The organism is Streptomyces sp. NPDC002328, assembly GCF_042890065.1.
GTDB lineage: Bacteria > Actinomycetota > Actinomycetes > Streptomycetales > Streptomycetaceae > Streptomyces.
Genome location: NZ_JBIARQ010000003.1, coordinates 259,881 through 599,271, shown reverse-complemented (window position 1 = coordinate 599,271; position 339,391 = coordinate 259,881). Strand labels below are relative to the sequence as shown.

General features: G+C 71.9%; 310 protein-coding genes, 1 tRNA gene, 1 rRNA gene, 9 pseudogenes and 1 riboswitch. Of the genes and pseudogenes, 179 read left to right on the top strand and 142 right to left on the bottom strand.

The window, feature by feature from the left end:
* Together rrf and ACFYX4_RS12465 are read left to right on the top strand one after the other, a co-directional pair.
* Positions 1 to 93: ribosomal RNA gene (rrf, locus tag ACFYX4_RS12470) — 5S ribosomal RNA — on the top strand; the annotation flags it as partial.
* Between the two features lie 86 nt (positions 94 to 179).
* Positions 180 to 728 carry a GNAT family N-acetyltransferase gene (locus ACFYX4_RS12465; RefSeq protein ID WP_389330186.1) on the top strand — a complete coding sequence of 183 codons (549 nt, stop codon included), beginning with the start codon at positions 180 to 182 and terminating at the stop codon, positions 726 to 728.
* A gap of 52 nt (positions 729 to 780) precedes the next feature.
* On the opposite strand, the gene ACFYX4_RS12460 is transcribed toward ACFYX4_RS12465, so the two are convergent.
* The 7 genes from ACFYX4_RS12460 to ACFYX4_RS12430 all read right to left on the bottom strand — a co-directional run bounded on the left by ACFYX4_RS12460 (position 781) and on the right by ACFYX4_RS12430 (position 9,714).
* A complete protein-coding gene (locus ACFYX4_RS12460; protein ID WP_389330183.1) occupies positions 781 to 2,343 on the bottom strand; it encodes a type IV secretory system conjugative DNA transfer family protein in 1,563 nt (520 codons plus the stop codon).
* A gap of 15 nt (positions 2,344 to 2,358) precedes the next feature.
* Positions 2,359 to 3,783, bottom strand: coding sequence for an ATP-binding protein (locus ACFYX4_RS12455; RefSeq protein ID WP_389330180.1), 1,425 nt, complete (start codon positions 3,781 to 3,783; stop codon positions 2,359 to 2,361).
* A 9-nt stretch (positions 3,784 to 3,792) separates the two neighbouring features.
* Complete coding sequence (locus ACFYX4_RS12450) at positions 3,793 to 5,334, bottom strand: SCO6880 family protein (RefSeq protein WP_389330271.1); 1,542 nt, start codon at positions 5,332 to 5,334, stop codon at positions 3,793 to 3,795.
* A gap of 23 nt (positions 5,335 to 5,357) precedes the next feature.
* Positions 5,358 to 6,698 (bottom strand): hypothetical protein, encoded by a 1,341-nt coding sequence (locus ACFYX4_RS12445; RefSeq protein WP_389330177.1) that lies wholly within the window; start codon positions 6,696 to 6,698, stop codon positions 5,358 to 5,360.
* Positions 6,688 to 7,509 (bottom strand): hypothetical protein, encoded by an 822-nt coding sequence (locus ACFYX4_RS12440; RefSeq protein ID WP_389330174.1) that lies wholly within the window; start codon positions 7,507 to 7,509, stop codon positions 6,688 to 6,690. The genes ACFYX4_RS12445 and ACFYX4_RS12440 overlap by 11 nt, the downstream gene beginning before the upstream one ends.
* 179 nt (positions 7,510 to 7,688) lie before the next feature.
* Positions 7,689 to 7,997, bottom strand: a complete 309-nt coding sequence (locus ACFYX4_RS12435; RefSeq protein WP_004000049.1) for a hypothetical protein — start codon at positions 7,995 to 7,997, stop codon at positions 7,689 to 7,691.
* A gap of 397 nt (positions 7,998 to 8,394) precedes the next feature.
* A complete protein-coding gene (locus ACFYX4_RS12430; protein WP_389330171.1) occupies positions 8,395 to 9,714 on the bottom strand; it encodes a peptidase S8 in 1,320 nt (439 codons plus the stop codon).
* 291 nt (positions 9,715 to 10,005) lie between these two features.
* Between ACFYX4_RS12430 and ACFYX4_RS12425 the strand changes: the two are divergent.
* The 4 genes and pseudogenes from ACFYX4_RS12425 to ACFYX4_RS12410 form a co-directional block, all read left to right on the top strand.
* A pseudogene (locus tag ACFYX4_RS12425) lies at positions 10,006 to 10,386 on the top strand (SgcJ/EcaC family oxidoreductase); the annotation flags it as partial.
* 48 nt (positions 10,387 to 10,434) lie between these two features.
* On the top strand, positions 10,435 to 12,105 hold the full coding sequence (locus tag ACFYX4_RS12420) for a serine/threonine-protein kinase (RefSeq protein WP_389330168.1): 1,671 nt from the start codon (positions 10,435 to 10,437) through the stop codon (positions 12,103 to 12,105).
* Between the two features lie 123 nt (positions 12,106 to 12,228).
* Complete coding sequence (locus ACFYX4_RS12415; protein ID WP_389330268.1) at positions 12,229 to 13,173, top strand: NlpC/P60 family protein; 945 nt, start codon at positions 12,229 to 12,231, stop codon at positions 13,171 to 13,173.
* Between the two features lie 245 nt (positions 13,174 to 13,418).
* Positions 13,419 to 14,135, top strand: coding sequence for a phosphatase PAP2 family protein (locus ACFYX4_RS12410; RefSeq protein ID WP_389330165.1), 717 nt, complete (start codon positions 13,419 to 13,421; stop codon positions 14,133 to 14,135).
* Between the two features lie 48 nt (positions 14,136 to 14,183).
* Here ACFYX4_RS12410 and ACFYX4_RS12405 read toward each other — a convergent pair whose 3' ends face one another.
* Together ACFYX4_RS12405 and ACFYX4_RS12400 are read right to left on the bottom strand one after the other, a co-directional pair.
* Complete coding sequence (locus ACFYX4_RS12405) at positions 14,184 to 15,758, bottom strand: FAD-binding oxidoreductase (protein WP_389330162.1); 1,575 nt, start codon at positions 15,756 to 15,758, stop codon at positions 14,184 to 14,186.
* Positions 15,759 to 15,837: 79 nt separating this feature from the next.
* Positions 15,838 to 16,029 carry a hypothetical protein gene (locus ACFYX4_RS12400; RefSeq protein WP_389330159.1) on the bottom strand — a complete coding sequence of 64 codons (192 nt, stop codon included), beginning with the start codon at positions 16,027 to 16,029 and terminating at the stop codon, positions 15,838 to 15,840.
* 219 nt (positions 16,030 to 16,248) lie between these two features.
* Here ACFYX4_RS12400 and ACFYX4_RS12395 point away from each other — a divergent pair, with 219 nt between their 5' ends.
* Together ACFYX4_RS12395 and ACFYX4_RS12390 are read left to right on the top strand one after the other, a co-directional pair.
* Positions 16,249 to 17,166, top strand: coding sequence for a hypothetical protein (locus tag ACFYX4_RS12395; protein WP_389330156.1), 918 nt, complete (start codon positions 16,249 to 16,251; stop codon positions 17,164 to 17,166).
* Between the two features lie 109 nt (positions 17,167 to 17,275).
* Positions 17,276 to 17,443: a hypothetical protein gene (locus ACFYX4_RS12390; RefSeq protein WP_389330274.1), complete on the top strand. Its 168-nt coding sequence runs from the start codon at positions 17,276 to 17,278 to the stop codon at positions 17,441 to 17,443.
* A 16-nt stretch (positions 17,444 to 17,459) separates the two neighbouring features.
* Here the strand turns inward: ACFYX4_RS12390 and ACFYX4_RS12385 are convergent, their stop codons facing one another.
* Positions 17,460 to 17,849: a metal-sensitive transcriptional regulator gene (locus ACFYX4_RS12385; RefSeq protein WP_389330153.1), complete on the bottom strand. Its 390-nt coding sequence runs from the start codon at positions 17,847 to 17,849 to the stop codon at positions 17,460 to 17,462.
* Positions 17,850 to 18,073: 224 nt separating this feature from the next.
* On the opposite strand from ACFYX4_RS12385, the gene ACFYX4_RS12380 reads away from it, so the two are divergent.
* Positions 18,074 to 18,694 (top strand): DUF47 domain-containing protein, encoded by a 621-nt coding sequence (locus ACFYX4_RS12380; protein WP_187748798.1) that lies wholly within the window; start codon positions 18,074 to 18,076, stop codon positions 18,692 to 18,694.
* Positions 18,695 to 18,701: 7 nt separating this feature from the next.
* The gene (locus ACFYX4_RS12375; protein WP_389330149.1) at positions 18,702 to 19,700 is read left to right on the top strand and encodes an anion permease; all 999 of its coding nucleotides are present in this window, start codon (positions 18,702 to 18,704) and stop codon (positions 19,698 to 19,700) included.
* A 121-nt stretch (positions 19,701 to 19,821) separates the two neighbouring features.
* Here the strand turns inward: ACFYX4_RS12375 and pstB are convergent, their stop codons facing one another.
* The 11 genes and pseudogenes from pstB to ACFYX4_RS12320 all read right to left on the bottom strand — a co-directional run bounded on the left by pstB (position 19,822) and on the right by ACFYX4_RS12320 (position 32,237).
* Positions 19,822 to 20,598, bottom strand: coding sequence for a phosphate ABC transporter ATP-binding protein PstB (pstB, locus tag ACFYX4_RS12370; protein ID WP_389330146.1), 777 nt, complete (start codon positions 20,596 to 20,598; stop codon positions 19,822 to 19,824).
* A 69-nt stretch (positions 20,599 to 20,667) separates the two neighbouring features.
* Positions 20,668 to 21,729 carry a phosphate ABC transporter permease PstA gene (pstA, locus tag ACFYX4_RS12365; RefSeq protein WP_389330143.1) on the bottom strand — a complete coding sequence of 354 codons (1,062 nt, stop codon included), beginning with the start codon at positions 21,727 to 21,729 and terminating at the stop codon, positions 20,668 to 20,670.
* Entirely contained in the window at positions 21,726 to 22,739 is a 1,014-nt protein-coding gene (gene pstC, locus ACFYX4_RS12360; RefSeq protein WP_389330140.1) for a phosphate ABC transporter permease subunit PstC, read from the bottom strand. The genes pstA and pstC overlap by 4 nt, the downstream gene beginning before the upstream one ends.
* Before the next feature lie 134 nt (positions 22,740 to 22,873).
* The gene (gene pstS, locus ACFYX4_RS12355; protein WP_389330137.1) at positions 22,874 to 24,004 is read right to left on the bottom strand and encodes a phosphate ABC transporter substrate-binding protein PstS; all 1,131 of its coding nucleotides are present in this window, start codon (positions 24,002 to 24,004) and stop codon (positions 22,874 to 22,876) included.
* Between the two features lie 286 nt (positions 24,005 to 24,290).
* A pseudogene (locus tag ACFYX4_RS12350) lies at positions 24,291 to 24,689 on the bottom strand (NUDIX hydrolase); the annotation flags it as partial.
* Positions 24,690 to 24,839: 150 nt separating this feature from the next.
* Positions 24,840 to 26,234 carry a CHAD domain-containing protein gene (locus ACFYX4_RS12345; RefSeq protein ID WP_389330134.1) on the bottom strand — a complete coding sequence of 465 codons (1,395 nt, stop codon included), beginning with the start codon at positions 26,232 to 26,234 and terminating at the stop codon, positions 24,840 to 24,842.
* A complete protein-coding gene (locus tag ACFYX4_RS12340) occupies positions 26,215 to 28,443 on the bottom strand; it encodes an RNA degradosome polyphosphate kinase (RefSeq protein WP_389330131.1) in 2,229 nt (742 codons plus the stop codon). The genes ACFYX4_RS12345 and ACFYX4_RS12340 overlap by 20 nt, the downstream gene beginning before the upstream one ends.
* A gap of 287 nt (positions 28,444 to 28,730) precedes the next feature.
* Positions 28,731 to 29,705 (bottom strand): hypothetical protein, encoded by a 975-nt coding sequence (locus ACFYX4_RS12335; RefSeq protein ID WP_389330129.1) that lies wholly within the window; start codon positions 29,703 to 29,705, stop codon positions 28,731 to 28,733.
* Positions 29,702 to 30,811 (bottom strand): ABC transporter permease, encoded by a 1,110-nt coding sequence (locus ACFYX4_RS12330; protein ID WP_389330127.1) that lies wholly within the window; start codon positions 30,809 to 30,811, stop codon positions 29,702 to 29,704. The genes ACFYX4_RS12335 and ACFYX4_RS12330 overlap by 4 nt, the downstream gene beginning before the upstream one ends.
* Entirely contained in the window at positions 30,808 to 31,833 is a 1,026-nt protein-coding gene (locus tag ACFYX4_RS12325; protein WP_389330124.1) for an ABC transporter ATP-binding protein, read from the bottom strand. Before ACFYX4_RS12325 ends, ACFYX4_RS12330 begins: the two co-directional genes overlap by 4 nt.
* Positions 31,830 to 32,237, bottom strand: coding sequence for a GntR family transcriptional regulator (locus tag ACFYX4_RS12320; protein ID WP_389330121.1), 408 nt, complete (start codon positions 32,235 to 32,237; stop codon positions 31,830 to 31,832). The genes ACFYX4_RS12325 and ACFYX4_RS12320 overlap by 4 nt, the downstream gene beginning before the upstream one ends.
* Positions 32,238 to 32,375: 138 nt before the next feature.
* On the opposite strand from ACFYX4_RS12320, the gene ACFYX4_RS12315 reads away from it, so the two are divergent.
* From ACFYX4_RS12315 to ACFYX4_RS12295, 5 genes are all read left to right on the top strand, one after another.
* Complete coding sequence (locus ACFYX4_RS12315) at positions 32,376 to 32,927, top strand: RNA polymerase sigma factor (RefSeq protein WP_389330118.1); 552 nt, start codon at positions 32,376 to 32,378, stop codon at positions 32,925 to 32,927.
* Positions 32,924 to 33,778 carry a zf-HC2 domain-containing protein gene (locus tag ACFYX4_RS12310; protein WP_389330115.1) on the top strand — a complete coding sequence of 285 codons (855 nt, stop codon included), beginning with the start codon at positions 32,924 to 32,926 and terminating at the stop codon, positions 33,776 to 33,778. The genes ACFYX4_RS12315 and ACFYX4_RS12310 overlap by 4 nt, the downstream gene beginning before the upstream one ends.
* Positions 33,779 to 33,887: 109 nt before the next feature.
* A complete protein-coding gene (locus ACFYX4_RS12305) occupies positions 33,888 to 34,757 on the top strand; it encodes an ABC transporter ATP-binding protein (protein WP_389330112.1) in 870 nt (289 codons plus the stop codon).
* Entirely contained in the window at positions 34,754 to 36,310 is a 1,557-nt protein-coding gene (locus ACFYX4_RS12300) for an ABC transporter permease (RefSeq protein WP_389330109.1), read from the top strand. Before ACFYX4_RS12305 ends, ACFYX4_RS12300 begins: the two co-directional genes overlap by 4 nt.
* A 26-nt stretch (positions 36,311 to 36,336) precedes the next feature.
* Positions 36,337 to 37,047, top strand: a complete 711-nt coding sequence (locus tag ACFYX4_RS12295) for an ABC transporter (RefSeq protein WP_389330107.1) — start codon at positions 36,337 to 36,339, stop codon at positions 37,045 to 37,047.
* On the opposite strand, the gene ACFYX4_RS12290 is transcribed toward ACFYX4_RS12295, so the two are convergent.
* Positions 37,040 to 40,474 (bottom strand): FlgD immunoglobulin-like domain containing protein, encoded by a 3,435-nt coding sequence (locus ACFYX4_RS12290; protein ID WP_389330104.1) that lies wholly within the window; start codon positions 40,472 to 40,474, stop codon positions 37,040 to 37,042. The genes ACFYX4_RS12295 and ACFYX4_RS12290 overlap by 8 nt on opposite strands.
* A 176-nt stretch (positions 40,475 to 40,650) precedes the next feature.
* On the bottom strand, positions 40,651 to 41,577 hold the full coding sequence (gene mshD / locus ACFYX4_RS12285; protein ID WP_389330101.1) for a mycothiol synthase: 927 nt from the start codon (positions 41,575 to 41,577) through the stop codon (positions 40,651 to 40,653).
* A 350-nt stretch (positions 41,578 to 41,927) separates the two neighbouring features.
* Here mshD and ACFYX4_RS12280 point away from each other — a divergent pair, with 350 nt between their 5' ends.
* The gene (locus ACFYX4_RS12280; protein WP_389330098.1) at positions 41,928 to 43,730 is read left to right on the top strand and encodes a bifunctional metallophosphatase/5'-nucleotidase; all 1,803 of its coding nucleotides are present in this window, start codon (positions 41,928 to 41,930) and stop codon (positions 43,728 to 43,730) included.
* Between the two features lie 106 nt (positions 43,731 to 43,836).
* Here ACFYX4_RS12280 and ACFYX4_RS12275 read toward each other — a convergent pair whose 3' ends face one another.
* Entirely contained in the window at positions 43,837 to 45,639 is a 1,803-nt protein-coding gene (locus ACFYX4_RS12275) for a hypothetical protein (RefSeq protein WP_389330095.1), read from the bottom strand.
* A gap of 150 nt (positions 45,640 to 45,789) precedes the next feature.
* Positions 45,790 to 47,466 carry a glycosyltransferase family 2 protein gene (locus tag ACFYX4_RS12270; RefSeq protein ID WP_389330092.1) on the bottom strand — a complete coding sequence of 559 codons (1,677 nt, stop codon included), beginning with the start codon at positions 47,464 to 47,466 and terminating at the stop codon, positions 45,790 to 45,792.
* A gap of 707 nt (positions 47,467 to 48,173) precedes the next feature.
* On the opposite strand from ACFYX4_RS12270, the gene ACFYX4_RS12265 reads away from it, so the two are divergent.
* The 7 genes from ACFYX4_RS12265 (at position 48,174) to ACFYX4_RS12235 (ending at position 54,399) form a co-directional block, all read left to right on the top strand.
* Positions 48,174 to 48,314, top strand: a complete 141-nt coding sequence (locus tag ACFYX4_RS12265) for a hypothetical protein (protein ID WP_389330089.1) — start codon at positions 48,174 to 48,176, stop codon at positions 48,312 to 48,314.
* Between the two features lie 30 nt (positions 48,315 to 48,344).
* Positions 48,345 to 49,097, top strand: coding sequence for an ABC transporter transmembrane domain-containing protein (locus tag ACFYX4_RS12260; RefSeq protein ID WP_389330086.1), 753 nt, complete (start codon positions 48,345 to 48,347; stop codon positions 49,095 to 49,097).
* Between the two features lie 237 nt (positions 49,098 to 49,334).
* Positions 49,335 to 49,832 carry a hypothetical protein gene (locus tag ACFYX4_RS12255; protein ID WP_389330083.1) on the top strand — a complete coding sequence of 166 codons (498 nt, stop codon included), beginning with the start codon at positions 49,335 to 49,337 and terminating at the stop codon, positions 49,830 to 49,832.
* The gene (locus ACFYX4_RS12250; protein WP_389330080.1) at positions 49,829 to 51,478 is read left to right on the top strand and encodes a hypothetical protein; all 1,650 of its coding nucleotides are present in this window, start codon (positions 49,829 to 49,831) and stop codon (positions 51,476 to 51,478) included. Before ACFYX4_RS12255 ends, ACFYX4_RS12250 begins: the two co-directional genes overlap by 4 nt.
* On the top strand, positions 51,472 to 52,152 hold the full coding sequence (locus ACFYX4_RS12245; protein WP_389330077.1) for an ABC transporter ATP-binding protein: 681 nt from the start codon (positions 51,472 to 51,474) through the stop codon (positions 52,150 to 52,152). The genes ACFYX4_RS12250 and ACFYX4_RS12245 overlap by 7 nt, the downstream gene beginning before the upstream one ends.
* Positions 52,149 to 53,366, top strand: coding sequence for an FtsX-like permease family protein (locus ACFYX4_RS12240; RefSeq protein ID WP_389330074.1), 1,218 nt, complete (start codon positions 52,149 to 52,151; stop codon positions 53,364 to 53,366). The genes ACFYX4_RS12245 and ACFYX4_RS12240 overlap by 4 nt, the downstream gene beginning before the upstream one ends.
* Before the next feature lie 7 nt (positions 53,367 to 53,373).
* Entirely contained in the window at positions 53,374 to 54,399 is a 1,026-nt protein-coding gene (locus tag ACFYX4_RS12235; RefSeq protein ID WP_389330072.1) for a hypothetical protein, read from the top strand.
* Positions 54,400 to 54,406: 7 nt separating this feature from the next.
* Here the strand turns inward: ACFYX4_RS12235 and ACFYX4_RS12230 are convergent, their stop codons facing one another.
* The 10 genes from ACFYX4_RS12230 to ACFYX4_RS12185 all read right to left on the bottom strand — a co-directional run bounded on the left by ACFYX4_RS12230 (position 54,407) and on the right by ACFYX4_RS12185 (position 65,704).
* Complete coding sequence (locus tag ACFYX4_RS12230) at positions 54,407 to 55,171, bottom strand: PH domain-containing protein (protein WP_389330069.1); 765 nt, start codon at positions 55,169 to 55,171, stop codon at positions 54,407 to 54,409.
* Between the two features lie 57 nt (positions 55,172 to 55,228).
* Entirely contained in the window at positions 55,229 to 56,353 is a 1,125-nt protein-coding gene (locus tag ACFYX4_RS12225; RefSeq protein WP_389330066.1) for a tetratricopeptide repeat protein, read from the bottom strand.
* On the bottom strand, positions 56,350 to 57,597 hold the full coding sequence (locus ACFYX4_RS12220) for an ATP-binding protein (protein ID WP_389330063.1): 1,248 nt from the start codon (positions 57,595 to 57,597) through the stop codon (positions 56,350 to 56,352). The genes ACFYX4_RS12225 and ACFYX4_RS12220 overlap by 4 nt, the downstream gene beginning before the upstream one ends.
* Before the next feature lie 91 nt (positions 57,598 to 57,688).
* Positions 57,689 to 59,767, bottom strand: a complete 2,079-nt coding sequence (locus ACFYX4_RS12215; protein ID WP_389330060.1) for a pectinesterase family protein — start codon at positions 59,765 to 59,767, stop codon at positions 57,689 to 57,691.
* A gap of 126 nt (positions 59,768 to 59,893) precedes the next feature.
* Positions 59,894 to 61,348, bottom strand: coding sequence for an ATP-binding protein (locus ACFYX4_RS12210; RefSeq protein WP_389330057.1), 1,455 nt, complete (start codon positions 61,346 to 61,348; stop codon positions 59,894 to 59,896).
* Positions 61,345 to 62,079 (bottom strand): response regulator transcription factor, encoded by a 735-nt coding sequence (locus tag ACFYX4_RS12205; RefSeq protein ID WP_389330054.1) that lies wholly within the window; start codon positions 62,077 to 62,079, stop codon positions 61,345 to 61,347. Before ACFYX4_RS12205 ends, ACFYX4_RS12210 begins: the two co-directional genes overlap by 4 nt.
* 92 nt (positions 62,080 to 62,171) lie before the next feature.
* Entirely contained in the window at positions 62,172 to 62,372 is a 201-nt protein-coding gene (locus tag ACFYX4_RS12200) for a hypothetical protein (RefSeq protein ID WP_389330051.1), read from the bottom strand.
* A gap of 38 nt (positions 62,373 to 62,410) precedes the next feature.
* Complete coding sequence (locus ACFYX4_RS12195) at positions 62,411 to 63,619, bottom strand: S1C family serine protease (RefSeq protein ID WP_389330048.1); 1,209 nt, start codon at positions 63,617 to 63,619, stop codon at positions 62,411 to 62,413.
* A 177-nt stretch (positions 63,620 to 63,796) separates the two neighbouring features.
* The gene (locus tag ACFYX4_RS12190) at positions 63,797 to 64,819 is read right to left on the bottom strand and encodes a LacI family DNA-binding transcriptional regulator (protein WP_389330044.1); all 1,023 of its coding nucleotides are present in this window, start codon (positions 64,817 to 64,819) and stop codon (positions 63,797 to 63,799) included.
* 105 nt (positions 64,820 to 64,924) lie between these two features.
* On the bottom strand, positions 64,925 to 65,704 hold the full coding sequence (locus ACFYX4_RS12185; protein WP_389330041.1) for a response regulator transcription factor: 780 nt from the start codon (positions 65,702 to 65,704) through the stop codon (positions 64,925 to 64,927).
* Between the two features lie 206 nt (positions 65,705 to 65,910).
* Here ACFYX4_RS12185 and ACFYX4_RS12180 point away from each other — a divergent pair, with 206 nt between their 5' ends.
* The 8 genes from ACFYX4_RS12180 (at position 65,911) to ACFYX4_RS12145 (ending at position 71,252) form a co-directional block, all read left to right on the top strand.
* A complete protein-coding gene (locus ACFYX4_RS12180; RefSeq protein WP_389330038.1) occupies positions 65,911 to 66,750 on the top strand; it encodes an alpha/beta hydrolase family protein in 840 nt (279 codons plus the stop codon).
* 50 nt (positions 66,751 to 66,800) lie between these two features.
* Positions 66,801 to 67,055, top strand: coding sequence for a MoaD/ThiS family protein (locus ACFYX4_RS12175; RefSeq protein ID WP_389330035.1), 255 nt, complete (start codon positions 66,801 to 66,803; stop codon positions 67,053 to 67,055).
* A 2-nt stretch (positions 67,056 to 67,057) separates the two neighbouring features.
* Complete coding sequence (locus ACFYX4_RS12170; protein ID WP_389330032.1) at positions 67,058 to 68,368, top strand: hypothetical protein; 1,311 nt, start codon at positions 67,058 to 67,060, stop codon at positions 68,366 to 68,368.
* 104 nt (positions 68,369 to 68,472) lie between these two features.
* On the top strand, positions 68,473 to 69,210 hold the full coding sequence (locus ACFYX4_RS12165; protein ID WP_389330029.1) for a DUF2993 domain-containing protein: 738 nt from the start codon (positions 68,473 to 68,475) through the stop codon (positions 69,208 to 69,210).
* Between the two features lie 263 nt (positions 69,211 to 69,473).
* Positions 69,474 to 69,557 (top strand): Ms5788A family Cys-rich leader peptide, encoded by an 84-nt coding sequence (locus ACFYX4_RS12160; protein WP_350818853.1) that lies wholly within the window; start codon positions 69,474 to 69,476, stop codon positions 69,555 to 69,557.
* A gap of 140 nt (positions 69,558 to 69,697) precedes the next feature.
* The gene (locus ACFYX4_RS12155; RefSeq protein ID WP_389330026.1) at positions 69,698 to 70,543 is read left to right on the top strand and encodes a sulfurtransferase; all 846 of its coding nucleotides are present in this window, start codon (positions 69,698 to 69,700) and stop codon (positions 70,541 to 70,543) included.
* 55 nt (positions 70,544 to 70,598) lie between these two features.
* Positions 70,599 to 70,886 (top strand): DUF1416 domain-containing protein, encoded by a 288-nt coding sequence (locus ACFYX4_RS12150; RefSeq protein ID WP_042174833.1) that lies wholly within the window; start codon positions 70,599 to 70,601, stop codon positions 70,884 to 70,886.
* Between the two features lie 108 nt (positions 70,887 to 70,994).
* Entirely contained in the window at positions 70,995 to 71,252 is a 258-nt protein-coding gene (locus ACFYX4_RS12145) for a DUF3099 domain-containing protein (protein WP_389330023.1), read from the top strand.
* A gap of 25 nt (positions 71,253 to 71,277) precedes the next feature.
* Here the strand turns inward: ACFYX4_RS12145 and ACFYX4_RS12140 are convergent, their stop codons facing one another.
* The gene (locus ACFYX4_RS12140) at positions 71,278 to 71,640 is read right to left on the bottom strand and encodes a DsrE family protein (protein ID WP_389330020.1); all 363 of its coding nucleotides are present in this window, start codon (positions 71,638 to 71,640) and stop codon (positions 71,278 to 71,280) included.
* A gap of 102 nt (positions 71,641 to 71,742) precedes the next feature.
* Between ACFYX4_RS12140 and ACFYX4_RS12135 the strand changes: the two genes are divergently transcribed.
* The 5 genes from ACFYX4_RS12135 (at position 71,743) to ACFYX4_RS12115 (ending at position 75,763) form a co-directional block, all read left to right on the top strand.
* The gene (locus ACFYX4_RS12135) at positions 71,743 to 72,486 is read left to right on the top strand and encodes a hypothetical protein (RefSeq protein WP_389330017.1); all 744 of its coding nucleotides are present in this window, start codon (positions 71,743 to 71,745) and stop codon (positions 72,484 to 72,486) included.
* Positions 72,483 to 73,460, top strand: a complete 978-nt coding sequence (locus tag ACFYX4_RS12130) for a hypothetical protein (RefSeq protein ID WP_389330015.1) — start codon at positions 72,483 to 72,485, stop codon at positions 73,458 to 73,460. The genes ACFYX4_RS12135 and ACFYX4_RS12130 overlap by 4 nt, the downstream gene beginning before the upstream one ends.
* Before the next feature lie 237 nt (positions 73,461 to 73,697).
* Positions 73,698 to 74,273: an FABP family protein gene (locus ACFYX4_RS12125; RefSeq protein WP_389330012.1), complete on the top strand. Its 576-nt coding sequence runs from the start codon at positions 73,698 to 73,700 to the stop codon at positions 74,271 to 74,273.
* A gap of 16 nt (positions 74,274 to 74,289) precedes the next feature.
* The gene (locus ACFYX4_RS12120; protein ID WP_389330009.1) at positions 74,290 to 74,787 is read left to right on the top strand and encodes a Fur family transcriptional regulator; all 498 of its coding nucleotides are present in this window, start codon (positions 74,290 to 74,292) and stop codon (positions 74,785 to 74,787) included.
* A gap of 10 nt (positions 74,788 to 74,797) precedes the next feature.
* Positions 74,798 to 75,763 (top strand): YgfZ/GcvT domain-containing protein, encoded by a 966-nt coding sequence (locus ACFYX4_RS12115; RefSeq protein ID WP_389330006.1) that lies wholly within the window; start codon positions 74,798 to 74,800, stop codon positions 75,761 to 75,763.
* A gap of 36 nt (positions 75,764 to 75,799) precedes the next feature.
* Here ACFYX4_RS12115 and dtd read toward each other — a convergent pair whose 3' ends face one another.
* Positions 75,800 to 76,225: a D-aminoacyl-tRNA deacylase gene (dtd, locus tag ACFYX4_RS12110; RefSeq protein WP_389330003.1), complete on the bottom strand. Its 426-nt coding sequence runs from the start codon at positions 76,223 to 76,225 to the stop codon at positions 75,800 to 75,802.
* 495 nt (positions 76,226 to 76,720) lie between these two features.
* Here dtd and ACFYX4_RS12105 point away from each other — a divergent pair, with 495 nt between their 5' ends.
* The 3 genes from ACFYX4_RS12105 to ACFYX4_RS12095 all read left to right on the top strand — a co-directional run bounded on the left by ACFYX4_RS12105 (position 76,721) and on the right by ACFYX4_RS12095 (position 79,908).
* Positions 76,721 to 77,245: an aerial mycelium formation protein gene (locus ACFYX4_RS12105; RefSeq protein ID WP_389330264.1), complete on the top strand. Its 525-nt coding sequence runs from the start codon at positions 76,721 to 76,723 to the stop codon at positions 77,243 to 77,245.
* Positions 77,246 to 77,375: 130 nt separating this feature from the next.
* Positions 77,376 to 78,641 carry a GNAT family N-acetyltransferase gene (locus ACFYX4_RS12100; RefSeq protein WP_389330000.1) on the top strand — a complete coding sequence of 422 codons (1,266 nt, stop codon included), beginning with the start codon at positions 77,376 to 77,378 and terminating at the stop codon, positions 78,639 to 78,641.
* 343 nt (positions 78,642 to 78,984) lie between these two features.
* Positions 78,985 to 79,908, top strand: a complete 924-nt coding sequence (locus ACFYX4_RS12095) for a GntR family transcriptional regulator (protein ID WP_389329997.1) — start codon at positions 78,985 to 78,987, stop codon at positions 79,906 to 79,908.
* On the opposite strand, the gene ACFYX4_RS12090 is transcribed toward ACFYX4_RS12095, so the two are convergent.
* Entirely contained in the window at positions 79,898 to 80,080 is a 183-nt protein-coding gene (locus ACFYX4_RS12090; protein ID WP_389329994.1) for a hypothetical protein, read from the bottom strand. The two genes, ACFYX4_RS12095 and ACFYX4_RS12090, sit on opposite strands and share 11 nt — an antisense overlap.
* Before the next feature lie 194 nt (positions 80,081 to 80,274).
* Between ACFYX4_RS12090 and ACFYX4_RS12085 the strand changes: the two genes are divergently transcribed.
* The gene (locus ACFYX4_RS12085) at positions 80,275 to 81,153 is read left to right on the top strand and encodes a GntR family transcriptional regulator (RefSeq protein ID WP_389329991.1); all 879 of its coding nucleotides are present in this window, start codon (positions 80,275 to 80,277) and stop codon (positions 81,151 to 81,153) included.
* Between the two features lie 29 nt (positions 81,154 to 81,182).
* The gene (locus ACFYX4_RS12080) at positions 81,183 to 81,902 is read left to right on the top strand and encodes an HAD family hydrolase (RefSeq protein ID WP_389329988.1); all 720 of its coding nucleotides are present in this window, start codon (positions 81,183 to 81,185) and stop codon (positions 81,900 to 81,902) included.
* Here ACFYX4_RS12080 and ACFYX4_RS12075 read toward each other — a convergent pair.
* Positions 81,886 to 82,074, bottom strand: coding sequence for a hypothetical protein (locus ACFYX4_RS12075; protein ID WP_389329985.1), 189 nt, complete (start codon positions 82,072 to 82,074; stop codon positions 81,886 to 81,888). The genes ACFYX4_RS12080 and ACFYX4_RS12075 overlap by 17 nt on opposite strands.
* A 163-nt stretch (positions 82,075 to 82,237) precedes the next feature.
* Between ACFYX4_RS12075 and ACFYX4_RS12070 the strand changes: the two genes are divergently transcribed.
* From ACFYX4_RS12070 to ACFYX4_RS12060, 3 genes are all read left to right on the top strand, one after another.
* Complete coding sequence (locus tag ACFYX4_RS12070) at positions 82,238 to 83,110, top strand: winged helix-turn-helix domain-containing protein (RefSeq protein ID WP_389329982.1); 873 nt, start codon at positions 82,238 to 82,240, stop codon at positions 83,108 to 83,110.
* A 257-nt stretch (positions 83,111 to 83,367) separates the two neighbouring features.
* Positions 83,368 to 85,587, top strand: a complete 2,220-nt coding sequence (locus ACFYX4_RS12065) for a phosphotransferase (protein ID WP_389329979.1) — start codon at positions 83,368 to 83,370, stop codon at positions 85,585 to 85,587.
* Between the two features lie 187 nt (positions 85,588 to 85,774).
* On the top strand, positions 85,775 to 86,374 hold the full coding sequence (locus ACFYX4_RS12060; RefSeq protein WP_389329976.1) for a hypothetical protein: 600 nt from the start codon (positions 85,775 to 85,777) through the stop codon (positions 86,372 to 86,374).
* Here the strand turns inward: ACFYX4_RS12060 and ACFYX4_RS12055 are convergent.
* The 3 genes from ACFYX4_RS12055 to ACFYX4_RS12045 form a co-directional block, all read right to left on the bottom strand.
* Positions 86,303 to 87,229 carry a GNAT family N-acetyltransferase gene (locus ACFYX4_RS12055; RefSeq protein WP_389329973.1) on the bottom strand — a complete coding sequence of 309 codons (927 nt, stop codon included), beginning with the start codon at positions 87,227 to 87,229 and terminating at the stop codon, positions 86,303 to 86,305. The two genes, ACFYX4_RS12060 and ACFYX4_RS12055, sit on opposite strands and share 72 nt — an antisense overlap.
* A 502-nt stretch (positions 87,230 to 87,731) precedes the next feature.
* On the bottom strand, positions 87,732 to 88,187 hold the full coding sequence (locus ACFYX4_RS12050) for a DUF6228 family protein (RefSeq protein WP_389329970.1): 456 nt from the start codon (positions 88,185 to 88,187) through the stop codon (positions 87,732 to 87,734).
* Positions 88,188 to 88,857: 670 nt separating this feature from the next.
* Entirely contained in the window at positions 88,858 to 89,379 is a 522-nt protein-coding gene (locus ACFYX4_RS12045) for a hypothetical protein (protein ID WP_389329967.1), read from the bottom strand.
* Positions 89,380 to 89,521: 142 nt separating this feature from the next.
* Between ACFYX4_RS12045 and ACFYX4_RS12040 the strand changes: the two genes are divergently transcribed.
* The 3 genes from ACFYX4_RS12040 to ACFYX4_RS12030 all read left to right on the top strand — a co-directional run bounded on the left by ACFYX4_RS12040 (position 89,522) and on the right by ACFYX4_RS12030 (position 91,353).
* Positions 89,522 to 89,989, top strand: a complete 468-nt coding sequence (locus tag ACFYX4_RS12040; protein ID WP_389329964.1) for a helix-turn-helix domain-containing protein — start codon at positions 89,522 to 89,524, stop codon at positions 89,987 to 89,989.
* Between the two features lie 87 nt (positions 89,990 to 90,076).
* Positions 90,077 to 90,793, top strand: coding sequence for a hypothetical protein (locus tag ACFYX4_RS12035; RefSeq protein WP_389329961.1), 717 nt, complete (start codon positions 90,077 to 90,079; stop codon positions 90,791 to 90,793).
* Positions 90,794 to 91,017: 224 nt separating this feature from the next.
* Entirely contained in the window at positions 91,018 to 91,353 is a 336-nt protein-coding gene (locus ACFYX4_RS12030) for a DUF2516 family protein (RefSeq protein ID WP_389329958.1), read from the top strand.
* Between the two features lie 138 nt (positions 91,354 to 91,491).
* On the opposite strand, the gene ACFYX4_RS12025 is transcribed toward ACFYX4_RS12030, so the two are convergent.
* The 3 genes from ACFYX4_RS12025 to ACFYX4_RS12015 all read right to left on the bottom strand — a co-directional run bounded on the left by ACFYX4_RS12025 (position 91,492) and on the right by ACFYX4_RS12015 (position 95,540).
* On the bottom strand, positions 91,492 to 92,871 hold the full coding sequence (locus ACFYX4_RS12025) for a PP2C family protein-serine/threonine phosphatase (RefSeq protein ID WP_389329955.1): 1,380 nt from the start codon (positions 92,869 to 92,871) through the stop codon (positions 91,492 to 91,494).
* 581 nt (positions 92,872 to 93,452) lie between these two features.
* Positions 93,453 to 94,544: an NlpC/P60 family protein gene (locus tag ACFYX4_RS12020; RefSeq protein WP_389329952.1), complete on the bottom strand. Its 1,092-nt coding sequence runs from the start codon at positions 94,542 to 94,544 to the stop codon at positions 93,453 to 93,455.
* Positions 94,545 to 94,727: 183 nt separating this feature from the next.
* Complete coding sequence (locus tag ACFYX4_RS12015; RefSeq protein WP_389329949.1) at positions 94,728 to 95,540, bottom strand: class I SAM-dependent methyltransferase; 813 nt, start codon at positions 95,538 to 95,540, stop codon at positions 94,728 to 94,730.
* A gap of 274 nt (positions 95,541 to 95,814) precedes the next feature.
* Between ACFYX4_RS12015 and mshA the strand changes: the two genes are divergently transcribed.
* Together mshA and ACFYX4_RS12005 are read left to right on the top strand one after the other, a co-directional pair.
* Positions 95,815 to 97,161, top strand: a complete 1,347-nt coding sequence (gene mshA, locus ACFYX4_RS12010) for a D-inositol-3-phosphate glycosyltransferase (RefSeq protein WP_389329946.1) — start codon at positions 95,815 to 95,817, stop codon at positions 97,159 to 97,161.
* On the top strand, positions 97,154 to 97,657 hold the full coding sequence (locus ACFYX4_RS12005) for a YbjN domain-containing protein (protein ID WP_389330261.1): 504 nt from the start codon (positions 97,154 to 97,156) through the stop codon (positions 97,655 to 97,657). The genes mshA and ACFYX4_RS12005 overlap by 8 nt, the downstream gene beginning before the upstream one ends.
* On the opposite strand, the gene ACFYX4_RS12000 is transcribed toward ACFYX4_RS12005, so the two are convergent.
* The gene (locus tag ACFYX4_RS12000; RefSeq protein ID WP_389329943.1) at positions 97,630 to 98,475 is read right to left on the bottom strand and encodes an AraC family transcriptional regulator; all 846 of its coding nucleotides are present in this window, start codon (positions 98,473 to 98,475) and stop codon (positions 97,630 to 97,632) included. The two genes, ACFYX4_RS12005 and ACFYX4_RS12000, sit on opposite strands and share 28 nt — an antisense overlap.
* Before the next feature lie 67 nt (positions 98,476 to 98,542).
* Here ACFYX4_RS12000 and ACFYX4_RS11995 point away from each other — a divergent pair, with 67 nt between their 5' ends.
* A complete protein-coding gene (locus ACFYX4_RS11995) occupies positions 98,543 to 98,986 on the top strand; it encodes a DUF2000 family protein (protein ID WP_389329940.1) in 444 nt (147 codons plus the stop codon).
* Positions 98,987 to 99,053: 67 nt separating this feature from the next.
* Here ACFYX4_RS11995 and ACFYX4_RS11990 read toward each other — a convergent pair whose 3' ends face one another.
* The gene (locus ACFYX4_RS11990) at positions 99,054 to 100,364 is read right to left on the bottom strand and encodes an MDR family MFS transporter (protein WP_389329937.1); all 1,311 of its coding nucleotides are present in this window, start codon (positions 100,362 to 100,364) and stop codon (positions 99,054 to 99,056) included.
* A gap of 199 nt (positions 100,365 to 100,563) precedes the next feature.
* On the opposite strand from ACFYX4_RS11990, the gene ACFYX4_RS11985 reads away from it, so the two are divergent.
* The gene (locus ACFYX4_RS11985) at positions 100,564 to 101,325 is read left to right on the top strand and encodes a phosphoglyceromutase (RefSeq protein WP_389329934.1); all 762 of its coding nucleotides are present in this window, start codon (positions 100,564 to 100,566) and stop codon (positions 101,323 to 101,325) included.
* Positions 101,326 to 101,403: 78 nt separating this feature from the next.
* Here ACFYX4_RS11985 and ACFYX4_RS11980 read toward each other — a convergent pair.
* Positions 101,404 to 101,616, bottom strand: a pseudogene (locus ACFYX4_RS11980) (site-specific integrase); the annotation flags it as partial.
* Between ACFYX4_RS11980 and ACFYX4_RS11975 the strand changes: the two are divergent.
* Complete coding sequence (locus ACFYX4_RS11975; RefSeq protein ID WP_389329931.1) at positions 101,518 to 102,027, top strand: DUF4265 domain-containing protein; 510 nt, start codon at positions 101,518 to 101,520, stop codon at positions 102,025 to 102,027. The pseudogene ACFYX4_RS11980 and the gene ACFYX4_RS11975 overlap by 99 nt on opposite strands.
* 150 nt (positions 102,028 to 102,177) lie before the next feature.
* Here the strand turns inward: ACFYX4_RS11975 and ACFYX4_RS11970 are convergent, their stop codons facing one another.
* Positions 102,178 to 102,675, bottom strand: coding sequence for a DUF5959 family protein (locus tag ACFYX4_RS11970; RefSeq protein WP_389329928.1), 498 nt, complete (start codon positions 102,673 to 102,675; stop codon positions 102,178 to 102,180).
* A 122-nt stretch (positions 102,676 to 102,797) separates the two neighbouring features.
* On the opposite strand from ACFYX4_RS11970, the gene ACFYX4_RS11965 reads away from it, so the two are divergent.
* A complete protein-coding gene (locus tag ACFYX4_RS11965) occupies positions 102,798 to 102,977 on the top strand; it encodes a hypothetical protein (RefSeq protein ID WP_389329925.1) in 180 nt (59 codons plus the stop codon).
* Between the two features lie 179 nt (positions 102,978 to 103,156).
* Positions 103,157 to 103,855, top strand: coding sequence for an HAD-IA family hydrolase (locus ACFYX4_RS11960; protein ID WP_389329922.1), 699 nt, complete (start codon positions 103,157 to 103,159; stop codon positions 103,853 to 103,855).
* Here the strand turns inward: ACFYX4_RS11960 and ACFYX4_RS11955 are convergent.
* Together ACFYX4_RS11955 and ACFYX4_RS11950 are read right to left on the bottom strand one after the other, a co-directional pair.
* Positions 103,806 to 104,576 carry a DUF2637 domain-containing protein gene (locus ACFYX4_RS11955; protein ID WP_389329919.1) on the bottom strand — a complete coding sequence of 257 codons (771 nt, stop codon included), beginning with the start codon at positions 104,574 to 104,576 and terminating at the stop codon, positions 103,806 to 103,808. The genes ACFYX4_RS11960 and ACFYX4_RS11955 overlap by 50 nt on opposite strands.
* 14 nt (positions 104,577 to 104,590) lie before the next feature.
* Positions 104,591 to 104,797 (bottom strand): hypothetical protein, encoded by a 207-nt coding sequence (locus ACFYX4_RS11950; protein WP_389329916.1) that lies wholly within the window; start codon positions 104,795 to 104,797, stop codon positions 104,591 to 104,593.
* A gap of 438 nt (positions 104,798 to 105,235) precedes the next feature.
* Between ACFYX4_RS11950 and ACFYX4_RS11945 the strand changes: the two genes are divergently transcribed.
* Positions 105,236 to 106,546 carry a serine hydrolase domain-containing protein gene (locus tag ACFYX4_RS11945; protein ID WP_389329913.1) on the top strand — a complete coding sequence of 437 codons (1,311 nt, stop codon included), beginning with the start codon at positions 105,236 to 105,238 and terminating at the stop codon, positions 106,544 to 106,546.
* Positions 106,547 to 106,914: 368 nt separating this feature from the next.
* On the opposite strand, the gene phoU is transcribed toward ACFYX4_RS11945, so the two are convergent.
* The gene (phoU, locus tag ACFYX4_RS11940; RefSeq protein WP_389329910.1) at positions 106,915 to 107,616 is read right to left on the bottom strand and encodes a phosphate signaling complex protein PhoU; all 702 of its coding nucleotides are present in this window, start codon (positions 107,614 to 107,616) and stop codon (positions 106,915 to 106,917) included.
* A 268-nt stretch (positions 107,617 to 107,884) separates the two neighbouring features.
* Here phoU and ACFYX4_RS11935 point away from each other — a divergent pair, with 268 nt between their 5' ends.
* Entirely contained in the window at positions 107,885 to 109,330 is a 1,446-nt protein-coding gene (locus tag ACFYX4_RS11935; protein WP_389329907.1) for a sensor histidine kinase, read from the top strand.
* Complete coding sequence (locus ACFYX4_RS11930; RefSeq protein ID WP_015659563.1) at positions 109,327 to 110,007, top strand: response regulator transcription factor; 681 nt, start codon at positions 109,327 to 109,329, stop codon at positions 110,005 to 110,007. Before ACFYX4_RS11935 ends, ACFYX4_RS11930 begins: the two co-directional genes overlap by 4 nt.
* A 125-nt stretch (positions 110,008 to 110,132) precedes the next feature.
* On the opposite strand, the gene ACFYX4_RS11925 is transcribed toward ACFYX4_RS11930, so the two are convergent.
* Complete coding sequence (locus ACFYX4_RS11925; RefSeq protein WP_389329903.1) at positions 110,133 to 110,798, bottom strand: copper chaperone PCu(A)C; 666 nt, start codon at positions 110,796 to 110,798, stop codon at positions 110,133 to 110,135.
* Positions 110,799 to 111,438: 640 nt separating this feature from the next.
* On the opposite strand from ACFYX4_RS11925, the gene ACFYX4_RS11920 reads away from it, so the two are divergent.
* The 6 genes from ACFYX4_RS11920 (at position 111,439) to ACFYX4_RS11895 (ending at position 118,006) form a co-directional block, all read left to right on the top strand.
* Positions 111,439 to 111,921 carry a CarD family transcriptional regulator gene (locus tag ACFYX4_RS11920; RefSeq protein ID WP_003953493.1) on the top strand — a complete coding sequence of 161 codons (483 nt, stop codon included), beginning with the start codon at positions 111,439 to 111,441 and terminating at the stop codon, positions 111,919 to 111,921.
* Positions 111,922 to 112,264: 343 nt separating this feature from the next.
* Positions 112,265 to 113,017, top strand: a complete 753-nt coding sequence (gene ispD / locus ACFYX4_RS11915; protein WP_389329900.1) for a 2-C-methyl-D-erythritol 4-phosphate cytidylyltransferase — start codon at positions 112,265 to 112,267, stop codon at positions 113,015 to 113,017.
* Positions 113,007 to 113,501, top strand: coding sequence for a 2-C-methyl-D-erythritol 2,4-cyclodiphosphate synthase (gene ispF / locus ACFYX4_RS11910; RefSeq protein WP_389329897.1), 495 nt, complete (start codon positions 113,007 to 113,009; stop codon positions 113,499 to 113,501). The genes ispD and ispF overlap by 11 nt, the downstream gene beginning before the upstream one ends.
* Before the next feature lie 82 nt (positions 113,502 to 113,583).
* Entirely contained in the window at positions 113,584 to 114,984 is a 1,401-nt protein-coding gene (gene cysS / locus ACFYX4_RS11905; RefSeq protein WP_389329894.1) for a cysteine--tRNA ligase, read from the top strand.
* 120 nt (positions 114,985 to 115,104) lie between these two features.
* Positions 115,105 to 116,046: a 23S rRNA (guanosine(2251)-2'-O)-methyltransferase RlmB gene (gene rlmB, locus ACFYX4_RS11900; RefSeq protein WP_389329891.1), complete on the top strand. Its 942-nt coding sequence runs from the start codon at positions 115,105 to 115,107 to the stop codon at positions 116,044 to 116,046.
* Positions 116,047 to 116,236: 190 nt separating this feature from the next.
* A complete protein-coding gene (locus ACFYX4_RS11895) occupies positions 116,237 to 118,006 on the top strand; it encodes a DoxX family protein (RefSeq protein ID WP_389329888.1) in 1,770 nt (589 codons plus the stop codon).
* A 78-nt stretch (positions 118,007 to 118,084) separates the two neighbouring features.
* On the opposite strand, the gene ACFYX4_RS11890 is transcribed toward ACFYX4_RS11895, so the two are convergent.
* The 3 genes from ACFYX4_RS11890 to ACFYX4_RS11880 all read right to left on the bottom strand — a co-directional run bounded on the left by ACFYX4_RS11890 (position 118,085) and on the right by ACFYX4_RS11880 (position 121,071).
* Positions 118,085 to 118,816, bottom strand: a complete 732-nt coding sequence (locus tag ACFYX4_RS11890; RefSeq protein WP_389329885.1) for an NDP-sugar synthase — start codon at positions 118,814 to 118,816, stop codon at positions 118,085 to 118,087.
* A gap of 506 nt (positions 118,817 to 119,322) precedes the next feature.
* Positions 119,323 to 119,796 carry a hypothetical protein gene (locus tag ACFYX4_RS11885; RefSeq protein ID WP_389329882.1) on the bottom strand — a complete coding sequence of 158 codons (474 nt, stop codon included), beginning with the start codon at positions 119,794 to 119,796 and terminating at the stop codon, positions 119,323 to 119,325.
* 183 nt (positions 119,797 to 119,979) lie between these two features.
* Positions 119,980 to 121,071, bottom strand: a complete 1,092-nt coding sequence (locus ACFYX4_RS11880) for an ABC transporter ATP-binding protein (RefSeq protein ID WP_389329879.1) — start codon at positions 121,069 to 121,071, stop codon at positions 119,980 to 119,982.
* A 216-nt stretch (positions 121,072 to 121,287) separates the two neighbouring features.
* Here ACFYX4_RS11880 and ACFYX4_RS11875 point away from each other — a divergent pair.
* A tRNA-Thr gene (locus ACFYX4_RS11875) sits at positions 121,288 to 121,360 on the top strand.
* A 35-nt stretch (positions 121,361 to 121,395) separates the two neighbouring features.
* On the opposite strand, the gene ACFYX4_RS11870 is transcribed toward ACFYX4_RS11875, so the two are convergent.
* Complete coding sequence (locus tag ACFYX4_RS11870; RefSeq protein WP_389330258.1) at positions 121,396 to 122,301, bottom strand: aminoglycoside phosphotransferase family protein; 906 nt, start codon at positions 122,299 to 122,301, stop codon at positions 121,396 to 121,398.
* Between the two features lie 120 nt (positions 122,302 to 122,421).
* Here ACFYX4_RS11870 and ACFYX4_RS11865 point away from each other — a divergent pair.
* Positions 122,422 to 122,592, top strand: a pseudogene (locus ACFYX4_RS11865) (FAD-dependent oxidoreductase); the annotation flags it as partial.
* A 64-nt stretch (positions 122,593 to 122,656) separates the two neighbouring features.
* Here ACFYX4_RS11865 and ACFYX4_RS11860 read toward each other — a convergent pair.
* From ACFYX4_RS11860 to ACFYX4_RS11850, 3 genes and pseudogenes are all read right to left on the bottom strand, one after another.
* Positions 122,657 to 124,198, bottom strand: a complete 1,542-nt coding sequence (locus ACFYX4_RS11860; RefSeq protein ID WP_389329876.1) for an MFS transporter — start codon at positions 124,196 to 124,198, stop codon at positions 122,657 to 122,659.
* 258 nt (positions 124,199 to 124,456) lie between these two features.
* Positions 124,457 to 125,428 (bottom strand): zinc-binding dehydrogenase, encoded by a 972-nt coding sequence (locus tag ACFYX4_RS11855; RefSeq protein WP_389329873.1) that lies wholly within the window; start codon positions 125,426 to 125,428, stop codon positions 124,457 to 124,459.
* A 78-nt stretch (positions 125,429 to 125,506) separates the two neighbouring features.
* Positions 125,507 to 126,669 (bottom strand): annotated as a pseudogene (locus tag ACFYX4_RS11850) (NAD(P)-binding protein).
* 117 nt (positions 126,670 to 126,786) lie between these two features.
* On the opposite strand from ACFYX4_RS11850, the gene ACFYX4_RS11845 reads away from it, so the two are divergent.
* Positions 126,787 to 127,476: a pentapeptide repeat-containing protein gene (locus ACFYX4_RS11845; protein WP_389329870.1), complete on the top strand. Its 690-nt coding sequence runs from the start codon at positions 126,787 to 126,789 to the stop codon at positions 127,474 to 127,476.
* 22 nt (positions 127,477 to 127,498) lie between these two features.
* On the opposite strand, the gene ACFYX4_RS11840 is transcribed toward ACFYX4_RS11845, so the two are convergent.
* The gene (locus ACFYX4_RS11840) at positions 127,499 to 127,999 is read right to left on the bottom strand and encodes a hypothetical protein (RefSeq protein WP_389329867.1); all 501 of its coding nucleotides are present in this window, start codon (positions 127,997 to 127,999) and stop codon (positions 127,499 to 127,501) included.
* Between the two features lie 119 nt (positions 128,000 to 128,118).
* Here ACFYX4_RS11840 and ACFYX4_RS11835 point away from each other — a divergent pair, with 119 nt between their 5' ends.
* On the top strand, positions 128,119 to 129,582 hold the full coding sequence (locus ACFYX4_RS11835; RefSeq protein ID WP_389329865.1) for a M1 family metallopeptidase: 1,464 nt from the start codon (positions 128,119 to 128,121) through the stop codon (positions 129,580 to 129,582).
* A gap of 79 nt (positions 129,583 to 129,661) precedes the next feature.
* Here ACFYX4_RS11835 and ACFYX4_RS11830 read toward each other — a convergent pair whose 3' ends face one another.
* Both ACFYX4_RS11830 and ACFYX4_RS11825 read right to left on the bottom strand, forming a co-directional pair.
* Complete coding sequence (locus ACFYX4_RS11830) at positions 129,662 to 130,177, bottom strand: GNAT family N-acetyltransferase (RefSeq protein WP_389329862.1); 516 nt, start codon at positions 130,175 to 130,177, stop codon at positions 129,662 to 129,664.
* Positions 130,178 to 130,303: 126 nt separating this feature from the next.
* Positions 130,304 to 130,879, bottom strand: coding sequence for a TerD family protein (locus ACFYX4_RS11825; RefSeq protein WP_389329859.1), 576 nt, complete (start codon positions 130,877 to 130,879; stop codon positions 130,304 to 130,306).
* Between the two features lie 169 nt (positions 130,880 to 131,048).
* Between ACFYX4_RS11825 and arfB the strand changes: the two genes are divergently transcribed.
* Entirely contained in the window at positions 131,049 to 131,486 is a 438-nt protein-coding gene (gene arfB / locus ACFYX4_RS11820) for an alternative ribosome rescue aminoacyl-tRNA hydrolase ArfB (protein WP_389329856.1), read from the top strand.
* A gap of 26 nt (positions 131,487 to 131,512) precedes the next feature.
* Here the strand turns inward: arfB and ACFYX4_RS11815 are convergent, their stop codons facing one another.
* On the bottom strand, positions 131,513 to 132,070 hold the full coding sequence (locus ACFYX4_RS11815; RefSeq protein ID WP_389329853.1) for a GNAT family N-acetyltransferase: 558 nt from the start codon (positions 132,068 to 132,070) through the stop codon (positions 131,513 to 131,515).
* Between the two features lie 90 nt (positions 132,071 to 132,160).
* Positions 132,161 to 132,763, bottom strand: coding sequence for a flavin reductase family protein (locus tag ACFYX4_RS11810; RefSeq protein ID WP_389330255.1), 603 nt, complete (start codon positions 132,761 to 132,763; stop codon positions 132,161 to 132,163).
* Positions 132,764 to 133,109: 346 nt separating this feature from the next.
* Here ACFYX4_RS11810 and cdgB point away from each other — a divergent pair, with 346 nt between their 5' ends.
* Together cdgB and ACFYX4_RS11800 are read left to right on the top strand one after the other, a co-directional pair.
* Positions 133,110 to 134,813 (top strand): diguanylate cyclase CdgB, encoded by a 1,704-nt coding sequence (gene cdgB / locus ACFYX4_RS11805; protein ID WP_389329850.1) that lies wholly within the window; start codon positions 133,110 to 133,112, stop codon positions 134,811 to 134,813.
* A gap of 128 nt (positions 134,814 to 134,941) precedes the next feature.
* The gene (locus ACFYX4_RS11800) at positions 134,942 to 135,892 is read left to right on the top strand and encodes a carbohydrate-binding protein (protein WP_389329847.1); all 951 of its coding nucleotides are present in this window, start codon (positions 134,942 to 134,944) and stop codon (positions 135,890 to 135,892) included.
* 16 nt (positions 135,893 to 135,908) lie between these two features.
* On the opposite strand, the gene ACFYX4_RS11795 is transcribed toward ACFYX4_RS11800, so the two are convergent.
* The 3 genes from ACFYX4_RS11795 to ACFYX4_RS11785 all read right to left on the bottom strand — a co-directional run bounded on the left by ACFYX4_RS11795 (position 135,909) and on the right by ACFYX4_RS11785 (position 139,175).
* On the bottom strand, positions 135,909 to 136,829 hold the full coding sequence (locus tag ACFYX4_RS11795; protein WP_389329844.1) for a 1-phosphofructokinase family hexose kinase: 921 nt from the start codon (positions 136,827 to 136,829) through the stop codon (positions 135,909 to 135,911).
* 172 nt (positions 136,830 to 137,001) lie between these two features.
* Positions 137,002 to 138,132, bottom strand: a complete 1,131-nt coding sequence (gene nagA / locus ACFYX4_RS11790; RefSeq protein WP_389329841.1) for an N-acetylglucosamine-6-phosphate deacetylase — start codon at positions 138,130 to 138,132, stop codon at positions 137,002 to 137,004.
* 101 nt (positions 138,133 to 138,233) lie between these two features.
* The gene (locus tag ACFYX4_RS11785) at positions 138,234 to 139,175 is read right to left on the bottom strand and encodes an ROK family protein (RefSeq protein WP_389329838.1); all 942 of its coding nucleotides are present in this window, start codon (positions 139,173 to 139,175) and stop codon (positions 138,234 to 138,236) included.
* A 161-nt stretch (positions 139,176 to 139,336) separates the two neighbouring features.
* On the opposite strand from ACFYX4_RS11785, the gene ACFYX4_RS11780 reads away from it, so the two are divergent.
* The 3 genes from ACFYX4_RS11780 to otsB all read left to right on the top strand — a co-directional run bounded on the left by ACFYX4_RS11780 (position 139,337) and on the right by otsB (position 141,812).
* A complete protein-coding gene (locus ACFYX4_RS11780) occupies positions 139,337 to 140,617 on the top strand; it encodes an extracellular solute-binding protein (protein WP_389329835.1) in 1,281 nt (426 codons plus the stop codon).
* Positions 140,618 to 140,639: 22 nt separating this feature from the next.
* The gene (locus ACFYX4_RS11775) at positions 140,640 to 140,882 is read left to right on the top strand and encodes a DUF3263 domain-containing protein (protein WP_389329832.1); all 243 of its coding nucleotides are present in this window, start codon (positions 140,640 to 140,642) and stop codon (positions 140,880 to 140,882) included.
* Positions 140,883 to 140,948: 66 nt separating this feature from the next.
* Entirely contained in the window at positions 140,949 to 141,812 is an 864-nt protein-coding gene (otsB, locus tag ACFYX4_RS11770; protein ID WP_389329829.1) for a trehalose-phosphatase, read from the top strand.
* Between the two features lie 22 nt (positions 141,813 to 141,834).
* On the opposite strand, the gene ACFYX4_RS11765 is transcribed toward otsB, so the two are convergent.
* Positions 141,835 to 143,283, bottom strand: coding sequence for a trehalose-6-phosphate synthase (locus ACFYX4_RS11765; protein WP_389329826.1), 1,449 nt, complete (start codon positions 143,281 to 143,283; stop codon positions 141,835 to 141,837).
* 85 nt (positions 143,284 to 143,368) lie between these two features.
* Positions 143,369 to 144,313, bottom strand: a complete 945-nt coding sequence (locus ACFYX4_RS11760; RefSeq protein WP_389329823.1) for a glucosyl-3-phosphoglycerate synthase — start codon at positions 144,311 to 144,313, stop codon at positions 143,369 to 143,371.
* Between the two features lie 178 nt (positions 144,314 to 144,491).
* Positions 144,492 to 144,638: riboswitch (SAM riboswitch) on the top strand.
* 18 nt (positions 144,639 to 144,656) lie between these two features.
* Here ACFYX4_RS11760 and thrC point away from each other — a divergent pair.
* From thrC to groL, 4 genes are all read left to right on the top strand, one after another.
* The gene (gene thrC / locus ACFYX4_RS11755; RefSeq protein ID WP_389329820.1) at positions 144,657 to 145,943 is read left to right on the top strand and encodes a threonine synthase; all 1,287 of its coding nucleotides are present in this window, start codon (positions 144,657 to 144,659) and stop codon (positions 145,941 to 145,943) included.
* Positions 145,944 to 146,030: 87 nt separating this feature from the next.
* Positions 146,031 to 146,306, top strand: coding sequence for a MoaD/ThiS family protein (locus ACFYX4_RS11750; protein WP_389329818.1), 276 nt, complete (start codon positions 146,031 to 146,033; stop codon positions 146,304 to 146,306).
* 452 nt (positions 146,307 to 146,758) lie between these two features.
* Positions 146,759 to 146,965 (top strand): cold-shock protein, encoded by a 207-nt coding sequence (locus ACFYX4_RS11745; protein WP_016436693.1) that lies wholly within the window; start codon positions 146,759 to 146,761, stop codon positions 146,963 to 146,965.
* A gap of 342 nt (positions 146,966 to 147,307) precedes the next feature.
* Complete coding sequence (groL, locus tag ACFYX4_RS11740) at positions 147,308 to 148,930, top strand: chaperonin GroEL (RefSeq protein ID WP_389329814.1); 1,623 nt, start codon at positions 147,308 to 147,310, stop codon at positions 148,928 to 148,930.
* A 171-nt stretch (positions 148,931 to 149,101) separates the two neighbouring features.
* Here the strand turns inward: groL and ACFYX4_RS11735 are convergent, their stop codons facing one another.
* Positions 149,102 to 149,377 carry a type II toxin-antitoxin system Phd/YefM family antitoxin gene (locus ACFYX4_RS11735; RefSeq protein ID WP_389329811.1) on the bottom strand — a complete coding sequence of 92 codons (276 nt, stop codon included), beginning with the start codon at positions 149,375 to 149,377 and terminating at the stop codon, positions 149,102 to 149,104.
* A 146-nt stretch (positions 149,378 to 149,523) separates the two neighbouring features.
* A complete protein-coding gene (locus ACFYX4_RS11730) occupies positions 149,524 to 150,417 on the bottom strand; it encodes a glycerophosphodiester phosphodiesterase (RefSeq protein ID WP_389329808.1) in 894 nt (297 codons plus the stop codon).
* A gap of 378 nt (positions 150,418 to 150,795) precedes the next feature.
* On the opposite strand from ACFYX4_RS11730, the gene ACFYX4_RS11725 reads away from it, so the two are divergent.
* Positions 150,796 to 151,923: an NADH:flavin oxidoreductase gene (locus tag ACFYX4_RS11725; protein ID WP_389329805.1), complete on the top strand. Its 1,128-nt coding sequence runs from the start codon at positions 150,796 to 150,798 to the stop codon at positions 151,921 to 151,923.
* A 203-nt stretch (positions 151,924 to 152,126) separates the two neighbouring features.
* Here ACFYX4_RS11725 and ACFYX4_RS11720 read toward each other — a convergent pair whose 3' ends face one another.
* The 4 genes from ACFYX4_RS11720 to ACFYX4_RS11705 form a co-directional block, all read right to left on the bottom strand.
* On the bottom strand, positions 152,127 to 152,696 hold the full coding sequence (locus ACFYX4_RS11720) for a hypothetical protein (protein WP_389329802.1): 570 nt from the start codon (positions 152,694 to 152,696) through the stop codon (positions 152,127 to 152,129).
* A 285-nt stretch (positions 152,697 to 152,981) separates the two neighbouring features.
* Positions 152,982 to 154,373 (bottom strand): PTS transporter subunit EIIC, encoded by a 1,392-nt coding sequence (locus tag ACFYX4_RS11715; protein ID WP_389329799.1) that lies wholly within the window; start codon positions 154,371 to 154,373, stop codon positions 152,982 to 152,984.
* Between the two features lie 16 nt (positions 154,374 to 154,389).
* The gene (gene murQ, locus ACFYX4_RS11710; RefSeq protein WP_389329796.1) at positions 154,390 to 155,343 is read right to left on the bottom strand and encodes an N-acetylmuramic acid 6-phosphate etherase; all 954 of its coding nucleotides are present in this window, start codon (positions 155,341 to 155,343) and stop codon (positions 154,390 to 154,392) included.
* 109 nt (positions 155,344 to 155,452) lie between these two features.
* A complete protein-coding gene (locus ACFYX4_RS11705) occupies positions 155,453 to 156,337 on the bottom strand; it encodes a MurR/RpiR family transcriptional regulator (RefSeq protein ID WP_389329794.1) in 885 nt (294 codons plus the stop codon).
* A gap of 56 nt (positions 156,338 to 156,393) precedes the next feature.
* Here ACFYX4_RS11705 and ACFYX4_RS11700 point away from each other — a divergent pair, with 56 nt between their 5' ends.
* Positions 156,394 to 156,789: a hypothetical protein gene (locus ACFYX4_RS11700; protein WP_389329791.1), complete on the top strand. Its 396-nt coding sequence runs from the start codon at positions 156,394 to 156,396 to the stop codon at positions 156,787 to 156,789.
* Between the two features lie 7 nt (positions 156,790 to 156,796).
* Positions 156,797 to 157,063: a DUF4031 domain-containing protein gene (locus ACFYX4_RS11695; RefSeq protein WP_389329788.1), complete on the top strand. Its 267-nt coding sequence runs from the start codon at positions 156,797 to 156,799 to the stop codon at positions 157,061 to 157,063.
* A gap of 28 nt (positions 157,064 to 157,091) precedes the next feature.
* On the opposite strand, the pseudogene ACFYX4_RS11690 reads toward ACFYX4_RS11695, so the two are convergent.
* A pseudogene (locus ACFYX4_RS11690) lies at positions 157,092 to 157,598 on the bottom strand (GNAT family N-acetyltransferase); the annotation flags it as partial.
* 143 nt (positions 157,599 to 157,741) lie between these two features.
* A complete protein-coding gene (locus ACFYX4_RS11685; RefSeq protein WP_389329785.1) occupies positions 157,742 to 158,425 on the bottom strand; it encodes a hypothetical protein in 684 nt (227 codons plus the stop codon).
* 154 nt (positions 158,426 to 158,579) lie between these two features.
* On the opposite strand from ACFYX4_RS11685, the gene ACFYX4_RS11680 reads away from it, so the two are divergent.
* Positions 158,580 to 159,299, top strand: coding sequence for a copper homeostasis protein CutC (locus tag ACFYX4_RS11680; protein WP_389329782.1), 720 nt, complete (start codon positions 158,580 to 158,582; stop codon positions 159,297 to 159,299).
* Between the two features lie 169 nt (positions 159,300 to 159,468).
* On the opposite strand, the gene ACFYX4_RS11675 is transcribed toward ACFYX4_RS11680, so the two are convergent.
* A complete protein-coding gene (locus ACFYX4_RS11675) occupies positions 159,469 to 161,547 on the bottom strand; it encodes a HelD family protein (protein WP_389329779.1) in 2,079 nt (692 codons plus the stop codon).
* A 304-nt stretch (positions 161,548 to 161,851) separates the two neighbouring features.
* On the opposite strand from ACFYX4_RS11675, the gene ACFYX4_RS11670 reads away from it, so the two are divergent.
* Positions 161,852 to 162,028, top strand: coding sequence for a hypothetical protein (locus ACFYX4_RS11670; protein WP_389329776.1), 177 nt, complete (start codon positions 161,852 to 161,854; stop codon positions 162,026 to 162,028).
* 67 nt (positions 162,029 to 162,095) lie between these two features.
* Here ACFYX4_RS11670 and ACFYX4_RS11665 read toward each other — a convergent pair whose 3' ends face one another.
* Positions 162,096 to 163,739, bottom strand: coding sequence for a DNA repair helicase XPB (locus ACFYX4_RS11665; RefSeq protein ID WP_389329773.1), 1,644 nt, complete (start codon positions 163,737 to 163,739; stop codon positions 162,096 to 162,098).
* Between the two features lie 128 nt (positions 163,740 to 163,867).
* Here ACFYX4_RS11665 and ACFYX4_RS11660 point away from each other — a divergent pair, with 128 nt between their 5' ends.
* Complete coding sequence (locus ACFYX4_RS11660) at positions 163,868 to 164,437, top strand: hypothetical protein (RefSeq protein WP_389329770.1); 570 nt, start codon at positions 163,868 to 163,870, stop codon at positions 164,435 to 164,437.
* A 123-nt stretch (positions 164,438 to 164,560) separates the two neighbouring features.
* On the opposite strand, the gene ACFYX4_RS11655 is transcribed toward ACFYX4_RS11660, so the two are convergent.
* On the bottom strand, positions 164,561 to 167,080 hold the full coding sequence (locus tag ACFYX4_RS11655) for a helicase-associated domain-containing protein (protein WP_389329767.1): 2,520 nt from the start codon (positions 167,078 to 167,080) through the stop codon (positions 164,561 to 164,563).
* Between the two features lie 249 nt (positions 167,081 to 167,329).
* Between ACFYX4_RS11655 and ACFYX4_RS11650 the strand changes: the two genes are divergently transcribed.
* Together ACFYX4_RS11650 and ACFYX4_RS11645 are read left to right on the top strand one after the other, a co-directional pair.
* Positions 167,330 to 168,310, top strand: a complete 981-nt coding sequence (locus ACFYX4_RS11650) for a hypothetical protein (protein ID WP_389329764.1) — start codon at positions 167,330 to 167,332, stop codon at positions 168,308 to 168,310.
* Between the two features lie 133 nt (positions 168,311 to 168,443).
* Entirely contained in the window at positions 168,444 to 169,091 is a 648-nt protein-coding gene (locus ACFYX4_RS11645) for an HAD family hydrolase (protein WP_389329761.1), read from the top strand.
* On the opposite strand, the gene ACFYX4_RS11640 is transcribed toward ACFYX4_RS11645, so the two are convergent.
* On the bottom strand, positions 169,070 to 169,318 hold the full coding sequence (locus ACFYX4_RS11640; RefSeq protein ID WP_389329758.1) for a hypothetical protein: 249 nt from the start codon (positions 169,316 to 169,318) through the stop codon (positions 169,070 to 169,072). The two genes, ACFYX4_RS11645 and ACFYX4_RS11640, sit on opposite strands and share 22 nt — an antisense overlap.
* A gap of 165 nt (positions 169,319 to 169,483) precedes the next feature.
* On the opposite strand from ACFYX4_RS11640, the gene ACFYX4_RS11635 reads away from it, so the two are divergent.
* A complete protein-coding gene (locus ACFYX4_RS11635) occupies positions 169,484 to 169,867 on the top strand; it encodes a cold-shock protein (RefSeq protein ID WP_389329755.1) in 384 nt (127 codons plus the stop codon).
* Positions 169,868 to 169,874: 7 nt separating this feature from the next.
* Here ACFYX4_RS11635 and ACFYX4_RS11630 read toward each other — a convergent pair whose 3' ends face one another.
* The 4 genes from ACFYX4_RS11630 to ACFYX4_RS11615 form a co-directional block, all read right to left on the bottom strand.
* Positions 169,875 to 170,735: a 1,4-dihydroxy-6-naphthoate synthase gene (locus ACFYX4_RS11630; RefSeq protein WP_389329752.1), complete on the bottom strand. Its 861-nt coding sequence runs from the start codon at positions 170,733 to 170,735 to the stop codon at positions 169,875 to 169,877.
* Entirely contained in the window at positions 170,719 to 171,453 is a 735-nt protein-coding gene (locus tag ACFYX4_RS11625) for a futalosine hydrolase (RefSeq protein ID WP_389330252.1), read from the bottom strand. The genes ACFYX4_RS11630 and ACFYX4_RS11625 overlap by 17 nt, the downstream gene beginning before the upstream one ends.
* Before the next feature lie 26 nt (positions 171,454 to 171,479).
* Positions 171,480 to 171,992, bottom strand: coding sequence for a DUF2771 domain-containing protein (locus ACFYX4_RS11620; RefSeq protein WP_389329749.1), 513 nt, complete (start codon positions 171,990 to 171,992; stop codon positions 171,480 to 171,482).
* 433 nt (positions 171,993 to 172,425) lie between these two features.
* Positions 172,426 to 173,859 (bottom strand): MFS transporter, encoded by a 1,434-nt coding sequence (locus ACFYX4_RS11615; protein WP_389329746.1) that lies wholly within the window; start codon positions 173,857 to 173,859, stop codon positions 172,426 to 172,428.
* 423 nt (positions 173,860 to 174,282) lie between these two features.
* Between ACFYX4_RS11615 and ACFYX4_RS11610 the strand changes: the two genes are divergently transcribed.
* Both ACFYX4_RS11610 and ACFYX4_RS11605 read left to right on the top strand, forming a co-directional pair.
* Complete coding sequence (locus tag ACFYX4_RS11610) at positions 174,283 to 175,209, top strand: DUF3027 domain-containing protein (protein WP_389329743.1); 927 nt, start codon at positions 174,283 to 174,285, stop codon at positions 175,207 to 175,209.
* A 286-nt stretch (positions 175,210 to 175,495) separates the two neighbouring features.
* A complete protein-coding gene (locus ACFYX4_RS11605) occupies positions 175,496 to 178,744 on the top strand; it encodes a sacsin N-terminal ATP-binding-like domain-containing protein (protein ID WP_389329740.1) in 3,249 nt (1,082 codons plus the stop codon).
* A 343-nt stretch (positions 178,745 to 179,087) separates the two neighbouring features.
* Here the strand turns inward: ACFYX4_RS11605 and ACFYX4_RS11600 are convergent, their stop codons facing one another.
* Together ACFYX4_RS11600 and ACFYX4_RS11595 are read right to left on the bottom strand one after the other, a co-directional pair.
* A complete protein-coding gene (locus ACFYX4_RS11600; RefSeq protein ID WP_389329737.1) occupies positions 179,088 to 179,465 on the bottom strand; it encodes a hypothetical protein in 378 nt (125 codons plus the stop codon).
* A 184-nt stretch (positions 179,466 to 179,649) separates the two neighbouring features.
* On the bottom strand, positions 179,650 to 183,033 hold the full coding sequence (locus ACFYX4_RS11595) for an ALF repeat-containing protein (protein ID WP_389329734.1): 3,384 nt from the start codon (positions 183,031 to 183,033) through the stop codon (positions 179,650 to 179,652).
* A 688-nt stretch (positions 183,034 to 183,721) separates the two neighbouring features.
* Here ACFYX4_RS11595 and ACFYX4_RS11590 point away from each other — a divergent pair.
* From ACFYX4_RS11590 to ACFYX4_RS11560, 7 genes are all read left to right on the top strand, one after another.
* Positions 183,722 to 184,171, top strand: a complete 450-nt coding sequence (locus ACFYX4_RS11590; protein ID WP_389329731.1) for a hypothetical protein — start codon at positions 183,722 to 183,724, stop codon at positions 184,169 to 184,171.
* A gap of 80 nt (positions 184,172 to 184,251) precedes the next feature.
* Positions 184,252 to 185,871, top strand: coding sequence for a trypsin-like serine protease (locus tag ACFYX4_RS11585; RefSeq protein WP_389329728.1), 1,620 nt, complete (start codon positions 184,252 to 184,254; stop codon positions 185,869 to 185,871).
* A 65-nt stretch (positions 185,872 to 185,936) separates the two neighbouring features.
* Positions 185,937 to 187,211 carry an acyltransferase family protein gene (locus ACFYX4_RS11580; RefSeq protein WP_389329725.1) on the top strand — a complete coding sequence of 425 codons (1,275 nt, stop codon included), beginning with the start codon at positions 185,937 to 185,939 and terminating at the stop codon, positions 187,209 to 187,211.
* Positions 187,212 to 187,618: 407 nt separating this feature from the next.
* The gene (locus tag ACFYX4_RS11575) at positions 187,619 to 188,044 is read left to right on the top strand and encodes a hypothetical protein (RefSeq protein WP_389329722.1); all 426 of its coding nucleotides are present in this window, start codon (positions 187,619 to 187,621) and stop codon (positions 188,042 to 188,044) included.
* Positions 188,045 to 188,216: 172 nt separating this feature from the next.
* Positions 188,217 to 188,474 (top strand): hypothetical protein, encoded by a 258-nt coding sequence (locus ACFYX4_RS11570; protein ID WP_389329719.1) that lies wholly within the window; start codon positions 188,217 to 188,219, stop codon positions 188,472 to 188,474.
* Complete coding sequence (locus ACFYX4_RS11565) at positions 188,471 to 188,851, top strand: hypothetical protein (RefSeq protein ID WP_389329716.1); 381 nt, start codon at positions 188,471 to 188,473, stop codon at positions 188,849 to 188,851. Before ACFYX4_RS11570 ends, ACFYX4_RS11565 begins: the two co-directional genes overlap by 4 nt.
* A 454-nt stretch (positions 188,852 to 189,305) precedes the next feature.
* Positions 189,306 to 190,553 (top strand): acyltransferase family protein, encoded by a 1,248-nt coding sequence (locus ACFYX4_RS11560; protein ID WP_389329713.1) that lies wholly within the window; start codon positions 189,306 to 189,308, stop codon positions 190,551 to 190,553.
* Between the two features lie 76 nt (positions 190,554 to 190,629).
* On the opposite strand, the gene ACFYX4_RS11555 is transcribed toward ACFYX4_RS11560, so the two are convergent.
* Together ACFYX4_RS11555 and ACFYX4_RS11550 are read right to left on the bottom strand one after the other, a co-directional pair.
* Entirely contained in the window at positions 190,630 to 193,014 is a 2,385-nt protein-coding gene (locus tag ACFYX4_RS11555; protein WP_389329710.1) for an HAD-IC family P-type ATPase, read from the bottom strand.
* Between the two features lie 88 nt (positions 193,015 to 193,102).
* The gene (locus tag ACFYX4_RS11550) at positions 193,103 to 193,423 is read right to left on the bottom strand and encodes a DUF2530 domain-containing protein (protein WP_389329707.1); all 321 of its coding nucleotides are present in this window, start codon (positions 193,421 to 193,423) and stop codon (positions 193,103 to 193,105) included.
* 112 nt (positions 193,424 to 193,535) lie between these two features.
* On the opposite strand from ACFYX4_RS11550, the gene ACFYX4_RS11545 reads away from it, so the two are divergent.
* Positions 193,536 to 194,987, top strand: a complete 1,452-nt coding sequence (locus ACFYX4_RS11545; RefSeq protein ID WP_389329704.1) for an NCS2 family permease — start codon at positions 193,536 to 193,538, stop codon at positions 194,985 to 194,987.
* Positions 194,988 to 195,010: 23 nt separating this feature from the next.
* On the opposite strand, the gene ACFYX4_RS11540 is transcribed toward ACFYX4_RS11545, so the two are convergent.
* On the bottom strand, positions 195,011 to 195,193 hold the full coding sequence (locus ACFYX4_RS11540) for a ribbon-helix-helix protein, CopG family (protein ID WP_389329701.1): 183 nt from the start codon (positions 195,191 to 195,193) through the stop codon (positions 195,011 to 195,013).
* 166 nt (positions 195,194 to 195,359) lie between these two features.
* On the opposite strand from ACFYX4_RS11540, the gene ACFYX4_RS11535 reads away from it, so the two are divergent.
* From ACFYX4_RS11535 to thpR, 3 genes are read left to right on the top strand one after another with little or no spacing between them, the layout of a single operon-like run.
* The gene (locus ACFYX4_RS11535) at positions 195,360 to 195,797 is read left to right on the top strand and encodes a MarR family winged helix-turn-helix transcriptional regulator (RefSeq protein ID WP_389329698.1); all 438 of its coding nucleotides are present in this window, start codon (positions 195,360 to 195,362) and stop codon (positions 195,795 to 195,797) included.
* 24 nt (positions 195,798 to 195,821) lie between these two features.
* Positions 195,822 to 197,189, top strand: a complete 1,368-nt coding sequence (locus tag ACFYX4_RS11530; RefSeq protein WP_389329695.1) for an MFS transporter — start codon at positions 195,822 to 195,824, stop codon at positions 197,187 to 197,189.
* 21 nt (positions 197,190 to 197,210) lie between these two features.
* Complete coding sequence (thpR, locus tag ACFYX4_RS11525; protein WP_389329692.1) at positions 197,211 to 197,783, top strand: RNA 2',3'-cyclic phosphodiesterase; 573 nt, start codon at positions 197,211 to 197,213, stop codon at positions 197,781 to 197,783.
* Between the two features lie 218 nt (positions 197,784 to 198,001).
* Here the strand turns inward: thpR and ACFYX4_RS11520 are convergent, their stop codons facing one another.
* The 3 genes from ACFYX4_RS11520 to ACFYX4_RS11510 all read right to left on the bottom strand — a co-directional run bounded on the left by ACFYX4_RS11520 (position 198,002) and on the right by ACFYX4_RS11510 (position 200,456).
* A complete protein-coding gene (locus ACFYX4_RS11520) occupies positions 198,002 to 198,994 on the bottom strand; it encodes an aldo/keto reductase (protein ID WP_389329689.1) in 993 nt (330 codons plus the stop codon).
* 42 nt (positions 198,995 to 199,036) lie between these two features.
* A complete protein-coding gene (locus ACFYX4_RS11515; RefSeq protein ID WP_389329686.1) occupies positions 199,037 to 199,624 on the bottom strand; it encodes a Uma2 family endonuclease in 588 nt (195 codons plus the stop codon).
* Between the two features lie 154 nt (positions 199,625 to 199,778).
* The gene (locus ACFYX4_RS11510) at positions 199,779 to 200,456 is read right to left on the bottom strand and encodes a GDSL-type esterase/lipase family protein (RefSeq protein ID WP_389329683.1); all 678 of its coding nucleotides are present in this window, start codon (positions 200,454 to 200,456) and stop codon (positions 199,779 to 199,781) included.
* A gap of 89 nt (positions 200,457 to 200,545) precedes the next feature.
* Here ACFYX4_RS11510 and ACFYX4_RS11505 point away from each other — a divergent pair, with 89 nt between their 5' ends.
* A complete protein-coding gene (locus tag ACFYX4_RS11505) occupies positions 200,546 to 201,532 on the top strand; it encodes a WD40 repeat domain-containing protein (protein ID WP_389329680.1) in 987 nt (328 codons plus the stop codon).
* Between the two features lie 150 nt (positions 201,533 to 201,682).
* On the opposite strand, the gene ACFYX4_RS11500 is transcribed toward ACFYX4_RS11505, so the two are convergent.
* Entirely contained in the window at positions 201,683 to 202,498 is an 816-nt protein-coding gene (locus tag ACFYX4_RS11500; protein WP_389329677.1) for a TetR/AcrR family transcriptional regulator, read from the bottom strand.
* 162 nt (positions 202,499 to 202,660) lie between these two features.
* On the opposite strand from ACFYX4_RS11500, the gene ACFYX4_RS11495 reads away from it, so the two are divergent.
* From ACFYX4_RS11495 to ACFYX4_RS11480, 4 genes are all read left to right on the top strand, one after another.
* On the top strand, positions 202,661 to 203,716 hold the full coding sequence (locus ACFYX4_RS11495) for an ATP-binding cassette domain-containing protein (RefSeq protein ID WP_389329675.1): 1,056 nt from the start codon (positions 202,661 to 202,663) through the stop codon (positions 203,714 to 203,716).
* Positions 203,713 to 204,534, top strand: coding sequence for an ABC transporter permease (locus tag ACFYX4_RS11490; RefSeq protein ID WP_389329672.1), 822 nt, complete (start codon positions 203,713 to 203,715; stop codon positions 204,532 to 204,534). Before ACFYX4_RS11495 ends, ACFYX4_RS11490 begins: the two co-directional genes overlap by 4 nt.
* Before the next feature lie 105 nt (positions 204,535 to 204,639).
* Positions 204,640 to 206,205: a cellulase family glycosylhydrolase gene (locus ACFYX4_RS11485; protein ID WP_389329669.1), complete on the top strand. Its 1,566-nt coding sequence runs from the start codon at positions 204,640 to 204,642 to the stop codon at positions 206,203 to 206,205.
* Between the two features lie 65 nt (positions 206,206 to 206,270).
* A complete protein-coding gene (locus ACFYX4_RS11480; protein ID WP_389329666.1) occupies positions 206,271 to 207,038 on the top strand; it encodes a tetratricopeptide repeat protein in 768 nt (255 codons plus the stop codon).
* A 33-nt stretch (positions 207,039 to 207,071) separates the two neighbouring features.
* Here the strand turns inward: ACFYX4_RS11480 and ACFYX4_RS11475 are convergent, their stop codons facing one another.
* Positions 207,072 to 207,479: a RidA family protein gene (locus ACFYX4_RS11475; protein WP_389329663.1), complete on the bottom strand. Its 408-nt coding sequence runs from the start codon at positions 207,477 to 207,479 to the stop codon at positions 207,072 to 207,074.
* A gap of 241 nt (positions 207,480 to 207,720) precedes the next feature.
* Positions 207,721 to 208,839 carry a phosphoserine transaminase gene (gene serC / locus ACFYX4_RS11470; RefSeq protein ID WP_389329660.1) on the bottom strand — a complete coding sequence of 373 codons (1,119 nt, stop codon included), beginning with the start codon at positions 208,837 to 208,839 and terminating at the stop codon, positions 207,721 to 207,723.
* Between the two features lie 160 nt (positions 208,840 to 208,999).
* Here serC and ACFYX4_RS11465 point away from each other — a divergent pair, with 160 nt between their 5' ends.
* The 11 genes and pseudogenes from ACFYX4_RS11465 to ACFYX4_RS11415 all read left to right on the top strand — a co-directional run bounded on the left by ACFYX4_RS11465 (position 209,000) and on the right by ACFYX4_RS11415 (position 224,497).
* Positions 209,000 to 212,020, top strand: coding sequence for an FAD-binding and (Fe-S)-binding domain-containing protein (locus ACFYX4_RS11465; RefSeq protein ID WP_389329657.1), 3,021 nt, complete (start codon positions 209,000 to 209,002; stop codon positions 212,018 to 212,020).
* Positions 212,017 to 212,826 (top strand): metallophosphoesterase family protein, encoded by an 810-nt coding sequence (locus ACFYX4_RS11460; protein WP_389329654.1) that lies wholly within the window; start codon positions 212,017 to 212,019, stop codon positions 212,824 to 212,826. The genes ACFYX4_RS11465 and ACFYX4_RS11460 overlap by 4 nt, the downstream gene beginning before the upstream one ends.
* Positions 212,827 to 212,944: 118 nt before the next feature.
* A complete protein-coding gene (locus ACFYX4_RS11455) occupies positions 212,945 to 213,904 on the top strand; it encodes a DMT family transporter (RefSeq protein WP_389329651.1) in 960 nt (319 codons plus the stop codon).
* A gap of 108 nt (positions 213,905 to 214,012) precedes the next feature.
* A pseudogene (locus tag ACFYX4_RS11450) lies at positions 214,013 to 214,792 on the top strand (TIGR03084 family metal-binding protein); the annotation flags it as partial.
* 389 nt (positions 214,793 to 215,181) lie between these two features.
* Positions 215,182 to 216,858 carry an acyclic terpene utilization AtuA family protein gene (locus ACFYX4_RS11445; protein WP_389329648.1) on the top strand — a complete coding sequence of 559 codons (1,677 nt, stop codon included), beginning with the start codon at positions 215,182 to 215,184 and terminating at the stop codon, positions 216,856 to 216,858.
* A complete protein-coding gene (locus ACFYX4_RS11440) occupies positions 216,855 to 218,453 on the top strand; it encodes an acyl-CoA carboxylase subunit beta (protein ID WP_389329645.1) in 1,599 nt (532 codons plus the stop codon). Before ACFYX4_RS11445 ends, ACFYX4_RS11440 begins: the two co-directional genes overlap by 4 nt.
* 11 nt (positions 218,454 to 218,464) lie before the next feature.
* The gene (locus tag ACFYX4_RS11435) at positions 218,465 to 220,318 is read left to right on the top strand and encodes a biotin carboxylase N-terminal domain-containing protein (RefSeq protein WP_389329642.1); all 1,854 of its coding nucleotides are present in this window, start codon (positions 218,465 to 218,467) and stop codon (positions 220,316 to 220,318) included.
* 82 nt (positions 220,319 to 220,400) lie between these two features.
* Positions 220,401 to 221,531 carry an acyl-CoA dehydrogenase family protein gene (locus ACFYX4_RS11430; RefSeq protein WP_389329639.1) on the top strand — a complete coding sequence of 377 codons (1,131 nt, stop codon included), beginning with the start codon at positions 220,401 to 220,403 and terminating at the stop codon, positions 221,529 to 221,531.
* A 49-nt stretch (positions 221,532 to 221,580) separates the two neighbouring features.
* Complete coding sequence (locus ACFYX4_RS11425) at positions 221,581 to 223,152, top strand: 4-coumarate--CoA ligase family protein (protein ID WP_389329636.1); 1,572 nt, start codon at positions 221,581 to 221,583, stop codon at positions 223,150 to 223,152.
* On the top strand, positions 223,149 to 223,892 hold the full coding sequence (locus ACFYX4_RS11420; RefSeq protein WP_389329633.1) for an enoyl-CoA hydratase family protein: 744 nt from the start codon (positions 223,149 to 223,151) through the stop codon (positions 223,890 to 223,892). The genes ACFYX4_RS11425 and ACFYX4_RS11420 overlap by 4 nt, the downstream gene beginning before the upstream one ends.
* Positions 223,880 to 224,497 carry a TetR/AcrR family transcriptional regulator gene (locus ACFYX4_RS11415; RefSeq protein WP_389329630.1) on the top strand — a complete coding sequence of 206 codons (618 nt, stop codon included), beginning with the start codon at positions 223,880 to 223,882 and terminating at the stop codon, positions 224,495 to 224,497. The genes ACFYX4_RS11420 and ACFYX4_RS11415 overlap by 13 nt, the downstream gene beginning before the upstream one ends.
* Positions 224,498 to 224,539: 42 nt before the next feature.
* Here the strand turns inward: ACFYX4_RS11415 and pdxH are convergent, their stop codons facing one another.
* Positions 224,540 to 225,169, bottom strand: coding sequence for a pyridoxamine 5'-phosphate oxidase (gene pdxH / locus ACFYX4_RS11410; RefSeq protein WP_389330248.1), 630 nt, complete (start codon positions 225,167 to 225,169; stop codon positions 224,540 to 224,542).
* 123 nt (positions 225,170 to 225,292) lie between these two features.
* Positions 225,293 to 225,451, bottom strand: a complete 159-nt coding sequence (locus ACFYX4_RS11405) for an Arc family DNA-binding protein (protein WP_389329627.1) — start codon at positions 225,449 to 225,451, stop codon at positions 225,293 to 225,295.
* 50 nt (positions 225,452 to 225,501) lie between these two features.
* Between ACFYX4_RS11405 and ACFYX4_RS11400 the strand changes: the two genes are divergently transcribed.
* The 4 genes from ACFYX4_RS11400 (at position 225,502) to ACFYX4_RS11385 (ending at position 230,544) form a co-directional block, all read left to right on the top strand.
* A complete protein-coding gene (locus ACFYX4_RS11400) occupies positions 225,502 to 226,728 on the top strand; it encodes an RNA-guided endonuclease InsQ/TnpB family protein (RefSeq protein WP_389329624.1) in 1,227 nt (408 codons plus the stop codon).
* A gap of 289 nt (positions 226,729 to 227,017) precedes the next feature.
* Positions 227,018 to 228,118: a citrate synthase 2 gene (locus tag ACFYX4_RS11395; protein ID WP_389329621.1), complete on the top strand. Its 1,101-nt coding sequence runs from the start codon at positions 227,018 to 227,020 to the stop codon at positions 228,116 to 228,118.
* Positions 228,119 to 228,482: 364 nt separating this feature from the next.
* The gene (locus tag ACFYX4_RS11390) at positions 228,483 to 228,974 is read left to right on the top strand and encodes a GNAT family N-acetyltransferase (RefSeq protein WP_389329618.1); all 492 of its coding nucleotides are present in this window, start codon (positions 228,483 to 228,485) and stop codon (positions 228,972 to 228,974) included.
* A 112-nt stretch (positions 228,975 to 229,086) separates the two neighbouring features.
* Positions 229,087 to 230,544 (top strand): PAS domain-containing protein, encoded by a 1,458-nt coding sequence (locus tag ACFYX4_RS11385; RefSeq protein WP_389329615.1) that lies wholly within the window; start codon positions 229,087 to 229,089, stop codon positions 230,542 to 230,544.
* Positions 230,545 to 230,590: 46 nt separating this feature from the next.
* Here ACFYX4_RS11385 and ACFYX4_RS11380 read toward each other — a convergent pair whose 3' ends face one another.
* Positions 230,591 to 231,346: an SIS domain-containing protein gene (locus ACFYX4_RS11380; protein WP_389329612.1), complete on the bottom strand. Its 756-nt coding sequence runs from the start codon at positions 231,344 to 231,346 to the stop codon at positions 230,591 to 230,593.
* Positions 231,347 to 231,767: 421 nt separating this feature from the next.
* On the opposite strand from ACFYX4_RS11380, the gene ACFYX4_RS11375 reads away from it, so the two are divergent.
* A complete protein-coding gene (locus ACFYX4_RS11375) occupies positions 231,768 to 232,460 on the top strand; it encodes a metal-dependent transcriptional regulator (protein ID WP_020130217.1) in 693 nt (230 codons plus the stop codon).
* Between the two features lie 604 nt (positions 232,461 to 233,064).
* Positions 233,065 to 234,090, top strand: a complete 1,026-nt coding sequence (locus ACFYX4_RS11370; RefSeq protein WP_389329609.1) for an alpha/beta fold hydrolase — start codon at positions 233,065 to 233,067, stop codon at positions 234,088 to 234,090.
* A gap of 54 nt (positions 234,091 to 234,144) precedes the next feature.
* Here ACFYX4_RS11370 and ACFYX4_RS11365 read toward each other — a convergent pair whose 3' ends face one another.
* From ACFYX4_RS11365 to ACFYX4_RS11355, 3 genes are read right to left on the bottom strand one after another with little or no spacing between them, the layout of a single operon-like run.
* Complete coding sequence (locus tag ACFYX4_RS11365; protein WP_389329606.1) at positions 234,145 to 235,803, bottom strand: transporter; 1,659 nt, start codon at positions 235,801 to 235,803, stop codon at positions 234,145 to 234,147.
* Positions 235,791 to 236,591, bottom strand: coding sequence for an ABC transporter ATP-binding protein (locus tag ACFYX4_RS11360; RefSeq protein ID WP_389329603.1), 801 nt, complete (start codon positions 236,589 to 236,591; stop codon positions 235,791 to 235,793). Before ACFYX4_RS11360 ends, ACFYX4_RS11365 begins: the two co-directional genes overlap by 13 nt.
* Before the next feature lie 46 nt (positions 236,592 to 236,637).
* Positions 236,638 to 237,300, bottom strand: coding sequence for a bifunctional DNA primase/polymerase (locus ACFYX4_RS11355; protein WP_389329600.1), 663 nt, complete (start codon positions 237,298 to 237,300; stop codon positions 236,638 to 236,640).
* A gap of 328 nt (positions 237,301 to 237,628) precedes the next feature.
* Here ACFYX4_RS11355 and ACFYX4_RS11350 point away from each other — a divergent pair, with 328 nt between their 5' ends.
* Positions 237,629 to 239,014 (top strand): transcriptional regulator, encoded by a 1,386-nt coding sequence (locus ACFYX4_RS11350; protein ID WP_389329597.1) that lies wholly within the window; start codon positions 237,629 to 237,631, stop codon positions 239,012 to 239,014.
* 213 nt (positions 239,015 to 239,227) lie between these two features.
* On the top strand, positions 239,228 to 241,114 hold the full coding sequence (locus ACFYX4_RS11345; protein ID WP_389329594.1) for a hypothetical protein: 1,887 nt from the start codon (positions 239,228 to 239,230) through the stop codon (positions 241,112 to 241,114).
* Positions 241,115 to 241,132: 18 nt separating this feature from the next.
* On the opposite strand, the gene ACFYX4_RS11340 is transcribed toward ACFYX4_RS11345, so the two are convergent.
* On the bottom strand, positions 241,133 to 242,449 hold the full coding sequence (locus ACFYX4_RS11340) for an ABC transporter substrate-binding protein (protein ID WP_389329591.1): 1,317 nt from the start codon (positions 242,447 to 242,449) through the stop codon (positions 241,133 to 241,135).
* A 174-nt stretch (positions 242,450 to 242,623) separates the two neighbouring features.
* On the opposite strand from ACFYX4_RS11340, the gene ACFYX4_RS11335 reads away from it, so the two are divergent.
* Positions 242,624 to 243,070 carry a hypothetical protein gene (locus tag ACFYX4_RS11335; protein ID WP_389329588.1) on the top strand — a complete coding sequence of 149 codons (447 nt, stop codon included), beginning with the start codon at positions 242,624 to 242,626 and terminating at the stop codon, positions 243,068 to 243,070.
* 83 nt (positions 243,071 to 243,153) lie between these two features.
* Positions 243,154 to 244,038, top strand: a complete 885-nt coding sequence (gene purU, locus ACFYX4_RS11330) for a formyltetrahydrofolate deformylase (RefSeq protein ID WP_389329585.1) — start codon at positions 243,154 to 243,156, stop codon at positions 244,036 to 244,038.
* 181 nt (positions 244,039 to 244,219) lie between these two features.
* Here purU and ACFYX4_RS11325 read toward each other — a convergent pair whose 3' ends face one another.
* Positions 244,220 to 245,407: a zf-HC2 domain-containing protein gene (locus tag ACFYX4_RS11325; protein WP_389329583.1), complete on the bottom strand. Its 1,188-nt coding sequence runs from the start codon at positions 245,405 to 245,407 to the stop codon at positions 244,220 to 244,222.
* Positions 245,404 to 245,994, bottom strand: coding sequence for an RNA polymerase sigma factor (locus tag ACFYX4_RS11320; protein ID WP_389329580.1), 591 nt, complete (start codon positions 245,992 to 245,994; stop codon positions 245,404 to 245,406). The genes ACFYX4_RS11325 and ACFYX4_RS11320 overlap by 4 nt, the downstream gene beginning before the upstream one ends.
* 417 nt (positions 245,995 to 246,411) lie before the next feature.
* Here ACFYX4_RS11320 and ACFYX4_RS11315 point away from each other — a divergent pair, with 417 nt between their 5' ends.
* Entirely contained in the window at positions 246,412 to 246,792 is a 381-nt protein-coding gene (locus ACFYX4_RS11315; RefSeq protein ID WP_389329577.1) for an STAS domain-containing protein, read from the top strand.
* 18 nt (positions 246,793 to 246,810) lie between these two features.
* Here ACFYX4_RS11315 and ACFYX4_RS11310 read toward each other — a convergent pair whose 3' ends face one another.
* Positions 246,811 to 247,278 (bottom strand): hypothetical protein, encoded by a 468-nt coding sequence (locus ACFYX4_RS11310; RefSeq protein WP_389329574.1) that lies wholly within the window; start codon positions 247,276 to 247,278, stop codon positions 246,811 to 246,813.
* Between the two features lie 159 nt (positions 247,279 to 247,437).
* Between ACFYX4_RS11310 and ACFYX4_RS11305 the strand changes: the two genes are divergently transcribed.
* Positions 247,438 to 247,950, top strand: a complete 513-nt coding sequence (locus tag ACFYX4_RS11305; protein WP_389329571.1) for an EF-hand domain-containing protein — start codon at positions 247,438 to 247,440, stop codon at positions 247,948 to 247,950.
* Here the strand turns inward: ACFYX4_RS11305 and ACFYX4_RS11300 are convergent.
* Positions 247,934 to 249,538 (bottom strand): class I adenylate-forming enzyme family protein, encoded by a 1,605-nt coding sequence (locus tag ACFYX4_RS11300; RefSeq protein ID WP_389329568.1) that lies wholly within the window; start codon positions 249,536 to 249,538, stop codon positions 247,934 to 247,936. The two genes, ACFYX4_RS11305 and ACFYX4_RS11300, sit on opposite strands and share 17 nt — an antisense overlap.
* A 163-nt stretch (positions 249,539 to 249,701) precedes the next feature.
* On the opposite strand from ACFYX4_RS11300, the gene ACFYX4_RS11295 reads away from it, so the two are divergent.
* The 4 genes from ACFYX4_RS11295 (at position 249,702) to ACFYX4_RS11280 (ending at position 254,125) form a co-directional block, all read left to right on the top strand.
* Positions 249,702 to 250,919 (top strand): amidohydrolase family protein, encoded by a 1,218-nt coding sequence (locus tag ACFYX4_RS11295; protein ID WP_389329565.1) that lies wholly within the window; start codon positions 249,702 to 249,704, stop codon positions 250,917 to 250,919.
* 5 nt (positions 250,920 to 250,924) lie between these two features.
* A complete protein-coding gene (locus ACFYX4_RS11290; protein WP_389329562.1) occupies positions 250,925 to 252,058 on the top strand; it encodes an acyl-CoA dehydrogenase family protein in 1,134 nt (377 codons plus the stop codon).
* 1 nt (position 252,059) lies between these two features.
* Positions 252,060 to 253,022, top strand: coding sequence for an acyl-CoA dehydrogenase family protein (locus ACFYX4_RS11285; RefSeq protein ID WP_389329559.1), 963 nt, complete (start codon positions 252,060 to 252,062; stop codon positions 253,020 to 253,022).
* A gap of 542 nt (positions 253,023 to 253,564) precedes the next feature.
* The gene (locus tag ACFYX4_RS11280) at positions 253,565 to 254,125 is read left to right on the top strand and encodes an ATP-binding protein (RefSeq protein ID WP_389329556.1); all 561 of its coding nucleotides are present in this window, start codon (positions 253,565 to 253,567) and stop codon (positions 254,123 to 254,125) included.
* A 440-nt stretch (positions 254,126 to 254,565) separates the two neighbouring features.
* Here the strand turns inward: ACFYX4_RS11280 and ACFYX4_RS11275 are convergent, their stop codons facing one another.
* On the bottom strand, positions 254,566 to 255,501 hold the full coding sequence (locus tag ACFYX4_RS11275; RefSeq protein WP_389329553.1) for a cyclase family protein: 936 nt from the start codon (positions 255,499 to 255,501) through the stop codon (positions 254,566 to 254,568).
* Between the two features lie 86 nt (positions 255,502 to 255,587).
* Between ACFYX4_RS11275 and ACFYX4_RS11270 the strand changes: the two genes are divergently transcribed.
* From ACFYX4_RS11270 to ACFYX4_RS11260, 3 genes are all read left to right on the top strand, one after another.
* Positions 255,588 to 256,502, top strand: coding sequence for an SDR family oxidoreductase (locus tag ACFYX4_RS11270; RefSeq protein ID WP_389329550.1), 915 nt, complete (start codon positions 255,588 to 255,590; stop codon positions 256,500 to 256,502).
* Positions 256,503 to 256,568: 66 nt separating this feature from the next.
* A complete protein-coding gene (locus ACFYX4_RS11265) occupies positions 256,569 to 257,720 on the top strand; it encodes an acyl-CoA dehydrogenase family protein (protein ID WP_389329547.1) in 1,152 nt (383 codons plus the stop codon).
* Positions 257,720 to 258,769 carry a Zn-dependent alcohol dehydrogenase gene (locus tag ACFYX4_RS11260; RefSeq protein WP_389329543.1) on the top strand — a complete coding sequence of 350 codons (1,050 nt, stop codon included), beginning with the start codon at positions 257,720 to 257,722 and terminating at the stop codon, positions 258,767 to 258,769. The genes ACFYX4_RS11265 and ACFYX4_RS11260 overlap by 1 nt, the downstream gene beginning before the upstream one ends.
* Here the strand turns inward: ACFYX4_RS11260 and ACFYX4_RS11255 are convergent.
* A complete protein-coding gene (locus ACFYX4_RS11255) occupies positions 258,759 to 259,772 on the bottom strand; it encodes a GlxA family transcriptional regulator (RefSeq protein ID WP_389329539.1) in 1,014 nt (337 codons plus the stop codon). The genes ACFYX4_RS11260 and ACFYX4_RS11255 overlap by 11 nt on opposite strands.
* 71 nt (positions 259,773 to 259,843) lie before the next feature.
* On the opposite strand from ACFYX4_RS11255, the gene ACFYX4_RS11250 reads away from it, so the two are divergent.
* The gene (locus ACFYX4_RS11250; protein WP_389329536.1) at positions 259,844 to 261,172 is read left to right on the top strand and encodes an MFS transporter; all 1,329 of its coding nucleotides are present in this window, start codon (positions 259,844 to 259,846) and stop codon (positions 261,170 to 261,172) included.
* A gap of 89 nt (positions 261,173 to 261,261) precedes the next feature.
* On the opposite strand, the gene ACFYX4_RS11245 is transcribed toward ACFYX4_RS11250, so the two are convergent.
* The 3 genes from ACFYX4_RS11245 to ACFYX4_RS11235 all read right to left on the bottom strand — a co-directional run bounded on the left by ACFYX4_RS11245 (position 261,262) and on the right by ACFYX4_RS11235 (position 264,039).
* A complete protein-coding gene (locus tag ACFYX4_RS11245; RefSeq protein WP_389329533.1) occupies positions 261,262 to 262,803 on the bottom strand; it encodes an ATP-binding protein in 1,542 nt (513 codons plus the stop codon).
* An 87-nt stretch (positions 262,804 to 262,890) separates the two neighbouring features.
* On the bottom strand, positions 262,891 to 263,418 hold the full coding sequence (locus ACFYX4_RS11240; RefSeq protein WP_389329530.1) for an Imm21 family immunity protein: 528 nt from the start codon (positions 263,416 to 263,418) through the stop codon (positions 262,891 to 262,893).
* A gap of 36 nt (positions 263,419 to 263,454) precedes the next feature.
* Positions 263,455 to 264,039: a flavin reductase family protein gene (locus ACFYX4_RS11235; RefSeq protein ID WP_389330245.1), complete on the bottom strand. Its 585-nt coding sequence runs from the start codon at positions 264,037 to 264,039 to the stop codon at positions 263,455 to 263,457.
* Positions 264,040 to 264,143: 104 nt separating this feature from the next.
* Between ACFYX4_RS11235 and ACFYX4_RS11230 the strand changes: the two genes are divergently transcribed.
* Complete coding sequence (locus tag ACFYX4_RS11230) at positions 264,144 to 265,049, top strand: hypothetical protein (protein WP_389329527.1); 906 nt, start codon at positions 264,144 to 264,146, stop codon at positions 265,047 to 265,049.
* A 3-nt stretch (positions 265,050 to 265,052) separates the two neighbouring features.
* Here ACFYX4_RS11230 and ACFYX4_RS11225 read toward each other — a convergent pair whose 3' ends face one another.
* The 8 genes from ACFYX4_RS11225 to ACFYX4_RS11190 all read right to left on the bottom strand — a co-directional run bounded on the left by ACFYX4_RS11225 (position 265,053) and on the right by ACFYX4_RS11190 (position 274,068).
* Positions 265,053 to 265,871, bottom strand: coding sequence for an enoyl-CoA hydratase/isomerase family protein (locus ACFYX4_RS11225; protein ID WP_389329524.1), 819 nt, complete (start codon positions 265,869 to 265,871; stop codon positions 265,053 to 265,055).
* A gap of 60 nt (positions 265,872 to 265,931) precedes the next feature.
* Positions 265,932 to 268,157: an acetate--CoA ligase family protein gene (locus ACFYX4_RS11220; RefSeq protein WP_389329521.1), complete on the bottom strand. Its 2,226-nt coding sequence runs from the start codon at positions 268,155 to 268,157 to the stop codon at positions 265,932 to 265,934.
* 186 nt (positions 268,158 to 268,343) lie between these two features.
* Positions 268,344 to 269,894, bottom strand: a complete 1,551-nt coding sequence (locus ACFYX4_RS11215) for a flavin monoamine oxidase family protein (protein WP_389329518.1) — start codon at positions 269,892 to 269,894, stop codon at positions 268,344 to 268,346.
* 213 nt (positions 269,895 to 270,107) lie between these two features.
* Entirely contained in the window at positions 270,108 to 271,331 is a 1,224-nt protein-coding gene (locus tag ACFYX4_RS11210) for a flavin-containing monooxygenase (RefSeq protein ID WP_389329515.1), read from the bottom strand.
* Positions 271,332 to 271,674: 343 nt separating this feature from the next.
* Positions 271,675 to 272,646: a GNAT family N-acetyltransferase gene (locus ACFYX4_RS11205; protein ID WP_389329512.1), complete on the bottom strand. Its 972-nt coding sequence runs from the start codon at positions 272,644 to 272,646 to the stop codon at positions 271,675 to 271,677.
* Between the two features lie 242 nt (positions 272,647 to 272,888).
* A complete protein-coding gene (locus ACFYX4_RS11200) occupies positions 272,889 to 273,164 on the bottom strand; it encodes a hypothetical protein (RefSeq protein WP_389329509.1) in 276 nt (91 codons plus the stop codon).
* 232 nt (positions 273,165 to 273,396) lie between these two features.
* Positions 273,397 to 273,747, bottom strand: coding sequence for a hypothetical protein (locus ACFYX4_RS11195; protein WP_389329506.1), 351 nt, complete (start codon positions 273,745 to 273,747; stop codon positions 273,397 to 273,399).
* A gap of 75 nt (positions 273,748 to 273,822) precedes the next feature.
* Positions 273,823 to 274,068, bottom strand: coding sequence for a hypothetical protein (locus ACFYX4_RS11190; RefSeq protein WP_389329503.1), 246 nt, complete (start codon positions 274,066 to 274,068; stop codon positions 273,823 to 273,825).
* 221 nt (positions 274,069 to 274,289) lie between these two features.
* Here ACFYX4_RS11190 and ACFYX4_RS11185 point away from each other — a divergent pair.
* The 11 genes and pseudogenes from ACFYX4_RS11185 to ACFYX4_RS11135 all read left to right on the top strand — a co-directional run.
* Positions 274,290 to 274,730, top strand: a pseudogene (locus tag ACFYX4_RS11185) (transposase); the annotation flags it as partial.
* Positions 274,731 to 274,744: 14 nt separating this feature from the next.
* A pseudogene (locus ACFYX4_RS11180) lies at positions 274,745 to 275,237 on the top strand (IS110 family transposase); the annotation flags it as partial.
* 56 nt (positions 275,238 to 275,293) lie between these two features.
* On the top strand, positions 275,294 to 275,743 hold the full coding sequence (locus ACFYX4_RS11175) for a DoxX family protein (protein WP_389329500.1): 450 nt from the start codon (positions 275,294 to 275,296) through the stop codon (positions 275,741 to 275,743).
* 33 nt (positions 275,744 to 275,776) lie between these two features.
* Positions 275,777 to 276,214, top strand: coding sequence for a Zn-ribbon domain-containing OB-fold protein (locus ACFYX4_RS11170; RefSeq protein ID WP_389329497.1), 438 nt, complete (start codon positions 275,777 to 275,779; stop codon positions 276,212 to 276,214).
* Between the two features lie 120 nt (positions 276,215 to 276,334).
* Positions 276,335 to 276,664 (top strand): PadR family transcriptional regulator, encoded by a 330-nt coding sequence (locus tag ACFYX4_RS11165; protein ID WP_389329494.1) that lies wholly within the window; start codon positions 276,335 to 276,337, stop codon positions 276,662 to 276,664.
* A 2-nt stretch (positions 276,665 to 276,666) separates the two neighbouring features.
* Entirely contained in the window at positions 276,667 to 277,047 is a 381-nt protein-coding gene (locus ACFYX4_RS11160; RefSeq protein WP_389329491.1) for a DUF1048 domain-containing protein, read from the top strand.
* A gap of 49 nt (positions 277,048 to 277,096) precedes the next feature.
* The gene (locus ACFYX4_RS11155) at positions 277,097 to 278,329 is read left to right on the top strand and encodes a serine hydrolase domain-containing protein (protein ID WP_389329488.1); all 1,233 of its coding nucleotides are present in this window, start codon (positions 277,097 to 277,099) and stop codon (positions 278,327 to 278,329) included.
* Positions 278,330 to 278,375: 46 nt separating this feature from the next.
* A complete protein-coding gene (locus ACFYX4_RS11150) occupies positions 278,376 to 278,975 on the top strand; it encodes a GNAT family N-acetyltransferase (protein ID WP_389329485.1) in 600 nt (199 codons plus the stop codon).
* Between the two features lie 74 nt (positions 278,976 to 279,049).
* Positions 279,050 to 279,529, top strand: a complete 480-nt coding sequence (locus ACFYX4_RS11145; RefSeq protein ID WP_389329482.1) for a hypothetical protein — start codon at positions 279,050 to 279,052, stop codon at positions 279,527 to 279,529.
* 140 nt (positions 279,530 to 279,669) lie between these two features.
* Positions 279,670 to 279,879 (top strand): hypothetical protein, encoded by a 210-nt coding sequence (locus tag ACFYX4_RS11140; RefSeq protein WP_389329479.1) that lies wholly within the window; start codon positions 279,670 to 279,672, stop codon positions 279,877 to 279,879.
* Between the two features lie 167 nt (positions 279,880 to 280,046).
* Complete coding sequence (locus ACFYX4_RS11135) at positions 280,047 to 281,129, top strand: M48 family metalloprotease (protein ID WP_389329476.1); 1,083 nt, start codon at positions 280,047 to 280,049, stop codon at positions 281,127 to 281,129.
* Positions 281,130 to 281,140: 11 nt separating this feature from the next.
* On the opposite strand, the gene ACFYX4_RS11130 is transcribed toward ACFYX4_RS11135, so the two are convergent.
* Together ACFYX4_RS11130 and ACFYX4_RS11125 are read right to left on the bottom strand one after the other, a co-directional pair.
* Positions 281,141 to 281,335 (bottom strand): hypothetical protein, encoded by a 195-nt coding sequence (locus tag ACFYX4_RS11130; protein WP_389329473.1) that lies wholly within the window; start codon positions 281,333 to 281,335, stop codon positions 281,141 to 281,143.
* A gap of 9 nt (positions 281,336 to 281,344) precedes the next feature.
* Positions 281,345 to 282,196: a helix-turn-helix domain-containing protein gene (locus tag ACFYX4_RS11125; protein ID WP_389329470.1), complete on the bottom strand. Its 852-nt coding sequence runs from the start codon at positions 282,194 to 282,196 to the stop codon at positions 281,345 to 281,347.
* Positions 282,197 to 282,463: 267 nt separating this feature from the next.
* Here ACFYX4_RS11125 and ACFYX4_RS11120 point away from each other — a divergent pair, with 267 nt between their 5' ends.
* From ACFYX4_RS11120 to ACFYX4_RS11075, 10 genes are all read left to right on the top strand, one after another.
* Positions 282,464 to 282,958, top strand: a complete 495-nt coding sequence (locus ACFYX4_RS11120; protein ID WP_389329467.1) for an ATP-binding protein — start codon at positions 282,464 to 282,466, stop codon at positions 282,956 to 282,958.
* A 203-nt stretch (positions 282,959 to 283,161) separates the two neighbouring features.
* Complete coding sequence (locus ACFYX4_RS11115) at positions 283,162 to 283,428, top strand: hypothetical protein (protein ID WP_389329464.1); 267 nt, start codon at positions 283,162 to 283,164, stop codon at positions 283,426 to 283,428.
* Complete coding sequence (locus tag ACFYX4_RS11110; RefSeq protein WP_389329461.1) at positions 283,397 to 283,930, top strand: DUF6879 family protein; 534 nt, start codon at positions 283,397 to 283,399, stop codon at positions 283,928 to 283,930. Before ACFYX4_RS11115 ends, ACFYX4_RS11110 begins: the two co-directional genes overlap by 32 nt.
* Before the next feature lie 13 nt (positions 283,931 to 283,943).
* A complete protein-coding gene (locus ACFYX4_RS11105) occupies positions 283,944 to 284,792 on the top strand; it encodes a helix-turn-helix domain-containing protein (protein ID WP_389329458.1) in 849 nt (282 codons plus the stop codon).
* A 179-nt stretch (positions 284,793 to 284,971) separates the two neighbouring features.
* Positions 284,972 to 285,379, top strand: coding sequence for an ATP-binding protein (locus ACFYX4_RS11100; protein ID WP_389330242.1), 408 nt, complete (start codon positions 284,972 to 284,974; stop codon positions 285,377 to 285,379).
* Positions 285,380 to 285,741: 362 nt separating this feature from the next.
* Complete coding sequence (locus ACFYX4_RS11095) at positions 285,742 to 285,876, top strand: hypothetical protein (RefSeq protein WP_389329455.1); 135 nt, start codon at positions 285,742 to 285,744, stop codon at positions 285,874 to 285,876.
* Between the two features lie 15 nt (positions 285,877 to 285,891).
* Entirely contained in the window at positions 285,892 to 287,061 is a 1,170-nt protein-coding gene (locus ACFYX4_RS11090; protein ID WP_389329452.1) for a JmjC domain-containing protein, read from the top strand.
* Positions 287,058 to 287,942, top strand: a complete 885-nt coding sequence (locus tag ACFYX4_RS11085) for an aldo/keto reductase (protein ID WP_389329449.1) — start codon at positions 287,058 to 287,060, stop codon at positions 287,940 to 287,942. The genes ACFYX4_RS11090 and ACFYX4_RS11085 overlap by 4 nt, the downstream gene beginning before the upstream one ends.
* Before the next feature lie 19 nt (positions 287,943 to 287,961).
* Positions 287,962 to 288,753, top strand: a complete 792-nt coding sequence (locus tag ACFYX4_RS11080; protein WP_389329445.1) for a hypothetical protein — start codon at positions 287,962 to 287,964, stop codon at positions 288,751 to 288,753.
* 18 nt (positions 288,754 to 288,771) lie between these two features.
* Positions 288,772 to 289,110: a helix-turn-helix domain-containing protein gene (locus ACFYX4_RS11075; RefSeq protein ID WP_389329442.1), complete on the top strand. Its 339-nt coding sequence runs from the start codon at positions 288,772 to 288,774 to the stop codon at positions 289,108 to 289,110.
* Between the two features lie 140 nt (positions 289,111 to 289,250).
* On the opposite strand, the gene ACFYX4_RS11070 is transcribed toward ACFYX4_RS11075, so the two are convergent.
* The 3 genes from ACFYX4_RS11070 to ACFYX4_RS11060 all read right to left on the bottom strand — a co-directional run bounded on the left by ACFYX4_RS11070 (position 289,251) and on the right by ACFYX4_RS11060 (position 294,481).
* Positions 289,251 to 292,259 carry a protease pro-enzyme activation domain-containing protein gene (locus tag ACFYX4_RS11070; protein WP_389329439.1) on the bottom strand — a complete coding sequence of 1,003 codons (3,009 nt, stop codon included), beginning with the start codon at positions 292,257 to 292,259 and terminating at the stop codon, positions 289,251 to 289,253.
* A 337-nt stretch (positions 292,260 to 292,596) separates the two neighbouring features.
* Positions 292,597 to 293,280: a pyridoxal 5'-phosphate synthase gene (locus ACFYX4_RS11065; protein ID WP_389329436.1), complete on the bottom strand. Its 684-nt coding sequence runs from the start codon at positions 293,278 to 293,280 to the stop codon at positions 292,597 to 292,599.
* Positions 293,281 to 293,305: 25 nt separating this feature from the next.
* Entirely contained in the window at positions 293,306 to 294,481 is a 1,176-nt protein-coding gene (locus tag ACFYX4_RS11060; RefSeq protein WP_389329433.1) for an acetyl-CoA acetyltransferase, read from the bottom strand.
* Positions 294,482 to 294,604: 123 nt separating this feature from the next.
* On the opposite strand from ACFYX4_RS11060, the gene ACFYX4_RS11055 reads away from it, so the two are divergent.
* Both ACFYX4_RS11055 and ACFYX4_RS11050 read left to right on the top strand, forming a co-directional pair.
* Positions 294,605 to 295,876, top strand: a complete 1,272-nt coding sequence (locus ACFYX4_RS11055) for an acyl-CoA dehydrogenase family protein (protein ID WP_389329430.1) — start codon at positions 294,605 to 294,607, stop codon at positions 295,874 to 295,876.
* Positions 295,873 to 296,367: a nitroreductase family deazaflavin-dependent oxidoreductase gene (locus ACFYX4_RS11050; RefSeq protein WP_389329427.1), complete on the top strand. Its 495-nt coding sequence runs from the start codon at positions 295,873 to 295,875 to the stop codon at positions 296,365 to 296,367. Before ACFYX4_RS11055 ends, ACFYX4_RS11050 begins: the two co-directional genes overlap by 4 nt.
* On the opposite strand, the gene ACFYX4_RS11045 is transcribed toward ACFYX4_RS11050, so the two are convergent.
* On the bottom strand, positions 296,364 to 296,990 hold the full coding sequence (locus ACFYX4_RS11045; protein WP_389329424.1) for a LysE family translocator: 627 nt from the start codon (positions 296,988 to 296,990) through the stop codon (positions 296,364 to 296,366). The genes ACFYX4_RS11050 and ACFYX4_RS11045 overlap by 4 nt on opposite strands.
* 82 nt (positions 296,991 to 297,072) lie before the next feature.
* Between ACFYX4_RS11045 and ACFYX4_RS11040 the strand changes: the two genes are divergently transcribed.
* Complete coding sequence (locus ACFYX4_RS11040; protein WP_389329421.1) at positions 297,073 to 297,525, top strand: Lrp/AsnC family transcriptional regulator; 453 nt, start codon at positions 297,073 to 297,075, stop codon at positions 297,523 to 297,525.
* 135 nt (positions 297,526 to 297,660) lie between these two features.
* Here the strand turns inward: ACFYX4_RS11040 and ACFYX4_RS11035 are convergent, their stop codons facing one another.
* Positions 297,661 to 298,296 carry a TetR family transcriptional regulator gene (locus ACFYX4_RS11035; protein WP_389330239.1) on the bottom strand — a complete coding sequence of 212 codons (636 nt, stop codon included), beginning with the start codon at positions 298,294 to 298,296 and terminating at the stop codon, positions 297,661 to 297,663.
* Positions 298,297 to 298,430: 134 nt separating this feature from the next.
* On the opposite strand from ACFYX4_RS11035, the gene ACFYX4_RS11030 reads away from it, so the two are divergent.
* Complete coding sequence (locus tag ACFYX4_RS11030; protein WP_389329418.1) at positions 298,431 to 299,174, top strand: VOC family protein; 744 nt, start codon at positions 298,431 to 298,433, stop codon at positions 299,172 to 299,174.
* A gap of 204 nt (positions 299,175 to 299,378) precedes the next feature.
* Positions 299,379 to 301,820 carry a PQQ-binding-like beta-propeller repeat protein gene (locus tag ACFYX4_RS11025; protein ID WP_389329415.1) on the top strand — a complete coding sequence of 814 codons (2,442 nt, stop codon included), beginning with the start codon at positions 299,379 to 299,381 and terminating at the stop codon, positions 301,818 to 301,820.
* 48 nt (positions 301,821 to 301,868) lie between these two features.
* On the opposite strand, the gene ACFYX4_RS11020 is transcribed toward ACFYX4_RS11025, so the two are convergent.
* The 3 genes from ACFYX4_RS11020 to ACFYX4_RS11010 are packed head-to-tail and all read right to left on the bottom strand — an operon-like array spanning position 301,869 to position 304,223.
* Positions 301,869 to 302,642, bottom strand: coding sequence for an enoyl-CoA hydratase/isomerase family protein (locus tag ACFYX4_RS11020; protein ID WP_389329412.1), 774 nt, complete (start codon positions 302,640 to 302,642; stop codon positions 301,869 to 301,871).
* Positions 302,639 to 303,055 (bottom strand): Zn-ribbon domain-containing OB-fold protein, encoded by a 417-nt coding sequence (locus tag ACFYX4_RS11015; RefSeq protein ID WP_389329409.1) that lies wholly within the window; start codon positions 303,053 to 303,055, stop codon positions 302,639 to 302,641. Before ACFYX4_RS11015 ends, ACFYX4_RS11020 begins: the two co-directional genes overlap by 4 nt.
* Positions 303,056 to 303,065: 10 nt before the next feature.
* On the bottom strand, positions 303,066 to 304,223 hold the full coding sequence (locus ACFYX4_RS11010; RefSeq protein WP_389329406.1) for a lipid-transfer protein: 1,158 nt from the start codon (positions 304,221 to 304,223) through the stop codon (positions 303,066 to 303,068).
* A gap of 96 nt (positions 304,224 to 304,319) precedes the next feature.
* On the opposite strand from ACFYX4_RS11010, the gene ACFYX4_RS11005 reads away from it, so the two are divergent.
* Positions 304,320 to 305,921, top strand: coding sequence for a FadD3 family acyl-CoA ligase (locus ACFYX4_RS11005; protein ID WP_389329403.1), 1,602 nt, complete (start codon positions 304,320 to 304,322; stop codon positions 305,919 to 305,921).
* A 99-nt stretch (positions 305,922 to 306,020) separates the two neighbouring features.
* On the opposite strand, the gene ACFYX4_RS11000 is transcribed toward ACFYX4_RS11005, so the two are convergent.
* Both ACFYX4_RS11000 and ACFYX4_RS10995 read right to left on the bottom strand, forming a co-directional pair.
* On the bottom strand, positions 306,021 to 306,218 hold the full coding sequence (locus ACFYX4_RS11000; protein ID WP_389329400.1) for a sigma-like protein: 198 nt from the start codon (positions 306,216 to 306,218) through the stop codon (positions 306,021 to 306,023).
* A 214-nt stretch (positions 306,219 to 306,432) separates the two neighbouring features.
* Entirely contained in the window at positions 306,433 to 309,408 is a 2,976-nt protein-coding gene (locus tag ACFYX4_RS10995; RefSeq protein WP_389329397.1) for a BTAD domain-containing putative transcriptional regulator, read from the bottom strand.
* 171 nt (positions 309,409 to 309,579) lie between these two features.
* Between ACFYX4_RS10995 and ACFYX4_RS10990 the strand changes: the two genes are divergently transcribed.
* The 6 genes from ACFYX4_RS10990 (at position 309,580) to ACFYX4_RS10965 (ending at position 317,228) form a co-directional block, all read left to right on the top strand.
* The gene (locus tag ACFYX4_RS10990) at positions 309,580 to 310,896 is read left to right on the top strand and encodes an amidohydrolase family protein (RefSeq protein ID WP_389329394.1); all 1,317 of its coding nucleotides are present in this window, start codon (positions 309,580 to 309,582) and stop codon (positions 310,894 to 310,896) included.
* Positions 310,893 to 311,870 (top strand): TIGR03619 family F420-dependent LLM class oxidoreductase, encoded by a 978-nt coding sequence (locus ACFYX4_RS10985; protein WP_389330236.1) that lies wholly within the window; start codon positions 310,893 to 310,895, stop codon positions 311,868 to 311,870. The genes ACFYX4_RS10990 and ACFYX4_RS10985 overlap by 4 nt, the downstream gene beginning before the upstream one ends.
* Positions 311,871 to 311,879: 9 nt before the next feature.
* Complete coding sequence (locus ACFYX4_RS10980; RefSeq protein WP_389329391.1) at positions 311,880 to 312,650, top strand: SDR family NAD(P)-dependent oxidoreductase; 771 nt, start codon at positions 311,880 to 311,882, stop codon at positions 312,648 to 312,650.
* 123 nt (positions 312,651 to 312,773) lie between these two features.
* Complete coding sequence (locus ACFYX4_RS10975) at positions 312,774 to 313,892, top strand: LLM class flavin-dependent oxidoreductase (RefSeq protein WP_389329388.1); 1,119 nt, start codon at positions 312,774 to 312,776, stop codon at positions 313,890 to 313,892.
* A gap of 121 nt (positions 313,893 to 314,013) precedes the next feature.
* On the top strand, positions 314,014 to 315,744 hold the full coding sequence (locus tag ACFYX4_RS10970) for an amidohydrolase family protein (RefSeq protein WP_389329385.1): 1,731 nt from the start codon (positions 314,014 to 314,016) through the stop codon (positions 315,742 to 315,744).
* 32 nt (positions 315,745 to 315,776) lie between these two features.
* The gene (locus ACFYX4_RS10965) at positions 315,777 to 317,228 is read left to right on the top strand and encodes an aldehyde dehydrogenase family protein (protein WP_389329382.1); all 1,452 of its coding nucleotides are present in this window, start codon (positions 315,777 to 315,779) and stop codon (positions 317,226 to 317,228) included.
* A gap of 16 nt (positions 317,229 to 317,244) precedes the next feature.
* Here ACFYX4_RS10965 and ACFYX4_RS10960 read toward each other — a convergent pair whose 3' ends face one another.
* The 3 genes from ACFYX4_RS10960 to ACFYX4_RS10950 are packed head-to-tail and all read right to left on the bottom strand — an operon-like array spanning position 317,245 to position 318,202.
* Positions 317,245 to 317,544 carry a type II toxin-antitoxin system PemK/MazF family toxin gene (locus tag ACFYX4_RS10960; protein WP_389329379.1) on the bottom strand — a complete coding sequence of 100 codons (300 nt, stop codon included), beginning with the start codon at positions 317,542 to 317,544 and terminating at the stop codon, positions 317,245 to 317,247.
* Complete coding sequence (locus ACFYX4_RS10955; protein ID WP_389329376.1) at positions 317,541 to 317,771, bottom strand: hypothetical protein; 231 nt, start codon at positions 317,769 to 317,771, stop codon at positions 317,541 to 317,543. The genes ACFYX4_RS10960 and ACFYX4_RS10955 overlap by 4 nt, the downstream gene beginning before the upstream one ends.
* A 35-nt stretch (positions 317,772 to 317,806) precedes the next feature.
* Positions 317,807 to 318,202: a nitroreductase/quinone reductase family protein gene (locus tag ACFYX4_RS10950; RefSeq protein ID WP_389329373.1), complete on the bottom strand. Its 396-nt coding sequence runs from the start codon at positions 318,200 to 318,202 to the stop codon at positions 317,807 to 317,809.
* 98 nt (positions 318,203 to 318,300) lie between these two features.
* Here ACFYX4_RS10950 and ACFYX4_RS10945 point away from each other — a divergent pair, with 98 nt between their 5' ends.
* Together ACFYX4_RS10945 and ACFYX4_RS10940 are read left to right on the top strand one after the other, a co-directional pair.
* Complete coding sequence (locus ACFYX4_RS10945; protein WP_389329370.1) at positions 318,301 to 319,149, top strand: endonuclease/exonuclease/phosphatase family protein; 849 nt, start codon at positions 318,301 to 318,303, stop codon at positions 319,147 to 319,149.
* 64 nt (positions 319,150 to 319,213) lie between these two features.
* A complete protein-coding gene (locus ACFYX4_RS10940; RefSeq protein ID WP_389329367.1) occupies positions 319,214 to 320,083 on the top strand; it encodes a serine hydrolase domain-containing protein in 870 nt (289 codons plus the stop codon).
* 16 nt (positions 320,084 to 320,099) lie between these two features.
* On the opposite strand, the gene ACFYX4_RS10935 is transcribed toward ACFYX4_RS10940, so the two are convergent.
* Positions 320,100 to 321,611 (bottom strand): CehA/McbA family metallohydrolase, encoded by a 1,512-nt coding sequence (locus ACFYX4_RS10935; protein ID WP_389329364.1) that lies wholly within the window; start codon positions 321,609 to 321,611, stop codon positions 320,100 to 320,102.
* Positions 321,612 to 321,844: 233 nt separating this feature from the next.
* On the opposite strand from ACFYX4_RS10935, the gene ACFYX4_RS10930 reads away from it, so the two are divergent.
* From ACFYX4_RS10930 to ACFYX4_RS10915, 4 genes are all read left to right on the top strand, one after another.
* Positions 321,845 to 322,690, top strand: coding sequence for an LLM class F420-dependent oxidoreductase (locus ACFYX4_RS10930; protein ID WP_389329361.1), 846 nt, complete (start codon positions 321,845 to 321,847; stop codon positions 322,688 to 322,690).
* 233 nt (positions 322,691 to 322,923) lie between these two features.
* A complete protein-coding gene (locus ACFYX4_RS10925) occupies positions 322,924 to 325,536 on the top strand; it encodes a bifunctional FO biosynthesis protein CofGH (protein ID WP_389329358.1) in 2,613 nt (870 codons plus the stop codon).
* A gap of 80 nt (positions 325,537 to 325,616) precedes the next feature.
* Positions 325,617 to 326,192, top strand: coding sequence for a hypothetical protein (locus tag ACFYX4_RS10920; RefSeq protein WP_389329355.1), 576 nt, complete (start codon positions 325,617 to 325,619; stop codon positions 326,190 to 326,192).
* Positions 326,193 to 326,342: 150 nt separating this feature from the next.
* A complete protein-coding gene (locus ACFYX4_RS10915) occupies positions 326,343 to 327,467 on the top strand; it encodes an ADP-ribosylglycohydrolase family protein (protein ID WP_389329352.1) in 1,125 nt (374 codons plus the stop codon).
* Positions 327,468 to 327,477: 10 nt separating this feature from the next.
* Here the strand turns inward: ACFYX4_RS10915 and ACFYX4_RS10910 are convergent, their stop codons facing one another.
* Both ACFYX4_RS10910 and ACFYX4_RS10905 read right to left on the bottom strand, forming a co-directional pair.
* Positions 327,478 to 329,040: a sodium:solute symporter family protein gene (locus tag ACFYX4_RS10910; RefSeq protein ID WP_389329349.1), complete on the bottom strand. Its 1,563-nt coding sequence runs from the start codon at positions 329,038 to 329,040 to the stop codon at positions 327,478 to 327,480.
* Between the two features lie 152 nt (positions 329,041 to 329,192).
* Positions 329,193 to 329,978: an SDR family oxidoreductase gene (locus ACFYX4_RS10905; RefSeq protein WP_389329346.1), complete on the bottom strand. Its 786-nt coding sequence runs from the start codon at positions 329,976 to 329,978 to the stop codon at positions 329,193 to 329,195.
* A gap of 80 nt (positions 329,979 to 330,058) precedes the next feature.
* On the opposite strand from ACFYX4_RS10905, the gene ACFYX4_RS10900 reads away from it, so the two are divergent.
* The gene (locus ACFYX4_RS10900) at positions 330,059 to 330,937 is read left to right on the top strand and encodes a hypothetical protein (RefSeq protein ID WP_389329343.1); all 879 of its coding nucleotides are present in this window, start codon (positions 330,059 to 330,061) and stop codon (positions 330,935 to 330,937) included.
* Between the two features lie 92 nt (positions 330,938 to 331,029).
* Here ACFYX4_RS10900 and ACFYX4_RS10895 read toward each other — a convergent pair whose 3' ends face one another.
* Together ACFYX4_RS10895 and ACFYX4_RS10890 are read right to left on the bottom strand one after the other, a co-directional pair.
* The gene (locus ACFYX4_RS10895; RefSeq protein ID WP_389329340.1) at positions 331,030 to 333,027 is read right to left on the bottom strand and encodes an MFS transporter; all 1,998 of its coding nucleotides are present in this window, start codon (positions 333,025 to 333,027) and stop codon (positions 331,030 to 331,032) included.
* A gap of 170 nt (positions 333,028 to 333,197) precedes the next feature.
* Positions 333,198 to 335,771, bottom strand: coding sequence for a D-alanyl-D-alanine carboxypeptidase (locus tag ACFYX4_RS10890; protein ID WP_389329337.1), 2,574 nt, complete (start codon positions 335,769 to 335,771; stop codon positions 333,198 to 333,200).
* A gap of 236 nt (positions 335,772 to 336,007) precedes the next feature.
* Here ACFYX4_RS10890 and ACFYX4_RS10885 point away from each other — a divergent pair, with 236 nt between their 5' ends.
* The 3 genes from ACFYX4_RS10885 (at position 336,008) to ACFYX4_RS10875 (ending at position 338,387) form a co-directional block, all read left to right on the top strand.
* On the top strand, positions 336,008 to 336,763 hold the full coding sequence (locus ACFYX4_RS10885) for a GPP34 family phosphoprotein (protein ID WP_389329334.1): 756 nt from the start codon (positions 336,008 to 336,010) through the stop codon (positions 336,761 to 336,763).
* Positions 336,764 to 337,122: 359 nt separating this feature from the next.
* A complete protein-coding gene (locus ACFYX4_RS10880) occupies positions 337,123 to 337,980 on the top strand; it encodes a helix-turn-helix domain-containing protein (RefSeq protein ID WP_389329331.1) in 858 nt (285 codons plus the stop codon).
* Between the two features lie 215 nt (positions 337,981 to 338,195).
* Complete coding sequence (locus ACFYX4_RS10875; protein WP_389329327.1) at positions 338,196 to 338,387, top strand: DUF397 domain-containing protein; 192 nt, start codon at positions 338,196 to 338,198, stop codon at positions 338,385 to 338,387.
* 151 nt (positions 338,388 to 338,538) lie between these two features.
* Here the strand turns inward: ACFYX4_RS10875 and ACFYX4_RS10870 are convergent, their stop codons facing one another.
* On the bottom strand, positions 338,539 to 339,042 hold the full coding sequence (locus ACFYX4_RS10870) for a glutathione peroxidase (RefSeq protein WP_389329324.1): 504 nt from the start codon (positions 339,040 to 339,042) through the stop codon (positions 338,539 to 338,541).
* Positions 339,043 to 339,391 lie beyond the last annotated feature (349 nt).

Genomic DNA, 339,391 nt, shown 5'->3' with positions numbered 1-339,391 from the left:
ACGCCCGGTTACATTCCGAACCCGGAAGCTAAGCCTTACAGCGCCGATGGTACTGCAGGGGGGACCCTGTGGGAGAGTAGGACGCCGCCGAACAAATTTTGAGAGAACCCCGCATCTTCGGATGCGGGGTTTTCTGCGTTTTATGGCTCCGTTCGTACTCGGGTACTACGGTGATCTGCATGAACTACGTGATCCGGTCCGTGCGTGCCGATGAGTGGGCTGCCGCGAGGGAGCTGCGGCTGCTGGCGTTGCAGGATCCGGTCGCGCATCTCGCCTTCCTGGAGACCTACGACGAGGCGCTGGCGAAGCCCGAGTCCTTCTGGCAGGAGCGGACGGCGGGGGTGGCCGCCGGCGTGGAGTCGGCGCAGCAGGTCGTCGTCGAAGGGCCGGACGGGGAGTGGGTCGGGACGCTGACCGTGCTGGTGGAAGAGGCCGGGACGAAGGACTGGGCGGGATTCCCGGTCGAGCGGCGGCAAGGGCACGTCGTGGGGGTGTTCGTACGGCCCGACTGCCGGGGCATAGGGCTGACCGAGGTGCTGTTCGACGCCGGCCTGGAGTGGGCCTGGGGCCGGGGAGTGGAGCGGGTGCGGCTCATCGTCCACGAGGAGAACGGGCGAGCGCGGGCCTTCTACCGACGGGCGGGGTTCGTGCCGAGCGGGGTGGTGGTGCCGCTCGCGGGCAACGCCTCCGACGGGCGGGAGCTGGAGTACGTGCTGGAGCGCCCTTAGACCCTTTCCGGCTCAGGGCGCAGGCCCCGTACGGCGAACTCCGTTGCCGGGCTCATGTGGGCAGTTCGTGGTGGGGCCAGCGGGACCGGGCCTGTTCGCGGGAGCGGAGGAGGGCCAGGGTGGGGAGGCCGGTGGCGGCGCCGGACGCCATGAGGTCCGGCAGCTGGGGGATCGGGGCCACGGCTGCGACGTCGTCCAGCACCAGCGTCAGTGGTGGGTCGAGGCGACCGGAGGATGACCGTTCGGCCATGCGCCGGCCGCGCTCGACCACGCTGGAGACGAGGGCCGTGAGGAGCGGCATGGCGCCGGGACTGGTCCTCGGGTCCTCGATGGATACGCCGAGCACATAAAGCGTTCCCCCTTCGTTCACGAAGGAATCCAAGGCGAGGGCATCATTTCGGTTGGGAGTGCATGCCTCGCGGATGTTCACCGTGGAGAGGGAGGACAGCGCGCGGGTCGTCAGCTCATGGGCGATGTCCCTGCGCTCGGGGTGCGCGGTGAGGGCGGCTTCGAGTTCGCCGGCCGAGCCGGGGGCCGCCTTCGGGTGGGTGCGCAGCGTGCGGACGGCTTCCTGGACGTTGGCGCCCTGCGACCAGCGGTGGACATGGCGGACGGTGCGGCCGTCGACGGCCGCGGCGTGAAGGTAGCTGCGGAGGAGCGTTTCCGCGGTGTCGGCGAGGGCCTGGTCCAGGCGGGCCGTGGGGCGCACGGGGGCGAGGAGGGCCGCGGCTCGCGCCGCCGCCGTCGCCTTGTCCTCGCAGCCTGCCGTCGGGGACCAGTGGAGGCGGGCCGGTGTGTCACAGAGGTGGGTCGGGTCGTAGAGGAGGACGGGGCCGAGCTTGGCGCGGGCGTCCTTGGTGTCCTGCCAGAGGGAGGGCGCGGAGGTGACGACGAGGGTGGCGCCGGCGGCGTCGCGTACGACCTGCGCGGCGGCGGGGTGACGGACGGCCGGGGGGCCGTAGAGGACGGTGGGCGTCTCCCACCCGCTCGTCGTCCGCTCGTCGCCCTCGGACAGCGCGACGAGCGGAGGCTGCGGCTGTTGCCGCGGGGCGCTCCCGGCCGGCATCGCCGCCGACTCCGTACCGCTCACCGCCGACTCCACGCCGAGCGCCGCCGACTCCACGCCGAGCGCCGCCGACTCCGTCCTGGGGGTCGGCACCTCGTGCTGGGGCGGGGGAGCCTCGGCCCCGGCCGGCACGGAAGCCTGGGCGCGGTTGCGGGCGCGTACCGCTCGCCAGCGGGCCACCGTCCCCAGCACGAAGACCGTGAGGACGAACAGCAGCATCAGCTGGCCGATGAACAGGCCCCAGAAGAGGCCGTATCCGGAGAGTTCGGCGGGGCGGGCCTCGGGCCAGGCGCCGGGGATGTCGTGGGGCTGGGCGATGAGGTGGCGCATGGCCAGCGGCGTGCGGGTGAAGGTGACGCCGGACGGCCAGGCGCCGTGCGCGAACACGGCGGCCAGGCCGGTGGCCGTCCAGACCAGCAGGGTCATGCCGAGGAGGAAGCCGAGTATGCCGACCAGGAGGCCGTCGGGAACGCCTCCTGCCTGGCTGCCCGGGCCGCCTCCGTGGCCTGCCTTGACTCCCTGGGACCGGTGGTCGTCGGTCGGTCTCATGGCCGTGGGACCGCCTTATGCCACCGTCGACTCGGACGAGCCGTCCAAGTCGGCCAGGTGCTGTTCCATGAAGGCCGCCGCCCGTTCCTCGGCCTCCCGTTCGGCGGCGCGCAGGGCGTCGTCGGCGGACAGCTCGACGGACGACTCCGTCATCGCGCGGTCCGTGAAGACCAGCGGCCGTTCCGTCTCGGTGACCAGGTGTTTGACCACCTGGACGTTGCCGTTGACGTCCCAGACGGCGATGCCGGGCGTGAGGGTCGGGATGATCTCCACCGCCCAGCGCGGCAGGCCCAGGACCCGGCCGGTCGCCCGGGCCTCGTCGGCCTTCTGGGCGTAGATCGTCCGGGTGGACGCCATCTTCAGGATCGCGGCGGCCTCCTTCGCCGCCGCTCCGTCGACCACGTCGGACAGATGGTGGACGACCGCGACGAAGGACAGGCCGAGTCGGCGGCCGAACTTCAGGAGCCGCTGGAACAGCTGGGCCACGAACGGGCTGTTGATGATGTGCCAGGCCTCCTCGACCAGGAAGATGCGCTTCTTCCGGTCGGGGCGGATCCAGGTGTGCTCCAGCCACACGCCGACGATCGCCATCAGGATCGGCATCGCGATGGAGTTGCGGTCGATGTGGGAGAGGTCGAAGACGATCAGGGGGGCGTCGAGGTCGATGCCGACCGTCGTCGGGCCGTCGAACATGCCACGCAGGTCGCCGTCGACCAGGCGGTCCAGGACCAGCGCCACGTCCAGGCCCCACGCGCGGACGTCGTCTATGGCGACGTTCATCGCCTCCGCGGACTCCGGTTCGGGGTGGCGCAGTTGCTCGACGATGTCGGACAGGACCGGCTGGCGTTCGACGATCGTCTCGTTCACGTACGCGTGGGCGACCTTGAGGGCGAAGCCGGAGCGTTCGTCGAGGCCGTGGCCCATGGCGACTTCGATGATGGTGCGCAGCAGCGCCAGCTGGCCGGTCGTGGTGATCGACGGGTCCAGGGGGTTGAGACGGATGCCGTGGTCCAGGGCGGCCATCGGGTCCAGACGGATGGGGGTTATTCCCAGCGCCTGCGCGATGAGGTTCCATTCGCCGACTCCGTCCTCGCCCTGGGCGTCCAGGACGACGACCTGGCGGTCGCGGAAGCGGAGCTGGCGCAGGACGTACGTCTTCTCCAGCGCCGACTTGCCGTTGCCGGACTCGCCGAGGACCAGCCAGTGCGGGGCCGGGAGCTGCTGGCCGTACAGCTGGAAGGGGTCGTAGATGTAGCCCTTGCCGGAGTAGACCTCGCGGCCGATGATCACGCCGGAGTCGCCGAGGCCGGGGGCGGCGGTCGGGAGGTAGACCGCCTGGGCCTGGCCGGTGGAGGTGCGGACCGGCAGCCGGGTCGTCTCGACCTTGCCGAACAGGAAGGACGTGAAGGCGTCGGTGAGGACGGACATCGGGTCCCGCATGTGAAGCCCCTACCTTCGGATGCCGGTGGCGAACGGGAGCGTGTTCACGAACGCGCGGTGGTGCTCGCGGTCGCACCACTCCAGCTTCAGGTACGACTTGCCCGCCGACGCCCTTATCGTGCGCTTGTCGCGGGCGAGGGCCTCGGGGTTTCGGGAGGAGACGGTGATGTAGCCGACCAGGTTGACGCCGGCGGCGCCGGAGGCCAGGTCCTCGCCGCGCTGGTCGAGGCGGGAGTGGGCGGCCACGTCGCGCGGGTCGACGGTCCGGTTCATCTTGGCGGCGCGGCTCGCTTCCGCCTCGTCGTTCGTCTTCTCGGTCAGCATGCGCTCGATGGCGACCTCGGTGGGTTCGAGGTCCATCGTGACGGCGACGGTGCGGATGACGTCCGGGGTGTGGACGAGGAGCGGGGCGAGGAAGTTGACGCCGACGGGCGTCATCGGCCACTCCTTGACCCAGGCGGTGGCGTGGCACCAGGGGGCGCGGGTGCTGGACTCGCGGGTCTTGGCCTGGAGGTAGGTGGGCTCCATGGCGTCCAGCTCGGCCGGCCAGGCGTTGCGCCGGGTCATCGCCTGGATGTGGTCGATGGGGTGGTCCGGGTCGTACATGGAGTGGACGAGGGAGGCCAGCCGGCCCTGCCCGAGGGGCTGCCGTACGCGGATGTCCGCCTCCTGGAGGCGGGAGCAGATGTCGGTCAGCTCGCGGGCCATGACGACGGCGAGGCCGGCGTCGCGGTCCAGCTTGCGGCCGTTCTGCGGGCGGGCGGCGCGGGCCATGGCGTGGCCCTCGGCGGCCAGTTCGCGCGTGTAGTGCATGCAGGCGACGAGGTAGGCGCGGTGCTGCTCGCTGCTCGTGGACACCATGGACTGGAGCTGGTTGTAGGAGGACTGGAGCCACGGCGGGGACTTGCCGTCGCCGCGCTGGGTGACGTCCTTGGCGTGGGCGTCGGGGTCGGCGGGCAGGGTGCGGGCGAGCATCTGGAGGCGGGTGACGAAGCCGTCGCCGTTGGCCACGTGCTTGAGCAGCGTGCCGAAGCGGTCGACGAGGGCCTCCTGGTCCTCGCTGTCGCGCAGGCCGACGCCGGGGCCCTCGATCTCGATGGCGGCGGTGACGGTGCGGCGGTCCGCGTGCAGGAGCACGGCGATCTCGTCGGGGCCGAAGGGGGCGGCGAGCCAGGTGATGCGGCCGATCCCGGGCGGCGGGCCGATCTCGATCTCCTGGCCGTCGAGCCGGGTGCCCGCCTCCATGACGGTCGAGCGGTAGACGGTGCCCTGGCGCAGGGTGCGCTTGTAACTGCGGTTGATCTCGAACCACTTGTAGAACGTGCGGTGCTTGTACGGCACGTAGACCACGGCGAGCGCGAGCATCGGGAAGCCGGCGAGCAGCACGATCCGCAGGGCGAGGAGGGGGACGAGCAGGCCGCACATCATGCCGAGGAACGCGCCGACGACGATGAGGGCGATCTCGCCGCTCTCGCGGTTGCGTCCGACGATCGCGTTCGGCCGGGCGCGGCCGATCAGATATGTACGGCGGGGCGCGATCGCGTGGGACACATGGGCCACGTGGGAATCAGCCGTCAACGCCCTTCACCTCCCGTGCGGTTGTTGCGGGTGTTGCTGGCGTGCGGGGTGTTGACCGGGCTGCCCTGGCGGGGCGCGGGTGCGGCGGAGGGGACAGATCCGCCGCCTCCGTTCGAGGTGCGCGAGCTGTGCGCGGCGACGCCGCCGGCGGCCTGGTTGGCCTGGCGGGGGGTGTTGGAGCCGCCGGAGGCCGTGCCGCCGCTGTTGCTGTCGGCGCGGGTGCTGTGGGTCTTGATGCCCTGGGCGACGAGGGTCGCGGGGGAGCTGATGACGGCGGCGGCCTTGCCTTCCGCGCTCTGCATGATGCGGTTGTTGCGGGAGCCCGCGATCTCGTCGCCGAAGCCGGGGACGAAGCGGTAGATCATCGCGCTGGCGAAGATGGCCAGCAGGATGATCGACAGGCCGGACACGACGGCGCCGAAGGCGTCCGGGCCGTCGTCGGCGGAGAGGGCGCCGGCGAGGCCGAGCACGATGACGATCACCGGTTTGACCAGGATGACGGCGATCATGATGCCGGCCCAGCGGCGGACGTGGCCCCACAGGTTCTTGTCGACGAGGCCCGCGTAGACGACCGTGCCGAGGAGGGCGCCGACGTAGAGCAGGGCGGCCCTGATGACCAGTTCCAGCCAGAGCACGCCGGCGGCGAGGACGGACACCAGCGAGACCACGATCAGCATGATCGGGCCGCCGCCGATGTCCTCGCCCTTCTCCAGGGCGGCGGAGAAGGTGCCGAAGAACGTGTCGGTCTGGTTGCCGGTGGTCTTGGCGAGGACGTCCGTCAGGCCGTCCGTGGCGGAGACGACGGTGTAGAGGATCAGCGGGGTGAAGGCGGAGGCCAGGACGGTGAGCCAGAGGAAGCCGACGGCTTCGCCGATGGCGGTGGTGAGCGGCACGCCGCGCACCGCGCGCTTGGCGACGGCGAGCAGCCACAGCAGGAGCGTCAGGACGGTGGAGGCGGCGAAGACGACGGCGTACTGCTGGAGGAACTTGGGGTTGGTGAAGTCGACGTTCGCGGTGTCCTTGACGGCTTCGCTGAGCTTGCCGACGGTCCACGCGGCGGCGTCGGCACAGCCCCTGGCCAGGGAGGAGAGGGGGTCGAGGGTGTCGGAGACGCCGGGGTTGGTGTTGGTGGAGCGGCTCTCGCCCCGTTCGCAGTAGTCCCTGGCAGGGCCCCGGATGAGCTCGCTGCACGCGCCGCCGCTCGGGGAGGTGGAAGGGGACGGCGACGGGGAAGGGCTGGGCGTCGCGGCGACGGCTCGGCCGGCCAGCAGCACGGCTGTGGTCTGCGCGGCGGCCAGGGCGGCCGTCAGCTTGAGCGAGAGGTGCTTAGCGCGCATACGTGAAACCCCCGTACTCCTCGACGGCCTTCGTCATGTCGTCAGCGGTGGAGGCCTGCTGGTCGCGCCCGACCGGAACGGGCCCGTCCTTCTGCTGGAAGTCGGCGACCTTCCAGTCGTTGTCGATCCACTTGAGCTGGTAGGTCGTGGTGTACCAGCTCTCGGTCACGGGGTTGGTCGAGGCTTCGCCCGAGAGGCCGAAGAGCGAGGTGTACCAGACCTCGACGGTTGCGGTGTCCGCGGTGAACGCCGTGACCTTGGTGCCCACGGGGATCACCCGGGAGACGAAGGTCTGGCCGTCCGGCGCGGTGCCGTCCTGGTCGAGGCCGATGTTGCCGAGGAACTTCTCGTCCGAGTACGCGGTGTCCAGTGCCGACTGGCGGGCGGCGGCGACGGCGGGTGCGTACACGGTGCTGACGATCTCGTGTCGCCGGGCCGTGTCGAACATCTCCGCCGAGCCCAGCGCCACGCAGTAGTTGGCAGCCGCGCTCTGCGCACCTTGTCGATCCCGGGCGTACCCGGTCGCGATGCCGTCGTTCTTCGTCTGTACCGGCTTCGTGCCCGTTGCCGCCGTCGTCGATGTGCGGGGCTTGTCGGCCTCGCTCGGGGACGTGGAGGTAGGGGAATCGTCTCCTCCGCGGTTCGCGAAGGCGATCGCGGCGATGAGGAGGACGACGACGCCGACCACCGTCACCAGGCTGCGCGAGCTGGAGCGGCCGGGGCGTTGGGCGCCGCCGTAGGGGTCGGACTCGGGCAGGCGCACACGCGTGCGCGTGGGCTCGCCGTAGTCGTGCTCGTCGCCGGGACTCATGCCGTGTACGCCCCCTCGTTGCCGTACCGGAACGCGTAGAAGTACGACGGTAGCCGTGCTGGTTCCCGCGCGGGCGCGGTGTGGTGACTCGACATCAGGGAAACGCAACCTCAGCCGGTGGGCACGACGGGTGGGTGGGGTCAAGGGGGCCGGGCGTGCCCGGACGGGACGGGGGCCGGCTACACGGCCATCCCGTACACGATCGTGAACAGAGTGCCCAGTGAGCCGATGATGAAGACGCCCGTCAGCCCGGCGATGATGAGGCCCTTGCCCTGCTCCGCGCTGAAGGTGTCCCGCAGGGCCGTGGCGCCGATGCGCTGCTTGGCCGCACCCCAGATGGCGATGCCGAGGCAGATGAGGATGGCGACCGCCATCACGACCTCGATCATCACCTTCGCCTCGTTGCCCAGGCTGCCGAAGGGCCCCCAGTCCGGCGCGATTCCGCCGATGATGGTGTTGATGTCTCCCTTGTCGGCCGCGAAGAGCATGTAAGTCACCGCCCCTGGTCGGTAGTTCCGCAGGCCCCTGCGGTCGTGCAGAGGTCACGCATCATTCTCGCCGACAAAGCCGCCGTCGCATGTCGACTTGGCGTCAATGATGAGCGGGATTCGTACGAATAGCTCGTACGGTCACTCTGTGTATCACGGCAGGTTACGCCGGGCAATGAGGTCGCAGCGGAACCTGGCGTGTGGTTCCGTCGTTGACCCACTTCACAGCCCTGGGCCGGTTCTGGCGGCTGGTCGGGTGAGCTTCCGCGTCGATGCTCTCATGGCGCGGATCCGGTGACGCATGTCTCAGGCGGGACTACCCGTGCGCTCAGGGGCCTGACGGCAGCGGAACGGGCCGCGGCTGGGTGCCGCGGCCCGTATGTTCGGTGACGGAGGGTCAGCCGGTGAAGGCGGACGTGCCCTGCGGGGTGCCGAGGCCGGTGGGGCCGTCGTAGCCGGACCTGGCCGTGCACAGGTAGCTCGCACTGGCGGAGCAGCTGCCGTTGCTGCCGCTGGTGACGTCGTTGAGGGCGGAGGAGCCGGCGGCGTAGGGGTAGGAGGCGGGGTAGGCGTTGCTGCCGGGGGTGCCGGCGAGGGCGTAGACGGCGGCGATGACGGGGGCGGAGGCGCTGGTGCCGCCGAAGGTGTACCAGCCGGCGGTGACGCCGTAGGAGTCGTAGACGGAGACGCCGGTGGCGGGGTCGGCGACGGCGGAGACGTCGGAGACGGTGCGCTTGGCGCAGCCGGTGTCGGTCTGCCAGCTCGGTTTGGCGTCGTAGGCGGAGCAGCCGGAGCCGGTGCCCTCGGTGCTGGAGGTGTTCCAGACGGACTCGGTCCACCCCCGGGCGGAGGAGTCGCGGGAGAGGGCGGTGCCGCCGACGGAGGTGACGTACCTGGAGGCGGCCGGGTACTCGGCGCCGTAGCCCTCGTCGCCGGCGCTGACGGTGACGGCGACGCCGGGGTGGTTGAAGTAGGAGGAGTCGTAGCTCGTGTCGGAGGAGGACTCCGCGCCGCCGTAGCTGTTGGAGACGAACTTGGCGCCGAGCTTGACGGCCTCGTTCACGGCGGTGCCGAGGTTGGCCATGCTCGCGGACTTGGCCTCGACGAGCAGGATCTTGCACTGCGGGCAGACCGCGCTGGCCATGTCGAGGTCGAGGGATATCTCCTCGGCCCAGCCGCTGTCGGCGGTGGGCAGGGAGGTGGTGGAGCCGGTCTGGCCGACCTTCTTGAAGCAGCCGTTGGCGACGGTGCAGGCGGGGAGGCCGTAGGTGGAGCGGTACTTCGCGAGGTCGGCGGCGGCGTTGGGGTCGTCGTAGGCGTCGACGATGGCGACGGTCTCGCCGGAGCCCCGGCTCGCGGCGGCGTCGGTGAGGCCGTAGGCGTCCTGGAGGTCGGAGGGGCCGTAGCCGGAGGGGGTGGAGGCGTCGGCGGCCTTGGGGGTGACGCCGTCGGTCTTGGCCCGCTGCCGCTGGAAGGCGGTGAGGCCGCCGGTGACGCGGAAGGAGTCGCAGGCCAGCTCTCCCTTGTGCTTGGGGGTGGCGCAGGGGGTGGCCGTCCAGGTGACCCGGGCCGCGCGGGCGGTGGCGGAGGGGGCCGCGCTCGCGTGCGCCGCGGTGCCGAGTCCGGCGAGCACGAGGGCGGCGGCGCCGAGGACCGAGACGCCTGCGCGGCGCCATCTGCCGGGTTCGGCGGGGGTGTTGGGGGGTGTCGTACGCAACGTGCGGCCTCCTGGGAGTGGGGTGTCAGGGGCGGTGCGGGCGGCGGCCCGCCGACGACTGTGACGTTGTTGAGTACGTGACAACAAGGCGGCCGGTGGAATCCTGACTTCCGCCTTACTGAAGGGGGTTGGGGGATTGCGGGCCGATGGCCGGTCGATGGTGGGGGGATGGGCGGGGCTTGACCTCGAGCGCGGTTGAGCTGTGAGCCTCGTGCACATGACGACTACGACGACTACGACGACTGCGGCGACTGAAGCGTCGGGGAGGCGGGGGGCGGCCGTGCGGCCGACCTCGCGGCGATCCGGGCCGTGGTGGCCACCCTCCAGCACTCCCAGCGGCGTGAGCTCCTCGAGGAGTTCGTCGGCCTCTTCCGCGAGGACGCCCTGTGGACGACGGGGCACGGGCGCCGCCTCTACGGCCGCGCGGAGATCTCCGCGTTCACGCACCGGGTGCTGCCCGGATCGATGACCGACGGGACGGTCACCTACGAGGTGGAGCACGTGCTGTTCATCCGCCCGGACGTCGCCGCGGTCAAGGCCCGCGCGCGGTACTGGACGGCGGACGGCGGTGAGCCGGTCGGCAATGCGGGGAGCCCGCTGTACGTCATGGCCGAGGAGGGTGGGCGGTGGCTGCTGACTGCCTGCCAGAACACGGAGGTGGCCGACGGCTGACCGGCCCTTGCCTCGGGGCTGAACTGGTCCGTGTGGCATGGTCGTTCGGTGGACGCACTGAAGGATCGGGACCCGGCGCGGATCGGCGCGCACACGCTTCTCGCCCGGCTGGGCGCCGGCGGCATGGGACAGGTCTACCTCGGACGCTCGCCGGGCGGGCGGCTGGTGGCGATCAAGGTGATCCGGGAGGAGATCACCGAGCATCCGGAGGCGCTGGCGCGGTTCCGGCGGGAGGTGGAGACGGTACGGGCGGTACGGAGCGCGTACACGGCGAACCTGATCGACGCGGCGCTGGACTCGGCGCCGTACTGGCTGGCCACGGAGTATGTGCCGGGGCCTACGCTGAGCGGGGCGGTGGCGGCGAGAGGGCCGTTGCCCGTTCCGACGTGCCGCGGGCTGCTCGCCGCGCTGGCCGAGGGGCTCGCCGCCGTTCACGCGCACGGGGTCACCCACCGGGACCTCAAGCCGCAGAACGTGATCCTCGCGGCCCAGGGGCCCCAGCTCATCGACTTCGGCATAGCGCGGAGCACGGCGCAGACGGCCCTCACCGAGGCGGGGTTCGCTCCCGGCACCCCGGGCTACACCGCGCCCGAGGTGCTGCTGCGCAACGAGGTCGGCCCGGCGGCGGACGTCTTCGCCCTCGGCGCGACCCTCGCCCACGCGGCCACCGGACGCCCGCCGTTCGGCCACGGAGAGCCGACCGGCGTGAGCTATCGCGCCGTCCACGAACCCATCGACGTCGCTGGCGTGGAAGCGGAGTTGGCCGCGCTCATTGAGTGGTGCGTCGCCAAGGACCCGTCGGACAGACCGGGCCTCACCGAGGTGATCGCACGGTGCGGGGTACGGATCGCGCTGGTCGAGGACCTGTTCTACGGCGGACTCGCCGGACTCGCGGAGCCGGTGCCGTCCACGCCCGTGCCGCCCGGGATGCCGGTGCCGCCCGCCCATGCTCCTCTCGGCACCCACGAACTGCCGACGGTCGCCCCTCCCGGGGCCGGCTACACACCCACCCAGGTGACCCAGCAGACCCCGCCCGCCCGGCGGCGTGGGAAGCCCTGGCTCATCGCCGCAGCGATGGTTGTGGCCGTGGCGGTGGGCGCGGTCGCCGCGCTCACCTTCCTTCCCGATGCCGGCGACGGCGGCACCGGCAAGGACGACTCGGCGGGTCCGACAGCCACCTCGGCGGCGCCCACGAAGGGCGGGGCGGGCGATCAGGCACCGGCCCACGTCGAACCCACGAACCCCTCCCGTGACTTCTGGACGTCCGACGGGACGTCACAGGGCGGGAAGTGCAGCCTTCCGGCTGAGGAGCGCAACGACCAGTTCCAGACGTCCATCACCGCGGCCGAAGCCAACGCCCCGTACACGTCGGGCAGCGGAACGATCGGGATCCGGCTGAAGGCTCAGCCCTCGACGTCGTACTACATGTCCGTGGCCGTGAAGCCGCCGCACGAGATCGACGCCGACACCGGCAAGCCCATCGAGGGGGCCCAAGCGCAGAACCTGGACCTGGGATACATCAGCAAACCCGTCGAACTCGGCACCGAGTGGGTGTATCTGACCTACCCCGACGACTTCACGCAGCACGTCAACGGCAAGCACTACAGCGATGCCATACCGGTCGAGAACGACCCCGGTGACTGGACCGTGCTCTTCCTCCATGTTCAAGGACCGAGGCAGTACGCGACCATTGAGTGCCGCGGGTTCGTCTCGAAGTAGCGCACACGACACGGACAGGTTCGGGAAAGACCCGTAAACGGGGCCACGGTGGGGGAGGGTTGACGGGTGCGAAAAGTTTGGTGGATCGGCGGGGCCGCCGTCGGGCTCGGACTGAGCTTCGTGATGGTGCTCGTCATCGGGGTGTACATGGTCGCCGGGAACATCGTGAACGGCGTGGGCGGCGGGAGCGTCGGGCTGGCCAAGGGAGCCGTCCCGGGGGCCTATCGGGCGCTCATCCAGAAATGGGGCAACCGCTGCTCCGCCATCAACCCTGCCCTGCTGGCTGCCCAGTTGTACCAGGAGAGCGGATTCGACCCGGACGTCGTCAGTCACGCCGATGCCCGGGGCATCGCCCAGTTCATCCCCAGCACGTGGGCTTCGCACGGAATCGACGGCGACGGAGACGGCGACCGTGACATCTGGGATCCGAATGACGCGATTCCATCGGCCGCGTCGTACGACTGCGCGCTGGCGAAGGACGTCAAGAACGTGCCGGGCGACGTCACCAACAACATGCTCGCGGCCTACAACGCGGGGCCCTATCGCGTCATTCGGTCGGGCGGAGTTCCGGCGATCCGCGAGACGCAGAACTACGTCAAGACGATCCGCACACTGGAGAAGAGCTTCGCCGCCCCCGTAACCCGGGTGGACCCCTCCAAGCAGGCCGCCGGGGCCATCTACTTCGCTCAGAAGAAGTTGGGGACGCCCTATCTCTGGGGTGGGAACGGTACGGCTGAGCAGGGCGGACGGTTCGACTGTTCGGGGTTGACCAAGGCGGCCTACGAGAGTGTCGGGATCACTCTGCCCCGGGTGGCCAACGACCAGTACAACGCCGGCCCGCACCCCTCCAGGGACGAACTGCTGCCGGGAGACCTGGTGTTCTTCTCGCCGGACAAGAACAACTCCCGGGCCATCGACCACGTCGGGATCTACGTGGGCGGCGGGTACATGATCGACGCGCCCTTCACCGGCGCCGTGATCCGGTTCGACCCCGTCGACACCCGCAAGTACTTCGGCGCCACCCGGGTCACCGAAGATGGCGCGAAAGCGCTCCCCACAACTGTCTGAACCGCCCGGCAGCCCACCCTCTGAGCTGCGGCGATGTATCTCTCTTCGATAACGTCTGCGTGATCATTCGGTGGAGAGTGGAACGTATCAACGGGGGACGTGCGTTCCTGTTGACGTAGCCCAGCGATGCCTGTGACTGGCGTACCGGTACGTACTGGCAAAAGCGGATCTACGAACCACGGGGGTGGGCACGAGCGGCGTGCGTGAGGCGCGCCGGGCAACACACGACGAAGGGCCGCAGCACCATGGCTGGACTCGCCGCATCCGGGTCGAATCCCGACGTCGACCTGCTCTACGACATCAACGGTCTCGCCAAGGACGCGCCGCACTGGCTGGACCGGGTCGTGGAGTTCGTCGGCGAGTACGGGCTGCCGTTCGCGATGGTGCTGCTGATCGTGTGGTGCTGGTGGTCCGTGCGGCGGCGGCCCCTCGGTGCCGAGGAGGCCTCGGCGTCGGTGGCCGCGCTGGTGTGGGCGCCGCTCGCCGCCGCGGTCGCGGTCCTCGTGAACGTGCCCATACGCGGGTTCGTGGAGCGGCCCAGACCCTTCCTCGACCATCAGGGGCTGGAAGTCCTGGTCTCCGGCAAGACCGACTACTCGTTCGTGAGCGACCACGCGACGATCATGATGGCGATGGGCGTCGCGCTGTTCGTCGCCGACCGAAGGTTCGGGGTCTGGGGCCTCGTGATGGGGCTGCTCGGTGGCCTCTGCCGGGTGTACATGGGTGTGCACTACCCGACCGACGTGATCGGCGGGTTCGCACTCGGCACGGCTGTCGCGCTGCTGCTGTCGCCGCCGGCCTCGATGCTGCTGACGCCCGTGCTGCGGGCGGTGGAGGGGTCGCCCCGGGTCGGGTGGGTCGTGCGCAGCCGGTCCGCGCGGACGGCCGTGGACGGGCGGGACGCCGTGGTGCCGGGGGCCCGGACGGACGCGGCCAGCCGGGAACGCGACCTGGCCGCGTAGCGCGCGGACTTCCCGGCCCGTCCGTCGCCGCGGTGGACGGGCCCGCTGTCAGAGACCCTGGGGGTACGTGAAGACGCCCCTGGGGTCGTACTGCTTCTTCAGCTGGGTCAGGCGGGGCAGCGCGGCGCCGTAGTACGCCTTGCGCCAGTCGGCCAGCGACGGGTCCGCGTAGTTCTGGTAGGCGGCCCCCGACGCGTACGGGGCCATCGCCTTGTGCGCGGAGGCCAGCCAGGACTGGCCCGCCGCGCCGCTCGTGCCCGCGCGCCAGGACGTGAGGTACTGGGCCAGCATGCGGGAGCGGCGGTGGACGAAGGCCGTGGCCGTGGGCGAGACGCGGTTGACCGCGCCGCCGAGCGCGGTGAGCGCGATGCTCCCCGAGCCGCCGCGCACGGCGGTCACCTGCCTGAGCAGCGTCTGGATGCCCGCCGCCGACAGCGAGCGGTCGAAGAAGGCGGAGCGGGCCGCGTACGTCTCCCGGGCCAGCTTGCCCTGCGGGGAGCGGCCGGGGGTCGCGCCGGGCAGATGGCACTGGGCGTCGGCGGCGAAGGAGGAGCAGCCGGCGTAGATCTCCATGGCCTGCTCGTAGCCGCGGCGGCGCAGGGACACGCTGGACGCGGGTGCGCCCACGCGCGAGGCCAGCCGGTCGACCGCGTTCTTCAGCTCGCCGTAGGTGCCGATCGAGAAGGCGGAGACGGAGATCCTCGGGGTGCCGCCGGGGGTGTTCGCCAGGTGGAGGGCGGACCAGATCTCGTCCGGCTGGGACGGGCCCCACTCCTGCCAGGCCTTCACCACCGCCGCCGCCTTCGACCAGGGCCAGGACAGGAAGCCGGTGACGGCCTGGGGCGCCGGGTGGGTCTTGAAGTGCAGCTCGGTGACCACGCCGAAGTTGCTGTTGCCCGCGCCGCGCAGGGCCCAGAACAGGTCCTTGTTCGTCGTCGCGTCGGCGGTGAGCTGCTTGCCGTCCGCCGTGACGAGCGTCGCCCGGGTCAGGCTGTCGCAGGTCAGGCCGTACGCGCGGGAGACCACGCCGTGGCCGCCGCCGAGGACGAGCCCGGAGACGCCGACCGTGGGGCAGGAGCCCGCCGGGATGGTCACGCCCTTCGCGGCCAGCGCCCGGTAGACGTCGATCAGCTTCGCGCCCGCGCCGACCACGGCCGAGCCGCCGCTCGCCCGGACCCGGTTCAGCCGGGAGACGTCGAGGATCAGCCGGCCGTCGCCGGAGGACCAGCCGCCGTAGGAGTGGCCGCCGTTGCGGATGGCGAGCCGGACGCCGTGGGCGCGGGCGTAGGACAGGGCCGTGCGGATGTCGTCGGCGTGGGCGACGTAGGCGACCGCGGCGGGCTTGAGCGTGTCGAAGCGCGTGTTGTACAGCTGGCGGGCCGTCGGCCAGGAGGCGTCCCCGGGGCGGATCAGGGAGCCGTCGAGGTCGCGGGCGAGGGCGGCCCAGTTCGCGGCGGCCGCCGCGCCGGTCGTCCGCATCGAGGCGCCGTCGCCCTGGCCGCCGGAGGGCCTGCTGTCGTCGCCGGCCCCCGTGGAGCCGTCGATTCCGCCCGGCCGGCACGCGGTCGTCGTGGCCGCCGTGAGCGCGGCGGTGCCGCCTGCGATGAACGTACGCCGTTGCATGTGCTCGTCCCTTCGCCTTCCGCCGGCTTCATGGTGCGAGACGGGAGCGGACGCCGAGAGGTTCCACGGAGGGGCGGCGCTACCGGGTGCCGGGGGCGTGTCCCTCCGCGTCGGACCGGGCCAGGCTTCTCGCCCTGCGCGCCGGGCCGCGCCAGCCGCAGGTGCAGCGTGCGAGACAGAAGCGGCCGTTCTCGACGGTCGTCGTGCGGTGCTCCCCTCCGGGGGGCTCTGCGGGGCGGGGCACATCGGTCGAGCTGTTCTGCTGCGTCACGAAGAGAACGCTACCCATCTTCGGTAAAGGACTCGTACGGCGGTGAAGGACCCGTACCTCGGTGAAGGACTCGTCCGGCGGTCGCGGGCGCTTCGGCGCGACTTCCGGAGGCGGAGGGCCGGGCGTGAGCGGGGCCGGGCGTGACGGGGGTTGCCTACCCGTCGTTAACCGGAACGACGTGTGGCCCGTGACGGATGTACCGGCTGGGGGTATCAGGCGATGGCGCAGCGGCAGCAGCGGCGGTGGGGGTCGGGGGTCGTCGCGGGGCTCGTGGCCGGGGTCTGCGCGGCCGGGCTCGGCGTCGGCGCCGCCGGGTGTTCCGGCGACGGGGCGGACGGCCGGCCCGACGGCGACGACCGTGCGGCGGACCGCGTCGCCGACCGTGCCGCGGACCGCTCCGCCGATCCGGTGCGGACGCTGCGGCGGGCCGCCGACGCCCTGGTGGAGGCGGGCAGTTCCAAGGCCCGGACGTCGATGGAGATGGCCACCGGCGGCACCCGCGTGACCATCCGCGGCGAGGGCGTCTACGACTACCGCAGACAGCTCGGGCAGCTGAAGGTCGTCCTGCCGCAGGACCCCGCGGGCTCCAGCGGACGCCGGCCCATCACCGAACTCCTCGCGCCGGGCGCCCTGTTCATGAAGAACCGGGGCGCGGGAGTGCCCGCCGACAAGTGGGTACGGGTGGACACGGCGACCCTGTCGGACGGGAACCTGGTCACCGGCGGGGCCACCGACCCGTACGCCGCCGCCGAGGTGCTGCGCGGGACGCGCACCGCGACGTACGTCGGCAGGACCCGGCTCGCGGGCGTCGAGGTGCGGCACTTCAGGGGGACCGCCGACCTCGCCGAGGCCGCCGAGGACGCCTCCGAGGGCGGACGGGACTCCCTGGACGCGGCGGCGAGAGGCTTCGCCACCGCCCGGGTGCCGTTCGACGTCTACCTCGACGACCAGGGGCGCATCCGCAAGGTCAGGCACCGCTTCGGCTTCGTCAACGGCCGTGAGGAGGAGGCGGGGGGCCGGGCCGGCGCGGTCGTGGCGGTCGCCTCGACGACGCTGCTGTACGACTTCGGGGTCCCCGTCGACGTCAGGCTCCCGGACGCCGGGGACATCTACGCCGGGCGGATCGCCGAGGAGTGAGACGCCCGTCACCGGACGGGCGCAAGAACTAGCCCGTCCGTGCCATGCGCGGGGCGTACGCCGCTCCCTACTCTAGGAAGCCGGTGACGGCAGAGACGAGGTGATGCGCGTGGCTCCGGTCGGCGGTACGGCGGTTCAGGACCACGTGGCCCTCGCCGAGATCGAACTGTGCGGGGAGCTGATCATCGCGGCCTCGGCGGCCGAGGAGCGGCTCAGCATGGAGAGCATCGACGAGGTGCTGCGCGTGCGCGAGGAGCGGGACGCCTTCGCCGAGTGAGCGGCTCGGGCGTGGCTCAGGTCCGCAGGAGGCGGGCGATGGCCTTGGTGGCCTCCTCCACCTTCGCGTCGATCTCGTCGCCGCCCCTGAGCGCCGCGTCGGCGACGCAGTGCCGCAGGTGCTCCTCCAGCAGTTGCAGGGCGAAGGACTGGAGGGCCTTGGTGGAGGCGGAGACCTGCGTGAGTATGTCGATGCAGTAGGTGTCCTCCTCGACCATCCGCTGTAGGCCCCTGATCTGGCCCTCGATGCGGCGCAGACGCTTGAGGTGTTCGTCCTTCTGCTTGTGGTAGCCGTGCACAGTCGGGGCCGGGGCGTCCGGCGGCGTGGCCGGGGCGGCCGAGGTGGCCGTGGTGGGCGTCACCGCGTCCGTCGCGTGTGTGGCGTGCGTCGCGTGTGTGGCGTCCATCGCGTCCTCCAGACATATACCCCTACTGGGTATATCGTACAGAACTTTGCCGGGTATGAGGCCTGTGGCCGCCGCCGTGGTCGGCCGGTGGACTGGACCACTCGGCAGCCCCGCTGCCGGTCGCTCTTTTCGATGGGCGACACTGGGGGACGGCCCATTAGCCGTGGCCGGATGATGCGCCTAGCATCAGCCTGACCGAAACCGATGCATCTTGAGGACCCCACGTGCGCTTTCGTCTGACCCCCAGGGAGACGAGCTTCTACGACATGTTCGCCGCGTCCGCGGACAACATCGTCACGGGCTCGAAACTCCTGATGGAACTGCTCGGGGCGGACACCGCCGGCCGGGCCGAGATCGCAGAGCGTATGCGGGCCGCGGAACACGCCGGTGACGACGCCACCCACGCGATCTTCCACCAGCTCAACTCCTCGTTCATCACCCCGTTCGACCGTGAGGACATCTACTCCCTCGCCTCGTCGCTCGACGACATCATGGACTTCATGGAGGAGGCCGTCGACCTGGTCGTCCTCTACAACGTCGAGGAACTGCCCAAGGGCGTCGAGCAGCAGATCGAGGTGCTGGCGCGGGCGGCGGAGCTGACCGCCGAGGCCATGCCCAACCTGCGGACCATGGAGAACCTCACCGAGTACTGGATCGAGGTCAACCGGCTGGAGAACCAGGCCGACCAGATCCACCGCAAGCTGCTCGCCCACCTCTTCAACGGCAAGTACGACGCGATCGAGGTGCTGAAGCTCAAGCAGATCGTGGACGTGCTGGAAGAGGCGGCGGACGCGTTCGAGCACGTGGCGAACACGGTGGAGACCATCGCCGTCAAGGAGTCCTGAGCTTTTCATGGACACCTTCGCGCTGGTCGCGACCATCGGCGTCGCGCTCTTCTTCACGTACACCAACGGCTTCCACGACTCGGCGAACGCGATCGCCACGTCCGTCTCGACGCGGGCGCTGACCCCGCGGGCCGCGCTGGCGATGGCGGCGGTGATGAACCTCGGCGGGGCCTTCCTCGGGTCCGGGGTCGCCAAGACCGTCAGCGAGGGCCTGATCGAGACGCCCGAGGGGTCCAAGGGGATGGGCATCCTCTTCGCGGCCCTCGTCGGCGCCATCACCTGGAACCTCGTCACCTGGTACTTCGGACTGCCGTCCTCCTCCTCGCACGCGCTGTTCGGCGGGATGGTCGGGGCGGCGCTCGCCGGGGGGACGACGGTCTACTGGGACGGCGTGCTGGAGAAGGTCGTCATCCCGATGTTCGTGTCGCCCGTGGTCGGCCTGCTGGCCGGGTACCTGGTGATGACGGCCATCATGTGGATCTTCCGGCGGGCCAACCCGCACAAGGCGAAGCGGGGCTTCCGCATAGCGCAGACCGTGTCCGCGGCCGGCATGGCGCTCGGCCACGGTCTCCAGGACGCGCAGAAGACGATGGGCATCGTGGTGATGGCGCTGGTCATCGCCGATGTCGAGGACTACGGGGATCCGATCCCGGTGTGGGTGAAGATCGTGTGCGCGGTGATGCTGTCGCTGGGCACCTACGCGGGCGGCTGGCGCATCATGCGCACGCTCGGACGGAAGATCATCGAGCTGGACCCGCCGCAGGGCTTCGCCGCGGAGACCACCGGCGCGTCGATCATGTTCACCACGGCCTTCCTCTTCAAGGCCCCGATCTCGACGACGCACGTCATCACGTCCGCGATCATGGGCGTGGGCGCGACCAAGCGGATCAACGCCGTGCGCTGGGGCGTCGCCAAGAACATCGTCCTCGGCTGGTTCATCACGATGCCGGCGGCCGCGGCGGTGGCCGCGTGCTCGTTCTGGATCGTGAACCTGGCGTTCCTGTAGCGAGCCCGGCTCGACATCGAGCGGTGAAACGGCGTGGCCCGCCCCCCGGGAGTCAGGGGGCGGGCCTTTTGCCTCGCGGTGGCACCGCCATGCAGCACCGCGAGGGGACCGACGGGCCGGCTCAGCCGAAGCGGCCGGAGATGTAGTCCTCCGTGGCCTGGACCGACGGGTTGGAGAAGATGCGCTCCGTGTCGTCGATCTCGATGAGGCGGCCGGGCTGGCCGACCGCGGCCAGGTTGAAGAAGGCCGTGCGGTCGGAGACGCGGGCCGCCTGCTGCATGTTGTGCGTCACGATGACGATCGTGAAGCGCTCCTTCAGCTCGCCGATCAGGTCCTCGATGGCGAGAGTGGAGATCGGGTCGAGGGCGGAGCAGGGCTCGTCCATGAGCAGCACGTTCGGCTCGACCGCGATCGCGCGGGCGATGCACAGCCGCTGCTGCTGACCGCCGGAGAGACCCGAGCCGGGCTTGTTCAGGCGGTCCTTCACCTCGTTCCAGAGGTTCGCGCCCTTGAGGGACTTCTCCACGATGTCCGAGAGCTCGGACTTCTTGAAGTTGCCGTTCAGCCGCAGGCCCGCCGCCACGTTGTCGAAGATCGACATCGTGGGGAAGGGGTTCGGGCGCTGGAAGACCATGCCGACCTCCCGGCGCACCGACACCGGGTCGATGCCGGCGCCGTACAGGTCCTCGTCGTCCAGGAGGACCTTGCCCTCGACGCGTCCGCCGGACGTCACCTCGTGCATGCGGTTCAGCGTGCGCAGGAACGTCGACTTGCCGCAGCCGGACGGGCCGATGAAGGCCGTCACCGAGCGGGGCTCGACCGTCATCGAGATGTCTTCGATCGCCTTGTGGGAGCCGTAGTACGCGGTCAGTCCGCTGACGTCGATTCGCTTGGCCATGTCTCTACTTCACTTCCGGGGTCCGGGGTCGCTGTCAGGCCCCACGCGGCGGTAGCCGCACATTGATGCTTAGCGACCGGTCTTCGGGGCCTTCCAGCGGGCGATGCCGCGGGCTGCCATGTTGAGGATCATCACGAAGGCGATCAGCGTGAGCGACGCCGCCCAGGCGCGGTCGTAGGCCGCCTGGGAACCGGCGCTCTGCGAGTACTGCTGATAGATGTACAGCGGCAGCGACGCCTGCGCACCCTCGAAGGGGTTGGCGTTGATGAACGGGTTGCCGAACACGAGGAGCAGCACGGGGGCCGTCTCGCCGGCGATGCGGGCGACCGACAGCATGATGCCGGTGATGATGCCGCCGATGGAGGTCGGGACGACCACCTTCAGGATGGTGCGCCACTTCGGGACGCCGAGGGCGAGGGAGGCCTCGCGCAGCTCGTTCGGGACGAGCTTGAGCATCTCCTCCGTGGAGCGCACCACCACCGGCATCATCAGGATGGCCAGGGCGAGCGAGCCGGCGAAGCCGAAGGGCTGCATGTCGAACATCAGCATCAGGCTGAGGATGAACAGACCGGCGACGATCGACGGGATGCCCGTCATGACGTCCACGAAGAAGGTGACGGCGCGGGCGAGGTTGCCGCGCCCGTACTCCACCAGGTAGATCGCGGTGAGCACGCCGATCGGCGCGCCCATCAGCGTGGCGAGGCCGACCTGCTCCAGGCTGCCGAGGATGGCGTGGTAGATGCCGCCGCCCGCCTCGGAGTCGGCGACGACGCCCATGGAGTGGGTCAGGAAGTAGACGTCCAGGACCTTCACGCCGCGCTCGACGGTCGCCCAGACCAGGGACGCGAGCGGGATCACGGCGAGCAGGAAGGCGACCCAGACGAGGGCGGTGGCGATGCGGTCCTTGGCCTGGCGGCGGCCCTCCACGCGGGTGGCGACGGCGTAGGTGCCGATGAGGAAGAGAAGGCCGGCGATCAGGCCCCACTGGATGCGGCTGTGCAGTCCGGCGCCGAGGCCGATGGCCACGGCCACGGCGATCGAACCGGCCGCGACGGCCAGCGGGGTCCACTTGGGCAGGGTGGCGCCGCGCAGGGAGCTGGGGCGCTTGTCCTCGATGACGGCGTGGCTCATGCGTTGGCCCCCGAGTACTCCTTGCGGCGGGCGATGATCGCGCGGGCCGCGCCGTTGACCAGCAGGGTGATGACGAACAGGACCAGACCGGAGGCGATGAGCGCGTCACGGCCGAACTCGGTCGCCTCGTTGAACTTGCTGGCGATGTTCTGGGCGAAGGTGCCGCCGCCGGGGTTGAGCAGGCTGGCGTGGATGTCGAAGTCGGGGGAGAGCACCGTGGCGACGGCCATCGTCTCGCCGAGGGCGCGGCCGAGGCCGAGCATCGAGGCGGAGATCACGCCGGAGCGGCCGAAGGGAAGGACCGACATGCGGACCACTTCCCAGCGGGTCGCGCCGAGGGCCAGCGCGGCTTCCTCGTGCATCTGCGGCACCTGGCGGAAGACCTCGCGGCTGACGTTGGTGATGATCGGCAGGATCATGATGGCGAGGAGGATGCCGACGGTGAGCATCGAGCGCGGGGCGCCCTGGTCCCAGGAGAAGATCCCGGTCCAGCCCAGGTAGTCGTCGAGCCAGCCGAACAGGCCGTCCAGCTGCGGTACGAGGATCAGCGCGCCCCACAGGCCGTACACGATGGACGGCACGGCGGCGAGCAGGTCGATCACATAGGAGATGGGACCGCTCATCCGGCGCGGGGCGTAGTGGGTGAGGAACAGCGCGATGGCGACCGCGATCGGGACCGCGATGACCATCGCGATGACCGAGGAGACCACGGTGCCGAAGGCGAGGACGGCGATGCCGAACTTCGGCGGGACGAGGTTGGTGTTCCACTCGAACGCGGTGAGGAAGTTCGCCTCGTCCTTGCTGATGGCGAGGGTGGCGCGGTAGGTCAGGAAGACCGCGATCGCGGCCATGATCGCGAGCAGCAGGATGCCCGACCCGCGGGTGAGACCGAGGAAGATCCGGTCGCCGGGTCGGGTGGCGCCACGGGACGCGCGCTTCTGTTCGGACGCGGTCGGGGCGGACGTGGGGGGAGGTGGTTCGGCTGTGTTCTTCTTCGTCGATATGTCCATGGGGTTCTCCGGTCTGCGGAGCCGCTCGGGGTGGGCGGCTCGGGCGGGGCCGGGCGTACGGGCGGCCCCTGGCGGCGGTGCACCGGACGGTGCGGTCCGGGCCGGGTCGCCCCGGCGCCGGACCGCACCTCGGATCAGCTCAGGCCCTCGACGGTGGTGCGGACCTTGGAGATGATGGCGTCGGGGATCGGCGCGTAGCCGATGCCCGAGAGGATGCTCTGGCCGTCCTCGCTGGCGATGTAGCGCAGGAACGCCTTGGTGGCGGGCAGGGTGTCGGCCTTGTTGCCCTTGTCGCAGACGATCTCGTACGTGACCAGGGTGATCGGGTAGGCGCCCTCGGCCTTGGTGGCGTAGTTGATCTTGAGGGCGAGGTCGTTGCCGGTGCCGACGATCTTGGCGTCGGCGATGGCCTTGGTCGCGCCGTCGGAGGAGGCCTTGACCGGAGCCGCGGCGCCCGTGTTGAGGGAGACCGTGGACACGCCGTCCTTGGCGTACGACAGCTCCATGTAGCCGATCGCGCCGTTGGTCTGCTTCACGCCCTGGGCGACGCCGGAGGAGCCGGAGGCGGACTGGCCGCCCTTGGCCTGCCAGGCCTTGCCGCCCTCGTAGGGCCAGTCGCTCTTGGCGGTGGCGATCAGGTACTTGGTGAAGTTGTCCGTGGTGCCGGACTCGTCCGAGCGGTGGTACGGCTGGATCTTCAGGTCGGGCAGCGTGGCGTCGGGGTTGAGCTTCTTGATCGCCGCGTCGTTCCAGTTGGTGATCTTGCCGTCGAAGATCTTGGCGATCGTCGCGGCGTCCAGGACGAGGTTGTCCACGCCGGAGAGGTTGTACGCGACGGCGATCGGGCCGCCGACCATCGGGAGGTCGATGCCCTGGCCGCCGGTGCAGACCTTCTTGGAGTCGGCGATGGCGTCTTCCTTCAGCGCGGAGTCGGAGCCGGCGAAGGCGACCTGACCCTGCGTGAACGCGGTGACGCCGGCGCCGGAGCCGCCGCCCTTGTAGTTGACCTGAACGCCCTTGCAGGCCTGCGTGAAGTTCTTGACCCAGGCGTCGATCGCGTTCTTCTGCGCGGACGAGCCGTCGGCCAGCAGCTGGCCCTTGGCGTCGTCGCACTTGATGTCGCTGGCCGCGGCCGCGGAGGAGCTGCCGCCGCCGGCGGTGTTCGAGCCGGTGTCGTCGGAGCCGCACGCCGTGAGGGCCAGGGCGCCGGAGACCGCGAGAGCACCGAGGGTGAGGGCCCGCCGGTTCATGCGCTGAAGCTTCACTTGAGGGAGATCCTTCCAGGAGCCGCCGTCCTGAATTCGGCGGCGTGCGAAAGTCTGGGTGGTCCGGGCGCGTCCACGAGGGCGCGCGCCGCACCGGGTAAGGCCGAAATTAGGCAGATCAGGTGAAGGCGCCTATGGGCGTAAATGAACGCAGGGTGAACCCCTGTGGTCGGCCTGGTTAGGGGCGCTCAAGGTAACGGAACGCTCTCTTCTCGGACACGGGGTGGTTTCGGTCGGGGAGGCTGGTCGGCTTCTCTTTCCGGACACGGGCTGATCGCGGACCGCACTATGTCAGGTGCAGGGTCGTCAGCAGGGCGTCCACGAGGGTGCGGTCCCTCGGCTGGGTGAGGCGGTTGCGGGCGGCGGCCGGGGGCAGCCACAGGATGCGGTCGACCTCGTCGTTGGAGGTGAAGCGGCCGTCGACGGCCTCGGCCGCCCAGTACCGGACCTCCTTGGGCCGGCCCTGCGCGAGATAGCGCACGGTGGGCAGCCGGGCACCCGGCCGGGCCGTGTAACCCGTCTCCTCCGCCACCTCGCGCACCGCGCCCGGCAGGGGGGCCTCGTCCCGCTTCAGCTTGCCCTTCGGATGCGACCAGTCGTCGTACTTCGGCCGGTGAACCAGACATATCTCCAGCTCACCGTCGATCGGCGAACGCCGCCACAGGACGCAGCCCGCGGCCTGGACGGGCGGCGGCTCGGGGGAGCCGTGCGGTTCGCGGGGGAGGCCTCGGGGGCCTCCCCGGGGACCTCGGGGTTCCTGGGGGGCGCGGGGGTCGCGGGGGGAGGGCACGGGCACCGCCTCCTGTCGGTGGGCGCGTTACGACGTGGTGGTGCGTTACGACGTGGTGGTGCCGAGGGTGCCGATGGTCTGCTTCTGCCACGCCCGCTGGAAGGCATACCGGGCCGCCTCCACCTCGTGGCGCTGGTCCGCGTGGAGCACGCCGAGCGCGTACGCCGTCGCCGGGGCGATCCGCGGGGTGCGGGCCGCGTGGGCGGCGGCCGCGGCGGCCTCCGCGGCGTCGCGGTGCCGGTCGAGGGCCTCGCCCGCGGAGAGCAGCCGTACGTCCAGCGGGGCGTCGCCGCCGTACAGGACCTCGAGGGCGTACCGATGCAGACGCAGGAGCAGCCGGACCTGGTGCCAGGGGGCGTCCTGCGGATGCGGCGCGGGGTCCGGGGAGAGGCCGTGGATCAGGGCTTCCGCGTTGTACGGGTGGCCCGCTGTGATCAGGGGGAGCGCGGCGACGGCGTCCGTGAGGCGCTCCTCGGCGGCACTCGCGAAGGGGCGCAGGTCGGCGTCGGCGGCGGCCGGGGCGAGGGGGACTTCGCTGGCCAGCACGGCGACCTTGTCCGCCACGGCGTGGAAGCGGGCGCTGCCCAGGGCCTGGAGGGCGGTGGAGTGGGCGCGGGTGCGGGCGAGGGTGAGCTGGCGGTCGAGGAGGGCGCCGGCCTTCGCCGCGCCGACGGTGAGGTGGGCGCGGTCGGGGGTCGGGGGGTGGGGGGAGGGGGTGAGGGGGAGGGAGGCGGGGGTGGCCGGGGTGGGGACGGCGGGGGTGGGGGCGGCGTTCGTTCCCGTGACCGTGCCGAGGGCGGTGCCGGTGGTGCGCGGGTCGGTGTCCGCGCCGACGGCGGCTGCGGCGGGTGGGGGCGCGGCTGCGGGGGATGTGGTCGTGACGGATGTGGTCGTGACGGTGGGGGGTGCGGTCGCGGGGGTGGGCGGGGCGGCGATGTCCGCCGCGGAAGCCGGAGCCTTCGCTGTCGCGGCAGCGGCGCCCGCGCTGGTGGCCGTGGCCGTTTCGGCCGGGCTCGCCCCGGGCGGTCGTCCCGTGCCCCCCGTCCCCGCCCCCGCCGCCCGCGTGGGCATCGGTGTCGCTCCCGAGAGGCGGTGCAGGGCGAGGAGGAGGCGCTCCAGGCGGGCCTCGCAGGCGTGCTCCAGGGCCAGCGTGCCGGAGAGCCAGGCCAGTTCGGGGCGGATCTCCTCCGACCAGTCGGGGTCGAGGAGGGGCCGGAAGGTGTGCAGACTGCCGCTGACGCGGCGGGCCGAGCGGCGCAGGGCGCGCGCCGCGTCGGCCGAGTGCCCCGCGCCGCCGTTCGGCGTGCCGCCGCCGGTCTCCCGGTGCAGGCGCAGGGCGCGGAGGAACTCCGTGGCCTGCGCCCGGAGGTAGGCCGCGAGGGCGTCCCCCGTCATGGGCGCGGCCGCGGAGCCCGTCAGTTCATGGTGTTGCTGTGCCACGCCGGCGCCTCCGGGCGTCTATGAGCATCTCCTGGACGTTGCGCAGGGGTTGGCCGTCCGCGTCGGTCGCGTGCCGGGTCCACTCGCCGTCCGGACCGAGGTGCCAGGAGGCGGTCCCGTCCGACATGCCGGTCTCCAACAGCCGGTTGAGAGCGGCGCGGTGGGCCGGGTCCGTGACCCTGACCAGGGCCTCGATACGGCGGTCGAGGTTGCGGTGCATCATGTCGGCGCTGCCGATCCACACCTCGGGTTCACCGCCGTTGCCGAAGGCGAACAGCCGGGAGTGCTCGAGGAAGCGGCCGAGGATCGAGCGGACGCGGATGTTGTCCGACAGGCCGGGCACCCCGGGCCGTACCGCGCAGATGCCGCGCACCCAGACGTCGACGGCCACGCCGGCCTGGGACGCCCGGTAGCAGGCGTCGACGATCGCCTCGTCGACCATGGAGTTGACCTTGATGCGGACGTACGCGGGCCGGCCGGCGCGGTGGTGCTGGATCTCCTTGTTGATCCGTGAGACCAGGCCGTCACGCAGCGACTTGGGGGCGACCAGCAGCCGGCGGTAGGTCTCGCGGCGGGAGTAGCCGGAGAGCCGGTTGAAGAGGTCGGAGAGGTCCGCGCCGACCTGCGGGTCGGCGGTGAGCAGGCCGAGGTCCTCGTAGAGCCGTGCCGTCTTCGGGTGGTAGTTGCCGGTGCCGACGTGGCTGTACCGCCGGAGCGTCTCGCCCTCCTGGCGGACCACCAGGGACAGCTTGCAGTGCGTCTTCAGGCCGACGAGGCCGTAGACGACGTGGCAGCCGGCCTCCTCCAGCTTGCGCGCCCACTTGATGTTGGCGTGCTCGTCGAAGCGGGCCTTGATCTCGACCAGGACGAGGACCTGCTTGCCCGACTCGGCGGCGTCGATGAGCGCGTCGACTATCGGGGAGTCGCCGGAGGTCCGGTACAGCGTCTGCTTGATCGCGAGGACGTCCGGGTCGGCGGCGGCCTGCTCCAGGAAGGCCTGGACGGAGGTGGAGAAGCTGTCGTAGGGGTGGTGCAGGAGCACGTCCCGGTTGCGCAGCGCGCCGAAGATGTCCGGCGGGGACGCCGACTCGACCTCGGCGAGGTCGCGGTGGGTGCCGGCGATGAACTTCTTGTACTTCAGCTCCGGCCGGTCGAGGCTGTGGATGCGGAAGAGGCCGGTGAGGTCCAGGGGGCCCGGCAGCGGGTAGACCTCCGCCTCGCTGATCTTCAGCTCGCGGACGAGGAGGTCCAGCACCTCGCGGTCGATGGACTCCTCGACCTCCAGACGCACCGGCGGTCCGAAGCGGCGCCGCATGAGCTCCTTCTCCAGCGCCTGGAGCAGGTTTTCCGCGTCGTCCTCCTCGACCTCGAGGTCCTCGTTGCGGGTGAGGCGGAAGGCGTGGTGCTGCACGACCTCCATGCCCGGGAACAGCTCCTCCAGGTGGGCGGCGATGACGTCCTCGACGGGGACGTAACGGCCCGGGGAGCTCTCCAGGAAGCGGGACAGCAGCGGGGGCACCTTGACGCGGGCGAAGTGCAGATGGCCGCTGACGGGGTTGCGGACGACGACCGCGAGATTGAGCGACAGACCCGAGATGTACGGGAAGGGGTGCGCGGGGTCGACGGCCAGCGGGGTCAGGACCGGGAAGATCTGGTGCCGGAAGAGCGTGAAGAGCCGGGCCTGCTCCTTCTCCGTCAGCTCGCTCCAGCGGACCAGGTGGATGCCCTCCTCCGCGAGTGCGGGGGCGACGTCCTCGTGGTAGCAGGCGGCGTGCCGGGCCATCAGCTCGCGGGAGCGGGCCCAGATCATCTCCAGCACCTCGCGCGGCTGGAGACCGGAGGCGGAGCGGGTCGCCACGCCGGTGGCGATGCGGCGCTTCAGACCGGCCACGCGGACCATGAAGAACTCGTCCAGGTTGCTGGCGAAGATGGCGAGGAAGTTCGCCCGCTCGAGGAGGGGCGTGTTCGGGTCCTCGGCGAGCTCCAGGACGCGTTCGTTGAACGCGAGCCAGCTGCGCTCCCGGTCGAGGAAACGACCCTGCGGCAACTGGGTCCCGTCGGCCTGTGCCTCTTCGTACGCGTCGAGATCGGCGTCGAGGTCGGGTTCCAGGTCGGAGACGACGGCGGCCACGGTGTGCGGGCGGTGCGCGGCTATGGAGCCCACGGAGGGCTGCGCGTGCTGGACCTGTGCCTGGGTGTTCTGGCTCATGGATCCATTGTTCCGCGTCAGGACCGGGACAGGCGCGTCGGAGCGTGCGGGCGGGAGCGCGGCGACGTTTGCGTGGGGGTGACTCCCCTCGGGGGGCGGGGAGGGCGCGGGCACGGCGGGGTCCATTGCCTGAGCGTCGCAAGGTCGTCTGAACCGATGGTTACGAAGACATGGCGTGTGGGATATCGGGGGGCGGCTCGCGGGGGTGGGGATGCCCGGGTGAGGCGGCTCGCGGGGGTGGTGATGCCGATGCCGGGGCCATTTGTGTGTGGGGGGAGAGGGAGCGGTCAGACCGTGCGGCGGCGCAGGAGGAGGAAGGCGGCCGTGGTCGCGAGCGCGGCGACGGCGAGGACGATGCCGGACTCCACGAGTTGCAGGGGCCAGAAGTGCGACTCCGGGTGGAAGGTCGAGAAGTGGCCGGTGACGCCCAGGTCGTCCAGGCACCGCTGGATCTCGGCCTGCTTGCCCGCGCAGCGCGTGTAGTCGACGTCCGCTCTCGGCCGGCCGTCGACCAGGACGCCGTACGCCACCTGCGCCGCCGACTCGGGAGTGTCGACGTCGCCGGCCGAGGTGCGGGTCACGGTGGGCCACAGGGAGACACGCGCGCGTTCCAGGGCGAAGCGGAGCAGCCAGGCCGCAGCGACGGCGACGGCGAGGGCGGGCAGGGCGCGGCGCAGCAGCAGCGCGGCGAGCGTGCCGAGCGCGAGGGCGCACAGGGCGTACGCGACGGCGGTCGGGCCGCGGACCAGGAAGACGCCGTCGGACAGCCAGTCCGCGGACCACCGCAGGTCCTGTGTGGCGTCCCAGGTCCAGCGGAACGCCACGACCAGGACGATCGTGCCGAGCGCGACGGCGAGCGCGGGCACGGCGAGTTTGGCGGCCAGCCAGCGGGCGGGGGTGATGCCCTGGGCCCAGGCCAGGCGCGCGGTGCCGTTCTCCAGTTCGCGGCCGATGAGCGCGCCGCCGGCGAACGCGGCGACGGCGAGGGACGCGAAGCCCGCCGGCAGGGCGATCCAGCCGACCGGATCGCCGAAGCCGGAGACGTCGAACGTCAGATCGCACAGGTTCTGGCCGGCGCGGGCGCAGGCCCGCTGCTCGGCGCGGGCGTCCTCCGCGCTGACCTCGGCGATCCACACCAGCCGGGCGACCACGCCCAGCACGGCGACCGTCCACACGAGGAGGGCGGCGCGGTGCAGGCGCAGCACGGTGCGGACGGCGCCCCATCGGCGGGGGCGGGGCGGGGCCGTGACGACGGCGGTCATGCGGCGGCCTCCTCACGCGCGCGTGTGGTGCTCGTCGGGTACGCGGGCGTGCGGCCCGTCGTGGCCGTCGTGGCTGTCGACCGTCTGAGCAGCACGAACGCGGCCACGACGAGCGCGGCGGCGGCGACCAGGACGAGGGCGGTCGTGGTCAGCTGCAAGGGCCAGTAGTGCCCCTCGGGGTGGTAGGTGGCGTAGAAGCCGGTGGCGTCGAGCCTGTCGTACAGGTCGGCGCAGCCCTCGGCGAACGCCGGTCCGCAGCCCGGGTCGGGGATGTGCGCGCCGCTGGAGGTGACCAGGCCCGAGTCGACGGGGATGCCGCCGTACGAGGGGCCGTCGACGAGGCTGGTGACGCGGGTGCGGGTCGTCCACAGGTGCGGCATGACCAGGTCGGTGAGGATCCGCAGCCCGCCGGTGAAGACCAGGCCGAGGGCCAGCGCGGGCAGCGTACGGCGCCACAGCAGGCCCGTGAGGGCGCCGAGGGCCAGTCCCGCGAGGGTGAGGGCGACCGTGGTGGGGCCGTTGGCGTGCAGGGTGGGCAGGTCGGACCAGGGCTTCGCGGTGCTGATACGGCCCTCGCCCGCCCGCCAGGCCATGCGGTGCAGCAGGACCAGCAGTCCGGTGCCGGCGGCGGCCAGGGCGGCGGAGGGGGCGAGCTTGACGGCCAGCCAGCGGGTCGGGGAGAGCCCCAGGGTCCAGGCGAGCTGCGCGGTGCCGTTCTCCAGCTCACGGCCCACCAGGGCGGCGCCCGACCAGGCGGCGAGGAGGAAGGGCAGCAGGTTCAGGGCGATGGTCGTGTAGGAGTACACGTCCTTGTAGAGGAGGATCGCGTCCTGGTCGTAGCGGCAGGTCGCGCTGCCGGAGCAGGCCTCGTACTGCCGCCAGGCCTCGGCGGCGTCGTCGGTGAGCGGGCCTCCCAGCACGATCAGGGCGGCGGCGAGGAGGACGACGAGCGCCGACCACACGTACAGGGCGGGGCGGTGGATGCGCAGGAGCCAGCGCAGGAGGTGGGGCGGGGGGTCGGCGGCGGCCGTGCCGCCGGTCCCCTTGCCGGTCCCGGTTCCGGCCCCGGGGGGTGGGGGCGGCACGGGGGACGTCACGGTCGTCATGCTGCGGTCTCCTCGTGCGGGGCGGTGGCGGAGGCGGTGGCTCCGGAGGTCCCGTAGGTCAGCGGGGCCGCCTGGGGGTTGCGGAGGTAGGCGAGGACGAGCTCCTCCAGGGACGGCTGGGCGGTGCGCCAGTGGCCGGGGAGCGGGGCCGCGGGGCGCAGCAGCGCGGAGAGCTGGCGACCGGTGGTGCGGGACTCGACGACGGTGTGGGGGGAGAGGTCGTCCGCGGAGGCGGGGGCCGGTGTGGGCGTCGTTGTGGGCGTGGGCGTGGGCGCGGGTGTGGGTGTGGGTGTGGACGTGGGGGTCGGCGTGGGCGGCGTGGTCGTGCCGTCCTGGATCGGTCCCGTCACGCGCGTGTGGGCGGCGAGCAGCTCGTCGATCTCGCCGGACAGGCGGACGCCGCCGTCGCCGATCAGGAGCAGGTGGTCGCAGGAGTCCTCCAGCTCGGCGACGACGTGCGAGGACATCACGATCGTCGTGCCGTGCTGCGCGGCCTGGGACATCAGCGTGCCCATCAGCTCGTGGCGGGCGAGCGGGTCGAGGTCGGCCATCGGCTCGTCCAGGAGGAGCAGCTCCGGCCGTTTGGCCAGGGCCAGGGTGAGGGCGACACGGGTGCGCTGGCCGCCGGAGAGCGAGCGGATCTTCGCCTTGGGGTCGAGGTTCCCCGCGGAGACGATCCGCTCGGCGGCGTCGGCGTCCCAGCGGCCCGGGTTGAGGTCCGCGCCCACCAGCAGCGTCTCGGCGACCGTGAGCTGCGGGTACAGCGGCTTGTCCTGGGCGACGTAGCCGACACGCGTGCGTGCGGACGCCGGGTCGGTGCCGAGGACGGTGACCGTGCCCTCGGAGGGGGCCAGCAGGCCGGCGGCGAGGGCGAGGAGCGTGGACTTGCCCGCTCCGTTGGGCCCGACGACGGCGCAGACGCGGCCCGCGGGCAGGGTGAACGCGCAGTGGCGCAGCGCCCACTTCCCGCGTCGGCCGAAGCGCTTGCCGAGCGCGGTCGCCGCCATGGCGGTGTCGGTCATGAGGCTTCCCCCTGGGAGTGCTGGTCCTGGCCGGCGAAGTGCTTGTCCAGGACGGCGGTGAAGAGTGCGGCCACGTCGTCGTGGTCCAGGCCGGCCTCCCGGGCCCGGACCGCCCATGCGTCCAGTTCCGCGCGCAGGGGCGAGTCGGCCGGGGCGGTGCTCAGTCCGCGCCGTACGAAGGTGCCGAGTCCGCGGCGGGCCTCGACGAGCCCGTCGCGTTCCAGCTCGCGGTAGGCCTTCAGCACGGTGTTCGGGTTGATGGCGGTCGCCTCGACGACCTCGCGGGCCGTGGGCAGCTGGTCGCCGGGGCGCAGCATGCCGAGGCGCAGGGCCTGCTTGGTCTGCTGCACGATCTGGACGTAGGTGGCCACGCCGCTGTGCCGGTCGATGCGGTATTCGACCACTCGGAGCACCACCCTTTCACTAATTGAGTAGTGAAAGGGTGGTGCAGGGAGGGGGTGTCCGTCAAGGAGGACCGCGGGCCGGGAAAACTCGTCGGCCGGATCGTGAACCGAACGGCGGGGACGGACCGATGAGGGGATGTGAGCGAAACGACCAGCGACGGGGAGCTGCTGCGGGCCATCGCGGCAGACAGGGACCGTCACGCCTTCGAGGAGCTGTACCGGCGATACGCGCCGTGGCTGACCGCGCGCATGCGCAGCCGCTGCGCCGACGCCGGGATAGTCGACGACGTCGTCCAGGAGACGTTCCTCGCGGTGTGGCGGGGCACCGCCCGCTACCGCGAGGAGGGCTTCTCCGGTGACGCGGCCGGCTGGCTGTGGCGCATCGGCGCCCGCCGGCTGGTCGACGCCATGCGGGGCGACGGCGCGCGGGGGCGGCTGCGGCAGGTGCTGGCCAGGCTGCGCCATCGCGACGAGGCCTCGGCGGAGGAACGCGTGCTCGCGGGGGTGGAGCACGGAGACCTCGCCGGGGCCCTCACCCGCCTCTCCCCGGAGCTGCGGGCGGTCCTCCAGGCCACCGTCATCGACGGACTCACCACCCGGGAGGCGGCCGTCCTGCTCGGCATCCCGGCCGGCACGGTCAAGACGCGGGCCCAGCGGGCCCGCAAGCAACTGCGGGAGGCGCTGGCATGACGTGGCATGTGGCAGAAGACGATCTGCGCGCGTACGTGCGGGGCGAACTGGCGCCGCCGCTGCTGTGGTCCGCCGACACGCATCTCGCGGGCTGCGCGACGTGCCGGTCCCGGCTCACGGCGGCCGTCGACCCCGTCGCGCTGGACGCGGGCTGGGAGCGGCTGGACGCCGAGCTGGACGCACCGCGCCCGGGGCTGTTCGAGCGGCTGCTGACGCGGTTCGGCGTCGCCGACCACACCGCGCGGCTGCTCACGGCGACGCCGGTGCTGCGCCGCTCCTGGCTGCTGGCCGTGCTGTCCCTGCTGGTCATAACGGTCCTGGCGGTGCACACGGTGGACCGTCCCGGACTGTTCCTCGCCCTCGCGCCCTTGCTCCCGCTCGCCGGGGTCGCCCTGTCCTACGGGTCGAACCTCGACCCGACGTACGAGATGGCCGTCGTCGCGCCGATGCACGGCTTCAGACTGCTGATGATCCGGACGGTCGCGGTGCTCACCGCGGGACTGGTGTTCAACGGTCTGGCGACGCTCGCCCTTCCGGGGTACGGGCTGCTGGCGCTGGCCTGGCTGCTGCCCGCGCTCGCGCTCACCGCGACGGGCCTGGCGCTGACCCCCCGGCTGGGTCCGGTCCTGGCGCCCGCCCTGGTCGGCGGCGCCTGGCTGACGCTGCTGGTGCTGACGGAGCAGCACAGCCGGGATGCGCTCTCGCCCTTCACGGCGTACGGGCAGTCGGCCGCGGGGGCTCTCGCCGCCCTCGCCGCGCTGCTGCTCTACCAGAGCCGCGACCGTTTCGACGCCCGCCCCGTCGGCGGCTTCCGGGACGCCGGCGGCTTCCCGGACGGAGGTGCCGGATGACACCGCGCCCCTCGCGCGGGCCCGCCCGGCTCTCGGCCCACGCCGATGCCGCGGCCCACGCCTCCGCCGCCCCGTCCTCGTTCCACGACCGGACTTCCAGGAGCTTCGTATGACCACCGCGTCCACCACCGTGACGGCCGCCGGCCTGTCCCTGCGCTACGGCGGCACGCGCGCCCTCGACGGCGTCTCGCTGCGGCTCACCCGGGGCGTCACCGGGCTGCTCGGCCCCAACGGCGCGGGGAAGACGACCCTGTTGCGGGTGCTGGCCACCGCGGTGCCGCCCGACGGGGGCGAGTTCACGGTCCTGGGCCACGACCCCCGCACCTCCGCCGGCCGCCTGGACCTGCGCCGCGGGCTCGGGTACCTGCCGCAGAACCCCGGCTTCCACCCGGACTTCACGGCCTTCGACTTCGTCGACTACGTGGCGATCCTCAAGGAGCTGACCGACCGCGCCGCCCGGCACCGCGAGGTGCGGCGCGTCCTGGAGGCCGTCGATCTCTCCGAGGTGCGGAGCAAGCGCATCAAGCGGCTGTCCGGCGGCATGCGGCAGCGCGTCGCGCTGGCCGCCGCGCTCGTCGGCGACCCCGGCTTCCTCGTGCTGGACGAGCCGACCGTAGGGCTCGACCCGGAACAGCGCATGCGCTTCCGGGAGTTGATCGCCGACGCCGGTGAGGGGCGCACGGTGCTGCTGTCCACCCACCAGACGGAGGACGTGGCGATGCTCTGCCACCGGGTCGTGGTCCTCGCCAATGGCCGGGTCCGCTTCGAGGGCACGCCGGCCGAGCTGACCGCCCGCGCGTCGGGCCGGGTCTGGAGCAGCCCCGAGCGCGACCCGGGCGCGCTGGCCGGCTGGCGCACCGGCACCGGCGCCTTCCGCAACGTCGGCGATCCGCCGGAAGGAGCCGAGCTTGTCGAACCCACCCTGGAGGACGGCTATCTGCTCGCCCTCGACGACGCGAGCAGGACGGTGACGTCATGAGCTCCACGGCCACCCCGGTCAGGGACGACGCCGCCACGCGCCCCGGACCCCCGCACCCCGGCCGCCCCAGTGCCCGCGCGGTCCTCGACCTGGCCCGCTTCGAGGCCCGGGAGCTCTTCCTCCAGATCCCGGTGCTGGTCTTCCTGGCGCTCTACGTCGCCGTGGTCGCCGTGCAGTTGATCAGCCGCGACGGCATGGACGACTACCCCGTCCTCCACACGGTCGACCGCGACACGCAGACCGCGCCCCTGCTGCTCGCGATCGCCCTGCTCGTCTGCGCCAACGCGGCGGCCCTGCGCTCGCGCAAGCACGCCACGGTCCAGCAGTTCGACGTGCTGACCATGGAGCCCTGGCGGCGCACCCTCGCCCATGTGCTGTCCGTGCTGCCGTTCGCGGCGCTCACGGCGGTCGTCGTCGGCGCCCGGTTCGCCCGCGAGGCGCTGAAGCCGGGCGCGATCGGGCACGGCTCGCTCGGCGAACTGGCCGTGGGTCCGCTGGCGGTCCTGCTGGCCGGAATCCTGGGCGTCCTGCTGGCCCGCCTCGTGCCCACGCCCTTCGCGCCCATACTCTTCGTGATCGCCGCGTACCTGCTGATCGTCATCTCCTCCAACGCCGTCGAGGGCGAGGACCATTGGGCGAACCGGCTCTCCCCGGTGCTGTACTCCGGTGAATCCGGCGGCGATCCGGTCCCCGTCGATCTGCTCGACCGCCCGGCCGCCTGGCACGCGCTCTACCTGGTGGGCCTGTGCGCCTTGGCGGCCTGCGCCGCGCTGCTGCGGTCCGGCGGACGCACCGTCGCCCTCAAGGCGGCCACCGTCCTCGCCCTCACGGCCACCGCCGCCGGGGCGGTCGGCCAGCTCCCGCGCGACAAGGCAGCGCTGGAGGCGGCCCGGCGGACGGCGTCCACGACACCGCAGAAGGTCCAGTCGTGCAGCACGATCGACGGCTCGACGTACTGCTCCTTCTCCGAGTGGAAGACGGTGCGGGACGACTGGGCCGCGGTCGTCGACCGCCTCCGCTCCACGGCCGGCGGCGCCGCGGCGCGGACCCCGCTGACCGTGCGTCAGCGCATCGACGTCACCTCGGGAGTGGGGGCGGACGCCGCGCTGACGCCCTCCACCACCGCGGGCGAGGTGACGGTCGGCACCCGCTGGGGCGGCAACCGCGTCCCCGAGTTCGCGGTGGGAGTCGCCACGGTGCTCGTCGCGGGCAGGGAGGACGCGACGACGCGCAGCATGTGCGACGCCCGCGCGGTGACGATCATGTGGCTGGTCCTGGCCACCGACCCCACCCCCCTGACCACCTTCAGGAACCTGCGCCTGGACGACAGCGTCGTCGGCTCGGCGCTGGTCCTGGCCCCCACGGACGGACTGCTGCTGACGGACCAGCAGACGTCGGTGATCCGCGCCATGCTGTCCCGCCCGAAGGCCGAGATCACGGCCGGGGTGAAGGCGAACTGGCGGCAGCTGACGTCTGCGCGGACGACGACGGCCGAGGCCGCGAAACTGCTGGGACTCGACGCGCCGAAGGGAGTGGAGAAGTGCGAGGAGTAGAGGTACGGACGGGACGGACAGGGGGGATGGGGCGGACGCCGGTCACCCGGGCCCTGCTCCGGGCCCTCGCCCCACCGGTCTGGCGGTCACTTCCCTGGCGGGCGTTGGCCGCGGCCGGCGGGACGGGGCTGCTGCTCGCGGCGAGCACGCGACTGCCGGGGGAGGCGTGGGGCGAGGAGGCGGGCCTGATGCTGCTGAGGCTCATCGCGCTGACCGGCGCGGTCGGTCTGGCGTTCCTCCTCGACGACCCCGCCCGCCACACCACGGCGACGACCCCGCTGGGCCGCCCCGTCAGAGCTGGTCTGCGCCTGGCCATGGCCGCTCCGCTCGCGGCCCTGTGGTGGACGACGGCCCTGCTCCTCCTCCCCGCCGAGACCCGCCCGCCTCTCGGGCCCGTCACGCTGGAGGCCGCGGCGACGGCCACCGCCGCCACAGCCCTCGCGGCGGCGACGATCCGTTTCTCGAACGGCGCGGAAGTGGGCAAGGGCACGGCGCTGTGGCTGGGCGCGGCAGCCGTGGCCGCGGTACTCGTCCCGGCCCGCTGGGGACTGCTGACGCTGCCCGGCGAGCCGTGGTGGGAGGAGACGCAGACGAGATGGGCGGTGGTGCTCGGGGTGACGGCCGCATCGACGCTGCTGTGCACCCCGGAGCCCCTCAGACGCCGGCGCTTCGCCGACTTCGCTCGCTCCGCCCACCTCGCTCCCGGACCACGGAGCCGGGGAGGGCCCGCTAGATGAACCAGCCCTCCACGTCCGCGATCAGGTGCACGTTCCCGGAGTGGTTGAAGAAGGTCACCTTGCCGTCGACGACGGGGACGACGACCTGGTTCGGCACGGTCTGCCCGGCCCGGAAGTTCAGGCTCGACGCGGTGCCGCGCGGGGTGCCCGCGGGGTGGACCGTCACATAGCCGGCGGTCGTCGGCTGGGTCGCCGTGACATTGAGGACGACGGCCGAGGCCTTCGCCGGGACCGGGCCCGCGCCCCCGACCTGAAGCGTCACGGACTGCCCCGGGCCCACCGCGCCCTTGCGGACGCCGAAGCCGGTGCGGGTGTCCATGAGCCGGCGCGCCTCGGCGCCGGTGAAGACCGCGCCGTCGCCGGAGGTGTAGTAGCCGACGACGTCGCCGATCAGGTCGACGGAGCCGGAGTTGTTGGTGAGGGCGACCCTGCCGTTGACGACGGGCACGACGACGAGGTTGGCGATCGTGCGCCCGGTCGGCACGTTCAGGTTGGACGTGCCCGGTCGGGGGGTGCCGTCCGGATAGGCGGTGACGACGGTCGAGCGGGAGGCGTTCGTCGCGGTCACGTTCATGACGACCGCGGTCACCCCGCTCTCCGGCACGCCCTTGACGCCCGCCACCTGGAGCCGCGCGGTGCCGCCCGCGCCGATCTTGGCGCGCGGCACGCCGAGTCCGGCGCGGGTGTCCATGAACCGGGTCGGCGCGAGCGGCCGGAAGGCGGAGCCGGCGGCGCCGGTCGTGCCGGCGGCGTAGTAGCCGGCCACGTCGGCGACGAGGTCGACCTTGCCCGCGGTGTCGGCCATCAGGTCCACCTTGCCGTTGACGACCGGCACCACCACGAGGTTCGACGCCGTCTGCCCGGCGGTGAAGTTGACCAGGGAGGAGCGGTAGGTATCGCCGTTGAACGGGGCGACGGAGATGTGGCCCGGCTTGGTGGCGTTGGTGACCGTCACGTTCAGCACGACGCTGGTCGCCCCGGTGGCCGGGATCCCGCCGGCGCCCGCGACCTTCAGCGAGACCCGCTTCCAGGGGCCGACCTTCGCCTTGGGAGCGCCGACCCCGGAACGGGTGTCGAGCACCCGCTTGGGAGCGAGCGGCCGGTAACGGGAGGGGGCGGTCTCCAGGACGGTGTCGTACGCGTAGAGGTCGCCGTTCGTCAGCTGGACGAAGGCGTCCCCCGCGTCCGGCGCGACCTCGAGGGCGTAGAAGAAGCGGCCGGCCATGACACCGAGCCCGGCGTCGTCCTTCCCGTCCCACTGCGTCTGGACGCTCGCTCCGGGCCCGCCCGCACCGCTCAGCGTGCGCACGACCCGGCCGGACGCGTCGCGCACCAGCACGCGCCAGCGGTCCACGGGGCGCGAGAAGCGCCACAGGGCGTTCCAGGCGGGGTCGTCCGCGTCCGTGGCGCTGAACGCCCCGTCGACGGAGGAGCCGAGGATGACGAGGTCCTGTCCCGCGACCGGCGCCCGCTTCACATGGATGTTCTTCTGCGCGTCGATGTACGCGACGCCGCCGCCGAACCTGTCCACGGCCCAGTCCACCCGCCGGCCCGAGCCGGTCGCGGTGGTCACCGGGATGTCGGCGAACTCGGAGGTCCGTCCCGTCGCCGCGTCGGTGAGCAGCAGCTTCCCGGCCGCGTTGTCCCGGCGTACGACGAAGCCGTCGCCGAGCAGCGCCTCGCCCGCGGGAACGGAGACGCTCTTCCTCAGCTTCGTGTCGTACACACCGGCCTTGGCGCCGCCCGCACAGGCCCAGTACAGCCAGCGGCCCACCGCCTGGAGCTCACCGGGAACGCACCCGGAGCCGAGGTCGAGGTCGGCGGAGGTCGCCTTGGTGACCAGGTCGTAGGAGTTGACCTTGCCGGTCGCGGCGGCGGGCTTCCACAGCTTGCCGCCCCACAGGGCGGCGGCGGAGTGGGGGCGGGTGAGCAGGATCTTGTCGCCGGCGCCGTCGCCGAAGTCGCCCACGTAGAGCTTGGCGCCGTCGGAGGAGAGGGTGTAGCGGCCGCCGGCGTCGGTGAGATCGGCGTTCTCCGGGACGGCCAAGGACCACAAGGAGTTCTCGGTGATCGGTTTCTGGATCGAGCCGCCCTGGGAGACGGCGACCTGTCCGTCGCCGAGCGACCGGATGGCCCGCGGCGGAGCCTGGTTCTGCGTCGGGTACCAGAAGCGTCGCCGTGCGTCGCCCGGCGTGCGGGTGTCGACCTCGTACAGCGTCTGTCCCGGTCCCCGGCTGCTGTCGCTCAGGTAGTTCACCACCCCGCCGCCCGCGTCGAGCCCCTTGTAGGTCGCGGGTACCTGCGGCACCTTCCGCACGACCGTGAGCCGCGGCGCGCCGTCCTCGCCGAGGGTGACGCGGTGTACGGCCCAGTCGCGCGCGCTGCCGCCGCCGACGACGAGGACGCTGCCGTCGGGGGTGACGGTGAGACTGCCGGCCGAGTGGGGGAGCAGCTCACGGGGGGTGCCGCCGCCGATCGGCACGGCGAGGAGCTTCACTCCCTCGGTGTACCTGTCGTAGAACGGGTCGATGTCACGGCGTACGAGGATCCAGTCGCCGATCACGGTGGACCTGGACCAGTCGATCTCGTACCTGTCCTTCGGGGGCAGCGAGGTGGCCACCGGGGTCGCCGAGGGGTCGTCGCGCGGGACCGTCAGTACGGTGCCGAAGTTCTCCGTCACGAGCAGGCGGTCGTGGCCGAGGCTCCGCCGATGGTTCGAGGAGACAGCTGTCGTGGGCGTCAGGGTCGCCTTCGCGTAGTCGAGGTAGTAGCCGGACCACGGACCGCCGGCCGTCGTCCGCGTCGCCAGCAGTGCTCCCCTGATGTCCTGCTCCAGGACGTTCACGACGGAGACGGGTCCGGGCCATCCGGTGACGGGCTGCTCGGTGACCTCGGTGCCCGACAAGCGCAGCAGCCGGAGCCCGTCGTGCTTTCCGTCGGCCCCCTTGACGGTGGTCAGCAGGGAGTCCGGTGTGAAACCGCGGATCCAGGTCTGGTCGGCGGGCAGTTCCAGCTTCGCGGTGACGCCGCCGGTGGCGATGTCGGTGACGGTCAGTAGGCGCGTCGTGGTGTCGTAATGGCCCAGCAGACCCGAGTGGCGGGCGGCGTAGGCGGCGCTGTAGTCCGCGGGCACGGGCGAGTCCGCGCCGGTCGCGTGATCCGTCCAGACCGTCTGGCCGAACTCCTGCTTGTGGACGTAGCCGGTGGAGCCGGCCTGACCGATGTCCTCGCCACGCGGCTTGAACCGCCCCGGGTCCGGGATCACCACCTCGTCGGCGGGCGGCGCGGGCGTCGGCGCGGACGGTTCGGCCAGGGCCGGTCCCGCTGTGGCGGCGGTCAGGCCGGCGGTGACGGCCAGGACGACGGCGGTGGCGAGCGCGGTGCGCGAACGCGCGGCTCGGCGAGTTGCGCGGACGGTGCGAAGCACGTGTGGGTCCCCTCCCCATGACACGGGAGGAGACTCACCCAGGCGTGCCCACGCACACCGAGCCCCCGATCACCCCCCGGTACGCGTGATCCTAATCGAACAGGTTCAAGAAGTCGCCTGTGGCCAGGGGGAGTTAGCCGTGCGTGGACGTCCCGAGGGCGGTCCCGAGGGCGACCTCACGTCTCCGTCCGGTACATCAGGTCCGTCTCGTGCGTGACGAACCCCAGCCGCTCGTACACCGACACCGCCGCCTTGTTGTCGGCGTCGACGTACAGCATCGCCGTGGGCAGGCCCTGCCCCGCGAGATGCCGCAGGCCGATCGTGGTGAGGGACTTGCCGAGCCCCCCGCCCTGCGCGCCGGGCGCGACGCCGAGGACGTACACCTCGCCGAGCCGCTCCTCGGCGTGGACCTTCGTCCAGTGGAAGCCGACGAGCCGCTCCCCGTCGAAGGCGAGGAAGAAGCCCGCCGGGTCGAACCACGCCTCGGCCTTGCGGTCGTCGAGGTCCCGCTGGGTGAGGGAGCCCTGCTCGGGATGGTGGGCGAAGGCGGCGGCGTTGACGGCGAGCCAGGCGGCGTCGTCCTGCCCGGGGACGAAGGCCCGCACGGTGACGCCCTCGGCCAGCACCGGGTCGGGCAGCTCCAGACCGGTCAACGGCCGCCGCATCTGCCGCAGTTCACGGAACAGGGTCAGCCCCAGGACCTGGGCGAGATGCCGGGCGGCGGGGTGGCCGCCGTGGGCCCAGATCCGCAGCCGCTTGCCGGAGGCGGCGAGCAGGGCGGCGCCGAGCGCCCGGCCGTGTCCGTGCCCGCGGTGGGCGGGGTGGACGACGAGTTCGGCGGCCGGCGCCTCGACGGGGTCGGTGTCCTCCAACTGGGCGTAGCCGACGAGTCGGTCGCCGACTTCGAGCAGCAGATGGGAGACGCCCTCCCGGGCGCCGCCCCGCAGTTGCAGCCGGCCCTGCTCGGACACCGCCTGCTGGCCGTCGTTCCGCGCGGCCTCCGCGAGCAGGCCGAGGACGGCCTCGGTCTGCTCGGGGGAGAGCGCGGAGTAGGTCTCGATGGATCGGGAGCCGTAGATCCGTGCGGCGTCGTCGCTGGTCATGCGTACGAGGGTAAAGGGCGGGCCCGCCAAAGCGACGGCAACGGCGAGAGCGTGGACGAACGCGATGCGGAAGCGCGATACGGAAGGCGGACGACGGACGGGAACCAGCCACGCGGCAGCCCCGGAGAGAACCCGGAGCGGAGCCGAAGAAGACAAGCGGAAGACAAGCGGAAGGCAAGGCAAGGCCAAAGGGAAATCAGGATGTAACCATGAACCCCCTGTCGCGCTACGCGCGTTGACCCTAGGCTGCGGCCCGACGGGGCCACTTGTCTCATACGCCTCCCAGGGCCGCCCGGCCCGGAGGACGCGACGCCACCGCCGACACCACCGCCGACACAACAGGGGGGCGCATGCCAGCCACTTCCCAGTCGTATCCGAGCCGCAGACGCCGTACGTACCGTCTGGTCGCCGCGGCCGCCGCTCTCGCCACCGCCGGCGCACTCGCCGCCGCGATGCCGGCGGGCGCCCAGGATGCGAAGGACTCCCGCAAGCAGGAGGACCGTTACCAGGACGTGCAGCTGCTGTCCTTCAACGACCTGCACGGCAACCTCGAACCGCCGTCGGGCTCCTCCGGCCGGGTCACGGAGATCCAGGCGGACGGCACCACGAAGACGATCGACGCGGGCGGCGTCGAGTACCTCGCCACGCACCTGCGCGAGGCGCGCAAGGGCAACCGGTACTCCGTCACCGCGGCCGGCGGCGACATGGTCGGCGCCTCCCCGCTGATCTCGGGCCTGTTCCACGACGAGCCCACCATCGAGGCGCTGAACAAGCTGGAGCTGGACGTCACGTCCGTCGGCAACCACGAGTTCGACGAGGGCCCCAAGGAGCTTCGCCGGCTCCAGAAGGGCGGCTGTCACCCGACGGACGGCTGCTACACGGACAAGAGGTTCCAGGGCGCCGACTTCCCGTACCTCGCGGCGAACGTCCTGGACGAGAAGTCCGGCCAGCCGATCCTGAAGCCGTACTGGGTGTGGAAGGAGCACGGCGTCAAGATCGGCTTCATCGGCGTGACCCTGGAGGACACGCCGGGCGTCGTCTCCGCCGAGGGCGTCAAGGGCCTGAAGTTCAAGGACGAGGTCGAGACGATCAACAAGTACGCCCAGGAGCTCCAGAGCCAGGGCGTGAAGTCGATCGTCGCGCTGATCCACGAGGGCGGCCTGCCGGCCTCCACCTCGTACAACTACAACTGTGACGCGCCGGGCGCGGGCGACGGCATCTCCGGCCCGATCGTCGACATCGCGAAGAACGTCTCGCCGCAGGTGGACGCGCTGGTGACGGGCCACACGCACGCCGCGTACGCGTGCACGATCAACGACCCGTCGGGTCAGCCGCGCACGGTCACCTCGGCCGCGTCCTTCGGCCGGCTGTACACGGACACCACGCTGACCTACGACCGCTTCACCGGCGACATCGCCCGGACCGCGGTGAAGTCGGCGAACCACGTGGTCACCCGGACGGTCCCCAAGGCCCCGGACATGACCGAGCTGATCACCAGGTGGAACACCCTGGCGGCCCCCATCGGCAACCGCGCGATCGGCTACGTCTCCGCCGACGTCCCCAACACGGGCACCGAGTCCCCGATGGGCGACCTGATCGCGGACGCGCAGCTCTGGTACGGCAGGAAGCTCGACGCCGAGACGGACGTCGCGCTGATGAACCCGGGCGGCGTCCGGGCCGGCCTCACCTACGCGGCCAAGGGCGCCGAGGGCGACGGCGTGGTGACGTACGCCGAGGGCTTCACCGTGCAGCCGTTCTCCAACACCGTGAACCTCCAGAACTTCACCGGCGCCCAGCTGATCCAGGTGCTCAAGGAGCAGGTGAGCGGTTCGAACGCGAGCGCGCCGAAGATCCTCCAGCCGTCCGCCAACCTCAGCTACACGCTGGACCTGACGAAGACCGGCGCCGACCGGGTCGTCACGGACTCCATCAAGCTGAACGGCGCGGCCATCGACCCGGCCGCGACCTACCGCGTCGCCACCAACAGCTTCCTCGCGGGCGGCGGCGACGGCTTCACCACGCTGGGCCAGGGCACGAACGACCTCGTCGGCGCCGACGACCTGACGGCCCTCGAGCAGTACCTGACGGCCAACTCCTCGGCCACGGGCCCGATCGCGCCCCCGGCGGCGACCCGGATCACGATCGTGAAGTAGCGCAAGGCCGCTGCCCCGACACACACGTGGGGGCCTGTCCCGTACCGCATACGCGTACGGGACAGGCCCCCACGGGCTTTCCGCCGGGCCCTCCGTCAGTCCTGCGTCAGTCCTGCGTCAGCAGCAGGCGGACCGATCCGCCGGAGGTCTCCTTGCGCCAGGGGAACTCGCAGACCATCTTGTCGACCGCCTTGGCCTCCTCGACGATCGTGCGCTCGGGATAGTCCTTGCACTTGCCGCGGTCGGCGTACCTGGGGCAGGCGCCGTCGGGCTTGCGGAACTGGTGGGACTGCCAGGCGAGCGTGCCCGCGAGCTTCTCGCCGGGCAGCGTCGGCAGGTACTGGTTGCTGAAGAACGAGCCGATCATGCCGCCGGCGAGCGCCATCGCGAGCAGCGCGCCCACCGCCGTGAACTGCCGCGGCCCGCGCGCGACCTGGCCCGGCAGGGCGCGGACGAGCGGAGCGAGCTTCTGCACCGCGAACACGCAGGCCAGCACCGTCAGCGCGGTCAGCGTCACCTGGATCACGATCATGGTGCGGGGGAAGAGCTGGACCTGCTGGTCCGCCTCCATGTGGCCGGCCAGCCAGAACCGGATCAGCCACGCGCTGCCGAAGCAGGCGAGCGGCGCGACGACGACGGCCTTGCGCAGCCCGAGCGCGATGGCGATGCCGAGCCCGATCAGGACGATCACCGCGTAGGTGTGCAGCCCGGCGAACTCGCCGAAGCCGGGGTACTCGCCCGGCTCGTCCCAGGCCCGGCTGCTGAGCGGCGTGGTGCCGATGTACGCCGGTTCGGTCAGGGTGTAGCCCGAGCACCACTGGTCGCGGGTGCTCGTGGCGCCCAGCAGCACCCGCAGGTACACCCCGGCCACCACCAGGAAGCCGACCAGCGAGCTGCCCAGGAACAGCAGGCCCCGCAGACGGCCGGTCTGCCACGGGTAGAAGAAGAGGACGGCGATCAGCACGCCCGGCAGCGACCACACGTGCCAGCCGGAGTAGATGAGGAAGAGCACGCCGAAGGCGACGCCGAGGAAGCCGCCGCGCAGGGCCGTGCCGCGCGCGGTGAAGCGGGGCGAGGCGCGCAGCCACAGCAGCAGCTTCGCGATCAGCGGCACGAGCACCACGAGCACGAACGGGCTGTACGGCTTGTGGGGCAGGGTCTGCTGGAGCGCGGGCAGCAGTCCGACGGCGAGCGCGGGCAGCGGGCTCAGGCAGGACCGCCAGGCCAGGTAGGCGGCCGGGCCGGTCAGCGCGACGAAGGCGATGAACAGCCACTTGAGCCCGAACGCGGGCTGGCCGTCGAGGAATCCGGCCTTGGCCGCGAAGCCGAGCAGGTACGGCACGGCCGGCGGGTAGAAGGCGTCCATCGAGCCGGTGTGCAGGACTTCTTCCGCCCAGCCGAGGATGCGGTTGTTGTCGCCGTACGGTCCGTTGATCGGCCAGGGGGTGCCGCGCAGCGCGAAGACCTGGCCCGCGCCGAGGAAACCGGTGCTCAGTCCGGCGACGGCCGCGGCGGCCAGACGGATCGTCACCGCCCGCACCCGCTCGCTGCCGCGCACGGTCGCCCAGCCCACGACGGCCACGATCGCCAACACCAGTAGTGCGAGACGGAACTGAAGGTTGGACAGCCCGCTGACCTGACCGACCCGGGTGACCGGGCTGTTGGCGACCGTCAGCCCCCAGTAGGTGAAGCCGAGCGCCGTCACGACGGCCACCGCGCACTCGGCGGCGGCAGGCCACCAACGGCGGGCGAGCGCCCGGGAACGGTCCTTGAACGGGCGTCGGCCGACCGGAGGTCTCTCCGCCGGATCGGCCTGCGCTACCTCGGCCTGGGCTTCGTCGGCCCGAGCCCTCTCGGCCTGAGCGGCCTGGGACGGCTCGTCCGTGTCAGCGGGCGGCGATGTCTTCAACTGTGTCTCCATGATGAGCGGCCGGGCACTGGCCTCAGCCGCCGTGAACAAGATCGCACCGCGGCCGCCGGGCACCGGCGACACCACGGGGACGGCCGGACCGGGGCCGTCAAGGGCAGGGAGTCTAAACAGGGGTGATGGGGGAAGGGCTCAGCGGGTTCCCCCGGGCGCCACGCGGATCGCGCGGCCGAGCTTCCGCTTGACGCGGGTCAGCGTCGACGGCGGCTCCGGCACCGGCCGGATCTCCACGGTGAAGCGCACCTGCTTCGGCCCGACGCTCACCGTGTGCGGACGGCCGTCGGCCTCCGGCGGGGCGTCGGCCTTCGGCAGTGTGACGACGCGCTGTTCGGTGCGCTGGGGCACGTCGGGCCCGAGGGCCTTGCCCAGGGCGCCGCGGGCGGTCAGCCCGTGGGCGGTGCAGCGCAGGGAGATCTCCCAGACGCCGGGATCGAGGGGGCGGCCGTCGGCGGCGGAGGCGAGATCGACCGAGGCGCGGAACCCGGCCAGGCCGTAGTCGTAGGTCTCCTTGCCCCGGCTGACCGTGAGGTGCGGCGAGGCTTCGAGCTGCGCCGGGACCGCCGTCTCCCGCTTGCTCGCCGAGTGCCGGAGGACGATCTCGGTCCGCAGGGCGTCGGTGTCCACCTGGTCGAGGTAGGCGTACCCGGAGAGCTCGACGACGCTGCCGTTCCAGTCGACCCTTTCGAGCCGGCGGCGGGGGCTCGCCCCGAGCGCGGCGTCGGTGATGTCGCACAACTCCTCGTACGCGGTGCTGGAGACGGGCGGGAAGGGCGCGGGAGCGTAGAGGCGGCCGTCGCGGAGCAGGGCCTTGCCGGGGCGGCCGGCCACGTCCCACTCGACGACCGCGGCGAGTTCGTCGATGAGGCCCTCGCGCAGGCAGTGCGCCCGCAGCCGCTCCGCGACGTCGAGTTCGGCGAGGACGCCGGGTGTGATCCACGCGTGCGCGTGCGGGGCGGCGAGGTCGACGAGTTCCTTGCGTTCCGCCGCGTCGGCGGCGAGGAAGCGGCGGTCGAAGCGGCGCAGCAGCTCCGCCTTGACGTGCCGGGCCACCATCCGGTCCCGCATCGCCCCGGGCTCGGTGAGGCCGGTGACGAGCTCGACCATCTCCGCGGCCTGGGCGACCATCGTCGGGTAGTCGAGCCCGCCGAGGGTGATGTTGCCGTTGTCGCCGCGCCGGACGAGGTAGTAGCAGTCGTAGTCGGCGAGGATCGATATGACCGTGCTGTGCAGATACGCGCGGGCCACGAAGTGCTGGTCCTCGCTGATGCGCATGTGCTCGGGGAAGCGCAGCCCGTGCTCTTCCAGCATGGCCCGCCGGAACAGCTTGAACGGCATCAGCGTGTAGTAGACGGCCGCTTTGTCGGCCCGGTCCACGTTCTTGGCGAAGACCTGCCGCACCTCCGGCCGGATGATCCGCCCGACGCCGACGAGCTTGCCCAGGACGGTGTCCGCGCCGTTCCGCTCGGCCATGGCGACCAGGCGCTCCAGCGCTTCCGGCCCGAGGCAGTCGTCGCCGTCGAGGAAGAACACGTACCGCCCGGTGGCGTGGTCGAGCCCGACGTTACGGGGCCGGCTGGGGCCGCCGGACGCCTCCTGGTGGATCACCTTCATCCGCCAGGGCTTCTCCTTCGCCCAGGCGTCGAGGACGTCACCGCTGCCGTCCGTGCTGCCGTCGTCGACGGCGACGACCTCGAGGGCGTCCGTCCCGATGCTCTGCCGCGCCACCGACGCGAGGGTCTGCTCCAGGTACGGCATCGCGTTGTACACAGGTATGACAACGGAAACCGTCGGCTGACGCACAGCACTCATCGAGTGGATACCCCCCAAGAGAAACCACGAATGTGTGGACAAGATTAGGTGAACGTGTGTCGGTTTTTGCGTGGTGCTGGGATCGCGTTTGCGACGATCTTGTACAAGCCACGACGGCACGACATCCATGTCGGCACCGCCGGGTGAGTAGAGAAGGGGGAACTGTTCGGATATGTGCATCCGGGTATTTGACTCGATATCAGACCTCCTACGGTCCGACCGCTGCCCGACAAAGGCAGGTTCTGACCGCTCCACCGACCGGCGCTGACTGGCACCGGTGCCTCCGCCCGGGCCGCGGAAGTCAATCAGCCCGATCGATCCGCCCAATGCCGGCGCAGCAAGGCCGACGCCCTCGCCGCCACCCTCATCCCAGGGTCGAAGAGCCCTTCCACTTTCTCGGGGGGCGTTGAATCTATGTAAGGGAAGGCGCGGTTCCCGGCTGCGCCTGAAAATTCTCTCAGTCGTAATTCATCGAGGTCTCAGCGGAATCGGGCTTTTCCCGCTTCGGTGTCCCGTAGTGTTTTGCATGTCGAGAGCGAACGACGCGAAAGCGAAGGTCGTGATCGTGGAGTTGTCTGCAAGGCTGGTAATAGCCGCCATCAAGGGATAATGACAGCTTCGCACATGTGAATCAAAGGTGATTGCGGCAGGTTCGTGAAACGGCTGTCGCAGGATCGTTACGAAAAGCGAGAAGGGGAAAGAAAGAAATGAGCTTTCACAAGATCGCCCCGATGAAGAAGACCCGCAAGACCGCCGCCCCCGCCCCGGCCGCTCCCAAGGCCGGCGCGCAGAAGAAGGCCGCGAAAAAGGTCGCCCCGAAGCGTCGCCCGGTCGCGCACAAGGGCTGACGAACAGGACGATGCGAGGGAGTCGCTGACGTGAGGGAAGCGCGGAAGGCCTTCCGCCGCTTCTGGCCGCTGACCCGCGGCGACCGCCGATGGATGCTGGTCATCGTCGGGTGCGTGATGGTCTCCGCGCTCGCCGAGGCCACGTCGATCCTGCTCTTCGCCGAGCTGACCGACGACGCCCTGGAGGCCGGCTCGCTCGCCGCGTTCTGGGGCCCGGCCGGCGCCTGGCTGGCCGTCGCCGCGGTCGGCGCGCTCGTCGGCTACCTGGGCAACTCGCTCGCGACCTGGACGGCGGAACGTTTCGTCCTGCGGCTGCGCGCGAACGTCTTCCGCCATGTCCAGGGCCTACCGCCCCACTTCTTCCAGAAACACCGTCAGGGCGACCTGGTGGAACGCCTGACAGGCGACGTCGAGGCGATCGAGCAGCTCGTCCTCTCGGGGGTCGTGGGCACCGTCTCCGCGCTCTTCTCCGCCGCCGCAGCCCTCTACCTCCGCTGGGACCTGGCCCTCGCCACCTTCGTCCTAGCCCCCCTCTTCCTGCTCGCCGCCCGCCAGATCGTCCAGCCCCTGCGCCGCCTGATGTCCGGCCGCACGACGATCATGATCACCCACGACCTGACCCTCGCCCCGGACGCCGACCGCATCCTCGTCCTCGACGAGGGCCGCCTCGTGGAATGGGGAGCCCACCCCGAACTGATCGCCCGCCAGGGCGCATACGCCCGCCTGGCGAACCCGTGGCCGCGGGGGGACGCGGCCGAGGACGCGATGGTGCTGCGGGTGTGAGCAGCGGCGGGGCGGGGTGCGAGGGGTGCGCCCGAGCGCCCGGGTGCGAGGAGGCGCCGGAGCGGGACGCGCCGCGTCGAACCCGCTTGCGTCAGCCGCCGTCTCGATCTTGATCCTCCAGGAGGCATATTCAGGTGCCGATCACTCTTCGTGGTGATCGTCGCAGTGTGTGCCGAGGCCGTCGCCCTGTAGGAAAGGGGCCCGCCCACGCGGCCACCGACACAGGAGACGATCGCCATGACCAACAGACAGCGTGTCCGTCTGCCGCGCGGCGGTTCCGCCGTGCTGGCGGCGATGGCCCTCGTGCTGTCGGCGACCCCCACGCACGCGACCTCGGCCTCCACCTCGGTCGGCCTGCCGGGCGGCAACAAGGTCGCGATCAACGCCTGGCACTGCACCCTGTACACCAACGCCTGCGACTGGAAGGCGTCCACGCGCATGTCGGGCAACCGCCCGAGGCTGGCCCGCTGGATCCAGAACCGGGCCGAGCTCGAGGCCCACGGCGTCAGCGTCTCCGTCTCGATCTCGAAGAACCCCGAGGCGACGCTGACGATGGTCCGCAAGTCCCTGGGCGTGGTGCGCTGGAAGAACACCAACGCCAGCATCTCCGACACCTTCGGCCAGATGCGCCCGAGCCGGGGCACCGTGTACGTCTCCACGCGCAGCTGCGGCTCGGCCCAGGTGAGCGGTGCGATCAGGGTCAGCGAGAAGTGCGCCTACGCGGGCGCCTCTTGACCGGTGCCGGGGCGGCGCTGTGCGCCGTCCTGCTGACCTCGTGCACGGACGCCCCTCGGCGTCAGGAGCCGCGACCGCCCGTCGCCCGCCAGCTGGACCTCCTGGTCAGCAGGCAGAACGGCTACCACTATCCGCCGTTCCTGCGGCAGCAGCCGGCGGCTCCCCAGGCGCAGTCCTACGCGTTGCGCACCCTGTCGGAGCTGGGACGCGGCACCCGGACGAGCCTGTCCGCGGCACGCGTCGCCTCGATGCGCCGGGAGGCGCTGGAGTCCTCCCCGCTGTGGGGGCGGACCTGGCTCGTCCCCCTGCGGCAGGCCGGCGCCGTGAAGGCCCTCGGCGCGAGCGACGCGACGGCCGTGGAGCGGCTGCGGACCTCCGGCGGCTGGTACGTCGATCCCGCGCTGGGCGACGACGGCGACGCGGCGCGGCTGGGCGCCACCTGGGCGGCTCTCGACGTCCTCCGGTCGCTCGGGCGGCGGGGTTCGCCGAAGACCGCCGCCTGGCTGAACACGCTGGCCCGCACGCCACGGCCCCTCGACGAGAGCGCCGCGCTGGCCCAGGCCCTGCGGCTGCTGGACCGACCGGTGCCGGAAAACCTGACGGACCTCGACGCGCCGACCCTGGACGGCTGGGCCGCCCTCACCCCCGAGGAACGGGCGGCCCGCCTCGACGACACTCACGACCACGTCCTGATCCAGGAGGCGGCCGGCCGACGGCCCGTCATCGACCGCCGGAGCTGGGAGGCCGTCCTGCGGGAGGGCGCGCGGACCCTCTCCTACGAGCACCTCTACTTCCTCGTCCACATCCTGAGGGCGGCCGGTACCCCGCTGAGCGTGTTCACGCCCGTGGTCGAGCGGCTGGAGGGCGAGCGTCTCACCGACGGGACCGTGCGCGACCCCGACGCCTACCTCGGCGACCCGGACGCCTCCCTCTTCGTCGAACGACTCCGCGCGCTCGCCGGCCTGCCCCTCGAAGACGCCTCGCTCGTCGCCGCGCTCGACCGGGATGAGCGAGCGGGCGCCGCCGGTCAGGACGCCGCCGAACGCCTCAGCCGCGCGGCCCTGCGCGCGGTCGCCGGCGGGGGCGGCACACCGACCGAGGCGCGACGCCTGTGCGCCGACCCGGCGGTGCTGCCCACCACCGTCACCGAACGGAACGCCGCCCAGTGGCAGCGCACCGCCCTCAACTGCGCCGACGCCGGCGTCGAGATCGCCGTCCCGCACGTCCTCGCGTGGCGACCCGACACCCCGGACCGCGCGGTCGCGGCGGCCACCGTCGCCGTGGGCATGGCGGACGCGGGGAGGCGGGACCGCATCCCGAGCTGGATCACGTCGGGTCGCCTCGACAGGTGGGCCCGGCATCCGCGGCGGTTCGCCTCGGTCTACGACTACTCGCTGGTCGTCCGGGCCCACGCGCTGCTCGGCGACGCGCTGGACGCGTCACTGCGGGCCGCGCTGGGACGAGGCGTCTCGGCGTACAAGGGCTGCCCCGGGTTGCCCGATCTGTTCCAGGTAGGCGGCGGGGACACCGCCTGCGACCTCAAGACCACCTGGGGTGTGTGGGCGCTGGACCGGCGACTGCGCGGCCTCATGGGCCGGCTGCCGGACGGCGCCGGCGCGACCGTAGGACGGGCGGAAGTGTGGTGAACGCGTTGCTGCGGGCCGAGGCCGTCGGCAAGTCGTACTCGCTGAAGGGCGAGCGGATCGACGTTCTGCGAGACGTCGATCTCACGGTGCGGGCGGGCGAGATCACGGCCCTCGTCGGCCGCTCCGGCTCCGGGAAGACGACGTTGCTCCACATCCTCGGGCTGCTGGCCGCGCCCGACCGCGGCCGGGTGCTCGTCGGGGAGGCCGACATGTCGGGGCTCGGCGACGGCGCCCTCGCGGACGTGCGCCGCCGCCGGATCGGGTTCGTCTTCCAGGCGTACAGCCTGCTGCCGCAGCACTCGGCGCTCCGCAACGTGCTGCTGCCGCACGCCGGTCCCCGCGCCCGGGGCGAGGAACGGGCCCGCGGGCTCCTGGACCGCGTCGGGCTGGCCGGGCGGGCACGGCACGCCCCCGGCGAACTGTCCGGCGGGGAGCAGCAGCGCGTCGCGCTCGCCCGCGCCCTGATCAACGATCCACCCGTGGTGCTGGCGGACGAACCCACCGGCAACCTCGACGAGGCCGCCGAGCGGGTCCTGCTCGGACTGTTCCGCGAACTCGCCGACGAGGGACGGGCCGTGGTGCTGGTGACGCACGACCCGGCCGTGTCCGACGCGGCGGACGTCGTGCACCGGCTGGACTCCGGCGTGCTGGCGCCCGAGGGGAGCGCCGCGTGAACGTCTTCCTGCTCGCCTGGGCCAACGCCCGCGCGCTGCGCCGCCGGATGTACGGTCTCGTCGCGCTGGTCGCGGTCGGCGGCGCGGTGTGCCTCGGCGCGCTGGGCATCGCCGACACGGCGCGGCGCGCCACCGACTCCGGGGTCGAGCAGAGCGCGGCCAACCGCAGCGTCACCGTCGACAGGCCCGACGGCCGCCCCGGCACCGCGCCGCTGACGGCCCGGACGGCTGCCCGGCTGGCGGGGCTTGCGCACGTGGCCTCCGTGCAGCACCGGGCGCAGGCGTCCTTCGGGATGCACACGCCGGCCGGCGACAGCGTTTTGCTGTACGCGACGACGTATCGCGCGGCGCTCGCGCCGCCCGTCACCGCGTCGGTCCGCGACCGGGTCTTCCCCCTACGGCCGGGCGAGATCGTCGCTCCCGCCACGTCCCAGGGCGTGGACCTGACCCGCATGCTGGGCCGCGACATCGAGATCGAGACGATCCGCTTCGTACGGCCGGGCGAGGGCACCGGCGTCACCCGCCGCGCCCGCCTGGTCGGCGTCTACGACCCGGCCTGGCAGCTGGACGGCCCCGACGCCGCCTACGCCGCCGACTCCTCCGTGGTCGCCTGGGCGGCGGAACGCGCCGGGGAGCCGGCCGATCGCTATCTCGACACCGTCGGCTACGACCAGCTGACCGTCGTCGCCAGGACGGCCGCCGACGTGCCCGGCGTGATGCGGTCGGTCCAGGACCTCGGCTACCCGGCGCTCACCCTCCGCCAGCAACTCGACGCGCTTCCGGCCGTGTTGGAGCTGGTCAGGACGGCCGGCCGGGTGTTGCTGGCGGTGCTCGCCGTGCTGGCCTTCGCCGGCGCGGTCACCGTGACGGGCGCGCTCGCGCGGCAGCGGGTCCAGGAGATCGGCGTCCTCAAGGCGGTCGGTTTCCGCACCGGGGCGGTACTGACCATGCTCGTCGCCGAGATGGCTCTGGCGGGCGCGGTCGCGGCCGTGGCCGGCACGGTGCTCGGCGTGCTGCTCGGCGGGGCGGGCGCGGCCCTGATGCGCGAAAGCGCCGAGCTCGCGCCGTACGCCGAGAGCTGGGTGCCCCTGCCGACGCCGGGGACCGTGCTGACGCTGCTGGTCCTGACCGTGCTGGTGGTGGTGACGGGCGCGCTCGGTCCGGCCCGCGGGGCGGCGCGGATGTCGCCGACGGACGCGATGAAGGACTGGTGAGCCGCGCATGGCGAGGCAGAACCGGACGCGTGCCCTCCTCGGCGTCGCGCTCGGCGGCACGGCTGTGCTGGCGGCGGCCTGTTCCGGTCCCGGCGGGGTGCGGCCGGGGCACGGCTGGGCGAGTGCCACGACGTTCGCGCTGGCCCGGGTGGACGGGCTGGTGACGGTGGTCGGGGTCGACGCGCGCCGGGCGCGGGCGGAGAGCCTCGCGGTCGTGCCGCAGCAGTCCGACGACACCGAGGCCGTCAGCCCTCGCCTCGTGCGTCTCGCCGACGGGCGCTGGCTGGTGACCGTGCCCCGCGGGGGCGGCGGGCCGGACCGTCGGTACGTGGTGAACCGGGCGGAGCACGTCCTCGACGGCCTTCCCGGCGACCAGCGCCTGCGCCGTGTCCTGCCCGGTCGCACCCTGGTCGCCGAGGTGGCCGCGCTGCCCGACGCGGTGACCGCCGGCCGTGCCCCGGCGTCCACCGTGCTCGTCCGGGACCCCCGGGACTGGTCCACCCGGCGGGAGTTGAAGGTCCCCGGCACGATCGGCCTCGCGGCCTCCGACCCGGGATCGGACACGGTCTGCCTCAGCGGCGATGCGGGGGTCACGGTCGCCGAGCTGACCGGAGGGGGTGTCAGGTCCGTGCCGGTCACGGGTGTTGTGGGGCTCGTCTGTCCGGACGGCCACCCCGTCATCGTCCGGTCGGCAGCCGGCGGTTCGCCCGCCCGCGTGCGCGCCACGCTCACGCGTACGGCGGACGCGACCACGGTGTCCGTGGCCGGCGGCCGGGTCGACGGCGTGGCGGCGCACGGTGCGTCGATCGTGCTCGCGGTGGCGGCCGGGACCGGCACCGAGGTGATCGAGATCGACGCCGCCGGCGGCGAGGAACGGCACCGCGTGCGGCTCGACGGCATGGCGGCGTCCCTCGCGCTGACGTGGAGCCCGGCCGGCTGGCTGGTCTACACCGAGAACACGGTCACCCGGGTGGAGCCGCCGACCGCGCGGACGAAGGAGTTCCCGCTGCCGGGAACGCTGCTCGACGGCTGACTCCGGCTCACCGGCTCACCGGCGCGCCCCGAGTGCGGGCCCGCCTCAGTCGCAGTTCCCAGCCTCCGTGCAGCGCCGCCGCCAGGAGCGCGAAGGTCGCTGCGGGGACGTACAGCAGGGTGGTGAGCGGGAACGGGTCGTCGTTGGAGACGAACAAGCGGACCGTCCCGTAGGCGAACGTCGCGGCCAGGGCCGCTGTCGCGCCGGTGTGCGAGCGCCGCCATGCCTTGCGGTGTCCGGCCCGGCGGTGGATGCGGGCCTCCACCTCGGGCCGCGGCTCCCAGGAGACGCCGTGGTCGCGGGTGGCGGTCTCCCGGAGCGCGGTCAACTCGCCCTCGACGTCGTCGAGTTGCCAGTCGTCGAGGTGGGGGAGGAGGTAGCGGCGGCCCTCGGTGTCGTAGAGGTGGACGGGGAGCCGGGGTTCCAGTGAGTGGGTGTCGGTCCGGCGGGGGTCGGTGCGCAGGGCGTAGACGTCCCGCCAGGGCCGGGTGCGGGTCAGGAGGCGGCCCCGCACGGTGATGCCCTGCGCCGAGACGAGGGTGCGCGCCCGCCAGTGGGCCAGGGCGACCGGGATGAAGAACACCCAGGCGGCCAGGGGGCCCACGGCCGTTTCCCACACGGACACGCCGACGGACATGTCGGAGAACACCATGATCGGCATCATGGCGGTGACCATCAGGGCGAAGGCCAGGAGCACGAGCACTGGCGCCGGCGGCCGACGCCGTCCGCGGTACTCGCGCTCGATTGCGCCCACGCGTACGTTCTCACCCATAGCGCACCATCCCCCCGGCGCACGAACGTGTGCGCGACCGGAAGGAATCGTAGGGGCTCAGCCGCTCTTCCGCCGGTCGAACCACACCGTCGCCAGCGTGGGCAGCAATCCGGCCCAGAAGATCACTTGGGGGATCGTCCGCTCCGTCCACGGGACCTGGGTGAGGAGCAGCGCGCAGAGCATCGCCCAGGCCGCCTGGGCCAGGACGACACGGGCCCAGGTGCGGCGGCGGACCAGGGACCCGAGGTTGACCCGCACGCCGGCGCGCAGCCGCCGGTACCTCAGCAGGGCGCCGAGCGCCCAGATCACGGTCATCGGCACGAGGTTCCACAGCCGCTGGCCGAGCGGCAGCGGAAGCGTGCGCTGGATCTCGCCCTCCACCTGGAACAGGTCGAGCCCGGCGCCGGAGAGGGCGACACAGAGCAGGGCGAGCCAGCGGATGCCGCGCAGCAGCCGGTAGGAGGCGTCGTCGAGACCGCGCTGCATCGTCGTCGAGTCCGGGACGGAGGCGAGCGCGTCGGCGTACAGGGTGGCCGCCCGGGTCGCGTTGACGCCGGGTGTGGTCGCGGCTTCCTTCGTCCGCCGTTCCAGGGCGGCCTTGTGCTGCGGGTCCAGGCGGAGGATCGCCTCGTCCAACTGCGCGGCGACGGTGCGGTTGTTCGCCAGGTCGGCGATCAACCAGGCCACCTCGTACGCGAACACCTTCTCGGGGCCCAACCGGATGGCCTCCTGGGCCAGTTCGCCCGACTCGCGCAGGAAGGCGTCCATGGCCCGCCGGTCCACCGTCCCGCCGTGGGCCTGGGCGTGGCTCACCGTCCGGATGCGGAACAGCCAGTTGGCGAGCAGCGCGTAGCCGTACCAGTGGTCGGGGGCGAGGCGGATCACCTCGCGCAGGACGTCCTCCATCTCCACGAAACGGCCGCCCACCGCCTGGAGGGCGTGTGCGTGCACGGTGAGCGCGCCGACGTCCTCGGGGTCGAGGGCGAGGGCCCGCTCGGTGGCCTCCAGCGCCTTCGTCCCGTCCGGGTCGTCCCCCAGGTGGGTGCGCGCGAGCTCGACCCAGGCGCGGAGATCCTCCGGTTCCTCCGCGAGCCGTTGGGCCAGCAACTGCCGGGCCTCGGCGTACCGTTTCAGGTCGATGAGTACGTCGGCCCGTTCCACGGCGGGGTGCACGGTGCTCACAGTTTGCGTCTCTTCTTCAGGTAGGCGACGAGGTCGTCGTACATTCCGCCCTCGTTGGCGAACATCGCCACGTTGCGGGCGGAGGCGAACCAGGGCTCGGCCGACGGGACGACGTCCTTCGCGGCGGCCAGCAGGTCCTTCATGCCGATCATGCGGACGGCGCCGGTGCGCGCCGACTCGAGCAGCGCCCGCTCGGCGGCCGTCTCGCACACATGGGCCAGGTCGGCGCCGGACAGTCCGTCGGTGACCTTGGCGAGCTTGCCCAAGTCGATGTTCTCGACGGGGCGTTCGCGCAGGTGGTAGCGGAGGATCGCCTCGCGGGCCGGGGCGTCGGGCGGCAGCACGAGCAGGGTGCGGTCCAGCCGGCCGGGCCGGCGCAGGGCGAGGTCCACGTCCCAGGGCACGTTGGTGGCGGCCAGGACGAACACGCCGTCGTTGGCGTCGGACCCGATACCGTCGAGTTCCGTCAGCAGCTGGTTGACGGTGTTGCGCATGCCGCTGTGCGCGGTGCGGCTGCGCTTGGCGCCAAGCGCGTCCAGCTCGTCGAGGAAGACCACGCACGGGGCCTGGCGGCGGGCGGTCTCGAAGACCTCGTGCATGTTGCGCTCGGAGTTGCCGATCCACATGTCGAGGACGTCGTTGACGGACACGGACAGGAAACCGGCCCCGAGTTCACCGGCGACCGCGCGGGCGATGAACGTCTTGCCGCAGCCGGGCGGCCCGTACAGCAGCAGTCCGCCGCGCAGGCTCTTGCCGTACAGGCGGCGCAGTTCGGGGTTGCGCAGCGGGGCGAGGAAGGCGGCTTCCAGCCGGTCCTTGACGTCCCGCATGCCGCCGACGTCGGCCAGTCGCACGGCGCCCGGCCGCTCCACGTCCCACGCGTCGGCGTCGCCGGTGTCGCCTGGGTCGTCCCGCCCGTCGGCGCGGACCGGCGACTCGACGAACCTCGGCGGGACGACGCCCTCGACCTGCTCCTCGGCGGCCTTCCAGTCGAACCCCGTGCGTCCTGTCGCCGGAGGGGCCTCCGCGGGGCGGGCGGGCGCCCCGATCGCACGGGCCATCAACTCCCGCGCCTGCGCGTCCCCCGGCGCGTGCTGAAGCGCGACGGCGACCTCGGCGACGGCGGCGTCCGCCCGTCCGTCGCCGAGGAGGAGCTCGGCCAGGTGCAGTCGCAACGGGACGTCGGCGGGGGCCGCGGCGACCGCCGTGCGCAGACTCTGGATCAGGGGCGGCTCTTCCGGCATGGCCCCTACCCTACGGAGCCCCTACGACAGTCGCCCCACCCGCCCGGAGCGCGCCCGGATCACGTCCGGAGCGCGCCCGGATCACGGCCGTTCAGGAGGCCGACGGCGTCCAGCCCGCGAGCCAGTCCGCGACCTCCTGGTCCGCCGCCTGGGCGTCCGTCAGGTGGGGCCGGTCGCCGCTCGAAGCGCCCGCGCCGGCACCGGTGTTGCGGTACTCGGCGAAGCGGTCGTCCTTCCAGGAGAAGCCGCTCATGTCCGTCCACGGGGTGGTCTTGATCGCGGCGCTGAGGGCGGTGTTGCGGACCGTGGTCTGCGGGTCGAGGGTGGCGTCGCCGCCGGCGTGCCAGGGACGGCCGAGGTGGAAGCTGCGGTCGGAGACGTCGCCGTTGACCGTGGAGTTGGCGATCAGGATGCCCTTGCGGTTCGCGGGCGTGCTCGGGGCGGTGACATAGCCGGCCGAGGTGCCGTTCCAGCGCTTCTTCAGGGTGATGACGGACCGGTCGATCACCGCGGTGGCCCGGCCGAAGATGAAGTCGACGTTGCCGACGACGTAGGAGTTGGCCATGTAGACCCGGCCGAGCCGGTCCTTGGCCGCGGTGTCCACGAGCAGGGTGTCCTGGTCGCCGCTGACGATGACGCCGTCGAGGAACACCTTGTCCGCGGCGGTGCGCAGCGCGACGGCCTGGTGGCCCGACAGGGACTGGTTGGCGGCCTCGTCGAAGTCGTTGGAGATCGTCAGGTTGCGGGCCTGGAAGTCGTCCGCCTCGACGGCCACGGTGGCGCTGCCGCCCGTGCCGTAGGTGCCGGAGCCGTCGGGCTTCGGGGTGCCCGACGCGTTGTTGTAGACGATCACCGTGTCCTTGCGGCTGCCGCCCGCGCCCTGGATCGTGACGTGCGGCTTGTTCGCCGGGACCTTGACCGTCTCGCGGTACGTCCCCGGCTTGACCGAGATGACCACCCGGGAGGCGTTGTTCGCCGGTACGGCGTTCACCGCGGCCTGCACGGTCCGGTACTGGCCGGAGCCGTCCTGCGCGACGGTGAGGGTCGTGGCGGCGGCGGCCTTCACGGCGGGGGTGGTGGTGGCGGTCGTGCCGAGCGAAGCGCGCGGGCCGGCGCCCGACCTCAGCAGCGACGGGACGTCGGCGGTCTTGTCGAGGGTGTACGGGTAGTACGTCTTCGGGTCGAAGGCGGTCCCCCCGCTCTCGTTGCGCCCGCTCGTCCCGACGAAGGTGTTGCCCTTCTGGACGACGGTCGCCGTGGCGTCCTTGATGACCGGGTTGCTGACGCCCTGGAAGTAGGAGTTCTCCAGGAGCATCCGCGTCCTGCCCCGCGAGTAGTTCCCGTACGACGACTTGATCGCGGTGCCCGCCGCGTCCTCCAGGAAGTTGTTGTAGAGGTGGGCGTGGGCGGCGTTGTCCGTGGACGGGTTGCGCTGCTCGGTCTCGCGGATCCAGTTGTGGTGGATCGTGATGTCGGTGACGACGTTCTCGGTCCAGCCGATGCCGAAGGCCTTGTTGTCGTCGCTCAGCTTGTTCCAGGACACGGTCACGTACGTGGTGTCCTTGCGGACGTCGATCAGCCCGTCGGCCATGTGCCGCAGGTCGTTGTGGTCGATCCAGACGTGGTGCGCCCCGTCCATCTGGATCGCGTCGAAGTCGTGCTCCTTGTCGTTCCAGACGCCCTGGTACGCGTCCCGGATGGTGAGGTTCCGGATGATCACGTTGTGGACGCCCTGACCGAGGAAGAAGCCGCCCCCGACGATGTGCCCGGACGTCCCGGCCCCGATGATCGTCTTGTCGGACTTGACCTTGATCTCTTTCCCGACCGGGTTCATGTCGATCGTCGCGGCGACGACGATGACGTACGGCTCGGCGGCCGTCGCGTACTTCTCCAGGTCGGCGAGGGTCTTCACGGTCACGGTCTTGCCGTCACGGCCGCCGTACGTTCCGTTCTGCCCGAGCGCGTCGACGGAGGCGAAGCCGTCGGCGGTCGCGGTGGCCCAGGCGGGCGCGGCGGTGGCCGCGGACGCCGTGCGTTGGGCGTCCGCGCCGAACAGCCCGAGATCCGTGCCGTAGGCGAAGACGCCGGCCGAGGTCAACGCCAGCGGCACGCTCACCGCGGCGGCTGTGCCGCGCCTGCGGTGACGGGGCTTGCGGCGGAGATCGCTCATGTGTGGGTTCCGTTCCGTACGAGGGGGGACCACCCGGATGAGGTGCGGGTCATGCGGTGGTCGCCGCTCGCGGCGGAAAGGTTGCCGGGGAGCCGACGGTCGTGACCGCCGTCCGGACGACGGGCTCTAGGACACCGGTGGCGTCCGCGGTGCTTCCGGGACCTCCGGCGGCGGCGTCGGCGCGCCCGGCAGGCGGACCGTCGCCACCGTGCCGCCGCCCTCCGCGCGTGCCAGCGTGACCTCGCCGCCCGCCTGCTCCACTGTCCGGGCCACGATCGACAGGCCGAGGCCCGAGCCGGGGAGGGCGCGGGCGCTGGGGGAGCGCCAGAACCGGTCGAAGACGTGGGGGAGTTCGTCCTCGGGGATGCCCGGCCCGTGGTCGCGGACGGTCAGCACGCCGTGCGTCAGCTGCACGTCGACCGCGCCGCCCTCAGGGCTGAACTTCACCGCGTTGTCGAGGATGTTGACCACCGCGCGCTCCAGAGCCGCCGGCTCCGCACGGGTGTACCAGGGGTCCAGGGACGCCGTGATGGTCAACTCCGGGCCGCGCAGCCGGGCCCGGCGCAGGGCCGCCTCCACGGTGTCCTCCAGGGCGACCACCTGGACGCGCTCGCCGCGCTGCCCCTCCGAGCGGGCCAGCTCCTGCAAGTCACCGATCAGTGAGGCCAGTTCGGTCATCTGCGCCTTCACCGACGCGAGGAGCGCCTTGCGGTCGGCGGCGGGGATCGGGCGGCCGGTCTCCTCGCTGCGGGTGAGCAGCTCGATGTTCGTGCGCAACGACGTCAGGGGCGTGCGCAGCTCATGTCCCGCGTCGGCGATCAACTGCTGTTGCAGCTCACGGGAGTTGGCCAGGGAGGCGGTCATCGAGTTGAAGGAGCGGGAGAGGCGGGCCACCTCGTCGTCGCTCTCGTCCTCCACCGGGATGCGGATGCCGAGGTCCTCCGTCCGGGCCACGTGCTCGACGGCCTCGGTCAGCTTGTCGACGGGGCGCAGCCCGGCACGGGCGACGGCGAGACCGGCGGCGCCTGCGCCGAGGACTCCGACACCGGAGACGAGGAGGAGGATGAGGGCGAGTTCGTTGAGGGTGGACTGGGTTCCCTTGAGGGGGGTCGCGAGCATCAGGGCCGCGGAGCCTTCGGTGGTGGACAGCGGCACGGTGAGGACGCGTACGGCGTTCCCCTCCTCGTCGGTGCCGTTGTGGTAGACGCTCTCGCCGTCGGCCGCGTTGCTCAGGACATTCCGGTCGGTGCCGGAGACCTTGATACGTCCCGTGGAGGTCGGGTTGACGCAGACCGTGCCGTCCTGCTTGAGCACCTGCTGGTAGCTGTTGCCGAAGATCCGGTTGTTGTCCTGCGCCTCCTGCGCACACACGTTGAGAACGGCCTCGAGCGTCTGCTCCAGCCCCGGTCGCTGCCGCATCTTCGCAAGATCGTCATTGACCTGGTCGTACAGCTTCCCCTGCACGATGAACCAGCACGTCACCGACACCGCCGCCACCGCGAACGCCACAGCGGCAGCGACCAGCATCGACAGCCGAGCCCGGATCGGCAGCGTCCGGAACCGGCGGACCACCCTGATCACTCCGCGCCGCCCTGCCTCAGCACATACCCCACGCCCCGCACGGTGTGCACGAGCCGGGGCTCGCCGCCCGCCTCCGTCTTGCGGCGGAGGTACATCACGTACACGTCCAGCGAGTTGGACGACGGCTCGAAGTCGAAGCCCCAGACCGCCTTCAGGATCTGCTCCCGGGTCAGCACCTGGCGCGGGTGCGCCATGAACATCTCCAGCAGCGTGAACTCGGTCCGGGTCAGCTCCACCGGCCGCCCGGCCCGCGTCACCTCCCGCGTCGCCAGGTTCATGCGCAGGTCGGCGAAGGTGAGCGCCTCGTCCGCCTGGACGTGCTCCGTCATGGCCGCCGCGTAGGAGCTGCGGCGCAGCAGCGCGCGGACGCGGGCGAACAGCTCGTCGAGTTCGAACGGCTTGACCAGGTAGTCGTCGGCGCCCGCGTCGAGGCCGGTGACGCGGTCGCCGACGGTGTCGCGGGCGGTCAGCATCAGGATGGGCGTGGTGTCGCCGGCCCCGCGGATGCGGCGGGCGGCGGTGAGGCCGTCCATGCGGGGCATCTGGATGTCGAGGACGACCAGGTCGGGACGGTAGGCCGTCGCCTTCTCCAGGGCGTCGGCGCCGTCGACGGCGACCTGCGTGTCGTAGCCCTCGAAGGCGAGGCTGCGCTGGAGTGCTTCGCGCACCGCCGGCTCGTCGTCGACGATCAGGATGCGCTGGGGGTCACGGTCGCCTTCGGCGGGGCTCATGGGTGTGGATTCCTCGGGTGCGGTGGGACGACGGAGGCTGAACGATTTCAGCGTCGCATGGTTCCCGACGGGCGCGTACAGGGGCGGCGGCCTCAGCGGACCCGGGCGGTCCGGCGGCGGCGTCGTGCGGTGGAGCGGTGGTCCGCCGTCGTCGTGGCGGCGGCGGCCGTGGCCACCTCCGGTGCCCGCGACGCCTGCCGCGTCGGCGGGTGCAGCTCGTACGCCACCGCGAGGGCCAGCGCGAGGTCGGCCGCGCCGACTGCGGTCACCGGGTGCGAAACCTGCTTGATCATGACGTACTCCCTGCTGGGTCGATGAGGCTCGGTGGAGGTCAGTCGTCGGAGCCGCCGGCCCGCAGCGTGGCCAGGTCGGCCTTGACGGTGTTGATCGGGATGGCGAAGCCGAGGCCGACGCTGCCGGCGTCGGAGGAGGAGGCGTTCGCGGCGGAGTACATCGCGGAGTTGATGCCGATGATGTTGCCGTCGGCGTCGATCAGCGCGCCGCCGGAGTTGCCGGGGTTGAGGGAAGCGTCCGTCTGGAGCGCCTTGTACGTCGTCGTGGACGAGCCCGTGTCGCCGTTGAACTCCCGGCCGCCGAACTCGAACGGCCAGCCGCCGCTGCCCTGCTGTTGCTGCTGCCGGCCCTGGCTCTCGTCCGTCGAGACGGTCACGTCACGGTCGAGGGCGGAGACGATGCCGCTGGTGACGGTGCCGGTGAGGCCCTCGGGGGAGCCGATCGCCACGACCGTGTCGCCGACCTGGACGCCGTCGGAGTTGCCGAGGGTGGCCGCCTTGAGACCGGAGGCGTTCTGGAGCTTGATCAGCGCGAGGTCCTTGGCGCTGTCGGTGCCGACGACCTGCGCGGTGTACTGCTTGCCGTCGCTCGTCGTCACCTTGATCGAGGAGGCGCCGGAGACCACGTGGTTGTTGGTGAGGATCTCGCCGTCGCTGGTGATGATCACACCGGAGCCGGTCGAGGAGCCTCCGCTGAGGGTGGCGCTGATCTCGACGACGCTCGGGCTGACCGCGGCGGCGATGGCGGCGACGTTGCCCGTCTTGCTGGACGGCACGACGCTGGTGGTGGTCGAGGAGGAGACGACCTGGTCCTTGCCGGTCAGCTCCTGGATGCCGTAGGCCGTGCCGCCGCCGATCGCCGCGGCGACGATCGCCACGGCGGCGAGCAGCGCGATAGGGCCGCGGGTGCGCTTCCTCTTCGGGGCGGCGGGCTCGGCCGCGACCGGGGTGAGGAGAGCGGTGCCGCCGCCGTCGCCGTCCCCGCCGAAGGCAGCCGACGCGTGCGGCTGCGGGTACTGGCCCGGCTGCCCCAGCCCCTGCCCCTGCTGCTGCGCGGGCGTCTGCCACGCCGCCGCCGGCTCGGCGGTCTGCGCGGGCTGTACGGGCTGAGCGACCGGCCGGTGAGCCGGCGGGGGCGGCCACTCCGGGTTCACGGGGGTGGAGGCGTGCTGCGGGGCGCCCAGGTACGGGTTCTCGTGGTTCTCGTACGCGTCGTGATCGCCGCTGCGGCGGATGCTCTCGGTCATGGCACTGAGCTTGTCGCCCGACCATGAGAGCTTCCTGAGTGCTCCCTGAGAACCCGGCCAGAACCTCGTGTGCCCGAAATAAAGCCGATTCCGGCGGCCGGGCGAGGCTTCTCAGAGCTCTCTCAGAAAAAGCTGGCTCTCTCAGAAAGCCGGCTCTCTCAGAAAGGCCGCCCCGGGCTACTCGCAGCCGCAGGACCGCCGCAGCACCAGCCGCGACGGGAACACCTTCAGCCGCTCGCGCCGCGAGCCCGGGACCCGTACCCCGTCGTCCAGGACCAGGTCCACCGCCGAGCGGGCCATCGCCGAGCGGTCGGAGGCGATCGTGGTCAGGGGCGGGTCGGCGAGCGCCGCCTCCTTGATGTCGTCGAAGCCGGCCACGGCCAGCTCGCCGGGGACGTCGATGCGCAGTTCGCGCGCCGCGCGCAGCAGGCCGATCGCCTGGTCGTCGGTGGAGCAGAAGACGGCCGGCGGACGGTCCGGGCCCGACAGCAGGTCGAGGGCGACCCGGTAGGCGTCGTATCGGTTGTAGGGGGCCTCGAAGAGCCGCCCCTCGGTGCTGATCCCGGCCTCGTCCATCGCGCGCCGCCAGCCCTCGACGTGGTCGGAGACCGGGTCGCCCACGGAGGGGGTCTCGGCGGTGCCGCCGACGCAGGCCACGTACTCGTAGCCGTGCTCCAGCAGATGGCGTACGGCGAGCTGCGCGCCGCCCAGGTCGTCGGTGACGACGGCGACGTCGTCGATGGCCTCGGGCCGCTCGTGCAGCAGGACGACCCGGGCGTCCCAGGCGTCGATCTCGGCGGCGGCGTTGTCGTTGAGCGCGTGGCTGACGAGGATCAGGCCGGAGACCCGCATCCCCAGGAAGGCGCGCAGATAGTGGACCTCGCGCTCGCCGACGTAGTCGGAGTTGCCGACGAGCACCATCTTGCCGCGCTCGGAGGCGGCCTGTTCGACCGCGTGCGCCATCTCCCCGAAGAAGGGCTGGCGCGCGTCCGGCACGATCAGGCCTATGAGGTCCGTGCGCCGGGAGGCCATGGCCTGGGCGACGCGGTCGGGCCGGTACCCCAGCTCCTTGATCGCGGCGAGGACACGCTCGCGCGTGGCCGGGGCGACCGGCCGGGGTCCGTTGTTGATGACATAGCTGACCACGGCAGTGGACGTCCCTGCCAGCCGCGCTACATCGTCCCGAGTCACCTTGGCCACGCGCGGAGTCTACGCGGATGGACCAGCTCCGGGCAGGGCGTGAAGCAGCCTCCCTGTCCGGCGGCCGTGCGCTCCCTGAGCGGCCGCCGGAGGTACTGGCGAGTACTAGGCCTCCGCCGAGACCTCTTCGGCGTTCACCGAAGCCGCGTTGTCCGCATCCTCCGCCTTTGAGCGGTCCGCCTTGCCCTTGGAGTCGTCGGCGGCACGCTCGATCTTCTCGGGCGTAACGAATCGATAACCGACGTTCCGGACGGTCCCGATCAGCGACTCGTGCTCGGGGCCGAGCTTGGCGCGCAGCCGCCGTACGTGCACGTCGACGGTCCGGGTGCCGCCGAAGTAGTCGTAGCCCCAGACCTCCTGGAGGAGCTGCGCGCGCGTGAAGACGCGGCCCGGGTGCTGGGCCAGGTACTTCAGCAGCTCGAACTCCTTGAAGGTGAGGTCGAGGACGCGGCCCTTGAGTTTCGCGGAGTACGTCGCCTCGTCGACCGACAGATCGCCGTTGCGGATCTCCATGGGGGAGTCGTCGTTGACGATCTGCTGGCGGCCCATGGCCAGCCGCAGCCGCGCCTCCACCTCGGCGGGGCCGGCGGTGTCGAGGAGCACGTCGTCGATGCCCCAGTCGGCGGTGACGGCGGCGAGGCCGCCCTCGGTCACGACGAGGATGAGCGGACAGCCGGGGCCGGTGGAGCGCAGCAGCTGGCACAGGCTGCGGACCTGCGGCAGATCACGGCGGCCGTCGATCAGGATGACGTCGGCGCCGGGGGTGTCGACGAGGGCGGGGCCCTCCGCCGGAGCCACGCGCACGTTGTGCAGCAGCAGACCGAGCGCGGGGAGCACCTCCGTCGACGGCTGGAGGGCGTTGGTCAGGAGCAGCAGAGAACTCATACGTCTGGTTCCTCCTCGGTCCCTGCGAGGACGCTTCGGGCACTGCGGCACTTCGACACTGCGCTGGTTCGGTACTGCGTCGCGTTCATCAGGGTCGTACACCCGCGGTCACCTGGAGTTACCCGCTTCGTATACAACGCGTCCGAAAGCACAAAAGGACCCGGGGGCAACGCTGCCCGAGTCCTCTGCCCAGCAGAATAGCCCACATGAGCAACAGCCGGGCAGGTCATGTGGCGCGTTCCACCGGGCGTCCGTACTCCGAGACGAGCAGACGCACGCCTTTGCGGACGTTTCTGCACACGGCCGACGGCATTTCCCTCGATTCCGTATACGACCCGGGGCCGGTCGTATACGACGCCTCCCGTCCGCTTTCCCGTCATCCGGTTTTCGTGATCGCGCACGGATTCACCGGCGACGTGGATCGGCCACATGTTCGCCGGGTGGCGTCGGCGCTCGCCGCGTACGGGGCGGTCGTCACCTTCTCCTTCCGTGGCCACGGACGCTCCGGCGGGCACTCCACCGTCGGCGACCGCGAGGTGCTCGACCTGGCGGCGGCCGTGGAGTGGGCGCGCGGGCTCGGCCACGCGCGCGTGGTGACCGTCGGCTTCTCCATGGGGGGCTCGGTGGTGCTGCGGCACGCGGCGCTGCACCCGGGCACGGTGGACGCCGTGGTCGCGGTGAGCGCGCCCGCCCGCTGGTACTACCGGGGCACCGCCCCCATGCGCCGGCTGCACTGGCTGATCACCCGCCCGGCGGGCCGCGTGGTCGGCCGCTACGGCTTCCGCGTCCGGATCCACCGCCGCGACTGGGATCCGGTGCCGCTCTCGCCGGCGGAGGCGGTCCCGAGGATCGCGCCGACGCCGCTGCTCATCGTGCACGGCGACAGCGACGGCTACTTCCCCGTCGACCACCCCCTGATGCTGGCCGAGGCCGCCGGTGACCACGGCGAACTCTGGCTGGAGCGCGGCATGGGCCACGCCGAGCACGCCGCCGACGACGGCCTGCTGGCCAGGATCGGGGACTGGGCGCTGGCGCGGGCGGGCTAGCCTGAGCTTGTTGACCGTCGACGGAACGACTGGACTGGCTGAGGAACGAGATGGCAAAGGTCACGGTGCGCTACTGGGCGGCCGCGAAGGCCGCGGCGGGAGTCGCCGAGGAGTCGCAGGACGCGGCCACCCTCGCCGAGGCGCTCCAAGCCGTGCGCGGGCGACACCCCGGCGAACTCACGCGTGTCCTGCGGCGATGCTCGTTCCTCGTCGACGGCGACCCCGTGGGCACCCGCGCACATGAGACGGTACGGCTGACCGACGGCGGCACGGTCGAGGTGCTCCCGCCGTTCGCAGGAGGGTGAGGATGACCGACCAGCCGTATCGACAGGGGCAGGGCCAGAACCAGGGCCAGAATCATGGCCAGGGCCCCGGCCAGGGGTACGAGGGCGACGCCCCGTACGCCCATCAGCAGCACCAGCACCAGCACCAGCACCAGCAGCAGCCGCACCAGCAGCCGTGGCCCGGGCAGCAGCAGTACGGGTACGACGAGCAGCAGGCCCACCTCCAGTACACCCAGGAGTGGCAGGGCCAGACCTGGGAGACCAGCGTGCAGCCGCCGGTCACGGCGGCGGACGCGGCGCAGACGGCGTACATGCCGCCCCAGACGGGCGACGCACCGGTGTACGGCGCCCCGGCGGCGTGGCAGCAGCAGGCGTCGTACAGCGCCCAGCAGCAGCCCCACGCGACCGGACCGGCACCGGCCTACGACGCCGCACCCGGGCAGGCCTACGGCACCGGGCCCGCCCAGGCCCCCGCGCCCGCTCAGACCCCCGTACAGCCTCCCGCCCCCACCTCCGCCGCCGCTCCTGAGGCCGGCGGCCCCGGCTACGGTCCCGCCACCCTCGCCGGGAACGCCCGCATCACCGACGCGCAGCGCGCCCGCCTGGAGGGGCGCTCGCCGATCATCGAGCCCGGGATGCAGCCCGCGGCGCTCACCGCGCTGCTCGGACTGCTCCTCTCCGGCGCGGCGGCCGTCGGCACGTACGCGCTGCTGGTCCCGCTCGTCGTCCTCCAGGCCGTCACCGCGGCGGGCTGGTTCCGGCTGAACGGCATGTGGCCCGCCCGGCAGGGCATCGCGCTGGCCTTCCTGGGCGCGCTGGTCGCGGACGCGGCGCTGCTCGCCGCCGGCCGCGAGAACGCCCCGGCGGCCATCCTCGGCACCCTCGGGGCCTGGGTCCTGCTCTGCCTCGTCCTCCAACTGCGCTCGCACGCCGACCCCGACGAGCGGATGTACGGCCTGATGGCGACGGTCGCCTCCGCGGCCCTCGCGATCATCGCCACCGGCCATCTCGGCGCGGACCCCGACGCGGTGACCGTGGGCGCCGCCGCCGTCGCGGTGGCCGTCCTGGCCCGCGCGCTGCCGCTGCCCACCCCGGCGTCGGTCGTGGTCTCGCTGCTCGCGGCGGCCGGGGCCGGCATCGCCGTCGGCGGGATGACCGGGCTGGGCGCGAAGGGCGCGCTGCTCGGCGGCGGCGCGGCGGTCTGCGCGCTGATCGGCCACCGGGTCGCGAGCTACGACTACCCCTCCCGATTCGTCCACTTCACGGCGGGAGTGGCCCTGCCGCTGGCGGCGGCGGCACCGGCGGTGTACGTGCTGGGCCGCGCCCTGGCCTGAGCCCACAGCTGATCGAAAAATTCCGGTCAATCCTCCCCAAGGGGTTACCGTGTGTCGGCTACTGAACTGACCGTCGGACACTTCCGGGTGGGGGAACAACCGCAATGCGCGCGCTTCGAATACTGCTGATTCTCGTGGTGATCCTCGGCGGTCTCTTCGTGATCGCCGACCGCCTCGCCGTGAACTTCGCCGAGGACGAGGCCGCGAGCAAGCTGAAGACCAACGAGGGCCTCGCCGCCACGCCGGACGTGTCCATCAAGGGCTTCCCGTTCCTCACCCAGGTCGTCGGCGGCGAGCTGGACGACGTCGAGGTCGGCATCAAGGACTACGAGGCCGCCGCGGGCGCCGGCGGCGAGAAGATCCGCATCGAGGACCTCAAGGCGAACATGAAGGGCGTCGAGTTCTCCAGCGACTTCGGCTCCGCCACCGCGGCCACCGCCACCGGCAGCGCGTCGATCTCCTACGCCGAGCTGCTGAAGGCCGCCAAGTCCGAGCCCACGCAGGTCGCGCCGGGCGTCACCGCCCAGGTCGTGGGCCTCTCCGACGGCGGCGGCGGCAAGATCAAGGTGACGGTCGAGGCGACCGTCCTCGGCACCAAGCTGCCGCAGCCCCTCACCGTGCTCAGCTCGGTCGCCGTCGAGGGCGACACCGTCCGGGTGCACGCCGACACGCTGCCCAGCTTCGGCGGGGTGCAGGCCGCGGAGAACGAGGTGCGCTCGATCACCGACTTCGAGCAGAAGATCGACGACCTGCCGGGCGGCATCCGGCTGGACAAGGTCGAGGCGGCGGCCAACGGTGTGGAGATCGCGGTGAAGGGTTCGAACGTCCGCCTGGCCGGGTAGGGCGAACCTTGCCCGCGGACGACCGTCGGCCGGTCTGCGACCTCCGGCCGCCTCACCCACCCGAGGTGGACGGCGATCGTCCGACTGGTGAGACGCCGTCGTCCGTACCGTAGATGTGAGCGCGCCCGCACGCGCCCGGAAGCCGTGGCACGACGGCCCGGGCGCGTGTTTCGTAGTCCGCCCGTCCCGCTATCCGGACGATCGCATCTCACTATTCGGCACGCTGATGACATCCCGCCCATTACGTCCCTACGATCGGCAGCATGATGCAGCGACAGGCGGATCTCACGAAGCGGCGGGCAGTAGACCTGTGCCGCGTCGCCGCCATGCTCTGTCGCCCCTTCTGAGCGGAAGCGCCGCCCGCCTTCCGCGCCCTCCCGGCGCCCTCGATCCGAGGGCATCCGTGCGCCCGGCCGTAGGCGAGTCCCGGCCGCGCACCCTTCTTCCTGCCCCACCCCCGCCGCAACTGCCCCGGAGGAGAACGAGCATGAGCCGCAGCGACGTCCTGGTCGACGCCGACTGGCTGCAGGACCACCTGGACGACGAGAACATCGCCATCGTCGAGGTGGACGAGGACACGTCGGCCTACGAGAAGAACCACATCAAGAACGCGATCCGGATCGACTGGACCAAGGACCTCCAGGACCCGGTCCGCCGTGACTTCATCGACCAGGAGGGCTTCGAGAAGCTCCTGTCGGCGAAGGGCATCGCCAACGACACCCTGGTCGTCCTCTACGGCGGCAACAACAACTGGTTCGCGTCGTACGCCTACTGGTACTTCAAGCTGTACGGGCACGAGAACGTCAAGCTGCTCGACGGCGGCCGCAAGAAGTGGGAGCTCGACGCCCGCGAGCTGGTCGACGGCACCGAGGTGCCCGAGCGCGCGGCCACCTCGTACCAGGCCAAGCCGCAGGACACGTCCATCCGCGCCTTCCGTGACGACGTCGTCGCCGCGATCGGCTCGCAGAACCTGGTCGACGTCCGCTCGCCCGACGAGTTCTCCGGCAAGCTGCTCGCCCCCGCGCACCTGCCGCAGGAGCAGTCGCAGCGTCCGGGCCACGTCCCGAGCGCCCGCAACATCCCGTGGTCGAAGAACGCCAACGACGACGGCACCTTCAAGTCGGACGACCAGCTCAAGGAGCTGTACGCCGAGGAGCAGGTGGACCTGGCGAAGGACACCATCGCCTACTGCCGCATCGGCGAGCGCTCCGCGCTGACCTGGTTCGTCCTGCACGAGCTGCTCGGCGTGGAGAACGTCAAGAACTACGACGGCTCCTGGACCGAGTACGGCAGCCTGGTCGGCGTCCCGATCGAGCTCGGCGCCAACAAGTAACCGTCCCCGACCGACCTTTCAGGAACTCTCCTACCAAGAACTCTGGAGCAGCAGCATGTGTGGAGCGAAGGCCGGCGGCCCGGACGCCTCGACGATCAAGCCCGGTGAGACCACGATCCAGGGTCATGTGACCCGCGACGGCGAGCCGGTGACGGGCTACGTCCGTCTGCTGGACTCGACCGGCGAGTTCACCGCGGAGGTCCCGACCTCCGCCACGGGCCAGTTCCGCTTCTACGCGGCGGAGGGCACCTGGACCGTCCGCGCCCTCGTTCCCGGCGGCACCGCCGACCGCACGGTCGTCGCCCAGCAGGGCGGCCTCGCCGAGGTCGCGATCGCCGTCTGAGCACGCCCTGACGGCTGGAGGGCCGCACCCCGCGGGTCGGACACCCGGGGTGCGGCCCTCCGGCACGCGTGCGCGGCGCGCCTCAGCACGGCGACCTACGCTGGACGTATGTACGCACGCCGGCGGCACACCTACTTCGCCATGATGGGCACGTGCATCGCCCTGTTCGTCCTGGCCTGGGGCGTCGTACGCCTCTGGTCGGTCCCGGTGGCCGTCGGGATGTGCCTGGTGGCGATGGTCATCCCGCCGCTCGCGGCGATCGTCGCCAACCGCCGCGGCCCCGACGACCGCTGGTGGGACGCCCCGTCCGGGGACCCGAAGTCCGACGAGTGGTGGGACGAACTGGACGGCAAGAAACACCCGTAGCCGCAGCCGGTCGCCGCCGACCGTCTCAGTAGACGAGCGCCTGCGTCTCGCTCCCGAGCGCCTCCTGCACGAACACCTGCGCGCCCGCGATCCGTACGCCCTCCAGGACGTCCTTCTCCGTGATGTCCCGCCGGGCCGCGCACTGCGTGCACAGCGTGATCCGCCCCCCGGCCTGGATCGACTCGATCAGCTCGGGCAGCGGCGCGGCGTGCGGCAGCTCGAACTCGGCGGCCCTCCCGGGCAACGCGAACCACGCCGACTCCCCGGTCAGCCACAGCGACACCTCGACCCCACTGGCCACGGCCACCGCCGCCACGGTGAACGCCTGAGAACACCGCTCGGGAGCATCGGCCCCCGCGGTCACCTTGATCACGAGCTTCTTCGCCATGCCCGAATCGTAATCAACGGCCCCGCAACTCCCCCCGCCGTCCACGGGTCTTCCCTGCGACCGCGATGCGGAACCAGATCTTCATGTGCAGGGGGAGCCTTCTTGACCAGCCCGACGAACGAGCCCGAGCCCGATCTCGAACCGAGGGGGAAAAGGACGACGGCACGGCTGATCGGCGGTGCGACGGCACTCGGCGTCCTCGTCGGCGTCTGCGCCGGGTACGTCGTCCAGGCCGGCCGGGACCCGAAGCTGCCCACGCTCGTCCAGCCGGCGCTGCCGCAGGCCCGCGGCCCGGAGCCGGAGCCGCTGTCCGCCGCCGCGGACCGCAAGGTCAGGAACGACGGTGACCTGCGCGAACTGCTGCTGGAGAAGCCGCGCGGGGCGATCACGCCCGACTGGGTGCTGCCCCAGGGCTGGGCGGACCTGGAGACCTACGCGAGCAGCGCGGAGGAGCCCGAGGAGGCCGCCGCCGAACTCGCCGAGAAGGAGTTCCTGCGGGCCGCCGTCACCGGCTGGGACGTCGGCAGCCACGACGTCGAGATCTGGCTTGCCCAGTACGGGCAGAAGGCGGCGCCGACCGCCCCCGCCGACGACACCGGCAGCGCCCGCTACTGGGCGGAGACCGACCTGGACGTGGTGAGCCGGCCGATACCCGGCACCGGCGAGGGCATGGCGTACGTCCACCCGCAGCCGGTCAGCGAGCCGGGCGGCGGCGCGCCCTTCCACAGCGCGGAGGCCCACGCGTGGCGCGGCGACATCGCCGTGCACGTCTGGATCCGGGCCGACGCCCCCATCCCCACCGAGACGATCGTGAACCTGGCCCGACGCCAGCTGGAGCGGCTGTGACCGAGAACCCCTACGCCCCGACCGAAACACCCCACGCGACGCCGCCGACGCCTGCCACGAGGACACCCGAACCCGAAGCCGACACCACCCCACAGCCCCAGACCGAAACAACCAACACCCCCGCCCCCGCCGACGGGTCCGTACCTGCCGACTGGACCGTCCCCACCGCCCCCGTGCCCCCCGCCTCCCCGTCCGACTCGGCCAGCCGCCGTCTTCGGCGGCCCGCCGCACTGCGCTGGATCGCCGCCGGCGCCGTCTTCGCCGTCGTCGGCACCGTCTCCGCGTACGGGGTCGCGCGGCTGGACCGGAGCGCGATGCCGGGGCTCGCGGCGGAGGCGGGCGGGCTGTGGGAGTTTCCGCGGCTGACCAGGCCGCCGCTGCCGTCCGGCAGCCCCGCGCCCTTCGCCGCCGACGCCGACCCGGACGATCCGGGCGTCCACCACGCCGATCTGCGCGCCCTCGTACTGCCCGCCCCGAAGGGCGCGACGCAGGACGCGACGCTGCGCGGCTCGGACGGCTGGCTGACGAAGGACGACTTCCTGGCGGCCTACGAGGAGCGGGACCGCGCCGCCCTCGGGCAACGCCTCGTCGACACCGGCCTCCGGCACATCGCCGCCCGCGGCTGGACCACCCCGGACGGCACCCGCACCCGCGTCTACCTGCTGCACTTCGCCACCTCGGCGGTCGTGGACGACCTGTTCCACCAGCACCTCGCCCCCGCCGCCGGCCCCGCCCACCAGGTGCGCGGCGCGGAACGGGCCGTCCCCGACGAGGACCTGCCTGACGCCTCCGCCGTCGCCGACATCCGCCGATCCGTGTACGACGAGCCCCGGCCGTACGGGACCGAACACGTCCGCCAGGGCTATCTGTCCGCCGGCGACGTCCTCGCCGTGGTCCTCCAGTCCCGCGAGGGCACGGTGGACACCGTCCCCTTCGCGCAGACGCTGGCCCTGCAGAGCCAGCTCCTGGGCTGAACCCCCGGGGGGGCGTACCTCGCGGAGAGGGCCGGGGCCCGGCCGCGTAAGCTGGGCTCCGGCCCTGTGTCGTACCGAACCGCGTACCGAAGCACGCTCATCCGAGGAGCACCCCGTGGAGATCTTCTTCGAAGCCCTGCTGGTCCTGGTCTGCGTCGGCGTCCTCGCCTTTGCCGTCCTGACCGTGAAGAAGCTGTACCAGGGCCAGCGCTGACCCACGTCTAGGAACTGCCACCCATGATCGAGATCCCGTCCGACCTCCACAAGGACCTCGTCCCCCTCGCCTTCCTGCTGGGCAACTGGGCGGGCGCGGGCGTGCACGACTTCCCCGGCTCCGAGAAGTGCAACTTCGGGCAGGAAGTCACCTTCGGCCATGACGGCCGGGACTTCCTGGAGTACCGCTCCCACACCTGGGTCCTGGACCAGGACGGCAACAAGGTCCGCCCCCTGGAGTCCGAGTACGGCTTCTGGCGGATCGACGCCGGCCGCAAGGTCGAGGCGACGATGACCCGCGACGACGGCGTCATCGAGATCTGGTACGGCGAGCTGGCCGACAAGAAGCCGCAGATCGACCTGGTCACCGACGCCGTGGCCCGCACGGCCGCCTCCCGCCCCTACACCGGCGGCAAGCGCCTGTACGGCTACGTCAAGAGCGACCTCATGTGGGTAGGCGAGAAGCAGACCCCCGAGGTCGAGCTGCGCCCCTACATGTCGGCGCACCTGAAGAAGGTCGTCACCCCGGAGGAAGTCGAGCGCTGGGCGAAGGCCCTGCCCGACGACATGCCGGACGACGGGATCGCCTTCTTCAAGTAGTTCTAGACTCGTCGGTGTGGTGAGCACCGATTGGAAGAGCGACCTCAGGCAGCGCGGCTACCGGCTGACGCCGCAGCGACAGCTTGTCCTCGAAGCAGTGGACACCCTGGAGCATGCGACCCCCGACGACATCCTCGTGGAAGTGAGGAAGACGGCGTCGGGGGTCAACATTTCCACCGTGTACCGGACCCTGGAGCTCCTGGAGGAGCTCGGGCTGGTGAGCCATGCGCATCTGGGGCACGGCGCGCCGACCTACCACCTCGCCGACCGGCACCACCACATCCACCTGGTGTGCCGCGACTGCTCGAACGTCATCGAGGCGGACGTGCAGGTGGCGGCCGAGTTCACGGCCAAGCTCCGGGAGACCTTCGGCTTCGACACCGACATGAAGCACTTCGCGATCTTCGGCCGCTGCGAGGACTGCTCACGGAAGGGCGCCGCCGAGCGGGGCTCCGCTGACCAGGGCCAGTCCCGTCAGCCCTCGGCCGCGAAGAGTCCGGCTACCGAGTCGTAGGCTTACGTTCATGAAGAGCCCCCTGCTGTCCCTGCCCGGCGCCGTCCCCGCCGAGGGCGCGGACGAAGGTGTCGCCGCCCACTACGGCGACCTGTTCCGAGAGCAGCGCGCCCTCGCCGACGGCGCCGGCTTCGTCGACCTCTCGCACCGCGGGGTGGTCGCCGTCTCCGGCGAGGACCGGCTGAGCTGGCTGCACCTGCTGCTCACCCAGCACGTCAGCGACCTGCCAGCCGGCGAGGCCGCCGAGGCGCTGATCCTCTCCGCGAACGGCCACATCGAGCACGCCCTCTACCTCGTCGACGACGGCGCCACGGTCTGGGCCCACGTCGAGCCCGGCACCCAGGAAGCGCTGATCGCGTACCTGGAGTCGATGAAGTTCTTCTACCGGGTCGAAGTCGCCGACCGCACCGCCGACTTCGCGGTCGTCCAGCTGCCGGCCGGCTCCATCGCGGAGGTCCCCGAGAACGTCGTCGTCCGTGAGACCGCCCACGGCCGCGACCTGTTCCTGCCCCGAGCCGACCTGGAGTCGTACGCCGAGAAGTCCGGCCCCGCCGCCGGGATCCTCGCCCACGAGGCGCTGCGCGTCGAGCAGCACCGCCCGCGCCTCGGCTTCGAGACCGACCACCGCACCATCCCGCACGAGCTGGGCTGGATCGGCACCGCGGTCCACCTCCAGAAGGGCTGCTACCGCGGCCAGGAGACGGTCGCCCGGGTCCAGAACCTGGGCAAGCCCCCGCGCCGGCTGGTCTTCCTGCACCTCGACGGCAGCGAGGTCCACCTCCCGCCCGCCGGCACGGAGATCCGCACCGCCGACGAGGGCCCCGACGGCCGCAAGATCGGTTTCGTGACGACGTCCGTACGCCACCACGAACTGGGCCCGGTCGCCCTGGCGTTGGTGAAGCGCAACGTCCCGCTGGACGCCCGGCTCATCGCCGGCGACACGGCCGCCGCCCAGGAAGTCGTCGTCGAACCCTAGGGGCTGCCCAGATCCGTCCGGCAGACGAGACGCCGGTTACATCTCCAGCAGCACGGTGAACGGGCCGTCGTTCGTCAGCGACACGCGCATCTGCGCGCCGAACCGGCCCGTCGCCACCGTCGCGCCCAGCGCGCGCAGTTGGGCCACCACCTCGTCGACGAGCGGCTCGGCCACCTCGCCGGGGGCGGCCGCGTTCCAGGTGGGACGGCGTCCCTTGCGGGCGTCGCCGTAGAGCGTGAACTGGCTGATGACGAGGAGCGGGGCGTCGATGTCGCTGCACGACCGCTCGTCGGCCAGCATCCGGACCGACCACAGCTTGCGGGCGAGCTGGGCCGCCTTCTCCTTGGTGTCCTCGTGGGTGACCCCGACGAGCACGCACAGCCCCTCGCCGTCGATCTCCCCGACCGTCTCGCCGTCCACGACGACGCTCGCGCCGTCCACCCTCTGCACCACCGCACGCATGCGGACCATCATGCCGTGCGACCGCCGACCGCCCGCCGCCGGGCTGCTTTTTGATCCGTAAGGCCCTATCTGGGGCCGTTCGGGGGCACTCGGTCACATTGCGGCCACTTGGGGTGGCACGATGCTCCCACGCGCCGGTCGAGGGGACGGTAGAGGCACATGAGCACATCGAGCACCGTGAGCACGGAGAAGGCGGCGAGCGCCGCGAGTACGAGGGGTACGGGGAGCACGGGGAGCCCGAGGGGTGCGGGGAGCCCTAGGGGTACGGCGCATACGGCGGCGCGTCCTGCGGCGACCGCAGGCACCACCGACGTCACTGGCGCCACCGCCACCGCCACCGCCACCGCCACCGCCACCGCCGCCACCGACGTCACTGGCGACGCCGTCCCAGGCCCCGCCACCGTCGGCAACCCCGGCGGAGCCCCCGGCGCCGGGCAACCCTCCACCCGCCCCCAACGCCCCCCGGTACAGCGCACCGACAGTCCGCCCCGTGCGCTGACCGCCGAGTTGTCCGAACCCGACCTGGTCCGGCTGAGCCTGCCCGAGCTGCGCACCCTGCGCCGGGACGCCCAGCGCGACGAGGCCGACCTCAGTTACGTACGGCGGCTGCTCCAGGGGCGGATCGACATCCTGCGCGCGGAACTGGCCCGGCGCTCACCGGCGGTCGTCCCCGTGCCGGCGGAGGCCTCGATGGTGGCCCGGCTCTCGGAGATCCTCACCGACGCCCCGGCCCGTCACCGCTCCTCCGCCCGCCATGTCACGCTGGGCACCCCGTACAGCGAGGAGTACGGCCGGCTGGCCGCGGAGATGCTGGCCGAGGTCGAGCTCTCGGACCTCGACGCCCGCACGGACCCGGAACTGCACGAGGCGATGGCCCGCCTGGTCCGCTACGAGCAGCAGGTCTCCCGCCGCCGCCAACGCCTCCAGCGCACCGCCGACGACTGCGGGGCGGAGGTCACCCGGAGGTATCGGGAGGGCGAGGCCCAGGTGGACGACCTCCTCAGCCCGTCCGGCGTCTGAGGACGAGGCCCGTTCAGGGCCGAAGCGGGGGGTCTGGGGGGCGGCAGCCCCCAGGTACGGGACGGGTAGGGGCGGCAGGGGCGAAAAAAACTCCCGCGCCCCCCACCCTCACCCCCCTACCGTGACTCTCATGACCTCCCGAGCCGACTCCGCCATAGAAGTACGCAACGTCACCGACCACGAACTCCCCGACTGGATGCGCGCGGTCAACACCGGTTTCCTCCGCAGCGCGCACCTGTCCGACCAGGAAGTCGCCGACCGCCGCACCAACCTCGCCGACTCCCGGGTCTCCGCCGCCTTCGACGCGGGCAGCTGCGTCGCCACCTTCCGCTCGTTCCCGCAGGAGCTGACCGCCGTCGGCGGCGCGCAGGTCCCGGCCGACGCCATATCCGCCGTCACCGTCTCCCCGACCCACCGCCGCCGCGGCCTCCTCACCCGGCTGATGGCCGACGACCTGGCCGCCGCCAAGGAGCGCGGCGACGTCGTCGCCACCCTCATCGCCGCCGAGTACCGGATCTACGGCCGCTACGGCTTCGGCCCGGCGACCACGATGACCGAGTGGGCGGTCGACGTGTCCCGCTCCGGCCTCGACCCCCGCTGGTCGGGCCCGCAGGACGGCGGCCGCATCGACCTGGTCGACGGCGTGGAGGCCCGCAAGGTCGGCCCCGAGCTGCACGACCGGCTCCGCCGCGCCCGGCCCGGCGCGGTGAGCCGTACCGAGCACTGGTGGGAGACCGAGACCGGTCTGCTGCGGCTGCACGGCGACTCCTCCTGGACCGAGCCGTTCTACGCCGTGTACCGCTCGGGGGACGGCGAGGTGCAGGGGCTGGTCTCCTACCGGGCGGACGACAAGTGGGGCGACAGCAAGCAGCCGTTGAACACGGCCTCGGTGCGCTGGCTGATCACCTCGACCCCGGCCGCGGAGCGCGCCCTGTGGCACTACCTCTGCTCGATCGACTGGGTGGTGCGGGTGACGTCCGGCTGGCGCGCCCCCGACGACCTCCTCCCGCACCTGCTGCCCGACCCGCGCGCGGCCAGCGTCACCACGCAGGCGGACTGGCTGTGGGTGCGGATCCTGGACGTCGTACGGGCCCTGGAGGCGCGGACGTACGGCGCGCGGGGCTCGCTGGTCCTGGAGGTGACCGACGACGCCGGCCTCGCCGGGGGCCGCTATCTGCTGGACGCGTCCGCGGACGGAGCCTCCTGCACGCCGACGACCCGTACGGCCGATCTCACGCTGGACGTGGCGGCGTTGGCCACGCTGTGGCTGGGCGACGAGCCGGCGACGCGGCTGGCCGCGCTGGGCCGGCTCGGGGAAGAACGAGCGGGCGCCGCCCGTGAGGCCGACGCCCTGCTGCGTACGCCCGGACGACCGTGGTGCCCGGACCTGTTCTGAGGCTCCTTCCAGCTCATCCGTAGCGGTCACCCTGTTCGGTGCGAACTGTTCTTTCGTGACTGTTCAGCTGGAGCTGTCCAGTTGGAGCTGTTCAGTTGTGACTGTGCCGAAGACGATGTGGAGTTGTGGCTGTGCGGGCGATCTGAAGTTGTGACTGTGCGTCGGTGTCGGCCTGCGTGGGCTCCCGGCTCCCCTCCGGAAGGGAGCTCCACCGGCCAACCGTCTGGAAGTTTGACCACGTTGTTGAAGTTGGCAGCCAACTTCACTCTACTTATGTCCGCTTGGAAGCGTCCTATAACCATCTCTCCTTGAACTGCCGCAAGATGGCGAGAAGTTGTAGTGTTTGGTCGTGGAGCCGGAACATGCCTCCGTCAATGGGCGGAACGGACCGGTACGGCCGGCGCGGTCGCACCCCTCTCCCCATGACGTGGCCGACGAGCTGCGCACCCGGATCAGGACCGGGGTGCTGCGGCCGGGCCAGCGCATGCCCACCCAGGCCAGGCTGGCGGACGAGTTCGGCGTGGAGCGGGGGGCGGTGCGCCAGGCGCTGCGCATCCTCCAGTCGGAGCGGCTGCTCACCAACGTCTCCAAGGGAGCCCCGGCCACGGTCGCCCCGCATCCCGGCGCGATCGGGGCGCCGGCCGGGCCGGGAGCGCCGCCGCAGCCGACGATGGTGGCGCTGACCCCGCGTATCGTCGACGCGTTCGCGGTTCCGCACGTGCGGATCGACGCCCTGTGCCTGACCGCGGTCTCGCTGACCCTCGCGATGGGCGAGCCGCTGCGGCGGATCCACTCCGGGGAGCTGAAACCGGCCAAGATCGACGTGCGGGTCCTGCTGCCGTCCCGGGACATCGAACTGGCCTTCCCCGCACCGGTGGACGCCTCGGCGACCGGATGGCTGCAACGCCGCTGGCTGGCCCACCGCAACGCCCAGGGGCAGGTCCTGCGGCACAACCTGCTCACCCTGCGCGAGACGCACGGCATCGACGTCGACGTCAGCTTCCGCGCGCTGCCGTTCACCCCGCCGGTCAAGCTGTACCTCCTCAACGGGGCGGAAGCGCTGCTGGCGTACTACACCGTGCAGCGGCGCGAGCAGGAGATCGACCACGAGCAACTGGAGATGTACGACGCCGAGGGCACGCGGTCGGTCCTGTTCGCGTTCGAGCAGGGCGCCGGACCGCGTGACTCGGCGTTCGTGGAGCAGTCGCTGCGGTGGTTCAACGCGCTCTGGGAGACGATCAGTTCGGAGCTTCTGCTCACGAGCTGACGGCGGGGCCGGTGACCAGGAGGGCCAGGATCACGGCGCCGGCCGAGCTGACGCCGGGGCTTCTGGTCCTGATCCCGACGGTGAGCAGGAACAGGCCGACGGTCCCGGCGGTGCCGTACTTCCACTGGACGGTCTGCTCGAGGACGGCGGAGAGGAAGGTGAGGGCAGGCATGGTGGTTCCTCTCGTCGGAGGCGGGGTGGGGCAGGGCGGGGCGGGGTGGAAAGGGTGGTGGCGGGAACCCGGAGGCAAGACTTCCGCCAACTCGACCAAGTTGGCAACCAACTCTGACTATGTTGTCCCCACTTGGTGGCAACTACTAAACAACTCTCAAACAACTCCCTTCAGATGGATCTAAGTTGTAGCGTTTGGTCGTGACCCAGGAGAACGTGGTAGTGAACGGCAGCAGAAGGCTCTCGCCCCAGGAGATCGCCGATGTCCTGCGCGAACGCATCCGCGTCGGGGATCTCAGGGCCGGCGACCGCCTGCCCACCCAGGCCGAACTGGCACATGAGTTCGACGTGGAGCGCGGCACCGTACGCCAGGCCCTCAGGGTGCTCCAGGACGGCGGACTGCTCACCAACGTGAGCAAGGGCAGCCCCCCGCGCGTCGCCGAACCGCCGCCCTCGGCCCGTGAAGAGCCCCAGCCGACGATGGTCGCCCTGGCCCCCCGCCTCACCGAGGCCTTCTCGGCGGCCCACGTCCGCATCGACGCCGCCTGCCTCACCTCCGAGAGCCTCATCCCGGCCCTCGGCGAGCCGCTGCGCCTCATCCACGGGGGCAGCGTCCGCCCCGAGAAGATCGACGTCCGCATCCTCCTGCCGTCCCGCGACATCGACCTCGCCTTCCCGGTCCCGGTCGAGGGCCGCGGTGAGGACGACCCGGTCCACCACCGCTGGCTGGCGATGCGCAACGCGCAGGGGCAGGTCCTGCGGCACAACCTGCTGACCCTGCGCACCCACGGCATCGACGTCAACGTCACCTTCCGCGCCCTGCCGTTCACCCCGCCGGTCAAGCTGTACCTCCTCAACGGCCGGGAGGCGCTGATGGCGTACTACATGGTCGAGCGACGCGAGGAGCCGACGGACACGGGAACGCTCGACATGTACGACGTGCTCGGCACGGAATCGCTGCTCTTCTCCTTCGAGAAGTCGGCCGGCCAGCGGGACGCGACCTTCGTCGAGGAATCCCAGAAGTGGTTCGACGCCCTCTGGGAAACAATCACCTCGGACCTGACACTCTCCTAGTGACCTCTGATACGACGCAGACTGATCTGGTGGCATCCGAGACCGAGGACGGAACCGTGGCTCTGCGGGAACTGATCACGCGTGCCCGAGTCGTGCTCTGGGACTTCGACGGGCCGATCTGCCGGCTGTTCGCACGCCACTCCGCCGAACTGGTGGCCGACGGCCTGGTGGAATGGCTGGAGGGGCGCGGTCTGCACGGCCTGCTGACGGAGCCCGAGCGGGAGTCCCTGGACCCCCACGCCGTGCTGCGCGCCGTGGACCGCCGGCACCCCGGCAGCGATCTGGTCGCGGAACTGGAGGAACGCCTCACCCAGGAGGAACTGAAGGCCGCCGCGTCGGCGATGCCCACGGCCTGGGCCGACCCCCTGATACGCACCTGGACGGCCGTCGGCACGCGCCTGGCCATCACCACGAACAACTCCCCCCGGGTGGTGGGCACCTACCTGGAGAGCCGCGGCCTGACCGGCTGCTTCGCCCCCCACGTCTACGGCCGCACCCAGGACCTCCACCTTCTCAAGCCCCACCCGCACTGCCTCCACAGAGCCCTGCGCGCGACCGGCTCGGCCCCCGACACCGCCCTCATGATCGGCGACACCCCCTCCGACTTCCTGGCCGCCCAGGAAGCAGGAGTCCCCTTCCTGGGCTACGCACGCAACGAACGCAAGGAAAAACTCCTGAAGGACGCCGGCGCGACGACGGTGGTGGGGTCGTTGGGGGAGGTGCTGGAGGCGGTCAGGCTTGCGTCATGAGGCAGACCAGCACCACGGCGACCCCTACGGCCAGCCCGTTGTGCCGGGCCCGTATGCCCACGCCCAGCAGGAACAGCAGCACCAGGCCTGCCGTGCCGAGTCTGGCCTGCGTCACCGCGCCCGCGAGGAGAGCCAGTGACTCCTGGATCACCGACAACAGGAGCATGTCCATCCACCTCCCTGCCATTCTGCGTTGATCCTGCAACTCTCGGTCCAATTGGACTGGTTGAGGTGAAGTGGATTTCCCCTGCCTGATTGATCCTTAATCCGGCCGATCGGACGGGGAGATGACGGGAAGCGGTTTGACAGTGGACTGAGAGCGGTACGGTCGCTGCATGGACGGGCAGCAGAGCGGTGACGGCGGCGGCAGGGAGTTCCACCGGGTCGCCGACGAACTGCGCAGCCGGATGGCGGACGGCACGTATCCGCTGCGTTCCTTCCTCCCGTCCCAGCGCGATCTGTCGGAGGAGTTCGAGGTCTCCCGGGACACCATCCAGCGCGTGCTGCGGGAACTGGTCCACGAGGGCTGGATCGAGTCCCGCCGGGGGAGCGGCTCCCGTGTGGTCAAGACGCAGCGGATCCACTCCTCGACGGCCAAGGCCACCCGTCAGCGGCAGGGGATGACGCTGGGCCCGCTGCTCAGCGAGGCGTTCGAACAACCCGAAGTCACCCTGGACGTCTACACACTGACGTCCGAATCCCTCGACGCCCACATCCGGCTCCAGGCCGAGCGGATCCACGGCGGCTCGATCGCCCCCGAGCGCATCACCCTGCGGATGATCCTGCCCGACGCGAGCCTGCGCCTGCCGTACCCGCGGATGAAGGACGACGCGGACGACCCCCGTCTGAGGGACCGTCTGCACAGCATCACGAGCCGGCACACCGAGTCGCTGCGCGAGGTGCTGAAGGCCCTGAAGACGGAGCGACGCGTGCCGTCCGTCGAGGTGCAGATCAGACACGCGCCGCTCACCCCGACCTTCAAGCTCTACCTCCTCAACGGCGCCGAAGCGCTGCACGGGCCGTACGAGGTGATCCAGCGGCAGATCGTGCTCGACTCCGAGGAGGAGGTGGCCGCCCTGGACGTGCTGGGACTGGGCGCCACGCTCACCCATCATGTGAAGGACGACGACCCGAACTCCTCAGGAACGGTCTTCATCGACAGCTGGCAGTCGTGGTTCGACTCGGTCTGGCATCTTCTCGCCACGTAGCGCGGGAGCTGCGCTACAGTTCCGCAATCGCGTGAGCAACCGCTCCCGTCGGTACGTATGAGACGGCGAACAGGCCCTTTTTCCCGACGCCGGACGCGGATGAGCGGCGATCCACCCAATGGCCCAGCTCACGGCGGTCCGGGCGTGCGGAGCAGCGCACGGCATCTAGCGTTTGCCGTATCCATTCGACGAGTGTGAGCATCCGGAGCGGCCCAGTGGGCGACGACCCTGTTTCCCATCGCCCTCTCGGGGGACGCGTGGCCGCCGGCGATCGGCCTGCCGCCGTGTTCCGCGCCTTCGTCAAGGCCGCGGAATCGACGCAGGTGACCAGCGGTCACCACAATCGCAATCACGTCCTGCCCCTCACGGAGGACGTCGCCCGGCTCGTCGGCCGGGAGGCCGGAACGCCGGTCACCGTACGGATCCCGCGCTCGGACGCCCTGCCCGTCGTGATCAGGACCTGGGACGACGAGGCGGCGATCCTGGACGCCATCCGGGGGGCCCTGCCGCACGCGCCGCGGTGCCTGGCCAAGGGCCGGGGCTTCGCCATTCACAGCTATGTGGACGGCGTACCGCTGTCGGCCGTCTGCGGAAACGGTAAACCTGTCGACACGCTGCTCGTGGAGGCGCTGGCCACGCTGCTGGCCCAGATGACCCAGGTGCGTGCCGCGTCGCTGCCGTCCCTGCCGCCGGCCTGGCCCGCCAACCACACCGACAGCCGGGCTTTCCTCAAGACCCTGGCCCGTCTCGCCGACGAGCAGGTCCGCAAGCCCAACTGGGCGGTCTTCGGCGGGCTGTTCACAGCGCTCGGTATCCCCGCCGACGCCCTGCTCGGCCTGGCGGAGCGGGTTCCGACCATGATGCGGCGGCCGTACAGCCTGCTCCACGCGGACCTGCACCGGGACAACCTGATCATGTCCTACGACGGCGATCCTCCCGTCATCTGCGTCGACTGGGAGCTGGCCACCTACGGGGACCCGCTGCACGACCTCGCCACCCATCTGGTGCGCATGAAGTACCCGATGCACCAGGAAGGCGAGGTGGTCGCGGCCTGGGCGGAGGCCATGCTGCAGTTCCGCCCCATGGCGGTGAACGGTCTGGCCAAGGATCTGGACCACTACCTGGCCTTCGAACGCGCCCAGTCCGTCTACCCGGACGTCATGCGCGCCGCGCAGTCGCTGGAGCGGTCGTTCACCCAGAAGAGCCTGGACGAGGCGACGGTGGAGGTGCACCGGGCCGTCATGGCGGCGGCCGATCCACTGCAACTGAGCGACGTGCCCACGCCCTTGGAGATCGAGGGCGCTCTCTTCCGGTGGCTCGCCTCGCGCAGCAACGGCGACATCAGCGGTCGGCACTGGATCGCCAAGGCCTTCGACTGGAAGCCCGATCCCCGCCTCGTCGAACGCCCCGACTTCCCGGCGTCCGCCGTCCGTGACGCCCTGCTCGCGGAGGGGGCCGCCCCCGCCGGCCGCGTGGTGAAGGGGACCGCTCACCTCAACTCGGTGGTGCGGGTGCCGGGCATCGAGGCCCCGGTGGTCGTCCGCCGCAAGCTGCGCAACGTCTGCCGCAGGGAGCCGAGTTTCCTCAGCGAGCACGCGGTGCTCCGCGCCATCGAGGACTCGGGCGTCGAGGTGGCCGCGCCGAGGATCCTCGCCCTGGGCACCGACTTCACGCACGATCCCTTCGCCATCCACACCTATGTGGGGCCCTGGGACGTCGATCTGCGCCCCAGCCATCCGGTCAACGGCCTGCGCCCGCACGAGGCGGACGGGCTCGTCGACCAACTGTGCGCCCTGACACGCGTGAACCACGAATCCGTCGACCCGACCGCCGGACAGGGCGGCTTCTACGAGTGGCTCAGGGAGCAACTCGTCGCCCTGGTACGGGATCTGCCCCGGGAGTCCATCCAACTGGCCCGCACCCTGGGGCTGCCCGACCACCACCGGCTGCGGGAGATCCTCTCCGGGCACACGCTCAGCCACCGGGTGCCCGCCCTGCTGCACGGTGACCTCAACCCGTGGAACCTCGTGCGCCGGGACGACCACCTGGCGCTCACCATCATCGACTGGGAGATGGCCCTCGTCGGCGACCCCCTCTACGACCTGGTCCGGCACATGCACCTCACGCCGACCCGGCAGGAGATCAGGGACCGCATGTTCCGGCGGTGGGAGCAGGGACTGCCCTCCGAGTACACCAGGAACTGGCGAAGCGACTGGCGGGTCTACCGCTGCATCGAGATCGTCCGCTCCGCCTACATCGACCTCGACCGCCTGGTGACCGGAGCGGGCCTGGACGCCCCCAACGTCCGTCGCGCCGTGGACTCCTACGCGTCCACCCTGGTCGCGGCCACCGCCGCCCTGGGCCTCCCCGTCCCGTCCACGGCGAATCCCTACCTCGCCCGCGTCTGGGCCAAGAGGGACCTCGACCTCTCGCTGCACCAGTCGCCCCGCCGACAGGTGGCCTCCCGCCGAGCGTGAGACCAAGGGCGCGTACGCTCCCCGCACGAGCGGGACCGGGCCGGGCTCCCCGGAGCGACCGGGCGTCCGCCGCGCGCACGATGGCCTCCGCCTGGAGGTGGTCCACGAACGGGAGTCACCCCTGTAGAGGTGGCCCGCTCCGGAATGCGGTGGCCGCAGACGGGTGATCGAGCGAGGCTGGATACCGATGACGACGCTGCTCTTCCTCGACGTCGACGGCCCCCTGATCCCCTTCGGCGGCCCCGGCCCGTACCCCGTCCACAGCCCGCGTCCCTCCTGGGCGTCCCGTGCCGCGCCCTGCGACGTCCATCCGCTCCTCCCCCGCCTCGACCCGGCCTTCGGCCCTCGACTGCTCGCCCTGGGCTGTGAGTTGGTGTGGGCGACGACCTGGATGGAGGACGCGAACGACGTCGTGGCGCTGTGGCTGGGACTGCCCGAGCTGCCCCTTCTGAACTGGCCGGAGGGACCGGAGGAACCGGAGACCTCGGCGGGCAGCGGGCTGCACTGGAAGACGCGGTGTCTGGTCGCCCGGGCGGCCGGCCGCCCGTTCGTCTGGCTCGACGACGAGATCACCGAGGCCGACCGCGCCTGGATCGCCGCTCACCACCCGGCCCCCGCCCTCCCGCACCGCGTGGACCCCGTCCGCGGCCTGACGGACGCCGACTTCGAGGCGGTGGGGGAGTGGCTCGGCGGCCGGGAGGCGGCGGGGCCCTCCTCAGCCGCGTTCCGGCGCGACGGACGCAACGGGCTCGACGGACTCGACGGGGTCGGCCCGCTCGGCGGATGAGAAGTCATACACCGCCCAGTCGGCCAGCGGGCGGTAACCGAGGCGCTGGTAGAGGGCGTTGCTCGTGGGGTTGGACAGGTCCGCGAACAGCACCACGTCCTTCGCGCCCTCCGCCAGCGCCGCCCGGCTCACCTCCGCCGTCACGGCGGCGGCATAGCCACGACCGCGCAGGTGGGACGGGGTGTAGACGACGTCCACCTGGATCTGGCCGTCGATCAGCGGGTTCATGCCCGCGACGGAGACGGGAGTGCCGTCCGGGGTCTCCCAGAGGGTGTATCGCTTGTCGGAGTAGCGGGTGCCGGCCCAGGAGTCGGCGTCGATGGAGACGTCCTCGCCGACGGCCGCGGCGAACTCGCCGCACCAGGACATGGCCTCGTCGAGATCCTCCTCGCCCAGGACACGACTGTGTCCCGCCGGCGGCGGCTCGGGCGGGGTGAGCGTGCCGAGGCGGTACAGACGCAGCCGTATGTCGCGGATCTTCGGCGTCGCGCCCGTGTGCCGCTGCCAGGCCTCGGCGAAAGCGGCGGCGGTGTCGTGGTCCGCGCTGACCGAGGGAAGGGAGTGCCCGAGGGCGACCAGGCGGGCGGCGAGGGCGTCGGCCTGCTCGGGCGTGAGCGCGGTGGGGCACAGGGCGCGGGGCGCGAGCCGGTAGAAGGCGGCCTGCACCTCGCCCGCCCGCTCCAGCACGCCGAAGACGCACGCCTCGACGCCGAAAGCGTCCGCCCCACGCGCTCGCAGTCTCGCGGCCCAGGTCAACGGCATGACGTGCAGGCCGGGCCGCGAGCGCAGGAAGTCTCCGGCGCGAGCGAGGAAGTCGTCGACGTCTTCGGTGAGGTACCAGTCGTCCGGAAGCATGCTTGATGATGTCCCACCCCGCACCAGGACCCCACGCTTTTCCGCCAGCGGGACGTCCGACCGGGGCGGCGCTCCCACGAGCGGCGTCCTGGGCTGCTGTCCACGCGGACTACGTGTTTTGGGGATGCACGCGAGTGCGCCAGAGCCGTCTGAGGGCTTCGAGTTCGGTTCGGGGGAAGGCGAGCTGGTCGATGCCGAGCCGGCTCGACCAGATCTCGGTTCCCCCTGTTGTCGTGATCGCTGCCGTCGCGTAGTTCCAGCACGCGGATCCAGACGTCGTCGCCTTCGCGGTGGAAGATCCACCGGTAGGCGGTCGGCTCGGCCTCGAACTGGACACGGGTGTCCGTCTCCCCTGCGACGAGCAGGGCCACCGCGGTCAGCAACTCCTCGGGCGCACCGGTGATGTAGGACGCGGTGAGCTCGGCCTTCGCGCGGTGATCCTCAAGGGTGCAGTCGGCCCATCCGTGTGCGCCCAGCGCCCAAGTGCTGCGCATGCCGGTCGTCACTGGTGCTCCTCGGCGAGGAAGTGCCGGACGTCGGCGGCCAGGGCAGTCATCTGCTCGCCGGCCTCCAGCCAGGTGGTCACCGAGGCGCCCCAGCCGCCGGCGGCCTCGGGCCACGGCCGCAAGGCCCAGGTCAGCCCGACGCGGCCGCCGGACCGGAAGACGGCCGACACCGTCAGATCTCCGTCGTGGGTCTGCCAGCTCCGTTCGCCGTCCCATCCCCGGTAGTCAGCGGCCAGTTCTTCCAGGAACGCGGCGAGATCGCTGTCCCGGATCCAGGCGACGACCTCGTCGACGCGAGCGGTCAGGCTGGGGGCCCGCAGCTCGACGGCGTAGTGCACGGAGTCGGCGTCGAAGCTGAATCGATCGCAGAAGGTCACGCCGACGAGGGCGTTGTCCTGACAGCGGATGGTCACGCCGGCCTTGTCGTCGGCGTCGGAGCCCAGGGAGGTCATGGCGGAACGCTAGGCCGGGGGCCCGTTCGACGTCATCGGGATTCTCCCGTGCGGCCTGGAGCGGCCGGGCCGGACCTCGCGAAGCCTGCGAGTGACAAAAACAAGTTCGTCGGCCGTCGGGGAGCTGCGAAGATGCGTCTGTTTCCCAGGCGGAGGCCCCCATCGCATTCGCGGAGTTCGTCGACGCCGGGGCTGTGGGCCAAAGCCCCAAGTTCAAGATCGATTCCAGCGCTGGAGCGCTCCGGTTCAGCCCCCAGGGACAGCTACCGATCGACGTCGACGGGGACTGCGCGCATCTGCAGCCGGGCCTTCAGGAACTCCATCTCCGACAACGTCCCCACCAGACCGTCATGGCTCAGTTCCCCGACCAGTTCACGAGCCCGTGAGAACGAGGCTGCTGCGACCTCCCGAAAGACCTTCAAGGCTGGGACGAGACTGGGAACCGAACCGACCAACCGCAGCCTGACGGACCCATGCGCTGCAAGGAGAGCCTCCCGAACTTCCTCAGGTGCTGGTCCCGGACCAGCGTGTTCGCACAGGTGGGTGCCACAGGACCCGCAAGAGAACTCCGAATCCCACCACAACTCATCGTGAAGGATGAACTGGTTCACCTGCCGCACCGCCATGCTGCCGCACTCGCAAGGCGATGTGATCTTCGCGGTCTGACCAGTCACCCGGGCTCCCCGACGTTCCACTCCCGCGGCAGGTCCTCGCCGCAGAAGACGCATACGAAGTCCTTCTCCCGCACGATGTTGAGCTCCCGGCAGGAGTGGCATCGGCGAAAGACGACCTCGTGCGTGAATCCGGGCGGTCGATGGATCCCGATCCGATCCAGAGCCTTGGCCACGGCCGGCCATGAGCTGATGTCCGGGCAGTAACCGGTCGACTGGTTGCTGACCTCCTCGACCACCCACCACCCGGACTCCTCGCGGAAGCTCACCTCACCGGCGCTCAGAACCTCTCCGCCGCCGGCACACACCACGTGCTCACTGCGGCGCGGAGCCAGTCGCAGCACCCCACCGCCATCGACGACGAACGTGAACGGCTCGCTCAACTCGTCCAGGGTCAGCGCCGAGACCCACTCGTCGAAGTCCGCCGCCGAGCGGATGCTCCGCCCCTCACCACCCGCCCGGACGAACTCCTTCAGCCCAGCCGGACCCACATACCGATACCTCTGCCCCCGTGTCTCCACGCACGCCAACCTAGTGGCTCACACAGCCGGGGTCCGAAGTGACAGTTATCGCTGCGAGTCACACGTAGCGGTGGCTGTGGTGCGACACACTATTGCAAGCAGGTGCTTGCAATAGTTAGCGGGGGTGAGGCACTGTGGAGGCATGGCATCGCTCAACGTCGGCAATCTCGGTGAGTACCTGCGCGAGCAGCGGCGAAACGCTCAGCTCTCGTTGCGGCAGCTCGCCGATGCCGCCGGGGTGTCCAACCCGTACCTGAGCCAGATCGAGCGCGGGCTGCGCAAGCCCAGCGCGGAGGTGTTGCAGCAGGTCGCCAAGGCCCTGCGGATCTCCGCCGAGACGCTGTACGTGCGCGCGGGCATCCTCGACGCCGAGCGGGACCGTGACGAGGTCGAGACGCGGGCGGTCATTCTCGCCGACCCCGCGCTCAACGGGCAGCAGAAGCAGGTGCTGCTCCAGATCTACGAGTCGTTCCGCAAGGAGAACGGGTTCACGGCCGGCGACGGCGCGGTGGACGCCCGGGGCCAGGAGGGCGACGCCTCCTCCAGAGGTCCCGGATCCGCCCGTACGGCCGACGGCAGCGACGCCGATCCGCAGCAGACGGCCGGTTGACCGGACCAGGGGACCGGCCGCCGACTGCGGATCCGCACCAACCGATATCGACGAACGTCAAGAACGCGACTACGGGAGAACATCACCATGGCCATCACCGACGACCTGCGCAAGACCCTCAGCGACCCGACTCCGCTCTACTTCGCCGCCGGCACCGCCGACCTGGCCCTCCAGCAGGCGAAGAAGGTGCCGGGCCTGGTGGACCAGCTGCGCACGGAGGCCCCGGCCCGGTTCGAGGCCGTCCGCAACACCGACCCCAAGGCCGTCCAGGAGAAGGCCGCCGCCCGTGCCAAGGAGGCCGGCGCCAAGGCCAAGGAGGCGCAGGAGTCCTTCCAGTCCAAGGTCGGCGAGTTCCTCGGCAGCCTCGACGGTGACATCAAGAAGCTCGGCAGCACGATCGACGCCGACCTGAAGAAGCTCGGCGAGTCCGCCCAGGACTTCGCGCTGCGCGGTGTCGGCGTCGCCGCCGAGTACGCCGTGAAGGCCCGCGAGACCTACGAGAAGGTCGCCGAGCACGGCGAGCAGGCCGTGCGCACCTGGCGCGGCGACGCCGCCGAGGAGATCGAGGAACTGGCCATCGTCGTCGAGGGCAGGGACGAGCCGAAGGCGGAGGCCGCCGAGACCAAGGCGGCCGAGGCCAGGACGGCCGCGGTGAAGCCCGCTCCGGCGCCCGTCGTGACCCCGGCCGAGGTCAAGGCCGACCCCGCCGCGCCGAAGAAGCCCGCCCCGGCCGCCGCCAAGAAGGCCCCGGCGCCCCGCAAGAACACCGCCACGGCGAAGAAGCCGACGCCGCCGGCCAAGTGAGACCGACGGCGCCGGACGGACGCGCACGAAGACGGCGACGCCGCGGACATGCCGACGGGCCGGGCACTCGGGGAGTGCCCGGCCCGTTGTCCGGGTAACGGTAGTGCGGTTGCGGGTACGGTGACCGCGTAGCGCCGTGCAGGACCGCAGTGACGAGCAGATGATGCAATGACGCGCAACGACGTGCCGGAGTCGTGCCGAGTCGGGTGGTGGACGTAGTGCTGATGCAAGGTTTCGCAGGGTTCATGTCTCTGCTGAGCCTGGCCCTGATCGTGTTCAGCGGCTTCGCTCTCTTCGACGCGGCCATCCGCCGCGAGGACGGCTACCGGGCTGCCGACAAGCAGACGAAGCCGTTCTGGATGATCATCCTCGGGATCGCCTTCGTGGTGAACCTGATCTTTCCGATCCTGTCGTTCCTGCCGATCATCGGCCTGATCGCGACGATCGTGTACATGGTCGACGTCCGGCCCGCCCTGCGCGCCCTCCCCGGCGGCGGCCGCCCCCGCCGAGGCGGCTCCAGCAGCGACGGCCCCTACGGCCCGTACAACGGCGGCCGCTGAGGGAAGGGGTCGAAGGGGGGGCGCAGCCCCTCCTTCAGGGGCGCGGGGAACTGCGCGCCCAGCCCCATACGGCCCGCACCCGGCATCCGGGCGCACCTGCCCACGGCGCACCCCTCTACGGCGCACCCCAGCGGAGCGCTACCGCACGCGGTCGAGCAGAACCACCGCCACATCGTCCGTGAGCTCCCCGCCGTTCAGCTCGCGCACCTCGTTGACGGCGGCCCGCAGCAGGTCCTCCCCCTGGAGGCCGGAGGCCAGCTGGCGGCGGATCATCTCCACCATGCCGTCCTGGCCGAGCCGCTCCCGGCCCCGGCCGATGTGGCCCTCGATCAGCCCGTCGGTGTAGAGCATCAGGCTCCACTCCGCGCCCAGCTCCACCTGCATCCGGGGCCAGCGGGCGCCGGGCAGCAGGCCGAGGGCGGGGCCGTTGTTGTCGTAGGGCAGCAGCTGCGCCGGCCGGTCCGGGCGGGCGATCAGCGGCGCCGGGTGGCCGGCCAGGCACAGGCCCGCGCGGCGGCCGTCGGGCGCGATGTCCACCGTGCACAGCGTCGCGAAGATCTCGTCGTCGTCGCGCTCGTGCTCCAGCACCTGTTGCAGCGTGTTCAGCAGCTCGTCGCCGCACAGCCCGGCCAGCGTCAGCGCACGCCAGGCGATGCGCAGCTCCACGCCGAGCGCCGCCTCGTCCGGGCCGTGCCCGCAGACGTCGCCGATCATGGCGTGGACGGTGCCGTCCGGAGTGCGGACGGTGTCGTAGAAGTCGCCGCCGAGCAGCGCCCGCGAGCGGCCGGGACGGTAGCGGGCGGCGAAGCGCAGCGGGGAGCCCTCAAGGAGGGGCGTCGGGAGCAGGCCGCGCTCCAGACGGGCGTTCTCCTGGGCGCGCAGCTTGCCCTCGGCGAGCCGCCGCTCGGCGGTGTCCGAGCGCTTGCGCTCCACGGCGTAGCGGATGGCACGGCTGAGCAGCCGGCCGTCCAGCTCGTCGCGGAACAGGTAGTCCTGGGCGCCGACGCGCACGGCCTCCGCGCCGCGCTCGGCGTCACCCGAGGTGGTGAGCGCGAGCACGGCGTGCCGGGGCGCGAGCTCCAGGACGTGCCTGAGCACGGCCAGCTCGTCGTCGTCGGCGGCGCGTCCGGGCGCGGGCAGCGCGAGGTCCAGCAGGATGCAGTGGACGTCGTCGGTGAGCAGCCGTCCGGCCTCGGTGAGGTTGCGGGCGGTGCGCACACGGATCGGCTTGCCGGCCGAGTCGAGCAGGCCGGGCACGATCGGGGCGGCCGTGGGGTCGTCCTCGATCAGCAGCAGTGTGAGGTTGGTGTGGGTGGCGGCGCTCACGCCATGGGGGACGCGTTCGCCGGGTGCGGCGTTGTCCCCGACCGTCGGGTTCTTCGCTTCGTCGCGACGGTCGTTCCGGTCGTCCGTGCGCGGGGCTTCTTCCTTGGAGTGGCCGCCGACTGCGGGCGCGGCCTGCGCCTGACCACACTCCACGGCCGGGATCGCTCTCTGCCGCGGTACGGGTACGGGCATTGTCCTGGGTTCCTTCCCTCCCCCCGAGGGCATGGCGGGTACGAGGGACCTCGACCCACCGACGGGGACCATAGCGGCAGAAGGCGCCGCAGCGGAATGGTCCACGGCACGCCGCTTGATCTCAGACCACCGTCATATGCCTTTATTTGTGGCGCAGTTGGGCGGGGCGGGCGGGGGGTGGGGATGACGAACGTCACGTCAGCGCCGGGTTTGGGCGGCCGGTGGACGTGCGGTGGGTCACGTGGGCGCTGTCACGCACACCGGGATCGCCGCCGGAACCGCCGTGGGGACTGCGGCCGGGATTGCCGCAGGGTCTGCCGCCGGCTGTCGCCGGAACCGCTGCCGGCTGTCGCCGGAACCGCCGCCGGCTGCCGCCGGGAGTGCCGTGGGGACTGCCGCAGGGTCCGCCACCGGCTGCCGCCGGAACCTCCGTGGGGCCTGCCGCTGGAACCGCCGCCGGGATCGCCGTGGGTCCTGCCGCAAGGTCCGCCACCGGCTGTCGCCGGAACCCGCGCCACCGGCCGCCACCGGAACCTCCGCCGGTTCCGTCACCGCCGCTGCCGCCTCAACCCCCGCCGGTCTCACGCGTCCGGGCGGACCACCCCGAGTATCGGCATTGAGCCCGCGCCCGCGATGGTGATCGTCCGGCCCGGTCGCGGGGCGTGGATCATCTTGCCGTCGCCCAGGTAGAGCGCGATGTGGCTGGCGTCGTCGTAGTAGACGATCAGGTCGCCGGGGCGCATGTCGCCCACGTCGACGCGCGTCAGCTGCCGCCACTGCTCCTGCGAGGTGCGCGGGACGGAGACGCCGGCGGCGGCCCAGGCCTGGGAGGTCAGGCCGGAGCAGTCGAAGGAGTCCGGGCCCTCGGCGCCCCACACGTACGGCTTGTCGAGCTGTGCGGTGGCGTACTGGACGGCCTTCTTGCCCGGGGCGCTGGCCTGGCCGTCGACGTCGGCCAGGACGCCGCTGTCCAGCCAGGCGGTCTGCGCCTGCTGGGCGGCCCGCGCCTGGAGTTGGGCGAGGCGCTCCTTCTCCTCTTTCTCCAGCTCCGATTCCAGCTTCTCGGCCGCCGCGATCTGCTTCTCGATCTTCTCCTGGGCCGTCGCCTTGGCCTTGCGGTTCGTCTCCAGCTTGTGCCACTGGGCGGAGGCGTCCTTGGCGTACTGCTCCAAGTCCTGCTGGGTGCGGGTCATTTCGGTGAGCAGGCTCTTGGTCGCCCGCTGCCCCTGGATGACCCGGCCCGCCCCGTCGAGGAACGCGCCCGGGGTGTCGCTGAGCACGAGCTTCGCCTCGTCGGGCAGGCCGCCGCCCCGGTACTGGGCGCGAGCCGCGGCGCCGGCGCGGTCCTTCATGTCGTCCAGCGCCTCACGGCCCTTGACGATCTTCTTGGCCAGCTCGACGATCTCCGCGGACTGCTGCTTCGCCTGCTCCTCGGCCGCGTTGTAGGCCTCGGTGGCGACCGCGGCGTCGTGGTACAGCGCGTCGAGCTGGGTGCGCACCGCTTCCAGTTCCTTGTCGGACGCGGGCGGCAGGGTCAGCGTGGGGTTCGTGGTGGGGAGCGGCGTCGGCGTGGGGTTCGGGGCCGCGAACGCCGTGCCCGGCACGGTCAGCACGGTGACCGCGCAGACCACGGCCACGGCCGCCGCGATCAGGCTGCGCTTGCCCCTACCCATGACGCCCCCCAAGACATGATTAACCGTCAGTAACTTACGGCCACCGGGGGGATCGTGCCACGCCACGCCGGAAAACGACAGGGGCAGTCCCGCCCCCGTCCCCACCTGCCATGAGGATCTCCCCGCCCTGTGTGACGAACGCCTCGCGGAGATCGTTCCCGAGACGAGGGTGAAATAGGGACCTCACCGCCGAGGAGCCAAAGCCCCCCAGCCCAGCGTCACTTCCCCCTGCCGCCACCGACCGGGCCCGTCCCGCACCGGCCAGTCCGCCGTGAGGTCCCGCACCGCCCGTATCCACCGCTGCCGCGCGCCGTACGCCGCGTAGGGCGCCGCCGCGGCCCAGGCCCGGTCGAAGTCGCGGAGGAACGCGTGCACGGGCTCACCGGGCACGTTGCGGTGGATGAGCGCCTTCGGGAGCCGTTCCGCAAGGTCGGAAGGGCGTTCCAGCGAGCCGAGCCGGGCGGCGAAGGTGACCGTCCGCGGCCCCTCGGGCCCGAGCGCGACCCACACGTGCCGTCGGCCGACCTCGTCGCAGGTCCCCTCGACGAGCAGTCCCCCGCGCGAGCCCTCCGTCGCCGGCGCGAGCCGCGAGCACAGCCGTTCCCAGACGCCGCCGACCTCGCCCTCGTCGTACTGGCGCAGCACGTTGGCCGCGCGGATGAGGTGCGGCCGTCCCGGGAGCGGGACCTCGAAGCCGCCGTGCCGGAAGACGAGGCCCTCGCGTTCGTAGGGCTTCGCGGCCGTGACGCGGGCCGGTTCGATCTCGACGCCCACCACGCGCGCGTGGGGTGCGACGGACCGCAGCCGGCCCAGCAGTTCGACGGCCGTCCAGGGGGCGGCGCCGTAGCCGAGGTCGACGGCCACGGGGCGGTCGGCGCGGCGCAGCTCGGAGCCGTGCGCGGACACGATCCAGCGGTCCATGCGGCGCAGCCGGTTGGGGTTGGTGGTCCCGCGGGTGACCGTGCCCACGGGGCGGGACGGTGCGCGGGAAGCCATGCCTACGAGTATGCGGTGCCCGCCGGGGGAACCCGATCCGGGGCCGGGCTGCCCACCGGGCCGCCCACCGGCCCGCCTGCCCGCGCCACCCCATCCCCCGGCCCCGGACGCCGTTCCACCCTCGAACGGTTGAGCGATCTCCGGTAATGCCTAGGCAAAAACCGCCCCGGGATCCCCCGACCAGGAATGGGAATACGCCCCTCCGGCGTTCCCTCCCCTTGGAGGGAGCCCCGCCCCCTCCGTCCGGCATGCCCGCAGCAAGGAGGACCGCCACGTGAGCCAGTACGGCACCAGGCTCGGGCGTCGCTCTGCAACGGCACCCCCGCGCCGCAGGCTGCACCGCCGCCCCCGCCGTGTCGCCATGCTCTCCGTGCACACGTCACCGCTGCACCAGCCCGGCACCGGGGACGCCGGCGGCATGAACGTCTACATAGTGGAGCTCGCGCAGCGCCTCGCCGCGCTCAACATCGAGGTGGAGATCTTCACCCGCGCCACCACCGGCGGCCTGCCCCCGACCGTCGAGCTGGCCCCCGGCGTCCTCGTCCGCCACATCGACGCCGGCCCCTACGAAGGCCTCGCCAAGGAGGACCTCCCCGCCCAGCTGTGCGCCTTCACGCACGGTGTGATGCAGGCCTGGGCCGGGCACCGCCCCGGCTACTACGACCTCGTCCACTCGCACTACTGGCTCTCCGGCCACGTCGGCTGGCTCGCCGCCCAGCGCTGGGGCGCCCCCCTCGTGCACGCCATGCACACCATGGCCAAGGTCAAGAACGCCAACCTCGCCGACGGCGACACGCCCGAGCCCGCCGCCCGCGTCATCGGCGAGACCCAGATCGTCGTCGCCGCCGACCGCCTCATCGCCAACACGGCGGAGGAGGCCAACGAACTCGTCCGCCACTACTCCGCCGACCCCGGCAAGGTCGCCGTCGTGCACCCCGGCGTCAACCTCGACCGCTTCAGCCCCGCCGACGGCCGCGCCGCCGCCCGCGCCCGCCTCGACCTGCCGCAGGACGCCCTGATCCCGCTCTTCGCCGGCCGCATCCAGCCGCTCAAGGCGCCCGACGTCCTGCTGCGCGCCGTGGCCGTCCTCCTCGACGAGCGGCCCGACCTGCGCTCCCGGCTCGTCGTGCCCGTCGTCGGCGGCCCCAGCGGCAGCGGGCTCGCCAAGCCGGAGGGGCTCCAGAAGCTGGCCGCGCGCCTCGGCGTCTCGGACGTCGTACGGTTCCGCCCGCCCGTCGGGCAGGAGCAGCTCGCGGACTGGTTCCGGGCCGCCTCCGTCCTCGTCGTGCCCTCCTACAGCGAGTCGTTCGGCCTCGTCGCCATAGAGGCGCAGGCCGCGGGCACGCCGGTGCTCGCCGCGGCCGTCGGCGGACTCCCGGTCGCCGTGCGCGACACCGAGACGGGCTTCCTCGTCCAGGGCCACGACCCGGCCGCCTACGCGCGCGTGCTCGCCGACTTCGCCGACCGCCCGGAGCTGCCCGCCCGCATGGGCGCGGCCGCCGCCCGGCACGCCCAGTCCTTCGGCTGGGACACCGCGGCCGCCGCCACCGCCGACGTCTACGCCGCCGCGACGCAGGCCCACCGCCGTCGCGTACGCTCCGAGCATGGCCAGCATGGGTGATGCCGGGAAGACCGCCGCACAGGTCATCGAGGACGTCCTGAAGGACGCCGAACTGGAATGGGAGAGTCCTGATCCGGGCAGCTTCGTCGTCCAGCTCCCCGGCGTCCGCAAGCTGAAGACGACCGTCTCGCTCATCGTGGGCCGCCACTCCCTGTCCCTGAACGCCTTCGTCATCCGCCACCCCGACGAGAACGAGCCGGGCGTCCACCGCTGGCTCCTGGAGCGCAACCTCAAGCTGTACGGCGTGAGTTACGCCGTCGACCAGCTCGGCGACGTCTACGTCACCGCCCGCCTCCCCCTCGCCGCCGTCACCCCCGACGAGACGGACCGCCTCCTCGGCCAGGTCCTGGAGGCCGCCGACGGCGCCTTCAACACCCTCCTGGAACTGGGCTTCGCCACCGCGATCCGCCGCGAGTACGCATGGCGGGTGTCACGGGGCGAGTCGACCCGCAACCTGGACGCGTTCGCTCACCTGACACGACGCGAGTCGGACTGACCTGGCCTGACCTCACCTGACCCCCGGACGGAGGACCTCCGCGCGTACCGTCCCGGGGTGACGCCGACCCACCTCCTGAAGTGGCGGGTGAGATGGGACTGGTCGAAGAAACCGGTGGCCGCGGCCACGTCCCCGGGCGGCAGGCCGCCCAGCAGCAGACCGCGGGCCCGTTCGAGGCGGCGGGACATCAGGTACTGGTGCGGCGCGATGCCGTACGCCGCGCTGAACGCCCGTACGAGATGCGCCGGATGAGCCCCCAGCAGCCCGGACGCCTCGTCCAGGGTGACGCCTTCGAGGACGCGTTCGTCGAGGAGTTCGCGCAGCCGGCGGGCGAGGTCCGGGTCGCGGCGGGCGGGTTCGTCGGGACGCCGGGGGAGCAGATGGGACCGCAGCCGCTCGCCGATCAGCGTCAGCCGACTGGCGGCCTCCAGTTCGTCGCCGGGGCCGGTGAGCGCGGCGTGCAGCTGCCCGACCCGCCGTCGCAGCACGGGGTCGCGCAGATCGGGCTCGTCGACGGCGGGCCCGATCAGGTCCTCGCCGAGCACGCTCGCGTCGAGGTACAGCACCCGCTTGCGGAAGCCGTCCGGGGTCGCGGCGGAGCCGTTGTGCGGCACGTGCGGCGGCAGCAGCGTCACCGTGTCGTGCGGGGTGCCGTGCTCGTGCCGCTCCAGGTCGTACCGCACGGCCCCGGCGTCCACGATGAGCAGCGTCCACGCGTCGTGCACGTGCATCGGATACGCGTGATCGGTGAAGTGGGCGTGGAAGACCTCGACGACGCCCGGGACACGCGGGCGCCAGGCGGAGACGTCGGCGACCATGCAAAGAACGTACAAGACCGTGCTGTGGGCGGGTCGGCAGTCTCATTGCATGAGCATGAGCATGAGCATGAGCATGAGCACGAGCGCGAGCCCCGATCCCGTCCGCTTCGACACGAAGATCGCCGTCCTGCTGCGCGAGGACCTGGAGACCTGGCAGCGCCTGAACGTCACCGCGTTCCTCGTCAGCGGCCTGGGCGCGGAGGTCCCCGAGGTGACCGGGGAGCCGTACGAGGACGCGGACGGCGTCCGCTACCTGCCGATGTTCCGCCAGCCGGTGCTGGTCTTCGAGGGCACGAAGGAGACGCTGAGGACGGCCCACACGCGCGTGCTGTCCCGCGCCCTCCCGCGTGCGGTGTTCACGTCGGACCTCTTCGCCACCGGCAACGACCGCGACAACCGCGCCGCGGTCCGGGCCGTCCGGACGGACGACCTGGACCTGGTGGGCCTGGCGGTGTACGGCCCGCGGAACGCGGTGGACAAGGTGCTGAAGGGGGCGAGGATGCACCCCTGACGACGGGGACGACGGGGACGACGGGGACGACGGGAAGGGGACCGCAAGGGCCCCCGCCCGCACGGTCTCAGGCGGGACGGACCTCGGCCTTGACGGACCCGACGACATCATCGTCGGCCCCTTCACGTTCCGCTCCGGCGTCCTGAGCCCCCGCTCCCTGCTCCTCCGCCGTTCCCGCCTCCCCCGTGATGCGCCGCATCAGCACGGCGAACCCGACCCCCGCCACCGTCCCGACGACGGCGCACAGCCCCCACAGCCACTCCGCCCCGAACCGGTCGATGACGAGACCGGAGAGCACCGGGGCGATCAGGGAGGCCACCGCCCAGGACATCGTGTACATGCCCTGGTAGCGCCCGCGCCCGTGGGTGGGGGAGAGGCGGACGACGAGACCGGTCTGGGTCGGCGCGTTGACGATCTCGGCGAGGGTCCACACGCAGACGGTGAGCGCGAAGACGCCGACCGACCCGGCGAAGGCGGTGAGCCCGAAGCCGTACCCGGCGAGCACGGACGACACGACGAGCAGCCGCCCGGGGTCGCGGTGCTGGATGAACCGGGTGACGGGGATCTGGAGCGCGACGATGAGGATGCCGTTGACGGCGATGGCCATGCCGTAGTCGGCCGGGGTGAACCCGGCCGCGCCCATCGCCACCGGCAGCCCGACCGCGCCCTGCTGGAAGACGAAGGCGACGAGGAAGGACAGCCCGACGAGGGCCATGAACCGCCCGTCGCGCAGTACGGTGCCGAGCCCGACGGCCTTCTCCTCGACGGTCTCGGCCTCCCGCACGGGCCGCGACTCGGGGAGCTTGAGGAACACGACGACCGCGCAGAGCAGGGTCATCCCGCCTTCGATGAGGAAGCCGGCGAGGTAGCTGAACTCGGCGACGAACCCGGCGCCCATGGAGGAGACGGCGAAACCGAGGTTGATGGCCCAGTAGTTGAGCGAGAACGCCCTGACCCGGTCCTCGGGCCGCACGATGTCGGCCATCATCGCCTGCACGGCGGGCCGGGAGGCGTTGGAGGCCATGCCGACGAGGAAGGCGACGGCCGCGATGGCGACGGGATGCTCCATGAAGCCGAGCAGCGCAACCGACAGACCGGTGGCCACCTGGGCGACGAGCAGCGTGGGCCGCCGCCCGAGCCGGTCGGCCATCACACCGCCGGCGAGGGAGGAGACGACGCCGCCCAGCCCGTGGAGGGAGGCGACGGCGCCGGCGTAGAAGGCGGAGTAGCCGCGGTCGAGGGTCAGGTACAGGGCCATGAAGGTGGCGACGAAGGCCCCGAGCCGGTTGACGAGGGTGCTGGTCCACAGCCACCAGAACTCGCGGGGCAACCCGGAGACGGTCTCGCGGGCGGCACGTCTCAGGGCGGCGACGGACATGGGAATCCCCCGGAAGGTAAGTGGCGCGGACGGTGCCGACAACTTACGAGGGCCGGGGGCTCGTTGACCACTCGATTAACAGATCCCGTCAACCGTCCCCTCGACCGTCCCATCGACCGTCCCCTCGGCCGTCCCCTCGGCCGTCCGCTCTGCGGGCGGGGCGCACCTCCGCCCAAAGCCTTGGATTACGCTCATACGCATGGCCGACGCACCGTACAAGCTGATCCTGCTCCGTCACGGCGAGAGCGAGTGGAACGCGAAGAACCTGTTCACCGGCTGGGTGGACGTGAACCTCAACGAGAAGGGCGAGAAGGAGGCGGTCCGCGGCGGTGAGCTGCTGAAGGACGCCGACCTGCTCCCCGACGTGGTCCACACCTCACTCCAGAAGCGCGCGATCCGCACCGCGCAGCTCGCCCTGGAGTCCGCCGACCGGCACTGGATCCCCGTCCACCGCTCCTGGCGCCTGAACGAACGCCACTACGGCGCGCTCCAGGGCAAGGACAAGGCCCAGACGCTCGCCGAGTTCGGCGAGGAGCAGTTCATGCTGTGGCGCCGCTCCTACGACACCCCGCCGCCCCCGCTCGAGGACGGCACGGAGTTCTCCCAGTCGGACGACGCCCGCTACGCGACCATCCCGCCGGAGCTGCGCCCGCGCACGGAGTGCCTGAAGGACGTCGTCGTCCGGATGCTCCCCTACTGGTACGACGGCATCGTCCCCGACCTCCTGACCGGCCGCACGGTCCTGGTCGCGGCCCACGGCAACTCGCTGCGCGCCCTGGTCAAGCACCTGGACGGCATCTCCGACGCCGACATCGCGAGCCTGAACATCCCGACGGGCATCCCCCTGTACTACGAACTCGACGCCGACTTCACCCCGGTCACCCCGGGCGGCAAGTACCTGGACCCGGAGGCGGCAGCAGCGGCCATCGAGGCGGTCAAGAACCAGGGCAAGAAGAAGTAGGTTTCGTGATCATGCCCCCGACCTGCACATACGGCGCGGGGCGGGGGCATTTTCACGGCCTGGGCCCTCTGTGGGACCTCAGCGCGGCGGGCCCTGGGGTGGGCGGAGTGCCTGACCGAGAGCCTTCCGGGCCCGGTCCCGGCTGCTCGGCATGAGGTGCGCGTACACCTTCAGCGTGAGTCCCGGGTCGGAGTGCCCGAGGTACTCGCTGACGGCCTTGATGCTCTCGCCCGCGTCCAGCAACACCGACGCGTAGAAGTGCCGTTCAAGGGCGACTGGCCCCCGGCGTCGGTGGAGAGCCTGTGGGCTGTCGACCAAGGCGACGGCACCGTGCGGCTCGACAACATTCCCTTATTCGTCCGAGGTATCGCCTGCGGGGACGTCGTGGCCGCCGAGCCCGACGAGGAGGGTGTGCGATGGGCCGGCGAGGTGGTTCGGCGTTCCGAGAACTGCACCATCCGCCTCATCGTGTTCCGCGACGGCGGCTCCGGAGCTGCGCGGCAGAGTGTGATCAACGCGTTTCACCAACTCGGAGTCTGCGGCGAGGGTATTGAGCGATTCCGCATTGTCGTCCTGGACGTCCCGCCCACCGCCGATCTCACGAAGGTGCAGAAGCTGCTCCACCATGGCGTGGCCAAGGAGTGGTGGGACATGGAAGAGGGGTGCATCACCGCGCAGTGGCGGGCTGCGTCCGTCGGCTGAGGCCGTGCGGGTGATCTGCGGCTGGGCCGTCCCCGGGCCGTCCGCGGTCGTTCGACAGTGGCCGATGACCACCGATGACGACCGACGACTGCCAACGGGCCGACTCGCGGTTTCCTCGCGGGGCGGGGGCCTCTTGAGGCGACCTGTGTGTCAGCCGCTGCTGCCGGCGCGCCGCCACTCGTAGGCACCGGGTGATGTCTCGGCGACCTCGCGCGGATAGACCTCGCGGGCCCGGGCGAGCAGGTCGTGTTGGTGGGTGATCCATGTCGGTGGTGGTACGGACAACAGGACCGTGACAGTGGCTTCCGACTCCGGCCCGTCGTGCACGGTAACCCGGAGCGCGCCGCTCTCGTCGGGCTCGATCCTCATGGACGGAGTCCGTCCGGATTCGAGCCACATGGCGGACCGTCGGGACTCCAGTCTCGCCAGGGCGTCCTCCCAGTCCTCCAGGTCCTCAGGGAGGAGGGTCACCGAGAAGGTCGCGTGGACGGATTCCGCCGCGATGACGATCTCGCAGTCAAGGAGGTCGTGGCCGGTCAGGATGCCGGGTTGGCAACGCCCGAGGACGCGCACGGAGACGCTGTGGCCGCCGGCGCCGGGCCTGTCGGTCAGGTGGATCAGATCGATGACGTCGTCCGTCGAGCCCATGGATTGCCTCCCCAGTGACCATGCCCTCGCATCCTGCCCGACGGTCGAGGGACCTCACGGTTCGGGGGTGCAGCCTGATCGCTCCGAGTGAGACGATGAGGACCGCCGATCGGGGAGAGGCCATGACCGACGTAACTCAGGTGAGGGCCGGTTGGCGTGAGGTCTGTGATCGCGTCAAGTGGACGTTCCTGGTCATCCTGATGTTCGGCCTCCTGGCATGCCTCCTCGTGAGCTTCCTCGCCTTTCTCTTCGTCTGGTTCGTTCCGTTCCTCTTACTGATGGGCGGAAGCATCGATCATTGACCGGGCGGCTCGGCGCGGCGCACGGCTTCGCGCGGCTCACGGCCTGTTGTGTCGCCGTGGGGAACTCTCGGTCGCGGCTGCCTCCGAGCACGAGTGATCGCGCGGGAAGCAACGCAGGCGAACGGGCCCGACTCTCCGCTGTGATCGACCGTGATCGACGTCAGTGGTATTCATGCACCGTGGAAGCCCAGACGGATGTGCGTGACCTGCCCTTCGACGCCGTTCTGTGTGATCTCGACGGGGTGATCCGTTTCTACGACTTCGGCGAGGTGGCGCGCCTGGAGCGGGCCGCGGGGCTGTCGGAGGGGATCACGGCTGACGTCGGGTTCGCGCCGGAGAATGATCTGCCGCTGTTGCTCGGGGAGATCAGCAGAGAGCAGTGGGCGCAGTCCATCGTCCGGGGGCTCGGATCCCGGGCGTCGTTGGCGGAGGGGCAGGCTCAGGGGCTGGCCAAGGCCTTCACCGAGTCCGGGTTCTGGGCGGACGAGGCTGTCGTGACGCTGCTTCGTCAGGTTCGGGAGCATTGCCCGGTCATCCTGGTCACGAACGCGACGGTGTGGCTCGACGAGGACCTCGCGGTGCTCGGACTGATCGACTTCGCGGACAGCGTCGTCAACAGTTCGCTCGTCGGTGTCGCCAAGCCGGACCGTCGCATCTACGAGACGGCGGCGGCGCGGGCCGGCGCCCGTCTCGACAGGTGCCTCTTCGTCGACGACCGGCAGGAGAACGTCGACGCGGCGAGGGAGCTCGGGATGAGCACCGTGCTGTATCGCACGGTCGCGGATCTGCGTGAGGCCCTCGCCCTGATCGTTCGCCCGGCAGGCTCGGCTAATTCCGGTGACGGGACTTGCTCTGGCGTGGCGGCAAGCTCAGGGTGATCTGTCGGACGAGTTGCTGGAAGCACGCCAGGGAAGCGATGGCCGGCAGGGCTGCCGCGGCGATACCCGTGAAGTTCCTCTCGGCCTGCGTCACGCACAGCACCATGGCGACGGCGGAGAACAGCAGGACGACGAACCAGGAGTGGAAAGCCCGGCGTCGGTGCAGGGCCGTCCGGAGAATCGAGAGAGACGCAACGATCCACGGGCCGTACACGAGCAGGGGCCACCAGGGCATTCCCCCGCCCTTCGTGCCGGACGTGACGCCCTGGAGCGGCGCGTAGGACGCCATTCCGCCGATGGCGCTGACCACCGCCACGATGGCGGCGATCAATGCGACGATCGCGAAGCTGCCGGTCCGCAGCCAGTTGCGGCGAGGTTTACGGACCCGGACCTTCCGATGCCCGGCGGAAGAGCGTCGGACGGGCGGCAGCGGCACCGTGGTCTGCGCCGGATCCTCCGACGGATCGGTGAGGTCGACACCGGCGGACTGCTCGCTGCGCGGCGGCGGCACGATCGTCGACCGCTCCGCGGGCATGGCGTCCTGGAGGAGAATGGCGAGCTCTTCGACCGGGTCCCATCCCAGATCGGGGGGCTCCAGGGGGACCCCTGAATGCAGGTCGTCGACGGGACTGCCGTACCAGTCGGTATTCGAACCGAAAGGATACGCGTCGGGATACCAATTGCGCTGCGAGAATTCGGGATCCGCGTAGTCGTGATTCATGATGATTCGCCCGGTCACATGCGGTCCGCGCGGCGGTCGGCGATTCTCTGGCCGCTCCATCGCTGATTGAGTTCCGCCTGGGCCGCGTCCAGCAGCGTGAGGAACTCGTGGAGCAGCGACTCGGTGACCCGGGGTTCGAGCCGTGCGCCCTCCCCGTGCAGGGCGCCGTTGACGTCGAGCGCCGAGTACACCGCACCGGCGGTGTAAGCGTATTTCCCCACCGTCGCATCGCCGGCCCCGGACGATTTCAGTGTCCGCACGCCGCGGCGAGGCAGGCTGAGGGGAATCGGTTGCGTCATGTTCCGCTAACGCCGCGTCCGCTCCCCCAGTTGCGTGGCAAATGAGTGACCCCAGCGCACGGGAAACGTTGATGAGAGCGTTTTTTCATTTGTGTCATCTGCATTTCGGACTCGGAATGCGCGGAGTGTCTGGAGTGCCCGTAGTGCCCGGAGTGTCGGTTGATTTTAGAATGAGTTGTTCTGGTAGCACATCATGACTTTTCCCGTCGTGCTGTGAAGCAGAAGCAGAAGCAGAAGCAGAAGCGGAAGCGGAAGCGGAAGCGGAAGCGGAAGCGGAAGCAGAGGCAGAGGCAGAGGTGAGCGCCGATGGTCCGGGCAAGGTTCAGCGCCTCGCGGACGGTTCGCACAGTCCTCGGCGCGGTGCTTCTCGTCGTCACCGTCGGAGCGACCGGCCCGGCGCACACCTTCGCGGCCGCCACCGGCCCGGCCGGCCCCACCGGCCCCACCGGCCCCGCCGCCGCGCTCCGCATCGAGCGCTCCGTGCCGCAGGCCCTCGATCCGGCCACCGTCGCCCGCCTCGACGCGGCGATCCGCGACACCATGACGCGGGCCGGCATCCCCGGGGTCAACGTCGGGCTGTGGATGCCCGGCGGTGACGCGTACGTGAAGTCGTTCGGCGTGGCCGACCGGGAGTCCCGGGCCCCGATGGAGGCCGGGCTGCACCTGCGCATCGGCAGCGTGACCAAGACGTTCACCGTCACCGCGCTGTTGCAACTGGTGGACCAGGGGCGGGTCGGGCTCGACGACCCGATCGGCCGGTACGTCGACGGCGTTCCCGCCGGTGACCGCGTCACCCTGCGGCAGCTCGCGGCGATGCGCAGCGGGCTGTTCGACTACACCGAGGACGAGACGTTCCTCAAGGACCTGTCCTCGGATCCGCAGCGGACCTACACCCCTCGGCAACTGCTCGACATCGCCTTCCGGCACCCCTCCCCCTTCTCGCCGGGAGCCGAGTGGCAGTACAGCAACACCAACACCGTGCTGATCGGCCTCGTGATCGAGAGGGTCTCCGGGCAGCCGCTGCACACCTATCTGGAGGAGAAGGTGTACGAGCCGGTCGGGCTCGCGCGCACCTCGTTCCCCACGGGCAGCGCCATTCCCGACCCGCATGCCCAGGGGTACACCGCGGAGGGGGTGGAGGAAGGGGCCGCGACCGTCGACGCCACCGGCTGGAATCCCTCCTGGGCCTGGGCCGCCGGCGCGATGATCTCCGACCTCGGCGACCTCCACACCTGGGTGCCCGCGCTCGCCTCCGGTCGTCCGCTGCTCGCCCCGGAGACACAGCGCGCACGCCTCGCCTTCGGGCCGACCGGCTACCCGGGCGTCAGCTACGGGCTCGGCATCATGCGCGTGAACGGCTGGATCGGCCACAACGGCGAACTCCCGGGCTACGAGACGCTCGCCGTCCGGCTGCCGTCCGCCGAGGCCACGCTCGTCGTCCTGGTCAACTCCGACGTGGACTACCAGGGCGAGGGGCTCAGCACGCTGATCGGCCGTGCCGTCACGCAGATCGTCACGCCGGACAACGTCTTCTCCCTCCCCGCAGCCGCCCAGGCCGGCACGGCGACCCCGAGTCCCGATACTTCAGGCAGCCCCGGCAGTCCCGGCACTCCCAACAGCCCCGGCAGCCCCGGTCCCACCTCCGACCAGCGGGCGCGCACAACGCGATGAGGGGCCCGGGCGGGAAAGCGAACGCCCTGGACCCCTCAGCGCCGGGAATCGGTCAACCGCACTGGCACGGGCTCCCCGACTGGCACCCGCACCCGCACCCCGAACCGCAGCCGCACGCGGCGATCAGGGGCAGGTCCCTCGTCCGGGCGGGCTGCTCGGTCGGGCGTTCCTGGGTGGGGTCGGCCGGGGTGGAGGTGCTGCGGGCTTCGGCCATGGGTTCCTCCTGGAGGCCTGAAGGCTGGAGCGCCTTTCGCCCATTGCACGCCCGCCCGGACGGGCGCGTCAATGGCGCACGACGACTCCCAGGAGCCCGACGAGCCCCGACGAGCACCCCGGTCCGCTCCGCCGGGGGACGGACTACGCAGGGACTACGCCCCCTCCGTCCCCGTCACCGGCTGGATCTCCGTCGGCAGGTCCTGCTGGAGCTCGTCCGCGTGCTCGCCCGTCACCAGGAACACCACCCGCTTGGCGACCGCCACCGCGTGGTCGGCGAAGCGCTCGTAGTAGCGGCCCAGGAGGGTGACGTCCACCGCCGTCTCGATGCCGTGCTTCCAGCGGTCGTCGATGAGGTGCTGGAAGAGCGTGCGGTGCAGGAGGTCCATCTCGTCGTCGTCCGTCTCCAGCTGGAGCGCGAGGTCGACGTCCTTCGTGATGATCACCTCGGCCGCCTTGGCCATCAGGCGCTGCGCGAGCTGGCCCATCTCCAGGATCGTGGCGTGCAGATCCCGCGGCACCGCCCGCTCGGGGAAACGCAGCCGCGCCAGCTTCGCCACGTGCTGGGCGAGGTCGCCGGAGCGCTCCAGGTCCGCCGACATGCGCAGCGACGTCACGACTATGCGCAGGTCGGTCGCCACCGGCTGCTGCCGCGCCAGCAGGGCGATCGCCCGCGCCTCCAGGTCGTGCTGCAACTCGTCGACCTTCTGGTCGGCCTCGATCACGCTCTCGGCCAGCTTGAGATCGGCGTCGAGGATGGCGGTCGTGGCGCGTCCGACTGCCGACCCGACCAGCCGGGCCATCTCCACCAGACTGTCGCCGATCGAGTCCAGTTCCTCGTGGTACGCGTCCCGCATCAGGGTTCCCTCTCGTACGTCGTTCTTCAGGGGTCCGGGGGTCCGGTCCGGGGGTTCGGGGTTCCGGGGCGGCCGGGGCCGGCCGTGTGGAACCGGCGCCGTGAACCGGGCCGCGAACCCCACGGTGCCACGATCCGCCCCGTACGCGTCGGTTTCCGTCACCTCAAATGAACCACCACTGGCTCCAAGGTGAACTCTGGGCGACGAGTGTTCGAGGTCCTACGCCGATGGCTGTGGCCAGGCCGGATGCCATGCCTAACCTGGACGCATGGACGTGAACGCGGCGGTCGCCGCAGCGGCAGCGATCGCCGGGTTGCTCACCGGCGTCATCGCCATGCTGGCGTTCCGTTGGAGCGAACGCGACCAGAAACGACCCACCAGGACTTCCTTGCACACCGATCCCGTGCTGCCCCCGGGCGTGGACACCGTCCTGTCCGTCCTCCGTTCCTCGGCGGTGGTCCTCGACGAGGCCGACGCCGTGGTCAAGGCCAGCTCGGCGGCGTACGCCCTCGGGCTGGTCCGCGGCGGCAAGCTCGCCGTCGAACCCATGCTCCAGATGGCCCGCGACACCAGACGGGACGGGGAGATACGCCAGGTCGAACTGGATCTGCCGAGACGGGGCACCGGGCGCGGCGAGGCCCTCGCGGTCTCCGCGCGCGTCGCGCCGCTCGGCTCCCGGCTCGTCCTGCTCCTCGTCGAGGACCTCACCGAGGCCCGGCGCATCGAGGCGGTGCGCCGGGACTTCGTCGCGAACGTCAGCCACGAGCTGAAGACGCCGGTCGGCGCGCTCTCCCTGCTCTCCGAGGCCGTCATGGACGCCTCCGACGACCCGGAGGCGGTGACGCGCTTCGCCGGCCGTATGCAGATAGAGGCCACCCGGCTCACCAACCTGGTCCAGGAGCTCATCGACCTGTCCCGGGTGCAGAACGACGATCCGCTGGAGGACGCCGAGCCCGTCCGCGTGGACGAGCTCGTCGCCGAGGCCGTCGACCGCTGCCGTCACCAGGCCGGCGCCAAGCAGATCACCATGGCCGCCGGGGGCACGTCCGGCCTGCGCGTCTACGGCAACCGCGGCCAGCTGGCCGCCGCTCTCGGCAACCTCGTCGAGAACGCCGTCAACTACTCGCCCGCCCGCACCCGCGTCGGCATAGCCGCCCGCCGGGTGGCCGCGCCGGGCGGGGACCTGATCGAGGTCGCCGTCACCGACCAGGGCATCGGCATCTCCGACAAGGACAAGGAGCGCATCTTCGAGCGCTTCTACCGCGTCGACCCGGCCCGCTCCCGCGCCACCGGCGGCACGGGGCTCGGGCTGGCCATCGTCAAGCACGTGGCGGCCTCGCACGGCGGGGAGGTCACGGTGTGGAGCGCAGAGGGACAGGGCTCCACGTTCACGCTCCGGCTCCCGGAGGCGGGCCTCACCCGCCACCGCGCCGACGGCCGCCCCGGCCTCGACCAGAACGCCTACGACCAGAACGCCCACGACCGGAACGCCCACGACGAGGGCGCCTACGACCCGGACGCCTACGACGATGACGTCCACGACCGGGACGCGTACGACCCGGACGCCTACGACGAGGACGACGGCGTCCACCACGGGGAAGGCGCCGCCGGCTCCCGTCGTGCCTCAGCTCCCCACGCCTCACCCCCAGAACCACCCTCATCCCCCGACTCAACCGCGTACCAGACGCTTTCCGCCCCGGAGGTCCTTCCGTGACCCGAGTGCTCGTCGTCGAGGACGAGGAGTCCTTCTCCGACGCCCTGTCGTACATGCTCCGCAAGGAGGGTTTCGAGGTCGCCGTCGCGACCACCGGGCCCGACGGACTCGACGAGTTCGAGCGCAACGGCGCCGACCTCGTCCTCCTCGACCTGATGCTGCCGGGGCTGCCCGGCACGGAGGTGTGCCGGCAGCTGCGCGGCCGCTCCAACGTCCCCGTGATCATGGTGACGGCCAAGGACAGCGAGATCGACAAGGTCGTCGGCCTGGAGATAGGAGCCGACGACTACGTCACCAAGCCGTTCTCCTCGCGCGAGCTGGTCGCCCGGATCCGGGCCGTCCTGCGCCGGCGCGGCGAGCCGGAGGAGGTCACCCCGGCGGCCCTGGAGGCCGGGCCGGTCCGGATGGACGTCGACCGGCACGTCGTCACCGTCTCCGGCTCGAAGGTCGACCTCCCGCTGAAGGAGTTCGACCTCTTGGAGATGCTGCTGCGCAACGCGGGCCGCGTCCTCACCCGCATGCAGCTCATCGACCGCGTCTGGGGCGCCGACTACGTGGGCGACACCAAAACCCTCGACGTCCACGTCAAGCGCCTGCGCGCGAAGATCGAGCCGGACCCGGGGGCACCGCGTTATCTGGTGACGGTGCGAGGCCTGGGGTACAAGTTCGAGCCGTAGGCCGTTCCGGGCGGGCCTAGGCGTGGCGAAGGGCGGCATCCCGGGTGGGGTGCCGCCCTTCGGCGTGCGTGTGGACGCGGCGTGCGTACGGACGCGGCGTGCGCGAGCACGCCGCGTACCGCGGCTCAGTGGTCGGCAGCCGACTCCGACGCGCTCGCCGAGGCCGTGTCGGCCGGGGCGGACGACTCCGCCGTGCCCTCGCCCTCCGCGCCCGAGTGGCCCGCCGACTCGGAGGCCGACGCGGACGGGGACGCGGATCCCCCCGGCGCGGCCGGGATGTCGCTCGGGCCCCACTCGGCGAAGTAGCTCTCGGCGGGGACGACGAAGGCCTGGAGGCTGACCTCGCCGGTCTCGCTGAAGGTGAACGTCACCTTCTGGGCGTCGCCGTCCCGGATCGCCTCGCTGCCGCCGGGCAGGGTCGCGGAGGCGTTGTCCTTGCCGCCGATGACGACCGAGCCGCCGGCCGGCACGGTCAGCTTCCCCTCGCCCTTGGCGGGCTTGATCTCGACGGACTCGCCCGCGCCGTCCACGGTGATCGAGTCCAGGGTCTGCGCGGTGTCACCGCCGTTGAAGACGGTCGCGGAGACGGCGGCCGGGCCGGTCGACTCCGGGTCCGGCTGGGTGATCACGACGACGTTCTGAAGCTTGATGTCGCCGACGCTGGTGGCGGCGTTGTCCGGCTTGATCTCCAGCGTCTGGGAGTCGTTGCCGGCGCCGCATGCGGCGAGCGTGGCGATCGAGAACGCGAGGGCGGAGGCGGCGAGGGCGCCGCGTCGAAGGCTGCTGCTCACGGCGGCGGCAACTCCTTGGAACGGGCGGGCAGCTCTCCTTATTCAAAGCCGCCCTAAGGGTCTGTCAGCGGCCTTAGGTTACCGAGCCGTTCCCGGGCCATCGCACCCGACCCGCCTCTGGAGCGTTCCGGGGCCCCGAGGGCGGCCTCACGGAGGCTCTCGTCACTCCTGTCACTCCTGTCACACCAGTCACAAGTGACCCATGAGTCACTTTGGCTTCTCGCGCGTCGGCCGCCATTCACATAAGCGCCGCTCAGAGGGGCTCGCGGATTTTCCGTGAAGGAATGCGAGGTCGTCCCAGGAATTGATCATCGGGGGTTCGGCCGACGGCGTGATCAATTCCGGAAACGGCTCGGATGCGCCTCAGGACACCGAACGGAGTAGCGGAAGTCGCACACCGGCAACCGGACATATGTGGACGTTCGGCCATCTGGGAGCGGTCTCGGATGCGTGTAACGTACGCGTTTCGCCCTCCGTGAAGAGCCGCTCCCACCTGCGAATACCTGCTTCCGCGGGCCGCTCGCAGCACGATCCTGTCGTGGTTGTCAAGCCCCGAGATATGCCCTGACCTGCGAAAACGCCATTCAGAACCCGCAGTTTCCGTGTTACCCTGGATAGCCACGGAAGGGGTACCTGTCACATGACGTTCAAGGTTGGCGACACCGTGGTCTATCCCCATCACGGGGCCGCGCTGATCGAGGCTATCGAAACTCGTCAGATCAAAGGCGTGGACAAGACCTACTTGGTGCTGAAGGTCGCCCAGGGCGACCTGACAGTGCGTGTGCCAGCGGACAATGCGGAGTTCGTCGGCGTGCGTGATGTGGTCGGTCAGGACGGGCTGGACCGGGTCTTCGAGGTGCTGCGCGCGCCGTACGCCGAGGAGCCCACGAACTGGTCGCGTCGTTACAAGGCAAATCTGGAGAAGCTCGCCTCCGGCGACGTCATCAAGGTCGCGGAAGTCGTACGTGACCTGTGGCGTCGTGAGCGCGAGCGCGGACTCTCCGCCGGTGAGAAGCGCATGCTCGCCAAGGCCCGCCAGATCCTGGTGAGCGAGCTCGCCCTCGCGGAGAACACCAACGAGGACAAGGCGGAGGCGCTCCTCGACGAGGTTCTCGCGTCCTGACGCCGACGCACACCCGCCTCGGCTCAGCACACTGAAATGCCGCGGTGCCCGATGACACAGCTCCAGTCGCCGGGCGCTGCGGCATGTTCGTGCTCAGACGCCGTACGCGTGTTTCTTTTGCGATGCCGCGCAATGCCGTCGCGCGTCACCGTCGTCGCGCGTCCCCCGCGTTGTGCGTCACCCGCGTTGTGCGTGTCGCTTCGGGGAAAGTCCCCCGATCCTGGTGTGCCGGGCCCGGGCAGCTGGCTCGACCGGTGTCACGGAAGGGTCCGGTCAAGGCATCGCGCCCGGCACGCTGTCTCCGTACCCACCAAGGCCGAGCACACAAACCTGACAGGAACCGATGTCTGACGATTCGCGTCCCTCGCCCGCCCCGATCCGCGCGGCAGCGGTGATTCCGGCCGCCGGCCGGGGCGTGCGCCTCGGTCCGGGCGCTCCCAAGGCGCTCCGCGCGCTGGGCGGGACCCCCATGCTGATCCACGCGGTGCGTGCCCTCGCCGCCTCCCGCGCGGTCTCCCTCGTGGTCGTGGTGGCCCCGCCGGACGGCGCCGCCGAGGTCAGGTCGCTGCTCGACGCGCACGCCCTGCCCGAGCGCACCGACTTCGTCGTCGTCCCCGGCGGCGAGAGCCGCCAGGAGTCGGTTCGGCTGGGCCTGGAGGCGCTGCCGCCCGGTCACGACATCGTCCTCGTGCACGACGCGGCCCGGCCGCTGGTGCCCGTCGACACCGTCGACGCCGTGATCGAGGCCGTCCGCGACGGCGCCCCGGCCGTCGTCCCGGCGCTGCCCCTCGCCGACACCGTCAAGGAGGTCGAGCCGTCGGCGGCCCCCGGGGACCCGGAGCCGGTGGTGGCCACCCCGGTGCGGGCCCGGCTGCGCGCCGTCCAGACGCCCCAGGGCTTCGACCGCGCCGCCCTGGTCCGTGCCCACGAGACGGTGACCGACGAGGTGACCGACGACGCCGGCATGGTCGAGCGGCTCGGGCTGACCGTCGTCGCCGTCCCCGGACACGAGGAGGCGTTCAAGGTGACGCGCCCGCTGGACCTCGTCCTCGCGGAGGCGGTCCTCGCCCGCAGGAGGCTCAACGATGGCTTCTGACAGGCCACTTCTGCCCCAGGTCGGCATCGGCACCGACATCCACGCCTTCGAGGAGGGCCGCGAGCTGTGGTGCGCGGGCCTGAAGTGGGAGGGCGAGGGACCGGGCCTGGCCGGCCACTCCGACGCCGACGTCGTCGCGCACGCCGCGTGCAACGCGCTCTTCTCCGCCGCCGGACTCGGCGACCTGGGACAGCACTTCGGCACCGGCCGCCCCGAGTGGTCCGGCGCCTCCGGGGTGACCCTGCTGACGGAGGCCGCGCGCATCGTCCGCGAGGCCGGCTTCACCGTCGGCAACATCGCCGTCCAGGTGGTCGGCCCGCGCCCGAAGATCGGAAAACGGCGCGAAGAGGCCCAGAAGATCCTGTCGGAGGCGGCGGGCGCCCCCGTCTCGGTCTCCGGCGCGACCACCGACGGCCTCGGTTTCCCCGGCCGTGACGAGGGGCTGATGGCGGTGGCGACGGCGTTGGTGGCGCGCACCGGCTGACATATGCCGTGCCGTGTCACGAATGTGTGGCCGTGGGGCGGAAGGGCGCGGGGCATCGTCCCACGCCCACTACCCTGGAGGGGTGACTATTCGCCTGTACGACACCAGCGCCCGGCAGATCCGTGACTTCACCCCGCTCAAGCCGGGTTGCGTCTCGATCTACCTCTGTGGCGCCACCGTGCAGGCGGCCCCGCACATCGGGCACATCCGCTCGGGCCTGAACTTCGACATCATGCGCCGCTGGTTCGCCCACCGCGGCTACGACGTCACGTTCGTCCGCAACGTCACCGACATCGACGACAAGATCATCGTCAAGTCGCACGACCAGGGCCGCCCCTGGTGGTCCATCGGGTACGAGAACGAGCGCGCGTTCAACGACGGCTACCAGGTCCTCGGCTGCCTGCCGCCGACGTACGAGCCGCGGGCCACCGGGCACGTCCCCGAGATGATCGAGATGATGCGCGGGCTCATCGAGCGCGGGCACGCCTACGAGGCCGACGGCAACGTCTACTTCGACGTGCGCTCCTTCCCGGAGTACCTCCAGCTGTCCAACCAGGAGCTGGACAACCTGCTCCAGCCCTCCGGCGACGGCGAGACGGGCAAGCGGGACCCCCGCGACTTCGCCATGTGGAAGGCGGCCAAGCCCGGGGAGCCCAGCTGGGAGACCCCGTGGGGCCGCGGCCGGCCCGGCTGGCACCTGGAGTGCTCGGCGATGGCCCACAAGTACCTGGGCTCCACGTTCGACGTCCACGGCGGCGGCCTCGACCTGATCTTCCCGCACCACGAGAACGAGATCGCCCAGGCCAAGGCCTACGGCGACGACTTCGCGCAGTACTGGGTGCACAACGCCTGGGTCACCATGAGCGGCGAGAAGATGTCGAAGTCGCTGGGCAACAGCGTCCTCGTCGCCGAGATGGTCAAGCACTGGCGGCCCATCGTCCTGCGCTACTACCTCGGCACGCCGCACTACCGTTCGATGATCGAGTACAGCGAGGAGTCGCTGCGCGAGGCCGAGTCGGCGTTCGCGCGGATCGAGGGCTTCGTGCAGCGGGTCGTCGAGAAGGCGGGGGGCGTCGTCGAGCCCGCCGCCGAGGTGCCGCCGGCCTTCGCCGAGGCGATGGACGACGACCTGGGCGTCCCGCAGGCGCTCGCGGTCGTGCACACGACGGTCCGGCAGGGCAACTCCGCCCTCGCCGCCGACGACAAGGAAGCCGCCGTGGCCCGCCTCGCCGAGGTCCGCGCCATGCTCGGCGTCCTCGGCCTGGACCCGCTCGACCCGCACTGGGCGGGGGAGACCGACCGGGGCGAGGACCTGCATGGGGTCGTCGACAGCCTCGTACGCCTCGTCCTCGACCAGCGCGAGGCGGCCCGGGGGCGCAAGGACTGGGGCACCGCGGACGCCATCCGCGACCAGCTCAACCAGTCGGGACTCGTCATCGAGGACGGCCCGCAGGGGCCGCGCTGGTCGCTCGGCCCGCGCTAGGCCCCGGCTCGCCAGCTTGACGGCTTGACGGCTTGACGGCTTGATCGATTGTGCCGTCCTGCCTCCCGGGCGGCACACTGCATGTACGCACGTACGACAGTTCACGGAAACAGGTAGGTCATGGCAGCCAACAACCGTCGCATGTCCGGCAAGAAGGGCGCGCAGGTCGGCAGCGGCGGCCAGCGGCGCCGGGGCCTGGAGGGCAAGGGCCCGACCCCGCCCGCCGAGATGCGCAAGGGCCACAAGAAGAACCGCATCGCCACCGCCAAGACCAAGCAGGCCCAGCGCCGGCCCGTGGTCCGCGGCCGGGGCGGCAAGGGCACGTCCGAACTGGTCGTCGGCCGCAACCCGGTCGTCGAGGCGCTGCGCGAGGGCGTGCCCGCGTCGACGCTGTACGTCCAGCAGTTCATCGACAACGACGAGCGGGTGCGCGAGGCGCTCCAGCTCGCGGCCGAGCGCGGCGGCATCAACCTCATGGAGGCCCCGCGCCCCGAGCTGGACCGCATGACGAACGGCCTGAACCACCAGGGTCTCGTCCTCCAGGTCCCGCCCTACGAGTACGCGCACCCCGAGGACCTCGCCGCCGCCGCCTACGACGCCGGTGAGGACCCGCTGATCGTCGCGCTCGACGGCGTGACCGACCCGCGCAACCTCGGCGCCGTCGTCCGCTCCGTCTCCGCCTTCGGCGGCCACGGCGTCGTCGTCCCCGAGCGCCGCGCCGCCGGCATGACCGCCGGCGCCTGGAAGACCTCGGCGGGCACGGCCGCCCGCACCCCGGTGGCCCGTGCCACCAACCTCACGCGCGCGTTGGAGGCCTACAAGAAGGCCGGCATCGTGGTCGTCGGCCTGGCCGCCGACGGCGAGGCGGAGATCGGCGAGTTGGAGGCCCTGGACGGCCCGGTCGTCATCGTCGTCGGCAGCGAGGGCAAGGGCCTGTCCCGACTGGTCGGCGAGACCTGCGACTTCCGGGTCCGCATCCCCATGCCGGGCGGCGCGGAGTCGCTCAACGCGGGTGTGGCGGCGGGGGTCGTGCTGTACGAGGCGGCTCGGCGACGGGGCTGAGGGCTGAGGCGCTCGGCGGCGGGCTGAGGCGCTCGGGGCTCGCTGAGGGGCTGAGGCGGCTCAAGTGGGTTGGACAGGCTTCCGGTTGCTCACCCGGAGGGGCCTGATCCGACGGCCGGGGCAGCCTTGACGGCGTCCGGACACATCCGGTGGGTCAAGGCAGTGTCCTAACCACACATCACTCGGTTAGATGAGTGTGGACACCAGAACACCCCGCACACCCACGGGGGACCGCTCGTCGGGATTCGACGACGCTCCCGCGCTGAGCATGGTGAAGGTGCCGAGCGATCCGGCGCAGGTCATCGTCAGTCACGCGAGCTTCCGCGTGCAGTTGGGCGCGTCGGCACGGCGCAACCAATCCCCGCGCGTCGCACGGCACTTGAGCGCCACCGAGGACACCGCGCGCATCCCCGTCGTCGGGGCGGCGGGCAGAGCGGGCATGGCCGGCGCGCCCGCCGGGACCCGCCGCCGCGCCGTCGTCTGGAGCGGCCGGTCGGCCCCGGACGACACCGGCGCCCACCGCCTCCTCCAGGCCGTGCGGGCGGGCAGCGTCGGCCACGGCGAACCGCCCGCCGGCGTCGCCGGAGCCACCCGGGTCATCCCCCGCGTCGGGGCCGACGAGGGCTACGACGGCGAACTCACCGCGCAGACCCTCGAGACCCCGGTCGTCGGCGCCCAGCGCACGCCCGGCGCCGGCGAGAACCGGATCCTGCCGGCCATGCGCACCGTCGGCAGCGCCTACGACGAGCCCGCCTACGCCCCGCCGGGCCACGGAGGCGGCCCCGGCCACGACCGGCCGGGCTACGGACAGCCGGGCCACGACCAGGCGGGATACGACGAAGCCGCTTACGACGAGGCCCGGTTCGAGGACTTCGGCGAGGCCGTCGCCGCGCAGAGCGCCCGCCCGCGGGCCAAGCGCCACGGCGACGACCCCGCCCGGCACGCGTTCTACCCCGACCGCCGGATGAACCTCGGCGTGGTCCTGCTCCCGCTGCGCGTCCTCCTCGGCTTCATCTCCGTCTACGCCGGCATGGGCAAGCTGTGCGACCCCGTGTACTTCGACGGCGGCGAGCGCGGCTCCATGGTGAAGTGGCTCAACACCCTGCACCCGTGGGAAGTCGCCGAGCCGCTGCGGCAGTTCGCCCTGCATCACCCCGTCGGCTCCGGGCTCGTCATCGCCTTCCTCCAGGTGATCGTGGGCGTCCTCACGGTCCTGGGCTGCTGGCAGCGGGTCGCGGCGTTCGTCGGCGCGTCGCTCTCCGCCGCGCTGCTCGTGACCGTCAGCTGGAAGACCGCCCCGGTCTACGCGACGCCCGACATCATCTACCTCGCCGCCTGGTCGCCGCTGATCATCGCCGGCGCCCCCGTCTACTCCGTGGACGGCCGTCTCACCGCCGGCGCCTGGCGGCGGCTCGGTCCGCGCGCCGACCTGTGGGACCTGCGCCTCCACGTCCTGCGCCGCGGGGCTCTGGTCGCCGCGATCACCGCCGGGCTGACGCTGCTGGTCGGGTCCGTGCTCGGCGGCGCCGTCCGCGACGCCGACCGGGTCGTCGTCCCCGGCCCGGGGGAGGCCCCGCGCAACGAGCTGCCCGGGTCCCCGCCGCCGCGGGAGTCCGGCGACGGTCAGCGTCCCAGCGAGAAGCCGTCCGAGTCGTCCAGCGAGCCCCCGCGGGAGGCCACCTCGGCGACTCCCACGGCCGGCACGGACAGCGCCCCGGACGCCACCCGGGACGACACCGAGAGCGCCACCACGGGCGCGCCCAGCCAGACCCAGGGCACGGGCGGCGGCCAGGCCCCGCCGGAGCAGTCCACCCCGGAGGAGCAGGCCCCCAGCACCACGTCCGGCCCGACCTCCGGCGGCTCCTCCAGCACGGGGGGCTCCACGAGCGGCGGCTCCGACGACACCGGCGGCTCGTCGTCGACGGGCCGACCGGGGCTGGTGGGAGGCCTGCTCGGCTGACGGCGCTGAAGCGATGTGTCCCCCGGTGCGCTGCTGAGCACCGGGGGACACTCACGTCCCCTCTGCTCTGCCGAACCGTCAGCGACCCAGCGCGGCCAGTTCCTTCGCGGCCTCCGTGAGGTCCTTCGCCGTGTCGATGGCCCGCCAGTACGCGCCCTGCGGGATCGGGAACCCGGCGAGCCGGCGCTCCCGGGCCAGATGCGGGAAGGTCGTCCGTTCGTGGTCCCCGCGCTCGGGCAGCAGATCGGCGAACTCGGGGGAGAAGACGTACACGCCCGCGTTGATCTCGTACGTCGTCGGCGGCGCCTCGATGAAGTCCGTGATGTGGCCGAAGCCGTCCGTCTTCACCGCTCCCCAGGGGATGCGCGGACGCGCCAGCGCGAGGGTGGCGAGGGCGTCGCGCTCGGTGTGGAAGTCCGCCATGTCGCGCAGCGAGAAGCGGGTCCAGATGTCGCCGTTGGTGGCGTACCAGGGCCGGTCGGGGTGGGGGAGGCGGGCGGCGGCGTACTTGAGGCCGCCGCCGCGGCCCAGGGGCTCGGACTCGACGACGGTCGTGACCTCGACCGGCAGGTCGGCCGTCTCCAGCCACTTCTCCAGGACGTCGGCGAGGTGCCCGCAGGAGACCACGACGTGGGTGACGCCCTCCTCGGCGAGCCAGCTCAGCTGGTGGCCGATGATCGGCTTCCCCGTCCCGGGGATCTCGACCATCGGCTTGGGCCGGTCGTCGGTGTAGGGACGCAGCCGCGACCCCTGGCCCCCGGCCAGGACGACGGCTTGCGTGGGTCGGGACACGGCACGCGGATCGGTCATGACCGGCACTGTACGCGGCGCTGGCCGGCACCCTGGCGGGTCCCCCGGGGGGATGCGCGGGGGATGCGCGGCGGAGGCGTGGGCGTGCCGCGGGGGTGCCGGGGGTGGTGGCTCTCGGGGGTGGGCTCAAGTCGCGGCGGCGCAGGGACTGTCCGGCGGATCCGGCCGCGTACGCGGGGCTCGGCGCTCACCGGCACCGGCACTGGCACTGGCGAGCCGCCGCCGGTCGGATCCCTGCGCGTCGATCCGCCCGACGGGCCTTGGTGGGTGTGGGCCCTGGCGGGTGGGGGCCTACGGGTGTGGCCCCGGCGGGTGTGGGCCCCGGCGGGTATAGGCCTTAGCGGGTGTTGGCCCCGGCGGGTGTGGGCCCGCGCAGGGCCCACACCCCATCGGCTCAGCCCCATCGGCTCAGCCCCATCGGCTCAGCCCCGGCGGCTCAGCCCCATCGGCTCAGCCCCATCGGCTTAACCCTGGCGGCTCAGCCTTGGCGGCTCAGCCTCGTCGGCTCAACCCCGCGCGGCCATCACGCCCGACGCGAACGACGTGTCGCAGACGGGGCGTGAGTAGGACTGGGCCTGGGACGGGCCGTGGAGGCGTACCGCGGCGCGGCCGAGGGCTCGGGCGATGGAGGCGCAGTGCTTCGCCAGGGACGGCTTGCCGTTCACCGCCTCCTGGAGGTGGGTCAGCGCGACGCCCGGGTCCTCTTCGTGGAGTTCGGTCAGCAGGCGGTCGCGCAGGACGTCCTGCGGGGCCTTCGCGGTGCTGTGCGAGGTGCGGTGCGCGGTGGCGGCGGAGGCGTCGGAGGCGGTGAGCACCGAATCCGAGGGGTCCCCCGACCAGTTGACCCGGGTGACGGCGAGGGTGCCCGAGAGCACCATGACGACGGGCAGGACGAGAGCGAGGGAGCGACCGATCCGCCGGGCGGGGCCCCGGCCGCGTCGCGTCTGAGGGGTGCTGGAGTGCTTCACGGAGTGCTTCACGCGTGTGAGGGTAGCGCGGGGTAATGATTCGGCGACATTCAGTCACTCGGTCGGGGGATGAAGAGGTGCATCTTTTTGGGTAGGGGGTTGACGAGAGCCGTTCGAAATGCGACAGCGAGAAGGGCCCCGCGGCAGTCCGCGGGGCCCTTCTCGTCGCCGAGGTCGCTCGGAGGTCGGTCGAGGTCAGTCGGAGAGGCGCTCGCCCGTCGAGGTGGAGAACACGTGGGTCTCGCCCGCGCGCGGGACGACGTGCAGCGTGCTGCCCTTCTCCGGGACGTCACGGCCGCTGACGCGGACGACGAGGTCCTTGGAGTCGCCGTCGCCGAGCTTGGCGGTGCCGTAGACGTACGCGTCGGCGCCCAGCTCCTCGACGACATTCACGGTGACCGCGAGGCCCTGGTCGGACTCCGCGCCGGCGACGTCGAAGTGCTCGGGGCGGACGCCCACGGTGACCGTCTTGTCGGTGGTCGCGGAGATCGCGTCGCGCTGGACCGGCACGACCGAGTTGCCGAACTTCACGCCGCCGTCGGCGATCGGGACCTCGACGAGGTTCATCGCCGGGGAGCCGATGAAGCCGGCCACGAAGAGGTTCGCGGGACGGTCGTACATGTTGCGCGGGGTGTCGACCTGCTGGAGCAGACCGTCCTTGAGGACCGCCACCCGGTCGCCCATCGTCATGGCCTCGACCTGGTCGTGGGTGACGTAGACGGTGGTGATGCCGAGGCGGCGCTGGAGCGAGGCGATCTGCGTACGGGTCGAGACGCGGAGCTTGGCGTCCAGGTTGGACAGCGGCTCGTCCATGAGGAAGACCTGCGGCTCACGCACGATGGCGCGGCCCATCGCCACACGCTGGCGCTGACCGCCGGAGAGCGCCTTCGGCTTGCGGTCGAGGTACTCGGTGAGGTCGAGGATCTTCGCGGCCTCCTCGACCTTCTGCCGGATCTCCGCCTTGTTGACGCCGGCGATCTTGAGCGCGAAGCCCATGTTGTCGGCGACGGACATGTGCGGGTAGAGGGCGTAGTTCTGGAACACCATGGCGATGTCCCGGTCCTTGGGCGGCAGGTGCGTGACGTCGCGGTCGCCGATGCGGATGGCGCCGCCGTTGACGTCCTCGAGCCCCGCGAGCATCCGGAGCGAGGTGGACTTGCCGCAACCCGACGGGCCGACCAGGACGAGGAACTCGCCGTCCTCGATCTCGATGTCGAGTGCGTCGACGGCGGGCTTCGTGGAACCCGGGTAGATCCGGGTCGCCTTGTCGAACGAGACAGTGGCCATGGTGATGGGCCCCCTTCTACCGGCAGGAACGTGCCGGACGATCCGTTGTAGGAAGGTGGTTGGTGTAGTCCACGCGAGTGAACTGGCTCAGGACCGTACCCGGCCGCCGCCGGTCTGTCAGCACCCGAGGGCATGTGAACTTCGCGGAAATTTTCGACGGCCCCCACCCGCGACCTGGGTACACTGCACGGGCGCGAGTCCGTCCGACCCGCGCACGCCTCCTTAGCTCAGTTGGTAGAGCACCGCTCTTGTAAAGCGAAGGTCGTCGGTTCGAGTCCGACAGGGGGCTCTGTCAGCCGGTCGTGGGTCGGCTTTTTCGGTCTGTCATGGGTGGCCGCCGTGAGGGTTCAGGCGGTGGGCGATTTCCAGGGATTGTTCGTCGGGGCCGTCGCCGTCCTCGATGGTCCAGAGGGTGTTCTGGAGGAGGCGGGCCAGGGTCCAGGCGTGGGCTCGGGGGCGGTCCAGGGACAGGACCTCGGTCATCGCGTCGAAGCGCCAGCGGACGTCGGCGGCGTCGAAGCGGTTGGCCAGGGCGGGCCAGAGTTCGAAGCCGGGGTCGCCGGCGAGGGGCTTGGGGTCGATGGCGAGCCAGGGGGCGCGGTCGGCGGCGAGGACGTTCTCGTCGTGCAGGTCCCAGTGCAGCAGGCGGTCGCCGGGGTCGTCCGCGACCTCGCGCAGGGCGGCGGCGCAGTCGGCGATCAGCCGCCGGGTGGGCGGGTCCGGGACGCGGGCCAGCGCCCACGGGGTCCGCTCCAGCATCTCCGCCGCGATGTCGCCCAGACTGCGCATGCCCGGCGGCGCTGCGACGGCCGTCAGGCCGGCCAGCAGACGGGCGATCACGAGGACCCCTTCGTGCGGGTCCGGGACCGACGAGAGCATGCGGGCCGCGTCGAGGCGTTCGAGGAGCAGGGCGCCGGTCGGCTCGTCGTGCCGCAGCAGCCGCACGGCCCGCTCGCCGGCCCAGATCCGCAGGGCGACCGGTTCGCCCTCAGTCTCCTCGTCGAGCAGCTGGAGCTTCAGCACTGCCCGGGTGCCATCGGCGGCGGTGACCGGCAGGACCAGCGCCGACACGCCGTGCATCGGGGCGCCGTCGACGCGCAGCTCCCAGCGCTCCAGGAACTCCGCCGCCAGCCCCGGCAGCGCGGCGACGAACGCCCGCCCCGCCTCCCCGTTGGCCTTCGCCTGTGCCGCCGCCAGTGCCTTCGGAACGTCGATCACGTCCCGGACGATACGGGCCCGCCACGCGCGCGTTCACCCCGTTTTCCGGCGTGCGCCGCCAGCGGTCGAGGGTGTGCGGGACGACGGAATCCGTAGGAGACGGCGTGCGCCCGCGCGGGTTGACGTCCGGCCATGAGCAGCTCGGCGCGCGATGTCGTGAACGGCGGGATCTCCTACTGGTACGCGGACGACGGCCTTCCGGCGGTCCGGGAGCCGCTCGCCGGCGACGCCGCCGCGGACGTCGTCATCGTCGGCGGCGGATACACCGGGCTGTGGACCGCGTACTACCTGAAGAAGGCGGCCGGCCTCAGGGCGCGTGAGGTGCTTTCAGATGGCCTGAGATGATTTCAGGTGACCTGAGGTGGTCTCAGGTGATCGATTCCGGGACCGCCGTCTCCTCCGCCGGGGCGTCCTGCCGGGTCGGCCGGCCGGTGACCATCAGGCCCGCCACCACGGCGGCCAGCAGCATGATGCCGGCGGCCCACCAGATGGCGACCGTGTAGCCGTGCACCGTGCCCTCCGCCGCGATCCGCGCCCGGCCCGCCGGGTCGGTGAGGTGGGCGCCGACGTACGCCGTGCCGCTGGTCGTCGCGATCGTGTTCAGCAGCGTCGTGCCGATCGAGCCGCCCACCTGCTGCGAGGTGTTGACGGTCGCCGACGTCACCCCGGCGTCCTGCGGGTCGACGCCGGCGGTGGCCGTGGAGAACACCGGCATGAAGGTCAGGCCCATGCCGAGGCCCATCAGGACCAGCGCGGGCAGGATCTCCGTGACGTACGCGCTGTCCACGGTCATCCGGGTGAGGACCAGCATCCCGCAGGCCGCCAGGACCATGCCGGGAGCCATCAGCATGCGCGGCGGGACCCGGTTGATCAGACGGGCCGAGATCTGGGTGGAGCCGGTGACGATCGACGCGGTGAGGGGGAGGAAGGCGAGGCCGGTCTGCACCGGGGAGTACTTCAGGACCACCTGGAGGTAGTACGTCATGAACAGGAACATGCCGAACATGCCGACGACGGCCAGGGCCATCGTCAGGAAGCAGCCCGCGCGGTTGCGGTCCCGGACCACGTGCAGGGGCAGCAGCGGCACCGGCGCCCTCGTCTGCCACCACACGAACACCGTGAGGAGCGCGATCCCGGCCGCCAGCAGGGCCGGCACCAGCGGGTCGGTCCAGCCGCGCGGCTCGGCCTCGCTGACGGCGTACACGATGCAGACCAGGCCGCCGCAGCCCAGCAGCACGCCGGGCACGTCCAGCCGGGCCGCGGTCTCGCCGGGGCGGTCGCGCAGGACGGTGACGGCGCCGAAGACGGCGGCGACCGCGACGGGCACGTTGACGTACAGGCACCAGCGCCAGTTCAGGTACTCGGTGAGCAGCCCGCCGACGATGAAGCCGATGGCCGCGCCGCTGGCGGAGAGCGTGCCGTAGGTGCCGAAGGCCTTCGCGCGTTCCTTCGGGTCGGTGAACGTCGTGGTCAGCAGGCTGAGCGCGGACGGGGCGAGGACGGCGGCGAACACGCCCTGGAGGGCGCGGGCGGCGAACAGCATGCCAGGGGTGACGGCCGCGCCGCCGAACACCGAGGCGAGGGCGAAGCCGACCAGGCCGATGACGAAGGTGCGCTTGCGACCGACCAGGTCGGCGATGCGCCCGCCGAGCAGGAGGAGACCGCCGAAGGCCAGCGAGTAGGCGGTGATGACCCACTGGCGGTTGCCGTCGGTCATGCCCAGGGCCCGCTGCGCGGAGGGCAGCGCGATGTTCACGATCGTCGCGTCCAGGACGACCATGAGCTGCGCGAGCGCGATGATCATCAGAGCCCACCAGCGTCGGGGGTCGGGGGCGGGCTCGGAGTCGGGAGTGGGCTCGGAGTCGGGGGCAGGGGCCGGCGCGGGCTCACCTGCCCGGTGGACGGTCACCCGGCCAGAAGATCACGGATGGGGCGGGGGCGCATGTGGGGCGGGGCGGTCGGGGCAGGCCCGAGGGCCGGGGGGTGGTCCCCTAGCTCCGTGGGGTGATCTGCCGGGCTGGCCGGGGTTGTGCGTCTGCGCCTTGACCCGCTGGGTGTGTCGGTCCCCTAGCTCTGTGGGGTGATCTGCCCAGTGGGTCCGCCCCCCTCCGCGTCACGTCTGCGGCGTGATCCGCTGCTCGTCTCCGGGTGGCCCGCGGGATCTCCCCTACGGCTCCAGGACCACCTTGCCGATCGTTCCGCGGGTCTCCAGCGCGCGGTGGGCCGCGGCTGCCTCGGCGAGGGGGAAGCGGTGCACCGCCGGGGTGAGGCGGCCGGCGCCGGCCTCGGCGAGGGCACGCAGTTCCAGGGCGCGCAGGCCACCGGCCCGCGCCAGCATCGCCGGCCCGAGGACCGACTCGGAGACGCCTTCGACGAAGAGCCCCTTGCCGCCGCGGACGCCCTCCGCCGACCAGCCGAAGACGAGGTGCTTCCCGCCAGGTCCGAGCAGGGCCACCGCCTCCCGGGCGACGTCGCCGCCGACGCCGTCGAAGACGAGGGTGGCGGACCGGCCGCCGAGGAAGGCGCGGACCTTGTCCGGCCAGGCGGGGTCCATGTAGTCGACGGCGAGGTCGGCGCCGTTCTCCTGGACGCGGGCCGTCTTGCCGGGGCCGCCGGCGAGGCCTACGACGGTGGCGCCCGCGTTCTTCGCGTACTGCACGAGCAGGGTGCCGACGCCGCCCGCCGCGGCCGGGACGACGACCACCGCGTCCGGGCCCAGCTCGGCGAACTGGGCGATCCCCAGCGCCGTACGCCCCGTGCCGATCATCGCGACCGCCCGGGCGGGGTCCAGGCCCGCCGGGATCTCGTGCAGGCGGTCGGCCTCGGTGACGGCGCGTTCGGCGTAGCCGCCGGGGGCGAAGCCGAGGTGGGCGACGACCCGTCTGCCGAGCCATGCCGCGTCGACGCCCTCGCCGAGGGACTCCACGACGCCGGCGACCTCGCGGCCGGGGATCGTGGGCAGCCGCGTCGGCTCGGGCGCCGGGCCCTGCTCGCCCTCGCGCAGGGCGGTGTCGAGCAGATGCACGCCGGCGGCCTCCACGGCGACGCGGACCTGGCCGGGGCCGGGATGCGGGTCCTCGACCTCCTCGTAGGTCAGGTTCTCGGCCGGGCCGAAGGCGTGCAGGCGGATGGCGTGCATGGGTCCCCCTAGTCGTCGTTGGTGACGCGCGCGAAGGGTCCCCCGACGCCCTTCGCGCGCAGGCCCCACTCTTCGACCTCAAGCGTGCTTGAGGTCAAGGGAGTTCCGGCCGAGGGCGAGGGAGACGGCGGTCAGGGCGCTGGTGAGGGAGACCTCGGAGAGCACGCCCGGGGCGGCCACCTGGTCGCCGGCCAGGTACACGCCGTCGCCCCGGTCGACGGCCGGGCGGTCGCGCCAGCTCGTGCCGGGCAGGTCCACCGCCCCCGTACGGCCCGCCGCGACGGACGCGCGCCGCCAGGTGACGCGCTCGCGCCAGCCGGGGAAGCCGAGGTCGAGGAGCTGCTCCGCGCGCGTGACGCCGTCGGCCTTGGTCTCGTGCGGGGCGATCGGGATCTGCCCTGGATCAGCTGCTCGCCGGCCGGGGCGAGGGTGCGGTCCTGGGCGGTGAACCGTTCGAGCCAGCCGGGGGCGTCCAGGTCGGAGACGGCGAATAGGTCGCCCCGGCGGGTGCGGACGGCGAGGTCGAGCAGTGCGGTGCGGCCGCTCGGCCAGGTGAGGGAGTCGTCCTTGAGGAGGAGGCGGGCGGCGTCCAGGGAGGTGGCGACGATCACCGGGGAGTCGGTGGGCAGCGTCCCGACGCGGGACAGCGTCTCCATGCGCACGCCGAGGTTCCACGCGCGGGCCGCCATCCGGTCGACGAGCGTGCCCCAGCCGCCGCGCGGGTAGTGCGCCTCGGGCGGCAGCTTGGTGGCGCGGCGCAGCCGCTCCTGCACGAAGGCGGCGGACAGCGCGCCGGGGTCGTGGTGGAAGAGCGCGACGGCGCCGAAGTGCGCGGCGGCGCGGGCGCCCTCCTCGCCGGCCAGCTCGCTCGCCCAGGTGAGGAAGTCGACGTCCACGGGCGCGCGGTGGCGTGCGGCGGGGCGCAGCAGCTTCAGCATCGCGAACGGCGGGGTGCGGCGCAGGACGCCGCGGTGGCGCAGCCGCAGGCGGGCCGCCTCCAGCGGCGGGAGGGGCGCGAGCGGTGGGATGAGGTCGCGCTGCGCGAGCCAGGCCCAGTGCGGGCCGCCGTTGTAGAGGGCGTGCGGGCCTTCGTTCGTCCGGTACGGGCCTTCCGCGGTCCGGGCTCGTCCGCCGAGGGTGTGGTGGGCCTCGTGCAGGGTGACCTTGGCGCCCGCCTCGGCGGCGGCGATGGCGGCGGTGAGACCGGCGAAACCGCCGCCGACGACGGTGATGCGGTGCATGGGTTCTCCTTCGGTTTCGGTCGTCGCGGATAAGACCGGTTAGGGGCCCGGTTTTGTGACATCGGGGCGTTTGTGCAGGTCAGGGTGATTGTCAGTGGTGGGGTGCAGGATGGGGGCATGGCGAGGACAGGTGTCGGCGGGGGTGGCCGGAGTGCGGTGAAGGGTGCTCGGCGGCCGGAGGTGCGGCTGCCGGGGGCGCTGGAGCCGTTCGAGGACGGGGAGGTGGAGCCCGACGGGGACTACGACGGGGCGGAGTTCGCGGGGACGGACCTGGCGGGGCAGGACGGGGCGGGGGCGCGTTTCATGGACTGCGCGCTGAGGGACTGCGCGCTGGACGGGACGCGGCTGCACCACGCCCGTTTCCTCGACTCGGTCCTCACTGGCGTACGGGGTGTCGGCACGGACCTGGCCGAGGCGACGCTGCGGGACGTCGAGATCGTGGACGCCCGGCTGGGCGGCGTCCAGCTGCACGGCAGCGTCCTGGAGCGGGTGCTGGTGCGCGGCGGCAAGATCGACTATCTGAATCTGCGGCAGGCGCGGCTGCGGGACGTCGTCTTCGAGGGCTGTGTGCTGGTGGAGCCCGACTTCGGGGGCGCCCGGCTGGAGCGGGTCGAGTTCGTGGACTGCGTCCTGAAGGCCGCCGACTTCACCGCCGCCACGCTGACCGACGTAGATCTGCGGGGCGCGGCGGAACTGGGCATCGCGGGCGGCCTGGACCGTCTGTCGGGAGCGGTGATCAGTACGGCCCAACTGCTCGATCTGGCACCGGTGTTGGCGGCGGAGTTGGGGATCAGAGTGGAGGACTGAAGGGGCGGCGCCGCCTCCCGGGTCAGCTCACTCGGGGGAACCTGGCCTGGAGGGTCCAGATCGCGGGGTTCTCGGCCAGGTCGTCGTGGAGGTCGGTGAGGTCGGCGAGCAGGTCGTGCAGGAAGTCGCGGGCCTCGCGCCGGAGTTCGGAGTGGGAGAAGGTCAGCGGGGGTTCCTCGGCAGGCATCCAGTCGGCCTCGATGTCCACCCAGCCGAAGCGGCGCTCGAAGAGCATGCGGTCGGTGGACTCGGTGAAGTCCAGCTCCGCGTGCTGGGGGCGGGAGGCGCGGGAGCCCGCGGGGTCCCGGTCGATGCGCTCCACGATGTCGCACAGCGCCCACGCGAAGTCCAGCACCGGCACCCATCCCCAGGCTGTGGACAGCTCCCGGTCCGCCTTGGTGTCGGCGAGGTAGACGTCTCCGCAGAACAGGTCGTGCCGCAGCGCACGGACGTCCGCGCGGCGGTAGTCGGTCTGCGGGGGGTCGGGGAAGCGGTTGGAAAGGGCGTAGCCGATGTCGAGCACGTAGGCGATGGTGTCACGGCCCTGACGGGGACCGGACCGCGCCGTTGGATGGCCGGGCCCGGGTCGGGGGAGGGCAAATGCCTCGGCGGGGTGTGGTCCGTGGCCATAGGATCACTGGCATGTCCCGATCCGCGCGTCTTGTCCGGTCACGGTCTCGGTTCCGCCTCCGGTCCCGGTCACGGGCACGGTCCGTCGCGGGGGCGGGTGCTGTTGTGCTCGTGCTCGCCCTTTCCCCCTCCCTCGCCGCGTGCGACGGAGTCGGGAGTTCGGGCGGCGGATCGGCCTCGGGGGTCGGGGATCCGTACTTTCCGAAGTCCGGCAACGCCGGCTACGACGTCACGCACTACGCCCTGGATCTGGCCTACGACCCCGCCGCCCACCGGCTGACCGGCACCGCCAGGATCACCGCCCGTGCCACCGAGCCCCTCGCCGAGTTCAACCTCGACCTGAAGGGGCTGGAGGTCGAGAAGGTCACCGTCGAGGGCGGCGAGGCCGCCTTCACCCATGAGGACCAGGAGTTGACCGTCCGGCCGTCCGGCGCCCTCGCCGAGGGCGAGACCTTCGAGACGACCGTGCGCTACGCGGGCAGCCCCGTCACGATCACCGACCCGGACGGCTCGAAGGAGGGCTGGCTGCGCACCGCCGACGGCGCGCTCGCACTGGGCCAGCCGACCGGCTCCATGGCGTGGTTCCCCGGCAACCACCACCCCTCCGACAAGGCGTCGTACGACGTCACCGTCACCGTGCCGAAGGGGCTGACGGCCGTCTCCAACGGCGAGCTGCGCGGCGAGCGGGCTGTCGGCGGGCGCACCGCCTTCGCCTGGCGCACCGCCGAGCCCATGGCGAGCTATCTCGCCACGCTCGCGATCGGCCGGTACGAGGTCACCCGGTCCACCGTCGAGGGCGGGCTGCCCATGTACGTCGCCGTCGACCCGACCCAGGCCGCCGCCGGCCGCAAGGCGCTCGCCCGGCTCCCCGAGGTCATGGAGTGGGCGGCGTACAACTTCGGCCCGTATCCCTTCTCCTCCGGCGGGGCGATCGTCGACCGCCCGGAGGACGTCAAGTACGCCCTGGAGACGCAGAACCGTCCCGTCTTCCCCGGCGCGCCCCAAGCCCTCCTGCTCGTCCACGAGATCGCCCACCAGTGGTTCGGCGACTCCGTCACGCCCCGGACCTGGCGCGACCTGTGGCTCAACGAGGGCTTCGCCACCTACGCCGAGTGGCTGTGGACCGAGGACGAGGGCGGCGCCACCGCCCAGGAGACCTTCCAGCAGCTCTACGACGAGGGCGAGGATCTCTACGAGGACCTGTGGTCCTTCCCGCCCGCGAAACCGACCGACGCCGAGAACATCGCAGCGAACCCGGTCTACCAGCGCGGCGCGATGGTGATCCACAAGATCCGGCAGACCGTCGGCGACGACGCCTTCTTCGACCTCGTCCAGGGCTGGACCGCCGCCCACCGCCACGGCAACGCCACGACCGCCGAGTTCACGGCCTACGTGGAGAAACAGGCGCCCGACAAGGACTTCACCCCGATCTGGCGCGACTGGCTCCACGGGGAGGGCAAGCCCGACCAGGCGTGAGACGGGCCCGCCAGCCCGCCTGGCCCCGCCGGCCACACCTGGCCCCGCCGGCCCCGCCTGGCCCCGCCAGCCCCGCCGGTCACCGCAGGGGCTTGCGCAGCACCGCGCAGGGGCGGGCGAGCTGGAGGTCGCGCCGGTGGTCCACGACCTCGTAGCCGAGGGCGGTCCAGAAGACGAGGCCGTCGGTGTTGGCGTCCAGGACGGCGAGCCGTACGGCGGCGCGGCCGGCCGTGCGGAAACGGGACTCGACGGTTTCGGCGATGCGCCGCCCGTAGCCCTGGCCCCGTACGGCCGCGTCGACGATCAGCAGCCCGATCCACGGGTCCGGGTCGGCCGGGTCGGGGTGGTGGGCGAGGGTGATGACGACTCCGGCGAGCCGCCCGGCGTCACGGGCGAGCAGCACCTCCACGTCCGGGTTCGCCAGCTCCCGCGCCAGCGCCGCCGCGACCTGCTCGGGACGGATGTCGTCCGGGTCGGGGAAGTCGCCGCTGAGCGCCTGGAACTCGCGGTTCGAGGCGTACAGGGCGGTGATTTCGAGGAGCGGGGCGGCCGGGACGGCCTCGTCGGGGGTATGGGGGAGCGCGTCGAGGATCACGCGGGCAACCTACCGCCGTCGCACGCCGGAGCCCCCGGCCTTTTCCGGCCGGGGGCTCCGCGCGACATGACGCTCGCTCAGGCGTGACTCACGCTGCTCACGCTCGGCTCAGGCGTGACTCGTGACTCAGACGTTGACGCCGAAGTCCTGGGCGATGCCGACCAGGCCCGAGGCGTAACCCTGGCCGACCGCGCGGAACTTCCACTCCGCGCCGTTGCGGTACAGCTCGCCGAAGACCATGGCCGTCTCGGTGGCCGCGTCCTCCGACAGGTCGTAGCGGGCGATCTCGGTGCCGCCGGCCTGGTTGACGATGCGGATGTAGGCGTTGCGGACCTGGCCGAAGTTCTGCGAGCGGTTCTCCGCGTCGTAGATGGAGACCGGGAAGACGATCTTGTCGACGTCGGCGGGGAGGCCCGCGAGGTTGACGTTGATCGCCTCGTCGTCGCCCGCGCCCTCGCCGGTGCGGTTGTCACCGGTGTGGACGATGGTGCTGTCCGGGGTCTGCTTGTTGTTGAAGAAGACGAAGTGGGCGTCGGAGTAGACCCGGCCCTGCTGGTTGACCGCGATCGCGGAGGCGTCGAGGTCGAAGTCCGTGCCGGTGGTGGTGCGGACGTCCCAGCCGAGGCCCACGGTGACGGCGGTCAGGCCCGGAGCCTCCTTGGTGAGCGAGACGTTGCCACCCTTGGACAGGCTTACAGCCATGGGAGTCCTTTCCCTCGTGTGTAGAGGCTTCGTGCGCCACGAAGCTACAGCTACCCCTATGAACGCGGCGCGGGGTGTCCAAGGTTCCCCGTGTCTTTGCTTTCTTTACCCACCGCCCCACGGATGGCGGCGGATATTCGGATGACGTGGACCGGTCACAGCCGGGAACATGTACGGCATGTCCGGTCCCTATGTAGTCCGCGGCTCCGTCTCGCTCCCCGAGGCCGAGCTCATGTGGCGTTTCTCGCGGTCCTCGGGGCCGGGCGGGCAGCACGTCAACACCAGCGACTCGCAGGTGGAGCTGCGCTTCGACCTCGCCCGCACCGAGGCGCTGCCCGAGGTGTGGAAGGCGCGCGCCCTCGAGCGGCTCGCCGGGCGGCTCGTCGACGGGGTCGTCAGCGTCCGCGCCTCCGAGCACCGCTCGCAGTGGCGCAACCGGGAGACGGCCGCCGTGCGCCTCGCCGCCCTCCTCGCCGAGGCGACGGCGCCCCCGCCGAAGCCGCGCCGCGCCACCCGCATCCCCCGCGGCATCAACGAACGCCGCCTGAGAGAGAAGAAGCAGCGCTCGGAGACGAAACGCGGCAGGACCGGCCGCGACTGGAGCTGACCTCCCGTGAGCCCAGGCGCCCCGCCTCAGTCCAGCTCTCGCGAGTCCAGCTCTCTCGAGTCCAGCTCTCTCGAGTCCAGCTCCAGCACCCCCACCGTCTCCCCCTCGCTCCTCTCGCCCGTGTCCCGGAAGCCCAGGCCCAGGTAGAAGTTTTCGGGGCCGTGGGCGCCGGGGTGCCAGGTGACGTAGAGCTGCTTGCCGCCGCGGCGGCGGATCTCGGCGGCGACGGACTCGACGGCGAACCGCCCGTAACCGCGGCCCTGTTCGGCGGCGGCGATGTTCAGTCGCCAGAGGCCGGAGCGGATCAGGCTGCCGCCGTCCTCCTTCCAGTCGATGTCGAAGAAGGCCATGAGGAAGCCGACGGGCCGGCCGTCGTCGACGATCAGACGCGGCCAGGCCTCCGGATACACGTACGCCTCGGCGAGGGACTTCGCCACCGAGGACACCGCGAATTCCTGCTCGGGGCGGACCTGAATGGCGAGCGCGGCTTCCACATTCGCGCGTGTGATTTCTTCGAGCTTGAGGGAAGTCCCTGAAGAAGAGGGAGCGGGAGAGGGGGAAGGAGAAGAGGCGGGGAGCGTCATGCCCGCACGCTAAGACGGTGATCTTCGCCGGGCCAACTGAATTACCGTTCAGCCCGACTGCCTCAGCCCGACTGCTTCAGCACGACCGCCTCAGCCCAACTGCCGGTAACGCCCCTTGAAATACAGCAGCGGGCCGCCTTCCGCGCTCGGCACGCGCGCGGTCAGCACGCGTCCGATCACCAGCGTGTGGTCGCCCGCCTCCACCCGCTGCTCGGTGCGGCACTCCAGCGTGGACAGCGCGCCGCCCACCAGGGGCGCGCCGGTGGCCTCGCCGGGGACGTAGGGGATGTCCTCGAAGAGGAGGCGGTCGCTGAGGCGGCCCTTCATCGCGAAGCGCCCGGCGATGTGCCGCTGGCTCTCCGAGAGCACCGACACCGCCCACAGGGGCTGTTCCTCGAGCAGGTCGTCCATCCGGGAACCCGTGCGCAGGCTGACCAGGACCAGCGGCGGGTCGAGGGACACGGACAGGAAGGCGGTCGCCGTCATGCCGGCGTACTCGCCCTGGGGCGCCCCCGGGTCGTCCGGGTCCAGCGGCGGCTCCTGCGCGGTCACCAGGACCACACCGCCGGCGAGCCGGGACAGGGAGGCGCGGAACTCGTCGTCGCTCACTCCCACAGCATGCCCGGAGCCCGGCGGGACGGCGGGGGCGGGGGGAGCCGGCGGGGGGTGCGGCGGGAGCACCTCGGAAGGCATGTGGGAAGGCACGTCCCGCACGCTAGTGTCCGCCCGGGGCGCCCCGCATCGGACCTCCGCCCGAAGGCGGTCGTAGGTCCGCGGACCGATTCCCGTAAGCTCGGCGGCACGCTGCGTCATGCGCTCAGTAAAAGCACAGGAAAAACGCAGAATCATCACTCAAATGTTCACGTTCTTATGTGACTTGAGTCACAAGAGCCATGAATTGTTGACCCTGTGTACCGAGTGAGCAGCGCGCTGTGATTCAGTGGCGGAGGCGTTACAGAAACGACAGAAGACGACAGCAACGACGTCACGCCGAAGGCAACCCTTGATTCGCTGCGAAGTCTCGGGGGGAGGGCGAAGCATGGAGACCGAGTCGGAGCCGTATGTCCGCCTTGCGTCCCTGCGACAGCTGCACCAGGTCATGGCCGAGATGAACACGGCACGGAGCCTGGCCGACACATTGCAGACCGTCGCCGACGGCGTGGTGACCGCACTGGGCTACGAGTTGGCGTGCGTGAACCTCGTGCGCCCCGACGGCGACCTGGTCGTCGCCGCCTTCTCCGGCAACCCCGCCGCCGAGGCCCTGATCACCGGCCGGGTCGGCTCGCGCGACTCCTGGGAGCGGCGGCTGAACATGGGGGAGGCCTGGGGCGACCTGATCTTCATACCCCACACCGAGGGCTGGATCCTCGACGACGACGACGTCCCGCAGTGGTACACCGACGGTCCCGCGCCCCGCTTCGAGGACGAGTGGCACCCCTCCGACCGGCTCTTCGCGCCGATGTACACGCCCGCCGCGCCCGGCGCCAGCTCCTGCGGCGAACTGATCGGCGTGCTCTCCGTGGACCGCCCGCGCAACGGCCGCCGGCCCGGCGCCTGGGGGCGCGAAGCACTCCAGATGTATGCGTTCCAGGCAGCCATCGCGATCAGCAACGCACGTCTACGCGCGAATATGCAACGGGCACTGGTCAGACTCGAACGCGAGCAGCAGGCCCTGCGCGCCAGTGAGGAATCCTTCCGGCAGGCCTTCGAGTACGCCCCCTCCGGCATGGCCATCGCCGAGATGGGCGGCGACCAGCACGGCCGGATCCTGCGCACCAACGACGCCCTGTGCCGGCTGCTGGGCCGCCCCGCGTCCGCGATGCGCCGCTACTCCTTCTCCGACCTCGTCCACCCCGAGGACATAGGCACCCTGCTCCGCACCTCCGCCGAGGGCGGACGCGCCGAGCTGCGCCTCGGCCGCCGCGACGGCACGTACGTCTGGGTCTCGCTGCGCAACTCCGTGGTCGCCGACGCCGCCGACGGGCCCCGCTTCCTCCTGACCCACGTCGAGGACATAGAGGAACGCAAGCGCCGCGAGCTCCAGCTCGCCCACCGGGCCTCCCACGACTCCCTCACCGGCCTGCCGAACTCAGCCGAACTGCGCTCCCGCCTCTCCTCCCGGCTCTGTCAGCGCCCGCAGTCCGCCCACCCCGCCGCCGTCGACGCCATGGACGCCATGAACGTCATGGACGCGATAGGCACCGCGGAGGCCGCCTTCGGCCATCCCGCCTTCGACGCCAACGGCCACGGCTTCGACTACCGGCCCGGCGGCGCCGAGGCCTTCGACGCCTACGACCACCATGTGCACACCGTCGCCCCCGAGGAGAGCGCGCGCGACGACGGCACCAAGGGGCTCGCGGTCCTCTTCTGCGACCTCGACGGCTTCAAGTCGATCAATGACCGCTTCGGGCACAACGCCGGCGACGCCGTCCTCATCGAGGTCGCCCGACGGCTCTCGCGCGGGGTCCGCGACGGCGACACCGTCGCCCGGCTCGGCGGCGACGAGTTCGTGATACTCGCCGACGGCCTAGGCCGGGCCGACGCCCAGGACCTCGCCGTACGCCTGCGCAACGAGATCATCCAGCCGATCCGCGCCGAGGGCCGGGCCGTCCGCGTGGGCGCCAGCTTCGGCATCGGCTGGGCGCACTGCGGGATGACCGCCGACGAGGTCCTGAAGTCGGCGGACGAGCGCATGTACGTCGAGAAACGATCTCGTCCCAAACAGCACCGGCGCGCGGGATGATCACCAGGTCGGCGGCCCCGTCGCGGAGTTGATGCGACCCGAGTCACCCGTTTGGGGGGCGGGGAGCGGGTAGGCTCGCTGTCTCCGCACGAATCGATCCGCCCCGCACTGTTGAGGAGTACGAAGGGATGACGCCCGGCAACAACGGCGCGAGCACGCCCGAGGACGACGACCCGTTCGGCTACCTCTACGCCGACGGTCAGGCCAACGGGGCTCAGCCGCCCTCCGGGGGCTACGGCTACCCGAACTCGGTCAGCCGAGTGCGTGCCGTCGGCGAGCGCCAGTACGGCCAGCCGCAGCAGCAGCCGACCGCTCAGTACCGGCAGGCGACGGTGCCGCAGCAGGGCGCGTACGGCCAGCCCAACTCTCACTACGCCGCACCCGAGACCTTCCCCGGCGGCGGGGTGCCCACCGGCAACCGGCAGCCCCCGCCCGGCGGCGGCCGGGGCCGCGGCCCCAACACCAAGGGTCTGCTGATCGGCGCGGTCGCGGTCGTCGCCGCGGTCGTGGTCGGCATAGCGGTGGCCATGTCGAACGGCGACACCGACGGCGACGACAAGGCGACCGGCGGCCAGCCCTCCACCGCGCCGTCCGCCGCGGCGAGCGCCTCGCCCAGCCCGTCCGGCAGCGGCGACTCCTCGCAGGACGTCGAGCTGCCGACGGCGGACGCCAAGACGCTGCGCCTCGGCGGCGCCGCCGCCCTGGCTTCGGACGTCCCGAACGCGCAGTCCGACGGTGGCGTCTACGCCAACCTCAACCAGGTCGGCAACTCCGTCACCTGGACCGTCGACGGCATCCCTTCGAAGGGCGCCTACACGCTTTTCGCCCACTACAGCACGGCCGGCGAGAACCAGTCGATGACGCTCACCGTCAACGGCAAGGCCTTCGGTTCCAAGCTGAGCATGGACAACTACGCCAAGGCCGCCAACGGCGACTTCGCCAAGGGCTGGACCACCACCTACGCCTGGCCCACGCTCACCAAGGGCACCAACACGATCTCGATCTCCTGCGAGAACGGCGACAAGTGCAACGTGCTGCTGGACCAGGTGTGGCTGAAGAAGGGCCAGGTCAAGGAGTAGCGGCGGGCGCGGGCGGTCAGGCCGCGCTGACCTCGCCGGTCACCGCGACCCCGCCGAGCAGTTCCTCGTAGGCGGCCCGGTCGAACTCGCCGGCCGCCGGGGACAGGGCCGTCGCCGCGGACAGGGCGACCGCGCGGGCCAGGGTCCGCGGCCAGGGCAGGCGCTCGACGAGGCCGGACAGCAGTCCGGCGGTGACGGAGTCGTCGGTGCCGGTCGCGTTGGCGCGCGGCCGGGCGGGCGGGACGGCGCGCCAGCGGCCCTCGGGGGTCGCCGCGACCAGGCCCTCGGGGCCCAGGGAGGCCACCACGGACCGGGCGCCGCGCCGACGGGCGTCCTGGGTGGCCCGCAACGGCTCGTGCGAGCCGGTGAGTTCGGCCAGTTCGTCGGCGTTCGGCTTGATCAGATCGGGGCGGGCGGCGACCGCTCGGCGAAGCGGCTCCCCGCCGGTGTCCAGCAGCACGGGCACGCCCGCGGCGCGCGCGAGACGCACCAGGCCCGCGTACGCGCCCACCGGCACCCCCGGCGGCAGACACCCGCACAGGGCCACCGCCTCCGCGCCGGGCAGCAGATCCTCGTACGCCTCCTGGAAGGCGGACCACTCGGCGGGCGTGATGAGCGGGCCGGGCTCGTCGAACCGGGTGGTGTCGCCGGTGCGTTCGTCGACGACGGCGACCGTGCGGCGGGTGACGCCGGATATCGGTATCAGCGCGTCGGCGACGCCGGTCAGGCGGTCGCGGACCACCCGGCCGGTGGGGCCGCCCGCGAAGCCGGTGACGGTCGCCTCGTGGCCGAGCGCCGCCAGCACGCGCGCCACGTTCAGCCCCTTGCCGCCGGGCCGCTCCGTCACCTGCGTCACCCGGTGCGAGCTGTGCGCCCGCAGCGCCGGGACGCGGTAGGTGACGTCGAGAGCGGTGTTCAGCGCGACGGTGAGGATCACCTGGTCCGCCCTCCCCCGATTGCCGGCTGTTCGCCGTCCGTTCGCATGATCCGGGTTTCGGGTTCCGGTCCTGTGGACGCGGGGTTTCCGTTTTCCGGAGGCACGATCATGCCAAAGAGACGCCGACCGGCCCAGTCCCGGGTCGGTCACCGTCTCCGTACGGGCGGACGATTCAGCCCAGTTGGGGATCCACCACCCAATCCCCCTTGCGCATCACGCCCTTGAGGTCGAAGTTCTCGTCCAGGAGGACCAGGTCGGCGTCCTTGCCGGGTTCCAGGGAGCCCACCGTGTCGGCCATGCCGAGCAGCCGGGCCGGGGTCGTGGACAGGGCCGTCACCGCGTCCTCTACCGAGATGCGGTCGACCGTCACCGCCCGCTTGAAGGCGCGGTCCAGGGTGAGGGTGGAGCCCGCGATCGAGCCGCCCTCCACCAGCCGGGCCACCCCGTCGGTGACGTCCACCGCCAGCGGCCCGAGGTCGTAGCGGCCGTCGCCGAAGCCGGCCGCGTCCATCGCGTCCGTGATGAACGCCACCCGGTGCGCGCCCGCGTGACGGAACGCCAGCTCCAGCGCGGCCGGGTGCAGATGGACGCCGTCGTTGATCAGCTCGACCGTGACCCGTTCGTCCTCGAGCAGGGCGGCGATCGGGCCGGGGGAGCGGTGGCCGAGGGCGGGCATCGCGTTGAAGAGGTGGGTGGCGACCGTGGCGCCCGCCTCGATCGCCTCGACGGTCTGCTCGTACGTGGCGTCCGTGTGGCCGACGGCGGCGATCACCCCGTGCTCGGCCAGCAGCCGTACGGAGTCGATGCCGCCCGGCAGTTCGGTGGCGAGCGTGACCATCTTCGCCTGCCCGCGCGCGGCGTCGATCAGCTTGCGCACCTGCGCCGGGTCGGGGTCGCGCAGCAGCCCCTCGGAGTGCGCGCCCTTGCGGCACGGCGAGATGAACGGGCCCTCGAAGTGGACGCCGGCCAGGTCGCCCTGCTCGGCGAGCTCGCTGAGCAGGCCGGCCTGGCGGACCAGGAGGTCCATGTCGTCGGTGACGGTGGAGGCGACGAGGGTGGTGGTGCCGTGCCGGCGGTGGGTGCGGATGGCCGTCTGCACGGCGTCCACCGGGCCGGAGAAGGAGGCTCCGCCGCCGCCGTGGTTGTGGATGTCGACGAAGCCGGGCACTACGTAGTGGCCGGTGAGGTCGATCCGGTGAGCGTTCTCCGGGGCGGCGCCGGCGATTTTCCTGCCCTCGACGACGACGTGGCCGCCTTCGACGGTTCCGGTGGGCAGGATCACGTTCGCGCCGGTGAGCACCATCGGGGTTCCGGCGGTTGCGGGCTGCGGGAGCGTCGGGGCTGGTCGCGCCCCGCGGCGGAGCCGCATATCGGCGCTGTCCCGCGCCCCTAGGGGGGTGACCATCAGGGCGTTACCTCCGTGCCGTCGGTTGTGTCGAGGAGATCCCAGGCCAGGAGACCCGCGCCCAGGCATCCGGCGGTGTCGCCCAGGGCCGCCGGGACGATCTCCGGGAGTTTTTGGAAGGTGACGCGGTGCCGGACGGCGTCCCGTAGTGGTGTGAACAAGGTTTCCCCCGCCTCGGCCAGCCCGCCACCGATGACGAGGGTGCGGGGGTCCAGCAGGGTGAGCGCGGTGACCAGGCCGTCGGCCAGGGCGTCCACGGCGTCCTGCCAGATCCGGACGGCGTTCGGGTCGCCGGACGTGACGGCCTTCGCGCAGTCCGCCGCGTCCGCCGCCGGGTCCCCGCAGGCCGCCGCCCACGCCTCGCTCACCGCCGCAGCGGACGCGAACCGTTCCAGACAGCCGCGCTGACCGCACGGACAGGGCGTCCCGCCGGGCCGTACGACGACATGGCCGATCTCGCCGGCGAAGCCGTGCGCGCCCGCCTCGACCCGGCCGTCGACGCCGATGGCGCCCGCGATCCCGGTGCCCAGCGCCACGAACAGGAAACGGTCGGCGCCCCGGCCCGCGCCGATGCGGCCCTCGGCGAGTCCGCCGGTGCGCACATCGTGGCCGAGGGCGACCGGAAGGCCCAGTTCCGCGGCGATCAGGTCGCGCAGCGGGACGTCGCGCCAGCCGAGGTTGGCCGCGTAGACGGCGGTGCCCCGGTCCTCGTCGACGATGCCGGGGACCGCGACGCCCGCCGCGGACGCGGGCTCGCCGAGGTGTTCGGCGCCGTGGGCGCGCAGTTCGGCGGCGAAGTCGAGGATGCCGGCGACGACCGCGTCGGGGCCGCGTCCGCGTCCGGTGGCCCGGCGGGCGCGGTGCAGCAGCGCGCCGTCCGCGCCGACCAGTGCGGCCTTCATCCCGGTGCCGCCCACGTCGAGGGCGATGACATGTCTCACGGGGAACAGTGTGGACCGAGTACCCTCAAGAGGTCTAGTCCACTTACGTGGCATAGACCTCAGTCCGGATAGCGGTTTAATTGGTCGGAACATTCATTTGACGGTGTGGTCACACCGGCCGGAGCCCTGAGCGGCAACGGCCTTCAGGGGAGCGGAGAGGCATGCGGCTGCGCGCAGGAAAGTCGACGGCGGGGACGATCGCGGCGATGTCCGCCCTCGGGATGACGGCGGTCCTCGCCGGCTGCGGGGTCACCGGCGACTCCGGCGACGTCACGCTGAAGCTCGTCGCCGCCGACTACGGCGACAGCGGCGCCAACAGCTCCCAGAAGTACTGGGACAAGCTCGTCCAGGCCTACGAGGCCGACCACCCCGGCGTCACCGTCGATGTCGCCGTGTACTCCTGGAACGACGTCGACGCCAAGGTCAAGCAGCTGGTCAAGGCGGGTGACGCGCCCGACATGGCGCAGATCGGCGCCTACTCCGACTACGCCGCCGCCGACCTGCTCTACAAGGCCGGCGACGTGCTCTCCATCCCCGTCCAGGCCGACTTCGTCTCCCAGCTCGCCGACGCGGGCGAGGTGCGCGGGGTGCAGTACGGCATGCCGTTCGCCTCCTCCACCCGGCTGCTCTTCTACAACAAGACCCTCTTCGCCAAGGCCGGCATCACCCCGCCGACCACCTGGGCCGAGCTCGCCGAGGACGCCGAGGCGCTCAAGGAGGAGGGCGTGAAGTACCCCTACGCGCTGCCCCTCGGCCCCGAGGAGGCCCAGGCCGAGACCCTTCAGTGGCTGCTCAGCGGCGGGGGCGGCTACACCCCGAGCGCCACCGGCTACAACTTCGACTCCACCGAGAACGTCGAGACGTTCACCTGGCTGAAGGACAAGCTGGTCGGCGGGGGGCTGACCGGGCCGGTCGCGCCGGGCAAACTGAACCGGGCCGCCGCGTTCTCCGCGTTCGCCGCCGGACAGGTCGGGATGCTCAACGGGCATCCCTCGCTGATGAAGATGGCCGAGAAGAAGGGCGTCCAGTTCGGGATGGTGGCCATGCCGGGCGCCGACGGGCCGAGCCGGACCTCCCTCGGCGTCGCCGACTGGATGACCGCCTTCAAGCAGAACGGGCACGCCGAACAGATCGGCGACTTCCTCGACTTCGTCTACGACGAGGAGAACGTGCTCGCCTTCTCCCGCGAGTACGACCTGCTGCCGGTCACCAACTCCGCCTCCCAGACCATGAGCACCACCCCGGAGGACGCGGACCTGCGGCCGTTCCTGGAGATGCTCCCCGTCTCCGAGTCGTACCCCGTCGGGCGGACCTCGTGGGCGACGGTCAGCGCGGACATCAAGCGGCGGATCGGCCTCGCCGTCGCCGCGAACGGCAGCCCGGCGGGCGTCCTGAGCGAGCTCCAGACGGCGGCGACGACCGCGGACAGCTCCGCCGGCTGAGCGGTTGGGCTACCGTGCGGGCATGGAACGGGCGGAGGAAGAAGGGCTGGGGGCGAGGGAGCGGGACGTCCTCGCCCTGGAGCGGCGCGGGTTCTCCGGGCCCGGGGCCAAGGAGCGGGCGATCCGCGAGGAACTGGGGCTGTCCCCGGTCCGCTACTACCAGCTCCTGAACGCCCTCCTCGACGACCCCCGGGCCCTCGCCCACGACCCGGTGACGGTGAACCGCCTCCGCAGAGTCCGGGAGGCCCGCCGGGGGGACCGTTGACGACCGGGGCAACTCCGGGCGGGCTGTGATTGCCGCAGGCACACCCCCCGCAGCTATCGTCACCGTATGGGCACCCAAGAGACGCACCCCGCGGAATCCGCAGCGCTCCCCACCCCCACCACCGCGTACGGGCGAGAGGCGCTGGACGTGATCCGGGCGCGGCCCGGCGCCGCTCTCGTCGCGCTCGACTTCGACGGCACGCTCGCCCCGATCGTCGAGAACCCCGACGACGCCCGCGCGCACCCCGACGCCGTCCCCGCGCTCGCGGCGCTCGCCCCGAAGATCGCCTCCGTCGCCGTCGTCACCGGGCGGCCCCCCGCCGTGGCCGTGCGCAACGGCGGCTTCGCCGACGTGCCCGGACTGGACCGGCTCGTGGTGCTCGGGCATTACGGCGCCGAACGCTGGGACGCCCGCACCGGCGAGGTCAGCGCCCCCGCCCCGCACCCCGGTGTCGCCGCCGCCCGCGCCGACCTGCCGGGCGTGCTGGAGGCGGCCGGGGCGTGGCAGGGCACGTGGGTGGAGGAGAAGGGCCGGGCCGTCGCCGTGCACACGCGCCGCGCCGAGGACCCGCAGGCCGCGTTCGAGGCGCTGCGGCAGCCGCTCACCGACCTCGCCGCCCGGCACGGGCTGATCGTCGAGCCGGGCCGGATGGTCCTGGAACTGCGGCCCCCCGGCGTGGACAAGGGGGTGGCCCTGACGGAGTACGTGCGTGAGATCGGTGCCGAGTCCGTCCTCTACGCCGGCGACGACCTCGGCGACCTCCCGGCCTTCGCCGCCGTCGAGAAGCTCCGCTCGGAGGGCCTGCCCGGCCTGCTCGTGGCCAGCGGCAGCGCCGAGGTCACCGAGCTGTCCGAGCGGGCCGACCTCGTCGTCGACGGGCCCGCGGGCGTCGTACGGCTGCTGCGCGCGCTCGCCGCCCAGCTGGGCTGAACACCGTCAGCCGGGCTCACCCTCAGCCGGGCTGGGCATCCCGCTGGATTTCCCGCAGCGCCTGCAACTGGTCCAGGAACCACTGGGCCGGGGGCAGCGCGGTGGCGGCCGCCGCCAGCCGCTTGGTGTGCTCCGCCCGCTCCTGCGGCCCGGTGTTGAGGGCCTCGTGCAGGGCGCGGGCGGTCTCCAGCACGTCGTAGGGGTTCACCACGATCGCGTCGTCGCCGAGTTCCGCGTACGCGCCCGCCTCCCGGGAGAGCACCAGCACGCAGCCGTCGTCGGAGACGACCGGCACCTCCTTCGCGACGAGGTTCATGCCGTCGCGGATCGGGTTGACCAGGGCCACGTCCGCGAGCCGGTAGGCGGCCAGGGAGCGGGCGAAGTCGTCCTTGACGTGCAGGACGACCGGGGTCCAGCCGGGCGTGCCGTACCGCTCGTTGATCTCCCCCGCGACCCGCTGCACCTCGGCGGTGTAGTCGCGGTACACGGCGAGGTCCTGGCGGGAGGGGTAGGCGAAGGCGACGTGGACGACGCGTTCGCGCCACTCCGGCTGGTCGTCGAGGAGCTGCCGGTAGGCCAGCAGCCCGCGGACGATGTTCTTCGACAGCTCGGTGCGGTCCACGCGGACGATCGTCCGGCGCGCGCCGCCGTCGGGCGCCGCGCCGATCTCCTCGCGCAGCGCCGTGATGCGCTCCTCGACGTCCGGCTCGTGGGAGCGGGCGCGCAGGAAGTCGGCGTCCGCGCCGAGCCCGTGCACGCCGATCTCCGTCCCGCCCAGCCCGCCGGCGAACTCGTCGCAGCACGCGGTGAACGCGTCCGCCCAGCGGCGGGTGAGGAAGCCCAGCCGGTCCGCGCCGAGCATGCCCCGCAGCAACTGCTCCCGGACGTCGGAGGGCAGCAGGCGGAAGTAGTCCACCGGCGCCCACGGCGTGTGCGAGAAGTGGCCGATGCGCAGGTCGGGGCGCAGCTCGCGGAGCATCCCCGGGACCAGGCAGAGGTGGTAGTCCTGCACGAGGACGGCCGCGCCCTGCGCCGCCTCCTCGGCCAGCGCCTCCGCGAAGGCGCGGTTGTACGTCTCGTACGACGCCCACTGACGCCGGAACTCCGCGTCGAACACCGGCTCCAGCGGGGTCTGGTAAAGCAGGTGGTGGACGAACCACAGCACGGAGTTGGCGACGCCGTTGTACGCGTCGGCGTGCACGTCCGCGGGGATGTCGAGCATCCGCACCCCGTCCTCGCCCACCCCGCGCCGTACGGCCTCGCGGTCGTCGTCGGAGAGCGCCGAGCAGACCCAGAGGGCGTCCGCGTCCGAGCCGATCGCCGACAGCCCCGAGACCAGGCCCCCGCCGCCGCGTTTCGTCGTCAGCGAGCCGTCCTCGCCCACCGAGTAGGACACCGGGCCGCGGTTGGACGCGACCAGCACCTGAGCAGCCGCGTCACGCTCGGAAGCAGTGGAACCCGTGGAAGCCATACGCCTCAACCTAGCCCGCACGGGAAACGCTCAAACGTACGGAAGCACTCAGCGAACGCCCGTATACATCCTGCTCACCGAGCGGTCACGCCACCCGGCGCGCCGCGTACTCCGCGATGTCCGCCATCGGCGGCCTCTCCTCCGTGTCCACCGAGTGGGTGCGCGGCTCGAAACCGTCCGCTCCCCGCTCGAACTGGGTGAGCGCGGGGCGCACGAGGTGCCCGCGCGCCAGCCGCAACTGCGCCGTGCGGTAGATCGCCGCCGCCATCCGGCCCAGCGCCTGCCCGTCCTGGTGCCGGTGCTTGCGCACGCCCACGTCGACCTGCGCGAGGGCGTCCAGGCCCACCAGGTGCAGCGCGTCGACCAGCATCCCCAGCTCCACGCCGTACCCGACCGGGAACGGCAGCTGCTCCAGCAGACCGCGGCGGGCCGCGTACTCCCCGCCCAGCGGCTGCACGAAGCCCGCCAGCTGCGGCCAGTGCAGGTTCAGCAGCGGCCGTGCCATCAGCTCCGTCACCCGGCCGCCCTGTCCCGCGGCGCCGCCCAGCGGACGGTCGTACATCGCCTTGACCAGGTCCACGCCGGGATCGGTGAGCAGCGGGCCGACGATCCCCGACACGAAGTCGGAGGAGAACTCCCGCAGATCGGCGTCGACGAAGCAGACGACGTCCCCGGTGGTGACCAGGAGCGAGCGCCACAGCACCTCGCCCTTGCCGGGCACCGCCGGGATGCGGGGCAGGATCGCGTCCCGGTGCACGACGCGCGCGCCCGCCGCCGCGGCCACCTGCGAGGTGCGGTCGGTGGAGCCCGAGTCGACGACGACGATCTCGTCGACGAGCGGGACCTGTTGCATGAGGTCGTGACGGATGATCGCGACGATGTCGCCTACCGTCTCCTCCTCGTTCAGCGCGGGCAGCACCACGGACACCGACTGGCCCGTGGCGCGCTTGGCGGCCATGATCCTGTGCAGCGGGCGATCGGTCACCGACCAGGAGCGGGTGGCCAGCCAGCGCTCGACTTCTTCCAGCACGGTCTGCGGCTCCTCACTGTCGTGATCACACCAGGTGCACACGGCGTCACCGTGTGATCCGTCTCGCGGTTCGGACGACTATCTCAACTGTCCTGGCCGTCGGTTACAGTCTTGAACAACGCGGATGACCATCGCATGTCCGGGGTCATCCGGCGTTCAGCGCTCAACAACCACATACCGCTCATCCAGAGGGGCAGAGGGACACGGCCCGATGAAGCCCCGGCAACCCTCCAGCCGGTCTCGACACGTCGAAGTGGCGAGGCTCCCGGCTCGGGAAGGTGCCAAATCCGTCTCACGGCGAGATGCGTCGTGAGGAAGATGAGGAGAAAGGGCCTCGCCTCACATGGCTGCGCAGACTGTTGCAAGCACCACCGAATCCACCGTGGACCTCGGCCCCGCCGCCGCGCTGAGCTGCCGCGAATGCGGTCACCGCGTCCCCCTCGGTCCGGTCTTCGCGTGCGAGGAGTGTTTCGGCCCGCTGGAGATCGCCTACGACTTCTCGGCCTACGACACCGAAGAGCTCCGCAAGCGCATCGAAGCGGGCCCCGCGAACATCTGGCGCTACGCCCCGCTCCTGCCCGTCCCGGCGGACGTCGCGGACAAGCCGAACATCAACCCCGGCTGGACCAAGCTCGTCCAGGCCGACAACCTCGCGCGTGAGCTCGGCGTCGAGCCCGGCAAGCTCTTCGTCAAGGACGACTCCGGCAACCCGACCCACTCCTTCAAGGACCGGGTCGTCGCCCAGGCCCTGGAGGCCGCCCGCGCCTTCGGCTTCACCACCCTGTCCTGCTCCTCCACCGGCAACCTCGCCGGCGCGGTGGGCGCCGCCGCGGCCCGCGCCGGCTTCCGCTCCTGCGTGTTCATCCCGCACGACCTGGAGCAGGGCAAGGTCGTCATGGCGGCGGTCTACGGCGGCGAACTCGTCGGCATCGAGGGCAACTACGACGACGTGAACCGCTTCTGCTCCGAGCTGATCGGCGACCCGGCGGGCGAGGGCTGGGGCTTCGTCAACGTCAACCTGCGGCCGTACTACGCCGAGGGCTCCAAGACGCTGGCGTACGAGATCTGCGAGCAGCTCGGCTGGCGGCTTCCCGACCAGCTGGTGGTGCCCATCGCCTCCGGGTCGCAGCTCACGAAGATCGACAAGGGGCTCCAGGAGCTGATCAAGCTCGGGCTCGTCGAGGACAAGCCGTACAAGATCTTCGGCGCGCAGGCCGAGGGGTGCTCGCCGGTGTCCGTCGCCTACAAGGCCGGCCACGACGTCGTCCGGCCGCAGAAGCCGAACACCATCGCCAAGTCGCTGGCGATCGGCAACCCGGCGGACGGTCCGTACGTGCTCGACATCGCGCGGCGCACCGGCGGCGCGGTGGAGGACGTGAACGACGAGCAGGTCGTGGACGCGATCAAGCTGCTCGCGCGGACCGAGGGGATCTTCGCGGAGACCGCCGGTGGGGTGACCGTGGGCGTCACGCGCAAGCTGATCGAGAACGGGGTGCTGGACCCGACGCTGACGACTGTCGTCCTCAACACCGGGGACGGTCTCAAGACGTTGGACGCGGTGGCCGGGACGGGGCTCACCGCGACGATCCGTCCCAGCCTGGACTCGTTCCGCGAAGCTGGTCTCGCCTAAGAGTCGTTGTTCGTCTGCGGGGCCGATGGTGGCTGGTCGCGCAGTTCCCCGCGCCCCTTGGTGGGCTGCCCTACTGGAGGTTTCACCGTGAGCGTCAACGTCCGCATCCCCACCATCCTCCGCACCTACACGGGTGGCGCGGCCGAGGTCTCCGCCGAAGGGGGGACCCTCGGGGAGGTCATCGCCGATCTGGAGAAGAACCACACGGGCATCGCGGCCCGCGTTCTCGATGATCAGGGCAAGCTGCGCCGGTTCGTCAACGTGTATGTCAACGACGACGACGTCCGCTTCGAACAGGGTCTTGAGACGGCCACTCCGGACGGTGCCGGAGTGTCCATCATTCCGGCTGTCGCGGGCGGCTGACCGACGGTCAGTACCCGCCGGTAGTAACCGTCGGTAACAGTGATTACCGTGAGTTCATCGAATTGCCCCCTCCGCAAGAGAAGCGGAGGGGGCAATTCAGTGTGGTTGAGCGCGGTACAGTTGGGGAACCGGACCCTGATCCGTTGATCCGGAGCCTTTGATTTCTGCCTTACGCCCGACAAGAAGTAGCCAAAGTGTGCGCCACTTTTGCGGCTTTTGTAACGTTTGCGGGGCCCGATTTGCCCCGGATTCGGGCGAATTCTCATTACATTCCGGGCCGTGTGCGTCCAGAATTCTCGTCCGATTGACCTGTTGCAGACGGCAGTTGGACAGATACATTCAGCCGCGGTCGACGCGTTCCGGCGCACGCCCCCAACCAACTGGGGGGTGAGGTCTGACCCGGATCCGCGAAGTGTGGATCTGTGCAAGGGCCAGTAATAGGGGAGTTAGGCATGGCTCAGGGCACCGTCAAGTGGTTCAACGCGGAGAAGGGGTACGGCTTCATCGCGGTCGACGGTGGTGCGGATGTTTTCGTCCACTACAGCGCGATCCAGATGGACGGATACCGCACCCTGGAAGAGGGTCAGCGGGTCGATTTCGAGATCTCGCAGGGCCAGAAGGGGCCGCAGGCGGACATGGTCCGGCTCGCGGCCGGCTGAGGCACGCGCCGACTGAGCGACGTTCTTCTGCACATCTTCGAAGGGCTCGCACCTCCCGGGGTGCGAGCCCTTCGGCCTGCCCGCGGCACGGCGCGCCCGGTGATCGTCCGCGCGCGACGCGCACCGGTGATCACCTGCGGATCCCTTCGAGTCGCTTGCACTCGCCTAGGCAGAGTGCTAATCATTGGCGTTAGCACTCTGAAGGTGAGAGTGACAACGAAGGACCGGGTCGGTGAGGCCCGCAGGCCGGGTGGGAAGGAACCACGAGGCCGGCGAGCCGTCCGTCGCGGGCGCGGGCGCGGTCCGAAGGAATCACCCCCAGTCCTGGAGGGACCACTTCACATGGCCAAGATCATCGCGTTCGACGAGGAGGCGCGGCGCGGCCTCGAGCGCGGCATGAACCAGCTCGCGGACGCCGTGAAGGTGACGCTCGGCCCCAAGGGCCGCAACGTCGTCCTCGAGAAGAAGTGGGGCGCCCCCACGATCACCAACGATGGTGTCTCCATCGCCAAGGAGATCGAGCTCGAGGACCCGTACGAGAAGATCGGCGCCGAGCTGGTCAAGGAAGTCGCCAAGAAGACGGACGACGTCGCCGGCGACGGTACGACCACCGCCACCGTTCTCGCCCAGGCCCTGGTCAAGGAGGGCCTGCGCAACGTAGCCGCCGGCGCCAACCCGATGGCCCTCAAGCGCGGCATCGAGAAGGCCGTCGAGGCCGTCTCCGGTGCGCTGCTCGAGCAGGCGAAGGATGTCGAGACCAAGGAGCAGATCGCCTCCACGGCCTCCATCTCCGCCGCCGACACCCAGATCGGCGAGCTCATCGCCGAGGCCATGGACAAGGTCGGCAAGGAAGGCGTCATCACGGTCGAGGAGTCCCAGACCTTCGGTCTGGAGCTGGAGCTCACCGAGGGCATGCGCTTCGACAAGGGCTACATCTCGGCGTACTTCGCCACCGACATGGAGCGTATGGAGGCCGTCCTCGACGACCCGTACATCCTGATCGCGAACTCCAAGATCGCCAACGTCAAGGACCTGCTCCCGCTCCTGGAGAAGGTCATGCAGGGCGGCAAGCCGCTGCTGATCATCGCCGAGGACGTCGAGGGCGAGGCTCTGTCGACCCTGGTCGTCAACAAGATCCGCGGCACCTTCAAGTCCGTCGCGGTCAAGGCCCCGGGCTTCGGCGACCGCCGCAAGGCGATGCTGAACGACATCGCCATCCTCACCGGCGGCGAGGTCATCTCCGAGGAGGTCGGTCTCAAGCTCGAGAACACCTCCCTGGACCTCTTGGGCAAGGCCCGCAAGGTCGTCATCACCAAGGACGAGACCACCATCGTCGACGGCGCCGGTTCCTCGGACCAGGTCGCGGGCCGCGTGAACCAGATCCGCGCCGAGATCGAGAACTCCGACTCCGACTACGACCGCGAGAAGCTCCAGGAGCGCCTGGCGAAGCTCGCGGGCGGCGTGGCCGTCATCAAGGCCGGCGCCGCCACCGAGGTGGAGCTCAAGGAGCGCAAGCACCGCATCGAGGACGCCGTCCGCAACGCGAAGGCGGCCGTCGAGGAGGGCATCGTCGCCGGTGGCGGCGTGGCCCTGCTCCAGGCCTCCACGGTCTTCGAGAAGCTGGACCTGGAGGGTGACGAGGCGACCGGCGCCAACGCCGTGAAGCTCGCCCTGGAGGCCCCGCTCAAGCAGATCGCCGTCAACGGCGGCCTTGAGGGCGGTGTCATCGTCGAGAAGGTGCGCAACCTGCCCGTCGGCCACGGCCTGAACGCCGCGACCGGTGAGTACGTCGACATGATCGCCGAGGGCATCATCGACCCGGCGAAGGTGACGCGCTCCGCGCTTCAGAACGCCGCGTCGATCGCCGCGCTGTTCCTCACCACCGAGGCCGTCATCGCCGACAAGCCGGAGAAGTCCGCGGCCCCGGCCGGCGGCGGCATGCCGGGCGGTGACATGGACTTCTGATCGACCTGACGGTTGATCACCTGTCCTTCGGACCGAGGGCGGTACCTCCTGCTGACGCGGGGGGTGCCGCCCTCGGGCGTTTCAGCTGCTGCGGCCGACTTTCAGCACGTGAACCGTGACGGAGCCGTCAGAACTCGTTCATGGCGTGGTGTTCCCACACCACCGCGTACGTCACGAGGCGGCCTCCCGGCGGTCCTCATCCTCCAGCTGAGCCATGAATGCGTCGTGCTCCACGGGAGGGCCGGACGGAGTCGCCTCACGGGCTCGCACTTCGGCGATGTCCGCCTCGTCGCGCAGCCGTTGCAGTTCTTCCAGTTCGCTTATGGGGATGAGTGCGGCGGCAGGCTTGCCGTACTCGGTGATCAGAATCTGCTCCTGGCCGTGCCGGACCCTGCCCACCAGTTGACCGAGCCTGTTGCGGGCTTCCAGCAGTGGATACGTCTCCATGGCCAAACTGTACACTCCTGCGGGTGTGTGCGCTGTGTGCGCTGTGTGCACTTCGGGGTCTGCGCTCGCGGTTCATCGTGTTGTCGGCGACCACGCAGGACCGCTCCAGTTCACCGGCCTGTATCAGCGCACGCTTCGTCATACGGTCATTGTCCGAGCACGCGCCTCATCGTGTCGGGGAAGTCGGTGGTGAAGCCGTCCGCGCGCAGATCGCGCAGTCGGCGGGCCTGCTGCGGGGCGTTCACCGTGTACGGCCACACCTTCAGCGGCTTGCCGTGCGGGCCCTTGAGCGCGTGCGCCCGGCGCACGAACTCCGCGGTGGCGGAGGTGTGTTCGGGGTTGACCGCGTCGACGTACTTCGCGTACGACGCCAGCTTGCCCGCCGACGCCCCCTCGTCGCAGATGCCCAGCCTGATGTCCGGCCGCTCCCTGCGGACGGTCTTCAGCGCGGCGGGCAGGAAGCTGATCACGTACAGCCGGTTGTGGACGTGGCGCGCGTCCAGCCAGCCCTTCCGGCCGAGGACCCGCAGGGTGTCCTGGACGACGCCGGGGAAGGCGCCCGGCCACTTCAACTCCAGCAGCAGACCTTGGTTGTTGCGGTCGAGCCGGTCGAGGAGCTGTCCGAGGGTGGGGATGCGGGCCGCTTCGTAGCGGGAGCCCTTCCAGCGGGCGGAGGATCCGGCGCGCAACCTGCTCAACTCCGCGTAGGTGAAGTCGCCCACCTTCCAGGGAGCCCGGTGCGGGAAGACCTTCTCGGCGTCGGTCGTACGGACGAGGTCCTGGTCGTGCATGAGCACCAGGACACCGTCCTTGCTGCGCTGCACGTCCACCTCGACCCAGTCGATGCCCGCGCGGTCGGCCCGGTCGACGGCTTCCAGGGTGTTCTCGGGGGCCAGCCCGGCGGCTCCGCGATGACCGATGACGAGCGGCGCCGCGGGATCCGCGTGGGCGGCGGGCGCGAGCAGCGACACGGACAGGGACACGGCCAGGGCGAGGGCGGCGGACGTCGTGGCGGTCGTGGCGTAGGGGCGTGTGGGCATGGCTGTGGCGCCTTTCACGGCTCGGAGGGCGGTTTCCACCACGAGCTTCGGGGGAGCCGCGACCCCGTGCCCAGTGGTGCTGCGCCGTGCGGGAAGGCGCGGAAATCATGGGAAACGCTCAGGGAAACGTCGGCGAACAGATCGCGAACGGCCGGGGCGTGCCGCGGGATGTGGGGAGTGGACGCGAACGGCCGGCGCGGACGTGCGCGGGATCTGCCGACGCGGGAGTGCGGGATCTGCCGGCGCGGGCGTGCGCGGGATCACAGGACGGGGCGGCCCGAGCAGGAATGCGGGGCGCGTCCGAGCCGGTTGAAGCGTTCAGAGGCACTGAATGCATGTGCACATACCGCTTGGTCCACCGTTGTGAGGAGCCCCCACGTGAGCGCCACCCCGCGCACTTCCACCCGCGCCGCCGAGATCCTCTCCCGGCCGGTCGCCATCAACGGCCTGACCGTCCCCAACCGCATCGCCATGGCGCCGATGACGCGCATGTTCTCCCCGGGCGGCGTACCCGGCGACGACGTCGTCTCGTACTACGCCCGTCGTGCCGCCGCCGGCGTCGGTCTGATCGTCACCGAGGGGACGTACGTCGGGCACGACTCCGCGGGGCAGAGCGACCGCGTGCCCCGGTTCCACGGGGAGGAGCAGCTCGCGGGGTGGGCGAAGGTCGCCGAGGCCGTGAGCGCGGCGGGCGGGACGATCGTCCCGCAGCTGTGGCACATCGGGATGGTGCGCAAGCAGGGCGAGCCGCCCTACGCGGACGCACCCGCCGTCGGCCCCTCCGGCATCCGCGTCGACGGCTCCGAGGTCACCGGCAAGGCGATGACCCAGCGTGACCTGGACGACGTCATCGGCGCGTTCGCCCAGGCCGCGGCCGCCGCCGAGCGCATCGGCTTCCACGGCGTGGAGATCCACGGCGCCCACGGCTACCTCGTCGACCAGTTCCTGTGGGCGCACACGAACCGCCGCACCGACGCCTACGGCGGCGACCCGGTGGCCCGCACGAAGTTCGCCGCCGAGATCGTGGCCGCCGTCCGGGAGACCGTCTCGCCGGGCTTCCCGATCATCTTCCGCTACTCGCAGTGGAAGCAGGAGGCGTACGACGCGCGTCTCGCCGAGACCCCGGAGGAGCTGGAGGCCGTCCTCGCGCCGCTCGCCGCGGCCGGCGTCGACGCCTTCCACGCCTCGACGCGCCGCTACTGGCTGCCGGAGTTCGACGACTCCGACCTCAACCTCGCGGGCTGGACGAAGAAGCTCACCGGCCGGCCCGCCATCACCGTCGGCTCGGTGGGTCTCGACGGCGACTTCATCAAGGGGTTCCAGGGCGAGGGTTCCCCGGTCAAGGGCATCGACGACCTCCTCGACCGCCTGGAGCGCGACGAGTTCGACCTGGTGGCCGTCGGCCGGGCCCTGCTCCAGGACCCGGAGTGGGCGGCGAAGGTCCTCGACGGCCGCTTCGCGGACCTGGCGGCCTACGACGCGGCGGCGCTGCGCTCGCTGAGCTGAGCGGATCCGCCGGCCGGCCGGGGGAGGCGGTTGTCCGCTCCCCCCGGCCCTTCTGTCGGCTTCGCACTGGCCATCCGTTGCTCTCGCTCTGGGCCTGAACTGGCCTTTTGCAGGCGGCTGTCACCCACACGAGGGGTGATGGCCGCCTTCGGCGCTTCCCGGCGCTGCCGCTGCCGCCGGCGGGTCGGCAGTGGGGGCTGGCGCTAGAGGTTGCCGAGGGGTTCGATGTCGGTTTTCACCGGGGTGCCCCAGATGCGCAGCACCTCGTAGTCGGTGAACTCGTGCACCAGGCGGTAGGCCATCGCGGGGCGGGAGCCGCGGCGCAGGGCGGCGAGGTAGAGCTCGGCCTCGCGGCGGTCCCGGCGGGGGGTGCCGCACAGCTGCCATTCCTGTCCGTTCCACAGCTCGCAGAGCCAGCGCTGCTGGGGCTGGGGGCGGTCGGCGCGGGTGCCGTAGCGGGAGGGGGCGGAGGCGGCCGGGTTCTGGGTGTGCGGGGCGGGGCCGTTGAACTCGGCGCGGCGGGCCGCGCGGCGGCGGGTCTCGCAGAGCAGGCAGCGGTCGGGGGCGGCCTCGTCTACGGGGCCGTTGGGGTGCTCGGCGCAGCGGGTGGCGGGCGGGGCGGTGACGTTCTCGTCCAGCAGTTCCAGGGCGCGGCGCAGGTCCGCCTTGACCTCGTGGAGCTTGGCGTCCGAGGTGTCCCCGGTGAGCGCCTCGCCGTGCTCACCGAGGAGGCGGAGGGCACGGCCCAGATGAGTGAGCTGGGCGTGGTTCATGGCGGGCGGCTCCGGGTTCTGCTGCTGCGGGCGGGGCTTGGCGGGGCGTGGCTGGGGGGCTGGGCTCGTAGGACCACCGTCGCACATGTCGTCGCCGGGGTGGCCTGTGGTCTGTGCTCGGTGGCCCGTGGCGATGAGGGGTCGGTCCTCACCGGCGCGCCACGGTGAGGTGGAAGGGGTATCGGATCGCGCCGAAGTTCCACCTGATGGCGCGCATATTGTTGACAGTTTTGCCGACGATTGACGGTGTCGCGGCGATCGATGGCGGGGGCCGCAGGTAGGGAGTCAGGCGGTGGCTTTCGCGTGGTCGGTGACGCCGAAGAGGTAGGTCGCCGCGAAGCCGACGGCGTAGCCCGTCAGCAGTCCGCCCGCGTAGATCGCGAGCAGGGGACCCCAGCCCCGGTTCCCGGCCAGCAGCGGGAACAGGGCCCAGCCGGACGGGCCGATCGCCGTCGCGCCCACCCGGTCGCCGAGCATCGCGAAGAAACCGACGAAGGCCCCGCCGGCCGCCCCGCCCGCGCAGGCCGTGAGGAAGGGGCGGCCAAGGGGGAGGGAGACGCCGTAGATCAGGGGTTCGCCGACGCCCAGCAGACCTGCCGGGAGCGCCGAGCGGATCGTCGTACGCAAGGAGGTGTCGTGGCGCAGTCGGACGTAGACGGCGAGGCACGCGCCGACCTGGCCCGCGCCCGCCATCGCCAGGATCGGGAGGAGGACGGTGTAACCCTGCTGCTCGATGAGGGTGGTGTGGACGGGGATGAGGGCCTGGTGCAGGCCCAGCATCACCAGCGGCAGGAACAGCCCGCCGAGGACGAGGCCGGCGAACGCGCCCGTCGTCGCGAGCAGCCAGTCCGCGGCCGTGCCGATCGCCGTGGACACCGCGCCGGCCGCCCACATCAGGCCGTACAGGGTGGCGAGGCCCGCGACGAGGACGGTCAGGGTGGGGGTGAGGAGCACGTCCAGGGTGTCGGGGACCCGGCCGCGGCACCACTTCTCGACATGCGTCGCCAGCAGGGCTGCGGCCAGCGCGCCGAGGACGCCGCCCTGGCCGGGGGAGAGCGTCACGCCGAACACGGTGAGCTTCGCGACGCCCGGATAGACGACGATCGCGGCCACCGCGCCGCCGAGCACCGGCGTGCCGCCGAACTCCTTCGCCGTGTTGAGGCCGACGAAGACGGCGATCAGCGCCATGAACCCGGAGGCGACGGCGGCCAGCGCGGGCGTCAGCCACGGGAGCCGACCGGCGTTCACCAGCAGCCCGTTGACGCCCGCGACGATCCCGCAGCCGATGAGGGCGGGGATGAGGGGCACGAAGACGTTCGCGAGGCGGCGCAGGGCCGACTTGAGGGGGGTGGCGTTGCGCCGCCGTCGCTCCTCCCTCAACCGGTCGCCCAGAGCGGCGAGTTCACCGGCGGTGGAGGTGGACGGGGCGAGCAGCGTCTCGAAGGCCGCCGTCACCTTCGCCACCGTCCCCGGGCCCAGCACCACCTGGTAGGAGCCGTCGTCCACGACGGTCCCGAGGACGCCGGGCAGCGAGCGCAGCGCCTCCTCGTCCACCCGGGACGGGTCGGTCAGGCCCAGCCGCAGCCGGGTCATGCAGTGGGCGACGGAGGCGACGTTGGCCGCGCCGCCCACGAGGGGCAGGATCGCGGCGGCGGTGGCGGTGGGGTCGATGCGCACTAACCGAGAGTGCGGCTCAACTCCCCGCCGCGGCGAGCGCGGCGCGCAGATGGCCGCCGGACTCCTCCAGAAGGCGGGCGGCCGAGGGGCCGTCGACCCCGGCGAGCAGGACCAGGATCGCGTGCTTCACCTCTCCGCCGGTCGCGGTGAGGGCGTCGTCCACCTCCTCGTCGGCGGCTCCCGTGGCGAGGGAGACGATCCGTCGGGAGCGGGCGCGCAGCTTGTCGTTGGAGGCGCGCACGTCGACCATCAGGTTCCCGTACGTCTTGCCGAGCCGGATCATCGTGATCGTCGAGAGCATGTTCAGCACCAGTTTCTGGGCCGTGCCCGCCTTCAGCCGGGTGGATCCGGTGAGCAGCTCCGGTCCGACGACCACCTCGATGCCGTGCTCGGCCGCCGCGGCCAGCGCGCTGCCCGGGTTGCAGGCCAGCCCGACGGTGAGGGCGCCCCGGGAGCGGGCGTACTCGACGGCGCCGAGCGCGTACGGCGTGCGCCCGGAGGCGGAGACGCCGACCACCGTGTCGTCGGGGGTGAGCGCGAGGGCCGTCAGGTCCGCCTCGGCCAGCTCGCGCGAGTCCTCCGCACCCTCGACCGAGCTGACCATCGCCTCCGGGCCGCCGGCGATCAGTCCGACGACCTGTCCCGGGGCGGTGTCGAAGGTCGGCGGGCACTCGGAGGCGTCGAGCACGCCGAGCCGTCCGGCGGTCCCGGCGCCGGCGTAGACCAGGCGTCCGCCGCGCGCCATCCGTTCGGCCACGGCGTCGACGGCGGCGGCGATCTCGGGGAGCCGCGCGGCCACGGCGGCGGGCACGGTGACGTCCTCACCGTTCATCAGACGGGCGATGTCGAGGGTGGGAAGCCGGTCGATCTCGGCCAGCTCGGGGCGGAACGCCTCCGTGGTGAGGGAGTCGAGCTGGGAGAGGAGATCGTGCCGGGCACGGGGGGCGGGGGGTGGTGAGGCGGAGGTCATGGAACGGCTCTTTCGGTGCGGGTGGAGCCCGGGGTCTCCGGGGTGCCGGGGGTGCCGGGGGGCGGGCGGTTCGGCCTCGGCCAGGGGCGAGGACGAACACCTCTCCGGTTTACCGGTGCCGGTGCGCCAGCGCCTCGTACGACGCGGCCAGAGCGGGCGCCGCGTTGTCGTAGGTGCGCTGCGCCACCCCGACGAACAGGCAGTCCACCACCAGCAGCTGGCTCGTCCGGGAGGCCATCGCGGCGGGCCGCAGCTCGCTCTCCCGGGACGTCGCCGTGGTCAGCACATGGTCGGCGTACTGGGTCACGGCCCCGCCCGGCCGGCCGGTGATCGCCACCGTCGTCGCCCCGCGTTCGAACGCCGCCCGCAGCGGCTCGATGACGTCCCCCGTGGCTCCCGAGTGGGTGATCGCCACGGCGACGTCGCCCGCCCGCAGTTGCACCGCGTTCGTCACCGCGAGATGCGGATCGCTGTGGGCGTGGGCCATCAGCCCGATCCGCAGCAGCTTCTGCACCAGGTCCTGGGCGACCAGCCCGGACGCCCCGACGCCGTAGACGTCGGTGCGGCGCGCCCCGGCCACCGCCGCCACGGCCGCGCCGAGTTGACCGGTGTCGAGTCCGGCGGCGGTGTCGGCGAGGGTCTGCCGCTCCTCCTGGGCGAGCTTGGCCACGACGTCCGGGAGCGGGTCGTCGACGGCGATGTCGGTGGTGATGGCCGGCGCGCGGCCGGACTGCTGGTGCGCGGCGAGGCCGGCGAGGGCGAGTCGCAGGTCGCGGTAGCCGGGGTAGCCGAGGAGACGGGCGGTGCGCACGACGGTGGCCTCGCTGGTGCCGGTGCGTTCGGCGAGGGCGGTGACGGTGAGGGCCGCGCAGCCGGCGGGGTCGTTCGCGACGGCTTCGGCGACGCGTTGCACGGAGCGGGTCATGGACGGGGCGAGCGTGCGGACCTTGGCGGCGAGTGCGCCGCCGAAGATTTCCTTCACATCGCGGGTCACGCGTGAAAGGTATTTTCGGTTCGGTGTCACGGTCAAGAGATGCGCACAATGGGGGCATGGACCCCTCCGGCAACCCCGTCAGCCCCCTGGAACAGGCCTTGCACGCCGCGCGCGCCCTGGTGCTCGCCGATCTCGCCGCGGGCGACGTCGCGGCGGCGGACGTGGTGTCGCTGGTCGAGGACTCCGTCAGGGAGCGGCGCTGGTGGGTCGAGCAGTGGCCGGACGGCGCGCCGTTCGTCGCCGGGCTGGTCGCGCAGGACGTCCAGGACGCGCTGCTGGACCGGTACGGGCGCTGGCCGCTGTGCCCGGTGTGCGGCACCGGCGACCCGCACGCCCTCGACGTCGAGCCCGAACTCGGGCCGGATCCTCACTGGGTGTGCCACAAGGCGGGCGTGAAGGTCGCGGCGGTGGGGGCATTGGGCGCGGCGACCGGCGGGACGCCGTCCTCGTGAGGTGCTGGTGACGATCTACATCGATCCGCCGAGCTGGCCCGGACACGGCCGGATGTGGTCCCACCTCGTCAGCGACCTCTCCTACGACGAACTGCACGTGTTCGCGGAGGGGTTGGGCGTGCCGCGACGCGCGTTCGAACGGGACCACTACGACCTTCCCTCGCACCGCTACGGGGACGCGGTCGCGGCCGGCGCGGTCGAGGTCAGCAGCCGCGAGGTGGTGCGCCTGCTGACGGCGTCGGGGTTGCGCCGGCCGAAGGGGCGGCCGGCTTAGGGGGCGGCCGGCCTGGGCGCTGGTCGGTCTAGGCGCGGTTGCGGAGGTACAGCAGCAGCGCGGTGTCCGTCGTCGCGTCGTGCTCCAGCTCCGCCCGTACGAACCCGGCGCGGCACAGCACCCGTTGTGACGCGGTGTTCGTCTCCTCGACCGTCGCGCACAGCGTGCGCACGTCCTCCCGGGCCAGCGCCCAGGCGGCGAGGGCGTTCACCGCCTCGGTCGCGTAGCCGTGTCCGCGGGCGGTCTCGACGAGGTCGTAGCCGATCTCCGCGCGACCCTCCTCGTCGGGGGCCCCGTGGAAGGCGATGCTGCCGACGGCGCGTCCGTCGTCCCGCCGGACGAGCGCGAACATCCCGAACTCGGGCCGGTACAACCCGGCGGAGTGCGCCGCCGTCACCATCCCGGAGACGTCCCGGGTCCCCGGAAACGGCCCGTCCCCGAGCCACACGAACCCACCGTCCCCGCCCGCTTCCAGGTCGGCGGCGGTATGGGGGGTGATGCCTTCGAGGGTGAGTCGGCGGGCGGGGATGTGGAGCGGGCCGCCGGAGGCGGACGCCGAGCCGCCCCGCATGCGCACGCTCGGCGACGAGGTCCGGGCCGCTCTCGCCGGCGGCTGTCCGCTCACGGAGCGTGATCCTTCCTGTAGAGGGATGTGCTGCGACGCTACTCCGGGCGGGGTCACCCCGTCAGCAGTTCCAGTTCCGCGCGCAGGTTGTACCGGGCCGTCGGCTCCCAGTGCTCCGTGCCGTGCGGGGTGCGGAACAGGCGTGGCAGATCGAGGAGTTGGCGCAGGATCGCCGCGCGGCCCTCGCGGAAGGCGTCGTTCGGGACGAAGTGGTACTCCTCGCGGACGGCGGCCGTGTACGCGGCGTACGCGGACGGCGGCGCGGCCAGGATCGCGAGGTCGGCGTCGCACAGCACCTGCCCGTCGCGGTCGTCGTCGGCCGGGTCGTGGGTGACGGTGAGCCGGACCAGGCGGGCCACCTCGGCGGTCTTCGCCTCCGGCAGGCCGGCCTCGGGGAGGGCCCGCTCGGCGAGACGGGCCGAGCGCTCCTCGTTCTCGGAGCGGTCGGGGAGGTAGACCGCGTCGTGGAACCAGGCGGCGAGACGGACGACGTCCGGGTCGTCGGCGTGCTCCGCGAGCTCGTCGACGTGGTCGAGGACGGCGGTGAGGTGCGCGAGCGTGTGGTAGCGGCGGCGCGGCTCCCGCCAGCGGGCGAGGAGGTCGTCGGCGTAGGGGAGGGGGTCCGGGCCGGGGGCGGTGCCGCGGGCTCCTTCGAGGGCGAGGACGAAGCGGGCGCGGAGGGCGTCGAGGTCGTCTGCGGTGGCTGGGGCGTCGCGGTCGTCGGCCAAAGGGGTCATGGAAGTCATTCTTCCGTGGCCGGTCCCGGCGCGCGTGGGGGTGAGTCCCGGGGTGTGCGGGGGTGAGTCCCGGGGTGTGCGGGCGTACCCTTAAATTGGACTAGACCTGTATCCGCCCGCCTGTGAACGCCGAGACGCCGACGAATGGGGACCCATGAGCAAGCGTGCAGTCCTGGAGGTGATCGCCCTCGACGCCGAGGACGCGGTCGCCGCCCAGGCCGGAGGCGCGGACCGCCTCGAACTGGTCGCCGACATGGCCGCCGACGGGCTCACCCCGCCCGTGCGGGCCTTCGCCGGGATCCGCGCCGCCGTCGACATCGACCTGCGCGTGATGCTGCGCCTGACCGACGGCTTCGCCGCCGGCGGCCCCGAGGGCGTCGACCGGCTGGTCCGGGCCGCCGGGGAGCTGAGGGCGGCCGGGGCGCGCGAGTTCGTGCTCGGCTTCCTCGACGCGGACGGGGGAGTGGACCTGCGGGCGGTGGAGAGCGTCGTCGCGGAGCTGGACGGCTGCCGGTGGACCTTCCATCGCGCCCTCGACCACGCCGCCGACCGTGACGCCGTGCGCAAGCAGCTGGAAGGGCTCCCGGGCCTGGACACCTACCTCACGGCCGGCTCCCCCGCCGGCGTCGACGAGGGCCTGCCCACCCTCCTCGCGGAGGCCGCCCGCGCCGGCGAACAGGGCTACGAGCAGCGCCTCCTCGTCGGCGGAGGCCTACGCCTCGACCACGTACCCACCCTGCGCTCCGCAGGAGTCGACGCCTTCCACATCGGCGGAGCGGCCCGCCCCGGCGGCTGGGCGGAGCCGGTGTCACCGACGGCGGTGGCGAAGTGGCGCACCACACTGGACGACCCCGACCCGAACCGTCCTGGCTGACGGCTGTCACGCGCCGCCCCGGCCGTCCCGCCTGGCGATCGGCATGCGCCACCCCGCTAGCCGGCCGGCCGGCGTCGCCCCGCCTGACGGCCGGCCCGCGCCGCCCCGGCCGCCAGCCGACCCGCGCCACCCCGACCGGCAGCCGCCCCGCGTCCTCCCGCGCCCCTGTCTAACCCAGCTGGGGCGGCAGCGGTGTCATGTGGGTGACGATCAGGCCCGACACCGCTCGGGTCAGGGCTACGTACAGGCGGCGCAGGCCGGTGCGTTCGTCCGGTTCGCCGTCGACCACCGCCTGGGGTTCGTCCAGGACCACGTAGTCGTACTCCAGGCCCTTGGCGAGGGAGGCGGGGACCAGGGTCAGGCGGGTGTCGCGGGTGGTTTCCTCGCCGGGGGTCAGACGGCCGATGCCCGCCGCGTCGAGCGCCTCGGCCAGGGCCGGGATGCGGGCGTCCGCCGCGATCAAACCCGTCGAGCCCTCGTTGCGCAGCAACTCCTCGCAGGCGGCGATCACTTCACCGTCTCCCGAGGCCGCGCGGAGCGCGAAGAAGCCGGGGTTCTCACGGACCGAGGCGACCGGCGTCAGGCCCGGCGCGATGTGCGGGAGCAGCCGGGACGCGTACGCGATGACGTCCGTCGGGACGCGGAAACCGGCCGTCAACTCCTCCACCGCCGCCTCGGGTTTGCCGAGGTGGGAGAGGGCCTCCTGCCAACTCCGGGTCGCCCAGGGCGTGGTGCCCTGCGCCAGGTCGCCCAGCACGGTCGCGCTGCCGGTGGAGCAGCGGCGGCCCACGGCCCGGTACTGCATCGGGGAGAGGTCCTGCGCCTCGTCCAGCACCACATGGCCCAGCGAGTGCGTGCGCTCCACGAGGTCGCGCGCCTCGTCGACCAGCACCGCGTCCGCCGTCGACCACTTCGCCGACTTCACCGAGCGGACCGGCTTCGCCCACAGGATCGTCTTCTGCTCCTCCTCCGTGAGGACGCCCTCCGCGTGCGCGGCGAGGAAGTCCGCGTCGGTCAGCAGGCGCAGCACCAGCTTCGCCGGGTCGACGGGCGGCCACACCGCCTTCACCGCCGCCTTGACCGCGCTGTTGCGGGCCACCGCGTCCTGCACCCGGTCGTCCGGGGCCTCCCCGGCCCGCTCCATCTGCACCAGCACCGCGTGCGCCACGCGCTGCGGCAGGGCCTCGCGGGCGGCGCCGTAGCGGATGTCCCGAGCGAGCAACTCCCGGACGATCTCCTCCAGTTCGTACGCGGGCACCCGCCAGCGGCGGGAGCCGCGCACCACGACCACCTGCTCGGCCGGCATGGTCACGTGGGAGTACACGGCCCGGCGGAGCACCCGCGCCATCCGGGCGTCGCCCTTGACCACGGCCGCCGCCGCCTCGTCGGAGCCCCGCACCTCCACATGTGCGACCAGGTCCTCCACCGTGGCCTGACGAACAGTCAACTCACCCAGCGCTGGCAGCACTTGCTCGATGTAGTGGAGGAAGGACCGGTTCGGCCCGATGACCAGCGTCCCGGTGCGCGCCAGCCGCTCACGGTGGGCGTAGAGGAGGTAGGCGACGCGGTGCAGACCGACGGCGGTCTTCCCGGTCCCCGGCCCGCCCTGCACGCACACGCTGCCCGACAGGCCCGACCGTACGATCTCGTCCTGCTCGGGCTGGATCGTCGCCACGATGTCGCGCATCGGGCCCACGCGCGGCCGCTCGATCTCCTGCTGGAGCAGCTTGCTGACGGCCGCCGCCTCGGCCGGGTCGGAGAGGTGCTCGTCCTCGTACGCGGTGAGGTCGCCGCCCGTGTAACCGAAGCGGCGGCGCAGCCCGACGTCCATCGGGTCCTTCTTCGAGGCCCGGTAGAACGGCTGCGAGACCGGCGCACGCCAGTCGATCACCATCGGGTCGCCGTCGTGGTCGTGGACGTGCCGGCGCCCGATGTAGAAGCGTTCCCCTTCCGCGCCCTCCGCCTGCTCGGCGCCGGGGGCGTGCAGATAGTCCAGGCGGCCGAAGAACAACGGGGTCTCGCTGAGGTCGGCGAGCGCCTTGATGCGCTCGTCGATCTGGCGGGACAGCACCTCGGCGTTGACCCAGTTCGCGGTGACGTCGCTGATGTCGAGGGCCTCGACGTCCTCACGCATGGCGCGCAGCGCGGAGCGGGAGGCGCCCAGGTGGGCGCGCTCGCGGCCGAGGGGGTCGTCGGGGGAGTCCGGCGCGGGTGCGGAGCCATGGGCGGGTGCGGCGGGCGTGGACAAGGGGGTGCCTCCGGAGGGACCTGCGGGAAGGGCGCTGCGGGTGCCGTCCGGTTACCGGCCGGACGGCGGCGCTCCCTGAGGGAGGCGGGCAAGAGCGGAGATTCTAGGGGAGCGGCGTCGGCCGAGGCCAACGAATTTCCGCCGAGGCCGACGCAGCTCCGCCGAGGCCGCCAGGCTCCGTCCCCTAGGGGACACCGCCCTCCTCCCCGGGGGGAGGGCGTCCCTCCCGAGGCGTACGAACGGGTTGCGCGGTTTCGGACCGCAGACCGATGCCGCCCTTGTGCCCCCGATTCATCATGGAGACATGAGTGCAGCAACCATTCACCCAGCCCACGCCCCGGCCGGCGCGACCCCCCTCGCCGGGGCCCACCGCCACCCCCTCGGCGACGCCCTGCGCGCGGTGAAGGTCTTCGCCGGCGCCGCCTTCGACGTGATCATCCTCGGCGAGTACGGCGAGGAGGCCGGCGTCCGCCGCAAGTAGGCGTCAGCCCCCCCCGCACGTAAGCGTCAGCCCCCCGCACGTAAGCGTCAGCCCCGGCACGCAGGCGTCAGCTCTCCGCGAGCAGCTCGTCCGCGTCCACGATCCGGTACGCGTACCCCTGTTCCGCCAGGAACCGCTGACGGTGGGCGGCGAAGTCCTGGTCGATGGTGTCGCGGGCCACGACCGAGTAGAAGTGGGCCTGATGGCCGTCCGCCTTCGGGCGCAGGACCCGGCCGAGCCGCTGTGCCTCCTCCTGCCGCGACCCGAAGGTGCCCGACACCTGGATGGCGACCGTCGCCTCCGGAAGGTCGATCGAGAAGTTCGCGACCTTCGACACGACCAGTACGCTGATCTCGCCCTCCCGGAAGGCGTCGAAGAGCCGCTCCCGCTGCGCGTTCGAGGTCTCGCCCTTGATCACGGGCGCGTCCAGATGCTCGCCCAGCTCGTCCAGCTGGTCGATGTACTGCCCGATGACGAGGATCTGCTGCCCGGCGAAACGCCGCACCAGCGCCTCCGTCACCTTCCGCTTCGTCGCGGTCGTCGCGCAGAAGCGGTACTTCTCCTCCGTCTCGGCGGTCGCGTACGCGAGCCGCTCCGAGTCGGTCAGGTTCACCCGCACCTCGACGCAGTCCGCCGGCGCGATGTAGCCCTGCGCCTCGATCTCCTTCCACGGCGCGTCGAACCGCTTCGGACCGATCAGCGAGAACACGTCCGACTCACGGCCGTCCTCCCGCACGAGCGTCGCCGTCAGACCCAGCCGCCGCCGCGCCTGGAGGTCGGCGGTGAACTTGAAGACGGGGGCCGGCAGCAGATGCACCTCGTCGTAGACGATCAGGCCCCAGTCCCGGGAGTCGAACAGCTCCAGATGCGGGTAGACGCCCTTCCGCCGCGTCGTCAGCACCTGGTACGTGGCGATGGTGACGGGCCGGATCTCCTTCTTCGTGCCGCTGTACTCGCCGATCTCGTCCTCGGTCAGCGAGGTCCGCTTCACCAGCTCGTGCTTCCACTGCCGGGCCGAGACCGTGTTGGTGACGAGGATCAGCGTCGTCGACCTCGCCTGCGCCATCGCCCCCGCGCCGACCAGCGTCTTGCCCGCGCCGCAGGGCAGGACCACGACGCCGCTCCCGCCGTGCCAGAAGTTCTCCACCGCCTGCTTCTGGTACGGCCGCAGCGCCCACCCGTCCTCGGCGAGCTCGATCGGGTGCGCCTCGCCGTCGACGTACCCCGCGAGGTCCTCGGCCGGCCAGCCCAGCTTCAGCAGCGTCTGCTTGATCTGGCCGCGCTCGGAGGGGTGCACCACGACCGAGTCCGGGTCGATGCGGGCGCCGACCAGCGGCGCGATCCGCTTCGAGCGCAGGATCTCCTCCAGGACCGGGCGGTCGGTGGTGGTCAGGACCAGCCCGTGCGCCGGATGCTTGCTGAGCGTCAGCCGGCCGTAGCGGTCCATCGTCTCCGCGACGTCCACGAGCAGCGCGTGCGGCACCGGGTAGCGGCTGTACTGCACCAGCGCGTCCACGACCTGCTCGGCGTCGTGCCCGGCCGCGCGCGCGTTCCACAGGCCGAGCGGGGTCAGCCGGTAGGTGTGGATGTGCTCGGGCGCCCGCTCCAGCTCCGCGAAGGGCGCGATGGCACGACGGCAGTCGTCGGCCTGCTCGTGGTCGACCTCCAGGAGCAGGGTCTTGTCCGACTGGACGATCAGCGGTCCGTTCACGTACGCGCACATCCCTTCCGCACGGCCAAACGTCCAGTGTGCCCCATCCCGCGCGCAACCCCGAGCCCCTCTCGGCGGTCTTTCCTCGGGAGGCCGCGCAGCGCGCGCGGCCCGGTGAGGAGCTTGCGGTGACTTCCGTACGCATCTGGGGACCCGGCGTCGGCGCGGTGGTGGTGCTGGTGGCGACGGGGACGTGGGCACGCGGGTCGGGCGGCGCGGGCGTGGACGCCGGGCTGTGGGACTCCGTGCGGCCCGCCATCGAGGAGCGGCTGGTGGCGCAGGCGCGAGGGGAGGGGGACGGGGACGGGGACGGGCTCGGCGAGAGCGAGCCGGCGCTCCGGGCGCGGTGGTTCTGCCGGGCCGAGGCGCTCGAACTGGCCGAGGACGACACCCGCGTGCGGGCCGGCGTCAACACGCTGTGCGTGGAGTACGGGGTGCGGGAGAAGGCCCTTCAGGAGTGCGGGGGCGCGCGGTATCCGCAGGTGCTGCGGCTGGAGCGGGACGGGGTTGGTGGCGGGTACCGGGTCGTGGCCCAGGAGGGGCCGCCGGACGGGGCGGGGTATGGGGCGTGGGTGAAGTCCCGCTTCGGGGGGCTTGCGGAGGCTGCGGCGGACGGTGCGTTGTCGGCGGGGCCGTTGGAGAGGGCGGCGCGCGCTCACTTCGGGCTGTCGGCGGATGCTCCTGTGGGGGACTGCTGAGGGCTTTCGTTCGTCTGCGGCGGCGCTGTGGCTGGTCGCGCAGTTCCCCGCGCCCCTAGGTGGGCTGCCCTCGCCCGTGTTTTCCAGCCACGCCCCTTAGGGGGTTGCCCCGACCTGTGCTTACTAGTCGTCCGCCAGTTCTGCCACCCCCGTGATGCGGTGCAGGGGGTAGGTGCGGACCTCGTCCGCCGTGTGGTCGTAGGCCGTCACGAAGCCGCCCTCCACGCGTACCGGGGCGATGACGCGCTGGCTGGCGGTGCCCTCGGCGTTGACGTAGCCGATCCACAGGGCCTCGCCGGTGAGGACGGCGGCCTGCATGGTGGCGAGGGTGTCGGCGGAGCTGGTGCGGGGGAGTTCGCCGGGGGCCAGCGGAGCGGCGTCCGGCGTCTTGCGCGGAGCCGTCGAGGCCAGGTCGCCGGCGCGGATCGCGCGGATCGCGGCGGCGAGAAGCGTGGCGTCCGGGACGGGCGGCCCCTCCGGCACCGGCACCGGAGCCGTACGGGGCGGAGTGCGGTGGGCGTGCGCCCGGGTGATCACGACGTCCCCCTCCGCGGACTCCGCGGCCGGCGCGTACCCCATCGCGCGCAGCCCCTCCAGCAGCGTCGCCGGGTCGGCCTGCCCCGCCGCCACCGTCGGCGCGAGCCGGCGCAGCCGCAGGCCGGCGGCGCGCTTGTCGGCGAGGATCTCGTTCAGCAGCGCGTCGTCGTCGCAGCGGACGTAGGCGGAGGCCGCGCCCACGCGCAGATGGCCGTGCCTGCGCGCCACGTCGTCGATCAGGTACGTGAGCGGCTGCGGGACCGGCGTACGGGAGTGCGCGGCGAGGAAGGCGTGCAGGTCGGACGCGGCCTGGCCGGAGTCCAGGGCACGGCGTACCGAGGCGGGCGTGAAGCGGTAGACGGTCGCGCCGCCCTTCGACTCCACGTCGGCGAGGACGCTCAGCATGTCGGCGAGCGGACGGTGCAGCGGGCCGGGGGCGACGGCGGTCAGGTCGGCCTGGAGCAGCACATGGTCCAGCGGCTCCGGCAGCAGCGGGGCGAGCAGCCTGGCCGCGCCGACGGCGGCCACGGCCGACTCGTGCGGGCCGGACTCCGCCCCCGCCCCGAGCAGCGCCCGCCCGTGCGCCGACAGCGCGCCCCGGCCGGTCACGCCCAGCAGCTCCGCCTCGGTGAGGGTCCAGCGGGCGAGCCGGGAGCGGAGGTCGTCGTCGGGTCGCGGCCGCTGAGCGGCGGCGTGCGGCGACTGAGGGCCCGCCGTCTGCGGTGCGTGCGTGCCCTGCGCGGTGCGCAGCGGACGCTCCCAGCGCAGCCGGGCGAGCACCGTCTCCGCGTCCGGCGCGCCGCCCTCGGGCAGCTCCGCCAGCAGCGTCAGCACCCGGCGTCGCACCTCGGGCGCGGCCGACCGGTCCAGGCCCGGTCCCAGCGCCGACAGCGTCCGGTCCTTCGCGTCCCGGCCGCCCACCACACCGGAGGTCCGCGTCGCCGTCAGCCATGCCTCCGCCAGCTGCGCCCACCGCTCGGCGGGCGGACGCTCCCGCCACTCGTCGTACTCCGGGGTCGCCGCGTACCGCTCGTCCGCCTCGCCGTCCGACGCGATCAGCCCTGCCGCGTACGCGAGTTCCACCCAGAACGCGGCGACGGGCTCGGCGGCGTCGAGGGCGACGGCCGTGCGCTTCAGGTCGCGCACGCTCAGTCCGCCCGCCCGCAGCACGGAGGGCCCGCCCTCGTCCCAGTCCTTCAGCAGTTCCTCGACCGTCGCCAGCGCCGTGTACGCCTGCCCGGCCGCCGTCGCGTCCACCACCTGTGGACGGTGGACCACGGCCGGCTCCACGGCGGGCGGCGCCGGCTCCACCGCGCGGTGGGCGCGGCCCGCCCGCAGATGCAGGGCCACCTCGCGCGGCAGCACGACCGTGCCGGGCGAGGTCGGCAGCAGCAGACCGCGGTCAAGCAGCCAGCGCAGCCGGTACGCCGGATCCGCCGTCACCTGCCCGTACGGCGGCCCCCACACCAGCCGGTCCAGCACTTCGAGGGAGTCCGCCGGGGCCTGGGCCAGCAGCGCCTTCATCCTTCTTCGCGTGCCGAAGAGCGAGGTCAGCGCGACGACCGCCGACACGGAGTCGTGCGTCGACGGCAGCCCGGCCGCCGCGACGATCTCCTGGATCCGGCCCGGCGACATCCCCGCGGTGGCCTCCTGCACGGACGGGCCGAGCCCCGTCGGGGACGGGTGCTGCGGGGACGGCGCGAGCAGCTCCCGCGCGGTGCGCACCAGACGGAGCCGGTCGTCGCCGCCCCAGACCAGGGCCTGCTCACGCAGCGCGGCGACGGCCCCCGGCAGCGCCTCGGCGACGGCCTCGCCGGCGCTTCCCTTGGCGTCCCCGGCCATCAGCCCCAGCAGTTCGTCGTACGTCGCCGGGTCCCCGGCCACCGCGAGCGCCTCCGCGGTCTGGAGGGCGAACCGGTCCAGCCGCTCCAGCGCGCGGACCACCGAGGCGCGGGTGCCGGCGCGGGTCGCGAGCTGGGTGAGATCGGTGGGGACGGGGGTGATGAGGTCGGGGCGCCGGCGCAGGAGGGCGGCCAGGGAGTCGTCGTCCCTGCCGCGGAGGGCCTCCGCGAGGGACCGGGGGGCCGGGGGGTCCTCGGTGCTCATCTGACCCACGTTAGCGGGTGCCTCCGGCGGTTGAGCCGAGCTCGTGAGGTGAACCGGGGTTCGCTGGGGATGCCGCCCCGGGCCCCGGCTTCGGCCTCCGGGTGGTGCCGGTCCCTGGGGGCTGCCGCCCCCAGACCCCCGCTTCGGCCCCTGAGGGGCCTCGTCCTCAAACGCCGGACGGGCTGATTGTGGGCCTGCGTCGAGAAGTGCCGTCGGTCTGGTCTTCTGGTCGCGATAGCGTCTGTTCTCGTGGGGATCGAGAGCGACCAGGTCGTCTACGAGTTTCTGAGTCGGGTCGGGGACGTGGCCCAGCAGCGGCAGTTGTCGTCGGCCACGCGCATGCGGCTCGTGTCGGAGCTGCGGAACGAGATCGACAAACGGCGGGCCAGGTCTCCCGTCGACTCTCCCGCCGCCGTCCGCCGCATCCTCGGCCGCCTCGGCAGCCCGGACGAGATCGTCGCCGCCGCGGCCGGGGGCGTCCCGACCGCGCCGTCGGAGCCCGCCGCCCCCTCCGTGCCCGCACAGCGGGACCGTGAGGGCGGGGCGGAGCGGCCCAAGGGATTCCGTCGCGCCGTACCGCGGCCCCGGTCGAAGCCCGAGGCGACGCCCGCGCCGACGGACGTGCCGTCCCCGCCCCACCGCGCCGGCGCGCACGAACTCGGCGACGCCGTCGAGTCCCCGGACTGGTGGCGGCGCGAGCCGAACCCCTTCGGGCTCGACGACGAGGTGCCCGGTTTCGTGGGCGGCGTCGAGATCCCGGACATGCTCAAGCCCCCGCCCCCGCCTCCGCCGAAGGTGACGGAGGAGGACCAGGTCGTCGACGAGAGCGGGAGCGAGGGGGAGGGGGCGGCGTCCGGGCGCGGGCGTCGGCTGGGCCTCTTGCTGCGGGGCGGCCGTTGGGCCAACCCCCTGCTCCTGCTCGCCGCCGGCTGCCTCGTCGCCGGCGCGGTGCTCGGGAGCTGGCTCGCGCTGATCGTGGGCTGGCTCATCGCCTACGCCTCACGCCGGCTGACCGAGCGGGAGACGAAGTGGGCGGTCATGGTTCTGCCGGGGCTCGCGGTCACCGCCGGTGTGGTGTGGCTGTGGGGGCGTACGGCGGGCCGCTGGGGCGCGCCGATCCCCGAGGGCCACATGAACGAGGCGGTCGACGAGACCCTCCCGTGGGTGGTGAGAGGCGCGGCCGTGGCATCGGCCCTGTTCCTGGTCTGGCGCTCACAGAGGCAGAAGTAGCTTTCAGCCCGTCTGGGGGCGCTCCCTCTGGGGGAGTTTGAGGACGAGGCCCGTTCAGGGCCGAAGCGGGGGTCCGGGGGCGGCAGCCCCCGGGATGGGAGGGGTAGGGGCGGCGGGGGCGAAAATAGCCCCCATGACCCCCACCTCCACCCCTACCCTCACCGTCGGCTTCGACCTCGACATGACCCTCATCGACTCCCGCCCCGGCATCCACGCCTGCTATACCGAGCTCTCCCGGCGCACCGGCCGCCACATAGACGCCGACCTCGTCGTCACCCGCCTGGGCCCCCCGCTCGCCGACGAGCTGGTCAACTGGTTCCCGGCCGACGAGGTCGAGGCCGTCGGGGACCTGTACCGCGAGATCTACCCCACCGTCGCCATCACCGCCACGCCCGCGATGACCGGCGCCCGGGAGGCGATGGCGGCGGTGCGCGCCGCGGGCGGGAAGACGCTCGTCGTCACCGCCAAGTACGAGCCGAACGCCGCGCTGCACCTCGCCCACCTCGGCATCGAGCCCGACGCGCTCGTCGGCGACCTGTGGGCCGAGCAGAAGGCGGCGGCCCTGCGCGAGCACGGCGCGCACGTCTACGTCGGCGACCACGTCGGAGACGTCCGGGGCGCACGGGCCGCCGGGGCGCTCTCCGTCGCCGTGGCCACCGGCCCGTGCGACGCGCGGGAACTGAAGGCCGCGGGCGCGGACGTCGTCCTCGCGGACCTCACGGAGTTCCCCGCCTGGCTGGCCGAATACAGCGCCCGCCCCTACCGGCCCGCGCGCGCCTGACGGCGTCCCGCCGCGATCGAGCGGAGCACGCCCGCGGCGGCGAGCAGGAAGCCGACGCCCATGAGCATGCTCAATCCGAACATGTATGTAGGAAAAGGCGTCGTCCCGAGGAACAGCGGGGCCACCGTGACGAGAGTGGCCACCGCGCCGATGAAGAACACGATGACGCCGGCACGGATCAGTCGGTCGCCGGGCGCGGCGGAATTCGTTTGGGTTTTGTCACGCACCGGACCAGGGTAGTTCCCAGCGCGAAGGAACAACCGGGCGACGTCTTGTCAGCCGCCCGAAGACCATTAGCCTTGGTACCGGCGGGTCATGGTCGACCCGCTGTAGTGCTATCAAGAGCCGTTTTCAGAAGCAGTTTTCCGACGAGTACGAGGACGAGGACAGACGTGCCTACCGGCAAGGTCAAGTGGTTCAACAGCGAGAAGGGCTTCGGCTTTCTCTCCCGCGACGACGGCGGTGACGTCTTCGTCCATTCCTCGGTCCTCCCCGCCGGAGTCGAGACACTGAAGCCGGGTCAGCGCGTGGAGTTCGGCGTCGTGGCCGGACAGCGCGGCGACCAGGCCCTTTCGGTCGTCGTTCTCGACCCGACCCCGTCGGTCGCCGCCGCGACCCGTAAGAAGCCGGACGAACTGGCCTCCATCGTCCAGGACTTGACGACTCTCCTGGAGAACATCACCCCGATGCTGGAGAAGGGCCGCTACCCCGAGAAGACCTCCGGCAAGAAGATCGCCGGCCTGCTCCGCGCGGTCGCCGACCAGCTGGACGTGTGAGCCGGGTTCACGGAAAGGACAGCGCGTCCGGGCCGAGGGGCGGTACCAGCCCCTCGGCCGCCGCGCGTGTGAGCAGCCCGCGTACGGCGGCGTAGCCGTCCTCGCCGAGGTCGGCCGTGAACTCGTTGACGTACAGGCCGATGTGCTGGTCGGCGACGGCCGGGTCCATCTCCTGGGCGTGCTCCATGACGTACGGGCGGGAGACCTCGGGCGCGTTCCACGCGGCTCGCACTGATGTGCGGATGGAGTCGGCGAGGCGGGTCAGCGCGGCCGGTCCCAGCGCGCGCTTCGCGATGATCGCGCCGAGCGGGATCGGCAGCCCCGTGGTGTCCTCCCAGTGCTCGCCCATGTCGGCGAGCCTGTGCAGCCCGTAGTTCTGGTACGTGAAGCGGGCCTCGTGGATGACCAGTCCGGCGTCGACCTTGCCGTCCCGCACGGCCGGCATGATCTCGTGGAACGGCATGACGACGATCTCGCCGACCCCGCCGGGCACGGTGTCCGCCGCCCACAGGCGGAACAGCAGGTACGCCGTCGACCTCTCGCTCGGCACGGCGACCGTGCGGCCGGTGAGGTCGACGCCCGGCTCCCGCGTGAGCACCAGCGGCCCGCAGCCCCGGCCCAGCGCGCCGCCGCACGGCAGCAGCGCGTACGTGTCGAGGACGTACGGCAGCACCGCGTACGACACCTTCAGCACGTCGTGCTCGCCGCGCTCGGCCATGCCGTTGGTGACGTCGATGTCCGCGAACGTCACGTCGAGCGCGGGCGCGCCGGCGACGCGGCCGTGGGCGAGGGCGTCGAAGACGAAGGTGTCGTTCGGGCAGGGCGAGTACGCGATCCGCAGCGCGTCCGCGTCACCGGTCGTGGTCATGTGGATTCCAACTCTCCAGGACGGGTGTGAGCTTCCCGAAGGCCGTGGCCAGGGCGTTCAGGGCGTCGCCGATGCGCCAGGCGGCGCGGTCGCGGGGGCCGACGGGGTTGGAGACCGCGCGGATCTCCAGCACCGGGGTGCCGTGCGCGGCGGCGGCCTCGGCGACCCCGAAGCCCTCCATGGCCTCCGCGAGGGCGCGGGGGTGGCGGGCGCGCAGGGCGGCGGCGCGGGCGGCGGTGCCGGTGACGGTGGAGACGGTCAGGACGGTGCCGGCGCGCGCGCCGGTGGCCGCCGAGACCTGCCGTACGAGGCCGACGGGCGGGCGGTGTGTGACGGCGCCGAAGCCCAGGTCGGTGACCGGCAGGAAGCCGTCGGCGGTCTCGGCGCCGAGGTCGGCGGCGGTGATCTCGTCGGCGACGACGAGGGAGCCGACGGGCGCGCCGCTCTCGTCCGGCGCTCCTGTGGGCGGCGTGAAGCCGCCGGCGATCCCGGCGGAGACGACGAGGTCGTACGGGGCGGCGTCGAGGGCGGCGGCGGTCAGGGCGCCGGCGGTGGAGGCGGCGGCGAGGGCGGGGCCCACGCCGGCGGCCAGCAGGTCGACGGTCAGCGCTCCCGCCGGCATCCGCAGCAGGCTGGCCCCGGGCAGCCGCACCTCGCGGCCCGGCCCGGCGAACGCCGGCGCCACCGCGTCCCGCTCCACGGGGACCGCGGTGGCCACCAGCACGCGTCGTCCGACGGCAGCGATCAGTCGTCCTTCTTCAGCTTGAACGACCACAGCCCGGTGACCGCCTGGCTGTCCTTCTTGCCGTCGCCCGCCTTGATGGAGACGAGCGTCGAGTCGCCCTGGGCGCCGTACTGGGCGTTGAAGAAGACGCTGCCGGGGATCGTGCGGTACGTCTTGTCGCTGTCCTCGGTGAGCGGCTGACCGTTCATCAGGATCGTCCAGCGCTTCTCCGCGACGTCCGGGTCGACGCCGAAGCGGACGGTCTCGTCGGGGTCGACGGTGATCGACTTGATGTCCGTGTCCTTCAGGCACACCGTGAGGGCCTCCGCGTTCAGCGCCTTGTCCGCACCGCCGCAGGTGGCCTCCTCGCTGACCGAGGACTGGCCGACGGTGATCGTGGACAGCGGCGTCGGCTTGTCGCAGGCCGACAGAACGAGCAGGCCGGCGGAAACGGCGCCGGCGGCGGCGACGGCGCGGCGGCGTCGCACAGCGCCCGGTACATCAGCGGCTCCGCCGCGGGGCATCGTGGTCATGACCGAAGGCTATCGGGCGCGCCCGCCGAGCCCCCTACGCGGGGTACGAAGCAACCGTGTGTCCCACACCCGCACACCCCGGCACGAGGCCCCGCCCGCCGTGCGGCATGCCGCGCCGCTGCCGCCTGCCGCCGTGTCCGCCGCCCCGGACGCCGCTGCCGCTGCCTTGCCTGCCGCCGTGTCCGCCGCCCCGGACGCCGCTGCCGCTGCCGCCTGCCGCCGTGTGCGCCGCCCTGGACGCCGCTGCCGCTGCCCTGCCTGCCGTATGACATCCCGCGCCGCCGCTGCCCGCAGGCAGCGCCGCTCGCCGGGTCGCCCACCGCTGTGCCCGCCCTTCCGGGTGCCCCCACCGCTGCCTCCGCGCGCCGCGCGCCCAGCCACCCTCAGCGCCGCACGCCGTGCCACCCGAGGTCCGCCCCCGGCTCAGGTCACTTCACGTCACCCGTGTGCGGGTGCCGCTTCCGTGGCGGGCCGAGACGAGCAGGCCGCGGGTGGTGGTGAGCCAGCCGAGGGCGACCACCGCGGCGGCCACCGACAGGCCCAGGGCGCCGTTCAGCGGCATCGCGATGCCGACCGCGCCGCCGAGCACCCACGACATCTGCAACAGCGTCTCCGAGCGGGCGAACGCCGACGTGCGCACGAGTTCCGGCACGTCCCGCTGGATCAGCGCGTCCAGCGACAGCTTCGACAGCGCCTGCGAGAAGCCCGCCACCGCCGCCAGACACGCCACCAGGAACGCCCCGAAGAACACCGCCGCCGTGATCGCCGCGCCGAGGACCACGGCCACCACCGTCACGATGATCAGCTCCGGCGCCCGGGACCGCAGCCACGCCCCCACCGCCGTCCCGAGCGCGTTGCCGGCGCCGGCCGCGACGGCCACCATGCCGAGGGAGACCGCCGCGCTCTGCCCGGTCAGCGGATGCTCGCGCAGCAGGAAGGCCAGGAAGAACGTCAGGAAGCCGGACAGCCAGCGTTGCGAGGCGTTCGCCCCCAGGGCGTGGGTGACGGCGATGCCGACCGTCCTGAGCCCCGGCCGCTTCACCGGCTGCCGGTGCGGCCCGTGCAGATGCTGCTCGTCCGCCGCGAGCAGCGCGGTGTCCTCGCCCTTCGCCGAGTCCACCTTCGGCGGCAGCGAGAACGACAGGAACGTGCCCGCGACGAAGATGACGAACGCGCCGTAGAGCGGATAGCGCGGGCCGAGGCTCTGGAGCCCGATGGCGACGGGCGCGGCGACGCCCGTGGCGAGGAGCCCGCCCAGCGTCACCCGGGAGTTGGCCTTCACCAGGGAGAAGCGCGGTGGCAGCAGGCGCGGCACGACGGCGCTTCTGACCACCCCGTACGCCTTCGACGCGACCAGCACGCCGAGAGCCGCCGGGTACATCTCGATGCTGCCCGTGACCACCGCGCCGGACAGGACGAGCGCGAGCAGCGCCCGCGCGCACATCGCCCCCGCCATGGCGGCCCGGCGGCCGTGCGGCACCTTGTCCAGGAGGGGGCCGATCACCGGGGCGAGCACCGTGAACGGCGCCATGGTGATGGCGAGGTAGAGCGCGACGCGCCCGCGCGCCTCGTCGGTCGGCACGGAGAAGAAGACGGTGGAGGCGAGCGCGACGGTGATCATCACGTCCCCGGCGCCGTTCACACCGTGCAGTTCGATCAGCTTGCCGAGGCCGGACTCGCCCGCCCCGTGCGCGTGCGTGGCCTTGCGGATGCCGCGGGCGGTGCCGCTGAACGGGAGGTGCAGGGCACGGCCGATCGCGCGGAGGGACCCGCCCACCCGGTCCGAACCGCTCACCCGACTCCTCCCCTTGTACCCCTTCGCCCCACCGGTGCCGGCGGTGTCATGGGGCGTCCTCGCGGTTGCCACCCCGTCATAGTGCCCCGAGAAGGGCGGACGTAGTGCGGTTACCGCGCGTATGGCCGTGCGGCGGCCGGGTGGGCGGCCGTGCGGCGGCCAGGGGGGCGGCCGAGTGGACGGCTGTGCGGTCGCGGTGGCCGCGGTCGTCGCGGGTTGTCGAGGAGGCGGATCGAAGACGGACCGAAGGCGTCGTAGGGTGGAAACGTCCCGTCGGTGTAGGCCGAGCGGCGGTGAACAGGTAGCGTGCGTAGCGCGCCGTGGCGATTGTTCTCGGCCGCGCGCCTCTCGGCCATCCCGCAGAATGGATGACAGCAGGTGCGCCCGAGCGCGATCGGGCGCGGACGTCGACGCGGCCCTCTGGTCCGCTCCGTCCGCACCCGCCGCCTTCAGGCCGGCGCACTCGAGAGACGGCGTAGGAGAGAAGCGATACCTGTGAGCGCAGCGACCACGCGAAGCCGCACCCCCGACCGCCTGTGCGCCGAGGCGGTCGACCTCGCCCGCGTCGCGGCCGAGGAGGCCGCCGCCCCCGGAGTGGTCGGGGAGCACGTAGGAGTGGTCTCCGAGGGCGATCGGGTCGTCACGCACTTCTTCGAGTGCAAGGAGCTCGGGTACCGGGGCTGGCGTTGGGCGGCGACGGTGGCACGGGCGTCCCGGGCGAAGCTCGTCACCCTGGACGAAGTGGTGCTGCTGCCCGGCCCGGACGCGGTCCTCGCCCCCGAGTGGGTGCCGTGGAGCGAGCGTCTGCGCCCCGGGGACATGGGCCCCGGCGACCTCCTCCCCACCGACGCCGAGGATCTGCGCCTGGAGCCGGGCTTCACCGGCGAGGACGCGCCGCCGCCGAACTCGCCCGTCTCGCACGAGATGGCGGACCTGGTGGAGGCGGAGGACGCCGAGGTGACGGAGGGTCCGCCCGCGCGTTTCGCCACCGCGCCCTCGCGCGGCTCGATCCCCGCCGTCGCCGAGGAACTCGGCATGCGCCGGGCCCGGGTCCTCTCCCGGTACGGCCTGCACACCGCGGCCGACCGCTGGGAGGAGGCCTACGGCTCCAAGACCCCCATGGCACAGGCGGCCCCCGCGTCCTGCGTCAGCTGCGGCTTCCTCACCCCCATCGGCGGCTCCCTCGGCCAGGCCTTCGGCGTCTGCGCCAACGAGTTCGCCCCGGCGGACGGCCGCGTGGTGTCGTTGACGTACGGCTGCGGCGGCCACTCCGAAGCGGCCGTCATGCCGAAACCGCCCCGGCCCGCTCCGCCGGTGATCGACGAGACGAGGGTGGACCCCTTCCCGCTGCGCCCGTCCGCGGACTCGGGGTCGGTGCCGGCGACGACGGACGAGGAGTCGGCGGAGCTCGGGCACTCGTGAGCGGTTTGCGGCGCGCGGCTCGCGGCTCGGGGTGAGCGGCGTGCGGTGTGGCGGCAGCGTGCGGCTCGACTCGTGTGCGGTTCAACTCGTGTGCCCCGCAGTCGGGTTGACGCCCGAGGCGGCGAACGCCCCGATCACGTCACTCTGAGACGGGTGACCGGATCCCGTGGGCGGCCCCGCCGGCCGTCCGCCCCCGGTCCGTCTTCGTCCCGTACGCCTGCGGAAGCTGACCCCCTTCCCCGCGCGATACCTTCTCCTCACGCCGACGAGGAAGAGGGAAACCGACGTGAGCAAGTTCGTGCGGCCGGCGCCCGAGGGCGCGGACCCCTTCGGCACGGCCCGTCTGCGCCGCGGAGTCCTGGACGCCTGGGCGACCAGCCCCGCCCGTTTCCGGGAGGACGCCAACGCCGAGGAGGACCTCGTCCTCGGCGGCTACCGGGACCGCCTCGTCGTCGAGCTGGCCCAGAACGCGGCCGACGCGGCGGCACGGGCGGGCGTCCCCGGCCGGCTCCGCCTCACGCTCCGCGAGGGCGTGCTCGTCGCCGCGAACACCGGCGCCCCACTGGACGCGGCCGGCGTGGAGTCGCTCGCGACCCTGCGGGCCTCGGCGAAGCGGGACACGCGGCAGCAGCAGGAGGCGGTGGCGGCGGTGGGCCGGTTCGGCGTCGGCTTCGCCGCCGTCCTCGCCGTGACCGACGAGCCCGCCGTGGTCGGCCGGCACGGCGGCGTGCGCTGGTCGCTGGCGGAGGCGCGCGGGCTGGCCTCCGAGACCGCCCGCCACAGCCCCGGCCTCGGCGACGAGATCCGCCGCCGGGACGGGCACGTACCGCTGCTGCGGCTGCCGTTCGCCGCCGAGGGCACCGCGCCCGACCCGTACGACACGGCCGTCATCCTGCCGCTGCGGGACCCGGCCGCCGCCGACCTCGCCGAGCGGCTGCTGACCGCCGTGGACGACGCGCTGCTCCTCGCCCTGCCGGGCCTGGAGGAGGTCGTCGTCGAGGTGCACGACCAGGAGCCGCGCACCCTGCGCCGCCGCACCGACGGCGAGCTGACCGTCGTGGAGGACTCGCGCGACGGCGTCACCCGCTGGCGGATCGCCGCCGCGAACGGCCCGCTCACGCCCGACCTGCTGGCCGACCGGCCGGTGGAGGAGCGGCTGCGGCCGTACTGGTCGGTCACGTGGGCCGTCCCCGTGGACGGCGGCGGGGCCCCGGCCCGGCCCCGCACCAGCCCCGTCGTGCACGCGCCCACGCCCAGCGACGAACCGCTCGGCGTGCCCGCGCTGCTCATCGCCTCGCTCCCGCTGGACACCACCCGCCGGCACGCCGCGCCCGGCCCGCTCACCGACTTCCTGGTGCAGCGCGCCGCCGACGCCTACGCCGGGCTGCTCGCCGGCTGGCGGCCGGTGGGCGCCGGGATCATCGACCTGGTGCCGGGCGCGCTGGGGAAGGGGGAGCTGGACGGGGCGCTGCGGCAGGCGATCCTGGAGCGGCTGCCGCGTACGGCGTTCCTGCCGTCGGCGTTCGTGCCGCCCGCCGGCGAGCCGTTCGCCGGTGAGCCGTCCGCCGGGGCCGCAGCGGCGGAGGGGGAGCTTCCGGAGTTCGCGGAGCCGTCGGAGCTGCCGGAGGCGCTGCGTCCGCGGGACGCGGAGATCGTGGAGGGGGCGGGCGCCGACACCGTACGGGTGCTGGCGGAGGTGCTGCCCACCCTGCTGCCGGCCGGACTGGAGCGGCGCGTCGAGCTGCGCACCCTCGGCGTGCCCCGCATCCCGCTCGCCGACGCGATCGACCGGCTTGCGGGGCTGGAGAAGGATCCGGACTGGTGGTACCGGCTGTACGACAGCCTGGCCGGCGTCGACCCGGACCGGCTCTCCGGGCTGCCCGTGCCGCTCGCCGGGGGCGTCTCCCAGGCTTCCGGCAACGGGGGAGGGGGAGTGCGGACGACGATCGGGCCCCGCCAGGTCCTGCTGCCCACGCCGGACACGGCCGGCGTCGACGCGGAGATCCTGGGCCGGCTCGGCCTCAAGGTCGCCCACCCCGACGCCGCACACCCGCTGCTGGAGAAGCTCGGCGCGCTGCCCGCGACACCGCGCGCGGTCCTGACCACCCCGCAGGTGCGGGCGGCCGTCGCCGCGTCCCTGGACGACGACGGCGGGGCCTTCTTCGACGACCAGGACGCCCCGGACGCGGAGGAGTTGGCCGACACCGTCCTCGCCCTCGTCCGCGACGCGGGACTGGAGCCCGGCGACGAACCGTGGCTGGGCGCGCTCGCGCTGCCCGACGAGGACGGCGAACTCGCCCCCGCCGGTGAACTCGTCCTGCCCGGCAGCCCGTTCGCCTCCGTCATCCGCGAGAACGAACTCGGAATGGTGGACGCGGAGTTGGCGGAGAGGTGGGGTGAACAGCCGCTGGCGGCCTGTGGGGTGCTGGCGAACTTCGCCCTCGTCCGCACCACGGACCTCGTCCTCGACCCGGACGAACTGGAGCCCCGCGAGGGCGACTTCGCCGAGCCGGACGACGCGGGGCTGCTGGACGCGGTGGACGTGTGGTGCGAGGACGTCCTCGACCGCTTCCCCGACTCGCCCGTGCCGCCCGTCGCCACCGAACTCGTCGCCGTGCGCGACCTGGATCTCGTGGACGACGACAAGTGGCCCCAGGCCCTCGCGCTGCTCGCCCAGCCGCCCCTGCGGGACGCCCTGACCCAGCCCGTCCGCGTCCTCCTCCCCGACGGCACCCACGAGGTCGTACGCCCCTACACGGCGTGGTGGCTGCGCGGAAACCCGGTCCTGGACGGCCGCCGCCCCGCGGGCCTGCTGGCGACCGGCGGTGATCCTTTGTTGCGCGGCCTCTACGACGAGGCGGACGCGACCGGCTTCGACGACGAGCAGGTGCTGCGCGCCCTGGGCGTCCGCACGTCGGTGTCCGCGCTCCTTGACGAGCCCGGCGGCGCCGCCGAACTCCTCGACCGCCTGACCGACCCGGACCACCAGGTGTCGGCGACCCAACTGCACGGCCTGTACGGCGCGCTGGCCGAACTGGACCCCGAACAGGTGACGCTGCCGGACGAGTTGTGCGCCGTCGTCGACGGAGACGTACGGATCGTGGACGCGTCCGAGGCGGTGGTGGTCGACTCCCCGGACCTCCTCCCCTTCACCGAGGGAGTCCCTCTCCTCCCCGTACGCCCGTCCCGGGCGGCGGAGTTGGCGGAACTCTTCCAGGTCCGCCGCCTCAGCGAGTCCGTGACGGCGTCGGTCGACTCCGAGGGCACGGAACACGAGGTGCCCGACTCGGTACGGACCCTGCTCGGCCCGCGCACTCCGGAGTCGTACGTCGAACACGAGGAACTGATCGTGGACGGCATCGAAATCGACTGGCGCCTGACCCCCGACGGAGTCCTTCACGCGTCCACCCTGGAGGGAGTAGCCGCTGGCCTGGCCTGGGCGACACGGCAATGGCCCCGCCGCTTCGAGGTAGCAGCCCTCCTGGAAGACCCGTCCCGAACGGAGGAACTGGCGCGGGACCGCTGGTTCGACTGAAACACAGGGGCCGTCCCACTGGGACGGCCCTTGCCGGGCCCCGTCGTCGGCCTGCGCTCGGTCCTGACGCTCGGCGCCGGTGAGCTCTTTTCACGGTGGCGCGTTTTGAACGGAAGGAGGCGTTCCATAACAGGTACTCCCAGGCCGCGGTGCACGCGGCGCTGTTGGCTGTGCGCGTGTACGAGGCTTCGGTGTTCCCGAGGTCCGTGCAGGACGGCGTATTCCGCCATAGGCCATCTCGGTGCCGCCGTTCACCGGCACATGGTCGCCTCCTCTATCCAGCTTCACGCCGGTTGAGCGCTGGACCGCCGGCATCGCTGTCGGCTCCGCTCACCGGCCGGGCCTACACAGTTACGGCGATGGTGAGCATCATGGCCATGACGGTGAGGATGAAGATCGCGATCTGTCGGCCCGTCGGCTGGGGTATGGGCTGCCCGTCACGTGCCAGTGCAGTCATACGTCCTATGTGGCCCGCGAAGACGACTCTCGTCAGGGCCAGGCTGAGCATGGCCAGCGTGTACAACTGCAGTGGGGTGTTTCCCTCGTATCCCCTTATTGCCGAATCCAGTCCGATACCCACCCCAGCGCCCAAGGGGCCTACGACGGCCTTCCACTTGTTCTTCTTCTCCAAGATCAGTGTCTGTAACGCCATCGCCGCCGCGGCGCCCGCCACCAAAGCGGCGATCCACCAGTGGGTGTGAGAGAAGTGCGAGGTCAGCACAGCAGGTCTCCGTCCATTACAGGCTTACACCACAGCGACGTGGCCTAGAACGGCGGCCGCCGGGATGGGAAGCTGATCGCGCGCTGCCCGGCCACGAAGGCAGCACCGCTTCCCCTCAGATGGTGGCCGGGGTGATGAGTACGCACCTTAGTGGTACATACTCATCATCCCGCCCGTGCGGCATTTACCAGGTGATCAAGCCGACCACTGTGGTCACCGTATCGCCGACAGCCCCCGAAATCCTGGCCCCGACTGTGCTGGCCAGGCTCTCTCCAGCGACTTCGAAGTTGCGAAGGATCGCACTCTTACCCTGGAAGATGCCACCGATCACGAAGACGCCGAGCGCTGTCTGGAATTGGGGGGATTTCCAGCCACCGTCGAATCCCAAAGACAGAAGGGTGCTCACCCCTTGCACCCCCCAGGAGACGACTCCCAACCCGTAGCCGAAGGCACCGACGTAGCCCGCAAAGGGACCCGTCCACGGGGCGGTGAGAGTGAGAGCGAGCGAGAACGCTCCGAGCGCCGTGCTCCAGTGCCCGGTGGCCGCCGCCCAGTCCTTGATGTCACCCGCGTCCGCCGGCCACAGGTCCCAGTACTTGGTGTCGCCGGTGTTGTCGTCGTACTCGGGCTTATCTGAAGGGTTCGTGCCGTCCTGTTGGGTCTTCTTGGCTGCTTCAGCGGCCTTGCGTGCAGCCGCGGCGGCTTCGAGGTGCCGCTTCTCGATGACGGTTGCCCAGGCCTCGCTCGCGGCGGCAGCGGCGGCCTGCGCATCCTTGCCGGCCTGGACAGCGGAGGACCGAGCCGCATTGGCGGAGGACTGGGCCGCGGACGCGGAGGTCACGGCCTGTTTGGCGGACGCCACCGCTTGGGTCATCGAGTAGTTCGCGGAGCGTGCTGCGCCGCGCGCGGTGACCGCCGCCGATTGTGCCGCCCTGGCGGACTGGGCCGCAGCGGCAGCTGAGCGGTCGGCGGCGGCGGCGTTGGCCTTGGCCTCTGCTGCCGAGGTGGCGGCGTCCTTGGCGTGCCCCCGTGCCTTCGATGCCCATTCAGCAGCTTCCGAGGCGGCCTGGCGGGCATCGGCGGCAGCTTCGGACGCAAGCGCTGCGTCCTCCAGGGCCTTCGCGGCGATCCTCGCGGCGTGTGCGATGGCGGCGCGTATCGCGGCTACGTGGGTGGCATGGTCCTCATCGAGTCGGGCAATGCTGTATTTGTCCCGGAAGACGAAGGCGCGCCGCATGCGGGCGGAGCCCTCCAGTACGATCTGCGCCGCCGACTTCATGTAAGGGCCGCCTGAGTTGAGCAGGCGGAAGATCTCTACGTTGTCGTCCTCCTTGGTGGCGTCGGTGAGTTCGACGGTGAGGAAGCGGTGCAGGGCTCGGGCGCTGCCATCGCTCAGCGCTGCCTCGGCCCCCGCTTTGACGGCCGCCCCCGGGCTCGAGTTCAGGAGGGTGAAGATCGCGACGCGGTTGTCTTCGACCGCAGCTTCGATGGCGCCGCTGTGGAGGAAGTCGCGGATTGCGTTCGGCGCGGTACTGGCGAGCGCTTGGGCGGCAGCCTCAGCAACGGCGGGTGTGCCGAGTTGGGCGACGGTGAGGACGCCTTCTCGGTCGTCCTGCTTCTGTGCGAGTAGCCGGTCTGCGCTGAGCCAGTTGACGATGTCCTCGTCGGTGCCGGCGAGTGCGTACTCGGCGGCGTCCCGTGTCCAGCTGCCGGTGGAGTCGAGGAACTTGACAGCGGCCTTGCGGCCGTCGGTGACCGCTGTGGGAGTGTCTCCGGAGCGCAGCGCGGATTCGGCGGCGGCGAGGAGGTCCTTGACTTCGGTGGCTGTGCGGTCTGCCTGGGTGCGCTGCTCGTCGGCCCGTTTGGTGTCGTCGATCTCGGTCTGGGCCCGCAGCCGTGCCAGGGCGACGCCGAGTTCGGTGTCCTCGGCGATGCGCGCGGTCTCCGCCTCGCGGGCTGCCTTCTCAACTTTCTGAGCTTCCTTGACGGCGTTGGCGGCGGTGTTGGCCGCCGTCACCGCCGCGTTCGCGTACGCGGTGGAGCGCTTGGCGTACTCGATCGCCTTGCCTGCGTTGTCCGCTGCGTCATCGGCAGCAGCCGCGGCCTTCAGGGCGTGCTCGGCGGCGCTGTTGGCGGCATCGCGGGCGACCCGGGCCGCCGCGGCTGCTTGGCCCGCGAGTGTCTGGGCGATGCCTGCTGCCCGGGTGGCCCGCGCGGCGGCGGCGTCGGCCTCGAGTGCAGCGGCCCGGGCCCGGGCCGCCTGGGACTGGGCGACCCCTGCGCTGGCGGCTGCACTCGCGGCCGCGTTGGCAGCGGCGGCGGCGTTCTGGGCGGCGCTCGCGGCGGCGGAGCCAGCGGAAGCGGCCGACTGGGAAGCGATACGGGCCTGGTCGGCGGCAGCAGCGGCGGTCTTCGCGCGGGCGGCGGCATCCCGGGCGCCCTGAGCTGCCTGCCGGGCGGCCGACGCCTTGGACGCATCCTTGGAGGCGGCGATGGCGGCACCGTATGCCCGGGAGGCGGCGCCGCCGGCCGACGCGGCTGCGGCAGCGGCGGCCTGCGCCGCGTGGGCGGCACGGCTCGAAGCGGCCTGAGCGGCACGGGACGCGGAGATCGCCGTGCCGGCAGCGTCGGCCGCACCACGCGCGGCACCGGCCGCCTTGTTGGCCGCAGCAGCCGACTTGCTGACATCGTTCTGAGCGGCCTGCGCCTCGGCGGCCGCCCTGAGAGCCGCCTCCTTGGCCTTGACGGCGGCCTGCTTGGCCTGGTCGGATGCAGTGACGGCCTGCTCCGTCTTGAGCTGGGCCCGTCTGCCTTCCCGCTCCACGATCTTGACCAACTGGTCGATCGTGGCAGCCTCTTCGTCACGGGCGCGGGCGATGTACTGGCCAGCGGTGAGGAATTGGCTGATCGCCTCGGGTGTGCCCTCGGACAGGGCGCGCTCCGCGTACACCTTCACCTGCGGAGAGGCAGTCGTGAGGATGGTGAAGACCTCGACCTGTTCGTCCTCCGCGCGCGCCGCGTGCTGGGCCGTCTCCAGGAACGTCCGCAGCGCCGCGGAGGTGCCTGCGTTCAGCGCTTTCGTGGCCTCGCGCTTTACGGCGGTGCCGCCGTTGTTGAGGATGGTGAAGACCGCCACCCGCATGTCGGTCTCGAGTGGCTGGACGTAGCCGGTCTCCAGGAAAGCCGAGACGGCGTCGTCCCCCACGGACAACGCCGTCTCGGCGGCTTCCCTGCTTGAGGTGCCTAAGGAGGAAAGCGAGGAGAACAGGGTTAAGCGGTCGTCCTCGGCGCTCACCAAGGGCAGTTCGCCGGTGAGGAAGGCCGACACGGCTGCCGAAGAGCCGACGAGGGCGCGGGCAGCGGCCTCGCGTGTCGACCGGCCACCCGTCTTGTACGCCCATACGGCTCTACCTCGGTCGGTGTCCGGGAGGCCGGTGTCCGTGGACTGAGTGCCAGTGGCGTGTGCGGGCGTGGCTGCCAGAGTGAGTATCGATGGCAGGGCGGGGACAGCGGCTGCCCCGGTGATGCTCGTGAGTATGCGACGTCTGCTCCACAGTGACGCTGACAAACTAAGAATCCTTCCTGTGCGGGGTTGAACGGGTGAAGGTGCGGAACGGATTCGACGCCTGGGCGGCTCTTCTTATAGGAGGAAGTTAGGCGGCGAAATCGAGCCCTGCGATGCAGGTAGGCACTGTACCCAGCCTTCACCGGCTCGCCGCTCATTTTCGGAAGCTTCACTTCTTGAGTGAACGCAAGGCGTGCAGGCCCGTGGATTCTCGAGAATGGAACGTTATCTTCCATTTATCATTCATTCACGAAATATCCACAACCTTCAGTGCACCTTTCTCGCCAAGTGGCGCAGATCACAGAATGATTTCTTGCATGTGCCGCTTTTGTGGGATTTTATTAGCTGGACGAACGTACAGGCGGCGGTCTTTCATGCCTGAGGCTGCGGGATGAGCTCCATGTTGTGCCCCCTCAAGAATTGACTCGATTGAGGGGGGTGCTCTCTCGCCGGAACGCGAGGCACTGGGGGGATTTCACAGGCATGCATTTTTTGGCCATTCGAAACCTCTGGCAGGTAGAGGATCTGGCACCGCAGCCTTCACGTCTGTTTGAATCTCTTTCGGACGATTCGATCCGAACCGACTGCTAGGACTGCAATGAAGGCACGCAGCACAAATGCGTTACGATCCAGGCGCCTCAAGCGACACACCCTGAATGCCACCGCCGCAGGTGCCCTTACGTGGCTCGCGATGACGGGTGTTCAGACGGAGTCGGCTGCTGAGAAGAACGCCGCCGCTTATGCCCAGACTGTCGTCAACGAGGCCCCCGGCTACGCGGTCGAAGACTTCAAATACCCGCACGCGGACAGGATTCTCACCGAGCAGGGCATCCTCCTTAAGCGTGGCGACGGCCACATCACCCTTGCCGCCTGCGCCAACGGAACCGGGCAGCTGGAGATCTACTCCCAGTCGTCGTCAAAGGTCTGCTTCAACGTCACTGGTGACGCCGGCTGGCTGACACTGGAAATCCCCTCGGTCTACGGCGTTCGAACGAACGGCTACGAAGCCGAGTTCGGTCTGACCGTCGACACCAAGACGACGTCCGTCGATGTCCCCGCAGACTCATGGCAGGGAGTGGGGCAAAGCGCCGACCCTCAGGGGCGCCCGCACATGCTCGTGGAGATCAAGACCTCCAAGTAGCACTTCTTGCCAGACCTTCTACAACGAAAAAAGAGGTTATGCGTCCTTCACGATCTGGCCGATTAGCCGGTCTCGCTGCGGTGACTGCGGCGCTGGTATCCGTGCCGTTGGTGCTGTCCACCGCTGCTCCCGCGTCCGCTCTCGCGGGCTCGCCCGTCACCGAGAAGACCTATGCGTTCACCGCCAAGCTCGCCATCGGTGAAACGTTTCGCTCCTGCACCGGCGCCCTCGTCAACGCCCAGTGGATCCTCACCGCGAGCAGCTGCTTCGCCGAGGACTTGACCGCCGGCTACACCGTCGCCGCCGGCAAGCCGAAGTGGAAGACCACCGCGACCGTCGGACGCACCGATCTCGACGTCACCACGGCCGGGCAGGTCAGGGAGGTCGTGGAACTCGTCCCCCGGACGGACCGCGATCTCGTGCTGGCCAAGCTCGCCACGCCGGTGCGCGGTATCACCCCGCTTCGGGTCGGCTCCACGTCGCCCGCCGCGAACGAGCGGCTCAAGGGCGCGGGTTACGGGCGGACCAAGGACACCTGGGTGCCCAACACGCTTCACGCGGGCGACTTCACCGTCAACCAGGTGGACACCAACCGGCTTCAGATCGACGGCACGCCCGTCTGCAAGGGGGACACCGGCGCTCCTGTCTTCCGCGAGAAGAACGGCGTGCTCGAACTCGCCGCCGTGGCGACCGCTTCCTGGCAGGGCGGCTGCCTCGGGTCGTCCGAGACCCGGACCGGCGCGCTCGCCACCCGGGTGGACGACCTCGGCGCCTGGGTGAAGCAGTCGACCGCGTCCACGCTCACGCCCTGGCGCCTTCAGATGGTCACCGTCGCGGGCAAGGACCTGTACCACTCGGTCAGGGACAGCAACTGGGACTGGACGGCCTTCGGGGCTGTCGAGCAGGCGGCCGGCGGCATCGGGGACGTCGAGCAGGCGGCCGACGCGGGCATCAACGGAACGAACACCGTCCTCGCGCTGGGCGCAGACGGTGTCGTCTACGAGACGAAGCGCAACCCGAACGGCGCCTGGGTCCCGTTCCGCTCGCTGACGGCTGAGCTCGGCGGCTTGGCCGGGCTGAAGAAGATCTCCGTCACCTCCATGGGCTCCACGCTCGGCCTCGTCGGCATCGCGGGTGGCCGCGTCCACCACAGCGTCCGTGACTCCGCCGGCAAGTGGATCAAGTGGGGCGACGTCTCCGCGGCTGCCGGCACGCTGGCCAACCCCACGGACATCACCATCACGAAGGTCGGAGACACCACCCACATCGGTGTCGTCGCCAACACCGACAAGGCCTACCACGTCATCCGCGACGGCCTCGGAAACTGGGGCACCTGGGGCGAGATCACCAAGATCACGGGGGCGCCCACCACTGCTGGCGCCGTGGCCTTCTCGGGTACCGGCGCCAACGACCTCCAGGCCGTCCTCGTCGAGCCCAACGGCGGCATCAAGCACGTCGCCCGACTGTCGGACGGCAACTGGACCACGTTCGGCGACCTCGCCGGCCCCGTCCTCGGCACCGGCCCGGTGACCGCCGTCAGCGCGACGACCGTGGACAACGAATTCCACACGGCCATCATCCGCAACGGCGCGATCAAGCACACGGTGCGTCACGTCGACGGCAACTGGGAGCCGGCCGACACGCCTCCGGGCGCTCCGGCGAACCCCACCTCCCTGGGTCTCACGGCCAGTTGGAACTGATCGGTCCGGCTCCGGTCCAGCGACGTGGACCGGAGTCGAACCTCTTATAGAAGAAGGTCTATGTCATGCCCCGCGCCCTCGCGCGCCGCCTGCCAGCGCCGCGCTGGACGCACGGCGCCGTCGCCGAGCTGTTAGCCGGCCGGGACAACAGTCTCGGGTTCCTGCGGCTGGCCCTCGCCACGGCTGTCGTGGTGTCCCATGCTCGTTTCCTCGGCTACGGCGGGAAGGAGTACGGGCGCACCTTCTCCGGCGGGCAGGTCACCCTGGGCAGTCTCGCCGTCTACGGCTTCTTCGTTCTGTCAGGGCTGCTGGTCACCCGCAGCGGCATGCGCCTGCCGGTCGGCCGGTTCCTGTGGCATCGGGCGCTGCGCATCCTGCCCGGCTTCTGGGTGTGCATGGCGCTGACTGCGTTCGTCGTCGCGCCGGTGCACTACTGGCACGTGCATTCCACCCTCGACGGACTCGGCGGTCCGACCGGCCCGATCGGCTACATCCAGGCCAACTGGGCCATCGCGACGGCCGAGTACGACATCTCCGGGCTCATGGAGTACGAGCGCTCCCGCGGAGTCACGCACGCCGCGGCCTTCAACGGGTCGTTGTGGACCCTGCGTCACGAGGCACTCTGCTACGTTGGCGTGGCCGTCCTCGCCCTCACCGGGATCCTCACCCGGGCCCGCCGCGCCGTGGTCCTCATCACCGCCGTGCTCGGGTGGCTGGTCATATGGCAGGCGATCACCACCCCCTTCTGGGCGGGCCCCATGGTCTCCGGCTACCTCCGCACCTTCTGGCTGCCTCTGCTCGGAGCCGTCAACCCGGCCGTCATGTTCTATCTCGGCCTCGCCTTCTGCTTCGGCATGCTCTTCGAGCTGTACAAGGAACGCGTCCCTGTCAGCGATCCGCTCGCCCTCGCCTCCTTCGCCGTCCTGCTGGGCAGCCTGCGCTACGGCTACTTCTACATAGTGGGCCTGCCCTCGTTCGCCTACGTCCTGCTGTGGCTAGCCATCCGCCTGCCCGGCGCCTTCCGCCGGATCGGGGCCCGCCACGACTACTCCTACGGCATCTACATCTACGGCTTCCTCGTACAGCAGGCCCTTGCCGTCGCCGGCTACACCCGGTTCGGACTCACCGCGTACTTTCTGCTGACCATGACCTTCACCCTGCCCCTGGCCGTCGCCTCCTGGCATTTCGTCGAGCGGCCCGCACTCCGGTTGAAGGACCTCGGCAAGCGTCCGGCCGCCCCGCCTTCCAGCCCGGCTCACGACCGCTGGGGCGTCACGCATCCGGCCTCGGCCACCGTCGCGTCGCCTACCGTCGCCTCGCCCAACGCGCCCGCCGACTGAGCCTGCACCCGGTGGCCGACCCCGTAGCCGAACCGGTAGCCGCTCGTCGAACGCGATACCGGTCAGTCGCCGGAAGCGCTCGGCGTGCTCCTGCTTCGGCGGATGCACGTCGGCGGTCGCGTGGTAGGAACGCGTTCCTCCCACGGGGGCGCGGCCGGAACGACGTCGTGGACGCGATCGTCGTCGCGACCGCCGTCCGATCCCAAGATCAGTGGTCACCAGAGATCGCGAGGGCCTCGACACCTCGCCGACTCCATCGGCGTCAAGCTCCCGCTCTTCGCCATTTGACCACTCGCGACGGTCACTTGACCGCGCGGCCGAGCCGTCCCGGCAACCGGGTTTCGAACACAACAAGTTGGTTCGTATGGGCGAACGGCCCGCGAAAGCTTTCTTCACTCAAAGCGCCCGTGTGGACACGTTCCGTGCGGTACGGCATCCCCCACGCCATGCAGGCCGAGCTGACCCTCCTCACCGCCCGCTGGCTCGCCGCCGGACACCCGCCCACCACCGTCCGCATGCACATCCTCCGCGGCCTTCCCGACGACGGCACCCCTGCCCGCCGCGCCGGCGGCCTGTTGCGCTACCTGCTTCGCGAGGTCCCACCCCTCCCGGAACAGAGCCAGCCACCGTCACCTCAAGCACCTCAAGCACCCCAGAGCCCCGAGCCCTCGGACGCCTCCGGCCCCCGCATCTCCTCCCGTCTCACCGGAACCCGGGAATGCGAGGACGGCCGCCATATCCAGCCCATGCTCTTCCGGCCGGTCGGTGACGAGAGGCTCTGCCCGAGTTGCACCAGGGAGCCCTCATGGACATCTGCTGCATCCATTGCGTGAATGATCCGCTGCCGGATCCATGGCCGAGGTAGCAGCCACCCCGACAACCCCACGCCGCGTCCGCGGCCACGCGGCTGCCCTCGCTGCGGCACGGCAGATGGCCGACTGGACGGACCACGTGACGGGTACGGGTACGTACCCGTATCCTCGCTGTACGGAAAGGAGCAAAACCATGTCCGATGCCAATGTCCGCATTCCCGAGGAAGCCAAGGACCGCCTGGCTGCCATAGCTGCTGCCGAGGGATTGTCGCTGCGCGCATACCTGGCCCGTCTCGCCGAGACGATGCTGACCCCGGCCGAGCGCGCAGAACGGGCGGACAAGGCTCGGGCCGCGCTCAAAGACTGGAACGGCTACGCGCCGACCGCTGCCCAAGAGCGGGACCTGGACAGCGAACTGGACCGGCGCCTGGCCCGGGCGGCCGGCCAGTGAGCGACGCGCTGCACATCGTCCTGGACGACACCGCGATGGCAGCAGCCGGCCAGGGCAACATCCTCGCCTCCCGGCTGATTTACCGCGCGCACGCCGAACCGGGCTGGTTCCTGTACGCCCCGGCATGCGCTTTGGTCGAAGCCGACCGCGCCCGGCCCGGCACCGCCGAGCACCTGGCCTCTCTTCCCGGCATCACCGTCCTCGATCTGGACCTGGCCGGCGCCCTGGCCGTCGCACGGCAGGAGACTTGGGCCGCAGCGCACAGCCAGTACGCAGCGCACCCCACCCCTGACCGTCCCGACGGCGCGATCATCGCCACCACTGCCCCACAGCGATGGACGGGGGAACCGGTCCGGGTGCTGGACCTCACGCCCTGACCTGCCGCAGGGGTACGAGTTGATCGCTGATTGATTCGGCTGGACCAGGAACGGCTGCCTCGCCGGAAGGGATTCCGGTGAGGCAGCCGTTTCGATTTTTATCTGCGGTTTTCCGCGAGGTGATTCGCGACGGCATAAAGCCGGTCACGTTTCGCCCCGTCCGGTCGCTGTTCGGGGCCTGTTGATGGTCCCTCAAGGGAGTGTCGGAGGCGACGGACGATGGCGGTGACCTGCGTCTTCATGAGGGCTGGCGATATGCCTCAGTGGTTCGAGGGCGGGTGCGGCGGTGCGGCCGGAAACCGGCGTTGACCTTGATGTTTCGGCGTACCTACGCTGTTTCTGCTCGGCCTGACGCGGTATTCGGGCGCAGGGCTGGAAAAGCCCGGTGTGCGCCTGTGCGGTGCGGTCGGCTGTTCGCCTTTTCTTTTTCCTCGCCGCCAAAAGGGAATTCCTCATGCCCCGCACCCTCGCGCTCCGTCGTCCCGTGCCGCGTTGGTCGCACGGTGTCGTCGGGGGGCTGTTGGCCGGCCGGGACAACAGTCTGGCGTTCATCCGGCTGGGCCTGGCCACGGCCGTCATCGCGTCGCACGCCCGCATCCTCGGCTACGGCGGCCCGGAGTACGCGTTCACCTTCTCCGGCGGGCAGGTCACCCTCGGCAATCTCGCCGTCTACAGCTTCTTCGTCCTGTCGGGGCTCCTCGTCGCCCGCAGCGGCATGCGCCTCCCGGTCGGCCGCTTCCTGTGGCACCGGGCGTTACGGATCCTGCCCGGCTACTGGGTGTGCATCGCGCTTACCGCGTTCGTCCTCGCGCCGTCGCTCTACTGGTACGTGCACCGCTCCTTCGACGGACTGGGCGGACCGGACGGCCCGTTCGGCTACATCGCGGCCAACTGGGCCGTCGCGACCCAGCGTTACGACATCTCCGGGCTGATGGCGCACACCCGCTCCCTCGGCGTCACCCACAACGCCGCTTTCAACGGCTCGCTGTGGACCCTGCGTTTCGAGGCGCTGTGCTACCTCGGCGTGGCCCTCCTCGCCGTCACCGGCATCCTCACCCGGGCCCGGCGCGCCGTCGTGCTGATCACCGCGCTGCTGGGGTGGCTGGTGGTGCGCCAGGCGATCAGCACCCCCTTCTGGGGCGGCGCCGCGAAGGCCGGCTTCCTCGAAGTGCTCTATCTGCCGCTGGTCGGCGGCGTCACCCCGGGCTGGATCTCCTACCTCGGCTTCGCCTTCTGCCTCGGCATGCTGATCGAGCTGTACAAGAAGCGCGTCCCGGTCAGCGATCCGCTCGCCCTCGTCCTTCTCGCCGTCATACTGGTCACCCTGCGCTACGGCTACTTCTACGTGGTCGGCATCCCTGCCCTGGCCTACGTCCTGGTGTGGCTCGCCGTCCGGCTGCCCGCGCCCTTCCGCCGGATCGGCGCCCGCAACGACTACTCCTACGGCATCTACATCTACGGCTTCCCCGTGCAGCAGACCCTGGCCGTCCTCGGCTACCCCCGCTTCGGGATGCCCCTGTACTTCGTGCTGACGATGGCCTTCACGGTGATCCTCGCCGTCGCTTCCTGGCATCTGGTCGAGCGGCCCGCGCTCCGGCTGAAGGACCTCGGCGGACGGCCGGCCGGTCCGCCTCCCGGCCGTCCCGTCACCAAGCCCACCGAGCCGGTCCCGCCCGCCGCCTGCGCCTGCACCCCGCCGTAGCCGATCCCGCCTTGGCCGACCCCGGCGACTGCCCTCGTACTCAGGACTCAGGCGTACGTCACGACTCAGGCGTACGTCACGCGGGGAAGCGGCGGTCCACCCACCGCCACAGCAGCTCCAGCACCGCCGCCGCTGCCGCCGCGATCCCGACCGCGATCCAGGGCATCGTCACCCCCACCAGCTTCAGCGCGAAGAAGTCCTGGAGCCACGGCACCACCAGCACCACCAGGAACGCCGCGCCCATCGTGGCGACCAGGGCGATCCGCCACCAGGTGTAGGGGCGGGCGATGATCGCCAGCACCCACATCGAGATCAGGAACAGGGTCAGCGTCGCCGCGCTCGTCTCCGCGTCCAGCGCCCCCGCGCCGGTGTAGTGGTGGCGGGCGATGAGATACGTCGTGAAGGTCGCCGCCCCGGCCAGCACCCCGCCCGGGATCGAGTAGCGCATCACCCGGCGCACGAAGTGCGGGCGGGCGCGTTCCTTGTTGGGGGCGAGGGCGAGGAAGAAGGCCGGGACGCCGATCGTCAGCGTCGACAGCAGGGTCAGATGGCGGGGCAGGAACGGATACTCCACCTGCCAGCACACCACCAGCAGCGCCAGCAGCACCGAATACACCGTCTTCACCAGGAACAGCGTCGCCACCCGGGTGATGTTGCCGATGACCCGACGCCCCTCCGCCACCACCGAGGGCAGCGTGGCGAAGCTGTTGTTCAGCAGCACGATCTGGGCGACCGCCCGGGTCGCCTCGGAGCCCGAGCCCATCGCCACGCCGATGTCCGCGTCCTTCAGCGCGAGCACGTCGTTGACGCCGTCGCCGGTCATCGCGACGGTGTGCCCGCGCGACTGGAGCGCGCCGACCATCTCCCGCTTCTGCTGCGGGGTGACCCGCCCGAACACCGTCGCCCCGTCGAGCGCCTCGCCCATGCCGTCCCGTTCGGCGGGCAGCCCGCGCGCGTCGACCGTACGGGCGTCCAGGCCCAGCTTGGCGGCGACCGCCCCGACGGAGACCGCGTTGTCGCCGGAGATGACCTTGGCGCGCACGTTCTGGTCGGCGAAGTAGCGCAGGGTGTCGGCGGCGTCCGGGCGCAGCCGCTGCTCCAGTACGACGAGCGCGGTGGCCCGTGCGCCCCGAGCGACCTCGGAGTCGGACAGGTCGCGGGCGGCGCGGGCGAGGAGCAGGACGCGCAGGCCCTGCTCGTTGAGCCGTTCGGTCTCGGCGAGGGCGGGGTCGTCGGCGCCGAGCAGCACGTCCGGCGCGCCCAGCAGCCAGGTGCTGCTCTGGCCGTCGCCCTCGCTGAAGGCGGCGCCGCTGTACTTGCGGGCGGAGGAGAACGGCAGCGCCTCGGTGCAGCGCCAGCCGTCGGCGTCCGGGAAGGCGTCGATGATCGCCTTGAGGGAGGCGTTGGGGCGCGGGTCGGACTCGCCGAGCGCGCCGAGCACCCGGCGTACGTAGTCGTCGTCGGCGCCGTCGAGCGCGCGGACCTCGGTGACGTCCATGCCGCCCTCGGTGAGGGTGCCGGTCTTGTCCAGGCACACCGTGTCCACGCGCGCGAGGCCCTCGATCGCCGGGAGCTCCTGCACCAGGCACTGCTTGCGGCCGAGGCGGATGACGCCGATCGCGAAGGCGACGGAGGTGAGCAGCACCAGCCCCTCCGGGACCATCGGGACGATCCCGCCGACGGTCCGCGCGATCGAGTCCTTGAGGTCGTTCTCCTTGACGAACAGCTGGGTGACGACCAGGCCGATCGCGGCCGGGACCATCATCCACGTCACGTACTTGAGGATCGTGGAGATGCCCGAGCGCAGCTCGGAGTGGACGAGGGTGAAGCGGGACGCCTCCTCGGCGAGCTGGGCGGCGTACGCCTCGCGGCCGACCTTGGTGGCCTGGAACGCGCCGCCGCCGGCGACGACGAAGCTGCCGGACATGACCTCGTCGCCGGGGCGTTTGACGACGGGGTCGGCCTCGCCGGTGAGCAGCGACTCGTCGATCTCCAGCCCGTCCGCCTCCGCGCACGTCCCGTCGACGACGATCTTGTCGCCGGGGCCGATCTCGATGAGGTCGCCGAGGACCAGCTCGGAGGTGCCGACCTGCACGGCGACGCCGTCGCGCCGCACGGTCGGCCGGGCCTCGCCGATCACGGCCAGGGAGTCGAGCGTCTTCTTCGCCCGCCACTCCTGGATGATGCCGATGCCGGTGTTGGCGAGGATCACGAACCCGAACAGGCTGTCCTGGATCGGGGCGACGGCCAGCATGATCACCCACAGGACGCCGATGATCGCGTTGAACCGGGTGAAGACGTTCCCCCGGACGATCTCGCCGACGGACCGGCTGCTGCGCACGGGGACGTCGTTGACCTCGCCGCGCGCGACGCGGTCCGCGACCTCGGCGGCGGTGAGCCCGGTCGCCGCGGCAGCCGGGGCGGGGGGTGCGGCGGCGTGCTCGGCGTCGGTATGGGTCATGGGTTCGACGGTACGTGCGGAGGCGGGCGTTCACCCGCCGGAAGTCCGGAAGATCCGACCTGGGGAGGACGGCCGTCGTGCGGTGGTATTACACGCCGTCGGCGGAGCGCGCCTCCGCGCCGCCCTTGGCCGCCGGGTCCCCCTTGATCGCAGCGTCTCCCTTGGTCGCCGCGTCCCGCTTGATCGCCGCGTCGCGCTTGCGCACGTACCAGATGCCGATGAGGCCGAGCCCGGCGCCGGCCAGGCAGGTCCACAGCCACCACAGCCGGTCGTGGTCGTCGTACCAGCCGTAGAAGGGGAGCTGGACGAGGAAGAGGACGAACCAGAGGATCGTGCCGCCGGTGATGGTGGCGACCACGGGGCCCTCCAAGGGCTCCGGCGCCTCGTGTCTGGGGGTCCACTTCTCCATGGGGGACAGCCTACGAGGCCGATCGGTCTACGCGCGGAGATGGCGTGGCTTCATTTATGTGTTCATACTGAAACCGTTTGTCTTTGTCCCTTTCTGTTCGTAGGAAACGCCAATGTCGTCCTCGGCCACCGCCAAGGCCCCCGCGCCCCAGGAGCCGGGCAGTACGCCCGGGTACGGCGCCCTCGACCGCTACTTCCGGATCTCCGAACGCGGCAGCACCCTCGCCCGCGAGGTCCGCGGCGGTTTCGCCACCTTCTTCGCGATGGCTTACATCATCGTGCTGAACCCGATCATCCTCGGCAGCGCGAAGGACATGTACGGCAACCAGCTCGACAACGGTCAGCTGGTCACCGCGACGTGTCTGACGGCGGCGTTCACCACGCTGCTGATGGGCGTCGTCGGCAACGTCCCCATCGCCCTCGCCGCCGGCCTCGGCGTGAACTCCGTCGTCGCCCTCCAGCTCGCGCCCCGGATGTCCTGGCCGGACGCGATGGGCATGGTCGTGCTCGCCGGCTTCATCGTCATGCTGCTCGTGGCGACCGGTCTGCGCGAACGCGTGATGAACGCGGTGCCCTTCGGGCTGCGCAAGGCGATCTCCATCGGCATCGGCCTGTTCATCATGCTGATCGGCCTGGTGGACTCCGGCTTCGTCACCCGCATCCCGGACGTCGCCCAGACCACCGTCCCGCTCCAGCTCGGCACCGGCGGTCACCTCACCGGCTGGCCGGTGCTCGTCTTCGTGCTCGGCGCGCTGCTGACGCTGGCGCTGATCGTCCGCAAGGTGCCCGGCGCGATCCTGATCTCGATCGTCGCGATGACGGTCCTCGCGGTGATCGTGAACGCCGTCGCCGAGGTGCCGTCCTGGGGTCTGACCACCCCGGAGTGGCCCGGCAACCCCGTCGCCACCCCCGACTTCGGGCTGATCGGCGAGGTCAGCCTGTTCGGCGGGTTCTCGAAGGTCGGCGTGCTGACCGGCGTCCTCTTCGTCTTCACGGTCCTGCTGTCCTGCTTCTTCGACGCCATGGGCACGATCATGGGCGTCAGCGACGAGGCGAAGCTGACCGACGCCCAGGGCCAGATGCCCGGCATCAACAAGGTGCTCTTCGTCGACGGCATCGCCGTCGCCGCCGGCGGCGCGAGCTCCTCCTCCGCCACCACCGCCTTCGTGGAGTCCACGGCCGGCGTCGGCGAAGGCGCCCGCACCGGCTTCGCGAACCTCGTCACCGGCGGCCTCTTCGCCGTCGCGCTCTTCCTCACGCCGGTCGCCACGATGGTCCCGTCCCAGGCCGCCACCCCGGCGCTGCTCGCGGTCGGCTTCCTGATCCTGGCGAACTCGGTCAAGGAGATCGACTGGGCGGACTACACGATCGCCATCCCCGCCTTCGTCACGATGGTGATGATGCCGTTCACCTACTCGATCACCAACGGCATCGGCATGGGCTTCATCACCTTCGCCGTGCTGCGCCTGGCGGCGGGGCGGGGCCGGGAGGTGCCGACGCCGATGTACGTCGTCGCCGCCGTCTTCGCCTTCTACTACCTGATGCCGGCCCTCGGCCTGACCTGAGCCCCCCGCGGGGGCGGGGGCCCTCAGGCGAGGCCGTAGAACTTCTCCGTCTCCTCGACGGCGGTCTGGAACCGCTCGTCGAAGTCATTGCGGATGAGCGTTCGGACGACATAGTCCTGGACGCTCATTCCGCTTCTGGCGGCATGGTGGCGGAGCCGTTCGAGCAGGTCGTGGTCTATTCGCAGGCTGAGCACACTGGTCCCCATGGGTACGAGGGTCGCGGCATGGTTCGGGGCGGTGGGAGGCGTTCCGTGCCCGCATCACCCGTATGAGTGACATTCGGGTGTCGATACGGTTGCGTGGTGCGCGTCACGGGCACTCGGGGACCTCTGCGGTGGTCTTTAGCGAGGGTAATGAGTTACGCTAAAGAACATGCCGGACCTTAACCATGGCGACGACGCTGCCGCCGTGAACTCCCTGCGATCCGCCGTGATGCGTCTGTCCCGTCGGCTCAAGCACCAGCGGGTCGACGAGTCGCTGAGCCCCACCGAGATGTCGGTGCTCGGCACCCTGTCCCTCTGCGGAAGCGCCACCCCGGGCGAGCTCGCCCGCAAGGAGCATGTGCAGCCGCCCTCGATGACCCGCATCGTGGCGCTGCTGGAGGCCAAGGGCCTCGTCCGGCTGGAGCCGCACCCCGAGGACCGGCGCCAGAAGGTCGTCACCAAGACCGAGCAGGCCGAGACCATGCTCGAGGAGAGCCGCCGCAAGCGGAACGCCTTCCTGGCCACCCTGGTCGACGGCCTCGACGAGGACGAGTGGGCGAAACTGCGCGCCGCCGCCCCCGTGCTGGAGAAGCTCGCACACCTGTAGGCAGCCCGAAGGAGGCGAACCCGTTTGAGTTCGGGACCCGGAGCAGACTCCGCCCCCGCACCGACCACCCACGACACCCTTCCCGGGGCGCCTGCCGAAGGCGCCCGCAAATCCTCGATGTTCAGCTCCCTGAGGGTCAGGAACTACCGCCTGTTCTTCCTGGGCCAGGTCGTCTCCAACATCGGCACCTGGATGCAACGCATCGCCCAGGACTGGCTGGTGCTCAGCCTCACCGGCTCCGCCACCGCCGTCGGCGTCACGACGGCCCTTCAATTCCTGCCGATGCTGCTCTTCGGACTCTACGGCGGCGTCCTCGTCGACCGGCTGCCCAAGCGCCGCACCCTGCTCGGCACCCAGGCCGCGATGGGCGTCACCGGCGTCGCGCTCGCCCTGCTCACCCTCTCCGGGCACGTCGAGGTCTGGCACGTCTACGTCGCCGCCTTCGCCGTCGGACTCGCGACCGTCCTCGACAACCCCGCCCGCCAGTCCTTCGTCTCCGAGATGGTCGGCCCGGACCAGCTCCAGAACGCGGTCAGCCTGAACTCCGCGAACTTCCAGTCCGCGCGGCTCGTCGGGCCCGCCGTCGCCGGGCTGATGATCACCGGCGTGGGCACCGGCTGGGCGTTCCTCGCCAACGGCCTGTCCTTCGTCGCGCCCGTCGCCGGACTGCTGCTGATGCGCTCCCGTGAGCTGCACGTCGTCCAGCGCGCCCCGCGCGGCAAGGGCCAGCTGCGGGAGGGCCTGCGCTACGTCGCCGGACGCCCCGAGCTGATCTGGCCGATCGTCCTGGTCGGCTTCGTCGGCACCTTCGGCTTCAACTTCCCCGTCTACCTGACCGCCTTCGCCGACGACGTCTTCCACGCGGGCGCGGGCTCCTACAGCCTGTTCAACACCCTGATGGCGGTCGGCTCGCTGATCGGCGCGCTGCTCGCGGCCCGGCGCGGCACCGCCCGGCTGCGGGTGCTCGTCGCGGCCGGCATCGCCTTCGGCGTGGTCGAGCTGGCGGCGGCGGCCGCGCCCTCGCTGTGGCTGTTCGCCCTGCTCATGGCGCCGATCGGGGTGTTCGGCATGACGCTCAACGTCACCGCCAACACCAGCCTCCAGATGGGCACCGACCCCGCCATGCGCGGCCGGGTCATGGCCCTCTACATGATGGTCTTCCTGGGCGGCTCCCCGGTGGGCGCGCCGATCGCCGGCTGGATCACCGACGCGTACGGCGTCCGGGCCGGCCTCGCGGCGGGCGGCGCGATCTCCGCCGCCGCGGCCGTCACCGTCGGCGTCGTCCTCACCCGCATCGGCGGGCTGCGGCTGGCGGTGGGCTGGCGGCACGGGCACCCGACGGTGCGGTTCGTCCCCCGCGAGCGGCGGGAGGAACTCACGGCGGTGGCGTGACCGCGCGGGCAGACTGGCCCCATGAGACTCTTCGCCGCCGTGCTGCCCCCGGAGGACGTGACCCGCGAACTCGCCGACGAGACGGCCGTGTTGAGGGGGCTGCCCGGTGCGGAGGCGCTGCGCTGGACCGGGCGGCCCGGCTGGCACTTCACGCTCGCCTTCTACGGCGAGGTCGACCAGGACGTCGTACCGGAGCTGTCGGCGCGGCTGGAGCGGGCCGCGCACCGCACCGCGCCCTTCGCGCTCGCCCTGCGGGGCGGCGGGCAGTTCGGGCACGGGCGGGCGCTGTGGGCCGGGGCCTCGGGCGAGGTCGCGGCGCTGCGGCTGCTCGCCGACCGGGCGGAGGCCGCGGCGCGCAAGGCCGGCCTCGACATGGGGGAGCACCGGCGCTACAAGGCCCATCTGACGCTGGCCCGCAGCCGGGACGCCGTCGACGTCCGGCCGTACGTAGAGGCGCTGGACGCCTTCGCCGGCCGGACGTGGACGGTGCGGGAGCTGGCGCTGGTACGCAGCGCCCTGCCCACGTCCGGGACGCCGGGGGAGCAGCCGCGCTATGAGGCGGTCGCGCGGTGGGCGCTCGGCGGGGGCGGTTAGGCTCGGGGTGTGGACCCGAAGACGCGTAACAGGATCATGGCGGCTGTGCTGGTGTTGATGTTCGTGGTGATCGCGGTGGCCGCGGCGCTTTAGCTCCGCGAGCAGCTCCGCTGGTTGAGCGGCAGGGGCAGTGGGACTGCGCGTCGCCGGGCGGCTGCGGGCCGTCTGTGGCCGATCGCGCAGTTCCCCGCGCCCCTCAGGGGGTTGTTCTCACGGTGTCACCAGGCGAAGGCCTCCGGGGATGGGCCTGGGCCTGGGAAGACTTCGTTCAGGTTGGTCAGGAGGTCGGTCGGGAGGGTCAGGTCCACTGCTCGCAGGGCCGAGTCGAGCTGTTGCGCCGTGCGCGGGCCCACGATCGGGCCGGTGACGCCGGGGCGGGTCAGCAGCCAGGCCAGGGCCGCCTCGCCGGGCTCCAGGCCGTGCTTGTCGAGGAGGTCCTCGTAGGCCTGCACCTGGGCTCGGACGGCGGTGTCGGCCAGGGCGTCCGCGGCCCGGCCGGAGGCGCGTCGGCCGCCCTCCGCCTGCTTCTTGATGACCCCGCCGAGCAGCCCGCCGTGCAGCGGGGACCAGGGGATCACCCCGAGCCCGTACTCCTGCGCGGCCGGGATCACCTCCATCTCGGCGCGCCGCTCGGCCAGGTTGTACAGGCACTGCTCGCTGACCAGCCCGATGGTGCCGCCGCGGCGGGCGGCGGTCTCGTTGGCCTGGGCGATCTTGTAGCCGGGGAAGTTGGAGGAGCCGGCGTAGAGGATCTTGCCCTGCTGGACGAGGACGTCGATCGCCTGCCAGATCTCCTCGAAGGGCGTCGACCGGTCGACGTGGTGGAACTGGTACAGGTCGATGCGGTCGGTCTTCAGCCGCTTCAGCGAGGCGTCCACCGCGCGCCGGATGTTCAGCGCCGACAGCTTGTCGTGGTTGGGCCAGGCCTCGCCGTCCGCGGCCATGTTGCCGTAGACCTTGGTGGCGAGGACGACCTTGTCGCGCCGCTCGCCGCCCTTCGCGAACCAGTTGCCGATGATCTCCTCGGTACGGCCCTTGTTCTCACCCCAGCCGTACACGTTCGCGGTGTCGAAGAAGTTGATGCCCGCGTCCAGCGCCGCGTCCATGATCGCGTGGCTGTCCGCTTCGTCCGTCTGCGGTCCGAAGTTCATGGTGCCGAGGACCAGTCGGCTGACCTTGAGGCCGGTGCGTCCGAGCTGCGTGTACTTCATGGATCACAGCCAACGCCTTCGAGCCCGCTCCAGGCAAGGACGTCAGTCGCGGGGGAACTCGTCGGTCTTGAGGGCGAGGCCGACGACGGTGTCGGTGAGGTCCAGGTCCCTGCCGAAGGGAACCTTCGTCTCGACCTCGTAGTCGCCCCCCTTGGGCTCGGTGTAGACGCTGCACCGCCCCTGGTAGGGATCGGCGATGACGTAGACGGGAACCTCGGCGGTGGCGTACGCGGCCTTCTTCGGCCCGTAGTCGTTGGCGGCGGTGCCCTTGGAGATCACCTCGGCGACGAACTCGACGTCCTCGTGACGCCAGTGGCCGTCCTCCGTCCTGGCGGCGCCCTCGGCCATCACCGTCACATCGGTCGCGAAGCCGTTGAGGTGCCCGGGGTAGTCGATGCGCACGTCGGACTTCACGCGCTTGCGCGGGTACTTGGTCCGCAGCTGCTCGACGATGTCCAGGATGATCTCCCAGCGGGTGTCCCGCTGCGGCGACATGTAGACGGTCCCCTCGACGATCTCGACCTTGTATCCCTCGGGGACGGGCATCTTCTCGAGCCGCTCGAACATGTCGTCGAGCGTGCTCGTGTTGTCGCTCTCGGCCATCGCGATCCTGTCTTCGAGGACGGTCATCGTGGCGCTCCTCCCCGGCTGCCTCACGGACGAGCGCAGCCGCGCGGTACAACGATACGCACGGTGACCACGTCACACGGCGCGTTCACCGGGCCGCACGCCCCCCGCTGTCCCCGCGCCGCCGGACTGGCCCCGCGCGGCCTCCTGATCGGCCCTACCCGGCCTCGTACGGGCCGCCCAGGTCCCAGGCCTGGTGCAGGGCGTTCGCGAAGGCGGCGGCCAGTTTGTGTTCGCCGTTCGCGTTCGGGTGGGTGCCGTCGTAGGTGTCGGTGTGGATGTCCCAGGTTTCCGGGACCGACGCCATCAGCAGGGGGGACGCGGGTTCGTCGAGGTCCGCCGCCGTCTTGGCGAGCAGTTCGTTGAAGCGGGTGACCTGGGCGGCGAAGGGCGCGTCGTTCGCGGCGCGGACGTTGGGGATCACCGGCAGCAGCACCGCCCGCACCCCGGGCCGTGCCGCCCGCGCCTCGGCGACGAAGGCGCGGACGCTGTCCGCCGTCTGCTCGGCGTTCGTGTAGAAGCCGAGGTCGATCAGGCCCAGGGAGACCAGCAGCACGTCCGCCCGGCACTCCCGCACCGCCCCGCCGATCAGCGGCGCCATGTGCAGCCAGCCCTCGCCCCAGCCGGCCAGGTGCCGGCGCGGGAAGTCGGGGTCGGCGTACGCGTACGAGGCGGGCGCGTCCGCCGACTTGTCGTACAGCGTCTCGCGCGGGCCGACGAGGGCGAAGGGGTCGCCGTACGTCTCGCACAGGTGACGCCACATGCGGTACCGCCACGTGTGCTCACCGGCGCTGCCGATCGTCATCGAGTCGCCGACGGGCATCAACCTGAGCATCCGCTCATCATGAGGGATCAAGGTGACGTGTGGGGTGTGAGGCCTGCCACGAGCGCCGGAAACGCCGTGCGGGGTGGCAGTCTTGGGGCATGCGTCGACCGTTCGCCCTCCTTGCCGGGGCCCTGCTCGTGGGCGCCCTCGCCGTGCCCGCCTCCGCCGCCGACGGCGACGGGAGTTTCACGATCGAGGACTCGCGCATCACCGAGTCCAGCGGCCTGGCCGCCTCCCGGCAGCACCCCGGGATCTACTGGACGCACAACGACCAGGACGAGGGCGCCTTCCTCTACGCGGTGGACAGCTCCACCGGCCGGACCGTCGCCACGATCACCCTGACCGGCGTGGGCACCCCGCGCGACGTCGAGGCGATCGCCGTCGGACCGGACGACCAGCTCTACGTCGGCGACATCGGCGACAACGACGGCGTCGAGTGGGACCACGTGTGGGTCTACCGGCTGCCCGAGCCCAAGCAGCTCAAGGACCAGAAGGTCCGCGCCACGCAGTACGTCGTCAAGTACGAGGACGGCCCGCGCGACGCCGAGTCGCTCGTCGTGCACCCGAAGACGGGGCGCGTCTACATCATCGACAAGCAGGAGGAGGGCGGGCACCTCTACGAGAGCCCGGCCCGGCTTTCCACCTCAGGCGTCAACGTCTTCAAGCCCGTCGCCCCCATCGACCTGTGGGCCACCGACGCCGCCCTCTCCCCGGACGGCCGACGCCTCGCCGTCCGCGGCTACTTCGGGGGCATCGACTACGACTGGAACGACGGCCTGCCCAAGCGGCTGGGGCGGCTCGACCTGCCCCTCCAGCGGCAGGGGGAGTCCGTCAGCTTCTCGGCCGACGGCTCGAAGCTGATGTACGGCACGGAGGGCGAACAGAGCCCGGTGCAGGCGGAGGACGCCCCGGGCGACGCCGGCGGCGCCGGCAAGTCCGCGTCGGGCGGCGGGAGTTCGGCGGCCTCGGGAGACGAGGGCGGGGGCGGCGAGGGGACGAGCGCGAGCGTGAAGCTGGGCGCGGCGGCCCTGGCGGCGGTATGCGTGGGCGTGTTCGGGTTCCGCAGGCTGCGGCGGCGGGGGTGAGGCGTCCTCTCCCTCGCCGGTGAGGGCTGCCCCGCCGGGGAGGGTTGCTCCTGCCGGGGAGGCTGTCCCGCTGGTGAGGCTGCCCCGCCGGGGAGGCTGCCCCGCTGGTGAGGGCTGTCCCGTCGGTGAGGGCTCTGTCGCTGGTGAGGGTTACTCCGCCGGTGAGTGCTGCCCCGCCGGGGAGTGCTGCCCCGCCGGTGAGGGCTCTGTCGCTGAACCCCGTTCGGCGACCAGTACCTCCAGGCCGTCCAGTATCCGCCGGAGGCCGAAGCCGAAGTGGTCGAAGGCGGGGGCGAAGGTGTCCTCGGAGAGGCCGGCCATGACCGGGTAGCGCCCGGAGGACAGGATCCGCTCCAGCGTCGGCGCCTGCGCGGACCAGAACTGGGCGTCCGTCATACCGGACTTGCGCTCGGCCTCCTCCTGGTAGACCTGCGTCCGCGCCGCGCCGACGACGTACCCGTCGATCATGATGATCGCCGAGACCAGCTCCGGGTCGCTGAGGCCCATGGGCTTGATGAGGCCGAGCACCTTCTCCATGCCGTCCAGGGCGCTCGGCCCGAGGATCGGGCGGGACTGGTTGACCTGGAGCAGCCAGGGATGGCGGCGGTAGAGGGCGAGGGTGGCGCGGGCCATCGCCTCCAGCGCGGAGCGCCAGCCGCCGTCGCCGAGGTCGGCCGGGTCCTCGGAGGGGCGCTGGACGCGGTCCAGCATGAGGTCGAGCAGCTCGGCCTTGCCGGGCACGTAGCGGTACAGGGACATCGCGCCCGCCCCGAGCTCGGTGGCGATCCGGCGCATCGAGACCGCGTCCAGCCCGTCCCGGTCGGCGACCTCGACCGCCGTCTCCACGATCCGGTCCAGGGTCAGCCCCGGCTTGGGGCCGCGGCTGGGGCGCTTGCCGGTGTCCCACAGCAGCTCGAGGGTGCGGACGATGTCGCCGCTGCCGCTGGTCTCCGTACTGCTCGTCATGCCCGCAGTTTAGTTCCGCCGAAAAAAACTGGGTACGGCGTACGCGCAATCGGGTACGGTGTACCCAATTACTGGGGCGCCCGGTTCCCGGGTGTCGCGCCTCAGGCAGTACGCCTCAGGTGGTACGCCCCAGTCGTCACCGGTCACCGGAAGGGGGACTTCATGGCCGACGGACACGCCGTGCGCGCCGAGGGGCTGGAGAAGCGGTACGGGGAGAAACGCGCTCTCGACGGCTTCGACCTGGCTGTCCAGGAAGGCACCGTGCACGGCCTGCTCGGGCCGAACGGCGCCGGCAAGACCACCGCGGTACGCATCCTGTCCACGCTGATCAGGCTGGACGGCGGGAGCGCGACCGTCGCCGGGCTGGACGTGGCCCGGCAGCCCCGCGAGGTGCGCGCCCGCATCGGGCTCACCGGCCAGTACGCGGCCGTGGACGAGGTGCTCACCGGGCGGCAGAACCTGGAGATGTTCGGCCGGCTGTTCCACCTCGGCGGGAAGCGGGCCAAGCTGCGGGCCGCCGAGCTGCTGGAGCAGTTCGACCTGACCGACGCCGCCGACAAGGGCGTGGGAAAGTACAGCGGCGGCATGCGACGCCGCCTCGACCTCGCCGCGTCCATGATCCTCACCCCGGCCGTCCTGTTCCTCGACGAGCCGACGACGGGACTCGACCCGCGCAGCCGCGGCGAAGTCTGGGAATCCGTAAGGGCGTTGGTCGCGGGCGGCACCACGGTGCTGCTGACCACGCAGTATCTGGAGGAGGCCGACAAGCTCGCCTCCCGCATCACCGTCATCGACCAGGGCCGGGCCATCGCCGACGACACTCCGGACGGGCTGAAGAACCGCGTCGGCGGCGACCGCATCGAGGTCGTGCTCGCCGAGCGCTCCGACATCCCGCGCGCGGTGAAGGTCGTCGCACGGGTCGCGGACGGCGAACCCGAGTCCGACGAGGAGGAGTCGAGGGTGCACGCCTCGGTGACCGACCGGGTGGCCGCGCTCACCGAGGTGGCGCGCACCCTCCAGGACGAGGGGGTGCGGGTGGAGGACATCGGGCTGCGCAGGCCGAGCCTGGACGACGTGTTCCTGCGTCTGACCGGCCACCGCACGGACGCGTCGCAGGGGAAGCACGGGGACCAGCCGCCCGAGTCACACCAGTCGCCCCAGGCGAAGCAGGCTCCCCAGGACAAGCAGGCGAAGCAGGAGAAGGGGGCCGCCGTATGAGCGCCGTCGACCTGACCGTGCGGGACGCCCACGGCCGCGCGTACTGGCTGCTCGCCGACGTCTGGAACATCGTCCGCCGCGGCCTGACCCACTACCAGCGCCAACCGATCAACATCGCCTGGCAGTTGGGCTTCCCGATCCTGTCCGTGCTGCTGTACGGCTATGTCTTCGGCAGCGCGATGAAGGTGCCCGGCGGCGGGAACTACACGGACTTCCTGATGCCGGGGATGTTCGTGATGACGATGGCGTTCGGCTTCATCAACACCGCCACGCTCGTCGTGTACGACTCCACCAAGGGCGTCATCGACCGGTTCCGCTCCATGCCGATGGCCTCGTCCGCGGTGGTCGCAGGGCGAGGGATCACCGATCTGCTCGCCGCCTGCGCGGAGTTGGCCATCATGATGCTGACGGCGCTCGCGATGGGCTGGCGTCCGGACGCCGGTCTCGGCTTCGTCGCCGCCTTCGGGCTGCTGCTGTGGCTGCGGTTCGCGCTGATCTGGGTCGGCGTGTGGCTGGGGCTGCTGGTGCCCAACCCCGAGGCGGCGGGCGGTCTGTTCGCGGTGGCCTTCCCGCTGACGATGATCTCCAGCATCTTCGTCGCGCCCCAACTCATGCCGGACTGGCTGGGCTTCGTGGCCGCGTGGAACCCGATCTCCTCCACGGCGGCGGCCACCCGCGAGCTGTTCGGCGCGGGGACCGGCGGCGGGGACTCCTGGGTCGAGCAGCACGCGCTGCTGATGGCGGGGGTGTGGCCGGTGCTGCTGACGCTGATCTTCCTGCCGCTGGCGGTGCGGAGGTTCCAGAAACTGAGCCGGTAGCGTTCCGCATCTTGACGTGTTCATGTGTCCTGACTTCCATGGGGGGTGCGGGGTGGGGGCGCTCCCACTGATTCCGGCCCGCGCCTCCCGAGAGGAAGCAGGCACATGTTCCGCAGCTTGCGCAGGACGCTGTGCGCGGTGGTCGCCGCGCTCGTGTTACCCCTGGGGGCCGGAGCGCAGGCCGCCGCTGACGCGGGGGCCGGTTCCGGTTCCGGGGCGGCGGCGGGCGGGCTCCGGGCGGCCGACGCCGGAGCCGGGTACTGGCGCACCAGCGGCCGCCAACTCCTGGACTCCACAGGGCAGTCGGTCCGCGTCGCCGGCATCAACTGGTTCGGCTTCGAGACGGCGAACCACGTGGTCCACGGCCTGTGGGCCCGCGACTACAAGAGCATGATCGACCAGATGAGGACGCTGGGCTACAACACCCTCCGCGTCCCCTACAGCGACGACATCCTCAAGCCCGGCATGATGCCGGACAGCATCAACTTCTCCAACGGCAAGAACGCGGACCTGCAAGGGCTGACCTCGTTGCAGGTCCTGGACAAGGTCGTCGGGTACGCCGGTCAGGTCGGCCTGAAGGTCATCCTCGACCGCCACCGCCCGGACGCGGCGGGCCAGTCGGCGCTGTGGTACACCTCGGCGGTCCCGGAGTCGACGTGGATCGCCGACCTCAGGGCGCTGGCGGGCCGTTACGCCGGCAACTCCACCGTCGTCGGCATCGACCTGCACAACGAGCCGCATGATCCCGCCTGTTGGGGCTGCGGCGACACGACGAGGGACTGGCGCCTGGCCGCCGAGCGGGCCGGCAACGCCGTGCTGTCCGTCAACCCGCAGCTCCTGATCTTCGTGGAGGGCGTGCAGAGCTTCAACGGCGTCTCCGGCTGGTGGGGCGGCAACCTGATGGGCGTCGCCCAGTACCCGGTCCGCCTGGACGTCCCCAACCGCCTGGTGTACTCGGCGCACGACTACGCGACGAGCGTGGCCCAGCAGAGCTGGTTCAACGACCCCTCGTTCCCCGCGAACATGCCCGGGATCTGGGACCGTTACTGGGGCTACATCTTCAAGCAGAACATCGCCCCGGTCTGGCTGGGCGAGTTCGGCACCACCCTCCAGTCGACGATCGACCAACGCTGGCTGTCCGCCCTGGTGGCCTACCTCCGCTCCACCTCGGCCCACGGCAACGACTCCTTCCACTGGACCTTCTGGTCCTGGAACCCCAACTCCGGTGACACGGGCGGCATCCTGAAGGACGACTGGACGACGGTCGACACGGTGAAGGACGGCTACCTCGCGAGCATCAAGGCTCCGGGCTTCCCGCCCGGAACCGGCGGCGGCGACCCGGGAGACCCCGGTGACCCGGGCGGCGGAACGCCCGCCTGCACGGCGGCCTACACGATCAGCAGCGACTGGGGCAGCGGCTTCAACGCGGAGGTGAAGGTGACCAACTCCGGCACCACCGCACTGAGTTCCTGGAAGGTCACCTGGACCTGGCCCGGCGCCCAGAGGATCACGAACATCTGGAACGCCACCCACACCCAGACCGCCGCAACGGTGACAGCGACGAACGCCCCCCACAACGGCTCCCTCGCCACAGGCGCATCGACGAGCTTCGGCTTCGGCGGGGCACCGGGAGGCGGGGGCGTACCGGTGGCGAGCTGCACGGCCGCGTAGCCGCGAACGGCACGTCAATGAGGCAGCGGGGTGAGCGGGGGAAGACCGCTGCATAGCATCGAGGCATGACGGAACAGCTGACCGGAGTCGCAGCGGTGGCCAAGGAGTTGTGGGACTCCGGGGACGACTGTGAGGCGGCTGCGCGGCTCGCGTCCGTTCTGCCCGCACTGCGTGCCGCGGCGGAGTCCGGTGACATGGGGGCGCAGAACGTGCTGGGCGGGGTTCTGCTCGAGGTCGAGGAGAACCCCGCTGAGGCGGCGCTCTGGTTCGCGAGGACCAGCGAGCGGGGGAGCCCGGTCGGCAAGCGGAGCCTGGGGCATCTGTACGCCAACGGCCTGGGTGTGGAGGAAGACGCCGCCAGGGCGGAGAGCTTGTTCGCTGAGGCGGCGGACGAGGGTGACTCCTTTGCGCAGTTCAATCTGGCCCAGTTGTGGTGGGGGAAACGGGATCCGGAGTGCGTCGCGTCGCTGCTGCGTTCGGCGGCGGAGGGCGGCGTCGTCGATGCCCGCGTCGTCCTGGGCGACCTGCTGGCCGCGATGGGCGAGGACGCGCGGGCGCTCGACTCCTATGTGGCGGCGGCGCGGTCAGGACACGACGGCGCCATGTACGTCGCCGCCTGCTGGCACCGCGACGCAACCGCAGGGCGGCGGGACAGGGTCGAGGCCCTGAAGTGGTTCCTCCTGATGCTGGACGCGGGGAATGCCGACGGCGTTCATGAGGCCGTTCAGCTGGCGCGCCTGATGACGGACGAGGAGATCCGGCGGGCCGGCGTCGTGTCCGGTCGACGGGGTGAGGCCGAGGCGATGGTGGAGACGGTGCGCGAGCACCGCTGAGAATCGTCGTCGGCCGCACGGGCGGGCTTTCGCTCAGTCGATGACGGCGGTGACCTCGACTTCGACCAGGTGTTCGGGGATGTCCAGGGTTGCGACGCCCAGGAGTGTGGCCGGGGGGACCGGGGTTGTGCCCAGTCGGGATGCTGCCCGGCTGATGCCGTCCAGCAGCTGGGGCATCTTGTCGGGGGTCCAGTCGACGACGTGGACGTTGAGCTTCGCCACGTCGTCGAAGGAGGCGCCGGCCTCGGCCAGGGCGGTGGCGACGTTCATGTAGCACTGCTCGACCTGTGCGGCGAGGTCGCCTTCGCCGACCGTGACTCCATCGGCGTCCCAGGAGACCTGTCCGGCGACGAAGACCAGCTTCGAACCGGTCGCGATCGACACCTGCCGGTAGGCGTCGATCTCCGGCAGTCCACTCGGGTTCATCAGGGTGATGGCCATGCTGTTCAGCCTCCGTTGTCATGAGCGTCGGTGGGCTCGCCTGCGTCGAGCCGCGATGCCCTCGCTCTCTCGTGGTTACTCGGAAACCGTAAGAGAGTGAACGCTGACGTGGAAGAACGCACTTTTCGGTGACTGGGGAACCTGATGGTGACCAAGCAGTTCACGGGCTGCGGAGACGGCGAAGGGCGCCCGGTGTTCAGCACCGGGCGCCCTCAGGCCGTCGTCGTGGTCGCGGAAGCGGTCAGAGCTTCTCGATCACGTAGTCGACGCACTTCGTCAGGGCCTCGACGTCCGCCGGGTCGATCGCCGGGAACATCGCGACGCGGAGCTGGTTGCGGCCGAGCTTTCGGTAGGGCTCGGTGTCGACGATGCCGTTGGCGCGCAGGACCTTGGCGACGGCGGCGGCGTCGACCTCGTCGGAGAAGTCGATCGTGCCGATGACCGCCGAGCGCTTGGCCGGGTCGGTGACGAACGGGCTGGCGTACTTGACGTCCTCGGCCCAGCCGTAGAGCGTGCGCGCCGAGGTCGCCGTGCGGCGGACCGACCAGTCCAGGCCGCCCTGGCCGTTGATCCACTCCAGCTGCTGGTTCAGCAGGAAGAGCGTCGACAGGGCCGGGGTGTTGTACGTCTGGTTCTTGCGGGAGTTGTCGATCGCCGTCGGCAGCGAGAAGAACTCCGGGACATGGCGGCCGGAGGCGTGCACGCGCTCCGCGCGCTCGATCGCCGCCGGGGAGAAGACGCCGATCCACAGGCCGCCGTCGGAGGCGAAGGACTTCTGCGGGGCGAAGTAGTAGACGTCCGTCTCGGCGATGTCGACCGGGAGGCCGCCGGCGCCGGACGTGGCGTCCACCAGGACCAGCGCGCCCTCGTCGGCGCCCGCCACCCGCTTGAGGGGGGCGGCGACGCCGGTGGACGTCTCGTTGTGGGTGAAGGCGTAGACGTCGACGCCCGCCTCGGCCTCGGGCTCGGGGTGAGTGCCCGGGTCGGAGGAGATGACCGTGGGCTCGGCGAGCCAGGGGGCCAGCTGGGCGGCCTTGGCGAACTTCGAGCTGAACTCGCCGAAGCTGAGGTGCTGCGACTTGTTCTCGATCAGGCCGTGGGTCGCGATGTCCCAGAAGGCGGTCGAGCCGCCGTTGCCGAGGATCACCTCGTACCCGTCCGGGACCTGGAACAGCTCGGAGATGCCCTCGCGCACCTGGCCGACCAGGTTCTTGACCGGGGCCTGGCGGTGGGAGGTGCCGAGCAGGGAGGTGCCGGTGGCGGCCAGGGCGTCCAGCGCCTCCACCCGCACTTTGGAGGGGCCCGCGCCGAATCGACCGTCGGCGGGCTTGATGTCAGCAGGAATCTGGATCTCAGCCACGCACGCGAGCGTATCCGTTTCCGGAAACGCGGGCGAAACCTCGTCCGTCGGGTGAGACAGCGTTTTCGGGTGCGGGTTTCGGGAGCGGCTGTCGGGGGCGGGCTGAAGTGGCTGACGCCGCCTTCCCTCCGTCGGCTGTACGAACTGGTTTGCTGGACCCATGACGGATCTTGAGGCCGAGCTGCGCAGGGCCGTCCGAGGTGACGTCGGTTTCGACGTCACCTCCCGGGCGCTGGTCACCATGGACGCGTCCAACTACCGGCGGGTCCCGCTCGGCGTCGTCGCGCCCCGGGACGCCGACGACGTCGTCGCCGTGCTGGAGGTGTGCCGCGCGCACGGGACGCCGGTCGTGGCGCGCGGCGGCGGGACGTCGATCGCCGGGCAGGCCACCGGCGTCGGCGTCGTCCTCGACTTCACCCGGCACATGAACCGGATCGTGTCCCTCGACCCCAGCTCCCGAACGGCCGTCGTACAGCCGGGACTTGTCCTGGACCGGCTCCAGGAGGCCGCCGCGCCGCACGGCCTGCGCTTCGGCCCGGACCCCTCCACCCACAGCCGCTGCACGCTCGGCGGCATGATCGGCAACAACTCCTGCGGCGCGCACTCCGTGGCGTGGGGGACGACCGCCGACAACGTGCGGGAGCTCGACGTCGTCACCGCGCGCGGCGCGAGGCTGCGGCCGGGGCGGGGATGGGCCGGCGCGCCGGACGGGCTGCGGGCGCTCGTCGAGGGCGAACTCGCGCGCCTGCGCACCGGGTTCCCCGAGCTGCCCCGCCGTATCTCCGGGTACGCGCTGGACGCCCTGCTGCCGGAGAACGGCGGCGACGTCGCCCGCTCCCTCTGCGGCTCGGAAGGCACGCTGGCCGTGCTGACGGAGGCGGTCGTCGACCTCGTCGAAGCGCCACGCGCGCGTGCGCTCGCGGTGCTCGGGTACGCCGACGAGGCCGCCGCCGCCGAGGCCGCCGCCGGGCTGCTGCCCTACCGGCCGCTGACGGTCGAGGGCATGGCGGCCGACCTGGTGCCGTCCCCGGTGGGGCTGCCGCGGGGCGGGGCCTGGCTGTTCGTGGAGACGGGCGGCGAGTCGGCGGACGAGGCACGCGCGCGTGCGGAGACGATCGTGCGGGCGGCGGACGCCGTGGACGCGGCGGTGGTGACGGACGGGGCCGGGCAGCGCGTCCTGTGGCGGGTCCGCGAGGACGCCAGCGGCACCGCCACCCGGATGTCGGACGGCTCCGAGGCCTGGCCCGGCTGGGAGGACTGCGCGGTCCCGCCCGCCCGGCTCGGCCCGTACCTGCGCGACTTCCGCGCGCTGCTCACGGCGCACGGCCTGCGCGGCACCCCCTACGGGCACTTCGGCGACGGCTGCATCCACGTCCGCATCGACTTCGACCTGCTCACCAGGGCGGGCGTCGCCCGCTTCCGCCGCTTCTCGGAGGAGCTCGCCGAGCTGGTCACCGCCCACGGCGGCTCGCTGTCGGGCGAGCACGGCGACGGACAGGCGCGGGCGGAACTGCTGCCGAAGATGTACGGGACGGAACTGGTCGCCCTCTTCGAGCGGGCGAAGGCGATCTGGGACCCCGACGACCTGCTCAACCCGGGGATGCTGGTGCGGCCCGCCCCGCTGGACGCCGGTCTGCGCTTCTCCGTCCTGCCCCGCGAACCCGTCGACGTGGCCTTCGGCTACCCCGGCGACGCCGGCGACTTCTCGGCGGCCGTCCGGCGCTGCGTCGGCGTCGCCAAGTGCCGTACGACGACGGCGTCCGGGCCCGCCGTGATGTGCCCCTCCTTCCGCGTCACCGGCGAGGAACGGCACTCCACGCGCGGGCGGGCCCGGCTGCTGCACGAGATGCTCGCGGGCGAGCTGGTCACCGACGGCTGGCGCTCGGAGGAGGTGCGCGAGGCGCTGGACCTGTGCCTGTCCTGCAAGGGCTGCCGCTCCGACTGCCCGGTCGAGGTCGACATGGCCACGTACAAGGCGGAGTTCCTGCACCACCACTACGAGGGCCGCCGACGCCCGGCCGCGCACTACAGCATGGGCCGGCTCCCCGTGTGGCTGCGCTGGGCGAGCCGTACGCGCGCGGCGGGGGTGGCCAACGCGCTGGCCTCGGCGGGGCCGGTGGCGTGGGCGGTGAAGCGGGCGGGCGGGATCGCGCCGGAGCGGGCGATTCCGCGGCTGGCGCGGGAGACGTTCAGCGGCTGGTGGCGGAAGCGTTCCGGTCATCCGGACGCCGACGATCACGGTCGCTCCGGTGCCGCGGGTGATCTCGTCGTGCTGTGGCCCGACACCTTCACCGAGCATCTCTCGCCGTCCGTCGGGCGGGCCGCCGTCCGCGTGCTGGAGGCGGCGGGACTGCGGGTCGCGCTGCCGCCGACGCTGCGGATGCGCGGCCGGCCCGTCGGCGACGCCCGCTCCCGCTCCGCCCTCCGCCTGCTGACGGCCCGCCGCGGCCGTGTCTGCTGCGGGCTGACGTACGTCTCCACCGGGCAGCTCGACCACGCGCGCGTGGTGCTGCGCCGCACCCTCGACCTGATGGAACCGGTGCTGGAGACGGACGCGCCGGTCGTCGTGCTGGAGCCGAGCTGCGCGGCGGCCCTGCGCGCGGACCTGCCCGAGCTGCTGCACGACGACCCGCGCGCGGCACGTCTCGCCGCACGCGTCCTCACCTTCGCGGAGGCCCTGGAGCGCCACGCGCCCGACTGGAGGCCACCGCGCCTGGACCGTCCGGCGGTCGGCCAGACCCACTGCCATCAGCACGCGGTGCTGGGCGACGCGGCCGACCGCCGTCTGCGCGAGGCCGCGGGGCTCACCGGCGGCCTGAGCGGCGGCTGCTGCGGCCTCGCCGGCGACTTCGGCTTCACGAAAGGACACTTCGAGGTGTCGGTGGCGTGCGCGGAGGAACGGCTGCTGCCGTCGGTGCGGGAGGCGCCCGCGGGCGCGGCGGTCCTGGCGGACGGCTACTCCTGCCGGACACAGCTGGAGCAGCTGGCGGGGGTACGGGGGCGGCATCTCGCGGAGGTGCTGGCGGAGGGGCTGACGGAGGGGGCGGCGGGGTGTGCGGGGGAGGAGGGTGCGACACCGGCGGAGGGGGCGTTGCGGTGTCCGGCGGAGGGGGCGGAGGGGGCGGAGGAACGGGAGAAGCGTGCGGCGGAGGGGCCGGACGTGGGAGGGGAGGAGGCGTGAGCGGTGAGTACGCGCGCGTGGCCGTCCTCTCCGACATTCACGGAGTGCTGCCCGCCCTGGAGGCCGTCCTCGCCGAGCCCGACGTCGCCGCGGCCGACCGCGTCGTCCTGACCGGCGACATCACCGCGGGCCCGCACTCCGCCGAGGTCCTCGACCTGCTGCGGGCCCAGGGCGGGCGGGTGCTGTGGGTCGGCGGCAACGCGGACCGGGAGCTGGTCGAGTACCGGCGCGGCGCCCGCACCGACATCCCGGACCCCATCGGCCCGTACGCCGCGGACGCCCTCCGCCCCGAACAGGTCGACTTCCTCGAAGGCCTCCCGAACACCCTCACCCTGACCGTCCGCGGACTCGGCGAGGTCCTCTTCTGCCACGCGACACCCCGCGACGACGAGGAGGTCGTCCTCGTCGACTCCCGTCCGGCCCGCTGGACGGAGGTCTTCGAGGACCTGCCGGACGCGGTGCGCACGGTGGTCTGCGGCCACACCCACATGCCGTACGTCCGCCTCGCGCACGGCCGTCTGGTGGTCAACCCGGGCAGTGTCGGCATGCCGTACGGCCGCGTGGGCGCCCACTGGTGCCTGCTCGGGCCGGGCGTCGAGTTGCGGGTGACGCCGTACGACATTCCGGCGGCCGTCGCCCGGCTCGTCGCGGAGTGCGGCTACCCCGGCATCGCCGACTGGGCGGACACCTACCTCCACGCGCGCGTGACGGACACGGAGGCGCTGGAGGTCTTCGGGCGCAGGGACGGGCGGGCGGACGGGCGGGGTGAAGGGCAGGGGGACGGGCAGGAGCCGTCCGGTATATGAGATGACACGGCGACAGTTGCCAATTCGCTTCACACTCCTGACGTAGTCCATTACCGTGGACTCGGCAGTACAGCGCGATGCACGAACGCCTTCCCGAGACGAGCCCCCAGGACCGCCCGTGAGCACCTCCGACACCGCCGCCACACCGACCTCGTCGTCGCGAGCCGCCGCCGCTGGGCCGGGCGCTTCGGCCGAGTCCGGTCCGGGTGGGCGCTGGGGATCCCTCGGGCCCGTCGGGCTGGTGCTCGCCGGGGGCGTGTCCGTGCAGTTCGGGGGTGCGCTCGCGGTGACGCTGATGCCGAGGGCGGGCGCGCTGGGCGTGGTCGCGCTGCGGCTGCTGGTGGCGGCCGTGGTGCTGCTCGTCGTCTGCCGGCCGCGGCTGCGCGGGCACTCGCGGGCCGACTGGGGGACCGTCGTCGTCTTCGGCGTCACGATGGCCGCGATGAACGGCCTCTTCTACCAGGCGGTCGCCCGCATTCCGCTGGGCCCGGCGGTCACCCTCGAGGTCCTCGGCCCGCTCGCCCTGTCGGTGCTGGCGTCGCGGCGCGCGGTCAACCTGATCTGGGCGGGCCTCGCCCTCGCGGGCGTGTTCCTGCTCGGCGGCGGGGGCTTCGGCGGCCTCGACCCGCTGGGCGTGGCGTTCGCGCTGGGCGCGGGCGCGATGTGGGCGGCGTACATCGTCTTCAGCGCCCGCACGGGCCGCCGCTTCCCCCAGGCGGACGGGCTGGCGCTGGCGATGGCGGTGGGCGCGCTGCTGTTCGTGCCGCTGGGGCTGATCGAGTCGGGCACGAAGTTGCTCGACCCGGTGACGCTGGGGCTGGGGGCGGCGGTGGCGCTCCTGTCCTCCGTCCTGCCGTACACCCTCGAACTGCTCGCCCTGCGCAAGCTCCCCGCCGCCACCTTCGCCATCCTGATGAGCCTGGAGCCCGCCCTCGCCGCCGCGGCCGGCTTCCTGATCCTCGACCAGGCGCTCACCACCACGGAGGCCGCGGCGATCGCCCTGGTCATCGCGGCGAGCATGGGCGCGGTGCGGACGCAGGTGGGGCGGGGCAAGGTGAAGACCGCGCCGGAGGCCTGAGGGCGACACGCGTGCGTGTGCGTCACGCCTCATGTGCGACACGCGTGCGCCCATTAAATAATGCAAGCACGCTTGCTTGTTTCAGGGCTCGCTGCCATGCTCCTCCCCATGGCCGACCCCACGCCCGTGCTAGACGACCTGCGTGCCGAGAGCGACGAACTCGACCGGCTGGTAGCCGAGTTGACGTCGGAGCAGTGGGCGCTTCCGACGCCCGCCCCCGGCTGGACCGTCGCCCACCAGATCGCGCACCTCGCCTGGACCGACCGTGCCTCTGTGCTGGCGGTGACCGACCAGGACGCCTTCTCCCGCGAGGTCGAGAAGGCGCTGACCGCGCCCGGCGACTTCGTGGACAACGGCGCGGAGGAGGGGGCGCGCAAACCCCCGTCGGAGTTGCTCGCGGAGTGGCGGGACGGGCGTGAGGCCCTCCAGAAAGCCCTGCGGGCGGCTCACGAGGGGGCGCGTTTCCCCTGGTACGGCCCGCCCATGGCTGCCGCCTCCATGGCCACCGCCCGTCTCATGGAGACCTGGGCGCACGGTCTGGACGTGGCGGACGCGTTGGGCGTCGCGCCCGAGCCGAGTGACCGGCTCCGGCACATCGTCCGCCTCGGCGTCCGCACCCGCGACTTCGCCTTCGGCGTGCACGGGATGTCCGTGCCGTTCGAGGAGTTCCGCGTCGAACTCCGCAGTCCGGGGGGCGACTTGTGGGTCTTCGGCCCCGAGGACGCCGAGGACCGCGTCACCGGCCCCGCCCTCGACTTCTGCCGCCTCGTCACCCAGCGCGCCCACCGCGCCGACCTCGCCCTGCACGCCGAGGGCCCCGACGCCGACCGCTGGCTGGACATCGCACAGGCCTTCGCGGGCCCACCCGGCTCCGGCCGCGCGCCGAAGACGGCCGACACGGGGGTGCTGGACGCCGTGGGGAGGGCGGGCGAGGCCGAAGGGGCGGGCGACGCCGGGAAGCCGGACGACGCCGGGAAGGCCAGCGACGCCGTGCAGGCGGGTGATGCCGAAAAGGCCAGTGACGCCGAAGAGGCAAGCGACGCCGGGAAGCCGGACGACGCCGGAAAGGCCAGCGACGCCGGGCAGGCGGGCCACGCCGAGAAGGCCAGCGAAACCGGGAAGCCGGACGACGCCGGGAAGGCCAGCGACGCCGCGCAGGCGGGTGATGCCGAAAAGGCCAGTGAGGCCGAAGAGGCAAGCGACGCCGGGAAGCCGGACGACGCCGGAAAGGCCAGCGACGCCCAGAAGGCGGGCGACGCCGGAAAGGGGTCGGCTCGGTGAGCGTGTTGCGTGTTGGCAACGCCTCCGGGTTCTACGGCGACCGGTTCGACGCCTTTCGCGAGATGCTCACCGGTGGTGAGCTCGACGTCCTCACCGGGGACTACCTCGCCGAGCTCACCATGCTGATCCTCGGCCGGGACCGGCTGAAGGACCCCTCCGCCGGATACGCCCGCACCTTCCTGCGCCAGCTCGAAGAGACCCTCGGCCTCGCCCACGACCGCCGCGTCCGCGTCGTCACCAACGCCGGCGGCCTCAACCCCGCCGCTCTCGCCGACGCCGTGCGCACGCTGGCGGACCGGCTCGGCATCCCGGTGCGCGTCGCGCACGTCGAGGGCGACGACCTCGGACCCCGCTACCCCGACAGTCTCACCGCCCACGCCTACCTCGGCGGCTTCGGCATCGCCGCCTGCCTGAAGGAGGGCGCGGACGTCGTGGTCGCCGGGCGCGTGACCGACGCCGCCCTGGTCACCGGGCCCGCCGCCGCCCACTTCGGCTGGGGCCCGACGGACTTCGACCGGCTCGCGGGAGCCGTCGTCGCCGGGCACGTCCTGGAGTGCGGGACGCAGGCCACCGGCGGCAACCACGCCTTTTTCCGCGCGGGCGACGTCCGCCGCCCCGGCTTCCCGCTCGCCGAGCTCCACGCCGACGGCAGCAGCGTCATCACCAAGCACCCGGGGACGGGCGGCTTCGTCGACGTCGGCACGGTGACCGCCCAACTGCTCTACGAGACCGGCGGCGCCCGGTACGCGGGACCGGACGTCACCGCCCGCCTGGACACCGTACGGCTCGCCCAGGAGGGGCCGGACCGGGTGCGGATCGACGGCGTGCGCGGTGAGGCCCCGCCGCCGACCCTCAAGGTCGGCCTCAGCCGGCTCGGCGGCCACCGCAACGAGGTCGTCTTCGTGCTCACCGGGCTCGACATCGAGGCGAAGGCGGCGCTGGTACGGGAGCAGATGGGGGAGGTGTTCGCCAAGTCCCGTCCACAGGAGGTGGACTGGGAACTCGTCCGCACCGACCGGGCCGACGCCGACACCGAGGAGACCGCGAGCGCGCTGCTCCGGCTCGTCGTCCGCGACCCGGACGAGGCCGCCGTCGGACGGGCGCTGAGCGGCGCGGCCGTCGAACTGGCGCTGGCGAGCTACCCCGGCTTCCACGTCCTCGCCCCGCCCGGCAGGGGCTCCCCCTACGGGGTGTTCGAGGCCGCGTACGTCCCGCAGGACACCGTGGAGCACACGGCCGTCCTCGACGACGGACGCCGCGTGCCCGTGCCCCCGGCGTCCGTCGCCCTCGACCTGGACGCCGTGCCGGAACCGCCGCTGCCCGACCCCCTGCCGGCCGGTCCCGTGAGGGCGGCGCCCCTGGGGCTCGTCGCCGGCGCCCGCAGCGGCGACAAGGGCGGGGACGCCAACGTCGGCGTGTGGGTGCGCACCGACGAGGCCTGGCGCTGGCTCGTCCACACGCTGACCGTGGACCGCTTCCGGCAGCTGATCCCGGAGAGCGCCCGGCTCACGGTCACCCGGCACGTCCTGCCCGAGCTGCGCGCGCTGAACTTCGTCGTCGAGGGACTCCTCGGCGCCGGCGTCGCCTCCCGGCACCGCTTCGACCCGCAGGCCAAGGCCCTCGGCGAATGGCTGCGCTCCCGCCACCTGGACATCCCGGAGGCCCTCCTGTGACCGTCCTGACGTCCGCCCTCGATCCCCACGGCCCCGACTTCCACGCCCACCGCGAGGCGATGCTCGCCAAGCTGGACCAGCTGACCGCCGAGCACGCCAAGGCGCTGGCGGGCGGCGGCGAGAAGTACGTCGCCCGGCACCGCGCGCGCGGGAAGCTCCTCGCCCGTGAGCGCATCGAACTGCTCCTCGATCCCGACACGCCGTTCCTGGAGCTGTCGCCGCTGGCCGCGTGGGGCAGCGAGTACGCGGTCGGCGCCTCGCTCGTCACCGGGATCGGGGTCGTCGAGGGCGTGGAGTGCCTGATCACGGCCAACGACCCGAGCGTGCGCGGCGGCGCGAGCAACCCGTGGTCGCTGAAGAAGGCCCTGCGGGCGAACGACATCGCGCTCGCCAACCGGCTGCCGTGCATCAGCCTGGTGGAGTCGGGCGGCGCGGACCTGCCCTCCCAGAAGGAGATCTTCATCCCGGGCGGGGCGATCTTCCGGGACCTGACCCGGCTGTCCGCCGCCGGCGTCCCGACCGTCGCCGTCGTCTTCGGCAACTCCACCGCCGGGGGCGCGTACATTCCCGGCATGTCCGACCACGTGATCATGGTCAAGGAGCGGGCGAAGGTGTTCCTCGGCGGTCCGCCGCTGGTGAAGATGGCCACCGGCGAGGAGAGCGACGACGAGTCGCTGGGCGGCGCGGAGATGCACGCGCGCGTGTCGGGCCTCGCGGACTACTTCGCCGTCGACGAGCGGGACGCGCTGCGGCAGGCACGCCGCGTGGTGGCCCGCCTCAACCACCGCAAGGCGTACGAGGATCCCGGCCCGGCCGTCCCTCCGAAGTATGACCCCGAAGAGCTTTTGGGGATCGTGCCCGGCGATCTGCGCACGCCCTTCGACCCGCGCGAGGTGATCGCGCGGATCGTCGACGCCTCCGACTTCGACGAGTTCAAGCCGCTGTACGGGACGAGCCTGGTCACCGGCTGGGCGGCCCTGCACGGCTATCCGGTCGGCATCCTGGCGAACGCCCAGGGCGTGCTGTTCAGCGAGGAGTCGCAGAAGGCCGCCCAGTTCATCCAGCTCGCCAACCAGAGGGACATCCCGCTGCTCTTCCTGCACAACACCACCGGCTACATGGTCGGCAAGGAGTACGAGCAGGGCGGCATCATCAAGCACGGCGCGATGATGATCAACGCGGTGTCCAACTCGCGCGTGCCGCACCTGTCCGTGCTCATGGGCGCGTCGTACGGCGCCGGGCACTACGGGATGTGCGGGCGGGCCTACGACCCGCGCTTCCTGTTCGCCTGGCCCAGCGCCAAGTCGGCCGTCATGGGCCCGCAGCAGCTCGCCGGGGTGCTCTCCATCGTCGCCCGCCAGTCGGCCGCCGCGAAGGGACAGCCCTACGACGAGGACGCGGACGCCGCGCTGCGCGCCATGGTGGAGCAGCAGATCGAGTCGGAGTCGCTGCCGATGTTCCTGTCGGGCCGGCTGTACGACGACGGCGTCATCGACCCGCGCGACACCCGCACCGTACTCGGGATGTGCCTGTCGGCCGTCCACACGGCGCCGTACGAGGGTGCGCGCGGCGGCTTCGGCGTCTTCCGGATGTGAGGGACTGCTCAGTGATCACTTCTCTGCTGGCCGCCAACCGCGGCGAGATCGCCTGCCGCGTCTTCCGCACCTGCCGCGAGGCGGGCATCCGGACGGTCGCCGTGCACTCGGACGCCGACGAGAACGCCCTCCACGCACGCGTGGCCGACGCGGCCGTACGCCTGCCGGGCGCGTCCCCCGCCGAGACCTATCTGCGGGCCGACCTGATCGTGAAGGCGGCGGTGGCGGCGGGCGCGGACGCCGTGCACCCCGGATACGGCTTCCTCTCGGAGAACGCCGACTTCGCGCGCGCCGTCCTGGACGCGGGCCTGGTCTGGATCGGGCCGCCGCCGGAGGCGATCGAGGCGATGGCGTCCAAGACGCGCGCCAAGGCGCTCATGGGCCTCGCCCCCCTGCGCGCGGACGAGTTGACGGACGCCGACCTTCCGGTGCTGGTGAAGGCGGCCGCGGGCGGCGGCGGGCGCGGCATGCGCGTCGTACGCCGTCTGGCGGACCTGGACGGCGCTCTGGAGGCCGCGCGCGCCGAGGCGGCGAGCGCCTTCGGCGACGGGGAGGTCTTCGTCGAGCCGTACGTCGAGAACGGCCGCCATGTGGAGGTGCAGATCCTCGCCGACGCGCACGGCACGGTGTGGGCGCTCGGCACGCGCGACTGCTCCCTCCAGCGCCGTCACCAGAAGGTCGTCGAGGAGGCCCCGGCCCCCGGCCTCTCCGACGCGCTCACGGAGGAGATCCGGGCCCTCGCCGTGCGGGCCGCCCGCGCCGTGGACTACGTCGGCGCGGGCACCGTCGAGTTCCTCGTCGCCGACGGCCGGGCGCACTTCCTGGAGATGAACACCCGCCTCCAGGTCGAACACCCCGTCACGGAGGCGGTGTTCGGCCTGGACCTGGTGGCCGAGCAGATCCGGATCGCCGAAGGACACGCCCTCGCCCCCGAACCCCCACGCGCGCGCGGCCACGCCGTGGAGGCCCGCCTCTACGCCGAGGACCCGGCGGCCGGCTGGACGCCGCAGACCGGGGTCCTGCACCGCCTCGACGTCCCGGACGCCGTCCGCCTGGACACCGGCTACGCCGACGGCGACACGATCGGCGTGCACTACGACCCGATGCTCGCCAAGGCCGTCGCCCACGCCCCCACGCGCGCGGAGGCGATCCGCGCGCTGGCCGCCGCGCTGGAGCGGGCGACGATCCACGGCCCCGCCACCAACCGCGACCTCCTCGTCCGCTCCCTGCGCCACGAGGAGTTCGCCTCCGCCCGCATGGACACAGGCTTCTACGACCGCCACCTCGCCTCGCTCACCGAGCCGGCCCCGGATCCGTACGCCCCGCTCGCGGCGGCCCTCGCCGAGGCGCACGGCCGCTCCCGCTTCGGCGGCTGGCGCAACCTGCCGTCCCAGCCGCAGATCAGGCGGTACGCGGTCGGCGGCGCGGAGCACGAGGTCCGTTACCACCACACCCGGGACGGTCTGACGGCGGACGGCGTGCGGGTCGTGCACGCCGGCGCGGACCTGGTGGTCCTGGAAGCGGGCGGCGTCCGCCGCCGGTTCGAGGTCGCCAGGTACGGCGACCAGGTCCACGTCAACGCCACGACCCTCACGGCCCTGCCCCGCTTCCCCGCCCCGACCGCCGAACGCGCCCCCGGCTCCCTCCTGGCCCCCATGCCGGGCACGGTCGTCAAGGTCGCGGACGGTCTCATCACCGGATCGAGTGTCCGAACCGGCGAACCGCTGGTCTGGCTCGAAGCGATGAAGATGCAACACGTCATCGCGTCCCCGACAACGGGCACGGTGACAGCCCTGCAAGTGACGGAAGGACAACAGGTGCAGCTCGGGGCGCTCTTGGCGGTGGTTGAGAGCAACCAACCTTGAAGGGGCGCGGGGCCGTGTCGATATGCGGCTCTGCCGCGCGATCGCGATCAGCCACGACGATGCCGCACACGAAGGAGCCACAGTGACCGACCTCATCGAGTCCGAAGAGCACAAAGCCCTCCGCAAGGCAGTCGCAGCCTTCGCCAAGGACCATCCCGACGCGGGAAACCGGACCCTCTGGCAGGAAGCAGCCAAGCTCGGCTACATCTCCGTCAACCTGCCGGAGGCATACGGCGGCGGCGGAGGCGGCATCACCGAACTCTCGCTCATCCTCGAAGAGCTCGGCACCGCCGGCAACCCCCTCCTCATGATGATCGTCTCCCCGGCGATCTGCGGCACGGTCATCGCCCGCTTCGGCACCGAAGCCCAGAAACAGCAGTGGCTGCCCTCCCTCGCGGACGGCTCCCGCCTCATGGCCTTCGGCATCACGGAGCCCGACGCCGGCTCCAACAGCCACCGCATCACGACCACGGCCCGCCGCGACGGCACGGACTGGCTGCTCACCGGCCGCAAGGTGTTCGTCTCCGGCGTGGACATCGCGGACGCGACCCTCGTCGTCGGCCGCACGGAGGACGCCCGCACCGGCCGGCTGAAGCCCTGCCTGTTCATCGTCCCGCGGGACGCGCCCGGCTTCACCCGCCGCAAGATCGACATGGAGCTCCAGAGCGAGGAGAAGCAGTTCGAGCTGGTCCTCGACGACGTCCGGCTGCCCGCCGACGCCCTCGTCGGCGACGAGGACGCGGGCCTGCTCCAGCTGTTCGCCGGCCTCAACCCGGAACGCATCATGACGGCCGCCTTCGCGATCGGCATGGGCCGTCACGCGCTGACGAAGGCGATCGAGTACGCGCGCGACCGCACCGTCTGGAAGACCCCCATCGGCGCCCACCAGGCCATCGCGCACCCCCTCGCCCAGGCCCACATCGACCTCGAACTGGCCCGTCTGATGATGCAGAAGGCGGCCCACCTGTACGACGCGGGCGACGACGCCGGCGCGGGCGAGGCCGCCAACATGGCGAAGTACGCGGCGGGGGAGGCCTGTGTGAAGGCGGTCGACCAGGCCGTCCACACCCTCGGCGGCAACGGCCTCACCCGTGAGTTCGGCCTCGCCCGGTTGATAACGGCCGCACGCGTGGCTCGTATTGCCCCGGTGAGCCGGGAGATGATTCTCAACTACGTCTCCCACCAGACCCTGGGTCTGCCCAAGTCGTACTGATCAGCACGGTGTCGTGCCCGTCGCGGCGCCCGTCGCGCGAGGAGGAACCATGTTCCGCAGCGAGTACGCAGACGTCCCGCCCGTAGACCTGCCCATCCACGACGCCGTCCTCGGCCGGGCCGCCGAGTTCGGCGACCGGCCGGCCCTCGTCGACGGCACCGACGGCACCACCCTCACGTACGAGCAGCTGGACCGCTTCCACCGGCGCGTCGCCGCCGCGCTCGCGGAGGCCGGCGTCCGCAAGGGCGACGTGCTCGCCCTGCACAGCCCGAACACGGTCGCCTTCCCGATCGCGTTCTACGCCGCCACACGCGCGGGGGCCACGGTCACCACCGTGCACCCGCTCGTCACCGCCGAGGAGTTCGCCAAGCAGCTCGACGACTCGGCCGCCCGCTGGATCGTCACCGTCTCGCCGCTGCTGGAGACCGCCCGGCGGGCCGCCGAACTCGCGGGCGGGGTCGAGGAGATCTTCGTCTGCGACAGCGCCTCCGGGCACCGCTCGCTCATCGACATGCTCGCCTCGGCGGCCCCCGAGCCGCACATCGCCGTCGACCCGGCGCAGGACGTGGCGGCCCTGCCGTACTCCTCCGGCACCACCGGCGTCCCCAAGGGCGTCATGCTCACGCACCGTCAGATCGCCACCAACCTGGCCCAGCTCGAACCGGCGATCTCCGCGGGCCCCGGCGACCGCATCCTCGCCGTCCTGCCCTTCTTCCACATCTACGGCCTGACCGCACTGATGAACGCGCCCCTGCGCACGGGGGCGACCGTCGTCGTGCTGCCCCGCTTCGACCTGGAGACGTTCCTCGCGGCCATCCAGAACCACCGCATCACCGGCCTGTACGTCGCCCCGCCGATCGTCCTCGCCCTCGCCAAGCACCCGGCGGTCGCCCGGTACGACCTGACCACGCTCCAGTACGTCATCAGCGCCGCCGCGCCCCTGGACGCCGCCCTCGCCGCCGCCTGCTCGAAGCGTCTGAACCTGCCGCCCGTCGGCCAGGCCTACGGCATGACGGAACTGTCGCCCGGCACCCATGTCGTCCCGCTCGCCGCCATGAGCGACGCCCCCGCGGGCACCGTCGGCCGGCTCATCGCCGGCACCGAGATGCGCGTCGTCTCCCTCGACGACCCCGGCAAGGACCTCGGCGTCGGCGAGCCCGGCGAGATCCTCATCCGCGGTCCCCAGGTCATGAAGGGCTACCTGGGCCGTCCCGACGCCACCGCCGCCATGATCGACGCCGACGGCTGGCTGCACACCGGTGACATAGGCCGCGTCGACGAGGACGGCTGGCTCTTCGTCGTCGACCGGGTCAAGGAACTCATCAAGTACAAGGGCTTCCAGGTCGCCCCCGCGGAACTGGAGGCGCTGCTGCTCACCCACCCCGGCATCGCGGACGCCGCCGTCATCGGCCGCTACGACGACGACGGCAACGAGGCGCCCCACGCCTACGTCGTCCGCCAGCCCACCGCCACCGGCCTCTCCGAGGGGGAGGTCGCCATGTACGTCGCCGAACGGGTCGCCCCGTACAAGCGCGTCCGCCACGTCACCTTCATCGACGCCGTGCCGCGCGCCGCCTCCGGGAAGATCCTGCGCCGGCAGCTCAGGGAGGAACCCGCATGACATCGCTGATCGGCCGCACGCGCGCGCGGGGCGTCGAGACCCTCAGCCTCGACTCACCCGACACCCGCAACGCCCTGTCGCGCGCGCTCGTGGCCGAACTGACCGACGCGCTGAAGCGGTGCGGCGAGGACCTCGACGTACGCGCCGTGGTGCTCACGCACACCGGGAACACCTTCTGCGCGGGGGCCGACCTGCGCGACCCGCCGCCCGCCGAGGCCCTCACCGGGCTGCTGGAGCGGATCGTCAGACTGCGCAAGCCCGTCGTGGCCCGCGTCGCCGGCCACGTACGGGCGGGCGGCCTCGGACTGCTCGGCGCCTGCGACATCGCCGTCGCCTCCGACACGGCGACCTTCGCGTTCACCGAGGTCCGCATCGGCGTCGCGCCAGCCGTCATCTCGCTGCCGCTGCTGCCCCGCGTCGACCCGCGCGCCCTGGCCCGCTACTGCCTCACCGGCGAGACCTTCCGTGCACCGGAGGCGGCCCGCATCGGCCTGGTCACGACCGCCGCCGACGGCCCCGACCCCGACGAGGCCCTCACCCCTGTGCTCGACGGCCTGCGCCGGGCCGCCCCCGAAGCCCTGGCCAGGACGAAGGAGCTGCTCACGGCTAAGGTTCTTCAGGCCTTCATCGAGGACGCGGGCGAGATGGACAGACTCTCGGCCTCGCTGTTCTCCCAGCCCGACGCACGCGAGGGGATGACGGCCTTCCTCGAACGACGGGAGCCCGCATGGGTGCTGTGACCACGGCCGACCGTGTCCCGGGCGACCGCGCGCCCAAACAGGACCGCAGCCGGGCCACCCGGCAGCGGCTCCTGGAAGCCGCCGTGGCCTGCCTCGCCGAACACGGCTGGGCGGGCTCCACGGTCTCCGTCGTCGCCGAACGCGCCGGCGTCTCCCGGGGCGCGGCCCAGCACCACTTCCCCACCCGCGAGGACCTCTTCACCGCCGCCGTCGAATACGTCGCCGAGGAACGCTCCACCGCCCTGCGGGCCCTGTTCCCCGACGGCGCGGCGGGCGACCGCCACGCCGTGGTGGCCGCCCTGGTCGACCTCTACACCGGGCCCCTCTTCCGCGCCGCCCTCCACCTGTGGGTCGCTGCCTCCGACGAGGAGCAGCTCCGCCCCCGCGTCACCGAACTGGAAGCCCGCGTCGGCCGCGAGACCCACCGCATCGCCGTCCAGCTGCTCGCCGCCGACGAATCGCGCCCCGGCGCCCGCGAAACCGTCCAGGGTCTTCTGGACATGGCCCGGGGCCTCGGCCTCGCCAACCTCCTCACCGACGACACCGCCCGCCGCGGACGGGTCGTCGCCCAGTGGGCGACACTGCTGGACGAGGTGCTGGGCTGACCAGCAGACGCGCTGGGCGCACCCGCGGGCGTCCCGGGACGCTCAGGGGCTGAGGCGCTCCACCCGCCAGCTGCCGTCCGGCTCCGCGGCGAAGCGCAGGCGGTCGTGCAGGCGGTTCTCCCGCCCCTGCCAGAACTCGACCGACTCGGGCACCACCCGGAAGCCGCCCCAGTGGGGCGGCACCGGGACCTGGTCGCCCTCCGGATAGCGGGCCGCCAGCTCGGCGTACGAGGCGTCCAGGTCGGCGCGGCCGGCGATCACCGAGGACTGGGCGCTGGACCAGGCGCCGAGCTGGGAGCCGTGCGGCCGGGTGCGGAAGTACGCGGCGGTCTCATCGCGCCCCGTGCGCCGGGCCACGCCGCGCACGATGACCTGCCGTGCCATCTGATGCCACGGGAAGAGCAACGAGACGTACGGGTTCTCGGCGAGGTCGCGGCCCTTGCGGGAGTCGTAGTTGGTGTAGAAGACGAAGCCCCGCTCGTCGAAGTGCTTCAGCAGCACCGTGCGGGAACTGGGCCGCCCCTCGGCGTCCGCCGTCGAGACGACCATCGCGTTCGGCTCGAACAGGTGAGCCTCCGCCGCCGCCTGCTTGAACCAGCGCGCGAACTGCTCGACCGGCGTGGCGGCCAGATCGGCTTCGGCGAGGCCCTCGGCCCGGTACTGCTTGCGCATCGAGGCGGGGTCGGGGGAGGAGGAGTCTGCGGCGTTCACCGGGTTCCTCCGAGGTTGCCCCGGCCTTCAGGCCGGGGAGGAATCGGGTACCTGCGGAGCGGGGCAGGGAAAGCCGAATCGCCGTCAGGGCGATTCGGCGTCTGCCGCGGCGGCGTCGCGTTCGGCCTCCAGCCGGTAGACGATCTCGGAGTTGAGGGACCGGCGAGCGGACCTGGCCTGAGCGGCAAGCCACTCGTGCAGCTGTGCGGGCAGACGGAGGGTGATGCGTTTCTCTTCATCCATGACTCCAGAATAGTGGCTTGCCGACTCTTGCCGAGTGGTAGATTGACACTATGACGACACGACAGAAGGTTTCGGAGGATACTGGGCGTGCCCGGTACACCTACCGGCTCCGCGTGTCGTCGACCGCCCGCACGCTCCTGCTCGCCGAGTGGGGCCGGTGCCGCTGGGTGTGGAATGAGGCCGTGACCAAGTCCCGCCAGGCGCACGCCCGCAACAAGGCCAACCCGTGCGACAAGCTGACGTGCGGCCCGGCGCAACTCGACAAGATGCTGACCGAGGCGCGCGCCCGGACACCGTGGCTCCGTGACGGCGCTTCGGTGCCGCAGCAACAGGTCATCCGCGACTTCGCCACGTCCCGGTCCAAGGCGCTGAAGGACATCGACAAGCGCCTGCCGATGCGGCAGCGCGCGGGCATGCCCCGAACGAAGAAGAAGCGCGAGGCGCTGCCTACGCTGAACTACACCCAGCGCGGGTTCCGGCTGAAGGACGGCCGCCTCCACCTCGCGGGCGGCATCAGCCTGACGGTGGTGTGGTCCCGCGAACTCCCCGCTGTCCCGTCCTCGGTGCGCGTATACCGCGACGCGGTGGGCCACTGGTACGCGTCGTTCGTCGTCGCCACCGAAGCCCAACCCCTCCCCGCCACCGGCGCCGCCCTCGGCGTGGACTGGGGCGTGAAGGAGACCGCCACCACCACATCCGACGCGCACGACCTCCCGCACGCCGAACACGGCAAGCGCGCGGCACGGCGTCTCGCCCGCTACCAGCGGATGATGGCCCGCCGCCGCCCCGCCAAGGGGCAGGCCGCGTCCAAGGGCTACCGCCAGGCACAGCAGCAGACCGCGAAGCTGTACAAGAAAGTCGCCCGGCAACGGCAGGACACCGCCCGCAAGTGGGCCAAGCGCGTTGTCCGCGACCACGATGCCATTGCCGTGGAGGACTTCCGGCCGAAGTTCCTCGCGAACTCCACCATGGCCCGCAAGGCGGCGGACGCCGCGATCAGCGCCACCAAGACGGCCCTGATCGAGATGGGTCGCAAGCACCGGCGGGACGTCCGCCTCGTGCACCCCGCGCACACCACAATGGACTGCGCATCGTGCGGAGCGAGAACCAAGCACGCACTTCCTCTTTCGGAACGTACCTACACCTGCACCGCATGCGGACACGCGTCCCCACGGGACAAGAACTCCGCCCGTGTGATGCTCGTCCGGGCTGGTCTCGACCCGGCTGGTGCCGAGGGCGTAAGACCTCCGGGAGCGCTGCTCCCGGAGGCAGCCTGAGCCAGGAATCCCCTCCCCTTCAGGGTGGGGAGGATGTCAAATGGTCATCCTGCCGTATGACCCCGACGGACCACCCCACAGGAGGTGGCACTGAGTGCCGTAAGGGCTCCCCAAAGGTGACACCCGGGGATATGGTGCAGATGCCGTCTCGGGGTGCGGATGCCGTCCCGGTGGGGTGACCCGCCGCCGCACGGGGCATCACCGGGATGACCCCCCAGGACCGCGAGTCCCCTTCAGGACCGTGGATCCGCCGACCCCGCCGTCGAACACATCAACGAGGAGCCGCCTGATGTCCGACTTCGTACCCGGGCTCGAAGGAGTCGTCGCGTTCGAGACGGAGATCGCCGAACCGGACAAGGAGGGCGGCGCCCTCCGCTACCGGGGCGTCGACATCGAGGACCTTGTCGGCCACGTCTCCTTCGGCAACGTCTGGGGCCTGCTCGTCGACGGCGCCTTCAACCCCGGCCTGCCGCCCGCCGAGCCCTTCCCCATCCCCGTCCACTCCGGCGACATCCGCGTCGACGTCCAGTCCGCCCTCGCCATGCTCGCCCCCGTGTGGGGCCTCAAGCCGCTCCTCGACATCGATGCCGAGCAGGCCCGCGAGGACCTCGCCCGCGCCGCCGTCATGGCCCTCTCCTACGTCGCCCAGTCCGCCCGCGGTCAGGGCCGCCCCATGGTTCCGCAACGCGAGATCGACAAGGCGCAGTCCGTCGTCGAACGCTTCATGATCCGCTGGCGCGGCGAGCCCGACCCCAAGCACGTGGCCGCCGTCGACGCCTACTGGACCTCGGCCGCAGAGCACGGCATGAACGCCTCCACCTTCACCGCCCGCGTCATCGCCTCCACCGGTGCCGACGTCGCCGCCGCCCTCTCCGGAGCCGTCGGTGCCATGTCCGGCCCGCTCCACGGCGGCGCGCCCTCCCGCGTGCTCGGCATGATCGAGGAGATCGAGCGCACGGGCGACGCCGACGCCTACGTCAAGCAGGCCCTCGACAAGGGCGAACGCCTCATGGGCTTCGGTCACCGCGTCTACCGCGCCGAGGACCCCCGCGCGCGCGTGCTGCGCCGCACCGCCCGCGAACTGGGCGCCCCCCGCTTCGAGGTCGCCGAGGCCCTGGAGAAGGCCGCCCTGGCCGAGCTCCACGCCCGCCGGCCCGACCGCGTCCTCGCCACCAACGTCGAGTTCTGGGCGGCCATCGTCCTGGACTTCGCCGAGGTCCCGGCGCACATGTTCACGTCGATGTTCACCTGCGCCCGCACGGCCGGCTGGTCGGCCCACATCCTCGAACAGAAGCGCACCGGCCGCCTCGTGCGCCCCTCGGCCCGCTACATCGGCCCGGGCGTCCGCGGCCCGCGCGAGATCGAGGGCTTCGGGGACATCGTCCACTGACGCCGCCCACCGGCACCGCGCACCGACACCGTCCACCGACACCGCCCCCCCGGGGCGGTCACGAACGCAGGCGACCCGCGAGTCTGGTCCTCCAGTGGAGGGGCCGGCCGGACGTACCGGCGACTCGCGGGTCGGGTGACTGCGTTGGATTGGCCGGCTGCGCGCGTCTCACACACGCTGGCCCGGCGCCGAACCGAGTTTGACGACGGGCCGCTAGCCCGCAGCCACCTCTTCCGTCCGGTTGTCATACATCTGCCGAACCACCTCCCTTCAGAAGTGGCACCACACTAAGAACCCGGTCGACCGGGCTCAAGTGTTTTTTGCAGATGTTGACGGGCGCGGGGGCGCACGGTTCGCTGCCGGGGTGACTGATCTTCGAAGTGACGACCTGCGGACGGAGCCCGTCGCGGGCGAGGCCATGCTGGAGCAGTGGCGGCACGTCCACAACGTGATCGTGCCGCCGGCCGCCCTCTCCCTCGAAGAGGTACGCGCGCGTGCCGAGCGCTACCGGCTGGAGAACGCCTACGTCGGCGACGTCCTCGTCGGCTGCACGACCGTGCGCCCGCCGGGGAGCGGGAGCGAGAGCGGCGACGGGAGCGGGGAGGCGGTGGCCACCGTCATCGCGCGCGTGCTGCCCGCCCACCGTCGGCGCGGGTACGGCGCCGCCCTCTACGACCGCGCGCTCGCCCACGCGCGCGTGCTCGGCGCCGAGATGGTCGAGACGTGCGTGCTCGCGGCCAACGAGGACGGCCTGCGGTTCGCGCTCGCGCGCGGGTTCGTCGAGACCGAGCGGTACGTGCTGGACGGCGAGAGTGACGTGTGGGTCGACCTGCGGCTGACCGCGACGGGTGCATAGCGGGTGGCGTCCCGGGTACAACGATTCCTCTGCAATGTTGCGGGAACCATATGTGCGCTGCGTCACGTTCGAGTTGAATGAGGGCACGTGAGCGAACCTGCAGGGGGTCCAGGTGAGTGCTTCCCGGCGTAGTGGGACCACCGACGAGTTGGGACCGGACGAGCCCGAGCGGCCCGGCCCGGAGGGCCCGGGCGGCTCCGACCTGCTCGCCGCGCTCCTCGACGGGATGGACGCGGCCCTGTGCGCCTTCGACGCCGACGGGGTCGTCACCCACTGGAACCGCGAGGCCGAGCGCATCCTCGGCTGGAGCGCGGAGGAGGCCGTGGGGCGTCGCGGCTTCGCCGGCTGGGCGGTCCGCGAGGCGGACGCGGGCGAGGTCGAGGGCCGGCTCATGTCCGCCATGCACGCGCCGGGCCGGCAGGTGCACGAGTTCGCGCTGCTGACCAAGGACGGCGGCCGGGTCCTCGTCCGCACCCAGTCCGCCGCCGTCCGCGGCCCCGACGGCAAGCCGGCCGGGCTGTACTGCGCGTTCAGCGAGGTGCACGCGCAGATCGACCTGGAGCGTTCCATCGCGCTCAGCGAGGCGCTGTTCGAGGACGCGTCCTGGGGCGTCGTCCTCGTCGACGCCGACCTGCGCCCCGCCGTCGTCAACGCGCACGCCGCCCGCGCGCTCGGCACGGGCCGCACGACGGTCCTGGGCCGCCCGCTGGGCGAGCTGCTCACGCGCGGCGTGGAGGAGTTGGAGAACGCGCTGACGCACGTCCTCGCCGAGGGCGCTCCGCCCGCCCCCGCCGAGATGTGGGTCGGGGTGCGCACCCCGGACGGCGAGAAGCGGCGCTGCTGGCGGAGCGGGTTCCTGCGGCTGGCGTCGCCGCTCGCGGAGGAGCCGGTCCCGCTGGGAGTGGGCTGGCTGTTCCAGGACGTCACCGAGGCCAAGCTGGGCGAGCAGGAGGCCGCGCTGCTGCGCTTCCGCTCCAACCAGCTGCACCGTGCGTCCCGCGCGGCCGCCGAGTGCGAGGACGCCGCGGAGGCGGCGACCGTGCATCTCGACTTCGCGCTCGCCGGGTTCGCCGACCACGCCGTGATCGACCGTGTCGCGGGCGTGCCCGCGGCCGACGGCGAGGCGAGCGGGGGCGGGAGCGGGAGCGCTGGCGGCGGGCCGCAGCGCCTGGTGCGGATCGCGGCCACGCCGTCGGGCGGGCCCGGCCCCAGCGCGCTCACCGGGCACGCGGGGCTGCCCGTGCGCTACGCCGACGGCCATCCGGCCCTCCAGTGCGTGGCGCGGGCCGGTTCGGTGCGGGCGTCCGCGGGGACGGTGGCGGCGGAGCAGGCGCGCGAGTGGGCACGCGCGCGTCAGTGGCCCGAGGACACGGTCCACGCGCTGTGCGCGGTGCTGCGCAGCCGGGGGCGCACGCTGGGCGTCGTGACCTTCCTGCGAGGCGCGGGACGCAGCACGTTCGAACGGTCCGACGCGACGTACGCGGAGGACGTGGCCGTGCGGATCGCGGGGGCGCTGGATCTGGCGGGGGTCGCGGGGGCGGGCGAGGACGGAGGGGGCGGGGTCGGCTGAAGCGGGGTCGGGCGGCCGGAAGAGAGTGGCCGTCGGCCGGTTCCGTTCAGTGACGGTAGAAGATCCGGTCCCGGTACTCCTCCATGACGCGTCCGTTCCACTCGTGCCCGCCGTCCACGTTGCCGGAGCGCAGCAGCGGCGGCTCGATGCCTCGCTCCGCCAGGGAGGCGGCGGCCGTCGCCATGACGGCCTGGAGCAGGGCCGCGGTGACGACGGTGGAGGCGGGCGCGAAGGGCGCCGGGACGGTGTCGAGGGTCAGCTCGGCGTCCCCGACCGCGATCTTCGAGTCCAGGACGAGGTCGCAGTGGTCCTTGAGGAACGTCCCCGAGACGTGCCGGGACTTCGTCTCCGCGGTGTACGCCACCGAGGTCACGCCGATGACCTTCACGCCGAGGGCGCGGGCGTTCAGCGCCATCTCCACGGGGAGGGCGTTGCGGCCCGAGAGGGAGACGATCACCAGGGCGTCGCCCGCGCGGACCGGCGAGGTGTCCAGGACGGCCGCCGCGAGGCCGTCGACGCGTTCCAGGGCCGAGCCGAGGGTGGCGGGGACGACGTCCACGCCCACGACGCCCGGGACGGCGAGCAGGTTCATCAGGGCGAGGCCGCCGGCGCGGTAGACGACGTCCTGGGCGGCCAGGGAGGAGTGGCCCGCGCCGAAGGCGAAGAGGCGTCCGCCGGAGGCGACGGTGTCGGCGAGGAGCGCCCCCGCGGCCTGGACGGCCTCCGCCTCCTCGTCGCGGGCGCGCTGGAGGAGGGCGATCGCCGCGTCGAAGAACCGGGCGGCGGGCGTGCGGTCGCTCATCCGAAGGGCCCCTTTGCCGTGTTCGGTGTGCCTGTGAGGGACGGACGCGCGCGGGGGTGCGGGGGTTCAGGGTGCGGTGGCGCGTGTCGCGGATCACGGTGCGGTCTGGACCAGTGCGGTGTCAATACGGTGGGGGCCGGTCGGGTGCGGGGGCCGGGAAACGGGTCGGTCGGTCTCGCCGTGGCTCCGGGGCGGGGCTCGGCAAGCGCCCGCGGGGCGGTGGTTCGGGCGTTCGCCGGGCCGCCGTGAGCCGGTGGTGGAAGGGGTTTCCGTCCGGTGGGGAGCGGGGCGGAAGCGGATGGGAGGTTCTCGTTTCTGCGGGGCGGCACGGTTGTCAGTGGTATCCGGCAGAATTGAATCCAGGGCCAGCGCACGCGCCGGGAGCCGTCCAGCCTTCGGCAGAGCTAATCGAGGGGCACGTATGTCCGGACTGATCGACACCACGGAGATGTATCTCCGCACCATCCTCGAGCTGGAGGAGGAAGGTGTGGTCCCCATGCGCGCCCGGATCGCCGAGCGGCTCGACCAGAGCGGGCCGACGGTGAGCCAGACGGTGGCGCGCATGGAGCGCGACGGTCTGGTCTCCGTGGCCAGCGACCGGCATCTGGAGCTGACCGACGAGGGCCGCCGTCTCGCCACGCGCGTGATGCGCAAGCACCGCCTCGCCGAGTGTCTCCTCGTCGACGTGATCGGCCTGGAGTGGGAGCAGGTCCACGCCGAGGCGTGCCGCTGGGAGCACGTGATGAGCGAGGCGGTCGAGCGCCGTGTGCTCGAACTGCTGCGGCACCCCACCGAGTCGCCGTACGGCAACCCCATCCCGGGGCTGGAGGAGCTGGGCGAGAAGGACGGCGCCGACCCGTTCCTGGACGAGGGAATGGTGTCCCTCGCGGACCTCGACCCGGGCCTGGAGGGCAAGACCGTCGTCGTCCGCCGCATCGGCGAGCCGATCCAGACGGACGCGCAGCTGATGTACACGCTGCGGCGCGCCGGAGTGCAGCCCGGTTCGGTCGTGAGCGTGACCGAGTCGGCCGGCGGCGTGCTGGTGGGCAGCGGGGGGGAGGCGGCCGAGCTGGAGTCGGACGTCGCCTCGCACGTCTTCGTCGCCAAGCGTTGAGACGCCGTTGATCCACTGTTGATCTGTCGGTGATCGACTGACGGCCCGGCCGTCGGGCCGAGTGCTGAGCCTTGTTCAACTCCTGATGCTCCAGGGGCTGTTGAGGCTCCGGTCGATGTCGTCGAATCCGGGATTCCCTGTGTCGAATCGCAGCGCGTCGGCGCTGCGCGTGCCACGCTGTCGCGTGAGGCATATGACCTGAGGGGGCGGGATGATGTGCCGCAGTCGACAGGAGGGCCCCGGCGCCGTGCGGCGCCGGGGCCTGTCCTCCCCTGTTCTGACCCGGAGCCCCGAGCTCTCAGGGTCAGTCCCCTCGGACCGTTTTCCCCGAGCGGTCCGCCTCCCGCTGAAGATCTCCCCTCGGTGGCGGCGATCATTCCTTGAGCGAGGTCACTCGAACGAGGGGTGTTGCCCGCGGAAGAACCAATTTTCGAATAGGCATTCGATAAAGTGCGCATGACGGAGTGAATGACGGCGCGCACGGTGATGCGTGAGGGTAGGCAGCGGCAGCACAGCGGAACGACGGCAGACACGAGGCGTGACCGGACCCGGCGGCTCGAGCGGGAGCGAGGGGTCCGAGCGGAGCTAGGGGGGTGCCAGACCTATGGCGCGACGCATCGACGTGACCGGGGCGGGCGGCGTACGCCTGGCCGCCTGGGAGTTCGGTGATCCGCCCAAGGGCGACCCCGCGGACAACGGGTCGGAACCCTTGATTCCGGCCCCGTCCGCGGAAGGGGGAGCGGCGACGGCAGCGGCGGCGAGACGGAGTGGGGGAACCGGCTCCGGCGCCGCGGCGGGCACGGGCAGCGACACGGGCCGCGACACGGACAGCCACCCGGGCACGCACCCGCAGGAGCGCGGCCCCGGTGTCCTGTTACTGCACGGCCTGATGGGCCGCGCCTCGCACTGGGCGTCCACCGCCCGCTGGCTGGCCGAACGGCATCGCGCCATCGCCCTCGACCAGCGCGGCCACGGCCAGAGCGAGAAACCCCCGCAGGCCGCCGCCTACACCCGCGAGGCGTACGTCGAGGACGCCGAGGCCGCCCTCGAACAGCTCGGCCTCGCCCCCGCCGTCCTCATCGGGCACGCCATGGGCGCGCTCACCGCCTGGCAGCTGGCCGCCAAGCGCCCCGACCTGATCGCCGGGGTGGTCATCTGCGACATGCGGGCCTCCGCGCTCGGCGCGGCCTCGCAGCGCGAGTGGGCCGACTGGTTCAAGTCCTGGCCCGTTCCCTTCGCCACCCTCGCCGACGTCCGCAAGTGGTTCGGCGAGGACGACCCCTGGGTGGAGCGCCCCAACCCGGCGCGGGGCGAGTTCTACGCCGAGGTGATGCACGAGTCCGCCCACGGCTGGCGGCCCGTCTTCGAGCCCGAGCAGATGCTGAAGTCCCGCGAGACATGGGTCTTCGACGCCCACTGGGAGGAGCTCACCCAGGTGCGGTGCCCCGCCCTCGTGGTGCGCGGCCTCGACGGCGAGCTGGGGCGCGCGGAGGCCCAGGAGATGGTCCGGGTGCTGCCGCGCGGGGAGTACGCCGAGGTAGCGGACGCCGGGCACCTCGTCCACTACGACCAGCCGGAGGCGTGGCGGACGGCGATCGAGCCGTTCCTGGAGGGGGCGCTCACGCGATGAGCTGCCCTCGGTGACAGCTGTCCGAAGCCATGCGACTGCCGTAGGCAGCGTCGCTCAGCCCTTGCTCACCGCCGTAAGGATCTCCGGCAGCCGTTCCGCCGTGCGCGGCGCCGCGAGCCGCAGGCCCAGCACCGTGATCGCCGCCCCGTAGGCCGCGCCGCCGGGCAGCAGGACCCAGGTCCACGCGTCGCCGCCCTCGCTGACGTTCAGCCAGATCGTCACCGCGATGACCGGGGCGCACAGCAGGGCGGCGGCGACCATGCCGCCGAAGACGGCGATCCAGGCCAGGCCCGCCTGACCGGGGGCCACGTTCTTGTAGCCCTCCTGGGGGATGGAGTAGGGGAAGCGGGCGGAGGTCCAGGCGCCGGTCGCCAGCATCGCCCCGAGCAGCGCGAACGACAGCCCGAGCGCCTCGGGCAGCTTCGCCCAGTCGCCGAGCAGCGCCGTCGTCAGGACGGTCACGAGCGTCGCGTACGGCAGGGTGATCACCAGCAGGGCGAGGGCACGCGCGCGTAGTTCGGCGTAGGCGTCCCGGGTCGACGAGACGGTCATCGCGACCATCCAGAACGCGGACGTGTCCTGCCCGAACTGGTTGTACATCTGGATGCCGAGCATCCCGGCGGCGAAGCAGGCGAAGTAGATCGAGCCGGTGCCCTGGAGGGCGTTGAAGACGGGCACGATCAGCCCGATGGCCAGCGAGGTCACCCAGGCCGCCTTCGTCTTCGGATCGCGCCAGACGTAGCGCAGGCTGCGGCCCATGACCGTGCCGGTGCGCCCGTCCGCCGACGGCAGCCATCGCGGCCCCGCCCGCCAGGAACGTCCCGCGCGCCCGGACCGGCCGACTCGCCCCGCACGCCCGGACCGCCCGAACCGCCCGAACCCCTCGCTCCGCGCGGCCGGTTCGGAGGCCTGGAGGGTGGAGCCGTCGGGCTCGGTCATCAGCCGCGTCAGGCTCCGCGCCCACACCGCCACCAGCGCCGCCACCGCCCCCGCGGTCACCGCGAGCCGCGCCGCGGCGACGCCGTACGCGCCCTCGCTCGCCGCGTCCACCGCGGCGATCGCGGAGGCGGGCGGCACCCAGGCCAGCACCCGCGCCACCGGATCGAGCTGTCCGAGCCCGGCCGAGCCGAGCCGCTGCACGCCGAAGTTGACGACCTGCGCCCCGATCGCGATCACCAGCCCGCTCAGCACCGCCAGATCACGGCCCTTGCGGCTGGTCAGCAGCCGGATGTTGGCGGCGGCCACGGCCCGCGCGAGCGCCACGCACACCAGCAGCCCGAGCCCCACGCCGGCCACGGCCGTTCCGTACGCCGCCGCGCCCCGCGCGACGGCGATCACCGAGCCCAGCAGCATCAGCGCCGTGAACAGCGGCCCGATGCCCACCAGCGAGGCCGTGAGCAGCGCCCGCACCAGCGGCCGTGGCCGCAGCGGCAGCATCACCAGCCGGGTCGGGTCGAGCGTCTCGTCGCCGCGGGCAAAGAACAGCGGCATCACCGCCCACCCCAGCCCCAGCACCGCCACCAGCAACACCACGAGCGACGCCGCGTGTTCGTGCCCGCGCAGCGCGATCAGCCCGACCAGTTGCAGCACGGCGAACAGCAGCGTGACGACCGCGGAGGCCACGTACGCGGCCCGCCGCCCGCCGGACTGCCGCAGCCCGTTGCGCAGCAGCGACAGCTTCAGCCGAACGACGACGGAGGTCAGCCCGGCCACCGCGCCCCACCTCCCAGCCAGTCCAGGTCGGAGACGGCGTCCCGGCCCCGCGCGCCCACGAGTTCGAGGAAGGCCTGCTGGAGGGAGGGGGCGGTGCCGCGCACCTCCTCCAGGGGGCCGTGGGCGCGGATGCGGCCCGCCGCCATCACCGCGACCCAGTCGCACAGGGACTCGACCAGTTCCATGACGTGGGAGGAGAACACCACGGTCGCGCCGGAGGCGGTGTAGCGCTCCAGCACACCCCGGATGGTCTGCGCGGAGACCGGGTCGACGCCCTCGAACGGCTCGTCCAGGAACAGCACTTCGGGGTTGTGCAGCAGCGCCGCCGCGAGCCCGATCTTCTTCCGCATGCCCGTCGAGTAGTCGACGACGAGCTTGTGCTGGGCGCCGGCCAGGTCGAGGACGTCGAGGAGCTGCGCGGCCCGCTTGTCGACCTCGGCGCCCGGGAGTCCGCGCAACCGCCCGCTGTAGCCGAGCAGTTCACGCCCCGACAGCCGCTCGAAGAGCCTCAGCCCCTCGGGCAGCACCCCGATCCGGGCCTTCACCTCGACCGGATCCCGCCACACGTCGTGCCCGACGACCTCGACGCTTCCCTGGTCGGGCCGCAGCAGCCCGGTGACCATCGAGAGCGTGGTGGTCTTCCCGGCCCCGTTGGGCCCGACCAGTCCGATGAACTTCCCCGCGGGCAGATCGAGATCGATCCCGGCCACGGCGGCCTGCTGCCCGAACCGCTTCCAGAGCCCCCGCACCCGGACGGCGACGGCACCCACGACTGCTTCCGAGGTCATGCGTGAACCCTACGGCGGGACTCCCGGCCCCGAAGGGGCGCGAACGTCAGCGGTCCCTGCCGCACGCGTACGCCAGCGGTGAGATCAACTCCTCCGCGTCGGGAAGCCACCGGTTCGCGGGCGTCGGCCGGCAGGCCCACTGCACCGCGCCACGGGACCCGAACCGCGTGGGCGGCGCGGCCACGTACGCCCCCTCGCCGAGCACGACGAGATCGAGCAGGGCCGGCGACCAGCCCAGCCGGCGGACCAGGTCCGGCACCTTCGCCGACGCCCCCGGCAGCACGAGGAACTGCATCCGCCGGTCCGGCGTCAGCGTCACCGGCCCCAGCGCCGACTCCATCCGCTCCATGCGCGCCAGCGCCAGGAACCCCGCCGTCTCCGGCACGGTGATCGCGTCGAACGTCCGCCCGGTGGGCAGCAGGATGGAGGCCGTCGGCTGCTTCTGCCACATCCGCCGGGCGACGGTCGCGCTGCCCGTCGCCTGGGCCGCCCAGTCCGGCCGCGCGGGGTGCGCCCCGGGCGCCGGACACGCAGCGTCGTCGCAGGAGCAGCGCTGCACCCCGTCGACGGCTTCCAGCCAGGTGCCGGGGAAGACGTCCCAGTGACGCTCCTCGGCATAGCGAACTGCGGTCTCCAGCAGCGATTCTCCGCGCTGCTTCGGGATCTGGGTGGCTTCGGCGCCCGCGATGGTCTCTTCCACGATGAACACAACTCTGGGCGTCACCAGGGGTTACGCCCGCCCGTGTGCGCGGGGGAGGAGCACCGACCTCGCGTCCGGGGCGCATGGGTGCATGTTCGGGGGCGCGCGGCAGGAATGAGCGCGGAAGCGGGTAGTCACGCTTGGGGGTCGGCTTCCACCCAGACCTCGGCAATCCTCACATGTCTCGCATTTTCGTCGTGCCTGCGGGGCATCGATCTTCACGGCCGGAAATTTTCGGTGGAAGACACGTCAACTCGGAGCGCGGTACAGCGCGGCAGCCACACGCGAGCCGCCGGGACACAGCACGCGAGCCGCCAAGACACAGGGGGTAGTGCCCATGGCCGCAAGGCCTCTCGTCGCGCGGCAGCCGAACGAACGGTTGCAGGCGCTCATCCAGGAGGCGGGGTGCTCGAACGCCGGACTCGCCCGCCGCGTCAACATGTGCGGCGCCGAGCACGGCCTCGACCTGCGCTACGACAAGACGTCGGTGGCGCGTTGGCTGCGCGGACAGCAGCCGCGTGGACGCGCCCCCGCGATCATCGCCGAGGCGCTCGGCCGCAAACTCGGCCGTACGGTCACGATCGACGAGATCGGCATGGCCAACGGCAAGAACCTCGCGTCGGGCGTGGGTCTCCAGTTCTCGCCGACGGTACTGGGGGCCATCGAGCAGGTGTGCGAGCTGTGGCGCAGCGACGTCGGGCGCCGGGACTTCCTGTCCGGCTCGTCCGTGGCCGCCTCGGCGCTGGTCGAGCCCAGCCGCGACTGGCTGATCTCCTCGCCCGACGCGCAGGTGGCGCGTTCGGCGGGCCCGCGCGTGGGCCTGTCCGACGTGGCCGCCGTGAAGGCGATGACCCAGGCGCTGGTCGACCTGGACCACCAGTACGGCAGCGGGCATGTGCGCCCGGTCGTCGTGCACTACCTGAACAGCGTGGTCTCCGGGCTCCTCGCGGGCTCCTACCGGGAGGCCGTCGGGCGGGAACTGTTCGCGTCCGTCGCCCGGTTGACCGAGCTGGCCGGCTACATGGCCGTCGACACCGGTCAACCCGGCCTGGCCCAGCGCTACTACATCCAGGCCCTGCGCCTCGCCCAGGCCGCGGGCGACCGCGGTTACGGCGGGTACGTGCTCGCCGCCTCGATGAGCCATCTCGCCGCGCAGCTCGGAAACCCGCGGGAGATCGCCCAGTTGGCGCGGGCGGCGCAGGAGGGGGCGCGGGGGCGGGTGACCCCGCGCGCGGAGTCGATGTTCCACGCCGCCGAGGCCCGCGGGCACGCGCTCATGGGCGACGTACGGGCGGCGCAGACGGCGTCCGGGAAGGCGGTGACGGCGCTGGAGGCGGCGGAACCGGAGTCCGGGGACGACCCGCCGTGGATCGCGCACTTCGACCAGGCCTATCTGGCGGACGAGTTGGCGCACTGTCACCGGGACCTGGGCCAGGCCGAGGCGGCGGCGCGCTGCGCGGAGCAGTCCCTGGCCGGGCATCCGCCGAGCCGGGCCCGCCGACGGGCCATCGGTTATGTGCTGTTGGCCACGGCGCAGGTGCAGCGGCGCGAGGTCGAGGAGGCGTGCACCACTGGTCTGAAGGCGGTGGAGCTGCTGGAGACGCTCCGCTCCAACCGGGGTGCGGAGTACCTGGACGACCTCCAGCAGCGGCTGGAGCCGTTCCGGGAGGAGGCGGTGGTCAGGGAGTTCGGAGCACGTCTCGATCTTCAGACCGCCGCTTGAACGGACGGGGCGCCGTGGCGTGAAGGGCCCCTGGACGAACAGGGCAGCGGCCCTTCGTCGCGCGGGGCGCGGCGGACGCAACGCACGGCGCTCCGGTTCTGTTACCGACGTCACTGGGAGGGAGATCACGGTCTGAGCTGCGTGGCACGGGGTTCCGGGGACCCGGTAGCGTGAACCGACGATTCCGTAAGTCCCCCATTCGTAGGAGTCCCGGTGACGCAGAGTGGACAGGGCGAGGAGCCCTCGGCGCGACCCGCGCACGAAGGCATCGTGCTGCCCTCCGACGGTGGGGAACCCCTGCTGCCGGGCATGACGAACGGTTCTTACTCCAGACCCCGGCCGCACGAGCAGCAGCAGCCGCCCTCGGCGTCCGCCCCGGCCGGCGGCCAGACCTGGGGGCAGCCCTGGGGTCCCGAGCAGCAGCAGCCCGGGCAGGGCTGGCCGTTGCCGGCGGACCAGCAGCAGTGGGGCGACGCCGCGCAGGGCGCGGGCTCCGACGCGTGGTCGCAGCAGTCCCCCGACGGCGGCGTCCCGTCCCGCCCGGCCGGCGCGGGCCCGCTGCCCCCGGAGGGCGCCCCGGCCCCGTCGTACGGCCAGGGCATACCCGGCGCCCCGCTGCCGCCGGCGGACGAGGGCGCGACGCAGTACATCCCGCCGGTCCCCTCCGGCCCGGGCGGCGAGCACGGCGGCCAGTACCTGCCGCCCGTCGCCGACGGCGCGACGCGGTACATCCCGCCGGTCCCGTCCGGCCCCGGCGGTGACCAGGCCGCCCACTACCTGCCGCCCGCCGCCGCGGACGACGGCGCGACCCAGTACATTCCGCCGGTTCCGTCCGGCCCGGGCGGCGAGCACGGCGGCCAGTACCTACCGCCCGCCGCCGACGGTGCAACGCAGTACATTCCGCCGGTACCGGCCGCCTCCGGGGACGACGGCGCGACGCAGTACATCCCGCCGGTTCCGTCCGGCCCCGGCGGCGACTACGCCGCCCACTACCCGCAGCCCGCCCCCGCCGACGAGGGCGCGACGCAGTACCTCCCGCCGGTCGCCCCCGGCGCCCTGCCGCCCGAGACGTCGTCGGAGTCCACGCACTACCTGGGCCGCGCCCAGCAGAACGGCGCGTCCGGCCCGGCCGCCCCCGGCGGCCACTCCGACGCCGAGGCCACCCAGTACATCCCGCCCGTCACCGGCCAGGGGCCGTACGGCGGCGGTGGCGCGGGCGGGGCGGGCGGTGCGGACCGGCAGCCGCCCGCCGGGTTCGAGAACCTCTTCCGGGACGGCCCGGCGGCCGACGGCCCGCCCGGCGGCTCCACGCAGCAACTGCCCCGCTTCTCAAAGCCGGAGGGTGCCGGACACGCCGGCTCCGCCGCCCCGCGGCCCGCCTACACCCCGCCCGGCGACGGCTCCGGCGGCCGGCGCGGCGGGCGGGACGACGACCACGGGCGCGGCCGGGGCGGCCGTACCGGCACGCGGGTGCCGTTGTACGCGGCGATCGGCGTCGGCATCGCCGTCGTCGGGGTCGGCGCCGGCGCGCTGCTCGGGGCCGGCGGCGACGGCGGCGACCAGAACAGCGACAACAAGACCGTCGCCGCGTCGGCGTCGGCGTCCACGTCCGAGGGCTCCGCCTCGGCGTCCGCCGACGGCGCCGAGCAGCAGGCGATCGCGCTGGACAAGCTGCTCGCCGACAGCGGCAGCAGCCGCGCCACCGTGATCAGCGCGGTGGCCGACGTGAAGGCGTGCACCGACCTCGCGCAGGCGGCCTCGGACCTGCGGGGCGCGGCGAAGCAGCGCAACGAGCTGGTGACCAAGCTGGCCGCGCTGAGCGTGGACCAGCTGCCGAACCACGACGCGCTGACCACCGCCCTGAACAAGGCGTGGCAGGCGTCCGCGTCCGCCGACGACCACTACGCGGCCTGGGCCGACCAGGTCGCCGGCGACAAGAAGCAGAACTGCAAGAAGGGGCAGGCCCGCAGCACGGCCCAGACGCAGGCAGGCAACCGGGCGAGCGGCACCGCCAGCACCCAGAAGACCAAGGCCGCCGAGGTGTGGAACGAGATCGCCCGCGAGTACGGCCTGACGCAGCGCCAGCCGGTCCAGCTCTGACGCCGGAGGTGGGCCGGCTCAGCTCACCTTCGCGTTCTCCATCGTCTTCGTCATGTCGACGAAGCCGGACCCGGCCGCGACCAGCCGGCCCTGCCGCACCGTCTGAAGGGTCACGTGCGCGTTGACCAGGCGCGGGAAGCCGATGGCGGCGAGCTTGTCGGTGAACTGCCAGCGCAGCGGCGGTGTCAGCTCGCCGGTGTCGACCGTCAGCCCGTCGTCCAGGGCGTCCCGTACGGTGTCGGCGCTCACCTCGCCGTCGCCCAGCGACTCGACGGCCTTCCGCAGCACGGTGTAGGCGATCCAGGTGGTCTGCACGCCGGTGTCCGTCGCGTCGATCCGGGTGTCGGAGAAGGCGCTCTCGCTGATCACCTTCTTCATCGCGTCCCAGCGCGAATCGCTCGCCACCGGGTACCAGCCGGTGACGGACGCCCCCTCGAACGGGCTGGACGGGCCGCCGGTGGAGTTGATGACCGTCTGGTCGACGCTGCCGAGCACGGTGGCGGTGCGCACGGTGGCGTAGTCCTCGCGGGTGCGGCGGAAGGAGTCCATGAAGGTGCCGGTGCGGTCGCCGAGGGCGGGCACCACGCACCCCTTCGCCTTGGTGTCGCCGGTCGCCTGTTCCAGGGCCTTCTCGGCCTGGGCGGAGTACTCGGCGGAGTCCTCCGGGGCCCGCTGGTCCTCGGCCGCGTCGTGCCCGCCCGTCGTCAGGCCGGCGTCGAGCATGGGCGGCAGGGCGTCGCCCGCGATGGTGTCGGGGCGGACCAGCGCGACCGGACCGCAGTTCTCGGCCAGCTGCTTGCCGAGGCCGGCGAGCAGCGCGGGCTGGCCGCCGTTGACCGGGTAGGACAGCGGGCTGGTGAACTCGGCGTTCGTGACGCCGTAGCCGCCGATGTAGGGGATGCCGGCGCCTTCCAGATGCGGGAGGAAGGAGTCGGAGTGCTGGCTGTAGGAGCCGACGACGGCGACCGCCTTCTCCTTGACGGCCTGCCGGGCGCACTTCGCCGCGTCGACGGTGTTGTTGTGGTCGTTGCAGGTCAGGACGGTGAGCTGACGTCCGCCGAGGCCGCCGTTGGCGTTGATCCAGCGGGCGTAGGCCTTGGCGAAGGCGGGCATTCCGGGCTTGTTGGTCGCGCCGGTGCCCTCGGGCGCCCAGGTCATGACGACGATCGGGTCGCCCCCGGAACCCCCCGCGGTACCGGGGACGACCCCACAGCCGGCGGTGAGCGACGCACAGGCCGCCAGGGCGCCCGCCGCGAGGACGGCGGCCCTGGTGGATCCGGTGAAGCGTATGGACCTGGGGAGGAAGGTGCTTCGCGTGCGTCGCCTGCCGCTCATGGCTCCGCACGATTCCGTCACATGACCAACCCCGGAGTGACCCGTGGTCAACGCGGGGTGACGGGGAGGTGAATTACGGGGGCCCGTGGGGCGCACGAGACGGAGAACGTACGATCGACGACCGTGCAACAAGGTTCGGAGAACTCTTCCCGTCGCGGCCGTCGCTCCTCCACCATGGGCGGCATGCCACTGAACGACATGCCGTGGTGGCGCTGGCGCAGCAATGTGCGCTCCGCGCTGCACATGCTCTCCGACCAGGTCTTCCAGCGGGACGTCTGGCTGGCCGGCGTGGACGGCTACGGGGACGTCACCGACGCCGTGTACCGCCTCGTCGAGGACACCTGGCTGGACAACTGGTCCGCCGAGAAGTACGTCGGCACGATCTTCCGCGACTCCCAGGAGGCGGCGCTCGTCGACACGGCGGTGCTGCGCGTGCTGCGGATCATGCACCAGGTGGGCCCGGACGCGGCCGTCTCCGCGTACGTCGACCACCCCGGCTGGCCGGAGGCGGTGCGGGCGGCGCGCGATGCGCACGTCCGGATGGCGGCGGCGGACGGCGAGGACCCGGACGCGCCCCCGCGCACGCTGGAAGTGCTGCGCATCATGACGCGGTCGGCGTAAGTCGGCGTAGGGAACCACTCGGAGGTTGCCCGGCCCGCGGACGGATTCCGGCGGGCCGGTGCCGTCGTGAGACCCTGTCCCGCATGAACGAGCAGTCCACCCGAGGGACGGCGAGCCTCGCCGACCAGTACGTCATCACCCTGTCCTGCCCCGACAAGCAGGGCATCGTGCACGCCGTGTCGAGCTACCTCTTCATGACCGGCTGCAACATCGAGGACAGCCAGCAGTTCGGCGACCACGACACGGGACTGTTCTTCATGCGCGTCCACTTCTCGGCGGAGGCGCCGGTGACCGTGGACAAGCTGCGGGCGAGCTTCGCGGCGATCGGTGACGCCTTCCACATGGACTGGCAGATCAACCGGGCCGACGAGAAGATGCGCATCGTCCTGATGGTGAGCAAGTTCGGCCACTGTCTGAACGACCTGCTGTTCCGCGCGCGGATCGGCGCGCTGCCGGTGGAGATCGCGGCGGTGGTGTCCAACCACACCGAGTTCGCCGAGCTGGTGGCCTCGTACGACATTCCCTTCCACCACATCGCGGTGACGAAGGAGAACAAGGCGGAGGCGGAGGCGCAGCTTCTGGAGATCGTGCGGGGCGAGAACGTCGAGCTGGTCGTCCTCGCCCGGTACATGCAGGTGCTGTCGGACGACCTGTGCAAGCAGCTCAGCGGCCGGATCATCAACATCCACCACTCCTTCCTGCCGAGCTTCAAGGGGGCGAAGCCGTACCACCAGGCGCACGCCCGGGGCGTGAAGCTGATCGGCGCGACGGCGCACTATGTGACGGCCGATCTCGACGAGGGGCCGATCATCGAGCAGGAGGTCGAGCGCGTGGGCCACGACGTCACGCCGGACCAGCTGGTCGCGGTGGGCCGGGACGTGGAGTGCCAGGCGCTGGCGCGGGCCGTGAAGTGGCACGCGGAGCGGAGGATCCTGCTGAACGGGCGCCGCACGGTGGTGTTCGCCTAGCGAAGGGGCGGTGCCGCTCGAGGGCGGGTGCGGGTGCGTGGGGGTTGGTCGCGCAATTCCCCGCGCCCCTGAAAGGCGGGTCCACTGGTCCCACGTCCAGGGGCGCGGGGCTGTATCGATATGCGGCTCCGCCGCGCGGGCGCGACCAGCCACGAATCACCCGCACCCGCCCGCGGACCCCCTACATCCGGCTCAAGCTCGCCGCGGCGAACAGCACATCCCTGATCGCCCCCCGGTCGCCCAACTGCCCCGCAGCCGCCTCCTCCGGCGACACGTGCCCCGCGGCCAGGCGGCAGAACTCCACGTCGTCCAGGGCCACATGAGCCACCTGGTGGTCGGCGGAGCCCACCGCGCCCGGTGAGTCCAGCGGGATCAGCCACTGCCCGCCGCCGTCGCCCTCGATCTCCAGCCGCAGGCTGCGGCCGGGGCTGCCGGCGGCCACCAGGTGCCGTCGGGCCCCGGGGGCGGCGAGCCCCCGGCGACGGCGGGCCGCGAGCACCTGCGGCAGCATCCGCGCCGCGAGGTCGATCATGTCGTGCAGATGGCGCGGCGCGGGCGGGCCGTAGGGATAGTCGACGGCCTCCGCGATGTCCTCGGCGTGCACCCAGCACTCGAAGGCCCGGTCCAGCAGCGCGTCCCGCATCGGCAGCTCGAAGTCGCCGTACGACACCGGCAGCGCGCCGGGGCCCGCGCCGGTGAAGGAGACCGTGCGGACGACGGCGTGGCTCTGCTCCCGCCACGGTCCGCGCACCGAACGCGTCGGCGGGAAGTGCGAGGTCTCCCAGAAGGTCTCGGTCCGCTCGGCGGGCGTGCCCGCAACGCCCGGAGTGACGGAAGCGCCCGGGGGAGCGGGGGCGGGGGCGGCGGTGAGGTGGTCGAGGGGGTCGGCCAGGCCGAGGGCGGTCGCGACCAGGCCGTCCACCGCGAGCAGGTGGGCGATGACCCCGGCGACGGTCGTGCGCCGGCTGGTCGCGCCCTCACCGCGGAACCAGCGCAGCCGTACGGGCGCGTGCCACTCGGCGTCGCCGAAGTCCTGGAGCAGCGCGTCCAGGCGCGCGGTCTCCGCGTCGTACGACGCCGCCCAGGCGGGCACCGGGACGCGGGGCGGGCGCCGGGCCAGGCAGGCGTCGAGGACGCGGGTGCGCAGGCCGGGGTCGAGGTCGAGGCTCTCGGGGCGCTGGAGGAGGCCGACCGCCTCGCGCAGCCGCCGCGCCTCGTCGGCGCAGGGACCGCACTCGCCGAGGTGCTCCTCGACGGCCGCGGTCTCCTCGGCCGAGCAGGCCGCCAGCGCCCAGGCGCCCAGCATCGACTTCAGTACCGGGTGCTCCAGCGCGGGCGGCAGCCCCGCACCGTCGAGCGGGTCGTTCATGCCGCGCCCCCGTACTCGGGCGGGGCTCCGGGGGCGGGGGCGTCGTGGGCGGTGGACAGGAGCTGGAGGCCGAGACGGAGGCGGCGGCGGGCCTCGTCCTCGGTGACGCCCAGGTCGGCGGCGGTCTGGCGGTAGTCGCGGCGCTGGAAGTAGGCCAGCTCCAGGGCGGCGCGCAGCGGGGCCGGCATGGACTGGACGATGTAGTCGGCGCGGGCGGCGACCGAGGCGTGCCGCACCTTGCCCTCCAGGTCCTCCCGCTCCTCGGCGGTGCCGGGGCCGCCGTCGGCGAGGGCCGCGGTCTCGGTGGCGCGCAGCCGCTGCACGGCGAGACGGTGGGTCAGGCCGGCCACCCAGGTGCGCAGCGGGCCCTGCTGGGGGTCGTAGGCGTCGGGGTGCTCCCAGACCTGGGCGAAGACCTCGCGGGTGACGCCGTCGGCGGCCCGTTCGTCTCCGAGCACCCGATGGGCGAGTCCGTGCACGAGCGAAGCGAACCGGTCATAAAGCTCACCGAGGGCGGCGGCCTCCCCGCGCGCCAGTCGCTGCTGCATCCTGCGGTCCCAGCGGGGCGGTGTCTCCTTCTCCACCATGCGACCCCCTCGCCCCTGCTCGTGTCCGGCGTTCCCGTCGGCGCGTGTCCGTGTCCAGCCTGCGTCCCCTGTCAGCTCGAATGTAGTCGGCACATCGGACAACGCACGCCCCTTTGTCGCATTGTGCGCCCCCTCGCGCGCCGGTGGTGGTAATGGCCTGCCGTCGACCTGGCACCGACCTGCCGCCGACCTGGGGCCGGTCTGGGGCCGGTCGCCCGTGCCGCGGGGGCGGCCCGCTCTGTCCGTGATCGTGCTTGATCGCCTCGGACGCAGCGGGATCGAACGGGACCGAAAGCGACTGAAACAAGCCTCTTTCTCGTTGCCGCAGTTTTTCGCGCGGCGTTTCGGGGAACGGCCGCTGGGCAGCCGCGCTGCGGGGAAGCGAAGGGACAGCTTCCGTTTCGGCGAATGAAGGGCGTGGTGGTGGCTTTCAAGGTGATCAGCGTCGAGCGCGGCGGATGGGCCGTGCTCCATGTGTCGGGCGAACTGGACCTGGTGACGTCGCCGGTGCTGCGTCAGCGGGTGCACGACGAGGTGGCCGAGGGCCGCCACAGTCTCGTCCTCGACCTCTCCGAGGTGCACTTCTGCGATTCCAGCGGTGTCGGCGTCCTCATCGCCTCCCGCCGTCTCATCCGCTCCTGCCGGGGCCGGCTGCGCCTGATCCTCCCGGCCCGCGGCGCGGTGGAGGGCTCCCACGTCAACCGGGTCCTCGGCGCGCTGGGCGTTCGCCGTCTCTTCGACGTGTACGGCGACGTCGAGGAGGCCGTGGACGACGGGACCGAGCCGCTGTCGGCCTGACCCGTGCCGGCCGACGGATCAGGTCAGGGTGTCCCTGGCGGCGGTCACGAACTCGGTCACCAGCGAGCGCGTGATGTCGCGCCGCCGGTCCAGCGCGGGGCGGTCCTCCGCCTTGACGAGCAGGTCGATCTGCGTCAGGACGTCCCGCCCGCGTTCCACGAGGGCGTCGTCCGGTGCCAGCATCTGCACCCGGAACAGCGCCTCCTGAGCCACCGAACGCAGCGTGTACCCCTCGACGCGGACCTCGGTGACCTCCTCCGCGGACGCGCCCTCGTGCTCGCGGAACCAGCGGTGCACCAGGATGCGCCGATAGTTGACCAGTGCGCCCGCGTACGCCCCGTAGGCGTCCATGCGCTCCTGCCGGAGCCGCTCGTCACGGGTGAACCGCTCCGTCCGCTCCACCGACCGCGACTGGAACCGGTGGGTCAGTCCCGCGCCGAGCAGGGTCCCCAGCACCGCTATGACACTCGCCGCCACTGCTTCCACACCGACAGTGGATCACATCACGGCCCGGCCACACGCCTGTCCCGAAATTCCCCCGGTCTTGGCACAACCGTCATCTTCCCGCTGCCGGAGCGTCGTCGGCGTCGTACGCTCCCTGCCGGAAGCACCCGCACGCGACGACGTAAGGCGGCCCGAGAAGACATGGTCAGCAGCGAGTACGAGCGCAGGATCGCCGGCCGGTTCGCCACCTTCGACCAGGACGGCAACGGTTACATCAGCCGCGAGGACTTCGGGGCAGCGGCCAAGGCCCTGCTCGTCGAGTTCGGCACCGCGGCCCGGTCAGACAAGGGACAGGCGCTGTACGCCGGCGCCGAGGCGTTCTGGCAGGGCATGGCGGGGATGGCGGACCGGGACGGGGACCAGCGCATCACGCGCGAGGAGTTCGTCAGCGGCGCGGTCAAGCGGCTGCGCGACAACCCGGACCGGTTCGGCGAGATCGCCCGCCCCTTCCTCCACGCGGCCCTGGCCATCGCCGACGCCGACGGCGACGGGGCGGCCACCGTGGAGGACACCGTGCGGGTCCTGACCTGCCTGGGCGTCCCCGAGGAGGCCGCCCGCGCGGTCGCCTCCGCCCTGGACACGGACACGGACGGTCACGTCCACGAAACGGACGTCGTACCGGCCTTCGCCCGCTACTTCACGGTCCCGGAGTAACCCCACCCCCCACCGTCGAGTACCGCTCCCGCAGCTTGTACTTCAGCACCTTGCGGAGGGTCTCGTTGCGCGGGAGGGCGTCCACCACCTCCAGCTGCTCGGGCAGCTTGTGCGGGGAGAGCCCTTCCGCGCGCAGATACGCCGTCACGGCGTCCAGAGTCAACGCACCCGCACCCGCACCCGCACCCGCACCCGAGCCCGCGCCCGCGCCCGCACCCCCCTCACCCACACCGGCACCCGCCCCCGCCCCCGCCGCCAGTTCGATCACCGCGCACACCCGCTCGCCACGTTCGGCGTCCGGCAGGCCGATCACCGCCACGTCGCCCACCGCCGGGTGCGCGTGCAGCAGGTCCTCGATCTCCTTCGCCGACACGTTCTCGCCCTTGCGGATGATCACGTCCTTCAGTCGGCCGGTGAGCACGAGGTGGCCGCTCGCGGTCACCCGCCCCAGGTCGCCGGTGCGCAGGAAGCCCTCCTCGTCGAAGGCCTCGGCCGTCTGCGCGGGATCCAGGTAGCCCCGGCAGACCGCCTCCCCGCGCAGCCGCACCTCCCCGTCCGGCGCGACGCGTATCTCCATGCCCTCCGGCGGCCGGCCCTCCGTCGTCGCCAGGTTCTCCGCGGTGTCGTCGGGCGAGCCCATGGTGATCATCGGCACCTCGGTCATCCCGTACCCGTGGGTGAGCTGCACGCCCATCTCGCGGACCACGGAGTGGTACAGCTCCGGCGGCTTGGGCGCGCCGCCGCCGGCGAGCAGCCGCAGCGAGGGGACCACCGGCGTCCCCGGCTGCCTCCGCTGCTCGGTCAGGAACATCGAGTAGAACGCGGTCGACCCGCCCGCCACCGTCACCCCGTGCCGCCGGTACTCCGCCAGCGCGTCCGGCATCGCGAACTGCTCGAACATCACCGCCGGGAAGCCGTACAGCAGCAGCATGACCGTGTAGTCGGGCCCGGCGATGTGCGCGTACGGGAAGGCCATCGAGCCGACGTCGTCGCCGGTCAGGCGCAGCGCGTGGGCGAGGCAGGAGCCGCCCGCGATCAGCGAGCGGTCGGTGTGCAGCACGCCCTTGGGGTCGGAGGTGGTCCCCGAGGTCCAGTAGATCCAGCGGACGGACGTGCCGTCGGAGGGCGGCGCGGGCAGCACGCCCGGATCGCCCTCGGGCAGGTCGTCGTAGGCCTCGAAGACGCCCTTGGCGCCCAGGCGGCGCGCCATCTCCCCGTGGTCGAAGCCCCGCCAGACGCCGGGCACGGCGAAGTACTCCGCCTTCGACTCGCGCAGCGCGAAGCCGACCTCGCGGTCCCGGTAGAACGGGATGACCGGGCTCTGGACGGCCCCCAGCCGGGCCAGCGCGAAGGACAGCACGGCCGTCTCCAGCCGGGTGGGAAGCTGCCAGGCGACGACGGTCCCGGGCCGCACGCCCATGCCGTACAGCCCGGCCGCGACCCGCTCGGCGCGCTCGCGCAGCCCGCCGAAGGTCAGGACGCGGTCGCCCTGGAGCAGGACCGGGCGCTCGGAGCTGAGGGCGGCACGGCGGTCGAGCAGCTCCCAGAGGGTGCGGGAAGAGCTCAGGGCACGGGCGGTGTCGGTCACGGCGACCCCCAGAGAAACTGACGGACAGTCAGACGGTGCGCAGAGCGTAGGGCTCGTCGCCTTGTCGGTCCAGGGGGCGGGGGCTAGCCTGCTGGACAGAGCAGATCTGACGGGTCATCAGATAGTGACCGTCGGAGTACGTGTCCGTCAGGCGGAGGGGACCATGACCGAACTGCCCCGCATCATCAGCGTCGACGACCATGTGATCGAGCCCGCGCACCTCTTCGAGACCTGGCTGCCGCCGAAGTACCGCGAGCGCGGACCGAAGCCGCTCACCGCCGGCATCGGGGAGCTGGCGTACGTGGGCGGCAAGTACCAGATCACGATGGACCCGGACGGTCCGCCCACCGACTGGTGGATCTACGAGGACCTGAAGTTCCCGTACAAGCGCAACATCGCCGCCGTCGGCTTCGACCGCGACGAGATGACGCTGGAGGGCATCACGCGCGCGGAGATGCGGCGCGGCTGCTGGGACCCGAAGGCGCGGCTGGCCGACATGGACCTCAACCACGTCGAGGGCAGCCTCTGCTTCCCGACCTTCCCGCGCTTCTGCGGCCAGACCTTCGCGGAGGCGCACGACAAGGAGGTCGCGCTGGCCTGCGTCCGCGCCTACAACGACTGGATGGTCGAGGAGTGGTGCGGGGACAGCGGCGGCCGGCTGATCCCGCTGTGCCTGATCCCGCTGTGGGACGTGGAGCTGGCGGTCGCGGAGATCCGGCGCAACGCGGAGCGGGGCGTGCGCGCGGTGACGTTCTCGGAGATCCCCACCTACCTGGGCCTGCCCTCCATCCACTCCGGCTACTGGGACCCGTTCTTCGCGGTGTGCCAGGAGACCGGGACGGTCGTCAACATGCACATCGGGTCCAGCAGCCAGATGCCCGCCGCCTCACCGGACGCGCCCCCCGCCGTCCAGGCCTCGCTGAGCTTCAACAACGCCATGGCCTCGATGATGGACTTCCTCTTCAGCGGGGTCCTGGTCAAGTTCCCGACGCTGAAGCTCGCCTACTCCGAGGGGCAGATGGGCTGGATCCCGTACGCCCTGGAGCGCGCCGACGACGTCTGGGAGGAGCACCGGGCCTGGGGCGGGGTCAGGGACATCGTCCCCGAGCCGCCGTCGACGTACTACTACCGGCAGATCTTCTGCTGCTTCTTCCGCGACAAGCACGGGGTGGCGTCCCTGGACGTCGTCGGCCGGGACAACGCCACCTTCGAGACGGACTACCCGCACGTCGACTCGACCTTCCCGCACACCAAGGAGGTCGCCCTCGACCATGTGAAGGGCCTGGACGACGAGACCGTCTACAAGCTGATGCGGGGCAACGCCATCCGCATGCTCGGCCTGGACCTCGACCGCGACCGCCGTCCCGACCGTTCGGGGTGACGCCGATGGACCTCGCGGACACCCCCGAGGAGGCCGAGTTCCGGGCCCGGCTGCGGGAGTGGCTGGCCAAGGCGCTGCCCACGCTGCCGGCCCGGCCGTCGCCCGACGACTGGCCGGCCCGCAGGGCCTACGACCTCGGCTGGCAGCGCCTGCTGTACGACGCGGGGTACGCGCACGTGCACTGGGACGCGTCCCCGACCGTGCGGCTGATCTTCCTGGAGGAGACGGAGGAGGCGGGCGCGCCCTATGTGGGCGCGGGATTCGTCGGGCTGCTGCACGCCGGGCCGACGATCGCCGCCGAGGGCACCGCGGAGCAGCGCGAACGCTGGCTGCCGCCGATCCTGCGCGGCGAGGAGGTCTGGTGCCAGGGCTTCAGCGAGCCCGACGCCGGTTCCGACCTCGCGGCGCTGCGCACGCGCGCGCGACGCGACGGCGACGCCTACGTGGTGAGCGGGTCCAAGATCTGGACCTCGCACGCCGAGGTCGCCGACTGGTGCGAACTGCTGGTCCGCACCGACCCGTCCGCGCCCCGGCACCGGGGGATCACCTGGCTCGCCATGCCGATGGACGCGCCCGGCGTCACCGTACGGCCGCTGCGGACGCTCGCCGGGTCGGCCGAGTTCGCGGAGGTGTTCCTCGACGAGGTGCGGGTGCCGGTCGAGAACCGGGTCGGGGAGGAGAACGACGGCTGGCGGGTGACGATGGTGACGCTGTCCTTCGAGCGCGGCACGGCGTTCGCGGGAGAGGTCGTGGCCTGCCGGCGCACCCTCGGCGAACTCGCCCGCGAGGCGCGCCGCGACGGCCGCTGGGACGATCCGGCCCTGCGGCGGCGGCTGGGCAGGCTGAACGCGGAGCTGCGGGCGCTGTGGCGGCTCACCCAGTGGAACGTGAGCGAGGCGCAGGCCACGGGCGGGGTTCCCGGCGTCGGGGGTTCGGTTTTCAAACTGAGGTACTCGCACATCCGCCAGGAGCTGTACGACGCCGCGGCCGACGTCCTCGGCGACGACGCCCTCGACCTGGAGCGCCCCTGGGTGCTCGACCGCCTCTCCTCCCTCTCGTACACCATCGCCGCCGGAACCTCGCAGATCCAGCGGAACATCGTGGGCGAGCGGATCCTCGGCCTGCCGAAGGGACCCTGACGTGCGCTTCCGACTGACACGGGACCAGCGGGACCTGCGGGACGGCGTACGGGGGCTGCTGGCGCGGCGCTTCGGCCCCGAGGAACTGCGCGCGGCCGTGGCCCGGTCCGGGGACGCCGCTCCCGGGCTCGACCGCGGGCTGTGGCGGGCCCTCGGGGAGGCCGGCTTCTTCGCGCTCAGGCTGCCGGAGGCGGACGGCGGGGTCGGACTCGGTCTGCCCGAGGCGGTGTTGGCCTTCGAGGAGGCCGGCCGCGCCCTGCTCCCAGGTCCGCTGGCCGCCACCTGCCTCGCGGCGGGGGAGGTGCCCGGCGCGGCGACCGGCGAGACGGTGGTGACCGCGGTCGACGGCGGCCTGGTGGAGTGGCTGACCGAGGCGGACGTCGTGCTGGGGGACGCGCGGGGGGCGACGCCCCTGCGGTCGGTGGACCCGCTGACCCCGCTGCACCGGGTGCCGGCCCGCCCGGCCGCCGGTCCCGGTCAGGGTCCCGATGCCGATCGCGGGCCCGACCCCGACCCCGACCCCGACCCCGCCCCCGACCCCGACCCCGTCGCCGTCCTCCTCACCGCCGCCGAGCAGTTGGGCACGGCCACGCGCGCGTGCGAGCTCGCGGTGCGACACGCGCGGACGCGGGAGCAGTTCGGGCGGCCCGTGGGCTCCTTCCAGGCCGTCAAGCACCTCTGCGCGGAGGCGCTGGTGCGGGTGGAGGTGGCGCGGGCGGCGGTCTACGCCGCCGCCGTCACCGCCGGGCCCGCCGACGTCGCGGCGGCCCGGCTGCTCGCCGACGAGGCCGCCGTGCGCGGGGCCCGCGACTGCCTCCAGGTGTTCGGCGGGATGGGGTTCACCTGGGAGGCGGAGGTACACCTGTTGCTGAAGCGTTCATGGGTGCGCACGAGGCGTACGGGAGGCGGCACGGAGAGTGAGGAACGGCTGGCGTCGGACCTGCTGACGAGGGCGGGCCGGTAGCCGCGACAGGCCGCCTGCCTGCGACGATGTGAGGGCACGGGGTGTTCCGCGCGACGCGTGTCACGGATCGTGGCAATCGGACGTCACGGAGCGTGAGATGTGGTTGTTTCCGATGCGTGACCCGTCACGGCCCGGAGTCGGGTGGTCGCTCCGGTACCTTCTGTGAGATGCGAGTGGCCGCGAGCTCGGACCGTGCCGGTGAAGCCCCTGGGGCGACGCCGGAAACCGGAGTGCACACCCCCGCTCGCTGGGCGGACGGCCGTCAGGGCCGCGCCTGTTCGACTCCCCGCGATGAGCGTCGCACAGTATGCCGCACGGGTACTCCTTCGCGCTGGAATATGCCCGAAGCGCTTGTTGGGGTGACTGTACGTCAACCAAGCTGTCTCTCAAGGGATTCACGTTCCGTCACTCTGCCGCTGACCGTTGTTCTGGTCATGCAGAAAATGGCTACGATCGTGGCCCTCGTCGTCATGGTGCTCGCGTGGCTTGCGTGGCTCACGTGGCGCGCGGCCATGTGTCCGCCGGTTCGGATGGTGTGAGCGGTGCAGGTGCTTCAAGTGCAGTTGGAGATCCGGCCCGACCCCGCTGAAGTGGGTCGCGCCCGGCGGTGGGCCCGTTCGCGCCTCGCCGGGTCCGGGATAGAGGTCGACGAGCCGCTCGCCGAGACGCTGATCCTGCTCGTCTCCGAGCTGGTCACCAACGCCGTGGTGCACACGGGCTGTCGGGCCGTGCTGCGGCTCTCGCTGCCGGGCGCGGCGGCCGGGCCCGCGGGGGCGCCGGAGGACGCTCGCGCGCCCGGGGAGGGCGTCGTCCGCCTGGAGGTGGCCGACAGCAGCGACCGCGCGCCCGTCCCCCGCTGTGTGGACGACGACGCGACGGGCGGCCGGGGCCTGGCCCTCGTCGACGGCCTCGCGGACCGCTGGGGCTGGAGCGTCGAAGGTCCCGGCAAGCGCATCTGGTGCGAACTCGACCGCTGCGCCGGGCCCCGCCATGACGCCGCCGCCCCCGGAAGCCCGGCGGAGCGGCCGGCCGTCGACCAGGGTCCGGCCGTGACGGCCTGCCAGAAGCCGTCGTACGAGGGGATCGCGTACGAGGCCGTGTGACGGCGGCCGACCACGGGCGGACCACGGGCGGACCACGGGCGGTGCACGGGTGCAGAGGGCGTCGCCCGCCCGTCCCCCTGCGAACATCGATGCGCCGTACGTGCTTCCGTGCGCGCCCTTTGCAAATGGGGCGTAAGTAACAAATCCCCGATCGGGTGTTGACGCGTCGTGTCCGTTTGATCACGCTTGTGGTCAGCGATTCGCCGCGAGGGGACGACGAGGGCATCGGTGACGGGAGCCCTCGCCGAGAGCGGGTCGTCGATTCGGCGTCGGATCCCTCAGGGCCGAGGGGAACCGATGGGAGGGTACGCCGAGTCGGATGGTGGCGCGCGGTGCCGTGCTCGGGGCGGGCAGCGGCGCGCCACCATCCGTCGTCCTCCCGGGAGTTCCGCGCGTTCCGCCTGCGGGGCCGCCCGCCCGGCGGGGCCGCCCGCGTCCGCCTACAGAACCGCCACCGGCGCCACCGGGGTCCCGGTCGCGCCCACGAACGGCTCGGGCATCGCCGACAGCAGGAACGCGTAGCGCCCCTCTTCTCCACAGGCTGTGGACAACTCTTCGAGATTCCAGTTCTGGCCCTGGAGCATCCCCATCTCCACGAGGTCGAGGGCGTGCACGGGCAGCCACAGATCGTCGATCTCCGGCGGGAAGATCTCGAAGGTGAGGGTGTCGTCGGCGACCGCGGCCACATCGCGCGCGTGGAACCACTCCGGCGTGCGCAGCGACAGCCCCGGCGACGGGAACGCGTACGCGTGCTTGTCCCCGGCGAGATAGAGCCGCATCTGCCCGGTCCGCACGAGCACGATGTCGCCGGCCCGCACGCGCGTGCGGGCCAGCTCCTCCGCCGCCTCCAGGTCCTCCGGGGTGACGGCGTGTCCGCCGGGCAGCCGGTCGACGCCTCGTGCGCGGGCCACGTCCAGCAGGACCCCGCGCGAGACGACGTGCCGTGCCTTGTCGATGCCGCTGAACTCCGCGCCGCCGTGCGGGGTGATGGTGCCGGCCGGGCGGCCGTTGTAGAGCCTGCCGGAGTGGGAGACATGGGTGAGCGCGTCCCAGTGGGTGGCCGCCTGGAGGCCCATCGTCACGGCGTCGTCGCTGCACGCCACCGACCCCGGGCCGAAGATCTCCTGGTTGATCTGCACCATGGCGTGCAGCGGGTTGACCCGCCCCGGGATCATCCCCGTCTGCACGCCGTCCTCCCGCAGGGGCAGCGCCAGCGGGACCCGGCGGCCCGTGCGGACCTCGGCGGCAGCCGCCCGCACGACCTCGTCGGTGACCAGGTTGAGGGTGCCGATCTCGTCGTCGTCGCCCCAGCGCCCCCAGTTGTTGACGCGTTCGGCGATGTCCTGGAACGCGGGATGGAGCGAGGACTGTGCCATTCGGTGCCTCCCCGGGGCTTGTCCCCGACTGACTGACGGGCCATAAAATCTAACGGACCGTCAGAAACTGCGGGAAGGGGCCCGGCGTGGGGAACTTCTTGACCGGCAAGGTCGTCGCCGTCACCGGCGCGGGGCGAGGCATCGGACGGGCGGTGGCGCTCGCGGCGGCGGCGCAGGGAGCGCGGGTCGTCGTCAACGACTACGGCGTCTCCGTGGACGGCGCCTCACCCACCAGCGAGATCGCCGACACCGTCGTCAAGGAGATAGAGGCGGCCGGCGGTGAGGCCGTCGCGGTCGCCGACGACATCTCCACGATGGCGGGCGGACAGCGCGTCGTGGACACGGCCGTGGCGGCCTACGGGCGGCTCGACGGGGTCGTGTGCGTGGCCGGGATCCTGCGGGAGCGGATGCTGTTCAACATGACCGAGGAGGAGTGGGACCCGGTGGTCGCCACCCATCTCAAGGGCACGTTCACGGTGTTCCGCGCCGCGTCGGCGGTGATGCGCGCCCAGCGGTCCGGCACGCTGATCGGCTTCACCAGCGGCAACCACCAGGGGTCGGTGTCGCAGGCCAACTACAGCGCGGCCAAGGGCGGGATCATCTCGCTCGTGCGCAGTGCGGCGCTGGGGCTGCACAAGTACGGGGTGACCGCGAACGCGGTGGCCCCCGTGGCCCGGACGCGGATGTCGGCGGGGGTGCCGATGGAGCTGGCGGAGATCGGGGAGCCGGAGGATGTCGCCGCGATGGTGATTTTCCTTTTGTCGGACCGCGTGCGGGAGCTGGGGATAACCGGACAGGTCTACACGGTCGCCGGTGCGAAGATCGCTGTGTGGGCGCAGCCTCGTGAACTGCGTTCGGCTTATGCGGAGGGGGGTTCCTGGACGCCGGAGCGGGTCGAGGAGGTGCTGTCGGGATCGGTGGGCGTGGATCCGATGCCGATGCTGGCGCGGCTGGAGGAGATGGCGCGGGCTGCGGGGGAGGGGGCGCGGCCCAATCGGTGAGGTGTTGTCCGTTGGCGGGTGCGGGTCGTCAGGTCGGGGCGGTCGGCCCCTTTTGAGGAGCTCGACGTGGACTTTGGGTTTTGTGCACAGGACGATGATTTCCGGGCCGAAGCGCGTGCTTGGCTTGCCGCACACGCCGACGGCGAACAGGACCGCCGCACGTGGGAACGGACCCTCGGCGCCGGCGGGTGGATAGGGATCGGATGGGCGGAGGAGGGGTACGGGAACCGGACGGCGACGCTCACCCAGCAGGTCGCCTGGGCCGAGGAGTACGCGCGGTCGGGGGCGCCGGCCCGGTCGGGGCACATCGGGGAGAACCTGCTCGCGCCGACGCTCATCGCGCACGGGACGGAGGGGCAGAAGGCGCGGTTCCTGCCGCCGGTCGCCGCCGGGGAGGAGCTGTGGTGCCAGGGGTACAGCGAACCGGGCGCGGGGTCGGATCTCGCGGGCGTGCGGACCCGGGCCGAGCGGACGGCCGACGGTGACTACCGGGTCACCGGGCAGAAGATCTGGACCTCCCTCGCCCACGAGGCCGACTGGTGCTTCGTGCTGGCCCGCAGCGACCCGGAGTCGGCGCGGCACCGCGGGCTGACGTTCCTCCTCGTGCCCATGGACCAGCCGGGGCGGATCGAGGTGCGGCCCATCCGGCAGCTGACCGGCACCAGCGAGTTCAACGAGGTGTTCTTCGACGGGGCGCTGGCGCGCGCGGAGCACGTCGTGGGCGCCGTCGGCGACGGCTGGCGGGTCGCGATGGGGCTGCTCGGCTTCGAGCGCGGGGTGTCGACGCTGGCCCAGCAGATCGGGTTCGCCGAGGAGCTGGGGCGCGTGGTGCGCACGGCCGCGGAGACGGGCGCCGACGCCGACCCCGTCGTCCGCGAACGGATCGTGCAGCTGTGGGCGGAGTTGCGGGCGATGCGCTGGAACGCGCTGCGCACGCTCGGGGGTTCGGGCGGGCCGGGGGCGCCCAGTGTGGCCAAGCTGCTGTGGGCGGGGTGGCATCAGCGGCTCGGGGAGCTGGCCGTGGAGGTGCGGGGCGCGGCGGCGGGCGTCGGTCCCGCCGACTGGTCGCCCGTCGCGCCGTACGAACTCGACGAGGCGCAGCACCTGTTCCTGTTCTCCCGCGCCGACACGATCTACGGCGGCTCGGACCAGATCCAGCGCACGATCATCGCCGAGCGGGTGCTCGGCCTTCCCAGAGAGCGCAAGGGGGTCGTCTGATGCGAGGCGTGGTGTTCGACGGGAAGCGGGCGGAGGTCGTCGACGACCTCGTCGTCCGCGACCCGGGGCCCGGCGAGGTGCTCGTCGCCGTGGCGGCGGCCGGGCTGTGCCACAGCGATCTGTCCGTGATCGACGGGACGATCCCCTTTCCCGCGCCGGTGGTGCTGGGGCACGAGGGCGCGGGGGTGGTGGAGGCGGTGGGCGCCGGGGTGACCCATGTGGCGCCCGGTGACCATGTGGCCCTGTCCACGCTCGCCAACTGCGGGACGTGCGCGGAGTGCGACCGGGGCCGGCCGACGATGTGCCGGAAGGCCATCGGGCGACCGCAGCGGCCGTTCACGCGCGCGGGGCGGCCGGTGTTCCAGTTCGCGTCGAACTCCGCCTTCGCCGAGCGGACGGTGGTGAAGGCCGTGCAGGCGGTGCGGATACCCGAGGACGTTCCGCTGCCGTCCGCCGCCCTGATCGGGTGCGGGGTGCTGACCGGAGTGGGGGCCGTGCTCAACCGCGCGCGTGTGGGCCACGGGGAGAGCGTCGTCGTCATCGGGACGGGCGGCATCGGGCTGAACGTGCTCCAGGGCGCGCGGATCGCAGGGGCCCTGAGGATCGTCGCGGTGGACGCCAACCCGGCGAAGGAGGCGGCGGCGCGGCGGTTCGGGGCCACCGACTTCCTGACGTCGGCGGAGGGCGTGCGGGACCTGCTGCCGACGGGGGCGGACCATGTGTTCGAGTGCGTGGGGAGGGTGGAGCTGATACGGCAGGCGATCGACCTGCTCGACCGCCACGGCCAGGCCGTGCTGCTCGGCGTGCCGCCGGCGACCGCCGAGGCGTCCTTCCTCGTCTCGTCGCTCTACCTGGACAAGTCGATCCTGGGCTGCCGCTACGGCTCCTCCCGCCCCCAGCGGGACATCGCCCTGTACGCCGAGCTGTACCGGCAAGGTCGCCTGCTCCTCGACGAACTCGTCACCCGCACCTACCCGGTGGAGGACTTCGAGAAGGCGGCGACGGACGCGGAGGCGGGCCGAGTGGCGCGGGCGGTGCTCACGTTCTGAGGGCGGCGCCGGTCCGGAAGGTCCGGCGGTAGGCGGTCGGGGTGACGCCCAGCGCCGTCTGGAGGTGCTGGCGCATCGACTGGGCGGTGCCGAAGCCGGCGTCGCGGGCGACCTGGTCGACGGAGAGGTCGGTGGACTCCAGCAGGTGCCGGGCGCGTTCGACGCGCTGCTGGGTGAGCCACTGGCCGGGGCTGACGCCGACCTCCTCGCGGAAGCGGCGGGTGAAGGTGCGCACCGACATGGACTCCTGCGCGGCCATGTCGCGCAGTTGGAGCGGCTCGTGGAGGCGGCCGAGGGCCCAGGCGCGGGCGGCGGTCGTGGTCGCCTGCTGCGGGTCGGGCACGGGACGCTCGATGTACTGCGCCTGACCGCCGTCGCGGTGCGGCGGGACGACCGTGCGGCGGGCGACCTCGTTGGCGACGGCGGTGCCGTGGTCGCGGCGCACGATGTGCAGGCACAGGTCGATGCCGGCGGCGACTCCGGCGGAGGTGAGGACGTCGCCGTCGTCGATGAAGAGGACGTCCGGGTCGACCTCGATCCTCGGGAAGAGGCGCTGGAGGCGGTCGGCGTCGGCCCAGTGGGTGGTCGCGGGGCGGCCGTCGAGGTAGCCGGCGGCGGCGAGGACGTAGACGCCGGTGCAGATGGAGGCGAGGCGGGTGCCGGGGCGGATGTGCGCGAGGGCGGCGGCCAGGCCGTCCGTCAGCACGCCCTCCTCGAAGACGGGGCCCAGCTCGTAGGAGGCCGGGACGATCACGGTGTCGGCGGTGGCGAGCGTCTCGGGCCCGTGCGCGACCTGGATCGCGAAGTCGGCGTCCGTCTCGACCGGGCCGGGCGGGCGGATCGAGCAGGTGACGACCTCGTACAGATGCCGTCCGGCGGCGTCCTTGGGGCGGCCGAAGATGCGGTGCGGGATGCCCAGCTCGAACGGGAGCAGCCCGTCGAGGGCGAGGACGACGACGCGGTGGGGCCGGAAGCCGGTGGTCGTGCCGGGAGCCTCTTTCATGGCCCGATCCTAACGAATGCTGTCTTTCGGGCCACTCGATGGGCGTGGCTGCGTCCTCGAAGCTCAATGGCGTGATCCGGACAAGTGAGGCGCTCGCCGCCACAGAGGACCTGAAGCCCGCCCGCAGGCGCGTCCACCGCGCCTGGTTCGTCGCCGCCGTCACCTTCGTCACGATCATCGGGGCGGCGGCCTTCCGCTCGGTCCCCGGGCTGCTCATCGACCCGCTGCACCAGGAGAACGGCTGGTCGCGCGGCACGATCGGCGCGGCCGTCTCGATCAACCTCGCGCTGTACGGGCTCACCGCGCCGTTCGCGGCGGCGCTGATGGACCGCTTCGGGATCCGCCGGGTCGTGGCCGTCGCCCTCACGGTGATCGCGGCCGGCTCGGGCCTGACGGTGTTCATGACCGCGGCCTGGCAACTGCTCCTTTTCTGGGGCCTGTTGGTGGGGCTCGGCTCGGGCTCGATGGCGCTGGCCTTCGCCGCGACGGTCACCGACCGCTGGTTCAGCGAGCGGCGGGGCCTGGTCAGCGGCATCCTCACGGCGGCCTCCGCCTCCGGCCAGCTGATCTTCCTGCCGCTGCTGTCCTGGATGGTGACCCGCCACGACTGGCGTCCGGCGGCGCTCACGGTCGCCCTGGCCGCCCTGGCGGTCGTCCCCTTCGTCTGGCTGCTGCTGCGCGACCATCCGGCGGACGTGGGCCTGAAGCCTTATGGCGCACGGGAGTTCGTCCCGAAGCCTCCGCCGGTGACGGGCGCCGCGCGCAGGGCGGTCTCCGTGCTGCTCTCGGCCATGCGCACCGGCCCCTTCTGGCTGCTGGCAGGCACCTTCGCGATCTGCGGGGCCTCGACCAACGGCCTGGTGCAGACCCACTTCGTGCCGGCCGCCCACGACCACGGCATGCCCATGACGGCCGCCGCCTCGCTCCTCGCGGTCATCGGCGTCTTCGACGTCGTCGGCACGATCGCCTCCGGCTGGTTCACCGACCGCTTCGACTCGCGCCGCCTGCTGGCGGTGTACTACGCCCTGCGCGGCGTCTCCCTCCTCTTCCTCCCCATGCTGCTGGCGCCCTCCGTGCACCCCCCGATGGTCTTCTTCATCGTCTTCTACGGCCTCGACTGGGTCGCCACCGTGCCGCCCACCCTGGCCCTGTGCCGCGAGCAGTACGGCGAGGACAGCGCCATCGTCTTCGGCTGGGTCCTCGCCTCCCACCAGGTCGGCGCGGCCCTGATCGCCTTCCTGGCCGGCGCCACCCGCGACGCCTTCGGCACCTACGACCTGATCTGGTACGCGTCCGGCGCACTGTGCGCGGCGGCGGCCTTGATGGCACTGGTGATCCGACGGAGGCCGGAGGTGGGGGGCGGGGGACTCGAGGTGGCCGCGGGGCGGTCTGCGGCGTGACCGGTGGGCTGACGGGAGCGGTGGGGCGACGTGACCGGTGGGCCGGCGTGACCGGTGGGGCGGCGGGACCGGTGGGGCGGACTGAGCGCCTAGGCCGGGAATCCGTCCGGCGTCGCCCGTCCGTACAACGCGTCGAGGCCGATCAGCAGCACCTCGCCCCGCGCCGCCTCCGCGCGCAGGGCCTCGCTGAAACCCGCCGCGCTGAAGCACGCCAGCGCGCAGTGCGAGGTGTCCATGCCGCGTGCGGCGAGCAGTTCCTTCGCGCGGCCGAGGCGTTCCAGGTGGGCGCGCCCCATGACCGTGCCCCATTTGGCCTCACCCAGCAGGGCGACCGCCGGTCGGCTCCCGCCGGACCCCTGCTCGACCACGGCCACGTCGACCTGGATCTGCCGACGCTCCCTGGGGTCGGTCACGACACCGCCGCCCACCTCGCCCAGGGACGTGCCCAGCACCGTAGACCCGGGCCCCAGCACGTACTCGCGGCACATCGCCTCGAAGTGCGGACCGGCCACCTGCGCCGCGAACCGTTCCCCGGCCCGCGCCCACACCTCCGCGGCCTGACCGCTCTCCAGCCGGGCCCAGGCCGGGCGCATGACCGCCTCATGGAAGTTGATCAGGGGCTCGGTGATGCGGTACTGCGATTTCCCGGCTCGGAAGACGTCCGCTTCCCGGGCCAGGAGATGACTGTCCTCCAGGACGTTGAGCGGATGGGAGATGTCGACGGACTTGCGGCCGATGTAGCTCGCGATGCCTCCGCGCGTCGTGTTGCCCTGCGCCACGGCGGCCAGCACCGAGTGGTAGAGCGCCGTGTCTCGGATGTCGGCCTCCTCGGCGAGGAGGTACCGGGCCTCACGGAAGAGCGGGCTGAACGGCGAGAGCACCGTGCGGCAGATCCAGTCGTCGAAGTCGTGCAGGCCGGAGGGGACGTCGTCCGCCAGGAACTGCCGGCGGTAGGCGGGGGTGCCGCCGAGCACCGCGTGCAGCCGTACGGCGAGGGACGGCTCGCTCGTGACGCCCCAGAAGTCCGCCGCCGCACGGTAGCCGAAGGGCCGTACGACGAGTTCGAGCTGCGCCCGGCCGCGCAGCGGCGCACTGCTGGCCAGCAGCCCGCCCATGACGGACATCGCCGAACCGCACAGCAGGAGCCGCATGCGGCTCTCCTCCACCTGGAAGCGGTCGATCATGCGCTGGATGAGGGACGGCAGCTCGGGGGCCGCCTTCACCAGGTAGGGGAACTCGTCGATGACCACGAGCAGCGGGCGGTCCGGGGCGGAGGTCCGCCCGTCGGAGTGCGCGGGGCCGGGAGCGGCGAGGCCGAAGAGATAGGAGACCGCATCGTCCCAGGTGGCGAAGGAGAAGGCCACCGGGGACCCCGTGTACTCGGCCAGCGCGGCGCTGAACTGACGGAGTGATTCCGCCTCGGTGGCGTCCGTGGCCCCGAAGTAGAAGCCGCCGTACTGCTCGACGAGGGCCCGCAGCAGGTACGTCTTGCCCATACGCCGCCGACCGCTGACGACCCCCAGCGCGGCGTGCGGCAGTGCCCGCCCGGCGAAGGAGGTGAGCGCGTCCCACTCGGGCGCCCGGTCGAAGACACGAGGCGGTTTGGTGGCCCTGGCCCTGCTGGACTGCACGTCTGCTCCCCGAGTGGTTAGGACCGTACTCCTAAGGAGTGTAGTCCTAAGCAAGCGCCAGGGGGCGGCGTGCGGCGTGCGGCGCGCTCACGCATGCGTATGCGATGAGCCGCACGCGATGAGCTGCACCAGGCACAACGTGGTGCGCGGGATCGGGGTCACTTGCGCGGCTCGGACCGTGTAGCGGCCCGGGGGGAGCGTGATCCGCAGGACGTCGGCCTCGTCCAACGCGCTGCCCGGGCACGCCGCGTCGAACAGCACCACCGGCCCCGGTACGTCCCAGACCGTCGTCTCCTCCCAGACGGCGGACGCGAGAGCCGCGTCGACGCTGTCGAGAAGCCGACCTTCGGAGTCCGCGGCGATCCAGCGCACGAAGGTGTCGCGGTCCGGCAGGAACGTCGTGGAGGCGGGTTCGGAGCCCAGCACCAGCGCGGACGACGGGCCCACGGCGACCAGGCCCTGCCGGCCGTCGACCTCGCACGCCCTGTCGTAGTCCTCCCAGTCGTCACCGTCGGCTCCCCGCCAGGCGGACAGCGCCGCCTCGGGGACGACGATCAGCGGCCCGCCACCGGACTCGATCCACTCGACCGCCCCGGGGGCGGTGTGACGCACCATTCCACGACGCTACCGCTGCCGCGGACGGGCGGGCGGTCAGAGGAAGCGGCCCCGGTGGAACAGCAGGGGTGGCTCGTCCGTGTCGGTGGATTGGAGGGTGTTCACTCGGCCGACGACGATCAGGTGGTCGCCTCCTGTGTGGACCGCGTGGATCGTGCAGTCGATCCAGGCGAGCGCGCCTGCCAGGCGGGGGGAGCCGGTGGTGGGGGCGGGGGTGTGGTGGACGCCCGCGAACTTGTCGGCGCCGCTCACCGCGAAGGCCCGGCACAGGCCGGCCTGGTCCGCGCTCAGGACGTTCACGCAGAAGACGCCCGCGCGGGCGATCCGCGGCCAGGTGTTGGACGTGCGGCCGACCATGAACGCGACGAGCGGCGGGTCGAGGGAGAGGGACGTGAAGGACTGGCAGGCGAAGCCGGCGGGGGCCTCCTCGTCGGGGCCGGCCGGCGCCGTGATGATCGTGACGCCCGTCGCGAAGGCGCCCAGGACGCGCCGGAACTCGCCCTGGTCCACCGGCGCCCGCTCGTCCTCGCGCACGCAGCGCAGCTCGGGCCGGGGGTGCGCCTCGACCGGGCGGGCCCCCAGATAGCGGACTGCGGCGGCGGCCATGCCTGCGTGTCCCATCATGTCGCCATTGAAGCTGACGGACCGTCAGATGGGAAGGGCGGGGACGGGGGTGGGGCGGGGGCGGTGGCGTACCGCCTGGCCTCGACTTCTACCCTGCGGGCATGGGGTGGTGGTGGGGCGCGTGGCGCGACGCAGGTTCCGGGCGGGCGACGCCCGAGTCGGTCGCGGCCGTGGCGGCGGGGGCGGCGCAGCTTCCGGCGGTGTTCCAGCTGCTGCTCTGGCAGGCGCCGGCCGCCGATCCCCACGGCGTGAGCTACCCGGCGTTCGGGCTGCTGTGTCTGTTCCTCGTCGCGCCGGTGCTGCTGCCGGTGCTGGGGCTGCTGCACGGGTGGGCGCAGATCCTGCCGGGGGCCGTCGTCGCCGACGTCGTGCTGCGCCGCGTCCCCTTGCCCCTCTGGGCGCGCCGACTGCTGGGCGTGACGCTCGTCGGCGTGGTGTGGGCCGCCGTGGGGGCCGTGTGGGCGGGGGTGTCCTTCCCCACCGCGGTCGCCTGCCTCGCCGCCCTCGGTGTGGTGCCGGTGCTCGCGATGGAGTACGCGCGCGTGCGTCCGACGGGGAGCCGGGGGCTGTGGTGGCGCGCCGCGGGCGCCTCCGTCGTGCTGTTCGTCCTCGCCCTCGTCGGCGGGCCCCTGGCCACGGCGGTGGGCCTGATCGAGGAGTACGAGCCGCCCCCGCTGTCCGCCGAACGGGTCGCCGGGGTCTGGCGCGGCGAGGACGGGGCCGTGCTGGAGCTGTTGCCGGGCGGCCGGGCGGAGTTGACGCGGATGCCGGGCGAGCCGGGCTTGCGGGCGACCGCGGACTTCGCGGTGTGCGACGGTGCCGGGAGCTGGCGGCTGGAGCGGGGTGGCGTACGGGACACCGTCGTCGTCCGCCTCGCGGGCGGTGAGAGTGGCTGTGGTGAGGAGACCGTCTGGTCTTCCGGTGGGACGGAGCGGTCGCCCGAGTTGTTCGTGTTCTTCGGGGATCCGGACTCCAGCAGTCCGCGGATCCTGACGCGGGATACCTGAGCCTCACCGGCCCCGGAAGCGGGCTTCCCGCCGTTCCGCGAAGCTCACCACGCCCTCCTGGGCGTCCGCCGTCGTCATGTTGATCTCCTGGGCGGCCGCCTCGGCGGCGAAGGCGGTGGCGCGGTCGGTGTCCAGGGAGGCGTTGACGAGCTGCTTGGTGAGCGCCAGGGCGCGGGTCGGGCCGGCGGCCAGACGGTCCGCCCAGGCGCGGGCCGTCTTGTCCAGGTCGCCGTCCGGGACGACCCGGTTGACCAGTCCGAGCCGTTCGGCGTCGGCCGCGGTGAGCGCGTCGCCGAAGAACATCAGCTCCTTGGCGCGGTGGGGCCCGATCAGACGAGGGAGGAGGTAGGCGCCGCCGCCGTCGGGGACCAGGCCGCGCCGCACGAACACCTCGATGAACCGCGCCGATTCAGCCGCCAGGACGAGATCGCAGGCGAGCGCGAGATGCGCACCGAGCCCGGCCGCGGTGCCGTTCACCGCCGCGATCACCGGCTTCTCGCAGTCGAGAACGGCGGCGATGAGACGCTGGGCCCCGAGACGGAGGGTGCGGGCCACATCACCCGGGATCCGCGCTGCGACGCCGTCGCTCCCGACGCCGGCACCGCTCCCAACCCCACCCCGCAGATCCGCCCCCGCGCAAAAACCCCGCCCCCTCCCGGTGAGGATCACCGCCCGCACCTCCGGATCGGCGGAGGCCTCGGCGAGCAGGTCGATGAGGTGGTCCCGCTGGCCGGGCGTGAGGGCGTTGAGGGCCTCGGGGCGATCGAGGGTCAGCTGGGTCACGTGCTGGTCAGTCGTGCTCCTGATCCAGGTCTCCGGCACGGTGGCTCCGTTCTGCGGGGGAGGAAGGACGAGCCGGGCGCGGGCGGACGTGCGCGTCCCTCACCGGCACACCGCCAACGCGTCCAACGCCACCGCCCCCTGTCCACGCGGCAGCACCATCAGTGGGTTGATGTCCAGCTCCGCCAGGTCGTCGCCCAGTTCCAGGGCCATGTGCTGGACGCGCAGGACGACCTCGACGAGGGCGTCCAGGTCGGCCGGCGGGCGGCCTCGGACGCCGTCCAGGAGGGCGCGGCCGCGGAGTTCGCCGAGCATCTCGCGGGCCTGGTTCTCGCCGAACGGCGGCACGCGGACGGACGCGTCCCGCAGAACCTCCACCAGGACCCCGCCCAGCCCCACCGTCACCGTCGGCCCGAACAGGTCGTCGTGGGTGACGCCGACGACCATCTCCACGCCCCGCTCGACCATCTGGCAGACCAGGACGCCGTCCAGCGCGACCCCCTCGTAGCGGGCGATGTCGGTCAACTCGCGGTAGGCGTCGCGGACTTGGCTGGCCGAGGTGAGGCCGATCTTCACCAGGCCCAGCTCCGTCTTGTGGGCGATCTGCCCGCCGGACGCCTTCATCACCACCGGGTAGCCGACCAGCCCCGCCGCCCGCACGGCCGCCGCCGCGCTGGTCACCAGCTGCTCGCGCGGGACGCGTATCCCGTACGCGCGAAGGAGCTGCTTCGCCGCGTGCTCGCTCAGCTGCTGCCCTGGCCGCATCAGCATCCGCGCCTTGCGGAAGGACGGCGAGGGCGTGCGCGGGGCCTGGTCGAACGGGGAGCGGTAGTCCCGTACGAAGCGGTGGTGGTCGAGGTGGGCGCGGACGGCGGTGAGGCAGCCCGCGACCGTGCGGAAGGTCGCCACCCGGGAGGAGCCGAGCAGGACCTCGCGGTAGGCGGCCTCGGTGCCGACCGGTGAGCCCCACACCACGCACACCAGCTTGTCCGTCGTCTCGGCCGCGTCCACCAGGTCCCGCACCAGCCGGTCGCTGAGCGGCGGGAACGGGCCGGTGATCGGGCAGATCAGCACGCCGATCTCAGGGTCGGCGAGGATCGCGTCGATGATCTTGCGCCCCCGCTCGTCGCCGACCGGGTGCCCGCCGTTGTCGACCGGGTTGGAGACGTCGAGGTACTCCGGTATCCACTGGTGCAGCTCGGCCCGCTTGGCGGCGGACAGTTCGGGCAGCCGCAGACCGGCCGCCGTCGCCAGGTCGGCCACGTGCGCGCCGGTGCCGCCGGAGATGGCGTACACCGCGACCCCGTCCGCCAGCGGTGCCCGAGCCCGCGCCAACAGGGCGGCCGTGTCCTGGAGTTCGTCGAGACCGTCGACGCGGATCACGCCGTACTGGCGCATCGCCGCGTCCACGACCTCGTCCGCGCCGGTCAGCTTGCCGGTGTGGGTGGCGGCGGTGCGCGCGCCGGTCTCGGTGCGGCCGACCTTGACCGCGACGACCGGGACCCCGCGCCGGGCGGCCCGGTCGGCGGCGAGCAGGAAGGCGCGGCCGTCCTTGAGGCCCTCGACGTAGCAGGCGATCGCGCCGACCTCGGGCTGCTCGGCGAAGTAGGAGAGGAAGTCGGCGGTCTCCAGATCGGCCTCGTTGCCGGTCGGCGCCCAGTGGGAGAGGCGGATGCCCAGCTCCTGGAGCGCGAACACCGGCCGGCCCTGGTGGCCGGACTGGGTGACGAGCGCGATGGCGGGACCGTCGAGGTCGTCCCGGAAGCGTTCGAACGCGTTGAGGTTGGTGTTGGGGCCCAGCAGCCGCATCCCCGAGCGGGCCACGGCCGCCGCGAGCCGGGCCTGCGCCGCCGCGCCCTCCGCGCCCGTCTCCGCGAACCCGGAGGCGAAGACGACCGCGAACTTCACCTTCGTCTCGGTGAGTTCCTCGATCACCGGCAGCGGGTCGGCGACCAGCAGCACCGCCAGGTCGACCTGCTCGGGCAGCGCGGCGACGGACGGCGAGCAGGGGATGCCGAAGACGGTCGCGCGGGTGGGGTGCACCGGGTGCAGCCGCGCCCCCACCCGCTCCGCCCAGGCGGCCAACTGCCGGGTCACCCCGGTGTTCGGCCGGCCTTCGGCGTCCGAGGCCCCGATGACCGCGACGGACTCGGGGCGGAAGAACCGGTCCAGATCGGGAACGGCCTGGTACAGCGGGCGTCCGCTGACGTCCAGGTCGTCCGCGTCGGCGGACCGGCCGTGGACGGCGGGCCCGGGTCGCTCCTCGCAGGCGAGGACCCGGGCCCGGCGGGAGTCGGTGGTGAGGGTGCCGTGGGTTGATCCAAGCATCGGTCCGCCCGCTCCTGTGTGACTGCCGAGTAACTGACGCTCTGTCAGGTTACAGATCTGACGGCATGTCAGGAATGGTCGTGCAAGGAATGGTCGTGCGCACAACGAAAGGAAACGACGTGCACACAACGAAAGGGAACGAAAGGAGCGGACCGGGCGAGGACTACAGCGCCGACCGGGCGAGGGCTACAGCGCCGCCAGCACCTCCCTCGCCACCCGCTCGCCCGAGCGAACCGCCCCGTCCATGAAGCCCATCCAGTAGGTGGAGGTCTCCGTCCCGGCCCAGTGGATGCCGCCGACCGGGGCGCGCAGGGCGGGGCCGTACTGAGTGAGGACGCCGGGGGCGGCGATGGAGACCGGGCCGCCGCGGGTGTAGCCCTCGTTGTTCCAGCGCTGGAGGACGAACGACGTCGGGGAGGCGGCCTTCTCGCCGAAGTACGTCGTGTAGTCCTTCAGCACCGCGGCCCTGACCTCCGCCTCGCTCGCCGAGTCCAGCGCCCGCGCCTTGTCGGCCTCGATGAAGCCCATCAGCGCGCCGTAGGAGGCGTCGGGCGGGGAGTTGTCGAAGGTGGAGCTGATCACGCCGGTGTCGCTGACGACCTGGCCGTTGAGGCCGTCGGCACGCCAGAACGGGGTGTCGTAGACCGCGATCGCCTTGCCGACCGAGGCCATCGGCATGCGCTGGGTGAGCTGGTCGCGGGCGGCCGGCAGGAGCGGGTCGTAGGAGATGCGGGCCGCGAGCGGCGGGGGCAGGGCGACGACGACGCGGTCGGCGGTGACCGTCGTGCCGTTCGCCGTCACCACGTACCGGCTGCCGGACCGCGCGACGGAACGGACCGGGGCGTTCAGCACCACCCGGTCGCCGAGCGTGGCGGCGAGCTTGACCGGCACCAGCTGCGAGCCGCCGACGAAGCGCAGCTCCTGGGCTCCGTTCGCGGTCTCGGTGAGGCGCTCCAGGGTGCCGGGGTTCGAGGCGTCGCCGGCGGCCGCGATGTAGAAGAGGACGAACAGCAGGGACAGTTCGCGGGGTTCGGCCGAGAAGATCGACGTGCAGGCTACGTCGAGGAGGAACTTCGCCGATGGGATCACGGCGTTGGCGCGCAGCCAGGTCTCGAAGGTCTGCCGGTCCCACTCCGCGGCCTTCGCCGCGGTCCAGGGCGCGTGGACCGGGACCTGCTTGGCCAGGTCGTCCAGCGTGGCCTGCACGATCGCCGCGTTGGCGAGCCCGGCCGCGTCGATCGGCGGGACCGAGCCGAGCAGTCCGTCGGTGGCGTACGCGGTCTTCTTGCCGTCCTTGTAGAGGAGGTTCTTGCCGGTGTTGTAGGTCGTGAAGGTGGCCACGCCGAGGGAGTCGGCGAGCGCCCTGATCCGGTCCTGGGTGGGGCCGATGAACTCGCCGCCGCCCTCGGTGACCCCGCCGCCCGCCAGCGGCAGCCCCACCACCCGGCCGCCGACGCGGTCACGGGCCTCCAGGACGACGACCTTCTTCCCGGCCGCCACGAGATCGCGGGCCGCGGTGAGGCCGGCGAGACCGGCGCCGACGATCACGACGTCCACGTCACGCGCGGTCGCGGCGGTCGCGGCGGTTGCGGCGGACGCGGCGGACGCGGTGCCGGCCGCGGACGCCGTGCCGGCCGCCGTCGCGGTGAGGGCGGTCGCGCCGGCGGTCGCGCCCGCGGCCACGGCGGCGGTGCGGCCGAGCAGGGAGCGTCGGGAGAACTGTCTTTCACTTGCCACGTGCGGCCTCCGTCGAGAGGGGGTGAGCCGGAAAGGTGAACAGGGCTCACATTCTGGCTCCGCACGGAGGCACGGGACAACGCTCCCGTCACATCCGACACACATGTAACGGGCAGCGATATCAGTCGAGTTGAGGGTTCACGCGGGCCGGCGGGCCGGCGGGCCGGCGGGTCGGCGGGTCGGCACACCGGCGACCGGCCTGCGGGCGGGCGGTCAGCCGAGTTGGCGGCGCACGGCCTTCGCGATCCGCTCCGCGTCCAGCCCCACCTCGCGCAGCGTGCCGCTGATCGGAGTGGTGAAGCCGGTGAAGTACAGGCCGGGCGCGTCCTTCGGCGCCCGCCCCCCGTGCGCGAGCGGCCTGCCGCGCTCGTCGAGCACGCCGAGGTGACCCACCAGCCCCTCCAGGGCACGCTCGTACCCGGTCGCGGCGATGACGGCGTCCGCCTGCACGCGCGAGCCGTCGGCGAGGACGACCTTGCCGTCCTCGAAGCCCTCCACGGCGGCCACGATCTCGACCTTCCCCTTGCGCACGGCGTCGATCAGGCCGACGTCCTGCACCGGGATCGCCCCCTGCCGGGCCCGGGTGTACAGCCCGGTGTCGGGGCGCGGCAGCCCGTGCGCCGACAGATCGGGAATGCTCGCCTTCGCCATCACCCGGCAGATCCGGTCGACCAGCGCCACCGGCAGCCTGCGGACGAGGATGCCGCTGTACTGGGCGGCCCAGCCGGCCGTCGAGCGGCGCACGATGTGCGGGACGGTCCGCACGGCCAGCCGCACCCGCGCCGCGCCGCGCTCCACCAGGTCGACGGCGATCTCGGCGCCGGTGTTGCCGACGCCGACGACGAGGACGTCCCGACCGGCGTACGGCGTGCCGTCGCGGTAGGCGGACGCGTGCACGAGGTCGCCCGTGTACGCCTCCCGTCCCGGCCAGTCGGGCAGCGCGGGGGTGTGGTTGTAGCCGGTCGCGACGACGACCGCCGCACCGGTCAGCTCCCGTCCGCCGGAGGCGCGCAGCAGCCAGCCGGTCCCGTCGGGGGAGCGCTCGACGCGGGAGACCTCGACGCCGGTGACGAGCTCCAGGTCGTGGTGCTCGGCGTACTTCTCCAGATACCGCACCACGTCGTCGCGCGCGACCCACCGACCGAAGCGGCGCGGCATCGCCAGCCCCGGCAGGTCCGACAGCCGCCGGGTGGTGTGCAGCCGCAGCCGGTCGTAGTGCCGGCGCCAGGACGCGCCGACCCCGTCCGCCTTCTCGACCACGACCGCGCGTATCCCCTGCGCGCGCAGCGCGTACGCGGCGGCGAGCCCGCCGGGGCCGCCGCCGATGACGTAGACGGGGCGGTCGGCGGGGTGCGCGGCGGGGCTCTTGCCGGTGTCCTCGTGAGTGTCCTCGTGGGGGTTCTCAGTGGTGTCGTCGGTCGGTGCGGAGTCGGCCATGAGCGGGAGCGTACTCACGCATGCGGTTGATGGGTCTCGGACAAGACGGGAATTGGTTGCGGATCGATCACCTGCTTTCTTGGCGGGTCAGGTGCGGAAGTGCGAGGGTGGGCCGCCGACCTTCTGCGGACGGCTTGTGGTGCCGCTCCCGCGGTTCGCGCCGGCTTGCGGCGGCGGGAGCAGCCGGGGGCATGAGGCTGTCTGGCTCTGTCCCGGCCGCATCCGCGGGGTCGGACAGCACTTCGACAGTGGTCCAGGAGGTGTCCTGCCGTCGGAACCGGCTCGGGATGTGCACGGGTTCTGACAGCACCGGGCCTTCCTGGCGGGCCGAGCGCGGCGGTGGTCAACGCCAGTCGTCGATCACGTACATGTCGGGGTGGCTGTACCCGGGTTCGTTGGGCCTGTGCATGGTCACGCCCTGCAACCAGGTGCGGAAACCGCGGTCGATCATGTGCCGGTAGGCATCCGGGCGACCCAGGTTCATGCCGGCGTCCAGTTGACTCAGCCCGCGCTCGGCGGCCAGCCGCTCGCATGCGTCGAGCAGTCGCTCGAACCGGGCGGCGGCCTCCGGGCCAGGACGTACGGCGCCGAATTTGACGAAGCACACGTCCGAGCCGGCCTCCGACCCGGCTCCGCAGTGACAGACGGCCAGGCCGTCGAGCTCGGAGCCGGCGCCATGGAGCAGGATGGTGTCACCGAGTCCCTGCGCGTGCGCGGCCACGATCTCGCGTTCCAGGCTCAGGCCCTCGTACACGGCTCCGGTCAGTGCGCGACACAGGCTCAGTGCGTCGGGCCGCTCGGCGGCGGGCAGTTCGCCGTAGAGCACCCGGCCGGGGACTGCGGCACCGTCTGTGACCTGCTTCTTCATGATGGCTGTGAGGAATCGAGGCCAGAAACCGTACCGGCGGTAGAGCTCGAGATGCTTGGGACTGTGCGCGAAGGTGAACAGGCCGACGTGGCGATTCCCCCAGGCGTCGAAGCAGTCGATGACCGGCTCCATCAGACGCCTGCCGATGCCCTGGTCCCACAGATCCGGACGCACGGTCAGCGGTCCGAAAAACCCGACGCTGCCCCAGTCGGCGGCGAAGTTCGATCCAACCACTTCGCCCTCGACCGTCGCCGCGAACGCCGCCTGTGGACCGGCCGCCCAGCGGGTGCGGACGTAATCGACGGTCCCGAACGGATCAGGTGCCCCCAGGAAGGTCCCGAAGGCGTCCCTGCAGATCTCGTCGGCCCGATCCAGGTCCGCCTCATCCAGCGGGCGGACTGCTACCGGGGCCGCACCGCGTTTGTGCTCCGCTGCTGGTGGGGCCATCACTCTCTCCTTCCTACCCCTGTTCCATCGCACCACGGAGGTGCGCCGCAGGCGAGGTGAACGGTCCGCCGACACCCCTGAGGATCGAGGATCGAGGACCGAGCCGGGCCGCCCCGGCCCGGGACGGGGAGTGAGCCGACGGGTGCTGTCCGTTCTCGGGGTCTGGCTCAACTTGTGTGTGACGCAGCCACTCTGAGTGATCGAGGGATCGACGGATGGCTGGGGCGCTGCGCGCCCCTGAGTCAGAACGGAGGGTCTTCGGAGTGCCCACCTGTCCCGTCGGTCGCCCACCAGGAATCATGTTCCGCCTTGAGACGGGCATAACGCTCGCGGGCTGCGATGTCGTCCGCGTTTTCCAGGGCGCTGGTGTCGTGACCCCATGCCTTCATGGCGTCCAGGGCACGGTCTCGATTGTGACGGTCGGTGCTGGTCGTCAGCAGATGGCGGGCGTGGTCGACCACGAGAAGGGCATGGACAGCGGAGAAGATCGCTGGGCGTAGGTCCCGGAACGCGCGCATCTCCCTGTCCTCGTTGAGGAACCCCTTGCCGCAGCGGCGTTCGCCGATGGCGACGCACTCGTCGTCGGCGTCGTAGGCGGTGTCGCTGAGCCACTCAACTCGCGCAGCCGTGGAACTACGGAGTCATCGAAGGCCTGTCAACCGGATCAAGATGCTGAAGCGCCAAATGTTCGGCCGAGTAGGCTTCGAACTCCTCCGCAAGCGCGTCCTGCTCTACTCCTGAGCTTGCCGTTCAGCCTCCGGCGTCCGTCAAAGGTGGTTCGTTTTCGGGGGCGAGGGTGACTTGGGCGGTCCATGACCAGGGCTCCTGGGGCGGATCCCAGCTCACCTCCACGTCGGTGTCGTGGAAGTCGCGCGCGAGTTCCGTCACCATCACCGCCGCCGCAGCCCGCGCCTCTTTCGGGTCGGTGTTGATCGGCACGTCCAGCCGCCCGCAGAGCATTCCTCTTTCGGTGAGGACACTGGTGCGCCAGCCCTCCGGCGTCGCCAACAGAACGATCCCCGTCGGAACGCTCCAGGCGGGCCGCTTCTTCTTCTCCTTCTTGCGTCTCACCATGCCGCTATCCAACATCGTCGAGTTCATGGTGATGAGTCCGGGTGGAGGATCAACCGCTGCGGCACGGTTTGTTGCCTGCCTTGCACGGCAAGCTGAAATCCTTCAGGACAGATCGTCGACGAGCCCGAAGCCCTCCGGGAACTCCTCCAGGAACTCACGACGAGCGGGATCGGTCTCGGCAGCTGCCATCTCCCCGATCAGGGCGATCAGCTCCTGTTGCTGATCATTCGACAGTGTGCTGACCACGTGGGCGACGCCCTCCATCACCTTGACCGCGTCGTCCTGATCCATCTGCTCGTCTTCGCTGCCGTCGATGAACCACAGGACATCGACCAAAGCCTCGGCCAAGGCACGAGTCAGGGACGGATACGAAGACGTCACGACGGTCTCCCAGCAGATCAGCAGCAGACTCCGGCCATCCCACCACACACCACCGACATCACGATCCGTGAGCCACCACGGAAAGTGGACCAGAGCCCGTTCTCAGGTTCTGGCTCAACTTCCGTGACGCGGCCACGCTGAGTGACGGCTGAGCCCTTTCGGGCAGTAGGTGAAGTCGCCCGAAACGGAAGCTGTGGGAGGAGATCGTGCCACTCGGCTACAAGGGCAGCTACCAGCGCGTTCGCGCCTACCTGCACGACAAGCGCACCTCACCGCAGTCGGTGACCGCCCGGCCGCCCTCGCCCCGGACCGTCGCCGGACGGATCCTCCGCCGTCCGGACTCCCTCACCGAGACCGAGCGACTCCAGCTCAAAGCTGTCCGGACGCATTGCTCCGAACTCGACGCCCTCACCGGGCACGTCCGCTCCTTCGCGACCATGCTCACCGAGCGCCAGGGCGAGCGCCTGCCCGACTGGCTCGACGCCGTCCGGCAGGACGACCTGCCCAGCCTCCACACCCTCGCCGCGGGCATCGACCGCGACCGCGACGCCGTCATCGCCGGCCTCACTCTGCCGTGGAGTTCTGGCGTCGTCGAAGGGCACGTCAACCGGATCAAGATGCTCAAGCGCCAGACTTCCTCGGCCTGGACGTCGGCGAGTGCCCATCACGGGCACGGGTTGACTCCGGCCGGCAAGAAGGTCTTCGACAAGCAGCTGCCCAACAGCGAGCCGAAACTGCGGGCCGTGTTCGACGAACTGGCCGCGAAGTTCGGCACCGTCCTGGTCATCGTGGACCAGCCCGCCTCCATCGGAGCCCTCCCGCTCACAGTCGCCCGGGACGCGGGCTGCAAGGTTGCCTACCTGCCCGGACTCGCGATGCGGCGGATCGCCGACCTGTATCCGGGCGAGGCCAAGACCGATGCGAAGGACGCTGCGGTCATCGCGGATGCGGCCCGCACCATGCCGCGCACCCTGCGCTCGCTGGAACTCACCGACGAGATCACCGCCGAACTCACGGTCCTCGTCGGCTCCGACCAGGATCTCGCGGCCGAGGCCACCCGCACTTCCAACCGGATACGCGGCCTGCTCACCCAGTTCCACCCGTCGCTGGAGCGCGTCCTGGGCCCCCGCCTCGACCAATCGAAAGCCAAACGGACTTCCCCGCCCCCCTGATCTGACGTACCGTCAGATACATGGACGCGATCTGGCTCACCGGTGCGGAATGGCTGGCCGTGCTGCGGATCGGGCTCGGCCTGTGGTGGCTGGAGAGCTGGCGGCACAAGGACAAAAAGGGCTGGTTCGAGCGCGGCACGGGGATCGCGTGGGCGGCGGACGTGGCGGCCAAGCACCGCTGGAACGCGGTGCGTTCGGGCTTCGAGACGGTGGTCGCGCCGAGGCCGCGGACGATGGCGTACGTCGTCGTCTACGCGGAGTTGGCGCTCGGGCTCGGCCTGGTCGTCGGCTTCCTGACCCCGATCGCCCTGGTGGGCGGGCTGCTGCTGAACTTCCTCTACTTCACCCTCATGATCCACGACTGGGCCGAGCAGGGGCAGAACGCGATGATGGCGCTGATCTCGGCGGTGGCACTCTTCGGGATGTCGTGGCAGACGTGGTCGCTGGACGGCGCGCTGGGGTGGTTCTGATGCCGGGGCGGTTCTGATGCTGGGGTGGTTCTGATGGCCGAGGCTCAGGGTCGCCGGTACGACGTTCCGGAGGCGGACGCCTTCACGCGCGCGTACTGGGACGCGGCGGCGGAGGGCCGGCTGCTGATCCGGCGCTGCGCGGCGTGCGGGCGCGCCCACCATTACCCGCGGGAGTTCTGCCCGTTCTGCTGGAGCGAGGACGTGACCTGGGAGGACGCGAGCGGCCGGGCGACGCTCTACACGTGGTCCGTGGTCCACCGCAACGACCTCCCGCCCTTCGACGGGCGGACGCCGTACGTCGCGGCGGTGGTCGACCTCGCGGAGGGGCCGCGGATGGCCACGGAGATCGTGGGGCCGGGGGAGTTGTGCGCGGGGGCGGAGCTGGAGGTGACCTTCCGGGAGGGGGTTCCGGTGTTCGGCCGCGCGGACGCGTCGGGCGCGTCGGGCGCTTCGGATGCCTCGGGAGCTTGAGCCCCTTCGCGTGGCTTCACTAATCCTTCTTGCTAAGTACCGGTAGTCAGCGTTACGTTGTACCGGTACTCAACAGCGCTGACTAGCGAACAGCGCATTGGCGCAAGAGGGAGGTGTGCCGTGTCCAAGCTGGAGACGGAGATGCTCAAGGGCACGCTGGAGGGCATCATCCTCGCCACCCTGTCCGGCGGGCCTGCCTACGGCTACGAGATCACGGCGCGGCTGCGGAAGCAGGGCTTCTCCGACATCGCCGAGGGGACCGTCTACGCGCTGCTCCTCAGGATCGAGAAGCGGGGCCTGGTCGACGTGGAGAAGGTCCCCTCCGAGAAGGGGCCGCCGCGCAAGGTGCACTCCCTCAACGCTCAGGGGCGCGAATACCTCGAAGAGTTCTGGAGGACCTGGAGCTTCCTCACGGAACGACTGGAACAGCTCCGCGAAGGGGGCGAGTGAGCATGTCCGACGTCGAGAAGAGCGGCTTCGTCTCGAAGGTGATCGGTCCCAAGAAGCGCTGGAGGGCGTACAAGGGGCGCGTCAAGGAGCTGCCCGAGAACCACCGCGCGGCGGTCGAGGCGATCGAGCGGCACCTGATGCACTTCGTGCCGACCGACGCCGACAGCAACGCGTCGATGTTCGAGGACCTCGCCGACCTCTTCGAGCAGGCCGCGGCGAACGGGACGCCGATCCGCGAAATCGTCGGGGACGACCCGGTGGAGTTCGTCGAGACGTTCGCCCAGAACTACTCGGAGGGCGGGTACGTCCCGCCCCGGGCGAAGAAGCAGCTGACCGAGGCCGTCGAGCGCGCGGCCGACGGCGAAGACGCCGCGACGGCCTGACACGACACAGGGGGGATTCACGATGGGCACGACACAGGGGGGATTCACGATGGGTAAGAGCACTGGCGGCTTCTCCGAGGCGGGGCTTCGCCGGCTGCGTGAGGTGCTGGCGCGGCATGTCGAGAGCGGGAAGATCCCCGGGCTCGTCGCCCTGGTCGGCCGGGGCGAGGAGACGCACGTCGAAGCGCTCGGCACGATGTGCCATGACGGCGGCTTACCGATGCGCCGGGACACCATCTTCCGGATGGCCTCGACGACCAAGCCGGTTGCGGTGGCGGCGGTGATGGTCCTGCTGGACGAGTGCCGGCTGCGGCTGGACGACCCGGTGGACCCGTGGCTGCCCGAGCTCGCCGACCGGCGGGTGCTCAAGCGGCCCGACGGCCCGCTGGACGACACCGTGCCGGCGCGGCGGCCGATCACCGTACGGGACCTGCTCACCTCCACGTTCGGGCTCGGCGTGGACATGACGGCGATGGGCGCCCCGATGATGGCCGCGCTCTTCGAGCGGGGCGTCTACGGCACGGACTGGATCCTGCCGGAGCCGAAGCCGGACGAGTGGATGCGCCGCCTCGGCACGCTGCCGCTGATGTACCAGCCCGGTGAGCGGTGGCAGTACAACATCAGCAACGACGTGCTCGGCGTGCTGGTGGCCCGGGTGACCGGCCGGTCGTTCGAGGAGTTCCTCCGGGAACGCATCCTCGATCCGCTGGGCATGAAGGACACGGGTTTCCACGTGCCCGCCGACAAGATCGACCGGCTGCCGCCCCTGTACGCCCCCGATCCGCGGACCGGGGAGTTCACCGTGGAGGACGCGGCCGAAGGGGGCCACCACAGCCGGCCGCCGGCGTTCGCGTCGGGCGGCGGCGGACTCGACTCGACCGCCGACGACTACCACGCCTACTTCCGGATGCTGCTCAACCACGGGATGCACGGCAGCGAACGGATCCTGTCCCGGCCCGCCGTCGAGCTGATGACCACCAACCGCCTCATGCCAGAGCAGCAGGCCGCACTACAGGCCTGGGCCCGCAGTGTCGTCCATCTGTCGCACGGCACGGGGCAGCACGGCGGCTGGGGTTTCGGGATGGCGGTGCGCGCCTACCGCGGCGACTACGCGCCCGTCGGCCAGTTCGGCTGGGACGGCGGAGCCGGCACCAGCACGTACGCCGACCCGGAGAACCAGCTCGTCGGCATCCTGCTCACCCAGACCGGGATGTCCACCCCGGACTCGGCACGGGTCATCCACGACTTCTGGACCACGCTGTACCAGGCGATGGACGACTGACCCGCCTGCCCTGCCCGGCCGAACACCCCGGGTGTTCAATGATCGAATGACCGAGATACGCGAGCCGCACTCCGTCCTGCCCGCAGCCGGCCTCCACGGTCAGGGCCTCAGCCTGCGCGCCTGGGACCCGAAGTCCGAGGCCGACGTGGACGCTTGGCTGCGCGGCCACTCCGACCCCGAGTTCCTGCGCTGGAACACGCCGCTGTGGGACATCACGGACGCCGAGGGCGCCCGGAAGGCGCTGCGGACGAAGACCGCCCAGGCGGCGGCCGGGACCGCGGCGGCCTTCTGCGTCACGGACGCGGAGGACGGGACGGTCCTCGGGCAGATCGGGCTGAACTCGATCGACCCCGTGCAGAGCGTCGCGAACGTCGGATACTGGGTCCTCCCCGAGGCCCGCGGCCGCCGGGTGGCCACCCGTTCCCTGCTGCTGCTGACTCGCTGGGCCTTCGACGAACTCGACCTGCACCGACTGGAGTTGGGCCACGCCGTCGGCCATGAGGCATCCTGCCGGATCGCCGAGCACTGCGGCTTCCGCTACGAGGGAACCCTGCGCGGCGCGATGTGGGAGGCAGGCCGCAGAGACGCCCACCGCCACGGCCGCCTGGCGACGGACGTGGAACCGGAGATCGAGACGCCCTGGTGAACTCGGGTTCACGATTCAACCGTCCCTCTGATGGGTGATGGTGCCCTCCGGAGTTTCGAAGTACTTTCAAAGTTGTGAGTGCTGAAAACGCCGCCGTGAACTTCTCCGAGCTGGTCAACAAGAACAAGCAGACGCTGGCCCGCCTACAGGAGTCGCCGAGGCTGCTTCTGCACCGCAGGGACGGCGAGGATCTCGTCCTCACGACTGCGGCGCGGGCCGAGCAGGACCAGACCGTGGTGTCGGCGGCGACCCGCATGCTGGCCGCGATGGCGCGCCGGGAACCCGGGAGCATGGAACTGCTCCTCGACATACTCGCGGACGCCTTCCCGTGGGTGCGTTTCCTGCCCGAACCCGACCTTCACGCCTTCGCGGTCGAACTCGTCAACACCATGCGTGCCGCTGATTCGCTCGGCAACAGCGCGTCCGTCGCTCAGTTGCTCATCGCCTGGCAGCACACCGCCGAGGTGTACTCAGACCCCGAACTGCTGGCCGCGCTGACAACGGAGCACGACGAGGACTACGGCCCGGCCCCGGACCCCCGGGGGACGGCATGACCGCGGGTCGCGGAGGCCGGGCTGCTCCGCCTGCGCCGGAAGGCCATTGGGAAGTCCGCTTCGCGGACGCGGCCTCGGCCAAAGGCTGGGAGAGCCTCGCCCGGCAAGCCCGGGAAAACACTTACCGCGCCTGGAGCGTCATGCGGACGAATCCCAGGCCGGCCGTCGAGACGCCCCGACACCACCGGCTCAAGGGCGGCCTGGCGCACGGCAGCTATCGCGGACATACCTGCGAGCAGTGGCAGATCGAGGTGACCGGCGGCGGTCGCATCTGGTACTTCGCGGACACCACGCGGGTCACCTGCTGGATCACCTTCGCGGGCACCGGGCATCCACGAGCTACGGACTGACGCTGAACCGGCGTCGGATCCTGTGCGTCGTGATCGGTAGTCGCGACGTGGGCCGGACCTCGGGGTTCCATGCTCGCAGCGTCGCAGTCAGGGGAGATGGCGTAATGCGTAGGCGTAGAAGGCCTGTTGGGAGCGAATCCACTGCTGCCGGTCGGGCCGGTTGGCCGGTGGTGGCCGCGTACGGTCTGGCGGGGCTGGTGCATGTCGGCACGGCGGGGCTGCTGATCGGGGGGCTGCTGCTCGTCGTTCTCGGCTGGAGCACCGTGGTGCAGCCGCTGATCGGCCTGTTGATGATCGGGCTCGCCGTGCAGGTGCGGCCCCGCTTCGGCAGGCCCGGACCCGACCTGCCCACGCTCGAACGGGACGACGCCCCTTCCCTGTTCGCCCTGTTGGACTCGATCGCGGACGCCGCCGGGGTGCGGCGCATCGACATCGTCCAGCTCAGTGGGGAGTTCACCGTACGTGCCTCCCTCGCGGGCGTCCGGCGCAGACGGCTCCTGGAGTTGGGCCTGCCCCTCTGGGAGACGTTCACCCCGCAGCAGCGTGTCGCCGCCGTCGCCCACGAGTTGGGGCACTTCGCGGCGGCCGACGTCAGACGCGGCGCCCTGGTCGGCACGGCCTTCGGCGTTTTGAGGAGCGGGGCCGAGCTGACGCGGAGCCGGGCAGCGTCGGAACCGGTCTTCACGGTGTCCGCCACTTCGCGGCGTGCAGACGAGGTGCTTGTCGCGGCGAGCCGGTTCGCCGCCCGTGGACACCGGAACTGGATCACGTGGCTGCCCGGCCTGCTGCTGCGGGGCACGGCCCGGCTGCTGGTCCGGCTCACCCGCTCCGGTTCGCGGCACGTCGAGTTCCAGGCCGACGAGGTCGCCGCCCGGATAGCGTCCACCGAGGCGGTGAACTCCGTCCTGCGCGACCGACGCCTGGCCCACGCCGTCAGCGTCGAGGTGCACCGTCTGGCGGTGACGGCACGCACGTTCGGCCGACGCGGCGCGGGCGACGCCGAGCAGGACTTCTGGGACCAGGTCGCCGCCCATGCTCGTACGCTGCCCACGGTGGAGGGCCCCGACGGCCACGCCGAGGGCTGTGAAGGTGCCTCCCCCGACCTGCGTCTTGCCCGCCTGTCACACACAGCCGCACACCCCGCGACGGTCACGCTCGACGAGGCCGCAGCCCGGACGATCGAAGAGGAACTGTCCGCCCCCAAGGCGCGGGTGGCCCGAAAGATCATCCAGGACTGCGTCGGTACCTGACAGCTCCTCGCCTACAGCAGGTGATCCGCCTTGCCCGCCTTGATCTCCACGATGAGGGCGCGGAGGGCTTCACGGGTGTCGGTGAGGGGGGTGTCTTCCTGTCCGGCGACGGCGAGGTAGGCGTTGCCGGCGGTGTCGGTTCCTATGCGGAAGCAATTGTTTCCCTCGGCGCAGTAGGGCTCTTCCCAGGTGATGTCGGTGCTCATGTAGTTACCTCAGAGTCCGTGGGCGATGGCGAGGACGAGGTCGCGTGATGCTGTCGGCGGCAGTGCGGCGGCGTCCATCCAATTCAGCTGCGCACGGTACTTGGTGAGCTGCGCCTCTGCGCCAGTGAACTCCGGGCCGTGCGCCGAGTCCAGTTGTACAGTGTCGAGTTGGGGCACGGCTCCGTCGGCGTACAGCAGGGCGTGCCCGGCTCCGGGGAAGTCGCCCACGCTTGTGGGGATGACACGTACTTCGACGGTGTCCCGCTCGGACTGATCGGCGAGGTGACGCAGTTGCTCGCGGGTTGTCCTGACGCCCCCGTACGGCATGCGCAGTGCGGCCTCGTGGACGTAGGCGGTGTATTGCAAGGGGCCAGGCCGATCGAACACCTGGCGGCGTGCCATGCGATGAGCGACGCGCAGCTCAACCTCCAGCCGGCTCATGGCGGGCAGCCCTGCGGCGAAGACCGCGCGGGCGTAGTCCTCGGTCTGCATCAGTCCGGGGACGTGCATGACCTGCGCGGTGCGCACTCGAGCCGCATGCCACTCCAACTCCGCGATGTCCAGCAGCCCGGAGGGCAAGGTGCCTCGGTACTGCTCCCACCAACCCCGTTCCTTGTCCTCGGCGACGGCCGTCAGCGCCTCCACGTAAGTCGTGTCGCCACATGCGTAGTTGCAGGCGAGCGTGCGGATCCGCTCGGCGGAGAAGGGGCGGATGCCTGACTCCATGTTGGACAGGCGGGTCCTGTTGATGCCGAGGAGACCTGCGGCGTACTCCGTGGTGACGTCCGCCGCGAGGCGCATCTTGCGCAGTTCAGCGCCCAGGCGCTTCTGCCGCTCGGTCGGCGTACTTCTCGTCGTCATGCTGCCCCTCCGTGCTGTGGCTGTCGCAAGTCTGTCGATGGAACATCACCGAAGTCCATTCGGAAGGGGGTAATTACCCCCGTGTGGCTGGACACTGTAACCCCACATCTCTACAGTCAGTCATGGCTCGATCACGGAGCCGTCACAACTGCCCCGGAAGCGCATCACGCGAGCTCGCCCCGCATCTCCTCCCCTGGGAGGGGCGGGCCCGTGTCAGGGAGACAGGCCACCGGGCGTTCGACCTCCTCATGAGACAAGGGAGTTGCCGTGCACCTCGACACCGCGTCCTGCCAGTCCCCGGCCTACGCCCCCGCCGACGGACCTTTCTTCTCCGCCCGCCCGGAGACCCTCGCCTACAGCTTCACCCTGCCCGCGGATCCACGAAGTCCCGGCATCGCGCGGGCCGTCACCCGTGCGGTGCTCCCGGCGCACGGCCTCGCCGAGATGACCGACGTCGCCGTCCAGGCGGTGAGCGAACTGACCGCCTGTGCCTGCCGTTTCTCGCCCACGGAGGTGTACCTCTCGCTGCGCTACCGGGAGAGCGCCCTGCGCGTCACGTTCTACGACGGCCACGCCCGACACACCCACCCCCGTCTGACCGCCGCCTGCGCCCTGCACCGGCGGGCGACGCTGCGCCTGCTGGACCGGGTGGTACGGGACGCCGGCGGCGACTGGGGGATCGGCGGGGGAGGTGAGTCGGGGGTGGCGGGGACACGCATGTGGGCGGTGCTGCCGGGCTCTCCTCAGCCGATGCACGCATGAGTGTCGGGACATCCCCGAATGCGAACGGCACGCGGAGAAGTGGCGCGTCCGATCGTGACAAAGCCCTTGCGGGGCTCCACGTCAGGGGCCGACGGGTTCAAGCCGACATCGTCCCGAACCCGCCACGCGCCCTTGACGGCCCTCGCACCCTTCGAAAGCGTCGCATGCAAGAAAGCGCAACAGACTTGATCCGGGAGGGCTTCGTGGACCTACAGTTCATCGGCATCGACCCGAACACCGGTGGGGAGGGATCGCCGACGGTGTGGGTGGAAGAGGAGACGGCTGACCTGGTCCTCCAGGGCATCCAGGCCGAGGGAATGCTGGAGGCACTGATCAGCGGTACAGAGTGGGTCGCCGGGCATACGGTGGGAATCCCAGCCCACGAGACGGTGATCCGCATTCCCGCCCGCATGGTGCCGATTCTGAGAGAGGCGTGCGATGTCGCAGAACGGCGTGCCGAGCTTCGCTGAGCTGCTGGCAGGTACGCGCCGCAGCGCGGTGCACCTGGAGATGCGCGACGCGTACGGCGTCGGTGACGAGGCTGAGGAGTTCGAGCAGTTCAAGCGCACTGGCCACGTCGATCTCGACCCGACGGCTCGATGGTGGCCCGATTGGCTGGGCATGGTGCGGGAGGCGGTAGGCCGTGGTGTGGTGATGCGTCGGGCCAGGATCGTTTCCGAGCCCGTGACGGACTACATCCGGTGGGAGCACGCCGCCACCCCGCTGAACGTCGAGGCGGGCGAACTGGTGCGCTGGCTGCCCCGTCGGCGGGGTGTGGACATCGCCCTGCCGGGAGCCGACTTCTGGCTCTTCGACGACCGTCTGGTGCAGTTCAACATCTTCACCGGCGACGGTGACTGGGCGGTTCCGCCCAAGGAGTTCAGCGAGGTCCCCGCCGTGGTCAAGCTGTGCTCCGACGCCTTCGAGGCCGTGTGGGAGCGTGCCGTCGACCACGAGAAATACACCGTCTGACACCGCTGGCCCTATGCCCTCCTCCCCTTCGTCCAGCGCTCAGGCAGCCCGTGAAGCGCTGGCTGTGCGCCTGTCGCACCTTCGCAAGGACGCCGGCCTCACCGGGAAGGAACTGTCCGCCCGGTGCGGCTGGCACCCCGCGAAGACCACGCGCATTCAAAAAGCCGAGGCACAGCCCACCGACGCGGACATCCGCGCATGGTGCACTGCCTGTGACGCCGTAGACCAGGCCGACGACCTGATCGCCACGGCCCGCACCGTCGACTCGATGTACCTGGAGTGGCGCAGACGCCACCGGACCGGCATGCGCAAGACCCAGGAGGACTTCTACGACCTCTACGCGCAGACCGGCGTCACCCGCGCGTACGTCTCCAACGTCGTGCCCGGTTTCTTCCAGACCCCTGCCTACGCCACGGCCCTGATGGAAGCCATCACCGACTTTCAGGGCACGCCCAACGACGTCTCCGAGGCCGTTGCGGCCCGCGTCGCCCGGAGCCGGTTCCTGTACGAAGGCGGGCACCGGTTCATCGTGCTCATGGAGGAGAGCGTCCTGCGCTACCGGGGCGGCGACGCCGAGACGATGGCCGGACAGCTGAGACATTTGCTGACCGTGATGCCGCTGGCTTCCGTCTCCCTGGGCGTCATCCCCTTCACGGCTCAAAGGACCGTGTGGCCACTGGAGGCGTTCTACCTCCATGACGGCACGCGCAGCGTTGTGGAAACGCTCACCGCCGAACTCAACGTGGTGCAGCCGCGCGAACTCGCCGACTACCGCAAGGCGTTCGCGGAGCTGGCCAAGATGGCCGTCCACGGCGACGGCGTCCGCGCCTTGATCAACTCGGCGATCAACGCCCTCGGATGACGTTCCGCAATTCCCCGCAATTTCGTTGAGGCGAAACTCCGGTCCTCCGTACGGTCGTTGGCGTCGCCAGGCAAGGCCCAGGCTCCCCTTGGCGGCAGTGGAGGAGAGTCCCCGCCTGTCTGCCCCCCCCTGTCGCGGGCGGGACGTCCCAGCCCCAAGGAGACGACCCCGTGAGCGTCATGCCCAGACCCGCCGCAGTCGGATCGCCCGGCTATACCGAAACCCTCGCCTGTGAGCCCGAGACAGCCCGTCGTGCCCGGCGGCTCGTCTCGGCCGCGCTGAACAACCGGGGCATAGGCGAGTCGGCCGACGCGGGCACGCTGATCGTCTCCGAGCGGGTGGGCAACGCGGTCCGCCACACCTCGTGCCGTCTGGTCCGGGTATCCGTATGGCGAGTCACGAACGATCTCGTACGGATCGGCGTCACCGACAAAACCCACGCCCTGCCGAAAATGGATCCGGCCGCATACGACGATGAGATTGGGCGCGGCCTGGTACTGGTCGACGCGCTGTCACACCGCTGGGGCTACGACGAGAAGCGCTGGGGCAAAACCGTCTGGGCAGAGCTGGCGGTTCCGACGTGCTGATCTCGCGGCTGCTGCCCCAAGGCGACCTGGCCGGTTTCGCCGATCGAGCGATGCGTGGAGCCGGCAGTACCCCGCCGCATCGAGAGCCCGATCACTCTCCGCACTCTGCGCCTGACACCCGCCGGTCTCGCACGGCTACGCACGGAACAGGCGTGTCCTGGAGGACCTGAGGGCCTCTCTGCAGCACCCACAGACCCCGCCCGGTGGACCCGAAAGGACAGCCCCGGGCGGTGCGGCGCCTGCCACCCTCCAGGGCGGGCGGGCGTCGCTCCCGATCCGCTGTCCGGAACCGACACAGCGGATCGGTTGAAGACCTCCCGCTCGGGCTGATCGGGAGGAAACCGAGAAAACAGGAGTGCACCATGCCCGAGAACGTCGTCAGGCAGCCCGCCGAGGACGGGCTGATCGTTTCCCGGAAGACCATCGCCGCGGCCCGCTCCCGTGCCGAGCAGCCGTCGGACGGCGGCTCGACCGGCGTCTCCGACACCAACGACTGAGCGGAGCCGACAGAAGTGACCGCCTTCTCGAAGGTGGTCGAACGCCTCGGTGGGGACTTCCTCACCGGGGCCTTCGGCCGCACTCACCGCATCTGGCGCGGCGTCGCCGACTTCTCATCCACCCTGACATGGGACGACCTCAACACCGTCATCGGCCGGGGACGCCTTGAACCGCCTCGCCTCCGTCTGCACCGCGACGGGGAACTTATTCCGTGGCAGCGCTACGCCACTGCTGTCACCACCCGCAGGAACGCGGTGTGGCAGCACATCCAACCCTCCCGGTTGCACGGTCAACTCCGCGACGGCGCCTCGCTGGTGCTGGACGCCGTGGACGAACTTCACCAGCCAGCCGAACACTTGGCGCAAGCCCTCGAAGAGGTTTTCCGGGGCCATGTCCAGATCAACGCGTACGCCTCCTGGACCGCGACGGAGGGCTTCGGCACCCACTGGGACGATCACGACGTCATCGTGCTCCAACTCGAAGGGGCCAAGCGGTGGCGTCTGTACGGGGCAACGCGGATCAACCCGCTCCACCGCGACACCGAAACCCCGGAGCCTCCAGCAGACGGGCCGATCGAGGAAATCGTCCTGCGCGCCGGCGACATGTTGTATCTGCCCCGGGGCTGGTGGCACGCGGTGGCGGCCACCGAGGGGCGCTCCCTGCACCTGACGTGCGGGCTCCAGACCACGACCGGCGCGGATCTGCTGGGCTGGCTCTCGGACCGGCTGCGGACCTCGGAGACCGTGCGGGCGCACCTGCCCCTCTTCGCTCCGGCGCAGGAACAGGCCGCTTACCTCGAACTTCTCCGCAAGGAAGTCACGAACGCCCTCCATGACGGCGCGATCGGAGACTTCCTCACCGGTCGGGACGGCATCGAACCGGGCCGCCCCATGCCGTCGCTGCCGTACCTCGACGCCGTACCGGCACGCGACGGCCTGCTTGTCCGGCTCACCACCGCACGAGCCCGGCTCACTGGCAACGATCAAGATCGGGTCGTGCTAGTCGCCGGTGGCGAAGAGTGGACGTTCGCCCCGCCCGTACGCGCTGTGCTGTCCCCGCTCCTCGACGGCTCCTCGCTGTCTCTGGGGTACCTCGCGGAGACGAGCGGCCTCACCCTCGGTCAGGTCGCAGGGCTCGTCACGGAACTGGTCGATGCGGACGTCGCGGCGGTGAACGAGCCATGAGCCCCGACCTCGCACTGGGAACGTACCGGTGCCGGGACATCCCGCAGGCGGCCGGACACGCGGTCGCCTGCGGGGCGTCCTGGATCGACACCGCTCCCAACTACCACCACGGCAGCGCCCAGACCCGGCTTCAGCCCGTGCTCGCCGGGAACCGGGACGTGCGGGTGTCGACGAAGGTCGGCTTCTTCACCCCCGACATCGCGGCAGCCGCCAGGGACGCCGGAGTCCTCACATCGGCCGAAGCCGCTTCAGGCCACTGCCTCACCCACCGCTACGTCGCCTGGCAGAGTCGCCGCAACGCCACCGAGCTGGGCCGTGCGCCGGACATCGTCTTCGTCCACAACCCCGAACGAGCCGCCCAACCTCACGACGCCATCGCCGACGCCTTCACCGCTCTCGAAGTCGAGGCCCGCGCCGGACGGATCGGAGGCTACGGCACCGCCGCCTGGACCGGCTTCGAAGGCGCGTTCAGTGTCGCTGACCTTCTCGACATCGCTATCCGCTGCGGAGGCCGCGGCCATCATCTGGTCGCCGTCCAGCTCCCCGTCTCGCTGGTCATGCTCAAGCCGGTCGCGCAGGCCCTGGACGGCAACGGCCCCCTCGCCGAGGCGACCGCAGCCGGCCTGGATACGTTCGTTTCCGCGCCCTTGCACGGCGGAGAACTCCCCGCCATGGTCACCGACGAACTCCGCGAACTCATCGACCCGGGCGCCACCCCGGCCGAGGCCGCGCTGCGTGTCACCGCGTCCACCCCGGGGGTAGATCACGTCATCCTGGGGTCCGGGCATGCGCAACGCCGGCGGGACGCACAGCGCGTCCTCGGTCTGCCTCCGCTTCCGGACAAGACCCTGCACGAGGTGATCGATGTTCTCGGCGCCTGACGACGCCACCGTCCAGCGCATGCGTACCGCCCGGACCTTCGCCTGCGTCGCGCTCAGCCTGACCGACCTCGCCGAGAAGCCCGTCTGGGGCTACGCCGCCCGGACCCTCTCCGGTGCTGTGACCAGCGCCCAGGGCACCGGCTGGCTCCGCCTCGTCGCCGAGCGCCCCGACAAGGCGTACGGAAAGCTCTGGGACGGTCCCAAGACCGCCCAGGAATGTCTTCCGCCCAGGATTCCCCGTCCCGTCCTTCACCAGGTCCACGACTGGCAGGCCGCCGGTTGGGCATACCGGGCGGAGCTCTATCAGCACGCGGACGCCACCGTCGTCTCCCGTTCGCCGGTCCTCGCGCACGATCCGGTACTCCCGGAGGCATGGTGGGTGGAGCTGCGGGCCGCACTCGACTCCCTTGCCGAAGTCCCCACCGAACGCATCGCCGTAAGCGAGGAATACATCCGCCGGGCCGTTCCCGCATTCACGGGCCGTGACGTCGGTGAGATCGAATGGGCCACCGCCCATGGCGACTTCCACTGGTCGAATCTCGGTGGTCCCGCCCTCACCGTTCTCGACTGGGAAGGCTGGGGCCGGGCCCCGGTCGGCATCGACGCCGCACAGCTCTACGTCTACTCCCTCCGCACCCCCGCCACGGCAGCCCGCGTCCGTCAGGCATTCGCCCCCACCCTCGACATCCCGGCCGCACGCGTGGCAGAACTGACCATCTGCGCCCAGGTACTCCAAGCCGCCGACCGCACGCCGTTCTACGGGGAGCTGGCGGGCCCGGTAAAGAAACATCTCGCACGAATCACCCCTTGAATTGCTCCGGGAGGACCTGTGAGCCACACCCGCTGGGAGCTGTCGCGGGAACGGGACGCCGGCGAGAGCCGTGCCGAGCCTCCGGACGTGGTGGCGGAGCGTGAGCAGATCCGGCTGGCATACGCACTGGGGCAGCTCGTGCACGACCGTCGGGTGGCCCTCGGGCTGACCCAGTCCGCGTTGGGCCGGCGTCTCGGGATGACCGAGGACGAGGTGGAGAGCGTGGAGCTCGGCGGGACGCTTCCCCTCACCGCGGACCTGCTGGTCAGGCTGGCAGCCGCCCTGGATGTCTCGGTCGACCTGCATGTCGTTTCCGACGGGCGCAACACGGTGGTGTTCGAGGAACGCGCGGCCTGAGCCGACTCGGGCGGTCGAGGAGCCCGGAGGCCCCGTCCCGCCGAACAAAGGCCCCGCACAAAAGACCCCGCCCCCGCCGCCAGGAAGCGGTGGGGGCGGGGCCCGTGGAAAGCGTTACGCGTAGGCGACTCCAGGGACGACTACAGGTAGTACCCGAACAGGTCCGCGATCACGTGGACCTTGCCCGCGTTCGGGCGGAAGTCGATCTTTCCGTTGACGACCGGCACGGTCACCAGGTTGGCCACGGTCTGGCCGGCGGTCCAGTTGAGGTTGGACGCGTTCGGCAGGGTGGTTCCGTCGGGCCAGACGGTCAGGAAGCCGTTGGTCGTCGGGGCGGTGACGGTGACGTTGAGGACCACGGCCTTGGCCTTCGCCAGGGTGTGGCCGTCGTTGACGTTCAGCACCAGGTTGGTGCCGCCGGTCACCGGCGCGGTGCCGGCCGTGCCGAGGGCGTACCGGGTGTCGAGCAGCCGGCTCGGGCCCGCGGTGTGGAAGGACGAGCCCTCCGCCGTGGGCGTGTAGTAGCCGAACACGTCCGCGATGAAGTGCACGGTGCCGGTACCGGCGTTGTACAGGTTCACCTTGCCGTCCGCGCCGATCGGCAGGACGACCATGTTCGGACGGGTCTGGCCCTTGAGCCAGTTGATGTTCGACGCGGTCGGCTGGGTCGCACCGCTCGGGTACGCGATCAGGTGACCGGTCGAAGTCGGCGCGGTGGCCGTGACGTTGAGGACCACGGCGGTGGCGCCCGTGGCGGGAACGCCGCCGGCGCCCGCGATCTGGAGGGACACCGTGCCCTTGCCGGCGACCGGGGTCTTGCCGGTGACGCCGATGGCGTTGCGGGTGTCGAGCACCCGGGACGGGCCCTTGGGCAGGTAGGTGCTGCCGCCGGCCTCGGTGGAGTAGTAACCCGACACGTCGGCGATGAAGTGCGTGGTGCCGCCGCCGGCGTTGAAGAGGTCGATCGAACCGTCCTTGCCGACCGGGACGGTCACCAGGTTCGGGACGATCTGGCCCTTCAGCCAGTTCATGTTGGACGAGGTCGGGCGGGTGGTGCCGCTCGGGTACGCGATCAGGTGACCGGTCGCGGTCGGCGAGGCGGCCGTGACGTTGACGACGACGGAGGTGACGCCGGTCGCCGGGACGCCGCCGACGCCCGCGACCTTCAGCTTGACCGTGCCGTTCGCGGCGACCGGGGCGGTGCCGGCGCGGCCGATGCCGTAGCGGGTGTCCAGGACACGCGCCGGGGTCAGCGCGTTGAACGTGCCCGCCGCGGACGCCGGGACGGCCTGGCACAGGCCCTTGACGATCTCGCGGCCGTTCGGGGTGCCGAGGCCGGTCGCCAGGTCGTAGCCGCTGCCGGCCTTGTACGAGCCGCTGAAGTTGCCGGAGTCCGTCACGTTGTTGTGGCCGGTGGTGACGTCACGGAACGCGGAGGCCGGAAGCTGGTACAGCGCCGAGTGGGCGTAGCCGACCGAGCCGTTGGCCTGGCAGGCGAGGTCCTGGTTGGCCTGCGCGATCAGCGCGGCCCACACCGGAGCGGCGCCGCTGGTGCCGCCGATGATGTTCCAGTACTGCGTGTTGCCGACGTGACCGAAGGCGACCGGGTAGCCGGTGGCCGGGTCGCCGACGCCGGAGACGTCCGGCACCTGGCGGCAGACCTGGGCCGCACCGGCGGCGCAGAGGTTGGTGTAGCCGGCGCCGGTCCGGTTCTGGAAGTTGTCCGTGGGCAGCTGGAAGTACCGCGAGACACCGCCGCCGGAGCCGTTCCAGGTGGTCTGGTTGGCGACCGAGGTCCGCATGGTGGTGCCGCCGACGCCGAGGACGTACGGCGAGCTGGCCGGGTTGTCGGTGACCAGCTGGTCCTCGTTGGGCGCCGCGCCCTCGGGGCGGTAGCAGCCGGTGGAGCCGCTGTCGCCGGAGGCGGCGACGATGGTCTGGCCCTGCGCCGCAGCCTGCTGGAAGATCAGCGACTCGGCGTCGAGGACCTCGGTCGGGGTGTTCAGCTCACAGCTGCCCCAGCTGACCGAGACGACCTTCGCGCGGTTGTCGTTGACGATCCTGCGGAACGTCTCCGTGCCCTGCTCCCAGGTGTTCAGGCCCTGGTAGACGAGGATCTTGGACTGCGGGGCGAGACCGATGATGGTCTCGACGTCCAGCGCGGTCTCCGCGCCGACCCCGGTGTCGATGTCCGCCGGCTCGTCGGCGGGGGGACCGCCGTTGACCCGCACCGAGCTGACCGGGACCTTCGTGCCGTGGCACGCCTGGTAGCTGTTGATGTCCCGCAGGTCGTAGTTCTCCAGCGAGTAGACGGCGATGGTGGTGCCCGTCTGCACGTTGGGCTGGTCCGCCATGTTGTACGCCGTCGCCAGCGAACGGGCGCTCCAGTAGTCCTGCTTGTCGTAGGCGGGCACGCTGCCGCCGTCGGACGACTTGTACAGGTCGACGATCGACTTGCACATCGCCGGGGTGGTGCCCGTGAGCCGGGACTGACGCGCGCCGTCGCTCGTCACGTCGGTCTTCTGCGCGCGGGGCGCGCCCTTCAGACCGGTGTTCCTCGGCTCGTACGACGCCAGCGTGCTCAGACCGACCACGCCGCGGACGTCGTCCGCTATCGCGCCGTCGAACCGGGGCGCGCTGGTGTTGGTGAGGCCGGTCTCGCCGTCCTTCAGCTTGTAGCCGTCGAACTGGGTGGCGAAGGCCTCCGAGGCCTCGTCGACCGTCGTGCGCACCGGCAGGGTGAGCCCGTCGGAACCGAGTTCGCCGACGGTGAGGCCCTTGTCCTCCAGCTCGGCGCGGACCTTCGCCACGGTCTGCGGCAGCGCGCCGAAGGCGGACGCGAACTGGCCCGTACCGAGGTACTTGCGGTAGTTCGGGGAGTCGGGGTCGGAGACCTCGGCGATGAACCGGGTCAGCGCCGCCGGGTCGCGGGGCTCCAGGACGACGCTCAGGTCGAGGGCCTGCCCGCCCGCCGGGTCCGCCGCGCGGACGGCGTCCCGCGGGATCTTCGGCGCGGAGCCGACCCGCTGCGGGGCCGGCTCGTCGTTCGTGGTGGCGTACGACAACGGCGTCATCGTGGCGGTCACGGCCAGGGCGGCGACGGTCGCCGCGCCCCACCTGAATGCCTTCTCACGGGCGGTACGGCCCATGCACACTCCTTCTCGCGGTCCCTGTCGCCTGGTCAGGGCGCGGGCGGGTGAGACCGCGGAGGGGTGCGGCCGTGCGGACGCGCGAGCGCGCGGAAGTGCGCGCTCGCGGGCACGGCGAAAGCGTGAAGAGTCGGTTCACGACATCCGGGCACAGCGAGCCCGGACCGGACGACCTACGTGAGCCCCCCCGGCGGCGTCACCGCTCCCACGCGGCGGACGACAGCCAGAAGTGAATCTTTACAGTCGTCAGATGCGACCGCTATGAGCGGGGAGTGGTTTTTATCTGACCGTGATCAGACAAACCGGAACATCAACGGACATTGATCATGCTTTGTGTTCAGGGCCACAGCAGTTCCCTGGCCCAGGAGCCGTCCGCGCCCCCGTCCTGACCCTCCCGCCGGTACCTGAGCCGTACGTGCCGCCGCTGCCCGTCCCCCTGGAAGAACTCCACCTCGTCGGGCCGCAGCCGGTACAGCGTCCACGTCGGCGAGACGGCCGTCGGGTCCCGGCGGGCCCGCTCCCAGGCCGCCTCCGACTCCCTCGCCAGCTCCTCCGGCGACGACAGGACCTCGCTCTGCCGCCCCGTCAGCGCGGCGGCCAGCGCGCCGGTCGAACGGGCGTGCAGATCGGCCTGCGCCTCGGCGGAGGGGGACGCGGTGACCGGGCCGCGCACACGCACCTGGCGACCCCGGACGGGCCAGTAGAAGGTGAGCGCCGCGTACGGGCGGGCGGCGAGGGAGCGGCCCTTCCTGCTCGTCGCGTGGCTCGCGAAGGACCAGCCGTCGGCGTCGACGCCGTGCAGCATGACGATCCTGGCGTCCGGCAGGCCCTCCTCGTCGACGGTCGAGAGGGTCATCGTGTGCGGCTCGCGCTCGCCCGCCGCGGCCACCTCGGCCAACCAGGCCGTGAACAGCGCCAGCGGCTCGGCGGGGGCCGCGCCCGGGTCGAAGGCCGGCAGGCCGGTCACCTCCGGGTCCCACACCCGCAGCGACCTCAGCAGCTCGTGAAGATCCGTTGCCATGCTGCGAGTATCGCCCTCTCCCGCCTCAGTCCCGCCCCAGCACCACCGTCCCCGACGAGCAGAACCACCCGCCGGTCCCCGAGGCCACCCCCAGGCGGGGCAGGCCGCCGTCACGCGCGCGTACCTGACGTGCCCCCGCCTCTCCGCGCAACTGGCGCACCGCCTCCACGAGCAGGAACAGGCCGCGCATCCCCGGGTGCTGCGCCGACAGCCCGCCGCCGTCCGTGTTCACCGGCAGCTCCCCGCCCTCGACCCGGAGCCGGCCCTTCTCCACGAACGCCCCGCCCTCGCCCTTCGCGCAGAAGCCGAGGTCTTCCAGGGTCACCAGCGTCATATAGGTGAACGCGTCGTAGATCTGCGCGAAGTCCATCTCCGACGGGCCCACCCCGGCCCGCTCGAAGGCCAGGCGTCCGCTGACCGCCGCCGGGGAGACGGTGAAGTCGTCCCACTCCGTCATGCTCGCGTGCGAGACGTGCTCCCCGGCGCCCAGGATCCAGACGGGGGCCGTACGGCAGTCCCGTACGTACTCCTCGGCGGCCAGCAGGACCGCCGCGCCCCCGTCGGAGCGCAGACAGCAGTGCAGCTTGGTGAACGGGTCGGCGATCATCGGGCCGGACAGGACGTCGTCCACGGAGACCGGGGAACGGAACATCGCCTCGGGGTTGAGCGCCGCGTTGGCGCGGGCCTGAACGGCGACCTCCGCCAACTGCTCGATCGTCGTGCCGTGTTCGAGCATGTGGCGGCGCGCGGCCATCGCGTACTTGGCGATCAGGGTGTGCCCGTAGGGGACCTCGAACTGGAGCGGGCCCCGGGCGCCGAACGCGAACGTGCCCGTCCGCCGGCCCGCCCGGATGTCGGCGCGGGCCGTGGAGCCGTAGGCGAGCAGAACGGCGTTCGCGTGGCCGGCCGCGATCGCGTCGGCGGCGTGGGCGGCCATGACCTCCCAGGTGGAGCCGCCGACGGACGTGGAGTCGACCCAGGTGGGACGCAGGCCCAGATAGTCGGCCACCTCGACGGGCGCGAGGGCGCCGAGGCCCGCGGAGGCGAAGCCGTCGACCCGCGCACGGTCCAGTCCCGCGTCCGCGAGCGCGCGGCGGGCCGCCTGGGCGTGCAGGGCGTACGGGGTCGCGTCGTCCACCCGGCCGCAGTCGGAGAGGGCCGCGCCGACCACGGCGACCCCGCGAGAGCTGACGGTCACCATAAATCTGACGGTACATCAGATATGTGTGCCGGGGCAGGGCGTCACCCCTCTGGGAATCACCGTCCCGCGGGCCTAATATGACGCACCGTCAGACCGGAGGGCGTCCGGAGGGGAGTGCCGTCCATGGACCCCAGCTTCACCGCCGAACAGGACGAGATCCGCCGCACCCTGCGGGAGTTGCTCCACAAACGCTGCGGCCCCCACGAGCTGCGGGCCGCCCTCGACACCCCCGCCGGCCACGACCCCGCCCTGTGGACCGCCCTTGCCGACCAGCTCGGCCTGCCGGGACTCGCCCTCCCGGAGGCGTACGGCGGCGTCGGCTGCCCCGTCACCGACCTCGCCCTCGCCTGCGAGGAGACCGGCCGCGCCCTCGCCCCCTCCCCGCTGCTCGCCACCTCCGTCCTCGTCGCGCCGCTGATCCTCGCCCTCGGCGCCGACGCCCAGCGCGACGCCCTCCTCCCGCGCCTCGCCTCCGGCGACCTCGCCGCCGCCCTCGCCGTCCCCGGCCCCGCCCTGACCACCGCCCTCGCCCTGACCTGCGACAACGACGGCGACTGGGCGGGCGGCGGGCGCGCGGGGGGCGTCCAGGCGCGGCGCGGGGGCGGGGGCGGAAGCGGGGGTGCGGGTGCGGGTGCGGGTACGGGCGGCGGCGCGGGCCGGGGGGCCGGGGCGGGCGGCGGCGGTTGGCGGCTGTACGGGGAGGCGGCGCAGGTCCTCGACGGGCACAGCGCCGGCCTCCTGCTCGTCGCCGCGCACGCGGGCGGGTACGTCCGCTCCCGCACCCTGCTCTTCCTCGTCGCGGGGGACGCCCCCGGCCTCGTCCGCGCTCGGCAGACCGCGCTGGACGCGACCCGGCCGCAGGGGCGGATCCAACTGCGCGATGTGGAAGCGGAGTTGCTGGGAGGCGAGGGCGACCAGGGGGCCGAGCGGGTGCCGGAGGCCCTCGCCCGGCTCGGCGACCGTGCCGCCGCCGTCCTCGCCTGCGAGGCCGTCGGGACCGCCGACCGCGCGCTGGAGCGGACCGTCGAATACGTGGGGCAGCGCGAGCAGTTCGGCCGCGCCGTCGGCTCCTTCCAGGCGGTCCAGCACCGCCTGGCCGACGTCTACGTGCAGGTCCAGGCGGCCCGCTCCGCCGCGTACTACGCCGCCTGGGCGACGGCACGGGACGAGCGGGTGGGCGGGCTCGCCCTCGCCCAGGCCCTCCAGGCCCTGCGCACCGCCGCCGCGGAGGCCGTCCAGCTGCACGGCGGCATCGGTTTCACCTGGGAGCACGACGCCCACCTGTACTTCAAGCGGGCCGCCGGCGACGAACTGCTCTTCGGCCCGGTGCACCGGCTGCGCGCCCGCGCGGCCGACCAGGCCCGGATCTTCGCACGGACGGAGGCAGCGGTGTGATCGGCGTACGGCTCGTGCAGAAGGTGTCCTCCGCGCCGGCCTTCGCCAAGGTCGCGCCGCACGTCATCCCCGCCCTCGACCGGGTCGTCCACCGGCTCACCCGGGGAAAGGTCCTGCTCAGCGCACAGATGCTGCCGGGGGTCGTCCTCACCGCCACCGGGGCGAGAAGCGGGCAGCCACGGCGTACGCCCCTCGCCTGCATGCCCGAGGAAGGGGGCCGGAGCTGGCTGCTGGTCGGGTCCAACTTCGGCCGCACCGGCCACCCCGCCTGGACCGCCAACCTCCTCGCCCACCCGGACGCCGAGATCAGCTGGAAGGGCGCCGACATTCCCGTGACGGCCAGGCTGCTGGAGGGGGAGGAGCGGGCGGCGGCCTGGCAGTCGGTGCTGGCGTTCTGGCCGCCGTACGCGACGTACCAGGCGCGGGTGGAACGCGAGATCCGGCTGTTCCGGATCACACCCAGACATCAGGCCCCGGACACCGCGCCCTAGAAGGCCCGCTGGAGCAGCAGGAACGTCCCGATCCCCAGCATCGCCGCCCCCGAGGTGCGGGTGACCGCGCGGGCGGCGGACGGGCGGGTGGCCAGGAGGGCGCGGGCAAGGACGCCCACCGTCAGATAGACGGCGGCGCAGCACGCCATGTGCAGCATGCCGAGGGCGGCAGTCTGTGTCGGGATCGGCAGCCGCGCGTCCCGGGTGACCAGGAACTGGGGCAGCACCGAGAGGTAGAGCAGCAGTCCCTTGGGGTTCAGACCGCTGATCGTCGCCCCGCGCAGGAAGACCCGCCACCCGCTCTCGGCCGCCGCCGCGAGGTCGGAGGTCCCCGCCTCCGGTATCGCCGGCCGGCGCAGCACCCCCCAGCCCAGCCACACCAGGTACGCCGCCCCCGCGATCGTCAGCGCGGTGAGCAGCGCGGGCGAGCCGGCCACCAGGACCGCGAGTCCCGCCGTGGCCAGGACGGTGTGCAGGGCGTAGCCGCTGACCAGGCCGCCCACCGCGGCGGCGACCGAGCGGCCGCGCAGCCCGGCGGTGATCACATAAGCCCAGTCGGCGCCCGGGACGCACACCAGCAGCAGGTCGACGAGGAGAAAGGAGAGCAGGGTTCCCGAGTCCATGAAGGCGACATTAGGCGCGATACGGGCGAAGGTGTTCCCGAAGTTTTCCCTGAAAGCGCGTGCATGGAGAAAGATCTGCCCCATGGACGACGTGGACCGGAAGATTCTTGCCGAGCTGCAACAGGACGGGCGGCTGACCGTGACCGAGCTGGCCGCGCGGGTGCGCCTGAGCGTCTCGCCCTGCCACCGCCGGCTGCGTGAGCTGGAGCGGACGGGCGCGATCAGCGGCTACCGCGCGGTCGTGGAGCCGGCCGCGGTGGGGCTGACCTTCGAGGCGCTGGTCTTCGTCTCGATGCGGCAGGAGGACCGGGACACCGTCGCCGAGTTCGAGCGGGCCGTCGGCGAGGTGGAGCACGTGCTGGACGCGCAGCGGCTCTTCGGCGAGCCCGACTATCTGCTGCGGGTGGCTACCGCGGACCTCGCGGCCTTCCAACGGCTGTACGACGAGCGGCTGGCGACCCTGCCGGGGGTGCAGCGGCTGACGTCCACGCTGGTGATGAAACACGTGGTGAAGGACCGCCCGCTGCCCGCGTAGAACAACACATCCGCGTGCGACCGCACAGGACCGAACACCGGCCCACACGGCCACAGGCGGTGGCCCACCAGGGTGGACCACCGCCTGTGTGACAGGACTTGGGGCATCGGTAAAAGGGGTGCTGCTGCGCGGGCGCTACTTCGTCGGCTTCTTGCCGGTGATGCCCAGATGCACCAACAGGGCCAGATTCGGCTTGAGTTCGGCCTGCTTGACGCCCCAGGTCTGGAAACCCTTCTGGTGCGAGGCGACCGCCGCGAGCATCGCGACGATCGAACCCGCGATCGCTGCCGGGTTCACGTCCTTGTCGACCCGGCCCTTGGCCTGCAACTCGGCGACCACGTCCGAAAGGGAGTTGTTCACCGAGTTCAGGATCTTCATACGGAGCTTGTAGAAGCGCTTGTCGCCCTCGGCCGCGCCGAGATCGACGACGCGCAGGATCGCGTCGTTCTTCCGCCAGAACTCCAGGAAGCCGTCGACGAGTTCCTGCGCCGTCTGCCAGCCCGCCTTGCCGACCCAGGACCGCCCTTCGAGCAGCTCGGTCAACCCCACGCCCTCGGCGGCCATTTGCTCGGCGATCTCCAGGACGGCGCCCTCGACGTCCGGGAAGTACTGGTAGAACGTCGCGGGCGAAGTGCCCGCCCTGCGGGCGACGTCGATGACCTTGACGTCCCGGTAGGGAGAGGAGCTGAGCATCTCGCTGAGGCAGTCGAGCAACTTCTGCCGCGTCGCCTGCCCGCGTCGACCGGCCACGCGGCCGTCGACGGTACGCACTTGTCCTGTCATGCCGTCAGCTTACCGAGGGGTGATCGGAGCGCTATTCGGCCGACTGCAAATGGGGTGTGAGGTGGTGCGGAGACGGGTGTGCCTGGTCTGCGGCCTGCGTGAACCGCCGTTAGTTTGGCAGCATGGCCGAAAACAGGGCATCGGTGTACGCGGCGGGCGTCACGGAGGGCGTCCCCTGCTGGGTGGACGCGCAGCTCCCCGACGTGGGCGCGGGCAAGCGGTTCTACGGTGAGCTCTTCGGGTGGACCTTCCAGGAGCCGGGGACGGCGTACGGCGCCTGGGTGTGGGCGCGGCTGGACGGCGAGCCCGTCGCGGGGCTCGCCCACAAGACGGACGGCCGTATGCCCACCGTGTGGACGGTGTACTTCGCGACCCCGGACGCGGAGGCCACGGTCCGCCGGGTCCAGGCGGCCGGCGGGCAGGTCGTGATGGCCCCGTACCCGGTCGACGACCTGGGGCGTTGCGCCCTGGCCGCCGACCCCGAGGGCGCGGTCTTCGGGCTGTGGCAGGCCGGCGCCCACCGCGGTTTCGGCGTCCGGCACCGGCCCGGCGCCTTCGCCTGGGCGCAGCTCTACGCCCGCGACACCGGGACCGCCAACACCTTCTACGGCCATCTCTTCCACGAGGCGCTCTTCGGTCCCGGCGCGGACCCCGACTTCGGGCGGGTGCCCGTCACCGACGTCTTTCCCGAGGTCATGCCGCCGCATTTCCTCGTCCACTTCGGCGTGGAGGACTGCGAGGCGGCCCTCGGCACGGTGACCCGGCTCGGCGGGCGGGTGCAGGCGGGCCCGTTCACCGCCTCGTACGGAACGGTGGCCGTCGTCACCGACAATCAAGGGGCGTCGTTCGCGGTTCTGGAGCGCTGAACTGTAGCTTTTGCCCGTGAATGGTGCTGGACACCCCGATTGTCCCCGGGTTCGCAACCGGTGGCCCGGCCAGGAAGAATCGGGGTGCGTGCCGCCACGGCGGTGCTGTGGTGAGACGCTGCACGGGGCCGCGTACACAAATGGGCTGCACGGGGTCGCGTACACACACGGGTGGCGTGGCTCGTACGGGGAGGTGGCAGGCAAGTGGTGGATCAGCTGACACAGCACGATCCGCGGCGGATCGGGCCGTTCGAGGTGCTGGGACGGCTGGGAGCCGGCGGCATGGGGCTGGTCTATCTCGCGCGCTCGGCCTCCGGCCGGCGCGTGGCGATCAAGACGGTCCGGACCGAGCTCGCCGAGGACCAGCTCTTCCGTGTGCGCTTCACGCGTGAGGTGGAGGCGGCCCGGGCGGTCTCCGGGTTCTACACGGCCGCGGTCGTCGACGCCGACCCGCGCGCGGCCGTGCCCTGGCTGGCCACCGCGTACGTCCCCGCGCCCTCCCTCGAGGAGATAGTGAACGAGTGCGGGCCGCTGCCGGCCCAGGCGGTGCGCTGGCTGGCCGCGGGCGTCGCCGAGGCGCTCCAGTCCATCCACGGCGCCGGGCTCGTCCACCGCGACCTGAAGCCCTCCAACGTTCTCGTCGTCGAGGACGGCCCCCGGGTGATCGACTTCGGCATCGCCTCCGGGGTGTCGAACACGCGTCTGACGATGACGAACGTCGCCGTCGGCACGCCCGCGTACATGTCCCCGGAGCAGGCGAAGGACTCGCGCAGCGTCACGGGCGCGAGCGACGTGTTCTCGCTCGGCTCGATGCTGGTCTTCGCCGCCACGGGGCACCCGCCGTTCCACGGCGCGAACCCCGTCGAGACGGTCTTCATGCTGCTGCGCGAGGAGCCCGACCTCGACGGCCTCCCGGACGAGCTGCGTCCGCTGATCGACTCCTGTATGCAGATGGAGGCGACGGGCCGCCCCAACCCGGCCGACCTCCAGGCCCAGCTGGCCCCGCACCTCTTCGGCTCCGGCTCCGACGACAGCGGTACGGCGTCGGCGTGGCTGCCCGAGAAGGCGGTCACGCTGATCGAGACGCGCCGCGGCGGCCGTCCGACGAAACCGGCGCCCGCGAGCCCCCGCAGCGGCGGAGCCGGCGGTGCGGGCGGCGTCGGCGGTGTGGGCGGCGTCGGCGGTGTGGGCGGTGTGGGCTCGCCTCGCCCCGCGGTACCGCCGCCGCCCTCGCACGACCCCGTGGTCCTCTCCCGGCCCGCGCCCCCCGCCCTTCCCCCCGGCCCCGCGCCCATCGCGGTCGGCGCTCCCGACACCGGTCCGGTCCGGCTGGCGGGCGCGGCCGTGCCGATCGGCCCCGGGCCGCGCGTCGCCGACGTCCGCGCCACCGCCGCCGTCAAGGCCCCGGTGCCCGAGCCCGGCCTGGTCGCCTCCTGGGCCCGGCCCCGCCCCGGCGTCAACGGCGCCGACCCGACCGCCGTGCCGGCCGCCCCGACCGGGCCACCGGAGACCCCGGCCGGCTGGCGTCCCTGGCGTTTCCGCATGTCCAACGACGTCTGGGGCACCCCGTCCGTCGAGGGCGACCTCGTCTACGTCACCTCCTTCGAGGTGCACGCGCTGGACGTGGCCACCGGCCGCCGGCGCTTCAAGACACGGGACGTGGCCTGGTCGACGGCGGTCGCGGACGGCCGCGTCCACGCCTCCGACGGCCCCACCCTGTTCGCCCTGGACGCTCGTGAGGGCACCGACCTGTGGCGGCTGCCGACGGACGCCTGGGTGTACTGCCTCAAGGCCGAGCGGGGCACCGTCGTCACCGGCACCCGCGGCGGCGGCGTCCAGGGCTGGGAGGCCTCCACCGGCCGGAAGCTGTGGGAGGTGACCGGCTGCCAGACCGACTTCGAGTCCCCGGAGGCCGGCCCCGCCCTGCACGACGGCACGGTCTACATCTGGCAGGACGCCCGGCTGCGCGCCCTGGACGCCCGCACGGGCGACGAGCGCTGGTCGTACCCCATCGGCGACATGGCGTCCTGCGGCGGCGTCCCGGTCCGCGTCACGGCCGCCCCCGACGGCTACGTCTATCTCTCCGCCGGCACCCGCGTCCTCGCCGTCGACGTGGCGAGCGGCATGGTGCGCTGGCACTTCGAGGCCCCCGCGGTGTTCCTCTCCCCGCCCGCCTTCGTGCCGGGCCCCGCGGTGACCGGCGGCGGCGTCTACCTGGCCGACTACCTCGGCACGGTCTACGCCCTCGACGCCGCCGACGGCCGCGACCGCTGGCGCATCGCCACCGAGGCCCGCTCCTCCGTCGACCCGGTCCTGGTCGCCGGCGGCCACGTCCACGTGGGCAGCGGCAAGGGCCTCTACACCCTGGACGCCGTCACGGGCACGCCCAAGTGGCGCTTCCAGGCGGGCGGGGACATCGTCGGCTCCCCCGCGGTCGCCGAGGGCCGCATCCACTTCGGCTCCACCGACCACCTCCTCTACACCCTCAAGGCCGACGACGGCCGCCTCCGCTGGAAACTCGCGACGGGCGGCGAGATCACCGGCTCCCCGGTGGTCCGCGACGGCGTCGTCTACGCATGCAGCAAGGACCGCTGCGTCTACGCACTGGACGCGGAGAAGGGCACGGGCACCGCGAGAACGTCCTGATCCGCGGGGCCCTCACCGCACACGGAACGTCCTGACCCGCAGAGGCCCTCACCGCACCCGGTACTCCCCCTTCCGGCGGTCGGTGAACAGGGCTGTCTGGTCGGTGGGGGGCAGGTTGCCCAGGGCTATGAGGTGGGGGGCCTGGGCGAAGGCTGCGGTTCGGGAGGGTTCCGTCGTTGCCCACAGGGCCTTGACCGTGCCCTGGACGGCGGTGGGGGGCAGGGCGGCCAGGGTGGTGGCGCAGGTCAGGGCGGCGGTCAACGCCTCGCCGGGTTCGGTGAGTTCGGAGACCAGGCCGATCCGGTGGGCGCGGTCGGCGGAGAGGCGTTCGGCGGTGCCCATGAGGGTCATCCGGGCGACCTCGCCGTACGGCATCCGCTGTGCCATCAGGGCCGGTTCGTACGCGCTGACCATGCCGTACGTGGTGTGCGGGTCGAAGAAGACGGCGTCGGCGCCGGCGACGAGGAACTCGCACTCGCCGAGCAGGTAGAAGGCGCCGCCGCAGGCCATGCCCTCCACCGCGGCGACGACCGGCTTCCACAGGTCGTTCGCCTTCGGGCCGACGGTGAGGAGCGGGTCGTCCTGCATGTAGGGGGAGGCGGGCTGGGGCACGCCGGCGTCCCGGTCGATGCCGGTGCAGAAGGCCCGCCGGCCCGCGCCGGTGAGGACGACGGCGCGCACCGAGTCGTCGAACCGCAGCTCCCGCCATGTCTCGCGCAGCCGCCCGGCCAGGTCGAGGTCGATGGCGTTGAGCCGGTCGGGCCGGTCGAGGGTGACGACGGCGACGCCGGTGTCCTTGTCGGCGGTCAGACGCAGGCTCACGGCCGCTCCAGGATCCACTGCGGGAGCCCGCCGGCGGCGAACACGGCCTGGACTCGGGCGCCGATGCGCAGCCGGCCCGGGTCGAGGGAGTCCAGGGGCGCTCCCGGCTCGGTCACCAGATTGCCGACGAGGCGGATCCGCGGGGCCTCGGCCAGCTCGACCACGACGACGTTGTAGGGGGCCCGCGCGGCGTACTCGGGCAGCAGGGGCGGGTGCGGCAGGACGTACGACCAGACGCGTCCGCGTCCGTCGGTGCGCCGCCACTCACTCGCGAAGGACTGGCACTGCGGGCAGCAGGGGCGGGGCGGGAAGCGGGGTTCGCCGCAGTCGGCGCAGGCCTGGACGCGGAGTTCGCCGCGGGCGGCGTAGCGCCAGAAGGGGGCGCCGTCGGCGTCGACGACCGGTTCGAGCATCTCAGACTCCTCAGGTCCGGAGCAGCAGCGCGGAGGTCGGGACCCCCTCGCCCGCGGTGACGAGGCAGGTGGCGGCGCCGGGGACCTGGGCGGTGCTCGTCCCCCGCAGCTGCTTCACCCCTTCGTTGATGAGGTTGAAGCCGTGCACGTACGCCTCGGAGAGCCCGCCCCCGCCGGTGTTGACCGGCAGCCGCCCGCCGATCTCCAGCGCGCCGCCCTCGGTGAACGCCCCGCCCTCGCCCCGGCCGCAGAAGCCGTACCCCTCCAGGGAGAGCGGCACGAGCGGGGTGAACGCGTCGTAGATCTGGGCGACTTCGACGTCCTGCGGGGTGAAGTCGGCGTGTTTCCACAGGTGTCGGGCGGCGGCCCAGGCGGGGCCGGTGAGCGGGTCGTCGTTCCAGTAGTTGACCATGCCGTGATGCTGGGCGGGCAGCCCCTGGGCGGCGGAGTGCACGTAGACGGGCCGGTGACGGCAGTCGAGGGCGCGCTCGCGGCTCACCACCACGCACGCCAACGCCCCGTCTGTCTCCAGGCAGTTGTCGTAGAGGCAGAGGGGTTCGCTGATCCAGCGGGAGGTCATGTACGACTCCCGGGTGAGCGGCCGTGCGTACATGATCGCGGCGGGGTTCTGGTTGGCGCGGTTGCGGCAGGCGAGGGCGACGTTGAACAGGTGGTCGCGGGTCGCGCCGTACTCGTGCATGTAGCGGCGGGCGAGCATGGCGATCTCGTCGACGGGCCGCAGCAGGCCGTAGGGCCGGGTCCACTGGGCGGGCGTGGGGAGCTGGACGGCGGTGTTGGTCCACGGCCGGGGCCCGCTGCCGCGCTTGCGCGACCGCCAGGCGACCCCGACCGTCGCCTGACCGGCGGCGATGGCGGTGGCGAGGTGGGCGACGGTGGCGCAGGAGCCGCCGCCGCCGTAGGGGACGCGGCTGAAGAAGGTGAGGTCCCCGAAGCCGACGGCCTTCGCCAGCTCGACCTCGTCGGTCTCCTCCATCGTGTAGGAGGCGAGCGCGTCGACCTCGCCGGGGGCGATCCCGGCGTCGTCGAGCGCGGCGAGGACGGCGCGGCAGGCGAGGGTCTTCTCGTCCTCGGGGAGGTGCTTGGCGAAGGGCGTCTGGCCGATGCCGACGACGGCGGTGGCGTCCTTGAGTCCTGGTGCTCCGGGCATGCGCGCACACCTCCGCGGAGGGACGGATGGAGCTGACAGGCCGTCAGGTTACAGCTAATCTGACGGACAGTCAGCTACTGTGCCGGGGAGGTCGTCATGGGCCGTGACGTGGAGTGGGAGACGATCCCGGAGCTGGTCCGGTGGGCGGCCGGGCGGTACCCGGACGTCGAGGCGGTGGTGGAGGGCCGTACCCGGGTCTCCTACGGCGAACTGGGCGCGCGGGTGGAGCGGTCGGCGGCGGCCTGCATGGCCGACGGGGTCGCGCCGGGCGACCGGGTGGCGATCTGGGCGCCGAACTCCCTGGATTGGATGGTCGCGGCGCTCGGCGCGGTGTCGGCGGGCGCGGTCCTCGTCCCGCTGAACACGCGGTTCAAGGGCGGGGAGGCGGCCGATGTGCTCAGGCGCAGCGGCGCCCAACTCCTCTTCGTGACCGGCACGTTCCTCGGGACCTCGTACGTGGCCTCGCTGCGGCGGGCGGCCGGGGACGGCCCGGGGGAGGGGCCGCTGCCCGGACTGCCGGCGCTGCGGCGGGTGGTGGTGCTGTCGGAGGACGCGCCCGTCGGCTTCCACACCTGGAAGGACTTCCTGGCGGGCGGTGAGGGGATCGGGAAGTCGGAGGTGCGGGCCAGGGCGTCGCTGGTGCGGGGCTCGTCGCCGTCGGACATCGTCTTCACCTCGGGCACGACCGGCCGCCCCAAGGGCGCGGTGATCACCCACGCGCAGACGCTGCGGGCGTACGACATCTGGTCCGAGCTGGCCGGGCTGCGCCGGGGCGACCGCTATCTCATCGTGAACCCGTTCTTCCACACCTTCGGTTACAAGGCGGGCGTGATCGCCTGTCTGACGCGGGGCGCGACGATGATCCCGCAGCCGGTGTTCAACGTGGGCACGGTCCTGGCGAACGTGGCGTCGGAGCGGGTGTCGGTCCTCCCCGGCCCGCCCACTCTCCACCAGTCCCTGCTGGACCACCCGTCCCGGGACGACTACGACCTCTCCGCGCTGCGGCTGGTGGTGACCGGCGCGGCGGTGGTGCCGCTGCGGCTGGTGGAACGGCTGCGGGGCGAACTGGGCGTGGGGACGGTCCTGACCGCGTACGGGCTCTCCGAGGCGAGCGGCATCGTCACGATGTGCCGGCGCGGCGACGAGCCGACGGTGATCGCCTCGACGTCCGGCCGGGCGATCCCCGGCACGCAGGTGCGGGTGGTCTCCGCCGAGGGCACGGCGCTCGGCCCCGGGATCCCCGGGGAGGTCCTGGTGCGCGGCTTCAACGTCATGCGCGGCTACTTCGAGGACGAGACGGCGACGGCGGAGGTGCTGGACGAGGACGGCTGGCTGCGCACCGGCGACGTCGGCGTCCTGGACGCCGAGGGCAACCTCCGCATCACCGACCGCATCAAGGACATGTTCATCGTCGGCGGCTTCAACGCGTACCCGGCGGAGATCGAGCAACTCCTGGGCCTGCACCCCGACGTGGCCGACGTCGCGGTCATCGGCGTCCCCGACGCCCGACTCGGCGAGGTCGGCAAGGCCTACGTGGTCCGCCGCCCCGGCTCCCCGCTCACCGCCGACGACCTGATCGCCTGGTCCCGCCGGGAGATGGCGAACTACAAGGTCCCGAGAGAGGTGGCTTTCGTACCCGAACTACCGCGGAACGCGAGCGGGAAGGTGGTGAAGGGGGAGTTGCGGGGGCTGGGGTGAACAGGCACCCCCGCCCCGGCAGTTCACACACCGGCCGCGGTGGCTCCCCCTCCGAGCCACCGCGGCCGATCAGTCCCCCCGGCCCCCGTCGGGCAGAGCTCAGGCCGTCTCGTCCGAGGCGTGGTTGTCCAGGACTGCGGGCTTCCCGCCCGACGCGTGGTTGTCCATGGTGGTGATCTCGGGCTCGGCCGCCGGCTTCTTCCCGGCGGCGGCAGCGGCGAGGACGCCCTCCTCCACGACGGAGGCGTGGTTGTCCAACGGCTTGACGACGTCGTCGTTCTTCTCGGCCTGGCTCATGCTCTCAACTCCAGCTCATTCGCAGCTCGTACGGACGGTGTGCCGCCCGGCGACTCCCCCGAGGGTCGCCGGGCGGTCACTTCCGGGCCGCTCACCCTAACGGCGCGGCCTCAGCGCGACCCGTCTGCCCCCCGACGCGACGGATCGACTGGCCCAAGCCTGCCGACCGGCGATAAACGAACGATGAACGCTCCTCGGGCCGGCCCGGACGGGCTCAGGCCGCGGTTGCCGGGGCCAGCAGCGAACGGACCTCCGCCGCCTCGGAGGAGCCCAGCCGTTCGTAGATCGACAGGGCTTCCCGCCAGCACGCCCTGGCCCGGTCCGAGTGGCCGATGGCGTCGAGCGCCCTGCCCAGGACGGTGAGGACGGTCCCGCGGCGCCACTCCCCACCGATGCCCCGCAGGGCGATCGCCTGTTCCGCGTGGCTCGCGGCGAGCGTCGCGCGCTGCGCCGCCAAGTGGGCCTCCGCGATACGGAAATGCGTGACGCCCTCCCACAGGGGCTGGCGGTTGTCGTGGAACAGGGCCAGCGCCTCGGTGAGTTGGTCGAGCGCCTCCGCCAGCCGGCCGGCCTGCGTCAGGGCGATGCCGAGCGCGTAGCGGCCGTTGGCCAGCCGCAGCGTGAGGCCCATGCGGTCGTAGATGTCGATGCCCTGCTGGGCCAGGTCGATGGCGCTGGACGTGCGCCCGGTGGCCAGATGGATCCGGGAGAGGTTGCACAGGGCACTGGCCTCGCCCACATCGTTGCCGTCGGCCCGGAAGTTGTCGATCGCCTGCCCCAGATAGCGTTCGCCGTCGGAGTGCCGGTTCTCGTACAGGGCGATGATGCCGCGATCGTTCGGGGCCCAGCAGTTGGGCAGCGGATCGCGGGCCAGAGCGGCCAGCTCCATGGCGCGACGGGCCTCGTCGTCCGCCTCCCTGAAGCGGCCGGCGACCAGGTGGGCGTTGGTCAGGGCCGTTCTCGCCCGGCCCTCCGCGCGGGCGTCACCGCAATCGTGGGCCGCGTCGCGAAGGGTCTGCGCCGCTCCCTCGTACGCGCGCGCGTTGGCCCCCGACTCGGTCAGGTCCTTGCTCGCCCAGAGAAGGTCGACGGCCCGTCTCAGTGTCCCGGCCCCGAGGGACTGGCGCACGCACGCCAGCAGGCAGTTCGCCTCCGCGTACAACCAGTCCTGGGCCCGGTGCCGGTCCTCGAACACCAGCCCCGGGTACTCCGTCCCCTCCAGATGGTCCACCAGGCGGTCGCCGGGGCGTTCGATGGCGTAGACGCCGGCCGCCGTGGCCAGGTAGAAGTCCAGCAGCCGGGACAGCGCCACCGTGCGTTCGCCGGGCGGCTGTTCGTCCCGCTCCGCGCACGCACGCGCGTAGAGGCGGACCAGGTCGTGGAAGCGGTAGCGGCCGGGGGCCGCGGACTCCAGGAGGGAGGTGTCGACGAGGGATTCGAGCAGGTCCTCCGCGTCCTCCGGCGGGAGGTCCAGGACCGCCGCTGCCGCCGCCAGGGAGATGTCCGGGCCGTCCGCCAGGCCCAGGAGGCGGAAGGCGCGGGCCTGGGCCGGCTCCAGGGCCCCGTAGCCCAGCTCGAACGTCGCCTTCACCGCCAGGTCCCCGGCCTGGAGTTCGTCCAGCCGGCGCCGTTCGTCGGCGAGCTTCGCCGCGAGGACGGACACCGTCCAGGTACGGCGGGCGGCGAGCCGGGACGCGGCGATGCGGATCGCCAGCGGCAGGAAGCCGCACGCCGCGACCACGTCCAGCGCCGCATCCCGCTCCGACGCCACCCGCTCCTCGCCCACGATCTTCGTGAACAGCGCCAGCGCCTCGTCGGGAGACATCACGTCCAGGTCGACCAGATGCGCGCCGGCGAGGTCCACCATCCGCACCCGGGAGGTCACCAGGGCCGCGCAGCCCTCCGTGCCGGGCAGCAGCGGACGCACCTGTGCCGCGTCCTTCGCGTTGTCCAGCAGGACGAGGACCCGCCGCCCGTCCAGGACCGACCGGTACAGCGCCGCCCGCTCCTCCAGGGAGTCCGGGATCGCCGAGTCCGCCGTGCCGAGGGCGCGCAGGAAGGAGCCGAGGACCGTCTCCGGTTCGGCGGCCCGCGCGCCGGCGCCCTGGAGGTCGACGTACAACTGGCCGTCGGGGAAGGCGGACCGCGTCTGGTGGGCGATGTGCACGGCCAGCGTCGTCTTGCCGACGCCCCCGATGCCCGCCAGCGCCGACACCGCCATCACTCGGCCCGCCCCGCCGTCGCCCTCCGGTCCCGACGCCTCCGCCAGCACCTCGCTCAGCTCGGTCACGAAGGACGCACGACCGGTGAAGTCGGGCACGGTGGCCGGGAGTTGAGCCGGACGCACCGGGGCCTGGGGAGGGTCGGCCGTGGCGGCCGACGGCTCCGCCAGCTCCGGGTCCGCCTGGAGGATCCGACGCTGGAGCTCGCGCAGACCCGGGCGCGGGTCCACGCCCAGCTCCTCCGCGAGGAGCCGCCGCGTGTCCGCGTACACCGCCAGCGCCTCCGCCTGCCGCCCGCTGCGGTACAGCGCCAGCATCAGCAGCTCACGGAACCGCTCGCGGAGCGGATGCGCCGCCGTCAGCGCGGTCAGCTCCGAGACCGCCTCGGCGTGGCAGCCCTGCTCCAGGTCCATGTCGAGCCGGGATTCCAGGAGTTGGAGACGCCACTCCTCCAGCCGGACGCGCTGCGCCTCCGCGTACGGCCCCGGCACACCGGCCAGCGCCTCGCCGTCCCACAGCGCCAGCGCCCGGTTCAACGCCTCCCGCGCCCGGCGCAGTTCACCGGCTCCGCGCGCCTTCTCCGCCTCGGCCGACAGTTCTTGAGCGAGCGTAAGATCCAGGGAGCCGTCGGCGGGTCCGCGCACCGCGTAGCCGCCCGACTCGCTCACCAGGACGCCGGGATCCAGCACCTTCCGCAGCCGTGACGCGTACGTCCGCACCGCCGCCAGCGCCTGCGACGGCGGTTCCTCGCCCCACAGCGCGTCGATCAGCTCGGCGGCCGTCGCCGTACGCCCCTCGCGCAGCAACAGGGCCGCGAGCAGGGCGCGTTGCTGGGGAGACCCGGTCGTCAGCGACTCCTCGCCGCGCCAGGCGCGCACCGGGCCCAGCACGTCGAAGCGCAACGGCGCCTGCTCTCCTGAGGAGCCGGGGCGCCTCTGCTCCGGTACGCGTGGTACACCCTCGTCCATCGGGGTCTCCCTAGGCATCATGACCAACCAGGTCAGTTTGCCCTGTCCATGCCGGAACCGTCAGCCGGGGGAGACGCCGATCACAGGCGGGCCCACAGGAGCGCACGCCTCCGCCGCACACTCCCCGCACGATTACTGACGGGTCGTCAGATCAGCGCTACCGTGCCCTCCATGGAGACGAACGAGACCAGCGCGACCTCCCCGACCTCCCGGACCTCCCCGACCTCCCCGACCTTCCCGAACTCCCCGACCCTCCCGGACTCCCCAGTTTTCCCGCGGATCATCTCCGTCGACGACCACACCGTCGAACCGCCCACCGTCTGGCAGGACCGCCTCCCCAAGCGGTACCTGGACACCGGACCCCGTATCGTCCGCGCCCCGCTGAAGGAGATGACCTTCCTCGGCGGCCGCTTCAAGCCCGTCATGGGAGCGCCCGGCGACGACGGCCCCATCGGCGACTGGTGGGTCTACGAGGATCTGCACCGGCCCCTCACCCGCCTCGACACCGCCGTCGGCTTCAGCCGCGACGAGATCAAGCTGGAGGTCATCACCTACGAGCAAATGCGCCCCGGCTCCTACGACGTCGAACAGCGCCTCGACGACATGGACGTCAACCACGTCCAGTCCGCCGTCTGTTTCCCCACCTTCCCCCGGTTCTGCGGCCAGACCTTCACCGAGGCCGCCGACCGCGAGCTGGGGCTGCTGTGCGTGCGCGCCTACAACGACTGGATGGTGGAGGAGTGGTGCGGCCCCAAGGCGCGCGGCCGGCTGATCCCGCTCACCCTCATCCCCCTGTGGGACGCCGAGCTGGCGGCGGCCGAGGTCCGCCGCAACGCCGCGCGCGGGGTCCGGGCGGTCGCCTTCTCCGAGATACCCCCGCACCTCGGGCTGCCGTCCGTGCACACCGACGACTGGGACCCGTTCCTCGCCGCCTGCGACGAGACCGGCACCGTCATCGCCATGCACATCGGCTCCTCCAGCCGTATGCCCTCCACCTCCGCCGACGCCCCGCCCGCCGTCGGCTCCACCATCACCTTCGCCAACTGTTGCTTCTCGATGGTCGACTGGCTGATGAGCGGCAAGTTCGAGCGCTTCCCGAACCTGAAGGTGATGTACGCGGAGGGCCAGATCGGCTGGATCCCCTACATCCTGGAGCGCGCCGACGTCGTCTGGGAGGAGAACCGCGCCTGGGGCGGCGTCGCCGACAAGGTCCACCGCCCGCCGTCGGAGCTGTTCGCCGAGCACGTCTACGGCTGTTTCTTCGACGACGCGTTCGGGCTCAGGAACCTGGACTCGATCGGCGTCGGGAACGTGCTGTACGAGACCGACTACCCCCACTCCGACTCCACCTGGCCGAAGTCGCGCGAGGTCGGCGAGGCGCAGATGGGCCATCTGGACCCGCAGCTGGTCGAGCGGATCGTCCGCGGCAACGCGATCGACCTGCTGGGGCTGACGGAGGAGGGCCTGTGGCCCGGGGCGACGCGATGACCGGCGCGCCGCCCGAGGGGACCGGCCCGACCGACCCCGCCGCCCCGCGGGGCGGTCTGGAATACGGCATCCAGCTTCCCGTCCAGTCGCAGTCCACCCTCTACGCCGAGCCCTGGGAGACCGACGCCGGGCCCGCCGACCTGGTCGCCGTCGCCCGCGCCGCCGACCGCGCCGGGTTCTCCTACGTCGCCTGCTGCGACCACGTCGCCATCCCGCGTCGTCTCGCGTCCGCGATGGGCACCATCTGGTACGACCCGGTCGCCACCCTCGCCCACCTCGCCGCCGTCACCGAGCGCGTCCGGCTGCTCAGCCATGTCGCGGTCGTCGGCCTGCGGCACCCCCTGCTCACCGCCAAGCAGTACGCCACCCTCGACCATCTCAGCGGCGGCCGGCTGATCCTCGGCGTCGGCGCGGGGCACGTCCCGGAGGAGTTCGAGACGCTCGGCGTCGACTTCGCGAGCCGGGGAGCCGTCCTGGACGAGTGCGTCGACGCGCTCAGGGCGGCGCTCGGCCCCGAGGAGTACCCGACCCACCACGGCAAGGCGTACACGTTCGAAGGGCTCGGCCAGCGCCCCCGGCCCGCCCAGCCGCGGGTGCCCCTGTGGGTCGGCGGCTCCTCCCCGGCCGCCGTACGACGTGCCGCCGTGCGCGGGGACGGCTGGCTGCCGCAGGGCGACCCGCGCGACCGGCTGCCGGGGCAGATCGGCAGGCTCCGGCGGCTGCGGGAGAAGGCCGGCCTGGCCGGACGGCCCTTCACCGTCGGGGCCATCGCCGAGCCCCTCTACGTCGGCGCGCCCGCCTGGGACGTCGGCCGCCGCGCCCTCACCGGCCCCCCGGAGGCCCTCGCCGCCTCCCTGCGCGAGTACCGCGCGCTGGGCGTGGACCAGCTCCAGGTCCGCTTCCGCTGCCGTTCCCGCACCGAACTCACCGACCAGATCGAGGCGTTCGGAGCCGACGTCGCACCCCACCTCTGAGGAGACCCCATGGGCAAGCTGGACGGACGTGTCGTGCTCGTCACCGGCGGCGCGCGCGGGCAGGGGGAGCAGGAGGCACGGCTGTTCGCCGAGGAGGGCGCGCGGGTCGTCGTCGCCGACGTCCTCGACGAGCAGGGGCAGGTCCTGGCCGAGGAGATCGGGGCGCTGTACACGCACCTCGACGTGCGCGAGGAGGAGAGCTGGCGGAGCGCGCTCGCCGCGGCGCAGCGGGCGTACGGCCGGGTCGACGGGCTCGTCAACAACGCCGGCATCCTGCGCTTCAACTCCCTCACCGACACGCCTCTCGACGAGTTCATGGAGGTCGTCCGGGTCAACCAGGTCGGCTGCTTCCTGGGGGTGCGCACGGTGGCCCCGGCCATGGCCGACGGGGGCACGATCGTCAACACGGCCTCGTACACCGGCCTGACCGGGATGGCGGCGGTGGGCGCGTACGCGGCGACCAAGCACGCGATCCTCGGGCTCACCCGGGTCGCCGCCCTGGAGTTGGCCCCGCGTGGCATCCGCGTCAACGCGATGTGCCCAGGGGCCATCGACACCGCGATGTCCAATCCGGCCGTCCTGGACCCGGCGGCGGACGCCGAGGAGACCGCGAAGGCCCTGGACGGGCTCTACCGCAAGCTCGTGCCGCTGGGCCGGATCGGTCGCCCGGAGGAGGTGGCCCGGCTGGCGCTGTTCCTCACCTCCGACGACTCCTCCTACATCACCGGACAGCCGTTCGTGATCGACGGGGGATGGCTGGCCGGGGTCAGCATCATCTGACGGTCAGTCAGCCAAAGCCCGTGCGGCTATTGACGGTGCACGGGGGCGGTGCCACAGTCGGCGGCAAGCCGATCTGACGAAGCGTCAGAAAATGAGACGGCGACCTGGGGACGGTGAACCTCCTTGGAATTCGGGCTCTTTGTACAGGGATACGTGGGCAAGCGGGCCGAGACCGACCCGCTGGCCGAGCACAAGGCGCTGATGGAGGAGACCGAGTACGTCATCCAGGCGGACCGCTCCGGCTTCAAGTACGCCTGGGCGTCCGAGCACCACTTCCTGGAGGAGTACTCCCACCTCTCCGCCAACGACGTCTTCCTCGGCTACCTCGCGCACGCGACGGAACGGATCCACCTCGGGTCGGGGATCTTCAACCCCCTCGCCCAGGTCAACCACCCGGTGAAGGTCGCCGAGAAGGTGGCCATGCTCGACCATCTCACCGGCAACCGCTTCGAGTTCGGCAGCGGGCGCGGCGCGGGCTCGCACGAGATCCTCGGCTTCCTCCCCGGCATCACCGACATGAACCACACCAAGGAGATCTGGGAGGAGACCGTCGCGGAGTTCCCCAAGATGTGGCTCCAGGACGAGTACGAGGGCTTCCAGGGCAAGCACTGGCAGCTCCCGCCGAGGAAGGTGCTGCCCAAGCCGTACGGCAAGTCGCACCCGGCGATGTGGTACGCGGCCGGCTCGCCGCCCTCGTACGCGATGGCCGCCCGCAAGGGGCTCGGGGTGCTGGGCTTCAGCATCCAGAAGGTGTCCGACATGGAGTGGGTGCTGGAGCAGTACAAGACGGCGATCGTGAACGCCGAGCCCATCGGGGACTTCGTCAACGACAACGTGATGGTGACGACGACCGCGATCTGCGCTCCCACGCACGACGAGGCGATCCAGGTCGCCGTCAACGGCGGGCTGCACTACCTGCCGTCGCTGGTCTTCCGGTACCACGACACCTTCCCGCGGCCCGAGGGGTTCCCGGTGTGGCCGGAGACGCTGCCCGAGTACACCGCGGAGTTCGTGGAGCTGCTGGTGGAGGAGGAACTGCTGATCTGCGGGGACCCGGACGAGGTGCTGCGGCAGTGCAAGCGGTGGGAGCAGGCGGGGGCCGACCAGTTGTCCTTCGGACTGCCCGTCGGGGTGCCCAAGGAGGAGACGTTGCGGACGATCCGGTTGATCGGGGAGCACGTGATTCCGAAGATCGACACGGATCCCGTCCATCGGACCACCCGGTTCCGTCGAGCCGCTTGATCGTCGTTGCGGGGTGCGGGCCGCATGTGGCTGGTCGCGCCCACGCGGCGGAGCCGCACATCGATACAGTCCCGCGCCCCTGAGTAGCTTCACCGGCCCGGAGTCCGAGGAGGCAAGGTTCATGCTCGATCACGTCATCAAGGGCGCTACCGTCGTCGACGGGACGGGTGCGCCCGCGTTCACCGCCGACGTCGGGATCCGGGACGGGCGGATCGCCGTGGTCGGCGCCGTCGCCGAACAGGCGAGGTCCGTCGAGGACGCCTCCGGGCTCGTGCTCGCGCCCGGGTTCGTCGATCCGCACACGCACTACGACGCGCAGTTGTTCTGGGACCCGTACGCGACGCCGTCCCTCAACCACGGGGTGACCACGGTCGCCGCCGGGAACTGCGGGTTCACGCTCGCGCCGCTCAATCCGGAGCGGCCCGCCGACGCCGACTACACGCGCCGCATGATGTCCAAGGTCGAGGGCATGTCACTGGTCGCGCTGGAGGAGGGCGCGCCCTGGAGCTGGCACAGCTTCGGGGAGTACCTGGACGCGCTGGAGGGGCGGATCGCCGTCAACGCCGGGTTCATGGTGGGGCATTGCGCCCTGCGGCGGTACGTGATGGGTCCGGACGCGGTGGGCGGGCAGCCGAGTGAGGAGCAACTGGCGCAGATCGTAGGGCTGTTGCACGACGCGATGGACGCCGGCGCCTGGGGGTTCTCCACCACCCAGTCCTCCACCCACTCCGACGGCGACGGGCAGCCGGTCGCGTCCCGGCACGCCCGGCCCGAGGAACTGCTCGCGCTGGCGCGGGCCGTCGGGGAGCACGAGGGCACACAGATCGAGGCGATCGTCGCCGGCTGCCTGGACCAGTTCAGCGACGCCGAGATCGACCTGTTCGTGGAGATGAGCGCGGCGGCGGGACGGCCCCTGAACTGGAACGTCCTCACCGTGGACGCATCGGTGCCGGAGCGGGTGCCCCGGCAGCTCGCGGCGAGCGAGCGGGCGCGCAAGGCGGGCGGCCGGGTGGTCGCCCTGACCATGCCGATCCTCACCCCGATGAACATGTCCCTGGGCACCTTCTGCGCCCTCAACCTCATCCCCGGCTGGGGCCCGGTCCTCGGGCTGCCGGTCCCGGAGCGGATCGAGAAGCTCCGTGACCCGGCCGTACGGGCGGAGATGCTGCGGCGCGCCGACTCCAGGGAGGCGGGCGTCTTCCGGCGGCTCGCCGACTTCGGGCGGTACGTCGTCGGCGACACCTACAGCGAGGCGAACCGAGGGCTCGGCGGCCGGGTGGTGCGGGACATCGCGGCGGAACGCGGGCAGGACCCCTTCGCCTGCCTCGTCGACATCTGCGCCGCCGACGACCTGCGCACGGTGCTGTGGCCGATGCCGACGGACAACGACCCGGCGTCGTGGACGCTGAGGGCGGAGACCTGGCAGCACGAGGACGTGCTGCTGGGCGGCTCGGACGCGGGCGCGCACCTGGACCGCATGTGCGGAGCGCCGTACACGACCCGGTTCCTCGGCGACTGTCTGCGCGGCCGGAAGCTGGTCGGTCTGGAGCAGGCGGTGAAGATGCTGACGGACGACCCGGCACGGCTGTTCGGCCTGCGGGAGAGGGGCCGGATCGAGGAGGGCTTCCACGCCGACCTGGTCCTGTTCGACCCGGAGCGGATCGACGCGGGCACGGCCACCCTGGTGCACGACCTGCCGGGAGACAGCCCACGGCTGGACTCCAAGGCGCTCGGCGTGCGCGCGGTGTGGGTCAACGGGGTCGCGGCGATCCGCGACGACGTGGTGACCGGGGCGGTGCCGGGCCGGGTGCTGCGCTCGGGCCGGGACACACGGACGGTGGCGACGAAGTGAGCCCCGCCTCCGGGCCGCCCGACGGCGGTCAAGTGTCCGACGGACAGCGGCTGTTCGTCGGCGGTCGATGGGTCGAGCCGGACGGCGGTCACTACGCGGTGACCGACCCGGCGACCGAGGAGACCGTCGGGTGGGCTCCGGAGGCCTCGCGGGATCAGGTGCTCGCGGCCTGCGCCGCGGCCCGCGAGGCCTTCGGGCCGTGGTCGCGCACGGCCCCGGAGGAACGGGCGGCGGTGCTGGCGCGGGCCGCGGACGTCATCCGCGGCCACCTCGTGCCGTACGCCGAACTGGCCCGGTCCGAGACGGGCGCGACGACGGCGACCGCGCGGGCGATGCAGGTGGGCGTGGGCGCGGCCCGCTTCCGCCGGTACGCGCGCGTGGAGCCCGCGGAGTGGGCGATCCCGCCGCAGATCAACGAGGCCGGCCCGATGGGGAAGGCGGGCGTGATGGGCGCGCTGGCCGTCCGCCAGCCCGTAGGGGTCGTCACCTGCATCACCTCCTACAACAACCCGTGGGCGAACCCGGCGGGCAAGGTCGCCCCGGCGCTGGCCATGGGCAACACGGTGGTGGTGAAGCCGGCCCCGCAGGACCCGCTGTCCGTGTACCGCATGGCGGAGGCGCTGGAGGCGGCGGGCGTGCCGAGGGGCGTGGTGAACGTCGTCTCCGGCCGCGCGGTGGAGACCGGGGAGACGGCGGTGGCCTCGCCGGACGTCGACATGGTGAGCTTCACCGGCTCCACGGCGGTCGGGCAGCGCATCGCCGAGGTGTGCGGCCGCTCGATGAAACGCCAGCTGATGGAGCTGGGCGGCAAGGGCGCGGCACTCGTCCTCGACGACGCGGACGTGGGGTCGGCGGTGGCCGGGATCGGCACCACGTTCTCCTTCTACAGCGGCCAGATCTGCACCGCCCCGACCCGGGTCCTGGCCCAACGGGGCGTCTACGAACGGCTGGTGGCGGGGCTGGCGGCGTACGCGGCCCGGCTGAAGGTGGGCGACCCCCGCGAACCGGACACGGTGGTCGGCCCGTTGATCTCCGCGGCCCACCGCGACCGGGTCGAGTCGTACGTCGAACTGGGCCGCAAGGAGGGCGCGGTGATCGTCGCGGGCGGCGAACGCCCGTCGCTGGAGCGGGGTTTCTACGTCGCCCCGACCCTCCTGGCCGACTGCACGAACGACATGCGGGTGGCCCGGGAGGAGATCTTCGGCCCGGTGGTCGTGGTGATCCCCTTCGACGAGGAGGAGGAAGGGGTGGCCCTCGCCAACGACAGCGACTACGGCCTGATCGACTACGTCTGGTCCGGCGACGTGGCCAGGGCCTTCCGCCTCGCCCGCCGCCTGCGAGCGGGCGGCGTCGGCGTCAACACGGTGGCCCGCAACATGGAGGCCCCGTTCGGCGGCTTCAAGAAGAGCGGCGTGGGTCGCGACGTCGGCTCCTACGCCCTGCACGCCTACAGCGAGGTGCAGGCGATCGTCTGGCCGGGGTGAAGATCTCCGCGATCGCTCACAGATCGAAGACGGCGCGCAGCCCGATCTCGACCGACTCCATCACCCGCTCCTCCACCGGTCCCAGGTCTTCGGTGAAGCGGGCGGCGGACAGCGTCCGGAACTCGCCCAGCACGATGGTGCCGGCCGTGGGGGAGCTCACGGGGATGTCCACCAGCGTGGCCTCGCGCACCTGCTGCGGGTAGATCAGCACGCAGGTCGCCGACTTGTGCTGGTCGTTGAGGACGTCGGAGGAGATCACCAGGACGTGCGCCGGTCCGCCGGCGAAGCGCAGTGCGTAGACGTGCCCGCGCTTCACCGGCCCGCCACCCGGCCCCACCGCTCCAGCGTGGCCTCTTCGCTCTCGGCGGGCTCCGCAGCCGTCGTCGTGATGCCGGCCTCGGCTCGCATCCGCGCCGACCTCTCCAGTTCCTCGGTGAGCATCTGCCGGCGCAGTATGCGCGCCGTGTAGGCGGAGGCGTTGCCCTTGGCCTTCACGAAGGCCGCCACGTCGTCCGGCAGGCTCATCGTCATGTTCACTGTCATGTTGCCATCATACGATGCTCCATGCAGCGCCATGATCAGCTTTCCAGATCCACCCGCACCGTCAGCAGGTTCGTCCCCAGCGTCCGCACCGCCGCGCTGTTGAACCGGGGCAGCGAACGCAGTCGGGCGACGGGGTCGTCGTCGGGCAGCAGCTGCGCCGTCCCGGTGTGCCACCGTCCCCGGATCCGCACCCGCACCCGCGGCTCGGCCTTGATGTTGCGGACGTACTGCGACCGCTCCCCGAACTCCGACACCAGCCAGAAAAGGTCCCCGACCCGCCGCCCTCCCACCGGCGTCCGGCGCGGCAGCCCGGAAACGCGACCGGTGGTCTCCAGGACCGTCTGGAGGGGCAGGCGGCGCAGTACGGGATTGGCGACATGCCGCTGGAAGGCGGTGGTGGCGCGGAAGCGGAGATCGTCGAGACGGGGCATGATCCGTGCGGCTCCTTCACACAGCAGGGGCGAACCGTTGCTTCAATGGTGGCCGACACGCGCGTGATCGACGCGGGTGATGAAGGCGGTGACTGTGCATGCGGGTCGTGACCTGGAACCTGTGGTGGCGGTTCGGGCCGTGGGAGGCGCGGCAGAAGGCGATCCTGTCGGTGCTGAGGGAGCTGCGGCCCGATGTCGTCGGCCTTCAGGAGGTGTGGTCGGCGGGCGGTGAGAACCAGGCGGAGTGGCTCGCCGGCGAGCTGGGCCTGCACTGGGCGTGGGCCGCGTCCCCGTCCCCCGAGCGCTGGCAGCGCCGCATCGGGGACGCCTCGGTCGACGTCGGCAACGCGGTGCTCAGCCGCTGGCCGGTGACCGAGCGGGCGCTGCTGGAACTGCCCGCGCCCGCCGACCTCGCCGACGGCCGCACCGCCCTGTACGCCCGCCTCGCCGCGCCCGCCCACGACGTCCCGTTCTTCACCACCCACCTCACCTCGGCCCCGGCCGCCTCCGCGGTCCGCTGCGAACAGGTCACCGCGCTCGCGGAGTTCGTCGCCCTGCACCGCGGCGACACCCCCTTCCCGCCCGTCGTCACCGGCGACTTCAACTCCGTGCCGGACTCCGACGCGGTGCGCCTGTTCGGCGGCCACAAGACCGAGCCCGCCGTGCCCGGCCAAGTCCTGTACGACGCCTGGGCGTACGCCGACCCGACGGCGCCCTCCGCCACCTGGAGCCCCGAAAACCCCTACGCGGCCCGGTTGTTGGAACCACCGGCCCGCATCGACTACATCCACGTCGGCCCACCCGGCCCGACCGGCGAGGGCCACGTCCGCGCCGTCCGCCGCGCGGGGCACGGGGCCGTGGACGGAGTGTGGCCCTCGGACCACGCGGCGGTGGTGGCGGACCTGGCGGACGTCGGCGCCGACGCCGGCATCGACGGCGGCTCGTGACCCGTCGAGGCCTTGACGCCACGAAGCGCCCCCGGCCGAACTCGCCCCTCAGGAGCAACAGAACGTGCTGACACCGACCTGCCTGCTCGGCGGTCCCGGCATACCCGACCGGGTCGTCCACGGACACGACGCGGACCGGTTCGTGGAGATCGGCTCCCTCACCAAGACGTTCACCGGGACGATCCTGGCCCGGCTGGCCGAGGACGGCGTCGTCGGGCTGGACGCGCCACTGGAGGAGTGCCTCGCCGACGTGCCGCCGGGCACCGGCATCACCCTGCGGCGCCTCGCCGAGCACACCTCGGGCCTGCCCCGGCTGCCCGACACACCGCTCGGTCCCCCCGACGACCCCTACTCCGGCTTCACGGAGGAGGCGCTGCGCGAGTCGCTCGGCCGGCTGGACCGGCTCACCGCCGGGCGATCGGGAAAGCCGGGAGAACCGGGTGAGCCGGAGTACTCCAACTTCGGCTACGCGGTCCTCGGGCACGCGCTCACGACCGTGACCGGACGCTCGTACCAGGAACTCGTGGACGCCTGCGTCCTGCTGCCGCTCGGGCTGGACGCGGGCGCGGCGACGGCGAGTCCGCCGCAGGACCGGCGGCTGGTGCCGCGCGGCCTGTTCGGGCGGCCCCGCCCCCTGTGGACGCTGACCGGGCCGATCCTGCCCGCGGGCGGGCTGTGGTCCACCTGCCGGACCCTGACGCACGTCGTGGTCGGGCTGCTCGTCGAGCGCAGGCTGGGCCCGCCCGCCCTCAGCTGGCAGCGCGGCCCCTCGATCCTGTGGCACAACGGCGCCACCCGGGGCTCGTCCGTCGTGGCCGCCGCGCACGACGACGGCCGCTGGGTCGTCGTGCACCGCCTCGGCGGTCCGGACGGCGCCGAACGCCTCGCGAGGAAGGCCCTGCTCGCGGCCGGACCGCCTGTGCACAGGAGTTGACGCGGCCGGCCCGCCCTCAGTCCCGCCCCAGGAACACCGGGTTCGTGAACGCCGCCAGCGCCCCCGGCACCGGCCCCGCCGCCACCTCGTGCCGCACCTCGGCCCGTACGTACGCCGCGTACGACGGCGTCGTACGCCACTCGACGACGCCCCCGCCCGACACCGGCAGCGGGCCGCCGGTGAACAGCACCCCCTGGTCGGTCACGAAGCGGACCGTGCAGCGGGGCACGCCCTCCACCTCCAGGCGGACGGTCACCGGGGTGTCCCGGCCCACCTCCAGCCGCTCTCCGATGCCCGCCCGCTCACCCCGCCCGCCCGTCGCGGTGAACGTCAGCGACACCCGGCTCGACTCGGCCACGTACGACCGCCCGGCCCGGATGGCCGCCAGGACGTTCCGCCGGGTCAGGTCGTCGGCCAGGACCACCGTCTGCGGCGACCCCACCGTGTCCGGGTCCCGGTGCGCGTCGCTGTTGCCCATCGCCGGGATCCAGTCCGCCCGGCCCTCCCGGACCCCCGCCGCCAGCCTCGCGTCCCAGTCCGCCAGCGTCACCTCGTCGTCCGGCGTGTACGGGCCGTTCCACACCTCCACTGCGTCCGCCTCCCCGAACCCGAACCGCCACCCGCAGCCGACACAGGTGGCGTGCGGGTGGGCCGGGACGACCAGGCCGCCCGCCTCGCGGATCCGGCGGGCGAACCGGCCGAAGCGGCGGTCGCGGGCCCGGTAGCGCCAGTCGACGAACGTGCCGGGGTCCGTGCCGAGGGCCAGGACGTGCCCGGTGCGCGTGGTGACCTCCTCGCCCAGCAGGACCAGCAGGTCGTCGCCGGCCACGTCCGCCCACGCCCCGTGCCCCGCGTGCGTGTTGTGCTCCGAGGTGTTGACGAAGTCCAGGCCCGCCGCCCGCGCCAGCGCGCCGATCTCGGCGGGGGTGCGGCGGCCGTCGGAGTGCCAGGAGTGCAGATGGCAGTCGCCCCGGTACCAGGCCCGGCCCCGTCCCCTCGCCCGCTCCGGCGGATACACCGGCCGCACGGCCTCGCCCTGCTCGCCGTGGGTCAGCGTGATCGTCAGCTCGTACGTCAGGCCCTGCGGCGCCACCGTGTAGGGGCCCAGCACCACATGCCACGTGCCCTCGCGCACCGGACCGGCGACATACCCGGGCGTCGCCTCGTCCGCCCGGACGAAGAACTCCGTGCGGGCCCCTCCCGACCAGCCCCGGAAGCCCTCCCCGCCCAGCTTCGTGCCCCGCTCGTCGAAGACGCCGATGTCGAGCGCGTTGCCGGGCGTGCCCGCCGGGACGGAGGGCCGGTCGTAGGTGTACGCCACCCTGAACTCCCGCACCCCCGGCGGGACTTCCACAGGGACGTACACGAAGTCGGGGGAACCGGCGGGCAGCGTGCCCCGTACGGTCCTCGTCTGCTGCTCATGACCGTCGGCGGCCGAGGCGAAGCTCACGCCGGAGAGCGTAAGCGCGGCGGCGCCACCCGTCACGAACAGCGCGCGTCGTGCGATTCCCGCGTCGTCGTCACACATGCCGGCAACCTTCCCGCACGGATGTGAACTCCCCGCGACATAAAGGGAATCGACGGGAGTCGGGGCGTGCGCGCCGCTCGCCCCGCCGGGCGGCCGGGGCGTCCTGCGGGCCGTGCGCATCCTCACCCTCACCCTGTCGATGCCGACCGGTCGGTATGGACATCGGTCCCTTCCGCAGGTACAGATGAGAGCGACTCCCACGTCGCCACGTCGGACGAGACGAAAGGCCCCCTATGCGCATCGCCGTCACGATCTTCCTCACCGATGAGACGATCACCCCCGTCCGACTCGCCCGCGAGCTGGAGGAACGCGGCTTCGCCGGCCTCTACCTGCCCGAGCACACGCACATCCCGGTGGAGCGGACCACGCCCTACCCGGCCGGCGGCGACCTGCCCCGCGAGTACGGCCGCACCCTCGACCCCTTCGTCGCCCTCGGCCAGGCGGCGGCCGTGACGGAGAACCTCGGCCTGGGCACCGGCATCACGCTCGTCGCCCAGCACGACCCGATCGACCTCGCCAAGCAGATCGCGACCGTGGACCACCTCTCCGGCGGACGGCTCACCCTCGGCCTCGGCTACGGCTGGAACGTCGAGGAGGCCGCCGACCACGGCGTGGAGTGGCGTACCCGCCGTGACCTGGTCCGGGACCGGATGGCGCTGATGCGCGCGCTGTGGTCGGCGGAGCCCACCGCCCACGAGGGCCCCTACGGGTCGGTCCGCGCCAGCGAGGCCCATCCCAAGCCCGTCCAGCAGCCGCGCGGCCCGGTCGTCGGCCCCCGCACCCTGATCGGCGGCGCGGCCGGGCCGAAGCTCTTCGCCCACATCTGCGAGTACGCCGACGGCTGGCTGCCGATCGGCGGGCGCGGCCTGTCCGAGTCCCTGCCGCTGCTGCGCGCCGCCTGGGCCGACGCCGGCCGCGACCCGTCGGCCCTCCAGATCGTCCCGTACGCCGTCCTGCCGTCGCCCGGCAAGCTCGCGTACTACGCCGACCTGGGCATCGAGGAGGCCGTGCTGCAACTGCCCCCGGCGGGCGAGACGGACATCCTCAAGATCCTCGACGAGTACGGCCGGCACCTCTGATCCGGAGAAGGGGCCGGACGGGCGGGCGGGACACCAGGAGGGCCGGACGGGCGGGCCGGACGGGCGGAACGTGCGGAACAGGCGGGACCGCGGAAGGGCGTAGGGCCGGACGGGCGGAGCAAGCGGGACAGGCGGAACAGGCGGGACCGCAGAAGGGCGGAGGGGCGAACGGGCATGGACAGGCTGGGACGGGCGCGCCCCGCGCGCCGAAACCGTGATCGTATGCTCGAAGGATGACGACCTCCGCGACCTCCGGAACCGGCCCCGCCGACCGCCCCGGCGGCACCGGCCCCACCGAGAACTCCCTGCGTCGCGCCCTCAAACGTGCCCGGGACGGCGTCGCCCTCGACGTCTCCGAGGCGGCGGTCCTGCTCCAGGCCCGCGGCGCGCACCTGGAGGACCTGGCCGCTTCCGCCGCGCGCGTGCGCGACGCGGGCCTGGAGGCGGCCGGCCGCCCCGGCGTCATCACGTACTCGAAGAGCGTCTTCATCCCCCTCACCCGGCTGTGCCGGGACCGGTGCCACTACTGCACCTTCGTCACCGTCCCCGGCAAGCTGCGCCGCGCCGGGCACGGCATGTTCATGTCCCCGGACGAGGTCCTCGACATCGCCCGCAAGGGCGCGGCCCTCGGCTGCAAGGAGGCCCTGATCACCCTCGGCGACAAGCCGGAGGACCGCTGGCCCGAGGCCCGCGAGTGGCTCGACGCGCACGGCTACGACGACACCATCGCCTACGTCCGCGCCGTCTCCATCCGCATCCTGGAGGAGACGGGCCTGCTGCCCCACCTCAACCCGGGCGTCATGACCTGGACCGACTTCCAGCGCCTCAAGCCCGTCGCGCCCAGCATGGGCATGATGCTGGAGACGACCGCGACCCGCCTGTGGTCCGAGCCCGGCGGCCCGCACCACGGCTCCCCGGACAAGGAGCCCGCCGTCCGCCTGCGCGTCCTGGAGGACGCGGGCCGCTCCTCCGTCCCCTTCACCTCCGGGATCCTCATCGGCATCGGCGAGACCTACGAGGAGCGCGCCGAGTCCCTGTTCGCCCTGCGCAAGATCTCGCGCTCCTACCACGGCATACAGGAACTGATCATCCAGAACTTCCGCGCCAAGCCGGACACGGCGATGCGCGGCATGCCCGACGCGGAACTCGACGAACTCGTCGCCACCGTCGCCGTCGCCCGGCTCATCATGGGCCCGAGCGGCTGCCTCCAGGCGCCGCCGAACCTCGTCGACTCCGAGTACGAACGCCTCATCGGCGCGGGCATCGACGACTGGGGCGGCGTCTCGCCCCTCACCATCGACCACGTCAACCCCGAACGCCCCTGGCCGCAGATCGAGGAACTCGCCGAGAAGTCGGCTGCCGCCGGCTTCGCCCTGCGGGAACGCCTGTGCGTGTACCCGGAGTTCGTCACCCGCGGCGAACCCTGGCTGGACCCGCGTCTCCTCCCGCACGTCCGCGCCCTCGCCGACCCCGAGACGGGCCTCGCCCGGTCCGAGGCCCTGCCGCAGGGGCTTCCGTGGCAGGAGCCCGACGAGGCCTTCGAGGCGTCCGGCCGCACCGACCTGCACCGCACCATCGACACCGACGGCCGCACCTCCGACCGCCGCGACGACTTCGACGAGGTGTACGGCGACTGGGCCGCCCTGCGCGAGGCCGCCGCCCCCGGCATGGTCCCGCAGCGCATCGACACCGACGTACGGCAGGCGCTGGCGACGGCGGCCGACGACCCGACCCGGCTCACCGACGAGGAGGCCCTCGCCCTCCTGCACGCGGACGGCCCCGCCCTGGACGCCCTGTGCCAAGTGGCCGACGACGTACGGAAGTCGGCGGTCGGCGACGACGTCACCTACATCGTCACCCGCAACATCAACTTCACCAACGTCTGCTACACCGGCTGCCGTTTCTGCGCCTTCGCGCAGCGCCGCACGGACGCCGACGCCTACACCCTGTCCCTGGACCAGGTCGCCGACCGCGCCCAACAGGCCTGGGACGTGGGCGCGGTGGAGGTCTGCATGCAGGGCGGCATCCACCCCGACCTGCCCGGCACCGCGTACTTCGACATCGCGCGGGCCGTGAAGGAACGCGTCCCGGGCATGCACGTCCACGCGTTCTCGCCGATGGAGGTCGTCAACGGCGCGACCCGCACCGGGCTTTCCATCCGGGAGTGGCTGACGGCGGCGAAGGAGGCCGGCCTCGACTCCGTCCCCGGCACGGCCGCCGAGATCCTCGACGACGAGGTCCGCTGGGTCCTCACCAAGGGCAAGCTGCCCGCGGCGACCTGGATCGAGGTCATCACCACGGCCCACGAGCTGGGCATCCGCTCCTCGTCGACGATGATGTACGGCCACGTCGACCAGCCGCGGCACTGGCTGGGCCATCTGCGCACCCTGGCCGGCATCCAGCAACGCACCGGCGGCTTCACGGAGTTCGTGACGCTCCCCTTCATCCACACCAACGCCCCGGTGTACCTCGCGGGCATCGCCCGTCCCGGCCCGACGACGCGGGACAACCGGGCGGTCACCGCGATGGCCCGGCTCCTGCTGCACCCGTGGATCCCCAACATCCAGACCAGCTGGGTCAAGCTGGGCACCGAGGGCGCGGCCGAGATGCTCCGCTCCGGGGCGAACGACCTCGGCGGCACGCTGATGGAGGAGACGATCTCCCGCATGGCGGGCTCGTCCTACGGCTCCTACAAGTCGGTCAAGGACCTGATCGCGGTCGCGGACGCGGCGGGCCGCCCGTCGAGGCCCCGCACCACGCTCTACGGCGAGGTCCCCGAGGAGCGGCGGCGCGCGGCCACCGCCTCGGACGGCCATCTGCCGGACCTGCTGCCGGTGTTGGACTGACCGGACTGCGGGCGGGGGGACAGGAGCCGCACAGTACGATGATCGGGCCCCGGAGGACGGGGCCCCGTACCTGAGGAGATGTGCCCGTGGCTGCCCGACGGCTTCCCTCGTGGGCCTGGGTCACCGGTCTCACGGCCGGCGCGATCGTGGCCGTCGGCGCGCTGACGCTGGAGGCCGACAAGGGCCCGCGGCCGGCGGTGACGGCGGCCAAGCCCTCCGCGTCGGCCTCCGCGAGCCCCCGGCCCTCGGCGTCCGCGCCCACGGCCCCGGCCCAGGCGGCCGTGCCCGAGAACTCCGGCACGGGCCGCCGTATCGTCTACTCCCTCCAGCAGCGGCGCGTCTGGCTCGTCGACGCCGACGACGCGGCCCGCCGCACCTTCCTCGTCTGGCCGGGCACCGTGGACCCCGACCCCGGCACCTACACGATCTCCCTGCGCAAGGACGCCACCACCGGCTCGGACGGCGTCCAGATCGAGCACATCGTGTACTTCACGGTGAAGTCCGGCGTGAACGTCGCCTTCTCCAACGCCGTCGACGGCGCCTCCCCGACCCCGGCCTCCGGCGCCCAGACCGGCGGCATCCGCATGCCGAAGGCCGACGGCTCGGCCCTGTGGGCGTTCGGCGCCACGGGCACGAAGGTGCGGGTCGTCGACTAGTCGCCGTCCGGCCGGTCGAACCTGCCGAGGCGGCCGTCCGGTGCGCTGAAGGCGCCCCGGTCGTCGCCGGAGGCCCGTGCTCTGCCGCTCCTGCCTTGTTCGATTACAGTGGCGAACGTCGTACGTACGGACGGTGCCCGGGAGGACTTGGTGGGTGCGACAGCCGGCCCGGTCTGGGGCCGTACCGAACAGCAGGACTTCCGCAGCCGGGTGCGCGGCACGCTGCTGGGGGCCGCCGTCGGGGACGCCCTCGGGGCGCCCGTCGACCGGCTCGGCCTGGAGGAGATCCGGCAGACCCACGGCCCCGAGGGACTCGTCGACCTCGCCCCCGCCCACGGCCGCCGCGGCACCGTCACCCACCTCACCCAGCTCACCCTCTTCACCGTCGACGGTCTGATCCGCGCCCAGGTCCGCCGCGACACCGGCGCCTGGCACCCGCCGACCGACCTGCACCGCGCCTACCTCAGATGGGCGGCCACCCAGCGCGACTGGGGCCCCGACCTGCGCCGCAAGGACGACGGCTGGCTGGCCCACGAGGAGTGGCTGTACGCCCGCCGGGACCCGGCCCGCGCGCTGCTCCTCGGGCTCGGCGACGCCACGATGGGCACCCTGGAGGCCCCCAAGAACCCCGGCGAGACCGGCCCCGAGGCCGCCGCCCGCTCCGCGCCCTTCGGGCTGCTCGTCGGCTGGGAGCCGCAGCTCGTCGCCCAGCTCGCCGTCGAGTGCGCGGCCCAGACCCACGGCCACCCCACGGCGTTCCTCTCGGCCGGCGCGTACGCCGTGACCGTGCACGCCCTCGCCCGCGGCGACAGCCTCGACGGCGCGGTGCAGCGGGCGCTCGCCCTGCTCGCCGCCCGCCCCGGGCACGAGCCGGTGGCGGAGGCGCTCCAGCACGCGCTGGGCGCCGTACGGCAGGGGATGCCCGGTCCGGCGCGGGTGGAGGAGCTGGTGGGGGAGGGGACGGCGGCGGGTGTGCTGTCGGCGGCCGTCTACTGCGCGCTCGTCGCGCAGGACGTCCGGCACGGGTTGCGGCTCGCGGTGAACCACGGCGGCCGTTCGGCCCCGGTCGGCGCGCTGACCGGCGGGCTGCTCGGCGCGCTGCACGGCGAGACGGCCCTCCCGCCGGCCTGGGTGGCCGAGGTGGAGGGCCGGCCGACGGTGCTGGAGCTGGCCGACGACTTCGCGATGGAGATGACGCAGGGGCCGGCACTGCACAGTCCTGCGGGGGCTTCGCCGGCGTGGCTCTTGCGGTACCCCAGGGTCGGCGCCGACTGACGTGGGCCGCTCAAACGCCGGACGGGCTGGTGGGGCGGGCTGCCGTCTCCTGGCCGCCCCCAGTGCCGTCCCCGTCCCCGTCCCCGTTGATCCGGTCGATGATCGCCAGTCGTTCCGGGGTGTCCTCCGGCTTGAGGAAGCCGATCAGGATGTAGAGGACCAGGGAGACCGCCAGCGGGACGGAGACCTGGTACTGGAGCGGTACGCCGCCCTCGACGTTCCAGTTGATCGGGTAGTTGACCAGCCAGAAGGCGAGCAGGCCCATCGACCAGCTGGTCAGGGCCGCCGTCGGGCCGGAGCGGCGGAACGGGCGCAGCAGGCCGAGCATCATCGGGATCGCCATCGGGCCCATCAGGCCGGCCACCCACTTGATCACGACGGTGATGATGTCCTTGAACGTGGGCGAGTTGACCTGGGTCGCCGCCGCCATGGACAGCCCGAGGAAGACGACCGTGGCGATCCGGGCGACCCGCAGGCCCTGCCCCTGGTTCCAGGTCCGCGCCCTGCGCCAGATGACCGGCGCGCAGTCACGGGTGAAGACGGCGGCGATGGCGTTGGCGTCGGAGGAGCACATGGCCATCGTGTGGGAGAAGAAGCCGACGATGACGAGGCCCAACAGGCCGTGCGGCAGGAGCTGTTCGGTCATCAGCGCGTAGGAGTCGGAGCCGCTGCCGTTTTGCGACTTCACCAGCAGCGGTGACATCCACATGGGGAAGAACAACACCAGCGGCCAGATCAGCCACAGCGCCGCCGACAGCCGGGCGGAGCGGGCGGCCTCCTGCGGGGTGGCGGTGGCCATGTACCGCTGGGCCTGGTTGAGCATGCCGCCGTTGTACTCGAAGAGCTTGATGAAGAGGAACGCCAGCAGGAAGACCACGCCGTAGTCGCCGACCAGCGGCTCCCCGTGGCCCTTGAGGGCCGGTTCGTCCCACGCGCTGACCGGTCCGAGGCCCTTGTCGTCGAGTTCCGCCAGGACCGCCACGAACATCGCGATGCCGGCCAGGAGTTGGATGACGAACTGCCCCAACTCGGTGAGCGCGTCGGCCCACAGCCCGCCGATCGTGCAGTACACGGCCGTGATGGTGCCGGTGATCAGGATGCCCTGGTTGAGCGAGATGCCGGTGAAGACGGACAACAGGGTCGCGATGGCGGCCCACTTGGCGCCGACGTCCACGATCTTCAGCAGCATCCCGGACCAGGCCAGCGCCTGCTGCGTCTTCAGGTCGTACCGGTTCTTCAGGTACTCCAGCGGGGAAGCGACATGGAGTCGGGAGCGTAACCGGTTGATGCGTGGCGCGAAGAGCTTGGACCCGATGGCGATGCCGAGCGCGATGGGGAAGGACCAGGTGACGAAGGAGGTGACGCCGTAGGTGTAGGCGATGCCCGCGTACCCGGTGAACATGACCGCGCTGTAGCCCGACATGTGGTGCGAAATGCCGGACAGCCACCAGGGCATCTTGCCGCCCGCGGTGAAGAAGTCGCTGACGTCGTCCACCCGTTTGTGGGACCAGACGCCGATGGCGACCATCACACCGAAGTAGCCGATGAGCACGGCCCAGTCGAGACCGTTCATGTGCGCCCTCCCAGGGTTCGATCCGGCGGTTCGGACCGGCGCTCATCGTGGGCGCTGTCGCGTGGACACGACAAGTAACCGTAGGGTCAAAGGGAGGCAAAATCATTCTGCATGGTGTTCGTCGTTCATCTACATGAACAAGCTCCGTGACCTCACCGCATCAGCTCCCCGGCGTTGACCAGCAGGGACTGCCCGGTGATCGCCCGCGCCCGGTCCGACGCCAGGAACACGGCCGCGTCCGCCACATCCGCGTCCGTGGCCAGCTCGGGCAGCGCCATCCGCTCCGCCAGCCGCCCCAGCACGACCTCCTCCGCCACCTGCTCCGTCGCCGCCGTGAACTGCACGTAGGCCCGTACCGGCGGCCCCCACATCCAGCCCGGCAGCACGGTGTTGACCCGGATCCGGTACGGCCCGAGCTCCCGCGCCAGCGAGTACATCGCGCTGGTCAGCGCCCCCTTCGACGCCGCGTACGCCGCCTGCCGCACCTGCGAGGGCGCGGCCACCGCCGACTGCGTCCCGATGAACACCACCGACCCGCCCCGCGCCTTCAGCCCGTCCAGGCAGGCCCGCGTCATCCGCAGCGACCCCAGCAGATTCACGTCGAGCACCGACTGCCAGGTGGCGAAGTCGGCGTCCGCCAGCCCGCCGAAGTAGGAGTCCCAGGCGGCCACATGCACCACCGCGTCGATCCCGCCGAACCGCTCCCGCGCCAGCCCCGCCAGCGCCGCGCACTGCCCCTCGTCGGTGACGTCGGTCGCCCGGTACGCGGTGTGCGTGCCGTCCGGGTCGATCTCCGCCGCGCTCTTGGCGAGGTTCGTCTCGGTCCGCGCCCCGAGCACCGCGTTCCCGCCGTCGCGGACCACCGCCGCGGCGACCTGGTGACCGAGCCCGGCGCCGACTCCCGAGACGACGACGGTCTTGCCGGTGAGCAGGGACATCGGGACCTCCCGGGTCTGGCGCATCATCTGACGGGGCGTCAGAGTATGGGCGACCGCAGGAGGACGGAAGGGGAACGCCCATGAGCGAGGAGACCCGCAGCGAGACCTACGCCGAACTGGCCGCCGTCGGCCCCTACGGGGTCCGCCCCGGCCACGCCCTGATCACCATGGTCGAACCGCTTCCCGGCCATGAGTACGCCTACAACCGCTGGTACGAGGACGACCACTACTACGCCGGCGCGATGGCCATGCCCTGGATGTACGCGGGCCGCCGCTGGGTCGCCACCCGCGACCTCCAACTCCTGCGCGTCCCCGAGAAGTCGGCGATCGCCCAGCCCGTCACCGCCGGCTGCTACCTCTCCACCTACTGGATCACCGACGGCCGCTACGACGACCACATGCGCTGGACGGTCGCCATCAACAAGCGGCTCAACCGGGACGCCCGCGTCTACCGGGACCGCACCCACGTCTTCACCGCGTTCCAGGACCACGAGACCACCGTCTACCGCGACGGCGCGGCCGGCCCCCGCGACTTCCACGCCCTGGACCACCCCTACGCCGGCCTGGTCCTCCAGGTCGTCGACGCCGGGACCCCGGAACAGCGCCCCGCCCTCCTGGAGTGGCTCCGCACCCGCTGCCTCCCCCGGCGCCTGGCCGGCTCCCCGGCCGCGATGGTGACGGTGTTCCGCCCGGCCCCCCTGCCCGGCGACCGCATGACCTACGTCAAGCAGGTGGAGGGAGTCGACACCCGCCTGACCCTGCTGTGGTTCCTGGAGACCGACCCCAGGGAGTGCTGGGACTCCCACTTCACCGACCTGGAGACGGCGGTGGAGGAGACGGGCCTGGGCCGACTGGAACTCCTGGCGCCCTTCATCCCGACGGTCCCGGGAACGGACACCTATGTAGCTGACCTGCGCACTGTCAGCCCGTCTGGGGGTCCCCCCTCTGGGGGAGTTTGAGGACGAGGCCCTTTCGGGGCCGAAGCGGGGGCCTGGGGGCGGCAGCCCCCGGACAACGCCCGCCGAAGCCGACGGTCACCGAAAAAGAACAGTCACCGCAACTCGTCCGGACACGGAGTCCCCCGAGGCAACTCATAGGGCGCGGCCAGCCGATACGTCCCCACCCGCGGAGCGACCAGCATCGTCCACTGGTCGCCCTCCGCATCCTCCTCCGTCTCGAACAGGCACCCGTTGACGTTGTCGTACGTCTTCGGCTCCCCCTCGGAGCGGTCCTTGGACGCCTGCGTCTCCTGCGGCGGCTCCAGCTTCTCGCCCTCCGCGTCGACGATGCTCAGCCACGGCGAGTACGGGATCCGGATCAGGATCCGCCCGGCCTTCTTCACGTCGACCGTCAGTTCACCCTGCGCCGCCTCCTGCACGACCGCGTTCGGCTCGGCGAGCGGCGCCGCGTCCGTCACCCGGAACAACTGCCAGTTCGCGTCGCCCCAGATCTGCTCCAGATACGGCAGACCCCGCTGCAACAGCGCCCGTTCGCGCAGCCCGCCGTCCCCGTCGGGCTCGTCCTTCGGCAGCACGACGAAGTGCACGGCCCACCGCTGGAGCCACTCGTGGTAGTTCGCGGAGTTGAGGGTGTCGTCGTAGAAGAGGGGGTTGCGCTTCATGTCCGCCTGCCGGTTCCAGCCGCGGGCCAGGTTGACGTACGGCGCGAGCGCGGACGCCTCCCGGTGCGAGCGGGCCGGCACGACCTCCACCCGGCCCTTCTCCGCGCCGACCTCCTGGAGTTCGTTGACCAGCGGCGCCAGCTCACGCGCCCAGGACGCCTCCGGCGTCGTATGGACGATGTCGTCGACCGTCTTGTAGCCGATCCAGACGGTGAAGGTGACCGAGGCCAGGACGACCGCGTACCACTTGCGGCTGCGCGGCACCGTGAACGGCAGCGCCGCCATCAGCACCACACCCGCGAACAGCATCGGCAGCCGCGTGATGTTGGACCCGATCTGCGAGCTGACGATCCACACCAACAGCACCGCGATCCCGTACACCGCCGCGGTGATCCGCAGGGTCGTCCAGTCGTGCGGGACGGCCGCGTAGACCACCGCGGACAGCACGATGGGCACCACGGTGGAGCCGAAGTGCATCGGCTGGGTGCCGGAGAACGGGAACAGCCAGGCGGACAGCGCCACGATCACCGTCGGGGCGAGCCCCAGCGCCCACGCGCCCGGCCGCCGCTTCTGGAGGAACATCGCGACGGCGACCAGCCCCACGAACAGACCCGCCACCGGCGACCCCATCGTGGCGAGCGCGGCCAGCGGGGCGGCGCACAGCGCCTTCGCCCAGCGCTTGTAACGCCAGCGGTGCGGCCAGCAGAACACGACGGCGACCGCGCCCAGCGCGAACATGGTGCCGAGACCGAAGGTCACCCGGCCCGAGATCGCGTTGCACAGCAGCGCGAACACGCCCGCCAGCGCGGGCCCCACCGGGTTCCGCACCGGCCGGCAGCGCAGCAGGATCAGCGTCAGCAGCCCCGCCGAGAGCGTCCCGGCGATCATCATCGTCGTACGGACGCCGAGGACGGACATCAGATACGGCGACACCACGCTGTACGACACCGGGTGCATCCCGCCGTACCAGGCGAGGTTGTACGCGGAGTCGGGGTGCCGGCCGACGAACTCGGCCCAGGCGTCCTGCGCCGCCAGGTCCCCGCCGCTGTTTGCGAACATGAAGAACCACAGGACGTGGAGGGCGCCGGACAGCACGGTCACGGAGAGCACGAGGTGCTGCCGCATCCATGCGCCCGCCCGATCGGCGAGGGCTCGCGGACGGGACGCCGCGGCGGGCGCGGGCTCGTGCTCGTCCGGTTCGCCGCCGTCAGCGGCGTGGTCGAGGGGGTCGGTCTCGACGGCGTCGACGTCCGCCGGTTCGGTCGCGTCGGGTTTCACGGGTTCACCGGAGCCGAGGTCCTCGTCCCGGGCCTCACCGGCGTCACCACGGTCGTGGTCGCCCGACTGAGGCGCGGGCAGGCGCACCCGTGTGCCGGTGTCCGGGCCCCTCCCCGAGTCGTCGGCGCGTGTCGGCTCCGCAGTGGCCACCTGAAGGCACTCCCCGTGTCCTGTCTTCCGTCCTCGGTCGCGTCCCGTTCGCGCCCGCTTCACGGCCGCGTCGCCACGACCGCCGACCTGTCCCGTTTCGCGACGCTAGCACGCACCCCGCCGGGAGGATGCCCGACGGGGTGCGAGAAGGGACGCGAGCGGTGTGCGGCTCAGCCGATGCGGGTCAGCTTGTCCGAGAAGCCCGGCTCGGTCAGCTCCGACTGGAGGGCGACGGGCACCTTGACCACGCCGCCGGAGCCGTCGCCGACGGTGAGCGAGCCCACCTGGGTGCCGGCCTTCGCCGTGTGCGGGACCTCGCCGGCGGTGAACGACAGCTTCACCGACAGCCCGGCCCAGCCGACCGCCGTGACGTCCTGGGTGAGGACGACCGGGGTGCGGCCGCCGAGCTTGTCGTCCACGTACCCGACGACCTCGCCCTTCTTCAGGATCTTCGCCGAGGTCAACGCGTCCTCGGCGGCCTCCAGCGCCGTCCTGCTGACGGTGTTGACCGTCTCGAGGATCTTCGGCTTGTGCTGTCCGAGGATCGCGCCGACGACCGTGACCGACTTGCCGCCGACCTTCTTGCGGGCCGCGAAGAGGAGGTTGCCGCCGGCCGCGGTGGTGGAGCCGGTCTTGATGCCGATCGCGCCCATGAGGAAGGGGAGCGTGTTGTAGTTCGAGAAGTAACGCCCGGAGGGGTCCGTCCAGCTGGCCGCGCTGGTGATCGCGACGAGAGCGGGGATCTTCACGACCGCGTTGCCCAGCTTCACCTGGTCCTCGGCCGTGGAGACGGTGGTCTCCTTCAGCCCGGAGGCGTCGGTGTACGTCGTGTTCGTCATCCCGAGCTCCTTGGCGGCCGCGTTCATCTTCTCGATGAAGGCGGCCTCGGTGCCCCCGTCCCAGCGGGCCAGCAGCCGGGCGATGTTGTTCGCCGACGGGATCATGACCGCCGACAGGGCCTGCTGGAGCGTGAGCTTGTCGCCGGCCTTGACGCTGTCGAGGGTGGACTCGCCGGCCTGGTTGTAGCCGCCCTCCTTCTCGGCGGTGGCGTCCACGGTGATGCTCGGGCCGTCCTCACCCGTCTTCAGCGGGTGCGACTTGAGGACTACGTACGCCGTCATCGTCTTGGCCACCGAGCCGATGGCGACGGGCGTCTGCTTGCCGAAGCTGCCCATCGTGCCGACGCCGTCGACGTCCATCCAGCCCTGGCCCTCGCCCGGCCAGGGCAGCGCGAGCTTGCCGCCCTCGAAGGTGTACGAGTCCTTCGCGGTGAGCGCCAGCGAGGGCGCCGGCAGCGGGCGAACGGCCTGTGCGATCGCGAACACGACCACCAGCAACAGGACCAGCGGCGTCCAGATCTTGACCCGGCGGCCCAGCGTGCGCAGCGGAGTCGGCGGGGGCGGCGGGGTGTTGGTCAGCTCGGCCAGCAGGTCCAGCGGCGGCTTCGGCGGCAGCGGCTGCTGGGTGGTGCGCTCGGGGCCGATCTGCGGCACGACGGCGGTGGCGTCGGCGGCGGGCCTGACCGGTTCGGCGGCGGGCTTCGCCGGCTCGGCGGGATCGGCGGTCGGCTTGGCGACCGGTTCGGCCTTGGGCGCCGCCGGTTCGGCCTTGGGCGCGACCGGTTCGGCCTTGGGCTCGGCCGGCTTCGCAGGCGGCGGCTTGCGGGTGGAGGGGTCGTCGAGGGGCTTGAGCGCGACGAACTTGCTGGTCCGCTCGGCCTCGGCCGGGGGCTTGGACCCGGCCTCGGTCTCGCTCTTCGCCGTCTCGGACTTCGGCTCGCCGTCCTTCTCGGAGCCCCCGTCCGGCGTGGACTTGGCCGACTTGGTCGACTTGGCCGCGGTGGCGGCGTCGCCCAGCTTCAGCATGGTGGTGGGCTGGTCGACGGCGGGCTTGGCGGACGGCATCTTGAAGACGGCGGTGGGCTGGTCGACGGGGCCGTCGGAGTCGCCGGCCGAGTCCTTGCCGTCCTCGTCGGCGTCGGTGTCGGCGTCGGCCTTCGCGCCGGTCTTGCCGGTTTCGTCAGCCTTGTCGGACGTGTCGTCCTCGGGCTCGTCGTCCTCGGCCGGCTCGTCCTCGGCTTTCGCGTCGGCGGTCGCCGCCCACTTGGGCGCGGCCTTGGGCGAGGTCTTGGGCGAGGTCTTGGAGGCAGCCTCGGCGGCGGGCTTCGCCTCGGGCTCGCCCTTCTCGGCCCGGGGCTCGTCGTCGGTCTCCTCGGACCCCTCGGCCTCCGCAGCCTTCTCGGAGTCCTTCTCGGGGGTCTCCTCGTCCGCCGAGGCCACCCACTGGGCCACGGCGGCCCGAAGCCGCTCGTCACCGCTCTCCGGCGCGTCGGAGGCGTCCGAGGCGTCGGAGTCGCTCCCGGAGCCCTTCTCGGAGCCCTCGGCCGCCTCTGAGGCGTCCTCAGTGCCCTCCGCGGCCCCCTCGGCCTCGTCCCGCTCCTCGGCAGCGTCCGCGCCGCCCTCGACGGTCTCGTCGTCCTGCCGGTCCTGCTCGCCCTGCTCGTCGTCGTCGGTCTTCAGCTCGCGGACGGAGAACACCCGGGTCGCCGTGTCGACGCCCCCGCGCGCCGAACCTGAGGACGCCGAGGACGCCGAGGACGCCGAGGACGACGCCCCCGACCCCTCGTCGTCCCGTGCTGCCGCGATCCTCGGATCCCGTGCTTCGGGAACCGCACCCGCGCTCCCCGACGTCGGTTCTGCCGACGACTCGCGCTGCTTCGACTTGTCGGGGGACTCGCCCGCCACCGATGCCTCCTCTTGTGCCGCACGCCCACCGCGCGCCTGCCGGACCGTGAACCGCCGCCCGGGACAGCGTCGTACGCGCTGTCCGAACCATCTACCAGTGTCCTGTGTAGAGGCCTTGGCTCCTCCGGTAGACGAGAACGACATACCTACTGGTTCCACTACGAACCGGTCACGCACTCTCGACAGATGAATGTGAGAGGGGTCACCCTGTCATTCATCCACGCGGGGAGGCATGGATGGGCAGGAGCCGCAGAACAATTCCGGAAGAGCTTTTGTTGCTGGCGCTGGACCCGACCACGGGTACCACCGCACAGCCGCAGTCGCTCGACCTCGGTCTGGCCGGAGCACAGCTAGTGGAGCTGGCGCTGGCCGGACGGATAGCCCCAGACGGGGATCGTATCGCCGTGGTGTCCCCACGGCCGACTGGAGATCCGACTCTGGACTGCGCGTTGGAGTTGCTGCGAAGGCGTGGCGCTCCCGTACGGGCCGTCCACTGGATCGGCGGACCCCGGCTGGGACTCCGTCAGACCTACCTCTCGCATCTGGAGCGGTGCGGCATGGTGCATGCCGTGGCGGGCCAGATGTGCGGAGTGCTGCCGACGACTCGCTACCAGGCGAGTCAGACCGAGATCAGCCGGGAGATCCGAGCCCGGCTGGACTCCGCGATCCGCACCGGCGTGCCGCCGGACCCGCGGACCGCGGCGCTCGCCGCGCTGGCGCACGCGGTCGGCCTCGGCAAGCACCTGTACCCGGGCAACGAGGGACGCTCGTCCCGCTCCCGGCTGCGGGACCTGATCAGGCACGACCCGATGGGCGGCCTCGTGGCGCACGCCGTGATGGATGTTCAGAACGGTGCGGCGGCGCAACCGCGCCGTAACCCCGCCCAGGCCGGCCGCCCGGCCGGACCGGGAGCGAGGTCGGCCCCGGAACCCGCCCGTGGCGTTCCGGCGCAACCGCGCCGCGGTCCCATGGCACGCGTCGTGGCCCACTGACACACCCCGTACGACCCGTAGTACCCGTACGTCCCGTAGGGGCCTGTGCGACCCCTAGGGACCCGTACGACCCGTAAGACCCGTAAGACCCGTTCGGGAGCCGCCGCGGCCCGCGCGGGGCAGTGACGCCGTACGCCCCTCGTACCCCCGAGGGCGTCGTCCGGTGTCGCCGCCCCGCGCGGACGCATGTCCGGAGGCGGGCGGGCCGGGGCCGAAGTCCCGTGCGGAAACGCCTGGCTGACGTGTACCGGCCGCATATCCACCGTTTTCCAGCGGTAGAAAGCACCTTGGTGGCAGTCTGCTCAACAGCAGATACGCAAAGTGTCAGATACAGGCATGCAGCCGGAGGTGCACGTCCCGTGGCGTCGAATGTCAATCCCACCGTCCGGCGGCGCCGGTTGGGCCAGGAGCTGCGCAAACTCCGCGAGGACAAGGGCATGACGGCCGAACAGGTCGCCGACCGCCTGCTCGTGTCCCAGTCGAAGATCAGCCGCCTGGAGAACGGTCGACGCAGCATCAGCCAGCGCGACGTCCGCGATCTGTGCGGGGTGTACGAGGTCGAGGACCAGCGGATCGTCGAGTCGCTGATGCAGATGGCCAAGGACTCCCGCCAGCAGGGCTGGTGGCACGCCTTCGGGGATGTCCCCTACAGCGTCTACATCGGCCTGGAGACGGACGCGGCGAGCCTGCGCGTGTACGACCCGCAGGTGGTGCCCGGCCTGTTGCAGACCCGGCAGTACGCCGAGACGCTGATCGCCGGGGCGCTGCCGGAGACCGTGCCGGCCGAGATCGAGAAACGCGTGCAGGTGCGGGTGCGGCGGCAGGAACGAATCAGCGCCGAGGAGAACCCGCTGCGGCTGTGGACGGTGATGGACGAGGCGGCGCTGCGCCGGGTCGTGGGCAACAAGTCGCTGATGCGCGATCAGTTGGAGCACCTCGTCGAGCAGTCCCAACTGCCGCACGTCACCGTGCAGGTGATCCCCTTCGACATGGGCGCGCATCCCGGCCTCAACGGCCAGTACGCGATCCTGGAGTTCCCCGACGCGTCCGACTCCAGCGTCGTCTACATCGAGGGCGTCACCAGCGACCTGTACCTGGAGAAGCCGAACGACGTGCAGAAGTACAGCGTGATGTACGAGCACTTGAGGGCGCAGGCGCTGAACGTGGAGCATTCACGGCAGTTCATCGCGGACATCGCGAAGGAGTATGCGCGGTGAGGCGGGGCGGCACTTTATACCTCACCCGCCCGAGAGGGAAGACCCGCATGGAATATGCCACCTGGTCGAGTGAATAGTCGCTTCGTACGTCGATGTTGGCGAGTAGCGTCGATCACGCCATCGAGCAACACCGATGGCGGAAACCGTTCCTGGGCTCGAGTTCGTGCCCCGGGGGCGGTGACAGCAACTCATCACACTGGCAATCCGGAGCAAAAATGGCAATTCGTCAGGGTGCCACGGACACGTGGACCAAGTCCTCCTACTCCACCGGCAACGGCGCGTGCGTCGAGATCAAGTCGCCGGTCGTCGCGGCCATGGCCGTACGGGACTCCAAGGTCGAGAACGGGCCCGCGCTGGACTTCCCCGCCACCGCGTGGAACCTCTTCGTCGCCTCGGTCAAGGCGTAGTCCTCGGTCACGGCTCAGGGGGAGGACGTTTCTTCCGCTCCTCGCCCCGCGCCGCGACCGACATCTTCACAAGCAGGCACCACCGAAAGAGCCCTCTCGACGAGCTCGCCGTCCTTGCCGAGGGGGCTCGGCTTGTGCCCGAGTCCGACGGCTAACCCAACTGGCCCTCGACGGCGGCGACGATCTCCGCGGACTCCGGCTCGGTCTGCGGGGAGAAGCGGGCGACGACGGAGCCGTCCCGCCCGATGAGGAACTTCTCGAAGTTCCACCGGATGTCGCCGTCGTGGCCCTCGGCGTCCGCGAACCCGACGAGCCGCTCGTACAGGGCGTGCCGTCCGTCCCCGTTCACCTCGACCTTCTCGGTGAGCGGGAAGGTCACGCCGTACGTGGCGGAGCAGAACTCGGCGATCTCCTCGGCGGTCCCCGGCTCCTGCCCGAGGAACTGGTTGCAGGGCACCCCGAGCACGGTGAAGCCCTTCCCGGCGTACCGCTCCTGGAGCCGCTCCAGTCCCGTGTACTGCGGGGTCAGCCCACACTTGGAAGCCACGTTCACCACCAGCACGACCTGCCCCGCATACCGCGAAAGCTCAGCGGAGCCCCCATTGAGGGCACCGATCTCAACACCAAGGGGAGCCGCAACAGCATCACTAGTCATCCCAAGATGCTAGCCCCGCCCCACCCCCTCCCCTGGCTACCACCACCGCTCCCCCCCCACATCCCGCCGCACCGCCACCCCACGTGCCCGCCGACGCGGCGATCCCGCGGTCCCGCTGTGATCCCTGACTACGGACCCGCCACCCCCGCCAAACCACGCCCTGCCGTGTGGTGAGGCCGCGGGCCCGCCATGTGGTCAAGCCGCGAGCCCGCCATCCCGTCAAACCGCGCGCGGCCACTCGTGCCGTTAAGCCGCAGGCCCGCCATCCCGTCAGACGGCGCGCCTGCCCATCGCGCAGGCGAGCCGCGGCCCCGCTATCCCGTCAATCCGACAATCCGCGGGCAATCGT

Bases quoted from the DNA above. Each gene is read 5' to 3' on its own strand.
- ACFYX4_RS11515 (WP_389329686.1), bottom strand. From the start codon at position 199,624: ATGACCGTCCTCGAAGACAGGATCGCGATGGCCGAGAGCGACAACACG.
- ACFYX4_RS10885 (WP_389329334.1), top strand. From the start codon at position 336,008: ATGGGCAGGAGCCGCAGAACAATTCCGGAAGAGCTTTTGTTGCTGGCG.
- ACFYX4_RS11275 (WP_389329553.1), bottom strand. From the start codon at position 255,501: ATGGCACAGTCCTCGCTCCATCCCGCGTTCCAGGACATCGCCGAACGC.
- ACFYX4_RS11200 (WP_389329509.1), bottom strand. From the start codon at position 273,164: ATGCGCGCGTTCCGGGACCTACGCCCAGCGATCTTCTCCGCTGTCCAT.
- ACFYX4_RS12160 (WP_350818853.1), top strand. From the start codon at position 69,474: ATGATGCAGCGACAGGCGGATCTCACGAAGCGGCGGGCAGTAGACCTG.
- ACFYX4_RS11240 (WP_389329530.1), bottom strand. From the start codon at position 263,418: ATGGTGCGTCACACCGCCCCCGGGGCGGTCGAGTGGATCGAGTCCGGT.
- ACFYX4_RS11065 (WP_389329436.1), bottom strand. From the start codon at position 293,280: ATGGCAACGGATCTTCACGAGCTGCTGAGGTCGCTGCGGGTGTGGGAC.
- ACFYX4_RS11500 (WP_389329677.1), bottom strand. From the start codon at position 202,498: ATGACGAGCAGTACGGAGACCAGCGGCAGCGGCGACATCGTCCGCACC.
- ACFYX4_RS12180 (WP_389330038.1), top strand. From the start codon at position 65,911: ATGAGCAACAGCCGGGCAGGTCATGTGGCGCGTTCCACCGGGCGTCCG.
- ACFYX4_RS12265 (WP_389330089.1), top strand. From the start codon at position 48,174: ATGAGCTTTCACAAGATCGCCCCGATGAAGAAGACCCGCAAGACCGCC.
- ACFYX4_RS12030 (WP_389329958.1), top strand. From the start codon at position 91,018: ATGCAAGGTTTCGCAGGGTTCATGTCTCTGCTGAGCCTGGCCCTGATC.
- ACFYX4_RS11825 (WP_389329859.1), bottom strand. From the start codon at position 130,879: ATGGCTGTAAGCCTGTCCAAGGGTGGCAACGTCTCGCTCACCAAGGAG.
- rlmB (WP_389329891.1), top strand. From the start codon at position 115,105: ATGGCAGCCAACAACCGTCGCATGTCCGGCAAGAAGGGCGCGCAGGTC.
- ACFYX4_RS12340 (WP_389330131.1), bottom strand. From the start codon at position 28,443: ATGAGCCAGAACACCCAGGCACAGGTCCAGCACGCGCAGCCCTCCGTG.
- ACFYX4_RS11095 (WP_389329455.1), top strand. From the start codon at position 285,742: ATGCCCGAGAACGTCGTCAGGCAGCCCGCCGAGGACGGGCTGATCGTT.
- ACFYX4_RS10950 (WP_389329373.1), bottom strand. From the start codon at position 318,202: ATGCCCCGTCTCGACGATCTCCGCTTCCGCGCCACCACCGCCTTCCAG.
- ACFYX4_RS11730 (WP_389329808.1), bottom strand. From the start codon at position 150,417: ATGCCCACACGCCCCTACGCCACGACCGCCACGACGTCCGCCGCCCTC.
- ACFYX4_RS10945 (WP_389329370.1), top strand. From the start codon at position 318,301: ATGCGGGTCGTGACCTGGAACCTGTGGTGGCGGTTCGGGCCGTGGGAG.
- groL (WP_389329814.1), top strand. From the start codon at position 147,308: ATGGCCAAGATCATCGCGTTCGACGAGGAGGCGCGGCGCGGCCTCGAG.
- ACFYX4_RS11465 (WP_389329657.1), top strand. From the start codon at position 209,000: ATGACGGATCTTGAGGCCGAGCTGCGCAGGGCCGTCCGAGGTGACGTC.
- ACFYX4_RS11490 (WP_389329672.1), top strand. From the start codon at position 203,713: ATGAGCGCCGTCGACCTGACCGTGCGGGACGCCCACGGCCGCGCGTAC.
- ACFYX4_RS11000 (WP_389329400.1), bottom strand. From the start codon at position 306,218: ATGAGCCAGGCCGAGAAGAACGACGACGTCGTCAAGCCGTTGGACAAC.
- ACFYX4_RS12300 (WP_389330109.1), top strand. From the start codon at position 34,754: ATGAGCTCCACGGCCACCCCGGTCAGGGACGACGCCGCCACGCGCCCC.
- ACFYX4_RS11560 (WP_389329713.1), top strand. From the start codon at position 189,306: ATGCCCCGCACCCTCGCGCTCCGTCGTCCCGTGCCGCGTTGGTCGCAC.
- ACFYX4_RS11195 (WP_389329506.1), bottom strand. From the start codon at position 273,747: ATGAACTCGACGATGTTGGATAGCGGCATGGTGAGACGCAAGAAGGAG.
- ACFYX4_RS12295 (WP_389330107.1), top strand. From the start codon at position 36,337: ATGGGGCGGACGCCGGTCACCCGGGCCCTGCTCCGGGCCCTCGCCCCA.
- ACFYX4_RS11335 (WP_389329588.1), top strand. From the start codon at position 242,624: ATGGGCGGCATGCCACTGAACGACATGCCGTGGTGGCGCTGGCGCAGC.
- pstA (WP_389330143.1), bottom strand. From the start codon at position 21,729: ATGAGCCACGCCGTCATCGAGGACAAGCGCCCCAGCTCCCTGCGCGGC.
- ACFYX4_RS11160 (WP_389329491.1), top strand. From the start codon at position 276,667: ATGTCCGACGTCGAGAAGAGCGGCTTCGTCTCGAAGGTGATCGGTCCC.
- ACFYX4_RS12100 (WP_389330000.1), top strand. From the start codon at position 77,376: ATGACCTCCCGAGCCGACTCCGCCATAGAAGTACGCAACGTCACCGAC.
- ACFYX4_RS11255 (WP_389329539.1), bottom strand. From the start codon at position 259,772: ATGAAAGAGGCTCCCGGCACGACCACCGGCTTCCGGCCCCACCGCGTC.
- ACFYX4_RS12405 (WP_389330162.1), bottom strand. From the start codon at position 15,758: ATGCAACGGCGTACGTTCATCGCAGGCGGCACCGCCGCGCTCACGGCG.
- ACFYX4_RS11655 (WP_389329767.1), bottom strand. From the start codon at position 167,080: ATGAGCACCGAGGACCCCCCGGCCCCCCGGTCCCTCGCGGAGGCCCTC.
- pdxH (WP_389330248.1), bottom strand. From the start codon at position 225,169: ATGCGCAAGCAGTACCGGGCCGAGGGCCTCGCCGAAGCCGATCTGGCC.
- ACFYX4_RS12070 (WP_389329982.1), top strand. From the start codon at position 82,238: ATGGACGGGCAGCAGAGCGGTGACGGCGGCGGCAGGGAGTTCCACCGG.
- mshD (WP_389330101.1), bottom strand. From the start codon at position 41,577: ATGACCAGCGACGACGCCGCACGGATCTACGGCTCCCGATCCATCGAG.
- ACFYX4_RS11170 (WP_389329497.1), top strand. From the start codon at position 275,777: ATGGCCGAGGCTCAGGGTCGCCGGTACGACGTTCCGGAGGCGGACGCC.
- ACFYX4_RS11935 (WP_389329907.1), top strand. From the start codon at position 107,885: ATGGACGTGAACGCGGCGGTCGCCGCAGCGGCAGCGATCGCCGGGTTG.
- ACFYX4_RS11955 (WP_389329919.1), bottom strand. From the start codon at position 104,576: ATGAATCACGACTACGCGGATCCCGAATTCTCGCAGCGCAATTGGTAT.
- otsB (WP_389329829.1), top strand. From the start codon at position 140,949: ATGGGCACCCAAGAGACGCACCCCGCGGAATCCGCAGCGCTCCCCACC.
- ACFYX4_RS11550 (WP_389329707.1), bottom strand. From the start codon at position 193,423: ATGGAGAAGTGGACCCCCAGACACGAGGCGCCGGAGCCCTTGGAGGGC.
- ACFYX4_RS11010 (WP_389329406.1), bottom strand. From the start codon at position 304,223: ATGCCCGGAGCACCAGGACTCAAGGACGCCACCGCCGTCGTCGGCATC.
- ACFYX4_RS11155 (WP_389329488.1), top strand. From the start codon at position 277,097: ATGGGTAAGAGCACTGGCGGCTTCTCCGAGGCGGGGCTTCGCCGGCTG.
- ACFYX4_RS12330 (WP_389330127.1), bottom strand. From the start codon at position 30,811: ATGACGACCGTGACGTCCCCCGTGCCGCCCCCACCCCCCGGGGCCGGA.
- ACFYX4_RS11325 (WP_389329583.1), bottom strand. From the start codon at position 245,407: ATGAACGACCCGCTCGACGGTGCGGGGCTGCCGCCCGCGCTGGAGCAC.
- ACFYX4_RS12455 (WP_389330180.1), bottom strand. From the start codon at position 3,783: ATGCGGGACCCGATGTCCGTCCTCACCGACGCCTTCACGTCCTTCCTG.
- ACFYX4_RS12200 (WP_389330051.1), bottom strand. From the start codon at position 62,372: ATGATCAAGCAGGTTTCGCACCCGGTGACCGCAGTCGGCGCGGCCGAC.
- ACFYX4_RS12270 (WP_389330092.1), bottom strand. From the start codon at position 47,466: ATGAGTGCTGTGCGTCAGCCGACGGTTTCCGTTGTCATACCTGTGTAC.
- ACFYX4_RS12170 (WP_389330032.1), top strand. From the start codon at position 67,058: ATGACCGACCAGCCGTATCGACAGGGGCAGGGCCAGAACCAGGGCCAG.
- ACFYX4_RS11425 (WP_389329636.1), top strand. From the start codon at position 221,581: ATGTTCCGCAGCGAGTACGCAGACGTCCCGCCCGTAGACCTGCCCATC.
- dtd (WP_389330003.1), bottom strand. From the start codon at position 76,225: ATGCGTGCGGTGGTGCAGAGGGTGGACGGCGCGAGCGTCGTCGTGGAC.
- ACFYX4_RS12020 (WP_389329952.1), bottom strand. From the start codon at position 94,544: ATGGGTAGGGGCAAGCGCAGCCTGATCGCGGCGGCCGTGGCCGTGGTC.
- ACFYX4_RS11350 (WP_389329597.1), top strand. From the start codon at position 237,629: ATGGCCGCAAGGCCTCTCGTCGCGCGGCAGCCGAACGAACGGTTGCAG.
- ACFYX4_RS12255 (WP_389330083.1), top strand. From the start codon at position 49,335: ATGACCAACAGACAGCGTGTCCGTCTGCCGCGCGGCGGTTCCGCCGTG.
- ACFYX4_RS11405 (WP_389329627.1), bottom strand. From the start codon at position 225,451: ATGGATGAAGAGAAACGCATCACCCTCCGTCTGCCCGCACAGCTGCAC.
- ACFYX4_RS11220 (WP_389329521.1), bottom strand. From the start codon at position 268,157: ATGCTTGGATCAACCCACGGCACCCTCACCACCGACTCCCGCCGGGCC.
- ACFYX4_RS12000 (WP_389329943.1), bottom strand. From the start codon at position 98,475: ATGGTCGCCGACGTCTCCGCCTGGCGCCCGCGTGTCCCGGGCGTCGTC.
- ACFYX4_RS12375 (WP_389330149.1), top strand. From the start codon at position 18,702: ATGGACACCTTCGCGCTGGTCGCGACCATCGGCGTCGCGCTCTTCTTC.
- ACFYX4_RS11555 (WP_389329710.1), bottom strand. From the start codon at position 193,014: ATGACCCATACCGACGCCGAGCACGCCGCCGCACCCCCCGCCCCGGCT.
- nagA (WP_389329841.1), bottom strand. From the start codon at position 138,132: ATGGTGCTCACCGGCGCGAACGTGATCCTGCCCACCGGAACCGTCGAA.
- ACFYX4_RS11395 (WP_389329621.1), top strand. From the start codon at position 227,018: ATGTCCGACTTCGTACCCGGGCTCGAAGGAGTCGTCGCGTTCGAGACG.
- ACFYX4_RS11380 (WP_389329612.1), bottom strand. From the start codon at position 231,346: ATGAGCGACCGCACGCCCGCCGCCCGGTTCTTCGACGCGGCGATCGCC.
- ACFYX4_RS10980 (WP_389329391.1), top strand. From the start codon at position 311,880: ATGGGCAAGCTGGACGGACGTGTCGTGCTCGTCACCGGCGGCGCGCGC.
- ACFYX4_RS11080 (WP_389329445.1), top strand. From the start codon at position 287,962: ATGCGTACCGCCCGGACCTTCGCCTGCGTCGCGCTCAGCCTGACCGAC.
- ACFYX4_RS11375 (WP_020130217.1), top strand. From the start codon at position 231,768: ATGTCCGGACTGATCGACACCACGGAGATGTATCTCCGCACCATCCTC.
- ACFYX4_RS11880 (WP_389329879.1), bottom strand. From the start codon at position 121,071: ATGGCCACTGTCTCGTTCGACAAGGCGACCCGGATCTACCCGGGTTCC.
- ACFYX4_RS11290 (WP_389329562.1), top strand. From the start codon at position 250,925: ATGGACCTCGCGGACACCCCCGAGGAGGCCGAGTTCCGGGCCCGGCTG.
- ACFYX4_RS11700 (WP_389329791.1), top strand. From the start codon at position 156,394: ATGGACCCCTCCGGCAACCCCGTCAGCCCCCTGGAACAGGCCTTGCAC.
- ACFYX4_RS11780 (WP_389329835.1), top strand. From the start codon at position 139,337: ATGCGGCTGCGCGCAGGAAAGTCGACGGCGGGGACGATCGCGGCGATG.
- ACFYX4_RS10955 (WP_389329376.1), bottom strand. From the start codon at position 317,771: ATGACAGTGAACATGACGATGAGCCTGCCGGACGACGTGGCGGCCTTC.
- ACFYX4_RS11540 (WP_389329701.1), bottom strand. From the start codon at position 195,193: ATGGGGACCAGTGTGCTCAGCCTGCGAATAGACCACGACCTGCTCGAA.
- ACFYX4_RS11175 (WP_389329500.1), top strand. From the start codon at position 275,294: ATGGACGCGATCTGGCTCACCGGTGCGGAATGGCTGGCCGTGCTGCGG.
- ACFYX4_RS11060 (WP_389329433.1), bottom strand. From the start codon at position 294,481: ATGGTGACCGTCAGCTCTCGCGGGGTCGCCGTGGTCGGCGCGGCCCTC.
- ACFYX4_RS10930 (WP_389329361.1), top strand. From the start codon at position 321,845: ATGCGCATCGCCGTCACGATCTTCCTCACCGATGAGACGATCACCCCC.
- ACFYX4_RS12440 (WP_389330174.1), bottom strand. From the start codon at position 7,509: ATGAGTCCCGGCGACGAGCACGACTACGGCGAGCCCACGCGCACGCGT.
- ACFYX4_RS11005 (WP_389329403.1), top strand. From the start codon at position 304,320: ATGGGCCGTGACGTGGAGTGGGAGACGATCCCGGAGCTGGTCCGGTGG.
- ACFYX4_RS12465 (WP_389330186.1), top strand. From the start codon at position 180: ATGAACTACGTGATCCGGTCCGTGCGTGCCGATGAGTGGGCTGCCGCG.
- ACFYX4_RS11845 (WP_389329870.1), top strand. From the start codon at position 126,787: ATGGCGAGGACAGGTGTCGGCGGGGGTGGCCGGAGTGCGGTGAAGGGT.
- ACFYX4_RS12025 (WP_389329955.1), bottom strand. From the start codon at position 92,871: ATGCCCGTACCCGTACCGCGGCAGAGAGCGATCCCGGCCGTGGAGTGT.
- pstB (WP_389330146.1), bottom strand. From the start codon at position 20,598: ATGGCCAAGCGAATCGACGTCAGCGGACTGACCGCGTACTACGGCTCC.
- ACFYX4_RS11985 (WP_389329934.1), top strand. From the start codon at position 100,564: ATGGCCGACGCACCGTACAAGCTGATCCTGCTCCGTCACGGCGAGAGC.
- ACFYX4_RS10875 (WP_389329327.1), top strand. From the start codon at position 338,196: ATGGCAATTCGTCAGGGTGCCACGGACACGTGGACCAAGTCCTCCTAC.
- ACFYX4_RS11630 (WP_389329752.1), bottom strand. From the start codon at position 170,735: ATGACCACGACCGGTGACGCGGACGCGCTGCGGATCGCGTACTCGCCC.
- ACFYX4_RS11505 (WP_389329680.1), top strand. From the start codon at position 200,546: ATGCGTCGACCGTTCGCCCTCCTTGCCGGGGCCCTGCTCGTGGGCGCC.
- ACFYX4_RS11580 (WP_389329725.1), top strand. From the start codon at position 185,937: ATGCCCCGCGCCCTCGCGCGCCGCCTGCCAGCGCCGCGCTGGACGCAC.
- ACFYX4_RS10970 (WP_389329385.1), top strand. From the start codon at position 314,014: ATGCTCGATCACGTCATCAAGGGCGCTACCGTCGTCGACGGGACGGGT.
- ACFYX4_RS11835 (WP_389329865.1), top strand. From the start codon at position 128,119: ATGTCCCGATCCGCGCGTCTTGTCCGGTCACGGTCTCGGTTCCGCCTC.
- ACFYX4_RS10985 (WP_389330236.1), top strand. From the start codon at position 310,893: ATGACCGGCGCGCCGCCCGAGGGGACCGGCCCGACCGACCCCGCCGCC.
- ACFYX4_RS12215 (WP_389330060.1), bottom strand. From the start codon at position 59,767: ATGAGCGATCTCCGCCGCAAGCCCCGTCACCGCAGGCGCGGCACAGCC.
- ACFYX4_RS11415 (WP_389329630.1), top strand. From the start codon at position 223,880: ATGGGTGCTGTGACCACGGCCGACCGTGTCCCGGGCGACCGCGCGCCC.
- ACFYX4_RS11295 (WP_389329565.1), top strand. From the start codon at position 249,702: ATGACCGAACTGCCCCGCATCATCAGCGTCGACGACCATGTGATCGAG.
- ACFYX4_RS11810 (WP_389330255.1), bottom strand. From the start codon at position 132,763: ATGCCTTCCGAGGTGCTCCCGCCGCACCCCCCGCCGGCTCCCCCCGCC.
- ACFYX4_RS10905 (WP_389329346.1), bottom strand. From the start codon at position 329,978: ATGTCCCTGCTCACCGGCAAGACCGTCGTCGTCTCGGGAGTCGGCGCC.
- ACFYX4_RS10900 (WP_389329343.1), top strand. From the start codon at position 330,059: ATGAGCGAGGAGACCCGCAGCGAGACCTACGCCGAACTGGCCGCCGTC.
- ACFYX4_RS12090 (WP_389329994.1), bottom strand. From the start codon at position 80,080: ATGCCTGCCCTCACCTTCCTCTCCGCCGTCCTCGAGCAGACCGTCCAG.
- arfB (WP_389329856.1), top strand. From the start codon at position 131,049: ATGTACGGCATGTCCGGTCCCTATGTAGTCCGCGGCTCCGTCTCGCTC.
- ACFYX4_RS10925 (WP_389329358.1), top strand. From the start codon at position 322,924: ATGACGACCTCCGCGACCTCCGGAACCGGCCCCGCCGACCGCCCCGGC.
- ACFYX4_RS11995 (WP_389329940.1), top strand. From the start codon at position 98,543: ATGAGCATGAGCACGAGCGCGAGCCCCGATCCCGTCCGCTTCGACACG.
- ACFYX4_RS12220 (WP_389330063.1), bottom strand. From the start codon at position 57,597: ATGCCGGAAGAGCCGCCCCTGATCCAGAGTCTGCGCACGGCGGTCGCC.
- ACFYX4_RS11230 (WP_389329527.1), top strand. From the start codon at position 264,144: ATGGGGTGGTGGTGGGGCGCGTGGCGCGACGCAGGTTCCGGGCGGGCG.
- ACFYX4_RS11360 (WP_389329603.1), bottom strand. From the start codon at position 236,591: ATGACCTCGGAAGCAGTCGTGGGTGCCGTCGCCGTCCGGGTGCGGGGG.
- ispD (WP_389329900.1), top strand. From the start codon at position 112,265: ATGTCTGACGATTCGCGTCCCTCGCCCGCCCCGATCCGCGCGGCAGCG.
- ACFYX4_RS11485 (WP_389329669.1), top strand. From the start codon at position 204,640: ATGTTCCGCAGCTTGCGCAGGACGCTGTGCGCGGTGGTCGCCGCGCTC.
- ACFYX4_RS12335 (WP_389330129.1), bottom strand. From the start codon at position 29,705: ATGACCGCCGTCGTCACGGCCCCGCCCCGCCCCCGCCGATGGGGCGCC.
- ispF (WP_389329897.1), top strand. From the start codon at position 113,007: ATGGCTTCTGACAGGCCACTTCTGCCCCAGGTCGGCATCGGCACCGAC.
- ACFYX4_RS11990 (WP_389329937.1), bottom strand. From the start codon at position 100,364: ATGTCCGTCGCCGCCCTGAGACGTGCCGCCCGCGAGACCGTCTCCGGG.
- ACFYX4_RS11570 (WP_389329719.1), top strand. From the start codon at position 188,217: ATGTCCGATGCCAATGTCCGCATTCCCGAGGAAGCCAAGGACCGCCTG.
- ACFYX4_RS11970 (WP_389329928.1), bottom strand. From the start codon at position 102,675: ATGGGCTCGACGGACGACGTCATCGATCTGATCCACCTGACCGACAGG.
- ACFYX4_RS11895 (WP_389329888.1), top strand. From the start codon at position 116,237: ATGAGTGTGGACACCAGAACACCCCGCACACCCACGGGGGACCGCTCG.
- ACFYX4_RS12230 (WP_389330069.1), bottom strand. From the start codon at position 55,171: ATGGGTGAGAACGTACGCGTGGGCGCAATCGAGCGCGAGTACCGCGGA.
- ACFYX4_RS11070 (WP_389329439.1), bottom strand. From the start codon at position 292,259: ATGGGCCGTACCGCCCGTGAGAAGGCATTCAGGTGGGGCGCGGCGACC.
- ACFYX4_RS11965 (WP_389329925.1), top strand. From the start codon at position 102,798: ATGACCGACGTAACTCAGGTGAGGGCCGGTTGGCGTGAGGTCTGTGAT.
- ACFYX4_RS11745 (WP_016436693.1), top strand. From the start codon at position 146,759: ATGGCTCAGGGCACCGTCAAGTGGTTCAACGCGGAGAAGGGGTACGGC.
- ACFYX4_RS11100 (WP_389330242.1), top strand. From the start codon at position 284,972: ATGCCCAGACCCGCCGCAGTCGGATCGCCCGGCTATACCGAAACCCTC.
- ACFYX4_RS12035 (WP_389329961.1), top strand. From the start codon at position 90,077: ATGGCCATCACCGACGACCTGCGCAAGACCCTCAGCGACCCGACTCCG.
- ACFYX4_RS11920 (WP_003953493.1), top strand. From the start codon at position 111,439: ATGACGTTCAAGGTTGGCGACACCGTGGTCTATCCCCATCACGGGGCC.
- ACFYX4_RS11815 (WP_389329853.1), bottom strand. From the start codon at position 132,070: ATGACGCTCCCCGCCTCTTCTCCTTCCCCCTCTCCCGCTCCCTCTTCT.
- ACFYX4_RS11735 (WP_389329811.1), bottom strand. From the start codon at position 149,377: ATGGAGACGTATCCACTGCTGGAAGCCCGCAACAGGCTCGGTCAACTG.
- murQ (WP_389329796.1), bottom strand. From the start codon at position 155,343: ATGACCTCCGCCTCACCACCCCCCGCCCCCCGTGCCCGGCACGATCTC.
- ACFYX4_RS11800 (WP_389329847.1), top strand. From the start codon at position 134,942: ATGACGCCCGGCAACAACGGCGCGAGCACGCCCGAGGACGACGACCCG.
- ACFYX4_RS12150 (WP_042174833.1), top strand. From the start codon at position 70,599: ATGTGTGGAGCGAAGGCCGGCGGCCCGGACGCCTCGACGATCAAGCCC.
- ACFYX4_RS11685 (WP_389329785.1), bottom strand. From the start codon at position 158,425: ATGACCCCTTTGGCCGACGACCGCGACGCCCCAGCCACCGCAGACGAC.
- ACFYX4_RS12445 (WP_389330177.1), bottom strand. From the start codon at position 6,698: ATGCGCGCTAAGCACCTCTCGCTCAAGCTGACGGCCGCCCTGGCCGCC.
- ACFYX4_RS11765 (WP_389329826.1), bottom strand. From the start codon at position 143,283: ATGGCTTCCACGGGTTCCACTGCTTCCGAGCGTGACGCGGCTGCTCAG.
- ACFYX4_RS12395 (WP_389330156.1), top strand. From the start codon at position 16,249: ATGGCGCAGCGGCAGCAGCGGCGGTGGGGGTCGGGGGTCGTCGCGGGG.
- ACFYX4_RS11015 (WP_389329409.1), bottom strand. From the start codon at position 303,055: ATGCTCGAACCGGTCGTCGACGCCGACGGCGCCCCCTTCTGGCGCTAC.
- ACFYX4_RS11495 (WP_389329675.1), top strand. From the start codon at position 202,661: ATGGCCGACGGACACGCCGTGCGCGCCGAGGGGCTGGAGAAGCGGTAC.
- ACFYX4_RS12280 (WP_389330098.1), top strand. From the start codon at position 41,928: ATGCCAGCCACTTCCCAGTCGTATCCGAGCCGCAGACGCCGTACGTAC.
- ACFYX4_RS11140 (WP_389329479.1), top strand. From the start codon at position 279,670: ATGCGGACGAATCCCAGGCCGGCCGTCGAGACGCCCCGACACCACCGG.
- ACFYX4_RS11105 (WP_389329458.1), top strand. From the start codon at position 283,944: ATGCCCTCCTCCCCTTCGTCCAGCGCTCAGGCAGCCCGTGAAGCGCTG.
- ACFYX4_RS11125 (WP_389329470.1), bottom strand. From the start codon at position 282,196: ATGACGACGAGAAGTACGCCGACCGAGCGGCAGAAGCGCCTGGGCGCT.
- ACFYX4_RS11545 (WP_389329704.1), top strand. From the start codon at position 193,536: ATGTCGTCCTCGGCCACCGCCAAGGCCCCCGCGCCCCAGGAGCCGGGC.
- ACFYX4_RS12040 (WP_389329964.1), top strand. From the start codon at position 89,522: ATGGCATCGCTCAACGTCGGCAATCTCGGTGAGTACCTGCGCGAGCAG.
- ACFYX4_RS11320 (WP_389329580.1), bottom strand. From the start codon at position 245,994: ATGGTGGAGAAGGAGACACCGCCCCGCTGGGACCGCAGGATGCAGCAG.
- pstC (WP_389330140.1), bottom strand. From the start codon at position 22,739: ATGGACATATCGACGAAGAAGAACACAGCCGAACCACCTCCCCCCACG.
- ACFYX4_RS12060 (WP_389329976.1), top strand. From the start codon at position 85,775: ATGACGACGCTGCTCTTCCTCGACGTCGACGGCCCCCTGATCCCCTTC.
- ACFYX4_RS11775 (WP_389329832.1), top strand. From the start codon at position 140,640: ATGGAACGGGCGGAGGAAGAAGGGCTGGGGGCGAGGGAGCGGGACGTC.
- ACFYX4_RS11340 (WP_389329591.1), bottom strand. From the start codon at position 242,449: ATGAGCGGCAGGCGACGCACGCGAAGCACCTTCCTCCCCAGGTCCATA.
- ACFYX4_RS11475 (WP_389329663.1), bottom strand. From the start codon at position 207,479: ATGGCCATCACCCTGATGAACCCGAGTGGACTGCCGGAGATCGACGCC.
- ACFYX4_RS11040 (WP_389329421.1), top strand. From the start codon at position 297,073: ATGGACGACGTGGACCGGAAGATTCTTGCCGAGCTGCAACAGGACGGG.
- ACFYX4_RS12125 (WP_389330012.1), top strand. From the start codon at position 73,698: ATGATCGAGATCCCGTCCGACCTCCACAAGGACCTCGTCCCCCTCGCC.
- ACFYX4_RS10870 (WP_389329324.1), bottom strand. From the start codon at position 339,042: ATGACTAGTGATGCTGTTGCGGCTCCCCTTGGTGTTGAGATCGGTGCC.
- ACFYX4_RS11205 (WP_389329512.1), bottom strand. From the start codon at position 272,646: ATGGCCCCACCAGCAGCGGAGCACAAACGCGGTGCGGCCCCGGTAGCA.
- ACFYX4_RS12435 (WP_004000049.1), bottom strand. From the start codon at position 7,997: ATGCTCTTCGCGGCCGACAAGGGAGACATCAACACCATCATCGGCGGA.
- ACFYX4_RS11510 (WP_389329683.1), bottom strand. From the start codon at position 200,456: ATGCTCAGGTTGATGCCCGTCGGCGACTCGATGACGATCGGCAGCGCC.
- ACFYX4_RS11535 (WP_389329698.1), top strand. From the start codon at position 195,360: ATGCCGGACCTTAACCATGGCGACGACGCTGCCGCCGTGAACTCCCTG.
- ACFYX4_RS11045 (WP_389329424.1), bottom strand. From the start codon at position 296,990: ATGGACTCGGGAACCCTGCTCTCCTTTCTCCTCGTCGACCTGCTGCTG.
- ACFYX4_RS11720 (WP_389329802.1), bottom strand. From the start codon at position 152,696: ATGAACCACGCCCAGCTCACTCATCTGGGCCGTGCCCTCCGCCTCCTC.
- ACFYX4_RS12305 (WP_389330112.1), top strand. From the start codon at position 33,888: ATGACCACCGCGTCCACCACCGTGACGGCCGCCGGCCTGTCCCTGCGC.
- ACFYX4_RS11210 (WP_389329515.1), bottom strand. From the start codon at position 271,331: ATGGCCGACTCCGCACCGACCGACGACACCACTGAGAACCCCCACGAG.
- ACFYX4_RS11370 (WP_389329609.1), top strand. From the start codon at position 233,065: ATGGCGCGACGCATCGACGTGACCGGGGCGGGCGGCGTACGCCTGGCC.
- purU (WP_389329585.1), top strand. From the start codon at position 243,154: ATGAACGAGCAGTCCACCCGAGGGACGGCGAGCCTCGCCGACCAGTAC.
- cdgB (WP_389329850.1), top strand. From the start codon at position 133,110: ATGGAGACCGAGTCGGAGCCGTATGTCCGCCTTGCGTCCCTGCGACAG.
- ACFYX4_RS11055 (WP_389329430.1), top strand. From the start codon at position 294,605: ATGGACCCCAGCTTCACCGCCGAACAGGACGAGATCCGCCGCACCCTG.
- ACFYX4_RS12155 (WP_389330026.1), top strand. From the start codon at position 69,698: ATGAGCCGCAGCGACGTCCTGGTCGACGCCGACTGGCTGCAGGACCAC.
- ACFYX4_RS12175 (WP_389330035.1), top strand. From the start codon at position 66,801: ATGGCAAAGGTCACGGTGCGCTACTGGGCGGCCGCGAAGGCCGCGGCG.
- ACFYX4_RS12325 (WP_389330124.1), bottom strand. From the start codon at position 31,833: ATGACCGACACCGCCATGGCGGCGACCGCGCTCGGCAAGCGCTTCGGC.
- ACFYX4_RS12385 (WP_389330153.1), bottom strand. From the start codon at position 17,849: ATGGACGCCACACACGCGACGCACGCCACACACGCGACGGACGCGGTG.
- ACFYX4_RS11235 (WP_389330245.1), bottom strand. From the start codon at position 264,039: ATGGGACACGCAGGCATGGCCGCCGCCGCAGTCCGCTATCTGGGGGCC.
- ACFYX4_RS10935 (WP_389329364.1), bottom strand. From the start codon at position 321,611: ATGTGTGACGACGACGCGGGAATCGCACGACGCGCGCTGTTCGTGACG.
- ACFYX4_RS12415 (WP_389330268.1), top strand. From the start codon at position 12,229: ATGGTGCTCGTCATCGGGGTGTACATGGTCGCCGGGAACATCGTGAAC.
- ACFYX4_RS11645 (WP_389329761.1), top strand. From the start codon at position 168,444: ATGACCCCCACCTCCACCCCTACCCTCACCGTCGGCTTCGACCTCGAC.
- ACFYX4_RS12185 (WP_389330041.1), bottom strand. From the start codon at position 65,704: ATGAGTTCTCTGCTGCTCCTGACCAACGCCCTCCAGCCGTCGACGGAG.
- ACFYX4_RS12005 (WP_389330261.1), top strand. From the start codon at position 97,154: ATGGGTGATGCCGGGAAGACCGCCGCACAGGTCATCGAGGACGTCCTG.
- ACFYX4_RS12205 (WP_389330054.1), bottom strand. From the start codon at position 62,079: ATGAGCCCCGCCGAAGGCGACCGTGACCCCCAGCGCATCCTGATCGTC.
- thrC (WP_389329820.1), top strand. From the start codon at position 144,657: ATGGCTGCGCAGACTGTTGCAAGCACCACCGAATCCACCGTGGACCTC.
- ACFYX4_RS10995 (WP_389329397.1), bottom strand. From the start codon at position 309,408: ATGGACGAGGGTGTACCACGCGTACCGGAGCAGAGGCGCCCCGGCTCC.
- ACFYX4_RS11305 (WP_389329571.1), top strand. From the start codon at position 247,438: ATGGTCAGCAGCGAGTACGAGCGCAGGATCGCCGGCCGGTTCGCCACC.
- ACFYX4_RS12310 (WP_389330115.1), top strand. From the start codon at position 32,924: ATGACGTGGCATGTGGCAGAAGACGATCTGCGCGCGTACGTGCGGGGC.
- phoU (WP_389329910.1), bottom strand. From the start codon at position 107,616: ATGCGGGACGCGTACCACGAGGAACTGGACTCGATCGGCGACAGTCTG.
- ACFYX4_RS11085 (WP_389329449.1), top strand. From the start codon at position 287,058: ATGAGCCCCGACCTCGCACTGGGAACGTACCGGTGCCGGGACATCCCG.
- ACFYX4_RS11890 (WP_389329885.1), bottom strand. From the start codon at position 118,816: ATGACCGATCCGCGTGCCGTGTCCCGACCCACGCAAGCCGTCGTCCTG.
- ACFYX4_RS11420 (WP_389329633.1), top strand. From the start codon at position 223,149: ATGACATCGCTGATCGGCCGCACGCGCGCGCGGGGCGTCGAGACCCTC.
- ACFYX4_RS12145 (WP_389330023.1), top strand. From the start codon at position 70,995: ATGTACGCACGCCGGCGGCACACCTACTTCGCCATGATGGGCACGTGC.
- ACFYX4_RS12075 (WP_389329985.1), bottom strand. From the start codon at position 82,074: ATGGACATGCTCCTGTTGTCGGTGATCCAGGAGTCACTGGCTCTCCTC.
- ACFYX4_RS12460 (WP_389330183.1), bottom strand. From the start codon at position 2,343: ATGAGACCGACCGACGACCACCGGTCCCAGGGAGTCAAGGCAGGCCAC.
- ACFYX4_RS12140 (WP_389330020.1), bottom strand. From the start codon at position 71,640: ATGGCGAAGAAGCTCGTGATCAAGGTGACCGCGGGGGCCGATGCTCCC.
- thpR (WP_389329692.1), top strand. From the start codon at position 197,211: ATGAGACTCTTCGCCGCCGTGCTGCCCCCGGAGGACGTGACCCGCGAA.
- ACFYX4_RS11620 (WP_389329749.1), bottom strand. From the start codon at position 171,992: ATGACCACGATGCCCCGCGGCGGAGCCGCTGATGTACCGGGCGCTGTG.
- ACFYX4_RS11110 (WP_389329461.1), top strand. From the start codon at position 283,397: ATGTCGCAGAACGGCGTGCCGAGCTTCGCTGAGCTGCTGGCAGGTACG.
- ACFYX4_RS12115 (WP_389330006.1), top strand. From the start codon at position 74,798: ATGAAGAGCCCCCTGCTGTCCCTGCCCGGCGCCGTCCCCGCCGAGGGC.
- ACFYX4_RS11590 (WP_389329731.1), top strand. From the start codon at position 183,722: ATGACGGGTGTTCAGACGGAGTCGGCTGCTGAGAAGAACGCCGCCGCT.
- ACFYX4_RS11670 (WP_389329776.1), top strand. From the start codon at position 161,852: ATGAGTGCAGCAACCATTCACCCAGCCCACGCCCCGGCCGGCGCGACC.
- ACFYX4_RS11030 (WP_389329418.1), top strand. From the start codon at position 298,431: ATGGCCGAAAACAGGGCATCGGTGTACGCGGCGGGCGTCACGGAGGGC.
- ACFYX4_RS10910 (WP_389329349.1), bottom strand. From the start codon at position 329,040: ATGAACGGTCTCGACTGGGCCGTGCTCATCGGCTACTTCGGTGTGATG.
- ACFYX4_RS11480 (WP_389329666.1), top strand. From the start codon at position 206,271: ATGACGGAACAGCTGACCGGAGTCGCAGCGGTGGCCAAGGAGTTGTGG.
- ACFYX4_RS11260 (WP_389329543.1), top strand. From the start codon at position 257,720: ATGCGAGGCGTGGTGTTCGACGGGAAGCGGGCGGAGGTCGTCGACGAC.
- ACFYX4_RS10990 (WP_389329394.1), top strand. From the start codon at position 309,580: ATGGAGACGAACGAGACCAGCGCGACCTCCCCGACCTCCCGGACCTCC.
- ACFYX4_RS12050 (WP_389329970.1), bottom strand. From the start codon at position 88,187: ATGACCTCCCTGGGCTCCGACGCCGACGACAAGGCCGGCGTGACCATC.
- ACFYX4_RS11855 (WP_389329873.1), bottom strand. From the start codon at position 125,428: ATGCACGCCATCCGCCTGCACGCCTTCGGCCCGGCCGAGAACCTGACC.
- ACFYX4_RS11130 (WP_389329473.1), bottom strand. From the start codon at position 281,335: ATGAGCACCGACATCACCTGGGAAGAGCCCTACTGCGCCGAGGGAAAC.
- ACFYX4_RS12410 (WP_389330165.1), top strand. From the start codon at position 13,419: ATGGCTGGACTCGCCGCATCCGGGTCGAATCCCGACGTCGACCTGCTC.
- ACFYX4_RS12165 (WP_389330029.1), top strand. From the start codon at position 68,473: ATGCGCGCGCTTCGAATACTGCTGATTCTCGTGGTGATCCTCGGCGGT.
- ACFYX4_RS12055 (WP_389329973.1), bottom strand. From the start codon at position 87,229: ATGCTTCCGGACGACTGGTACCTCACCGAAGACGTCGACGACTTCCTC.
- ACFYX4_RS11520 (WP_389329689.1), bottom strand. From the start codon at position 198,994: ATGAAGTACACGCAGCTCGGACGCACCGGCCTCAAGGTCAGCCGACTG.
- ACFYX4_RS11150 (WP_389329485.1), top strand. From the start codon at position 278,376: ATGACCGAGATACGCGAGCCGCACTCCGTCCTGCCCGCAGCCGGCCTC.
- ACFYX4_RS12195 (WP_389330048.1), bottom strand. From the start codon at position 63,619: ATGACCGAGAGCATCCGCCGCAGCGGCGATCACGACGCGTACGAGAAC.
- ACFYX4_RS12235 (WP_389330072.1), top strand. From the start codon at position 53,374: ATGGCGAGGCAGAACCGGACGCGTGCCCTCCTCGGCGTCGCGCTCGGC.
- ACFYX4_RS11400 (WP_389329624.1), top strand. From the start codon at position 225,502: ATGACGACACGACAGAAGGTTTCGGAGGATACTGGGCGTGCCCGGTAC.
- ACFYX4_RS12015 (WP_389329949.1), bottom strand. From the start codon at position 95,540: ATGGCTTCCCGCGCACCGTCCCGCCCCGTGGGCACGGTCACCCGCGGG.
- ACFYX4_RS11680 (WP_389329782.1), top strand. From the start codon at position 158,580: ATGAGCAAGCGTGCAGTCCTGGAGGTGATCGCCCTCGACGCCGAGGAC.